Source organism: Pantoea hericii (genome assembly GCF_014155795.1).
GTDB classification, from domain to species: Bacteria; Pseudomonadota; Gammaproteobacteria; order Enterobacterales; family Enterobacteriaceae; genus Pantoea; species Pantoea eucalypti.
On the sequence record NZ_SCKV01000003.1, the window covers coordinates 172842 to 557289 of the forward strand.

Here is a 384448-nt window from a genome sequence, read left to right on the forward strand (position 1 = left end):
ACCAGCAACATTAACGGAAGTTCGCGGCGTATCAGATTAGAATGGACGTAAAGCGGGTGCATGAGCGCAGCGGCACCGAGGATCAGTAAAATGTTGGTAATATTCGAGCCGAGCGCGGTACCCACAGCAAGATCCATCTGGCCATGCTGCGCCGCTGAAAAGGAGAGGATCATCTCGGGCAGCGAGGTGCCGATGCTGACAACGGTCATGCCGATAATCAGTGGCGGGATGCCAAAAGATCGACACAATATTGAGGCGCTAAACACCAGACGATCGGCACCATATGCCAGTAAAAGCAAACCGATAATCAGCAGTGCAGAAGCTAAGAACATGAAAAATCCTTGCGTAAAAACCCGGGCCGGCAATGCTTTTCCCGACCGGTTTAAGGTTCTGTTTGGCGAGACAGGCGCTGATTTTGACCGCCTGAACGGCAAAAGTAAATTTAATGACCATTTTCGCCAAATCTTAGCGGTAAGTTTCTGTAAAGCTATCGTGAATCAGGACCGAACAGGCTACCATCGTACCCCATGTTTACGCCCGATCCTTACAAGAGGTAATAATGATCCAGCAGCAAACGAATCTGGTTGAGGTTCGTGGCGTGAGTTTTTCGCGCGGAGATCGCACTATCTTCGACGACATTTCGCTGACCGTGCCGAAAGGGAAAGTCACGGCGATAATGGGGCCATCGGGGATAGGAAAAACCACTCTGCTACGCCTGATTGGGGGGCAACTTCAGCCAACCAGCGGTGAAATCTTTTTCCGTGGCGAAAACATTCCGTCATTGTCACGCGCTAAATTGTACGAAGCGCGCAAGAAAATGAGCATGCTGTTCCAGTCTGGTGCCCTGTTTACTGACTTAACGGTCTATGAAAATGTGGCCTGGCCGCTGCGTGAACATACCCGTCTGCCTGCACCGATTCTGCACAGCACCGTATTAATGAAGCTGGAAGCGGTGGGTCTGCGCGGTGCTGCCCAGCTGAAACCAGCTGAGCTGTCGGGCGGGATGGCACGCCGTGTGGCACTGGCGCGTGCAATTGCGCTTGAGCCGGAGCTGATCATGTTCGACGAACCTTTTGTCGGACAGGATCCCATTACCATGGGCGTGCTGGTAAAATTAATCGACGAACTTAACCATGCTCTGGGCCTGACCTGTATTGTGGTCTCGCACGACGTACCGGAAGTACTGAGTATTGCGGACTATGCCTATATCGTGGCCGGACAAAAAATTATCGCACACGGCACCACGCCGGAACTGCGAGAGAATAATGACCCGCGCGTGCGCCAGTTTATTGATGGCCATGCGGATGGTCCGGTTCCCTTCCGTTTTCCTGCCGGCGACTATCTCGCTGATTTAACCGGCTCAGGGAGTAACTAAACAGATGGTCTTGAAGGCGCTGGCGTCATTCGGTCGTCAGGGAATTGAAACGTGCGCCAGTTTTGGACGCGCAGGATTAATGCTGTTTCACGCGCTGGTGGGAAAACCCGCGTTCCGCAGACATACGCCGCTACTGATCAAACAACTCTATAGTGTTGGCGTACTGTCGTTACTGATTATTGTGGTTTCAGGTCTGTTTATCGGCATGGTGCTCGGACTGCAGGGCTATCTGGTGCTGAACACCTATGGTGCAGAAACCAGTCTGGGTATGCTGGTGGCGCTCTCCTTGCTGCGTGAACTGGGGCCGGTTGTTACCGCGCTGCTGTTTGCCGGACGGGCAGGATCGGCACTGACGGCTGAAATCGGCCTGATGAAAGCCACTGAACAGCTCTCCAGTATGGAGATGATGGCGGTGGATCCGTTGCGCCGGGTAGTCTCGCCGCGCTTCTGGGCCGGTTTTATCAGCATGCCGCTACTGACCATGATCTTCACTGCGGTCGGTATTGCAGGCGGTGCACTGGTTGGCGTGAGCTGGAAGGGGATCGATCCCGGTTTCTTCTGGTCAGCTATGCAGAACGCGGTCGATTTCCGAACCGATATCGTTAACTGCATCATCAAAAGCGCCGTCTTTGCCGTAACGGTCACCTGGATTGCTCTTTTTAATGGCTATGACGCGATTCCCACTTCTGAAGGGATCAGTCGCGCGACAACGCGTACCGTAGTACATGCTTCACTGGCGGTGCTCGGGTTGGATTTTGTGCTGACAGCACTGATGTTTGGGAATTGATGCAATGCAAAGCAAAAAAAGCGAAATCTGGGTTGGCATTTTTATGATTATGGCGTTGATCGCCGCATTGTTTCTCTGTCTGCGCGTCGCCGATTTAAAGTCGATGGGCACAGAGCCGACGTGGAAACTCTACGCGACCTTTGACAATATCGGCGGCCTGAAAGCCAGTTCGCCGGTCAAAATTGGTGGTGTGGTCATTGGCCGGGTGACAGAAATAGCGCTTGAGCCGAAAACGCTGCTGCCGCGTGTCACCATGGAGATCAGCGATCAGTATGCGAATAAAATTTCAGATACCAGCTCGCTGGCTGTCCGTACTCAGGGCCTGCTGGGTGAGCAGTTCCTGGCGCTGAACTTAGGCTTTGACGATCCTGAGCTCGGCTCGGCGATGCTGAAAGATGGCGATACGCTGCGTGATACGAAGTCAGCCATGGTGCTCGAAGACCTGATCGGCCAGTTCCTTTATAAGAGCGGCGATAACAAACAAAAAACTGACTCCAAAGACGCGCAGGAAGGCGACAGTGCTGCGCCTGCGGCACCGGCTCAACCTTAAAGAAGAGGGTTTACCATGTTTAAACGTTTATTGATGATTGCCATGCTGGTGGTAGCGGTACCGCTGACGGCGACCGCAGCCGATCAGAGCAATCCTTACAAGCTGATGAACGAAGCGGCGCAGAAGACATTCACCCGTCTGAAAAATGAGCAGCCGAAAATCAAGCAGGATCCCAACTACCTGCGTGAGATTGTGCGTCAGGAGCTCCTGCCATATGTGCAGATTAAATATGCAGGCGCGTTAGTGCTGGGACGCTACTATCGTGACTCAACACCTGCTCAGCGTGAAGCCTATTTCAGCGCCTTTGGTGATTACCTGGCGCAGGCGTATGGTCAGGCACTGGCACTCTATAACGGCCAGAGCTACCAGATTCAGCCCGAACAGCCGTTAGGCGACGCCCAGATTGTCGCTATTCGTGTCACCATTATTGACCCAAATGGACGTCCGCCGGTACGCCTCGATTTCCAGTGGCGTAAAAATAGCCAGAGCGGGAAATGGCAGGCTTATGACATGATCGCCGAAGGCGTCAGCATGATCACCACGAAACAAAATGAGTGGAGCGATTTGTTGCGTACCAAAGGTATTGATGGTCTGACGGCACAACTGAAGTCTTCTGCGGCACAACCGATCACGCTGGATAAACAACAATAATGCACGAATCGTTACGCTGGGAGCGGGAAGCCAGCACGCTATTACTTAAAGGCGAACTGGATCGCGACACGCTGATGAGCCTGTGGCAGCAACGCGAGACGCTGATCAAAGATGTCGATACTATCGACGTCGCGGGGCTGGAGCGGGTGGACTCTTCCGGTCTCGCCCTGCTGGTGCACTTGCGGGAAATCGCGCGTGCACAGGGTATAACCCCATGCTTTACAGGCATCAGTGACAAACTGCGCTCGCTGATTACCCTTTACAATCTGCAACAGATTATTGTTTCTGCGGATAAAAGCGCCTGATTTCCGGTTGTTATGCTAAGCCCCTGTTTCCAGCAGGGGCTTTTGCGTATTTAAGAGTCAGCCGCTTTCCTCTACTATGTCAGCCTTATTATTATTAAGTGAAGTTAAGCCCAATGGAAAACAGTGAAATTCAGGCCGTGCTGATGGCCGCATTGCCTTTAGACGAAGTTCATGTGATGAGCAACGATGGCAGCCATTTTCAGGTGATCGCCGTAGGCGAACTGTTTGGCGAACTGAGCCGCGTGAAAAAGCAGCAGGCTGTCTATGCGCCGCTGATGGAATTCATCGCGGATAACCGCATGCATGCTGTCTCTATCAAAACTTATACTCCCGCTGAATGGGCACGTGACCGTAAACTCAACGGTTTCTGATCCTTCTGCGTGGTGAACTCGCCGTGAGCGAGTCCAATTTTTAGCTAGTTAATCGAGAGCCGTGTTGATGGAAAAATTTCGTGTGCAAGGCCCCACCCGTTTAAGTGGTGAAGTCACCATTTCCGGGGCAAAGAACGCCGCACTTCCTATTCTGTTTGCTGCCCTGCTGGCTGAAGAGCCGGTAGAGATTAAGAACGTGCCAAAGCTGCGCGACATTGATACCACCATGAAACTGCTGAGCCAGCTGGGTGCGAAGGTCGAACGCAACGGTTCTGTGCATGTCGATGCCAGTGCGGTAGATGTGTTTTGTGCGCCTTATGACCTGGTCAAAACCATGCGTGCCTCAATCTGGGCGCTGGGTCCGCTGGTGGCGCGTTTTGGTCAGGGTCAGGTTTCTCTGCCGGGTGGCTGCGCTATCGGCGCGCGTCCGGTTGATCTGCATATCACCGGTCTGGAACAGCTGGGTGCTGAGATCAAACTGGAAGAGGGCTACGTTAAAGCCTCAGTCAATGGACGCCTGAAAGGCGCGCTGATTGTCATGGACAAAATCAGCGTTGGCGCAACGGTCACTATCATGAGTGCAGCGACGCTGGCGACAGGTACCACTGTGATCGAGAATGCGGCGCGTGAGCCGGAAATTGTCGATACCGCCAACTTCCTTAACACCCTGGGTGCCAAAATCAGTGGCGCAGGTAGCGACAAAATCACCATCGAAGGCGTTGAGCGTCTGGGTGGCGGTGTTTATCGCGTTCTGCCCGATCGTATCGAAACCGGTACCTTCCTGGTGGCTGCTGCCATTTCAGGCGGCAAAGTGATGTGCCACAAAACCCAGCCAGATACCATGGATGCTGTATTGGCTAAGCTGCGTGATGCGGGTGCCGATATTGAAACCGGTGAAGACTGGATCAGTCTGGACATGCACGGCAAGCGACCAAAAGCGGTTAACGTGCGCACCGCTCCGCATCCGGGGTTCCCGACAGATATGCAGGCACAGTTCACCCTGTTAAACATGGTTGCGGAAGGCACGGGTCTGATTACCGAAACCATTTTCGAAAACCGTTTTATGCATATCCCTGAACTGATTCGCATGGGCGGACATGCTGAGATTGAGAGCAACACGGCAATCTGTCATGGGGTTGAAACCCTGTCAGGTGCGCAGGTGATGGCGACCGATCTGCGTGCTTCTGCCAGCCTGGTTCTGGCGGGTTGTATTGCGGAAGGCACGACGTTCGTTGATCGCATTTATCACATCGATCGTGGCTATGAGCACATCGAAGATAAACTGAAAGCAATGGGCGCGAACATCGAGCGTGTCAGCGAAGAGTAAGTCTGCTGAGGCACTCAAAAAGCCAGCCCCCTTCAGGGCTGGTTTTTTTTCGCCTGAAAATAGCCTGCGGTCTCAGTTGCTGTCGGAATGCGCTGCAGGCGTCCGGATACGTTTTCTGCGATCCAGCAGGCGGTGGGTGTGGGGATCATAATATCGACTGGGCCAGATCTCACTCGGGTGAATCGTTAGCGCGTCGGCGATCAGCCATTCTCCTTTGGGCCACGGGCGCGTCAGCGCATTAGCCAGTGTTGACGAACTCAGACCCGATGCGCGTGATAGTGCTGCCAGCGTCATACCGCGTTTGTGCAGCGCCGCGATAATGTCAGCCGGATGCCAGTCTTCCTTTATTTTTTCCATAACCTGTTCTCCTTTTCCTTGTCATTGCGTCGTCCAGCAGGACGTTGGCTTTCCTTTTTAGTGCCATCTGGAAAGAACAGGGGTTTTATAGCAAAAAGTTTCCATTAATTTCCAGTTATTTTTAGATCCAGCGCCGGGTCTGTGGGATGACTCGCAAAAGGTGTGCAAATGCTTGCAGGAAATAAGAATAATGGGGACGGATGAGATGAAAACGGAGCCCGGAAGGCTCCGTGAGGGATCAAAAATCGCGCTGAACTGACATGTGCGCCAGCGACTCCAGGGCACTGCGCCATGGTGATTCCGGCAGAATTCTCAGGGCCTCAATGGCTTTATCCGCTTCCTGTTCGGCACGACTGCGCGTCCACTCCAGAGAACCACACTGATTCATCGCTTCCAGTACGGGTTCCAGCAGATGGCGGCCATTTCCCTGTTCAATGGCTTCACGGATCATCTTCGCCTGTTCAGGCGAGCCGTGCTGCATCGCATGCAGCAGTGGCAGGGTGGGTTTGCCTTCACTCAGGTCATCGCCAGTATTTTTACCCAGCGTTTCACCATCAGCACTGTAATCCAGTAAGTCGTCAATTAACTGGAAAGCCGTACCCAGATAGCGCCCATAATCCTGCAGGGCTTTTTCCTCTTCAGGTGTGGCTTCAGCCAGAATTGCAGAAGCCTGCGAGGCGGCTTCAAACAGACGCGCTGTCTTGCTGTAAATGACGCGCATGTAGCTTTCTTCAGTGATGTCGGGATCATTGACGTTCATCAGCTGCAGGACTTCACCTTCAGCAATGACGTTTACTGCCTCTGACATCAGCGCCAGGATACGCAGCGAACCCATGCTGGTCATCATCTGGAAGGCGCGGGTATAAATAAAGTCACCGACCAGCACGCTTGCCGCATTGCCAAACGCCGCGTTCGCGGTCGCTTTGCCACGACGCATATCGGATTCATCCACGACATCGTCATGCAGCAGCGTGGCGGTGTGGATAAATTCGATCAGCGCCGCATTGGTCACGTGCAGGTCGCCCTTGTAGCCCATGGCACGTGCGGAGAGCACGGCAATCATGGGACGGATACGCTTGCCCCCACCACTGATGATGTAATAGCCCAACTGGTTGATGAGCGAGACATCTGAATTCAGCTGGTCGAGGATGGTCTGGTTAACGGCAGCCATATCCTGTGCGGTTAATTCATTAATCTGTTCTAAGTTCATTCGTCTTTTCAGCTATGACTCGTTATCTCTGCCATGGTAAGTGGTTTACTCAGCCAGCGTTCAGGTAATCTGTTACTGATTGTACTTGAATTTTGTGCCTGAGAAACGGTTGCATTCAGCCTGTGTTTTTTTTCTGCAAGAGTGTGCAAAGTGCTCTTGTCTTCTTCTGGAGTTTTGCGTAGAATTCGCGCCCTATTGTGAATATTTAGCGCGCCGCCTGATGAACTAAAAGGCAAGCGCAGAAGCGGAGTTTTATATGTACGCGGTTTTCCAAAGTGGTGGTAAACAACACCGAGTTAGCGAAGGTCAGACCGTTCGCCTGGAAAAGCTGGACATCGCAACCGGTGAAACGATTGAGTTTGACCAGGTTCTGATGATTGCTAATGGCGAAGACGTGAAAATCGGCGCGCCACTGGTTTCAGGCGGAATGATCAAGGCAGAAGTTGTTGCTCACGGTCGTGGCGAGAAAATTAAGATTGTTAAGTTTCGTCGTCGTAAGCACTACCGTAAGCAAGCAGGCCATCGTCAGTGGTTCACTGATGTGAAAATCACTGGTATCACGGCGTAAGAGGAGATCTGACAAATGGCACATAAAAAGGCTGGTGGTTCGACTCGAAATGGTCGTGACTCCAATGCAAAACGTCTGGGTGTAAAGCGTTTCGGTGGCGAATCTGTTCTGGCAGGTAGCATCATCGTTCGTCAGCGTGGCACCAAATTCCACGCCGGTACCAATGTAGGTTGTGGTCGTGACCACACCCTGTTTGCTACCGCAGACGGTAAAGTACAGTTCGAAGTTAAAGGTCCGAACAACCGTAAATACATCAGCATCGTTGCTGAGTAAGGTTGTCGTGACGCAGACGTTTAACGTCTGAACGCACGAATTGAAGGCCCCGCAGCTCCTGCGGGGCTTTTTACATTCTGCGGTCTGTTGCGGTAAAAGCGACGCATCACAAAAGTTTGCTGTACACTTTGTGTACGCACTGGCGAAAGCCAATCCTGATTTATCCGCCGCTGGTCAGCGCAGAAGACCCTGGCGGACCCGTCTGCAGAGTGCTGCAGACGATTGTGTGACGGAGATAGAAAATGAAGTTTGTAGATGAAGCGACAATTTTGGTCGTCGCCGGTGATGGCGGTAATGGTTGCGTGAGCTTCCGCCGCGAAAAATATATCCCGAGAGGCGGCCCTGATGGCGGTGATGGCGGTGACGGCGGTGATGTTTATCTGATCGCTGATGAAAACCTCAATACCCTTATCGATTATCGTTTCGAAAAATCTTTCCGGGCAGAGCGCGGACAGAACGGCCAGAGCCGCGACTGTACAGGCAAACGCGGTAAAGATATCGAAGTTAAAGTGCCAGTCGGCACCCGGGTTATCGATCAGGGTACCGGTGAGACACTCGGTGACATGACGCGTCACGGCCAGAAACTGATGGTCGGCAAGGGCGGCTGGCATGGTCTGGGCAACACGCGCTTCAAATCCTCAGTGAACCGCAGTCCTCGTCAGAAAACGATGGGTACTCCAGGTGAAAAACGTGACCTGCAGCTGGAGCTGATGCTGCTGGCAGACGTTGGGATGCTGGGCTTACCGAACGCCGGTAAATCAACCTTTATCCGTGCTGTTTCAGCTGCCAAACCAAAAGTGGCGGACTATCCATTTACCACGCTTGTGCCGAGCCTGGGCGTAGTCCGTATGGACAGCGAGCAGAGCTTCGTCGTGGCTGATATTCCTGGCCTGATTGAAGGCGCAGCAGACGGTGCTGGCCTCGGTATCCGCTTCCTGAAACACCTTGAGCGTTGCCGCGTATTGCTGCACCTGATCGACATCGATCCGATCGATGAAAGCGATCCGGTTGAAAATGCCCGCATTATTCTCGGCGAGCTCGAAAAGTACAGCGAGAAGCTGTTCAACAAGCCACGCTGGCTGGTCTTCAACAAGATTGATCTGATTAGCGAAGAAGAAGCGCAGTCACGGGCAAAAGCCGTTGCTGAAGCGCTGGGCTGGGAAGATAAGTATTACCTGATCTCTGCCGCAAGCCGTACTGGTGTCAACGAACTCTGCTGGGACGTGATGAGCTTCATCAATGCCAACCCGAAAGAAGCCGAGCTTGAAGAGAAACAGCCGGAAAAAGTGGAGTTTATGTGGGACGATTACCACAAAGAAACCATTGAAAACACGGTCGAAGTGGAAGATGAAGAGTGGGATGACGACTGGGATGATGAAGACGACGAAGGTGTTGAAATCATCTATCAGCGTTAACCGCGCGTCTGCTACAGCGTGATATAGGATGCCCCCTTTCAGGAATGAAAGGGGGCATTGTTCTTTCTGGAGCCAGCACTTCAGGGCGACGCTGGTATCCGCTTCTGAAGCGTTCAGCCATAAAAAAACGCAGCAGGTTGATCACCTGCTGCGTTTTTATTACGGCGTCATCAGTTGTTCTGATTGATATCGCGGTAGAGTCGGCTCTCGAAACGCACCAGGGGAATACGACGGGTACGTTGATCTTCCGGCGGTACCGCATACCCGGAAAGGAACTGAACGAACGCCACCCGCGCGCCACTTGAGGTGGTGATAAAGCCCGCCAGGTTATAGACGCCCTGCAGTGAACCGGTTTTCGCCGAGACTTTGCCATCCAGCCCTGCTTCATGCAGGCCGCCCCGATATTGCAGCGTGCCATCATAGCCAGCCAGCGGCAGCATCGAAATATAATCCAGCGTGTTGTCATTCTTCGCAATGAACTGCAACACCTGCATCATGGTTTGCGGTGAAATCAGGTCGTGGCGCGACAGGCCGGAACCATCGACCTGGATGCTGTTGCCCATATCGACGTTGGCTTTCGCTTTCAGGATACGACGAACCGCATCCTGCCCGGCACGGAACGTTCCTGGTACGTTGAAGTAGTGATGACCAATAGTGCGGAACACCGTGTCGGCAATCATGTTGTCTGACTTCTTCAGCATGGTGTGCAGCAGCGTATGCAGCGGCGCGGACTGGGTCGATGCCAGTACGGTGCCAGGCTCCGTGACCTGCGTCTGACGCACCAGATGCCCGCTGTAATCAATCTCTGACGACCGCAGTTCCGCCTTGAGAATCTCGCCAGCCCAGGCCGCACCATCCTGCACGGCAAAGGCCAGCGGCAGCGGTTCGGCACGCTGACGCATACAGCCAGTCAGCGTGTAGCGGTTCAGCTCGCCCGGCACCACATCCAGTTCACAATATTGCCCTTCGCCGCTGTTGCGGCCGATGGTGCGGACCTGGCTGTACATATGCGCCGGATAATAGGAGGCGATGCGAACAAAGGCATTTTCACCCGGCGTATTCGCGCTGTAGAGCGATACCGAGAAACAGTTCTTATCAACAATCGCTGCACCCGGCGGGGCGCTGAAGCACTGAGTCATATCGTTCCACGGCCAGCCCGGCGCCATGTCGTGACTGGCAAACACGGACGTGTCGATAACCAGATTGCCTTTGATATGGTTAATACCCTGCTTCTTAATCGCCGCGACCATGTTGCGCAGATCCTGACGGGTTAAAGTAGGATCACCGCCGAAACGTGCGACTAAATCGCCGTTCAGGGTGCCATCTATAATGGCGCCGCGAGTCTCAAAAGTGGTCTGAAAACGGAAATCGCCCCCCAGTTCCAGTAATGCCGCCAGCGCCGTCACCACTTTCATGGTACTGGCGGGCAGGGCCATCTGTTTTCCGTGATAATCAATGATCGGTGTTGAAGCACCCACTTTCTGGACCATCAGCGCCAGATTGGCACCGTCTGGCAGGTACTGCATGTATTCATCAACTGGCGCTGCGTGTGCCTGCAGCATAAATGCACAGCTTAATCCGGTAACAAGTCGTGAAAATCGCATAATCTCGCGGTAACTGGCAGGTGAGGGCGTCAATACTACGTTGCCGGACGGTGCAAAGTAAACGATGACCCGCAGTGAACTCTGGGGTAAAATACGTATCAAATTGCAAAACTCTTTTCTGGCCTGGAAGCATCTCCGGGTCAGGATTCTTTTATTTGCAAAAACGGGCTAATGTGCCGCAGAACGCTTTTTTCTGCAGTCACCGGTCAGGATGACATCGTTAACAGGAAAGAGGGCGAGGAGCTTAAATGAATCAGATTCCGATGACGTTAAGAGGCGCTGAAAGATTGCGCGAAGAGCTGAACGAGCTGAAAACCGTGAAGCGCCCGCGCATTATCGCCTCTATCGCTGACGCACGCGAACACGGCGATTTAAAAGAGAACGCGGAATACCATGCTGCGCGTGAAGAGCAGGGTTTTTGTGAAGGGCGTATTCAGGAGATTGAAGCCAAACTCTCCAATGCGCAGGTGATCGACGTCACCCAGATGCCTAAAACTGGCCGCGTAATTTTCGGCGCAACGGTAACCGTACTGAATGTCGAGACCGACGAAGAGTCGACTTATCGTATCGTGGGCGATGACGAAGCGGACTTTAAGCAAAATCTGATTTCGGTCAATTCGCCAATGGCGCGTGGCCTGGTGGGAAAAGAGGCCGATGATGTGGCTATTGTTAAAACCCCAGGCGGCGACGTTGAGTACGAAATCCTGAAGGTGGAATACCTTTAAGATGTTGCTACGCTTTGAAAAGCGTTAAAGCACAATGTAAAGAAAAGAAAAAGGCCGCATCGCGGCCTTTTATCTGAGGTAAGAGCATGTCACTTTCTTTGCCCACTTAACGTGGCAGAGAAATTTTGCTCTCTTTAGAGGGGCGATACAGCACCAGCGTTTTGCCGATCACCTGTACGTTGCTGGCACCGGTCTCACGCACGATAGCTTCAACGATCAGCTGTTTCGTTTCACGATCTTCCGAGGCGATTTTTACCTTGATCAGTTCGTGATGCGCCAGAGCCTGCTCGATTTCGGCCAGCACGCCTTCAGTCAGGCCGTTGCCACCCAGCATAACCACGGGCTTGAGTGGATGGGCGAGGCCCTTGAGGTGCTGTTTTTGTTTGGTACTTAGATTCATCGTAGTTTTTTACTTACTCAGGGATTGAAAACGGTTCATTCTACCGCCATCTCGGGTATATCACCAAATCGACGCAACCCATTGCGTGCAGGTTTATCGCTACGATGACGATTTAGTTGGAAATAATATGACGGGTAAAAAGCGTTCAGCCAGCTCCGGCCGCTGGCTTCAGGAACACTTTAGCGATAAATATGTGCTCCAGGCGCATAAAAAAGGGTTGCGCTCGCGCGCCTGGTTTAAACTTGATGAAATACAACAGGGTGACAAGCTGTTCAAACCCGGTATGACCGTGGTAGATCTGGGTGCCGCACCCGGTGGCTGGTCGCAATATGTGGTACAGCAAATCGGGAACAAAGGGCGCGTCATTGCCTGTGATATCCTGCCAATGGATCCAATAGTCGGTGTCGATTTCCTTCAGGGCGATTTTCGTGAAGAATCGGTGATCAATGCGCTGCTTGAGCGCGTTGGCGATCAGAAAGTTCAGGTTGTCATGTCCGACATGGCGCCGAATATGAGTGGTACACCTGCCGTAGATATTCCCCGGTCGATGTATTTAGTGGAGCTGGCGCTGGAGATGTGTCGGGATATCCTGGCACCTGGCGGCAGTTTTGTAGTGAAAGTGTTTCAGGGAGATGGCTTCGATGAATACCTGCGGGAAATTCGCTCCCTGTTTACGAAAGTAAAAATTCGTAAGCCGGACGCTTCACGTTCTCGTTCACGTGAAGTGTACATTGTGGCGACTGGGCGCAAACTATAACCAAATTGCTGGAGAAGTCCGCAGCGTTGCTGCGATTCCATGTATGCAGGAACTATAGTACCCTACGCTATCTGTTAACACCGATGTAATATGAGGTTAATCCCTTGAGTGACATGGCGAAAAACCTGATTCTCTGGTTAGTCATCGCGGTCGTGCTGATGTCAGTATTCCAGAGCTTTGGGCCCAGCGAGTCGAATGGCCGTCGGGTTGATTATTCAACCTTCCTGTCGGAAGTGAACCAGGATCAGGTCCGCGAGGCACGCATTAACGGGCGTGAAATTAACGTTGTCAAAAAAGACAGCAATAAATATACCACCTACATTCCTGTCAATGATCCTAAGTTGCTCGATAACCTCTTGACCAAAAACGTCAAAGTGGTTGGCGAACCGCCGGAAGAACCAAGCCTGCTGGCTTCAATCTTCATTTCGTGGTTCCCGATGCTGCTGCTGATCGGTGTGTGGATCTTCTTTATGCGTCAGATGCAGGGCGGTGGCGGAAAGGGCGCGATGTCCTTCGGCAAAAGCAAAGCCCGCATGTTGACGGAAGACCAGATTAAAACCACTTTCGCTGACGTCGCAGGTTGTGACGAAGCGAAAGATGAAGTGGCTGAGCTGGTGGAATATCTGCGTGAGCCGAGCCGTTTCCAGAAGCTGGGCGGTAAAATTCCAAAAGGCGTTCTGATGGTGGGGCCACCGGGTACCGGTAAAACCTTGCTCGCAAAAGCGATTGCTGGCGAAGCGAAGGTGCCTTTCTTCACTATCTCCGGTTCTGACTTTGTGGAAATGTTTGTCGGTGTCGGTGCATCCCGTGTGCGCGACATGTTCGAACAGGCTAAGAAAGCGGCACCGTGCATCATCTTCATCGATGAAATCGATGCCGTTGGCCGTCAGCGTGGCGCCGGTTTAGGCGGTGGTCATGATGAACGTGAGCAGACGCTGAACCAGATGCTGGTTGAGATGGATGGTTTTGAAGGTAACGAAGGTATTATCGTTATCGCCGCGACTAACCGTCCTGACGTACTGGACCCTGCGCTGCTGCGTCCGGGCCGCTTTGACCGTCAGGTTGTTGTAGGCCTGCCCGATGTACGCGGTCGTGAGCAGATCCTGAAAGTGCATATGCGTCGTGTGCCACTGGCTACCGATATTGATGCAGCGATCATTGCACGTGGTACCCCAGGCTTCTCCGGTGCCGATCTGGCCAACCTTGTCAACGAAGCAGCGCTGTTCGCCGCCCGTTCAAACAAGCGTGTGGTGTCGATGGTTGAGTTCGAGAAAGCGAAAGATAAAATCATGATGGGTGCGGAACGTCGCTCCATGGTGATGACGGAATCGCAGAAAGAGTCAACGGCTTACCACGAAGCCGGCCACGCGATTATTGGTCGCCTGGTACCAGAGCATGATCCGGTCCATAAAGTTACGATTATCCCGCGCGGCCGTGCGCTGGGTGTGACCTTCTTCCTGCCTGAAGGCGACGCGATCAGCGCCAGCCGTCAGAAACTGGAAAGCCAGATTTCAACGCTTTACGGCGGTCGTCTGGCAGAAGAGATCATCTACGGTGCAGAACGTGTTTCTACCGGTGCGTCTAACGACATCAAAGTCGCGACTAACCTGGCACGTAACATGGTGACGCAGTGGGGCTTCTCTGAAAAACTGGGTCCGTTGCTGTATGCAGAAGAAGAGGGTGAAGTGTTCCTTGGACGTTCTGTCGCGAAAGCGAAACACATGTCTGATGAAACTGCCCGCATCATCGACCAGGAAGTCAAACACCTGATCGACAGCAACTACCAGCGTGCTCGCCGCATTCTGGGTGAGAACATGGACATCCTTCACGCGATGAAAGACGCGCTGATGAAGTATGAAACCATTGATGCACCGCAGATCGACGACCTGATGGCACGCCGCGAAGTGCGTCCGCCAGCAGGCTGGGAAGATCCAGGCAGCAACTCAGATAGCAACGGTACGCCAAAGGCGCCACGTCCGGTTGATGAACCGCGTACGCCAAACCCAGGCAATACCATGTCAGAGCAGTACAACAAATAAGACGCAACATCGTCAGACAAAACCCCGGCTGGTCCGGGGTTTTTTACATCCAGATATTGATCAGCAAGGAGTTTTCACCATGAAGTTGTTTGCCCGTGATTCCCATCTCGATTTATCTTTTCCTCATGTGATGGGCATTCTGAATGTCACGCCGGACTCCTTTTCAGATGGTGGTAAACATAACGCGCTGGTTGATGCGCTGACGCATACCAATGAGATGGTTAATGCAGGTGCCACCATTATCGACGTGGGCGGTGAATCAACCCGTCCTGGCGCTGATGAAGTGAGTGTGGAGGAAGAGCTGGAGCGGGTGATTCCGGTGGTCGAAGCCATCGCCCAGCGTTTCGAAGTCTGGATCTCAGTGGACACCTCTAAAGCCGAGGTTATCCGGGAAGCTGCGCGAGTGGGTGCTCACATCATTAATGACGTTCGTTCACTCACTGAACCAGGCGCGCTCGATGCTGCAGCCGCTACCGGACTTCCCGTCTGTTTAATGCATATGCAGGGCGAGCCGCGCACCATGCAGCAGGCACCGGTTTACGAAAACATCTTAAGCGAAGTGGACACTTACTTCGCTCAGCAGATTGCACGCTGTGAAGCGGCGGGAATTAAAAAAAAGCGGCTGATACTCGACCCGGGCTTCGGTTTCGGTAAAAATCTCAGCCACAATTATGAACTGCTGGCTCATCTGGGCGATTTTCACCACTTCGGTCTGCCGCTGTTGGTAGGGATGTCGCGTAAATCAATGATTGGTCAGCTGTTAAATGTCGGCCCGTCACAGCGTTTAACCGGCAGCCTGAGCTGCGCGGTGATTGCTGCCATGCAGGGCGTGCAGATTATTCGTGCGCATGACGTAAAAGAGACGGCCGAAGCGATGCGCGTGGTCGAAGCGACCCGAAGAGCAAAAGGAGTATCATGAGTAATCGTAAATATTTCGGTACAGACGGCATTCGCGGCAAAGTCGGTGAAACCCCCATTACCCCCGATTTTGTCCTGAAGCTCGGCTGGGCCGCAGGTAAAGTGCTGGCGCGCCATGGTTCTAAGAAGATCATTATTGGTAAAGATACCCGTATCTCTGGCTACATGCTGGAGTCCGCGCTGGAAGCAGGCCTCGCTGCGGCAGGCCTGACAGCGGCGTTTACCGGCCCGATGCCGACGCCCGCCATCGCCTATCTGACCCGCACTTTCCGCGCAGAGGCGGGCATTGTGATTTCGGCGTCACACAACCCGTTTGACGACAACGGGATTAAGTTCTTTTCCTCCGAAGGCACCAAATTGCCTGATGACGTTGAAGAAGCGATTGAGCTGGAAATGGAAAAGCCGATTACCTGTGTTGAATCAGCGCAGTTAGGCCGTGCCAGCCGCATCGTGGATGCCGCAGGGCGTTACATTGAGTTTTGCAAAGGGACATTCCCCAGCGAACTGAATCTGAATGGCCTGAAGATTGTGGTCGACTGTGCCAATGGTGCCACCTACCACATCGCGCCGAATGTATTGCGTGAACTGGGTGCGACCGTCATTGCTATTGGTGTCCAGCCAGATGGCATGAACATTAATAAAGAGTGCGGTGCCACCGATCTCAAACTGCTGCAGCAGCGTGTGCTGGCCGAGAAAGCTGATATTGGTCTGGCCTACGACGGCGACGGCGACCGTATCATGATGATTGACCATCTGGGCGACAAAGTGGATGGCGACCAGATCCTCTATATCATTGCACGTGAAGCATTGCGCCAGGGACAGTTACGCGGCGGTGTAGTGGGTACGCTGATGAGTAACATGGGACTGGAGTTAGCACTGAAGCAGCTTGGCATTCCGTTTACCCGCGCCAAAGTGGGTGACCGTTATGTGCTGGAGAAGATGCAGGAGAAGGGCTGGCGTCTCGGTGCTGAGAACTCCGGTCATGTGATCCTGCTCGATAAAACCACGACCGGCGACGGTATCGTTGCAAGTTTGCAAGTACTTACTGCAATGGTGCGTAACCACATGAGCCTGCACGATCTCTGCAGTGGTATGAAAATGCTGCCGCAGGTTCTGGTCAACGTGCGCTTTTCAGGTGAACATGATCCGCTGCAAAGCGATGCCGTCAAAACCGTGACCGCGGAAGTGGAAAAAGCGCTGGCAGGTCGCGGACGTGTTCTGCTGCGTAAGTCCGGCACCGAGCCATTGATTCGTGTGATGGTCGAAGGCGAAAATGAAGCACAGGTCACCGAACTGGCGAATCGCATCGCCGATCAGGTCAAGGCCGTTTAAAACAGTAACAGGCAGTCTGCAGAGTGTGGAACTGCCTGTAAAATCACCGGGATGGCGCTTTTTTCTGCAATCAGTTCGGGTGGTAAAAATTGCACTTGCAGAGATATGCGCCTTTGGTTAGTATTCACACCCGCTTCTGATGGGTGATGACGAGACTCCCCATCAATACTGGTGAAGCTTTAACTGTACGATTATCGTGCAAGGAACAGGTTGAATATGTACGAAGCTCTTTTAGTTGTTTTCCTTATTGTAGCTATCGCCCTCGTGGGTATGATCATGCTGCAGCAAGGCAAAGGCGCTGATATGGGAGCCTCATTCGGTGCAGGCGCATCCGGTACAGTGTTTGGTTCGTCGGGTTCAGGTAATTTCATGACCCGTACTACTGGCATTTTAGCGGCATTGTTCTTCATCATCAGCCTGGTTCTGGGTAATCTGAACAGCAATAAAGCGTCAAAAGGAAGTGAGTGGGAAAATCTTTCTGCGCCGGCGCAGTCTTCTCAACAGACTGAAAAGCCAGCTCAACCGGTTACACCGGGCAGCGATATTCCTAAGTAAGGTCGTCAGCACAACGAATCGTTGTGGTCAGTGCAGTGCCGTGGTGGTGGAATTGGTAGACACGCTACCTTGAGGTGGTAGTGCCCGATTGGGCTTACGGGTTCAAGTCCCGTCCTCGGTACCAAATCGTAGTATCACTTGCATTTTTTGCAGGTCTGGCGTATTATTCGCCACGTTTTCGGACGCGGGGTGGAGCAGCCTGGTAGCTCGTCGGGCTCATAACCCGAAGGTCGTCGGTTCAAATCCGGCCCCCGCAACCACTTTCCCTTTGAGTTCTTTTTCAAATATACTGTATGCATCGACGGACGCATTCACGGCTATTTTTTGAAAGAAAATTCTTTGGATGGAGTCCGGGCCGCATTGCGGCATACAGGGTCCAGTGATTAAAAGCCCCGAATATTCGGGGTTTTTTGTTATTAGCGAATCGTAATACTGGGCTATAGGCCCTTTTTTTATGTCTTGGGGGTGGGCTTGTCCACATTAGAGCAAAAATTGACAGAGTTGGTATCGGCTCCCGTAGAAGCGCTGGGTTACGAACTGGTTGGAATTGAATTCGTTCGTAGTCGCACATCTATCCTGCGCATCTATATTGATAGTGAAGATGGCATCAATGTCGATGATTGCGCCGATGTCAGCCACCAGGTAAGTGCGGTAATGGATGTTGAAGATCCTATTACTGTTCCTTACAACCTTGAAGTCTCTTCACCGGGACTCGATCGTCCTCTGTTCACCGCTGAACACTACACCCGCTTTATGGGTGAAGAAGTGAGCCTGGTGTTGCGTATGGCCGTTCAGAACCGCCGTAAATGGCAGGGAACCATCAAGTCAGTTGATGGCGAGATGATCACGGTGCACGTTGAGGGTAGCGATGAAGTGTTCGCGCTGAGTAATATTCAGAAAGCGAACCTGGTCCCCCACTTTTAAAAGTCCGGATTGAGGCTAACCAGGATGAACAAAGAGATCTTAGCTGTTGTAGAAGCCGTTTCTAACGAAAAAGCCCTGCCGCGTGAGAAAATCTTCGAAGCGCTGGAGAGCGCGCTGGCGACTGCGACCAAGAAAAAGTACGAGCAGGAAATTGAGGTACGCGTCAGCATTGATCGCCGCAGTGGCGATTTCGATACTTTCCGCCGCTGGGAAATCGTTGAAGAGGTAACACAGCCGACGCGCGAGATCACGCTGGATGCGGCCCGCTTCGAAGATGAAGCATTCAATCTGGGCGAATATGTCGAAGATCAGATTGAATCGGTCACCTTTGACCGTATCACCACCCAGACTGCTAAGCAGGTTATCGTGCAAAAAGTGCGCGAAGCTGAGCGCGCAATGGTGGTTGATCAGTTCCGTGAGCAGGAAGGCGAAATCATCACCGGTGTGGTGAAAAAAGTTAACCGCGACAACATTTCCCTCGATTTAGGCAGCAATGCCGAAGCGGTCATTCTGCGCGAAGATATGCTGCCGCGTGAAAACTTCCGCCCAGGCGATCGTATTCGTGGCGTACTCTACTCTGTACGTCCGGAAGCGCGTGGCGCGCAGCTGTTCGTCACGCGTTCCAAACCCGAAATGCTGATTGAACTGTTCCGGATCGAGGTGCCAGAAATTGGCGAAGAACTGATTGAAATTAAAGCAGCCGCCCGTGATCCGGGTTCGCGCGCTAAAATTGCAGTCAAAACCAACGACAAACGTATCGATCCGGTCGGTGCCTGTGTGGGCATGCGCGGCGCGCGTGTTCAGGCAGTTTCCAGTGAACTGGGTGGCGAGCGTATTGATATCGTGCTGTGGGACGATAACCCGGCACAGTTTGTTATCAACGCCATGGCTCCGGCCGATGTGGCGTCAATCGTGGTTGATGAAGATAATCACACCATGGATATCGCCGTAGAAGCTGGCAATCTGGCTCAGGCGATCGGCCGTAACGGCCAAAACGTGCGTCTCGCTTCGCAGCTGAGTGGCTGGGAGCTGAACGTGATGACCGTCGATGATCTGCAGGCTAAGCATCAGGCTGAAGCACATGCAGCGATCGATATGTTCACTAAACATCTCGACATCGACGAAGAGTTCGCCACCGTACTGGTGGAAGAGGGCTTCTCCTCGCTGGAAGAGCTGGCATACGTGCCAATCAACGAGCTGCTGGAAGTCGACGGCCTCGACGAAGAGACCATTGAAGCCCTGCGTGAACGAGCAAAAAATGCGTTAACCACCCTGGCACTGGCGAAAGAAGAGAGTCTTGGAAATCAGGAGCCCGCTGAGGATCTTCTGAATCTTGAAGGCCTCGATCGTGCGCTGGCGTTCCGCCTGGCGTCGAAAGGCGTTTGCACGCTGGAAGATCTCGCTGAGCAAGGTGTTGACGATCTGACGGATATTGAAGGCCTGTCTGATGAACAAGCCGGCGCGCTGATTATGGCCGCACGTAATATCTGCTGGTTCGGCGATGACGCGTAATAACAGGAAGGAACAGCATGACAGATGTAACCGTAAAATCGCTGGCCGCAGAAATTCAGACTCCGGTCGATCGCCTGGTACAGCAATTTGCTGATGCGGGTATCCCTAAGTCTGAAAATGACGCGGTGAGCCAGCAAGAGAAAGAAACCTTACTATCTCATCTGAACCGTGAACACGGTCAGGTCGGTTCAGCTAAGCTGACGTTGCAGCGTAAAACGCGCAGCACCTTGAATATTCCAGGCACCGGGGGTAAAAGTAAGTCGGTGCAAATTGAAGTCCGCAAAAAGCGTACCTATGTGAAAGGTGATGCAGAGTCTGAGCAAGCTCAGGCAGAAGCTGAAGCCGAGGCGCAGCGTGAAGCGGAAGAGCAGGCGCAACGCGAGGCTGAAGAAAAAGCCCGTCGCGAAGCTGAACAGAAAGCGCAACGTGAAGCCGAAGACAAAGCAAGGCGCGAAGCCGCTGATAAGGCCAAACGTGCAGCAGCGGAAAATGACAAAGTGACAAATCAACCTACCGACGAAGTGACAAAGGCTGCGCAATCAGACAAAGCCCGTCGCGAAGCAGAAGCTGCTGAACTGAAGCGTAAAGCTGAAGAAGAAGCGCGCCGTAAGCTGGAAGAGGCTGCCCGCCTCGTAGCCGAAGAAGCCCGCCGTCTGGCTGAAGAGAAATCAGCTGAATGGGAAAAACCGGAAGAAGAGGATAAAGGCGACTATCACGTCACCACTTCTACCCATGCCCGTCAGGCGGAAGATGAAAACGACCGTCAGGTTGAAGCAGGTCGTGCGCGTGCGCGGACGACTGCTAAAGCTGCGCGTCCGGCGAAAAAAGGCAACAAACACTCTGAAGCCAAAACTGACCGTGAAGAAGCGCGTGCGCAGGTTCGTGGTGGTAAAGGCGGCAAGCATCGCAAACCTAGCGCACTGCAGCAGGGCTTCAACAAGCCAGCGCAGGCTGTTAACCGTGATGTTGTGATTGGCGAAACCATTACCGTAGCCGAACTGGCTAACAAAATGGCAGTGAAAGGTTCTCTGGTCATCAAAGCGATGATGAAGATGGGCGCAATGGCGACCATCAACCAGGTGATCGATCAGGAAACTGCACAGCTCGTTGCCGAAGAGATGGGCCACAAAGTAACCCTGCGTCGTGAAAACGAGCTGGAAGAAGCGGTAATGGACGATCGTGATACCGATGCTGCGCAGGAGTCTCGTGCGCCGGTTGTTACCATCATGGGCCACGTCGACCACGGTAAAACGTCTCTGCTGGACTATATCCGCTCCACTAAAATCGCCTCTGGCGAAGCGGGCGGCATTACACAGCACATCGGTGCTTACCACGTTGAAACTGACAACGGTATGGTCACCTTCCTGGATACCCCGGGCCACGCCGCGTTTACCGCAATGCGTGCACGTGGTGCGCAGGCTACCGACATCGTTATCCTGGTCGTTGCAGCAGACGATGGCGTAATGCCACAGACTGTTGAAGCTATTCAGCACGCCAAAGCCGCGAAAGTGCCGGTTGTGGTTGCCGTGAACAAGTGCGATAAGCCAGAAGCGGATCCGGATCGTGTTAAAAACGAACTGACTCAGTACGGTATCATTCCGGAAGAGTGGGGCGGCGAAAACATGTTCGTGAATGTCTCTGCGAAAGCGGGTACCGGCATTGATGATCTGTTAAACGCTATCCTGCTGCAGGCGGAAGTTCTGGAACTGACCGCTATCCGTGAAGGTATGGCGAGCGGCGTGGTGATTGAATCGTTCCTCGACAAAGGTCGTGGTCCGGTTGCCACCGTGCTGGTACGTGAAGGTACGCTGAACAAAGGCGACATCGTTCTTTGTGGTTTCGAATATGGCCGTGTTCGTGCAATGCGTGACGAGCTGGGTCGCGAAGTCATGGAAGCGGGTCCGTCTATCCCGGTTGAGATTCTGGGCCTGTCCGGTGTACCGGCTGCGGGTGATGAAGCGACTGTGGTACGTGACGAGAAGAAAGCACGCGAAGTTGCACTCTATCGTCAGGGCAAATTCCGCGAAGTTAAACTGGCTCGCCAGCAGAAATCTAAGCTCGAGAACATGTTTGCTAACATGACCGAAGGCGAAGTATCTGAACTGAACATCGTTCTGAAAGCTGACGTTCAGGGTTCTGTCGAAGCCATCTCTGATTCTCTGCAGAAACTCTCCACCGATGAAGTTAAGGTGAAGATTGTGGGTTCAGGCGTCGGCGGGATTACCGAAACCGATGCGACCCTGGCGGCTGCTTCTAACGCCATTCTGCTTGGCTTCAACGTTCGTGCCGATGCCTCTGCGCGTCGCGTCATTGACGCAGAAAGCCTGGATCTGCGCTACTACTCTGTCATCTATAACCTGATTGACGAAGTTAAAGCGGCGATGAGCGGTATGCTGGCACCAGAGTACAAACAGCAGATCATTGGTCTGGCTGCGGTCCGCGACGTATTCAAATCACCGAAGTTTGGCGCCATTGCCGGTTGTATGGTGACGGAAGGTAACATCAAACGTCACAATCCAATCCGTGTCCTGCGTGACAACGTGGTGATTTACGAAGGCGAGCTGGAATCTCTGCGTCGCTTTAAAGATGACGTCAACGAAGTGCGTAACGGCATGGAGTGCGGTATCGGCGTGAAGAACTACAACGACGTTCGCGTTGGCGATATGATCGAAGTGTTTGAAATCATCGAAATTAAACGCACCATCGAGTAATAGACTGCTGATGTGTTGCAATTTGGGAGGCCTCTGGCCTCCCGAATTATTTGGGAGAAATAATGATGGCGAAAGAATTTGGTCGCCCGCAGCGCGTTTCACAAGAGCTGCAAAAAGAGATTGCGATGATCCTGCAGCGTGAGATTAAAGATCCACGTCTCGGCATGATGGTCACGGTGTCTGGCGTTGAAGTGTCACGCGATCTTGCCTACGCAAAAGTGTTCGTCACTTTCCTCAACGACAAAGATGAAGATGCCATTAAACATGGTCTGAAAGCGCTGAAAGAAGCGTCAGGTTATATTCGCATTCTGCTGGGTAAAGCGATGCGTCTGCGCATCGTGCCTGAGCTGACCTTCTTCTACGATAACTCGTTAGTTGAAGGGATGCGCATGTCCAATCTCGTCACCAGCGTTGTGAAGAATGATGCTGAACGTCGTGGTCCGGACGCCACTGGCGATGACGAGGAGGCGTAATGAGTCGTCCGCGTCGTCGCGGTCGCGACGTCCATGGCGTGTTGTTGCTGGATAAGCCACAAGGCGTCTCGTCGAATGATGTCCTGCAGAAAGTAAAGCGTATCTTCAACGCCAATCGCGCAGGACACACCGGCGCGCTTGATCCCCTGGCCACTGGCATGTTGCCAATTTGCCTGGGTGAAGCAACCAAGTTTTCCCAATATCTGCTGGATTCTGACAAACGCTACCGTGTGATAGCCCGGCTGGGCGAGCGGACTGACACGTCAGACGCCGATGGCAACATCGTGCAGACGCGTCCGGTCAGCTTCAGTCAGGCCGAACTCGATAGCGCCCTGGAGAGCTTCCGCGGCGATACGCTGCAGGTGCCCTCAATGTTTTCGGCACTGAAGCATCAGGGACGTCCGCTGTATGAGTATGCGCGTCAGGGCATTGTGATCGAGCGTGAACCGCGTCCGATTACGGTCTATGAGCTGCAGTTTATTCGCTGGCAGGATAATGAGCTGGAGCTGGAAATTCACTGCTCCAAAGGCACCTATATCCGCACCATCATTGATGATCTGGGTGAAAAGCTGGGATGCGGTGCGCATGTCACCATGCTGCGTCGTGTGCAGGTTGCCCGTTATCCCTATGAAAGGATGGTGACGCTGGAGCAGCTCAATACCCTGCTGGCGGAAGCCACTGACGCTGGCATCTCACTGGAATCGCAGCTTGATCCGCTGCTGCTGCCAATGGACAGCCCGGCCTCTGATTTCCCTGAAGTGAATATCCCAACTGCCGTGGCAGATTTGTTTCGCCTGGGACAGCCAGTACAGGCGAGTAATGCGCCTGCACAGGGACTGGTCAGGGTATCAGAAGGCGAAGCGCGTAAGTTTATCGGCATGGCAGAAATTGCCGCTGATGGGCGTCTTGCGCCGCGTCGTTTAGTGGTTGAGTATCAGGATTAAGTCGTGCGGCCACTTTTCGCTGATGGGGCATTTGCGTTGCTATCAGGCGCAGAGTAGAATAGTGCGGCTTTAAAGCGGGATGCTGAATTAGAGATCGGCACCCATACATTCATTTATTACCGGAGTTTATTATGTCTCTAAGCGTAGAAGCTAAAGCAGAGATCGTTGCTAAATATGGCCGTGGTGCTAACGACAGCGGTTCAACCGAAGTTCAGGTTGCCCTGTTGACCGCGCAGATTACCCATCTGCAGGGTCACTTCTCTGAGCACAAAAAAGACCACCACAGCCGCCGCGGTCTGCTGCGCATGGTATCTCAGCGTCGTAAGCTGCTGGACTACCTGAAGCGTAAAGACGTTGCACGCTACAGCAGCCTGATCGAAAGTCTCGGTCTGCGTCGCTAAGTCTGAAAAATCTGATCGTCGGGGCATTATGTGGTTTTTTGCACTGTGTGCAGCTTACGATCAGATTTGTGCGAGTTTCGTGAAGAGGGGGCCTTTATGGCCCCTTTTTTCGAGCAATCGGCAGCAATCCGGTCCAAACTGATGTATTGTTGCTTAGTGTGATCTTTAGTTTGCAGAATTTCGCGCGGCTAATGAGAGGCTTTACCGCAGAGGCGGTCGAGGGTTGTCATTAGTCGCGAGGATGCAGCTGAAGATTGGTAATCAATGGCGGGCTACAGATAGCCATGCCCCGAAGTTAAGGACTTTGACTTTGCTGAATCCGATCGTACGCAAATTCCAATATGGTCAACATACCGTCACGCTGGAAACCGGCATGATGGCTCGCCAGGCGACAGCCGCTGTAATGGTGAGCATGGACGATACTGCAGTGTTCGTCACTGTTGTAGGTCAGAAAAAATCTAAACCAGGTCAGGACTTCTTTCCACTGACCGTAAACTATCAGGAGCGTACTTACGCTGCTGGTCGTATCCCAGGCAGCTTCTTCCGTCGTGAAGGCCGTCCAAGCGAAGGCGAAACGCTGATTTCGCGTCTGATTGACCGCCCGATTCGTCCACTGTTCCCGGAAGGCTTTGTTAATGAAGTCCAGGTTATTGCAACCGTGGTTTCTGTTAACCCACAGGTTCACCCGGACATCGTTGCGATGATGGGTGCTTCTGCCGCTCTGGCGCTGTCAGGTCTGCCGTTCAATGGCCCAATCGGTGCAGCGCGCGTAGGGTATATTAACGATCAATATGTTCTGAACCCAACTGCAGATGAGCTGAAACAGTCTCGTCTGGATCTGGTTGTTGCGGGTACGCAGAATGCCGTTCTGATGGTTGAATCTGAAGCTGAGATCCTGTCAGAAGAGCAGATGCTGGGCGCTGTGGTCTTTGGCCACGATCAGCAGCAGATTGTTATCGAAAACATCAATGCCCTGGTTGCAGAAGCTGGCAAACCACGCTGGGACTGGCAGCCAGAAGCGGCTAACACCGCACTGATTTCTCGTGTTGCTGCCCTGGCAGAAGCGCGCATCAGCGATGCTTACCGCATCACTGACAAGCAGGAGCGTTACACGCAGGTTGGCGTCATTAAAGACGAAACCATTGCTGCTCTGCTGGCTGAAGATGAAACGCTGGATGGTTCAGAAATCGGCGATATCGTGCATAGCCTCGAAAAAACCGTCGTTCGTACCCGTATCCTGAATGGCGAGCCACGTATCGATGGCCGTGAAAAAGATATGATCCGCGGTCTGGACGTGCGTACTGGCGTATTGCCACGTACCCATGGTTCATCACTGTTCACCCGTGGTGAGACGCAGGCGCTGGTTACGGCCACGCTGGGTACAACCCGCGATGCGCAGAACCTGGATGAGCTGATGGGCGAGCGTACCGACAGCTTCCTGTTCCATTACAACTTCCCTCCGTACTCTGTCGGCGAAACCGGCATGGTAGGTTCGCCTAAGCGCCGTGAAATTGGTCACGGTCGTCTGGCGAAACGTGGCGTGTTAGCCGTTATGCCAAAAGCGGAAGATTTCCCTTACACCGTGCGTGTAGTGTCTGAAATCACCGAATCTAACGGTTCTTCTTCAATGGCCTCTGTCTGTGGTGCTTCACTGGCGCTGATGGATGCAGGTGTGCCAATCAAAGCCGCCGTTGCGGGTATCGCAATGGGGCTGGTGAAAGAAGATGAGAAGTTTGTGGTTCTGTCTGACATCCTGGGCGATGAAGATCACCTGGGCGACATGGACTTCAAAGTAGCCGGTAGCCGTGAAGGTATCACCGCGCTGCAGATGGACATCAAAATCGAAGGCATCACGCGTGAAATCATGCAGGAAGCGCTGAACCAGGCTAAGGGTGCGCGTCTGCACATCCTCGGCGTTATGGAACAGGCTATCAGCACACCGCGTACCGAGATTTCTGAATTTGCTCCACGCATCTACACCATCAAAATCAGCTCTGACAAGATCAAAGATGTGATTGGTAAAGGCGGCTCAGTGATTCGTGCACTGACCGAAGAGACCGGCACAACGATTGAAATTGAAGATGACGGCACCGTTAAAATTGCTGCGACCGATGGTCTGAAAGCGAAAGAAGCGATTCGTCGTATCGAAGAGATCACTGCAGAAATCGAAGTGGGCCGCGTTTACAGTGGTAAAGTGACCCGCATCGTTGACTTCGGTGCCTTCGTCGCTATCGGTGGTGGTAAAGAAGGTCTGGTTCACATTTCACAAATCGCTGATAAGCGCGTTGAGAAAGTGACTGATTATCTGCAGATGGGTCAGGAAGTGCCGGTTAAGGTGATGGAAGTTGATCGCCAGGGCCGCGTACGTCTGAGCATCAAAGAAGCGACAGAATCTAAGCCGCAGACTGAAGAAGCTGCAGCGGTGATTACACCTGACGCGGAATAAGACGTTGCTGGTTTGCCCCTCTTTGCCTGGCAGAGAGGGGCGTTTGTATCATCGCGAGGGCGGGAATCCTTGTGCACAGCAGGCGGATGACAGGATGGTTATCCCAATGTTTGTATTCGGGAGTGGGAAATGAAGCCTTTTCTGCGCTGGTGTTTTGTTGCGACAGCTTTGACGCTGGCAGGATGCAGCAACTCCAATTGGCGTAAGAACGAAGTTCTTGCAGTGCCTTTACAGCCCACACTGCAGCAGGAAGTGATACTGGCGCGCATGGAACAAATTCTTGCCAGTCGCGCTCTCACCGATGATGAACGCGCACAGCTGTTATATGAGCGCGGAGTGTTGTATGATAGTTTAGGTCTGCGGGCATTAGCGCGGAACGATTTTTCGCAAGCGCTGTCTATAAGACCAGATATGCCCGAAGTGTTTAACTACTTAGGCATATATTTAACGCAGGCGGGCAACTTTGATGCCGCCTATGACGCGTTTGATTCTGTACTTGAGCTTGATCCAACTTACAACTATGCGCATTTAAACCGTGGTATCGCCCTCTATTACGGCGGTCGATACAAGTTAGCGCAAGATGATCTGCTGGCGTTTTATCAAGACGATCCTAACGATCCTTTCCGCAGTCTGTGGCTCTATCTCGTTGAACGTGAGATGGATGCTGACAAGGCAAAAGTGGCGCTTCAACAGCGTTACGACAAAGCGGCGAAAGATCAATGGGGATGGAATATTGTCGAGTTCTACCTTGGAGATATCAACGAGAAAACGTTGATGGAAAGTCTCAAGGCGGACGCAACGGATAACACCTCGCTCGCTGAACATCTCAGTGAAACCAACTTCTATTTAGGTAAGTACTACCTAAGTCTGGGGGAGAAGGACGACGCGAAAGCGTTGTTCAAACTGGCGGTGGCCAACAACGTCAATAACTTTGTTGAACACCGATACGCATTGTTGGAACTGGCGCAACTCGGCCAGGCACAAGACGATTTATCAGAATCTGACCAGCAATAGCTGACGAACTTAATTTGCCTGTAAAACCTGTTAAGTCATCATCTTAAAGGATGAAGGCTTTTCTGTTCGTCAAAACTTTTAATTTGAGCCGGTTCACACTTTTTGATGAAAATGACTGAAAGTTTTCACGACGAGTTATGTAGACTGGCCGCCGCAATCTAAGAGGCACGTGTACTACATGACTGATATTCAAACCACTTTTGCTGACCTTGGCCTGAACGCCGACATCCTTGAATCACTGAATGGCATGGGCTACGTAAAGCCATCCCCAATCCAGGCTGAGTGTATTCCTCACCTGCTGGCGGGCCGTGACGTGTTAGGCATGGCGCAGACCGGGAGTGGTAAAACTGCGGCTTTCTCTCTGCCGCTGTTACACAACATTGATCCTACTGTTAAAGCGCCACAGATCCTGGTGCTGGCACCTACCCGCGAACTGGCGGTACAGGTTGCTGAAGCAGTTACCGAATTCTCTAAACACATGCGTGGCCTGAACGTCGTCGCCCTTTACGGCGGCCAGCGTTATGACGTGCAGCTGCGCGCACTGCGTCAGGGTCCACAGGTTGTTGTAGGTACGCCTGGTCGTCTGCTTGACCACCTGAAACGCGGTACGTTAGACCTGTCTAACCTGCGTGGTCTGGTGCTGGATGAAGCTGATGAAATGCTGCGTATGGGCTTCATCGAAGACGTTGAAACCATCATGGCACAGATTCCAGCGGATCATCAGACTGCGCTGTTCTCTGCAACTATGCCGGAAGCGATTCGTCGTATCACTAAACGCTTCATGAAAGATCCACAGGAAGTGCGTATTCAGTCAAGCCTGACCACGCGTCCTGATATCAGCCAGAGCTACTGGACTGCTTATGGTCGTAAGACCGATGCACTGGTTCGCTTCCTGGAAGCTGAAGACTTTGATGCTGCTATTATCTTCGTGCGTACTAAAAACGCGACGCTTGAAGTGGCAGAAGCGCTGGAGCGTAGTGGCTATAACAGCGCCGCGCTGAACGGTGACATGAACCAGGCACTGCGTGAGCAGACGCTGGAACGCCTGAAAGATGGTCGTCTCGACATCCTGATTGCAACCGACGTTGCGGCCCGTGGCCTGGACGTTGAGCGCATCAGCCTGGTTGTGAACTACGACATCCCGATGGATTCAGAGTCTTACGTTCACCGTATCGGCCGTACCGGTCGTGCCGGTCGTGCTGGCCGTGCGCTGCTGTTCGTTGAGAACCGCGAGCGTCGTCTGCTGCGTAACATCGAACGTACAATGAAGCTGACCATTCCTGAAGTTGAACTGCCTAACGCAGAACTGCTGGGTGAGCGTCGTCTGGCTAAATTTGCCGCGAAAGTACAGCAGCAGCTGGAAAGCAGCGATCTGGATCAGTACCGTGCTCTGCTGGCTAAAATGCAGCCTGAAGATGAAATGGATCTGGAAACACTGGCAGCTGCACTGCTGAAGATGGCACAGGGCGAACGTCCTCTGATTCTGCCACCAGAAGCACCACGTCCTGCACGTCGCGAATACCGCGATCGTGACGAGCGTGATGGCCGTCGTGACAGCCGTGAAGCGCGTGGCGATCGTGCTCCGCGTGAAAACCGCGAAAGCCGTGATGGCGACCGTCCACGTCGCGAACGTCGTGACGTTGGTGAAATGCAGCTGTACCGCATTGAAGTAGGCCGCGATGATGGTGTTGAAGTTCGTCACATTGTTGGCGCTATCGCTAACGAAGGCGACATCAGCAGCCGCTATATCGGTAACATCAAGCTGTTTGGCACCCACTCAACTATCGAGCTGCCGAAAGGCATGCCAGGCGATGTGCTGCAGCACTTCACCCGTACGCGTATTCTGAACAAACCGATGAATATGCAGCTGCTGGGTGATGCACAGCCAAACGAAGGCCGTGGTGATCGTCGTCCAGCTGGCGGTGAGCGTCGTGGTCCAGGTGCTGGCGGTCCGGGCGCAGCTAACCGTGAAGGTGGTCGTCGCTTCTCTTCTGAACGCCGTGAAGGTGGTCGTGAAGGCGGTGGACGTACATTTAACCGTGAAGGTAGCCGTGGTCCACGTCGTGAAGAAGGCGCAGCTGCCGCTCCACGTCGTCGTGATGCATAACGACTTAGCGTCGTAGTAAAAAGGGAAGCCACTGGCTTCCCTTTTTTTATGCCCGTCAGGCACCGCCGCTAATCATGACGCGCTCTCCGCTGACATAGGCGGACTCCTCAGAGGCCAGAAAAAGCGCCACCTGCGCGACATCCTCTGGCAGACCAAAACGCCCCAGCGGCGTAGCCGCCAGCAGCTGCGCTTTGAGCTGCGGACTCATCCTCTTCGCTGCCAGTAATCCCTCAGTCAGGATCATGCCAGGCGCCAGGGCGTTAACCCGTATGTTCCTGGCACCCAGCTCGCGCGCCAGTCCCTGAGTCAGGGTATCCACCGCACCTTTGGTGGCTGCCCAGAGTACGGAGCCCGGCGTGCTGTTTTTACTGTTAAGGGCGCTGAGGTTAATAATGCTGCCGCCGTGCGCGGGGAAGTGGCGAATCGCCTGCTGACAGACCATCAGCGTGCCGAGCAGGTTAACGTTAATTTGCTGCTGCATCTCCTCCTGTGTCAGCGCCTCAAACTCGCCGTGATGAAAGCTGCCTGCATTGTTCACCACAATGTCAGGTGCGCCGAAACAGTCTGCGGTGGTGGCGAACAGTCGTTCCACATCCCGCAGGCGAGAGATATCTGCCTGAACTGCCACGGCTTCACTGCCCAGGGTGATGATATCGCTGACTACGTCAGCGGCCCCGACTTCATCCTGACGATAATTGACCACGACGCGTGCGCCCGCTGCGGCAAAGGCGATAGCAATCGCCGCACCTATGCCTTTCGAGGCGCCGGTCACCAGTGCGATTTTGTTCTGCAGTGCTTTCATTATGTCATTCTCCGCCGTAATGATTGCGTCGAAAGACTATGCGCGCTGGTGCTGAGAAGCGGGTAGCGCAATCCTGCAAGCTTTTTGCACAATCCTGCAAAAGTGCCTTATCGCAACAGGTATTTGGCCGGAGGTCAGGTAATATCAGCACAGCGAGCAGGAGGGGGAAGAACAGAGTGACAGAGAGTGATAAGTGGCAGGCGCTGGCACAGTTAATTGCCCGTCATGCGCCGGAGGATGGCCGGCATTCCAGTGCCATCGATTGCTTGTTTTTTGGCCGGGTTTCAGCGCCCACTGAGCCCATGCACTTTGCTCAATGGGCCAGTTTTGCGCTGGTGGCGCAGGGCAGTAAAGCGCTGCATATGGGTGATGAGGTGCTGCACTATGGGCCGGGTGATCTGCTGCTGGTGACTCTCGATATGCCGGTACGCGCCTGCGTGACTGTCGCCACGCCGGAAAAGCCGAATCTGGGGATTGGTATTGCCATCAACGAATCCCGGCTGAGGCGCTATCTTGAAAAGTTTCCTCCCGCGCTGCCGCTGGCGATCGCACCTGATGAACGCGGCGTCACCGTACACAAAGTCTCACCTTTGCTGGTGGATGCGGTCATTCGACTGGTACGCCTGCTTGACCATCCCGAAGATATTGATGCTCTGGCTCCGCTCATTGAGCAGGAGATTTTCTACCGGTTGCTGACCGGGCCAGAAGGCTCGCGGATTTTAAACATGGCGCTGGCTGAGCGGCCGGGCAGTCGGGTGGCACAGGCTGCACGCTGGCTGCGGGAGAATTTTCATCAGCCGCTGAAAATCGATCAGCTTGCCAGTAATGTCGGCATGAGTATCTCTTCACTGCATCATCACTTCAAAGCCGTCACTGCCATGACGCCGATGCAATACCAGAAACAGCTTCGGCTGAATGAGGCACGGCGTTTAATGTTGGTAGAAAAGCTGGATGCCGGTACGGCAGGTTATCGGGTGGGGTATCAGAGCGCGTCACAGTTCAGCCGGGAGTATCGCCGCCTGTATGGGCAATCACCGGCGAGGGACAGCCGTGAACTGGCGGTGAGCACGGAGACCCGCCGCCCACCGCAAAACTGATTAGAGGCTGTTTGCCGCTTCCATCGCAATGGCAAAGGATTTGAGGCGCGCATCGCGGTCAAAAATCTGGCCGTTGACCATAATCTGATCCGCCTGGGTTTCACGCATCAGTGAGGCCAGCCCATGACGCACCTTATCAATATCGCCGACCAGTGACATGCTGAGCGCCTGCTGAACACCATATTGTTCTGACGGTGACCAGAGGTTATCCATGTTTTCAACCGGTGCCGGTAGCGGGCCCGGTTTGCCGCGGCGCAGGTTAATAAACTGCTGCTGCATTGAGGTAAACAGGAAACGCGCATCACGCTCATTATCAGCGGCGACCACATTAATGCAGACCATGGCGTAAGGCTTATCGAGACGCGTCGATGGCTTGAAGTTCTCGCGATAGACGTGCAAGGCCTGGAACAGCTGGTCAGGCGCAAAGTGGGAGGCAAACGCAAACGGCAGGCCCATTTTTGCTGACAGCTGTGCGCTGTAAAGACTGGAGCCGAGCAGCCAGACCGGAATTTTCAGACCCAGACCGGGTACGGGTTGCACTGGCAGCTGCGCATCCGCGTCAGCATCGAACCAGTTAATCAGTTCAGCGACATCTTCGGGAAAGGTGTCGATATGCATGTTGGCCTGATGACGGCGCAGCGCCATCATGGTGCGCTGGTCAGAACCTGGCGCCCGACCTAAGCCGAGATCGATACGCCCAGGATAGAGGGAAGCCAGCGTGCCAAACTGCTCGCCGATGACCAGCGGCGCATGGTTAGGCAGCATAATGCCGCCCGATCCCAGCCTCAGGGTCTCGGTATTCGCCGCCAGATAGCCAATCAGCACTGACGTCGCGGCGCTGGCAATCCCTGTCATGTTGTGATGTTCAGCCAGCCAGTAGCGTTCGAAACCCAGTTTTTCAGCCTGACGCGCCAGCGCCAGTGAATTATGGAACGCATCCCGTGCGGTCGCGCCCTGTGGAATCGGCGCAAGATCCAGTACGGACAGGCGAAGAGGTTTTTTATCAGACATGACTACTCCCGTTGAATGGCGCAGGCATTAAGTGAAGGCCTGCGCCATTAAGTATTACGCATCATTCCTTCTATTAAAACTGCTAACCTGTGCAGGAATATAGCCGGTATGTGCTTTTACTCAGGAGACCAGCGTCATACCCGCCAGTTTGCGCCAGTAACCGTTACAATCGCTGCCTTTCGCGACCATTAACGGTGCCTGGCCGTTTTCATTGGCGCGGAAACGGTCGATCTCCGCCAGCGTCGTGACACCCTGCGGCGAGAGCCGGACACAATCAACCCGATCGCGCATACCGGCCAGATCGTTACCCAGGTTATAGCAGTAGCCGCTCATGGTCTGAATGCCATTGAGGACGAACACCTGCTGTCCCTCCTGAGAGTTAACGCGACGGCCTGCTGGATAGTTGATGCAGCAGGTTTCGCAGTCATCTTTCGCGCGGTTTTCCGAGCGGGCGGTGAAGCAGCGCGCCGAGAGCGCCAGCGGCAGATGACCGTAGCCCAGCACCTCCACCTCAAATTGCTGCCGGATACCTCGTCTCTCGCACTGCTCCAGCAGCTGTAGCAGCCAGTCACGGGACATCTCCACCGGCATACACCAGCGCGTCATGCCCTCTTTGACCAGCAGTTGTAGCGTGTCAGCGTTATAGACATTCAGCGTCGGGCCCGCGACAAAAGGCAGGTGACGTTCAGCGGCCATATTGACCGCGCCGATATCATTAGCTTCAATCAGAAACTCGCCGTTCTCAACGTAACGCTGCAGCTCTTTCAGCTCAGAGGGTGACTGCAGCAATGCCAGCGTGCTCAGCACTACCTGTTTGCCGCTGGCCGCGACTTCGCGGGCCAGATCCATCCAGCGCGCATAGGGCGTGGCGCGGCGTTTACTGCACACCGCTTCGCCGAGATAGATAATATCTGCGCGACTGCGGACAGCCTGTTGATAGAAATCTTCCAGCGTATCGGTTGGCCAGTACCAGAGCACCGGCCCAAGGGCATATTGCATCATGACTCCTTATTGCCATTCACGGTGATAAGCACCCAGCGTGGTTTGCGTGCCTTCGGAGAGGTCGCCCAGCGTCTGCATCCACTGCGGCGCGACGTCAAACTGTTCCGGCTGCGCTTTGCAGCGATCGATGGCCTGACGCCAGACGCGTGCCACGTCAGCAACATAGGCGGGGCTGCGCTGACGGCCTTCGATTTTCACTGAGGCGATGCCTGCCCGCAGCAGTTCCGGCAGCAGCTCCAGAGTGTTGAGGCTGGTGGGTTCTTCCAGCACGTGATAACGCTGATTGTTAACCTCATAACGCCCTTTACATAGCGTCGGGTAACCTGCACTTTCGTCCGGCGCGTAGCGATCAATCAGCACTTCATTGAGACGTGACTCCATGCCCTTTGGCGTCTGCTGCCAGCGCACAAATTTCGCCGGGGAGCAGGCGCCCGCGCTGTTAGGTGATTCGCCAGTCAGCCAGGAGGAGAGGTAGCAGCGGCCTTCGGCCATAATGCACAGGCTGCCAAAGGCGAACACTTCCAGCGGCACCGGCGTGCTACGCGCCAGCTGTTTAACCTGATGAATCGACAGCACGCGCGGCAGCACGACACGTTGCAGATTGAAGTGGCGATGGTAAAAGCGAATCGCTTCCAGATTGGTCGCGGAAGCCTGGACAGAGAGATGACGTTCAACCTGCGGATAGTGCTTCGCGGCATATTCCAGCGTGGCGATATCGGCCAGGATCAGCGCATCGGCGCCGTTTTGCGCCGCTACATCGATTGCCCGCTGCCAGCGCCCCATACCATCCGGATGGGCAAACGTGTTAATTGCCACATGCAGTTTGCGCCGATGCTGATGCAGATAGCGCGCCGCTTCAGCCAGCTTTTTATCGGTGAAATTCAGGCCCGCAAAGTGACGGGCATTGGTGTCATCTTTCAGTCCCACATAGACTGCATCAGCCCCATTCTCTGTGGCGGTGCGGACGGCGGGTAAATTTCCTGCCGGACAGAGCAGTTCCATAGATGTTCCTCTCAACATGCGATGGGCGTCGAGTCTAGGCATCTGATCCGGCAAGAGTGTTGATTTGGGGCAGAAAAATTCCAGTTCATCCGTACTGGCGGCACTTTTTTCCTTGCCACCGCAGCCGTTTTTATTGATCTCAGAGGAGGCGCGCAGAAAAGGATATGGCAATATACGTAAAATTTTCTAAAGGGAGTGACGAAAGTGTTAGAGCGGATACATGCCCATTTTGTAAAAAACGGCCCTAAAATCTTAGGGTTACCCGCAGCACTCACCCCATTTCCGGTCAAACAGTTGATTCTGCAACAACTCTTAAACTGGCAATTTCGCCATGCTTTGGCTGAAGGTGAGTTAGACTTTCTGAACGGTCGCCTGCTGGGTATCGAGATTGCCGATCTCAATCTGCACTGGATCACCACGCTGCAGGACGGCCGACTGGCGGTATTGCAACAGTCCGAAGCGGATGTCTGGTTTCGGGGCAATGCCAATGATCTGTTGCTGGTGGCAGCACGTAAAGCAGATCCCGATATGCTGTTCTTTCAACGCCGGCTGGTGATTGAAGGTGACACTGAACTGGGACTTGAGGTGAAGAACGTAATGGATGCTATTGAACCTGAGGCTATGCCCACCGCGTTACGCACGGCAATTGAACAGATGGCGAAATTTATCGATGCCGGTATGAAACAGGACGCGAAGGCCGCACGGGCGCGCGCGGGTGCCGCATGTTGATCCGTAGCGAAATTGGTGTTGATGCCGCGGGCATCGACGCATTGCTCAAACGCTGCTTCAGCACCCCGGCAGAAGCGGAACTGACTCAGGCGCTGCGTGAAGATGGTCTGCTGACGCTCGGCGTGGTCGCCACTGATGAGGAAGGACAGGTGCTGGGTTATGCCGCATTCAGTCCGGTCAGCGTTCAGGGTGAAGATCGCGGCTGGGTGGCTCTGGCACCGCTGGCCGTCGATGAGACGCTACGCGGCCAGGGTCTGGCCAGCAAGCTGATTTATGAGGGGCTGGATACGCTCAATGAATTTGGCTACAGCGCGGTCGTCGTGCTGGGCGATCCGGCGCTGTTCAACCGTTTTGGTTTTGAACCGGCGGCACGTTACGGTCTGCGCAGTCGCTGGCCGGGAACAGAGGCCGCATTCCAGGTCTACCGTCTGGCGGAGAATGCTTATGACGGCGCGGAAGGGCAGATCGACTACGCCGAACCCTTTAATCGCCAGCCGTAATACTCAGCCAGCTCTCCAGACTGATCGGCTGAGCCGCCACCAGCAGTAATTTCTGTTGGCGGGGCAGTTGCTTAACCTGATACTCCAGTCTGGAGGCGCTGGCACGATCGCCCGCTGCACAGTGAAACACCAGGTCCAGCGGACCTTTGCCGCGTAGCGCACGTGCGCCACGCCCGCTCTGGTGCTGAGCGACCCGGCGCACCACATCCGTGGTGATGCCGGTGTACAGAATCCCTTTCGCCGTGCGGACGATGTAGAGTTGCCACTGCTGACTCATCGCAATCATTTCCCAAAAAAAGGTGCCGGGCAGTGTAGCGCGCTTCACGCTCTGGTGCACCGCCAGGAGTTTATCTTGTCCGATCACGCCCATCTGGTTCGCTACCTCAGAAAGCAGCATGTGCTTTCACTCTGCTGTACCGCCGACGATCAGCTGTGGTGCGCTAACTGCTATTACGTCTTTGATGAGACGCGCATGGTCTTCTGGATCATGACCGAACCCGATACCCGCCATGGCGAGTTGATGGTGCAGAATCCGCAGGTGGCGGGCACCGTTAATGGTCAGCCCAGAAGTGTGTTGCTGATAAAAGGGGTGCAGTATCGTGGCCGGATTAAAAGGCTGGAGGAGGCCACAGAGCAGATTGCCAGAGCCGCTTACCAGAAACGTTTTCCGGTCTCACGCAAAGTGTCGGCACCGCTGTGGGAGATTGAGCTGGATGAGGTGAAAATGACGGATAATGCGCTGGGATTCGGCAAGAAAATTGCCTGGGTGCGGGAAAAATAGAAACGCCCCTTTCAGCTGAAAAGGGCGTATCGGGTTTACAGCGCTTCGAGGATCCGCAGGGATTCACGATTAAAGGCCGGTAAATCGTGCGGCGTGCGGCTGGTGACCAGCTTATCGCCGTCTACCACCACTTCTTTATCATGGAAGTCAGCACCGGCATTGATCAGGTCAATGGCAACGGCTTTAACCGTGGTCATCTTGCGACCGCGAACGCCATTCGCGCTGATCAGCAACTGTGGCCCGTGGCAAATGGCAAAAATGGGCTTGCCGCTGGCAACAAACTCTTTGGTAAAGGCCACGAAACGATCGTCGCCGCGCAGGGCGTCAGGCGAGTGACCGCCTGGCAGAAGCAGGGCGTCAAATTCAGCCGGGCTGACGTCATCGATGCTGCGATCGATGGTCACTTCCGCTTCGCCTTGCTTGCCTTTAACAACATTACCGGCTTGTTTCTCAATGGTAACCACCTCAAAACCAGCGCGTTTATACACTTCCGCAGGTGAAGTAAATTCTGAGTCTTCAAATTCATCGGTAATTAAAACCGCAACTTTCTTGCTCATCTTTTTCCTCCTGAAATTTGTGGAGCGCGAGGCGCGCTTTCCGGATAACGCTGTAAGTCTGGTCGCTGAGAGTCAGAATGCAAGCCAGCCCGTGAAGATCAGCTATCTTTTAACCTATACGCAGTGAAATAAGGACGAATCTGAGATGAATCGCGTATTACTGACCGGTGCAACCGGCTTAGTCGGGTCGCATCTGCTGCGCTTACTGATTCAGGATCCGCGCGTCGATGAAATCATCGCGCCAACCCGACGGCCACTGCCTGTGATGCAGAAAGTCGTGAACCCGGTTGAAGCCGATCTCACCGATGTGCTGGGGCCGCTGGACTGTTCACTGGATACGGTGTTCTGCTGTCTTGGCACCACGCGTAAGCAGGCGGGCAGCAAACAGGCATTCATCCACGTCGATTACACTCTGGTCGTGGACAGTGCATTGTGCGGATTACGCTTAGGGGCGAAGCAGATGCTGGTGGTCAGCGCGCACGGCGCCAGTCGTCACTCACCGTTTTTATATAATCGTGTTAAAGGTGAAATGGAGAATGCGCTGCGTCATCAGGGCTGGCCGCGCCTGACGCTGGTGCGGCCTTCACTGCTGCTGGGAGAGCGCAAGCAGAAGCGCGGCGGTGAAAGCCTGGCGGGGCCACTTTTCGCGCTGCTGCCGGGTAACTGGCGCGCCGTGCATGCGCGCGACGTCGCGCGCTGTCTGCACCAGCAGGCTTTCACCCAGGGAGGTGAGAGTGTCACTGTCATTGAGTCAGGCGATATCCCGCGTCACTCAGCGTAACGGCCAGATAATCTGATTACGACTGCCGCGCCATTGCAGCGTGGCATCTTTCTCTTCTTCGACAAAGCGACCATCGATCAGTACGTCGAGATAGTCCAGCACAGCGCGCTGCGCGCTGTTCAGCTCCTGCATCCGGTAACCGGTCCAGAGCCAGATATCTTTATCGGGGCACGCCTGCCGCACCCGTTTTACCAGACGGCGGATGTGCGGCACGTTTTGCGGATGCAGCGGATCGCCGCCGCTCAGCGACAATCCCTGGCGCGGAATGCGCGTATCCTGCAAATCCGCCAGCAGTTGCTCCTCCATCTCAAGTGTAAAGGGCACGCCGGAGTCGAGCCGCCAGGTGCTCTGGTTGTAGCAGCCGCGACACTGATGTTCGCAACCGGCGACAAACAGTGTGCAGCGGGTGCCGGGACCATTAATAATATCGACATCATAGTAGCGATGGATATGCATCATCCCAGCGGTCCCTCTTCAAGATGTTTTACCCGACGCTGCACTTCCTGCTGCTTACCGGCGTTAAACGGCCGTGCATCCGGACTGCCCAGATAGCCACAGACCCGTCGGGTGACAGAGACGCGCGCCGGATCGTGGTTGCCGCAGTTCGGGCAGGTAAAGCCGCGGCTGGTACAGGTGAACTCGCCGTTGAAGCCGCACTCGTAGCATTCATCAATCGGTGTGTTAGTGCCGTAATAGGGCACGCGGTCATAGCTGTAATCCCAGACATCCTCCAGCGCTTTGAGATTGTGCTGCACATTCGGGTATTCGCCGTAACAGATGAATCCGCCATTCGACAGCGGCGGATAGGGTGCTTCAAAGTCGATTTTGTCGTAAGGATTGACCTTCTTCTCAACGTCGAGATGGAAGCTGTTGGTGTAGTAGCCCTTGTCGGTGACGCCCGGCACCAGGCCAAACTGCGCGGCATCAAGACGGCAAAAGCGGTCGCACAGATTCTCGCTCGGCGTGCTGTAAAGGCTAAAACCGTAGCGGGTTTCCTCTTTCCAGCGCTCGGTGGCATCACGCATACAGGCGATAATCTCCACACCTTTAGCACGCAGCGCCGCGTCATCGTAAGGGTGTTTATGACCGCCGCTGAGTGCATTCAGGGTTTCGTGCAGGCCGATATAGCCCAGCGACAGCGATGCACGGCCGTTTCGGAAAATAGGACCGACTTCATCATCCGCATTCAGCCGGACGCCACAGGCGCCTTCCATGTAGAGGATGGGCGCGACGCGTGCTTTGGTTTTCTCCAGCCGCGCCACCCGCGTCATGAGCGCCCGCTTAGCCAGCAGCAGGCGCGCATCGAGCAGCCTCCAGAAACGCGCCTCATCGCCGCCTGCTTCCAGCGCAATGCGCGGCAGATTCAGGCTGATCACGCCGATATTATTGCGCCCTTCATGAATCTGCTCGCCATTCTCTTCATAAACGCCCAGGAAGCTGCGGCAGCCCATTGGCGTTTTAAATGAGCCGGTCACTTTCACCACCTGATCGTAATTGAGGATGTCGGGATACATCCGCTTGCTGGCACACTCCAGCGCCAGTTGCTTGATGTCGTAGTTAACGTCGCCCGCCCGGCGGTTAACGCCCTCGCGAATGCTGAACACCAGTTTTGGAAACACCGCTGTTTTGCGATTTTTACCCAACCCCGCCAGTCGGTTGCGCAGAATTGACTGCTGAATCAGCCGCGCTGCCCAGTCAGTCCCCAGACCAAAACCAAAGGTGACAAACGGCGTCTGGCCATTGGCGGTGTGCAGGGTATTCACCTCATACTCCAGCGACTGAAAAGCGTCGTAACACTCTTTCTCCGTACGCTGGCGTGCATACTCTTCTGCCTGTGGAATCTGCCACTGCTCAGCAATCGCCAGATGCCGGGTATAGCTCTGCTCAACAAACGGAGCGAGCACTTCATCAATGCGGTTTATGGTGGTGCCACCGTAAATGTGGCTGGCGACCTGGGCGATGATCTGCGCCGTGACGGCGGTGGCGGTGGCGATCGATTTAGGCGGCTCGATCTCAGCATTGCCCATTTTGAAGCCGTTGGTCAGCATACCTTTCAGATCGATCAGCATGCAGTTGAACATCGGGAAGAAGGGCGAGTAGTCGAGATCGTGATAGTGGATCTCGCCGCGCTCGTGCGCCAGCACCACATCGCGCGGCAGGATCTGCTGCTGCGCGTAGTGCTTTGCCACGATCCCGGCCAGCAGATCGCGCTGCGTCGGGATCACTTTGCTGTCTTTGTTGGCATTTTCATTCAGCAGCGCCGCGTTGGTCTGATCGACCAGGCCGCGAATGGCGTGATGTAACTGGCTCTGACGATCGCGAGCGACATCGCGATCGTGCCGGTATTCAATGTAAGCGCGCGCCAGCTGCGGGTATGGGCCCGCCATCAGCGTTTCTTCCACTGCACACTGAATCTCCCGGATATCCACTTCCGGACGATCGGCCAGCCGCAGGGCAACCTGCTCAGCGACCTGCGTGCACCAGGCCAGGTCATTGACCTCTGCTGCCTGTGCCGCCGCCGCGACGGCCTGCTCAATACGCTGCGCATCAAAACCCGTCCGACATCCATCACGCTTGATGACCACCGTCGCCATTTCTCTCTCCGTAAACTACATATAGGTGTTTGATGGATTATATCCCCTACATGTAGTGATTGCTGCGAATTATTGCGTTCTGTTTTGACCTGAAACAAGGAAGATTCAACACGGCAGGGAATGCCGACTGAGGTAAGAATCAGGTTTTGAGATCAGGTTTCCGGGTGATTAACTGGCGTATTGGCGTGCAGCAACTTTAATCAACGTTATGCCCTGTTAAAACGTTGACGTCACAAGGATGCCCGCCAATGTGGTTACCCCGTTCTCTGCTCCTGCTTTCAGCCTTTTGTCCACTCGTCCTGGCCAGTCCGCTGCCACTGATGCCCTGGCCGCAGCAGGTGGAGCAGCCCGCCAGTGGCGGTGCACTTACCCTGACGCCGCAACTGACGCTGCAAATCTCAGGTGATCATCTGGCAGGTGCGGAAGCACGCTGGCTGGCGCGAATCAGTAACCAGACGGGCTGGCCGCTGTTGCCTGCATCCCAGCCGGTGGCCGCGCCGACTATACGTATCGTCATTGCAAAGGCGGTGGACCCGCTGCCACTGCCCGACAGCGATGAGAGCTATCAGTTGCAGGTCGATGGCGACGGCGTCCTGTTAACTTCACCCAGCCGTTTTGGCGCGATGCGCGGTATGGAAACCCTGCTGCAACTTATCCAGAACGGTGCACAGGGCACGACGATTCCTTACGTGACCATCCACGATCATCCCCGCTTTCCGTGGCGTGGTGTGCTGATCGACACAGCGCGCCACTTTATGCCGGTAGAGACACTTAAACGTCAGATCGACGGCCTGGCCGCCGCGCGAATGAACGTCTTTCACTGGCATCTCACTGACGATCAGGGCTGGCGCTTTGCCTCCAGCCACTATCCCCAGCTGCAGCAGAAAGCCAGCGATGGCAACTACTACAGTCAGCAGCAGATGCGGGAGATTGTGAAATATGCCACCGAGCGTGGGGTGCGTGTGGTGCCTGAGCTGGATATGCCGGGACACGCCTCTGCGCTGGCGGTGGCGATGCCGGAGCTGATAAGCAGACCGGGAAATTATCAGATGGAGCGCGGCTGGGGCGTCTTTAAACCGCTGCTCGATCCCAGTAACGAACAGGTTTATCAGGTGATCGACACGCTGGTGGGTGAGATGGCGGCGATCTTCCCCGACCCCTGGCTACACATCGGCGGCGATGAAGTCGATCCCACCCAGTGGAACGACTCACCCGCGATTCAGCAGTTCATGCGCGATCACAATCTGAAAGATGCGCATGCGCTTCAGGCGTACTTCAATCAGCGGGTGGAAAAGATCCTGGAAGCCCATCACCGTCAGATGGTGGGCTGGGATGAGATCGCCCATCCCGATCTGCCGCGCAGCATTCTGATCCAGTCGTGGCAGGGCCAGGATACGCTGAGTGCGCTGGCAAAAGAGAACACGCGCGGCATTCTCTCCACCGGGTTCTACCTCGATCAGCCCCAGCCTGCCAGCTATCACTACCGCAATGAGGTCACGCCGCGCGGGCTCAACGGCCTGGATCGTCTGCGGCCCGGCGATCAGGCGCAGAGCTGGTCATTCACGATGCCGCGCCTCAAAGGCAGCCCGGTGAAGGGCAGCTTTACGCTCATTCAGGGCGAGTCGGGCTGGCGCGGTTTTATCGACTTCGACGGCAAGTCCCGGCGGATGATCCGTGAGATCAACTGGCTCTCGACGCAGCAGGTGCAGTTCAGCGTGGATAGCTGGATGGGACCGTTCCAGCCGGTGTTCACGCTGCAGCAGCCGTCCCTCAAAGGCTATGTGCTGGTAGGCAACGTCCGTTATCCCACCAGCGGTCAGCGCCTGATGCAGCCGCCGGCGGGCATCGCGCCCGTGCTGCCCACGCCAGAACAGGTGCAGCACAATCTGCTGGGTGGTGAGGCAGCGCTGTGGGCGGAAAACATCAACAGCCAGATTATTGATACCAAATTGTGGCCGCGCGCCTTTGTGGTGGCTGAGCGGTTATGGTCGGCAGAGGATGTCACGAACATGGATTCAATGTATTCGCGGCTGTCAGCGATGGATCGCTGGAGCACTGTATCGGTGGGAACGCTGCAGCAAGCCCAGACGGAGCAGCAGATGATGCGGCTGGCCAACGGGCACGATATTGCCCCACTGCAAATACTGGCTGAGGTGCTGGAACCGGCGCAGTACTACACCCGCCAGCATCTGAAGTTTCAGGCGGGCCATTACGACTATCACGAGCCGTTAAACCGGCTGGCGGATGTGCTGCCTGCCGAGAGTGAGGCGGTGCGCCAGCTGGCGCAGCATGTCGCCGTGTTAATCGCCAACCGTAATAACCCGGCCGCTGCCTCCGCAGTTCGTGCGCCGCTGCAGCGCTGGCAGGCCAACACGACTGCGGTAATGCCGATCATCAACGGTAGCGCGACGCTGAAGCCGCTGGCACACAGCGTGCAGCAGATTGAGGTGCTGAGCACCATGGGCCTCGCGCTGGTGAATGCTTACGTCCGCAATCAGGCGTTTGGTGCCAGCGAAGTGGCGGAGATGCATGCGACACTCGATGCCGCTGCGCAGGTGCAGGATGAAACGGTGATTGCGCTGGTCAGGCCGCTGGAGACGCTGTTGCGCGCCTTTCAGTAAATGCGGTGGCCGGTGCGGAACCGGCCACCGTGGCATCAGGCCGGGCCGCTGACTGAATGGCGACGCACCAGCGTCGGGCTGAACATGTGGGTGACTTCTGGCAGCGGCAGATCGTTAGCCAGTGCCAGCGCAAGCTGGGCTGCCTGCTGCGCCATGGTGACAATCGGATAGCGGACGGTGGTGAGGCGCGGTCGCACATAGCGCGACACCAGCACATCATCAAAGCCGATCAGTGACATCTCTTCCGGCACGCGAACACCGTTATCGCTCAGCACTGCCAGTGCACCTGCCGCCATGGAGTCGTTGTAACAGGCGACAGCGGTAAAGTTCCTGCCGCGCCCCAGCAGTTCCGTCATCGCCTGCTCACCGCCGACTTCATCCGGTTCGCCCCAGGTGACCAGCCGGTCGCTGCACGGCAGGCCGTGCTCTTTCAGCGCATCGTAGTAACCCTGCAGGCGATCTTCGGCATCAGAGATGGTGTGGGTCGAACAGATAAAGGCGATATTCTGATGGCCGAGCTGGATCAGATGACGGGTGGCAAGCCAGGCACCGTAGCGATCGTCAAGCGCAATACAGCGCTTTTCAAAGCCTTTTATCAGCCGGTTCAGCAGCACCATACCGGGCACCTGCTTCATCAGCACTTCCAGCTCTGCGTCGGGAATTTTCTTGGCGTGAACCACCAGCGCCGCGCAGCGATGACGCATCAGCTGTTCAATCGCCTGCCGTTCTTTTTGCTCATTATGGTAACCGTTACCAATCAGCAAAAAGTTACCGGTATCGCCTGCCACCTCATCCACGGCTTTAACCATCGCGCCAAAAAAGGGATCGGAGACGTCACCGACAATCAGGCCGAGCGTTTCGGTCGATTGTTGCGCCAGCGCGCGTGCGTTGGCATTCGGGTGATACTGAAGCTGCTCCATCGCCTGGCCTACGGCCTGTCGGGAGCTGTCGCTGGCTTTGGGAGAATTATTGATTACACGTGAGACTGTGGCGACAGAAACGCCCGCCAGTCGCGCAACATCCTTTATGGTAGCCATGCGTTGACCTGCTTTGGGGAAAACGTTTACACATCACATCAGTGTTACGGAAAAGGGCGGACACATCAACCCGACAGAATGTCAGCGTCGTCGCAAAAAGGGGCGAAATCGGGCACTCAGGCACATCTTCTGCTCAGCCGCCGCCCCGTGTTATGCTCAATCTCCCACCTGGCTACCGTGAAAAACAACGATGAAAACCAAAGTGCCACATCTGGCTCACTGGGGCGCCTTTACCGCCGTCACTGAAAACGATCGCCTGATTGGCTGCGAACCCTTCTTCGCCGATGCCGATCCGTCACCGATGATCCACACCATTCCTGAACTGGTCTACTCCGACAAACGCATTCGCCAGCCGATGGTGCGTCGGTCGTGGCTAAAGTCACGCGAAAAGAGCGATCGCACGCTGCGTGGCCGGGAAGATTTTGTCGCCGTCGACTGGGAAACCGCGCTGGACCTGGTGGCGGAGGAGAATCGCCGCGTGCGCGAGCGTTACGGTGCATCGGGCATTTTCAACGGCTCCTACGGCTGGTCATCGGCTGGACGCGTTAATCACGCCCGCACCCTGGTTCGTCGTTTCTACTTTCAGGGTGGCGGTGGCGTCGATCAGCAGGGCAACTACAGCTGGGGTGCCGCGCAGTTCTTCCTGCCCTATGTAATCGGCACGTATATGCCGCTGACCGGGCGCGTCACCGAATGGCCGCAGGTGGTGGAACACGCCGAAATTTTTGTCGCTTTTGGTGGGCTGGCGCTGAAAAACGCCCAGGTTGCCTCGGGTGGCGCAGGGCAGCACAGCCTGAAACCGGCGCTGATGCAGCTGGCGGCCAAAGGGACGCCGGTAATCAACATCAGCCCGATGCGCGATGACTGCCCGGAATTCGTTAACGCCGAGTGGATCCCGATTCGCCCCAATACCGACGTGGCGCTGATGCTGGCGCTGGGCTATGAAATCACCCAGCGCGGCGCGGTTGACGAAGCGTTTCTCGCCAGCCACTGCACCGGCTGGCCGCAGCTGCGAGCCTATCTGCTGGGTGAAACCGACGGCGTGGCGAAAACCGCTGGCTGGGCCAGTCGTATCACCGGCATTCCAGCGGATAGAATTGTGCAGCTGGCGCAGCAGCTGACCGGCAAGCGCAGCTTTATGACCTGCTCCTATTCCGTTCAGCGCGCCCATCGCGGCGAACAGCCTTACTGGATGATGATTGCGCTGTCGTCGATGCTCGGCCAGCCAGGCCTGCCGGGCGCAGGTTTCTCCTTTGGTCACGGTTCAATGAACAGCGTTGGCAACCCGCGTCAGGAGGGGCCAGCCCCGATGATGAGCACCGGCCCCAATCCGTCCGGGCTGTCGATTCCGGTGGCGCGCATCAGCGACATGCTGCTCAATCCCGGCCAGCCGTACCGCTTCCAGGGCGAAACGCTGCACTATCCTGACATTCACATGGTGCACTGGGCGGGCGGCAATCCGTTCCATCATCACCAGCAGCTGAACCGGCTGGTGGAGGGCTGGCAACGGCCCGATACGGTGGTCGTGCAGGATATCGTCTGGACGCCTGCTGCGCAGATGGCGGATATCGTGCTGCCTGCCACCACCACGCTCGAGCGCAATGATATCGGTGGCTCCTCACGCGATCGCTTTGTGCTGGCGATGCATCAGGCGATCAAACCGCAGCACCAGGCGCGCAACGACTTCGATATTTTTGCGGACCTGGCCGAGCGCCTCGGCTATCGCGACACCTTCACCGAAGGGCGCAATGAGATGCAGTGGATCGCCCATCTTTATCAGCAGTGTGCGACCGCGCATCAGCGCAAAGGCATCGATTTCCCCGAATTTGATGCGTTCTGGCAGCGCGGCTTTGTGGAAATTCCGGAAGGCGGCAAGCCCTATCAGTTTATGGAGGCGTTCCGCGCCGATGCGCAGGCGAACCCGATTAAAACCGCCAGCGGCAAAATCGAGCTTTTCAGCCAGACCATTGCGGACTACCAGCTTGACGATTTTGCCGGTCATCCGGAGTGGCGTGAACCGCAGGAGTGGCTCGGCTCGCCGGTCAGCCACGACTATCCGCTGCACATGATCTCAATTCAGCCTTCGGACCGGTTACACAGCCAGCTGGATGCCACCGAAACGGTGCAGGGCAATAAAACTGCCGGACACGAAACGCTCTACATGCATCCACAGGATGCAGCAGCGCGCGGTCTGGTGGAGGGCGACGAGATTGAGGTGAGCAACGCACGCGGCGTGATGCTGGCGGGCGTGCGGATCACCGAGGGCGTGACGCAGGGCGTGGTCATTATCTCTACCGGTGCCTGGTTTGATCCTGGTTTTGGCAAGGCGTGGCAGCCGCACGATCGCGCGGGTAACCCCAATGTGCTGACGCTCGATATCGGAACCTCGTCGCTGACGCAGGGACCAAACGCCATGAGTTGCCTGGTGGAAATCAAAAAACATCAGGATTGCACAATAGCGTAAGGATCTCATGGCTGGTTACATTTTGCGGGTAACTGTTGCGTTTGAGAGATAGCAGCCGATTAATCCCTCTTGCTACATTCAGGGTCCCAGAGGTATTGATGGGTGAACATCAATAGATTTTCTTGATTACACCAACCTGCGCAGATGCGCAGGTTTTTTTTGCCCAAAATCTGCGGCCGATAACGAACTGATACACAGTTTTCCTGTTATACAGCCAGCGCTTTCTTTATAACTGCTGGCACCAGCCTCTTTCTCTTATTTTGCGCAGCGGAATGCCATGCCCCGGATTAAAAAACTACTGGGAAAAGACCAGATAAAAGCGCCATTTAACCCTTTTCGTTTTCGGCTGATCTGCCTGGGTGTCACGACCTGTCTGGTGGTGCTGCTGGCGCGCGTCGCGGACCTGCAGTTCCTGAATCAGCCGATGCTGGAGCACGAAGCCGATCAGCGATCGCTACGTACCGTCACGCTGCCGACCAGCCGCGGTACCCTGCTGGATCGTAACGGTGAAGCGCTGGCGCTTAGCGTGCCATCGCGCGATGTCATTGCCGATCCGCAGCGTGTGCTTGAGAGTAACCCCGATTTCACCAGCGCTAAATGGGCCTATCTTGCGGCGGCGCTTAACACCCGTCCTGAAGAGCTGGCGGCGCAGATCACTGCTAACCCGAAACGTCGCTTCCTCTATCTGGGCCGTAAAGTTGAACTGGGCATCGCGAAAGATATTAAAGAACTGAAGCTGAAAGGCATCAGTGAAGTCTACGACGACAGCCGTTTCTATCCGATGAGCGAGGCCTCTGCGCCGCTGCTCGGCATTGTAGGTGCGGATAACGTGGGTCTTAATGGCCTGGAAAAAGGCTTTGATAAAGTGTTGCAGGGCGAGCCTGGCAAAGAGGTCTATCGTCAGGATGCGGCGGGCAATATCATCGCCATGATCAACTATCAGCCGCCGACTCAGCCGCCAACGGTGCAGCTCAGCATCGACAAATATGACCAGTACACGCTTTACAGCAAACTGCGTGACGGCGTGCTGATCAACAAGGCGGATTCAGGCGCCGCCGTGCTGGTGAAAATTGACACCGGCGAGATTCTGGCGATGGCCTCCTATCCGTCGTTCAACCCTAATAACTACGAAGGGGCGACCCCGGCGCAGATGCGTAACTCGGCCATCAATGACAGCTATGAGCCGGGATCGACTGTTAAGCCGTTAGTGGTCATGGAGGCGCTGGAGCGCCACCTGGTGCGCCCGGATTCCGTAATCGATACCACGCCTTATAGCGTGAACGGCCACCTGATCCGCGACGTCGGTCACTGGCCGCGCCTGACCATGACGGGCATTCTGCAGAAATCGAGTGATATTGGCGTATCACACCTCGCGCTGGCGATGCCTGCGGAAGCGCTGGTGAATACCTATCAGGCGTTTGGCCTGGGTAAACCCACCGGATTAGGGCTGACCGGCGAAAGCGTCGGCTACTTCCCGCTGCACCGTACCCGCTGGGCCGATATCGAGCGGGCCACTTTCTCCTTTGGCTACGGCCTGCGTGTCACGCCGCTGCAGATTGCCCGTGAATACGCCACGCTCGGCTCTTATGGCGTTTACCGTCCGCTGTCGATCACCCGCGTTACGCCACCGGTCATGGGGCGGCAGGTTGCCAACCCGGAAACGGTGAAAGAGGTGGTGCATATGCTGGAGAGTGACGTCCTGCCGGGCGGAACCGGGCTGAAAGCCGCGGTGCCGGGTTATCGTCTGGCGACCAAAACCGGTACGGCGGAAAAAATGGGCACCAGCGGCAAGTATGATGGCGGCTACGTCAACTACACCGCCGGTATTGCGCCAGCCAGCCATCCTGAAGTGGCGCTGGTGGTGATGATCAACCATCCAACGGCAGGCGATCACTTCGGTGGCTCGGTTGCCGCACCAGTGTTCGGTAATATTATGGGGCCGGTGCTGAAACACATGAACATTGCGCCAGATGCCATTTACACGAAACCGGCGACCAATACTTCGGATAAATCTTAGTGGAATCAGAGTGTAAGCGAGACGTGAAAGATATTCACACCTCGTTGCACTTCCCCGAATTCGGTTGCGTTTTCTCGCTGTCCCCGCGCGGTCAATCAGTGCGAGGATAGCAGTCCCAGAGGTATTGATGGGTGTGAAAACAACACCGCTTCGGCAGTGAGATCCCTGTTATTACACCAACCCACGCAGATGCGTGGGTTTTTTTTGCCTGCTCGCCGGACGCTCTCTTCCCCGCTGTATAACCGCCGTTAAATCATCATCGTTCTTAACGAAACCCTGACAGTTTGCCAATAGAAAGGCGCGTCGGCTTTCACCGATAATGGCCGCCGTGAACCCTGGCGTTTTTTTGCTCGCCTCAGCCGGTTCACACTGCCGCATTCCGCATGTTCCGGGATTTCTTTTTCTGCTTACCTGAAGAGTTTGACGATGACTCACCTTTCTCGCCCCGGGCGTACTTTTGGGCTCAAATGGCTGCTCCTGTTGCTGGTGGTTGCGATTGTCGCGGGCGTTATCTGGTGTCTGCTGACGGCGGGTCATGGGCCGGGTGAGGGGATGCCGCCGGGCAGGCATGGCGCGCATGGCATGATGGGCGGCGGGGCGACGCTGGTTCACAGCGGTATGGCCAGCACGGCGGATGTGCCGGTGTGGCTCAATGCGCTCGGCACGGTGATCCCCAACGCCAGCGTGACGGTGACCAGCCGCGTTGACGGCCAGCTGGAGCAGGTTTTCTTTACCGAAGGGCAGAAGGTCAGTGCCGGGCAGTTGCTGGCGCAGATCGATCCGCGCAGCTATCAGGCGACGCTGAACCAGTATCAGGGCGAACTCAGCGAAAATCAGGCGCTGCTGAACAGCGCCGAACTGACGCTGGCGCGCTACCGCAAACTGGCGGCACAGGACGCGCTGGCGCGTCAGGATCTGGACAGCCAGATTGCCACCGTCGGGCAGTATCGCGGTGCGGTCGCCGCCGATCAGGCGCAGATCGCCAGTGCGAAGCTGAGCATTGAATATGCCCGCATCACCGCCCCGATCAGCGGGCGCGTCGGTTTGCGTCAGATCGACCCCGGCAACATGGTTCAGAGCGCCAGCAGCACGGGCCTGGTGACGATCACCCAGATGCAGCCCGCCGCCGTGACCTTTAGCGTGCCGCAAAGCGATATCCCGGCGCTGGTCAGCGTCCTGCATCAGGGCCAGAGCCTGCCCGCCACGCTGTTTGATCAGGACAACCAGCATCAGCTCGCCAGCGGCGAAGTAAAGTTCATCAGCAACCAGATCGACATTGCTACCGGCACCGTGGCGCTGAAAGCGGTGTTCGCCAATCAGGATGAATCGCTGTTTGCTAACCAGTTTGTCAATCTGCGACTGCAGATCCGGGTGCTGAAAGGCGCGACGGTGATCCCGGCGCAGGCGCTGCAGTTGAGCAGCGACGGCAGCTTTGTCTTTGTGATCAATCAGGATAACACCGTCACGCGCAAAGCGGTCACCACTGGCCCTGCGTTCGGCGACGATCAGCAGGCGATCCTCAGCGGCGTTTCGCCAGGCGATCGGCTGGTGACGGAAGGGATCGATCGCCTCACCAGCGGCAGCAAAGTCACGCTGGCCGATGAGACACCTGCTGCCGGTGCCGTGTCGAAATGAACCCGTCTCGCCTGTTTATCCTGCGTCCGGTCGCCACCATTCTGCTGATGGTCGGCGTGCTGATCTCCGGTATTTTTGCCTATAAATTTCTGTCGACCTCGGCGCTGCCGCAGGTCGACTATCCGACCATTCAGGTCACCACGCTCTATCCGGGCGCCAGTCCGGATGTCATGGCGTCGTCAGTCACGTCGCCGCTGGAGCGCCAGTTAGGGCAGGTGGCCGGGCTGAGCCAGATGAGCTCCACCAGCGCCAGCGGCGCGTCGATCATTACTCTGAAGTTCAGCCTCGATCTGTCGCTGGATGTCGCCGAGCAGGAGGTGCAGGCGGCGATCAATGCGGCGAATAACCTGCTGCCCGACAATCTGCCCAATCCGCCGACCTACAAAAAGGTTAATCCGGCGGACAGTGCAGTGGTGACGCTGGCAGCGAGCTCCAGCACGCTGCCGCTGACCGAGGTGCAGGATCTGGTCAATACCCGGGTAGCACTAAAGCTGTCGCAGATCTCCGGTGTCGGGATGGTGACGCTGGCGGGCGGACATCAGCCCGCGATTCGGGTGCAGATGAATCCTCAGGCGCTGGCGGCGCATCATCTGACGCTGGAGGCGGTGAATACGCTGATTGGCAACAGCAACGTTAATGGCTCCAAAGGCGGCTTTGACGGGAAATATCATTCGGTCACCATCGATGCCAACGACCAGCTGCGCACCGCCGACGCGTACGGCAACCTGATTCTCACCTATGAAAATGGCGCGGCGCTGCGCCTGAAAGATATCGCCCATATTGAACAGGGCCCGGAGAACAGCTTCCAGTCAGCGTGGGCCAACAACCAGCCGGCGATTGTGATTAGCGTGCAGCGCCAGCCGGGCGCAAACGTAATTCAGGTGGTGGACAACATCAAGGCGCAGCTCCCCGCGCTGCAGGCGGCGCTGCCGGACGGGGTGAAGATGACGATTCTCTCCGACCGCACTCAGACCATCCGCGCCTCGATCAGTGATGTGCAGTTTGAGCTGATGCTGTCGATTGCGCTGGTGGTGATGGTGACCTTCCTGTTCCTGCGCAACGTGGCCGCTACGCTGATCCCCAGCGTGGCGGTGCCGCTGTCGCTGATCGGCACCTTTGGTGTGATGTATCTGGCAGGCTTCAGCCTGAATAACCTGTCGCTGATGGCGCTGACTATCGCCACCGGTTTTGTTATTGATGACGCCATCGTGGTGGTCGAGAACATTTCCCGGCGGCTGGAGCAGGGCGAGTCGCCGATGGAGGCTGCGCTGAAGGGCTCACAGCAGATTGGCTTCACCATCATCTCGCTCACCTTTTCACTGATTGCCGTACTGATCCCGCTGCTGTTTATGGGTGATGTGGTCGGGCGACTGTTTCGGGAGTTCGCGATCACGCTGGCGGTGGCGATTCTGGTGTCGATGCTGGTGTCGCTGACTCTGACGCCAATGCTGTGTGCGTATCTGCTGCGCCACATTCCGCCCGAACAGCAGTCAACTTTTTCCCGCAAGGGCGGCGAACTTTTCGATGCGCTGGTGCGCGGCTATGACCGGCTGCTGACCGTGGTACTTAACCATCAGAAACTGACGCTACTGGTGGCGCTGGCGACCTTCGGGCTGACCGCACTGCTCTATATGATGGTGCCGAAGGGCTTCTTTCCGACCCAGGATACCGGGCTGATTCAGGGTATTACTGTCGCCTCACAGGATGTCTCATTTAAAGTGATGGCCACGCGGCAGCAGGCATTGTCGGCTCTGATTCTGAAAAACCCGGCGGTGGAAAGCGTCTCATCGACGATTGGCATCGACGGCACCAACACCAGCCTCAACAGCGGACGGTTACAGATCAACCTTAAGCCATTTGGCTCGCGTGATGTGAAAGCGGATGAGGTGATTAAACAACTGCAACAGGCGACCGCCGATGTGCCGGGCATCCGGCTCTATCTGCAACCGGCGCAGGATCTCACCGTCAACGACCAGGTCTCGCCGAGTCAGTATCAGTTCACCCTGGACGACGCCAACAGTGAAAATCTGGTCAGCGGGTCGTCAAAAATGGTGGCGGCGTTGCAGCAGCGGCCCGAATTTAATGGCGTGGTAAGTAACCTGCAGGATCAGGGGCGCGTCTCATACGTTGAGCTGAACCGCGATAAAGCGGCGCGCTTTGGCATTACTGCGTCGGACGTGGACACCGCGCTCTATAACGCTTTTGGTCAGCGTCTGGTCTCGACTATTTTCACCCAGTCGAATCAGTATCGGGTGGTGCTGGAAGTGGCTCCGGCTTACCAGCAGGGTCCGGCGTCGTTTGATGATGTTTATCTGCAGCCCTCTTCCGGCAGCAGCTCGTCATCATCTACCAGCACGGCTTCATCCACGGCTTCGTCATCAACATCAACGTCTTCATCAACGTCGACGTCCAGCTCAGCTTCTGATAGCGACACGGCCAGCAGCGGCATGGTGAAACTTACCGCTATCGCCACTATTCATCAGCGCACCGGCTCGCTGATGCACATGCGGCTGAATCAGTTTCCGGCGGTGATGATCTCCTTCAACCTTAATCCGGGCTACTCGCTGGAGGATGGGCAGCGGGCGATCGCCGACGTGCGGCAGCAGTTGCACCTGCCAGAGAGCAGCACGCTGCGTTACCAGGGCGAAACCTCGGCGTTCCAGAGTGCCACCGGCAACACGCTGTGGCTGATTCTGGCGGCGCTGATCACTATGTATGTGGTACTCGGCATCCTCTACGAGAGCTTTATCCATCCGGTCACCATTCTCTCAACGCTGCCGTCGGCGGCGGTGGGTGCGCTACTGACGCTGTTGCTGGCAGGCACGGAGTTCAGCCTGATTGCGCTGATTGGGGTCATCCTGCTCATCGGCATCGTGAAAAAGAACGCCATCATGATGATCGACTTCGCGCTGGAGGCAGAACACAAGCAGCATCTCAGCCCGCGTGACGCGATTCATCAGGCCTGTCTGCTGCGCTTCCGCCCGATCCTGATGACGACCATGGCGGCGTTGCTCGGCGCGTTACCGCTGATGCTGGCTTCCGGCTCGGGCGCAGAGCTGCGGCAGCCGCTGGGGCTGGTGATTGTCGGCGGGCTGATTGTCAGTCAGGTGCTGACGCTCTTTTCCACGCCGGTGATCTACCTGCTGTTTGATGGGCTGGCGCAGCGCGGCAACGCCTGGGTGAAACGCCGTCAGCAGCAGGCGCGGAGTGGACAATGAATCTGACCCGGCTGTTTATCTTTCGTCCGGTGGCGACGCTGTTGCTGACGCTGGCGATACTGTTGCTCGGCGCGCTGGGCTACCGGCTGCTGCCGGTGGCACCGCTGCCGCAGGTCGATTTCCCGACCATCATGGTCAGCGCCAGCCTGGCGGGGGCCAGCCCGGAAACGATGGCCGCCACCGTCGCGACGCCGCTGGAGCGTTCGCTGGGGCAGATTGCCGGTATTAGTGAGATGACCTCCAGCAGTTCGCAGGGCTCCAGCACGGTCATCCTGCAGTTTGATCTGGACCGCGATATCAATGGCGCGGCACGCGACGTACAGGCGGCGATCAACGCGGCGCGCAGCCTGCTGCCGAGCGCGATGGCCTCGCTGCCCACTTATCGCAAAGCCAACCCGTCAGATGCGCCAATTGTCATGCTGGCGCTGACCTCCGCCACCCGCTCGCCCGGTGAGCTTTATGACCTGGCAGAGAGCAAAATCGAACAGGTGATGGGGCAGGTGCAGGGCGTCGGCGAAGTCTCCCTGATGGGCAGCGCCTTACCCGCGGTGCGCATCGATCTGCAGCCGCTGAAGCTGACGCATTACGGCATCTCGCTGGAGACGGTGCGCGCCGCTGTCGCCAACAGCACCACCAATCTGCCTAAGGGGATTTTGCAGAGCAGTGACCAGTCGTGGCTGGTGGACAGCAACGGACAGCTGGAAAAGGCCGCCAGCTACCGCGATCTGATCATCACCTGGCAGCAGGGCAAAGCGGTGCGGCTGCGCGACGTCGCCACGGTCTATGACTCGGTGGAAGATCGTTATCAGGCGGGATTCCTCAATGCCACGCCTGCGGTGATGATCGGCATTAAACGTCAGGCGGGCGCGAACATGCTCGAAACCATCGACGCGATCAAAGCGCAATTGCCGCTGCTGGAAAAAAGTCTGCCCGCTGACAGCCAGCTGAAAGTGGTGGTTGACCGTTCGCCCGGCGTGCGCGCCTCACTGTATGACACCGAAGAGACGCTGCTGATCGCGGTGCTGCTGGTGATTGCGGTGGTGTTTATTTTCCTGCGCAATCTGCAGGCGGTGATCATTCCGGCGCTGGCGCTGCCGGTGTCGCTGATCGGCACCTGCGCGGTGATGTACCTGCTGGGTTACAGCCTGGATAACCTGTCGCTGATGGCGCTGATCGTCTCCACTGGCTTCGTGGTGGATGATGCGATTGTGGTGCTGGAGAATATCACTCGCCATATTGAGCGTGGGCTGAGTCCGCTGCGGGCGGCGCTGCGCGGGGCGCAGGAGGTGAGCTTCACCGTGCTGTCGATGACCGTGTCGCTGATTGCGGTGTTTATCCCGATCCTGCTGATGGGCAGCATTGTTGGACGGCTGTTCCGCGAATTCGCCGTAACGCTCACCGTGTCGCTGCTGATCTCGCTGTTCGTCTCACTCAGCCTGACACCGATGCTCTGCGCACGCCTGCTAAAGCCCAAACCGCCCGTCAGCCAGCGACCACATCCGCTTTATCAGTTTATTGAAAATCAGCTGAACCGCCTGCTGGCTGCCTACGGACGCGGGCTAGCCTGGGTGATGCGCCATCAGAAGCTGACGCTGCTCAGCCTGCTGCTGACCGTGCTGCTGAACGTTTTTCTCTTTACCGTGGTGCAAAAGGGCTTTTTCCCCAATCAGGACACCGGGCTGCTGATGGGCGCGCTGCGTGCCGATCAGAACATCTCATTCCAGGCGATGAAGCCGAAAATGCTGATGTTTACAAAGATCATTCAGAAAGATCCGGCGGTCGAGAGTGTGATGTCGTCTATGGGCAGCGGGATGTTTGGCTCCCGCAACAGCGCCAACTTCTTTGTGCGGCTCAAGGATTTTAGCCAGCGCGATGCCACGGCTACTGAAGTGGCTAACCGACTGACGCGCAAAACCAGCCATATCGCCGGGGCGCAGATGTTCCTGATGGCGGCGCAGGATCTGCACATTGGCGGACGTAGCGCTAACGCGACGTATCAATACAGCCTGCAGGCGGACGATCTTGCGCTGCTGCGGGTCTGGACGCCGAAAGTGCAGGCGGCGCTGGCAGCCATTCCCCAGCTTAACAGCGTAGATTCCGACTCGCAGACGGGCGGTCAGGAGGTGGAGCTGACGATTGACCGCGACCGCGCCACCCGACTGGGCGTCAACGTGAAAATGCTGGATACACTGCTGAATAATGCCTTCAGCCAGCGGCAGATCGCCACGCTCTATCACACTCTGAATCAGTATCACGTGGTGATGTCGCTGCAGGACAGCGACACCGCGAATCCGGCGACGCTACAGCAACTCTATGTGATTAACGACAGCGGTGATCGCGTGCCGCTCTCCGCCTTTGTCCGTTTCAGCGGTGGCAACGCGCCGCTGTCGGTAGCGCATCAGGGCCAGTCTGCCACCAGCACGGTGGCATTTAACCTCAATGATGGCGTTTCGCTGGAGCAGGCGCAGTTACTGATTAAACAGGCGATGGCGAAGCTGGGCCTGCCCTCGACCATTCATGCCGGTTTTGCCGGTACCGCCGCGGCCTTTTCACAGCTGACCGCCACCATGCCGTGGCTGATTCTGGCGGCGCTGGCGGCGGTCTACATCGTGCTCGGCGTGCTCTATGAGAGCTATATCCATCCGCTGACCATTCTCTCGACGCTGCCGTCAGCGGGCGTCGGAGCGATGCTGCTGCTGCTGCTGACCAACACGCAGCTCACGGTGATCGCGCTGATTGGCATCATCCTGTTGATCGGCATCGTGAAAAAGAACGCCATCATGATGATTGATTTCGCCATTGATGCGGAGCGGCGGTTGGGCATGTCGCCGCAGCAGGCGATCACCCAGGCGTGCCTGATGCGCTTCCGGCCAATCATGATGACCACACTGGCCGCCTTTTTTGGCGCCTTGCCGCTGGCGCTGGGCAGCGGCGGTGATGCCGACCTGCGCAGTCCGCTGGGGATAGCGATTGCAGGTGGGCTGGCGCTTAGCCAGCTGCTGACACTGTTCACCACGCCGGTTGTTTATCTTTGGCTCGATCGTCTGGGCCGTGCCACTCAACGTCAATGGCGTCGTTTGCGCCCTGCGGAATCCTGATCCATGAAACCTCTCATCCCGTTTGTTGTGATGCTGCTGTGCGGCTGTAGCGTGGGTCCTGACTATCAGCGCCCGTCTGTAGCGATGCCGGTTCACTATAAAGAGGCCCGAGGCTGGCAGCCGGCGACACCGCTGGATGCGCAAAGCAAAGGCGAGTGGTGGACGGTTTACCATGACGCCACGCTGAGCGGGCTGTTGAGCCAGGTCAGCGTGTCAAATCAGAACGTAGCAACCTATGCCGCGCAGTACCGGCAGGCGCAGGCTCTGGCGGCTGAGTCACGTGCAGCGCTGTTTCCCTCGCTGGACTATGACGGCAGCGTAACGCGCAGCGGCAGCCATGCCACCAACAGCAGCGTTCGCACCACCAGCAGCAGCCATCAGGCGGAATTGAGTGCCAGCTGGGAGCTGGATCTGTGGGGTAAACTGCGGCGCACGCTGGAGGAGAACCGCGCCAGTGCTTCGGCCAGCGCGGCAGAACTGGCCAACATCACGCTGAGCGCCCAGTCTGAGCTGGCGCAGGACTATTTCCAGCTGCGCATCATGGATCAGAAAATCGCGCTCTATCAGCAGAGCGTTGATGCTTATCAGCACTATCTGAACGTGATCACCAGCCAGTATCAGGCGGGCACCGCGTCGCGTGCCACGCTGGCCCAGGCGCAGCTGCAACGGGAGAGCGCCAGCGCCTCGGCGCAGGATTATCAGTGGCAGCGTGCGCAGATGGAGCACGCCATTGCACTGCTGATCGGCAAAGCTCCGGCCGACTTCAGTCTGCCCGCTGCGCCACTGACGGCCACATTACCCGCGATTCCGTCAGCCCTGCCGGGCGAGCTGTTACAGCGCCGTCCCGATATCGCGTACGCCGAACGTAATATGGCCGCCGCCAATGCCGCCATCGGTGTGGCGGTAGCCGGTTACTATCCTGACCTGACTCTGAGCGCGAGTGGTGGTGTCAGCGCCTCCGTGCTGCATTCGCTCTTCTCGCTGCCGAACCGCGTCTGGTCACTGGGACCGGCGCTAAGCGGTACATTGCTCGACGCGGGTGCGACCTCGGCGAAGGTCGATCAGGCGCGGGCAAGCTGGGATGCCAGCGTGGCCACCTATCGTCAGACGGTGCTGACCGCGATGCAGGAGGTGGAAGATAAGCTGGTGGAGCTGAACACGCTGCAGGGCGAAATCGCCGCGCAGCAGCGCGCCACCGACGCGGCCCAGACTTCGGCGCGGGTGACGCGCCTGCAGTATGAGGCGGGCATGATTGACTACCTGGATGTGGCGACCACTGAGAACAGCAGCCTGAGCGCACAGCAGAGTTTGCTGACGCTTGCGACCACGCAGTGGGTCAGCAGCGTCGCGCTGATTGCCGCGCTGGGCGGTGGCTGGCAGGCCCCCTGAAGCAGTATCAGATTGCCGATAATTCGGTTGTCGAACCGCGTCAAATCCTGCATCGTGAGGGCTATTTTTCACGATGCTAAGGAGCTGGCATGGCTTTCACACTTTTACGCCTGATATTTCGCCTGTTATGGCGGGTCGAACTGCGGGGCGACGTCGCCGAACTGCATAAGCAGAAGGTATTGATCACACCGAACCATATGTCGTTTCTGGACGGCATGTTGCTGGCGCTATTTTTGCCTGTTAAACCGGTGTTTGCCGTCTACTCGACCATCAGCGAAAGCTGGTTTATGCGTCTGGTTAAACCCTTTATCGACTTTGTGCCGCTGGATCCCACCCGGCCCATGGCGCTGAAGCAGCTGGTAAGGCTGATTGATACGGGCCGTCCGGTGGTCATCTTCCCGGAAGGACGAATTACTGTTACCGGCTCGCTGATGAAAATCTACAGCGGGGCAGGCTTTGTTGCGGCGCGTTCCGGCGCTAACGTCGTGCCAATGCGTATTGAAGGGGCTGAATACACGCCGTTTGGTCGTCTGGCGGGCGTGTTTAAACGTCGCCTGTTCCCGCGCATCACTCTGACCGTTCTGCCCGCCACCCGCATTCCGATGCCAGAGGCGAAACGGGCGCGCGATCGCCGCGTGCTGGCCGGTGAGCATCTGCATCATGTGATGATGGAAGCGCGCATGGCAGTGCGTCCGCGTGAAACCCTGTTTGAGGCGTTTCTGGCGGCGCGGACGCGTTACGGCGCGTTTAAGCGCTGCATCGAAGATGTGAATTTCAAACCCGACAGCTATAACGGCCTGCTGAAGAAGTCGCTGGGCGTAGGCCGTATTCTGGAGCGTTACAGCCAGCCGCGTGAAGTGGTGGGGCTCCTGCTGCCTAATACCACCGTGACGGCGGCGGCGATTTTCGGTGCCACACTGCGCGGGCGCGTTCCGGCCATGCTCAACTATAGCGCGGGCGTTAACGGCATGCGTGCAGCACTGACCGCGGCGCAGATTAAAACCGTCTTCACGTCGCGGCAGTTCCTGGACAAAGGCAATCTGTGGCATCTGCCGCAGGGGCTGGACGATGTGCAGTGGATCTACCTGGAAGATCTGAAAGATACCGTCACGGGCAAAGACAAGCTGTGGATCCTTGCCCATCTGCTGATGCCGCATCGCGCCCAGTTACCTCAACAGCCGGAAGATGCCGCGATGGTGCTGTTTACCTCCGGCTCTGAAGGCAACCCTAAAGGCGTGGTGCATTCCCATAAAAGTCTGCTGGCGAACGTCGAGCAGATCCGCACCATCGCCGACTTCACGCCGCGCGACCGCTTTATGTCGGCGCTGCCGCTGTTCCATGCGTTTGGTCTGACCGTCGGGCTGTTTACGCCGCTGATGACCGGTGCTCAGGTCTTCCTCTATCCCAGCCCGCTGCACTATCGCATCGTGCCGGAGCTGGTTTATGACCGTAACTGCACCGTGCTGTTCGGCACCTCAACCTTCCTGGGTAACTACGCGCGCTTTGCCGCGCCCTATGATTTTGCCCGTCTGCGCTATGTCGTTGCGGGTGCGGAGAAGCTGCAGGAGAACACCCGTCAGCTCTATATCGAGAAGTATGGCATTCGCATTCTCGAAGGCTACGGCGTCACCGAGTGCGCGCCGGTTGTGGCGATTAATGTGCCGATGGCAGCGAAGACACACACTGTGGGACGCATTCTGCCGGGCATGGATTCACGCCTGATGTCAGTGCCGGGCATTGAGCAGGGCGGACGCCTGCAACTGCGTGGACCAAACGTGATGAAGGGCTATCTGCGGGTCGAAAATCCTGGCGTGCTGGAAGCCCCGGCCGCCGACGATGGCGAAGGTAATCTGGAAGCGGGCTGGTATGACACCGGTGATATCGTCAGCTTCGATGAAGGCGGTTTCTGCCAGATTCAGGGACGTGCCAAACGCTTTGCGAAGATCGCGGGTGAGATGGTGTCGCTGGAGATCGTCGAGCAGATCGCGCTGAAGGCGTCGCCGGAGAAACAACATGCGGCGTCGCTGCGTCCGGATGGACAGCGCGGTGAGGCACTGGTGCTGTTCACCACGGACGCTGAACTGGTGCGCGACAGGCTGCAGAAAGCAGCCCGCGAGCTGGGTGCGCCAGAGCTGGCACTGCCGCGTGATATCCGCGTCATGAAGCAGTTGCCGCAGCTGGGCAGTGGTAAACCCGATTACGTCACGCTGAAAAAAATGGCGGAAGAGGAGCAGGCATGAGCCTTGATCGTAATGCGCCGCTGATGTCGCGCGGCATGATTGCCGTGATTATCGCCCAGTTCTTTTCGGCGTTTGGCGATAACGCGCTGCTGTTTGCCACGCTGGCGGTACTGAAAAGTCAGTTCTATCCCGACTGGAGCCAGCCGGTCTTACAGATGCTGTTTGTCGCGGCCTATATTCTGCTGGCGCCGTTTGTCGGTCAGGTGGCGGACAGCATGGCGAAAGGGCGGGTGATGATGCTCGCTAACAGCCTGAAGCTGCTGGGCGCGCTGGTGATCTGCTTCGGCTTCAATCCTTTCATTGGCTATACCCTGGTGGGCGCGGGCGCAGCGGCTTACTCGCCGGCCAAATATGGCATCCTCGGTGAGATCACCCACGGCGAGAAGCTGGTGAAAGCCAACGGGCTGATGGAGGCTTCGACCATCGCCGCCATTCTGCTGGGTTCGGTGGCGGGCGGGATGCTGGCTGACTGGCATATTCTGGCGGCGCTGGGCATCTGTGCGCTGACCTACGGCATCGCTGTGGTCGCGAACCTGTTCATCCCGAAACTGCAGGCGGCACGGCCTGGTCAGAGCTGGCAGTTTGGCGTGATGGTACGCAGCTTTTTCAGTGCTGCCGCGCTGCTCTGGCGTGACGCAGAAACCCGCTTCTCGCTGCTCGGCACCAGTCTGTTCTGGGGCGCAGGCGTAACGCTGCGTTTCCTGCTGGTGCTCTGGGTGCCGGTGGCGCTGGGGATCAATGACAACACCACGCCAACCACGCTGAATGCCATGGTGGCGATCGGCATTGTGATTGGCGCAGCGGCGGCGGCGAAGCTGGTGACGCTGGAGACCGTGCGTCGCTGTATGCCGGCTGGTGTGCTGATTGGTGTCATGGTGGTGGTCTTTGCGCTGCAGCACTCTCTGCTGAATGCTTATTTAGTGCTGATGCTGATTGGTGCACTGGGCGGTTTCTTTGTGGTGCCGCTGAATGCGCTGTTACAGGCGCGGGGCAAAGAGAGTGTCGGTTCAGGCAACGCCATTGCGGTACAGAACCTGGGTGAGAACAGCGCCATGCTGATTATGCTGGGGCTCTATACGCTGGCGATTAAGGCGGGCGCGCCTGCGGTAGCGACGGGCGTCGGCTTTGGCGTGCTGTTTGCGCTGGCGATCGCCGTGTTGTGGCTGTGGCGACCTGCTAAGCGTTAAGTGATTCACCGCCGCTCTCCGGCATCCCCGGAGAGCGGCGGCTTACGCTTTAGCGACGAATCGCAATCGCTTCGATTTCGATTTTCACATCTTTTGGCAGACGCGCCACTTCGACACAGGAACGCGCCGGGAAGTGAGCTTCATGCTCGGTGAAAAACGCTTCATAGGTCGCGTTGACCGTGGCGAAATCATTCAGGTCCTTTACGAACACCGTGGTCTTCACGATGTCGCCAACCTTCAGACCCGCAGCTTCAACAATCGCCTTCACATTTTCCAGTGACTGACGCGCCTGTGCGGCAATGTCATCCGCCACCTGGCCGGTCGCCGGATCAACCGGAATCTGACCGGAGGTCATGATCATGCTGCCCAGATCGACACCCTGAACATAGGGACCGATAGCGGCAGGGGCTTTTTCAGTACTGATTTCACGAGACATCATGGCTCCTTTGATTACGTCGTCAGGCGGCGATGCCGCCACTGTTGCCCATTATAAGGTCGGGCAGGGCGATTACCAGTGACCCAGCACCACATGGCGGGCGAACTCTTTCTCGCAATATTTGCACTTCAGATGCACATCGTCGGCGCGCTGCTTCACGGTAAAGCTGGAGAAGACCGGCTCACTGCGGCTGATACAGTTGCTGTTGGGGCAGGTCAGCACCCGTTCAACATGATCCGGCAGCGTCGGGGCGATCTTCGCCACCACTTCATAATCGTCGATGCGGTTAACCGTGGCATGGGGTGCATAGACCGCCAGCTGATTGACCTGATCGTCAGTGAGAAACGTATTTTCAATCTTAATCAGGTCTTTGCGGCCCATCTCACCCGACGGCAGATTCAGACCGATGGTAATGCGCTGATCGGTTTCGGTCAGCCGGAACAGGGAGAGCAGTTTAAAGCCAATCTGCGCCGGAATGTGGTCGATGACCGTGCCGCGTTTGATTGCTTCGACCTGCAATTTGTTGTCTTGCGTCATGGGAAATCTCCTTACAGGGCGAGTTCGCTGTTTAAAACCAGAGCCAGCAGAGCCTGGCGCGCATAGATGCCGTTACCCGCCTGCTGGAAATACCAGGCGTAAGGGGTTTTGTCGACATCGGTGGTGATCTCATCGATGCGCGGCAGCGGATGCAGCACTTTCATGTTGTCACGTGCCGTAGTGAGATCGGTGGCGCGCAGAATAAACTGCGCTTTTACGTTGGCATATTCTGACGGATCGAGCCGCTCTTTCTGCACCCGCGTCATGTAAAGAATATCAAGCTGCGGCATCACTTCTTCAAAGCTGTCGTGACGTGACCAGGCGATATTCTTCTCATCCAGCATGTCAGTGATATAAGCCGGCATTGCCAGCGCATCGGGCGCGATAAAGAAGAAGCGGTTACCATCAAACTTCGCCAGCGCCTGCGTCAGAGAGTGCACCGTGCGGCCATATTTCAGGTCACCGACCATCGCCACATTCAGCTGACCAAGACGGCCCTGGGTCTCCTGAATGGTGAAGAGATCGAGCAGGGTCTGGGTCGGATGCTGGTTCGCGCCGTCACCGGCGTTGAGAATCGGAATGCCGCCAGAGAACTCCGTTGCCAGCCGCGCCGCGCCTTCCTGCGGATGACGCATCACAATCGCATCAACGTAGGTGCTGATCACGGAAATGGTATCGGCCAGGGTTTCGCCTTTCTTGCCCAGCGAGGTATTACTGCCGTCAGCAAAGCCTACCGCTGATGCGCCAAGGCGATGAATCGCGGTCTCAAACGACAGGCGGGTACGGGTCGAGGCTTCAAAGAAGCAACTGGCAATAACCTTGTGCTTCAGCAGTTCCGGCTGCGGATGGGCTTTCAGCCTGGCGGCGGTGTCCAGGGCCAGTTCCAGCTCTTCACGACTGAGGTCGTTGATTGAAATGATGTGCTTGCGATATAGCGGGTTAGGCATAGCTCTCTCCTCTGCGCGGCCGGATTGCGGACAAAAAAAAACCCCTCAATGAGGGGCTTTTTTTAAGATCGGTGACGCCAGGTAAGGAAAAACGACACTGCCCGCCTGCGGTGAGGCGCGTCTGGGCGACAATGTCAGCGGTGTTTAACAACATACTTCCTCCCGGCAAATCGCCGCAAAGTATACGCGGTTCCGCAGTGACTTCAAGACGTGATCCCGCTTCTTGTTGACATATCGGACCACGTTTCCTCATCTGCAGGGGGATTTAACAGTCTGAGGATCCGGCGATGCAACTGACGGGTTTGCTGCGTGTTACGTGGGGCAATCCAGATACTGTTGTTGGTGGCAACAATACCCAGTATCCCCGGCAGTTCGCCGTGTTCAATCACCCGGGCTATCGCACGGGCATATCCTGCAACCACATGAACTATAACAAAATTATCGTTAAAATCAGCGTCGATCACCATCGCGCAAAGCGGGCTGATTGCATCGGGTTTCGCCTGCGTTAACGGGTTTAAAGCGTAGATTCTCTCTCCTCTGGCATTGGCTATTTTAATCACGTCCAGCAAGGTTATCAGCTTTGAGATCGTTGACTGACTGATATCAGGCCAGCCACGCTGCTGGAAGGCCAGCCTGATCTCCTGCTGACTGTGAAAGCTGTGGTTGGCGATAAGCTGGCGGCAAAGTGCCAGCTGCTGCTGTTCTCTCTCTAATGTTGCCCTGGATTTTTTTACCATCGCATTATTTTACGCTGTGGTGGGTGGGGAATAAGGCCGTAGTGAATCAATAAAGTTTTTATTAATTATGAGGTTATAATGCTGCCCCGAGGCCAATTACCGCCATCAGCAGCACGAAGAGGATCAGCAGCAGCGGGGCGATCCATTTCACCCAGCGCACGTAGGGCACGCGAGCAATCGCCAGGCCGCCCATCACCACGGCGGAAGTGGGGGTGATCAGATTAACCAACCCGGAAGCTGACTGATAGGCCGTCACGACCAGATCCCGGTTGATACTGGCGAAATCGGCCAGCGGGGCGAGGATCGGCATGGTTAACACTGCCAACCCGGAAGAGGAAGGTACCAGAAATGATAAGATCACCTCGAGGAGGAACATCACGCTGATAAAAGCGACGGATGAGAGGCCGGTGACAATCTCTTCAGCAGCATGCAGAACGGTATGGGTAATCATCCCGTTATCCATGACCACCACGATGCCGCGGGCGATACCAATAATCAGTGCCACCCCCAACAGATCTCGCGCACCGTCGATAAAGGTGGTGGTCAGCTCTTTCTCGCTCATCCGGGCAATCAGTCCAATCATAATCGCAGCCACCAGAAACACGCCGGAGATTTGCGCCATCCACCACCCCTGCACGGAGACGCCATAAATCATGATGGCAAAGGCTAAAGCAAACAGCAGCAGGATCACTTTACGCACCGGCGTGAAGGCCAGCATGTTGCCGCTGGGTTGATTACGCAGGAAAAACGATCGGTGTTCTTCCTGCAGATCTGCCACAATCGACCTGGCTGGATCTTTACGGATACCGATCGCATAGCGCATCACCCAGGCGACGCAGATCAGCCAGCCGAGCAACAGAATGATCAGACGCAGCCCGATCCCGGCGGTAAATGGGATCCCCGCAGCATTGGAGGCTATTACGGTAGCAAAGGGATTGATCGTCGATCCCAGGGTGCCGATTCCGGCTCCCAGCATTACTACAGCAGCGGCAACCACCGAGTCGAAACGGGCGGTAAGCATCACCGGCACTAGCAGAGAATAGAAAGGTAGCGACTCTTCGGCCATGCCATAAATGGTGCCGCCTGCGGCAAACAGCGCCATCAGTATCGGGATCATCCACTCTTCTTTGCCCCGCAGGCGCTGCGTCACCCGCTCAATACCGGCATCAATTGCCCCGGTTTTGGTCACCACGCCAAGAAACCCGCCAATCACCAGAATAAATAGCGCGACATCAATCGCCCCGGCCTGGTCGGTCTTGTGATTATAAAAACCGTCGCCTGGGGCCAGTACTATTGCCACCAGCCCCTGTGGTTGCGGGGCCGTTGGCTGCCAGGTTCCGGCAATGGGCACCTCTTTATTCAGGGCCGGGTTCATCTCCATCCGGTATTGCCCGGCAGGAATAACCCAGGTCAGGCCAGCCACCAGGGCAATCAGCACCAGCAAAATGGTATAGGCCGAAGGAAAGCTGAATTTATGCATAACGTCTTATCCTTTGTCGTCAGCCAGCCGCCCCCGCACCAGGTACGGCGGCGGCTGAGGGAGTTAACTGCCCAGAGTCGCCACCATCACCGCTTTGATGGTGTGCATACGATTTTCCGCTTGGTCAAAAACAATCGAATGAGAGGATTCGAACACGTCATCGGTGACCTCCAGCCCCTTCAGCCCGTAAGCCATTTCGATTTCGCGACCTGTTTGTGTCTGCTCATTGTGGAAAGCAGGCAGGCAGTGCATAAATTTCACCTGCGGGCTTTGCGTGGCCTTCAGTACGGCAGCATTCACCTGATAAGGGGTCATCAGCGCCACTCGCTCGGCCCAGGCGTCCTTGCTCTCTCCCATTGAGACCCACACATCGGTGTAGAGGAAATCCACACCTGCCACGCCTTCTGCCACATCCTCAGTCAGTACGATCCTTGCGCCGCTCTCCTTCGCCAGCTCGCGACATTGCGCAACCAGCTCTTCCTCCGGCCAGAAGGACCGTGGGGCTACCAGGCGAATATCCATCCCCATCTTCGCAGCCCCCACCATCAGGGAATTTCCCATATTGTTGCGGGCGTCGCCGAGATAGGCAAAGGCGATTTGATGCAGCTGTTTGCCCGGCGCGTGTTCCAGCATGGTCATCAGATCGGCCAGGATTTGCGTGGGGTGAAATTCGTTGGTCAGGCCGTTCCAGACCGGCACGCCGGCAAAGGCGGCTAGCTCCTCGACGATTTGCTGCCCAAAGCCGCGGTACTCAATACCGTCATACATCCTGCCCAGCACACGGGCGGTATCTTTCATCGACTCTTTATGGCCAATCTGCGAGCCGCTGGGGCCGAGATAGGTCACCTTAGCGCCCTGATCGAAGGCCGCCACCTCGAATGCGCAACGAGTACGGGTGGAAGTCTTCTCAAAAATCAGCGCGATATTTTTCCCAATCAGCTTCTGCTCCTCGTGGCCGCTGTATTTGGCTTTTTTAAGCGAGAAGGAAAGATCAATCAGGAACTGAATCTCTGTGCGGCTGAAATCAAGCAGCTTGAGAAAATGGCGGTTATGTAATGAAACAGGCATGATTTTTTCCTTTTATTTTGTTGAATGGGTGGCAATAAGGGTGCCTTTATGGCCCCGGAGAATCTCTGTGGCATCGGCGAGAGAGCCAATCCCGGCTATCCCTGCGCGTTGTGTCACAAACTCACAGGCGGCGGCGATTTTCGGACCCATCGATCCGGCATCAAACGGAATACCCAGCAAGTCGGCAGGCGTCACGTGATGCAATGCGCGGCAGTCAGCTTTTCCCCAGTTGAGGTACACGGCATCCGCATCGGTGAGGATCAGCAGAGCATCGGCGGAAAGTTGGGTCGCCAGCAGTGCGCTTGAGAGATCTTTATCAATAACGGCTTCGGCTCCGTGGCGCTGGCCTTGCTGGTTCCGGATCACCGGAATGCCGCCGCCGCCATTGCAGATCACCAGATGTCCCAACTCCGTCAGCGCGAGGATCGCTTCGTGCTCTACGATGTGAACTGGCAGGGGAGAAGGCACCACCCGGCGGACGTACTCGCCATCGGCTTTCATCGTCCAGCCCTGTTCTTTCGCCAGTTGCCTGGCCTGCTGAGGGGAATAAACCGGGCCGATATATTTGGTTGGGTTGAGGAAGGCGGGATCGCTGACAGCGATTTCGACCTGGGTAAGCAGCATACTGATTTGGACATCCGGCAGATGGTTTTGCAGCGCCTGCTGCAGCAGATAGCCGATCATTCCCTGGGTCTCGGCCACAAGAATATCCAGTGGATAGGGGGCTGCCGCATCGCAGGCACTGTTCTGCAGAGCCAGTAAGCCCACCTGTGGCCCGTTGCCGTGTACCAGAATCACCCGCCATTCAGCGGTGAGGGCGGCAATGGCTTCTGCCGCCTGTTCGATATTTCTGCGCTGAACATCGGCTTCCAACGGCTCGCCCCGCTTTAGCAGGGCATTGCCGCCCAGCGCGACTACCAGTAAAGGTTTTTTCATTGCTCTCTCCCTGTTCAAAGGTCGTCACGTTCCAGCGGACAACTCATACAGCGTGCGCCGCCGCGACCTCTGCCCAGCTCGTTGCCGGGAATCGGCAGCACCGTGATGCCTGCTTTGTCATATTTTTCATTGGTATAGGTATTACGCTCGTAGCCAATTACCACGCCAGGACGCACAGTCAGCACGTTGTTGGCATCGTTCCACTGCTCGCGTTCGGCTTCAAAGCGGTCGCCTCCGGTGGTGATCAGGCACAGCTGGTCGAGATGGAGTGCCTGCTCAATAGCCTGCATAAAACTGCTCTCTTCTTTGCGGTTCAGGCCACCGCGTCCGTTGCTGGTCAGGGTCCAGCAGCGGGTTTGCTGATCGATGACCTCCGGGTAGACGGAGAAAATACTATGGTCGAGCTGGGTCATCACGGTATCGAGATGCATACAGGCGCGGTGTTTTGGCAGCTCGATGGCAATCACCCTGCTGGCCTGTTTATGCTGAAAGAGCGAACAGGCGAGGAACTCGATGCCGCAGGAGGTAGTGCGTTCCGACATGCCAATCATTACCGTGCCATTGCCCAGAACCAGCACGTCGCCGCCTTCCAGTGTGGCATGCTCATAATTGGTGGTTTCATCGCCGAAATATTTAATAAAGTCGCCGTGGGAAAATGCGGGGTGCCAGCGATAAATCGCCCGCAGGTTATTGGTTTCCCGCTGGCGGGCGGTTTTCGCCATCGGATTGATTGAGACGCCGTTGTAGATCCAGCAAGAGGTGTCGCGGGTAAAAAGATGGTTGGGGAGAGGCACCATGATGAAATCATCCGGCGAATGCAGATCGATGGCCATATTGCTGAAAGCCGCTGGAATTTCACCGTAGGTCAGGCCGCCAGAGAGGTAGCGCGCTAGCTGGCGATGGTCGACATCTGCCAACCAGCCGCGGATATCGGCAGCGAAAGAGGGGCCGAGGTTATAATCTGAAACCTGATTATCCAGCAGCCAGGCTTTCGCCTGGGGAATGCCGAGCGTTTCAGCCAGCAGATCGGTAAAAAGCAGTACTTCAACACCCTGCTGACGCAGTGTTTTAGAGAACACGTCGTGTTCTTCTCCGGCTTTCTCTACCGAAAGCACGTCGTCAAACAGCAGCGACTGACAGTTGGAAGGTGTTAATCTTTTCAGGCTTAAATTGGGGCGGTGCAGCATCACGGATCGCAGCTGCCCAATCTCAGATCCGACATAATGTCTGTTCATCTTCAGTTCCCTACGTTTTAAGCAATAGTGGGCCCGGGTGAATATTTCTTTTCACCTTGTTTGACCCGCTTAGCGATTAAGTTTCGGGGGGATAATAAGCGTTGATGAAATGCTGAACGTGATTTTTATCACGTTACAAACAGTAGGGTGAAGGAATCTCAATGAAGTTGATAAACGTCATCAATAACAGATTTAAGTTTTATGCGTGAGTGAATATTTAAGGGTTATTGATGCCTTATTTTAAGGTGCATTCCCTTTTTAGAGCCGTTTTTGCCTTTTTTATTCATCTTATGTATATGAATTTAATAGGATTTATTCTTGATTTGAATTTTTATATTTTATGACTGAGTAAATATTTTTAATTAAATGATGAAAGTAAAATGGATATTCAATCGCGTTATGGGTAAACAGAAATCTATTCCTGTGACCCTCTCGTGGTTTTAATTTTTTTAAGTCGTGGTTCAAAGAGTTAAAAATAAAACCGAAGCGGGTAAGTCGGGAATATGTTCAGGTGATGAATAATTATTTTGAAATGAATTCAGCAGAAGTGGGGGGGCGGAGATAATTATTTCGGATCAGAAACTGGGAGGTTACTGTGGGCCAGCCAGGCTGACCCACAGTTCTGCCGTTAATGTTGGTCCGAGAGCGTGGCGACCATCACGGCTTTAATGGTGTGCATCCGATTCTCAGCCTGGTCGAACACAATGCTGTGCGGCGACTCAAACACCTCGTTGCTCACTTCCATGCCGTTGGGCAGATCGTACTGCTCGGCCATCTGCTGACCCAGCGTGGTCTGATCATCGTGGAAAGCGGGCAGGCAGTGCAGGAATTTAACCTGCGGATTGCCGGTCAGATCGAGCATCGCACGGTTAACCTGGTAGTCACGCAGCAGGGCAATACGCTCGGCCCAGACTTCTTTGGCTTCGCCCATCGACACCCAGACGTCGGTGTAGATAAAGTCAGCGCCTTTCACACCGTCGGCAATATGTTCGGTAAGGGTGATTTTACCCCCGGTCTGCTGCGCGGCGTGACGGCACTGCGCCACCAGTTCGTCCTCTGGCCAGCAGCTTTTCGGTGCCACCAGACGCAGATCCAGACCCACCTGTGCCGCCGCTTCCAGCATAGTGTTACCCATGTTGTTGCGCGCATCGCCCACATAAACCAGCGTCATCTCACTGAGCTTTTTGCCCGGCAGATGTTCCTGCATGGTCAGCAGATCAGCCAGCAACTGGGTCGGGTGAAACTCGGTAGTCAGACCGTTCCACACCGGCACGCCCGCATGTTCCGCCAGCGTCTCCACCAGCGCCTGACCGTAGCCGCGATACTGAATACCATCGTACATGCGTCCCAGCACCCTTGCAGTGTCGCGCATCGACTCTTTATGGCCGATCTGACTGCCGCTCGGGCCCAGATAAGTGACGTTTGCACCCTGATCGTAAGCGGCAACTTCGAAAGAGCATCGTGTACGGGTCGAGTCTTTTTCGAAGATGAGCGCGATGTTTTTACCTTTCAGATACTGCGCTTCGCTGGCGCTTTTTTTCGCCTGTTTTAATTCAGCGGAAAGGGACAGCAGATGATCAATTTCGGCGGGGGTAAAATCCAGAAGTCTGAGGAAATGGCGCTGATACAGCTGACTCATACAACACTCCGGTAAGCATTAAAATGAATTAAAATTCAATTTAACCGTATGAATATTCATTTTCAAGTGTGAGCTGAATAAACTTTTCGTTTTGTGTAGTGGCGCGACAGGCAGTGTGGGAAAATAATTGATTATTGCCGAACTCAGAGAGGACATTGTCATGGCATATGAAGCATTACTGGAAGAGCAGCAGGAAGAGACGCGGCAGGTTATTGAAGAGCTGCTGGAGGATGGCAGCGATCCTGATGCGCTCTATACCATCGAGCATCATCTCTCATGCAATAATTTTGATTCACTGGAAAAAGCCGCGGTTGACGCCTTCAAGCTGGGTTATGAAGTGACCGAGCCGGAAGAGCTGGAGCTGGAAGATGGCACCACGGTGATGTGTGTCGATATTATCAGCGAATCTGCACTGAAGCCGGAGCTGATTGATGCGCAGGTTGAACAGCTGGTGAACCTGATTGGCAAGTACAACGTCGATTATGACGGCTGGGGCACCTATTTCGAAGATCCCGATGCCGAAGACGAAGATGACGACGCCATCGAAGATGAAGATGATAATGGTATTCGCCACTAAGTAGCCGGGGCGGAGAGTTCTCCGCCTGTCACCTCTGCCACACCTGTTTTGACATCATGAACTACGCACCGTTACTTGAACCGATCTATCAGTTTCTGCACTGCCGCACGCCACAGGCCTGGATTGATGAGGCGCGCAAACCAGAAAATCTGACTCTGCTGTTAACCGACCATCTGGTGTGCGAACTGAAAGCCGCGCAGACTGCGGTGTGGTTGATCCGCAAATATGTCGCCGACAAACCCAGCGGCGACGCTATTCTGGCGTGGCTGAAGCCCTATGAAGATTTTATCTTCCGCGAAGATGGCGACAGCGACTTTATCAATGCCCATAAAAACCTGACGAAACGCATCATCGTGCGCAATGCGCTGCCCTGGGCGGATGAGCTGGTGGAGAAGATGGTGTTGCTGATTAAAGAGGAGCTGCATCACTTCTATCAGGTGTGGGAAATTATGCAGTCGCGCGGGCTGGTCTATCAGAAGATCACCTCCAGCCGCTACGCCAAATCGCTGCTGCGTGAAGTGACGACGCATGAGCCGGAAACCCTGGTGGATAAGCTGATTTGTGGCGCTTACATTGAGGCGCGCTCCTGCGAGCGCTTCGCCAGTCTGGCACCCTATCTTGATGACGAACTGGCAAAGTTCTATCTGTCGCTGCTGCGCTCAGAGGCGCGGCACTATCAGGATTATTTAACGCTGGCGGCGCAGATTGCCACTAAAGACATTACGCCACGCGTGCAGGCGATTGGGATAACAGAAGGGCGGTTAATCAGCGAACCTGACACCGAATTACGCTTTCACAGCGGCGTTCCGGCGTTCTGAACCAATCCTGGCAGCGGGGCTGGCAGCCCCGATTGTCATAGCTGTTTAAGCATCCGCACTTCGCAGTCGACATGGCCGGTACAACCCATCGCGCTATCGATATGCTCAAAGCCCAGCGACTCATAGAGTTTAATGGCCCGCGTCAGGCTGGCGGTGGTTTCCAGATAGCAACGACGGAAGCCGTGGCCGCGTGCATGCTCCATCGCCCTCAGCGCCAGTTCGCGCGCCAGACCCTGCCCGCGCACCTCCGGCAGAAAGTACATCTTTTGCAACTCGCAGATATCGGGCGCGCTGCAGGCGAGAGGCGCAACACCGCCGCCACCGACCACCTTGCCCTGATATTCAATAATCCAGTAGGCGCTCTGGTCGGCACTGTAGAGCTCAAACAGGTGATCCAGCTGGGGATCGGAGACGGTGTAGCCCTTGTCAGCCGTCAGGCCGAACTCCGCAGAAACGTCGCGAATCACCTGGGCAATATGCGGATTATCGGCGACAGTAATCGGCCGTATTATGAATGAGGGCTGGGTTTCAGGGGTCATGGCAAAATAGCGTGGTTAAAATCGGTTAGACATTCACCAGAAATAGCATTATCGTCAGGGAAAAGCAATATTGATTGACGTGCATGGAGGCATTAAGTGATTTTCTCTCGATTTTTTAAAATCATCAAAGAGCTATTTCCTCTTTTTATTATCGCAGGTTTTATTAACGTATGGGGCTATTTAAAATGGATAGGCAGACTGGATGTTTTTCCGCTTATTATTAATAATGTGTCTGGCGTAATTGCTGTGTTAATTACTTCACTACTTTTCTTTAGTGTCTTTTCTATGACGCTACTCCTGCCTTCTGGATTTTGCACACTTTCAGGCACGCTGAGTAAGAAGAAAACAAAACTAAAAATCAGATATAATGAGGGATGCTGTGCAATTAGCGCGCTGACCGCGATATTGGTTGCTTTTTTTGCACTTCTCTTTTTGGATAAATTATCTATCTGGTGGGTTGCAGGAGCGGCAGCTATCATCGCCTTTCTATTACATGTTTATGTTAATAACAAGTTCAATGGGCACAGACAACAGCATCGTCGTTTCCTGATAGCGCGTAGTAAAAGAATAAGAAGTTGCTCTGCGCCTCTGACGCCAAAAATCAGGTGGCGATTCATTTGGGAAAAGATAAAAGCGAGTAAGGCGTTTATTAATTTAATTTACACCCTATTTGCATTAACGGTCGCTCTTTTTTCCGTTTTGCCGCTTAGGTTTCTGGTGCAAGGAAATATCTATTTCACACATGAGAAACCGTGGGTGCAATATTTTATTGTAGTCGCAATTTATATTCTTCTTTTTATGCCGTCTTTACTTTCTCTTTTGACGAATAAGGTCAAAGCTCAGCATGGTTTTAAAGCTGTCATGGCTTTCTTTCCGGCGCTGGTAATTGCCATTTTCTGGCTATTTTCCGTTCAGCTTATACAGATTAATCAACGCGCGATTGAAATCGTCGGCATGGCTTCCTGGCATGATCAGGTTTTTGCTTTTAAAACGGAGAGCTTTCCAGCCTATTATTTCCCCCAGAATATTTGGGGAGTAAATAATATGAGGGGCACAGAACGCATGATAGTAGGGATCAAGGCTTTTTCAAACGGTGAAACGTATCTGATCTGCCCAAAACAGTTGGGCGCATTGAGGGAGATCGCATTAAAAAATAATGCCTTCACCTGGCAGGTCGATGAAAAAGCCAAAGCAGAACTTGTCGAAATGAGTCAGTACTGTTTGCTAGCGAAGAGCGATCAGGTCCGGTCTGGTGCCGCGATTAGCGCACTCTTTAGGTCGTTACCCTACACGTTACATTTTTATCCATAAAAAAACCCCGCGCCAGCGCGCAGGGTTTTTTTCAGAGCAATGAATTAATCAGAGCGCCGCAATGACCGCCTGCTGTTCAATCAGTTTTGCTTTTGATTGTTGCAGGTCTGCCACGCGTTCGCGCTCTTTCGCAACGACCGCTTCCGGCGCGCGTGAAACAAAGCCTTCGTTCGCCAGCTTGGTCTCGATCTTCTCAATCTCCACATCCAGCTTAACCAGCTCTTTCGCCAGACGCTCCAGCTCAGCGGTTTTATCCACCAGATCCGCCATCGGGATCAGCAGCTCTGCGCCTTCAACCAGTTTGGTCACCGACACCGGGCCTTTCTCGCCCGCAGGCAGAATGGTCAGGCTTTCCAGACGCGCCAGGCGCGACAGGAAGTTGCGGTTAGCTTCAACGCGACGCAGCGCAGCAGGCGAGCAGTCACGCAGCAGCACATCCAGTGGCTTGCTCAGCGCGATGTTCATCTCGGCACGGATATTACGCACCGCGACGATCGCCTGCTTCATCCACTCAATGTCCGCTTTCGCTTCGGCATCTTCTTTCGACGCATCGTAGTGCGGGAAAGGCTGCAGCATAATGGTGTCGTCGCTGATATTTTTCAGTCCCTTCACGCGCTGCCAGATGGTTTCAGTGATAAACGGAATGATCGGATGCGCCAGGCGCAGCAGCGCTTCCAGCACGTGAACCAGCGTATGGCGGGTGCCACGCAATTCAGATTCACTGCCGCTGTTCATCACCGGCTTGGTCAGCTCCAGATACCAGTCGCAGAACTGGTTCCAGGTGAAGTCATACAGCAGGTTAGCCGCGATATCGAAACGGTAGCTATCCAGCGCTTCACGGTAGGCTTTCACGGTGTTGTTGAACTCGGTCAGAATCCAGCGATCCGCCAGCGACAGCGTCATATCGCCGCCGTTCTGTCCGCAATCCTGGTCCTCGGTGTTCATCAGCACAAAGCGGCTGGCGTTCCACAGCTTGTTACAGAAGTTGCGATACCCTTCCAGGCGCTTCATGTCCCAGTTGATGTCGCGACCGGTTGAGGCCAGTGCTGCCAGCGTGAAACGCAGCGCATCGGTGCCTGATGGCTCGATGCCGTCCGGGAACTGCTTCTCGGTACGTTTGCGGATCTTCTCAGCCAGCTGTGGCTGCATCATGTTGCCGGTGCGTTTTTCCAGCAGCGCTTCCAGCGAAATGCCGTCGACCATATCCAGTGGGTCAATCACGTTGCCCTTGGATTTCGACATCTTCTGACCTTCTTCATCACGGATCAGACCGGTCATGTAGACGGTTTTAAACGGCACCTGCGGTTTGCCGTTTTCATCTTTAATGAAGTGCATGGTCAGCATGATCATGCGGGCAATCCAGAAGAAGATGATGTCGAAGCCGCTGACCAGCACGCTGGTCGGATGGAAGGTACGCAGCGCTTCGGTGTTTTCCGGCCAGCCCAGGGTGGAGAAGGTCCACAAACCGGATGAGAACCAGGTATCCAGCACGTCGTCATCCTGACGCAGCGCCACATCGGCGGCCAGGTTGTTCTCAGCGCGGACTTCCTCTTCGGTACGGCCAACGTAGACGTTACCGTTGTCGTCATACCACGCCGGGATGCGGTGACCCCACCAGAGCTGACGGGAAATACACCAGTCCTGAATATCACGCATCCAGGAGAAGTACATGTTTTCATACTGCTTCGGCACGAACTGGATGTCGCCATTCTCAACGGCTTCAACCGCCACTTTCGCCAGCGGTGCGGTACGCACATACCACTGGTCGGTCAGCATCGGCTCGATAACCACACCGCCACGGTCGCCGTAAGGTACGGTCAGGTCGTGCGGTTTGATCTCTTCAAGCAGACCCAGTTCATCGACGGCGGCGACAATCGCTTTACGCGCGGCAAAGCGCTCCATGTGCTGGAAAGCAGCCGGGATCTCATCGGAACAGGCATCGCTGGCTTCGCCGTTGGTGTCATACACCTGAGCGCGGTCGCGGATATCACCGTCGAAGGTCAGAATGTTGATCATTGGCAGTTTGTGACGACGACCGACTTCGTAGTCGTTGAAGTCATGCGCCGGGGTGATCTTGACGCAGCCGGTGCCTTTTTCCATGTCGGCATGTTCATCGCCCACGATCGGAATCAGACGACCCACCAGCGGCAGCATTACAAATTTGCCGATCAGATCTTTATAACGTGGATCTTCCGGGTTAACCGCCACGCCGGTATCGCCCAGCAGGGTTTCCGGACGGGTAGTGGCGACCACCAGGTAATCTTTGCCGTCAGCGGTTTTTGCGCCGTCAGCCAGCGGATAGCGGATATGCCACATTGAGCCTTTGCTCTCGCGGTTTTCCACTTCCAGATCGGAGATCGCCGTGCGCAGCTTAGGATCCCAGTTTACCAGGCGCTTGCCACGGTAGATCAGGTTCTCTTTATAGAGGCGAACAAACACTTCTTTAACGGCATTGGAGAGGCCATCGTCCATGGTGAAGCGCTCGCGCTCCCAGTCGACGGAGTTACCCAGACGGCGCATCTGACGGGTAATGGTGCCGCCAGATTCTGCTTTCCACTGCCAGATTTTGTCGATGAATGCATCGCGGCCATAGTCCTGGCGCGTTTTGCCTTCTTCAGCCGCAATTTTGCGCTCAACCACCATCTGCGTGGCGATGCCCGCGTGGTCAGTACCGGCCTGCCACAGGGTATTTTTCCCCTGCATGCGCTGGTAACGGATCATGGTGTCCATGATGGTTTGCTGGAAGGCGTGACCCATGTGCAAGCTACCGGTGACGTTCGGCGGCGGGATCATGATGCAAAAGCTTTCCTGGCTGGTATCGCCATTCGGTTTGAAGTAGCCCTGCTTTTCCCAATGCTCGTAAAGCGGCTGCTCGATATCTTGCGGGTTATATGTCTTTTCCATTTCTGCTATGTCGTTTGCGGCTGTGGTGGCGCTGCCGTATTCAATTGGAATCCAACGCTGCGATACGCTTTATAGCGGTCGCGCGCCAGTTGTTTGAGAGCGTCTTCGTAAGGAACGAAGTCTATCACTTCATGGAAAGCAGTAGCAAAATCTGCGAAGTGGGGCAGCAGGCTAATCAGCAGGTCGCGCTGTGAACTGCCGCGACGCTGGGGCCAGGCCAGTTCGACCGGCGCACCGTAGCGCGGGCCTTCGCCTGCCAGGTTGTGCGGCACAAAGGCATTTGCTGGCCGTTGCCACAGCGCTTCATCAAGACGAATGGCTTGCTGCTCATCTTCGCAGGCGATCAACACCCGCTTTCCGGCCCGCCAGCGTGTTTCCGCCAGATTGCACACCAGCGCTTCAACGGCGCTAAGGCCATCGCTCGTTGCATCGGTTTCCAGCACGTAGAAGGTTGCGTTTTTCATCGGTTTGCTCATCAGAAGATCAAGGGCGGAATCAGATCCGCCCTTGCTGTCAGAAAAGAGGGCGCTTAGTCGTCGCCGTTCAATCCTGCCCGATTCAACAGAAACTGCGACAGCATCGGCACCGGTCGTCCGGTGGCGCCTTTGGCTTTACCGGAGCGCCAGGCGGTGCCGGCGATATCCAGGTGCGCCCAGTTATATTTGCGGGCGAAACGTGCCAGGAAGCAGGCGGCGGTAATCGCGCCACCAGGACGGCCACCAATGTTCGCCATATCGGCAAAGTTGGACTCCAGCTGCTCCTGAAACTCATCCGCCATCGGCAGACGCCAGGCGCGATCGCCCGACTGCTCCGAAGCGCTAATCAGCTCATGTGCCAGCGGATTGTGGTTCGACAGCAGGCCGCTGATGTGATGACCCAGCGCAATCACGCAGGCGCCGGTCAGTGTCGCCACGTCAATCACCACTTCCGGGTCGAAACGTTCGACATAGGTCAGCGCATCGCACAGGACCAGTCGGCCTTCGGCGTCGGTATTCAGCACTTCAACGGTCTGGCCAGACATGGTGGTCAGCACATCGCCCGGACGCATTGAACGTCCGTCCGGCATGTTTTCACAGCCCGCCAGCACGCCGACCACGTTCAGTGGGAGATTCAGCTCGGCCACCATACGCATCACACCATAGACGGCGGCTGCGCCGCACATGTCATACTTCATTTCGTCCATGCTGTCGGCAGGCTTGATGGAGATGCCGCCGGAGTCAAAGGTCAGCCCTTTGCCTACCAGCACAATCGGCCGCGCTTCCGCATCCGGATTGCCTTTGTATTCAATCACCGACATCAGCGATTCGTTTTGTGAACCGGCACCGACCGCAAGATAGGCGTTCATGCCCAGCTCTTTCATCTGCTGTTCGCCGATCACGCGGGTCGTGACATTTTTACTGAAAGCGTCCGCCAGCTGACGTGCCTGTGACGCCAGATAAGCGGCGTTACAGATATTGGGTGGCATGTTGCCGAGATCTTTCGCTGCTTTCATACCGGCTGCAACCGCTAAGCCATGCTGGATTGCGCGTTCGCCGCTGGTCAGTTCACGGCGGGTCGGCACGTTAAACACCAGTTTGCGCAGCGGACGACGCGGCTCTGCTTTGTTACTTTTCAGCTGGTCAAAGTTGTAGAGTGCCTCTTTAGAGGTCTCCACCGCCTGACGCACTTTCCAGTAAGTATTGCGGCCTTTGACATGCAACTCGGTCAGGAAGCAGACCGCTTCCATTGAGCCGGTATCGTTCAGCGTATTAATGGTTTTTTGAATGACTTGCTTGTACTGGCGTTCATCCAGCTCACGCTCTTTACCGCAGCCAATCAGCAGAATACGCTCTGACAGGATATTTGGCACATGATGCAGCAGCAGTGTCTGGCCCACTTTTCCTTCCAGCTCGCCGCGGCGCAGCAGGGCGCTGATATAGCCGTCGCTGATTTTATCCAGCTGCTCGGCAATCGGTGACAGACGACGCGGTTCGAAAACGCCAACGACAATGCAGGCACTGCGTTGTTTTTCCGGGCTTCCGCTTTTTACACTGAACTCCATGCACTCTCCTGAATCTTAAAGACAACGGCCGCTGCTGCCGCTAGAATGTAGCGCGCTCATGACCCATTTATTCATTGTCGCAGCATGACATTCTGCCGCTGGAGGTCATAATGAATCAGGGTGACAAGATGTTGTTTTTTCACCACCCGGACGCGTTTTTCATACAAATTTAGCTACGGCGACGGCCATTGATGAAGAAAAATGGCTGATAAGCGTTGAAACTAGCGATTTTCCTGCAAAAAGACAAGTTTTCACAGGCGTACTAAGCGTGATCATCATTAGATATCTGGTTCGGGAAACGCTCAAAAGCCAGCTGGCTATCCTGTTTATCCTGTTACTCATCTTCTTTTGTCAGAAGTTAGTCAGGATCCTGGGTGCCGCGGTGGATGGCGAAGTGCCGACAAACCTCGTTCTGACATTGTTAGGACTCGGTGTGCCTCAAATGGCACAACTTATACTGCCCTTAAGTCTGTTTCTGGCAATTCTGATGACGCTGGGGCGTCTCTACACGGAAAGTGAAATTACCGTGATGCACGCCTGCGGCCTGAGTAAAGCCGTCCTGGTGAAAGCCGCGATGATATTGATGCTGTTCACCTCCGTGGTGGCAGCGGTTAATGTCATCTGGCTGGGACCATGGTCATCCCGTTATCAGGATGAGGTGACACAGAACGCCAAAGCCAATCCGGGTGCGGCAGCCATGGCCGCCGGACAGTTCCAGACCTCCGGCGACGGCAGCGCCGTGCTGTTTGTCGAGAATGTGAAGGGCAACAACTTTGGTAACGTGTTCCTGGCGCAGTTACGGCCAAAAGGCAACGCGCGCCCTTCGGTGGTGCTGGCTGACAGCGGCCACATGGAACAGCGTAAAGATGGCTCGCAGGTGGTGACGCTGGATAAAGGCACCCGCTTTGAGGGCACCGCACTGCTGCGTGATTTCCGTATTACCGACTTCACCAACTATCAGGCGATTGTGGGCTATAAAGCGGCAACGCTTGACCCTAACGATTCAGAGCAGGCGAGCCTGAGCGACCTGGTCGCGAATAAAACACCTGATTTCCAGGCTGAGCTGCACTGGCGTCTGACGCTGGTGTTCGCGGTGCTGGTGATGGCGCTGATGGTCGTGCCGCTCAGTGTGGTGAATCCACGTCAGGGGCGCGTGCTGTCAATGCTGCCTGCGATGCTGCTCTATCTGATCTTCTTCCTGCTGCAGAGCTCGCTTAAATCGAGCGGGGCGAAAGGGCGGCTCGATCCGGCGCTCTGGATGTGGGTAGTGAATATCAGCTATCTGGTGCTGGCGGTGCTCCTTAACCTGTGGGATACGGTGCCGATGCGTCGGATTCGCGCCCGCTTTACCCGCGGAGGGTCGGTCTGATGTTTCGCGTACTTGACCGCTATATTGGTAAAACCATCTTCAATACCATCATGCTGACGCTGTTCATGCTGGTGTCGCTTTCCGGCATCATCAAGTTCGTGGACCAGCTGCGTAAAACCGGCCAGGGCAGCTACAGCGCGCTGAGCGCCGGTTATTACACTCTGCTGAGCGTGCCTAAAGATATTGAGATTTTCTTCCCGATGGCGGCGCTGCTGGGTGCGCTGCTGGGACTGGGCGCGCTGGCGCAGCGCAGTGAGCTGGTAGTGATGCAGGCGGCGGGCTTTACCCGTATGCAGGTGGCGCTGTCAGTCATGAAAACGGCGATTCCGCTGGTGCTGCTGACCATGGCGATTGGCGAGTTTGTCGCGCCGTCGGGCGAGCAGATGGCACGTAACTACCGGGCGCAGCAGCTTTACGGTGGTGCACTGGTCTCGACGCAGAATGGTCTGTGGGCGAAAGATGGCAATAGCTTCATCTATATTGAACGCATTAAAGGCGACAACGAAATTGATGGCGTCAGCATCTACAATTTCAATGACCAGCGTCGTCTGCAGAGTGTACGTTACGCGGCGACGGCCACATGGGACAAAGACAAAAAACGCTGGTTGCTCTCCCAGGTCGATGAGTCGAACCTCACCGATCCAAAGCAGATTACCGGTTCACAGAGCCTGACTGGCGAATGGAAAACCAATCTGACGCCAGATAAGCTGGGTGTCGTCGCGCTGGATCCAGACGCATTATCGATTCGCGGTCTCCATAGCTACAGTAAATATCTGAAGCAGAGTGGTCAGGAAGCGGGAAGATATGAGCTGAATATGTGGAGCAAAATCTTCCAGCCGCTGTCCGTCGCGGTGATGATGCTGATGGCGCTGTCATTTATCTTTGGTCCGCTGCGCAGCGTGTCGATGGGTGTGCGTGTCGTCACCGGTATCAGCTTTGGCTTCCTGTTCTACGTGCTGGACCAGATTTTCGGCCCGCTAAGCCTGGTTTACGGCTTGCCGCCGATTCTGGGCGCGATTCTGCCGAGCTTTGCGTTCTTCGCGATCAGTATGTTTATGTTGATTAAGCGGCGCTAACAGTCAGCCGCAAAAAGGCCGCCTCTCAGGGCGGCCTTTTTCATGGCACGCACCCTGTGCCATTTCAGTCATCCCGCAGTGTCATAAATCCCTTTATTAATGCATCAACGCATCCAGTCGTTTATCACTGCACCATACAGCGTTTCCGCTTCTGCTAACCGGGTCAGCAGGCAATACTCATCGGTCTGATGTGCCATTGAGGGCTCGCCGGGACCCAGGATAATACAGGGCGGCGTGCCCAGCGCGGGCAGCAGTAATGATGCATCGGTAAAGTAGGGCACAATGCGCGGTGTCAGCGGGGCGTCATGTAATGCCTGACAGTGCTGATAAACCGACTGAATCCAGGCCTGATTCTCTTCGCTCAACACCGCTGGCAGATCCACCAGCGTCGTCACCGTGACGCTCTCTCCCAGTAATGTTGTCAATTGCTGACGAATTGCTGCGTGATGCAGATTGGGCGCGCTACGGATATCCACGTCAAACTGCGTACGATCGGGCACGGAATTAATGTTCAGACCGCCGGCAATGCGTCCGACGTTAATGGTTGGCTGCTTCATCAGCGGATGAGGTGCGCCGGGTGAGAAGTGCTGAATCTTGCCCAGTGCCTCCGCCGCCAGATAAATGGCATTAATACCCAGCTCAGGCATCGCGCCGTGCGCTGTTTTGCCCCGGGTTTCACAGCGTAGCCAGAGTGCGCCTTTGTGGCCGATAACCGGATAGTTGCTGGTAGGCTCGCCGACAATCAATGCGCCAACCTCGGGCAGGTCGGTGGTATCAATCAGCGCTCGCGCGCCGTCGCACCCCGTCTCTTCCCCGCCTGTGATCAACAGGACAACACCCGACCCTTGCTGAATTGCCTGCTGGTGCGTCACGCAGGCGACGGCAAAGGCCGCGACGGCGGCCTTCATGTCACTCGATCCCCGCCCATATAGCCTGTCGCCCACAACTTCCCCAAACGGATCGTACTGCCAGTCGGCGTTGCCGAGAGGAACCGTATCCAGATGGCCGGTAAACGCTAACTTCGGTCCAGGCAGGCTGCCAGGCAGGCTGGCAATCAGGTTCAGGCGGTTTTCACCGAAGGTCGACAGGGTGACGTCGAAGCCACGCTGCGTCAGCCAGTCTGCCAGGAACTGCATGCAGGCTGCTTCATTGCCCGGGGGATTAATGGTGTCAAAACGCAGCAGTTGCTGCGCCAGTATCAGGCTCTGGCTCATTCGCCACGCACCGTTAACCAGTCCAGACAGTTGATCCACAGCTGGCGATAACCCGGCCACTGTGCAAATTCCTGCGGCAGCCAGTGTGCCGACATATCACTGGTCCAGACCAGTGAACGGCCCTGCTGATATTCGCGCACCGCCAGCAGCGGATGTTCCGTGCCGGCAATGGTCGCCAGCAGTTTGCCTTCAGGGTGCATTTCCACTTCGTTATAACCCAGTAACCATGGCCATTCGTTGGGGATATCACTAAACAGCGGGTGAGATTCCGTGACGCTGGGATAAGCCCCTTCTGGCGTTTCAATGCGGTCATCCCAGGCCAGGCAGCGCACTGGCAAGACTTTCTCCACGGCCGTGTTGCGATAGCGCGCACCGCCATTGATACCCTGAAAACTAAAGTAGCCGCCAATCATCATCAGTGCGCCGCCTGCGGCCACATAGTCGTGGATCAGTGTCAGGCGGTTCGCTGTGCGCTGGCTCTTTAGCCAGGTATCCGGGTGCAGCAGCAACGTATTCGCACCGATGTCGGACAGAATGATCGCGTCCCACTGCGAAAGCCCATCAGGCGTAAGTGGAAACTCGGTGGCGGCAGCATGAGCGGGCATATAGGTGATGGCATAATCACTGTCGGCCAGCGCTGCCATAAAGTCGGTTGCGCCATTATGCCAGGTGGCAGTGGCAAACTGATCGAAGCCTTTGACGTGAACGGACGTGCTGGTCCAGGACTCGCCGACCAGTAAAATTTTCTTCTGCATGACGGTTCTCCCTTACCCACCAAAAACGCGCTGTGGGTTAGCAATCAGTAAGGTTTCAAGTTGTTCGCCGCTGACGCCGTGGCGTTTCAGGCGCGGAACAAAATGTTTAAGGATATAGCCATAGCCGTGACCGCCGTAGCGGGTCAGCATGGTTTTCAGGAACACGTCCTGCGACAACAACACCTGTTCAATAAAGCCGTCATCAATCAGCTCGCGAATGGCGCGGGCATTCTCCTCATCGGACGGCGACTGCGCAGATTCATCGGCGTAGTAATAACTCATGCCGATCATGTCGTACTCCAGGAAGGCTCCGCGCTCTGCAAGCTCGCGCTGGTAACGCTTATCCGCAAAGCTGGGGTTCATATGGCACAGCACGACATGGCGCAGGTCAGCCCCTTCTTCTTCAAGAATATCCAGTACACGATGACCCAGACGCTCCCAGCCGGGCAGATGCACCTCAATCGGCACATTTGTCGCAGCGCTGGCGCGGCCTGCAGCCCGCAGGGATTTCTCTTCATTGGGGGTAAAGCGGCTGGAGACGCCGATCTCACCAATAAGACCTGCCAGCACGTCGGGTTTATCTTCTCTGCCGCCCAGGTCGTAAATCAGCTTGTCGGTCAGGGCTTCAATGCTGATCGTTTTCATCCAGTCAGGATGTGACGGTTCCAGATACAGCCCGGTGCTCATGATGATATTCAGCCCGGTCAGGCGCGCGATCCGCTGCAGGGCTTTGGGATCGCGGCCAATGCCGATATTCGTGGGATCCACCACCGTATCGCCGCCCAGCGCCCGGAACTTCATCAGCTCTTCAATCGCCAAATCCACATCAAACAGCTGACAGTTGTCGCGGCTGATAAGCGGGTTGAGTGACAGTTCGCCCAGGTTTTCAATGCTGACCGGCATTTCCGCCAGATGACGATCGCCGCAGCAGCAGGGCGGCACCCATTTGCCTGAGGCATCCAGCAGGATATGTTCGTGCATCAGCGTTACGCCCATTTCACTCACCGGCAATGGGCCGAGCACGGTCATCACATAGCCGCTACTGATACCCAGTGGCAGCGGATCGGGATGGCGAAAAATAGAATGTTTCATGCGCTATCCTTTCGCCGCCGACCGCGTCGGGTTGAGAATGCGGGTGTTCAGCCAGATGGCCAGCAGAATAATCGTACCGGTGGCGATCTGCGTATAAAACGGGGAGATATGCGACAAAATCAGGCCGTTCTGGATGATGGCAATCGACAGCGCGCCTAACAGCGTGCCAACAACGGTGCCGAAGCCGCCGAACAGGCTGGTACTGCCCAGCACCACCGCAGCGATGACCTGCAGCTCAAAGCCTTCGCCCTGGTTAGAAGAGCCGCTGCCCAGGCGAGCAGTGATGATCATGCCCGCCAGCGCCGCCGCCATACCGCTGATAATGTAGACTTTCATGGTGACGGCTTTGGTATTAATCCCGCTACGGCGCGCACCTTCTGCATTTGCGCCAATGGCCGTGACATAGCGACCAAAACGCATATGGTTCAGCACGATATGGCCGACCACCAGCACCACGATGCCAATCAGCGCAGGCATCGGCACACCCAGCACCCATGCGCGTCCCATAAAGGCGAACAGGCTATCAGCGGGGATGGGAATGGAGTAACCCTGAGTGATCAGCAGCGCCACGCCGCGCACCACCGCCAGCGTCGCCAGCGTGACGATAAAGGCAGGAATGCCTTCATAGGCGATAAAAAAGCCGTTGATAGCACCGACCAGCGCACCCAGCAGCAGGCCGCCCAGCAAGACCACCGGCCAGGGCAGGCCCCAGTTATTCAGGGCGATAGCGGACAAGGCGCCGACAAGGGCCAGTGTTGACCCCACGGAAAGATCGATCCCACCCGTGGTGATCACCAGCGTCATTGCCGTGGCGACGATCAGTAATGGCGCACTCTGACGGATGATATTCAGCCAGTTAGCGCTACTGAGAAAGTTGCCGGTGATCAGGGAAAACACCACGCAGCAGAATACGAAAAACAGCGCGATGCTGACTACGCCAGAGTGGTTATGCAGAAGGCGACGCGGCAGCGAGTGCTGTGCCATACGGGAACTGCTCAGATTCATAATAGTCATCCTGTTACCTCGCTCAGTGCGCTGCGGCCGAGCGGGCGACAAATTTTTCACCCACGATCAAATTGACGATCTCAGTCAGGTCCGTATCGGCCACCCGGCGTTCCGCCACGTTGGTGCCCTCGTACATCACCATGATGCGATCGCAGACCAGGAACAGATCCTGCAGGCGATGCGTGATCAGGATGACGCTCACGCCACGTGCTGACACCCGGCGGATCAACTCCAGTACCGCCTCCACTTCGGCGACGGCCAGCGCGGCGGTAGGTTCATCCATGATCAGCACTTTGGGATCGAAAGCGGCCGCGCGCGCAATGGCAATCGCCTGGCGCTGCCCGCCGGATAAATTGCGCACCAGCAGCCGGGTGTCCGGGATAGAAATCCCCAGCCCTTTCAGCATCTCCCGTGCATCAGCGTGCATTTTCTCTTCATCCAGAAACGGAATGCCGAGAATGGACTTCATCGGCTCACGTCCCATAAACAGGTTGCCTGCCACATCGACGGTATCGCACAGCGACAGGTCCTGATAAACCATCTCGATATGGCAGCGGCGAGAATCCGCCGGGTTACTGAAATGCTGGTCCTCACCATCAATACGAATCGTACCGCTGGTTGGCACGACAGCCCCTGACAGCACCTTGGTCAGGGTCGATTTGCCCGCGCCGTTGTCGCCCACCAGCCCCAGCACTTCACCTTTAGCCAGTTGCAGGTTTACGCCGCGAAGCGACCGTATCGCGCCGTAGGTCTTGGTAATATTCACCATCTCTACCCGTGTCTGGGCAGTTTGTGCTTGCTGCATGTGATTACTCCCATCACCGCTAACAGGACTGTCAATCTGCATGTAAAAGGGGTTATCCGGCACGGTTTACACCCTTGTAAACCGGTTTACCTGCAGGATAAAACCTTTGTCTCAACACACAGAACAACACGCTACAACGATATTTGTTTGCCAGGTACGACATTGCAGCTTCCGTGCCAGCCTGTGAACAGGCGCTACACTCGCGGTCTAACTAACTGTAATAAAATGCATTTAACATTTTACTTTAGGTAAACCGGTTTACTTACTATAAACCTGAGAAATTAAAAAGCTCATTATTTGCGCCAAAGCTGTGCGCTTTTGCGCCATTCTGGGACGTTGTTAACAAATTTGGATCGAGTCACGCGCCACCCACTCTACCGGCAGGCGGGTTTCGGCGGGGATCGACAGGTCATCATTCAGAATACGCAACATAATCTCTACCGCCGTGCGGCCCAGCTCCCGTGCCGGCTGGCGGATGGTTGAAATACGGGGTTGGGTGAAGTCGGCATAGGTCGCGTCATCAAAGCCAACCAGCGACAGCGCTTCGGGTGCTTTGAGTCCGCGCGCGCGCAGGCCATCCATCAATCCCAGCACGAGAAAATCACTGGCAGCAAAGACGGCGGTAGGGCGCTCAGCGCAGCTAAACAGCCGTTCCAGCGCCTGTTTACCGAACTCGCGCTGGTATTCGCCATACATCACCCATTCAGGCAGGACATGCAGGCCAGCCTGCTCCATGGCGGTGCAAAAGCCCTGGTAGCGTTCACGCACACTCATCAGTTCATCCGGACCGCCGACAAAGGCAATGTGCCGGTGACCTGCGGCGATCAGGTTTTCGGTAGCAATCCGGCCTCCCTGAACGTTGTCGGCAAAGACCTTAGGCACCACGCTACCCGGAATATCTTCATCCAGCAGCACGATGCGCTGGTGGCGGTTAATTTCTTTACGTAACAGGCCGTTATCAGGATGGTTGGTGGTAAACAGCAGGCCGTCCACCTGGCAGGTATCCAGCCAGCGGATAAACTGACTCTCTTTGCCAGGGTGGTTTCGGGTAATGCAGAGCACCAGGCTGTAGCCATGGGCAGAGGCGGCTTCTTCGGCGGCATCCGCCAGTTCGGCAAAGAAGGGGTTGGTAATATCGGGTAACACCAGCCCCAGGGTTTCACTGCCGCCCTTGCTCAGGCGACGAGCCAGGCTATTACCGCGATAATCCAGCTGGCGAATCGCCGCTTCAATGCGGTCGATCGTCTCCTGCGGCAGGATAATGCTTTGATTCATATAGCGGGAAACGGTCGCTTTTGACAGTCCGGCCAGCGCTGCAACATCGGATAACAGCACCCGTTTTTTACTCATATCATCTGCCATCTTGCCCGGAATCGGCTATCAGTAACACAGTTGCGCGCAGCGAATACAGTTTTTTCCCTGACCGCTGACGATAAAATAATCGCTTGACAAAATTTAAGCAGAAGCGAATGTTAGAGGCAGTTTACCGCATTACCCGGGAGTCACTCCCAAGCCCGATTACTCTCTTTCATACGTGCACCATAATGGACGGTGTGCAGAAAGTCGATTATTCAGGTCCTGGCTGAAGCAGCCATTCAGACGATATTTGCCCGCCAACAATAATCCCTCTGCATTTCGATGCGGAGATCGACTGGTTATCTCTCATTCCCGACGAGGAATTTTAAGATGATGGCATTTAACACCAGAAAACTGCGCGCTGTTGCACTGGCAACCGGCTTACTGTCTGCGGGTTCGTTATTTTCATTGGCGCAAGCCGCTTCCACATATGCGCTGGTTCAGATTAATCAGCAGGCCCTGTTTTTTAATCAGATGAACAAGGGCGCCCAGGAAGCAGCGAAAGCAAGTGGTAAAAATTTAGTGATCTTCAATGCCAACGATAATCCCGTGTCGCAGAACGATGCGATAGAAAATTATATTCAGCAGGGCGTGAAGGGCATTATGGTGGATGCAATTGACGTCAACGGCATTATGCCAGCCATAAAAGAAGCAGCGGCAGCTAAAATACCGGTGATTGCCATTGATGCGGTATTACCAGCGGGGCCGCAGGCAGCACAGGTGGGCGTGGATAACCTGGAAGGCGGCAAAATTATTGGTAAATATTTTGTCGACTACGTGGCGAAAGATATGGGCGGCAAAGCGCGGCTGGGCATTGTGGGCGCACTGAATTCGGCCGTACAGAACCAGCGTCAGAAAGGGTTTGAAGAAACCATCAAGAGCAATCCGGGTATCACCGTGGCGGATGTGGTTGATGGTCAGAACGTGCAGGATACTGCGATGACAGCAGCAGAAAACCTGATTACCGGTAACCCGGATTTAACGGCTATCTACGCGACCGGTGAACCCGCTCTGCTGGGTGCGATTGCTGCCGTTGAAAATCAGGGGCGCCAGAAGGAAATCAAAGTCTTTGGCTGGGATCTGACCTCAAAAGCCATCAGCGGCATTGATGGCGGTTATGTCACGGCCGTGCTGCAGCAGGATCCGAAAAAGATGGGTGAAGAGGCAGTAAAAGCGCTGAACGCGCTTACGTCGGGCAAAACGGTGGCAAAAACCATTCTGGTGCCGGCCACAGTGGTAACCAAAGCTAACGTGGACAGCTACCGCGCGATGTTTAAGTAATCGCTGACTCGCCGCCTGACTGGAGCAGTGCGGCGAGCTCTTCTGCAGTGGGAAAGGCCTGACGTGTGCCATAACGGCTGACGGTCAGCGCAGCAGCCTGACTGGCATGCGCGAGTGCTAATGCATCAATGTCACCCTCGCGCAGGATCGCGGAAGCCAGCATCACGGCCAGAAAAGTATCGCCTGCGCCGGTGGTATCTACTGCATCGGCGGGGTGCGCCGGGCAGAATATTCGCTGGTCGCCCTGAGTGAGCCAGACACCTGCACTTCCGAGCGTAGTCACCACTGTGTTTACTGCGTCGGGCTGTAACTGTTGCGCTTCGTGCTGATTGACCACAGCGATATCCACCAGCGACCAGCATGCGGCAAAACCGGCGTGCACTGGCGAGGGGTTAAAGACGGTAATCAGTCCCTGGGACTTAGCCAGACTGAACAGCGCATGGGTTTTCTCAGGGGAGAAATTGCCCTGCTGCACCAGCAGATCGCCCGGACGCGCGCTGGCAAGATGGTGGCGAAGCGTATCAATATCCAGCGCCTCGGCCGCCGTCTTACTGGTAATAATGGCGTTATCGCCATCGGCGCTGTGCAGAATAAGTGAGGTGTCGCTCAACGCGGTAATGGACTGCGTGGGCAATAACGTCACGGGCTCGTTCATGAGCTGCTGACGGATCCATTTTCCATTGCTGTCATGACCGGTCGCGGCAAGTAAACAGGTCTCGATGCCGCAGCGGGATAATACGATCGCCTGGTTCGCGCCTTTGCCGCCGATATCCTGCGAACGTTGATAACCGTGAACAGAGGCGCCCTTAGCTGGAATATCGGTAACAGACCAGGTTTCATCGACAGTAATATTACCAGCCACATAAACACGCATAGTGTTTTCCTGAACAGGATTAAGAAGCGATGGTTGCTATATCAGCAGAAAAAATTGATGCAATACAAGCGATATTTTCCCGTCCTAAAGCTGTTATTGGTGTTATTCACTGTGACCCTTTTCCGGGTTCGCCTAAATATCGCGGTAAACCCGTCAGCGCGATAATTGATCGAGCATTACGTGATGCGGAAAACTATATTCTGGGCGGCGTTCACGGCCTGATTGTGGAAAATCATGGCGATATTCCTTTTTCCAAACCTGAGGATATCGGCCCGGAAACGCCGGCGCTGATGGCGGTGATTACGGAAAAAGTACGCGAACGTTTCGGCGTGCCGCTGGGTATTAACGTGCTGGCGAACGCTGCATTACCTGCTTTTGCCACCGCGCTGGCGGGCGGGGCGGATTTTATCCGCGTCAATCAGTGGGCCAATGCTTATGTCGCCAACGAAGGTTTTATTGAAGGGGCTGCCGCGAAAGCGCTGCGCTACCGCAGCCAGCTGCGCGCCGAACATATTCGGGTGTTTGCCGACAGTCACGTTAAACACGGCAGCCATGCGATAGTGGCCGATCGCTCCATTCAGGAACTGACACGCGATGTTGATTTCTTTGAAGCAGATGCAGTTATCGCCACCGGACAGCGCACCGGTGACAGCGCCACACTGGAGGAAATCGACGAGATCCGCGCCGCCACCACCTTACCCCTGCTGGTGGGGTCGGGCGTCACACCCGCTAACGTCTGCCAGATTCTGGGCCGCACGCAGGCCGTAATTGTGGCCAGTGCACTTAAGGTGGATGGTGTCTGGTGGAACGATGTGGATCGCGAGAGGGTAAAACACTTTATGGCGATCGCACAGGCTGCGCTGGATCCGGCTTAACCACCGTTTATCACCTGGCGCAGACCACAAAAACCCTGCTGATGAGGCGTAATGCTTGTCAGTTAAGCTTTTAAGAACGCCGCAGCGGGTAACGCTGCGGTTTCTTTTTTACCGCCCGCGGATAATGCTTCTTTAAGGATTTTCACTCAGCCACTGGATCGTTCAACCGATCATTTCTGTCTTAACTGATCGGCATTACGCGAAAGCGGCCTTTTTAGTTGGCTAACCGTGCCAGCTCAGGGAGCATACGTTTATTAGCCGTCTGCGAATGACGGTTTCAGCCGCTTTTCTCTATACCCACAGGCTGTTTATGCTTAGCGCCGGGTGGTCTCCAAAAGTGTCCTGATAAGTTGTTCTCTGCTGAGTGCGACACAATAGGCGGGTGTCGCACGCTCGAAGCGCCAGCCTTCCGCTAACGCGCCCGCATCCACCGCATCAAACCCAAAGGCATCATAAAGCGCCGTGACGATAGCCTTTCCTTCGCTGTCATCTCCCGCCAGCGGTAGCGCCTGACGGTTCGCATCGCCCGGGGGCAGGCCCTGGGTTTCCAGATCGGTCATGCGGATGGCATTAAATGCCTTGGTGATCCGGCTGCCGGGAAACTGGCGGGCAAGCCGTTCACTGGTGCTGATGCCACCACTAAGTAGCTCTTCGATGTCGCCATCGCGGTCGGGATAGTAATTGACCGCATCAAGCACGATTTTTCCCCGTAACTCCGCTGCCGGAAGTTGCTCAGTTGCCGTGAGCGGCACAGCGATCACGACCACTTCGCCGAAGTTTGCAGCCTCGGTGGCAGTACCGGTTTCGCAACCAATCATCGGTTTCAGACTGAACAGCGTTCGTGGATCGCGCGAGTTGCTGAGCATCACCTCATGTCCCGCTTTAATCGCCAGTTTTGCAATCGCCCGGCCAACAAAGCCTGCGCCAATAATGCCTATTTTCATGGGTTGTTCCTCGATGAGTTTCACGTCCTGACCTTAATTAAAAACAGGAGGTGAATAAACCGACAAACGGACGCAATATAAACAACCAACAGGAGGGAATCATGGATCGGCTCACCAGCATGAACGTGTTTGTTACCGTCGCAGAATCAGGTTCGTTTGCCGCTGCTGCCGGGAAATTGCTCATCTCACCGCAAATGGTGGCGAAGCATATCGCGGCGCTGGAGAGGCATCTCGGCACGCTACTTCTGCATCGCACCACGCGACGACAAAGCCTGACGGATGTGGGCCGCAATTATTATGAACGCTGCAAAATCGTGCTGGCTGAAGTGCAGGAAGCAGATGCAATTGCGCTGGATATGCAGCAGCGTCCGTCCGGTACGCTGAAGGTCAGCGCCCCGGTCACCTTTGGTTCTTTCAGCCTGGCACCGTTTGTGACCCGCTATCTTGATCGGTTTCCTGATACGCAGGTTGATCTTGAACTCAGCGATCGGCTGGTTGATCCGTTTGAAGAGGGATATGAGGTGGTGATCCGGATTGGTGCGCTGCCCGATAGTTCGATTATCGCCCATCCGTTAAAGCCCTATGAGCTGATAGCCTGCGCGTCACCCGCCTATCTGGCGCGGCACGGTTTTCCTGACACGCCAGCAGATCTGGAGAACCACGCCTGTCTCGTTTATGGGATATGGTCGCCTTCAAAACCCTGCCGCTGGGTGTTTACTCAGGCCGGGAAAGTCGAAGAAGTGCATCCGCAGGGAAGAATGCGATCGAATGACTGGAAAGCGCTCCTGCACGCAGCGCTGGAGGGCTACGGCATTACCCTGGGACCGGCCACCATTCTGTCTGAAGAGATCAGGCAGGGCAGGCTGGTCCAGGTGCTGCCCGATTATGCCGGGCCAGCACGCCCCATGCATGTCCTGATCCCGGCGGGCCGCCGTCAGACGGTGAAGATTCGTAGTTTTGTTAATGCCATCATCACCGGGTTTGGCCTCTATCCACCCGCAGCAGGTTAAACCCGGCGATTACCTGCTCAGCAGCGGGATTAAATGGGGCAACTGCGACAGCAGATAGAGAATCAGCCCGATGGTGCCGCCCACCAGCGTGCCGTTGATGCGGATGAACTGCAGGTCTTTGCCGATATTGAGTTCGATCTGCTGCGACATGTCGCGTGCATCCCAGCTCTTGACGGTGTCGCTGATGTGACGCGTCAGGAAGCTGGCAAACTCCGGCGCCACGCTGCGCGCCGCCTGTTCCAGATGCTGATTCATCGAGTCACGCAGCGCCGGGTCGGCTGCCAGGGTTTCACCCAGCCACAAGGCTGCACCACGCACTTTTTCCTGCACCCGCGAATCCTCACTGCTGAGATCGGCTTTGAGCCAGTTGCGCATGTCATTCCACAGCTCGCCGATGTAGCGGTTGAATGAGGCATCCTCTTTCAGCCAGCCTTTGATCTCCTCGGCACGCTCGGCCATCTCCGGGTCGTTCTGCAATTTTACGATCAGCTTGTCGACTGCCCGGTTGAAGCCGAGGCGCAGCTCATGGCCCTGATCCAGCGCTACATCATCCAGCAGTGAATCGACCGCGTTCGACACCAGCTCGGCGCTGTGTTCGCCCAGCCATTCGGTCGGCAGCATTTTGGCTTTGATCGGATGCTCGCGTTTGAGCCAGCGCACCAGCTGCATGGCAATAAACTCGCGGGTCGCGGGTTTATGCAATAACTTCAGCAGCTGTTCGATGGCCGCATCCAGCAGCGCCTGATGACGGTTATTTTTGGTCAGGCTCTCCAGCACCATGGCGCTGGTCTGGCTGAGGTCGACCTTGTCAATCGCACGATGCACGGCGCGACGCATAAAGGTCTGGATCCGCGCGTCATCGGTCAGATCGAGGAAACCACGCATCACCTGCAGCAGATGGCGGCCGATGCGGTCCGCGTTGCCCGGCGCATTCAGCCACTGCGCCAGCAGGTTTGAAGGATCGTGACGGCGAATGAGATTCAGCAGTGAATCGGTATCAAGAAACTTCTCCTGCACAAAGCGCCCGAGGTTCTCGCCGATACGATCTTTGTTGCGCGGGATGATGGCGGTATGGCGTGAGATAAAGGGCACCGGCACGCGCCGGAACAGCGCCACCACCGCAAACCAGTCCGCCAGTGCGCCGACCATTGCGGCCTCCGCAATCGCTTTGACGCCGCTGACCCAAAAGCCTGGGGGCAGAAAAAGGGTGGCGATAAAAGTGGCTGCGGCGAGCAGTAACAGCAACAGTGCCAGACGTTTCGTCCGTTTCAGTTCGTATTGTTTATCCATAACCTGATCTTAGCAGAGAGCCGGGTTCATCGGCGACGGCCACCCAGCAGGCTGCCGAGTACCCCACGAATGATCTGACTGGTGATCTGGCGGGTGGCGCTTTTCGCCATGGTTTGCACCACACCGTCGTGCTTACCGCCGCGCGGACCGGTTCGGCCAAACAGGATCTCTTTCAGACCACCGATAATGCCATCGTCTGCCGCAACCTCGTCGCCTTTGGCGGGTGGTGCACCGGCTTCATCGCTGGCGGCCTGGACGCCTTTTTGCAGCTTTTCAAACGCCGATTCGCGATCGATTTCAGTATCATATTTGCCATACAGCGGCGAATGGTTGATTAAGCCGTTGCGTTCATCGCCGGTAACCGGACCCATGCGCGAGCCGGGCGCAATCACCATGGCGCGTTCCACTACCGACGGGCTGCCTTTGGCATCCATGAAGGAGATCAGCGCTTCGCCGGTGCCCAGTGCCTGAATCGCCTCAACACTGTTAAATGACGGGTTGGCACGCAGGGTGTCGGCGGCGGTTTTTACTGCTTTCTGATCTTTGGGGGTGAAAGCACGCAGGGCATGCTGCACCCGGTTGCCGAGCTGCCCCAGCACCCGATCCGGAATATCTCCTGGGTTCTGGGTGACAAACCAGACGCCGACGCCTTTGGAGCGGATGAGCCGCATCACCTGTTCGATTTTCTCCAGCAGCACCGCGGGTGCATCGGTAAACAGCAGATGGGCCTCATCAAAGAAGAACACCAGCTTTGGCTTATCGAGATCGCCCGCTTCCGGCAGATGCTCATAAAGCTCCGACAGCAGCCACAGCAGGCTGGTGGCATAGAGTTTTGGCATTTGATAAAGCTTCTCGGCGGAAAGGATGTTGATCACCCCTTTGCCATTGCTGTCGACGCGCATCCAGTCGGCGATATCCAGCATCGGTTCACCAAAGAAGTGTTCCGCGCCCTGTTGCTCCAGCGTCAGTAATCCGCGCTGGATCGCGCCGACCGAGGCGCTGTTGATGTTGCCGTAATGCGTCTGGAAACTTTTGGCGTTGTCACCAATGTACTGAGTCATGGCGCGCAGATCTTTGAAGTCCAGCAGCAGCAAACCCTGGTCATCGGCGATGCGGAAAATAATCTGCAGCACGCCGCTCTGTACTTCATTGAGGTTCAGCAGACGCGCCAGCAGCAGTGGCCCGAGATCGGAGACAGTGGCACGCACCGGATGACCTTTCTCGCCGAAGATATCCCATAGCACCACCGGACTGCTTTGCGGCTGCCAGTCGGTGACGCCGATTTTCGCCAGCCTCTCCTGCAGCTTTTCGCTGGACTGGCCCGCCATTGCCACGCCGGTCAGGTCGCCTTTGACGTCGGCCATAAAGACCGGCACGCCACTGGCAGAGAACGATTCGGCCAGCTTCTGCAGCGTGACGGTTTTACCGGTACCGGTTGCGCCGGTGATCAGGCCATGGCGGTTGGCCATTTGCGGTAACAGATGAAGTTCGACATCTGGCGTACGGGCAATCAGTAGCGGGGAAGTCATGATTTTCCACTCTCAGGCTGAAGGTTATGCCTGAAGGATAGCAAGCCAGAGCGGCACAGGAGGAGAACTATTCACCAAAAAAGCCGTTGCTGCGTGAAGCAACGGCCTCAAACCAGGACTTACTTCTGCACCTCTTCAAAATTCAGCAGGCTGACACCGATGCCCTGCTGCAGGTGATTAAGGTTGCTGCGTACCGCCACCTGGACGGCACCCTGTAGCAGCACAACAAAGGGTGAATCCTGTTGGATGCGGGTTTGCAATCCGGTATAGAGGTTGCGGCGTTTCACGGCGTCGCTCTCTCCGGCGGCGGCGCGGGTCTGGGCACTGAGTTCCGGAATGGACCAGCCGACGCGCCAAGCCAGGGTTTTACCGCCGCCTGGCACGTTAGAGGCAAAGGTGCTGGCATTACTGTTAGGGTCGATGTAGTCCGCGCCCCAGTAGGTGAAGATTGCCTGAAAGTTGCGACTGCGCATTTTGCTCCACAGCTCTGATTCCGCCACCGGCTGGATATCGAGATTCACATCCGCTTTGGCAAAACTCGCCTGCAGCGCCTGCGCCACATCAATATAAGGCGGCTGGTTCACTACTGTCAGCGCGATATGCGTGCCGGGTTTAATGCCGCCTTTTTGCAGTATCGCCTGCGCCTTTTTCAGATCGTAATGGAACGGCGTGCTGTTCAGCGCACCGTCAAAGCCGTCCGGCAGGAAGCTCTGATGGATGCGGTACTGACCTTTCAGCAACTGGTTTGCCAGGCTGTCATAGTCAACCAGCCAGCGTGCCGCCTGCCACAGCGCCGGGTTCCCCAGCGCCGGTTGCTGCGGACTTTGGGTGTTAAAGCCAAGGTAATAGATCAGGCTGGACGGAAAAGCATCGACCCGCACATTGGCAGTATTTTTCAGTGCGGCAATTTGATCCGGGCCGAGCTGACAGGCGACATCCACATCACCCTGCTGGATCAGCAGACGCCGGGATCCGGGATCGGCCACACCTTTCAGTAATACGCGCTTCAGATGCGGCTTCTGCGTGCTGTGGGGGTTGGCCTCCAGCACCAGCGCCTGCAGCGGCACGAACTGTTTTATGGCATAAGCCGCACTGCCAGCGGAGTGGTTCTTCAGCCAGGCATTGCCGTAATCGTTGCTGCTGGCGTGTTCCTGCGCCAGTTTACTGTCGACGATGGAGGCGACCGGCGCGGTAAGCAGGCGCAGCGCCAGATCGCTGCCGATCTCCGCGGGCCAGCGCAGCTCAAGCTGGTGGTCATTGATCGCCGTGAATTGCTGATCGATATTTTCCGGCGTCCAGCCAAACTCGCCCAGGATAAAAGAGGGTGCTTTATTGAGTCTGACTGCGCGGGTTAAGGAGAAAACAACATCCTGCGCGGTGAGCGGATGACCGCTGGCGAAATGAGCCTGCGGGTTGAGGTCAAACACCAGGCTGTGGGGCGTTTTCCCGGCCTGCCAGCGTGTGGCGGCCAGTGGCGAGAGCTTCTGCGGGTTCTGGTGATCCGGCTCCAGCAGCGTCTGGTAGATATTGCGCAGGCTGCTGGTACTGACGGTTTCAAAACTTTCCGCCGGATCGAAACTGATGATGCCATCGAGTGGCACAGCGACCACCAGAGTGTCAGCAGGCGTGGCGGCATGTGCCGGGTGAACCAGTGCCAGAGCAGTAACCAGTGACAAGAGTGTTTTGCGCATTGAGCATTATCCTGAGCCGTTGATTGCTCTACTCTATCGGGCGCCTGATAATCTCAAAATGCCGGTTTGTTATGAGCTTTGCACAAATATTTGCGCAGCGATTCGGGCAAAGAGACAAAATAAGATAGTGTCTGTCAGTAATTATTTCGTCGTTACTTTAAAATGCACAAAATTAATACGCTTTTACTCATGCGATCACAAATTGCGCACTGTCTGATTGTGCGGCTGATAAAGCCACTATAGTGTTAACGATCAGAAACGCTTTTCTTGTATGGAAGTATGATTTTTTTTTATCGGTTAGCAGACGTGATGATGACAGAGTGAAAATAACACCCTCCATTCTGCGTCGAATCAGCCAAATACCCGATGTTTATGCGGTTTTATCCCCGATTTCAGTGATGTAAATCTTTTACCTCTCGATAACCCTTCTGCAACACCATGATAAACTTTCATTTCGACATCTTTTTAATTCAATTTTTACATTCAGAAATATTTATATCCCTAATATTGCCAGGTTATTAACCGATAAGTTCCGTTAGTCACCGAACCATAATTTTACCCGCCCTTGTCTGTTTTGCCGTCGTCAGTGCTGTTTGCATTTATCTCTGCGTGGAGTTTCCTGACTCTATTCAGCCTTTCAGCGACATAACAAATTAAACGGGTATTTAGCAGATGAGAGTCGTGCGGATATGCTTTTAGAAAAACCCACCACCAGGCGTAAATTTTTGCTCGGTTCACTGCTGGCGTTGCCATTAAGTGAGCTGGTCCTGAAAGGCATGACTGCGGCACAGGCTGCAGAGATGGCTGCACCCGAGTTAACCGATTACAAACCGATCTTTTTCAGCGCCGATGAGTGGCAATTCATTCTGGCTGCTACCGACCGCCTGATTCCGGCGGGCGGCAAAGGCAAAGCGCCGGGCGCGCTGGAAACCAACGTGCCAATCTTTATCGATCAGCAGCTGCACAGCGAGGCGTTTGGCAGCGAAATCTACCTGCAGGGGCCTTTTAATACCCAGGCGCCGGCCACCATGGGTTATCAGATTCCGTTCCGCCCACAGCAGATGTATCAGACCGGTATCCGGCTGATTAATCAGTGGTCGCAGAACACACATCAGAAAGCGTTTCATGCACTGACGCTGGAAGAGAAAGATGCGGTGCTGACCCAGGTCAACAAAAACGAGATCGATTTTGCCGCGCTGGGCGAAGCCGATCTTAAACCTTCCCATTTCTTCAGCCAGCTGCTTTCAGATACCAAGCATGGCTACCTGGCCGACCCGATGTACGGCGGTAATAAAGGCATGAAAGCCTGGATCGCCATCGGATTCCCGGGCGCGCGTGCCAGCTTCACCGAATGGGTGAAACAGCACAACGTGCCTTATCCGCTGGGCCCGGTCAGCATCAAAGGTGAACGCGCATAACGCGCTTCCACATCAGGTATTTGAAACAGGATTATCATGGCACAGGTTACTAAAAAAGAAGTCGACGTCGTGGTCTGCGGCCTCGGCTGGGCAGGCTCGCTGATGAGCATCGAGCTGGCGCTGGCCGGTCTGGACGTGCGCGCGCTGGAGCGTGGCGGCGATCGTGATTACGACGAGTTCGCCTATCCAAAACCGGCGGATGAATACGCCTATGCAGTGCGCAACAAAGTGTTTGCAACGCCCGCCGAAGTGGCGGTCACCGTACGCTACAACAGCAGCCAGACCGCATTGCCCACCCGTAAATGGGGCGCGTTTGCACCGGGCACCGGCGTAGGTGGTTCTGGCCTGCACTGGACAGCGGTACTGATCCGTCCGACGCCAACCGATATCAAACTGAAGACCTATGTCGACGAGGCGTATAAGCCGGGCATTCTGCAGGATGATATGCGGGTAATGGACTTCCCGTTCAGCTGGGAAGAGATCGAACCTTATTACTACAAATTCGAACTGATTTGCGGCCAGTCGGGCAACACCGGCAACCTGCGCGGCAAAATCATGGAAGGCGGCGATCCGTTTGAAGGCCCGCGCTCTGAGCCTTATCCGCTGCCTGCACTGGATGACACGTTAAACAACGTGATGTTCAAAGAGGTGGCGACCAGACTCGGTTACCATCCGTTCCCGAACCCGTCAGCCTGTGTGTCGCGTGCATGGAAAAACCCGTACGGCAACCAGATCGCCCCGTGCAACTACTGCGGCTATTGCAGTAAATATCCCTGCCTGAACTACTCCAAGGCGTCACCGCAGACCGCAGTCATGGATTCGCTGAAGCGCATGCCGAACTTCTCGTATGAAGTCAACGCAGAAGTGATCAAGGTGGTGCTGAACGATGATAAGAAAACCGCGAAAGGCGTGATCTACATCGATGCGCAGGGCAACGAGTGCTTCCAGCCCGCGAAAATTGTGGTGCTGAGCAGCTTCCAGCTCTACAACGTGCGTCTGATGCTGCTCTCCGGCATCGGCAAGCCTTACAACCCGATTACCGAAGAGGGCGTGGTAGGGCGTAACTACGCGTTCCTGTCGAACGGCGGCGCGACGCTGTTCTTCAAAGATAAAAACTTCAATCCGTACGCCACGGCGGGCGCGACCGGCCAGATGTTTAACGATATCTCGCCAGGCAACTTCGACGGTCCTTCGCTCGGTTTCCTGGGCGGTGCGAAGATCCACAGCTCACAGGCGACCGGTACGCCAATCAGCACCGCGCTGCCAAAAGGCACGCCATCCTGGGGCATGGGTTACAAGGAAGGCCTGGAAGAGTGGTACGGTCATTCGATGAAGATCAGCATCACCACCACCTGCCAGTCTTACCGCGATATCTATCTGGATCTCGATCCCAACTACAACGATCACCGTGGGCTGCCACTGCTGCGCATGACGTTTAACTGGAAAGAGAACGAGCTGAAGTTGCAGCAGCATCTGAAAGGCATCGTCGGCAACATCGCCAAAGAGCTGAACCCGGACAGCATGAGTATGAGCTTCCTGCCGATGGGCGCGGATTTCGATCTCACTAAATATGTCTCTACCCACAACGTGGGCGGCGCAGTGATGGGCGATAACCCGAAAACCTCGGCGCTGAACAAGTATCTGCAGAGCTGGGATGTGCATAACGTCTTTGTGCCGGGCGGTAATGCCTTCCCGCAGAACTTCCAGGCGAACCCGACCGATACCATCGGTGCAATTACCCTGATGGCGGCGCAGGCGATCAAAGATCACTACCTGAAAAATCCCGGCCCACTGGTACAGGCATAAGCGCATGAATAAGCTGAAACTGAAGTCTTTTATTTTTGCCAACGCGGTGCTGCTGGCCAGCGGATTTGCGCTGCCGGCTCACGCCGAAGATGAAGCGCAACTGATTAAGCAGGGCGAATATCTCTCCCGGCTGGGCGACTGCATGGCGTGCCACTCACTGCCCGGCAAGCCTGCTTATTCAGGCGGACTGGCGATTGAGTCGAACCTCGGCACCATCTTCTCCACCAACATCACCCCGGATAAGCAGCACGGTATCGGCAACTACAGCGAGCAGCAGTTCGCTGACGCGGTACGCAAGGGAGTATTACCGGATGGATCGCATCTCTATCCGGCGATGCCATACCCTGATTACGCCAAAATCAGTGATGCCGATATCCACGCGCTTTACGTCTACTTCATGAAAGGCGTGCAGCCGAGCGCAGAACAGCCGCCGGAAACCGATCTGAGCTTCCCGTTCAGCCAGCGCTGGGGCATGCGCTTCTGGAACTGGGCGTTCGCGTCAGATAAGCCGTTCCAGCCGATTGGTGGCGCGTCAGCCGAGGTTAATCGCGGTGCCTATATCGTGGAGAGTCTGGGCCACTGCGGCAGTTGCCATACGCCGCGCGGTCTGGGCATGAACGAGAAAGCGCTGGACAGTGGTGATGATAAATTCCTGGCAGGCGGCAGCCTGAACAACTGGGATGTGCCGTCACTGCGCGGTGTGCCGCACTGGAGCGAGCAGGAGATCGTGGATTACCTGCAGACCGGCCGTAACGATAAAGCGGCAGTGGGCGGTGAGATGACCTCGGTGGTTGAGCACAGCAGCTCACACATGACTGATGCCGATCTGAAAGCCATCGCGGCCTACCTGAAGTTCCTGGGCGGCAATCCGCCATTGCAGGCGTTCAGCGTGCAGGCGCAGCAGGCAACGGAAGCGAAGCTCACGGCGGCGAAGAACCTCAGCGAAGGGGAGCGTCTCTATCTGGATAACTGCGGTGCCTGTCACTTCGTGACCGGCAAAGGCGCACCCGCGATCTTCCCGGAGCTGGATGGGGCAACCATCGTGAATGCGAAGGATCCAACCGGTCTGATCCATACCATTCTGGCCGGTGCGCAGCAGCCTTCTACGGCGAAAGCACCGTCTAAGCTGGCGATGCCGGGCTTTGCCCAGCGGCTGAGCGATGATGAAGTCGCGCAGCTGGCGACTTTTATTCGCCAGGGCTGGAGCAACACCGCGCCAGCGGTGAGTAAAGATCAGGTTGCAGAGGTACGTAAAACGCTGAAGTAATCAGGCAGTCCCCTCTGCCGGTCAGGAGAGGGGACATTCCGGCTCAGTGAAAGGTGCGCACCACTTCCAGCACGCCATTAATGATGAACTGCACGCCCATGCAGACCAGCAAAAATCCCATCAGGCGCGAGATCGCCTCAATGCCGCTTTTGCCCACCAGCTTCATGATGGCTCCCGAACTGCGCAGAGAGATCCAGAGGATCAGGCTCACCAGCAGGAAGGTCAGCACCGGCGCCACGCTAATCACCCAGGCGGGAAAATCAACGCCACTTCTTACCGTCGAGGCGGACGAGATGATCATCGCAATGGTCCCGGGTCCCGCCGTGCTCGGCATCGCCAGTGGCACAAAGGCGATATTCACCGGCTCTTTGGCTTCATCCAGCTCATCCAGTTTCTGCTTAGCTTCAACCGAATGACCCGCAGGCTTGGCCGGAAACAGCATCCGAAAACCGATAAAGGCAACGATCAGCCCACCGGCCATACGCAGGCCCGGTATCGAGATGCCAAAGGTATGCAGCACCGCGCTGCCTGCGTACCACGCCACCACCATGATGGCAAAAACATAGATTGACGCCTGGCGCGCCTGCCGGTTCCGCTGCTGGTAATTCATATCACCCGCCAGCCCTAAAAACAGCGCCACGGTGGTGAGTGGATTGGCGAGCGGCAGGATCACGACAAGCCCCAGACTAACGGCTTTAATCAGCTCCAGCATGTCTGCACTCCCTGATTAGTGTTTCGGGCGCTCCAGCGCCTCAAGCAGCTCCGGGAAGAAGTCCTGCAGGATTTCCGGCGTCATCAGTTCGGGATACTGCATCAGATGTTCGCGGATACGCTCGTTGACGTCCGGCAACAGACGCTGAGCCGCAGCACTGGCGGTGATTTTGTGCTTCTTCATGGCGCGCAGCAGATCGCCTGGCAGCGTGTCTTCGTCGTCGGCGTCATCGACCATCTCCAGCGCATCGAGCTCGTCGAACATCTCCATCAGTGCTTCAGTCTGCGGCGTGCGCGACTCATATTCACGCGGATGTTCATCTTCCAGGAAGCGCAGCATGGCGCGCATAGGCGTGCCGTCTGGCGTGGACGGTGGTTCGGTGGCGAACCAGCTCAACAGCTGATGCATGGTGACCTGATGGACGCGGAATCCACTGTCGACCAACTCATCGGCCAGCAGTTCGGCCGTTTCGTTCTCAATCAGGCAGATGTGCGTGCGTTTGGGTTCATACTGCTCCAGCCACTGGTAGATCTCTTCTATCACGCCATCGTCATACTCGAATTTTTTGCTGAGATAGCTGTCATCCTGTTCGTGAACGCAGGCCTGAATCTGATCGGGGTCGAAGTAAAGTGCGATGTTGATGCCTTTCATGCGTGCTGTCCTGTAGAAACCAAAACAACACTATAGCGCTCAACCCCAGGTTATGGGAATGTCAGGCATCACAGCATGGCGGGGTTTAATGCTCCCCTCAGTGCTGCGAGGGGAGAGATGAATAGGGGGATCAGGAGATAAAGTTTTTACCCTGCTTCAGTACCACGTCGCAGGCTTTGGTTTTGAGCTTCTCACCCATGGGTGAGTTGCTCAGGCTTTGCAGATTCAGCTGCTGGCCATTTCCGGTATTCAGCAGGCCTGCCACGCCCTGGGTGTAATCGGTTTTCTGTTCCTGCGCGGTGGTGGTGTTAAGACCGAGCTTGCTCAGCACCTGATCTTTCACCGACTGCACATTGTTTTTCACCACGTTGTGTTCGACGCAATACTGCATCACACCAGCCGCGTTGGTCATGCTGTTGGCGCTGACCGCTTTGTCGCCGCCGCCCAGCATGCTGGTAATAGAAGAGAGCGACAGACCACCATTCTGCTGCGTGGTGCTGGTGGTGCTACCGTTGTTCTGCTGGCTGAGCTGCGACGCTGCACTGCTCAGCTGATCCTGCCAGCTTGCCGCTGATGCACTGCCTGCCACCAGAAGTGCTGCCACGCCCAAAACCCATGCACTGCGTTGTGCCTGCTTCATCTTAACCTCAGTATCTTCTTATTCAGTTTTGCTAAGAGAGGCTGACGAGCAGAAAGTTCCTGACTTCCTTTTATAAATAGCGTCTTAAATAGCACTTTGGGAATCTTCTGTAATAGAAGCGATAAAATATTCAGATGCTTGTTAGTGGTATTATTCTGTGAAGTGATTTGCTGAAGGCAGTAATAAGTGCCTCTCGCTGAAACATTATTTAATATCCTCGCGTTTTTTATCAGGAATCGTCCTGGTTTAAATTAAATTTACCGCTTTGCTTATAGAGTGATTTCTAAGCGATTGCGTCTGGGCTGGTAATATTTACCTGAGAAACTATTTTAATATAACATCATGTGTTTATTGTAATTTTTATATTTAACGTAGCGGTAATTTAAACCGGGGTGCTTGTTTTTGATGCAAGTGTCTGTGCCGTAATTAAATTGAGTTAGCGGAGTTTTTTATTATTCCGGCTTGCGAAATCAGCCAGATTGTTCATGCTTAATCACTGTGTCAGGCAGTTGTGGTAATTATTTAATTTAACCGGAGCGATATTATGGCTGGACAGCCAGAGCACAATAATAATGCAGACGTCACGCTTAAACTCGCTGAAGAGCAAATAGCCCTGACGAAGCAAAAGATTGTGGATGGACATGTCCGCGTTACCCGTTCCACAACTGAGCATGACGAGGTCATCAGTACACTGCTTAACCGGGAGAAGGTTGAGGTTGAGCATGTAGCAAAAGCGCATCCCGTTGAAACGATGCCCGAAATCAGGGAAGAGAACGGTGTACTGATTGTCCCGGTAGTAGAGGAAGAAATCCAGATTGTCAGAAAGCTGGTGCTTAAAGAGGAGATCCACATCCGAAAAGTGCAGGAGAATGTTCCTTTTCAGGAAGTGGTGACCCGACGTAAGCAGCAGGTGAACGTTGAAAGAGATGACGATCAAATTAGCTAACAGAGAGGAACCTATCATGGCACAGGAAAAAATCGTAACACTGTTCGATTCTGCAATTCAGGCAGAGGCCGCGAAAAGAAATCTCGTGAAAGCAGGCTTTTCTGATCGGGACATCAGTCTTATCAGTGGAGAACGTTTGCAGCAGGAAGGGCAGTCTGTCCGCCATCCGAGCCTGTGGCAGCGTCTGTTTGGGCACGACGTCGATAAAGATGAGGCGGATGTCTACACCAGAGCCATGGATAAGGGCGGCGTCGTGCTGACCATCCGTACTGAGGAGGAGAAACTGGCCCGCGCCATGACGATTCTCCATTCTCATGACTCGGTAGATGTGCCGTCACGCATGCAAAGCTCAGTTAATAATGGCAGCAGCGCGCCGGGCATCGACCCGACAGCAGGTAAGCAGTTTGCCGGTGAGACCAACGACCGCCAGGTTGAACCGCGACGCACCTCACTGACCGGTGACGAGAGCGAAGCCGATATTCTGCGTCTGGCCGAAGAGCAGGTAGAAGTGGGTAAACGTCTGGTAAGCGAAGGCTCCACCCGCGTACGCCGCTATACCGTGACCGATACCGTCTCTGAAAATATTTCATTGCATGAACAGCACGCTGACATCTTCCGTCGCTCGGTGAATGAACCGGCGCTGGCGGGAGAAGTGGACTGGTCCGAGAAAACCGTCGAAGTTGCTGAGACCCATGAGCAGCCGGTGATCAACAAAACGACCCACGTGAAAGAAGAAGTGGTGGTGCGTACCGACGGCAGCGATCGTACCGAGACCATTAATGACACGGTGCGTCGTCAGGAAGTGGATATCGACCATGCACGAGGCGGTCTGGAGAGCGAACTGCCGGGTACGACTGCAGGCGTAAAACCTGCGACCGCAGCAGCAGGCGCGCAGTCACCGGGGGTACATAACCGTGACCACAAAGAGAGCCTGACTGAGAAGGTGAGCGAGAAAGCCAGCGAAGTGAAGGACAAGGTTGAAAGTAAGTTGCATGATCACTCACATTGAGGCGCTCATCCTGACAACAACAGGCGCTGACGGGTATCGCTGATACCCAATGCTGAGCATGCAAGATGCAAGAAAGAGCTAACCGTGAGGTTGGCTCTTTTGCGTTTGGGGGGGAGCGGTTATGGTTGCGGCTTGTAAACGTGGTGCTGCCTTTACACGCGGTCGCCTCAATTCTGTTTCTGGCCTGCCCGCCATTTACCGGACTGGCGATCATTCCAAAGCTTTTTCAGCCGCCACACTGTTGTTGACCATGACGCTGCTGATGCTGGCGTTCAGCGCTATCGCTGGCGAAAGCTTACTGAATGTATCGCGCTGGCAGATCCGTGCCTTATCCGAGTGGCCCGCGCTGATTGAGGCCGGGCTGCCTGCTGGTGATAGAAGAGAGCGATATACCGCTATTCTGCTGTGTGGTGCCGGTGCCGGTGCTGAGCTGCGACGCTGTACTGCTCAGCTGATGATCCTGCCAGCTCGCCGCTGATGCACTGCCTGCGACCAGAAGTGCCGCCAGTCCCCATCCCCACGGACGGCGTTGTGCTTGTTCCATCGCAACCTCGTTATGTGCTTATTCAGTTTTCCTAAAAAGCTGAGGAGCTGAACGTTCCTGACTTTCTTCATTAAATAGCGCTTTGGGAATCTTCAGTAATAAAAGTGATAAGATATTCAGGTGGTTGTGGGTGTTATTATTCTGTGAAGTGATTTTCTGAAGTCAGTGATAAGGACGCCCATATAATAAATTTTTTAATATCCTTGCTGCTTCTATCATGGATTATACTGGTTTAAATTAAATTTTCCGCTTTTCTTACGGTATATTTTATTAGCGATTGCCTGGGGTTGGTTAATGTCTATCTTTAAAATTATATTTGCCGAACGGTCTTCATTGTTTTTTTACTTTTATCATCACGGAAATAATAATCGCGTTGATGAATTTAATGCCGTAATTAAATTGAGGATGGAAGGTTTTTACTATCCAGCCTTGCAAAAATCGCCATATTCACGTCCTGTCTGACCTATTGTGCAAGAGGCAAAGACAGCGTGTTCGTTAGGTATCTGGTCTGAACTCATGACGACTTACGCTTGTTGTCCGGGCTGAAGTCAGTGCGGGGTTAACGACGGTCTGGCTTTTCAGCAATCAACCAGGTCAGGCCGTAAACCACCAGTCCAGCGACAAGAACGAGCAGCGGAACAATGATGCGCATGGCACCTTCATTCAGCGTGGCTGCCAAAAATATGCCCACGACCATAGCCATTAATACCAGACCGCCGGACACTTCGGCGATGAGCTTACGAAGAAGTCTAATAAGTTTCGATAGCATTAATAAATTCTCTGGAGGCTGAGGGGTTTTTACGTAACATTTCACCCATTTTGATGAAGTTCTGCAGGGGTTCTTCAAACATGAAATAGAGCATGTCGTAGTCGTTAACCCGCAGTTTTCTCCACAGTTCAGGGTTTTGCATCTGAAGTCGTCTGGAGGCTTCACAGGCGCGGGAAATTACGCCCTGAGGGTTCGCTCCAGCCCCAGATAAATCCATCGGTACTGAAACCATGCCCGATAAGACTGAGCTGGGGAACATTGTTGCGTCCGTTGCTTTTCCCCGGAAATCGCGTCCATTGATGAATTAACTTTAAAATATTGTAATGGTCATGGCAAATTTTTGGCAGTGCAGGCTGAACTGAAAGGACAGCTGCTAATGATTTTATGTAAAAACTTTCTGCAAAGTTTCTACGGATAACCGTGACCTGTTTTCTTCGATATAGTCACAAAATATCCGTGCTAGCCGGAAAGAAATACAACCCGAGAGAATAAAGTGAACTGTAAACGGGCACCGCTGATACTCGATGCTGAGCATGCAAGATGCAAGAAAGGGCCAACCGCGAGGTTGGCTCTTTTGCGTTTGGGGGCTGGGTGAGTGATTAAGGTTGTAGCAGGAGTCAGGGATTTCCCAGGCCAGCTATCAAATTAAACTTTTCCTGATAATCGCATTCAGCCAGATCTCATTGCTGCGTCCCGCACGTACATCACCGGTCTGCCAGATTTTTGCCGTTTCAAAAGCGAACCTGTTCCCCGTTGCGTCCTTAGATCCAGCCTCTTTTATGATCCCCAGCTTATTTTTAGCCAGGGGGGCCCTGCCGGGAGTATTCATTCCTTCAACCAGTTTCTGAAACCCAGTTACATCCATATCAGTAAATCTGCGCCCGTCCTTTTCCCGTTCGCCGTGACCATGCTTAAAGGAGAGATACCAGACGCCACCAGGCTTTAGCGCTGTGGCCAGCTTTGCCATGACGTCAGGGAGTTCAGTGTGGGAAACATGCAGCACCGATGCGCAGCACCAGATACCGTCATATTTTTCAACCGCATCAACATCCTGAAAGCGCATCTGCGCTACAGGCTTTCCGGACCACTGACGAGCCAGCGCAACCAACTCTGCTGATGCATCGAAGGCTTCGACGTCAAAACCCATTTCACTAAAGGCTTTGACGTCACGACCTGAACCGCAGCCTGCATCAAGAATGCGAGCGCCTGGCGGCAGGTAACCGGTAAATGTCAGGTAAAGCGCAGATATATCCACACTTGCCGTGTCGGTAAAAAACTGTTGAGCGTTCTGACGGTAATAATCTTCGTTGCTCAAAACTGGCTGCCTCCCTGTGCCGCTGGCTGCCACTCGTGGAGCAGGGAAAATTTTGCCGTATCCCAACTGTTTTGCAGGAAGCTGTGCCGTAGTATCGGCGTTGCGCCGGTCTGGCGGAGTAACGTCTCCCGCAATGGCAGATGGCTGTTAATAAAGTATTCGTTTCGATCATGCAGTCGCTGCAGCAGCGCTATTGACGGGATGCGCGCAAACTTACCCTGAGCGCCACGATTACAGGTCTGGCAGGCCAGCACCAGATTCCAGACGCCGTTGAGGTTGCCGATTTGCTCGCTGAGCATCAGCGGCAGAAAGTGATCGACATCCGCCAGGTTCTCTTCGCCGCCCGTCACGCCAATGGCGCGGAAGCAGTAAAAACACAGTCCTTTCTGGTAGCCGTTCAGGCTGCTGCGACAGCTGGTAATATCGACGCGGCGACCACTCTGGCGGCTGAAAAGCATTTTGTCATTATCGTCATAATCAACCGCAATCAGGTTACGAGAAACGTTCATTGCCCAGGCTTCTTCAACCAGCCGCCATCTTGCCTCCGTTTCCGATACCAGACTGGCAAACTGTTCGTTTTCCGTCAGCTGATAAAAGTTATCTGTAAGCCTGATGCCTTTATGACTTCGCCGTTCATCCAGAAAAAAGCGTTTATCGATCTCGGCATGATTCACATTATGAAAAGCATCGATGACGTTAGCGAAACCGCGCTTAACGGTAATAGCGATCAATTGCTCTTCGCTGATTTCACCTTCGTTAAATTGTCTGCATGCCCTCAGAAACTCGCTGCTTTTGCTGGTGATTTGCTTTGGTGCATGCTGCAGGTGGGCGCATAAATGCCGGACAAAAGGCACGGCCAGCGCTTCCAGCGTAATCAGATCGTTGTCCGATTGCTTCAGGTCGTATAGCGCATGGGCAAGCGCAAATTTATAGGACGCGACGTTTTTGCCGAAAAGAATAACGCCTCGCCAGTAGTTTTCAAGGCGGGGATCGGCCTGATAAAAGCGCATGCAGGATCCTGTTTTGCGAGACAGCTCGAGGAATTCATGTAACAGGATCACATAACAAATGCAGGTAAATGTAAACCGTAAAGGTGGGGGAGGGATTTGGGAGTTTTTAAGGGCGAACAGGCGCTGTAAGACAATCAAGACAACATCAGCGTAAGAGATAAGTTGAGGGAGGATACTCAGGTTAAAACGTTGGGCCATAGCCGGATTTATTCAGGCAACTCAGTTGTGGGGCTGGCGCTCGGCCCTGTCTGTCGCTGGCTCTCGTCAGACAGATCTTAGTGCACTGAAAGATGAGCTGGCAGTGCAGTAAAAACGGATAACGGCGTCATATTTTCTTCGATATAATCAGGAGCTATCCGAACAGGTCGGGTCATTTAAATGCATCAATTTCTTTATTTTATTTTCTCACTTCTGTCATTAGCTTTCTTCATTTTGCTCATCTGGTATTGCTTCAAGCCTTTGCCACTTAAAAAAGGGCTCCCTCCTTCTCCAGGAATGATGAAAAAGATATCGGCTAACACCCCGATATTGAAAAAGTTGGGCATGAACACGGAAGATTATTACTATGACTGCGACTTCCTGTATCAGCAGCGCGAAGGCGAAACGCTTTGCAAAGTTCCGCTTAAGAATATTATCAGGATAAAAGTCAGCGGAACTGAAGTCAGTAATCGCCGGGTATGGCTTGTTCGTTACGTCACCGGGTCTTATAGCACCGAAAGGGAGTTCAGAGTCCTGAACAACTACACCCTTTTTAATCGGGAGTTTGTTGGTTTTCTTGCCGCCGTGAAAGAGGCCAATCCAGCGGCTGAGGTGCAGGAAATGACCCTGGCGCGACTGTAAAACGGCAGGGAGGTGTGGCACTCCTGCGCCTGTTTTGACCCGTGGTGAGAGCGATATCAGCACTGATATCAGAAATAAAACATAAGGGAATAAAGTGAACTGTAAACCGATGCTTTTCATGCTGGCGATGCTCTCCCTGTCTGCTCAGGCCGCGCAGAGCGCAAGAACGCTTGAGCACAAAGACTGGGAAGTTGCCTGTGATAACACGCTGACCTGCCGCATTGCCGGTTATGGCAAAGAAGAGGATCCCTCCGGCTCCATCCTGCTCACCCGTGATGCGGGTCCTGGAATCGAGCCAACAGGAGAAGTGACGCTGGGCGACACCGAAGATGACAGCGAACCGGCGGAAAAGCTGACGCTCTGGATCGACGGTAAACCTGCGGGCGATCTTCTGGCTGCTGATGACAACTGGCAAATGTCGGCCAGCCAGACCTCTGCGGTAATTAAGGCAGTGAAAGGCAGCGGTAAAGTGGAATTTAAAGGCGGTTCCAAACCTTTCCTGCTTTCCAATGAAGGCGCTTATGCCGTGCTGCTAAAAGCAGACGATGTGCAGGGCCGTATCAGCACGCCAGGCGCGCTCACCAAAAAGGGCAATAAGCCGGAGAGCAGCGTGGCTAAGGCTGTGCCCGCACCCGTAATACAGGCGGCAAAGACCCTGAGCGGTGAACCCCGTTTGCTTACCAATGCAGAAATCGCCGCACTAAAAACCCGACTGCTTTCGACGGTTAATCGTAATGACGATGACACGTGCGACAGCCTGTTTACATCGGCAGAGAACATCGATCCGGAAACCGACGGACCCACGCTTACGCCACTTGATGACAGCCACGCGTTACTTTCGGCACTCTGCTGGCGAGCTGCGTATAACGAAGGCTATGGCTACTGGGTCATTGATAACCAACTTAAAGGTCAGCCGGTGCTGGTGACCGTTTCAGGGTCCGATTACGACAAAGGCGAGATCACCAGCGTGCAGAAAGGCCGGGGCATCGGGGACTGCATGAGTCAGGAAAGCTGGGTATGGGACGGCCAGGCTTTCCGCAAAAGCTATGACGGCGGGACCGGCATGTGCCGTTATATCCATGCGGGCGGCACCTGGGATCTGCCGACGTTCGTAACGGATGTGAAGCCTGTTTCAGGTTAGATGGTTTGTTATGTAAGTAGAACCTGAGAGCCAAAAGACGTTTTTTTCAGCAGTTGCACCGTCGCCTGCGGATAAGGGTTGCGGAAACAGGGGGTAACGGTATAATCCCCAACGTTTTCCGCATACCCTTCAGTGCCGAAGTGGCGAAATCGGTAGACGCAGTTGATTCAAAATCAACCGCCGCGAGGCGTGCCGGTTCGATTCCGGCCTTCGGCACCACGTATGCAAATTAAAGTCGCTTAAGGGCGGCTTTTTTTGTGTCTGGGATTTGGTGTCGGCGAAGTTTCATTTCCCCGCTTTTTGTTCAACCTCAGCAAGTCTAAGTTGCTTCATATCAATCTGCTTATGATTGAAAAATCTGCTATGTTTGCCAGTTATACACTGTTCATATTCACATGATTTCATGGGGATCAAGGCGCAGTAAGCCTTGCTGGTATTGATTGACCTTCTGTGAATGCTAAAGCAAAAAAATATTTTTCATTAAATCGCAATGACATATAGGCCATTAATAACTTTCGGGTTGTAGTCCTGAGCCTAATGGCCCATCTATTGACCTGGTTCATTCGCTGCAAAAAAGAAAAATGCATCATTTGGATTCATGTAAACACGGTTTATAAGAACAAATTGCGGTAAAATTTCGTCAACAGCAGTTGCTAAGAACCGAACACAGGATAAAAAAATGACAAGCTTTCAACAGCGTGCAGAACTTCATCGTCAAATCTGGGCCATCGCTAACAACGTTAGAGGCTCGGTAGATGGATGGGATTTTAAGCAGTATGTCCTTGGTGCGCTTTTTTACCGCTTTATCAGTGAAAACTTCTCCAGTTACATCGAAGCCGGTGATGACAGCATTCACTATGCTGCGATGGATGACAGCATCATTACCGATGATATCAAAGATGATGCCATCAAAACCAAAGGCTATTTCATTTATCCTGGCCAGCTTTTCTGCAACGTTGCCGCCAAAGCCAACACCAACGACAGACTGAATGCTGATCTCAACAGCATTTTTGTCGCCATTGAAAGCTCGGCTTATGGTTATCCGTCTGAAGCTGATATCAAAGGCCTGTTTGCCGATTTTGATACCACCAGTAACCGTCTGGGTAATACGGTAAAAGAAAAAAATAGCCGTCTGGCCGCCGTTCTAAAAGGCGTCGAAGGTTTAAAACTAGGTAACTTTAATGATCACCAGATTGACTTGTTCGGTGATGCATACGAGTTCTTGATTTCTAACTATGCGGCAAATGCCGGTAAGTCAGGCGGGGAGTTCTTCACGCCACAGCATGTCTCTAAGTTGATTGCTCAACTGGCAATGCACGGTCAGACCCATGTCAACAAAATCTACGACCCGGCGGCTGGCTCGGGGTCACTGCTACTGCAAGCGAAGAAACATTTTGATAACCACATCATCGAAGAAGGCTTCTTTGGTCAGGAAATCAACCATACGACGTTCAACCTGGCGCGTATGAACATGTTTTTGCACAACATCAACTACGACAAATTTGATATCAGACTGGGCAATACCCTGACTGACCCACACTTTGGCGACGAAAAGCCGTTTGATGCGATTGTTTCTAACCCGCCTTATTCGGTGAAATGGAGTGGCAGTGACGATCCGACTTTGATTAACGATGAGCGTTTTGCTCCGGCAGGTGTGCTGGCTCCAAAATCAAAAGCTGACTTTGCGTTTGTGCTTCATGCGCTGAACTACCTGTCCGCCAAAGGCCGTGCGGCGATTGTCTGCTTCCCGGGTATCTTCTACCGTGGCGGCGCAGAGCAGAAAATCCGCCAGTATCTGATTGATAACAACTATGTTGAGACGGTGATTTCACTCGCACCAAACCTGTTCTTTGGCACCACCATTGCCGTCAATATTCTGGTGCTGTCAAAGCATAAAACAGATACCAACGTGCAGTTTATTGATGCCAGTGGATTATTTAAAAAAGAAACTAACAACAACATCCTTACCGATGCGCATATCAAACAGATTATGCAGATCTTTGACACCAAAGCAGATACTGACCATCTGGCGAAATCTGTGCCGTTTGAGGCCGTGGCCGCTAATGGTTATAACTTGTCAGTTAGCAGCTATGTGGAAGCCAAAGATACCCGCGAAAATGTAGATATCACTGAACTGAATGCCGAACTGAAAACCACCGTCAGCAAAATCGACCAGTTACGCCAGGACATTGATGCGATTGTGGCTGAAATTGAAGGCAGAGAGGTACAGGCATGAGCGAGCTGAGTTATCTGGAAAAACTGTTGGATGGGGTTGAGGTTGAGTGGGTAACATTGGGTTCTGTGGCAGATATCGGTACTGGAAGCTCAAATCGTCAGGATGAAAGCGAAAATGGAATTTATCCATTCTATGTTCGCTCAAAGAATATCTTGAAGTCAGATACCTTTGAATTTGATGAGGTAGCAATAGTCATTCCCGGTGAAGGTGGAATTGGTGACATATTTCACTATGTTGAGGGGAAATATGCTCTACATCAAAGGGCTTATAGAATTCGTATCACAACTAATGCCGTAAACACGAAGTTTTTGTATTACTTCATGTCATCTAGCTTCAAGCAGTACATCTTAACAAAAAGTGTGGGTGCTACCTCCATTTCAATAAGAAAACCCATGCTGGAAGGATTTAAAGTTCCCATTCCTAGCCCGGACAACCCGGAAAAGTCCCTAGCCATCCAGTCTGAAATCGTCCGGATTCTGGATACGTTTACCGCCCTTACCGCTGAGCTTACCGCTGAGCTTACCGCTGAGCTAAGCATGCGTAAAAAGCAGTACAACTACTATCGCAACCAGTTACTGAGTTTTGACGATGATGAAGTTGAGTGGAAAACGCTAGGGGATGTAACAAAAAAATGGTACTCGGGCGGAACACCTACAGCAGGCAAAGCTGAGTATTACGAAAATGGTGATATTCCTTGGTTAAGGACTCAAGAGGTTAAGTTCTCCGATATCAACAGTACTGAAATAAAAATAACTCAAGCTGCGTTAAAATACTCTGCAGCAAAATGGATTCCAGAAAATTGTGTAATTATTGCTATTTCAGGAGCAACGGCGGGACGGTCTGCCATAAATAAAATCCCTTTAACAACCAACCAGCACTGCGGTTGTTTAGAAATTGACGACACAAAGGCATTATATCGTTATGTCTTCCATTGGGTAAGCTTCAATTATGAAAACATAAAGTCGCTGGGACAAGGTGCCAGAGGTGACCTCAACTCAACCATTATAAAAAATTTCAAACTACCTATACCTTATGTAACCGCCTCTGATAAATCACTTGAAGAACAAGCTCGCATTGTTGAAATTTTGGATAAATTTGACACGCTGACCAACTCAATCACTGAAGGCATTCCCCGCGAAATCGAGTTACGCCAAAAACAGTACGAATATTATCGGGACATGCTATTTAGCTTCCCGAAGCCGGAAGTCGCAGAGGCGTGATATGAGCAAGACACTTCTGGAAATAGCCCAACAGCTGAGTACGCCTAAGAAAGTCAAGAAAACTGTTCCTGAAAAAACGAAGGAAGTTGAAGAGACCAGGCCCGTGCCAAAGGTGCAGTTAATCTACGCTTTCAATGGCACAGGCAAGACACGTCTTTCCCGGGATTTCAAGCAATGGATTGCGTCCAAAGTTATTGACGGAGAAGGTGATGACGAAGCTGAACAGTCGGAGTTGTCGCGCAAAAAAATCCTTTATTACAATGCTTTCACTGAGGACTTGTTCTATTGGGATAACGATCTGCAAGAGGACGCCGAGCCGAAGCTGAAGGTGCAGCCTAATTCCTATACAAACTGGTTGCTGACATTGCTAAAAGATTTGGGGCAGGATGGCAATATCGCCCGTTATTTCCAGCGCTATGCGAACGACAAGCTAACGCCACACTTCAATCCAGATTTTACCGAAGTTACTTTTTCCATGGAGCGCGGCAACGATGAACGTTCCGCCCATATCAAGTTATCTAAAGGCGAAGAGAGCAACTTCATCTGGAGTGTTTTTTACACCTTGCTGGATCAAGTCGTCACAATTCTCAATGTCGTCGATCCGGATGTACGTGAGAATCGAGAGTTTGATCAACTGGAATATGTATTCATTGATGATCCTGTTAGCTCCCTTGATGATAACCATTTGATTGAATTAGCAGTCAATCTTGCAGGGCTGATCAAATCCAGTGAATCCGATTTGAAGTTCATTATCACGACGCATAATCCACTATTTTATAATGTGCTTTTCAATGAGCTGAACGGAAAAGCTTGTTACATGTTGGAGAGTTTTGAGGATGGTACATTTGCCCTCATAGAAAAACATGGCGACTCTAACAAGAGTTTTTCCTATCATCTCCACCTAAAGCAAACCATCGAACAGGCTATTGTTAACAACAACGTGGAAAGATATCACTTCACGTTACTGCGCAATCTGTATGAGAAAACGGCCAGTTTTTTGGGCTACCCTAGATGGTCCCTACTTTTACCTGACGACAAAGAACTCTATTTGAATAGAATTATGCAGTTCACAAGCCACTGTACGCTATCGAATGAAGCCGTTGCAGAACCAACGCCAGCGGAGAAAGCAACGGTCAAACTGTTGCTTGAACACTTGAAAGATAACTATAACTTCTGGCAGCAGGAACAAAAAAATGGTTGATTGCACCAAGCCAATTGCTGAGTTCAATAATTTTATCATTTTGGACAAATACAACCCGGACTGGAAGATTACCGAGAGCTACCAGAGTGAAGGTGATCTGGAGCGTGAGCTGATTCAGGATTTAGTTAACCAGGGCTATGAATACCTGCCAACCCTGAACAACTCCAAGGCTATGCTCGCCAATGTCAGGGAGCAGTTGCAAAGCCTTAACAATGTGGAGTTCCTGGAGGCTGAATGGCGTCGCTTTGTAGAAACCTGGATGGACAAGCCCAGCGATGGCGTTGTCGAAAAGGCCCGCAAAATTCATGATGATTATGTTCATGATTTCGTCTTCGACGATGGCCGTATTCAGAATATCTATCTGCTGGATAGAAAAAACATCCTTCGCAATAAAGTGCAGGTCATCAAGCAGTTTGAACAAACAGGCACGCACGCCAATCGCTACGATGTCACCATTCTGGTCAATGGCCTACCGCTGGTACAAATTGAATTGAAAAAACGCGGTGTAGCGATTCGCGAAGCTTTTAATCAAATACACCGTTACAGCAAGGAAAGCTTTAACAGTGACAATTCTCTGTTTAAGTACCTGCAACTGTTTGTGATTTCCAACGGCACCGATACCCGTTACTTTGCCAATACCACCAAGCGAGATAAAAACAGTTTTGATTTCTCCATGAACTGGGCGAAGTCCGACAACACGTTGATTAAAGACCTAAAGGACTTCACCGCCACGTTTTTCCAGAAGCATACCCTACTCAATGTGCTGTTTAACTACAGCGTGTTTGACAGTAGCCAGACGCTGCTGGTGATGCGCCCCTATCAGATTGCTGCCACCGAGCGAATCCTATGGAAAATTAACAGTTCCTTTACCGCGAAGAACTGGTCAAAGCCAGAAAGCGGGGGATTTATCTGGCACACTACCGGATCAGGCAAAACCCTGACCAGCTTTAAGGCCGCACGGCTAGCAACCGAACTGGACTTTATTGATAAAGTCTTCTTTGTGGTCGACAGGAAAGATCTCGATTACCAGACCATAAAAGAGTATCAGCGCTTCTCGCCGGACAGCGTCAATGGTTCTGACAATACTGCAGGCCTTAAAAGAAATCTCGATAAAGACGATAACAAAATTATCGTCACCACGATTCAAAAACTGAATAACCTGATGAAAGCTGAAGCTGACCTGCCCGTATATCAGCAACAGGTGGTGTTTATTTTTGATGAATGTCACCGCAGCCAGTTTGGTGAAGCACAGAAGAACCTAAAAAAGAAATTCAAACGTTTTTACCAGTTCGGTTTTACCGGTACGCCAATTTTCCCTCAAAACGCATTAGGGTCAGAAACTACCGCCAGCGTGTTTGGGCGGGAGTTGCATTCTTACGTAATTACCGATGCCATTCGTGATGAAAAGGTGCTGAAGTTTAAGGTGGACTATAACGATGTCCGACCGCAGTTTAAGGCGCTGGAAACCGAAACCGACGAGAAAAAACTCAGCGCTGCAGAAAATCAGCAGGCTTTTCTTCACCCACTGCGCATTCAGGAAATCACACAGTACATTCTGAATAACTTCCGCCAGAAAACACATCGCACTTTCCCTGGTGCCAGAGGTTTTAATGCCATGCTGGCGGTAAGTAGTGTGGATGCGGCAAAAGCGTATTACGCGACGTTTAAAGAGCTACAGGAGGCGGCGGCTAACAAATCAGCCAGCTATAAGCCGTTACGGGTGGCAACTATATTCTCCTTTGCGGCAAATGAAGAACAGAGCGCTATCGGCGACATTACCGATGAAAGCTTTGATACCAGTGCAATGAACAGCAGCGCCAAAGAGTTTCTGGATGCGGCTATTGATGACTATAACGTTCACTTTAAAACGAATTTCAGCACTGACAGCAACGGATTTCAAAACTATTACCGTGATTTAGCCCTGAGAGTTAAAAATCAGGATATCGACCTGCTCATTGTGGTAGGAATGTTTTTAACCGGTTTTGACGCACCGACGCTGAACACTCTATTCGTCGATAAAAACCTGCGTTATCACGGTTTGATGCAGGCATTCTCCCGCACTAACCGTATCTTTGATGCTACAAAGACTTTCGGAAATATTGTGACGTTCAGAGATCTGGAACGCGCAACCATTGATGCTATCACGCTGTTTGGGGATAAAAATACCAAAAACGTGGTGCTTGAGAAAAGTTACAAAGAGTACATGGAGGGCTTTACCGATTTCGTGACAGGTGAGGCCAAGCGCGGCTTTATGGATATTGTTACGACATTGGAATATCAGTTCCCTGATCCGGCTAGCATTGATAGTGAGAAGGGGAAAAAGGCCTTTGTTAAATTGTTCGGCGAATACCTGCGGGCTGAAAATATCCTGCAAAACTACGACGAATTTGCCATGCTGAAAGACCTGCAAAAAGTCGATATCAGCGATTCCAATGCCGTAGAAACCTTCAAGACAGCTCATTATCTTGACGATGAAAAGTTTACCGAATTACAGACCATTCGTCTCCCCACAGAACGTAAGATTCAGGACTATCGTTCAGCCTACAATGATATCCGTGACTGGCAGCGTCGCGAGAAAGTGGCTAATGACAAGGATAAGTCAACCACCGACTGGGATGATGTCGTGTTTGAAATCGACCTGTTGAGATCTCAGGAGATTAATTTAGATTATATCCTCGGTCTGATATTCGAGCATAACAAACAGAACAAGAGCAAAGACGGGCTGACCGAAGAAGTCAGACGTCTTATCCGCTCAAGCTTGGGCAATCGAGCCAAAGAAGGGCTGGTTATTGATTTTATTCAGCAGACGAATCTGGATGAACTACCAGATAAGGCCAGCATTATTGATGCTTTCTTCGCTTTTGCTCAGCGCGAACAGCAGCGGGAGGCAAATGCATTGATAAAAGAGCAAAACCTGAATGATGAGGCTGCCAGACGTTATATCATAAATTCGCTGAAACGAGAGTATGCAACGGAAAATGGCACGGCATTGAATGATGCCCTGCCTAAACTGAGCCCGTTAAATCCTCAGTACAAAACCAAAAAACAGACAGTTTTTCAAAAAATAAGTGCCTTTGTTGAGAAGTTTAAAGGGGTTGGCGGCAAGCTATAGTCATTCATAAGGGAAAATATTTTACTTATATATTTAACAAGGAAATTTAAGGATGAAGGCAAAAGAAGCCAAGTTGCTCAACTTTCTGCAGACAGCACCTCAGTTAGTTATCCCGATCTATCAGCGTATTTACTCATGGAGTCTGAAGGAGTGCGAACAGCTTTGGGATGATATTGTTCGTTGTGGAAGAGATGAGAATAATCAAGGGCATTTTATCGGTTCCGTAGTCTATATCGAAAACGGACTTTATTCGGTGACATCGCAGTCACCCTTGTTGATCATTGATGGTCAACAGCGTATCACTACAGTCTCATTGCTAATCGCAGCTTTAGCCGAAGCTGTAGGCGATGAAGAATTCATCGAAGGGTTTAATCAAGCTCAGTTACGGGGTTTCTATTTAACCAACCCATTATTGTCAGGCGAAAAGCGCTATAAACTCATTCTTTCTAAAACAGACAACGACACATTACGCGCTATTATTGATAGAAAACCTCAGCCAGAGAATGTTTCTTTACGTGTATCAGAAAACTTTGAGTATTTCAGAGAAAAGTTAAGAAATAAAGAACTGCTGGAAGTTGTCTGTAAAGGGCTGAGTAAACTCATCGTGGTCGATATTTCTCTTCAGCGTGATCATGATAATCCCCAGCTTATTTTTGAAAGCATGAACTCCACGGGAAAAAAATTAAGCCAGGCCGATCTTATTCGTAATTATATCCTCATGGGGCTGGAAAACGAGCGCCAGACGATGTTGTATAATGATCACTGGCGTAAGATGGAGCTTCTTTTTGGTCAGGAAGCTTACTCTGAGCAATTCGATGCTTTCATGCGTCACTACCTGACTGTCAAGACGGGAGATATCCCTAAGATTGATGGTATTTATGATGCATTTAAAGAGTACTTCTGTCGTAACAGACAGCCTGTTGAAATTGCAGTTGCAGAGATACATAAATATGCCACTTACTATTGTGCGATTGCATTAGGTATTGAGAAAAACAAACAGCTTAAAGAGATATTCCATAACATTCGTGAGTTAAGGATGGATGTTGCCTATCCTCTTATGCTGGAACTCTATGATGACTACCAACTGAATATTCTGAAATTAAATGACTTTGCTGAAGCTTTGCGCCTGATTGAAAGCTATGTTTTTCGTCGGGCAGTATGTGCTATCCCAACAAACTCAATGAATAAAACTTTCGCTGGGTTGAGTAAAAGCTTTTATAAAGAAAGATATCTGGAGAGTTTAAAAGCGGCGTTTATATTGCTGCCATCTTATCGTCGATTCCCGACCGATGAGGAGTTTAAAAGAGATATACAAACACGCGATCTCTATAACTTCAGAAGTCGTAGCTACTGGCTTAAAAAACTCGAAAATCATAACCATAAAGAACCTATCCCGGTTGATGAATATACAATTGAACACATCATGCCACAGTGTGATAACCAGATTGAAAAAGTACCAACTGAGTGGAAAGTTGAGTTAGGAGATGAATGGCAGCGTGTATGGGAAACATGGCGGCATTCACTGGGGAATCTAACACTAACGGGTTATAACTCTGAATATAGCAATCGCTCATTCGCTGATAAGCGTGATATGGATGGGGGATTCAAATTTAGTCACTTGCGTCTGAATGACGGGCTTGCTGCTCTTAGCGAATGGAATGAAGAGACGATTATAGCCAGAGCGAAAAAGATGGCAAATCAGGCAAGCCATGTTTGGCCAAGTGCCGGTCTTCCCGCAGATTCGCTAAAAAATTACCAACACAAAAGTGAAAGTAATATTTCTTATGGCTTAAAAGACCATCCCCACCTTATGAAAAAACATATTCATGAGTTGTTTGAAGCATTCCGTAAAGCAACGCTGGCACTTGACCCATGCGTCACAGAGGTCTTCCTGAAGCTTTATGTTGCCTATAAGGCTGAAGTAAATTTTGTGGATGTCGTGCCGCAGGCAAAGCGACTGCATCTTTCACTGAATATTCCATTTGCTGAAATTAATGATCCGCGTGGATTATGCCGGGATGTCTCTAACATAGGTCGATGGGGAAATGGTGATGTTGAAATTGTATTTGAAAAGCTGGAAGATTTACCTTATGTATTGTCTTTAGTGACTCAGGCATTTGAGCGTCAAATAGATAACTAGTTCTTAATAAATTCACGAGCTGGAAAGCTTCGTGTATTTGCTTTTTAAAATAAAGGAAAGGAAATATTAATTGATAAGAATATTTCCTTAATTTAGTTACCTAATTACATCTACGATTCTGTAAAGGAGCTTTTCTTATGCCAACATTAAAATTGTTAGCCTCTTTTTTTGCTTTGGGTCTCTTTTCTACCACTGTTTTAGCTGAGGAGGCGCACGTCTGTCGTTCGGCCTCACTGCCTCAATCCAATAGTGCATCAACTTTATCTGATAATACTCAGTTTTCATGTAATAGCGATATCTCTGGCTCAGTACCTGCTTTGGCAAAAGCAGGCTGGAAAGTTACGCATGTTCTGGAGCAGTCAGATATGTCAGCTTTATCCTCAACAAAATCTGGTAAAATGCCGCCGAACCCAGAGGATTTATCAAAAACCTACTGGGTTTTGATAATTCAAAAATAAATTACTAGTATTTTAATTTAAAGACTACATAAGCCTTGAAGTTAAGAGTAGGCTCAGCTGACGGGAGTGCGATAGTCTTTTATATTATTCCTGTCAGGTTATCGATAGTATTAATAATAATGCGTTAGCCTGCTTGGTGAGAACGGAACTTTTGTAAAGCTAATTAAAAGCTATAAATAATTAATTGTAATATTAAAAGTCTCATAAATTTGCTATCTATGCGTGACGGATTTTACATGTTTCCTACCTCACTTTTAATTCTTTACGAACATGATTACTTTATTCAAAAATTTAATATTTTTCATGTAAATTTATTTACTATTCTAATTTCGAAGGCGTAGTATAGAAGCTCAGAGGATTATAGATAAAAGGATTATCTATGGCTTTACATGGAGATTTCATCATCAATGATTCGTACTACTCACTGCTGCTCCTTTCGGATTTAGGTACGTTCCTCGTTTTCTCTGGCAATAGTGCTTACCGTAACCGGGGCGCCTGTGGAATGATTTCCAGGGAAGCCTCCGTTACCTGCAGGTAAAGACTGGATGGTTGATCGGACTCAGAGAGAACTCATGTCACAATTAAATGCTGGCATGCGGGATATTTATAGCCACTTCTTAAACGGTGCTACGTTGAGATATTCCGAATGGTTTGCACTATAGCGGAATGACTGGGAAATCGAAGTTTATATATGAGTATGAAACGTAAAGCGGAGTAACCTTCGTATGCGTCTCGGTCTTGTATCGGAAGATTTTGTTACACTGAGAAAAAAGCGTCGCCGCGTTGTTGAAAAATAATCAAGGCCTAACGTGCAGTGAATACAGTTAAAAGATCCTCGCGTGAAAACTCCTTATCATTATTTACCTGCGCACCTGGATGGTGCGCGTCTTATTATTTTATGCCAGCTAAACCTTAGTTTTTATATTAAAATTATTTAATGAATAGCTTATTTAAGGCTGTTTTAAACTGGACTTTTGTCGCTTTACTGATGATATATACAGGTATTTAGCGCGGTGCGAATGTGCGCCAACACACCCGCGCCGCTAATCACAATCACTATTTATAGGGAATAGTAATCATGACTGACGCCCATTCTATTGCACAACTGTCGGAACCAGAAGTCTCGCCTTCAAATAACCGCCAGCTGACGGTTGGCTACGCGAGCCGCTATCCGGATTACAGCCGGATTCCCGCCATCACTATGAAAGGACAATGGCTGGAAGCAGCCGGCTTTGTCACTGGCACAGCCGTAGAGGTAAAGGTAATGGAAGGCTGTATTGTGCTCACTGCCCGGCAGGAGAGCGAACTAGTGCAGTCGCTGCGCCAGGTATGCAACCTGTCGGCGCGGAAACAAAAGCAGGTTCAGGAGTTTATTCAGGTTATATCCGGTAAACAGAAAGTCGTTTGAATGGAAAGCCGCTCCCGAGATCGCATCGGGGGCGGTTAAATATCAAGGTGAATAATGTAGAGCGAGGGAATTTCAGGCTGCATTTTCGCGGCGCCGCTCGGCGTGTCTTTAGGCTACATCACTTTACAACATCGAACTGATTTCATGGCTATTCGGCAGACATTACTCTATACCTCACAGGTAAAATTACGTAACGGGCTAATGTCTTTTGCACAATTGAGTTGGTGTTAAATGGAAGCGAAACGTGTCCCGGCAAGGGATGGAATCCTTATCGCCGTCACCTTGCTCGTAATAACTTTCCTTCTGGTAAAGCCATCAGATCAATCTACAGAGGGAGAGCAGAATTTTTGGACAGCGTTAGCAAAGCTATACAATCAACGCGATATTGAAGGTTTGTGGGGGTTACGCTAATAGTCATCAGAACAGTGGTAACCCTCAACGGTTATCAGATCATAGTCAGAGTGATTGAGAAGAAGATGAATAAAAAAAACGAATTTTATAATAAGTGAAGTAGTTTTTTGCCCCTCGCATTGCCATAAAGTCGTAACAGGGAAGGAGCGTTGAACATGAAAAACAAAATATTGCTGGGTGTCGTATTTCTCTTAACGGGATGTCCTGGGCCTGGCGATCGAATGGTGGGGCGCGTATCTACAACGGCGTTTCTCAAAGACAATCGAGTTTGTGTAGTGTCGCCACTGGAGCCACAAGAAAGTATCACTGCCATTCAAATCAACAGCGATAAAAGTGAATCCTTTCACAGGGTTTTTGATGACAAGCCTGTTTATGTTCCAAAAGGTGAGTGCCTTCCTGTGTTCGGATTTAAATTCACAACGGGAGAACGATACTATTTCGCCTATGAGGTTCAATCTGCTAAGTCAGTTTCGCATCTAGTCACAGCTGATTTCTCTTATCACAAAGAATAAGAAGGCGGAGCGCCCGCTTTGTTGCCCAAACCGGCATGCAGCACACCTGGAATATTAATCAATGGTAAGCAGGCTAATGAAACAGCTTCCCGGCTGGACTGTCTGAAAAATCATCTATACCATTCACGAGCAAACTACATAAGGAGATGTAAGTATGAGCACCCGAAGAGAAATTAAGGATGGGGCATCCTTTGACGTACTCGACAGAGGCATAGTTTACACCGAGGTGTTGGGCTGGATTGATATGGGCCATGCCCGTGGCAATGACGTGGCTGCGTTGAGGCGTCAGTTCGCTGAAGGTGAGCGTAGCAGCAAGCCATCTTATCCAGTCATGTACCGGCAGGATATGGGCGTTTTTAAGTTCAAATCGCGGTTTGGCGTCGGGAAGTTTTCTCACTGGGAAATCAAGCGAGGCCGGGACACCGATGAGATTAACAGAATCATGCTGGCGATGATGATGAACACCGCATCCAGATTCGAAAGCCTGCAAAGTCTGCGTTCATTCTCATGGTATACAGACAGCGGTTTCAGTGGTGAGGATTTGGTTTCCGATCTGTTTGGTTTTTATCGGGCTATCATACCGGGCCGATATGGCTATCGTCTCAAGCCAGTCAGCTATGATTCAGCTGTTCGGCGCTGGGACTACTATGGGGCTATCGGTTCCCATAAAAATCATGGATTCCGTCCGATTCTTTTTCCCGACCCGGATGATAAATGCCTGCGACATCAGCCGTATAAAGTATATCTTCCGCATTTTATGACCTGGCTCAGGCCGTGGAACGATTTCACATCTGGAATTGTTAAGGTCGTTACCAATGATGGGACATCACTCTCATTCATGGGGACGAAGCAATGAAAAACCTGTTTAAGTGGTCCGCGCTTATGGTTGCTACCGTGCTTATTTGTGGCGGTCTGTTTGTCTGGTTTGTTGCCGCGTGCTCAAATGAGGCGACTGTTTACACACAACACGATTTTTTTAAATACCATACACTGACAGACTCAGATATCGAAAAAGCACCACGTATAACGGACGAGTTCTATTTCGAGTCGCACCCTGGTGACGGTTATTCTCCTACAAATAGCATCGTATTTAAAGGAGCTGCAGATACTGCATCGCTGCGCGCTTATCTCGAAAAGCTGGGATACGCGAAGCAAAAGCGCAGTCTGGGTGAGAAGGAAATATGGGCAAGGCCTGATCAGTTGGATGGGGATCAGTTCTATCTATACTTTAATCCCATAACCCGTGAGGTTGAGCTGACCAAGGTTCTGAATAATTGAGTCGCCGAGGTTACGACTTTGAAAAACATTAACATAGCCGGACTGGATAGCCTTATCGCCATCTATTTTGGACAGGATTATGACCTGTTCGGTAGTGGTGAAAGTGTAGATGCTCAAATCAACGCATGGATTGCAGATTCTACTCCCGCCTCCCGGCATGGCTTGATAGGTGATATTGAACAATTTATGAGGGAGACTGACAATCTGGAGCAGGATTTCGAAAGCTGCTATGGCGCGGAATTTTCTACAGATTTATGGGAAACGACGCCTGCAGAATTCCTGAAGCTTTTGAAGCAAAAGGTGAGTGCATCTCTTTCTGAATGCTGATTTGCCATTCAGCTAAACACTTCCCTAATACAAACCCTTGCTGATGAGGTTATACCTGCATTGAGTCTCCTGAGCGGACGGAATCCACTAAACGGGAAATGGTTATGGCGATGCCGGTCTCTGCCGCTGGTCATCGCGCTGCTGCTGACAGGATGCGCCCGCTCTGACGCGCTATGGACGGTCACGCATAATCTCTGCATGAATAACTATCACTACCGTCGCGATCCGGCTCCCTGCCAGCAAGTCTATCTTCCGCAGGACGCCACACAGGGCTACAGCATCATCCAGAATCCCCGCCACAAGCTGCACTTTATTCTGGTGCCCACAGTGGCGATGTCCGGCATTGAGAGTATTGCGCTGACGCGCCCCGGACGTCCCGATTATTTCGGTTACGCCTGGTTAATGCGTTATCGTCTGATGGCGGCCTATGGTGCTGAAGTGCCTGAGGAGCGGCTCGGTATGGCGCTGAACTCCGCTTATGGCCGCAGCCAGAATCAACTGCATATTCATCTGACCTGCCTGCGGGAGGATGTCTATCGCCAGCTTCAGGCCGAGAGGCCCTATATTGGTGATGACTGGCGACCCTTGCCCGACCGTTTGCTGAATCACACCTACTATGCCCGACGCGTTATGCAGCCCACGGCGATGGGGATCTATCCTGTCTCCTCCGTGGCACGCCATTTTCATCTGTCGCCGCCACAGCTGGCGGAGTCTGGCGTGGCGCTTATCCCGACGACGTTCTCGGGAGAAAAAGGATTTATCCTGCTAACCACCCGGCGCGGCTGGGATAAGGGCAATCGGGCGTCCGTTGAGTCGCTACTGGATAAACGCTGCGCTATTCTTTCAGCGCCGCCGGCTGACGTTTCAGTCAGGGAGTAACCAATCTTCATCACCCTGAACCTTCAACCAACCCAACCGCACTGCTGTAATTAAGCCCTCTGATAGCATGAACCCGGCTGAAGAGGACGAGATCACCCGCGCAGAAAAACCAGCTCATGGCTCACGCATGAATAAAGACCAGCGGCCCCGCGCGCTGCCAGTGGCATCCTGTCATGCACACGCTGTAAACCCTCCCTTTTTTAAACAGAGTCATCGACAGCGGAAAACTTCTGGTAGAATGCCACTAAAATGAAACAGTGTTTCATTTATTGAAAATCATCGGAGGCAATATGTCCAAAAATGCAGCATTACTCCTGGCCACAGGATTTGAAGAAGCAGAAGCGTTTATTACTCTCGATATCCTCAGCCGGCTTGGCATCAAAGTCACCACCGTTGCCTGTCAGCCTCAGCGCGAGATCGTCAGCTACCACGGTGCCGTCATTAAAGCAGATACGCTGATTGAAGAATTAGCGGACGCACATTTATTCGATGCGCTGATCATGCCAGGCGGGCCTGAGGGTTCTAAGAATCTGGCCGCCAGCTCTGCTGTTACTGCTTTAATTCAGCGACATGATGACGCCGGCATGTTGATTGCCCCTATCTGCTCTGCCGCCGCCCGGGTGCTGGGTGGCAATAACCTTCTGAAAGGCCGTCGCTATACCTGTTCAGGCGAGCTGGGGCTGGACGTCAAAGATGGCGAGTATGTAATGGAGGATGTGGTGGAGGATGGCAATCTGCTCAGTGGCCGGGGGCTGGGTGTCGCCTTCGATTTTGCATTAACGCTGGCTCAGCGTCTCACCGGTAATAAAGGCGCGGTCGATTTCCAGGCTGAACACATTTATTACCGTCCGTGGCTGAACAGGTCGTCTCGCTAAACGCCCCTGAATTTTAGTCAGCCGCACAGAGCGCTGAGTGTTGTGATAGCAGCAAAAGAGACACCGAATCCTCAGTGTCTCTTTGAATCGCAGCCGTGTTCCACTAGTCATTGGCGACTGGCTTACCGATACAGCGCCGCTTTCCCCACCGAACTAAACAGCGCCATCTTCGCTGCGACCACTTCACCTGCCGCCTGCATCGGTTTAACGAAGAGTGAATTAGGCTCGTGTCCGCCCTGTTTCAGTTCCTGTTCCAGCGCCACGAAGAAGGCCTTCTTCATATCGCTGGAGATATTGATTTTACCGACGCCATAAAGAATGGATTCCGCGACCTCGCTGTCTTTGTTGCCTGACCCGCCATGCAGCACCAGCGGGATATCCACCACCTTACGGATCTGCTGCAGGCGCTCGATATCCAGCTTCGGCTGCTTCCCTTTGGGATAGAGGCCATGCGAGGTGCCGATGGCGACGGCCAGCGTATCGGTGCCGGTCTCGCGCACAAAGGTCTCGGCCTGCTGCGGATCGGTATAGAGAATCTCGTTACTGCCGCCTTCACCGCTGCCTTCCGCCACACCGATGGTGCCCAGCTCCGCTTCCACGGAGACATTAATCGTGTGCGCTATCTCGACAATCTTCTTCGTCAGCGCAATGTTCTGCTCAAAAGGGTGAGACGAGGCGTCAATCATTACAGAGGTAAAACCGGCGTAGATCGCTTTCATCACCTCTTCCAGCGAGCGGCCATGGTCCAGATGGATCACCACCGGCACCCGCGCCTGAATCGCCAGCGTCCGCAGATAACCGATAAACTCCGGGCCGGTGAAGGCCATTTCCTCAGGATGGATCTCCAGAATCAGCGGTGAATCGAGTCTCTCGGCAGTCTCAACCGCCACCCGTCCAAATTCCGCGCTGGCGATGTTGAATGCACCGACACCAAACTGATGCTGTTGTGCAACGCTGAGCAAGTCTTTCATGTTGTAAAGCATAGGTTTTATCCTTGTTGTTCAGGAACGGAGATATCTTTTTTCAGAAACAGCAGGATCAGCGCTGTCAGCAGACTGCCTGCAGCGATCGCAAACAGATAAGCCATGACATGGCTGATCACGTTAGGAATGAAGATGACGAAAATGCCGCCGTGCGGGGCGCGGGAAGCGCAACCCAGCATCATCGACAGGGCGCCTGCGAGGCCGGAACCCGCCACAATGGCCGGGATGACGCGCAACGGATCGGCGACCGCATAGGGGATCGCGCCTTCGGTAATAAACGACAGACCGAGGATGTAAGTGACTTTGCCGGTCTCACGCTCCAGCTCTGTGAATTTGCGGCGGAAGAGGGTGGTTGCCAGCGCGATGCCCAGCGGCGGCACCATGCCCGCCGCCATACAGGCGGCAATCGGTCCATAGATGCCGCTCGACATCAGGCCAATCGCAAACATACAGACGGTTTTGTTCAGCGGGCCGCCCATATCGAAGGCCACCATCATGCCGAACAGCAGACCGAGGAGGGCGGCGTTAGCGTTACCCAGAGAACTCAGGAAGGCGGTCAGCCAGCCGAGCAGCATTTTAATCGGCTCACCAATCAACAGCGCCATCAGTGCACCGGTCAGCAGCACACTCAGCAGCGGCACAATCAAAATGGGTTTCAGGCCGGCGACCGCTTTAGGCAGATGAATATGGTTATTGATCAACAGCGTGATGTATCCGGCCAGGAATCCCGCAATCAGTGCGCCCAGGAATCCGGAGCCGGTGTGGATCGCCATCATCCCGCCCACTGCGCCCGCCACGATGCCTGCTTTGCCGCTGATAGACTGGCTGATGCCCAGTGCCAGAATCGGCAGCATCAGGGCAAAGGCCGAACCGCCGCCAATATCAGAGAGCATCTTCGCTATCGGGCTGAAATTCGCGTCCCCTGGTGTGGCCGCAGTAATCCCGAATGAAAAGCTCAGGGCGATCAGGATGCCGCCCGCCACGACAAACGGAATCATCAGGTTCACACCGGTGATGAGGTGCACATAAATCTCAGACATCCAGGAGCGGGAACCTGACGTTTCACGGGCACTGTTAGCCGGTTCAGACGCATTCGTCGGCGATGCTGAATCCACCAGGCGGGGAGCCAGCTCACCGTTCACGATGGCGTTTAACAGGCCTTCGGCATCTTTTGCGGCTCGGGTGACGGGCACCTCAATCACGTTTTTGTGCTGGAAGCGCGCCATCTCTACTTTCTTATCCGCGGCAATTAACACCACGTCGGCCCGATGAATATCGTCGTCGCTGAAAATATATTCACTTTCAATCGCGCCCTGGGTTTCAACTAATACATTCAGGCCCAGTTTTTTAGCCGCTTTTTTCAAATTACTTTCGGCCAGGTAGGTGTGGGCGACACCTGTAGGACAGGCGGTAATGGCAATAATGTTCATAAACGTTCTCCAGTGAAAATTTTATATTTATGTTTTTCGGTCTGAAGGAATGGCTACAACCTGGAATACCTCCTTAAGCTTTTTATCTCATTACATTCTCTGATTTATTCAGGCTCCCGAGCGGGATAACAGCAAATGAAACATCTCTTCACGATGCGGGACAGTCAGTAACTGTTCGACGACATCTTCATCGCCCAGCGCAATAGATATTCTGGCGAGCATTTTGATATGGCCGACATCTTTATCAGACTCTTTTACCGCGAAAAGAATCACTAAACGAACACTGGTGCCATCAATGGTTTCCCATGGAATATCGCGGCGTAAACGGCCCACGGCAATCCGGGTTTTTGCGACGGCAGCAGATTTACCGTGCGGAATCGCAATGTGATTTTCAAATCCGGTAGAGCCTAATTCTTCACGCAGATAAACATCCTTCAGAAACGCTGCTTTATCGGTCACCGCGCCGGTCTGGCAGAGCAGGTCAGTCAGCTGAGAAATAATCTGCTCTTTCGTCTGGCAATCGACATCGAGAATAATGCACTCTTCTTTCAGCACTTCATTAATCGCCACGGCTGTTGTCATGTTACTTCTCCATTATTAATTAATTGAATTCGATACCAGACACTCTGTGACTCTTGCGATATCTTTCGCCGAAAACAGGGCTGAAACATAAACCACCGGTTTTTCCTGCGGCTCCAGCCGGATGGTGGAGATCACCACATCACACTCATGGCGTTTCAGGGAGTCCGCGATATTTTTTCCTGGCACGATGTCGATAATCTTCCAGTCAGGAAAGGCGCGGATAATCCGCCCGTAAAGCAGCTGCGAGGTGCCCAGACCGCTGGAGCAGACCAGCAGTACCCGTTTTACTTTGATGCTGTTTTCGATGGCCGCCTGAATATGCACCGTCAGGTACGCCACCTCATCGTCACTGATTTCATCCAGGCTGTACTCCTGCGTCAGTTGGTTGATCACCGCTTTGACGGCGGCAAACACCGTTCCCAGCTCGGTCTGGATATCATGCAGCAGCGGATTTTTAATCCGTATGCGATATCTCAGACGGTTCAGCATCGGCTTGATATGCGAGGACAAGGACGCCTGCAGGTTCTGGTCGGTTGTGATTTCAATGTTGATGCGCTGCGCCACCCGGCGAATCAACTCCTGCGCAAAGCGGGTTTCACGTTCCGAAATCAGCGACTTATCCTGTAGTGGCACTTCACCGCCCGCTTTACCGGAGGAGACAAGATATTGATAGATAGAGTGAGACTCCTCAGCCACCAGCACCGTGTTACAGGCGGTCTCGATGCGCTCTACCACCGCCAGCGAAACCTGCCAGGCGTGATGATCGCTGACCCTGCTCATGGTCACTGCGCGCGCGTCGGTCCTGGGCATCGGCGAGTGACTGCGGTGAATCAGCACCAGAATGTGGGTAAACAAATTAATGTAGTAAGGATCGCTAATCGTATAGTGCAGTTGCTGTTCAATAAAATTGATGAGTTGCAGGGTAAAATGGACAGCCTGCTGACCAAATTTCTCTGAAAGCTCCTGCAGCGTGCTTTCATCCAGGCGGCTTTCCATCATGTCCTGACGGTTATAAATCGATTTTAATACCAGCGCTTTCATCGCCATGCGAATATTCTGGTCACTGCCTTTAATACTGGTGCCGACGCGACTTTTCAATAACGTTAAATTAAACTGATGCAACCAGACTTCCAGTGTTTTTAAATCATTCACTATCGACGCACGGCTGATAAAGTATTTATCCGCAAGTTCGCTAATGGATGAACTTTTTGGTGAAAGCATTAATAAATCAGATGCTATTTTTAGCATTCTGAAGTTGCTGCTGAAATCATCTATCTCGGTTGAAAAAATCCGGCGCGCAGCTATTTCTGCCTGGGCATCAGAGAATTTAATTGTGATCCCTCTCCCACTTTTTCCGCTGATATTGATCCCCAAGTCAGCCAGTTTTTCATTAATGTCAGCGATGTCGCGGCGTAAGGTTCGGCTGGTGATGGCTGTTTTTTCAGAAATAAATTGCAGGCTCACGTAACTGTTATGAGAAATAAGCTGTCGCATAATCGTCAGTTGCCGCTCAGTCAGCGCCTTCATCATCATGAGGTTCCGCTTAATTTTTTATTCGAGGTGTCAGTTATCATCTAAACAAAGGCCCTCAGCCATGTAAATATTAAAACATGGCCACAACCTGGTGGTCAGACTGACCACCTGACAGGGAATTTTCGAAATAATCGGGGACGAGGTGAAAGAATATGTGAAAGGGGATGGGAGGGTTTCCGGGCTGACTGGCAGTGATCAGATTGGTGGGGCTACATCAATTGCTGAGGGCAGAACCTGGCGGGAAAGCCCGGCTTACGCCGGGCCAAGTTTTATCTTTACACCATCTTCAGACGCTGTAGTCGTTTCTCGCGGCGAATCTTGCGTTCTTCCATCACCGCAACCAACGCCATCAGGCAGATACAGGCGATAGCGGCGATATCCAGTGCGGCGAACGTGCCAGCCCAGCCGGTCAGGCCAAATATCGGTGTGCCGTCAGCGATCATCCCAAGACCTAACTTAGCAAAGCTGTCACCAATCAGGTAAGCGAAAGTGCCTTTGACCCCATCCGCTGCGCCAATCGCTTTTTTCGGCACAAAGCCGACCGCGGCAACGCCGATTAACAACTGTGGGCCAAAGACCAGAAAGCCCAGTGCGAACAGCGAGGCCAGATAGACATACTGGTTGCTGGCATGCTGATAGATCCCGAGCGTGGCGATAATCAACGCCAGTGCGACGCAGGCCACCAGCGCACGACGGCCATTGGCCAGATCGGATAGCCAGCCCCACATCAGCGTACCCACCAGTGCACCCACTTCAAACAGGGTAAAGCCCTGAATCGCCACCTCTTTAGAGAGCTTCAGCTCCTGGAAGGCGTAAACCGTTGACCACTGATCGATCCCGATGCGCACCACATAGAGGAAGATGTTTGCGAAGCAGAGCAGCCAGATCACCTTGTTCTTCAGTACGTACTCGACAAAGATCTGCCATTTGGTCATCGACTCATCTTCAGCTTCTTTATCCTCATCGCTTAGCTCTTCGTCAAACAGCTCTTCGGCCTTGCCCAGGCCATAAGACTCCGGGGAATCGCTGCCGTAGCGCAGGCCGATAAAACCAACAATCAGCGCGATAATAGACGGGAAGATAAACATCCCAATCACATGGCCGTTGAACAGCACATTGGCACCAAACAGCGCCACGCCTGCCGCACCGGCACCGCCGAGGTTGTGGGAGATATTCCACATCCCCAGATAGGTGCCACGCTTGCGGCGCGGCGTCCACTTCGTGATGGTGGAGTAGCTACAGGAGCCGCCGGTACTCTGGAAGAATCCGCTTAAAGCATAAAAGGCGATCATCAGGAACAGGCTGACGGAACCTGTGCCCATGCTGGCGCTGAAACCCAGCATACAGATGGCCGAAAGAATCAGCATAAACGGCAGGAACTGCTTGGTGTTTTTGCCGTCAGCATAATAAGAGACCAGGGTTTTCCCGACGCCATAGGTGATGGAGAAACCCAGACCGATCATCCCCAGCTGCGTCATGCTCAGTCCGTAGGTGGTGATCATATCGTTCTGCGCGATATTGAAGTTTTTGCGGATTAGATACATGGTCAGGTAGCCGATAAAGACCACCAGATAGGACTGCATAAACGGCTTGAACCACATCTTTCGCCGCAGTTCGATTGGCAGATCCAGCGTTGGTCTGCGCACCTGTTTGAGGAATGCCAGCATGTAAGGGGATTCTCCTGGTTGGAATAGCTGCAATGGGCAGCTAATGGCTGGCATTGTAAAAACTTGCCGCCAGACTGGCCTGAGACAGCATCCAGGCGAAACCAGGAAAATTTCTTAGTTTTGCCCCACCTGGGGCAAAAAGGAGAGGCGTATCACGCTTCAGGCAGGGATCTCGGCGCCTGAGCATTTAAAAACGGCAACAGCAGCAGGGCGGATATCCCCGCCGCCGTGGCAATCACCGCAAAGAAGCCGCTCCAGTGCCAGACGTCGATTACCCACGCCAGCGGCCAGCCGGAGAGTGACGCGCCGAGATAGGCGAAAAGACCGACGAAGCCGGTTGCCGCGCCCGCCGCCTCTTTATGCGAACACTCGGCAGCCGCCATGCCGATCAGCATCTGCGGGCCGAAGACAAAGAAACCGGTAGTAAAAAAGCAGGCGGCCTGCATCACGTAACTGGTAAAGGGCATCAGCCACAGTGAGCCGACGGAAAGCAAAATCCCGGCTGCAAAAATCAGGTTCATGGGGCCACGGTTGCCATTAAACAGCTTGTCCGAGCCCCATCCCGCGACCAGCGCGCCTATCACACCGCCCAGCTCAAACAGGGTGACTACCGAGTTGGCCGTCACCAGATCCACCCCCAGCGTGTCGGAGATGTAAAGATTCCCCCAGTCATTGAGCGCGGCGCGAACCACATAGACCAGCACGTAACACAATGACAGCAGCCAGATATAGGGATTGAAAAGCACGTAGCGGGTCAGGATCGCTTTGCGACTCAGACCTGCGCCTTCCTGCTGCTGCGCCATCTCCATCTCATCCTGTCGCCAGTCGCCTACAGTGGGCAGGCCGACAGTCTGAGGCCGGTCGCGCAGACGCCAGCAGAGAAACAGTCCGGCGAGTATCGCTAAACTGCCCGCAATCATCATCCCGGTTCGCCAGCCATAGTGCAGTGCCACCGCGCCGATAACGATCGGGATAACCGCACCGCCAACGTTGTGCGCGGTGTTCCATAATGCCCACCAGCCACCGCGCTCGTTACGCGAATACCAGTTGGTCAGCAGGCGCGCGCAGACCGGCGCGCCCCAGCCCTGGAAAAAGGCGTTGATGGTCCACAGCAGCGCAAAAGCCCATAGCGAGGTGGAGAAGCCAAACAGGATATTGACCACGCCGGTAGCGATCAGCCCCAGTCCCATAAAATAGCGGGCATTGGAGCGGTCACTGACGATACCGGAGAAGAACTTCGACAGGCCATAAGTGATGTAAAACAGCGTCGCCAGCAGGCCGATATCGGTTCGCATCATCACACCGCTGGCGATCACTTCAGGTGCTGCCGCGTTGAAGCTTTTGCGGGTAAAGTAGAACAGGGCATAGCCGATCCAGATGGTTGACATGATGTGCCGTCGCCAGTAGCGATAGCGGCTATCAATCTCACCTTTGTCCTGCAGCGGGGCGGCGTTAGCGGGCGTTTTCAGAAAGTTAAACACGGTGATTCCTCAGGCCGAACGCAGCGGCAGATGCACGCTGACGCGGGTTCCATGGGTGCAGGAGATCGTCAGGGAGCCGCCCAGCGCACTCACGCGTTCGCGCATCCCGACCAGACCAAAGCTCTGCTGACCGGAACCTGGCGGCAGACCGCAGCCATCATCTTCAATCACCAGCAAAACGCGACCCTCCTGTTGCCAGCCTTTCAGCATCACGGCGCTGGCGCTGGCGTGTTTTACAATGTTGTTCAGCCCCTCCTGACAGACGCGAAATAGCGTGACGCGCTGCGCTTCGCTCAGCAGCGTCTCATCAATACGCCACTCAAGGTGACTGACGATGCCGCAATCCTCCAGCTCCATCTCACGCATCAGGGAGCGGACTGCCTGTTCAAGTGACAGGTCATCTAACTGGCGGGGTCGCAGACGTCCCAGCAGTCGCCGCACTGAATCGTAGACACCGAGTGAGAGCTGCTCAATATGGACGCCGCTCTGGATCACCCGGCCATTATCCGGCGCAAGGCGCTGCACAATGCCCGCCTGGGTGCGGATTGCCGTAATCGTCTGACCGATATCATCGTGCAGTTCGCGCGCCACCTCCTGGCGTACGTTCTCTTCTGTTTCGACCAGCCGTTCCGCCAGCAGCCGGTTGCGCGCCAGCTCGCTCTGCAGCGACTGATTCAACTCGCGCAGCCGCTGGATACCCGCACCCAGCAGCAGTCCGGTCAGACTTTGGGCCAGTAGTGAGAGGAGAAGATCGACCGGATGATCGTGCCAGGTCTGGCTGGCGATCAGCGCGATTGCATTCATCAGCGTCGCGATCAGCGCACCCTGCCAGCCGTAGTGCCAGGCCAGAGCAATAATCGGCAGTGCCAGACAGAATGGCGTAAAGCGCGACAGTTCAGCGGGCAGGCCAAGCTGCAACCAGAGACTGATGACAAACAGCAGCAGATACCAGATAAGATGCCGGGCGCGCCAGTTGACCGGGTGTGAGACCAGCGACGGCCCCAGCGGCTGCCAGCGGGTGCTGGTGAGATAGTGCCAGATGACCAGGCAGGTCGGGGCCAGCGTCAGACCACCGGTGAGCGTCAGTAGCAGGGCGTTCAGCATCTCCTGCTGTCCCGCCCACGCCAGAGATTGCAGCAGCGCCGCGGCGATCAGTGCCGCACCCTGGCTCAGCAGCGTGCGCCAGTCACGCTGATGGCGGTAATGGGAGATCAGCGCCACTGGCAGCAGCGTCAGTACACTGCCCGCCATTAACAGCGGCAGATGCGCCAGCGCGACCACCTTCGCCAGCCAGACCAGCATGATCCACTCAGCTGCCAGCAGCACCGGCCAGTAAGCGCGTGGACATTGCAGCATCAGCCCCAGACGCAGGCCAAACGGGAATAGCAGCACCGCCAGTTCCGGGCGTTCCACCAGATGCAGGCTGATACTCCACAGGCAGAACCAGGCCGCCGAAAAGATAAAAAAGCTGGCGACAACGGAGATCAGCCGCGAAACAAAAGGACTCATTGCCAGCCATCAAACATGCGGCGCGCCAGCTCCACATCATTGCTGACGCCGAGCTTCTCCATCAGATTCGCGCGATGGACATGTACGGTTTTCGGTGACAGCGCCAGCTCAACGGCAATTTCCTTAACCGCCATGCCCTGTGAGAGTTTTTCCGCCACCTGACGTTCACGTCGGGTAAGCGGGTCCTGCCGACCGGTGGCCAGCTTGATCGCAATCTCTGGCGTCAGATAACAGCCGCCTGTGGAGACCGTGCGCACCGCCGCGATCAGCTCATCGGGACGACAGCGTTTGGAAAGAAAGCCACGCGCACCGGCATTCAGCGCCTGCTCCACCAGTGCCGGGCTGTCATGGACAGAGAGCATGATAGTGGCTATTCCCGTGGGCAACAGGCTCAGCAGCTCCAGTCCGGAAAGGTCCGGCATTGAGATATCGCAGATGCAGACCTGCACGCCACAGCCCGGTAAACCTGCCAGTGCCTCACGGCCGGAACCAAATTCCGCGACAACCTGGAAATCTGATTCCAGGGCCAGCAACTGGGCAAAGCCGGAGCGGACGATAAGGTGATCGTCAATAAGCGCGATGGTGATCATGTCTCTTCCTGGCGGGTAAAATCGCGCTTACCTTAGCGATAAGCACGAAGCTGTTCAAGTCTTGAGCAGTCTATTCAGGTAAGGGGATGGGTAGAATGATGCAGGTCAAACTGTCGTGGATGGTCAGATAAAGCCTGCCGGGCCGAATAGCCGCCCGGCAGATCGTGAGGCTAAGCAGTCGATCAATGCAGACAGCACTGCTTATATTTTTTGCCGCTGCCGCACGGGCAGGGATCGTTGCGGCCAGGCAGTTTCTCTGCCGCGACCGGTTTCTGAGGCACGGGAATCGCTTCCGGCTGAGAGATCCAGTGATCGTGCAGCGCCAGGGCGGCAGGGCGGATCGCCTCAATGCTGGCTTCCATTTCGTCTGGCGTCATGGCGTCGATCTTTTCGAGATTCTCTTCCACGCCGTGCAGAGCGATAGCGTCCAGCGCAGGCTGCAGATCCGCAGGCAGGGCAGACCAGTCGCTCAGCGCGACACCGCGCATGTAACCGAAGCACCACTCTTCCACCACGGTAAATTCCAGACCTTCCATCTCGCGGATGCCAAACAGCGGTTCAAACTGCTCCGGGAACTCAGATAAACGATCAGCCACATCATTCATATGCTGGAAGCACAGCGACATAAAGCGCGTCATTTCACGCTCGTTGCTCCATTTTGGAATCTGCTTCTCGCCGCCCCAAAGGGCCACCAGCCACTGGCTGGGTTCAACGGTAGTGGGGCCGGAGAGAACGGCAGTCAGCAGGCCATCCAGCTCGGAGACATCAATAATCGACGCTTCGCTGCCATATTTTTCCAGCATATCTTCCAGCCATTGCAGCTCTTTCTCGGACAGTGGGCCTTCTTTCATGCGGTTGCCTCCCGGGCATGTGAAAATTTCAGCGCGGCGTTGAGCCTTAAAACCGCAGCAGTGTACACCCTTGTGGGCGTTCAACACAGCTAACCCTGTCCGGCGCTGGCATGAGGTTAAACCGCGTTTAACACCATTTTGACCCCATTATGCAGGCGATAGCCTGCTGCACTTTGTGGTACATTTTTGCGCTACAGAGAGGCTGCTGCGTAGTAAATAAAATTAACCTGATGATTATTAAATGAAAAATGGATTTTCCGGCAGCCAGGCTGTTGCGCTTTACCACAGACTGATTCCTCAGGCTGGTCAATGGCTCAGCAGATTAATGACGCAATTCCTGCCAGCCGTGGTTTTCCTGCTGGCGGGCTGTGGAACCCTGTCGCAAACCTCCGCGCCGGTAGGCGAGCGCGTTTATCTGACGCACGCCACCTTTCACGAAAATGTCGATGACATCGTGCAGCACTACATGCAGCAGAAGCAGGTTCCCGGCATCAGCATTGCGGTGATTCATCGCGGCGGCCCGACCCGCTATTATCCTTTCGGCGTTACTGATGGGGCGCATCGCTATCCGATCACGCCCGATACCCTGTTTGCGCTGGGCTCGCTGAGTAAAGGCGTGACGGCTGAAGTGATTATCCAGCTGGTTGAACAGGGTAAGCTGCGCTGGAGTGACACGCTGGCCGACCTGCTACCGAAAGAGGTTCATCTTAGTGCTGATGCGCAGCGCATCACCCTGCTGCAACTGGTGACGCATACCTCAGGCCTGCCGCGTCAGGATATGGACCTGCCGATGCTGTTGCAGTTCGTGGGTTATCTGGGCACTGGCGAGAATTTCTATGGCAATCTCGACAGTGACAGACTGCTGACTTATCTGGCGGACTTCTCTGCACCTGCGGTACGCATGCCACACTACTCCAATCTCGGCTATGCGCTGCTCGGTTTTATCATACGCACCCGTTTTCATCAGGAGATTCAGACGCTGGCGTCACAGCTTATCTTTACCCCGCTAAAGATGAGTCAAAGCAGTTTTGTCCCGGAAACGCTGCCAGGCTATCCGCTGCGTGCGCTGGGCCATGCAGGCGATCAGCCAAAATTTATCCGCCGTGGCTCGCTGACGCCCGACTGGCATTTTCGCGGCAATATGGTGGCGGCGGCCAGTCTCTACAGTAATGCGCGTGACCTGAGTGCTTATTTGCGCGCACATCTTGATGCCACCGATGATACGGCGCGGGGTCGGGCGTTTATGGCGGTGAACCGCGCATGGTATCAGCAGGGTACGCAGGCGCAGAACATCGCCTGGGTTACCGACACGATTGAAGGTCAGCAGATCACCTATCAGGTGGGGTATATCGGCGGTTACGCCAGTTTTATCGGCTACGATAAACGTAACTGCAATGCGATCGTGGTGCTGCAGAACGGCTTTAACTGGAGCAACTATTTAGGCATTGCGTTGTTGGTCGATCTGGCAACTCAGGATAAAGTGGTCGCACAGTGATCCGTTACCTGAGCTGTGCGCAGTAAAGTGAATCGCGCTGTTTTGCCTTACACATAGCATTAGCGTACCGGAACTGAAGTGCGATAAATTTTAGCCTGACTGTCAAAATTCAACGTGGAAATCATTATGCGCAGGACTCAACGTGTACTTTTATCAATGGGATTACTGGTTGGCTCACTGAGCCTGATCCCCGCTGTACAGGCTGCTGGCGAAGCAACGGATAGCGTTCCGCCACCACCGCAGATTCAGCCTGCAAACCTTGGTGCCCAGCCCGCTACGCCTGATACGGGCAGCGCTCAGCCGGACACCGGTGCCGCGCAAAACCAGCCGCAGACCAGCTCACAATCTAATGATGGCATTACGCCGACGACGCCGACTTCTCCGGCACCGTCCAACGGCGCACGCCCTAATTACGAACTCAGCACCATCATCATCGACTACAAAGAGTACAAAATCGGTGACATCGTGCCAGAGAAGTACACCGATAAAACGTACACCATCACCGAGTGGCAAAAGCGTAATCTGCCCGCCCCGCAGGCAAATACCCACTGGGCCTATATCAACGCCAACTACATTCTTATTACCAATGACACCGGCAAAATCGTCATGGGTAAATCAGGCGATATCTTCTTCCGCGGTTAAATAAAATCAGCCGGTCGCAATGACCGGCTTTTTTTAGCTGAAACGCTCCGCACCAAAGCTCGCCAGCATCGGATGCTTCTCACCGCTTACGATCTCTTCCGCCAGTAATTCTCCGACAATCAGCGCCAGCGTTGCGCCCGAATGCGTGAACGCGACAAAACAGCCCGGCACCTTCTGCAGTTGGCCCAGCACCGGATCGCCATCACCGGGAATCGGCTTCAGGCCAATTTTCCAGCTCTGGACGCTGAGCGACTCGCTGCCACGTAATAGCCTGCTCGCTTCGTCCGCCAGCTTCGCCACCACCTGCTTATCAATATGGTAATCGCCTCCGGCCAGTGGCTGGATATCTTCCTCATACCAGTCATGATCCAGAGCGTAACGGTTGCCAGGGTTGGGCCGGATAGCGGCGCGTGGCGTGTTCAGCACCGCTTTGAGTTCATGTTGGCTTGGTTCAGTGATCACCAGCATTGAGACGGGCGATCCGTTGGGGATCGATACGCCCAGTGGTGCAACCACATCCGGTGTCCAGGGGCCGCAGGCGACTACCACCGCATCAGCCCGCAGTTCTCCCAGATCACTGCGGATGCCGCAGGCACGGCCATGCCCGGTGATCACACTGGTTTTACCGGCGTGCTCTATCACTTCACCCCCGCGCGCCCGGAACTGATTCACCAGATAATCGGTCAGGTGTGGCAGGCTGACCCAGCCTTCACCGGGATTGAATATCGCCTGTGACGGCAGCGCATCGGGATCGATCGTCGCATCTGCCTGCGCCACGGTATCCGCGGTTATTAGCTGTGAGTCGTAGCCGTGTGCTTTTTCATAGGCATGCCGCGCCTGCGTTCCGGCCTCATCGTCGCTAAACCAACAGACCCCGCCATCAAAACGCAGCCAGTCGAGGTCAGGATGCTGAGCAAATAAGGTGCGATAGCGATCAATGCCCGCCATACGCAGCGCGTGATAGGGCAAGGAGCGTTCACCCGCCGAGTTAAGCCACGACAGCGAGCGTCCCGATGCCCCGGAACAGAGCGCGGCTTCGGTCACCAGTGTGACGGTGGCACCGCGTTTTGTCAGCTCCAGCGCCGTCGACACACCGATGACGCCACCACCCAGTACCACCACGTTCATTTCAGTTTTTACTGCCATTATCAGGTTCCTTACTCAGTTACAGCACTTCAGAGAGAAAACGTTGCAGACGCGGTGACTGCGGTGCATCAAAAATGGCGCCCGGCGGCCCGGCTTCAACAATCTCGCCTTCATCCATAAACACCACCTGATCCGCCACTTTGCGCGCAAAGCCCATTTCATGTGTCACCACTACCATCGTCATGCCGCGACGACAGAGATCCGCCATCAGCGTCAGGACACCTTTCACCAGTTCGGGATCGAGCGCGGAGGTCGCCTCGTCAAACAGCATGACTTCGGGATCCATCGCCAGCGCACGGGCAATCGCGACACGCTGCTGCTGGCCGCCGGAGAGATCGCGTGGCCGGTGGTCTGCGCGCTGACCCAGCCCGACCTCTTCCAGCCGCTGACGCGCTATCGCCATCGCCTGCGCTTTGGGCAGGCCTTTGACCCGCCACGGGGCCAGCGCCACGTTCTCCAGCGCGCTGTGATCGGGGAAGAGATTGAAGTGTTGAAACACCATGCCAATCCGCAGCCGCAGCGTATCGGGCTTGTCGTGCAGCACGGATCGGTCAGCCAGCAGGACATCTCCCGATTGCGGCTCATGCAGTCGGTTGATGCCGCGCAGCAGTGTCGATTTACCTGAGCCGGATGGCCCGATGATGCAGGTGGTGCTGCCAGGCGCAACCCGCAGCGAGACCTTACGCAGCACCTCAATCGGGCCATAGGCCAGCGTCAGCTCGCGCAGCTCCAGGCTGGCACCGTGCCAGGTCGCGTCCGTTGTGCTGCTCAGGTTATTCATGGTTGCCTCCGATGCGGGGATGCGTGATCAGTGCGCCGCTGGGCGGCCTGACTTCATCCACCTCTTTTAAGCCGCTTTGCGGAACCGTCAGGCGACGGCGACCAGTGCGATAACGCACATCGACATAGTTGACCATGTGCGTCAGCGGTACGGTGATGATCAGATAGAACAGTCCGGCCAGCATCAGGGGCGAGAGATTGCCGGTGAGTACCGCCGCATCCTGACCCACGCGGAACAGCTCGCGCTGCTGGGTCATCAGGCCCAGTAGATAGACCAGCGAGGAATCTTTGATGATGGCGATAAACTGGTTAACGATGGCGGGCAGCACGCGGCGGATCCCCTGCGGGATCACCACCAGTCGCATTGCCCGTCCATAACTCATCCCCAGCGCGCGGCAGGCTTCCATCTGGCCGCGTTCAACACTCTGAATACCGGCGCGGAAAATCTCGCCCATATAGGCGCTGGCGATCAGGCTAAGCGCGAAGATCCCCAGTGGGTAGGGTGTCGGACCGAACAGCTGATAGCTGAATCGCGCCAGGCCCTGACCAATCAGAAGAATAGTTAGAATAGAGGGCAGACCTCGAAACAGATCGGTATAGAGCCGGGCAGGCAGTCGCAGCCAGCGTGAAGGCGAGATGCCCATCAGCGCCAGCAGAAGACCAAACAGCGTGCCGAGCAGCGTTGCCGCCAGCGAGATAATCACCGTGTTGACCAGTCCGGTGGCCAGCATCTGCGGCAGCACTTCCATCATTGATGGAAAATCAAAGAAGGTGCGGGAAAGAATGGTGAGCAAGTCCATCGCCGTCTCCATGCAGGGCGGGGGTTCCCCCGGTTAACTCAGGACGCGAACGTCCGCCTCTTTACTGGCCGCCAGGCAGATACTGTTTTGGCATCGGCGATCCGGGAAACCATTTCTCATAGAGCCGTTGCCAGGTGCCATCCTGCATGGCGGCTTTGATGGCCTTGTCCAGTGCGGCCTTGAAGGCGGGCTTGCCTTTGGCAATGGCAATGCCGGCCGGTGCATCAAACGAGGGGATGTCGGCGGCAGAGACCAGCCTGAAGCGTTCGGCATAGCTTTTTGCCGCCTCATAGTCGAGGAAGATGGCGTCTAACGTGCCGTTGTTGAGTGCGGAAACGGCGCTGTTGTTATCCGGGAAGCGGACAAGATCGGTCTGGGTGAAGTGTTCGACGGCATAGCTCTCCTGCAGCGTGCCCTGAACGACGCCAAGCCGGTGTTTCGCCAGGCCGGCGACATTCTTCACGCCGCTGTCAGCGCGGGTGAGAACGGTGAGAAATCCCGCCAGATAGCCGGTTGAAAAGTCGACCGTCTTTTCCCGCGCCGGGGTGATGCCGATAGCCGCCACCGCCGCGTCATACTGACCATTGGCCACTGCTGGCATAATCGCCGAGAAGTCTTGACCAATAAAATCGACCTTATCGATTCCGATTCGGTGGGCGACATTTCTGAAGAATTCGACGTCGAAGCCGGTGAACTGACCGCTGGCATCCGTGAAGGTATAGGGTTTGGAGTCGCCGACGCTGGCGATGCGTAGCTGGTCGGGTTCGATCAGCCCATAAGGATTGTTATCGCTGGCAGCCAGCGTACAGAACGAAAGTGAACAGAGTGCGAGCAGTGTGCCCAGCAGTTTGCCCCGGGGGGTTTGCGATTTCATAGCTCATCCGTTTTTGCAGGTTTAAACATCAGAGACTGTTGAGCCAGCGATTATAATTGAGACCGGTCTCAACACAGGTGGCACCTTAAGACATGGGCATTGTGAGACCGGTCTCAAGGGGTTGCAATGAGTTTAAGCACAGCCTTTTTTCGGCGTCAATATTCCTGTCATCAACCTGTGATTCAAAATAATTATGACGAGTCAGAAACGGCAATCGAAAGCGCCTACCGTGGCGGATGTGGCACGCGCAGCAAAAGTCTCTAAAGCTCAGGCGGCGCGCGCGCTGGGAGGCTATGGGGCAGTCAGTGATGAAGTGCAGGAGCGGGTCAACAGCGCCGCCACCGCGCTGGGCTACCGTCTGAATGCTCTGGCCCGCAGCATGAACACAGGACGTTCCAATACCATTGGAGTGATTGTCGGCGATATCGAAAATCCCCACTTTGGCCTGGCGCTGCGCGGCATGGCCGATGTGGCGCGCACGGCCGGTTACCATCTGCTGCTCAGTAACAGCGATGAAAAGCTGCAGGCTGAGCAGGATGCGGTGCGGGTGATGCTGGAAAAGCGGGTTGACGGCATTATCGTTGCGCCCTGCTGTTCAGAGCACCATCTCAACAGTCACCTGACTCAGGTTCTGGAGGAGGGTAGAGCAGTGAAATTGTTTGATCGCGCTGTGAATGGCCTTAAAGTAGAGGCGATCTGCTGCGAATTTACTGATGTCGCCGCAGACGCCACCGCCCGGTTACTGGAGGCAGGCCACCGTTATATCGCCTATATCACCAGCATGGCATTGGCAACCGACTACAGCACGCCAGGCGATTTTGGCCTGACGCCAGTCGCCCAGCGCGTCGGCGGCATGATGCAGGCCTTTGCCGCCGCGGGTGTGGAATTTGATCCGACGCTGGTGAAAGTGAACGCGCTGGATGAAGTGGAAATCGCCCGTATCGTGGCCGAGCTGTGGCAGCGTCCGCAGCCGCCCACGGCGCTGGTGGCCTCTGACAGCGTGGTCGCGATGTGGCTGCTGCGTGAAGTGACGCAGCGCGGACTGCGAATCCCTGCCGATCTCTCATTTGTTATGTATGACAATTTTCCGTGGAGTGAGATTGTCAACCCGCCGCTGACGGTGGTGGCGCAGCCAGTCTATGAGATGGGCCGTGAAGCGGCACGACGCCTGATTGCAGAGATACGCGGCGAAGCCGTCGGGCCGATGCCGCGCTTTGATGCCCGTCTGATGATTCGCCAGTCGATTGCCGCACCGGCCAGCCTCATCAGCGCGAAATGATCACGTTAGCCGGGCCAGCCAAGTAATCGACTTAGCTGGCCTGTGGCTGCGGTAATCTGTGTGTCGCTACAGTTACCGTATCCAATAACCAGACCCTGCTGTGCCGGTTCGGTCAGATAGAAGGTCGAGAGGGCTGTGGGCGCGTAGCCAGCCTGAAGCAGTTTGCGGGTAATGGCGACGTCATCCTGATGCGCATCGAGTGGCAGCACCAGGTGCATCCCGCTGTTACCGCCCAGCAACGGCATCGCCTGACCCGCCTGACCCGTCGCACGCTGCAGTTCGGTTCGCAGCAATGCCTGTCGCTGACGATAGAGACGACGCATTTTGCCGAGATGGCGGCGATACTCCCCATTGAGAATAAAACGGGTCAGCGCCTGCTGCGCCAGACGATTACCACCACGCAGCATCTGATGAAGCGCCGGTCGCAGGCGGCTGACCAGCGGCGCGGGCAGCACCATAAATCCGATACGCAGCGCAGGAAACAGTGTCTTGCTGAATGAGCCGAGATAGATAACCGGCGCATTTTCGGTCATGCCCTGCATCGCCATAATAGGCTCGCCGTGGTAATGGAAGTCGCCATCGTAATCATCTTCAATAATCCAGGCCTGGTGCTGCCGGGCGGCGGCAATCAGCGCCAGACGCCGGGCCGCGCTCATCACTACGCCGGTAGGATACTGATGAGTAGGCGTCGTATAAATCAGGCGGGGTGGTGCCGCAGTCCAGTGTTCCGGCTCGGGCGCCATTCCCTGTTCATCGGTGGGGATCGGGACAAGGTTAAGCTGCCCGGCCTGCAGAGCCGCTTTGGCATTGCGGTAGCCCGGCTCTTCAATCCAGCCCTGATCGCCCGGATTACTCAGCAGGGTGACACACAGCGCAAGCGCCTGCTGCACGCCTTCAGTAATCACGATCTGTCCGGCATCACAACGTACACCGCGCGTGATACGCAACTGCTGCGCCAGTACGGAACGCAATTCTGCTTCGCCAAACGGATCGCCATAACCGAGCAGATGCGGCGGCGTGTGGCTCATGACCTGACTCAGCGCCCGGCGCCATGCCGCCATCGGGAAATGGTTCAGGGCAGGTATGCCAGGACGCAGGGGCAATGAGCCGGTGTCGATCCACTGACCTGGGTGAAAGGCATCAATCCGTTTTGCCAGCGGCCAGCTGGCTAACGTGTCGTCATCCGCCTGCCGGGCCGGCAAAGCCAGTGAGCTGATGCGGCTGCCTTGCCTATCGCTCATCAGATAGCCCTCTGCCTGCAGCTGTGTCCAGACGTTCAGCACGGTATTCCGCGAAACCTGTAGCTCAAGTGCCAGCTGACGTGTGGAAGGTAACCCTGTTCCTGCAGCAATCTGACCCTGCAAAATGCCCTGCTTTATCCGCTGATAAAGTTGCTGCTGCAGCGTTGTCCCGCCGGCTGGTATCAATGGAGCCAGCAGCAAAGGGGGGATCTGTGGCTTCATCGTCTGCTCCCGTGGATCTATCATTTTTCATGATTGTGGTACTTTTTAACCCACCATGATAGTGGCAATCTGCAGATATCATCTGTAGCCGGGAGGCAGCATGTCACAACATACTAATCAATATGGTCAGCCGGTCGGTCAGCCTCTATCAGACTGGCAACCCCGTCCATTACCGCAGCATCAGATTTTCACTGGGCAGGCGTGCCGGCTGGAGCCTTACAGCGTGGCACGGCATAGCGATGCCCTGTTTGAGGCGTGGTCGCAGGCTGAGGATGGGCGTGACTGGACTTACATGTTTATGGGGCCATTTAGTGACCGGCAGGCATTTCAGGATTATGCAAAGCAACTGGAGGCCAGTCGCGATCCACTGCATTTCGCAGTGATCGATCTTGCTACAGAGCAGGCGGTGGGCACTCTATCTTTAATGCGCATCCAGCCTGAACATGGCGTGATGGAGGTCGGGCATGTCGCTTTCTCACCCCGGCTGAAGCAGACCCGCATGGCAACGGAAGCGCATTTTTTGCTGATGCGTTATGCCTTTGAGACGCTAGGTTATCGCCGCTATGAATGGAAATGTGACAGCTGCAATGCGCCTTCCCGTAAGGCCGCGGCCCGTCTGGGTTTCTGTTATGAAGGCGATTTCCGTCAGGTGATCGTCTACAAAGGGCGTTCGCGTGACACCAGCTGGTTCTCGATTATCGACAGCGAATGGCCACAGGTGAAAAAGGGGATGCAGCGCTGGCTGGCCGCGGATAACTTTACCGCCGACGGTCAGCAGCGCGAGAAGCTGGAAGCGCTGCGCGACAGGCCCTGAGCAGGGAGCTGACCCGGTTAAGTCAGACAGGATTTGAGGTGATGGGCCTCTGCGGTAATCCGCAGAGGCGTGACCAGAAAAACGGGCGTTATGACTGTGGTACGATTTTAATTTCAACCATACCAATGCCTAATTTGCGCGGATCCTGACCGGTGATATTGCCGGTGTTACTCAGTTGTGGCTCCGGTGGTGCAATCACCAGACGATGGCTGGCAGTTGGATTGTCAAAATGCAGGGTATGCGTCGATATCTCTTCACCCAGCGACAGCAACTGCTGCTGGTCGCCGACCCGAACCGGAATGGCGCGGTGTGCATTGGGGCCATATGCGCGCGCGGTAATCACCAGGTCGAACTTTGCGGGCAGCGCATCGACATAGTCGATATGCACTTCTGGTGCGAGATTGGCGTTAGACCAGCGTCCCCAGATTTCTGGTCGTGAGATGCCGCTAAAGCTTTTAACACTCTCCGGTGCGCCGGGCACGTCGAGTCGAAAGCTGTCGGCGCTGTAGCGAATATTGTTATCTTCAATACGAAGCTGCGCCAGGTTCTGCTGGTAACGCGCATCGCTGACGGCGCCGTCCGGGAACTTCACTTTGCCTTTCCACTGCGCTTTATCGACGTGCGTCACCGACGGCGTGCCACCGAGCTGCCCCATCGCCACACAGAGATCGCCGGAGAGGGCCAGCGAAGGCTGCCAGAGCCGCGCCATTTTAAAACAGCGATCGACCCAGAGAAATTTATCAGCGGCGGCGAAATCGGCCAGCTGATAGCGCAGCGGAGCCGAATATTCTCCTTCCGGCATCGGCTCTACATGCTTGTCACTGATACGGAACAGAATCGGCAATTTAAAGGTGGTACCTGAGAAGCTGAAGGTATTCTTCGCCTGATCCACCGTGAAGTTGTCTATTTTCTTCGGGAAGTTCCACAACTGGATGATGTCGGGTTTCCAGCTCGTCACCTTACTTTTCATATCGTCGAACTGGGTGGAGAGCGAAATCGAGGAGAGGCTGCTGCGGCCCAGCCCAATCGCATTGTCACCACCGAGAATATCCAGCAGCGTGGCGCCATTATCCAGCGTGCTGCGCTTCGCCTCCATCAGCTCCGCCTGCGGTTTATCGCCGCGAATCACCATAAACAGATTGCGACGAGGCTGTTTAACCAGCCACGCATGCGCCGTGTTGTTCATCGCCAGATGATCGGAACTCACCACAATCACGGTATTTTTGAACCACGGTGACGCCTGTATGCGCGAAATCAGACGCGCAACATGCTCCTGCGAACAGGCGACTGCACTGAATGACTGGTTTGGTTTGCCCTCAATGCTATAACTCCGGCGATCGCAGCTGCGCGAGATAAACCCGTCAGGATGATGGGTGTCGACGGTCAGGGTAAACAGCGCAAAAGGTTTACCGGCCTTTGAGAGTTCCTGATATTTCTCAAAGACTTCATCCAGCACGGTGTCGTCGTAATAACCCCAGTTATTGCGGTAGGTGGGATCGGCAACGCGGCTTTTCAGTTCCTGCGAACCATACAGGTTTTCGGGATCGAAACCGTGCGATTTCAGGAAGATATCTTTACCGGCAAAACGCAGATCGGCGCCCTGAATAAACCAGTTCTGGTAGCCGGAGTTTTTCAGGATGTCGCCCAGACAGACGTTCTGGGGATAGAAACTGGAGAGTGACGCCGATGCATTGCCGTCAAACGGCGCAAACAGCGGAATGCCACACTGTGAGGCAACCATGCCCGCGATAGTGTAATCGGTGCCAGGCAGCTGTTCGGTTTCGCTGAAGTCGATGCTCTGCTCTTTCTGCCGGCTTAACTCCGGCGCTAAGCCAGGAAAAGCGATGGGGTTAAAATAGGTGCGCTCTAAGCTTTCACCATAAATGTAAACCACGTTGAGGTGCGGCTGCTCAATGCGATTACGCGGCACTCTGTAGAAGTTGTCGAAGTCAGAATCCGCCAGTTGGGTATGCGACACAATCAGCGTCGCGACCTGGCGAAAAGCCGGGGTGGTCTGCACGGAGCCGAGCGCGCAGACAGCCGCAAGCAGCGACCAGCCCATGTGATGGGGACGCTTACGCCGACGCAGAATCCACGACAGCAGGCAGAACAGCAGAAACAGTACGATGATCAGGCCAATCGCCGGCACCACATATTTACTGACGCCCGCGCCGGTCAGGCTATTGGTCAGGGTATACAGCACCGCATCGTTGATGCCGTCACCCGTAAAATAGTTGCTGGCATAAAGGGTGGCGTTCAGCACAACGAAAAGCACCAGCAGAATCAGAACAACAATAAACCAGAATTTGTTACGCCCGGCTTTACAGGAATAAATGGCAATAGCGGCCAGAAACAAGGCGACGGACACCAATTCGGACAATGGGAAATCCTCTTTTCAGGGTTACGCGAGGCTTCACGCAACCAGCCATCTTCGGGGGATGGTTTTTCGACAATCTATATTGGCTGTCATCCGGCTGCAACATATCCGGCCCGAATTGTGCGGTGGAGAGCAGATTGGTTAATTGTCATTCCAGAAGGGAGGTTATCAGGCGTGACGGTGGCTGGCGCGCACCGTCGGCAGAGCAGAGGTCAGGACGTTTTTCAGAGTTTGCCGGTGAGATATTGTGCTTCGCCGTCGGCAAAACTCCAGTCACCTTTGTCGTTGGTGATAAAGCTGATCATTAAATCGTTGCCCTGCACACCACAATGTTCGCGCAGCTCACGTGCCAGCTCCGCCATAAAATGCTGTTTCTGTTCGCTGCTGCGTGGGCTGGTATAGACCCGCACCATCACCAGATTATCGCTGCGTGTAAATCCCAGTCCGGTATCCTGAAACACCATCTGATAGCGCTTGTTTTCCTGAACAATCTGGTAGCGATCGCGTTCAGGCACGTTAAAGGCCGTAAGCACAGCGCGGTGTGCTGCATCCAGTAGTGTACGAAGTTCGGATTCTGAACGACCCTGAATAACATCAAATTGCAGCAGTGGCATAGCGAATTCCTCATCATGATTAATAACGCTATGGTGACCGCTTTATCCGGCGGGAAAAAGCGCGTAGCCTGAAATGATTATTCACTATAGTGAACAATCACAATGAAAGAGATGAAAACGGATGCGCTGTGGGATCATCTGCACTGGCTGACCGTACTGGCAGAGCAGGGAAGTTTTACCCGCGCGGCAGAGCGGCTCGACGTCAGCAAAGCGGCGATGAGTCAGAAAATCAAAGAGCTGGAAGAGATGGCTGGTGTGTTGCTGGTACAGCGCACCACGCGCAGTGTGCGACTGACGTCAGCAGGCGAGAAGCTGGTGGAGGAGCTCCGCGAACCGTTTTCCCGCATCGAGCAGAGTTTTTTCAGCGTGCGCGATACCGCCGGACCTGTGCGGGGTCTGGTGCGGATGACCGCGCCAGTGGCGTTTGCCCGTCAGCAACTGGTGCCAATCATTGGCGAGTTTCTGCGTGACTATCCGCAGGTGCGTCTGCAGCTGGATGTGACCGACCGCATCGTGTCACTGAGCAGCGAAGGCTTTGATCTGGCAATTCGACACAGTGACACGCTACCGGAAACCCATGTCGCGTTGCCGCTATGCGATACCCGGACGTTACTGGTGGCCTCACCCGCTTATCTCAGCCTGCAGGGTGTACCGCAGTCGCCACAGGATCTGGAGCAGCACAACTGTCTTTACTACCCACGTGGCATCGAGTCACCGCGCTGGCGGTTTGAGACGACAACGGATAGCGAACAGGTGCAGGTGCGGATTCAGGGCAGCTTTGCCACCAACAACAGCGAGTCAATACGCGATGCGGCGCTGCAGGGACTGGGGATTGCGATGCTGCCCGATTTCAGCGCCCGTGAGGCGCTGGCAGCCTGTACATTGCGGCAGGTGCTGCCGGCGTGGCAGCCTGTTGAGGCCTTTGCCGCCCGCCTGTGGATCGTCCGGCCCTGGGCGGCGCAGGTCCCCCGCGCGGTCACCACGTTCACGCAGTGGCTACGCGCGCGCTTTGACCGCTGAGGGCAATGCCAGCGCAGGTGGCGTGGTCTGCATCATCTCGCCGATCAAACTGCTGCGGTTATACAAACCCAGCCGCAGATTGAAATCGAGATGTAGCCGCTCGTTGCCGGTTAATTTGATAATCGGCGGTGGCGTCTGTGGCCGCTGATGAAACATCACGGATTGCGCAAAGGCGCTGCTGCTGTCGGCATGTAAACGCTGATAGTACCAGGCGCTGGCTTCGCCTTTACGCAGATAGAGATTGGCCCGCCGGTATTCACGCATTGCAACCTGCTGTGCCAGCGACAGGAGCTGGCGCGAGGGATTATCAATATTCTGCACAATCAGCGGAAAATCATCGCGCTTCTTCAGTTCATGGAAATAGTTGCGGATACCGACGTTTTTAACCGGCGCCAGTTGTTTCAGCCATTCGCGAATAAACGGGTTTTGCGGTGGCGCGGCCAGAAACCAGCTCTCAGTAACCGGCGCCAGCAGGTTCATCGTTGACTGCTCGCGGTAGTAACCGATGAGATCCATTGGCCGTGCCTCGTGCGCGCGATGCACCCAGGCGAGGTTCTCAAACAGCAGGGTGCTGCAGTCGATGCCGATGCCACCATAACGGTGAATCAGCTCAAGCCGGATAATTTCACTTTTATGGGCCAGCGTCAGATCCGAAGAGATAAAGCTGAGTTCGGGCAGCCACTGCGACAGCGTGCGCTGTGTAATCAGATACACCTGGTGATCGGGATTATCCCGCCGGATTTTACTGATGTTCAGCGCCATTGAGGTGGGCAGGTGATCGTTATGCCAGACCATCCAGACAATTTTTGGAATCTCCGGCAGATCTTTCTGCTGCGAGACCAATACGACATTATCTTCCTGTCCCGGATCATATTCCGGTGCCTGACAGAGTCTCTGCTGTTTCTTATTCCATAACATCTGGCTACTGAACGATATTCTTTTCCAGTTACGCCAGATTTTATGCGCTGGACGTTGGCGATGTGAAGTCATGGTGCACCTGTTATTTTTATTTTCCCGTCACAGTACAGGCTCTGCCCGTTCCGCGTGCGGCGGCAACGGCTGGCATTGCATACTGGCTGCAATTCCGATGAGTGCGGGAATGAATGGTTTTCCCTGGTGGCGACGCAGTGGTTTAGCGCGCGGAAGTTTCCTCACGGCTGTTTAATTGCACTGCACCTTTTTAATAAAACATTATTTACACATTAGCTATGTCTTTTTTTGATTTTAGGATAATACGGAAATAATCCGGTCATCTTGTCGAAATAATAATATGGTCGCTGTTAATCATTTATTTAAATATAACGAAACCCTTAATTAAGGAATATCTTAATATCATGCTTTATTATCGGGCTGACATAAGGCCTGGTCACCGCAGTCGTGAATATTGCACTTAATAGGTGGGGTAAGCCCGGCTCATCAATCCGCAGCATCAGACAGGCTGAAGAGGATTGTCTACGCTTAAGAAGAACTTACTGAGAAAGGAGTGCGCATGCAGAGTGAAGCTTACGGTTTACTGGCGGTCGATAAACAGGGTAATCGCGTCCTGTTTCTTAATCCGGAAACCTTCGCGGTCGAGCGGGAACTGAACGCTTTTCCACCGCGGCCGCATGAACTCCTGATGCTGGCCCCCTGGGGTAAGGCCTATGTCCCTATTTATGGCGACGGCGTTCATGGTAATAACCCGCATCCGGGTCATAAAGTGGCGGTCATTGATTTACAGCGTCGCGAGATCAGTGGCTTTATCGATCTGTCGCCGCTGCGGGCACCCCACAGCGGACAGCTGGGGCGCGATGGCAAAGTCTATCTCTGCTGTGAGCAGAGTGCCGCCGTGGCGGTGATCGATCCGCAGACTGACAAAGTAGAAAAAATTATCCCGATTCCTTCTCACAATGCGCATCGCCTGACGCTGTCACCCAGCGGCCGCAAGCTGTTCACGGATAACGAAGAGGATGCGACCATCACCGTTGTGGATCTCTGTGAAGCGGAAGGACGGGTGATCGATACCATCCTGCTTCCTGGCCCGATTGCGGGCATTGCCGCATCACCGAAACACCCTTATCTGGTCGCCAGTGCCGCTGACGCGCCGCTGCTCTATCTGATCGATCGGCAGAGCCACCGTATTCGCCAGCGCATTACGTTGCCGGGTCATCAGCAGCCTTGTCAGGTGGTTCGCTTCAGCGCCGATGGCGAACAGCTTGTGGCAATAGGGGATCAGGAACCGCGAGTGACACTGTTTGACGATCTGCTGAATCCGCTGGGCGATATCAGCGTGGGTAACATGCCGATGGATGGCTGCTTCACGCCCGACAGGCAACAGCTGCTGATTGCCAATCAGGATGATGGCACGCTGAGTGTGATCGATCTGGCACAGCGTAAAGTCATTGCCACGCCGCGTGTTGGCACGGGCTGTGAGGTACTGGGCTATTTTCCGCTCGGTCAGATAAACGGACGATGATAGATCGCAGTGCTCCAGTGCCGGCTGCTGGCATGCTTCTCTGCCTGCCAGCCGCGTTTTCGTAACTCACGCGCAATCATTTTGTTCATGATGCCGTGGCCCAGCAGCAGTACCGTGCCTTGCTGTGAATGATCGATCAGTTTTTCTGCCGCCGCCGAAGCGCGGCTGCGTGCATGTTGCAGCGACTCCGCGTCGCCTGCATAACCGCAAAACCACAAAAGCCGCAGCAGGGCCAGCCAGCACACGGTCGGTAATTGTACCTCACCGGTTTTCACCAGCGGCACGGCGACTTCGCTGAACAGCGCATCAACCTCATGGGGTTCCAGACCGAGCTGGCTCAGTGAGGATTGCGCGCGGGGCAGGGGACTGCAGACGATAAACGTAGCCTGACGGGCAATTTCGATGCTGCGCGGCGGCGGTCCGTCACTGACCTGTGACAGATCGTACGCTTCGCACCAGTCAGCCAGTGCCTGCACACTCTGGCGACCCGCCGCCTGGTGGTCAGGTTTACCGTGTCGCATCAGAATAATTTTCATCGTATCTCTGTCCGGCCTTTTGGTCAGGGTAACGCATTGCCTGTGTTTACGGTGATTTTTCAGAATAAACAGCCAGTGTCATTTGCAGGTAATCTGCGCGTGCGATAACTGAAAATGATGAAGGGAACGTTGCCCCTTTTATCGTGCTTAATGATTAGTGAATCAGATAACTTACAGGCGCTGGTAACTTTTTTTGTGCAATAAGAAGGCGTTTAACTCGCTGAATTTGCGCAAAAAATGGGTGATGACGGAATGTTATAATGAAGTTTTTCTAACAAATATCGTCAGGATCTATTGATTTATCTACGCGCGTAGATACACTAAGTCCCCAGTGATTGCTCACGGTGCCCGATGCACAGTAGGCTCCATCGATTGTTAAGTTATATTCGCTCAGTTTAAGCGACCGGTGAAAAATACACCGGCGAAAGGGGGCGATGAATACGATTCCAACACCAGGGAATCCTTTAACCTTTCATCATGGTTCGCCCACTGAACGTCGTCACCGGGGGATTCCGCTTTCATCAGGGAATCGACCCATGGACGGGCGTTTATCGATCTGCATACTCATTCAGGGATAGGGTTATGACGGCACACAATTCCGTTAAGCAGCAGGCATCACTGTCATCCACTTCAGCCGCCGATGAGCGGTTTGACACCCCTTCAGGCCGCAAAGATTTCTGGCGCGCCACTTTCTCATGCTGGCTCGGAACGGCAATGGAGTACGCGGATTTCGCGCTCTATGGCCTGGCTGCCGGTATCATCTTTGGCGACGTCTTCTTTCCCGAATCAACCCCAGCCATGGCGCTGCTCTCCAGTTTCGCGACCTGGTCAGTCGGCTTTGTTGCCCGGCCCATCGGCGCGTTGTTTTTTGGCTGGCTTGGCGATCGCAAAGGCCGAAAGGTCGTCATGATCTCCACCATTATTCTGATGGGTGCTTCTACAACCTTTATCGGCTTAATCCCGGGCTACGCCTCTATTGGCGTATGGGCACCTGCCTGCCTGGTTCTGCTGCGCTTTACGCAGGGGTTCGGCGCGGGTGCGGAGTTATCGGGCGGCACGGTGATGCTGGGCGAATATGCGCCGACAGAGCGCCGCGGACTGGTCTCTTCTGTGATCGCGCTGGGTTCCAATAGTGGCACGCTGCTGGCTTCGCTGGTCTGGCTGCTGGTGGTGCAGATGGATCAGCAGAGCCTGCTGGAGTGGGGCTGGCGCATTCCTTTCCTCAGCAGTGCGCTGATTGCACTGGTTGCGCTGTGGATTCGCCGTCATTTGCGAGAAACGCCGGTGTTTGAGCGCAGAAAAGCGGAGATGGAAGCGGAACGTGCTGGCATGAAGGCAGCGTCGGTGGTCGATCAGCGGCCTTTCTTCCAGCGTACCCGCGCTTTCTGGACCATGGTTGGCCTGCGCATCGGCGAAAACGGCCCTTCCTATCTGGCGCAGGGCTTCATCGTGGGTTACGTCGCAAAAGTGCTGATGGTGGATAAGTCTGTACCGACCACCGCCGTGTTTCTCGCGTCGCTGCTGGGCTTCCTGATCATTCCTTTAGCGGGCTGGCTTTCTGACCGCTTTGGTCGCCGGATCGTGTATCGCTTTTTCTGTCTGTTGCTGATGTTTTACGCCTGGCCTGCTTTTACGCTGCTGGATACCCGTGAACCGATGCTGGTGATTCCGGTAATCGTGGTCGGTATGGCGCTGGCGTCACTGGGTATTTTTGGCGTGCAGGCGGCCTGGGGTGTCGAGATGTTCGGTGTTCATCATCGCTATACCAAAATGGCGGTGGCTAAAGAACTGGGCTCGATTTTGTCCGGCGGCACCGCACCGCTTGTTGCCGCTGCTATGCTTTCTTATACCGGTCACTGGTGGCCGATTGCAGTCTATTTCTCGGCAATGGCCGCCATTGGATTCTTTACTACCTTTGTCGCGCCTGAGACGCGAGGGCGAAATCTGAATCTGCCTGAAGATGCCATCTAGCAGTACCTGAGGATCTCATCTGCCAGAAGAGAGCGACAACCAGCAGGCCGTGTAAAGCGGCCTGTTTTTATGGAGGGACATGATGTGCCTAAGTCATTAACGGGAAAAGTGACCCGCAGAGAAGTTGCGAAAGCGGCAGGCACCTCAGTGGCAGTCGTCAGTTATGTCATTAACAACGGGCCGCGTCCGGTCGCTGAGGCCACCCGTCAGCGGGTACTTGAAGCGATTAAAGCGACGGGTTACCGGCCAAATGCCGCAGCACGCGCACTGGCATCCGGTAATACCAAGACCTTTGGATTGGTGGTGCCTAATATCGGCAATCCTTTTGTCGCCTCCATGGCGCACATGTTGCTGCAGGAGTCGATGAACCACGGTCACGTTATGCTGCTGGGAGATGCCGGTGATGACCGCAGGCGAGAACTGGAGTTAATTCAGGGACTGCTTAACCGTCAGGTGGATGGGCTGTTTTACAACAGCGTCGATCGCCATCCTTACATTGATTTGATTAAAGCCAGCGGTACGCCGCTGGTGATGCTGGAGCGGGTTGAGCCACAGCCGGGCGTTAACATGCTGCGGGTGAATGAACGTCAGGCCGCCTGGCAGGTAACGGCGCATCTGTTAAGTCACGGCTATCAGCAGGTCGGCATTATCAGCGGTCCGGTCGATATGCTCAATGCACAGGATCGCATCCAGGGCTGGCGTGATGCAATGCAGGATCGTGGCCTGCACATTGATGAGTCGCTGATGTTTCCCGCCAGCTACACCCCTCAGGGTGGCTACGAGGCAGCGCAGGCTATGATCGCGCGGGGTTGTGTGCCGCGTGCACTGTTTACCAGTAACGAAGGTCAGGCGATTGGTGCGCTTCGCGCCTTTTCCGAACATCAGATTCGGGTGCCGCAGGATGTGGCGCTGGTCTGCTTTAACGGAACCAATCACTCGTCATTTCATGTCCCGACATTAACGACTGTGCGCCAGCCACTGCGTGACATGGCCCGCTCTGCGATTCAGATGCTGAAAGAGGGCGAGAGCGAAGCGCAATTGAAGGAGTTTCCACACTATCTTGAAATCGGTGAATCCTGCGGTTGCCAGCCGCAAAGTCAGAGTTAACGTATAAAAATATGAAAAGAATCATTATTGATTGCGATCCCGGCAACGGTATCGCGGGTGCCAACACCGATGATGGGCTGGCGATTGCGCTGGCATTAGCTTCACCTGCACTGTCGCTGGAATTAATCACTACCGTGGCGGGCAATACACCCAGCGACGTGGGCGCGCGCGTCGCCAAAGATCTGATTGTCCGGCTGGGATCGTCTGTTCCGGTCATCCAGGGTGCGACGCAGGCGTTACAGGAAGATCCTGCGCCGTGGCGTGAAACGCTGGATAATCGGGTCAATCAGCTTGCGCTGAGTGAGCTGTGGAAGGGCGTGCGTCAACCAGCAGATGTTGCAGCGGATGCGTTTGATGCCGCTGACGCGATGGGCAAACTGATTTGCGACAATCCGGGCGAAATTACCCTGGTGGCGATTGGCCCGCTGACGAATGTGGCGCTGGCAATGCAGCGCTATCCTGCGATGGCAGACTCTGTGGCAGAAATTGTCATCATGGGTGGCGTGTTTACGCTGGATGATTATATCAAAGACACCAATTTTGGCCTGGATCCGGAGGCTGCGCATCAGGTATTGCACAGCGGTGCCGCCGTGACGCTGGTGCCAATGGATGTCACCACGCAGACGCTGCTGACCCAGCAGGATCTCACCCGTCTTACTGCTGTCGATCATCCGCTGGCCGATTTTGTGCGAGACACGCTGCGTCCATGGATCAACTATTCCATGGAAACGCGTCAACTGGCGGGATGCTGGATCCACGATGCACTGGTTGTGGCCTGGCTGCTGAACCAGCGGGTCGCGTCTGGCATCGATTACCGTGTCGATATCGAGCTACGTCCCGGTGCAACGCGCGGTAAAAGCTGGCGTTATCGTCAGCCGCTACGGCTTGCTGTCGGCGTACCTGAGCACTGCGGCGCATGGGTTCATGTGCTGCACCGCGTCGATAACACGATGCTGTTGTCGATCATCGAAGAAGCCTTTAAGCGGCTGACTGAGATGGGCGATTAACTCACCCGCTTACTGGCGCGCCTGATAGGTTTGCATGATGCGGCAATGACCCTCAAAGGCTGATAAACGCTGTCAGGAGGTGTGCAGCATCAGGGCTGGATCAAGAGATGCAAAGCATTACATCGCTTCGCACACGTCGATCCAGCGGGCGTTGGTCAGCTCAGCCATCTGCTGTGGCGAGATGCGGACGGCACTGTGGATAGCGCCAGCGGCGGGTAACACTTCGTCGAAACTGCGCAGTGAGACATCACAGTAAACGGTCAGCGGATTCTCCAGACCGAACGGACAGACGCCGCCAACCGGATGGCCCGTCCAGTTAATAACCTCATCAACGCTCAGCATCCGCGCTTTTGCGCCTAGCGCGGCTTTCAGCTTGCGATTGTCCAGCCGGGCATCGCCGCGTGTCACAATCAGCACGACGTCGTTTTTCACTTTCAGTGACAGGGTTTTCGCAATCTCTCCTGGCGTCACGCCATGGGCGCGCGCAGCCATTCCGACCGTTGCAGTGCTTTCTGCCAGTTCGATAATTTCAATTTCAGGGGCGTGTTCGGCAAAGAACTGGCGCACGGACTCCAGACTCATCTTTCTCTCCAGGCTGATCGAAGGCGTAAAAATTGCCACAAGCCTCAGTGCCTGTAAACGAGATAAACGGAGAATTCGTGGTAATTACGTCTGTTTAGCTGCCGCTCAGGGTGCAATTGCCGCATTGTTCGACATCAGGAATGCGATAACGCTGGCAACAGCTGCGACGGACCAGTTCGCCATTACGCATGATCATGGTGCGGTAGAGCGGATTTTCGCTGCCATCCAGCAGTTTCTGGTTAAAGAATAGCGCCTGCTCCAGTTGCAGTACCAGCGTCTCATCGATCTGACTTTTCAGCTCACCCAGAAACCACTGCAATGAGTAGCCCATGTTGTTCCAGATGAGTCGGGCGTTGATATCACCATGCTGAGTAATACCATTAACCACCGGGATCAGATGCTGCTGAATCAGCCGATCAATACGCTGCTGAGGGTTAAGATAGCGGGCTTCTTCATCCTCCTGCACATCAATCCAGAACGTGGCCGGATGACCATTCTCATGAAAACCGACACGAATATGCTCTGGTGAGCAGTCCAGCGCGCGCGACTCCTGTAACAACGCCATGATCATCGGGGGCAGCAGCAGGCCAAAATACCATTGCGCCCACAGAGAGAGCACCGGCTTTGCTTCACGAACCGCATCAGGATGATCGCGATAGAGATAATCGCTGTAGCGCTGGATAAGCTGGGCAAAAGCCTCTGATTGTGACCAGGCAACGAGTGTCTGCGTGTCGTGCGGAGCGGGCTGGCTGAATTTAACAGAATCAAGAAGATAACTACGCTGTTGCTGCAGCCGCTCGTGCAGACTTTCCGCCAGTGGACGGTCATTCTGCCGAAAGATCATCGACTGAGCGTTGAAACGCTGTTCCTGAGCTGAAACGGTTGCCATGACGACTCGCGAAAAGTGTAGATAAGAAAGCAAATGATAATCGTTATTGATTAACTCTACAAGTCGCGTAAAAAAACGTCGCTGCCATCGGGGATTGGGTGGGGAATGCGATCAGCGAACAAACCCGTCTGCGCAGTGCAGAACCGGCCATAGCGCGGCAATGTCAGGGTTATTACCAGCCGAGTTGTGCTTAATCAGGCTGGTTCACTTAAGGTCTCATGCTGTTTTCGCGGAAGATCTTCCCAGGCAAGAATAGTATTCCGGCCCTGATTCTTAGCCACATATAATGCGCTGTCAGCATTGGCTACCGCCTGATCAAAATCATTATCGTAGATAGGCGCAATGCCGGCGCTGATGGTGACGTGGGTTGAAACAGTCTCATTAAAAAGATGGGGTATTTCTAAATCCAGCACATACTGACGGATGCGCTCTGCCAGTTTCATGGCGATGGAGCTGTTCACATTGGTCATTAACACCAGAAACTCTTCGCCGCCATAGCGGGTGACGACATCGCGTGAACGGACTGCATCCCGAATAGCCACAGAGACCCGCGCCAGTGCCTGATCACCCATCGCATGCCCATAATTATCGTTGTAGGCTTTGAAATGATCGATATCCAGCAGCAGCACATAGTGGCTGCCAGCATGGTTTTCCAGAATATTGTCCAGTCGGTTCTTCAGGCCACGACGGTTATACAGTCCGGTCAGTGGGTCGAGCATGCTGAGGTCACTGAAGGTCTCTTTCTCTTCATAGAGTTGGTGCATCAGCCGCAGGGTAAAGTTGTCGGCACGGCGACGCATAAGATGCTGGAGTGAGAAACCAATCAGCGGCAGCATAATGGTCAGCAGAATCAGCGGCAGATGCTGCCCATTATCAAGCAGTAATACGGTGAGCACCGGTGGCGCGACATGGAGACAAAAAGCCCCCAGATAATCGCTCAGGGCGATGGCACTAATAAATAACACACTGATCAAACTGATAATAAGAAAGCCGCCATCAAAATAGAATACCTGATGAAAACGATAATTAATGTGCCAGGCCCAGAGCGCGCCCAGCACCAGCGCGACAGGATTTAAAAGGGGGAGTTTTACTTTAGACCATATTAAATGTGCAATTAACATTATGCCGCTAAAAGACGCGACACAAATTACCGGCAACGTGGTATCGATTTTCTCATTGCTCATTATTGGCAGCAGATAAAATAGCGAAACGGCGATATTTAAAAACAGAAAAAGCATCACTGAAAGCCGGTATTTACTCTGTTTCAGTTCTTCATATGATTGTAATTTCATTATAAATACTCGTGACGACCCTGAAATACCAAAGCGCAAGCCGGCATAAACAGGTTGTGCCAGACAGTGAGCAAATTATTGCTGGTGCTGTTATTAAAGGTGTTATCGGTCGCAATCTAGCATTTTCCAACTGGTCTGTCATCTTCGTTGCCAGGCGTGACAAAAACAGGCTGCAAGCAAAGCAAAACTGACATATGATAATGGGAATGCTTATCATTTGAGGTTTGCGTCATGGGAATAGCGATTATTGCGGCCTGCGGTTTGTGGGGCGTCAGTTGGGCGCTGGGTAAAAAACTGGATAGTGCGTGGGGCGTATTGTTGCCCTGCATCGCGCTGCCGCTGTTCGCGTTATGGGAACCCAGCTTCAGCCAGTGGCGGCTGGTGATGACAGTTGCGCTGCTGCTGACTGTCGTCATGCTATTTAACCAGCGTCTGCGTCACTATCTGTTATTGCCTTCGTGCCTGGCGTTAGCGGGCGGACTGGCGGCAGTCTCTGTGAATTTTCATCTGAGTTAATACAGGCGTAAAGCGGGTGTTCAGGGTGTCGCGACCGGGAAAGTGAATGCCACGCGAAAAAAACAAAACAGGAAAGGGATAAAGCGACACTGCAACTAGGCAGCTGAAACGAGCAGAAAGCCAGAGGATGACAACGTTGGTGCGAAGAGAGGGACTTGAACCCTCACGTCCGTTAAGACACTAACACCTGAAGCTAGCGCGTCTACCAATTCCGCCACCTTCGCATCGAGTTGTCTGTTCATATCACCGCAATGGTGCGAAGAGAGGGACTTGAACCCTCACGTCCGTTAAGACACTAACACCTGAAGCTAGCGCGTCTACCAATTCCGCCACCTTCGCGCAGTGCTCGCGATATGAAACATGTGATTTTGGTGCGAAGAGAGGGACTTGAACCCTCACGTCCGTTAGGACACTAACACCTGAAGCTAGCGCGTCTACCAATTCCGCCACCTTCGCATACCCGTAACATCCTGAGAATGTTACAACCACGGAGGCGCATTCTAGAGATTTTACTCTTTGCGTCAACAACTATTTCGTCGGGCTGAAACGATCGCTGTAAAAAGCAACGTTTTCAGCCCGGCAACGCGATTAATGACGTTAAAAGCCCTTATCGTGTTTTGGCACCACGACCATAGACGGCGCGATAAACTTTAAAGCGGCCGGTCTGTGCGATGACTTCGTGGCTGCCGAAAGCTTCATCCAGCACCTGCGGATAAGGCAGGAACGTGTTCGCAACAATACGCAGTTCGCCACCGGTGTTCAGGTGCTTTACTGCTCCCCGGATCAGCGCCTGTGCGGCGTCGAGGCTGGTCTGGGTGCCTTCATGGAACGGCGGGTTAGAGATAATCATGTCGAAACGGCCGGTCACGTCAGAGAAGACGTTGCTGGCGAAAACTTCGCCCTCGATGCCATTGGCGGCCAGCGTCAATTTACTCGCTTCAATGGCTGCGGCATGCACGTCGCACAGCCACAGGCGTACTTTAGGCGAACGGGCAGGCAGTGAGGCGGCAATTACGCCTGCGCCACAGCCCATATCCAGCACTTTACCTTTAGTGTGCGGGGTAAAGGTCGACAGCAGCAGGGCGCTGCCGCTATCCAGACCGTCACGGCTGAAGACGCCAGGCAGAGTGTGAATGGTCAGACCATCCAGCTGATACTGATGACCAAAGGTGCTGGCATCGAATTCAGGCTGTTTGTCGAGGCGACCATGATAGAGACCACAGCGACGCGCGCTGTCGATCTTCTCCAGCTTCACCCACGACTCCAGCATGCCTTCGGCACTGCGGACGCCGCTGCGGTTTTCACCCACCACGAACACGTCGCAGCCCACTGGCAGCATCGAGAGTAGGTTCTCCAGCTGGAACTGTACTTCCGGCTTATTTTTGGTCCAGAAGTAGACCAGGGTATCGCATCCCTGCACATCTTCCGGCTGCGCAACCATTCCGTAACGCGCCTGCTCGCCCATACGGCGGCTCAGGTTTTGCCAGTGATGATATTGCTGGGTGTGAACGCGCGATGAGGCGGTTTCCAGCTGAGCGGGCAGGTCATCCTGCAGATCGCCAGCAAATAAAACATGGCGGGCGGTAAATTCATCACTGTGGCGCAGAATGACTTCGCTGGCCGGGGTAAAAGCAGACATGTAGGGCTCCTGTAAGATCTGAGCGGGGATTATAGTGGTTTGTTGGCGCATGTTCGATGGGTTTGCTAGCATAGCGTCGCATCCAGCTAGCAGAACAGGTAACACCATGACGTCCAGGCGCGACTGGCTTTTACAGCAAATGGGAATTACGCAGTATCAGCTGCGCCGCCCGCGCGTGCTTCAGGGCGAAATTGCCGTCACGCTGGCACCGGACACGCAGTTAATTATTGTCGCTGACGCGCCACCCGGTCTGCATGAACCGCTGATGCGCGATGTGCTGCATACCCTCAATCTGCAACCCGCTCAGGTAATGACCGTGACGCCGGATCAGCTGCAGATGCTGCCGGAAACGCTGAACTGCGCGGGCTGGCTGCTCGGCGTAGAGAGCGAACAGACTTTTAATGGCGTGGCATTAACCAGCGCCTCTTTCAATGAACTGATCAGCAGCGGCGTCGCCAAACGCGCGCTCTGGCAACAGATGTGTAACCATGACAGCCATCTCTTTACTCACCCCTGACGACCTGGCGCAGGCCTTTGCCATTGAGCGTCGTAGCCACGCGTTTCCCTGGAGTGAAAAGACGTTTGCCAGTAATCAGGGCGAGCGCTTTATTAATTTACGTCTCGACGCCGACGGCAAAATGGTCGCCTTTGCCATTACTCAGGTGGTGCTGGACGAAGCCTCGCTGTTTAACATCGCGGTCGATCCTGACTTTCAGCGCCGGGGATATGGCCGCCAGCTGTTGCAGCATCTGATCGATGAGCTGATCAAACGCAACGTGCTGACGCTGTGGCTGGAAGTGCGGGCCTCGAACCTGCCCGCCATTGCGCTCTATGAGCAGCTTGGATTCAATCAGGTCAGTCGTCGCCCCAACTATTATCCCACCGCCAGCGGCCGTGAAGATGCCATTCTCATGGCCCTGACGCCGTAGTGGTGTTAAGGAGCTTTAATGACAGATAACTGGGACTGCATCCTGTTTGATGCGGACGATACCCTTTTCCATTTCGACGCCTATGCCGGTTTGCAGCGCCTGTTCGCCGGCTATGACGTGCAGTTCACCGACCAGGATTACAGCGATTATCAGGCGATCAACAAGCCGCTGTGGGTCGATTATCAGAACGGCGCCATCTCAGCGTTACAGTTGCAGACTCAGCGTTTCAACCACTGGAGCGAAAAGCTCAGCGTGGCACCAGAGATCCTCAACAGCGGCTTCCTCAGCGCGATGGGCGAGATCTGCACGCCGCTGCCGGGCGCGGTCAGCCTGATGAACCAGCTGCATGGCAAGGTAAAGATGGGGATCATCACCAACGGCTTTACCGCGCTGCAGCAGACGCGTCTGGAGCGCACCGGCTTCCGTGATTACTTCTCGGCGCTGGTAATCTCTGAGCAGGTTGGCGTGCCAAAACCGGCGGCCGCGATTTTTGACTACGCGCTGGAGCTGATGGGCAATCCGGATCGTGAGCGGGTGCTGATGGTGGGGGATACGCCAGAGTCAGATATTCTGGGCGGGATGAACGCGGGAGTGAAAACCTGCTGGCTCGATCATGGCACCCGGCCGCTGCCAGAACATATTAAACCCACCTGGCAGGTCAAATCGCTGGGTGAGCTGGAAGCGCTGCTCATCGGCTGATGGAAGCTGTCTCGCAAATTTGCAACTTTCCCATAAAAAAGGCCCGCTCAGCGGGCCTTTTTCGTTTTTGACAAACTCAGTCCGGGGCAGTGGTTATATCGAGCCTGCGAAGGGAACACGGTCAGATCGGAAAGACGCAAAACCGCCATCCATGGCACGCTCGGCCCGCGCCGTCCCTGGCGCGGGACGCTTTCCTCCTCTGACCGTGTACCCTGCGCGTTAAGCGAATTCATTGCTGCCAGATGCACCCTTATTTGGGTTTGTCAGCAGTCTGAGGCCCGCACAGCGGGCCTTTCTCGTTTTATTTTTACCGCAGCGCCAGAACACTACTCTTTCTTCTCGTCGTCCTCATCCCGGTCCTCTTTCACCGGGGTGCTGGCGGTGAGCAGGAACGGCGACTGCTGCCAGCGGGTGCGGCGATGGCGCAGCAGGGTACGGGAGAGAATAATGCCGATCGCCAGTGCCAGCAGCATCATCAGACGCAGAATATTGGTGGTGTTATCGACCTGATGCGAGTCGGTGACCAGCACGTGGGTATCCAGCGTCACGCGCAGGAAGCCCAGCGGGCCATCGCTCCCGGCCAGCGGCTGCACAATCTGATGGTTGAAATAGCTGCCTGCGCGCTGACCATCGAGCGCCAGCCGATCACGCACATTAATATTTTCACCGCTGTGCGCCACCAGACTGCCGTCGCCGTCATACACCGACGCATCCAGAATACGGCTGTTAGCCGTCATCTGATTAAGAATGGCTTCTATCTGAGTGCGGTTATTTTCACTGTTGTCCATCAACGGCTTAAGACTAAACGCCACCTGGCTGGTCAGTGTATGTGCCAGCTCCTCGACCTGTTCAGAACGCGCCGCCTGATGACCAAGACTGAACCAGGATGCGCCCTGCATCAGCACAACCAGCAGCGCCATGGAGATCAGAACGATCACGGTCCGATGTAAGCGAAATTTCAGTGCGGTTTTAGCCATTACTCATCCGGGTCATATCACAACAGAAAGCCTGGAGATTATGTTGCCAGAAGCGGCGCAGACAAGGTAGCCTCTTGCGTGGTTTTGTTGTCCCTACAGGAGCTCTGATGCCAAATCGTTTAACCTGGTGCGATCTTCCCGCCGATGTTTCCCTCTGGCCGGGTTTGCCCCTTTCTCTTAGCGGTGATGAAGTGATGCCGCTGGATTATCGCGCTGGCCGCACCGGCTGGCTGCTGTATGGCCGCGGGCTGGACAAGCAACGGCTCACCGATTACCAGCACCAGCTGGGGGCCGCGATGGTGATCGTCAGCGCCTGGAACGTCGATGAGTATCAGGTGATTCGACTGGCAGGATCGCTGACGCCGTTTGCCAGCAAGCTGGCGCACGATGCCGGGCTGGATGTTGCGCCGCTGGGCAAAATCCCGCATCTCAAGACGCCAGGCCTGCTGGTGATGGATATGGACTCCACCGCGATTCAGATCGAGTGCATCGATGAGATTGCAAAACTGGCGGGCTGCGGCGAGCAGGTGGCGGAAGTCACGGAGCGTGCGATGCGCGGCGAACTCGACTTCACCGCCAGCCTGCGTCAGCGCGTCGCCACGCTGCAGGGCGCAGATGCCAATATCCTGAAACAGGTGCGTGATGCTCTGCCATTAATGCCAGGCTTAACGACGCTGACGCAGAAGCTGCAGGCGCTGGGCTGGCAGATTGCTATCGCTTCTGGCGGCTTTACCTATTACGCTGAATACCTGCGCGACAAGCTGCATCTGTCGGCGGTGGTGGCCAATGAACTCGAAATTCGCGACGGCAAACTGACCGGCAACGTGCTGGGTCCGATTGTCGACGCACAATACAAAGCCGATACCCTGAAGAAGCTGGCGGAGCGTTTTAATATCGCGCCGGAACAGACGGTGGCGATCGGCGATGGTGCCAATGACCTGCTGATGATCAAAGCCTCAGCGCTGGGCATTGCGTTCCATGCTAAACCTAAGGTGAATGAGCAGACCGCGGTCACCATTCGCCATGCCGATTTAATGGGGGTGTTCTGCATCCTTACCGGCAGCCTGATCCACGAAGAGCGTTAACTGAGGTATTGATTTGGCCAAAGCGGCAAAACGCGCATTTGTCTGTAACGAATGTGGCGCAGATTACCCACGCTGGCAGGGGCAATGCAGCGCCTGTCACGCCTGGAACACCATCACCGAGGTGCGCATCGCTGCCTCGCCTGCTGCTGCGCGTAACGAGCGCCTGAGTGGCTATGCCGGCAGCGCCGGGACCAGCCGGGTGCAGAAGCTCTCTGAAATCAGCCTGGAGGCGTTACCGCGCTTCTCGACCAGCTTCAAAGAGTTTGACCGGGTGCTGGGCGGCGGCGTTGTGCCGGGCAGCGCCATTCTGATTGGCGGCAGTCCTGGTGCGGGGAAATCCACGCTGCTGCTGCAGGTGATGTGCCGGTTGTCAGAGGGGATGAAAACCCTGTACGTCACCGGTGAAGAGTCACTCCAACAGGTTGCGATGCGCGCCCATCGTCTGGGATTACCCACCGAAAATGTCAATATGCTGTCGGAAACCAGCATTGAGCAGATCTGCCTGATCGCCGAACAGGAGCAGCCGCAGCTGATGGTGATCGACTCGATCCAGGTCATGCACATGGCAGAGATCCAGTCATCACCCGGCAGCGTCGCGCAGGTGCGTGAAACCGCCGCCTACCTGACGCGCTTCGCTAAAACGCGCGGCGTCGCGATCATCATGGTCGGTCACGTGACTAAAGATGGCTCACTGGCCGGGCCGAAAGTGCTGGAGCACTGTATCGACTGTTCGGTGCTGCTGGATGGCGATGCCGACTCCCGTTTCCGCACCCTTCGCAGCCATAAAAACCGCTTCGGTGCGGTCAATGAGCTGGGGGTGTTTGCCATGACAGAGCAGGGCATGCGTGAAGTCAGCAATCCGTCCGCTATCTTCCTGTCACGGGGCGAAGAGGTTACCTCTGGCAGCTCGGTGATGGTGCTGTGGGAAGGCACGCGTCCACTGCTGGTGGAGATTCAGGCGCTGGTCGATCACTCCATGATGGGCAACCCACGCCGCGTGGCGGTGGGTCTGGAGCAGAACCGCCTGGCGATACTGCTGGCCGTTTTACATCGTCATGGCGGATTGCAGATGGCGGATCAGGATGTATTCGTCAACGTGGTTGGTGGTGTTAAAGTCACCGAAACCAGTGCGGACCTGGCGCTGATGCTGTCGATGGTGTCGAGCCTGCGCGATCGTCCGTTGCCGCAGGATCTGGTGATCTTCGGCGAAGTGGGACTGGCCGGTGAGATCCGTCCGGTGCCCAGCGGTCAGGAGCGCATCTCTGAAGCGGCGAAGCATGGGTTCAAACGCGCCATTGTACCGGCAGGGAATGCACCGAAAAAACCGATTGCCGGGATGCAGGTTTTCAGCGCGAAGAAGCTGGCCGATGCGCTGGCGATTCTGGACGATCTGTAATGCGCCTGCGGCCTGCCAGCCGGCGTCGCGGGCAGGCCGCTCCCACCTTAACCGCATTGATGCAGGAGGCACGACATGTCGTCGTTTGATTATCTGAAAACGGCTATTCGCCAGCAGGGCCATACGCTGCAACAGGTCGCTGATGCCAGCGGCATGACCAAAGGCTATCTGAGCCAGTTGCTCAATGCCAAAATCAAAAGCCCCAGCGCGCAAAAACTGGAGGCGCTTCACCGATTCCTGGGCCTTGAATTTCCGCGCCGCGATAAAACGGTGGGCGTGGTATTTGGTAAGTTTTATCCGCTGCACACCGGCCATATCTATCTGATTCAGCGCGCCTGCAGTCAGGTGGATGAGCTGCATATCATTATGGGTTATGACGAGCCGCGTGACCGTGAACTGTTTGAGAACAGCGCGATGTCACAGCAGCCTACGGTCAGCGATCGCCTGCGCTGGCTGCTGCAGACCTTTAAGTATCAGAAAAATATCCGCATCCACGCCTTTGATGAGGAGGGGATTGAACCCTATCCGCATGGCTGGGATGTCTGGAGCAAGGGCGTCAGCGCGTTTCTGAGCGAGCACGGCATTGCACCTGATTGCATCTACACCAGTGAAGCGCCCGATGCGGAGATGTATCAGCAGCACCTTGGCATTCAGACCGTGCTGGTCGATCCCAACCGATCCTTTATGAGCATCAGTGGCGCGCAGATTCGTCAGGATCCGTTCCGCTTCTGGGATTACATTCCTACGGAAGTGAAGCCGTTCTTTGTGCGCACCGTGGCGATTCTCGGCGGCGAGTCGAGCGGTAAATCGACGCTGGTGAATAAGCTCGCCAACATCTTTAACACCACCAGCGCCTGGGAATATGGCCGCGACTATGTCTTCTCCCATCTGGGCGGTGACGAAATGGCGCTGCAATATTCCGATTACGACAAGATCGCGCTGGGTCAGGCACAGTACATCGATTTTGCCGTTAAATACGCCAACAAAGTGGCGTTTATCGACACCGATTTTGTGACCACGCAGGCATTCTGTCTGAAGTATGAAGGGCGCGAACATCCCTTTGTGCAGGCACTGATCGATGAATACCGTTTTGATCTGGTGATTCTGTTAGAGAATAACGTGCCCTGGGTCGCAGATGGACTGCGCAGTCTGGGCAGTTCCGTGGATCGGCGGGAGTTTCAGTCGATGCTGGTGACAATGTTGCGTGAAAACAACATCGAATTCCTGCACGTGCAGGAAGATGATTATGACGCGCGGTTCCTGCGCTGCATTGAGCTGGTCAAAGCGATGCTGGGCGAGAAAAACGCCCAGCCGTAACGCCAGCTGTGACCCGGTCTGCCGCACGGCAGCCGGGTCAGCGCATTAATAGACCATGACCACTTTGCCGCGCATGTGGCCTTCCAGCACGCGCTGATGGGCGGCAGTTAACGTCTCAACGCTTAAGCCGTGCAGCGTTTCGCTCAGCGTGGTTTGCAGTTTACCTTCATCCAGCAATGCCGATACCGCATCCAGAATCTCGCCCTGACGCGCCATATCCGGGGTATTAAACATGCTGCGAGTGTACATCAGCTCGAAATGCAGTGCCGCACTCTTCAGCTTCAGTTGATCCATCGACAGCGGATGTTCGTTTTCCACGATGGTGCAGATATGACCCTGTGGTGCGATCAGCTTCGCCATCGTCTCCCAGTGACCGTCGGTATCGTTCAGGCAGAAAATATAATCAACCTGCTTAATGCCCTGTTTCTCCAGCTCACCGATCATATCTTTGTAATTGATCACCACATCGGCTCCGCGATCGCGGCACCACTGGGCGGAATCTTCACGCGAGGCAGTCGCAATGATCTTCACTTTGCTGCGCAGCTTCGCCAGGGGGATCGCCAGTGATCCAACACCACCTGCGCCGCCAACGATCAGCAGAGTCTGATCTTCCGATGCCGTCTCCAGGTTCAGTCGTTCAAATAAACCTTCCCATGCGGTCAGGGCCGTCAGTGGGATCGCGGCAGACTGTGCCCAGTCCAGACTCTCTGGCTTATGGCCGGTGATGCGTGAGTCCACCAGCTGCTCAGTGCTGTTGCTGCCTGGACGGGTCAGATCGCCGGCGTAGAAGACTTCATCGCCAGGCTTAAAGTTGCTGACTGAGCTGCCCACTTCCAGCACAACGCCGCTGGCATCCCAGCCCAGGATACGTGGCTGCTGTAAGCCGTTCTTCTTCGCCCCTTTGTGCACCTTGGTATCAACCGGGTTGACCGAGGCGGCTTTGACCTCGACACGCAGGTCATACTCGCCTGGCGTGGGGGTTTCAGGGAAAATTTCAGTAAAGTGTTCAGGATTTTCGGGATTAATTGCGATAGCGCGAATAGACATAACGTTTTCCTGTGTAGTTAAGCAAAGAGTCTGGCTCTTTTCTCTGACAGCCTGGTCGGGAGCCGGTGTACATACTCTTTATGGCAAGACCAGCTGTAATGATGAAGACAGGCCTTAAGTGTAGAACCTGATTTTAACGGTGATAAGATGGACAATCTTTCATAGAGTGTTCGTCTGAGGTGAACAATGGCATTTCGTCAGTGGCAGGACATGGCGCTGTTTGCGCTGGTGGCGGAGTGCGGCAGCTTTACCGGCGCGGCAGAACGCGCAGGCCTGCCTAAATCCAGTGTCAGTCAGCGTATCAGCCAGCTGGAGCAGCGGCTGGGGATTCGTTTGCTGAATCGCACCACCCGCCAGCTCAATCTGACTTTTGCCGGTGAGCGCTATCTGCTGCATTGTCAGGAGATGATGCAGGCCAGTGAACGCGCCGATCAGGCTATCGCCAGCCTGCGTGAAAACCCCAGCGGGCGTCTGCGCATCACCAGTCCGGCGGGCATTGGGGCCACACTGCTGGCGCGCTGTAATGCAGCGTTTTTGCGTCTCTATCCTGATGTGACGCTGGATGTCTCGATTTCCGATGAGATGCGGGATCTGGTACAGGAGGGCTTTGATGTGGCGCTGCGCACCGGTCAGCCGCAGGAGTCCTCGCTGATTGGCCGCCGGATAGGCAACTGCCCACGACTGCTGGTGGCTTCGCAGCACTATCTTAATCAGCACCCGCCGCTGCTTCACCCGCAGCAGCTGTCAGCTCACCGCTGTATCGCGCATCGCGCATGGAATGAATGGGTATTGCAGCGTGATGGCGCGTTCTACCGCTGGCTGCTGCCGCCTGGCCATCTCACCGACAATTTACTCTATGCGCGCGAATCGGCGCTGGGCGATGCAGGCATTACGCTGCTGCCGCACTTTCTGACCGATGGGGCGATGGCGGATCCCCGGCTGGTGCCGGTGCTGCCGGAATGGGAAGTCGAGGGAAATGAGCTGTGGCTGGTCTATCCGGGCCGTAAACTGAATTCGCCTGCGCTGGCACGCTTTATAGAGTTTGCGCTGCAGTCTCCGGTATTCAGAGAGTTTTATCGCTGAGTGAACCATCAAAAAGGGCGGCATCGCTGCCGCCCGTTTATTCGATTACTTCGTCATACGCTTGTACTTGATGCGCTTCGGCTCCAGTGCGTCGGCGCCGAGAGTACGCTTCTTGTACTCTTCATATTCGGTAAAGTTACCTTCGAAGAATTCGATATTACCCTCATCCTGGTAATCCAGGATGTGCGTCGCGATACGGTCCAGGAACCAGCGGTCATGCGAGATGACCATGGCACAGCCCGGGAACTCCAGCAGGGCGTTTTCCAGCGCGCGCAGGGTTTCGATATCCAGGTCGTTGGTCGGTTCATCGAGCAGCAACATGTTGCCGCCAACCTGCAGCAGTTTCGCGAGGTGCAGACGACCACGCTCACCACCCGACAGTTCGCCAACGCGTTTGCCCTGATCGACGCCTTTAAAGTTAAAGCGGCCAACATAGGCGCGGCTTGGCATCTCGGTGTTACCGATACGCATGATGTCCTGACCGCCGGAGACCTCTTCCCACACGGTTTTGGAGTTATCCATGCTGTCGCGGAACTGATCGACGGACGCCAGCTTCACCGTCTCGCCCAGCACAATGCTGCCGGAATCAGGCTGTTCCTGACCGGACATCATGCGGAACAGCGTCGATTTACCCGCGCCGTTAGGACCGATAATCCCGACAATCGCCCCTTTCGGTACTGAGAACGAGAGATCGTCAATCAGCACACGGTCGCCATAGGACTTACGCAGATTGCTGACTTCCAGCACTTTGTCACCCAGACGGGCACCTGGCGGAATAAACAGTTCGTTGGTTTCGTTACGCTTCTGGTAGTCCGTGTTGTTCAGTTCTTCAAAGCGAGCCAGACGGGCTTTGCCTTTAGACTGCTGGCCTTTTGGCCCTTTGCGCACCCACTCCAGCTCTTTCTCAATCGACTTACGACGCGCGGCTTCAGAAGAAGCTTCCTGCGCCAGACGCGCATCTTTCTGCTCCAGCCAGGAGGAGTAGTTGCCTTCCCACGGAATACCTTCACCGCGGTCAAGTTCCAGAATCCAGCCTGCCACGTTATCCAGGAAGTAACGGTCATGCGTAATCGCGACCACAGTGCCTTCGAAGTCATGCAGGAAGCGCTCCAGCCAGGCGACAGATTCGGCGTCCAGGTGGTTCGTCGGTTCGTCCAGCAGCAGCATGTCTGGTTTTTCCAGCAGCAGGCGGCAGAGGGCGACGCGGCGACGTTCACCACCGGAAAGGGTGGCGATCTTCGCGTCCCAGTCTGGCAGGCGCAGCGCATCGGCAGCACGTTCCAGTTGGGTATTCAGGTTGTGACCATCGTGCGCCTGGATGATCTCTTCAAGACGGCCCTGCTCAGCGGCTAGCTTGTCGAAGTCTGCATCCTCTTCGGCATAGAGCGCATAAACTTCGTCGAGACGTTTCAGTGCGCCAACTACTTCTGACAGCGCTTCTTCAACCGACTCGCGCACGGTGTGTTCAAGGTTAAGCTGCGGCTCCTGCGGCAGGTAGCCAATCTTGATGCCTGGCTGCGGACGCGCTTCCCCTTCGATATCTTTATCGATGCCGGCCATGATGCGCAGCAGGGTAGATTTACCCGCGCCATTCAGGCCGAGTACGCCGATTTTTGCGCCGGGGAAGAAGCTGAGTGAGATGTTTTTCAGGATATGTCGCTTCGGCGGAACCACTTTGCCGACGCGATGCATGCTATAGACGAATTGAGCCACGTTGGATTGAGCCTCTGGGTCTGTTGGTCGTTGGAATGATGTCGAAGTTTAGCCTTTTTCACCGTTTAATCCCAGCCGGGGGGCGGCGAATAATGCCCTGAGGGCGGTGATGCCGGACAACGTATGAAATAACTGTCTGATTTCCGCGCGTAATCGCTGAAATGACGGCAGAGGCAGGCTCAGGGCAGGCGAAGCGGTATCGCCTGCTGCGCCAGCCAGTTCTGTAACGCCTGATCGGGTGCGCTGTCACTCACCAGCAGGTCAAAACGCTGCAGCCCGGCAATGCGGGCAGGCAGCACCTTGCCATATTTACTGCTGTCAGCCACCAGTACCGACGTTCGGGCACGCAGCATGGCGTGATGTTTCATCATCAGTTCATTGGTGTTGTAGCAGGTCGCCCCCTGATCTTTGTCGATACCCGCCGCAGAGATCAAAGCCAGCGTCGGACAAAGATCGTCCAGGATGGTGTGCACGCCAATCGGTGTAAACAGAGCGTTGTCAGCATGAAATTCACCGCCGCTGAGAATAACGTTACAGCCAGGTTTCTCTTTCAGCGTCAGAAAGGTGTTCATAGCACAGCAGATGGCAGTGAACGACAGCGTGTCGGGAATCGCATCAACGATATAGGGCAGGGTAGTGCCGCAATCGAAAAAGACCGTATCGTTTTCGTTAATCAGGCTGGCCGCCGCCTGCGCCAGTCGCTGCTTTCTGGCCGCATTCTGCCCATGCTGATCGCTGACAAAATAGTGGCCGGTATGACTTTTTGGGTCGCTGACAATGTAGCCGCCCAGTAACACCACGCTGGAGCCCGGTTCGGTTAAATCGCGGCGAACCGTCATCTCTGAGACACCCAGCAGCTGGGCCGCGTCTTTGAGATGCAGTTTATCGGTGCGTTTAAGCGCCTGTGTCAGCTTGTGAATGCGTTCGTCGCGCCGGGTTTCCATGGTCATCTCTGTTTACCTATCCTGCAATGCGGAGGAAAGACGCCGGAACCGACGTCAATACGCGACAAACCTCACAGATTTGAATGAGTTGCGTCTCATCCGCCAGGCTGGCAACCAATCTTACCCGCATTCTGAAAGGCCCGCAAACCTCCGCTGTGCGGTGACTACCGCTCATCGCCGCAGGCGTTCACATTGCTCAGCCAGCAGGCTCTATGATGTTATCTTGTTATAATAGTAACACTTAAAATCCCGCTCCCTGTCGCATATTGTCGATTTTGCGCACTCATGTTGTGGTTTTTGTCACATATTTAACTTTTAAGAAAGGTTATTGTGACTTTAATAACATTTTAAGTTTGCAAAATATCCAGGAGAAATGGTCATGACAATTGCGGTCATCGGCTCAAACATGGTCGATTTGATTACCTATACCAACAGCCTGCCGAAAGCGGGCGAAACCCTTGAAGCGCCTGACTTTGCGATTGGCTGCGGCGGTAAGGGCGCTAACCAGGCGGTTGCGGCGGCGAAAATGGGCGGCAGCGTGATGATGGTCAGCAAAGTTGGCGACGATCTCTTTGCGCCCAACACCGTCGCGAACCTGCAGCAGCAGGGCGTGGACACGCGATTTGTCACCACTGCACCAGGCACCTCCAGCGGTGTGGCACCGATTTTTGTCGATGACCAGTCGCAAAACCGCATTCTGATTATCAAAGGTGCCAACCAGCAGCTGAAACCGGCTGATATCGACGACGCGGCAGAGGCGCTGAAAGCCTGTGAGCTGATCATCCTGCAGCTGGAGATCCCGCTGGAGACGGTCTATTACGCCATCGATTTTGCCCGCCAGCATCAGATCAACGTGATCCTGAATCCGGCACCGGCCGTCGCTTCGCTGGATATTCACTACGCCTGTAAATGCGACTTCTTTATGCCGAACGAAACCGAACTGGAGATCCTCACCGGCCTGCCCGTCAGCACCGATGACGAGGTGATCCTGGCGGGGCAGTCGCTGCTGAAGCGCGGCCTTAAAAATCTGATCATTACTCTGGGCAGCCGGGGATCGGTCTGGATGAGCGGCGACCAGGTGCATCGCGTGGCTGCGACGCCGGTTCAGGCGGTCGATACCAGCGGCGCAGGTGATGCCTTTATCGGCTGCTTTGCCTATCTGCTGGTGAAAACCGGCGATGTGGCCGCCGCCATGACACAGGCGTCGGCCTATGCCGCCTGCAGCGTCACCGGGCGCGGCACGCAGCGCGCTTATCCCGACGCAGAGACTTTCCAGCGTTTTCTCAACCGTAACTGAGGTTCTGCTATGCAACAGAAAATTGTTCAGCAATCTGATGGCTATCTGAATAAAACGCCGCTGTTCCAGTTCATTCTGCTGTCGTGCCTCTTCCCGCTCTGGGGCTGTGCAGCGAGTCTTAACGACATCCTGATTACCCAGTTTAAAAGTGTGTTTGCCCTGAGCGACTTCGCCAGTGCGCTGGTGCAGAGCGCCTTTTATGGCGGCTATTTTCTGATTGCGATCCCCGCCTCGCTGGTGATCCGCAAAACCAGTTACAAGATGGCGATTATGATCGGTCTGGCGCTCTACATTGCCGGCTGTATCGCCTTTTATCCTGCTTCGCACATGGCGACCTACACCATGTTCCTCGCGGCGATCTTTGCGATTGCCATTGGCCTGAGTTTCCTGGAAACGGCGGCCAACACCTACAGCTCGATGATTGGTCATCGTGATCATGCGACGCTGCGCCTCAACGTCAGCCAGACCTTCTATCCGATCGGTGCGCTGATGGGGATTGTGCTGGGTAAATATCTGGTGTTCCAGGATGGCGACAGTCTGGAGAGTCAGATGGCAGCCATGACGGCAGAGCAGGCGCATGCTTTCCGCCTGACAATGCTGGAGCACACGCTGGAGCCTTACAAATATCTGGTGATGGTGCTGGTGGTCGTGATGCTGCTGTTTATGTTCACCCGCTATCCGCGCTGCAAACCAGAGAGTAATGAGAAATCCCGGCCGTCACTGGGCGAGACCTTCCGCTATCTGGCGGCTAACCGTCACTTTAAACGCGGCATTGTGACCCAGTTCCTGTATGTCGGCATGCAGGTGGCGGTCTGGTCATTTACCATTCGTCTGGCGCTGACGCTGGGGGCGGCCAATGAACGTCACGCCTCTAACTTTATGATCTACAGCTTCGTCTGCTTCTTTATCGGCAAGTTCGTGGCGAACTTCCTGATGACCCGCTTCCGTGCCGAGAAAGTGCTGATCGCCTATTCGGTGCTGGGCGTGCTGACGCTGGCTTATGTGATGCTGGTGCCGAACTTTACCGCCGTCTACGCCGCCGTTTTTGTCAGCGTGCTGTTTGGGCCCTGCTGGGCAACGATCTACGCCGGTACGCTGGCGACGGTCGATAATAAATACACTGAAGTGGCAGGCGCGTTTATCGTGATGGCGATTGTTGGCGCGGCCTTTGTCCCGGCGCTGCAGGGCCTGGTGTCTGACACGCTGGGTTCAATGCAGCTGGCGTTTGGTGTCTCGCTGCTCTGCTTCGCCTGGGTCGGATTTTACTTCTACGGCGAACTGCGCCATAAAAAACAGCCGGTTGCGGCCGGTCGTCTGGTGGAGGAGTTACCATGAGAACCCGTTTACCCTTAGCGCGTAACCAGTTTCACACCACGCCCTCGCTGCTGCTGGAAAGCGATGACTTCCGGGTTGAGGTGTTTCGCTATCCGGCAGGAATCGAGGCAGTGCGCATTCATAACCGGCGCGGCAGCGTGACCGTGCTGCCGTTTCTCGGGCAGATGATCTGGGACGTGCAGTTTGACGATCATAACCTGACCATGGGCCACAGCTTTAAGCAGCCGCTGCCCGCGAATTCGATCATAGATATCTATGGCTGTTTTGCCTTTCATTCGGGGCTGCTGGCTAACGGCTGTCCCGCGCCAGAGGACGATCATCCGCTGCACGGGGAAATGGCCTGCGCCCGCATGGATAGTGCCTGGCTGGTGCTGGACGATCAGACACTGTCGCTGGAAGGGGAGTGTGAATATGTTAAAGGCTTCGGCCATCATTATGTTGCGGCACCCGCCGTTCGCATTCAGGCCGACAGGCCCCGTCTGACGATAGAGATGACGGTAACCAATCTGGCGGGTGCACCGATGCCGTTGCAATACATGTGTCACCTCAACAGCGCGTGGATCGATCAGGGGCGCTTCCGGCAGTCGATCCCCGAAGGGGCATTCCAGCTGCGTCGCTCGATCCCGGCGCACCTGCGACCAACGCCCGCCTGGCGGGATTACACGGATCAACTGGCGCGCGATCCGCAGGCGTTACAGCAGCTCGATCAACCGCAGCTCTGCGATCCCGAGATCGTCTTCTTTGCGGACGATCTGCCGCAGTATGGTGATGAGGTACAGTTTGAGTTGCATGCGCCGCAGGGCTACGCGCTGATGACGCGCTTCTCTACCGCGCAGTTCCCGCACGCAACCCGCTGGCTGCTGCACAACCATGACCAGCAGGTGGCGGCCTATATTCTGCCCGCCACCTGTCGGCCAGAGGGTTTTCTTGCCGCGCAGCAGGCCGGCACGCTGATCACCCTGGCGAGCGGCGAGCAGCGTCACTTCTCTGTGGAGACCGGCCTGCTCTGAGTCGGGTTTAAATCGCCACCAGGCCGCGCACACCTTCTGCTTCCATGGTGTCGCCGCGGCCACGCTGCACAATTTCACCGCGCGACATCACCAGATAGCTGTCCGCCAGTTCTGCCGCGAAGTCATAAAACTGCTCAACCAGCAGGATCGCCATATCTCCCCGTTGCGCCAGCTGGCGGATTACCGCGCCGATCTCTTTGATCACCGAGGGCTGGATCCCTTCGGTCGGCTCATCAAGGATCAGCAGCTGTGGCCGACAGGCCAGCGCCCGGCCGATCGCCAGCTGCTGCTGCTGACCACCCGAGAGATCGCCGCCCCGGCGTGACTTCATCGCCAGCAGCACCGGAAAGAGCTGATAGATCTCCTCCGGCACTTCACGCGCCTGCGCCGCCGGAAAGCGCGACAGGCCCATCAGCAGGTTCTCTTCGACCGTCAGACGCGGAAAGATTTCCCGTCCCTGCGGCACATAGGCGATGCCCGCCTGCACCCGCTGGTGCGGCTTGCGGCCATTCATCCGCTGCTGCTGCCACTGAATCTCGCCTGACTTCGCCGGGATCAGCCCCATCAGGCACTTCAGCAGCGTGGTTTTTCCCACGCCATTGCGGCCAAGCAGACAGGTAATTTCACCAATTTTTACCTCAAACGACAGGCCGCGCAGAATGTGACTGCCGCCATAATATTGATTCAGTTCAGTAACCTGTAACATTTTAGCGCCCCAGATAAACGTCGATAACCTGCTCACTGGCCTGAACCTCGCGCAGCGAACCCTCGGCCAGCACCTGCCCCTGATGCAGCACCGTGACATGGTCGGCGATGGTCTCGACAAAGCCCATGTCATGCTCCACTACCATCAGGGAGTGTTTGCCCGCCAGGCTGCGGAACAACTCGGCGGTGTAGGCCGTCTCTGCGTCAGTCATGCCTGCCGCCGGTTCATCCAGCAGCAGCAGATGCGGCTCCTGAACCAGCAGCATGCCAATCTCCAGAAATTGCTTCTGGCCGTGCGATAGCAGGCCCGCACGGCGCTGGCGTTCGCCACCCAGCCGCAGCAGTTTCAGCACCTCATCAATTCTGTCGCGCTGTTCGCTGCTGAGACGAGCGCGCAGGCTGGCCCAGACCGATTTATTGGCTTTAAGCGCGATCTCAAGATTCTCAAATACGGTTAATGCCTCAAACACCGTAGGCTTCTGGAACTTACGGCCAATGCCGGCGCGGGCGATCTCTACCGGCGACAGACGGGTCAGATCGCTGTCCTGGTCGTAGATCACCCGGCCGGCGTCGGGGCGGGTTTTGCCGGTGATCACATCCATCAGCGTAGTTTTGCCTGCGCCGTTGGGGCCGATCACGCAGCGCAGTTCCCCGATGCCGATCTGCAGCGAAAGATCGGTCAGCGCCCGGAAGCCGTCAAACGAGACGCTGATCTTCTCCAGTTGCAGGACGGGATCGCGCTGCGCCCGATGGCGATCCGCGAGCTGAGGCTGGGTAAACAGGGCATCACTCATTTTTTCCTCCGGCGCAGCAGGCCAATCACGCCGTGCGGCAGAAACAGTGTCACCAGGATGAACATCAGTCCCAGGAAAAACAGCCAGTATTCAGGGAAGGCGACGGTGAAGAAGCTGCGTGCGCCGTTAACAATTGCTGCGCCCAGCAGCGGGCCAATCAGCGTACCGCGTCCACCCAGCGCCACCCAGATCGCGGCTTCTATTGAGTTGGCTGGTGACATCTCTCCCGGATTGATAATGCCGACCTGCGGCACATAGAGCGCCCCGGCAAGACCGCACAGCACGGCGGAGAGCGTCCAGACTAACAGCTTGAAGCCGCGCGGATCGTAACCACAAAACATCAGACGGTTTTCGGCATCCCGCACTGCGGTCAGCACCCGGCCAAACTTGCTGCGCGCCAGGGCGAAGCCAATCACCAGGCTCAGCAACAGCAGCAGCACCGTGGCGATAAACAGCCCGATGCGGGTTCCGGTCGCCGTCACCGAAAAGCCGAGCAGGGTAGTAAAGCCGGTGAAGCCGTTGTTGCCGCCAAATCCGGTTTCATTACGGAAGAACAGCAGCATACCGGCGTAGGTCAGCGCCTGGGTCATGATGGAGAAGTAGACGCCTTTGATCTTTGAGCGAAAGGCGAAGAAGCCAAACAGCAGCGCCAGCAGGCCCGGCACCAGCATGCTCAGGCAGAGCGCCCAGGCGAAGTATTCGGTGCCGGTCCAGAACCAGGGCAGCTCTCGCCAGGAGAGAAAGGACATAAAGGCGGGCAAGCCTTCGCCTGCGGCCTGGCGCATCAGGTACATGCCCATGGCATAACCGCCGAGGGCAAAGAACAGCCCGTGGCCCAGCGACAGCAGTCCGGCGTAACCCCACACCAGATCCAGCGCCACGGCGACCACCGCATAGCAGAGGATTTTGCCGACCAGCGTCAGGGTATAAGTGGAGATCGCCAGCGGATGGGCGGCGGGCAGCAGCGCCAGAAACGGCATCACCAGTAACGCCAGAGTGATCGCCACGCCGATGCTGATCGCCAGGCGCGGCGCGGTGCGCGCCATGCGAAGTGTGATGGGTTGCGTCATCAGTCAGTCACCCTTCCTTTAACCGCAAACAGTCCCTGCGGACGTTTCTGAATAAACAGCACGATAATCACCAGAATCAGGATCTTACCCAGCACCGCGCCAATCTGCGGCTCCAGCACTTTGTTCAGAATGCCCAGGCTGAACGCGGCAACCACGGTGCCTGCCAGCTGGCCGACGCCACCCAGCACCACCACCAGGAACGAGTCAATGATATAGCCCTGACCCAGCTCCGGTCCGACGTTACCAAGCTGCGACAGCGCCACGCCTCCCAACCCGGCAATGCCCGAACCAAGGCCAAACGCCAGCATATCGACGCGACCCGTTGGCACGCCGCAGCACTCCGCCATGGCGCGGTTCTGGGTCACGGCGCGCACGTTCATGCCAAGGCGGGTCCGGTTCAGCAGCAGCCAGGTGAGCGCCAGCACAAACACCACAAACAGGATCACCGCGATGCGGTTCCACGGCAGCACCAGGTTGGGCAGCAGCTGCAGGCCACCTGAGAGCCACGACGGATTCGCCACTTCCAGGTTTTGCGCCCCGAACAGCACCCGTACCAGCTGGATCAGCATCAGGCTGATTCCCCAGGTAGCGAGCAGCGTCTCAAGCGGACGGCCATAGAGATGGCGGATGATGGTGCGTTCCAGCGCCATGCCGATGGCGGCGGTGACCATAAAGGCGACCGGCAACGCCAGCAGTGGATACCAGGCTAAATAGTCCGGTGCAAACTGCTGAAACAGGCTCTGCACCCACCAGGTGGCGTACGCGCCGAGCATCAGCATTTCACCGTGCGCCATGTTGATCACCCCCAGCAGCCCGTAGGTGATCGCCAGGCCCAGCGCGGCCAGCAGCAGGATGGAGCCCAGCGACAGGCCGCTGAAGGCCTGCCCCAGCAGATCGCCCCACATTAGCCGTTTCTGAATCTGTTGCAGGCTTTCGGCCGCTGCCGCCCGTACCGTGACATCTGGCTCATTCGCGGGCTGGGTCAGGCGTTGCAGGCTGGCCTGCGTATTGGGATCGCTGGACTCACCCAGCAGTTTCACCGCCCGCAGGCGCACCATCGGTTCGCCATCCGCCAGTTGCAGATTCGCCAGTGCCAGCGCTAATGCAGCATGTACCCGGCTGTCCTGTTCAGCGGCCAGCCGCTGTTCCAGCAGCGGCAACTGGTCTGCGGCACCCTCATTTTGCAGCTGCTGCGCTGCGCGCAGACGCAGGGCCGCATCACTGCTCACCAGCTGGTGCGCAGCCAGCGCGTTGTTTACCAGCACGCGCAGGCGATTGTTCATAAATAGCTTTTTCAGGTTACCCGTGGGCTGTGCCACCGCATCCAGCGGCTGCAGCGTCGATCCCTGCTGGCTGAATGGCTGTTTGTTCTGGTCGATGACCACGGTTTCTGCTTTTAACGCTTCCAGCAGCGGCAGACGCTGACTGTCCGGCGCGGCAGCCCATTGTTGCAGCAGCGTGGCCTGCTGGCTGCGGCTGGCGGCGGCAAAGTCAGCCGCCGGTCCGGCGCTGGCAAACAGCGGCAGCAACAGAAGCAGGCTGAAAAAACAGCGACATAGATTCATAAAAGGAGCCTCGTTTGGGGAGGTCAGCACGGCAGTCGAATGACCACTGCCGTGCTGCCGCTTTACAGCGGGTGACGCTTTCTTATCAGCAACGAAAATTACTGCGCAGTCTTCACCGGGTAATCGGGCTTCTTGTCGTTACCGGCAATGTACGGGCTCCAGGGCTGGGCACGCACGGGTTTATCGGTCTGCCACACCACGCTGAACTGGCCGTTCTCTTCCACTTCACCAATCATGACGGGCTTATGCAGATGGTGGTTGGTCTGGTCCATGGTCAGGGTAAAGCCATCCGGCGCTTTAAAGGTCTGACCGGCCATTGCCGCCCGCACTTTGTCCGGGTCCGTCGTGCCCGCTTTTTCCACCGCCTGCGCCCACATATGGATGCCGACATAAGTCGCTTCCATCGGGTCGTTGGTCACCACGGTGGCGGCGTTCGGCAGGTTATGTGCTTTGGCGTAAGCGCGGTAATCGGCAACAAATTTCGCGTTGGTCGGATTATCGATCGACTCGAAATAGTTCCAGGCCGCTAACTGACCCACCAGCGGTTTGGTGTCGATGCCGCGGAGCTCTTCCTCTCCCACTGAGAAGGCGACCACCGGAATGTCAGTGGCTTTGATGCCCTGGTTAGCCAGCTCTTTGTAGAACGGCACATTGGAGTCGCCGTTGATGGTGGAGACCACCGCCGTTTTACCGCCTGCCGCGAATTTTTTAATGTTGGAGACAATGGTCTGATAGTCGCTGTAACCAAACGGCGTGTAGACCTCTTCGATATCTTTATCTGCCACGCCTTTGCTGTGCAGGAAGGCACGCAGGATCTTGTTGGTGGTGCGCGGATAGACGTAGTCGGTGCCCAGCAGGAAGAAGCGTTTTGCACTGCCGCCATCTTCGCTCATCAGGTATTCCACTGCCGGAATCGCCTGCTGGTTAGGCGCCGCGCCGGTGTAGAAGACGTTAGGTGACATCTCTTCCCCTTCATACTGCACCGGATAGAAGAGCAGGCCGTTCAGCTCTTCAAACACCGGCAGCACCGATTTGCGTGATACCGAGGTCCAGCAGCCAAACACCACCGCCGCTTTATCCTGGGTCAGCAACTGCCGTGCTTTCTCGGCAAACAGCGGCCAGTTAGAGGCGGGATCGACCACTACCGGCTCCAGCTTTTTCCCCAGCAGGCCCCCTTTGGCGTTGATCTCATCGATGGTCATCAGCGCCACATCTTTCAGCGGCGTTTCAGAGATCGCCATGGTGCCGGAGAGCGAATGCATGATCCCCACTTTGATGGTGTCAGCCGCCTGCGCACTCCAGGCGAAACCCATACTGACAACGGTAGCGGAGAGGGCGAAAGCCTTGATCAACGAACGTCTTTTCATCATTTAAACCCCTGAGTGGTTGTTATGTTATTCGGTGAGCTGGAGCCGGGCCTGCTGGAGGCGGTGCAGTGTGATCTTCCTGACCTCCGCCTTACTGACAGCGATGTGATCGGTCAGGATGCGTTGCGCCTCATCTGTCTGCTGCGCAAAAATCGCCTGTAAAATCTGAGCATGTTCCTGATAAGTCGCACAGATGCGATCATCGCGGGTGAAGTCGAGCCGACGGATGATGCGGATCTTCTCGGTGAGTTCGGCGTGTATGCGCGCCATCTCCGGGTTACCCGCGGCCGCGACCAGCGCCATGTGAAACGCTTCGTCATGCTGCGACACCACCAGACCTTCGGTGAGCGCCTCCGCTTCACACCAGAACTGGTTGAGTTCGTGTAACAGCGCGGCACACTGAGGCGCGGGCAGGGCGCAGAGGCGTTTTACCGCCTCGCACTCCAGCACGGTGCGCAGGTCATACAGCGATTCGAACCAGGCAAAATCGAAGTTTTTAATCTGCCAGCCGCTGCGGAACCAGACTTCGACAAAGCCTTCGCGCTCCAGCCGGAATAGCGCCTGGCGAACCGGCGTGCGGCTGACCGCCATCCGTCCGGCGATTTCGCTTTCGCTGAAGCGATCGCCCGGCATCAGGCGAAAGGCGAAAATATCGGCCTTCAGCGCCTGATAGACCCGTTCGGCCAGCGCTTCCGGGCGCGCTTTAGGGGATTGAGGTTGGGTTGTCATCGGCGCTCCTTATTCCAGCCACAGCAGGGTATCGCCAGGGCTGACCGGGCGGCCCGCCTGGCAGGCGATCCGCGTCACCCGACCGGCCTGCGGCGCGACAATCGCCAGCTCCATCTTCATCGCCTCGACGATAATCAGCGTCTGTCCGGCGCTGACCTCGTCGCCCGGCTGCACCAGCACTTTCCAGATGTTGCCATTGAGGTCGGCCTGCACCGCGAGTCCGCCTTCATCCACTTCACCCACGCTGTCAGGCACTTCATCTGCCGCCGGTGCGTTCTGTTCTTCCTGCGCCCATAACTGCACTTCCTGTTCAAAGGCGGTCGCCTGGCGCTGACGGAAGTCCGCAATCTCAGCGGCATGGTCGGCGAGGAACTGCTGGTGCGCGGCAAAATCAAACTGCGTCTCTTCGATGCGCAGGCTGGCGCGGCCTTCACGGAAATCTTCGCGCAGCTGGTTGAGCTCGGTTTCACTCACCGGATAGAAGCGCACCTGATCGAAGAAGCGCAGCAGCCACGGCGCATCGGCTGTGAACTGCGGATTCTTCAGGAAGGTGTTCCAGATGGGCAGCGTGCGGCCTACCAGCTGATAGCCGCCGGGCGAATCCATGCCGTAGATGCACATGTACATGCCGCCAATGCCGACCGTGCCTTCGGCGGTAAAGGTACGTGCCGGACTGTATTTGGAACTCAGCAGGCGATGGCGCGGATCGATCGGCACGGCGCAGGGCGCGCCGAGGTAAACATCGCCCAGCCCCAGCACCAGATAGCTGCCGTTGAACAGGGTGTCGCGCACCTCATCGCGGCTGCTTAAGCCATTAATGCGCTGGATAAAGTCCACGTTGTTGGGCAGCCAGGGCGCACTGGCACGCACCGTCTCCTGATAGCGGCTGACCGCACCCAGCGTGGCGCTGTCTTCAAACGCCATCGGCATCCACACCACGCGCGACGGGACTTTCAGCGTGCTGACATCGCCCAGCGTCGCTTCCAGCGCCAGCAGCAGCGACATCAGGGCGGACTGTGAAATAATGCGGCTGTCGTAGCGTACCTGCAGTGAGCGCACGCCTGGCGATAGCTCCTCAACGCCTGGCTCCGCCTGCGCCGTCAGCGCATTCATCAGCAGGTGCACGCGCAGACGCAGCGCCAGATCCAGCACGTTGTCGCCATACTCAATCAACACATATTTGTCGCCGGCCTGACGATAGACCACTTTCGGCGTGCTGCCGGTGGCCTCGATGGCGGACAGAATCGTGGCGGAGCCGTGGGCGGTTTCAGCCAGCGACGGCACGGCAAAGGTCGGGGGATGATCCGGCCGCAGGGTATCGATCAGGTGCATCTGCGCTTTTTCCCGCGCCAGTGCATCGTCTGCGGTAATCGGGTGGAAGCGGATGGTGTCGCCCGGTTTGACCTGGCCCACTTTCCACAGCTCGGCTTTGGCGATGGTCACCGGACAGACGAAGCCGCCCAGGCTCGGGCCGTCGTGTGTCAGGATCACCGGGAAGTCGCCGGTGAAATTGACCGCGCCGATGGCATATTCACAGTCGTGAACGTTGGAGGGATGCAGGCCTGCTTCGCCACCGTTGGCGCGGGTCCAGGTTGGTTTCGGACCCACCAGCCGTACGCCGAGGCGGTTGGAGTTGTAGTGCACCTGCCAGTCGCTGGCAAAGAATTCGTCGATGGCGGCCTGGGTGAAGAAGTCCGGTGCGCCGTGCGGGCCATAAAGCACGCCGATGCGCCATTCGCTGCCGTAGTGGGGAATCAGCGTCGCATCAAGCGGCTGCGGATCGCTGACCGGGGCCGGTGTAGTGCAGGCTGCCCGTTCAGGCCGGGAGATTGCCAGCATATCGGCCACCCGCAGGGTGCGTCCGGCGTGACCGCCAAACTGGCCCAGTGAAAAGGTGCTGCGGCTGCCCAGATATTCCGGCACGTCGAAGCCGTTGCGCACCGCCAGATAGCTGCGGCAGCCCTGCCGGGCGCGTCCCAGTGCCAGGGTCTGTCCCGCTTTCACCGCCAGCGGCTGCCAGGCGCTGACCGGTTCGCCATCAAGCCGGGCGTCGCAGTCCGCGCCGGTCAGCGCCAGAATGGCATCACAGTGGAAACGCAGCGTCGGCCCCTGCAGGGTAAACTCCAGGCCTGCTGCTGCCTCGTGGTTACCCACGATTCGGTTTGCCAGACGGAACGCGAAATCATCCATCGGGCCGGACGGCGGCACGCCGATATCCCAGTAGCCGAGGCGGCCGGGATAGTCCTGCACCGAACTGAAGGTGCCGGGTTGCAGCACTTCCACCACGGAGGCGGCAGGCACAACGCTGTCGAGATAGCGCGTCCAGACGTTGCCGCTGCGAAACGCGTCGCTGCGGGTGATCTGGCGCAGATAGTCGAGGTTGGTGGCGATGCCATGCAGCTGAGTCGCATCCAGCGCATGATGAAGTTTTTCCAGTGCCGCCTCGCGCGTGTCGGCATGCACAATCAGCTTGGCGATCATCGGGTCGTAGAAGCTGGAGACCTCGCTGCCGGTTTCGATGCCGCTGTCGACCCGCACGCCGTCAGGAAAGGTGACACCGGTTAACAGGCCGGGGCTGGGCTGAAAGTTCTTCAGCGGATCTTCCGCGTAGAGCCGCACTTCAATCGCTGCGCCCTGCGGCGCCTGCTGCAGACGTGACCAGTCCACTGCATCGCCCGCCGCCACCTGCAACATGCACTCCACAAGATCGAGGCCGGTGACGCATTCGGTGACCGGATGCTCCACCTGCAGGCGGGTGTTCACTTCAAGAAAGTAAAAGGCCTGCTGGCTGACGTCGTAGATATACTCCACGGTGCCTGCGCTGCGGTAGTTGACCTGCTCGCCAAGCCGCACCGCCGAGGCGAGCAGGGCGTCACGCGTGGCCTGCGACAGGCCGGGCGCCGGTGTCTCTTCCACCACCTTCTGGTTGCGGCGCTGCAGTGAGCAGTCGCGTTCGCCCAGCGCCACCACGTTGCCTTTGCCGTCTCCAAAAATCTGAACTTCAACGTGGCGGGCGCGATCGATACAGCGTTCCAGAAATACGCCTGCATCACTGAAAAACTGCTCACCAAGACGGCGCACGCTCTCCCAGGCGCTGGCGAGCGCATCGGCGTCGGCGCAGCGCGTCAGGCCAATGCCGCCGCCGCCCGCCGTGCTTTTCAGCATCACCGGATAGCCAATCTTATCAGCTGCCTGCATTGCCTCTTCCAGCGAGGCGAGCAGGGGTGTGCCGGGCGTCATCGGCACACCCGCGCTGGCGGCCAGTTCACGAGCGCGGTGCTTCAGGCCGAACTCACCAATCTGCTGCGCGGTGGGGCCGACAAAGGCGATACCTGCCGCATTGCAGGCGTCGGCAAACGCCTGGCTTTCAGAAAGAAATCCGTAGCCGGGCCAGATAGCCTGCGCGCCGCTCTGCTGCGCTGCTGCCAGAATTTTGTCGATGCGCAGATAGCTGTCGCTGGCCTTCTCGCCGCCCAGGGCGATGGCGATATCCGCCTGCTTAACGTGCTGCGCATTACGGTCAGCGTCTGAATAGACCGCGACGCTTTTCACGCCGAGGCGCTTCAGGGTCCGAATGGCGCGGCAGGCAATTTCGCCGCGGTTGGCAATCAGTACGGTAGTGAACATGATCAGTGACTCCCCTGTGATGCCAGCCAGTTGCGCCAGCCGCCCGTCTCAGTGATTTCCAGCGCACTCTTCAGCGCTGAGCCTTCGCAGATAAAGCCTTTAACAACGCGGCCATCGGCCAGCGTCAGGCTGCCGATCCCCAGTGGGGCCGGAATCTCCGCCACAAACTCGCCGAAACGGGCCAGTGGGATATCCCACAGCTCAACGGTGATCGCCGCTCCCTGTTCGTCACGCATCAGGCCCGGTTTTTTGATTGCACCTTCCAGCAGGGCAAAGAGGCGGTAGTGTGGCGCGGTCTTCGTCTCTTCCACCCAGACGGCATTGCGTTCGGTGAGCTGGAAATTGAGCGGCATGCCGGTGAGATGCGCGCCCACTACCGCCAGCCGGACGTGGTCAGGTGAGACAGGTAAGGTTGTGGATCGGGTCGGCCACGGCTGACCGGTCGCGCCCAGCGGCAGGGCGAGCTGCTGCTGCCAGCGAAGGCCGAATTCCGCCAGCGCCCGATCGTGCCAGGCGGGTGCAATCAGCGTGATGCCTGCCGGAAGATCGTCGTTGCGGAACGGTGCGGGCAGCGCCAGGGCAGAGAGGTCGGCGAGATTGGTGAAGTTGGTGTAGGTGCCGAACTGTGAGTTGAAGTAAATCGGCTCCTGTTTCATCTCCTCCAGGGTGTGAATGGTGGGTGAGGTCGGCACCACCAGCGCATCAAACTGTGCCAGCGTCTCCTGAATCTGACGCGTCAGTTCGGCCCGCAGATACTCCGCCTTGTAGGCGTCCACCGCGCTGTATTTCAGGCCGCTGGTGACGATCTCATGCACTACCGGGTCCATCTCCGCCGGACGGTCAAGCATCTCACCCACCGCCGCTGTGCGTTCGGCAACCCAGGGACCGTAGTAGAGCTGTTCAGCGAGCGTCCGGAACGGCGTGAAGTCGATGGGGTGCAGCGTCGCGCCGCCCGCCTGCAACGCTTCCAGTGCCTGATCCCAGGCCGCTTCAGCGGCAGCATCATCAAAAAACGCCGGGTGCGCCGGAATAGCGAAACGGGGATGACGCGGCAGGCTGGCTGGGGCGGTGCGCGGATTAATACGCGAATAGGCATCACCGGCATCGTAGCCACCCATGATACTGGCGACGCTAAACGCATCTTCTGCCGTCAGCGCAAATACCGAAATGGTGTCGTTAAGGCGACAGGCGGGCACCACGCCGCGTGCAGAGAACCAGCCCTTGGTCGGCTTGAGTCCGACGATATTATTAAAGCCCGCCGGCACGCGGCCCGATCCTGCGGTATCGGTGCCCAGTGAAAAAGCGACCAGTCCGCGCGCCAGCACCGATGCCGAGCCAGAGCTGGAGCCACCGCTGACGTAATCAGCGTCAAAGGTATTACTGACCGCGCCATAGGGCGAGCGGGTGCCGACCAGGCCGGTTGCGAACTGATCGAGGTTGGTTTTACCGATGACGACTGCGCCAGCGGCTTTCAGCCGGGCGACGGCGACCGCATCTTCGCTGGCGGTATAGGTAAACGCAGGGCAGGCGGCGCTGGTCGGCCAGCCTGCGACATCAATGTTATCTTTTACGGCGAAGGGCACACCAAACAGCGGCAGCGACGCGGGATCGCGTTCATAGTCTGCCAGCAGCGGTTCAATCTGTGCCGCTAACTGGTCAGGTGTCGCCAGATAGATCCAGGCATTATCGTGTGTGTCGAGCGCTGCCAGGTGCGCACTCAGCAGCGAACGGATCTGTTGTGGTGCCTGCTGAGTGCGCTGCTGCCAGGCGGGAAGCGTCAGGCCGAAGGTAGAAGTCATACGAAGAATTCCAGCTGGTATACAAGATGGAATTCAACAGAGCAAAGCGTGTGCCAGTTTTTAACGCAATGATTCAACAGTTTAAATCGCTGGGTAATAAGATTTACTGATGATAATTTGCACAATCACGGCGCGTACGCTGAGCGATGACGGTGCGTTAACTGTCTGTATGCGTAAATTTTGTGAAGAACATGGCAAGAGTGCGGTGGCCCGGTTAGCATGAAGACTGTCTGGCAAGTTGCCGGCCCCAGCAACAGAGGAGATTTACGTGGTGAAGTGGCGTAACTGGATGATAGGGATCTGCCTGGTCGGTTCGGCCAGCAGCGCATGGGCCGATTCGCTTGATCAACAACGGCAACGTTATCAACAAATTAAACAGGCCTGGGACAGTAACCAGATGGCCACCGTGGATCAGCTGTTGCCTACGCTACAGGACTATCCGCTCTATCCTTATCTGCAATATCGCCTGCTGGCTCAGGATCTCGATCAGGAGACCACCCTGGCCGTGCAGAACTTTATTCGCCAGTACCCGACATTGCCTCCCGCGCGATCGCTCAGCACCCGCTTTATCAACGTGCTGGCTTACCGACAGGACTGGCAGGGCGTGCTGAACTTCAGCCCGACCGAACCCAAGCCGGTGCAGGCGCGTTGCAACTGGTATTACGCCAAATGGGCCACCGGGCAGCAGCAGGCCGCGTTTGATGGCGCGAAGCAGATCTGGCTGCGTGGCACGGCGCTGCCTGCGGATTGCGATAAGCTCTTCTCGGTCTGGCAGGCGTCCGGTCAGATTTCGCCGATTACTATCCTGGAACGTATCCGGCTGGCGATGAAAGCCGGTAATGACAACCTGGTGAGCTATCTGGCGAAGACGCTGCCTGCCGATTATCAGACCATGTCTGACGCGATACAGGCCCTGCAAAAGGATCCGTTAACCGTCAGCACCTTCGCCAGTGCCGTGGGGCCAACCGACTTTACCCGTCAGGCCACCATTTACGCCTTTACGCGTGTGGCGCGGCAGGACATGGAAAATGCCCGCAGCCTGATTCCGATTCTGGTCCGGGCCCAGAAAATGGGGCCGGAAGATGAGCAGGCGCTGAAGGAGATTGTGGTCTGGCGCATGATGGGCAGCGATCTCACCTCTGAGCAGGCACGCTGGCGCGATGCAGTAGTGATGAACAGCGAGTCTACCGCGCTGGTGGAACGCCGGGTGCGGCTGGCGCTCTCTCAGCATGACCGACGCGGCCTGAACACCTGGATTGCTCGTCTGCCGCTGGAAGCCAAAGAGAAAGATGAGTGGCAGTACTGGCAGGCCGATCTGCTGTTTGAGAAAGATCGTAAAGAGGAAGCGGAAGAGATCCTGCGCAAGCTGATGAAAGAACGCGGCTTCTATCCGATGGTGGCTGCTCAGCGGCTGGGCGTAGACTATCCGTTGCAGATTGATGAAGCGCCGAAGCCTGACAGCGCCACCCTCCAGGGACCCGAGCTGGCCCGCGTTCGCGAGCTGATGTACTGGGGGCTGGATAACCTGGCCCGTAGCGAATGGAGCAATCTTATCGGCAGCCGGACGCATACGCAGCAGCAGATGCTGGCGCGCTACGCCAACGAGCAGGACTGGTGGGATCTCAGCGTGCAGGCGACTATCACCGCCAAAATGTGGGACAGCCTGAAAGAGCGTTTCCCGCTGGCGTGGCGGAGTGTCTATGAGCGAAATACCGAGGTGAAGCAGATCCCACCGAGCTATGCGATGGCGATTTCGCGTCAGGAGAGCGCCTGGAACCCGAAAGCGCGTTCGCCGGTCGGCGCCAGTGGTCTGATGCAGATTATGCCTGCCACGGCGGCGCATACTGTGAAGATGTACGATATACCTGGCTACAGCAACACCAGCCAGCTGCTTGATCCGGAAACCAATATCCAGATTGGTACGCAGTATCTGGAGTATGTCTATCAGCAGTTCGACCAGAACCGGATTTTCGCCTCAGCGGCCTATAACGCCGGGCCGGGCCGGGTGCGAAGCTGGCTGAAAACCAGCGCGGGCAATCTCGACGCCGTAGCATTTATTGAGACCATTCCGTTCTCTGAAACGCGCGGCTACGTGAAGAGTGTGCTGGCGTATGACGCCTACTATCGTTACTTCATGGGCAAGCCTGACAAGATCCTGTCAGATGCTGAGTGGAATCGCCGTTACTAGCTGTGCTAAGCTTCCGTACTCTTTAGCGAGTACGGAAGCCTCTTCATGACCCATTCTGATTCCCTCTCTACCGATGCACATCCGGCAGAAGATAGCTGGCAGCGCTTTGTCGTGCTGATGCAGCAGGCCTTTGCAGATGGCCACGCACTGCCTCTGATGCAACTGATGATGACGCCCGATGAGCGGGAAGCGTTCGGCACCCGTCTGCGGATTATCGAAGAGTTAATGAATGGCGAGATGAGCCAGCGCGAGCTAAAAAATGAGCTCGGCGTCGGCATCGCGACGATTACCCGTGGGTCTAATAGCCTGAAAGAGGCGCCGCCGGAGCTGAAACGCTGGCTGGAAGCGCGTCTGGGACGCGCCTGATTACTGTTGATAGAGCGGATGAACGAACGGGCAGAGCGCCAGAATCAGTGCCTGATGATAGACACTGGATCGGCTGAGCAGGCCGTTCGTAAACGCCCCGATTGCGCCACCCTTGTGTTTGATATTGTCGATGCCGGTTAATCGCGCCATCTCTTCGCCGAGTTCACGGCCTTCACGCAGACCCGCCAGCACCACCGGAGGCAGGGTGAAACTGGCCGAGCGCGACTCGCCACGCTGTTTCTGATTTTCCACCACCATCCAGGCAAATGCGCTGTCATCTTCGATGCCCGCCTCAATGGCGACCCAGAATGCCGCTTCTGGTCGGACCTGCCGGGCATTCATCACGCGCTGACGTGCGCCAGTTCGCGTTTCGAGATGGGTTAACGGTTGTGCAGCAACGCCGCTATCGACCTCGACCCCTTCAATATGGCAGGATCCCTCGCCGAAAACGTCGCTGAAAGCCTGAGCAATCGCGTGAATCTTCGCTGGGTTGGTTGTGGCTGCGACAACATGGTACATAATTGATTAAACCCTCAGATGATTAAGCGCCTGACCCATCCGGCTGTTTTCGTTGTCATTCTGAACCCGGGCTGTGCTGACAACCCTCACGTACTGCGTGTACGCCGGATTGTTCCGCGCTGCCTGTGTCTGGAATGTCTGCAACAATGACGTCTGATGGAACAGGGTCTAAAGCGATTTTTGTCGCAGTATAACGGAAACTAACATGCTACAGGTCTATCTTGTTCGTCACGGTGAAACGGTATGGAATGCGGAACGCCGTATTCAGGGTCAGTCCGACAGTCCGCTGACGGAAAAAGGTGAGCAACAAGCCTGGCAGGTGGGTGAGCGCGTGAAGCATTTGGGCATCACGCACATTATTGCCAGCGATCTGGGGCGCACGCGTCGCACCGCCGAGATTATCGCAGATGCCTGCGGTTGCTCAGTGACGCTTGATGCGCGCTTGCGTGAACTGAATATGGGTGTGCTGGAGAAGCGTCCGCTGGATGGCTTAACGACGGAAGAGGAGCAGTGGCGCGCTGCACTGGTCAACGGGACCGAAGGTGGCCGTATCCCTGAAGGAGAGTCGATGACGGAGATGGCGACGCGCATGCACGCCGCGCTGAATGCCTGTCTCGATCTGCCTGCCGGAAGCCGTCCGCTGCTGGTCAGCCACGGTATGGCGCTCGGGTCTCTGGTCAGTACAATTCTGGGTTTGCCCGCCTATGCGGAACGTCGCCTGCGCCTGCGTAACTGCTCTATTTCACGTGTGGATTATCAGCAGAGCGCCTGGCTGGCAGAAGGCTGGATTGTAGAGACGGCGGGGGATATTTCCCATCTGGATGCGCCTGCGCTCGACGAGCTGCAACGCTGATTGCTTAAGGCTGCCGTCACGATGACGACAGCCTTAAACTTAGCTGGCTTCAGCCTGCTGGCGGCGAATCGGAATCAGATATTCGCAACGGATCTCAGTCGGTGGCTCCGAGCGCTTTTTACCGCCATGGGTATAAAAGCGTTCAATATCCTGCCCTTCACGGCGGGTCAGCCCCAGCGTTGGCATGCAGGTACCGTAAAGCAGCAGGATAAATTCCTGCAAATTGACACGCGGACCGTTAAAGGTGAACTGCACATAGTCGCCACCTTCCAGAATAACCTTCTGGCCAGAATGCAGGTTCACCGCGCTGTCAGCAGGCACCGCAGTGGTATAAAGAATCTCCTGCTCGTCATCTTTGTCCTGGCTGGCACGCACCTGATGCAGGCCATACAGCACCGGCGGAATCGTGTCCGTTTCCAGCAGGAACTGCTTCCAGAAGTGCATTCGCATTTCATCGCGGTAGCTGGAAATCTGCTCCAGAATACAGGTGTAGTTCTGGGTTTGTCCCACCAGCACCGTTTCCGGCAGGCTGGCGAAAGCCGGTTCCGGCTGCGTCTCATCATCCAGGCGAATCGGGGGACGGATACCGAATGAATTCCATTCGGAAGAGCGACGATACCAGGCCGGTGTCTGTGCAAACTGTTTTTTGAATGCACGCGTAAAAGTCTGTTGTGAATCAAAACGATACTGCAGTGCGATGTCCAGGATCGGGCGACTGGTCAGGCGCAGCGCCACGGCGGCTTTAGACAAACGACGGGCACGGATATAGGCGCCGATTGCGTGCCCGGTCACGTCTTTGAACATCCTTTGCAGATGCCACTTAGAGTAACCCGCTTTCTGGGCAACATTGTCCAGTGAAAGGGGTTGATCCAGATGGCTCTCCAGCCAGACAAGCAAATCGCGAATGATACCGGCTTGGTCCATAAAACATCCTCTACTCTGGTGGTGCAGCTAAACGCATTCGAAGAATATTAGCACTCATTGCTCAAAAGACGTGGGACGTTTCTCGGGGAAGGTTGTGCTAAATCAGTACGGGCTAAAACCCGTTTTGGTTTGGTCATTGTATCGATTAACAGTACATTACATTCTCATCTATTCCATTTGCAATGGTAACTCCATGACAATATCCCGACTTATGATCGCTGCGCTGACTACGCTGACCTTTTCCAGCCCGCTTTTTGCCGAACAGATTGGCTCTGTTGATACGGTCTTCAAGATATTCGGGCCTGACCACAAGATTATTGTTGAAGCTTTCGATGACCCGGACGTTAAAAATGTAACCTGCTATATCAGCCGGGCAAAAACCGGGGGAATCAAAGGCGGATTGGGGCTGGCAGAGGATACCTCTGATGCCGCCATTTCCTGTCAGCAGGTCGGTCCGGTTGAAGTGAGTGATAAAATTGCACAGGGCAAAGCAGAGGGGGAAGTAGTATTCCGCCAGCGTACCTCTTTAATCTTTAAGAAGCTGCAGGTTGTCCGCTTCTACGACAAAAAGCGCAATGCGCTGGTCTATCTGACCTATTCCGATAAAGTGGTTGATGGCTCACCGAAAAATGCGCTCAGCGCCGTGCCGATTATGCCGTGGCACTGATAATGTTGTGGCATTCATAATGCCGTGGCACTGAACATAAAAAAACGCCCCAGGAGGCGTTTTTTTATTTGCTGCATCAAACAAGCACTTACTCGTGCAGGTCGCCGCAGAAGCGATAACCTTCACCATGAATGGTGGCGATGATCTCTGGCGTATCCGGCGTGGATTCGAAATGCTTACGGATGCGACGAATGGTGACATCGACGGTGCGATCGTGCGGCTTGAGGTCGCGGCCGGTCATTTTCTTCAGCAGGTCGGCACGGGTCTGAATTTTGCCCGGATTTTCGCAGAAGTGCAGCATGGCGCGAAACTCACTACGTGGCAGTTTTTACTGCTCGCCGTTTGGATTGATCAGAGAGCGGCTATTAATATCCAGCTCCCAGCCATTGAATTTATAGCTTTCTACCTGACGGCGCTCTTCCCCTGGCATAGCCAGATTCATGGTGCGCGACAGCAGGTTACGGGCACGAATAGTCAGCTCACGCGGGTTAAACGGTTTGGTGATGTAATCATCAGCGCCAATTTCCAGACCGAGGATTTTATCGACTTCGTTGTCACGGCCGGTCAGAAACATCAGGGCGACATTGGCCTGCTCACGCAGTTCACGGGCCAGCAACAGACCGTTTTTGCCAGGCAGGTTGATGTCCATGATGACCAGGTTAACGTCATTGTCGGTCAGCACCTGATGCATTTCAGCACCATCAGTCGCCTCATACACCACATAACCTTCCGCCTCAAAAATACTCTTGAGGGTATTACGCGTGACCAGTTCGTCTTCAACGATAAGAATGTGCGGGGTCTGCATGTTTAGCTACCTAAAATTTGCCAACAAATTGAAAACAGGGCGTACAGCGGTATGGCGTTCTCCATCATCGAGAGCGGCGGGCCGCGCAGAACCGTTGTACGAAATCATATTTTGATAAGCCATCTATCAACGTCAACAACAGTATTAGCTCAGCCAGTCAGGATGAAAATTGCATGCCCCGGGCGTTAATGATAATGGCGCATATCCTAACTGTATTAACAGCAACCTAACAGCACCAACTACAACCGATAAGCATAAAAACAACGCTTCGTTGACTTATATCAAATGCAATTGTAGCACGTTAACACTTTTGTGAAAAACTTCTCGCAGAATGCCTGTTTAGCTCACAAAAAGCATCATTTTCGTTACATTTTTAACTCATGCAGGCCAGAATTGAACCGGCTGGAAATCACATTTTATCTTATTGAATTTGAATGGATAAATAACGTTTTTTTTAATAAAACGCCTTCTGCCCATAAAAAGGTTCAGGCCATCAGTTTTAACCAGTTTTAACATCATTAATCCACAATTTTCTTATTACCTTCTGGCACCTGAATCTTTAAGAGCCATGTTAATATGACGTTAGATAAATTGACCAATGGATTAAATATGCTTTTCCCACTGATTCTCGTCTCGCCTGCGCGGCCAGAAAACATCGGCGCTGCGGCGCGTGCCATGAAAACCATGGGGTTCAGCCAGCTGCGCATCGTGGCCAGCGACGCCTGGCAGGATCCTGCTGCGCGGCGTGTGGCACATGGTGCTGGCGACATTCTTGATAACATTCAGACCTTTGCTACCCTGGCTGACGCGTTAGCGGATATCGATTTTTCTGTCGCAACCACTGCGCGCAGCCGGGCAAAGTTTCGTTACTACGCCACACCTGAACAGGTTGAAACGCAACTGCTGGAGAAGCGTCAGTGGGTCAACAGTATGGCGCTGGTATTTGGCCGCGAAGACAGCGGGCTGACTAACGAAGAGCTGGAACAGGTCGACCTGCTGACGGGCATCCCGATGGCGAATGACTATCCTTCACTGAATCTCGGTCAGGCGGTGATGGTCTATTGCTATCAACTCTCGACGCTGAATCAGGTTGAGGCGCCTGTTGCGCCTGCCGCCGATGGTCAGCAGTTACAGGCGCTGCGCCAGCGATTCCATCAGCTGCTGGCGCAACTGGAGGTCAGTGATGATGAGAAGCTGTCAGACTGGATCGATCAGCGGGTAGGTCTGCTGGAACAGCGCGACAGTGCGATGCTGCACCGTCTGCTGCACGATATTGAAAAAAAACTCACAGATAAATCCTCGGCAAAAAGCTGATTTTATAGCAACAGATCGCAGAGGATTTCTGCATGGCAAACGATCGCATAGCGTTTCACGGTTTCAGCGGTGGCTGTGCGCAGTGGTTGAAATCTGTCCACCGGACAAATCGGGTTGACTTAACGTGCGCTTTGCTTTACTTCTGGACGCAAGACGGACAGACAAAAACAGACAGACAATAAATCTAAATGCGTAAAATCAGCCTGAACACCACAATTATTACCACCACCATTACCACAGGTAACGGTGCGGGCTGACGCATACAGGAAAAACAGAAAAAAAGCCCGCACCTAACCAGTGCGGGCTTTTTTTTCGGCTTAAATTCAGGAGAGTTTATATCATGCGAGTGCTGAAATTCGGCGGGACCTCGGTAGCGAATGCGGAACGTTTTCTTCGCGTCGCTGACATTCTGGAAAGTAATGCGCAACAAGGACAGGTTGCAACCGTGCTCTCTGCGCCAGCAAAGATCACTAACCATCTGGTGGCGATGATTGAAAAAACCATCAGTGGTCAGGACGCTCTGCCGAATATCAGCGACGCCGAACGCATTTTCAGCGAGCTGCTGCAGGGACTGGCTGATGCACAGCCGGGCTTTGAGTTTGATCGACTCAAAACCCGCGTTGACCTTGAGTTTGCGCAGTTAAAACAGGTTCTGCACGGTATCAGCCTGCTGGGACAGTGCCCGGACAGCGTGAACGCAGCGATTATCTGTCGCGGAGAAAAACTCTCGATTGCGATCATGGAAGCGCTGCTGCAGGCACGCGGCCATGAGGTCAGCGTGATCGACCCGGTGGAGAAATTGCTGGCAATTGGTCACTACCTGGAATCCACAGTTGATATTGCCGAGTCGACCCGCCGCATCGAAGCCAGTCAAATTCCACCGCAAAACATGATTCTGATGGCGGGTTTTACGGCCGGTAATGAGCGTGGCGAGCTGGTGGTGCTGGGCCGCAACGGTTCAGACTATTCAGCCGCTGTGCTGGCCGCCTGTCTGCGCGCCGACTGCTGCGAAATCTGGACCGATGTAGATGGCGTCTATACCTGCGATCCGCGTCAGGTGCCGGATGCGCGTCTGCTGAAGTCGATGTCCTATCAGGAGGCGATGGAGCTCTCCTACTTCGGTGCCAAAGTGCTGCATCCCCGCACCATCGCGCCGATTGCCCAGTTCCAGATCCCTTGCCTGATCAAAAATACCGCCAATCCACAGGCACCCGGCACCCTGATTGGTGCCGAAGGCGAGCCGGATGAAAGCCCGGTAAAAGGCATCACTAACCTGAATAATATGGCGATGGTGAACGTCTCCGGTCCCGGCATGAAAGGGATGGTCGGAATGGCGGCCAGAGTCTTTGCGGCCATGTCGCGTACCGGCATCTCTGTCGTGCTGATCACCCAATCCTCTTCCGAATACAGCATCAGTTTCTGCGTGCCGCAGAGCGAGCTGGCGCGGGCGCGTCATGTGCTGGAAGAAGAGTTCTATCTGGAGCTGAAAGATGGCCTGCTCGATCCGCTGGATATCATTGAAAACCTGGCGGTGATCTCGGTAGTGGGTGATGGCATGCGCACCCTGCGCGGCATCTCAGCAAAATTCTTCTCGGCACTGGCACGCGCCAATATCAATATCGTGGCGATAGCGCAGGGCTCCTCTGAGCGTTCTATCTCGGTCGTGGTGAATAATGACGAAGTGATCACCGGCGTGCGCGTGGTGCATCAGATGCTGTTCGCCACCGATCAGGTAATCGAAGTGTTTGTGGTGGGTGTCGGCGGAGTCGGTGGTGCGCTGCTGGATCAGCTGCATCGCCAGCAGGCGTGGCTGAAGAAAAAGCATATCGACCTGCGTGTGTGCGGTATCGCTAACTCGCAGGCGTTGTTAACCCACGTTCACGGCATTGATTTAAGCAACTGGCAGTCGGCATTAGCCGAAGCCAAAGAGCCCTTTAACCTGGGCCGTCTGACCCGCCTGGTAAAAGAGTACCATCTGCTCAATCCGGTGATTGTGGATTGCACCTGCAGCCAGGCTGTTGCCGATCAGTATGCTGACTTCCTCAGCGAAGGCTTCCATGTGGTGACGCCGAACAAAAAGGCCAACACGTCATCCTGGAATTACTATCAGCAGATGCGTGCCGCCGCCGCCAAATCGCGTCGAAAATTCCTTTACGATACCAACGTCGGTGCCGGACTGCCGGTGATCGAAAACCTGCAGAACCTGATGAACGCGGGTGATGAACTGCTGCGTTTCTCCGGCATCCTCTCTGGCTCACTGTCGTTTATCTTCGGCAAGCTGGATGAAGGCGTTTCGCTGTCGCAGGCGACAAACATGGCGCGTGAGATGGGCTTCACCGAGCCCGATCCGCGTGACGATCTGGCTGGCACTGATGTGGCGCGTAAGCTGCTGATCCTGGCGCGTGAAGCGGGTCATCAGCTTGAGATGAGTGATATTGAGATCGAGCCGCTGCTGCCCGCCAGTCTGACCGAAATTCAGGATGTTGAGCAGTTTATGCAGCGTCTGCCCGAGCTGGATAACGCCTTTGCCGATCGCGTTGCACAAGCGCAGAATGAGGGCAAAGTCCTGCGCTACGTGGGCGTGATCGAAGAGGGTGGCGTCTGTAAAGTGAAGGTCGACGCCGTTGACGGCAACGATCCGCTCTATAAAGTGAAAAACGGCGAGAATGCCCTGGCGTTTTACAGCCGTTACTATCAACCGATTCCGCTGGTGCTGCGTGGATACGGTGCAGGAAATGATGTCACAGCGGCCGGTGTTTTTGCCGATCTGCTGCGTACGCTGTCATGGAAGTTGGGAGTTTAATCATGGTAAAAATTTACGCACCGGCCTCGATTGGCAACGTCAGCGTCGGCTTCGATGTGCTGGGCGCGGCGGTGTCGCCGGTCGATGGCTCCCTGCTGGGTGACTGTGTCTCTGTGGAAGCAGCTGAGCAGTTTTCTCTGACCAACGCCGGACGTTTTGTCAGCAAGCTGCCCGCCGATCCGAAAGAGAATATTGTCTATCAGTGCTGGCAGCTTTTCTGCGAGACGGTGGGCAAAGCGATCCCGGTGGCGATGACTCTGGAGAAGAATATGCCCATCGGCTCCGGTCTGGGTTCCAGCGCCTGCTCGGTAGTGGCCGGTTTAATGGCGATGAACGAATTCTGCGGCAAGCCACTCAGCGACAGCACATTGCTGACGCTGATGGGCGAGCTGGAAGGGCGGATCTCCGGCAGCGTGCATTATGATAATGTCGCTCCCTGCTTCCTCGGTGGCATTCAGCTGATGCTGCAGGAAAATGAGATCATCAGCCAGGCGGTGCCGGGCTTTGACGACTGGCTGTGGGTGATGGCCTATCCGGGCATCAAAGTTTCAACCGCAGAAGCGCGCGCTATTTTACCGGCACAATACCGCAAAGAGGACTGTATCAAACATGGCCGTTTGCTGGCCGGCTTCATTCACGCCTGTCATACGCGTCAGCCGCAGCTGGCAGCTAAACTGATGCAGGATGTGATTGCAGAACCTTACCGGACCCGACTGCTGCCTGGCTTCGCCGAGGCGCGACAGGCCGCGAAAGATATTGGCGCACTGGCGTGCGGTATCTCAGGCTCTGGTCCGACACTTTTCGCCGTTTGCAATCAGATGGAAACGGCACAGCGGATGGCTGACTGGCTGAGCCAGCACTATCTGCAGAATGATGAAGGCTTCGTCCATATCTGCCGTCTCGACACGGCTGGCGCACGACAATTGGGATAACGCATGAAACTCTACAATCTTAAGGATCACAACGAGCAGGTCAGCTTCGCCCAGGCGGTGAAACAGGGTCTGGGGTCGCAGCAGGGTCTGTTCTTTCCGCTGGAACTGCCAGAGTTTGAACTGACCGACATCGACGCGATGCTGGAGATGGATTTTGTCAGCCGCAGCAGCAAAATTCTCTCGGCTTTCATTGGTGACGAGATTCCGGCCCAGCAGCTGCAGGAGCGTGTTAAAGCCGCTTTTGCCTTCCCGGCCCCGGTGAAAGCCGTTAGCGAAGATATCGCCTGTCTGGAGCTGTTTCACGGCCCGACGCTGGCATTTAAAGATTTCGGCGGCCGTTTTATGGCGCAGATGCTGTCGTATGTTTCAGGCTCTGATGAGCAGGTCACGATTCTGACCGCCACCTCTGGTGATACCGGTGCGGCTGTGGCGCACGCGTTCTACGGCATGAAGAACGTGCGTGTGGTGATCCTCTATCCGCAGGGCAAAATCAGTCCGCTGCAGGAGAAACTCTTCTGTACGCTGGGCGGCAACATTGAAACCATCGCTATCGACGGCGACTTTGATGCCTGCCAGTCGCTGGTCAAACAGGCGTTCGATGATGAAGCGCTGAAGCGGGCGATTGGCCTGAACTCGGCTAACTCCATCAACATCAGCCGCCTGCTGGCGCAGATTTGCTACTACTTTGAGGCGGTCGCACAGCTGCCACAGGAAAAACGCAATCAGCTGGTGGTCTCTGTGCCGAGCGGCAACTTTGGTGATTTGACGGCCGGTCTGCTGGCGAAATCACTGGGCCTGCCCATCAAACGCTTTATCGCTGCCACGAATGCTAACGATACGGTGCCGCGCTTCCTCGGCAACGGCGAGTGGCAGCCTAACCAGACGGTCTCTACGCTGTCGAACGCCATGGATGTCAGCCAGCCTAACAACTGGCCGCGTGTGGAAGAGCTGTTCCGCCGTAAAACCTGGCGCTTAACCGATCTCGCCTGTGGTGCGGTTTCTGATGAGACCACGCGCGCTGCCATGCGTGAACTGGCGGAAATTGGCTACGTTTCCGAGCCACATGCTGCCATCGCCTGGCGTCTGCTGCGCGATCAGCTGCAGGAGGGCGAATACGGTCTGTTCCTCGGCACTGCGCATCCGGCGAAATTCCGCGAAAGCGTGGAAGCGATTCTTGAGCAGACCCTGACGCTGCCGCCGGAGTTAGCAGAGCGCGCCGATCTGCCGCTGCTGTCGCATCAGATGAAAGGTGACTTCGCCTCGCTGCGGGCGTTCCTGCTGAAGTAATGCGGTGAAAGGCTTCCCGGTTGCGGGAAGCCTGTTTATGGCAGGTAGAGTGCGTGGGCGTTACTGCTCCGCGCGCTTGTTACTGCTCCGCGCGCTTAAAGACCAGCTCGCTCTCGCTGCTGCTGATCGCATCAAAACGATAGCCATCCACATCAAACGCCTTAAGCTGTTCCGGCGTTGTCAGACGCTGCTGAATCACATAGCGACTCATCAATCCACGCGCCTTTTTGGCATAGAAGCTAATGACTTTATAGCTGCCATTCTTCTCATCAAGGAACACCGGCTTAATCAGCTGTGCCTGCAGTTTCTTCGGCTTAACCGCCCTGAAATATTCGTCTGACGCGAGGTTGATCAGCACCTCATCACCCTGTTCTGCCAGTGCGGCATTCAATGTTTCAGTGATGAGATCGCCCCAGAAGGTGTAGAGATCTTTACCCGCCGGATTCGCCAGACGAATGCCCATCTCCAGCCGGTAAGGCTGCATGAGATCGAGCGGACGGAGCACGCCATACAGGCCCGACAACATGCGCAGATGCTGCTGAGCAAAATCGAAATCCTGTTCGCTGAAGGTCCCGGCCTGCAAACCGGTATAGACATCACCTTTAAACGCCAGGATAGCCTGACGGGCATTCTGAGGTGAGAAGTCGGGGTGCCAGCTGTTAAAGCGATCGGCATTGAGGTGCGCCAGTTTGTCACTGATGCCCATTAACGAGGCGATGCTGGCGGGTGACAGATCGCGCGCAATCTCAATCAGCTGTTGTGACTTTTCTAACAGCGCAGGCTGGGTGAAACGCGTTGTCGCCAGCGGGCTTTCATAATCCAGCGTCTTGGCGGGAGAGATCACCATCAACATAGTTGCTTCCTCGGTTAATGCCTGGTTTAACAGGGCATTGGCGGCTTATCAGGCTTCGCAGTGTACCAAAAAAGCCGCAAAGAATGACGAATCACTCCTATTTGTTCGCGCTATCGTAAACGGCATTCCCTGACCTTGCGCCACCGTTGACGCGTGATATTATCGCAACAGCTTTTTTCACACTGACAGTTAACTAAGAGAAAAGAACATGACGGACAAACTTACCTCCCTGCGTCAGCTCACTACCGTAGTCGCCGACACCGGTGATATTGCAGCCATGAAGCTGTATCAGCCACAAGACGCCACCACCAACCCTTCTCTGATTCTTAACGCCGCACAAATCCCTGAATACCGTAAACTGATCGATGAAGCGATTAGCTGGGCGCGTGAGCAGAGCAGCAACAAAGAAGAGCAGCTGCAGCTGGTTTCTGACAAGCTGGCCGTTAACATTGGTCTGGAAATTCTGAAACTGATCCCAGGCCGCATCTCGACTGAAGTCGATGCGCGTCTCTCTTACGACACAGAAGGCAGCATCGCGAAAGCCCGCAGCCTGATCAAACTCTACAATGATGCTGGTATCAGCAATGACCGCATCCTGATCAAACTGGCGTCTACCTGGCAGGGCATCCGTGCTGCAGAGCAGCTGGAAAAAGAGGGTATCAACTGTAACCTGACTCTGCTGTTCTCCTTTGCTCAGGCGCGTGCCTGTGCCGAAGCGGGCGTGTTCCTGATCTCTCCGTTTGTTGGCCGTATCCTCGACTGGTATAAAGCGAACACCGATAAGAAAGAGTATGCCGCGCACGAAGATCCAGGCGTGGTTTCAGTTTCTGAAATCTACAACTACTACAAGCAGCACGGCTATGAAACCGTGGTGATGGGCGCGAGCTTCCGTAACGTCGGCGAAATCATCGAGCTGGCTGGCTGTGACCGTCTGACCATTTCTCCTGCGCTGCTGAAAGAGCTGGCAGAGAGCGAAGGCACCCTGGAGCGTAAACTGAGCTACAGCGGCGAAGTGAAAGCGCGTCCGGCCCGCATGACCGAGTCTGAGTTCCTGTGGCAGCACAACCAGGATCCTATGGCCGTTGCGAAGCTGGCAGAAGGTATCCGCAACTTTGCCGTTGATCAGGGCAAACTTGAGAAGATGCTGGCAGAACTGCTGTAACCGGCTGACCGTGGCGGCGCAGGCTGCCACGGTTTTCCCTTTTCCGACCCTTTCACTTTATATTATCCTCTCTGCTATTCCCCTTTTACTCCACCGCACCGCGGTAAATCACAGCGAAGCTAATCATGAATACATTACGCATTGGCCTGATCTCGGTCTCCGATCGCGCCGCGAACGGCATCTATCAGGATGAGGGGATTCCCGCGCTGGAGAGCTGGCTGAGTCGCGCACTCAGCAGCCCGTTTGAGATTGAGTCCCGCCTGGTGCCTGACGAGCAGCCGATGATTGAGCACGCGATCTGCGAGCTGGTCGATGAACGCTTTTGCCACCTGGTATTAACCACTGGCGGCACAGGTCCGGCCCGGCGCGATGTGACGCCGGATGCCACCTTAGCCGTTGCCGATCGGGAAATGCCGGGTTTTGGTGAGCAGATGCGCCAGATCAGCCTGCAGTTTGTGCCGACCGCGATTCTGTCGCGTCAGGTTGGGGTAATCCGCAAACAGTCGCTGATCCTCAACCTTCCGGGTCAGCCGAAGTCGATCAAAGAGACGCTGGAAGGGCTGAAGGATGAGCAGGGCAACGTAAAAGTGCACGGCATTTTTGCTTCCGTACCCTATTGTTTACAGCTGCTGGACGGGCCTTATGTCGAAACGCATCGCGAGGTCGTAGCAGCATTTCGCCCTAAAAGCGCGATACGTGAGATAAATAACTAAATATTCCCCATTTCAGGCATAAGCTACAGCCTGGCTGGTGTGGCAAAAGATTGACGGTATAGTAAGGCTATCTTTACAACGTTCTCTCTTTGCCTCTGGAATATTATGAATCTGACTCACACACAGCGTCTGACCGGTAAGGATTACAAAACCCTGGCGCTGGCCGCGCTCGGCGGCGCGCTGGAATTCTACGACTTCATCATTTTTGTCTTCTTCGCCACGGTGATTGGCGAACTCTTCTTCCCCGCAGATATTCCGGAGTGGCTGCGACAGCTGCAGACGTTTGCCATTTTTGCCGCAGGCTATCTGGCACGTCCGCTGGGCGGCATTGTGATGGCGCATTTTGGCGATAAACTCGGGCGCAAGAAGATGTTCAGCCTGAGTATTCTGCTGATGGCGCTGCCAACCTTAATGATGGGCGCTTTACCCACCTGGCAGACGATTGGGATTGCAGCGCCACTGCTGATGTTGCTGATGCGAATGTTACAGGGCGCGGCGATTGGCGGAGAGGTACCCGGCGCGTGGGTGTTTGTCGCTGAACACGTGCCTTATAAACGTATCGGCATCGCCTGTGGCACTCTGACGGCCGGGCTGACCATCGGCATTTTACTGGGGTCGCTGGTGGCGACACTGATCAATACCTCGATGTCGCAGCAGGCCATTCATGACGGCGGCTGGCGCATTCCATTCTTCCTGGGCGGCGTATTTGGGTTGCTCGCGATGTTCCTGCGCCGCTGGCTGCATGAAACACCGGTCTTCATTGAGATGCAGCAGCGTAAAGCGCTGGCTGAAACCCTGCCGCTGAAAACCGTGCTGGCGGAGCATAAAAAGTCGATTGTGATCTCCATGCTGCTGACCTGGCTGCTCTCCGCCTGCATCGTCGTGGTGATCCTGATGTCGCCGGTCTGGCTGCAGAAGCAGCAGGGCATCGCGCCCGCACTGACTCTGCAGGCCAACAGCATTGCCACCGTGATGCTCTGCGTTGGCTGCATTATTGCCGGACTCGCTGCGGATCGTTTTGGTGCCAGTCGTACCCTGTGTGTCGGCAGCCTGCTGCTGGCGATCTGTAGCTGGCAGTTTTATCACCTGAGCGCCCTCTATCCGCAGCAGCTCTTCCTGCTCTATGGCGTGGCGGGGCTCAGCGTCGGTATCGTCGGCGTGGTGCCGTTTGTGATGGTGCGTGCCTTTCCGGCAGAGGTGCGTTTTACCGGACTCTCATTCTCCTACAATCTTTCCTACGCGATCTTTGGCGGCCTGACACCGATCCTGGTGTCGCTGCTGATGAATGTCTCCGTGATGGCACCGTGCTGGTATGTGATGGCGCTGGCGCTGGTGGGATTGCTGACAGGGATCTGGCTGCGGCGTGATGTCAGCCACGAGCCGGGACTGAATCAGGGGATTAATTCGTTGTAAAGTAAGAACGCGGAGCCAGGCTCCGCGTTTTTTTATGGCTGAAAATATGCTTAACGTATTTTTGCGCCAATCGGCAAAAGGGTGCGGCCAAAGGTTTCATTCAGCACCTCGCCCATCGCCAGATAGCAGGCGCTGGCACCACAGATGATCCCGACCCAGCCCGCAGAGACCACCAGCGCAGGCAGGTGCATGAGATGAGCCACGGCCAGCAGCAGAAACAGCAGCGTAAGCGAGCCGAAAACAAACTGCAGCATCCGCGTACCTTTTAGTGTGCCGATAAACATGAACAGCGTGAAGATGCCCCACAGTGCCAGCCAGACACCCAGGAAGCGTTCATCAGGCGCGTTTGCCAGACCCATTTGCGGTAACAGCTGGATCGCCACGAAGCTTAACCAGAACATGCCGTATGAGGTAAAAGCCGTCAGCCCAAAGGTATTGTTCTTCTTAAACTCCAGCAGACCGGCCAGCACCTGCGCGATCCCGCCATAAAAAATCCCCATCGCTAAAATTGCGACATCCAGGGCAAACAGGCCCGTGTTGTGCAGGTTCAGCAAAATGGTTGTCATGCCAAAACCCATCAATCCCAGCGGGGCAGGGTTAGCCAGCGTTGAATTCGCCATAATTCCTCGGCAGTGAAAGAGTGTTGATTACATAAACGGATTCCATCCTGCTCCCCGGGAGGAGCAAGGGGACGCATCATATTCAGCGTTGTGTCAGCGTTCTTTGATCCCGGCAGGGCCAGCGATAAAAAATTTTTTTTGGTTTAACCCTTGATGCGCATCGAAGCGGCCCCATTTACTTGTCATCGAGCGTTGTGAACGTTGGAAAAAAAGCATGTGCTGGCAGGTTGAATGCAAACAACTCGCCCACATAAAAGGTTCACAACCCAAATTGGCAACGAATTTAAGTGGGAGATGTTTAGATGGGTAAGATTATTGGTATTGACCTGGGTACAACCAACTCTTGTGTTGCGATCATGGATGGCACCAAAGCACGCGTGCTGGAAAATGCCGAGGGCGATCGCACCACGCCTTCAATTATTGCGTATACACAGGATGGCGAAATTCTGGTCGGTCAACCGGCTAAACGTCAGGCAGTGACCAACCCGCAGAATACCCTGTTCGCAATTAAGCGTCTGATCGGTCGTCGCTTCCAGGACGAAGAAGTACAGCGTGACATTAAAATCATGCCGTACAAAATCACCGGCGCTGACAACGGCGACGCATGGCTGGAAGTAAAAGGTCAGAGAATGGCACCTCCGCAGATCTCTGCTGAAGTGCTGAAGAAAATGAAGAAGACCGCCGAAGATTACCTCGGTGAGCCAGTGACTGAAGCGGTTATTACCGTACCGGCCTACTTCAACGATGCGCAGCGCCAGGCGACCAAAGATGCCGGCCGTATCGCAGGTCTGGAAGTCAAACGTATCATTAACGAACCGACTGCAGCAGCACTGGCATACGGTCTGGATAAAGGCCAGGGCAACCGCACCATCGCGGTTTATGACCTGGGTGGCGGTACCTTCGATATCTCAATCATCGAGATCGACGAAGTTGACGGCGAAAAAACCTTTGAAGTTCTGGCGACCAACGGTGATACCCACCTGGGTGGTGAAGACTTCGATAGCCGCCTGATTAACTATCTGGTTGCTGAATTCAAAAAAGACCAGGGTATCGATCTGCACAACGATCCACTGGCGATGCAGCGTCTGAAAGAAGCCGCAGAGAAAGCAAAAATCGAGCTTTCTTCTGCACAGCAGACCGACGTTAACCTGCCATACATCACGGCAGATGCGACCGGTCCTAAGCACCTGAACATCAAAGTGACCCGTTCTAAACTGGAATCACTGGTTGAAGATCTGGTTGCACGCTCAATCGCGCCTCTGAAAGTTGCGCTGCAGGATGCCGGCCTGTCTGTTTCAGACATCAACGACGTTATCCTGGTCGGTGGTCAGACACGTATGCCACTGGTTCAGGCCAAAGTGACTGAGTTCTTCGGTAAAGAGCCACGTAAAGACGTGAACCCGGACGAAGCGGTTGCTGTGGGTGCTGCGGTTCAGGGTGGTGTACTGGGTGGCGACGTGAAAGACGTGCTGCTGCTGGACGTTACCCCGCTGTCACTGGGTATCGAAACGATGGGTGGCGTGATGACCTCGCTGATCAGCAAGAACACCACCATCCCAACCAAGCACAGCCAGGTCTTCTCGACGGCTGAAGATAACCAGTCAGCCGTGACTATTCACGTGCTGCAGGGTGAGCGTAAGCGTGCCAATGACAACAAGTCACTGGGCCAGTTCAACCTCGACGGTATCCAGAATGCGCCACGCGGTATGCCGCAGATCGAAGTGACTTTCGACATCGATGCCGACGGTATCCTGCACGTATCAGCGAAAGACAAGAACAGCGGTAAAGAGCAGAAAATCACCATCAAAGCCTCTTCAGGTCTGAGCGATGATGAGATCCAGAAAATGGTGCGTGATGCGGAAGCGAATGCTGAATCTGACCGTAAGTTCGAAGAGCTGGTTCAGACGCGTAACCAGGGTGACCAGATTGCCCACAGCACGCGTAAGCAGCTGGAAGAAGCAGGCGACAAACTGTCAGCTGATGACAAAGCGCCAATCGAAGCCGCACTGGCCGCGCTGGAAACTGCGCTGAAAGGCGAAGACAAAGCGGAAATCGACGCCAAAATGCAGGCGCTGATGGAAGTGTCTGGCAAACTGATGGAAGCAGCACAGCAGTCTCAGGCGGGTGCAGCAGATGCCGGTGACGCGTCAGCGAAGAAAGATGACGACGTTGTCGATGCTGAATTCGAAGAAGTGAAAGACAACAAGAAATAATTGCCCCTGACCGGGCGCGACGGTTGGCCTGACAGCCGTTGAAACCAGCACGGGCGTAGGAGATCTCTCCACGCCCGTGCGATCATGTTAAGGGCTAAATAAACATGGCGAAGAGTGATTACTACGAGATTTTAGGCGTCGCCAAATCCGCGGACGAGCGTGAAATCAAAAAGGCTTACAAACGCCTGGCAATGAAATTTCACCCGGACCGCAATCCAGGTGATAAAGAAGCCGAAGCTAAATTCAAAGAGGTCAAGGAAGCGTACGAAATCCTGACCGATGCGCAGAAGCGTGCGGCTTACGATCAGTATGGTCATGCAGCCTTTGAACAGGGCGGCATGGGTGGCGGTGGATTCGGCGGCGGCGGCTTTGGTGGTGGCGGTGCAGACTTCAGCGATATCTTTGGCGACGTGTTCGGTGACATCTTTGGTGGTGGACGCCGTCAGCGCGCATCCCGTGGCGCCGATTTACGCTACAACATGGAGCTGTCGCTGGAAGAAGCGGTACGCGGCGTGACCAAAGAGATCCGCATTCCAACGCTGGAAGAGTGTGATGTCTGCCACGGCAGCGGCGCGAAAGCGGGCACCCAGCCACAAACCTGTTCAACCTGTCACGGTGCAGGCCAGGTGCAGATGCGCCAGGGCTTCTTCACTGTTCAGCAGGCCTGTCCGACCTGTCATGGTCGTGGCTCGGTGATTAAAGATCCGTGCAACGCCTGTCATGGCCATGGCCGCGTTGAGAAGTCGAAAACGCTGTCAGTGAAAATCCCGGCAGGGGTCGACACCGGCGATCGCATCCGTCTGAGTGGCGAAGGTGAAGCGGGCGAGCAGGGCGCACCAGCGGGCGATCTCTACGTTCAGGTCTCGGTGAAGAAGCACCCGATCTTCGAACGTGAAGAGAACAACCTTTACTGTGAAGTGCCGATCAACTTTGCAATGGCGGCGCTGGGCGGTGAGATTGAAGTACCGACACTGGATGGTCGCGTGAAGCTGAAAGTGCCGTCAGAAACCCAGACCGGCAAGCTGTTCCGCATGCGCGGACGTGGCGTCAAATCTGTCCGTGGCGGCGCGGTCGGCGATCTGCTGTGCCGTGTTGTGGTGGAGACACCGGTCAGCCTGAACGAAAAACAGAAAACGCTGTTGCGTGAACTGGAAGAGAGTTTTGGCGGCCCAAGCGGCGAGCATAACAGCCCACGCTCAAAGAGCTTCTTCGACGGTGTGAAGAAATTCTTTGACGATCTGACACGCTAAACCGTATCAGACTAAAAAACGGAGCCGCGGGCTCCGTTTTTTTTGCTGGATGCTATACGCCATCTGTTATTAGCATCAACCGGCGTTTCGCCCTTAATTCGGTTAAACCGAAGGAAAGGCGAGGCATAAGCTGCTTTTAACGAACTATATGAGCCGCTACACTCTTTATCTTTCTATCGCTGATCAGGAAGATAAACGTTGAATAAGCCTCGTAGTCTCAAAAACCTGCTTAAAAGCTTCATTGAAAGTGACGCCAGTAATGGCATGGTGTTAATCATGGCAGCTGTGGCGGCCATGATTCTCGCCAACTCTGCCGAAACCGCTCACGGCTATCAGGCGTTTCTCAATGAACCCGTTCAAATCCGCTTCGGTGCACTGGATATCAGTAAAAATCTGCTGTTATGGATCAATGATGCGCTGATGGCGCTGTTTTTCCTGCTGATTGGTCTGGAAGTGAAGCGTGAGCTGATAGTCGGCGAACTCGCAAGCCGTGACAAGGCGATCTTTCCCGTCATTGCGGCATTAGGCGGTATGGCACTGCCCGCGCTTGTTTTCCTCGGCTTCAACCATGGTGATGAGATAGCACGCAACGGCTGGGCTATCCCTACGGCGACCGATATCGCGTTTGCTCTGGGTGTCCTCGCCCTGCTTGGCAGCCGTGTTCCTGCAGCACTGAAAGTTTTCCTGATGGCGCTGGCGATTATCGATGATCTTGGGGCTATCGTTATTATCGCCCTGTTCTACACCAGTGGCCTCTCAATGCTCTCCCTGGGCGTTGCGGCAGGGGCGATTGTTGTGCTGGCACTGCTCAATTACTTTAATGTCCGTAAAATCTCGGTCTATATGCTGGTTGGGATCGTGCTCTGGACCGCCGTGCTGAAGTCCGGCGTCCATGCCACGCTGGCGGGCGTCATTGTGGGCTTCTTCATACCGCTGGAAAAGAGAGAAGGGCATTCACCCGCAGAACATCTGGCGCACGGTCTGATGCCGTGGGTGAACTGGCTTATTCTGCCGCTGTTTGCCTTCGCGAACGCCGGTATTTCACTGACCGGTATTACGCTGAGTGATGTCTTTTCACCGGAGCCGTCTGGCATCATCCTCGGCCTGTTAATCGGTAAACCTTTGGGCATTACCCTGTTCTGCTGGCTGGCTGTCAAACTGCGGCTGGCGGTATTACCTCACGGCACCACCATCCGCGATATCATGGCGATTGGCGTGCTGTGCGGCATCGGTTTTACGATGTCTATTTTCATCAGTTCGCTCGCCTTCGATTCGGCACATGAGCAGCTTGTGACCTTCTCTAAACTGGGGATCCTGACGGGTTCTGTGCTGTCAGCGGTTATTGGTTATACCCTGCTGCGGATTAAACTGCGTTAATGGAGAGGAGGCGAAAGCCTCCTTTTTTTCGATGAATCAGCTCAATTTTAACCATCTCTATTACTTCTGGCAGATCTGCAAAAGCGGCTCTGTGACAGCGGCAGCAGAGGTACTCTCTCTGACTCCCCAGACCATTACCGGGCAGATTAAGACGCTTGAGGAGCGCCTGCAGGGCAAGCTGTTCCGTCGTCAGGGCCGGGGACTGGTGCCGACTGAACTGGGGCAACTCGTGTTCCGCTATGCTGACCGCATGTTTATGCTGGGTCAGGAGATGCTGGATATCGTGAACTACCGCAAGGAGTCCCACCTGTTGCTGGATGTCGGAGTCGCCGATGCGCTCTCTAAGCAGCTGGTCAGTAAGGTGCTGGAAACGGCGGTGGTTGCAGAGGAGAAGACGCATCTGCGCTGTTTTGAGTCGACCCACGAAATGCTGCTGGAGCAGCTCAGTCAGCATAAGCTGGATATGATTATCTCTGACTGCTCCATCGACCCCACTCAACAGGAAGGGCTGTTTTCGGTGAAGCTGGGGGAGTGCCCGGTCAGTTTCTGGTCTGCTCAGCCGCTCACCGGTCTCACTTTTCCTGCCTGTCTGGAAGCGCGTCCGCTGCTGATTCCAGGACGCCGCTCAATGCTCGGCCGGAAAATCCTCAACTGGATTACGACTCAGGGGCTGCAGGTGGAGATTCTGGGGGAGTTTGATGATGCGGCACTGATGAAGGCGTTTGGTGCGCGTAAGAATGCCATATTTGTCGCGCCAGTGCTGGATGAGCAGGATAGCGGGCAGCGTGATGCGGTTACAGAGGTTGGTCGGCTAGATACCGTGTCAGAGGAGTACCATATCATCTTTGCCGAACGGATGATTCAGCATCCGGCGGTGCAGCGTCTCTGTCACGCAGACTTCAGCGGACTCTTTCCCCGCCAGAGTACAGACGAAAAAAAACCGGCGTAAGCCGGCTTTTTCAACAAAGCGATTAACAAGAGGCGATTAAGCCAGTTTGTTGATCTGTGCAGTCAGGTTAGATTTATAACGTGCAGCTTTGTTTTTGTGGATCAGACCTTTAGCGGCCTGACGATCCACAAGTGGTTGCATTTCATTGAATGCGTTCTGCGCAGCAGCTTTGTCGCCTGAAGCGATCGCCGCGTATACTTTCTTAACGAAGGTACGCATCATTGAGCGGCGGCTAGCGTTATGCTTACGGCGTTTCTCAGATGTTACGGCGCGTTTCTTAGCTGATTTGATATTAGCCAAGGTCCAACTCCCAAATGTGTTCTATAGAGACAAATCAAAGGCCGAGGACTATGCCCTTCTAACCTGATTTTGTCAATGGATTTGTGCAAATAAGCGTCGCTCTAAGAACGGCACTCGATTACGTATTTGATGGCGCAAGATTCTACCAGCTTCCCCTCACTGAATACAGTATTTAGCGACAAAATTCTTAACATGCACATCTGCAACAGGAAATGCAGCCGCTAAAGCATGAAAGGCGTGCAGACGGGTTAACCTGAGCCGCTTTCAAGGGTATAATCCGCCGATTTCCACCGGTTTGGGCCAGCCATGAAGTTTATCCGCGGTATTCATAATCTTAACGAGCAGCATCGCGGCTGCGTTCTGACCATTGGTAATTTCGATGGTGTACATCGCGGGCATCAGGCGCTGCTGTCGCGACTGTGTGAAGAGGGACGTAAGCGTCATCTGCCCGTCGTGGTGATGGTATTTGAGCCACAGCCGCTGGAGCTGTTTGCCGGTGATAAAGCCCCGGCGCGCCTGACACGCCTGCGTGAAAAACTGCGCTATATGGCGGAAGCGGGTGTGGATAAAGTGTTGTGCGTGCGGTTTGATCGTCGCTTTGCGGCCTTGTCTGCACAGCGCTTTATCAGTGACCTGTTAGTCGACAAGCTGGATGTAAAGTACCTTGCGGTAGGTGATGATTTCCGCTTCGGCGCTGGTCGCCAGGGGGATTTCCTGTTATTACAGAAAGCCGGTGTGGAGTATGGCTTTGAGGTCGTCAGCACCGAAACCTTCTGTGACGGTGGTAAGCGAATCAGCAGCACTGCCGTGCGTCAGGCGCTGGCTGCGGATGATTTAGCGCTGGCGCAGTCGCTGTTAGGTCATCCCTTCACTATTTCCGGCCGCGTCGTGCACGGTGATGCACTGGGACGCACGCTGGGTTTCCCGACTGCGAACCTCCCTTTACGCCGCAGCGTCACGCCGGTGAAAGGAGTGTATGCCGTGGAGGTACAGGGTCTGACGCCCGAGCCACTGCCGGGTGTTGCTAATATCGGCACCCGTCCGACCGTAAAAGGTTTACGCCAGCAGCTTGAAGTTCACCTGCTCGACATCAATATCGATCTCTATGGTCGTCACATTGATGTGGTGCTGAAACAGAAAATACGAAACGAGCAGCGCTTTGCCTCACTGGAGGCGTTGAAAGAACAAATTGCGAACGATGTGGTAACGGCCCGGCAGTTCTTTGGGCTGCTTTAACCTGAGCGAAAAACGGAATCGAGAATCTGATGAGTGACTATAAATCTACCCTGAATTTGCCGGAAACGGGATTCCCGATGCGTGGCGATCTGGCCAAACGCGAACCGGGAATGTTGCAACGCTGGTATGCTGACAACCTGTACGGCATCATCCGCGAAGCCAAAAAAGGGAAAAAAACCTTTATCCTGCATGATGGCCCTCCTTATGCGAACGGCAGCATTCATATTGGTCACTCCGTTAACAAGATTCTGAAAGACATTATCGTTAAGTCGAAAGGCATGGCGGGTTATGACTCGCCTTATGTGCCCGGCTGGGACTGCCACGGTCTGCCAATCGAACACAAAGTTGAGCAGATGATCGGCAAGCCAGGCGAGAAAGTCACCGCCGCGGAATTTCGTGCCGCATGCCGCAAATATGCTGCCGAACAGGTTGAAGGCCAGAAAGCGGACTTTATCCGTCTGGGCGTGCTGGGCGACTGGGATCGTCCTTACCTGACCATGGATTTCGGTACCGAAGCCAACATCATTCGTGCGCTGGGTAAAATCATCGGTAATGGCCATCTGCACAAAGGCGCGAAGCCGGTGCACTGGTGCCTGGATTGCCGTTCTGCCCTGGCAGAAGCGGAAGTGGAATATTACGACAAAACCTCTCCGTCGATTGATGTGATGTTTAATGCCGTCGATACCGACGCAGTGCGTGGGGCGTTTGGCGTATCCCAGGTTAATGGCCCGATCTCACTGGTTATCTGGACCACGACGCCGTGGACATTACCGGCTAACCGCGCGATCTCCCTGCATCCTGAATTTGAATACCAGCTGATCCAGATCGACGGCCGCGCCCTGATCCTGGCGAAAGAGCTGGTGGAAAGCGTCATGAAGCGCGCCGGTGTCAGCGAATGGCAGGTGCTGGGCGAATGTCAGGGCGCTGCGCTGGAGCTGCAGAAGTTCCAGCATCCGTTCCTGGCGCTTGAGTCGCTGGTCGTACTGGGCGAGCACGTGACCCTGGACGCGGGTACCGGTGCCGTTCACACCGCGCCAGGCCACGGCCCGGATGACTATGTTATTGGCCAGAAATATGGCATCGAAACCGCGAATCCGGTAGGACCGGATGGCGCCTATCTGCCAGGCACGTATCCGACGCTGGATGGGGTCAATGTCTTTAAAGCCAACGACATGATCGTTGAACTGCTGAAAGAGAAAGGCGCGCTGCTGCACGTTGAGAAACTGCTGCACAGCTACCCGCACTGTTGGCGCCATAAAACGCCGATCATCTTCCGCGCCACGCCGCAGTGGTTCATCAGCATGGATCAGAAAGGATTGCGTGCGCAGTCGCTGAAAGAGATCAAAGGCGTGCAGTGGATCCCGGACTGGGGCCAGGCGCGTATCGAATCGATGGTGGCGAACCGTCCTGACTGGTGTATCTCTCGTCAGCGTACCTGGGGCGTACCGATGGCGCTGTTCGTTCACAAAGAGAGCGAAGAGCTGCACCCTGACACGCTGGCGCTGATGGAGAAAGTGGCGCAGCGTGTTGAGCAGGAAGGTATTCAGGCCTGGTGGGATCTTGACCCGCGTGAACTGATGGGCGACGACGCCGATCACTACGTTAAAGTGCCGGATACGCTGGATGTCTGGTTTGACTCCGGCTCAACCAGCTATTCTGTAGTGGATGCGCGTCCGGAATTTGGCGGACATGCGCCAGACCTCTATCTGGAAGGATCCGATCAGCATCGCGGCTGGTTTATGTCCTCGCTGATGATCTCCACGGCAATGAAGGGCCAAGCGCCTTATCGTCAGGTACTGACGCACGGTTTCACCGTGGATGGTCAGGGCCGTAAAATGTCGAAATCAATCGGCAACACGGTCGCGCCGCAGGATGTGATGAACAAACTGGGCGCCGATATTCTGCGTCTGTGGGTGGCCTCAACCGACTACTCGGGTGAAATGGCGGTCTCCGATGAGATCCTCAAGCGCTCTGCCGATGCCTATCGTCGCATCCGTAACACCGCGCGTTTCCTGCTGGCTAACCTTAGCGGCTTCAACCCGGTCACCGATCTGGTGAAACCGGAAGAGATGGTCGTGGTCGATCGCTGGGCAGTGGGTCGCGCACAGGCGGCACAGGCTGATATCGTTGCCTCATACGAGAACTACGATTTCCATGAAGTGATCCAGCGTCTGATGCAGTTCTGTTCGATTGAGATGGGCAGCTTCTATCTCGATATTATCAAGGATCGTCAGTACACCGCGAAAGGTGATGGCCTGGCGCGTCGCAGCTGCCAGACCGCGCTGTGGCACATCGTCGAAGCGCTGGTGCGCTGGATGGCACCGATCATGTCCTTTACAGCGGATGAGATCTGGGGCTATCTGCCAGGCGAACGTGCGCAGTATGTCTTCACCGAAGAGTGGTATCAGGGTCTGTTTGGCCTGGCGGAAGATGAAGCGCTGAATGATGCCTACTGGGCCGAGCTGCTGAAAGTGCGTGGCGAAGTGAACAAGGTGATCGAGCAGGCACGTGCGGATAAACGTATCGGTGGTGCACTGGAAGCAACGGTCACGCTGTATGCCGATCCGGAGCTGGCCGCTAAACTGCATGCGCTGGGTAATGAGCTGCGTTTTGTGCTGCTGACTTCTGGCGCACAGGTGGCGGATTACGCGCTGGCGAACGATGAAGCGCAGCAGAGTGAACTGCTGAAAGGTCTGAAAATCGCGCTGCACAAGGCGGAAGGCGAGAAATGTCAGCGCTGCTGGCATTACACTACCGACGTCGGACAGAATCCTGAGCATGCTGAGGTCTGTGGTCGTTGTTACACTAACGTAGCCGGTGACGGCGAACAGCGTGAATTTGCCTGATGCGTAAACCTATTTTATCAACCGGATTGCGCTGGCTGTGGCTGGTGCTGGTGGTGATTGTTGTCGACTTCGCCAGTAAGCAGTGGGTGATGAACAACATGATGCTGCATGAAACCCAGCCGCTGATGCCCTACCTGAACCTGTTCTATGCGCACAACTATGGCGCGGCGTTCAGTTTCCTGGCGGACAAAGGGGGCTGGCAGCGCTGGTTCTTTGCGGGTATCGCGCTGGCTATCGTGATCTCACTGGTGGTGATGATGTATCGCAATCATGCCAGTCAGAAGATGGCCAATATCGCCTATGCTCTGATCATTGGCGGCGCGATCGGCAATTTGTTTGATCGCTCGTACCATGGCTTTGTGGTCGATTTTATCGATTTTTATGTCGGTAACTGGCACTTCGCTACATTTAATATCGCTGACTGCGGCATCTGTATTGGGGCTGCACTGGTGGTGCTGGAGGGCTTTTTCAGCCCGAACGGCAAACAGGCTAAACAGAAAGGGTAAGTGATGACTGAGTTCGTGCAGCGCGAAAGCGCGGTGTTGGTGCATTTTACGCTGAAGCTGGAAGATGGCTCGACGGCGGAATCGACCCGTGCAAACGGCAAGCCCGCGCTGTTCCGTCTCGGTGATGGCAGCCTCTCTGCAGCGCTTGAGCAGGCATTGCTGGGGCTGAAAGCGGGTCAGACTAAACAGTTTACTCTGGAACCGGAAGATGCCTTTGGTGGCGTCAGCCCTGACCTGATCCAGTATTTCTCGCGTCGGGACTTTATTGATGCAGGCGAACCGGAAGTGGGTGCCATCATGCTGTTCAGCGGCATGGGCGGCAGTGAAATGCCAGGCGTGATCCGCGAAGTCTCCGGTGATTCTATCACCGTCGATTTCAACCATCCGCTGGCGGGTCGCCGTATTCAGTTTGATGTAGAAGTGCTGGAAATCGATCCGGCACTGGAGACGAACGATGCAAATCCTGTTAGCTAATCCGCGCGGCTTCTGCGCTGGCGTTGATCGCGCCATCAGTATTGTTGAGCGCGCGCTGGAGATGTATGGCGCGCCCATCTATGTCCGTCACGAAGTGGTGCATAACCGTTACGTGGTGAACAGCCTGCGTGAGCGCGGTGCCATCTTTATTGAAGAGATCAGCGAAGTGCCGGATAACGCCATTCTGATCTTCTCCGCGCACGGGGTTTCACAGGCGGTGCGTGCCGAAGCTAAAGCGCGCAATCTGACCATGCTGTTCGATGCTACCTGTCCGCTGGTCACCAAAGTTCATATGGAAGTCGCACGCGCCAGCCGTAAAGGCGTGGAAGCGATTCTGATTGGTCACGCGGGTCATCCGGAAGTTGAAGGCACCATGGGGCAATACAACAACCCCAATGGTGGCATGTATCTGGTGGAGTCGCCGGAAGATGTCTTCAGACTGACCGTCAAAGACGAAAACAATCTGAGCTTCATGACGCAGACCACGCTTTCTGTGGATGACACTTCAGACATCATTGATGCCCTGCGTCAGCGTTTCCCGGCGATCATCGGGCCGCGTAAAGATGATATCTGCTACGCCACCACCAACCGTCAGGAAGCCGTTCGTACGCTGGCGAAAGATGCGGAAGTGGTGCTGGTGGTCGGTTCGAAAAACTCTTCGAACTCTAACCGTCTGGCCGAGCTGGCACAGCGTGCCGGTAAACTGGCAAAGCTGATCGACTCTGCCGATGATATACAGGAAGAGTGGGTAAAAGGCGTGGCCTGCATCGGCGTTACCGCAGGTGCTTCAGCCCCCGATATTCTGGTGCAGCAGGTGATCCAGCGGTTACGTGAGCTGGGTGGCGAAGCGGCGATTGAGCTGATTGGCCGTGAAGAGAATATTGTTTTTGAAGTGCCTAAAGAGCTGCGCGTCGACGTACGTAACGTGCAGTAATGCTTCGATATGACTGATAAAAAGGCCGACTCTGTTCGGTCTTTTTTGTTTTTATAGCCCGGCTGAAATGCCGTTGTTCACTGCGATGATTGCTTTTACTGATAATCACAGGCGGCTGGCATAAAATTCTTATTATCACGGATTATTAGTGGCGTGACTGTTAACTCACCGTTAACCTGATGACGCTTTGGATGCATAGTTTTGTTTTAGGAATGAATAAATATGAACACTATCCGCATTGCTATTGTGGGCGCGCCGGGCCGTATGGGCCGTAATCTGATTCTGGCGACGCAGCAGGCAGAAGGCGTTGAGCTGGGTGTGGCACTGGCACGTCCAGGCTCATCGCTGATCGGCAGCGACGCTGGTGAGTTAGCGGGCATCGGAAAGAATGGCATCCTCATCGCTGACGATTTACGCGCGGTGACTAACGACTTTGATGTACTGATCGACTTCACCCGTCCGGAAGGCACGCTGGAGTATATGGCGATCTGCCGTGAGCACGGAAAAGCGATGGTGATTGGCACCACCGGTTTTGATGAGGCAGGCAAAGCAGCCATTCGCGCGGCGGCGGAAGATATCGCCATTGTCTTTGCCGCTAACTTCAGCGTGGGAGTTAACCTGGTGCTGAAGCTGCTGGAGAAGGCTGCCAAAGTCATGGGTGAATATGCGGATATTGAGATTGTCGAAGCACATCATCGTCATAAAGTGGATGCGCCGTCTGGCACCGCACTGGCGATGGGTGAGGCGATAGCCGATGCCATGCAGTGGAAACTGGACGAGCATGCGGTTTATACGCGTGAAGGCTACACCGGTGAACGCCAGCCACAGACCATTGGTTTTGCTACGGTTCGCGCGGGTGACATCGTGGGTGAGCATACGGCGATGTTTGCAGATATCGGTGAGCGTGTAGAGATTACCCACAAGGCCTCAAGTCGCATGACCTTTGCAAATGGCGCCGTTAAGTCAGCTTTATGGCTAAAAGATAAAAAATCTGGTTTGTTTGATATGCGTGACGTGCTGGATTTGTCGATGTTGTGAGTGTTGTGAACCATCGTGATGTGGTTATTTCAATCGTTAATACCTTGATTGAAAAGGGGCAATGTTTTCATTGCCCTTAATTTTATCTTAAAATAGCCATTCTGATTAAAAATTAATTTCTGGTTGTTGTTTTCCCACCTTTTCTTCATTTATTTTCCCTGATGGACGCCATTTTTGACCATTTGGTCAAAAATAAGGGACCGCTTAAGCCGGTTTCGTTTTTATGTCGCCTGGCAAACGATTATTCTGCCGGGTTTTCCTCTCTTTTTGCCGCTCATGCCTGTTTTTTACCTCATAAGGCAGATAAGTGTGAAAAAATCCCGCTGCAGGGTAGACAATGACCAGGGCTGTCATTAGAATGCGCGCAATTTGCCAAAAATCGACAATTCAGGCGGTTTTTGCATTGATTCAGGCGGCTATTTTGAATTAATATGCAGATATATTGACTGTTTATTCCCTGGAGGATGTTTTGATAAAGTCAGCAATCCTGGTTCTGGAAGACGGAACCCAATTCCACGGTCGGGCCATCGGGGCAACAGGATCGGCAGTGGGAGAAGTCGTTTTCAACACTTCAATGACCGGCTATCAAGAAATCCTCACTGATCCTTCCTATTCCCGCCAAATCGTTACTCTCACTTATCCCCATATCGGTAATGTCGGTGCCAATGCCGCCGACGAAGAATCCAGCCAGATTCATGCGCAGGGCCTGGTTATTCGTGACCTGCCGCTGATTGCCAGCAACTTCCGTAGCGAAGAGGGCCTGTCGGCCTACCTGCAGCGCAACAACATTGTGGCGATTGCCGATATCGATACCCGCAAGCTGACGCGCTTGCTGCGTGAGAAAGGGGCGCAGAACGGCTGCATTATTGCCGGCGACAATCCGGATGCTGCACTGGCGCTGCAAAAGGCCCAGGCGTTCCCGGGACTGAAAGGAATGGATCTGGCGAAAGAGGTCTGCACCACTGAGACTTACAGCTGGCAGCAGGGCAGCTGGACACTGGACGCAGGTCTGCCAGAGCAGGCTGCTGCGGAGTCGCTGCCATATCACGTGGTGGCTTATGACTACGGCGCCAAGCGCAACATTCTGCGTATGCTGGTCGATCGCGGCTGCCGTCTGACTGTGGTTCCGGCACAGACGCCAGCTGAAGAGGTGCTGAAGCTGAATCCGGATGGCATTTTCCTCTCCAACGGTCCTGGTGACCCGGAGCCGTGCGACTACGCGATCAGCGCGATTCAGGACTTCCTGAAGACAGAGATTCCGGTGTTCGGTATCTGCCTGGGTCATCAGCTGCTGGCGCTGGCCAGCGGTGCTAAAACCGTGAAGATGAAACTCGGCCACCATGGTGGTAACCATCCGGTGAAAGATCTCGAAAATAACCGCGTGATGATCACCGCGCAGAACCACGGTTTTGCGGTCGACGAGAACAATCTGCCAGCGAACCTGCGTGTGACCCACATTTCGTTGTTCGATAAAACCGTGCAGGGCATCCATCGCACTGACAAGCCAGCATTCAGCTTCCAGGGTCACCCGGAAGCCAGCCCGGGTCCGGGTGATGCTGCGCCGCTGTTTGACCACTTTATTGAATTGATTGACGCATTCCGTCTGCAAGCGAAGTAATCAGGAGCTAATTCATGCCAAAACGTACAGACCTAAAATCCATCCTGATTCTTGGTGCCGGTCCGATTGTGATCGGCCAGGCCTGCGAATTTGACTATTCCGGTGCGCAGGCGTGTAAAGCGCTGCGTGAAGAGGGTTACCGCGTCATTCTGGTGAACTCCAACCCGGCGACGATCATGACTGACCCGGAAATGGCTGATGCGACCTACATTGAGCCGATTCACTGGGAAGTGGTGCGCAAAATCATCGAAAAAGAGCGCCCGGATGCAGTACTGCCCACCATGGGCGGACAGACGGCGCTGAACTGTGCGCTGGAGCTGGAACGTCATGGCGTGCTGGAAGAGTTTGGCGTCACCATGATTGGTGCGACTGCTGATGCGATCGACAAAGCAGAAGATCGTCGTCGTTTCGACGTGGCGATGAAAAGCATTGGTCTGGATACGGCGCGCTCCGGCATCGCACACACTATGGAAGAAGCGCTGGCCGTGGCAGAAGATGTTGGCTTCCCGTGCATTATCCGTCCTTCCTTTACCATGGGCGGCACCGGTGGCGGCATCGCTTACAACCGCGAAGAGTTTGAAGAGATTTGTGAACGCGGTCTCGACCTCTCTCCCACCAATGAGTTGCTGATTGATGAGTCGCTGATTGGCTGGAAAGAGTATGAGATGGAAGTGGTGCGCGATAAAAACGATAACTGCATCATCGTCTGCTCAATCGAAAACTTCGACGCAATGGGGATTCACACCGGTGACTCCATCACGGTAGCGCCTGCCCAGACGCTGACTGACAAAGAGTATCAGATCATGCGTAACGCCTCGCTGGCGGTACTGCGTGAGATCGGTGTTGAAACTGGCGGCTCCAACGTGCAGTTCTCCGTTAACCCGAAAGATGGCCGTCTGATTGTCATCGAGATGAACCCGCGCGTGTCACGCTCCTCAGCGCTGGCGTCAAAAGCGACCGGCTTCCCGATTGCTAAAGTGGCGGCCAAACTGGCGGTTGGCTATACCCTCGACGAGCTGATGAACGATATCACCGGCGGTTTAACGCCTGCCTCGTTCGAGCCTTCAATCGACTACGTTGTTACCAAGATCCCACGTTTCAACTTCGAAAAATTTGCCGGTGCCAACGATCGCCTGACCACGCAGATGAAGTCGGTCGGCGAAGTGATGGCGATTGGCCGTACCTTCCAGGAGTCCATGCAGAAAGCGCTGCGCGGCCTGGAAGTAGGCGCTAACGGCTTCGACCCGAAAGTGCACCTCGATGACCCGGAAGCGTTAACCCGCATCCGTCGTGAGCTGAAAGATGCCGGTTCAGACCGTATCTGGTATATCGCAGATGCTTTCCGTGCAGGCATGTCCGTCGATGGCGTGTTCAATCTGACCAACATTGACCGCTGGTTCCTGGTGCAGATTGAAGAGCTGGTTAAACTGGAAGATCAGGTCGCCCGCGAAGGCGTTAATAGCCTGGATGCGAATTTCCTGCGCACGCTGAAGCGTAAAGGCTTTGCCGATGCACGGCTGGCGACGCTGGCGGGTGTGGCGGAGAGCGAAATCCGCAAGCTGCGTCAGCAGTTTAATCTGCACCCGGTTTACAAGCGCGTAGATACCTGTGCCGCAGAGTTCGCGACGGACACGGCCTACATGTACTCCACCTATGAAGAAGAGTGCGAAGCCAATCCGAGTCCGGATCGTGAAAAAATCATGATTCTGGGTGGTGGACCCAACCGTATCGGCCAGGGTATTGAATTCGACTACTGCTGCGTTCACGCCGCACTGGCGCTGCGTGAAGATGGCTACCAGACCATTATGGTTAACTGTAACCCGGAAACCGTTTCGACCGACTACGACACCTCCGATCGCCTCTACTTCGAGCCGGTTACGCTGGAAGATGTGCTGGAGATTGTGCGCATTGAGCAGCCAAAAGGCGTGATCGTGCAGTATGGCGGTCAGACTCCGCTGAAACTGGCGCGTGCGCTGGAAGCCGCAGGCGTACCGGTTATCGGCACCAGCCCGGATTCCATTGACCGTGCTGAAGACCGTGAACGTTTCCAGCAGGCGGTTGATCGCCTGAATCTGAAGCAACCGGCTAACGCCACCGTCGCGACGCTGGAGCAGGCGGTGGAGAAAGCTGCTGGCCTGGGTTATCCGCTGGTGGTCCGTCCTTCTTATGTGCTGGGCGGCCGTGCCATGGAGATCGTCTACGATGAAATCGACCTGAAGCGCTACTTCCAGACGGCGGTTTCGGTTTCCAACGATGCGCCGGTGCTGCTGGATCGCTTCCTGGATGATGCGGTCGAAGTGGATGTGGATGCGATCTGCGACGGCGAGCGGGTGCTGATTGGTGGCATCATGGAACACATCGAGCAGGCTGGTGTTCACTCCGGTGACTCCGCCTGTTCACTGCCGGCCTATACGCTGAGTCAGGAGATTCAGAATGTGATGCGCCAGCAGGTTGAGAAGCTGGCATTCGAGCTGAATGTTCGCGGCCTGATGAACGTCCAGTTCGCGGTGAAAGACAACGAAGTCTACCTGATTGAAGTCAACCCACGTGCGGCGCGTACCGTTCCGTTCGTCTCTAAAGCGACGGGTGTACCGCTGGCGAAAGTGGCCGCGCGCGTGATGGCAGGTAAAACGCTGGCAGAGCAGGGCGTCACTGAAGAGGTGATTCCGCCTTACTACTCCGTTAAAGAAGTGGTGCTGCCGTTCAACAAGTTCCAGGGCGTTGACCCGATTCTGGGACCAGAAATGCGCTCTACCGGTGAAGTCATGGGTGTGGGCCGCACGTTCGCTGAGGCGTTCTCGAAAGCGATGCTAGGCGCACAGAGCAATATGAAGAAGTCGGGCCGTGCGCTGTTGTCGGTGCGTGAAGGCGACAAGAAACGTATCGTTGACCTGGCGGCTAAGCTGCAGAAGTTCGGTTTTGAACTGGATGCGACTCACGGCACGGCGGTGGTACTGGGCGAGGCGGGCATTAATCCGCGCCTGGTTAACAAGGTGCATGAAGGTCGTCCGCATATTCAGGACCGTCTGAAGAATGGCGAGTATAGCTACATCGTGAATACCACAGCGGGTCGTCAGGCGATTGAAGATTCGAAGCTGATTCGCCGTAGCGCACTGCAGTATAAAGTGCACTACGACACTACGCTGAACGGCGGTTTCGCGACTGCGATGGCGCTGAATGCAGATCCGACGGAACAGGTTATCTCCGTTCAGGAAATGCATGCCCAGATAAAGGCGATGTAATGTGAAAAACGGCTCCTCCGGGAGCCGTTTTTTTTGGCCCTCTTACTGGCGATAATCTGAAAGTCAGGTCCGGGAAGGGGTTGGAGTTTGTGTTAAAGTGACTGATTTGGCTTAATTTTTTAGCTTTAGGTGCGAATGGGGCTGGTTCGCACAAATTTATAATATAAACACTTCCTGTACGGATTTTTCGCCAGTACTATGCCTGCCGCTCATCACTGGAGCGTATCAGGACATAATTAAAAAATGAAAATGCGTACTTTTTCTCTGAGTGCAGTGGCTGCACTGATGGCTATTCTTCCTTTCGCCAGCCAGGCGGAAGTGACGTTGTTAAAGCAGGATCCGCAGGCGGGCGATCCGCTTAGCCGTCTTAATTTTAAGGTTGGCGGCAGCATTCGTGCTCAGTTCAATCATCAGACCGGCGTGGATGACAAATCTTACAAGCGTGACGGTTTTGATGGCGGCACCCGTTTCCGTTTCGGTGCTGACTATTACCTGTTTGATGACGTGAGCTGGATCAGCTATTACGAGCTGGGCGTTAACGTCCCGGCAGTTTTCGGCTGGGATCGCCACTATGCTGACGGTGCCAATAACACCACGCGTCGCCAGCTCTACACCGGTCTGAAAAGCAAAACCTGGGGTCAGCTTACCTTTGGTCAGCAGAACAGCGTGTATTATGACACTGTGGGCGCCAAGACCGATATCTGGGATTACGACATGATCGGCCAGGCACCGGGCAACGGAATCAACGGTGACTACGACGGATCTTACCGTTCACGCAAGCAGCTGAAATATAAAAACACCTTCGGCGATGCGGATATTTACGCCTCTTATCTGTTCGACGATAACGAATATCTGCCAGGCAATGGCCTGCGCTATAAGCGCAAAGGCGGCGGTTCGCTGGGCGTGGATTACCATATCTCTGATGAACTGAGCTGGGGCACGGCGTGGAACTACACCCGCGCGGCGATGCGTAACCCGAACAATGGCGACAGCCGCGATTACGATCAGAACATTTACGGCACTGCACTGAGCTGGACACCAGGCAACTGGACGCTGTCAGCCGGTGGTGGCTGGTATCAGAACTTCATGACGACCAAACGCAAAGACGCGCGTAACTACTTTGCTGGCGATGCGTGGGGCGTTGAATATTTCGCCGGTTACAAAATCCCGGTGGGGCAGTATGGTCTGAAAGCGGTTCAGCCTTATGTTATGGGTGATCGCATTGAGGTCATGACCGGTCGTGATTACCAGCGCATCGACAACGGTCTGGGTGTGGTGCTGTTCCTCGACTACGGTTTCCGTGTTGACTACGAACATGTCTTCACCTCCAGCACCGATAACCTGGGTGATATGAATCTGGTGCGTCTGCGCTACGACTTCTGATCATCCTGACGAGCCTTAATCAGGCTTGCAGCGATAAACGATCTTAACGGGCAGGGAGCACAGGCAGAGGAGGAAAGCGTCCCGCGCCATGGAAAAAAACGCCGGGAGCGTTTTTGAACAACGCAAAGCGTTGGCCCGTATACGGGCGCACCTCAGGGATGAGGTGCGTAATCGCGCGGGCCGAGCGGTCATGGATAACAGCTTTTGCGTCTTTCCGATCTGACTGCGTTCCCTGTGCTGCACCGATCTTACCGCTAGCCAGACCAGGCTTTACGGCTCCTCCGGGAGCCGTTTCCTTTTGCGCACGCTTTTTGTGCCAGCCTGAGGCCTGTCGCTGGCGAGCTGCGGCAAACTGACGCGATTACGCGGTGAAAAACGCTGCACAGGGCATGAAAAGCGGCATCATGAAAAGCTTTACGCAAATAGACCTTTTCCCCTATCGACGAAAGTTTCACCTTTACGTATCATGGCGCCAATTTTTTCAGTGAGTGGTTAACATGATTAGTCTTATCGCGGCATTAGCAGCAGATCGCATTATTGGAATGGAGAACGCCATGCCGTGGGACCTGCCTGCAGATCTGGCGTGGTTCAAACGCAATACGCTGAAGAAACCGGTCATTATGGGTCGACTGACCTTTGAATCTATTGGTCGTCCGTTACCTGGCCGGCTGAACATCGTGGTCAGCAGTCAGCCGGGCACCACGGAAGGCGTCACCTGGGTCACCTCCCTGGATGAGGCGATACAGGCAGCCGGTGATGCTGAAGAGATCATGGTGATTGGCGGTGGACGCGTCTATGAGCAGATGCTGAAGCGCGCCGATCGTCTCTATCTGACGCACATTGATGCAGAAGTTGAAGGTGATACACAGTTCCCGGATTACGAGCCGGATGAGTGGCAGTCTACGTTCAGCGAGTTTCACGATGCTGACGAGCAGAACTCCCACAGCTACTGCTTTGAGATCCTTGACCGTCGTCGCTGATCCTCCCTTTGCCAGACTGTAACCTGGCTGTCATCTCTGTTCATTAGCATTGCTTCTTTTCTGGGATCTTCATGAAGGAAGCAATTAATAATGAAAACCGAACTCTCCGCATTAAGCACTGACCGTCTGCGTGATCCTCTGCGTCGTAAATTCATTGCCGGTTCCGGCGCTCTCGGGCTGACCGGCTTTCTCAGCGGCGGCCTCACACTCTCAGGAAGCGCACTGGCGCAGGAGAAGCCAGCGGGAAGCCCATTGCTGGGCTTTCAGGGGATTGCCGCATCCACCGCCGATGAGGTTGTGGTGGCCCCCGGCTATCGCGCAGACGTGCTGATCTCCTGGGGAGATCCGCTGGTAAATGGCGCCGTCGCCTTTGATCCGCACGGCAACAATAGTGCGGAAGATCAGGAAAAGCAGTTCGGGGACAACAACGACGGTATGAGCTTCTTCGCCATTAATGACCAGCGTGGCGTCATGGCGATCAACAATGAATATGTGAATGAGCCGACGCTGTTCGCCCACGGCGGCAGCAAAGCGACCAGCCTGGAAGATGTGAAAAAGTCGCAGGCGGCGCACGGCATCTCCATCGTTGAAGTCAAACGGGGTGAGGACAATCGCTGGCAGGTGGTGCGTCCTTCTGAGTTCAACCGCCGTATTACCGCCAATACTCCGATGCGCTTTTCCGGTCCGGCAGCGGGCGATAAAGCGCTGCAGACCGCCGCCGATCCACAGGGAATGCATGTCCTTGGCACCTTTGGTAACTGCGCCAACGGTAAAACGCCGTGGGGGACTTATCTCACCTGTGAAGAGAACTACGACACCTACTTTGGTACCCATCAGGCGGACTTTACGCCAACGCCGCAGCAAAAGCGCTATACCCTGAATGCCGCCGAGCCAGAGCGTAACTGGGCCGACTTTGATCCCCGTTTCGACATCGCCAAAAACCCCAATGAATTTAACCGCCACGGCTGGATTGTCGAAATCGATCCCTTTGATCCTCACTCCGTGCCGGTAAAACGCACTGCACTGGGGCGCTTCAAGCACGAAAATGCCGCCGTTACGGTCGCTAAAACCGGTCAGCTGGTGGTTTACATGGGCGACGATGAGCGCGGCGAGTATATCTATAAATATGTCTCAGACGACAAAGTCATCCCGGATGATGCCAAAGCCAATCACGGACTGCTGGATAAAGGCACGCTCTATGTGGCGCAGTTCAATGGCGATGCGCAGGGCACGCCGCTGAAAGGTACCGGCCGCTGGCTGGCGCTGAAGTGGGGTGAAAATGGACTCACCGCTGAAAAGGGGTTTAACAGTCAGGCCGATATTCTGATTAATGCGCGTGCGGCGGCTGATGTGGTTAACGCCACGCGGATGGACCGGCCAGAGTGGATTGCTGTTAACCCGCATGATGGTCGTGCTTACTGCACGCTGACTAACAATAACAAACGCGGCAATGAAGGCATGCCGGTTAATGCGGCGAATCCGCGTCCTAAAAATATCTACGGCCAGATTATCCGCTGGGATGAAAAGGGCGATGCCACGGCGCAGGCGTTTGAGTGGGATATCTATGCGTTGTGCGGCAATCCGATCGCGCATCCTGAAGGGATCTATCGCGGTACACCTAACATCACCGCTGAAAACACCTTTAACAGTCCCGATGGTCTGGGGTTTGATGCGCACGGGCGGTTATGGATCCTGACCGATGGCAAGTACAGTAATAAAGAGGATTATCAGGGGCAGGGGAACAATCAGATGCTGGTAGGGGATCCGGATAGTGGGGAGATCCGCCGGTTCATGGTTGGCCCCAAATCATGCGAGCTGACGGGCATCACCTTCACGCCAGATTACAAAACGCTGTTCGTCAATGTGCAGCATCCCGGCGAAGAGGGTGACTCGCACTTTCCCGATAACAGTCCGCGTCCCCGGTCGTCAGTGATCATGATCACCCGCGAAGATGGCGGCATTATCGGCGCATAAGAGAGGATGCTGGCCTTGCCGGCCAGCATCGCCGTTATAGCGCGGGCGGTGCCAGACTTTCGCTGGAGGCCAGCGCTTTTTCGCGATTGGAGGGCTGCACCATATAGCGCTGCGTTTCCCAGTGCAGCAGCGTCAGCGTTCCGCCCCAGCAGCAACCGGTATCCAGACCGATGATTCCCTCAGGCGTCCCTTTGCCTTCCAGCGAGGCCCAGTGACCGAACACAATGGTGTAGTCACGTGCGACCGGACCTGCAATGTTAAACCAGGGTTTTAGCGGAGGAAGGGCAGATTCAGGGGCATCTTTGCAGATCATATCCAGCTGACCATTGGGAAAGCAGTAACGCATGCGGGTCAGCGCGTTGGTGCTGAAGCGCAGACGTGCCAGACCAGTCAGATCTTCACTCCAGTTATTTGGCATGTCGCCATACATCGCATCCAGAAACAGCGGATAACTGTCGCTGGCAAGTACCGCTTCGACTTCACGCGCGCACTTTTTCGCGGTCTCGATATCCCATTGCGGTGTGATACCGGCGTGTCCCATCACCAGCTTTTTCTCTTCATCAACCTGTAACAGCGGCTGACGACGCAGCCAGTTGATCAGCTCATCCGCATCGTCCGCTTCCAGCAACGGTGTCAGGCGATCTTTGGGCTTATTACGGCTGATTCCAGCGTAGACCGCCAGCAGATGTAAATCGTGATTGCCCAGCACCAGACGCACTGCGTCGCCCAGCGATTTTACATAGCGCAGAACCTCAAGTGAGCCCGGACCCCGCGCCACTAAGTCGCCGGTCAGCCACAGGGTATCCTGCTCAGGATTGAAATCAACCTGTTGCAGCAAGGCACGTAATTCGTCGTAGCAACCGTGAACGTCGCCAATCAGGTATGTGCTCATAAGGTTTTATCCATCAGGAAGCTGCCCGACTAAACGGGCAAAAAGCGTATGAATTAATGAATGTGGGTCTGAATGGCGAGGCGGAACACCGGGATCTCGACATGGAAGGTGTCACCCTGTTCGTCGACCATCACATAGTGTCCCTGCATGGTGCCCATCGGTGTTTCGATCACGGCTCCGCTGGTGTACTGAAACTCATTGCCTGGCGCGATAAGCGGTTGTTCACCCACCACGCCTTCGCCCTGAACTTCCGTTTCGCGGCCGTTACCGTTGGTAATCAGCCAGTAACGTCCCAGCAGTTGCACTGAGGAACGGCCCAGATTGCGAATCGTAATGGTATAGGCGAAGACGTAACGATCATCATCCGGTGAGGATTGTGAGGCAACGTACTGGCTTTGCACATGGACGGAGACGCGGGCCGTTTCACTCATGACTTACTCCTGCGATTTTCCCTGATGATTCGCCAGCCAGTTCGCCAGCTGACAATATTGCGCGACGGAGACGTTCTCGGCACGCAGGGTTGGATCTATGGATAACTCCTCCAGCGCGCCGGCAGCCACCATGTGGCTCAGGCTGTTGCGCAGCGTTTTACGACGCTGGCCGAACGCTTCAGTGGTAATACGGCTCAAAATACGCACATCGCTGACCGGATACGGCGGCTCGGCATACGGCACCAGACGCACCACGGCAGAGTCCACTTTCGGTGGCGGCGTAAAGGAGTGCGGAGGCACTTCCAGCACCGGAATGATCTGGCAGTAGTACTGCGCCATTACCGTCAGACGACCGTAGGTTTTATTACCCGGACCGGCGACCAGACGATTAACCACCTCTTTCTGCAGCATGAAGTGCATATCTTTGATCGAACCAGTATAGCTGAAAAGGTGGAACATCAGCGGGGTCGAAATATTGTATGGCAGGTTACCAAATACCCGCAGCGGCTGGCCTCTCTCCTGCGCCAGTGCGGCGAAGTCGAACGTCATGGCATCCTGCTGGAAGATAGTCAGTTTCGGGCCAAGGAACGGATGCGTTTCCAGACGCGCAGCGAGATCGCGGTCCAGTTCTATCACCGTTAATTTATCGAGGCGTTCGCCTACTGGCTCGGTCAAGGCACCCAGGCCTGGGCCGATCTCTACCAGCGCTTCATCGCGCTGCGGATGGATGGCGGAGACAATGCTGTCGATAATGTACTGATCGTTCAGGAAGTTCTGCCCGAAACGTTTACGGGCGTAGTGCCCCTGATGGACGCGATTATTCATTACTGCTCTTGATCATAGTGATGGCGAGGTTAAGCGCCGTGATGAAGCTGCCCGGTTCAGCCTGACCCAGACCGGCGAGTTCAAGCGCGGTGCCGTGGTCAACTGAAGTCCGGATAAAGGGCAGGCCCAGGGTGATATTTACCGCCCGGCCAAACCCCTGAAATTTGAGTACCGGCAGACCCTGGTCGTGATACATCGCCAGCACCGCATCGGCATGTTGCAGATATTTAGGCTGGAAAAGGGTATCCGCAGGCAGCGGACCGGTCAGTTTAATGCCCTGCTGACGCAGTTCATTAAGTGCTGGCGTGATGGTCTCAATCTCTTCCCGACCCATGTGGCCGCTTTCGCCCGCATGAGGGTTAAGACCACAGACGTAGATATGCGGCTCGGCAATGGCAAACTTCTGCTGCAGATCACGATGAAGAATCGTGATCACTTCATGCAGACAGTCGCGGGTCACCGCAGCGGGGACATCTTTCAGCGGCAGATGGGTAGTAGCCAGCGCGACGCGTAGCTGCTCTGTCGCCAGCATCATGACGACCCGATGGCCGCCTGCGCGATCGGCGAAGAATTCGGTATGGCCAGTAAAGGCGATGCCGGCATCATTAATGACGCCTTTGTGAACCGGGCCGGTAATCAGGGCCGCGAATTCACCGTCGAGACAACCGTCACAGGCGCGCGCCAGCGTGGCCAGCACGTAGTCACTGTTGGCGACGCAAAGCTCGCCGGGCGTGACCGTCGCGGCCGTTTCGACTGGCAGGATAGTCAGTGTTCCCGCCTGCTGTGGCTCAGCGGCCACGCCAGGCTGATAGGGACGCAGGGTCAGCGGTAAACCGAGTTGCGCCGCACGCTGCTGCAACAGTGCAGGCGAGGCGCAGACGACCAGTTCAACCGGCCAGGAGTGCTGGGCCAGCTGAACGGTAAGATCGGGACCAATCCCGGCAGGTTCGCCGGGCGTGATCACCACACGGTGATTACTGCGCATTGCCATCCAGAATCTTCACGTAGGCGCTGGCACGTTGTTCCTGCATCCAGGTCTGTGCTTCTTCCGCAAACTTACGGTTAAACAGCATACGGTAAGCACGCTCTTTCTGGGCCGCATCGGTTTTGTCCACCTGACGGGTATCCAGCAACTGAATCAGATGCCAGCCGAAAGAGGAGTGAACCGGCTGGCTGGTCTGGCCTTTTTTCAGGCGCAGCAGCGCGTCACGGAAGGCCGGATCAAAGACTTCCGGAGAGGTCCAGCCAAGATCGCCGCCCTGGTTCGCTGAACCCGGATCATCAGAGTACTGCTTAGCCGCCGCCGCAAAGGTGGTTTTACCACTGCGGATATCGTTAGCAATCTGCTCCAGCTGTGCGCGTGCCTGCTCATCTGTCAGGATTGGCGATGGCTTCAGCAGAATGTGACGTGAATGAACTTCAGTGACTGAGACATTTTTGTTCTCGCCACGCAGATCGTTCACTTTCAGGATGTGGAAGCCCACACCCGAGCGAATCGGACCGACGATATCGCCTTTTTTGGCGCTCGACAGGGCCTGAGCAAACAGGGTCGGTAACTCTTCGATTTTACCCCAGCCCATGTTGCCGCCTTTCAGCGCCTGCGAATCGGCAGAGTAGGTCACGGCCATTTTGCCGAAGTCAGCGCCATTTTTCAGTTCGCCAACCAGCTGTTTCGCCAGCGTTTCCTGCTCATCAACCTGCTGTTGTGTCGGGTTTTCCGGCAGTGGCAGCAGAATATGGCTGACGTTCAGTTCGGTGCCCTGACTGTTCTGAGAGCCAATCTGTTTCGCCAGCGTATCGACTTCCTGCGGCAGAATCGTGATGCGACGACGCACTTCGTTGTTGCGCACTTCAGCAATGGTCATCTCTTTACGAATCTGAGAACGATAAACGCTGTAGTTCATGCCGTCATAAGCCAGACGGCTGCGCAGCTGATCAAGGCTCATCTTATTCTGCGCCGCGATGTTCTGAATCGCCTGGTCCAGCTGCTCATCGCTGATCTGAACCCCGGCTTTATCACCCATCTGCAGAATGATGTTATCCATGATCTGACGTTCCAGAATCTGATGGCGCAACGTTTTATCATCCGGCAACTGCTGACCAGCCTGCTGGGCCTGAGATTTAACGGTGCTCATCATGCCATCCACGTCACTCTCAAGAACCACGCCGTTATTGACCACGGCTGCAACTTTATCAACGACTTGTGGTGCTGCGAACGCGGTGTTAGCACTGATTGCCACACCAAGAATCAGCATTCTCCAGTTCTTCATACTTTATCCATTGTTGGTTCCGCACTGCGGGATTGCCTGTCAAACATCACAACATCAGAAAGCAGGCTGGTAAGGGATAATGCCCTGACGCAGCATATCGTTGGTGCCTAAGCCATAGTTAGGACTCAGACCACGCAGCTCAATGTTGAATGAGATTTGGTTGTCGTACTTACTGTCGTCGTTTTCCCAACCGTTAATTTTGCGCTCGTAACCGACCCGGAGAGCGTAACAGCATGAGCTGTATTGCAGGCCAACCAGCTGCGACGCCGGACGCTTGTTGCGGGTATCGTAGTAGTAAGCACCTACCACAGACCATGCATCGGCAATCGGCCAGCTGGCCGTGGTGCCCACCTGTGAAATCCCATTTTTGTAGATAGGATTGGTCACCAGGTTGCTGTCATTTAACGCTGCCGCGATGTATTCCGGGCTGCTGTAGCGGTAGCTCAACTGCACCATACGGTCGGCATCACGACGGTACTCCAGAACAGTATTGCCCTGGGAGACGTTGTCGAGTTTGGTGTCATATTGCAGCCCGCCCCGAACACCCCAGCGATCGCTGATTTTCCAGTATGTATCGCCAGCCCAAATCAGACTGCCGGTATCATCTTCTTTATTGGTTTGATTCACACCAGTACGAGAAGGGGTAAACGAGTAGATTTGACCCACAGAAACGTTAAAACGTTCAACCAGATCGTTATCATAAATACGCGAGGTAACACCGGTTGCCACTTCATTGGCTGAAGCGATGCGATCCAGGCCGCTATAGGTACGATCGCGGAACAGACCGGTGTAGTCGGTTTGCAGCAGCGTAGAGTCGTACGGATAGATATTGCTTTGGTCGCGGTAAGGGATATAAAGATACTGCACGCGTGGTTCCAGCGTCTGGGTATAACCCACTGCGGAGTCCATATCGCGGTCAAACACCAGCCGGCCATCCACTTTAAACTGCGGCAGGGTGCGGTTTACCGATTCATCCAGTTCGCCGCTATTGCTTCCTCTGAAGCCATTGGCCGTATTGTTATAATAATCAACGTCAGTCTGCTGATAGTGGGTCGCCAGGAACTTCGCTTCGGTATCCAGGCTGGCCCAGCCGTTGGAGAGCGGCAGGTTCAGGGTTGGCTCAACGTGTAAACGGGTCGCTTCAGGAAGACGACTGTTGACGTTGGTGAATTTCACCGCCTGAGCATAAACCCGGCCATCAAACGGCCCGATATCATTCTGATAAAGGTTAACATCCAGCTGCGGCATCGCGCGGTAGACGTTATTGCTGGTAGTACTGCCAAACACCTGGAAATCTTTGGCTGAGAGTGTGGCGTCCCAGTTGGTGTCCGCATAACCAACGCTGAATTTCTGCGTGGCGTAGTTGTCGGTGGAGCTGTAGTACTTCGAGTCGAGATCGTTGAAGTAATACTGATCGCTGACTTTGGTGTAGTTGGCGTTGAAACGCCAGTGCTGTTCATAGACACCGGCATGCTGCCAGTAGAACAACCAGCGGTCGGAGCTGGAATCCTCGGCGATGCCACGAAGTGCTTTGTCGTTATCGTACTGTTTATCGGAGCCAAGGTAGTCGAATTCTACCAGGCCGGCACCCAGCGTCGTCAGATAACGGAATTCGTTTTCAAATTTCATGCCGCGCTTACTGATGTAGTGCGGCGTGATGGTCGCATCGGCCTGGGGCGCAATGTTCCAGTAATAAGGCAGCACGAACTCAAAGCCGTTGTTGCTGCCAAATTTTGCATTCGGGATCAGGAAACCGGATCGACGACGATCGCCAATCGGTAACTGCAGATAGGGACTGTAGAACACCGGAACCGGACCCAGCTTAAAGCGGGCGTTCCAGATCTCCGCCACTTCCTCTTCGCGATCCTGGATGACTTGTGAACCGACCACGCTCCAGCTGTTGGATCCGGGCAGACAGGACGTAAAGGTGCCGTTCTCCAGAATGGTGTAGCGGTTATCGCCGCGCAGCTTCATCTGGTCGGCGGTGCCGCGTCCCTGACGATCCACCATCTGATAATCACCGTTCCAGACGTTGGTATCTTTGCTGTTGAGGTTTGACCAGGCTTTCGGACCTTTCAGGATGACCTGGTTGTCATCGTAGTGCACATTACCCAGGGCATCGACGGTACGCACTGGCGCCGTCTGGCCTTCCTGCTGACGCTGATGAAGCTGAACTTCATCCGCCTGCATACGGCTGTTGCCCTGCTCAATATTCACATTGCCGGTAAAGACCGCATCATTGGGATAGTTCCCTTTGGCGGCATCGGAGTGAATAGTGACAGGCAGCTGGTTGGTATCACCGTTGACCAGCGGGCGGTTATAACTCGGCACGCCTAACATACACTGCGACATCAAATCGTCGGCAAAGGCTTGCTGGCTAATGGCTGCGCCGATCAGTGTGGCCAGCAGGGTAGGTATATGTTTTTTCATACGCGGTATCGAGAATTCCATGAAAACTGGCATCATGCCGACAATCGGGTCAGAGACTAACTTACTGCCCGGCGTTGCGCCAGTGTTAATCCTGGTCTGTCAGCGTTGCCGTTAGGCGCTGAGATAAATGACAGGTATGATAATGCAATTTTCAGCCGCAAGCATGGCGAATTGAGGAGTTTATGCGCTACTGGGGAAAAGTTATGGGTCTGGCGGTGGGATTACTTTCCGGCGCAGGCTTTTGGGGTATTGTGATCGGTTTGATCATTGGCCATATGATTGACAAAGTACGTGGCGCACAAGGCAAGGCTTACTTCTCAAATAATCAGACCCGGCAGACGCTGTTTTTCAGCACCACCTTTCAGGTGATGGGCCATCTGACCAAGTCAAAAGGGCGGGTTACGGAAGCGGATATCCAGATTGCTTCGCTGCTCATGGAGCGGATGCAGCTGCACGGTGACTCACGCACGGCTGCTCAGCGGGCGTTCCGCGAAGGTAAGCAGGCGGATTACCCGTTGCGCAGCAAACTGCGAGAACTGCGCAGCGCCTGTTTTGGCCGGTTCGACCTGATTCGGATGTTCCTGGAGATTCAGATCCAGGCCGCCTTTGCCGACGGCTCACTGCACCCCAATGAGCGACAGGTACTCTACGTGATTGCCGAAGAGCTGGGCATTTCGCGTGGTCAGTTCGATCAGTTCCTGCGCATGATGGAGGGCGGCCAGCAGTTTGGCGGCGGGCAGCGCAGTTCAGGCGGCTTTCAGCAGGCGCAACGTGGTCCAACGCTGGAAGATGCCTGTAGCGTTTTGGGCGTGAAGAGCAGTGATGACGCCACCACGATTAAACGTGCTTACCGCAAGCTCATGAGTGAGCATCATCCTGATAAGCTGGTGGCGAAAGGGTTACCGCCAGAGATGATGGAGATGGCGAAGCAGAAAGCGCAGGAAATCCAGGCGGCTTACGATCTGATTCGCAAAGAGAAAGGCTTCAAGTAATGCGTCGCTCCTGTGGCCTCTTCTGCAACAGAGGAGGCCACGGCGACAGTCCTGCCGTAAACCTTAAAAGTCCGCGGGCTGACGAAACGTCATGGCATTACCAAATGCCGGATGGGTAATGGTAAGTGACTCCGCATGCAGCAGTAAACGGGGCGCCATCGCTTTCGCCTCCGGATGTGCATAGAAGTTGTCCCCCAGAATCGGGTGGCCCAGCGCCAGCATATGCACCCTTAGCTGGTGCGAGCGGCCAGTAATCGGCTTAAGCGAAATCCGCGTACTGTTGTCCGCCCGATACTCCAGCACCTTATATTCTGTCTGTGCGGCTTTGCCGTTCTCGAAGCAAACCATCTGCTTTGGACGATTTGGCCAGTCGCAAATCAGCGGCAGATCAACCAGCCCCTCTTCCTTCTCCGGATGACCCCAGATGCAGGCCACATACGTTTTGGAAGGCTCCCGCTCGCGGAATTGTCGTTTCAGCTCACGCTCCGCCGCCTTGGTCAGCGCCACGACCATCACGCCACTGGTCGCCATGTCCAGTCGATGAACAGATTCCGCCTGCGGGAAATCCCGCTGTATCCGCGTCATCACGCTATCTTTGTGCTCATCCAGACGACCGGGTACCGAGAGCAGACCGCTGGGTTTGTTCACCACCATGATATGCGCATCCTGATAAAGGATGTGCAGCCAAGGTTCACGCGGTGGATTGTAAGGTTCCATGGGGCTTTCCAAAAATAAGGGGCCATGCGGCCCCTGAGCTTACTGGTGTGTCACCACAATCAGGCGCAGCGCGTCAAGACGCCAGTTGGCCTCATCCAGACTTTGCAGCACCTGTTCACGATTGCTTTCCAGCGCCTCAACTTCGTCGTCGCGGATGTTCGGGTTGACGGCTTTCAGCGCGTTAAGACGCGAAAGCTCGGCACCCAGCTTCTCATTCGCCTCGGTCCGTGCCGCCTCAATCACGGCACGCGCTTCGCTGACGACGCTCTCTTCGGCCTGAGTCAGAATCGCATGGACATCCTGCTGCACCGCATTCACCAGTTTACTGGCGGTGTGACGGTTAACGGCATTCAACTGACGGTTAAAGCTTTCGAACTCCACTTTGCCTGCCAGGTTAGTGCCTTTCGTATCCATCAGCAGACGGATTGGCGTTGGCGGCAGGAAGCGGGTCAGTTGCAGATGCTTCGGTGCCTGGGCTTCAACCACATAGATCAGCTCGACCAGCAGCGTCCCCACCGGCAGCGCCTTGTTCTTCAGCAGTGACAGGGCGCTGCTGCCGGTGTCGCCCGACAGAATCAGATCCAGTCCGTTGCGAATCAGCGGATGCTCCCAGGTAATGAACTGAGTATCTTCACGTGACAGCGCCTGATCGCGGTTAAAGGTGATGGTGCAGCCATCTTCCGGCAGGCCAGGGAAATCGGGCACCAGCATGTGATCGGAAGGGGTCAGCACAATGAGGTTATCGCTGCGATCTTCCTGATTGATACCGACAATATCAAACAGGTTAAGCGCGAAGTTCACCAGGCCGGTGTCGTTATCCTGCTCGCTGATAGCGTTAGCCAGCAACTGAGCCGATTCACCGCCGTTTGAATTCAGCTCCAGCAGGCGATCGCGACCCTGTTCCAGCTGCAGTTTCAGCGCGTCATGTTGTTTGCGGCAGTCGCTGATAAAGGCATCAAAGCCTTCGCTGTTTTCCGGTGCGGCCAGATAGCCGATGAGCTGCGAATGGACGCTGTCATAGATTGTCCGGCCGGTCGGACAGGTGTGTTCAAACGCATCCAGTCCTTCGTGATACCAGCGCAGCAGCACGGCCTGTGCGGTCTGCTCCAGCCACGGCACCAGAATCTGAATATCGTGCGCCTGACCGATACGATCCAGACGACCGATACGCTGCTCCAGCAGGTCCGGGTTAAACGGCAGATCGAACATCACCAGACGGCTGGCAAACTGGAAATTACGGCCTTCTGAACCAATCTCAGAGCACAACAGCACCTGCGCGCCATTCTCTTCTGAGGCGAACCAGGCGGCAGCACGGTCACGTTCAATGATCGACAGACCTTCGTGGAACACCGCTGCACGAATACCTTCGCGCTCGCGCAGTACCTGCTCCAGCTGCAGCGCGGTGGCCGCTTTGGCGCAGATCACCAGCACTTTCTCTTTACGGTTAGTGGTGAGATAGCCCATCAGCCATTCCACGCGCGGATCGAAGTTCCACCAGGTGCCGCTGTCGCCTTCAAATTCCTGATAAATCTGCTCCGGATAGAGCAGGTCGCGCGCCCGCTCTTCTGCGCTTTTGCGCGCGCCCATAATGCCGGAGACTTTAATTGCCGTCTGATACTGCGCAGGCAGCGGCAGGCGGATCTGATGCAGTTCGCGTTTCGGGAAGCCTTTAACCCCATTACGGGTGTTACGGAACAGCACGCGGCTGGTGCCGTGGCGATCCATCAGCATGGAGATCAGTTCCTGACGCGCTTCCAGCTTGCCTTCGCGGTCGCTGTTGGCAACCTGCAGCAGCGGCTCGATGTCCTGCTCGCCGACCAGATCGTTGATCCGGTTCATCTCCTCCTGGGAGATCGCTTTATCCGCCAGCAGCGCGGTAACGGCATCGGCGATGGGGCGGAAATGCTGCTGCTCTTCAACAAAGGCGGCAAAGTCATGGAAACGGTCCGGGTCGAGCAGGCGCAGACGGGCGAAGTGACTCTCCATGCCCAGCTGCTCTGGCGTCGCGGTCAGCAGCAGAACCCCGGCAGTTTTTTCAGCCAGCTGTTCAATAACCTGATATTCACGGCTTGGCTCGCCTTCTGACCAGGCCAGATGGTGCGCTTCATCGACCACCAGCAGATCCCATTCGGCATCGGCCAGCATTTCAAGACGCTGTTTGTTGCGACGCACGAAGTCGAGTGAGCAGATAATCAGCTGCTCAGTTTCAAACGGATTGTCGCTGTCGTGTTGCGCTTCGGTGTAGCGGTCGTCGTCAAACAGCGCAAAGCGCAGGTTGAAGCGGCGCAGCATCTCAACAAGCCATTGATGCTGCAGGGTTTCAGGCACCACGATAAGTACGCGCTCGGCACGGCCAGCCAGCAGTTGCTGCTGGATGATCATCCCGGCTTCAATGGTTTTACCCAGGCCAACTTCATCGGCCAGCAGCACGCGCGGCGCATGGCGGCGGCCCACATCATGGGCGATGTGCAACTGGTGAGGGATCAGGTTAGTACGCATACCGCGTAAGCCGCTAATCGGCAGGCGGTATTGCTCACTCTGGTATTTACGGGCGCGGAAGCGCAGGGCAAAACGGTCCATCCGGTCGAGCTGGCCGGCAAACAGACGATCCTGCGGCTTACTGAATACCAGCTTGCTGTCGAGCATCACTTCGCGCAGCATCACGTCGCTTTCTTCGGTATCCAGACGGGTACCGATATAGGTCATCAGGTCATTTTCGTTGCGTACTTCATCAACGCGCATCTGCCAGCCTTCGTGGCTGGTGATGGTATCACCCGGATTAAAGATGACGCGGGTAACCGGCGAATCGTTGCGGGCGTAAAGGCGGTTTTCTCCCGTAGCGGGGAACAGCAGGGTGATCATACGTGTATCGATCGCCACCACGGTGCCCAGTCCCAGTTCACTTTCCGTATCACTAATCCAGCGCTGACCTAATGTAAAAACCATATATTGTTTGCTCGAATTTTAACGTTTTTAAAGGTGTTCCCAAAGCTCAGGCAATAGCGCTACCACCAGACAACAAGGTCTGGAGCGGGCTTTAAGAGCGGTGAGTTTCAGGAAGGGCGCTATGGTACTGGATGGCAGGGCATTCGTCACCTGTCAAAAAAGCCCCAGCTGCCCGGTAATAAGTGTAGCAAAGTCACCTTCGACAAAGGGCAGAATCCCCTCCGCGACCGGTTGAAGTTGCTTCGTAACGTAGTGGTCGTAATCCAGCGGCGTGCTGCGTGCCTCCAGTGGCTCGGGGCCTGCCGTGGCAATCACGTAACGAATCCGGCCTCCATTCTGATACTGCAAAGGCCGGTTTAATTTACGATTCTGCTCATCCGCCAGCCTGGCGGCACGCACGTGCGGGGGCACGTTTCGTTCATATTCTTTTAACGGACGTCGCAGACGCTTTTTGTAGATCAGCTGATCGTCGAGTTCACCCGCCAGCAGCTGCGCGACGGTGGTGCGAATGTAATCCTGCCACGGCTCACGGTGGAAGATACGGTGGTAGAGCTGCTGCTGAAATGCTTTTGCCAGTGGCGTCCAGTCCGTTCGCACCGACTCCAGCCCCTTGAAAACCATGCGTTCACCGGCGGCGTCACGAATCAGTCCGGCATAGCGTTTCTTGCTGCCCTGTTCCGCGCCGCGAATGGTCGGCATCAGAAAACGACAAAAATGATTTTCATACTCCAGCTCCAGTGCGCTGGTCAGCCCGTGGGTCTGCTGCAGGTGGTCGCGCCACCAGGCATTCACTTTCTGCACCAGTTGCTGACCAATCGCGGCGGCCTGCTCTTCACTGTGGGCGGACTTCAGCCAGACAAAAGTGGAGTCGGTGTCGCCATAGATCACGTCATAGCCTTCCGCCTCGATCAGCGCGCGTGTCTGCTGCATGATGGCGTGACCGCGCAGGGTAATTGAGGAGGCGAGGCGCGGATCAAAGAAACGGCAGGCGCTGGTGCCCAGCACACCGTAAAAGGCATTCATGATAATCTTTAGCGCCTGAGACAGCGGCTGGTTTTTCTGCTTTTTCGCCGCTTCACGCCCCAGCCAGATCTGCTCGACGATCGCAGGCAGGCAGTGAGTGTGCCGGGAGAAACGCGCTTCGCGAAAACCTTCGATTGAATCGGCATCATCAGGATGAGCCAGTCCTTCTACCAGACCCACCGGGTCGATCAGGAAGGTGCGGATAATCGACGGATAGAGACTTTTATAATCCAGCACCAGCACCGAGTCATACAGACCAGGGCGCGAATCCATCACATAGCCGCCCGGACTGGCTTCCGGCGCCACATCACCCAGGTTCGGTGCGACAAATCCCGCGCGATGCATCCGGGGAATATAAAGATGACCAAAGGCGGCCACCGAACCGCCGTGGCGATCGACTGCCAGGCCATTCACCGCCGCGCGTTCCAGCAGAAACGGCATTATCGCCGTTTTATGAAAAATGCGCGTCACCAGCTCGCAGTCTTTGAGGTTGTAGCGTGCCAGCGCCGGTTTATCGTTGGCAAAACGCCAGTTGATCTCCTCCATGCGCTGCCAGGGATTATCGATTGCTTTACCTTCACCCAGCAGTTGTTGCGATACCGACTCCAGGCTGAATGAGGGAAAATCCCAGAACGCTGATTTCAGCGCGTCAATGCCATCAATAATCAACCGCCCGCTGGCCTGCGCAAAATAAACGCCGGGCTTAAAGCCATGTTCACGCCACTCCAGCGCGGCCTGCTGGCGACCAAGACGAAGTGGAATGCCGTAACGATCGGCATGCTTTTGCAACACCCGCAGGTCAAACTGCACCACGTTCCAGCCAATCAACACATCCGGATCGTGATCTGCAAACCACTGGTTCAGCGCTTCAAGCAGCTGTGGTCGGCTGTCGAGATAGATCAGCTCGAAATCCAGCGTGCTGGCATCACCGTTGGCCGGGCCGAGCATATAAACCTGACGCTGACCGCAGCCCTCCAGCCCGATGCAGTAGAGCTCGCCATGCTGTGTGGTTTCAATATCCAGCGAGACCCACTTCAGTGGCGGGCGATAGTCGGGATGGGGTTTGAGCCGCGCATTGACTACGCTATCACCGCGCTGCTCGCCCTCAAACCAGACCGGCGCGGTAATAAAACGCTCCATCAGGTAGCGCTCCGGCGGGCGAATATCCGCTTCATACACCGGAATGCCCTGTTCACGCAGCCGTTTTTCAATGCGCTGCAGCTGACGATGCTGCGGGCAGTAGAGGCCAAAAACCGGGCGGCGGCGGAAATCTTTCAGCGCCAGCGACTGAATCCGAAACTGACGTTCATCTTTGAGGAGCTCGCTGACCTGCGCCTGAAATTCTTCGGGAATAAACGCGACAGACTCCTGCACGGGCAGCACCACGCGCTGCGCACCGGCATCAGTGGCGAGCCAGAGGATAATTTCGGTGCCATGCGGGCTGTCGCGCCAGTGGCGGGTGAGCAGAAAACCTGCGCGGGGCATATTCAGATGTTCTCCGGACTCAGTATTTCAGGGGTGAGAAAACGGCTTAAGTATACCATGGATATTTATACAGTTCTCGTCACCGGTTTTGTCAACATTGTCCTACAATTCTTGCCTTGACGCTGTGTGGCTGGCTCTGGACAATCCAGCCTTCTGCTTTTACTTAGGATGATTATGGAAGCCTGGATTCAACAACTGATTACGCAGTCTCTGGAATGGGCTCTGTTTGCCGTTGCGCTGGTGACGTTTCTGGAGTCGCTGGCGCTGGTCGGCCTGTTGCTGCCAGGTACAGTGATGATGGCCAGCCTGGGCGCGCTGATCGGCAGTGGCGAGCTGGGCCTTTACCCGGCCTGGGCCGCGGGTTTTGCGGGCTGCCTGATTGGTGACTGGGTTTCTTACGGTATCGGCTGGAAATTCCAGGGGCCGCTGCACCGCTGGAAGTATCTGCAAAAGTACAAAGGCCTGCTGGATAAAACCGAGCACGCCCTGCATCAGCACAGCATGTTTACGATTCTGGTCGGGCGCTTTGTGGGACCTACGCGTCCGCTGATCCCGCTGGCGGCCGGTATGCTGGAGCTGCCGGTGCGTAAATTTCTGCCGCCGAACATTATCGGCTGCATCCTCTGGCCACCGCTCTATCTGCTGCCTGGTATTCTGGCAGGCGTGGCGATCGATGTGCCGAAAGCCGCGCAGGGCGGCAGCTTTAAATGGCTGTTACTTGGCGCAGCACTGCTGATATGGCTCGGGGGCTGGTTATGCTGGCGCTGGTGGCGCAGTGGCAAGAGTCGTGACTGGGCGACTGCCTGGCTGCCGCCGGAGCGTTTGCGCTGGGCAGGTCCGCTGGGGCTGGTGATCGCCGTCGCAGCGTTTGTCGGCATTCAGTTCCATCCGATGATGCCGATTTTCCGTCATCTGCTGTGGCAGGTTTTCTTCGCGTAACGCTTAACGGCGCGGGATGCCGAGGACCTCGGCCTCCCGCGTGTCACCCGACAGCAGCTGTCGGGTCTCGCCATCCCAGTAAACCCGTCCATCCACAATCACTACGCTGCGCGGCGCAATCTGCCGGGCATCTTCCAGACTGTGCGACACCATCAGCAGTGTAATGCTGCGCGCTTCGCACACTGAACGCACCAGTTGCAGCATCTCGCCGCGCAACGCGGGATCCAGTGCAGAAAAAGGCTCATCCAGCAGCAGCACCGGACGATCACGCAGCAGACAGCGCGCCAGCGCCACACGCTGTCGCTGTCCGCCCGACAGCTCGCCCGGCAAACGGTTTAGCAGATCGCCTAATCCCACCTGATCGGCCAGTGCAGCCAGTTGCTGACGCTGCTCAGCGCTGAGTTTTAATCCCGGATGCAGCCCCAGCGCCATGTTCTGCTGTACGCTGAGGTGCGGAAACAGGTTGTTCTCCTGAAACAGCATCGAAACCGGTCGTCTGGCTGGCACGCTGTGGGTGTGATCCTGCCCGTCAATCATCAGGGTGCCCTGTTTCACCGGCAGGAAACCGGCAATCAGGCTCAGCAGGGTGCTCTTCCCGGCTCCGCTGGGGCCGAGAATGGCGATGCGCTCGCCACGTGTGGCCTTGAGGCTGAAGCGCATCGGCAGATGCTGATAAAGGTAAGTGAGGTTATCAAGAGTCAGCATGGCGGCCTGGTAATTTTTCCATTAGCGTGAACAGCAATAAGCAGAGCAACAGCAATAGCAGGGCGGTGACCGCGCCATCTGCGCCGCGATAGGCACCAATCTGCTGATAAAGGTAGAACGGCAGTGTGCGGAAGTCAGCGTTGCCAAACAGTGCCACCACGCCGAAATCACCAATCGACAGTACGCAGGCAAAGGCCAGCGCCTGGGCAAGCGGACGTTTCAGCGCCCGCAGCTCGATCAGCCGCAGCCGGTTCCAGCCGTGGATATCCAGCGAATCGCAGAGCCTGCCGTAACGCTCTGCGACATCCCGCATCGGGTTTTCCAGTACTTTCAGCGCATAGGGAATGGCGATCAGCGCATTGGTAAAGATCACCAGCCCTTCTGCCGAATCAGGCAGGCCAATAGTGGCATTGAATAGCAGGAAAAAGCCGGTGGCGAGCACAATGCCTGGCATCGCCAGAATCAGCATGCCGCTGGTGTCGATCAACTGTGCCGCCGCCGGACGCTGGCGCAGACGCAGTTCCCGACTGCTCCACAGCAGCATCATGGTCAGCACCACACAGATCAGACCGGCACCGATGGCGATACGCAATGACGTCAAGGTGGCCTGCCACAGTGCAGGCTGCGCCAGCGCGCCGCGCAGTCCGCCGTGCAGACCATCGACGATGACCGCCGCCAGCGGCGGCAACAGCAGGAGGAGTGCCAGCAGGATCAGCAGTGCATCGATCAGCTGTGCTCCACGCGAATCCTGCGGATCACGCCAGCCATGCAGCTGGCTGGTTCCGGCAGGAATCGCCTTGCTGAAACGCTGGCTGAGCAGCACCAGCGTCAGACAGCAGCCGAGCTGGATGAGCGCCAGTAGCGCTGCGCGTCCGGGATCGTAGTCATAACTCAGCGCCTGGAAGATCGCCAGCTCAATGGTAGTGGCCTGCGGACCGCCGCCGAGTGACAGTACGGTGGCAAAGCTGGCGAAACAGAGCATGAAGATCAGCGCACCGGTCGGCAACAGCTGACGCCGCAGCCATGGCCACTCCAGCAGACGAAAATGATGCCAGCCGCGCAGGTCGAGCTGTGCCGCCAGCTGACGCTGTTCCGCCGGAATACTCTCCAGCGCCTGCAGCATCAGGCGGGTCGCCAGCGGCAGGTTAAAGAAGACGTGCGCCAGCAAGATGCCTGGCAGACCATACGGGGAGAAGTGATAACCCATCCCTGCCAGCTGGCACAACTGCGCCAGCCAGCCATTGCGACCATAGACGGTCAGCAGACCGAACACCGCGACCAGCACCGGCAGCACCAGCGTCATGGCGCACAGGCGCAGCAGCAACAGACGACCCGGAAAACGGCGTCGATAGAGCGCCCGCGCCAGCGGCACCGCAGGCAGCAGTGACAGCAGGGCGGAGAGCAGAGCCTGACCGAAAGAGAACGCGATAACGTGATGCAGGTAATCATCCTGCAGCACGCCGCGTAAGTCCGTATCCGGCGCGGCGCTCCAGAGTGCACCGAACGCCATGAATGCCACGATGGTCAGCAATATCGTGGCGAGGGAACCGGGAATCAGCCAGCGCGGCATCAGCGACTGACGGCGCGTTGCCACTGGCTAATCCAGCCCGAACGCTGGCTGGCAACCTCTTCTGGCGAGAACTGCAGAGCAGTGGAAGGCACGTTGAGCGCCGCGAAACCGGCAGGCAGCGGCGTGTCGATCACCGGGTACATCCAGTTGCCGGTGGGGATAGTGCGCTGGAAGTCAGGCGAAACCATAAATTTCATGAACTGCTGTGCCAGTGCCGGCTGTTTGCTGCTGGCTAGCTGCGCGGCAACTTCGACCTGCAGATAATGACCCTCTGCAAAGGGTGCAGCGGCGTAATTCTCTTTCTTCTCTTCGATGATGTGGTAAGCCGGAGAGGTGGTGTAGCTCAGCACCAGATCGCCTTCGCCCTTGAGGAACAGGCCATAGGCTTCACTCCAGCCTTTGGTCACCGTCACGGTTTTCTGCGCCAGCTTTTGCCACGCCTGCGGAGCCTGATCGCCATAGACTTTCTGCATCCAGAGCAGCAGCCCTAAGCCGGGCGTGCTGGTGCGGGGATCTTCGTAGATCACCCGCCACTTCTCCGGGCTGTCGACCAGCTCTTTCAGGCTTTTTGGCGGATTTTTCAGCCGCGTTTTGTCATAAACAAACGCGAAGTAGCCATAATCGAACGGCACGAAGGTGGTGCTGTGCCAGCCATCGGGCAGTTTTAATGTCGATGTGTCGACCTGACTTTCGGCAAACAGACCGGTTTTCTGCGCGGCCTGCACCAGATTGTTATCCAGCCCCAGCACCACATCGGCTTTACTGTTTTTGCCTTCCATCCGCACGCGGTTCAGCAGCGACACGCCATCTTCCAGCGTGACGAATTTCAGCTCGCAGTCGCACTGTGCTTCAAAGGCTTTTTTAACCGCCGGGCCAGGGCCCCAGTCGGCGGAGAAGGAGTCGTAGGTGTAGACCGTGAGAACCGGCTTAGCCGCCAGAACGGGGGCGGAGAGTAACAGCAGCACCGGCAGAACTTTGTTTAACACTTTGCGCTCCTTCAGGAGAATAGGGGATGAGTCGCAAAGGATCTGAGCACAGAGGCCTCTCAAATCCCTACGTCGGTATTAACCGAATCAGGTTCGACGGGTCTCTCTCAGCGGCTTGCTTGTGGCAGGCCGCACCCCGTTGAGAACGTCACATTCTAGTCATTTCAGCGCCGGGGCGAAAGCGTCACAGCGCGGGTGGGGCGAACCAGGCCGATTTAAAATCAAACCAGCCCAGCGTATTCATCCGGACGCCGCGCATACTGCGCTGCCCTTCAAGCAACAGCCAGTGATGAAACAGCGGATGCAGGCCGGCTTCCTCGACCAGCTGTTTGCTCCATTCGGCCAGCGGCAGCGCTTTCTCGCGCCAGCGGGCCGCATCGCCGTGCCAGTCGATAGCAAGGCAGTGATGCAGCAGCGGGATCTCATAAAGCTGTGCGAACAGCGAATAATTCAGCGGCAGGGTAAAGTTCACGCTTCCCAACCAGATATCACTCTCCGTTTCGCCCTGATACCAGCTTTCGTAGCTGATCTCACGGGTCTCCAGCGTGACGCCATGCTCTGCCAGCAGCGGACGCAGCGCATTCGCGATGCCTTCATGCTCCACGTGCTGGCTGTACCAGGTCAGCGTCAGATGGGTTAAGTCGGGCGGTTTTTCTACTGGCGTCAGGTCACGGCGATGATGCCAGCGTGGCAGCAGACCATACGCCGGAAACCAGTAGCGCTGATAGCCGACACCAGCGTGATTGAGCAGGGCGATGGGGTTAAACAGGTAGCTGACCCAGCGCCGGACCGCTTCGTTGCGACCCTGCTCTGAACGCTGGTCGAACAAAAGATAGTAGCAGCCCTCTTCAAGGCGGCTCTCCTCCTGAACTTCATCGGTGCTGTCGCCCTGCAGACGGACACCCGCATAGACCAGCTCATCGCTGATGTCGGGCAGTACCCAGATAGAGACATCATCAATCAGCGCGCGAAAACCGAAGTAGTCATCAAACGCTTCGATCTTCAGCTGGCTCTCCTGATTGCGGATCACCCGGTAAGGACCGGTGCCAACTGGCTGGCGAGCAAAGTCGTGCAGCGTCGGCCATTCGCGCGGCAGGATCATCGCACTGACGCTGCCCAGCAGCCAGGGCAAGCCCTCGTCGGGCTGGCTTAAACGGATATCCAGCGTCCAGGGGGCAGGTGAGTCGATTTGCGCAATATGGGAAAAGAGCGGATGGGGGCGCTGACGCTCCAGCGTGGCGAGCACATCCTCCATCTCCAGTTCTCTGCCGTGATGGAAGCGAATCGCAGGACGCAGGAAGAAGCGCCAGTGAAGTGGAGACGTCTGCTGCCAGTGGTGCGCAATATCGGGTTCGATTTCCCCGTTTTCCTCATTTATCCGCGTCAGACCGTTGAAAATCTGTCGGGCAATGTGGGTTTCCGAGCGCCGCAGCGGCGAGCCGGGCAAAAGGTTGAGCAGCGGACGATAGTAGAGCACCCGCAGGATATGCTTGCCCTGCCGGAAACTGCGCCCCAGGTGCGCGCTGATCATCTGCCGCACCTGGTTTTTATCGCCTACCAGCTGGACCAGCTGATCGATGCGATCCTGTTCCAGCAAATCCTCGGCACGCTGCTGCTGCAGGGCCAGGCCCGTGTAGCAGAAGATAAGCTGCGATCGCTTGCCGCGTCCGGCTTCAGCCTGCCAGGTCAGCCAGCCTGCGGCCTGCATCCGGTTGAGCAGATTGCGCATATGGCGGCGCGAGCAGTGCAGCAGATCAGCCAGTTCGCTGAGCGTAATCTCCTGCGTCTGGCCCTGACAACTCTGCCACAGGCGGATGAACTGCTGCTTCAGACGTGATGAGGACATAAAAGGGGAACTCCCTGTGAAAAGCGCTCTGTTTTTCCTGCCCCATTTTAAGAGCAAACTTTACGCTATGGGAAGAGCGGGAGGCATTCAGCAGTGAATGGCGTTCGACCCTCACTTCGCTGTTCAGCGGAGTGCTTTTCTGAGTAGGGTGCATTTACACCGCCAGCAGATGATCTCTGCTGGCTTTTTTCATGTTGCGCGGTATCGTCTACCCTTCTTTTTTCCCCTCTGTTTGTTCTGTAAGGGATTTCGAATGAAATCGCTGTTAACGCGGCAGCGCCGCATCAACCCGGTTTACCTCGCTTTTATGGTCGCCTCGTTCATGCTGGGCATCGCGGGTGCTCTGCAGGCACCGACGCTCAGCCTGTTTCTGACGCGCGAGGTACAGGCGCGGCCCTTCTGGGTCGGGCTGTTTTTCACCATTAATGCGGTGGCCGGTATCGTAGTGAGTATGCTGGTGGCAAAGCGCTCAGACAGCGTCGGCGATCGTCGTCATATCATTCTTTTCTGCTGCCTGATGGCGCTGGTGAATGCGCTACTGTTTGCCTTTACCCGCGACTATCTGACTCTGCTGACACTGGGTGTACTGCTGTCAGCGCTGGCCAGTGTTTCTATGCCGCAGCTGTTTGCGCTGGCACGAGAGTATGCCGATCAGTCGGCGCGTGAAGCAGTGATGTTCAGTTCTGTGATGCGTGCGCAACTGTCGCTGGCGTGGGTGATCGGGCCGCCGTTATCGTTCGCGCTGGCGCTGAACTACGGCTTTGTGACGCTGTTTATGGTGGCCGCGGTGCTGTTTCTGCTCTGCATTCTGCTGGTCTGGTTTACCCTGCCGTCGGTGCCACGTTCGCAACCACTGATGCAAAGCGGCGGGCTGCCGTTGAGCGGCTGGCGCGATCGCGATGTGCGTTTGCTGTTCCTCGCCTCGGTGGCGATGTGGACCTGCAACACGATGTATATCATTGATATGCCGCTCTATATCAGCACCACGCTGGGTCTGCCGGAGAAACTGGCCGGTCTGCTGATGGGAACGGCGGCCGGGCTGGAAATCCCGGTGATGCTGCTGGCGGGCCATTACGCGCGTCGCATCGGCAAGCGGCGGTTAATGCTGATCGCGGTGGCGGCGGGCGTCCTGTTTTATCTGGGGCTGGTGCTCTTCAATTCCCGCACCTCGCTGATGGTGTTACAGCTGTTTAATGCGGTATTTGTCGGGATTATTGCTGGCATAGGGATGCTTTGGTTCCAGGATCTGATGCCAGGACGACCCGGTGCGGCGACCACCATGTTCACCAATTCGATTTCGACCGGCATGATTCTGGCGGGTGTTATTCAGGGAACGCTGAGTGAGCGGCTGGGACATGAGGCGGTTTACTGGCTGGCATTCGGGCTGGCAATAGTGGCGCTGGTGATGTCGGCGCGGGTGCGCGACGTATAAAAGAGAAGGGCGACAGGATGTCGCCCTCACAGTGCTGATAACGTCCGGCTCGGTGGCGGTAAGACCGAGCTGGCGAAGAGAACACGGTCAGATCGGAAAGTCGCTTAAGCCATCCCTGGCCGCTCGGCCCGCGCCGTCCCTGGCGCGGGACGCTTTCCTCTTCTGACCGTGTTCCCAGCGCATCAGGTTTTTTTATTGCTGTCAGATTCACCCTGATTTGGGTTTGTCAGCAGTCTGAGGGCGACCGAATGTCACCCTTCATTAACTCAATCAGCGCAGAAAAGCGGGCTGATTCTGCTCGTACTGCGAAATCGAGGCTTCGTGCTGCAGGGTCAGGCCGATGCTGTCGAGACCATTAATCATGCAGTGGCGGCGGAAGCTGTCGAGTTCAAACGGATAGACTTTATCGCCTGCGGTGACCGTCTGCGCTTCCAGATCGACCGTGAAGCTGATACCCGGCTGGGCCGCAACCAGTCTGAACAGCTCATCCACTTCCTCTTCGCTTAATTTCACCGGCAGCAACTGGTTATTGAAGCTGTTGCCATAAAAGATATCCGCGAAGCTCGGCGCAATCACCACGTGGAAACCGAAATCGGTCAGCGCCCAGGGCGCATGCTCACGTGAAGAGCCACAGCCAAAGTTCTCGCGCGCCAGCAGGATGCTGGTGCCTTTGAACTCAGGCTTGTTCAGCACAAAGCCGGGCGTCGGCACCGTACCAGCGTCATCTTCAAAGCGCCAGTCATGGAACAGATGCTGACCGAAACCGGTACGGGTGACCTTCTGCAAAAACTGCTTGGGAATGATCGCGTCCGTATCGACGTTCGCGGCATCCAGCGGTGCAACAATGCCAGTGTGCTGAGTAAATTTATTCGCCATGACTTAAGCTCCTGTCGTCAGTTCACGGATGTCGGCAAAGTGGCCGGTCACGGCAGCCGCCGCGGCCATCGCCGGGCTGACCAGATGGGTACGTCCACCACGGCCCTGGCGACCTTCAAAGTTACGGTTGCTGGTAGATGCGCAACGCTCGCCCGGATTCAGGCGGTCATTGTTCATCGCCAGGCACATTGAGCAGCCAGGCAGACGCCATTCAAAGCCCGCTTCCAGGAAGATTTTATCCAGACCTTCCGCTTCAGCCTGCGCTTTGACCGGGCCGGAACCCGGCACCACCATCGCGACCACGCCAGGCGCGACTTTGCGGCCTTTGGCGATAGCGGCGGCGGCACGCAGATCTTCAATACGTGAGTTGGTGCAGGAGCCGATAAACACTTTATCAATCGCAACATCGGTCAGTTTAATGCCCGGCTGCAGGTTCATGTAGGCCAGCGCTTTTTCCGCTGAGGCGCGCTCAACCGGATCGGCGAATGAGGCCGGGTTCGGGATCAACTGATCAACGGCAATCACCTGGCCCGGGTTGGTGCCCCAGGTGACCTGCGGTGCAATCTCTTCAGCATGCAGCGTCACTACCGCATCATACTTCGCGCCTTCATCAGATTTCAGGGTGCGCCAGTATTCAACGGCCTGCTCCCATTTCTCGCCCTGTGGGGAGAACTGACGACCTTTCAGGTAGTTGAAAGTAGTGTCATCCGGTGCTACCAGGCCCGCTTTCGCGCCCATCTCAATCGCCATGTTGCACAGGGTCATACGACCTTCCATGCTCAGCGCCTGAATGGCCGGGCCGCAGAATTCAACCACATAACCAGTACCGCCTGCGCTGCCGGTTTTACCGATGATCGCCAGCACGATATCTTTGGCGGTAATGCCGGTGGACGCCTGGCCCAGTACTTCAATCTTCATGGTTTTCGCCCGACCCTGTTTCAGGGTCTGAGTGGCAAATACATGTTCCACTTCAGAGGTGCCGATACCAAACGCCAGCGAGCCGAACGCGCCGTGGGTGGCGGTGTGCGAGTCGCCGCACACAATGGTCATGCCCGGCAGCGTCATACCCTGCTCAGGACCGATAACGTGGACGATGCCCTGGAATGGGTGATTCAGGTCATACAGCTGTACGCCAAATTCTTCGCAGTTCTTCATCAGCTCCTGCATCTGAATACGCGCCATCTCGCCCGACGCATTGATATCTTTGGTCTGGGTAGAGACGTTGTGATCCATCGTGGCAAAGGTTTTGCCCGGCTGACGGACTTTACGTCCGTGTGCGCGCAGGCCATCAAAGGCCTGGGGCGAGGTCACTTCATGGATCAGGTGACGATCGATGTAGAGTAACGGCGTTTCGTTTGGCGCTTCGTGGACGACATGTGCATCAAATAACTTCTGGTATAAGGTTTTCATTTTTTTATTTTTCCTCGGCGATAAAGCGGGCAATGATGCTGCCCATCTCATCTGTGCTGACCGCTGGGCCATCACCGGCTAAATCTTTGGTGCGGTAGCCCTGTTCCAGTGCACGACTGATGGCGCGTTCGATACTGTCGGCTGCCGCATCGGCATTCAGGCTGTAACGCAGCAGCAATGACAGCGACAGAATCTGGGCGACCGGGTTGGCAATATTCTGTCCGGCGATATCCGGCGCTGATCCCCCCGCCGGTTCGAACAGGCCAAAGCCCGCTTCATTCAGGCTGGCTGACGGCAGCATACCCATCGAGCCGGTGATCATGGCGCACTCATCAGACAGAATGTCACCAAACAGGTTGGAGCAGAGCAGCACGTCAAACTGCGACGGGTCTTTGATCAACTGCATGGTCGCGTTGTCGATGTAGATGTGGCTCAGTTGCACGTCCGGGTATTCTTTAGCCACTTCGTTGACGATTTCGCGCCACATCACCGAGGTCTGCAGCACGTTAGCTTTATCAACCGAGGTGACTTTGTTGCGACGTTTGCGCGCCGATTCAAACGCGATACGGGCAATGCGCTCGATTTCGAAACGGTGATAGACCTCGGTATCAAAAGCACGCTCTTCCGGGCCGCTGCCTTCGCGTCCTTTCGGCTGGCCAAAATAGATGCCGCCAGTCAGTTCACGCACGCACAGAATGTCGAAGCCTTTAGCCGCGATGTCGGCGCGCAACGGGCAAAATGCTTCCAGACCGCTGTAGAGCGCAGCCGGACGCAGGTTACTGAACAGCTTAAAATGTTTGCGCAGCGGCAGTAGCGCACCGCGCTCCGGCTGTGATGCGGGCGGTAAGTGCTCCCACTTCGGACCGCCAACGGAACCAAACAGGATCGCGTCGGCCTGCTCGCAGCCTGCAACCGTTGCCGGTGGCAGAGGCTCTCCATGCTGATCGATAGCGATGCCGCCGACCGCATATTCCTGAGTAGTGATCTGCATATCAAAGCGCTGACGAATGGCATCAAGCACCTTCATCGCCTGCGCCATCACTTCCGGGCCGATACCATCACCGGGTAAAACTGCGATATGAGATGAACTGGACATGGTTATACGGTTTCCTTCTGGTCTTTAAATTTGCGCTGCAATTCTTGTTCAACCTGACGGGCACGCCAGATATTGTTCAGGGCGTTGACCATCGCTTTAGCGGAGGACTCCACAATATCGGTCGCCAGACCAATTCCGTGGAATTTGCGGCCGTTGTAGCTTACGACGATATCGACCTGGCCCAGCGCATTCTCGCCGTGGCCTTTAGCGGTCAGTTTGTAGTTAACCAACTCAGCGTCAAACTGGGTAATGCGGTTAATCGCCTGGTAAACCGCGTCAACCGGGCCGTTACCGGTAGCCGCATCAGATTTAGCAACATCGCCGCAACCCAGATTAACCGAGGCGGTGGCAGTCATGCTGGAACCGGTCTGGACGTTAAATTCGTGCAGCTGGAAATGCTCCGGCTCTTCATTCTGTTTGTTGATGAAGGCCAGCGCTTCCAGGTCGTAATCAAAGACCTGACCTTTTTTGTCGGCCAGTTTCAGGAAAGCGTCATACAGCGTATCCAGATTGTAATCCTGCTCGGCATAACCCATCTCTTCCATACGATGTTTTACCGCCGCACGGCCGGAACGAGAAGTCAGATTGAGCTGAATTTTATGTAAGCCGATCGATTCCGGCGTCAGGATTTCGTAGTTCTCGCGATTCTTCAGCACGCCATCCTGATGAATACCGGAAGAGTGGGCGAAAGCATTGGAGCCGACCACGGCTTTATTCGCTGGGATCGGCATGTTGCAGATCTGGCTGACCATCTGGCTGGTACGGTAAATTTCCTGATGATTGATATTGGTGTGTACGTTCATGATCTGCTGGCGGGTTTTAATCGCCATGATCACCTCTTCCAGCGCACAGTTACCGGCACGTTCACCCAGACCATTCATCGTGCCTTCAACCTGACGCGCGCCTGCCTGGACAGCAGCCAGGGCATTACCGGATGCCATACCCAGGTCATCGTGGGTATGCACAGAGATAATCGCTTTATCGATGTTAGGAACGCGGTTCATCAGTTCACTGATAATGTGCGCATATTCGCCTGGCAGGGTGTAACCAACGGTATCCGGGATGTTGATGGTGGTCGCACCGGCGTTAATCGTGGCTTCCACCATACGGCACAGGTCATCAATCGGGGTACGGCCGCCATCTTCACAGGAGAACTCAACGTCACTGGTGTAGTTACGCGCACGCTTCACCATATGTACCGCACGCTCAATCACTTCTGGCAGCGTGCTGCGCAGTTTGGTTGCGATGTGCATTGGGGAAGTGGCGATGAAGGTATGAATACGGAAGGCTTCGGCAACGCGCAGTGACTCATAAGCTGCGTCGATATCTTTTTCTACACAGCGCGCCAGTCCGCAGACGCGGCTGTTTTTGATGGTGCGCGCAATGGTCTGAACAGACTCAAAGTCGCCCGGTGAGGAGACCGGGAAACCGACTTCCATCACATCCACGCCCATGCGCTCCAGCGCTAACGCAATCTGCAATTTTTCTTTCACACTCAGGCTGGCCTGTAATGCCTGCTCACCGTCGCGCAGAGTGGTATCGAAAATAATGACTTGCTGGCTCATCGTATTCATCCTTATGCTTTTTCTGGCCTGGCAACGAGCATAAAAAAACCCGCGACAGGCGCGGGTTTTTAACTTTCAGCAGGTTTGAATCAGTGTTTGATTTCGCCCACAAGTCTACCGCGCAAGCTGAGTGCGTTTAGTAGTAGACCGAGAAGGCGAACAGAACGAAACATGGATTCAAACCTTATAAAATGTTGTGCTGTACATATTGGTACTGGAATCATTCAGGGATGTCAACCTTCAATGCAGGGGTATTCTCCTGGGCGCCAGAGGAAGATATTCTGTTATTTATCGGTCAGGCAGCGTAATGAACAGCGCGACCCTCACTGTGGACGCAATCAGCGCGGGAATGCGGGGCGCTGGGGCGCGATTTAAATTCTATTTAATTGAATTATAAGTATTTTTTTTGCATGGTGTTATGCGGGAACACAGCATTTATCACCTGCTGGTTAGCATAATCCAATGTGCTTTAGTGATTTCCTGGTTAATTACGCCAGAAAAGAAAAATGTCAGACGATTGTGGGCTATTGCAGCCGGTAATAAGTTTTCGTTATTTCTTAGATCACGCTGAAAATAATTTCATACCCAGCATTTTCCTCTGCGGTTCTGCCGCGTAATTAGTTTAATCCGCGTAGCCAATTCTTATCGGCCAGAGGCTTTACGTCCCTGCCTTTTAATTTACGCGGGTTTGCGGTTTGCCTGCCCGTGTAACTGCGGTTATGGTAATCGACCTACTCTCAGAAAAATAAACGCAACAGATTTCTCTGTAACCGGACAGCGGCTGACGTTTCCGCTGTCGTGCATAAACATAAGATTTTGATTGGCAAAGCAGGCACCGGGGCAACGTGATACGCATAAACGGGCGCATTCACAGAGCCGGGTCCGCAAGCCTGGAGGCAGAAGATGGAGATGTTGTCAGGAGCCGAAATGGTCGTCCGTTCGTTAATCGATCAGGGCGTGAAGCAGGTATTCGGTTATCCGGGGGGCGCAGTCTTAGATATCTATGATGCGCTGCAAACCGTCGGAGGTATCGATCACATTCTGGTGCGCCATGAGCAGGGTGCGGTGCATATGGCTGATGGCCTGGCGCGCGCGACGGGTGAAGTCGGCGTGGTGCTGGTCACCTCCGGACCTGGTGCAACCAATGCGATTACCGGTATCGCCACCGCCTATATGGACTCGATTCCGCTGGTGATTCTGTCGGGTCAGGTTCCGTCGTCGCTGATTGGCTATGACGCCTTTCAGGAATGCGACATGGTCGGCATCTCTCGTCCGGTGGTGAAGCACAGCTTCCTGGTGAAAAACACCGAAGAGATCCCAAGCGTGCTGAAAAAGGCATTCTGGCTGGCCTCCAGCGGCCGTCCGGGACCCGTGGTGATTGACCTACCAAAAGATATCCTGAACCCGGCGAACAAATTGCCTTATCACTGGCCGGAGTCAGTGAGCATGCGCTCTTACAATCCCACTATTCAGGGTCATAAAGGGCAGATTAAGCGCGCGCTGACAACATTGCTGGCGGCGAAGAAGCCGGTGATCTATGCGGGTGGCGGTGCCATTACCGCAGGCTGTGAAGCGGAGCTGTTACAGCTGGCAGAAAGCCTGAATATTCCGGTGACGACCTCGCTGATGGGCCTGGGCGCGTTTCCTGGCACCCATCGTCAGTGTGTCGGCATGCTGGGTATGCACGGCACCTATGAAGCTAATATGACGATGCACAACACCGACCTGATTTTTGGGATCGGTGTTCGCTTTGATGATCGCACCACCAACAATCTGGCGAAATATTGCCCCAATGCCACGGTGATGCACATCGATATCGACCCGACCTCTATTTCCAAAACGGTGTCGGCGGATATCCCGATTGTCGGCGATGCAAAACAGGTGCTGCAGCAGATGCTGGAGTTACTGACGCAAAGCGACACGCCATCACGTGCTGAAAGCCTGCACGACTGGTGGCAGGAGATTGAAGGCTGGCGCAGTCGTCACTGTCTGGAATTTGATCGCACCAGCGACAAAATTAAGCCGCAGGCCGTGATTGAAACCATCAGCCGGCTGACCAAAGGCGATGCCTATGTCACGTCAGATGTAGGTCAGCACCAGATGTTTGCTGCGCTCTATTATCCTTTCGATAAACCGCGCCGCTGGATCAACTCTGGCGGTCTGGGCACCATGGGCTTTGGCCTGCCCGCGGCGCTGGGTGTGAAAATGGCGCTGCCGGAAGAGACCGTCATCTGCGTAACGGGCGATGGCAGTATCCAGATGAATATTCAGGAGCTTTCAACAGCATTGCAGTACGATCTGCCGGTGCTGGTACTGAACCTGAATAACCGGGTGCTGGGCATGGTGAAACAGTGGCAGGATATGATCTACTCGGGTCGCCACTCCCAGTCTTATATGGAATCGCTGCCTGACTTCGTGCGTCTGGCGGAAGCCTACGGTCACGTCGGGATCGCGATTGAGCATCCGGCTGAGCTGGAAGAGAAGCTGACGCTGGCGCTGGAAACCCTGGCGAAGGGGCGTCTGGTCTTTGTGGATGTCACCGTTGACGGTAGCGAACATGTCTACCCAATGCAGATTCGCGGTGGCAGCATGGATGAGATGTGGTTGAGCAAAACGGAGAGGACATAATTATGCGTCGTATTTTATCAGTTCTGCTGGAGAACGAATCCGGCGCATTATCCCGTGTCGTCGGCCTGTTCTCACAGCGCGGCTATAACATTGAAAGCCTGACCGTGGCGCCAACCGACGATCCCACACTGTCGCGGATGACCATTCAGACGGTGGGCGATCAGAAGGTACTGGAGCAGATTGAAAAGCAACTGCACAAGCTGGTGGATGTCCTGCGCGTCACCGAGCTGGGGCAGGGCGCCTATGTTGAGCGCGAAATTATGCTGGTGAAGATTCAGGCCAGTGGTTATGGTCGCGAAGAGGTGAAGCGTAACGCCGAGATCTTCCGTGGTCAGATCATCGATGTAACGCCGACGCTGTACACGGTTCAGCTGGCAGGCACCAGCGACAAACTGGACGCCTTCCTGAGCACCGTCCGCGATGTCGCTGAAATTGTTGAAGTGGCGCGCTCCGGTATCGTCGGCGTTTCACGCGGCGATCGCATCATGCGTTAATCACGCTGCGTCATCATCAATCCTCACCTAACCCGGCGAAATGCCGGGTTTTTTTATTTTTTATGCGCCAGGCGGATTACATTCAGAAAAGCGGTTGCTCCGCGCACTTTTCTGCTGTTAGATGATAGACATGAGTTATCCATAGCTTAACTGCGGCTATTTCTGCCGTAAAAGCGGATTTGATGGTGGGGTTATTGTGAAACTGGATGAAATTGCGCGTTTGGCAGGCGTGTCGCGCACCACGGCCAGTTATGTGATCAACGGCAAAGCGCGGCAGTATCGTGTCAGCGACAAGACCGTTGAAAAAGTCATGGCAGTGGTACGTGAACATAATTATCACCCTAATGCGGTGGCTGCGGGGCTGCGCGCCGGGCGTACGCGATCCATTGGGTTAGTGATCCCTGATCTGGAAAATACCAGTTATACGCGTATTGCAAACTATCTTGAGCGACAGGCACGTCAGCGCGGCTATCAGCTTCTGATCGCCTGTTCTGAAGATCAGCCTGAAAACGAGATGCGCTGCATTGAACATCTGCTGCAGCGCCAGGTCGATGCAATTATCGTTTCCACCTCATTACCGCCAGAGCATCCCTTTTATCAGCGCTGGATCAACGATTCTCTGCCAATAATTGCGCTCGACCGTGCGCTGGATCGTGAACATTTTACCAGTGTCGTCGGGGCCGATCAGGACGATGCCCAGACACTGGCTGCTGAACTGCGTCAGCTCGACGTTAAAAATGTGCTGTTCCTCGGTGCGTTACCCGAACTGTCAGTGAGCTTCCTGCGCGAAATGGGTTTCCGCGATGCCTGGAAAGACGATCCCCGTCCGATTGATTATATCTACTGCAACAGCTTCGAACGCACTGCTGCTGCTGCACTGTTTGAGAAATACCTTGAAGATCATCCGATGCCAGAGGCGCTTTTCACCACCTCTTTTGGGCTGCTGCAGGGTGTGATGGATGTGACGCTGAAACGAAACGGCCGCCTGCCGACGGAGCTGGCGATTGCCACCTTTGGCGACCACGAATTACTGGACTTTCTTGAGTGTCCGGTCCTGGCCGTTGGTCAGCGTCATCGTGACGTGGCAGAGCGCGTGCTGGAATTAGTTTTAGCCTCACTGGACGAACCCCGAAAACCAAAACCAGGCTTAACCCGTATCCGGCGTAATTTATACCGTCGCGGACAATTAAGCCGAAGAGTTAAATGAGTAACGGGCAGTATTATACTGCCCCTTTTATTTCGCGATTTACTGATTAAATAAACAGGTCGACGTAAAAAAGGGTAAATTCTGCTCATCAAATCTAACAAAGCAGAAAGCCCGATACCTATTATTTGCTTACAACTTCAACAAACCTTCTTTCCCGTCTGCCCTGAAGCCGCTGGGCTTCCATTCAGAAATCCCCTAAAATGCCGCCGCTGTCTCAGAAATCAGGATAAATATTTAACCCTTTACATTGTTTCATTTTTAGTCTTTTTTCCCCGAGCCATTTTTTTTATTCAGTTATTCATTGGCTTAATTTTTAGTTTCTCCTTTTATTCGATTATATCGTCGCCAGACTTTAATTTTGCGCCTTGTAAAGAGTGATGTTCAACTGCCGCTCCGGCTTGACAAGGATTTCATGGGATCCTTAAACTCGTTTCGTGGTAAAAAGTGGGATAAAGTGGCGTAAATGGGTGATGAGGAGAAGAGACTGGCATGTTCCGCGGAGCAACGTTAGTCAATCTCGACAGCAAAGGGCGGCTCGCCGTACCCACGCGATATCGCGAATTGCTGATTGGGGAGTCTCAGGGGCAGATGGTCTGTACCATCGACCTCCACCAGCCATGCCTGTTGCTTTACACCCTGCCCGAATGGGAAATCATTGAAAAAAAGCTGGCACGCCTTTCCAGTATGAATCCACTTGAGCGCCGCGTGCAGCGTTTGCTGCTGGGACATGCCAGTGAATGTCAGATGGACAATGCAGGCCGCCTGCTGCTGGCGAATACGCTTCGGCAGCACGCAAAATTAACCAAAGAAGTGATGCTGGTTGGACAGTTCAATAAGTTTGAGCTGTGGGATGAACAGACCTGGTATCAACAAGTCAGGGACGATATTGACGCAGAACAGTCGGCTCAGGAACCTTTATCTGAGCGGTTGCAGGACTTGTCGCTATAGCTATGCAGGAAAATTTCAAACATACCACCGTGCTGTTGGATGAGGCGGTTAACGGCCTCAATATCAGGGAAGACGGTATTTACATCGACGGCACATTTGGTCGTGGTGGCCACTCACGCCTGATTCTTTCGCAACTGGGAGAGAAGGGAAAACTGATCGCCATCGATCGTGATCCGCAAGCTATCGCCGCTGCTGCTGAGATTACCGACCCGCGTTTTTCAATTATTCATGGCCCTTTTTCTGCGCTGGCAGAGTATGTTTCTGAACGGGATCTGGTCGGAAAAATTGACGGGATTTTGCTGGACCTGGGGGTTTCATCGCCGCAACTGGATGACGCTGAACGCGGCTTCTCCTTTATGCGTGACGGACCGCTGGACATGCGAATGGACCCGTCGCGTGGTCACTCAGCCGCAGAATGGTTGCTGCACGCGGAAGAGGCAGATATCGCTTTCGTCCTGAAGACTTACGGTGAAGAGCGATTCGCTAAACGTATTGCCCGGGCCATTGTCGAGCGCAATCGCGAGCAGCCGATGACCCGCACCCGTGAACTGGCTGAAGTCATCTCCATCGCTATGCCAGTGAAAGATAAGTTTAAACATCCGGCTACACGCAGCTTCCAGGCCATTCGCATCTGGATTAACAGTGAACTGGAAGAGATCGATATCGCACTGAAAGGCGCGGTTCAGGTACTCGCACCGCAGGGCCGTCTCTCTGTGATCAGCTTCCATTCACTGGAAGATCGGCTGGTTAAGCGCTTTATGCGCGATCAGAGTCGTGGACCACAGGTGCCGGCCGGAATACCGATGACTGAACATCAGCTGCGAGCCCTGGGTGGCCGTGAACTGAAGTTGCTCGGCAAAATGTCGCCGGGTGACGCTGAAGTCTCTGAGAACCCACGCGCGCGCAGCTCGGTTTTACGTATCGCGGAGAAAACCGACGCATGATCGGTAACGAGCGTCACAGTCTGCCTGCCGTTATCGGCGGGGATCTGCTGCGAAAGGGCAAGATTCCGGTGCTGTTGCTGATCGCTGTCGTGGTTTCTGCCGTGCTGGTGGTCACCACCACGCATAAAACACGACTGTTAACGGCACAGCGTGAACAGCTGGTGCTGGAGCGTGACGCGCTGGATATCGAGTGGCGCAACCTGATTCTGGAAGAGAATGCGCTGGGCGATCACAGCCGTGTTGAACGCATCGCCACCGAGAAGCTGCAGCTGCAGCACGTTGATCCTTCACAAGAAAATATCGTGGTGCAGAAATAAGGACTTAAGTTAGCGAATGAGCGGCACAGGCAGAACGCTGAAATTGAAGAAACCGGAAGATAAAGCCAGCTTTGTAAGCTGGCGTTTTGCGTTGCTGTGCGGCTGTATTTTACTGGCGCTGGGTGGATTGCTGTCACGTGTTGCCTGGCTGCAGGTGATCAATCCTGGCAAGCTGGTCAAAGAGGGCGATCTGCGCTCGCTGCGCGTTCAGGCGGTGCCAACCTCGCGCGGGATGATCAGCGATCGTGCCGGACGACCGCTGGCAGTGAGTGTCCCGGTTAATGCCATCTGGGCGGATCCAAAAGAGCTGCACGCCGGTGGTGGCGTCACGCTGGACAGCCGCTGGAAGGCACTCTCTGATGCGCTCTCTATCCCCCTTGACCAGTTGGCCGCGCGCGTAAATGCCAATCCTAAAGGCCGCTTTGTCTATCTGGCGCGTCAGGTCAATCCGGCCATCGGCGACTACGTCAAAAAACTCAAACTTCCCGGTATTCATCTGCGCGAAGAGTCGCGCCGTTACTATCCTGCCGGGCAGGTTACCTCTCATCTGATTGGCTTTACCAACATCGACGGGCAGGGCATTGAAGGCATTGAGAAGAGTTTTGATAAATGGCTGACCGGTGCGCCGGGCGAGCGGACGGTGCGTAAAGATCGCTACGGTCGCGTCATCGAAGATATCTCCTCTGTGGACAGCCGGGCCGCGCATAACCTGACTCTCAGCATCGATGAGCGCTTACAGGCGCTGGTCTACCGTGAACTGAATAACGCCGTGGCCTTTAACAAAGCGGAATCGGGCACGGCAGTCCTGGTGGATGTGAATACCGGCGAAGTACTGGCGATGGCCAACAGCCCGGCTTACAACCCGAATAATCTTGGCAACACGCCGAAAGATCTGATGCGTAACCGCGCCATCACCGACATTTTCGAACCTGGCTCGACCGTGAAGCCGATGGTGGTCATGGCGGCGCTGCAACGCGGCGTGGTCAGAGAGAACAGTGTCCTGAATACCGTGCCATATCGCGTCAATGGTCATGAGATCAAGGATGTGGCGCGCTACAACGAATTGACCCTGACAGGGGTTTTACAGAAATCGAGTAACGTCGGTGTTTCACGTCTGGCGTTAGCGATGCCTTCCTCAGCGCTTGTAGAAACTTATGCGCGCTTTGGACTGGGCAAACCGACCAATTTGGGGCTGGTCGGGGAAAGCAGTGGCTTATACCCTAAAAAACAACGGTGGTCTGACATAGAGAGGGCCACCTTCTCTTTCGGCTACGGGCTAATGGTAACGCCGTTACAGTTAGCGCGAGTCTACGCAACAATTGGCAGCTATGGCATTAATCGCCCGCTGTCGATTACCAAAGTGGATCCGCCCGTCGCGGGACAACGCGTTTTCGATGAGTCACTGGTGAAAACCGTGATGCATATGATGGAAAGCGTGGCGCTGCCTGGTGGCGGTGGGGTCAAAGCGGCCATCAAAGGTTATCGGATTGCGATAAAAACCGGTACAGCGAAAAAAGTCGGGCCCGATGGTCGCTACGTCAACAAATACATTGCCTATACCGCAGGCGTTGCGCCTGCCAGTCATCCCCGATTCGCGCTGGTGGTGGTGATCAACGATCCCCAGGCCGGCAAGTATTACGGTGGTGCGGTTTCTGCCCCGGTGTTTGGTGCCATCATGGGCGGCGTACTGCGCACCATGAACATCGAGCCGGACGCGTTACCGACCAATGACAAGAATGAGCTGGTGACTAACAGAAGTGAGGAAACAAGTGACAGATCGTAACCTGCGCGACTTACTCGGCCCCTGGGTGCCAGGCGCGCCGGCGCGCCCACTGCGCGACATGACACTGGATAGCCGCATTGCGGCTTCTGGCGATCTGTTTGTCGCTGTTGCAGGCCATCAGGTCGATGGACGCCGTTTCATCCCGCAGGCGATTGCTCAGGGCGTCGCCGCCGTGGTGGCCGAAGCTGAAGGCGAAGCCGCCGACGGCGAAATCCGTGAAATGCACGGCGTACCGGTTATCTATCTGGCCCAATTGCCTCAGCGTCTTTCAGCCTTAGCAGGCCGTTTTTATCAGCAGCCGGGTGAGAAACAGACGCTGATTGGCGTTACGGGTACAAATGGTAAAACCACCACGACCCAGTTGCTGGCGCAGTGGGCAACGCTGCTGGGTGAAACCAGCGCGGTCATGGGCACCGTCGGGAATGGGCTGGTGGGTCACTTGTCCGCGGCAGAAAATACCACCGGCTCAGCAGTTGATGTTCAGCATCTGCTGAACGATCTGGCGGAAAAAGGGGCGAGCCTGACCGCAATGGAAGTCTCGTCACACGGACTGGTTCAGCATCGCGTCGCGGCGCTGCCGTTTGCCGCAGCGGTCTTTACCAATCTCAGCCGCGATCACCTCGATTATCACGGTGATATGCAGAGCTACGAGTCAGCCAAATGGCTGCTGTTTTCTGAGCATCAGGTCGGGCAGGCGATTCTTAACGCCGATGATGAAGTCGGTCGTCGCTGGCTGGCGCGCTTACCGGATGCGGTGGCAGTCACCATGGAGAATAACCTCCAGCCTGGCTGCCATGGCCGCTGGCTGAAAGCCGATGCGGTGGAGTACCACGATAACGGCGCACACATCCGTTTCAGCTCCAGCTGGGGCAACGGAGAAATCAACAGTCCATTAATGGGCGCGTTCAACGTCAGCAATCTGATGCTGGCGCTGGCGACGCTGCTGTCACTGGATTATCCGCTGGCGACGCTGATCAACGTTGCACCGCAGTTGCAGCCGGTCAACGGGCGTATGGAAGTGTTCAGCGCCGCAGGAAAACCGACGGTCGTGGTGGATTATGCCCATACGCCGGATGCGCTGGAAAAAGCGCTGGAAGCAGCCCGCCTGCACTGCAAAGGCAAACTGTGGTGTCTGTTTGGCTGCGGTGGCGATCGTGACAAAGGCAAGCGCCCATTAATGGGCGCGATTGCTGAGCAATATGCGGATGTGGTGGTGATTACCGACGACAATCCGCGCAGCGAAGATCCGCAGGCGATTGTTAACGATATTCTGACCGGTTTGCTGGATCCGGGCCGCGCCCGGCTGGTGTCTGGCCGCGCGCAGGCCGTCACTAACACCATCATGCAGGCTCAGCCTGACGATATCGTACTGGTGGCCGGTAAAGGCCACGAAGATTATCAGATCATCGGCAATCGCCGTCTCGACTACTCCGATCGTGCCACGGTTGCGGCACTGCTGGGAGGCGCAGCATGATTCCGGTTTCATTAAAAACGCTTGCGGAGATCACCGGCGGAACGCTGCACGGCAGTGATTTAACCCTGAATGACGTAACGACGGATACCCGCAAAGTGACAGCAGGCAGTCTGTTTGTCGCGCTGGTGGGCGAACGTTTTGATGCGCATGACTTCGCTGAAGAGGCCATTGACAGTGGCGCACAGGCGTTACTGGTCAGTAAGCATTTACCTGTCTCTGTGCCTCAGGTCGTCGTGGAAGATACCCGACTTGCTTTTGGCCGACTGAGTGCCTGGGTTCGTCAGCAGTCCACTGCCCGCGTCGTGGCGCTGACCGGCTCGTCCGGCAAAACGTCGGTTAAAGAGATGACGGCTGCGATTCTGCGTGAGTGCGGTGAGACGCTCTACACCGCAGGCAATCTCAACAACGATTATGGCGTGCCGATGACGCTGCTGCGTCTGACCGCAGAGCATCAGTATGCGGTAATTGAGCTTGGCGCTAATCATCAGGGCGAAATCGCCTACACCACCGACCTGGTTAAACCGGAAAGCGCGCTGGTGAATAACCTGGCAGCGGCCCATCTGGAAGGCTTTGGTTCGCTGGCGGGTGTCGCTAAAGCCAAGGGCGAGATTTTTCAGGGCTTACCGGCGAATGGCATTGCGATTCTCAATGAGGAAAGCAACGACTGGCCAAACTGGCAGACCACGCTGCAGGACAAAACCGTGTGGCGCTTCTCGCCGCAGGCGGCAGCGTGTGATTTCTCTGCCCGTGATATCCGCATTGCGCAGGACGGCACCCATTTTGTGATGAAAACACCGCGTGGCGAGGCTGAGATTATGCTGCCGTTGCCGGGTCGGCATAACATCGCCAACGCACTGGCTGCGGCGGCTCTGGCCCTGTCAGTGGATGCCCCGCTTAGCGCCGTTCAGCAGGGGCTGAAAAACCTGCAATCGGTGCCAGGTCGCCTGTTCCCGGTGCGCCTCTCTGCGCATCAGCTGCTGCTGGATGACAGTTATAACGCGAACGTCGGATCGATGACCGCCGCCGTCCAGGTCCTGTCAGAGATGCCGGGCTACCGGGTGCTGGTCGCCGGCGATATGGCGGAACTGGGTGATGAGACCGAAAAATGCCACCGCGAAATCGGGGATGCGGCACGTGATGCAGGTATTGATCGCGTACTGAGCTGCGGAAAATTCAGCCATTTTATTAGTGAAAACAGCAAAGCTGGCGAACATTTCAGCGATAAGACAGCGCTGACTGAACGTTTGCGTCAATTGTTGTCCGAACACTCAGAAATTACCGTCCTGATAAAAGGCTCGCGTAGTGCCGCCATGGAGCAGGTAGTACAGAGCTTAAAGGAGAAAGGAACATGTTAGTTTGGCTGGCCGAGCATCTGGTCGCTTTTTATTCGGGCTTCAACGTCTTTTCCTATCTGACGTTTCGCGCCATTGTCAGCCTGCTGACAGCACTCTTTATCTCTCTCTGGATGGGGCCGCGCCTGATTGCGTGGCTGCAGAAATTACAGATTGGTCAGGTTGTCCGTAACGATGGCCCGGAATCGCATTTCAGTAAGCGCGGAACGCCAACAATGGGCGGGATTATGATTCTGACCTCCATCACCATTTCGGTGCTGATGTGGGCATATCCGTCGAATCCCTATGTCTGGTGCGTGCTGTTCGTGCTCATCGGCTTTGGCATCATCGGCTTTGTCGATGACTACCGCAAAGTGGTGCGCAAAGATACTAAGGGTCTGATTGCCCGCTGGAAATATTTCTGGATGTCGGTGATTTCTCTGGGCGTCGCGTTCGGGCTTTATGCAGCAGGTAAAGACACCCCGGCGACCCAGCTTGTGGTGCCCTTTTTCAAAGACATCATGCCGCAGTTAGGCCTGTTTTATGTGCTGCTGGCCTACTTTGTGATTGTCGGAACGGGTAACGCGGTCAATCTGACCGATGGTCTCGATGGTCTGGCGATCATGCCCACCGTCTTTGTCGCCGCAGGCTTTGCGCTGGTTGCCTGGGCCACCGGTAACGTGAAGTTTGCTGAATATCTTCATATTCCTTATCTGCGTCACGCCGGTGAGCTGGTGATTGTCTGTACCGCCATCGTCGGGGCAGGGCTGGGCTTCCTGTGGTTCAACACCTATCCGGCTCAGGTCTTTATGGGTGATGTCGGCTCACTGGCGCTGGGCGGCGCGCTGGGAACCATCGCCGTGTTGCTGCGTCAGGAATTTTTACTGGTGATTATGGGTGGCGTGTTTGTGGTTGAAACGCTGTCGGTAATCCTGCAGGTGGGATCGTTTAAGTTGCGCGGCCAGCGTATTTTCCGCATGGCGCCGATCCATCACCACTATGAACTCAAGGGCTGGCCGGAACCGCGCGTCATTGTGCGCTTCTGGATTATTTCGCTAATGCTGGTGCTGATTGGCCTGGCCACGCTGAAGGTGCGTTAATCATGGCTGACTATCGGGGTAGAAAAGTTGTCATTATCGGGCTGGGCCTTACCGGGCTCTCCTGTGTTGATTTCTTTTTAGCGCAGGGCGTAACGCCCCGCGTGATGGACACCCGTGTCTCGCCGCCGGGGCTGGATAAATTGCCCGGGCAGGTTGAACGTCACCTGGGCGGCATCAACGGTGACTGGCTGCTGGCGGCCGATCTGATTGTTGCCAGCCCTGGCGTCGCGCTGGCGCATCCGATTCTTAGCGAAGCCGTCGAAGCCGGAATCGAAATCGTCGGTGATATTGAGCTGTTCTGCCGCGAGGCGCAGGCACCTATCGTGGCGATCACCGGTTCCAACGGTAAAAGCACCGTTACAACGCTGGTGGGTGAAATGGCGAAAGCCGCGGGCTGGCAGGTGGGCGTTGGCGGGAATATCGGTCTGCCCGCACTGAGTCTGCTGCAATCACCAGCACAACTTTATGTACTGGAACTTTCCAGCTTCCAGCTTGAGACCACATACAGTCTGAAAGCGGCTGCGGCAACCGTGCTCAACGTCAGTGAAGATCATATGGATCGCTATCCGCTGGGTATGCAGCAGTATCGCGCCGCCAAGCTGCGGGTTTATGAGAATGCACAGATCTGCATCGTTAACGCCGATGACGCACTGACAATGCCGGTCCGCGGCGCAGATACCCGCTGTGTCAGCTTTGGTGTCGATTTTGGTGACTATCACCTGAATAAGCAGCAAGGCAGCATCTGGCTGCGGGTGAAGGGCGAGAAAGTCCTGAACACCGCTGAAATGAAGATGGTGGGACAGCACAACTATACCAACGCGCTGGCGGCACTGGCGCTGGCCGATGCGGTCGGTCTGCCACGCGCTTCAAGCCTGGCGGCCTTAACGCACTTTAACGGTCTGGCGCATCGTTTCCAGCTGGTCCATGAACATCAGGGCGTGCGCTGGATCAATGACTCCAAAGCGACCAATGTCGGCAGCACCGAAGCGGCGCTCAATGGCCTGCAGGTTCAGGGAACGCTGTGGCTGCTGATGGGCGGTGATGGTAAGTCAGCCGATTTTACGCCGCTGATCCCCTGGCTGCAGGGCGACAACGTGCGTCTTTACTGCTTTGGCCGCGACGGTGATGCGCTGGCCGCGCTGCGTCCTGATATCGCCGTGCGCACAGAAACCATGCGGCAGGCGATGGAGCAGATCGCGCCGCAGGTTAACGCAGGCGATATGGTTCTGCTGTCGCCGGCCTGCGCCAGCCTTGACCAGTTCCGTAACTTTGAGCAGCGCGGTGAGCAGTTCGCGCAACTGGCGAAGGAGTTGAGCTGATGCGTATTCCTGGTGCCGGACTGGCGGGATATTTCTCAGGACGCCTGAAAGATTGGGTCATGGGCGCACGTGAAAGTGATGACTCTTCACTGGTGCTCTATGACCGCACACTGCTATGGCTCACGCTGGGCCTGGCGGTGATTGGTTTTGTGATGGTGACGTCGGCATCAATGCCGGTGGGTCAGCGTCTGAATGACGATCTCTTTTACTTCGCCAAGCGTGATGCTTTCTACATCGTGCTGGCATTAGGTATGGCACTGGTCACGTTGCGGGTGCCGATGGATTTCTGGCAGCGCTACAGCAACGTGATGCTGATGGTCACGGTGGCGATGCTGCTGATTGTTCTGGTAGTTGGTAGCTCGGTAAACGGTGCATCGCGCTGGATTGCACTGGGTCCACTGCGTATCCAGCCGGCTGAGTTGTCGAAGCTCTCTCTGTTCTGTTATCTCGCCAGTTATCTGGTGCGCAAAGTGGAAGAGGTGCGTAACAACTTCTGGGGCTTCTGTAAGCCGATGGGCGTGATGGTCGTGCTGGCCGTGTTACTGCTGGCACAGCCGGACCTCGGTACGGTGGTTGTGTTGTTTGTGACTACGCTGGCGATGCTGTTCCTGGCCGGTGCCAAGCTGTGGCAGTTCATGGCAATTATCGGCTCCGGCATTTTTGCGGTAATTCTGCTGATCATTGCAGAACCCTACCGTATGCGCCGTGTGACGTCGTTCTGGAATCCGTGGGAAGATCCCTTTGGTAGCGGCTACCAGCTGACTCAATCGCTGATGGCATTTGGTCGCGGTGAATTCTGGGGGCAGGGGCTCGGTAACTCTGTGCAAAAGCTGGAATATCTGCCGGAAGCCCATACCGACTTTATTTTCGCCATCATCGGGGAAGAACTCGGCTACGTCGGTGTGGTATTGGCACTTTTAATGGTATTCTTCGTCGCTTTTCGTGCGATGTCGATTGGCCGTCGTGCTCTGGAACTGGATCAGCGTTTTTCCGGCTTTTTAGCCTGTTCGATTGGTGTCTGGTTCAGCTTCCAGGCGCTGGTTAACGTCGGGGCTGCCGCAGGTATGTTACCGACCAAAGGTCTGACCTTACCGCTGATCAGTTACGGTGGGTCGAGTCTGATCATTATGTCGACCGCCATCGTTTTTTTATTACGCATAGATTATGAAACGCGCCTGGCGAAAGCGCAGGCGTTTACCCGAGGTGGTCGATGAGCGGTAAGCGATTGATGGTGATGGCAGGTGGAACCGGCGGACATGTCTTTCCCGGTCTGGCTGTCGCCCATCATCTGATGGAACAGGGCTGGCAGGTTCGCTGGTTAGGCACCGCCGACCGTATGGAAGCCGATCTGGTGCCGAAGCACGGCATCGAAATCGACTTTATCCGCATCAGCGGACTACGCGGTAAGGGCATGAAAGCGTTGCTGCTGGCACCGCTGCGCATCTTCAATGCATGGCGTCAGGCGCGTCGCATCATGAAAGCGTGGAAGCCGGATGTCGTGCTGGGCATGGGCGGCTACGTTTCCGGTCCGGGCGGCTTAGCGGCCTGGAGCTGCGGTATTCCGGTTGTGCTGCATGAGCAGAACGGTATTGCCGGTCTGACCAATAAATGGCTGGCGAAAATCGCCACCAAAGTTTTGCAGGCGTTTCCGGGCGCGTTTCCTGCCGCCGACGTGGTAGGAAATCCGGTTCGCACTGACGTTCTGGCACTGCCTTTACCTGCGCAACGTCTGGCAGATCGTCATGGCCCGATTCGGGTGCTGGTGATTGGTGGAAGTCAGGGCGCACGGATACTGAACCAGACGCTACCGCAGATTGCGGCGCTGGTGGGTGATGAGATCACCCTGTGGCATCAGACCGGCAAAGGGGCGCTGCCTGAAACAGAGAAAGCGTATCAGCAGGTCGGTCAGACGCAGCATAAAGTGACCGAATTTATTGATGATATGGCTGCTGCTTATGCCTGGGCTGATGTGGTGGTATGCCGCTCCGGCGCGTTAACCGTGAGCGAAGTTGCTGCCGCTGGTTTACCGGCCATTTTTGTGCCGTTTCAGCACAAGGATCGCCAGCAGTACTGGAACGCGCTGCCGCTGGAAAAAGCGGGCGCCGCCAGAATTTTTGAGCAGCCGCAATTTACTGCGGAGGCTGTAGCGGATCTGCTACGCCACTGGGATCGTGCAACACTGCTGACGATGGCTGAACAGGCCCGTCAGGTGGCTATCCCCGATGCGACTGAACGAGTCGCTCAGGAAGTGGCTCGCGCCGCAAAGTAATCATTCCGGTCAGCGCGTCTGACCTGTACCCGGACTGGGTACAAACTGAAATAGCAGGTAACAGAGAGCGATGAATACACAACAATTGGCAAAACTGCGTTCTATCGTGCCCGAGATGCGTCGCGTCCGGCACATCCACTTTGTCGGCATCGGCGGTGCTGGCATGGGCGGTATTGCCGAAGTGTTAGCAAATGAAGGCTACCATATCAGCGGTTCAGATCTGGCCCCTAACCCGGTGACGCAGAATCTGATTGCGCTGGGTGCCACTATTTATTTTAACCATCGCCCTGAAAACGTGACCGATGCCAGCGTGGTCGTGGTCTCCAGCGCCGTTTCGCAGGATAACCCTGAACTGGTAGCAGCACGTGAACAGCGCATTCCGGTGATCCGTCGCGCGGAGATGCTGGCTGAACTGATGCGTTTCCGTCACGGCATTGCCGTTGCAGGGACCCATGGCAAAACGACGACGACGGCGATGGTGTCGAGCATTTATGCGGAAGCGGGTCTCGATCCGACTTTCGTTAACGGCGGACTGGTTAAAGCAGCTGGCACCCATGCCCGTCTGGGTAACAGCCGGTATCTGATTGCTGAAGCGGATGAGAGCGATGCGTCGTTTCTGCATCTGCAGCCGATGGTGGCGATTGTGACCAACATTGAAGCTGACCATATGGACACCTATCAGGGCGATTTTGAGAACCTGAAGCAGACCTTTATTAACTTCCTGCACAACCTGCCGTTTTACGGTCGTGCGGTGATGTGCGTGGATGATGCAGTTATTCGTGACCTGATTCCTCGCGTGGGCCGTCATATCACCACGTACGGTTTCAGTGACGATGCGGATCTGCGCATTGAAAATTACGAGCAGAGTGGCGCGCAGGGGCATTTCACTCTGATTCGTCAGGATAAAGCGCCGCTGCAGATTACGCTGAACGCGCCGGGCCGCCACAATGCCCTGAACGCAGCCGCCGCTGTCGCCGTCGCCAGTGAAGAAGGCATCGAAGACAATGCGATTCTGGCCGCACTGGAGAGCTTCCAGGGCACAGGCCGTCGCTTTGATCTGCTGGGTGAATTCCCGACCGAGCCGGTTAATGGACAACCGGGCACCGCGATGCTGGTGGATGATTACGGTCATCACCCAACCGAAGTTGACGCGACGATTAAAGCCGCGCGCGCAGGCTGGCCAGATAAAAAGCTGGTGATGGTGTTTCAGCCGCACCGTTATAGCCGTACCCGCGATCTGTTTGATGATTTCGCCAACGTACTGTCGCATGTCGATGTGTTGCTGATGCTGGATGTATACTCCGCTGGTGAGACCGCGATTCCAGGCGCTGACAGTCGTTCGCTCTGCCGTGCCATTCGTAACCGGGGCAAGGTCGATCCGATTCTGGTGCCGGAACATGACGCACTGCCGGAGATGCTTGCACCGCTGCTGTCAGGCAATGACCTGATTCTGGTACAGGGTGCCGGGAACGTCGGCAAGGTTGCCCGCAAGCTGGCGGACACGAAGCTCCAGCCAGAACGCAAAGCGGAGGATCGTCATGGCGGATAAAGTTGCAGTATTAATGGGTGGCACGTCGGCAGAGCGCGAGGTTTCGCTCAACTCGGGTCAGGCCGTGATTGCCGGATTGCGGGAAATGGGTATCGATGCACATGGCATCGATACCCGCGATGTCTCCGTGCTGACGCTGAAAGAGCAGGGCTTTACCAAAGCCTTTATCGCGCTACATGGTCGCGGCGGTGAAGATGGCACGATGCAGGCGGTGCTGGAATTCCTGCAACTGCCTTACACCGGCAGCGGCGTGATGGCATCGGCGGTGACGATGGATAAGTTGCGCACCAAACTGCTGTGGCAGGGGCGTGGTTTACCATCAGGAAAATTTGTCTGGCTGACGCGTCAGCAGTTTGAGGGCGGGCTGGATGAGGAGAGCAACGCGGCGATTGCAGCGCTTGGCCTGCCACTGTTTGTGAAGCCAGCCTGTGAAGGCTCCAGCGTGGGCATCAGCCGTGTTAACAATCTGCACGCGCTGCCAGCGGCACTGGAGATGGCGTTTAAGTACGACAATGACGTACTGGTCGAGGCGTTTCTCAGCGGCGCGGAGTATACCGTCGCGATTGTGGGCGATCGTATCCTGCCCTCAATAGAAATAAAGAGCGCCAGCGAGTTCTATGACTATGAAGCTAAATACATTTCTGACGATACTCAGTACGTCTGTCCGGCCGAGTTAAGTGCTGAACGTGAAGCTGAATTGCAGCAGCTGGTGCTGGCGGCCTGGCGTGCGCTGGGCTGTCGTGGCTGGGGACGGGTTGATGTGATGACCGACGGGGAAGGGCGCTTTCAGTTACTGGAAGCCAATACTTCCCCAGGCATGACCAGCCACAGCCTGGTCCCTATGGCAGCAAAACAGGCGGGTATGAGCTTCCCGCAGCTGGTAGCCCATATTCTGGAGTTGGCCGACTGATATGTCACAGGCGGCGATGAGAGTTCGAAACCGTGAACCGCAGGAGCGTATTCGCACCGGGCGCAGTAACGGTGCCCGACTGTTCGGCATTTTTTTCCTGCTGATCGTTATCGGGATTATGGTTGCCGGCGGGCTGGTGGTGCTGAAGTGGATGAACGATGCGTCCCGGCTGCCGTTGTCAAAACTGGTGGTGACAGGACAGACGCATTACACCACACACGACGATATTCGACAGGCGATTTTGTCGCTGGGTCCGCCCGGCACGTTTATGTCACAGAATGTGGACATTCTGCAGCAGCAGATTGAGCGGCTGCCGTGGATTAAACAGGTCAGTGTGCGTAAGCAGTGGCCGGACGAACTGAAGATCCACCTGGTGGAGTATACGCCGGTGGCGCGCTGGAACGATTTGCATATGGTGGATGCAGAAGGTAACGCCTTCAGCGTACCCGCCAGTCATGTCGGCAAAGAGACACTGCCGATGCTGTATGGGCCAGAAGGGAGTGAGAAAGAGGTCCTGGCAGGCTATCACAGCATGGATGATGTGCTAAAAGCCCGGAAGTTTACCCTGAAGGTGGCGTCAATGACGGCCCGTCGTTCATGGCAGCTGGTCACCAGTGATGATGTACGTATCGAACTGGGACGCAGCGACACCATGAAACGACTGAATCGCTTTATTGAGCTCTACCCGGTACTGCAACAGCAAGGTCAGAACGAGAGCAAACGTATCAGCTACGTGGATTTGCGATATGACTCGGGCGCTTCTGTTGGCTGGACACCGGTCGTGATGGAGCCACAGGACAGTAATCAGCAACAGAACCAGGCACAGGCTAAACAACAATGATCAAGGCAACGGACAGAAAACTGGTAGTTGGACTCGAAATCGGCACTGCGAAAGTTGCCGCCCTGGTTGGGGAAATTCTGCCCGATGGTATGGTCAACATTATTGGGGTGGGCAGCTGTCCTTCCCGTGGTATGGATAAAGGTGGCGTAAACGATCTTGAGTCGGTGGTGAAATGCGTTCAGCGCGCCATCGATCAGGCTGAGCTGATGGCGGATTGCCAGATCTCCTCCGTCTACCTTGCTTTATCGGGCAAACATATCAGTTGTCAGAACGAAATCGGGATGGTTCCGATTTCAGAAGAGGAAGTGACTCAGGATGATGTAGAGAATGTCGTACATACCGCTAAATCGGTGAGAGTGCGCGACGAGCATCGCATCCTGCACGTTATTCCTCAGGAATACGCGATCGACTATCAGGAAGGGATCAAGAATCCGGTTGGGCTTTCTGGCGTGCGTATGCAGGCGAAAGTGCACCTGATCACCTGCCACAACGACATGGCGAAGAACATCGTTAAAGCCGTTGAGCGTTGCGGACTGAAAGTGGATCAGCTGATTTTTGCCGGTCTCGCCTCCAGTTTTGCCGTTTTGACTGAAGACGAACGTGAGCTGGGCGTGTGTGTTGTCGATATTGGTGGCGGTACAATGGACATAGCCGTATATACCGGCGGCGCTTTACGGCACACTAAGGTTATTCCGTATGCAGGCAACGTTGTCACCAGCGATATCGCCTATGCGTTTGGCACACCGCCAACGGATGCTGAAGCGATTAAAGTGCGTCATGGTTGCGCGCTGGGCTCGATTGTCGGCAAAGATGAGAACGTTGAGGTACCGAGCGTGGGCGGACGTCCACCACGTAGCCTGCAACGTCAGACGCTGGCGGAAGTGATTGAGCCGCGTTATACCGAACTTTTGAATCTGGTTAATGACGAGATTCTGCAGTTACAGGAACAACTGCGTCAGCAGGGCGTAAAGCATCACTTAGCCGCAGGCATTGTCCTGACCGGTGGTGCAGCGCAAATTGAAGGACTGGCGGCCTGTGCGCAACGCGTATTCCATACGCAGGTGCGTATCGGACAGCCGCTGAATATTACCGGCCTGACTGACTATGCGCAGGAATCGTACTACTCCACTGCCGTGGGACTGTTGCATTACGGCAAAGAGTCGCACATGAACGGTGATGCAGAGACCGAAAAACGGGTCTCAGTAGGTAACTGGTTCAAGCGTATTAACAGTTGGTTAAAAAAAGAGTTTTAATTTTTGTGAAAGGGGATCATGCTGTTTTCTTTAGTGATCTCCAGGCGACAGGCACATAACGGAGAGAAATCATGTTTGAACCTATGGAATTAACCAACGACGCGGTGATTAAAGTCATCGGCGTTGGTGGCGGCGGCGGTAACGCCGTAGAGCACATGGTACGCGAACGTATCGAAGGTGTGGAATTCTTTGCTGTGAATACCGACGCGCAAGCGCTGCGTAAAACAGCTGTCGGCCAGACCATTCAGATCGGTAATAACATTACCAAAGGTCTGGGTGCGGGTGCGAATCCGGAAGTAGGCCGCAACTCAGCAGAAGAAGATCGCGAAGCACTGCGGGCTGCGCTGGAAGGGGCAGACATGGTCTTCATCGCAGCAGGCATGGGCGGCGGTACCGGTACCGGTGCAGCCCCTGTAGTTGCTGAAGTGGCTAAGGATCTCGGTATCCTGACGGTGGCCGTTGTTACCAAGCCGTTCAACTTCGAAGGCAAAAAGCGCATGGCGTTTGCTGAGCAGGGGATCGCTGAACTTTCTAAGCACGTCGATTCACTGATCACTATTCCCAACGACAAGCTGCTGAAAGTGCTGGGCCGTGGTATTTCCCTGCTGGATGCATTTGGCGCTGCTAACGACGTGCTGAAAGGCGCAGTCCAGGGTATTGCCGAGCTGATCACCCGTCCGGGCCTGATGAACGTCGACTTTGCTGACGTGCGTACAGTGATGTCTGAAATGGGCTATGCCATGATGGGTTCAGGCGTTGCGTGCGGTGAAGATCGTGCGGAAGAAGCGGCTGAAATGGCGATCTCCAGCCCACTGCTGGAAGATATTGATCTGTCAGGCGCCCGTGGCGTGCTGGTCAACATTACGGCGGGCTTCGACCTGCGTCTGGATGAGTTTGAGACCGTGGGTAACACTATCCGCGCCTTCGCCTCTGACAACGCAACCGTTGTAATCGGTACCTCTCTGGATCCGGAAATGAATGACGAACTGCGCGTCACTGTCGTGGCAACCGGTATCGGCATGGACAAACGTCCGGAAATCACGCTGGTCACCAACAAGCCAGCCAGCCAGCCAGTGATGGATCATCGCTATCAGCAGCACGGTATGTCACCGCTGCCGCAGGAGCAAAAACCAGCTGCCAAAGTCGTTAACGACCAGGCTGCGCAGTCGAACAAAGAGCCTGACTATCTTGATATTCCGGCCTTTTTACGTAAGCAGGCCGATTAGGATTAACCCTATAATTGGGATTATCCGCTCTTTGTGCTAAAGTGTCTGTCCGCTGGTAAAGTATACTGGCGGTCGGAAAGGTGATACTGCGAGATAATGCGATGATCAAACAAAGGACATTAAAACGTATTGTTCAGGCGACGGGTGTCGGTTTACATACCGGCAAAAAAGTCACACTGACATTACGCCCTGCGTCGGCTAATACCGGGGTCATCTATCGTCGCACCGACTTGAATCCACCGGTAGATTTTCCGGCTGATGCAAAATACGTGCGCGACACCATGCTGAGTACCTGCCTGGTGAATGATGAAGGCGTGCGTATTTCAACGGTTGAACACCTCAATGCCGCCCTGGCGGGTCTGGGTATCGACAACATTATTGTTGAAGTCGATGCGCCGGAAATCCCGATCATGGATGGCAGCGCAGCACCGTTTATCTATCTGCTGATGGATGCGGGTATCGAGCAGCTCAACAGCGCGAAGAAATTTGTGCGTGTTAAGCAGACCGTGCGTGTGGAAGAGGGTGACAAATGGGCCGAGATCAAACCGTACAACGGTTTCTCGCTTGATTTCACCATCGACTTCAAACACCCGGCTATCGACTCCAGCTCACAGCGCTATGCGATGAACTTCTCTGCTGACGCCTTTGTTCGTCAAATCAGCCGGGCGCGTACATTTGGCTTTATGCGTGAAATCGAATATCTGCAGTCTAAAGGCCTGTGCCTGGGCGGTAGCTTAGATTGTGCGATAGGTCTGGATGATTTCCGCGTACTGAATGAAGAAGGTCTGCGTTTTGAGGACGAGTTTGTTCGTCACAAAATGCTGGACGCGATTGGCGACTTGTTTATGTGTGGTCACAACATCATTGGCGCATTCTCTGCGTTTAAATCGGGTCACGCGCTGAATAACAAGTTGCTGCAAGCGGTTCTGGCTAAGCAGGAAGCCTGGGAATGGGCAACCTTCGAAGACGAAGCTGAACTGCCAGTGGCATTCAAAGCACCGAATCTGGTTCTGGCTTAACTACCCCAGAACGTGAAACGGCTGGTTATGCTGACACCCTCTCCGGTCAGCGGCGCCAGCCGTTTTTTTATGGCTTTCTGTCATACTCCTGACGATTGCGACGTCGCTCGCAACACATTGTCTGTTCTGCTGAATTGCTGAACAATCACACGCGTTTTCTCACACCGCCACTTTAATCCCAGGTGTGGATGCCCCACATTAATGTTACTATCTGTGGCGCTTTTACAGGCCGAAATCCGTTGCGGCTCGCGGCGGGTACACGAAAACAAGAGCGCAACAGAGCATGCGCGATGGAAAGGTTGTGATCGGGATTCTTCAGCGCTGGCGACAATTAGGTAGACGCTATTTCTGGCCTCATCTCCTGTTAGGGATGGTAGCGGCCAGCTTTGGCCTGCCAGCCTGTGCGCAAAGCGCCGAACCCAACGCGTCCTCTGAATCGCCAGCCAGCAGCCTCTTTCTTGGCAATGCCACACGCTTTGATCATTTAATCCGGCTCCAGGAAGCGTCACGGCGCCCGAGCTTCAGCGTGGATTACTGGCATCAGCACGCCATCCGCACCGTTATTCGTCACCTCTCTTTCACGCTTGCCCCCCAGGCGCAGGCGGAACAACAGCAGTTACCGCTGGCGGCCCAAAAGCTGGCGCTTATTGACTCACTGCATAATTTACTGACATCGCATTCTGCGCTGCATACCGCACCGCAGCAGATGGCAACACCGCCTCTCTTCATGGCCGTTACCCGTTCATGGGTAGAATGGCATGCCAGTGTGCATGGCATCCGCGCCGGACCCGCCCGATTGTTCTGCTAATAGTATTGGTTTTACTCACTCTGTTTAGATTTCGCAGTCCGGAATATTCCGGCTGAATTGAGAATATATTTATTATGTTTAGCAAAATATTAACCAAGGTTTTTGGTAGCAGTAACGATCGTACGCTGCGTCGTATGCGCAAGGTGGTGGATGTCATCAATAAGATGGAGCCTGATTTTGAGAAGCTCTCTGACGATGAACTGAAAGCTAAAACCGACCTGTTCCGCGAGCGCCTGAAAAAAGGTGAATCGCTGGAGAGTCTGATCCCGGAAGCGTTCGCGACCGTGCGTGAAGCGAGTAAACGTGTGTTCGGTATGCGTCACTTTGATGTGCAGCTGATCGGCGGCATGGTGCTGAACGACCGCTGCATCGCTGAGATGCGTACCGGTGAAGGTAAAACCCTGACCGCAACGCTGCCAGCCTACCTGAATGCGCTCTCTGGTAAAGGTGTTCACGTGGTGACCGTCAACGACTATCTGGCACAGCGTGATGCGGAAAACAACCGACCACTGTTTGAGTTCCTGGGTCTGACGATTGGTATCAACATGTCGGGCCTGCCGGCTGTGGCGAAGCGTGAAGCATATGCAGCAGACATTACCTACGGCACCAACAACGAGTATGGCTTCGACTACCTGCGTGACAACATGGCGTTCAGCCCGGAAGAGCGCGTACAGCGTAAACTGCACTATGCGCTGGTGGATGAGGTCGACTCCATCCTGATCGATGAAGCGCGTACACCGCTGATCATCTCCGGTCCGGCAGAAGACAGTTCTGATCTCTACACCAAAGTGAACAAGATCATCCCTCACCTGGTTCGCCAGGATAAAGAAGATACCGAAACCCATCAGGGTGAAGGCGACTTCTGGGTCGATGAGAAAGCGCGTCAGGCTCATATGTCTGAACGCGGTCTGGTGAAAGTGGAAGAGCTGCTGGTCAGCCAGGGCATCATGGAAGCGGGCGAGTCACTCTACTCGCCGACTAACATCATGCTGATGCACCATGTCACTGCGGCACTGCGCGCGCATGCACTCTTTACCCGCGATGTTGATTACATCGTGAAAGATGGCGAAGTGGTAATTGTTGATGAACACACCGGCCGTACCATGCAGGGTCGTCGCTGGTCAGATGGTCTGCATCAGGCGATTGAAGCGAAAGAAGGCGTAGAGATCCAGAACGAGAACCAGACGCTGGCCTCTATTACCTTCCAGAACTACTTCCGTATTTACGAAAAGCTGGCCGGTATGACCGGTACTGCTGATACCGAAGCGTTCGAATTCAGCTCTATTTACAAGCTCGACACCATTGTCGTGCCGACTAACCGTCCGATGGTGCGTAAAGATCTGGCTGACCTGGTCTACATGACAGAGAAAGAGAAGATCGATGCGATTATCGAAGATATCCGTGAGCGTACAGCCAATGGACAGCCGGTACTGGTGGGCACCATCTCGATTGAAAAATCAGAAGTGGTCTCTAATGAACTGACCCGCGCCGGTATCAAACATAACGTCCTGAACGCCAAATTCCACGCCCGCGAAGCGGACATCGTGGCGCAGGCTGGTCAACCGGGCGCGGTCACTATCGCGACCAACATGGCCGGACGTGGTACGGACATTATGCTGGGCGGTAGCTGGCACGCTGAAGTGGCCGAACTGGAAGAGCCAACTGAAGCGCAAATCGAAGAGATTAAAGCGGCCTGGCAGATTCGTCATGACGCGGTGCTGGCGTCAGGTGGTTTGCATATTGTGGGTACTGAGCGTCACGAATCGCGTCGTATCGATAACCAGCTGCGTGGTCGTGCAGGTCGTCAGGGTGACGCCGGTTCTTCACGCTTCTACCTGTCGATGGAAGATGCGCTGATGCGTATTTTCGCCTCAGACCGCGTGTCAAATATGATGCGTAAACTGGGCATGAAGCCAGGCGAAGCGATTGAGCACCCGTGGGTGACTAAAGCGATTGCCAACGCGCAGCGTAAAGTCGAAAGCCGTAACTTCGATATCCGTAAGCAGCTGCTGGAATATGATGATGTGGCTAACGACCAGCGTCGTGCGATCTACAGTCAGCGTAATGAGCTGCTGGATGTGTCTGATGTGAGCGAAACCATCAACAGTATTCGCCACGATGTCTACAAAGCCACTATCGATACCTACATTCCGCCACAGTCGCTGGAAGAAATGTGGGACGTGCCTGGCCTGGAAGAGCGTCTGCGCACTGACTTCGATCTTAACCTGCCGATTGCAGAGTGGCTGGACAAAGAGCCCGATCTGCATGAAGAAGTGCTGCGTGAACGCATCATGACCCATGCCATGGAAAGCTACGCAGAGAAAGAAGAGATCGTGGGCGCGGAAATGATGCGCAACTTCGAAAAAGGCGTGATGCTGCAGACGCTGGACTCTCTGTGGAAAGAGCATCTGGCAGCGATGGACTATCTGCGCCAGGGTATCCATCTGCGCGGCTATGCGCAGAAAGATCCAAAGCAGGAGTACAAGCGTGAATCCTTTGCCATGTTCGCCGCAATGCTTGAATCACTGAAGTATGAAGTGATCAGTACGCTGAGCAAAGTTCAGGTGCGCATGCCAGAAGAAGTTGAAGCGATGGAGCAACAGCGTCGCGAAGAAGCTGAACGTCTGGCACAGCAACAGCAGCTGAGCCATGTGGAAGAAGATCTGCTGGCAGCTGAGCCTGTGGCTGAGCAAAGTGGAGAACGCAAAGTGGGCCGCAACGATCCCTGCCCATGTGGTTCCGGTAAAAAGTATAAGCAGTGTCATGGCCGTATCGCCTGAGGCTAAATGCTGATAAAAAAGGAGCCGCTGGCTCCTTTTTTTATGGCCTTTGCCACTACGATGACTATGCCCATGCTGAGCTAAAGCGGTTAACTTCCGTTACGGCATGCTCTAAAATCAGCCTTCATTCACCATTACTACCGGATAGTCTTCATGAAGCACCTGCAGGTTGCAGTTGGCATCATTCGCAATGCCAATAAACAGATTTTCCTTGCCCAGCGCGCATCGACCTCTTATATGGCAAATAAGTGGGAGTTTCCTGGCGGTAAGATTGAAGCGGGCGAAAGCGCCGAACAGGGACTCATAAGGGAGCTCCAGGAAGAAACCGGGATCGATGTCACCGAGGCTCGCCCGATTGGTCATGCAGATCACAGCTATGACGATCTGCGCGTAACGCTGCACTTCTTTCTGGTTGAAGGGTGGAAAGGGGAGCCGTGGGGCAAAGAGGGGCAACCGCAGCGCTGGGTTGATCAGCATGCGCTGGTCGCGGAGGAGTTTCCGCCGGCGAATCATCAGCTGATTGCGCGTCTGGTCGCCGGCGAACTCTGAGTGGATGGGGCAGCGCGCCCCATCCTGTTATCAGCGCTCTTCTTCACTCCAGTTGTCACTGTCGTTCATATCGTCGCTGCTGGGAATGCGTTTCTCTTCTGCGGCCCACTCGCCTAAATCAATAAGCTGACAGCGCTTACTGCAAAAAGGGCGCCACGGGCTGAGCTCATCCCAGATGACATCTTTGCCGCACTGCGGACAGGAAACGGTCATGACTTCTTGCTGCATGTTTACCTCTAACAACAGGCCAACTGGAAGTTAAGGCGGGCCGGAACTTCACCGCGCTCACTATCAAATGGCATAAAACGAATGGCGTAGCGGCTTTTATGTCCGGACACCTGTGGATAGAGGGCATCGTCCAGCGATAACTGCAATCGCAGCAGATCGGCACCCTCGGCATTATCCTGATAAAAACCGTTCAGACTGGTCTGCATATGGAATGCGCCGGACTGGCGGATCAGATCCAGTACCATCGCCAGCGCATGGTGCAGGGGCTTGAGCGTCTGCATCCAGGCTTCGACCTGCGCATCGCGTGTTTCCTGCGGCAGATGGAGCCAGATGTGCAGGCCTGGCAAATCAAAGCTGCAGCATCCGCCGGGAATGCTGAGTCGCTGGCGCACCAGAGCAATCAGACGATCTTCGCGGAGCTGTTGCCCCATACGCGGGGCATTCATCAACTGCGTTGACTGAATTTTAAGTTTATCGTGCAGAGCATTTACCAGCGTCATGTCGACACCCGGCACATCAGCCCAGGCACGTAATTTTTGCTGCTGACGCTCCAGCTCTTTCAACAGTTCAGTCCGCATATCGCCGCGCTCGAAAATGTCGAGCAACTCGCCAATCAGGCGAAAAAAGGTCAGCGCATTAACGGTTTTATCCAGTGGCGTGGTTTCATCTAACTGATTAATCAAAAATTCAACCCGCAACCAGGTTCGCATTTTTTCATTCAGTGGGTGTTCAAACAGAACGGGTGTACTCATGGTATTAATCCTGTTTCGTTGCCGCCAGCCTGAGATAGCGCTGATGGAGTTCGGCAACCTGTGGCAGGGCGTCGTCGGGCTCGCCGCTGTTATCAATAATGTCATCGGCACAGGCGAGGCGTTGCTGGCGCGTGGCCTGTGCGGCAAGAATACGTTTCGCCTGTTCGACGGAAAGATGGTCACGCTGCTGAGTCCGCGCTAACTGCGTTGCCTCATCAACATCCACCACCAGTACCCGATCAGCCTGGTGCTGTAATTGATTTTCCACCAGTAATGGCACCACCCAGAGCACATAAGGTGAGGTGGCCTGGGCGATCAGCTGTCGCGTCCGGGCGTTTATCAGCGGATGAAGCAGTGCGTTTAACCAGCTTTTCTCTTCCGGCTTCTGGAAAATAATGTCGCGAAGCTGTTTACGATCAAGCATGCCCTGCTCCGTCACTATCGACGCGCCATAGCGCCCCTTTATAGCCTGCAAAGCGGGCGTGCCGGGTTCAACAACTTCACGGGCAATCAGGTCAGCATCGATAATGTCCACGCCAGACGCGGCGAATGCCTGGGCAATCGTACTCTTTCCACTGCCGATCCCCCCTGTAAGCGCGACGATATAGGGCATGTTTCTCACCTGACTTCTTTTACGACATGGGTTCAGGGTAATGATCTGACTAAAAAAGGCAAAAATGGGTGTCAGATCACACCGATAAATCACAACTAAATTTAACGGATTGTAGCGTAAATAAAGTGAAATTCGCAGTCTTGTCGCACAGCGAGAGGCGCGTATCATAACGCTACTGGAGCTGTGCTTACTTCGCGAACGACGATTCGTTGCCACTTACCAGGACACTATTTATGCGTATTGAAGAAGATCTGAAACTGGGCTTTAAAGATGTCTTAATCCGTCCCAAACGCTCCACGCTGCAAAGTCGCTCACAGGTTGAGCTGGAACGCAGCTTTACCTTCAGACATTCGGGCCTGAGCTGGAGCGGCGTACCCATCATCGCCGCCAATATGGATACCGTCGGCACATTTTCGATGGCCGAGGCGCTCGCCAGCTTCAATATCCTTACTGCAGTCCACAAACATTACAGCGTTGATGACTGGCTCGCGTTCATTCAGCGCGTGCCTGCGACATGCCTTAAAAATGTTATGGTCTCCACCGGCACTTCAGAGTCCGATCTCAGTAAACTGGTCGCCATTATGGCGCTGTCAGACGATCTGCAGTTTATCTGCATCGACGTGGCCAACGGTTACTCACAACATTTTGTCGATTTTCTGCAACGCGCGCGTGAAACTTTCCCCTCTAAAACAATCTGTGCCGGTAATGTCGTCACGGGCGAAATGGTGGAAGAGTTGATTCTTTCCGGTGCGGATATTGTCAAAGTGGGCATTGGCCCGGGTTCGGTCTGCACAACCCGGGTAAAAACCGGTGTAGGTTATCCGCAGCTTTCTGCCGTTATCGAGTGTGCTGATGCGGCGCATGGTTTAAGCGGACAGATTGTCAGTGATGGCGGTTGTTCAGTGCCGGGGGATATCGCCAAAGCCTTTGGCGGCGGTGCTGACTTCGTGATGCTGGGTGGCATGCTGGCGGCACATGATGAGTGTGAAGGGCAGGTTGTTGAAGAGAATGGCGAAAAATCCATGCTCTTTTATGGCATGAGTTCCGAATCGGCGATGAAGCGTCACGTTGGTGGTGTTGCGCAGTACCGTGCGGCAGAAGGCAAAACGGTCAAGCTGCCCTTAAGAGGTCCGGTGGCGGAGACAGCACGCGATATCCTGGGTGGGCTGCGTTCCGCCTGCACTTACGTAGGGGCCGAGCGCCTGAAAGAGCTGACCAAACGCACGACCTTTATTCGGGTTAACGAGCAGGAGAACCGGGTTTTCAACCGATAGCCATCCGGGGCGCAGCGTGCGCCCCTAATGCATCGCATCACCCAGCCCGAAGACCGGCAGATACATGGCAATCACCAGTGTGCCAACAATGCCGCCAATCACCATCATCATCATCGGTTCCAGCGAAGCCGCCAGTGTGTCAGCGCGCTCTCGCGTTTCGGCCTCATGCCATTCAGCCAGACGTGCCAGCATCAAATCCAGGGCGCCCGCCTCCTCACCGACGCGAATCAGCTGACCACATAATGGCGTGAACAACGGATGCTGCATCAGCGCCTGATGCAGAGGACTTCCCTCAGCAATATGTTGCTGCAGTCCGGCTATCGCGTCCCGCCAGAGCAATGAGGAGAATGTTACCTTAACGGCGGATAGCCCCTGTAACAGCGTTAACCCGGCGCTCTGTGTGAGATGCAGAATGGTATAGATCTGCGTCAGTTGTGTGCCGCGCCACAATCCGGAAAGCAGCGGGATGCGCAGGAAAAATGCCTGCTCACGGCGTTGCCAGCCCTCAGAGCGTCGTCGCAGCTGATGCCATCCAGTCAGCATCAGCGAAATACCCAGGGCCAGCACGCCTCCCCATTCCTGAAGCGCGGCAGATAACTGCATTACCGCTGCGGTAAAGGCGGGCAGGGGCGCATCAAAGGCGTCATAAACCGCAACGAACTCCGGCAGCACGAACAGCAGCATGCCGCAGGTGACAGCCATCGCCACCAGCAGAATAAAAAGAGGATAGCGCAGCGCTTTACCCACCTGATGCCATAACTGCTGCTGGCGGATCTGCTGCTGAGCCAGTTCGCTGCAACAGACATCCAGCTGACCGGTGAGCTCACCTACCTCCATCAGGGACGGATAGAGTGCCGGAAAGATCTGCGGCCATTCACGCAAAGCCTGTGAAAAAGGCGCACCGCTGAGTACCCGATGATGCAGAGCTAGCATCAGGGCCCGCCAGCCAGCATGCGGCTGCCCCTCCGCCAGCAAAACCAGACTCTCTGCCAGCGGCAGGCCCGCTTTGAGCAAGGTGGCCAGCTGGCGAATGAGATCGGTTTTGTGCTGCCACTTCCAGTCCCTCGGACGCCAGACTTTTTCACGCTTCCAGCTCACCGGCAAAAGATCACGCTGCGCCAGCATCAGCAGCAGATTGTCACTGTCGATAGCCAGTAGCTGACCGCTGAGTAACTGACCCTGACTGTCGACCGCCTGCCAGCTGAATAAAGAGGCATTAGCCATCGTCCAGCCCAATCACCCGTTGCATCTCCTCCAGGGAGGTATCGCCCCGACTTACCGCCTCTAAACCGGAAACCAGCAGGGTGCGCAATCCCTGCTGTTTCGCCAGATTCAGCAGATTCTCCAGCGGCATCTCGGCGGCGATCGCATTTTGCAGTCTGGCATTAATGGGCAGTAGTTCAAACAGCGCCAGCCGGCCAAAATAGCCGGAAAAGCAGTGGTCGCAGCCTGGGGCACGCCAGGTTTGCAGGGTGCCAGGCCAGAGTTCCGGAGGATAGTGTGCCACTGCCTGAGCAGGCTGACGGCAGTGAGGGCAGAGGCGTCTGACCAGACGCTGAGCAACGATCAATTTCAGTGCTGACCCAAGCAGATAACCGGGAATTCCCATCTGTCGAAGCCGGGTCAGCGTCTCGGCGGTGGAGTTAGTGTGCAGCGTGGAAAGGACCAGATGTCCGGTTTGTGCTGCTTTAACCGCAATCTCTGCCGTTTCGGCATCGCGAATTTCGCCCACCATGATGACGTCGGGATCCTGTCTCAGCAGCGCCCGCAGCACGCGGTTAAAATCGAGCCCGTTTTTAGCATGGATCTGCGTCTGATTGATGCCCGGCAGTGGGATCTCAATCGGATCCTCAACGCTGCAGAGATTTTTTTCAGGTTTATTCAGCGCGCTAAGTCCGCTGTAGAGCGTGAATGTCTTGCCGCTGCCGGTGGGGCCCGTCACCAGAATCAATCCCTGCGGCTGGGCCAGCGCAGCGCAGAACAGACGTAGCTGCGCAGTGGGTAAACCGAGCTTATCCAGTGACAGCGCCGCGCTTTCACTCTGCAATAGTCTGACTACGGCTTTCTCCCCGCCGTAGATGGGCAACGTGGCCAGACGAAACGAGGCGGGTTTACCGGCGATCTCCATGCTGAACTGACCATCCTGTGGTAACCGTCGTTCGGCGATATCCAGCCCGCCGAGAATCTTCAGTCGTGCCAGCAGCGCCGCAGGTTGAGTGGCAGGTAATGAAGAGAGCGGATGCAGTACGCCATCAATGCGCAGTCGCACGCGTAAACCTTCGCGGCAGGGTTCGATATGCACATCGGAGGCGCGGCGTTCGAGTGCCTGACGCAGGATCAGCTGTGTTGCCTCAATCGCTGATTCTGCAGGCGCCTCTTCACGCGCCACCAGCGGTGTGTCGGCATGCCGAAGCTGATCGAGCCGGGCCTGCGGCCAGCATTCGATCTCAATCTTACACTGGCTGGCAAAATGAAGCGCTTCAGACAGTCCGGGCGGCACGCTTTCTGCGACGGCCACACGCAGCTGACTGGCATCATGGTGTAACACCAGGGCGCGATAGCGCTGACATAAAGCCGCGATCGCTTCATCAGGCTTGTTCATCGCTGGCCCCTTTATCCGCAAAGCGGAACTGATCCTGACAATTGTCGCGCAGGCTATTGTTGCTACTGGTGCAACTGCGTTGCCATCTGATGCCGCCATCCGTGCTGTCCCAGACCGGCAGCATTTCAACGCTCAGGCCATTGAGACTTTCCTGGCCAGTCAATGCAATCACACCGTTGGTCACGCTCAGTGCCGAGACGTAGCGCGATCCTCTGGCTGCCGGAATGCCCGCTTCTCCTGCATGACACTGGGTTGGGCCACCACGCTCCATGGCGCAGAGCTCTACCGCAGTTTTAAACGGCACCATTGTTTGCAACATGTCGGTGAGGGCAGCGCGCTGCAGATAATTTTGATAAGCGGGCAAGCCGATGGCACTTAAGATCGCCACAATACCGACCACAATCATCAATTCAACCAGCGTAAATCCACGTTGATGATTCATCACATCGTCTCCTGATTAAGAAGGCGACAGGTTAAAAATCAGTAGCAGTAAAAGACAGTCAGAGAGGGGAAAACTGGAAAGTGTGGTGTGAACAGATTTCAGGATTGCAGCGCAGTCGAAACTGCGCCGGAAGCGGGGTCGCAAAATCGCCGGGCCGGGTTACGGTAGCGCAGGCTACTTTTGTTTGAAACGCATCGAGAGATCCAGCGCCCGCACATGCTTGGTCAGTGCGCCAACAGAGACATAGTCCACGCCGGTCAGAGCGATCTGTGGCAGGGTTGTTTCGGTAACGTTACCGGAGACTTCCAGCAGCGTCCTTCCCTGGTTGAGTTCGACAGCTTCACGCATCGCTTCCAGGGTGAAGTTATCCAGCATCACAATATCGGCTTCGGCTTCCAGCGCCTGACGCAACTCCTCCAGTGATTCCACTTCAACTTCAACCGGCACATCGGGTTGCAGCCATTGCGCTCTTTCCACTGCCTGCGCAATCGAGCCGCTGGCAATAATATGGTTCTCTTTAATCAGGTAGGCATCTGAGAGACCCAGGCGATGATTGCTGCCACCGCCACAGAGCACGGCATATTTAAGCGCGGTCCGCAATCCGGGCAGGGTTTTACGCGTGTCCAGCAGCTGTGTCTGGCTTCCCGCCAGCAGTGCGACATAGCGGCTGACTTCGGTGGCAACGCCCGAGAGTGTTTGCACAAAATTAAGCGCGGTACGCTCCGCAGTCAGCAGCAGTCGGGCAGGACCCTCGATTTCAAACAGCAGCTGGTCTGCCTCGATCTGATCACCATCTTCGACATGCCAGCTCAGTGTCGCGTGCGAGCCGAGTTGAATGAAGACTTCTTCCACCCAGCGTTTACCACAGAAAACACCCGCTTCACGGGTAATGACCTGCGCATGAGCCTGGATATCGGCAGGTAACAACTGGGCAGTAATATCCCGGTCAGCGTCGATCTCTCCACCAAGATCCTCTTTTAACGCCAGTGCAACCGCATCCGGGATGTCACTTTCAATGCGTTTGATGAGTGCCTGACGGCGGCTGTCAGGATCATAACCACGAGATGACATAGGTGTTTTACTCCAGAACGAGAAATGACAGAGGGTGACACAATAGCCTGAACCGCCATCAGGTTCCAGCAACGAATCGTATTTTGTTTAGTATCCTTAACACGCAGCGTTGTCATGTGACCCAACCGGCACACTAAGAGGCAAGAATCCTTTATTATTCATGCTATTCTCAGCCAGCTGAAACAAGGAAAATGGGTATGAAAATCGAACAGGGCTGGCTGACCGGAGCGCGTCACGTGCCGTCAACGCATTGCAATGAACGGCCAGACAATGAAGCGCCTTCACTGCTGGTGATTCACAATATCAGCCTGCCACCCGGTGAATTTGGCGGGCCGTGGATCGACAAGCTGTTCACCGGCACACTTCCGCCGGATGCTCATCCCTATTTTGCGGATATCGCCGCGCTGAAAGTCGCGGCACACTGCCTGATTCGTCGTGACGGGGAGATCGTGCAGTATGTCCCTTTTCATAAACGTGCCTGGCATGCAGGCATTTCGCAGTTTGAAGGACGTGAAAACTGCAACGACTTTTCTATAGGGATTGAGCTGGAAGGAACAGACAGTGAGCCCTATAGCGAAGCGCAATATCGGGCCCTGCAGCAGGTAACCCTGTTGCTGCTGCAGCATTACCCGTTAACGCCTTCACGTATCACGGGGCACAGTGACATCGCGCCGGTACGAAAGACCGATCCCGGACCTGCTTTTGACTGGGACTACTACAAACAGCTGTTAACGCAGCAAAAATCCTGATTTTTGCGGAGTCAGTATGACGTTGTTTACCTTGTTGTTGGTTTTAGGCTGGGAGCGCCTGTTTAAACTGGGCGAGCACTGGCAGCTCGAACACCGGCTGGAGCCGATTTTTCGGCATCGCCGACATTTCTCCATGATGCGTACTCTGCTAATGACTGTGCTGGCGATGGCGCTGACTGCGCTGGTCATCTGGGCGCTGAAAGGGCTGCTGTTTGGTATACTGCAATTACTGTTCTGGATCGTCGCCGGCTTGCTCTGCATCGGTGCCGGTTCGGTGCGTCAGCACTACCATAGCTATCTGAAAGCAGCCAGTCATGACGACGACGCGGCGCATCAGGCGATGGCGGCTGAGTTGACGCTGATTCATGGCGTGCCGGTAGAATGCAGCGAACGCGAGTTCCTGCGTGAACTGCAGAATGCACTGATCTGGATAAACTTCCGCTTCTACCTTGCGCCGATGTTCTGGCTGGTGGTGGGAGGGCCGTGGGGTCCGGTGCTGCTGGTGGGTTATGCGTTTCTGCGAGCCTGGCAAGGCTGGCTGGCAAAACATGGTACACCGATGGCGCGTTCGCAGTCTGGCGTGGATGCGATACTGCATCTTCTCGACTGGATCCCGGTGCGGCTGGCGGGGGTGGCTTACGCGCTGCTGGGCCACGGCGAAAAAGCGCTGCCTGCGTGGTTTGCTTCGCTGACTGATCGTCACCGTTCTCAGTATCAGGTGCTGACGACGCTGGCGCAGTTCTCCCTGTCACGCGATCCGCACACCGATAAAGTAGAAACGCCACGGGTTGCCGTGGCGTTAGCGAAACGCACTTCACTGGTGCTGGTGGTTGCCGTTGCGTTGCTGACGATTTACGGCACGCTGGTGTAATCGGCAGGTGGCACGCCAAAATCGGGCGTGCCATCTTCCCGCCAGCTGAAATATTTCAGTCGGGTGTGGCGGTTCGGATCCCACAACGGATCGCCCTCAATTTCAGTGTAGTTACGCGCGTGATAAACCAGCACGTCGCGTCCCGCCTCATCCTGGGTAAAACTGTTGTGGCCTGGCCCATACTGATGGTTGTCCCAGCTGGATACAAAGACCGGGCGTGCCGATTTTTGCCAGGCGGTGACATCAAGCGGATCGGCATCAGCGGCAATCGACAGTATCCCCAGACAGTAATTTTCATCGGTAGCGCTGGCGGAGTAGGTCACGAACAGCCGATCGCTGTGACGAATCACCGCCGGACCTTCGTTCACGCTAAACCCTGCGCACTCCCACTCATATTCTGGCCGACTCAGCATCACCGGTGTACCTTTCAGCGTCCAGGGATTCAGCAGCTCAGCCAGGTAGAGATTAGAGTTGCCGGGAATCACGGGATCTTTTTGCGCCCAGAGATACCAGTTTTTGCCCTGATGTACGAAGTGCGTGGCATCCAGAGAGAAGCTGTCGAGCTGGCTGAAAACCCGGCGGCAGGGCTGCCATTCGCCCTGCAATGGATCTGCCGCCTCACACACCAGCGCATACATCCGGTGCTGAAACAGTCCCTCTTTGATCTCCCGCGTCGGCGCTGCTGCGAAATAGATAACCCACTGGCCGTCAATGTAGTGCAATTCGGGTGCCCAGATTAACTCGCTACAGGGGCCGCTATCAGGCTTGCGCCAGACCACGACCGGCTCGGCGCTGCGCAGGCCAGCCAGCGTTGTGGCGCGTCGGATCTCCAGCCGGTCATACTCCGGTACTGATGCCACAAAGTAGTAGTGCTGTTCATGGCGAAGGATAAAGGGGTCGGCGCGCTGCTCAATAAAAGGATTCGGCAGGATTGCAGTCATTTAACATCTCCGGTTGGCGTAGCAGCACCGTCGCGCAGGCGAACAGCGTGTAACTCGTGGAAGTTTTCGCGGCGCAGCGCGAGATCCTGCTGGATGGTAATCATCATTTTGCGGTCGACCTTCATCAGCCGCACCACGCCGGCGGTAATCAGATAGCCGACGCCCGGAATGATGGTGAAGAGCAGCATGATGCCGTTAATCGCCTCGGGAGACTGCTGTTTAGCACCCGCATTGTAGCCATAGATCGACAGCAGAAAGCCGACCATTGCACCGGCCACTGCCAGTCCCACCTTGAGGAAGAACAGGTTGCCGGAGAAGCTGATGCCGGTGATGCGCTTGCCGGTTTTCCACTCGCCGTAGTCATCCACATCCGCCATCAGCGACCAGTGCAGCGGAGAAGGGATCTGATGCAGGATATTCAGCACAAAGTAAGCCACTACGACCATCACCGTGGCGTGAGGATCGATCCAGTAAAAGCCGCAGGAGAAGAGCGCCAATGCGATATTGGTCCAGAAGAAGACTTTGAGTTTGCACCAGCGATCGGTGAGCAGTTTCGCCAGCGTGCTGCCGAACATCATGCCAATCACGCCCAGGCTGATAAACAGCGTGGCGAAGTGCGTGGACTGACCCATGACCCAGGTGACGTAATACATGGTGGCTGCCATGCGGATGAAGCCAGGACAGACGTTACAGAAGGTCAGCAGCAGAATGCGCACCCACTGGTCATTCTTCCAGACGTCACGCAGATCTTTTTTCAGGTCATCATTGCTCGGTACAGCAGGGCGGATACGTTCACGAACCGTGGCAAAGCAGAACAGAAACATCGCCAGACCAATCGTGGCCAGCACCGCCATCGCCATCTGGTAGCCGCGCGCTTTATCTTCCCCACCAAACCACTCCGCCATCGGCAGCAGCGACAGAGAAAGTATCAGCGTGGCGATACCGACCATGACAAAACGGTAGGACTGGCAGGAGACGCGTTCACCAGGATCGTTGGTAATCACGCCACCCAGCGAGCAGTAAGGAATATTAATCGCGGTATACGTCAGTGACATCAGGAAGTAGGTGACGAACGCCCAGATGACCTTGTTGTGATAGGTCCAGTCTGGTGTGGTGAACATCAGAACGCTGAAGACCACATAGGGAACGGAAACCCACAGCAGCCAGGGACGAAAACGGCCCCAGCGACTCTGGGTGCGATCGGCGATGGCGCCCATAATCGGATCGGTAACCGCATCCAGCACCCTGACCGAAAGCAGCAGGGTTCCCACCAGCGCCGGAGCAAGGCCGAAAACATCGGTATAGAAGTAGTTCAGGAACAGCATGATGGCACCGCCAATCATGTTGCATCCGGCATCACCCATGCCATATCCCAGTTTTTCCCGAAACGGGAGAGCTGTACCTTTCATGGTTTATTCCTGCGCATCCAGTGTGAACAGGAAGTATTGTCAGGAAATCAGTGAGATGAACGGGAGAAATTCGTCATGAAGATGGACAAAACAGGTGCGGGAAGAGAAGTGTGAGCTGGATCGGGCATCAGAGGTACGTGCTGCAACCTCCCTGAGAGGTCGCAGCACGTAGTAGAGCATCAGGCTTTCTGCGTCTGGTTTTTAATAAAGTAACCAATACCCAGAATGACCAGCCAGACCGGGATCAGCCAGACGGAGATCGCCATGCCCGGCGTGGTCGCCATCAGTACCAGAATCCCTGCCAGGAAGATCAGGCAAATCCAGTTACCTGCCGGATAGAGCAGCGCTTTAAAGCGGGTTGTGACGCCCTGCTGATCTTTCTTACGACGGAACTTGAGGTGCGCCAGGCTGATCATCGCCCAGTTGATGACCAGTGCAGAGACCACCAGCGACATCAGCAGGCCAAACGCTTCGCCCGGCATCAGGTAGTTGATCAGCACACACAGCGCAGTAGCCACAGCAGAGACCAGAATCGTTAACACCGGTACACCGCGGCGATCGACTTTCAGCAGTGCTTTCGGCGCATTGCCCTGCTGTGCCAGACCAAACAGCATGCGGCTGTTACAGTAAACGCAGCTGTTATAGACCGACAGGGCAGCCGTCAGGATCACCACGTTAAGCGCATTCGCCACCATGGCATCGCCCAGTTCGTGGAAGATAAAGACGAACGGGCTGACTTCTGAGGTGACGCGGGTCCACGGCATCAGTGACAGCAGGACCGCCAGCGAACCAATGTAGAAAATCAGGATACGCCACAGCACCTGGTTGGTCGCTTTTGGAATGCTCACTTCCGGGTTATCCGCTTCAGCTGCGGTGATACCCACCAGCTCCAGACCCCCGAATGAGAACATGATAATCGCCATGACGGTGACCAGGCCGGCAATGCCATGCGGGAAGAAGCCGCCCTGTTCCCACAGGTTGCGTACTGTCGCCTGCGGACCGGCATGACCACTGAACAGCAGCCAGCCGCCGAACAGGATCATGCCAATGACCGCAACCACTTTAATGATGGCGAACCAGAACTCCATCTCACCAAACACTTTCACGTTGGTCAGGTTGATAGCATTGATCATCACGAAGAAGAGGGCAGCCGACGCCCAGGTCGGAAAGTCAGGCCACCAGAACTGGACATATTTGCCGACGGCTGTGAGTTCTGCCATGGCAACCAGCACATAGAGCACCCAGTAGTTCCAGCCCGAAGCAAAACCCGCAAAGTTGCCCCAGTATTTATAGGCAAAGTGGCTGAAGCTGCCAGCAACCGGCTCTTCCACGACCATCTCACCTAACTGGCGCATGATTAAAAAGGCAATAAAACCGGCAATCGCATAGCCCAGAATAACGGCCGGTCCGGCGGATTCAATGACCGATGCACTGCCCAGAAACAGGCCGGTTCCCACTGCACCACCCAGCGCGATGAGCTGAATATGGCGGTTCTTAAGACCACGTTTCAGCGCTTCGCCTTGCTGCTGTTCCATACAAACCTCGTGATGTTTTTATTCTTCGTTCGCAGCGCAATCCGCTGTAATGAAGGAGTTACAATAACGTATTGATTATTTTACGGTATCTGGCGTGCTGAATGCGGCCATTTGCTACCCTGGCGACAAGAATAGTGATAAGCGATTCGCTTTGCACCTGCTTTCGCCTTTCGTGCTGAGACTTGACTGAAAAAACGCCGTCCTGGTCACGTCTGCCTGTCGAAACTTCTGCCATGAAATTCGGGTAATGACGAATAGCTTTCACTTATGGCTGCCGCACTCATCAGGCGCTAAGCAGGTGTAAGGTTTGGTAAAAGTGCAATTGTTTAACATTTGCCGTAGCGGATTTTTTCATTTTTTTAACCGCGAGTTAGCGCCAGGACAGGCTTTAAGGCGAGGTGAATGTCGCAGACACCATATAGACACAAGGTGAATACTTTGTTACTTTACCGGCACCTCATTGCAATTGGTATTACCAATTTACTCCGGACGCCTGGCTTAATAAGAAGGGATGATGGCTTACAGTAAGATTCGCCAACCTAAGCTCTCCGATGCTATCGAGCAACAGCTCGAATCCCTGATTATGGAAGGCACGTTGCGTCCGGGAGAGAAGCTGTTGCCTGAGCGCGAACTCGCCAAACAATTCGATGTCTCACGTCCGTCTCTCCGCGAAGCGATCCAGCGCTTAGAAGCGAAAGGATTATTGCTGCGCCGACAGGGTGGCGGAACGTTCGTGCAGGAGAATCTCTGGCAAAGCTTAAGCGATCCACTCGTTGAGCTGCTCGCCGGCCATCCGGAATCCCAGTTTGATCTGCTGGAAACGCGCCATGCCTTAGAGGGCATTGCCGCCTATTACGCGGCACTGCGCGGCACAGAGGAAGACCTGCGGCGCATTCGCGACTGCCATCTGAATATCCAGCAGGCGCAGGACAGCGGCGATTTAGACGCCGAAGCGGACGCAGTGATGCAGTATCAGATCGCTGTCACAGAAGCAGCCCATAATGTCGTGCTTTTACATTTGCTACGCTCAATGGGCCCTATGCTGGAACAAAACGTTCGTCAGAATTTCGAATTGCTCTACTCGCGCCGGGAAATGCTGGCAAAAGTGAGCGGTCACCGCGCCAGAATCTTTGAGGCGATTGTGGCCCGTGAGCCAGAAAAAGCGCGCGAGGCTTCACACCGTCACCTGGCGTTCATAGAGGAAATCTTGCTGGACAGAAGTCGGGAGCAGAGCCGTCGAGAACGCTCCCTGCGTCGTTTACAGCAACGTAAGGAATGACGTGCGACAAAGATCGTACTGATATCAGACGAGCCTGCCTGCATCTGCTTTAACAGGCTCCCGATTATTCAACGTATTAGACACAGATAAGGAACACACCCATGTCAGAACGTTTACACAATGACGTGGATCCGATTGAAACTCGTGACTGGCTACAGGCGATCGAATCGGTCATCCGTGAAGAAGGTGTTGAACGTGCACAGTATCTGATTGATCAGGTACTGGGTGCAGCCCGCAAAGGCGGCGTAAACGTGGCTGCAGGATCTTCTGCAATCAGCAACTACATCAACTCTATTGCCGTTGAAGATGAACCCGATTATCCGGGCAACACCTCTCTTGAACGTCGTATCCGTTCCGCAATCCGCTGGAACGCCATCATGTCGGTGCTGCGCGCATCGAAGAAAGATCTGGAACTGGGTGGCCACATGTCCTCCTTCCAGTCTTCTGCGACGATTTATGAAGTGTGCTTTAACCACTTCTTCCGCGCGCGCAGTGAGAAGGATGGCGGCGATCTGGTCTATTTCCAGGGCCACATCTCTCCGGGTATCTATGCGCGTGCGTTCCTTGAAGGCCGCCTGACCGAAGAGCAGATGAACAATTTCCGTCAGGAAGTTGACGGTAAAGGCCTCTCTTCTTATCCGCATCCGAAATTGATGCCGGAATTCTGGCAGTTCCCGACCGTATCAATGGGCCTGGGTCCATTGTCAGCGATTTATCAGGCGAAGTTCCTGAAATATCTGGAACACCGTGGCCTGAAAGATACCTCTGCGCAGACCGTTTACGCCTTCCTGGGTGACGGCGAGATGGATGAGCCAGAATCTAAAGGTGCGATCACCATCGCCACCCGTGAAAAACTGGATAACCTGGTCTTCATCATCAACTGCAACCTGCAGCGTCTGGATGGCCCGGTAACCGGTAATGGCAAAATCATCAACGAGCTGGAAGGCATCTTTGCCGGTGCTGGCTGGGAAGTGATCAAGGTCATCTGGGGCGGTCGCTGGGATGAGCTGCTGCGCAAAGATACCAGTGGCAAGCTGATTCAGCTGATGAACGAAACGGTCGACGGTGACTACCAGACCTTTAAATCCCGCGATGGTGCCTATGTGCGTGAGCACTTCTTTGGCAAATATCCGGAAACCGCCGCGCTGGTTAAAGATATGTCCGATGATGAAATCTGGGCATTGAACCGTGGCGGCCACGATCCGAAGAAAATCTACGCGGCACTGAAAAAAGCGCAGGACACCAAAGGCAAGCCAGTATTGATCCTGGCGCATACCATCAAAGGTTATGGTATGGGCGACACCGCGGAAGGCAAAAATATTGCTCACCAGGTGAAGAAGATGAACATGGATGGCGTGCGCTATATCCGTGATCGCTTCAACGTGCCGGTTGCTGATGACAAAATCGAATCACTGCCGTACGTGACCTTCGAAAAAGGCTCAGAAGAGCATGCTTATCTGCATGGTCAGCGCGAGAAGTTAGGCGGCTACCTGCCAACGCGTCAGCCGAAGTTCACTGAAAAGCTGGAAATGCCAGCACTCGAAGAGTTCAGTGCGCTGCTGGAAGAGCAGAACAAAGAGATCTCGACCACCATCGCCTTTGTGCGTGCCCTGAATGTGATGCTGAAGAACAAGTCGATCAAAGATCGTCTGGTTCCAATCCTCGCCGATGAAGCGCGTACCTTTGGTATGGAAGGTCTGTTCCGTCAGATCGGTATCTACAGCCCGAACGGTCAGCAGTACACCCCGCAGGACCGCGAGCAGGTTGCATACTATAAAGAAGACGAGAAAGGCCAGATTCTGCAGGAAGGGATCAACGAGCTGGGCGCAGGTTCTTCCTGGCTGGCTGCGGCGACCTCTTACAGCACCAACAACCTGCCGATGATCCCGTTCTACATCTATTACTCGATGTTCGGCTTCCAGCGTATCGGCGATCTGATGTGGCTGGCGGGCGACCAACAGGCGCGCGGCTTCCTGGTCGGCGGCACCTCGGGTCGTACTACCCTGAACGGCGAAGGTCTGCAGCATGAAGATGGTCACAGCCACATTCAGTCTCTGACTATCCCGAATTGTATCTCTTACGATCCTTCATACGCTTATGAAGTGGCTGTCATCATGCATGACGGTCTGGTGCGTATGTATGGCGAAGCGCAGGAGAACGTGTACTACTACATCACCACGCTGAACGAAAACTACCATATGCCAGCCATGCCGAAGGGCGCGGAAGAGGGTATCCGTAAGGGTATCTACAAGCTGGAAACGGTAGAGGGCAGCAAAGGTAAAGTACAGCTGCTGGGCTCAGGTTCTATCCTGCGTCACGTTCGTGAAGCCGCCCAGATTCTGGCGAAAGATTACGGTATCGGCTCTAATGTCTACAGCGTCACCTCGTTCACCGAACTGGCACGTGACGGCCAGGATTGTGAGCGCTGGAACATGCTGCATCCGACTGAAGAAGCGCGCGTACCTTACATCGCTCAGGTGATGAATGACGCACCTGCTGTTGCTTCAACCGACTACATGAAACTGTTCGCTGAGCAGGTTCGTAGCTATGTCCCAGCCAGCGATTATCGCGTACTGGGTACCGATGGCTTTGGTCGCTCTGACAGCCGTGAGAATCTGCGTCATCACTTTGAAGTTGATGCATCTTATGTGGTGGTTGCCGCGCTGGGTGAGCTGGCTAAACGCGGCGAGATCGAGAAGAAAGTGGTGGCTGACGCTATCACCAAATTCAATATCGATGCCGATAAAGTTAACCCGCGTCTGGCTTAAGAGGTAATAGAGTAATGGCTATCGAAATTAAGGTACCGGATATCGGGTCTGACGAAGTTGAAGTCACCGAGATTCTGGTGAAAGTTGGCGACAAGGTGGAAGCCGAGCAGTCGCTGATCACCGTGGAAGGCGACAAAGCCTCAATGGAAGTGCCGTCGCCACAGGCTGGCGTAGTCAAAGAGATTAAAATCTCTACCGGTGACAAAGTTGAGACCGGTTCGCTGATCATGATGTTTGATGCTGAAGGCGCTGCGGAAGCAGCCCCTGCCGCCGCCGAAGAGAAGAAAGCGGATGCGGCGCCTGCGCCAGCCGCTGCTGCGGCCACTGCCAGCAAAGAAGTGGCTGTGCCGGATATCGGCGGTGACGAAGTCGAAGTCACTGAGATTCTGGTTAAGGTTGGCGACAAAGTCGAAGCCGAGCAGTCACTGATTGTCGTCGAAGGTGACAAAGCGTCAATGGAAGTCCCGGCTCCGTTCGCGGGTGTGGTCAAAAAGATCACCATTGCGACCGGCGACAAAGTCAGCACCGGTTCAGCCATCATGGTCTTTGAAGCAGAAGGTGCAGCACCGGCCTCTGATGCGAAGCCAGAAGTGAAAGAAGAAGCGGCATCGGCACCTGCCGCGGCTGCGGGCGCAAAAGACGTTAACGTTCCGGATATCGGGGGAGACGAAGTTGAAGTCACCGAGATCCTCGTTAAGGTTGGCGACAAGGTGGAAGCTGAGCAGTCACTGATCGTGGTTGAAGGCGACAAAGCCTCTATGGAAGTGCCGGCACCGTTTGCGGGTATCGTCAAAGAGCTGAAAGTCGCGACGGGCGATAAAGTCAGCACCGGCTCACTGATCATGGTGTTCGAAGTCGAAGGTGCTGCTCCGGCTGCCCCTGCGGCTGCGAAACAGGAAGCCGCACCGGCGCCTGCTGCCAAATCTGAAGCGAAAGCCGCAGCAACACCTGCCGCCGCTAAAGCAGAAAGCAAAGGTGAGTTCGCAGAGAACGACGCTTACGTTCACGCTACCCCGGTGATTCGTCGCCTGGCGCGCGAGTTCGGTGTTAACCTGGCGAAAGTCAAAGGCACCGGCCGTAAAGGTCGCATTCTGAAAGAAGACGTGCAGACTTACGTGAAAGAGGCCGTGAAACGCGCTGAAGCAGCACCTGCTGCGGCCAGCGGCGGCGGTCTGCCTGGCATGCTGCCATGGCCGAAAGTTGATTTCAGTAAGTTTGGCGAAATCGAAGAAGTCGAACTGGGCCGTATCCAGAAAATTTCTGGCGCGAACCTGAGCCGTAACTGGGTGATGATCCCGCACGTTACGCATTTCGACAAAACTGATATCACCGACCTGGAAGCTTTCCGTAAGCAGCAGAATGCTGAAGCAGAGAAGCGTAAGCTGGATGTGAAATACACCCCAGTGGTGTTCATCATGAAAGCGGTCGCTGCGGCGCTTGAGCAGATGCCACGCTTCAACAGTTCGCTGTCTGAAGATGCGCAGAAACTGACGCTGAAGAAATATATCAATATCGGTGTGGCGGTTGATACGCCAAATGGCCTGGTTGTTCCGGTCTTTAAAGACGTGAATAAGAAAGGCATCACCGAGCTGTCCCGTGAACTGATGGCGATTTCGAAGAAAGCGCGTGACGGTAAGCTGACAGCGGGCGACATGCAGGGCGGATGCTTCACCATCTCCAGCCTGGGCGGCCTGGGCACTACCCACTTCGCGCCGATCGTTAACGCGCCGGAAGTGGCTATCCTTGGTGTCTCTAAATCGGCGATGGAACCGGTGTGGAACGGTAAAGAGTTTACTCCGCGTCTGATGATGCCGATTTCTCTCTCCTTCGACCACCGCGTGATCGACGGTGCTGATGGTGCGCGATTCATCACCATTATCGGCAATATGCTGTCTGATATTCGTCGTTTAGTTATGTAAATGTTAAGAAGGCCGGCGAATGCCGGCCTTCCTTTAACGATTCGTCGCGCCGCTGTTGGCAGTTTGTTAACAATTCTGTAAACTCTTGCGGTGAAAGTCCCGGTGGAACAAGGGCATTATAAGAACGTCTGACCCGCCGGATATCAATTAAGAGGTCATGATGAGTACAGAGATGAAAACCCAGGTCGTGGTACTTGGGGCAGGTCCTGCAGGTTACTCTGCAGCCTTCCGTTGTGCGGATTTAGGTCTGGAAACCGTACTGGTAGAGCGTTACAGCACCCTCGGTGGTGTTTGTCTGAACGTCGGTTGTATCCCATCTAAAGCGCTGCTGCACGTTGCTAAAGTGATTGAAGAGGCGAAAGCCCTTGAAGAGCATGGCATTGTGTTTGGCCAGCCATCTACTGATATCAACAAGATTCGCAGCTGGAAAGAGAAGGTTATCAACCAGTTGACTGGCGGCCTGTCAGGTATGGCAAAAGGTCGTAAAGTCACCGTGGTTAATGGCCTGGGCAAATTCACCGGTGCTAACACCCTGGTGGTTGAAGGAGAAGGCGGCGCGACCACCATCAACTTCGATAATGCCATCATCGCTGCGGGTTCACGCCCAATCGAACTGCCATTCATTCCACATGAAGATCCACGCGTCTGGGACTCTACCGATGCGCTGGAACTGAAAGAAGTGCCGAAGCGTCTGCTGGTTATGGGCGGCGGCATCATCGGTCTGGAAATGGCGACGGTTTATCATGCGCTGGGTTCAGAGATCGATGTGGTTGAGATGTTCGACCAGGTTATCCCGGCTGCGGATAAAGACGTGGTGAAAGTCTTTACCAGGAAAATCAGCAAGAAATTTAACCTGATGCTGGAAACCAAAGTGACCGCCGTTGAAGCGAAAGACGATGGCATTTACGTTTCAATGGAAGGCAAAAAAGCACCAGGTGAAGCGCAGCGTTATGACGCGGTGCTGGTAGCTATCGGTCGTGTGCCGAACGGTAAAGGTCTGGATGCTGGTAAAGCGGGCGTGGAAGTGGACGATCGCGGTTTCATCCGCGTCGACAAGCAGATGCGTACCAACGTGCCACACATCTATGCTATCGGCGACATCGTCGGTCAGCCAATGCTGGCGCATAAAGGTGTGCATGAAGGCCACGTTGCCGCCGAAGTGATCTCCGGTCTGAAGCACTACTTCGATCCGAAAGTGATCCCTTCAATTGCCTATACTGAGCCAGAAGTTGCCTGGGTCGGTCTGACCGAGAAAGAAGCGAAAGAGAAAGGCATCAGCTACGAGACCTCCACCTTCCCGTGGGCTGCTTCAGGCCGTGCTATCGCTTCTGATTGTGCAGACGGTATGACCAAACTGATTTTCGACAAAGAGACGCACCGTATTATTGGTGGCGCGATTGTCGGCACTAACGGCGGTGAGCTGTTAGGCGAAATCGGTCTGGCGATTGAGATGGGTTGTGATGCGGAAGATATCGCGCTGACCATCCATGCTCACCCGACCCTGCATGAGTCAGTGGGTCTGGCTGCAGAGATCTTCGAAGGTAGCATCACCGATCTGCCTAACGCGAAAGCGAAGAAGAAATAAGTTTCTGCCGCAGCTATTGAGAAAGCTCCCGTAATGGGGGCTTTTTTTTGGCCTGGATTCTGGTGGTGGGATTAGGTGTGATGTTGGGTAAAATCAGAGCGTTAAATTTGGTGGAATTTTTGAGTGCGAATAAGTATTTAGTAATCAGGCAAATAAATTTAGAGTGCTCCACGCGTTAGCAGGGGATAAACCGCCTGTAAATCATGGTTATCCCACGTGACACGTTTTATTGCAGCGGCAGATCTGCTGAATGAACGTGTACTGTCAATTTATGCGTCTCAGGGCCTGCCAATTCTAAGAATACTGACCGAAGGAGGCATAGAGTACTGTGGCAAAGTGGAGCAGCATGATTATCAACTTTGTCTGGCAATAAATGATATAGACCATACGAAGACCAAAGCGATGTCACCATAGACGAACGGCAACTGCGATGCGGTTCCACATCACGATATTGCAGGAATTATATCAGGTGACGTTCCACAAAAAGCTGTATGGTGAACCCGACACATTAAAATCTGATCTTAATGACTGGCTGGCTCACTTAATAATTAGCGAACTCATCAGGGGAAAATGTGCCCTGGCCGGACGCTTATGGAAATATTACTTGATGGAAAACGCCTCTGGGCTGAGAAGAATTCAATCCAAATATACTCTGATAGATACCTGTATAAATAACGGGTAACTTTCAGATGAGGCCTGAGCTGATAAAACTTAGTATAGCCCCATGAGGGGCTTACTGATTTGGCCGTTCAGGTAAGACCTTACCTATCAGATAGACAACCCCTATAGATAAGCCAATCGCTATAAGCCTCTCATGCCACGTTTCATAGTGAAAGAACCAGTAGCAGCATAGTAAGAGCAAGAACCCGCCTATGATCGCACCTGACGCCTCTATAAGGCTATACATGATGCGTTTACCTAAGCTCAACTTAGCCGGCCCATTATCTCGCATTAGCGTTTACCTCCTGGTCTACCATCTCAATGATCTTCTCAAAAGCCGGTTGTCCCTGAGTTCGCTTTACATTCAGAGCTTCTAAGAAGGGGTTCAGAGCTGGCTCAACTAAGAAGTAAAGTAAATCATAGTTCCGCACGCGTAGCGCGTTGTAGACTTCTGGGTTGTTCTTTTGAAGCTTTTCAGAGGTGTAGACACATCTCTCTGTCATGCCACCGATCAGTAAAGCATTACCAATCAGGCCACCTCTGACCGCAACAAGGAAGGAGCTACGCTGCGCAATGGTAGTTGCTAATCTTCCGGCTATTAGTGAGTTCGTAAGCGTCCGGCCAGCAACTGAAGCCATCGTTTTGCTATAGATAGCGTTCTGCTTGAATTCAGGCACATTCTTGTTGAAGATATTGAGCACAGTCTCGATTGTCTTCATGAAGTTGTGATTTTCAAGAATGCCATGCCTGATGGCACTAACCATCCTTATTTTCTCTGTTTCACGTTGATAGCGGCTGTCTGTATCAAGAAATCCATAGGCAAGATAGCCAATGTCTGTAGGCACAGACAGGACTCCATGCATTAATCCTATCGCTGACTCAGGCGATATAATGATTTTGGCTATACGCTTTGCGATCTCACTGTAGCTACGCATCCTGAAGGTCCTTATCCTCGCTTACTTTGACTACATAGTAGTCCCTTGCTTCCGGCACTATCCTATCAACCTTGATGCCGACTGTGCCATTGCTTACCTCATCGTAAGGAACACGGTCTATCTCAATGCTTTCAATATTGAGTAAGTGCCAATGATTCTCACTGTGCTGTATTGCGATTTTATCAAACCTTGAGACAGTAAAGTTGCTGTCGGCAGGGATTATAAGGGAGTAAACCACCGCTCGATCATAGCAGTGATTGAAGTCGAGCCGGTGAAGGCTGTGTCTGAAGTCCATGAGGCATTCTTGCTTGAAGGCTTCACGAGCAGCCTCTTTGCTGATAACCCCTGATTCTATCATGTGATAGATGTTGAAAAGCTCATAGGTGAATGTCATACCTCGATTAGCTATCTCAGCATCAGTAATTTGGTTTTCGTTAAAGGGGATCGGCTCTCGTTCTTTAGGCGCTTTGTATCGACGGTGATTGACTGTGTAGATAGCTTTAGTGCCGGATAGACCAAAGATTACCGCTTTGGGCCAGCAATCTGATCGTATGAGAACGTTTGGTATATTAAGATATAGATTACTATAATCTATACATAATGATTGCGATTACTTGAGCAGCGTTCCGGCCTTCACCACAGCCTTATATAACCACAATCAGGGGCCTGCCAATGATCGCCAATCTGGTGTTCCACGCTTGAGGGGGATAAACCGCAGCTTAATCTTTGGAATGCGTGTTTTTTGCGTGTTCCCCGCGTCAACGGAAACAATCTCAGCCTCTTTGGCGCTCAGCTATGCGCTTCTCCTGCGCCACCCGTTCAATAAACATCTGCGCCAGTGCCGCAATGGCGCTATTGGCCGGCAGTCTCTCTTCGTTTATATGCATCACCAGTGAACTGCTGCGTCGGCGGCCCTGCAGTAGCGGCAGGGGACGAAGCTCACCGCTCTCTAGAAGCGCGGCGATATTCTGTTCCGGCAGCCAGCCATAACCTAACTGGTGCTGGACCGCCTCAATCGCGGCCGACAGTGTTGTAAATGACCAGTTTTCCGCTTGTTCGCCATTCACCTCTGACTGCTGCTGTTGCTGACGATCCAGTATGGTAATGCAGGGCCAGCGAGCCAGCGTGGCCGCATTAAGCGGGGCGGGTTCGCGGTGTAATGGGTGGTCGCGATGGGCAACGGCGACGAAATCGACACTCATCAGGCTTTCGCCTGCAAATTGCGTATCGCCCTGCTGCGCCACCAGCCAGAGATCGGCCTGATTTTCCGCCAGTCTGTCAGGCGTTTCACTTCGGACGATTTCGCTGAACCAGATACGCACATGGGGATAGCGCTGCTGAAAGGTCTGGAGCACATCAAACAGCAAAGGTTTGGGCAGCGTCGCATCGACCATCAGATCGATGCGTGACCGCTCGCCGCGTTGTAGTGCATTAGCCTGCGCCTCAAGCGCACTGAATCCCGCCAGCAAAGGACGCACCTGCGCGAGCAACTGATGTCCCTCTGCACTCAGCATCGCACGGCGGCCCTCCTGCTGTAACAGCGTCAGCCCCAGCCGCTGCTGAAGCAGGCCCAGCTGGTAGCTCAATGAAGACTGGCTGCGATGGTTCTTCTCCGCTGCCAGCGCAAAACTCCCTTCATTGACTACTGCATCGAGCAGATACCACTGTTCCAGCGTTGTCCTGTACATGTTGACTCATCTAAAAAATGAATTATTTAGCGCTAAAAATAGCGTTATTCATCGCTTTTGTAACGCGCAATAATCCTCTCAACGGAAACAAATGAGGAGTTAATCATGAGTACTTTTGATAAACATGACCTGTCTGGCATCGTCGGTAAACATCTGGTTTATACCTATGACAATGGCTGGAACTACGAGCTCTACATCAAAAATGCCAGCACCATCGACTACCGTATTCACAGCGGCATGGTGGGAAATCGCTGGGTTAAAAATCAGCATGTCTATGTCGTTCGTCTGGCGCAGGATGTCTATAAAGTCTCCTGGACCGAACCTACCGGCACCGATGTCAGCCTGGCCGTTAATCTGGCCGATAAAATCTTCCATGGCACCATCTTCTTCCCTCGCTGGGTAATGAACAACCCGGAAAAAACCGTCTGCTTCCAGAACGATCATCTGGAAGAGATGGCAAAATTCCGCGAAACGGGTCCGGCTTATCCAACTGAGATTATCGATGAATTCGCGACGCTGACCGTTATCCGCGAAGTGGGCGAAAATAATGAAAGCGTGATTGATTGTCCGCCTGACCAGCTGCCTGCCAATTGGCCAGCTAACCTGCAAAATTAACGCAGAACAAAAGCGGTCATGGCGTCCATTTGTTAAAAATGGATTGCCCAGGCAGGCAGTGCAGGTATTAAAAGAGAATTGAGCCCTCTTGCCATGACGGAAAGGGAAGAGGGCGCGTTCTGGCGGCGGGACCAGCCACTATCACTGCAGGAAATGAAAACTACGCTGTAATCCTCTGACGCCAAAAGAACCTCACACTTCGCTCTGGTGTTGAGATTTTGTCAAACTCACCGCTGTTTTAAACCCGATTCACACCGCGTTCTATTCCTGTCGGTTATCTATTTCACTGAATCATTTCGCTTAAACCGCTGCAAAGCTGACCTTATCGTGTCGCCATTTCACTGGAATACGGTAAGCTGCTGTGAGACCAAATCGGCTCACTCAGGAGCCTGATGCGGGGAGATAAGCGGGCAGAATGGGCGTAGTGGATTATGTTGTATTTTTGTAAACAGATTAACAAACAGACGAAATCCTGCTATTCTGCCCTCCGCGAAACCGGGCACCTCAACCTGGACGAGAAAGGGAAGTTTGTTCTCCATAAGTGAGCAAGGTGGTCGGAAAGCCCTACATAATGAGAGCGAGGATAACGTCGTGCTAGAAGAATACCGTAAGCACGTTGCCGAGCGTGCTGCCCAGGGAATTGTACCTAAGCCTTTAGAGGCTTCCCAGATGGCCGCGCTGGTTGAACTGCTGAAAAATCCACCTGCGGGTGAAGAAGAATTTTTGACCGATTTATTGGTCAACCGAGTCCCACCTGGCGTCGATGAAGCGGCGTATGTCAAAGCCGGTTTCCTGGCGGCTGTCGCTAAAGGCGAAGCAACCTCTCCTCTGATATCTCCTGAAAAAGCGGTTGAACTGCTCGGCACCATGCAGGGTGGTTACAATATTCACCCGCTGATTGAAGCGCTGGACGATAGCAAGCTTGCCCCAATCGCGGCGAAAGCCCTTTCACACACCCTGCTGATGTTCGACAACTTCTATGATGTTGAAGAGAAAGCGAAAGCGGGTAATGAATACGCGAAGCAGGTGATGCAATCGTGGGCCGATGCGGAATGGTATCTGTCACGTCCTGAACTGGCTGAGAAAATCACCGTTACGGTGTTCAAAGTCACTGGCGAAACCAACACCGACGATCTCTCTCCAGCCCAGGATGCCTGGTCACGTCCGGACATTCCACTGCACGCCCTGGCGATGCTGAAAAATGCCCGTGAAGGCATTGAGCCGGATGAGGCAGGCAACATCGGTCCGATCAAACAGATCGAAGCGCTTAAGACCAAAGGCTTCCCGCTGGCCTATGTCGGCGATGTGGTCGGAACCGGTTCCTCGCGTAAATCTGCCACCAACTCGGTGCTGTGGTTTATGGGCGACGACATCCCGAACGTGCCAAATAAAAAAGGCGGCGGCGTTGTGCTGGGCAGTAAAATTGCGCCAATCTTCTTCAACACCATGGAAGATGCAGGCGCACTGCCGATTGAAGTAGACGTCAACAACCTGAACATGGGTGATGTCATCGACATCTATCCGTTTAAAGGTGAAGTCCGCAATCACGAAACCAACGAACTGCTGGCCAGCTTCGAACTCAAAACCGAAGTGGTGATTGACGAAGTGCGTGCCGGTGGCCGTATTCCGCTGATCATCGGTCGTGGACTGACCACCAAAGCGCGTGAGTCACTGGGTCTGCCGCACAGCACCGTATTCCGTCAGGCGAAAGATGTTGCGGAGAGCACCCGTGGCTTCTCACTGGCGCAGAAAATGGTGGGCCGCGCCTGTGGCGTAGCCGGTGTTCGTCCAGGCGCCTATTGCGAACCGAAGATGACCTCGGTTGGCTCGCAGGATACCACCGGTCCCATGACCCGTGACGAGCTGAAAGATCTGGCTTGCCTGGGCTTCTCGACCGATCTGGTGATGCAGTCCTTCTGTCACACTGCCGCGTATCCTAAGCCGGTGGATGTGAGCACGCACCACACGCTGCCAGACTTCATCATGAACCGTGGTGGTGTATCACTGCGTCCGGGTGACGGCATTATCCACAGCTGGCTGAACCGTATGCTGCTGCCGGATACCGTGGGCACCGGTGGTGACTCCCATACCCGTTTCCCTATCGGCATCTCTTTCCCGGCGGGTTCAGGCCTGGTGGCGTTTGCCGCCGCGACCGGCGTTATGCCGCTCGACATGCCGGAATCGGTGCTGGTGCGCTTCAAAGGTAAAATGGAGCCAGGCATTACGCTGCGCGATCTGGTTCACGCCATCCCGCTGTATGCGATCAAACAGGGTCTGCTGACCGTTGAGAAGAAAGGTAAGAAAAACATCTTCTCTGGCCGTATCCTGGAGATTGAAGGTCTGCCGGATCTGAAGGTCGAGCAGGCGTTTGAGCTGTCTGATGCGTCAGCAGAGCGTTCCGCTGCGGGCTGTACCATCAAGCTGGATAAAGCACCGATTATTGAATACCTGAACTCCAACATTGTACTGCTGAAGTGGATGATCGCAGAAGGCTACGGCGATCGTCGTACACTGGAGCGTCGTGTTGAAAGCATGCAGAAATGGCTGGCCGATCCTCAGTTGCTGGAAGCGGACGCCGATGCTGAATATGCTGCGGTGATCGAAATCGATCTGGCTGACATCAAAGAGCCGATCCTCTGCGCACCAAACGATCCGGACGATGCACGTCTGCTCTCTGACGTTCAGGGCGAGAAGATCGACGAAGTGTTCATCGGCTCATGCATGACTAACATTGGTCACTTCCGTGCTGCTGGTAAACTGCTGGATAGCCACAAAGGTCAGCTGCCAACCCGTCTGTGGGTGGCGCCGCCAACCAAGATGGATGCAGCACAGCTAACCGAAGAGGGCTACTACAGCGTATTCGGCAAAAGCGGTGCGCGTATCGAGATCCCGGGCTGTTCACTCTGCATGGGTAACCAGGCACGTGTTGCAGACGGTGCGACGGTGGTTTCCACCTCAACCCGTAACTTCCCGAACCGTCTGGGTAATGGCGCTAACGTCTACCTGGCATCTGCGGAGCTGGCTGCGGTCGCGTCTCTGCTTGGCAAACTGCCAACGCCGGATGAGTATCAGCAATTCATGGAGCAGGTTGATAAAACAGCCAGCGACACTTATCGCTATCTCAACTTTGACCAGCTGGCGCAGTACACTGACAAAGCTGACGGCGTGATTTTCCAGACTGCGGTCTGATTCTTCACCTGGCAGTAACAGAAAGGGGCGATGATTCGCCCCTTTTTTTCGTCCCGGCATTGGCCAGAGAGACGATCAAAAGCTGGATTTCGCCAGACAGCCTGTAATAATGCGCGACGTGTCACACTTTGCCGCGCAGGCAGCGCTGACACTCATTTAGTGACGCGATGACGTTAAGAGGAACGGGCGATGGAATATGAATTTTTACGCGATGTGACCGGACAGATTAAAGTTCGTATGTCGATGGATCATGAAGCGGTCGGTCACTGGTTCAACGAAGAGGTGAAAAACGATCCAGGATTGCTGGATGAAGTTGAAGCCGCAATCGAAGACGTCAAAGGCAGCGTGCGTCAGTGGCAGCGCGTCGGTAGCGAGTACACCATCCTGCTGGATGAGGAAGAGGTAATGATTCGCGCCAACCTGCTGGCTCTGGAAGATGACGGCATGGAGGAGGGCATGAACTACTACGACGAAGAGAGCCTCTCATTCTGTGGCATTGAAGATTTTCTGCTGGTGATCGCCGCCTACCGTCAGTTTGTTAATCAGTACGGCAATCCGTTACGGAAATAAAAACCCGATGAGGTGCGGCTCCTGGTTTGTCAGCTAACCAGAGGAGAATCTGACCGATGTCGTTACCGACTGCCGGTCAGATAAGGGTCTTTGACGCACGCTGCGCAAAGGCAGGCTTGCGCTAACGCTGCGTGCTAATCCATTACAGGCTCTTCAGGCCCACTGAGGGAATGTTTCTGCCGTAGTAGATCTCACGCATCTCTTTCCACAGCAGGTCAGTAATACGCTTATGCTCCTGCGGGCTGAGATCTTCCGGGCGGGTGTTAAACAGGTAGTGTTTCAGGTCGAACTCTTTCAGCAACATCTTGGTGTGGAAGATGTTCTCCTGATAGACATTCACATCCACCATGTCATACATCGCTTTCATATCGTCAGACATGAAGTTCTGAATCGAATTGATCTCGTGATCGATAAAGTGCTTCATCCCTTTCACATCACGGGTAAAACCGCGCACCCGGTAATCGACGGTGACAATATCTGACTCCAGCTGGTGGATCAGATAGTTCAGCGCCTTAAGCGGTGAAATCACGCCACAGGTTGAGACTTCGATATCGGCGCGGAAAGTGCAAAGTCCGCCTTCCGGGTGGCTCTCCGGATAGGTATGCACGCAGATATGGCTTTTATCGAGATGCGCCACCACCGAGTTTGGCAGCGGGCCTGGATGCTCGGAGTTATCGATATCTTTGGGATCGATCGGCTCTTCACTGACCAGAATCGTGACGCTGGCTCCCTGCGGTTCATAATCCTGGCGTGCAATGTTAAGCACGTTAGCCCCGATAATTGAGCAGGTCTCCGTCAGGATTTCCGTCAACCGGTTAGCGTTATATTGTTCATCAATGTAGGCGATGTAACCATCGCGTTCAGCTTCAGTATTCGCGTAACAGATATCGTAAATACAAAAACTCAGGCTTTTCGTCAGGTTATTGAAGCCATGTAGTTTTAGCTTTTGCAATTTTGTTAACCCCTTAAAAATGCCCGATCAGCACGCGGCAGATAACGCATTTAACAGATATTGAGGCAGAGCAAAGCTGCCGGTATGAATCGCTGGTGTGTAATAACGGCAGGTCAGGCCAGCAGCCTTGAAACGTGTCTGCAGAGTGGCGGTATCAAGCTGGCGCAGCGCCGGATTATCACTCGCCCAGGCAAAGGTCATAATACCGCCGTAGTAGGTCGGAATCGCCGCCTGATAGAAACTGACATCGCCAAAATAGTGGCTCAGCTTGCGATGGCTGTTGACGGCTTCATCCTGCTGAAGGAAGCAGACGCCATTCTGCGCCACGAAGATGCCATTTTCATTAAGGGACGCTTTGCAACCCGCATAAAATTCGGAGGTAAACAGACTCTCGCCCGGACCAATTGGATCCGTACAGTCAGAGATGATGACATCGAATTTTTCCTGGGTCTGATTGACGAAATTAACGCCGTCATCAATCACCAGCGTAAAGCGTGGGTCGTCATAGGCGCCTGCACTGTGGTTTGGCAGATACTGGCGACAGAAGGTTACGACGCCCGCATCGATCTCCACCATAGTAATCTTTTCGACTTCAGGATGACGTGATACTTCACGCAGCATTGCGCCATCGCCGCCGCCGATAATCAGGACGCTCTTCGCCGCGCCATGCGCCAGCAGTGGAACGTGAGTCATCATTTCATGATAGATAAATTCGTCGCGTTCGGTGGTCTGAACAACGCCGTCCAGCGCCATAACACGGCCCATTGCGGCATTTTCGAAAATGATTAAATCCTGATGCGCAGTCTTTTCACGGTAAAGCTCTTTGTCTACCGTGAAATACTGGCCAAAACCAGCATGAAGGGTTTCATACCACGTTTCATTTTGGGCCATGGTGCTCTCCTCTGATGACATCGCCATGAAGATGGGCGGCACATGATAGCTAACACTGACCGCCGTTGCACGGTCAATGTCCGGCTGCAGAGGGCAGAGCTGTTACCTGACGTAGGCCAGCAGGCTCAGGGAATCGCGGGCCAGTGACTTACATTTTTTATCGTTGGTGATGGCGATGCCGCTGAGATCGCGATAGCTATCTTCGCCCAGCGCCTTCATGTTGTAGTTGCTGTAATTACTTAAATCCCAGCGGTTCTGCTGAGCAAAAAAGACCAGCGCTTTGCGAATCTGCGCGTCCGGTAAATCCTGATAGCCACAATCATTTTTCAGATAGACGAAAACCGCCGTGAGATCAGCCAGATCTTCCGCTTCGGATTCACTCAGGGCAAAACTGGTGGAGGAGAAGCCAAGGAGTCCCGTCAACAGCAGGATCCTGATACTTTGCTTCATAGTCTTTCTCTTCAATGGATATTGCTCATGACGTTAGCACAGTTATTCTCAGATTTTCGATTAATTTGGCGCTGCAGGGCGCTGTACCGCCTTTTTTCGTCAGATTCTCACGGGTAAGACTTGACCTTCCCATAAGGTCAGGGTTTAGGCTGTCTGCACTGATGCCACAAGGATGATCACCATGCAACGTCGCCATTTCCTGAAACTCACCGCCACACTGAGTGCAGCCGGAGCTTTGCCGCTCTGGAGCCGTTCGCTGATGGCGGCCACCCGTCCACTGTTGCCGATCCCGTCGCTGCTGGAACCTGATGCCAGGGGAAGCTACAGCCTCACCGCGATGCAGGGCACCACCCAGTGGAACGGCAAAGCGGTGCCGACCTGGGGCTATAACGGCAGCCTGCTGGGACCGGTGCTGAAGATGCAGAGTGGTAAACCGGTTACGGTCAACATCTATAACCGCCTCAATGAGGCGACCACCCTGCACTGGCACGGTCTGGAAATCCCCGGCGCCGTCGATGGCGGCCCGCAAGCGGTGATTGCGCCTGGTGGTTCGCGTCAGGTCTCTTTTACGCCCGATCAACCCGCCGCCACCTGCTGGTATCACCCGCATTTGCACGGTAAGACCGGGCATCAGGTGGCACAGGGGCTGGCGGGCCTGATCCTGCTGGAAGACAAAGAGAGCGGAACGCTGCGCTTGCCTTCGCAGTGGGGCGTGGATGATGTGCCGCTGATTTTCCAGGATAAGCAGCTGACAAAAGATGGCAACCATATTGATTATCAGCTCGACGTGATGCGCGCCGCGGTGGGCTGGTTTGGCGACATGATGCTGACCAACGGCGTGCAGTATCCGCAGCATGCAGTACCGCGGGGCTGGATGCGTCTGAGGCTACTCAACGGCTGTAACGCCCGTTCGCTGAACATTGCCGCCAGTGATAAACGTCCTCTTTATATCATCGCCAGCGATGGCGGTCTGCTGGCTGAGCCCGTAAAGCTCGACGCGTTACCGCTCCTGCCGGGCGAACGTTTTGAGGTAATGATTGATACCTCTGATGGCAAGGCCTTTGATCTGGTCACGCTGCCGACAGAGCAGATGGGCATGACGCTACCGCCGTTTGACCAGCCGTTGCCATTGGTGCAGATCCTGCCGCTGCGGGTGATGGCCAGCGCCACGCTGCCGGATCGGCTGGCGACGCTGCCCGCGCTGCCGGCCACCGACGGACTGACGACACGCTGGCTGCAACTGATGATGGATCCGCAACTGGACCAGCAGGGCATGCAGGCATTGATGCAGCGCTACGGCGAGAAAGCGATGGGCAAGGGCGGTCATCATTCGATGCCGCAGACGCCGAAGAAAAAGGCGGCAGAGCCGATGGAAGGTATGGAAGGTATGGAAAACATGGAAGGTATGGATCACAGCATGCACGGCAATGCGCCGCCCGCCGGTTACGATTTCCACAACGGCAACAAGATCAACGGCCAGGCCTTTGACATGAAAAAACCGTCGTTTGCGGTGAAACTGGGTGATTATGAAAAATGGACGATTTCAGGGGAGGGCGATGCCATGCTGCATCCGTTCCACATTCATGGCACTCAGTTCCGTATTCTCTCTGAAAATGGCAAACCGCCCGCTCCGCATCGGCAGGGCTGGAAAGATATGGTGAATGTCGACGGCTGGCGCAGTGAAGTGCTGGTACGCTTCAATTATGTCGCCGCCGCCGAACACGCTTACATGGCCCATTGCCATCTGCTGGAGCATGAAGATACCGGCATGATGCTGGGCTTTACCGTGAGCTGATTACACCTGATCGAGCGCCAGTTTGATGTCTTCAATCAGGTCGCCGGCGTTCTCGATGCCAATCGACAGCCGCACCGTGGCGTCAGTGATACCAATACGCTGACGCACCGCCTGCGGCACGCCGGAGTGGGTGGTACTGCCAGGATGGCTGGCCAGCGACTCGGTACCGCCCAGGCTCACCGCCTGCTTAAACAGTGACAGCGCATTGAGAAAACGGAACGCCGCAGCCTGGCCGCCGGTGATATCAAATGAGAAGGTTGAACCCGCGCCGCTGCACTGTTCACGATAAGTCTTCCCTTCGGCGCTCTCCGCATCCAGATAAGGTAGCCAGTGCAGCTTCGCCACTTTCGGGTGATCGCGCAGAAACGCCGCGACCGCTTCCGCATTTTGAAAAGCTTTCTCCATCCGCAGCGACAGGGTTTCCAGCGAGCGGCTAAGCATCCAGCTTGAGTGCGGATCCAGCTGCGTGCCGATGGCGCTGCGCAGGGCGCGCACTTTCGCCATCAGCGCCTTACTGCCCATTGCGGCACCCGCAATAAGGTCAGAGTGACCGCCTACATATTTGGTTAACGAATAAAGCGACAGGTCAGCGCCCAGCGTCAGCGGCTGCTGGAACAGCGGGCCGAGCAGGGTGTTGTCACAGGCGATAATGGGTCGTGAACCCTGCTGCTGGTCAATCTCATCGGCAATACGCGCCATCAGGCGGATATTGACCAGGCTGTTGGTGGGATTCGCCGGCGTTTCAATCAGGATCACCGCCACCCGGCCCTGCGCCATCGCCTGCTGAGCGGCATCCCGCACTTTGACTTCATCATTACCGTCGCTGAAACCCACGGCCTGAATATCCAGATTGTGAAGCGTTTTGCTGAGCAGCGTTTCGGTGCCGCCATAGAGCGGCTGGGAGTGCAGGATCACCTCGCCTGGACGGGCAAACGCCAGCAGGGCAGTGGAGATGGCGGCCATGCCGGAAGAGAAAAGCGAACAGCTTTCTGCCTGCTCATAAACCGCCAGCCGATCTTCAACAATTTCGCTGTTAGGGTGATTAAAGCGGGAATAGACCAGACCACCAGATTTGCCTTCCGGTGGCTCACGTCGGCCAGAAACGTAGTCAAAGAAGTCCCGCCCCTCTTCAGCGCTGTCAAAGACAAATGTCGACGTCAGAAACACGGGCGGCTTCACCGCACCTTCAGAGAGGCGGGGATCATAGCCATAGTTCAGCATCTGAGTTTCAGGGTGAAGTGGCCTGTCGCCAATATGCGTTTTTTTGCCTGAATATGAAGTCATTGTGATCTCCGGCCAGCGGCGCGAGTAGAGTAACGATCTGTTGGATAAAGGCTACCATGCAGCGAATCATGCTGGTAAATGCCAGAATGTTCTAAGGTAATGCGCAATTCTGTGACCTGCAGACCCTGAGTGATAAATTTCGCGACGTAATCGTTTGCTTCGGGTGCCGCACAGCCGTCGCGGCTGCGTCTGTGATAGACTTCGGGGCTTTCTGACGTAACCGGGCTGAACGCAATGAAACACACTGTTGAAGTGATGATCCCTGAACAGGCAATCGCCACGCGCATCGCTGAACTGGGCAAAGAGATTAACGAGCACTACCGCGACAGCGGCAGCGATATGGTGCTGGTAGGGCTGCTGCGCGGCTCATTCATGTTCATGGCTGATCTCTGCCGCGCCATTGATGTGCCGCATGAAGTCGACTTTATGACGGCTTCCAGTTACGGCAGCGGCATGTCCAGCACACGTGATGTGAAAATCCTGAAAGATCTGGATGAAGACATTCGTGGCAAGGATGTGCTGATCGTCGAAGATATCATCGACTCGGGTAACACCCTGAGCAAAGTACGTGAGATTCTGCAGCTGCGTCAGCCAAAATCACTGGCGATCTGTACCCTGCTGGATAAGCCAGAGCGCCGTGAAGTCGATGTAAACGTTGAGTATGTCGGCTTTGCGATTCCGGACGAGTTCGTGGTGGGCTTTGGTATCGACTATGCTCAGCACTATCGCCATCTGCCTTATATCGGCAAAGTGGTGCCGCTGGAATCCTGATCCCGCTCTGACCGCACATTCTTCCAAGGCCTGCACCGGTTAGCTGGTGTAGGCTATGTCGCGCTTTACGCCGCGATCGGCTCAGGATTCGCCGTTCATCCGCAGATTAGCAATGCCATTACGGTAGCGCTGTTCGAGGATCTCCCGGCTGTTTGCCGTGACATTAAGGTTACGCAGGCAGCCGTCCTGAATGCCATAGACCCAGCCGTGCAGGGAGACATCTTTGCCGCGTTTCCAGGCAGATTGCAGCACGGTCGAGTGACCCAGGTTATAGACTTGTTCAATAACGTTGATTTCGCACAGTTTGTCCAGGCGCTTATCCGGCGGGAGTTCCCCCAGCAACACGCTATGCTTGTACCAGAGGTCGCGGATGTGCAGCAGCCAGTTGTCGATTAATCCCAGCTCCGGGTTATCCATTGCCGCCTGCACACCGCCGCAGCCGTAGTGGCCGCACACGATAACGTGTTCCACTTCCAGCACTTCAATAGCGTACTGCACCACGGACAGACAGTTCAGGTCAGTGTGGATCACCAGATTGGCAACGTTGCGGTGAACAAAAAGTTCGCCAGGTTCCAGTCCGGTCAGGCGTTCGGCAGGGACACGGCTATCAGAGCAGCCAATCCACAGAAAGCGCGGTTTTTGTGCCTGGGCGAGACGCTCAAAAAAGCTGGGATCTTCTTCAACCAGTAATTTTGACCATTCGCGGTTGTTTCTGATCAGGGTATTAATGTCTGTCATGGCGTTGAGCGACCGGTTACTGCGCAAAGTGCGCGCGCGTACTATATGCCAGGGTCTGATAAATTTAAACGGCATTGCAATGCCACCAAAACAGGGTATGGATGCAGAATGACTTATGCACTGGAACTTTCCCGGCTGACCAAGACCTATCCCGGCGGCGTGCAGGCGCTGAAGGGCATCGATCTTAACGTTGAAGCGGGTGACTTTTATGCACTGCTGGGGCCAAACGGTGCCGGCAAATCCACCACCATCGGCATTATCAGCTCGCTGGTTAATAAATCCGAAGGCAGCGTGCGGGTGTTTGGCTACGATCTGGAAAAAGATGTGGTGAATGCCAAACGCCAGCTCGGCCTGGTGCCGCAGGAGTTTAACTTCAACCCGTTTGAGACGGTGATGCAGATTGTCGTGAGTCAGGCGGGCTACTACGGCGTTGAGCGTCGTGAAGCCAATGAGCGTGCGGAGAAGTATCTGAAGCAGCTTGATCTGTGGGGCAAACGCACCGAACGTGCGCGCATGCTCTCCGGCGGCATGAAACGTCGTCTGATGATCGCCCGCGCGCTGATGCATGAGCCTAAACTGCTGATTCTGGATGAGCCGACCGCTGGCGTGGATATCGAACTGCGCCGCTCCATGTGGGTGTTCCTGAAAGATCTTAATGCCAAAGGCACCACCATCATTCTCACCACCCATTATCTGGAAGAAGCGGAGATGCTGTGTCGCAACATCGGCATTATCCAGAGCGGTGAGCTGGTGGAGAACACCTCGATGAAAGGGCTGCTGTCCAAGCTCAAATCAGAAACCTTTATCCTGGATCTGGCACCGCGCAGTCCGCTGCCCTCGCTGGAAGGGTTTCAGTACCGGCTGACTGACACCTCAACGCTTGAAGTGGAAGTGCTGCGTGAGCAGGGCCTCAACAGCGTCTTTAGTCAGCTGAGCGCGCAGGGAGTGCATGTGCTGAGTATGCGCAATAAAGCCAACCGTCTGGAAGAGCTGTTCGTTGGCCTGACGACGCAGGGAAAAACAGGAGCAAAAGCATGACACATTTGTACTGGGTGGCGCTGAAAAGTATCTGGGCCAAAGAGGTTAACCGTTTCGCCCGCATCTGGATCCAGACGCTGGTGCCGCCGGTCATCACCATGACGCTCTATTTCATCATCTTCGGCAACCTGATTGGTTCGCGTATCGGTGAGATGCATGGCTTCAGCTATATGCAGTTCATCGTGCCGGGATTGATCATGATGGCGGTGATCACCAACGCCTATGCCAACGTGGCGTCGTCGTTCTTCAGCGCCAAGTTCCAGCGCAACATTGAAGAGCTGTTGGTTGCACCGGTGCCGACCCACATTATTATTGCCGGTTATGTTGGCGGTGGCGTAGCGCGTGGTGTCTGCGTGGGCATTCTGGTGACGGCGATCTCGCTGTTCTTTGTGCCGTTTCAGGTGCACTCCTGGTCGATGGTCGCGATCACGCTACTGCTGACCGCGATTCTGTTTTCACTGGCCGGCCTGCTGAACGCCGTGTTTGCCCGCACCTTTGACGATATCAGCCTGATCCCGACCTTTGTGCTGACGCCACTGACTTATCTGGGCGGCGTATTCTATTCACTGAGTCTGCTCCCGCCAATCTGGCAGGTGGTCTCTAAACTGAATCCAATCGTTTATATGATTAGCGGATTCCGTTATGGCTTCCTGGGCATTAACGATGTGCCGCTGGTGTTTACGCTCACGGTACTGGTGGCCTTTATTCTGGTGTTCTACTGGCTGGTCTATGCGCTGATACAGCGCGGGCGCGGATTACGCACCTGACGTTAACCTGAATCATAAGGGCCACGCTTCGATAAGGGCGTGGCTTTTTTTTGCTGAGTAAAAAACATCCATACCTGCGGTTCTGGCTGGCCTTAAAATTCCCCCTGAAACCCACCCTGACGTTTCTGTTATGCCACTGAAGCCGCCTGGCGCCTCGCTTACATCCTTTCTCACAAAAAATAACCCTAAGTATTATCTGATAATAATCTGACACCTTTCTCTATCTTAATGATTCTTAACTGTTAAATTTTTTTTAAGAATAGCCTTAAGTTCTGACTGTTGTTTATTTTATTACGAATTATCAAAATACCGCCGGAATAAGGTTATTCATCTGCTCAGGGATGAAAGGGTGGGCTTGGGATGTTCTCAATAAGAAAAATGGCATCGAATTCAGGGCCAGTTTTTAATAAAAGGCAGGAAAAGATGAATCGTATAACGTGGATCGATAATCTGCGGGGATTAAGTATTCTCGCAATCATTTTTTTGCACAGCACTATCGCCGTACATAATAACGCCGGACATTTTACCGCCTTTAGCAGCCTGTTGAACGAGATGCTGGCACCGGTAAGACTGGGGCTGATGTTCTTTGTTTCGGGTTTATTTGTCGATGCAGGGTTGAGAAAAGGCCTGGGGCCTTTTTTTAATAACAAAGTACGCAGTATTCTCTATCCTTTTGTGGTCTGGGTAGCCGTCTACGGCGGATTAAAAATCCTGTTCAGCTCAATGGCTAATACGCCGCAATCACCGATGAATATTATTCTCTCCCACCTGACCGGTGGCGGTGATATGACCTGGTTCCTGCATTCACTGTTTATTTTCTTTATTGTGATTATCTTTGCGCGTCACCTGCCATTCCTGCTGGTGTTTGCCATCTGTATGACGCTGAGCTGGGCGCTGCCGGCGATTGAGGCGGATGGCGTGTTTGCCAGCTTCGACAATACGCACATCAACAAATCGCTTTATCTGTTTGTCTTCTTCTATCTCGGCGATTACGTAGTGAGAAAGCAGGTGGATATTGCAGAGAAAGTGCAGCATGGTCCGACGCTGCTGATTTCAGTAGTGAGTTTTGTACTTCTTTCCTGCCTGAATATTTTTATACTGGAACGTCATTCCCAGGCGTTATTATCACCTCTGGCACTATTGTCGGTTCCGTTTTTTGTCTGGATTGCGCTTAAGCTGAAATCTGACCTGGTTTACTACATTGGCGTCAACTCTATTGTCTTTTACCTGTCGCATTATCTGGCGATTCAGTTCTTCAGTAAGATTGTGAAGTTTGAAAGCCCGTCAGCCTGGATAAATGACCTGAAGTTTATTTCAGCGTTTCTGGTGGCGCTGGCATTGCCGTGGACATTATGTCTGATGAGAAAGCACGGCTGGTTTAATTTCCTCTTTACGATGAAAAAGTCATCAAAGCCGATGACAACCAAACCGGTTTAATTGCTGGAGGAGAATTGAAAAGGGCCGCCGTTTTATCGGCGGCCCTTTTTTAGATAAACGATTAATCAGGCGATCTGTACTGGCAGTGCTTTCGCCAGACGTTTCATCTGGTTGTCACCCTCAAAATAGGCGACTTTAGGCTGCCACTGACGCGCTTCGGCATCCTCAACCTGCACATAGGAGCAGATAATTAATATATCGCCCTCGCAGGCGCAGCGGGCTGCTGCACCGTTAACTGAAATGATTTTCGATCCGCGCTCAGCCGCGATAGCGTAGGTGGAAAAGCGCTGGCCATTGGTGACGTTATAAATATCAATCGCTTCATATTGCAGAATGCCGGAAGCATCCAGGAAATCCTGATCGATAGCGCAGGAACCTTCATAGTTGAGGTCCGCCTGCGTCACCTTGACGCGGTGCAATTTGCCTTGCAGAACAGTGCGAATCATAGCCAGAAACCTTGTCAGAGAAATAAAACAACCTGCCGCAGAAAGAGTTACAGCGTCAGGTCAACAGTTTGATTATCAATCAGGCGGGCTTTACCCAGCCAGGCGGCCATCAGCACCACCGCGCGCTGGCTGTCCACCGTCAGCGGCTGCAGTGTGTCCGCATCACAAATTGCCAGGCCATCAGGACGCAATCCCTGCGCCAGCAATGCCTCGCTGGCGGCCTCGATGATCTCGTCAATCTGACGCTCGCCATTCTCCAGCCGTGTCGCCATCTGACGCATTACCTGGCACAGCAACGGTGCCAGCTTACGCTCATCGGCTGTCAGGTAGCCGTTGCGTGAACTCAGCGCCAGGCCATCTTTAGCCCGCACGGTGGGCACACCCACAATCTCAATGTCAAAGCCCATATCGGCCACCATCTTACGAATGATAGCCAGTTGCTGAAAATCCTTTTCACCGAAACAGGCAATATCGGGCTGCACCAGATTAAACAGTTTGCTGACGATGGTCGCCACGCCGCGAAAATGGCCTGGTCGCATTGCGCCTTCCAGCAGGGAAGAGAGCACCGGCACCTCAACAAAGGTCTGATTCTGGGTACCCTGCGGATAGACTTCAGCCGGTGAAGGCGCAAAAACCACATCCACCTGGTGACGGTTCAGCTTTTCACAATCTTCCTGCAGCGTGCGCGGATAGCGCGCGAGATCATCTTCGCGATCGAACTGCATGGGATTGACAAAGATCGAGACAATGACGATGTCGCCGCGGGCGCGCGCTTCATCCACCAGTGTCAGATGGCCTTCATGCAGGTTGCCCATGGTCGGCACCAGCGCAATGCGTTTACCCTGCTGACGCCAGCGACGGACTTCCTGGCGCAGCATCAACAGCGTTTCAATGATCAACACGGTGACTCTCCTGGATTACTGGAAACTGTGCTCTGCCGCCGGGTAGGTACCGGCCTCGACTTCGGCGATATAGTGGCGAATCGCCGCGCGAACATCGCCGGTCTCCGCCAGGAAATTTTTAGCAAATTTGGGAATGTGACCGCCAGTCACGCCCAGCGCGTCATGCATGACCAGAATCTGACCATCGGTGACGTTACCGGCACCGATGCCAATCACCGGTATCGTGAGTGCGTCGGTAATCTGCTGCGCCACCGACACCGGCACGCACTCCAGTACCATCAACTGCGCGCCAGCGGCTTCCAGTGCCAGCGCATCGGCCAGCAGCTGCTCTGCGCCTGCTTCATCACGCCCCTGTACTTTATAGCCGCCAAAGATATTCACCGACTGTGGCGTCAGGCCAAGATGACCACACACCGGCACGGCCCGTTCGGTCAGCATCTGCACGGTCTCAGCCAGCCAGCTGCCGCCTTCCAGTTTCACCATATTGGCGCCGGCACGCATCAGCTGTGCGGCACTCTCAAAGGTCTGCTGTGGCGTGGCATAACTCATAAATGGCAGATCGGCGAGCAGCAGTGCCTGCGGCGCACCCCGGCGTACGGCGGTGGTGTGATAAGCGATATCGCTGACCGTGACCGGCAGCGTGGAGTCGTGCCCCTGCACCGTCATTCCCAGTGAATCACCAACAAGCAACACCTGAATACCTTCATCGGCAAACAGACGGGCAAAACTGAAATCGTAGGCGGTCAGCGTCGCGAACTTTTTACCGCTGGCTTTCGCCTGACGCAGATGTGAAATCGTGGTGGGTTTCATGGCGCTCTCAACTCAGGAATTCTGATGGGCGCAGTTTACTGGATAGCGTGAAAGAGCGGAATCAGAGAGTTGCGTTTGTCTGATCAGCCGTGCCACAGCGCGATGCTGCTGCTGTCGAGGGCGGCAAGAAGAGTGCTGAGTGCGCGGCCGTCGGGCAGGTGGGCATCCGGGGCAATCGCCAGCAGCGGCACCAGCATAAATGCGCGGTTCTGCAGATCATAATGCGGCACAATCAACCGCTCCGTGTTGATCACCGCTTCGCCAAACAGCATCAGATCGATGTCGAGCGTGCGGGGGCCCCAGCGTTCTGCCTTGCGCACCCGGCCATGCTCCAGCTCAATCCGCTGGGTATGGTCAAGCAGCGCGTCTGCGCTGAGATCGGTTTCAAGTGCCACTGCGGCATTGAGAAAATCGGGCTGATCGGGTGGGCCATAGGGCGGCGTGCGGTAGAACGGAGAGGTGGCGATGCGTTGCGTCTGCGGCAACGCATCCAGTGCGGTCAGCGCTGCATCAACCTGATGCAGCGGATCGGCCAGGTTACTGCCTAACGCGAGATAAACCCGTGTCATGAGGCGTTTTGATTGTCACGACGCGGCGCGGAAGGACGGCGGCGCGGACGACGCGATTTATTGCGTGGCACCGGATCATCACCCAGGTTATTCAGCATGTTTTTCTGATGCGGCGGGGCAGCCACCTGGAATTCACCCCACCACTGGCTCAGGCGCAGCAGTTCAGGGTTATTTTCCACTTCTGCCCGCAGCGCCAGCAGATCGTAAGCGGCGCGGAATTTCGGATGCTCCATCAGTTTCCAGGCACGTTTACCGTGACGGCGTGACATGCGTAACTGCAACAGCCAGATATCGCGGATAAGCGAAGTAATACGCTTCGGAATCGCCAGCGCACGGCAGGCTTCATCCAGCGTATCGTTCATCGCCATCGCAAAAGCTTCGAAGTAGGTCAGGCCACTTTCCTGCGCGATGCGTTCGGCCGCTTCAAGCTGCGGATACCAGAACATCGCGGCAAACAGAAATGCCGGATTAACGCGCATATCGTTGTGAATGCGGTTATCGGTATTTTTCAGCACCTGAGCCAGCATCCGCTCCATGTGACTGTCGCTGTTTTCCGTGAAGTTGCGTGCCAGCGTCGGGAACAGCGGCTGGAACAGCTGATATTCACACAGTTTAAGATAGGTGCTGTAACCGTATCCGGCCTGTAGCAGTTTCAGTGACTCTTCAAACAGGCGTGCAGGCGGGATATCACGTAGCAGTGAGGCGAGACGCGGAATCGGCTCGGCGGTCTCCGGCGCAATACGCATATTGAGCTTGGCGGCAAAACGCGCAACGCGCAGCATCCGCACCGGATCTTCACGGTAGCGGGTTTCCGGATCGCCAATCAGGCGGATAATGCCCTGTTCGAGATCGCTGATGCCGCCGACATAGTCGCGCACGCTGAAATCAGCCACGCTGTAGTAGAGGCTGTTGATGGTGAGATCGCGACGCTGGGCATCATCTTCGATAGAACCAAAGATATTATCGCGCAGCAGCATGCCACTCTGGGCGCGCTGCGAACTGTTACGATCTTCTGCAATCTCTTCCACCTGATGATGGCCACGGAACGTTGCGACTTCGATCACTTCCGGGCCAAACATGACGTGTGCCAGACGGAAACGACGACCGACCAGGCGACAGTTGCGGAACAGCTTACGCATTTGCTCTGGCGTGGCGTTGGTGGTCACGTCGAAATCTTTGGGTTTTTGCCCCAGTAGCAAATCGCGCACGCCACCGCCTACCAGATAGGCTTCATAACCGGCTTTGTTCAGGCGATAGAGCACTTTGAGGGCATTTTCGCTGATGTCTTTACGTGAGATGGTATGGCTTTCACGAGGGATGATGGTCATCAGACGCTCTGGTTCAACCTCTGCTGGGGCTTCCTCTTCATCACGCTTCAGGACTTTCCGGCAAAAATTAGCTACTCGGGTAAAAATGGGACACCTCGACAGTGGCAATTAGGGTGTAGGTAAAATCAGCGGCTAATCATAGCCTGTTGAGAACCGTTTGAGAATGCTGTTGTCTATGCATCCGGTTTCAGGGCGTTCTGTTGCGGCATCAAAGCGATATTCCACTGCGACACCGCATCAGACAGCAGTTTGTCCTGCGTTAAGTCCTGCCAGCCGTCTGAAACAGGCTGTCCAAGGAAACGCAATGCTGCCACCAGCAGCGGTCTGGCATCGCCATCCGGCAGCGAAGGTGCATGATTCTGCTTTGATAACTTATTGCCATCATGGTTAAGCGCCAGCGGCAGATGTAACCAGGCAGGCACCGGCCAGCCAAATTGCTGATAGAGCGCAATCTGTCGTACCGTCGGCTCAATAAGATCTGCGCCGCGAACCACTTCGGTAATACCCTGAAAATGATCATCGACAACCACCGCCAGGTTATAGGCAAACAGGCCATCACGACGGTGAATGATAAAGTCTTCCTGTGCCAGGCGTCGGTCCGCCTCCACATGGCCGCGCAGTCGATCGTCAAACGCAAAGACCGGCGCATGCTGTCGCAAACGTAGCGCGGCGTTTGCGGGTCCGCGTTGTCGTTCCCGGCAGTAACCATCATAGAAACCGCCAATCTCCTGGATGCGACGCCTCGGGCAGGTGCAGAAATAGCTCTGGCGATGCTGCTGCAGCCAGGCCAGCGCCTCCCGGTAGGCTTCATGACGCTGTGACTGCCACAACACATCGCCATCCCAGGTTAAGCCGTAGTGTTCCAGCTGATGCAGGATACGGCTGGCGGCACCGGATACTTCCCGTGGCGGATCGATATCTTCAATTCTTACCCGCCAGATGCCGTTTTGCGCGCGTGCGCTCAGGTAACTGCCCAGGGCAGCAATAAGCGAGCCAAAATGAAGTTCACCAGAGGGAGAAGGGGCGAAGCGACCGATACAGGAGGATGGCATAGGATTCAGAAGTGACCACGCAGCGGACAAACAAACATTTGTTCCGCTGCGTGGTAACAGGCTGGACGCGGCATTAGCCGGCCATTTGTTTCTCACGAATTTCTGCTAACGTCTTACAGTCGATGCAGAGATCGGCAGTAGGACGCGCTTCGAGACGGCGAATACCAATCTCAACGCCACAGGAATCGCAATAACCGAAGTCGTCATCTTCGACTTTCTTCAGCGTCTTCTCGATCTTTTTGATCAGTTTACGTTCGCGATCGCGGTTACGCAGCTCCAGACTGAATTCCTCTTCCTGCGCGGCACGGTCAACCGGGTCCGGGAAGTTAGCGGCTTCATCCTGCATATGCGATACAGTACGATCGACTTCGTCCCGCAATTGATTACGCCAGGCTTCCAGAATCTTGCGAAAATGGGTCAGCTGCGCGTCGTTCATATACTCTTCGCCTGGCTTCACCTGATAAGGTTCAACACCAGCGATAGCGAGAATACTCAGGGACGATGTTTTACGGTTTTGACCTTCTTGCATGTTGCTTCTCCTGGATAACACGCACTATACCCTCTGACTTCCGTCTCGCAGTGGCGTTGCTGCCAGCCTGCATTTAACGTCTGCGGGGTACATCGATCCCCCATTGGGGAAAAAAACAGGCCGCTATAAATAACAGAAGCAGTCAGGGTTGGCAATTCTTCATGAACACACCTTGACAAGCCTGTGAGGAACAGCGTATTCAGCCCTTAGCTCAGAACATTCTTAACACATAAAATTGCAAAAGATATTACAAGGTTACGTTGATCGGCGATTTAAGAAACATTCCCTCCGCCGATAAGTCTGCCTGATACGCTAAAATCTCTACGCCTTCCTGTTGCGCCTGAGCCAGTTGTTCTGCATACACCGCATCAATGTGGCGTGCCGGGGAAACGTCCTCAATCCCCGAGTGCAAAACGGCAAACAACAAAACGGCCCGATGACCCTCTGCTGCAACTGTCGCCAGTTCACGCAGGTGCTTCTGTCCTCGAATCGTCACCGCATCCGGAAAATAACCTTTTCCTTCATGGAGAAGGGTTACGGATTTCACCTCAATATAGCAGTTGCGCCGGGCATCTGCCTTGAGCAGGAAATCAATTCTGCTTTTTTCACTGCCATATTTTACTTCCGCCTGACGCTGGGAATACCCCGCCAGCGCGGGCAGCCTGTTTTGATCCAGCGCTTCAGCCACCAGCTGGTTAGCGCGCAGGGTATTGACACAAATCCAGTGGCCCTGCTGCGTTTCGGTCAGCTCCCAGCTGTGAGGGTATTTGCGGGTCAGGCTGTCGGACGTTGAATACCAGACCCGATCGCCCGGCGTAGCACAGCCCGTCATGGCGCCGGTGTTGGCACAGTGGATCGTCAGAACCTCACCGTCCGGCGTCATAACATCGGCAAGGAAACGTTTGTAACGGGCAATCAGGCGGGCGGGTTTAAGAGGAGGAGAGAAGTGCATGCGGATCCTGAGACGTTAATGGCCAGCTGGCCAGAGCGCGATAGCGGGTGCGGCCCCGGGAATATTCAGAGGCAAACAGGGAAAACGTGGAGACGTGAAAACGCCAGTGAAAGCCGCGTGGCGGTAACGCAACCGGCTGAGTGGCATGGCGTAACAGCGTGATATGTGGATGAAACGGCTGCGGACTCTGGTAACAGCCATGTCGGGCGGCCTGCGCACGGAGCAGGCTGGCGAGCTGCAGCAGACCCCGTGGTGCGCGCTGGCAACCCAGCCAGACCACGCCCGGACGTGGCCAGTGTCCGGCATCATCCAGGTCGAGATCAAAACCGGGCTGGATAATGCGGGAAGCCAGCGTTTGCAGTTGCTGGGAGGTTTGCGGCGCGACCTCACCCAGAAATGCCAGCGTCAGATGCAGATTCGCTGCGACCACTGGCTGGCCCGCCTCGGCAGGAAAGTTGTCTGCCCGCCAGTGCACCAGCTGCTGCTGCATCTCGTCAGGCAGGCTGATGGCAAAAAATAAGCGTTGTGTCGCCATGGCGCTCTCCGGCAAATATCACGTGCTACAATGCGCGCCATCTTAGCACAGGCAGAAGCGGAGTTTGCTGTGAGCGATTTACCGGTCAGCGTGGTGCTGCCTGACATCCTGGCGGCGCTGTGTGACGCCTCTCAAATCCTGCTGGCCGCGCCCACCGGCGCGGGAAAATCGACCTGGCTGCCCTTGCAGTTACTACAGCATGCAGCCTTGCCGGGACGAATCATTATGCTGGAGCCACGCCGGCTGGCGGCGCGTAATGTCGCGCAGCGGCTGGCGGAGCAGCTCGGTGAGCAGCCGGGAGCCACGGTGGGGTTCAGGATGCGTGGCGAAAGCTGCGTCGGGCCACAGACCCGGCTTGAAGTGGTGACCGAAGGCATGCTCACGCGCATGCTTCAGCACGATCCGATGCTGGAGGGCGTGTCGCTGGTGATCCTTGATGAGTTTCACGAGCGCAGCCTGCAGGCCGATCTGGCGCTGGCGCTGCTGCTCGATGTGCAGCAGGGGCTGCGCGACGACCTTAAAATCATGCTGATGTCCGCCACGCTGGATAATGCCCGACTGGCGGCGCTGCTGCCGGATGCGCCATTGATTGTCTCAGAAGGGCGCAGCTATCCGGTTGAGCGTCGTTATGCGTCGCTGAATCAGAACGTGCGTTTTGAAGAGGCGGTCGCGCGTGAAGTCGCCCAGCTGCTGCGCGATGAAGCCGGATCACTTCTGCTGTTTCTGCCGGGCTTGGCGGAAATTGAACGGGTGAAACGCGAACTGGAATCACGCATCAGCGACGACGTGGACCTGACACCGCTCTATGGGGCACTGCCGCTGGCGGCGCAGCGCCGGGCGATACTTCCCGCTGCTGCCGGACGCCGCAAAGTGGTGCTTGCCACCAATATCGCTGAGACCAGCCTGACCATTGAGGGGATCCGGCTGGTGGTCGACAGCGCGCTTGAGCGCAGCGCTCTGTTTGACGCCCGCAGCGGCGTGACGCGGCTGCAGACCCAGCGAATCAGCCAGGCATCCATGATCCAGCGTGCAGGTCGCGCCGGGCGACTGATGCCGGGACTCTGTCTGCATCTGTTACCGCAGGAGCAGGCATCCCGTGCGGCGGCGCAGAGCGAACCGGAAATTGTGAACAGCGATCTCTCGTCGCTGTGGCTGGATCTGCTGCAGTGGGGCTGTACCGAGCCGCACCAGTTACAGTGGCTGGATCAGCCGCCCGCCAGAAATCTGGATGCCGCAAAACAGCAGCTGACTCGCCTGGGTGCGCTGGACAGCAACGGCCTGCTCAACACGCTGGGACGGCGCATGGCGCAGCTGGGCTGCGATCCCCGACTGGCTGCTATGCTCTGTGCCGCAGGCGATGAACCGGATGCGGTTGCCAGCGCCGCGCTGCTGGTGGCGATTCTGGAAGATCCTCCGCGTAGCGGCAGTGCCGATCTGCGGGATGCCCTGCATCGGCCACAGTCTCCATGGCAGCGACGCGCGCAGCAGTGGCAGCAACGACTCAAAATTCGTGGCGGACGGGTCGATGAAGATCGTTTCGCTGGCTTGCTGGCGGCAGGTTTTGGCGATCGGCTGGCGCGGCGACGTGACCAGAGTGGCCGTTATCAACTGGCCAACGGCCTGGGTGTCAGACTGGATGAGCAGGATGGCCTGACACGCAATGAATGGCTGATTGCGCCTGCTCTGTTACAGGGCAGTACCACGCCGGATGCCCGGATGTTGCTGGCGCTACCGGTCGACATTGAGACGTTGTGCCAGCAGCAGCCCGCATTGATTGAGCGCCGTACTGAAGTGGAGTGGGACGAAGAGAAAGGCACACTGCGCGCGTTCAGACGCGAGCAGATTGGCGCGCTGATACTGAAGACCCAGCCGATGGCGCGCCCGGAACCGGCGGTGCTGCACGCAGCCATGTTGCGCTGGATTGCCGAAAAAGGTCTGTCGGTGCTGGGCTGGACGCCGGATGCCGAACAGCTGCGCCTGCGCATCCAGTGTGCGGCGCAGTGGTTGCCGGAAGAGAGCTGGCCCGCCACAGACGATGAGAGCCTGCTTAAGAGCCTGCCACAGTGGCTATTGCCGCAGATGTCAGCAGTGCGCGATCTCCGCAGCCTGCAGGCGGTGAACCTGACGACGGCACTCTTACATTTACTCACATGGTCGCAACGTCAGCGGCTGGATACTGTGCTGCCAACTCATTACACTGTGCCGACCGGAAGCCGGCTGCCGATCCGCTATGATGCGGACAAGCCGCCCGCGCTGGCGGTCAGGATTCAGGAGATGTTTGGTGAGGCGACGAATCCTGCCGTGGCGGAAGGACGTATTCCGCTGGTGCTGGAGCTGTTATCGCCCGCCCAGCGCCCATTGCAGATCACCCGCGATTTGGCGGCGTTCTGGCGCGGTGCCTGGCCTGAAGTCAGGAAAGAGATGAAGGGGCGTTATCCTAAACATCCCTGGCCAGAGGATCCGGCCAATGCCTTGCCAACAAGGCGAACCAAAAAAATGTCCCCGCAGGGTTGAGTCCGCTGGATCGAATTCAGAGGGTTCTGCCATGCGGCACGCGAGAAAGCAGTTAGAGTAGCGGCGCTGCCGTAAGCACTGCCTGGAGAAAAAAAGTCATGTCTGGGAACGATCGCGAACCAATAGGGCGCAAAGGTAAACCGTTGCCGCCGCGCAGCAGTGCGGGCCGGGGACGACGCAGGGATATCGAACAGGATATCGATCAGGACGATTTTAATGATGACGAGGAGGAAGCGCCGGTGCCACGTAAAGGTAAAGGTGGAAAACCGCCGCGCGGCAAACGCCGTTGGCTGGGATGGTTAATTAAACTGTTCCTGGTGTTTGTGGTGGTCATGGTCGCATGGGGCATCTACCTCGACTCAGAAATTCGCAGCCGTATTGACGGTAAAGTGTGGCAACTGCCCGCGACCGTCTATGGTCGCATGGTCAGCCTGGAACCGGGTATGGCCTACAACAAAAGTGAAATGGTGGCGCTGCTGGAAGGAACCCAGTATCGCGAAGTCTCCCGAATTACCCGCCCTGGCGAGTTTTCGGTGAAGGGCAACACCATCGATCTGCTGCGTCGCCCGTTTGATTTCCCCGACAGTAAAGAGGGACAGATCCACGCGCGCATGAGCTTCACGAAAGATGAGCTGAGCGAGATTAAAAACCTCGAAACCGGCCGTGATTTTGGCTTTTTCCGCCTCGATCCACGCCTGATCACCATGCTGCAGTCGCCGAATGGTGAACAGCGTCTCTTTGTGCCACGCGCCGGTTTCCCGGATCTGCTGGTCGATACGCTGATCGCTACCGAAGATCGCCATTTCTATGAGCACGATGGCATCAGCCCGTACTCCATTGGTCGCGCCTTCCTGGCGAACATCACGGCCGGGAAAGCGGTGCAGGGCGGCAGTACGCTGACCCAGCAGCTGGTGAAGAACCTGTTCCTCACCAACGAGCGTTCATTGTGGCGTAAAGCGCGTGAAGCCTATATGGCGGTGATCATGGATGCGCGCTACAGCAAAGATCGCATTCTGGAACTCTATCTGAACGAGGTCTATCTCGGTCAGGCAGGGAGTGATCAGATCCGCGGCTTCCCGCTGGCGAGCCTTTACTACTTTGGCCGCCCGGTGGATGAGCTCAGTCTGGATCAGCAGGCGATGCTGGTTGGCATGGTGAAAGGTGCGTCGCTCTATAACCCGTGGCGTAACCCGAAACTGGCGCTGGAACGACGCAACCTGGTGCTGCGCCTGTTGCAGCAGCAGAAAGTGATCGACCAGGAGCTGTATGACATGCTGTCGGCGCGTCCGCTGGGCGTGCAGCCGAAAGGGGGCGTGATCACGCCGCAGCCTGCCTTTATGCAGATGGTGCGTAACGAGCTTCAGGCGAAACTGGGCGATAAGATTAAAGATCTCTCCGGCGTGAAAATCTTCACTACGCTGGATCCGGTGTCACAGGATGCAGCCGAAAAAGCCGTTATTGATGGTATTCCGACGCTGAAAAAACAGCGTGGCCTGAAAGATCTGGAAACCGCGATGGTGGTGGTTGACCGCTTTAGCGGTGAAGTCCGCGCCATGGTCGGCGGTGCCGATCCGCAGTACGCCGGTTACAACCGTGCGTTACAGGCGCGCCGCTCTATTGGTTCACTGGCGAAACCCGCCACCTACCTCACCGCGCTGAGCCAGCCAAACAGCTACCGGCTGAACAGCTGGATCGCCGATGAGCCGATTGCGCTGAAGCAGCCAAACGGCAGCGTCTGGAAACCGATGAACGACGATCGTCGCTTCAGCGGAAAAGTGATGCTGGTGGATGCGCTGACCAACTCCATGAACGTGCCGACGGTTAACCTCGGTATGACGCTGGGGCTGGATGCGGTGGTGGATACCTGGAGCAAGCTGGGTGTGCCGAAAGATCAGCTGCATCCGGTTCCGGCGATGCTGCTGGGTGCCATGAACCTGACGCCGGTTGAAGTGGCGCAGGCGTTCCAGTCAATCGCCAGCGGCGGTAACCGCGCATCGCTCTCTGCAGTACGTTCGGTGATTGCGGAAGATGGTAGCGTGCTCTATCAGAGCTATCCGCAGGCAGAACGGGTTGAACCCGCGCAGGCGGCCTATCTGACGCTCTACACCATGCAGCAGGTTGCTGACCACGGTACCGCCCGTGCACTGGGTGCGCGCTTCCCGAATGCGCATCTGGCCGGTAAAACCGGCACCACCAACGACCTGGTCGACAGCTGGTTTGCCGGTATTGATGGCAAAGAAGTCGCGATCACCTGGGTGGGGCGCGATAACAACCAGCCGACCAAACTCTATGGTGCCAGTGGCGCGATGCAGCTTTATCGTCGTTACCTCGACATTCAGGCACCGATGCCGTTGCAGCTGACGCCACCGGAGGATGTGTCGATGATGAATGTCGATTCAGCCGGTAACTTTGTCTGTGGCACGGGCAGCAGCACCTGGCGTTCTCTGCCGGTGTGGGCGCTGGATCCGAATGCGCTGTGTCAGCAACAGCAGCAGCAGGTTCAGCAGCAGCAACAGCTGTTTGATCAACAGCAGCAGCAGCAGCCGCAACAACAACCGGCCCAGCAACCGCAGGAGCAGAAAGACAGCGACGGCGTAGCAGGCTGGATCAAAGATATGTTTGGCAAATAAATCAGTCAGACAGGTTTATAAGGGCGCTTCGGCGCCCTTTTTTTGTTGCTGATTAATACGCATCAATCGCCCTGCAAACGGCGTCACGACTGGGATTTCTTCTTGCAGTGTCCGCTGAAGTTCGCATATTATCTAATCCGTTATAATAATCATTATCGTTTCGATTCGCCCTTAAGGGCCTATTTTCTGAGACACATTTATGAATGCGCGAACGACTTTTGCAGCCGACACCAAAAAAACATTTTCCCGACCGCTTCTGGGCATCATGATCTCTCTCAGTCTGAGCACCTCACTTTACGCCGCACAGGCGGAGACGATGGTGGTTTCAGCGGATGGCGGCAGCGGCGCCGAGGCGGAAAGCGCCTGGGGCCCGGCACCCACTGTGGCAGCCAAACGCAGCGCCACCGGTACGAAAACCGATACGCCGATTGAAAAAAATCCGCAGTCTGTCTCCGTGGTCACCCGCGAAGAGATGGAAATGCGCAATGTCACCAGCGTGAAAGGGGCATTTAACTATACGCCTGGCGTACTGACCGGTAACCGTGGCAGCTCAGATGTGATTGATGCGTTGTCGATTCGCGGCTTCAGCGAAACTAATACCAATCAGTATATGGATGGCCTGAAACTGCAGGGGGATAACTACTCTGAGTTTGCTATCGATCCTTATTTCCTGGAGCGCGCCGAACTGCTGCGCGGTCCGGTATCGGTACTCTACGGCAAAAGCAATCCTGGCGGTGTGGTCTCGCTGGTGAGCAAGCGTCCGACCCAGGAAACCCTGCGCGAAGTGCAGTTCCAGATGGGCAACGATAACCTCTTCTCGACTGGCTTTGACTTTGGCGGCGCGCTGGATGATGACGGTGTCTACAGCTATCGTCTGACCGGTCAGGCGCGCAGTCAGGATGCGCAACAGGCGATGAACAAAGAGAAGCGCTACACCATCGCACCGGCTTTCAGCTGGCGTCCCGACGATCGCACTCGCGTTGACCTGCTGACCTATTTCCAGAACGAGCCAGAAACCGGCTACTACGGCTGGCTGCCGCGTCAGGGCACCGTAGTGCCTATCACCCGTGCCGATGGCAGCCAGTACAAGCTGCCGACCAACTTCGATGAAGGCGAGCAGAGCAACAAGATTTCACGCACCACCAAAATGGTGGGCTATAACGCCGAGCACAGCCTCAACGACACCTGGACGTTGCGCCAGAACCTGCGTTACGCCGACCTGCGCACCGATTACCGCAGTATCTATGGCAATGGGTTTACCCCGGAGACTCAGGAAATTACCCGTGGTTCGGCCGTTTCCCATGAGAAGCTCAACCAGTTGGCGGTCGATACCCAGGCGCAGGCGAAGTTTGCCACCGGCCAGGTTGATCATACGCTGCTGCTGGGGGTGGACTTCCAGCGGACCCGCAATGATATCGACGCACAGTTTGGCTCGGCATCGAACCTGAACGCGGTAAATCCGCAATATGGCGATAACAGCGTCACACCTTTTGCCGATCCTTATCAGCATCTCAACAAGCAACGTCAGACCGGCCTCTATACGCAGGATCAGATGGAGTGGAACCGCTGGGTGCTGACGCTGGGCGGCCGATACGACTATGCCATGAACTCGGTTTACGATCGGGTGACGGACACCGTTGATCGCCAGAACGATCAGGCCTTTACCTGGCGTGGTGGTCTGAACTACGTGTTTGATAACGGCATCGCGCCTTATTTCAGCTACAGCGAAGCCTTTATTCCAAATGCCGGATCGACCTTTGATGGCCAGGCATTCGATCCGTCGCGCGCTAAACAGTATGAAGCGGGCGTGAAGTACGTACCTAAAGATCGTCCGGTTGTGCTCACCGCAGCCGTTTTTCAACTGACCAAAACCAAAAACCTGACGGCCGATCCTGATACGTTCAATCATCCGTTTGCCAGCGTGCAGAGCGGTGAAATCCGGTCGCGCGGCGTAGAGCTGGAAGCGAAAGCGGCGCTGAATGCCAACGTTAACCTGACGGCGTCCTACACCTATACCAATGCGGAATATACCGAAGATACGCAGCTGAAAGGCCGAACGCCGGTGAGCGTCCCTAAAAATATGGCCTCACTCTGGAGTGACTACACCTTCCACGAGACAGCCCTGTCGGGTGTGACAGTGGGCGCGGGTGTGCGTTATGTCGGCGAGAGCCAGGGTCTCTACAGCACCGGCCCCGAGCAGAACCAGAACTTTAAGGTTGCCGGTTACACCACGGTAGATGCGGCGCTTAAATATGACCTCGGTCGTTTCGGTCTGCCGGGCTCAACGGTGGGCGTTAACGTCAACAATCTGTTCAACCGCGAGTATGTCGCCAGCTGCTACCGGGAATACGCCTGCTACTGGGGCGCGGAGCGTAAGATTGTCGGCACCGCGACCTTCAGATTCTGATTTAACCGGGCGCTTCGGCGCCCGTTCGTTCACAGGGATAACCATGCCGCATCCGCACGCAGAAGAGGCGACTTTTACGCTGGCAAACGCCAGTTTTGAGGTGCCCGGCCGCACTCTCCTTCAGCCACTCTCGCTGACCTTTCCACCCGGCAAAATGACCGCGCTGATTGGCCACAACGGTTCCGGTAAGTCGACGCTGTTGAAAATGCTGGGCCGTCATCACGTGGCCAGCGGCGGAGAGGTGCTGCTGAATCAGCAGCCGGTCGGGCGCTGGAACAGCAAAGCGTTTGCCCGCGAGGTGGCCTATCTGCCGCAGCAGTTACCGGCAGCCGAAGGGATGACGGTGCGTGAACTGGTGGCGATTGGTCGCTATCCCTGGCACGGCGCGCTGGGCCGTTTCGGGCAGGACGATCGGGACAGGGTAGAAGATGCGATTGCCCAGGTCGGACTCAAGCCCTTTGCCGGACGACTGGTGGATAGCCTGTCGGGCGGTGAGCGTCAGCGTGCCTGGCTGGCGATGATGGTGGCACAGAACAGCCGCTGTCTGCTGCTGGATGAACCGACGTCGGCGCTGGATATCGCCCATCAGGTTGAGGTACTGGCGCTGATAAAAGATCTGAGCCAGCAGCGTGGCTTAACCGTGATTGCGGTGCTGCACGATATCAATATGGCAGCCCGCTACTGCGATCATCTGGTGGCACTGCGTCAGGGCGCGATGATTGCCGAAGGTAACGCGCAGGCGATTATGCAGCCTGAGGTGCTCGGCGCGATCTATGGCATCCCGATGGGCATTTTACCGCATCCGCAGGGCGGCGCGCCGGTCAGTTTTGTCTGTTAAGGAAAGGATGATGCCCGATCTTTATCGCCGCCGACTGTTGCTGGCACTCGCGGCCTCGCCACTGTTTTGTGCACTTCCCCTGCGTGCTGCCACGCCCAATCCGGGCCGGATTATTGCACTGGAGTGGCTTCCCACCGAACTGTTGATCGCTCTGGGCGTTACGCCCTGGGGCGTGGCTGATCTGCACAACTACAATATCTGGGTCGGTGAACCACCGCTGCCTGCGGACGTGATCGATGTGGGTCTGCGCACCGAACCTAATCTTGAGCTGATGGCACAAATGCAGCCGTCGCTGATCCTCTGTTCAAATGGCTATGGCCCGCCTGAAGAGAAACTTACACGCATCGCACCGATCATGGGCTTTGACCTTCACAGCGGCGACGGGAAACCCTTCACCGCCGCGCGGGCATCGCTGCGTAAGCTGGCGGCGAGACTTGGATTACGCGATCGCGCTGAGCAACATCTGCGCGAGGTCGATGCGCAACTGGCACAGGCGCGTCAGCGGCTGGCGCCCTATGCCGGACGCACGATTCTGCTGATGTCGCTGCTCGACAGCCGTCACGCCATCACCTTTGGTAAAAACAGTCTGTTCCTGGAAGTAATGACGCTGCTGGGCCTGAAAAATGGCTGGCAGGGCGAAACAAATTTCTGGGGTAGCGCGGTAATCGGCATCGAGCAGCTGGCGCAGGCTGGAAATGTGGATGTCATCTGTTTTGATCATGACAATGACGCAGAGATGCAGCAGTTGATGCGCAGCCCGCTGTGGCAGGCCATGCCGTTTGTTCGCACCGGACGCTTTCAGCGCGTCCCTGCAGTCTGGTATTACGGTGCTACGCTTTCGGCGCTGCACTTTGTTCGCGTGCTGGAACGCGCGCTGGAGACGCACTGATGCGCCATGCTCTGTTTCCCGCAGGTCTCCTCAGCCTGCTGTTTCTGCTCTCACTCAGCCTGACGCTGGTTAATCTGCACCATGCGCTGCCGCAGCATGAGTGGTGGCAGGCATTCTGGTCACCGACGGTCGATAGCCTGCCGCAGATGGTGTTTCACTACAGCCTGCTGCCGCGCACGGCGCTGGCGCTGCTGGTGGGCGCCGGGCTGGGGCTTGCCGGTCTGCTGTTTCAGCAGATATTGCGGAACCCGCTGGCCGAACCCACCACGCTGGGTGTCTCTTCCGGCGCACAGCTGGGCATTACCGTGGCGACGCTGTGGCATCTGCCGGGCGGCGCGCTGACACAGCAGTTTGCCGCGCTTGGCGGAGCGTTGCTGGTGGCCGCGCTGGTGTTTGGTGTGGCCTGGGGCAAACGTCTGTCGCCGGTGACGCTGATTCTGGCCGGGCTGGTGCTGAGCTTCTACAGCGGTGCGGTAAATCAAATCTTCGCTATCTTCAATCACGATCAGCTGCAGAACATGTTTCTGTGGAGCACCGGCGCGCTGAATCAGATGAGCTGGGAAAATGTGCAGCAGCTCTGGCCGCGCCTGCTGCTGGCGTTTCTGCTGGCGCTGGCGCTGCTGCGTCCGCTGACACTGATGGGGCTGGATGATGGTGTAGCAAAAAATCTGGGGCTGGCGCTCTCGGTGGCGCGTATCGGTGGCCTCGGGCTGGCAATCCTGCTTAGTGCACAGCTGGTGAATGTCGCTGGTATCATCGGTTTTATCGGACTGTTTGCGCCGCTGCTGGCGAAGCTGCTGGGTGGTCGACGGCTCCTCAGCCGGATGCTGCTGGCACCGCTTACCGGCGCGCTGCTGCTGTGGCTGGCCGACAGTTGCGTGTTATGGCTTAGCGCACACTGGCGCGATATCCCGACCGGAACGGCCACGGCACTGCTCGGTGTACCCATTTTGTTGTGGCTGCTGCCGCGACTGCGTACGGGTTCAGTGCCGCCCGCCCTGAATCAGGGCGACAACGTACCCGCCGAGCGACAAAACCTGTTGCGCTGGACGCTGACGGGTCTCGCGGTGCTTGCCCTGCTGGTGTGGGGTGCGCTGGCGTTTGGGCGTGATGCGCTGGGCTGGGTCGGGTCATCGGGCGAGATGCTGCACTCTTTGCTTCCGTGGCGTGCACCGCGCGTGCTGGCTGCGCTGGTGACCGGCCTGATGCTGGGCGTGGCGGGGAGCCTGATCCAGCGGCTGACCGGTAATCCTATGGCCAGCCCGGAAGTGCTGGGCATCAGTTCAGGTGCCGCCTGTGGCGTCGTCGTCATGATGTTCTTTGTGCCGGGCGATGCGATGGCATGGCTGCTGCCCGCCGGTGCGATGGGGGCCGCGCTGACGCTGCTGGTGATCATGGCGGTAGCCAGTCGTGGCGGCTTCTCACCTGAGAGAATGCTGCTGGCGGGTATGGCGCTTAACAGCGCCTTTGTCACCCTGCTGATGCTGCTGCTGGCAAGTGGCGATCCCCGCATGGGCGGGCTGCTGAGCTGGATCTCCGGCTCAACCTATAACATCAGCGGCAGTCAGGCGATCCAGAGCGCACTCTGTGCGCTGCTGCTGGTCTCGCTGGCACCACTGGCGAGCCGCTGGCTGACGCTGCTGCCGCTGGGAAGTGCTACCGCACGCTCGGCCGGCATGGCATTAACGCCCGCGCGGCTGAGTCTGCTGCTGCTGGCAGCCGCGCTGACCGCCAGCGCAACGCTGACTATTGGTCCGCTGAGTTTTGTTGGATTAATGGCGCCGCACATGGCGCGCATGCTGGGGTTCCGGCGTGCCTTGCCGCAACTGCTGCTGTCGGGATTACTGGGGGCGGGACTGATGGTGCTGGCTGACTGGTGCGGGCGGATGCTGGCATTCCCGGATCAAATTCCTGCCGGGCTGATGGCGACATTTTTAGGTGCACCTTACTTTATCTGGTTGCTGCGTCGTTCAGGTTAAAAAAAAGACCAGCGCAAGCCGGTCTTCATCTTTAACGTTACCGAAATTACAGCTTCGCGAAACAACGACGCGCGGCATCAACCGTGCGCTGAATATCCTCTTCGCTGTGCGCCAGTGACATGAAGCCCGCTTCATAAGCTGATGGCGCAAAGTAAACGCCTTCCTCCAGCATCAGATGGAAGAAGGTTTTAAAGCGTTCCACATCGCAGCGGGTCACATCGGCGTAACAGGTCACGCTGTCAGCATCGGTGAAGAACAGGCCAAACATCCCGCCAACATGGTTAATCACCAGCGGAATATTTTGCTGTTGTGCGGCTTCGCGCAGACCCTCTGCCAGCTTGCGGGTCAGGGTATCAAGCTTCTCGTGCGTGCCCGGCTGCGCGATCTGCGTCAGGCAGGCAAAACCGGCAGCCATCGCGATTGGGTTACCGGAGAGCGTTCCTGCCTGATAAACCGGGCCGGTCGGCGCCAGTGCAGCCATCACGTCGCGACGGCCACCGAATGCACCGACTGGCATCCCGCCACCGATAATTTTTCCGAGACAGGTCAGGTCAGGAAGCACATTGTAGTGAGCCTGCGCGCCACCCAGCGCCACACGGAAGCCGGTCATCACTTCATCGATAATCAGCAGTGCGCCGAACTCATCGCAGAGCGCGCGCAGGCCCGGCAGGAATTCTGGCTGCGGCGGGATGCAGTTCATATTACCGGCAACCGGCTCAACGATGATGGCAGCGATGGCATCAGGATATTGCTCGAAGGCGCTGCGCACGGAGTCGAGATCGTTGAAAGTGCAGGTCAGGGTATGTTTAGCGAAATCTGCTGGTACGCCCGGCGAGTTTGGCTGACCCAGCGTCAGGGCACCGGAACCGGCTTTCACCAGCAAATGATCGGCATGGCCGTGATAGCAGCCTTCAAACTTAATAATTTTATCGCGGCCGGTAAAGCCTCGAGCCAGACGGATTGCGCTCATGGTCGCTTCGGTACCGGAGTTAACCATCCGCACCATCTCCATGCTCGGCACCAGCTCACACACCAGCTGCGCCATGGTCACTTCCATTTCGGTCGGTGCGCCAAAGCTCAGGCCGCGCTGGGCTGCTTCGATCACCGCATTACGGATCGCCGCGTTGTTATGGCCCAGCACCATCGGTCCCCATGAGCCGACATAGTCGATATAGGCTTTGCCATCAGCGTCATAAAGATACGCACCATCAGCATGTTCAATAAACAGTGGAACGCCGCCCACACCGGTAAATGCGCGTACTGGCGAGTTTACCCCACCCGGAATCAGGCGTTGTGCCTCGGCAAACAGTTGTTCGGACTTACTCATTTTCGGCTCCAGCGTTTCAGAAAAATATGGCGCCATTCTACGGAAGAGCAGCAGCAGACGAAAGGTGGATTCACCCACAGCGTCCTGAACGGAGGGGAAAGCGGCACAGAGTGCGAAGGGCAGAGCTTGATTGCGCTGAGGTGCTGACTGATAATAGCGTTATTAAGGTCGTTTTCTGACCTGGGCGTTTACCGGAGTAAAACATGAGTGATGAAGTAGTAGCACTGCCGTTGCAGTTTACCGACGCCGCAGCCACCAAGGTGAAAAACCTGATTGCCGATGAAGAGAACCCGGCGCTGAAACTTCGCGTCTATATCACCGGTGGCGGTTGCAGTGGTTTCCAGTATGGCTTTACGTTTGACGACCAGCTGAACGATGGCGATATGACAATTGAAAAGCAGGGCGTCTCACTGGTCGTTGATCCAATGAGCCTGCAATATCTGGTGGGCGGTTCGGTTGATTATACGGAAGGCCTGGAAGGATCGCGCTTTATCGTGACCAACCCGAATGCCAAAACCACCTGTGGCTGTGGCTCATCCTTCAGTATCTGATCGCGCAGGCCGTCACTCCGACGGCCTCATTTACCACTCTATTGTGACCAGCCGGTTACTCTGCTTCAGGCTTCCCTGCGATTGAATCTGACTTTGGGTTACGCGTGGCTGCGCGCTTGCCTGTCTGCCACAGTTGATTTGCGGCAAAAGCGGACCGTTAGCCGTGTTGATTTCACAGCGTGAATAGATGACAAGCCTGGCGCCTATAGAGCCATTTATCGATCCCGCAAAAGCAGATCCGGTGATCAAAAGCCCTATGGCCAGCAGCAGTGCTCTGGTCATATAAGGTTCCTGGTGTTTTAAAAAGCGCCGCGGCGCTAAAAGGACGGTGAGCATACGTGGCCCGCTCGTCTCTGGTATTGATTAACGGCAAAAAAGGCTGTTTCTTTAATCGATGCGTGGACTTATTGTGCGGGATGCAACGCGGAACAGAGTTGCTGCGCCGCCAGCAGCAGCCGCGGACCCGGCCGGCTTAACCAGTCCTCGTTAATGGCGATCACCGGCACCGTGAGCTGTGGACGCCAGAAAGCACGAATGTTCTCCGCCTGCTGTGCACCTCCGGCTATAACCACGGCCTGAGGATGGCGCATCAGCACCTGCTCACGGCTGACCTGCGGCCAACTGACGCGGCTGTCAGCAAAAATATTCCTGCCACCACATAACGTAATAACTTCATTTTGCAGCGTGGCTCTGGCGGCGGTAAAAAGCGGCTGCTGACCAAACTGCAAAAAAAGCGGAACCGCAGTCAGATGAGTATAGCGCTGTCGCAGCACCGCTGCCTGCTGTCGTAGCGCTCTGGCCGCGCTGGCGGCCTGCTCTGGCCTGGGACTCCAGCGGCCCAGATCGGCCAGTGCCGTGAACATCTCATCCAGTGTCAGTGGATCAATCCATTTAATGGGTACGCCGAGCTGCTGCAACTGCTCAATCTGCCGCTGCGGATTACCGCCGCGCCAGGCCAGGACCAGATCCGGCTTGAGCTGCAGAATACGCTCGGCTTTGATGCCCTGCCAGTTGGCGACCTGTTCAATCTGTTTCGCCTGCGGCGGATAGTCGGACCAGGCGCTGACTGCGATCGGCGTAATCCCGGCAGCAAAGGCGAGTTCGGTAAGGTGTGGAGCGAGGGTGATAACACGCGGTGGGGAAGCGAGCAGGCTGCCGCTTAATAGCAGCAGCCAGCAGAACAGCAGCGTTTTAGCCACGCGCCAGATGCGCCAGCAGGTTCTCCACCATCAGCGACGATTGCGTCGCTGCAACGCTCAGGAATTCATCAAAGCTAAGGTGCGATTCTTTATCGGCCACGTCTGAAATCGCGCGGACCACCACAAACGGCACCTGGAACTGATGACAGACGTGACCGATAGCGGTCGCTTCCATCTCAACCGCAATCGCCTGCGGGAACAGACTACGAATGCGCGCCAGCGGCTCAGCGCCATTGATAAAGGCATCACCGCTTACCACCAGACCGCGTACAGCATTCAGGTCCAGCTGCTTAATGCAGGCTTCGGCAGCCGCGATAAGCTTGCTGTCTGCCACAAACGCAGCAGGGCAACCCGCCATCTGGCCTGGCTCATAACCAAAAGCGGTGACGTCAGCATCGTGATAACGCACTTCATCTGATACCACGATATCGCCGACGCTCAGTGACGGTGCTAAACCGCCTGCCGACCCGGTGTTGATCACCACATCCGGCTTGCAGAGCTGCAGCAGCAGCGTGGTACCCAGCGCGGCAGAGGTTTTACCAATGCCCGATTTCAGCAGTGCCACTTCAACGCCCTGCAGGGTGCCGGTATAGATTTCACAACCCGCCAGTGTCAGCGTTTGACGGTTTTCAATTTTGTCACGCAGCAGTGTGACTTCCTGCTCCATCGCGCCAATAATGCCTGCTTTCATAGTGAGTTCCGCTAATGTAAAGAATCAAAATTTAGGGCATAGTCTACCATGGCATTCAGGGGATTAATTCACGAAAAAGTCAGGGGTAATTCATGTCGGCGATCAATTTCAGGAAGAAGATCAGCTTCTCACGCCCTTATAACAGCCGAAAAGATCCGGAAGGTGAATATTACATTACCCGCCATTTTGAGAGCGACCGTGGACGAATTATCAACTCGGCCGCTATCCGGCGTCTGCAGCAGAAAACGCAGGTCTTTCCACTGGAGCGCAACGCCGCCGTTCGCTCCCGCCTGACGCACTCGCTGGAGGTGCAGCAAACCGGGCGCTACATCACCAAAGAGATTCTGCAAACCCTGAAGATGCAGGGCGGGCTGGCGCAGTATGGACTGGATGAGATGGAAGGCGCGTTTGAAAGTCTGATCGAGATGGCGTGTCTGCTGCATGACGTCGGTAATCCGCCGTTTGGCCATTTTGGCGAGGCCGCCATTAACGACTGGTTTGAAGAGAACCTCTCTGCCGAACTGGTGGATCCGCTGGTAGCGGGCGTTGAAGGAGAAGAACAGCGGAAGGCTTTTGATCAGCTGAATGCCATGATCCGCCAGGACCTCTGCCATTTTGAGGGCAATGCGCAGGCCATTCGTATGGTGCATACGCTGCTGCAACTCAATCTCAGTTATTCTCAGGTCGCCTGCATCCTGAAATATACCGCACCCGCCTGGTGGCAGGGTGAAAAACCTGCCGAATTTAGCGTCTTAATGAAGAAACCCGGCTTTTATCTCTCTGAGCAGGAGTATATTGCGGATTTACGTGCTGCCACCAATATGGAAGAACACCATCGCTTTCCGCTTACCTATATAATGGAAGCGGCGGATGATATCTCCTATTGTATTGCCGATTTGGACGACGCTGTAGAAAAAGATATCTTTAATGTTGAGAGTTTGTTTGAGTTTCTCAATAAAGCCTGGGGGCCGGTTAAAAATAATGACGCCTTCAGCCGGACTATTGGTGAAGCCTGGCGCGAAGCCTGCAGTAAAAAACGGCGAAGCCGCAGCGATCAATTTTTTATGTCATTACGCGTAAATGTTCAGAGCGTGCTGGTAAGTTATGCCGTGAAACGTTTCGTTGATAATCTGCCTGCTATATTCGATGGCAGTTTCAATCACGCGCTGCTGGAAGATGAGGGTGAAGAGGGCCGGTTACTGCAACTGTTTAAAACTGTTGCGCGCCAGCAGGTCTTTAATCACTCTGAAGTCGAGCAGCTGGAGTTGCAGGGATACCGCGTAATCAAAGGGCTGCTGGAGATCTATCAGCCGCTGATGCGCCTGAACTATGAGGCTTTCACCACGCTGATAAATGAAGACTTCCTGCGTCAGCATCCGATTGAAACCCGGCTTTTTCATAAGCTTTCTGGTAAACACCGTAAAGCCTATTTGCAAAAGATGCGTACCCTTGTGGTAGAGCATAAATATCAGCGGCTGCTGTGGGAACGTTATTATCGCTTCCGGCTTATTCAGGATTATATCAGTGGAATGACCGATCTCTATGCCTGGGATGAGTATCGCCGACTGATGGCTGTAGAATAAGCCGGCGTTTGTAAAGGCCGCGAATAAATTTTTACCTTTGACTTAAACTTTTAAAGGAATTTCGCGCTAAAACATTTATCTCACCTTTCGACCACAGCAATGGTCTGAACAGTAATCTTATCGAGAAATGAAAATGAAAAAAAAGACTTTAGTGTTAAGTGCGCTGGCGTTGAGCCTGAGCATGGCGCTCGCCCCAGTTACTGTTTTTGCTGCGCAAACGGCCTCTTCCGATAGCCAGCAACTCCCTAGCCTGGCGCCTATGCTGGAAAAGGTAATGCCGTCTGTGGTCAGTATCAGCGTTGAGGGTACCACCACCGTGAAAACCCCGCGCATGCCGCAGCAGTTTCAGCAATTCTTTGGCGACAACTCGCCCTTCTGCCAGGACGGTTCTCCGTTCCAGGGATCACCCATGTGTCAGAGCGGTGACGGCGCGGGCGGTAACGGTGGCGCGCCAGGCCCTGATACCCAGCAGGAAAAATTCCGGGCTCTCGGGTCGGGCGTCATCATCAACGCTGAAAAAGGCTATGTGGTGACGAACAACCACGTGGTGAACAACGCCACTAAAATTCAGGTGCAGCTCAGCGATGGTCGTCATTATGACGCCAAAGTCATTGGTAAAGATCCCAGCTCTGACATTGCACTGATTCAGCTGAAGGACGCTAAAAATCTGACTGCTGTGAAAATCGCTGACTCCGACAGCCTGCGCGTCGGTGACTACACCGTGGCGATCGGCAACCCGTATGGTCTGGGTGAGACCGTCACCTCCGGGATCGTCTCGGCGCTGGGACGCAGCGGCCTGAACGTGGAAAACTACGAAAACTTTATCCAGACGGATGCGGCAATTAACCGGGGTAACTCCGGTGGTGCGCTGGTTAACCTTAATGGTGAACTGATAGGGATTAACACCGCTATTCTGGCGCCGGATGGCGGCAACATCGGTATCGGCTTTGCTATCCCAAGCAACATGGTTAAAAACCTGACGGCTCAGATGGTTGAGTTTGGTCAGGTGAAACGTGGCGAGCTGGGCGTGCAGGGGACTGAACTGAACTCCGAGCTGGCAAAAGCGATGAAGGTTGATGCACAGCGTGGTGCCTTTGTCAGCCAGGTGCTGCCAGACTCTGCGGCGGCTAAAGCGGGTATTAAAGCGGGTGACGTGATTGTTTCAATGAATGGCAAACCGCTGAGCAGCTTTGCTTCTCTGCGTGCGGAAGTGGGTTCGCTGCCGGTTGGCACCACACTGAAACTGGGCCTGCTGCGCGACGGCAAACCCGTTGATGTCTCGGTTACCTTGCAGCAGAGCAGCCAGGCGAAAGTGCAGTCCGCCACCATTTACAACGGCATTGAAGGGGCTGACCTCAGTAATGTTGAAACCGGTGATAAAGGTGTTCGCGTGGATAATGTGAAACCCGGCAGCGCCGCAGCGCGTATCGGCCTGAAAAAGGGTGACGTGATCCAGGGAGTTAACCAGCAGCCGGTAACCAACCTCGGTGAGCTGCGAAAAGTCCTCGATACCAAACCAGCCGTTCTGGCGCTGAATGTGAAGCGCGGCGACAGCAGCATCTATCTGCTGATGCAGTAACGGTATAACAACTGTCCATGAGGCGGACTGCGGTCCGCCTTTTTTATGTCCGCTTTTCGCGCCGCCAGAGTGTGATGCTCTCCGCAAATTCGGTAAATGATTGCCCGGCTCTGTGCAGTTGCACAATGCTCTGCGCGCAACCCATGCGTATTCTGTTTCTCACCCTCTTTTCCAGGAGTAATGGATGGCTACCTATCACCTTGATGCCCGGCTGGCGCAGGATATCGTGGCACGCACCATGAAAATTATTGACAGTAATGTCAACGTGATGGATGCGCGGGGCCGGATCATCGGCAGCGGTGACCGGGAGCGTATTGGGGAGTTGCACGAAGGTGCGTTGCTGGTGCTCTCTCAGGGGCGTGTTGTCGACATTGATGAGGCGGTGGCTAAACATCTTCATGGTGTGCGGCCCGGCATTAATCTGCCGCTGCGCATCGACGGTGACATTGTCGGGGTCATTGGGCTGACGGGCGAGCCACTGGCGCTGCGGCATTATGGCGAACTGGTCTGCATGACCGCAGAGATGATGCTGGAACAGGCGCGATTGCTGCATATGCTGGCGCAGGACAGCCGTCTGCGTGAAGAGCTGGTGCTGAACCTGATCCGCAGCGATACCCTGTCGCCACAACTGACTGAATGGGCACAGCGCTTGGGCATCGATCTCAATCAGCCGCGTGTGGTCGCCGTGCTGGAAGTGGACAGCGGTCAGCTCGGCGTCGACAGCGCGATGTCAGAGTTACAGCAGCTGCAAACGCTGCTGACCACGCCGGAGCGCGATAATCTGATCGCTATTGTGTCGCTGACCGAAATGGTGGTGCTGAAGCCCGCACTGAATGGACATGGACGCTACGACCAGGAGGATCATCGCCGCCGCGTGGAACAGTTACTGCAGCGGATGAAAGAGAGCGGACATTTACGGATGCGTATCGCACTGGGCAACTTCTTTACCGGGCCTGGCAGCATTGCACGCTCTTACCGGACCGCACGCACCACAATGATGGTGGGCAAGCAACGTATGCCCGAGTTACGCAGCTATTTTTATCAGGATCTGGTGTTGCCGGTGCTGCTCGACAGCCTGCGTGGCGGCTGGCAGGCCAACGAACTGGCCCGGCCACTGGCGAAGCTTAAGAGCATGGATAACAACGGCTTGCTGCGACGCACGTTAATCGCGTGGTTCACCCATAATGTCCAGCCAAGCGCCACCGCGCGTGCGCTGTTCATTCATCGCAATACGCTGGAATATCGGCTAAACCGGATTTCTGAACTCACCGGACTGAATCTTGGCCATTTCGATGACAGGCTATTGCTCTATGTGGCTTTACAGCTGGATGAGCAGGGATAGGAGCCGAATTCAGGGCATAAAAAAGGCCAGCAAAACTGGCCTCTCTCGTCGGACAAAAAATTAACGGCTGTTACGGGTTAATTTTTCCAGATCCGATTCAATTTCAGTGATCTTGTGGGAAACCACGCTTTCCAGGTGACGCAGGTCATCCAGAATTTTGCGTTTCAGATCCACTTCAACCTGGTCACGCTGGCAAATCTGGTCCAGTTCATCGATGACATAACGCAGATTCGGGCTGATTTCCTGAACTTCTTTGTAGCCCTGGGTTGCGTGATCGGCAACAACAGTTTTGCGCTGACGCGGATATTTGAATTTGACGCTCTTTGCGAAAAACTCGCCTTTATCTTTGCGGAAGTAAATCTTCAGAATGTCGTTGTTGGCTTCCTGACGCAGGCTGTAGCGGTCAATGTCGTCCGGGTTACTGATACCTAAGCTTTTCAGATTGTCATACATAGCGTTGTTTCCATCAAAAGTGAGAAGCGCGCAGACTTGTTCATGACGTCCGTCAACTGTAGACATAAATAAGCGGGATGAACATTGCGCGACAGGATTTAACTGGCGCGGATTATGACCTGGATGAAAACTAAACGCACCAGTTAATTCGCGACGCGAAGCATGTTGTTCAGGAATAGCTGTAAAGAAAAGATGACGGGCTGCTTTCCAGCCCGTCATTTTACTCAGTCGATGGTGCGCAGCAGTTCGTTAATGCCGGTTTTACCCAGCGTCTTCGCATCCACTTTCTTCACGATCACGGCACAGTAGAGGCTGTAGCTGCCATCTTTAGACGGCAGGTTACCTGAGACCACGACGGAACCGGCAGGAACACGGCCGTAGTGGACTTCACCGGTTTCGCGGTCATAGATTTTGGTGCTCTGACCGATGTAAACGCCCATTGAGATCACTGAGCCTGCTTCAACAATCACGCCTTCAACGATTTCAGAGCGTGCACCGATGAAGCAGTTGTCTTCGATAATGGTCGGGTTTGCCTGCAACGGTTCCAGCACACCACCGATACCCACGCCGCCAGAAAGGTGAACGTTTTTACCAATCTGCGCACAGGAGCCGACAGTCGCCCAGGTGTCCACCATAGTGCCTTCATCCACGAAGGCGCCGATGTTGACGTAAGAAGGCATCAGGACCGTGTTGCGGGCGATATAAGCACCCTGACGAACAGCTGCAGGCGGCACGACGCGGAAACCCGCTTCTTTGAAACGCGCTTCATCCCAGCCAGCAAATTTCATCGGGACTTTGTCGTAGAAGCGGGTTTCTGAACCTTCCATTACCTGATTGTCATTAATGCGGAAAGAGAGCAGCACTGCTTTCTTCAGCCACTGATGCGTTACCCACTCGCCGTCGATCTTCTCAGCAACGCGCAGCTCACCGCTGTCCAGCAGGGAGATAACCTGGTTGATGGCATCGCGGGTTTCGCTGTCGACGCTGGCAGGGGTAATGTCAGCGCGACGTTCGAAGGCGGATTCAATAACGCTCTGTAACTGTTGCATATTTTTTTCCTGATCTGTCATGTGCGGTGCCGGACAACAGCCCGACACAAGTAAATAGAGTAATGTCTACAAATTGAATCTGGTCACACTTTATCGTTTGGATTAAGGGCCTCTGTCAACCGTTGTTGCAACGCTTTGCGCATTTCTTCATCCAGTGCCTGACGTTCGCTGTTGGCCAGAATAAATAAATCTTCGACCCGCTCGCCGATGGTGCTGATGCGTGCACCGTGCAGTGAGACACCCAGATCGGCAAAGACTTCGCCGACCCGCGCCAGCAGGCCTGGCTGATCCAGCGCCACCAGTTCCAGGTAGCTGCGACGGTCAGTGTGCGTTGGCAGGAAGTTCACTTCGGTATCCACGCTGAAATGCCGCAGTTTGGCCGACGGACGACGGGTACGCGGCGGCACCCAATCTGACTGAGTGATTGCCTGTTCCAGCGCCTGAATGATCATCGGATGGCGATCGGGGGAGAGCGGGCTGCCATCCGGTTCCAGCACAATAAAGGTATCCATTGCCATGCCGTCCCGGCTGGTGAAGATTTGCGCGTCGTGAACGCTGAGGTTACGACGGTCGAGTTCACCGGCCACGGCAGCAAACAGATGAGGCCGATCGGGACTCCAGATAAAAATTTCGGTCCCGCCACGGGTGGCCTGCGGGCTGACCAGCACCAGCGGTTTTTTCAGATCGTGAACCAGCAGGTGGCGGGCATGCCACGCAATCTGATTCGGCGTATGGCGCAGGAAGTAGTCCGCGCGGCAACGATTCCAGATCTGGTGCAGACGCTCTTCATCAATATTATCCATCCGCAGCAGTGCCAGTGCCTGCAGGCGATGATGACGCACCCGCTCCCGCAAATCCGGACTGTTTTCCATACCGCGTCGTAACTGCTTCTCGGTGGCGAAAAACAGCTCGCGTAACAGGCTCTGCTTCCAGCTGTTCCACAGACTTTCATTGGTGGCGCAGATATCGGCCACGGTCAGACAAACCAGATAGCGCAGCCGGTTCTCATTCTGCATCACCTCAGCAAACTGCTGGATCACCGTCGGATCCTGAATATCGCGACGCTGCGCCGTGACAGACATCAGCAGGTGATGACGAACCAGCCAGGCCACCAGTTGAGTTTCACGCGAGTTAAGGCCATGCATTTCAGCGAACTCAAGCGCATCCTGCGCGCCAAGAATAGAGTGATCGCCGCCGCGCCCTTTGGCAATATCATGCAGCAGCGCAGCCATCAGTAACAGCTCCTGCTGCGGCAGGCGTGGCCATAACTCGACACACAGTGGATGCTGCGGACGGGTGGCTTCATTGGCGAAGCTTTCCAGCTTCTGCAGGACACGAATAGTATGCTCATCCACGGTGTAGGCATGGAACAGATCAAACTGCATCTGTCCGACGATATGCCCCCACAGCGGTGTATAGGCCCACAGCACGCTATGACGATGCATCGGCACCAGCGCCCGGCTCACCGCGCCGGGATGGCGCAGAATTGACATAAACGTGCGTCGCGCTTCCGGAATCTGACACAGCGGCTGTTTAAGATGTCGACGTGCATGGCGCAGGTGACGCAGGGTGGTGGAGTAGATCCCTTTGATACTGTCGTTACGTACCATCACGTAGAACATACGCAGAATCGCCTGCGGCTCGCGGGTGAACAGCGTTTCGTCGCGCAGGTCGATCAAATCACCCCGCAGTTGGAAATCGTCGTCGATAGGCCTGGGTTTTTCACTGGTGGAAAGCGCCAGAATCGCCTCATCAAACAGCTGCAGCAGCATCTGGTTCAGTTCACCGATACGCCGTGTGACCCGATAGAAATCCTTCATCATGCGTTCGACCGGCTCATTGCCTTCGCCCTGGTAATTCAGGCGCTGCGCCACACTGAGCTGGCGATCGAATAGCAGGCGGTTATCGTAGCGGGGGAGGGAAAGATGCAGGGCAAAGCGGATGCGCCAGAGAAACTCCTGACATTCGTTGAGTTCGCTGCGCTCAGCGTCAGTGAGGAAACCAAAGCCGACCATCTCATCCAGGGTAGTGGCACCATAATGGCGTCGGGCAACCCACTGCAGCGTATGGATGTCTCGCAGGCCACCGGGACTGCTTTTGATATCCGGCTCGAGGTTATAACTGGTGCCGTGATAACGCTTGTGGCGCTCCTGCTGCTCATCAATTTTGGCGGCGAAAAAGCGGGATGAGGGCCAGAAACCGTCGCTGAAGATATTTTTCTGCAGTTCCAGAAACAGCGCCACATCGCCAGTCAGCATCCGTGATTCGATCAGGTTGGTGGCGACGGTCAGATCAGACAATCCCTCCAGCAGACACTCTTCCAGCGTGCGGACGCTGTGGCCCACTTCCAGTTTAAGATCCCACATCAGCGTTAAGAGATCGCTGGTGCGTTGCGCAGCCTGTTCATCCAGCGGCTGGCGGCTGAGGATCAGAACATCGATATCAGAGAGCGGATGCAGTTCGGCACGGCCATAACCGCCAACGGCGACCAGCGCGGTAGACGGCATTTCATCAAAGCCAAAGAAGCGCCACAGGCGACGCAGCAGCCGATCAATAAACAGCGTGCGGGCATCGATCAGCGGCTCAACGGGTTCACCGGCATCAAACGCGGCAGCCAGATGTTGCTGAAACAGCTCCAGCCTCGGCTTCAGAATGTCGCGGGTCAGCTGGTCGTCACCCCATTCGGCTGGCGAATCAACCAGACCGTTTTTCACATCTTCCGACAGACTCACGCTCATGCAGCTCTTCTCTTTTTTAGCCAAAAAAAAGCCGGCTCAGCGCCGGCTTGATCTGTTTTGGGGGAATTACCCTTCGGCGACGAGCACAGCGGGCAGCGTGTCGTCTTTGCGCAGGGTTAAAATCTCACAGCCGTTTTCCGTCACCACAATAGTATGCTCATACTGCGCGGACAAGCTGCGATCTTTGGTTTTTACCGTCCAGCCATCTTTCATGGTGCGGATGCGGTAATCCCCGGCATTGACCATCGGTTCTACTGTAAAGGTCATACCCGCCTGTAACACGACGCCGCTATCATCGGCATCGTAATGCAATACCTGAGGCTCTTCGTGGAATCCCTTGCCGATGCCGTGACCGCAATATTCGCGTACGACAGAGAAGTCGTTTGCTTCAACATACTTCTGAATGGCACGACCCAACTCGCGCAGGCGGATGCCGGGCTTAATCAGACGCAGGGAAAGATAGAGGCTCTCCTGCGTGACGCGGCACAGGCGCTCACCCTGAATAGTGGGTTTACCAACAATAAACATCTTTGAGGTATCACCGTGGTACTCATCTTTAATGACGGTGACATCGATATTGACGATATCGCCATCTTTCAGAGGGCGATCGTCACTGGGAATCCCGTGACAAACCACTTCATTCACCGAGATGCAGACTGATTTCGGAAAACCGTGATAGCCAAGGCAGGCAGAGACGGCCTGCTGCTTCTGCGTGATGTGTTCGTGGCAGATACGGTCCAGCTCGCCGGTGGTGACACCCGGTTGAACATGAGGCTCGATCATCTCCAGCACTTCGGCGGCCAGTCGGCCCGCGACGCGCATTTTTTCGATTTCTTCAGGGGTTTTGATTGAAATTGCCATTAAATTAATCCGCAGTTGTCGAAATTTTCGACAATAATAAGGTCTGTGCTGTCATGTTAGCAGCCAGCAAATGGGCTGCCAAATAGAGAACGCGCTGGCGCTCATCAGTGATCATTTATTGGTGTCTCATGGCGGTTTGTGGTATAAAGCGCGCCGACGATTCTCTGTATGGCTGTTTCGGTCAGCAGGAAACGCATAACTCTCATTATGTGTAATAAAACACACATGTATCGACACATACGCCGGGGTGCCTTGAAAGAGGTCGGTCGTATGGGATACATGGAGGCCCAACCCCAATCAAACTTTAGAGGTTTTATCATGGCAACTGTTTCCATGCGCGACATGCTCCAGGCTGGTGTTCACTTCGGTCACCAGACCCGTTACTGGAACCCAAAAATGAAGCCATTCATCTTTGGTGCACGTAACAAGGTTCACATCATCAACCTGGAAAAAACTGTACCTATGTTCAACGAAGCTCTGGCTGAACTGAACAAGATCTCTTCCCGTAAAGGTAAGATCCTGATCGTAGGTACTAAACGCGCTGCTGCCCAGGCAGTAAAAGAGTCTGCACTGAGCTGCGACCAGTTCTTCGTAAACCACCGCTGGTTGGGTGGCATGCTGACTAACTGGAAAACCGTGCGTCAGTCAATCAAGCGTCTGAAAGATCTGGAGATTCAGTCTCAGGATGGCACTTTCGACAAACTGACCAAAAAAGAAGCGCTGATGCGTGCGCGTGAGCTGGCCAAGCTGGAAAACAGCCTGGGCGGTATCAAAGACATGGGCGGTCTGCCAGACGCACTGTTTGTTGTTGATGCTGATCACGAACACATCGCAATCAAAGAAGCAAACAACCTGGGTATCCCGGTATTTGCTATCGTTGATACCAACTCAGATCCAGATGGCGTTGATTTCGTTATCCCAGGTAACGACGATGCGATCCGTGCTGTAAACCTGTACCTGACTGCCGTTGCGACTACCGTTCGCGAAGGCCGCTCTCAGGACCTGGCTGAGCAAGCTGAAGAAGCGTCTTTAGAAAACGCTTAATTAAGGTTTGCTCTGCATAAGAGCCCTTAGCATTCAGATGTGATCTGTAAGGGGCCTATACTGGCCCCTTTATTTTATCTAAGTCTGTCACGCCCCCAACCGGACGGCGGGACAGAGTAAATTTTCCGCAAATAAGTGTCTGCTGGTGCAAACGTACTCAGGCACGAACCGAGGATTCTGGAATGGCTGACATTACCGCTGCATTGGTAAAAGAACTGCGCGAGCGTACTGGCGCTGGCATGATGGATTGCAAAAAAGCGCTGACTGAAGCGAATGGCGACATTGAGCTGGCGATTGAGAACATGCGTAAGTCTGGCGCAATCAAAGCAGCGAAAAAAGCAGGCAACGTTGCTGCTGATGGCGTAATCAAAACCAAGATCGTTGGCGACTACGGCGTGATTCTGGAAGTGAACTGCCAGACTGACTTCGTTGCAAAAGATGGCGGTTTCCAGGCGTTCGCAGACAAAGTTCTGGAAGCGGCTGCCGCTAATCGCGTTACCGACGTTGAAGTTCTGAAAGCGCAGTTCGAAGAAGAGCGCGTTGCACTGGTTGCTAAAATCGGTGAGAACATCAACATCCGTCGCGTTGCAATCCTGGAAGGCGCAGAGCTGGGCAGCTACCTGCACGGCGCACGTATCGGCGTTCTGGTTTCAGCGAAAGGCGCTAACGAAGATCTGATCAAACAGATCGCAATGCACGTTGCAGCAAGCAAACCTGAATTCGTTAAGCCAGAAGACGTTTCTGCTGACGTGGTTGATAAAGAGTACCAGGTTCAGCTGGACATCGCGATGCAGTCTGGCAAGCCAAAAGAGATCGCAGAGAAGATGGTTGAAGGCCGTATGAAGAAATTCACCGGCGAAGTCTCTCTGACAGGTCAGGCTTTCGTTATCGACCCAAGCAAAACCGTTGGCCAGGCTCTGAAAGAGCAGGGCGCTGACGTGATTAACTTCATCCGCTTCGAAGTGGGTGAAGGCATCGAGAAAGTTGAGTCTGACTTCGCTGCAGAAGTTGCAGCAATGTCCAAACAGTCTTAATGCTTTGAAAGAACCGCCATCCGGCGGTTCTTTTTTGTCTGTGAATCGCAACAGACACGTTTTCAGTTTCATCCCAATAGCATTTTCTTTGCGGTAAGCGGATGATCGATCAGAATTTACTTCTCCTTTACACCCAATCTTCCAGGAAGAACTGACCATGGCGACCAACGCAAAACCTGTTTATCAACGTATCCTGCTTAAACTCAGCGGCGAAGCTCTGCAAGGCGCTGAAGGTTTTGGTATCGACGCGAGTGTGCTTGACCGCATGGCACAAGAGGTAAAAGAGCTGGTTGAACTGGGCATCCAGGTTGGCGTAGTGATTGGCGGAGGGAACCTGTTCCGTGGCGCAAGCCTGCAGCAGGCAGGGATGAACCGCGTCGTGGGTGACCACATGGGTATGCTGGCAACCGTGATGAACGGCCTGGCGATGCGTGATGCACTGCACCGCGCCTATGTGAACGCACGCCTGATGTCAGCGATTCCACTGAATGGCGTCTGCGACAACTACAGCTGGGCAGAAGCGATCAGCCTGCTGCGTAACAACCGCGTGGTGATTTTCTCCGCCGGTACCGGTAACCCGTTCTTTACCACCGACTCTGCGGCGTGTTTGCGCGGCATTGAGATTGAAGCGGACGTGGTGCTGAAAGCGACCAAAGTTGACGGCGTCTACTCTGCCGACCCGGTGAAAAGCCCGGACGCAACGCTTTATGAGCAACTGAGCTATGCTGAAGTACTGGATAAAGAGCTGAAAGTGATGGATCTGGCGGCCTTTACCCTGGCGCGTGACCACAAATTGCCTATCCGTGTTTTCAACATGAATAAACCTGGCGCACTGCGTCGTGTAGTGATGGGTGAAAAAGAAGGGACTCTGATTACGCATTAATACCCGAGGCGAGATAAAATAAGGTATATTCTGTCAGCGCGATGAGAATGCATCGCGCACCAGTCAGGATTATCGATGATTATCGATCCCGCTTCCGGTTATGCCGGAACTGGCCAGGTCAAACCGAATCCAAGGGTTTCAACGTGATTAACGACATCAAAAAAGATGCTGACACGCGCATGGAAAAATGCGTTGAAGCATTCAAAACTACCATCAGCAAAGTGCGCACCGGTCGTGCTTCACCTTCGCTGCTTGACGGCATCGTCGTCGAATATTACGGCACGCCGACGCCACTGCGTCAGCTGGCTTCTGTCACTGTGGAAGATTCACGCACGCTGAAAATCAACGTGTTTGACCGTTCACTGAGTCCGGCAGTCGAAAAAGCGATCATGAAGTCTGATCTCGGTCTGAACCCTAGTTCAGCCGGTACCGACATCCGTGTTCCGCTGCCTGCCCTGACAGAAGAGCGTCGTAAAGATCTGATTAAAATCGTGCGCGGCGAAGCCGAGCAGGGCCGTGTGTCGGTACGTAACGTCCGTCGCGATGCCAACGATAAAATCAAAGCGTTGCTGAAAGATAAAGAGATCAGCGAAGACGACGAACGTCGTGCGCAGGATGAAGTGCAAAAAATGACCGATGCGTACATCAAGAAAGTTGATGCCGCACTGTCTGAAAAAGAGTCGGAGCTGATGGATTTCTAATCCCATCACTGCCGGACAAAACGCCGTACAGAGAGGTATTCGTATGAATGCGACATCTGGCGGCGTTTTACATTGTGCCTGAGGGCACGCTGACTTCACACGGATAGCCTCATGAAGCGATTAACTCTGCTGGGATCCACCGGCTCGATCGGCACCAGTACGCTGGCAGTGGTTCGCGCCAACCCGGCGCTTTATCAGATTACTGCGCTGGTCGCTGGCCACAATGTGGCGCTGATGGCCGAACAGTGTGCGGCTTTTACGCCGCGCTACGCCTGCATGGCAGATGAGGCATCCGCCGCTGCGCTGCGTGAGCGACTGAGAGCAATCAGGATCGATACTGAAGTGCTCTCCGGCGTTCAGGCAGCCTGTGAGCTGGCTGCGCTGGATGACGTGGATCAGGTGATGGCGGCAATTGTCGGCGCATCCGGTTTGCTGCCGACGCTGGCAGCCATTCGCGCCGGAAAAACGGTGCTGCTGGCCAACAAAGAATCGCTTGTCACCTGCGGCCGTTTGTTTATGGAGGCGGTGCGTCATCATAACGCGCAGTTACTACCAGTCGACAGTGAGCATAACGCCATTTTTCAGAGTTTACCGGCTACCATCCAGCATCAGTTAGGTTACGCTGACCTGCGGGATAATGGCATTGAGTCGATTATCCTTACGGGATCGGGTGGTCCTTTTCGTGACACAGATTTAGCTGATCTTAGCGCTATGTCGCCGGATCAGGCCTGTGCACATCCGAACTGGTCGATGGGGAGAAAAATCTCTGTTGATTCGGCCACCATGATGAATAAAGGTCTTGAGTACATTGAAGCCCGTTGGTTGTTTAATGCCAGCGCAGCGCAGATGGAAGTGATACTTCACCCACAGTCGGTGATTCACTCCATGGTGCGATACTGCGATGGCAGCGTGCTGGCTCAGTTAGGTTCTCCCGATATGCGTACGCCTATTGCCCACAGCATGGCCTGGCCATCGCGCATCAATGCAGGTGTGACGCCGCTGGATTTTACCCGCATGTCGGCGCTCTCTTTTGCAGAACCTGACTTTAGTCGCTATCCCTGTCTGAAACTGGCCATTGATGCCTGTGAGGCAGGGCAGGCGGCGACCACCACGCTAAATGCTGCCAATGAGGTTGCCGTCGCGGCTTTCCTGAATCACCAGATCCGCTTCACCGACATTGCCGCGCTTAATAGCGCAGTGATGGCGGCACAAGTGTGTCCGGAGCCGGATTCGGTGGACGCTGTCCTTGACATCGATCGCACTGCGCGCGCGCTGGCAACAGAAATGTTGCCGCGCTTCACGTCGTGAAACCGATCGTTATGAGGCCATTTGTTCGCTTCAGGTGAAAATGGTATAGTCGCTGGCTCGCGTTTCACGGTCTGTCACCGAATTCGGTGTAGCCCGGCACTAAGCGTGTGCCGGGATTTGAATCGGGCGCAATGTATTCAGAAAACACAGCATTTCTGATGAAAGGAATTGGTTAAGCGTTATGTCGTCTAACAATCACAACAACACTGATGACCAGCAGGGAAACGGTCCGCGCCACGTCGCTATCATCATGGATGGCAATGGTCGCTGGGCCAAAAATCAGGGAAAATTGCGTATTTCAGGCCACAAAGCCGGTGTTAAATCGGTGCGTCGTGCCGTCAGCTTTGCGGTCAATAACAATCTTGAAGCCCTGACGCTTTATGCCTTCAGTAGTGAAAACTGGAGCCGTCCTGCGCAGGAAGTCACCGCGTTAATGGAACTGTTTGTCTGGGCACTCGACAGTGAAGTAAAGAGCCTGCATAAACACAACGTTCGCTTACGTGTCATTGGCGATACCAGCCGTTTCAGCCCCCGCATTCAGGAACGTATTCGTCGTTCTGAGACCCTGACTGCAAATAATACCCGTCTGACGCTCAACATTGCTGCCAACTATGGCGGCCGTTGGGATATTATCGAAGGCGTGAAAAAACTGGCTGAACAGGTTCAGGAAGGATTACTGCGACCTGACCAGATTACCGAAGAGAGCCTGACGTCGCAGCTCTGCATGCAGGAGCTGGCGCCAGTGGATTTAGTGATAAGGACCGGGGGAGAGCATCGGATTAGCAACTTCCTGCTGTGGCAGATTGCCTATGCTGAATTCTATTTTACCGATGTGCTCTGGCCGGATTTCGATGAACACGTTTTTGAAGGTGCACTGAATGCATTCTCTCTGCGGGAGCGTCGTTTTGGCGGCGCTGCACCAGGCGGCGCCTGAGCAATCTGGGGGTAACCTTTGCTGAAGTCTCGTCTTATTACCGCGTTGATATTAATTCCGCTGGTAATAGCTGCACTATTCTGGTTACCGCCTGTTGGCTTCGCCCTGACAACGATTGTTATCTGCATGCTGGCAGCCTGGGAATGGGGTCAGTTTGCAGGCATGGCATCACGGCAACAGCGTGTCTGGCTGGCTGTACTTTGTGGTCTGTTGCTGGCGCTGATGCAGTTTACGCTGCCACCTTATCAACACACGGTGCATCTGCCACAGATTGCGACATCGCTTTGGGCGTCGCTGGTGTGGTGGGTCGCGGCACTGCTGCTGGTGCTTACCTATCCCGCTTCCGCGGCCTTCTGGCGTCATTCGCGTCCACTTCGCTTACTGTTTGGCGTATTAACGCTGGTGCCCTTTTTCTGGGGCATGGTGGCGCTGCGCCAGTATCACTATGAAACCGACCACTTCGCCGGAGCCTGGTGGCTGCTGTTTGTGCTGCTGCTGGTGTGGGGAGCGGATTCCGGTGCTTACATGTTTGGCAAGATGTTCGGCAAGCACAAGCTGGCGCCGAAAGTCTCACCAGGCAAAACCTGGGAAGGCTTCCTGGGCGGCCTGGTTTCATCGGCGCTGATTGCGCTGCTGTTTGCCACGCTGGCGCCGCTGACGGTCTCCACCGGTACGCTGGTGATTTGCGCGGTTATCGCGACGCTGGCCTCTGTTCTGGGTGACCTCACCGAGAGTATGTTTAAACGTGAAGCGGGCATTAAAGACAGTGGTAATCTGATCCCCGGTCATGGCGGCATGCTTGATCGTATTGATAGTCTGACTGCGGCGGTGCCGGTGTTTGCCTGTTTATTGCTGCTGGTGTTCCGCACCCTTTAAGGACAGGCAAAGATGTTGAGTATAATCTGGAGTTTCTTCGCCTTTATCGTTGCGCTGGGCGTGTTGATTACCGTGCATGAGTTTGGCCACTTCTGGGTCGCTCGCCGCTGTGGTGTCAAAGTTGAGCGCTTTTCTATTGGTTTTGGTAAGGCGCTCTGGCAGCGCCGTGATCGTCACGGCACCGAATTTGTCATCGCGCTGATCCCGCTCGGCGGCTACGTTAAAATGCTCGACGAACGTGTCGAAAGCGTGCCCGCCGAGCTGCGTCATCAGGCTTTTAATAACAAAGCCGTCTGGCAACGCGCCTCCATTATTGCGGCAGGGCCTGTCGCTAACTTTATCTTTGCCATCTTTGCCTACTGGGTTGTGTTTATTCACGGCGTACCAGGTGTACGCCCGGTAATCGGTGAAATTTTAAACGGTTCGGTCGCTGCAGAAGCGCAAATTACGCCCGGCATGGAACTTAAGGCTGTTGACGGTATCGAAACGCCTGACTGGGATGCTGTGCGTATGGCGCTGGTGGGTAAAATCGGCGATAGCAGCACCACGTTAACCGTGGCCCGATTTGGCGAAGATGCAACCCAGCAGAAGCAGCTGGATTTGCGTAACTGGCAGTTTGAGCCTGATAAGCAGGATCCGGTCGTTGCATTAGGGATTCAGCCACGCGGTCCGCAAATTGAGACCACACTGGCAGAAGTGCAGGCGAACTCGCCAGCGAGTGAAGCCGGTTTGCAAGCAGGCGACAGGATCGTTAAAGTCGATGGTCAGCCATTATCGCAGTGGCAGACTTTTGTCACGCAGGTCCGGGATAATCCCGGTAAAAGCATGGCGCTTGAAGTGGATCGCGGCGGTGAATCAATTGCGCTGACGATGACGCCAGAAGCGAAAAATGGCAGTAAGGCGGGCTTTGCGGGAGTGATTCCGCGTATCGTCCCGCTGCCAGAAGAGTACAAGACGGTAAGGCAGTATGGCGCATTTGCGGCAATCGGTGAGGCCAGTGTAAAAACCTGGCAATTGATGAAGCTCACTGTTTCCATGCTGGGCAAGTTAATAACCGGTGATGTGAAGCTGAACAACCTGAGCGGGCCAATTTCGATTGCGCAGGGTGCAGGATTGTCAGCTGAGTACGGGTTGATTTACTACCTGATGTTCCTGGCGTTGATTAGCGTCAACCTGGGCATCATCAACCTGTTCCCTTTGCCGGTTTTAGATGGTGGGCACTTGCTCTTCCTTGCGATCGAAAAGATCAAAGGTGGACCGGTGTCCGAGCGAGTTCAGGACTTTAGTTATCGCATCGGTTCGATTTTACTGGTGCTGTTAATGGGGCTTGCACTTTTCAATGATTTCTCACGTTTGTAACCGCTGGAACGCGAACATTCGAGGGATGTGTTAGGAAAACGCATAACAACGATGGCGATGAAAAAGTTGCTCATAGCGTCGCTGCTGTTTAGCAGCGCCACCGTTTACGGTGCAGACGATTTCGTGGTGAAGGATATTCATTTCGAAGGGCTGCAGCGAGTCGCCGTCGGCGCGGCTCTGCTGAGCATGCCAGTACGGGTTGGCGATACGGTGAATGACGATGATGTCAGAAATACCATTCGCTCGCTGTTCGCTACTGGCAACTTTGAGGATGTTCAGGTCCTGCGAGACGGTACAACGCTGATTGTCCAGGTCAAAGAACGTCCTACCATTGCCAGCATTACCTTCACCGGTAACAAAGCGGTGAAAGAGGATCAGCTCAAACAAAATCTGGAAGCCTCAGGTGTGCGTGTCGGCGAAGCGCTGGACCGCACCACTATCTCTTCTATTGAGAAAGGCCTTGAGGATTTCTACTACAGCGTCGGTAAATATACTGCCAACGTGAAAGCGGTGGTGACACCCCTGCCGCGTAACCGTGTCGATCTGAAGCTGGTCTTTACCGAAGGTGTCTCTGCCAAAATTCAGCAGATCAACATCGTCGGTAATAAAGCCTTTAGCTCTGATGAACTGATCTCCCGTTTCCAGCTGCGTGATGAAGTGCCGTGGTGGAACGTGGTCGGCGATCGTAAATACCAGAAGCAGAAACTGGCAGGTGACCTTGAGACTCTGCGCAGCTTCTATCTGGATCGCGGCTATGCACGCTTCAATATCGATTCGACGCAGGTCAGCCTGACGCCAGATAAAAAAGGCATCTACATCACGGTGAACATCACCGAGGGTGACCAGTACAAAATTGCTGGCGTAATCGTCAATGGCAGCATGGCGGGTCACTCCGCAGAAATTGAACATCTGACCAAAATTCCGGCAGGCGAGCTCTATAACGGCGCCAAAGTCACGAAAATGGAAGATGACATCAAGAAACTGCTGGGCCGCTACGGCTATGCCTATCCGCGTGTAGTCACACAGCCAGAAATCAACGACGCCGACAAAACCGTGAAACTGCACATCAACGTGGATGCGGGTAACCGTTACTACGTGCGTAATGTTCGTTTCGAAGGTAATGACACGTCAAAAGACTCGGTGTTACGTCGCGAAATGCGTCAGATGGAAGGCGCATGGCTGGGCAGCGATCTGGTTGAACAGGGTAAAGAGCGTCTGAACCGCACCGGTTACTTTGAAACCGTGGATGTGGATACCCAGCGTGTACCAGGCTCGCCTGACCAGGTTGACGTGGTCTACAAAGTTAAAGAGCGTAACACCGGTACTTTCAACTTCGGCGTCGGTTACGGCACTGAAAGTGGTGTGAGTTTCCAGGTTGGCGTAACGCAGGATAACTGGCTGGGCACCGGTAATACCGTGGGCATCAGCGGGACCAAAAACGATTACCAGACCTATGCTGAATTCTCGCTTACTGACCCTTACTTCACCGTTGACGGTGTGAGTCTGGGTGGTCGTCTGTTCTACAACGACTTCAAAGCAGACAATGCTGACCTTTCTGACTATACCAACAAGAGTTATGGTCTGGATGGCACACTTGGCTTCCCGGTTAACGAAAACAACACCCTGCGTGTCGGTCTGGGCTATGTCCACAATGACCTGTCAAACATGCAGCCGCAGGTTGCGATGTGGCGTTACCTTGACTCGGTTGGTAAGCCGCAGCAGCTTAATGACAAAGGCGAATTCTCAGCAGATGACTTCACCTTTAACTACGGCTGGACTTACAACACCCTGGACCGCGGATTCTTCCCGACATCCGGTAACCGCACTAACCTGAATGGTAAAGTGACGATTCCTGGTTCAGATAACAGCTTCTATAAGGCCACGCTGGATAGTCAGCAGTATGTGCCGATTAACCAGGATCGTACCTGGGTGCTGTTGGGACGTGGTCGTATCGGCTATGGCGATGGACTCGGCGGCAAAGAGATGCCGTTCTACGAGAACTTCTATGCCGGTGGTTCAAGCACGGTTCGCGGCTTCCAGTCCAACACCATTGGACCGAAAGCAGCCTACTTTAATAACAACTCGTCGAACTGCCGAATTGCCGATCCAAATGGCGTTTGTAAGTCTGACGATGCGGTGGGCGGTAACGCCATGGCGATCGCCAGCCTTGAGCTGATCACGCCAACGCCGTTCCTGAGCGAGAAGTATGCTAACTCGGTGCGTACCTCGGTGTTCGTCGATGCCGGTACCGCGTGGGATACCCATTGGGAAAATACAGCGGAAACGCGTGCGGCAGGCATTCCTGACTACAGCGATCCAAACAACATTCGTGTATCAAGCGGTGTTGCGTTGCAGTGGATGTCACCGCTTGGCCCGCTGGTGTTCTCTTACGCCCAGCCGTTCAAGAAAGTCGATGGAGACAAGTCAGAGCAGTTCCAGTTTAACATTGGTAAAACCTGGTAATGTTCTGAGCAAGGATGCATAGCTGAAGTATTGCTGCCGGGCAGCACCTGTTGCTGTTCCGGCGCAAACACTGTGTCGCTGACACAAACGTTGATGGTAAGGAGTTTATAGTGAAAAAGTTGTTGTGTGCCGCAGGTCTGGGTCTTGCTTTAGCGGTTTCCGCTGGTGTTCAGGCTGCTGACAAAATTGCAGTGGTAAACGTGTCCAGCATTTTCCAACAGTTACCGCAACGTGCGACTGTTGCTAAACAGCTGGAAAACGAGTTCAAAGGCCGTGCAACTGAGTTGCAGAGCCAGGAGCGCGATCTGCAAACTAAAATGCAGCGTCTGCAGCGTGACGGTTCTACCATGAAGGCAAGCGAACGCAGCCGCATGGAAAAAGATGTCATGTCTCAGCGTGAAGCGTTCTCTTCAAAAGCACAGGCTTTTGAGCAGGATAACCGTCGTCGTCAGATGGAAGAGCGTAACAAGCTGCTGAGCCGTATTCAGGATGCCGTTAAGAAAGTCGCTGACAGCGATGGTTACGACGTCGTGATCGACGCCAACGCGGTGGCTTATGCATCAAACGCAAAAGACATCACAGCTGACGTGCTGAAACAGGTTAAATAATTCATGTCATCTATTCGACTGGCTGATTTAGCCCAGCAGTTGGATGCAGAATTGCACGGAGATGGCGATATCGTCATCTCCGGCATTGCTTCTATGCAATCCGCCACAACTGGCCAAATCACTTTTCTTGCAAACAGCCGTTATCGCGAGCAACTCGCCCTGATTAAGGCCTCAGCCGTGGTGCTGACGGAAGCGGATCTGGAGTGGTGTAATACCGCAGCGCTGGTAGTGAAAAATCCCTACCTGACTTATGCGCGTATGGCACAAATACTCGATACCACGCCACAGCCGGCGCAAAATATCGCCCCCAGCGCGGTAATTGACCCCTCAGCCCGACTCGGCAACAATGTCGCCATTGGCGCCAATGCAGTGATCGAAGCGGATGTTGAGCTGGGTGACAACGTAGTTATTGGTGCGGGATGTTTTGTTGGCAAAAAAACCCGTATTGGCAGTGGCACCCGTCTCTGGGCCAACGTCTCTGTTTATCACGAGATCGAAATTGGCCAGGATTGTCTGATTCAGTCAGGTACCGTCATCGGTTCTGATGGTTTCGGCTATGCCAACGATCGCGGTAACTGGGTGAAAATCCCGCAGTTAGGCGCGGTAATTATCGGCGATCGCGTCGAAATAGGGGCCTGCACCACCATCGATCGCGGTGCGCTTGATAACACTCTGATCGGCAATGGTGTTATCATAGACAACCAGTGCCAGATCGCTCACAACGTAGTTATTGGCGACAATACTGCGGTTGCAGGCGGTGTGATCATGGCGGGTAGTCTGAAGATTGGACGTTACTGTATGATTGGCGGTGCCAGCGTCATTAACGGCCATATGGAAATCTGTGACAAAGTAACGGTGACCGGTATGGGTATGGTCATGCGTCCTATCACAGAGCCAGGCGTTTATTCGTCAGGCATTCCGCTGCAACCCAACAAAACCTGGCGTAAAACTGCAGCGCTGGTGATGAACATCGATGATATGAGCAAACGCTTAAAAGCCATCGAGCGCAAGGTCGGCAAAGACGACTAACCGCCATCCCAAAACTGACCGGCTTTCATAATAAAAATGTTAAGCAGGGAAGCCCGGCGCCACAGTACCTATTTGCGGCCTGCGGAAGATCATTTTGATCTGTGCAGGCCGTGTTATTGATGTCATCAGATTTTTAGGACAGGAAGAGTATTTTGACTACTGAAACTCATACTCTGAAAATTGAAGAGATTTTAGAGCTGCTGCCGCATCGCTATCCGTTTCTGCTGGTAGACCGTGTGCTGGAATTTGAAGAGCACAAATACCTGCGTGCAGTGAAGAACGTTTCTGTTAATGAACCGTTTTTCCAGGGGCACTTCCCTGGTAAACCGATTTTTCCTGGCGTTCTGATCCTGGAAGCGATGGCGCAGGCCACCGGTATTCTGGCGTTTAAAAGCGTAGGTAAACTGGAGCCAGGCGAACTCTATTACTTTGCCGGTATCGACAGTGCCCGCTTTAAGCGTCCTGTGGTACCAGGTGACCAAATGATCATGGAAGTCACTTTCGAGAAAACCCGCCGTGGTCTGACCCGCTTTAAAGGCGTGGCGACTGTTGACGGTAAAATCGTTTGTGAAGCGACCATGATGTGTGCCCGCAGCCGGGAGGCATAATTCGTGATTGATCCAACCGCCACTATCCATCCCAGTTCTGTCATCGAAGAGGGCGCTATCATTGGCGCCCGTGTTCACATTGGCCCGTTTTGCTTTATCGGCGCGAATGTTGAGATTGGTGAAGGAACAGTACTGAAGTCACACGTTGTGGTGAATGGCCACACGCGTATCGGTAAAGATAATCAGATCTACCAGTTTGCCTCAATTGGCGAAGTGAATCAGGATCTGAAATATGCCGGTGAGCCAACACGGGTTGAGATCGGTGATCGCAACCGTATTCGTGAAAGCGTCACGATTCATCGCGGCACCACGCAGGGTGGCCATGTCACCACAGTGGGCAGCGATAATCTGCTGATGGTCAATGTCCACATTGCGCATGACTGCGTGGTTGGTAACCGCTGTATCTTCGCGAACAATGCCACCCTGGGTGGTCACGTGACGGTCGATGATTTCGCCATTATTGGCGGCATGACAGCGGTACATCAGTGGTGCATCATCGGTGCGCACGTGATGGTTGGTGGCTGTTCCGGCGTGGCGCAGGATGTTCCGCCTTACGTTATTGCGCAGGGTAACCATGCGACGCCGTTCGGTATCAATATTGAGGGTCTTAAGCGTCGTGGCTTCAGCAAAGAGTCGTTGCATGCGATTCGCAACGCTTACAAGCTGCTCTATCGCAGTGGCAGAACGCTGGAAGAAGTGAAGCCGGAGATCGAAGCCATTGCGCAACAGCACAGCGAAGTGCAGCCTTTCTACGACTTCTTTACCCGTTCAACCCGTGGATTAATTCGTTAATCCATGTCAGCGCGTCCTTTAACGATTGCCCTGGTCGCCGGAGAAACCTCCGGCGATATTCTTGGTGCAGGTCTGATTCGTGCCCTGAAAGTGCGCCATCCTGATGCACGCTTTGTCGGTGTGGCGGGCCCACTGATGCAGGCTGAAGGGTGTGAAGCCTGGTATGAGATGGAAGAGTTAGCGGTAATGGGCATTGTCGAGGTGCTGGGTCGCCTGCGACGCCTGCTGACAATCCGCCGCGATCTCACCCGACGTTTTAGCGAGCTCAGACCCGACGTTTTTGTCGGTATTGATGCGCCCGATTTTAATATCACGCTGGAAGGCAATCTCAAACGTACGGGCATCCGTACGATCCACTATGTCAGTCCTTCGGTGTGGGCATGGCGGCAAAAGCGCGTGTTTAAGATCGGCCGAAATACCGATCTGGTGCTGGCCTTCCTGCCGTTTGAAAAAGCCTTCTACGATCGTTATAACGTTCCCTGCCGCTTTATCGGTCACACCATGGCGGATGCCATGCCGCTGCAACCTGATAAGCAGGCTGCGCGCCGTCATCTCGGCATTGCGGACGATGCGCTCTGTCTGGCACTGCTGCCGGGCAGTCGTGGTGCGGAAGTGGAAATGCTCAGTGCTGACTTCCTGAAAACAGCCCAATTATTGCGTCGTCACTATCCGGCGCTGGAAATCGTGGTGCCGCTGGTTAACGCCCGTCGCCGTGAACAGTTCGAGAAGATTAAAGCTGACGTTGCGCCTGAACTGCCGATGCATCTGCTGGATGGACAGGGTCGTGAGGCGATGATTGCAAGCGATGCCGCACTTCTGGCATCCGGGACTGCCGCACTGGAGTGCATGCTGGCAAAATGCCCGATGGTCGTCGGTTATCGCATGAAACCGGCCACTTACTGGCTGGCGAAACGGCTGGTGAAAACCCCTTACGTCTCGCTGCCAAACCTGCTGGCAGGGCGTGAGCTGGTCAAAGAGTTACTGCAGGATGCGTGTCAGCCCGACGCCCTGGCTGCAGCGTTAGATCCGCTGTTGCATGCCGGGCCTGAGCGCGAAACTTTGCTGCAGACGTTTCATGAATTACATCAACAGATCCGCTGGAACGCCGATGAGCAGGCAGCGGATGCAGTACTGGAGCTGGTGAATGCCTGATTTTATCTATCCTGTCGCCAGACTGATTGCCGGTGTGGACGAAGTGGGGCGCGGTCCGCTGGTTGGCGCGGTGGTCACTGCTGCGGTGATCCTCGATCCGGCAAATCCGATTACCGGCCTGGCGGACTCGAAGAAACTGTCGGAAAAACGCCGCCTGGCGTTGTACGACGAAATCAAAGAGAAGGCGCTGGCATGGAGTCTGGGACGCGCAGAACCTGAAGAGATCGATCAGCTCAACATTCTGCACGCTACCATGCTGGCGATGCAGCGTGCGGTAGCTGGCCTGAGTATCCAGCCCGACTATGTGCTGATTGATGGTAACCGTTGCCCGGCATTGCCTATGGCTTCACAGGCCGTCGTCAAAGGGGATAGCCTGGTTGCCGAAATCAGTGCAGCATCGATCATCGCCAAAGTCTCGCGGGATCGTGAGATGGCCGAACTGGACCTGCTGTTCCCGCAGTATGGTTTTGCACAACACAAAGGCTATCCAACGGCGCTGCATATGGAAAAACTGACACAATATGGCGCCACGCCGCACCACCGTCGTAGTTTTGCGCCCGTACGTAATGCGCTGCTCGATGCTGAAGTACTGGCTGCCCGCCAGACCCTTACGCTTTAATAGCCTGACGCTGTTTTAACCGGAAACTGATATGGCTGAACCCCGTTTTATACATCTGCGTGTCCACAGTGACTATTCGATGGTTGATGGCCTGGCAAAAACCGGGCCGCTAATCAAGAAAGCGGCTGCCCTTGGCATGCCGGCGATAGCGATTACCGACTTCACTAACCTCTGTGGCCTGGTGAAATTCTACGGTGGCGCGCACAGCGCAGGGATAAAGCCGGTCATTGGTGCCGATTTCAATGTGGCCAGTGAGCTGATGGGGGATGAACTGACACAGCTTACCGTGCTGGCGTCCAGTAATACCGGATACCAGAACCTGACGCTGCTGATCTCCCGCGCCTATCAGCGCGGTTATGGCGTGGACGGACCCATTATCGATCGCGACTGGCTGATCGAATTGCAGGAAGGATTAATACTGTTGTCGGGTGGGCGACGCGGCGATGTAGGTCGTAGCCTGCTGCGCGGTAACAATGCGCTGGTGTCGCAGTGCCTGTCGTTTTACCAGCAACATTTCCCCGATCGCTACTACCTGGAGCTGATCCGTACTGGCCGACAGGACGAAGAGAGCTATCTGCATGCGGCCGTTGAACTGGCGATTGCAGAGGGAATACCGGTCGTTGCCACCAATGAAGTCTGCTTTATCAATGCAGAAGATTTCGATGCGCACGAAATTCGCGTTGCCATTCATGACGGCTATACGCTGGATGATCCCAAGCGTCCGCGCAACTACAGTCCTCAGCAATATATGCGCAGCGAAGAGGAGATGTGCGAGCTGTTCTCGGACATCCCGGAAGCGCTGGAGAACAGCGTAGAGATTGCTAAGCGTTGTAACGTGACGGTGCGACTGGGCGAATATTTCCTGCCACAGTTCCCGACCGGTGATATGACTACCGAAGATTATCTGGTGGTGAAATCCCGCGAGGGGCTGGAAGAGCGCCTGGCGTTCCTGTTCCCGGACGAAGCTGAGCGCGCAGAAAAACGTCCGGAATATGATGAGCGTCTGGAGATTGAGCTCACCGTTATTAACCAGATGGGATTCCCCGGCTACTTCCTGATCGTGATGGAGTTCATCCAGTGGTCCAAGGATAACGGCGTGCCGGTGGGCCCAGGTCGTGGCTCCGGTGCCGGTTCGCTGGTGGCCTATGCGCTGAAAATCACCGATATCGATCCGCTGGAATTTGACCTGCTGTTCGAACGTTTCCTGAACCCGGAACGCGTCTCAATGCCCGACTTCGACGTCGATTTCTGCATGGAGAAGCGCGATCAGGTCATCGAACACGTCGCTGATATGTACGGACGTGAAGCGGTTTCCCAGATTATCACCTTCGGTACCATGGCGGCGAAAGCGGTTATCCGCGATGTGGGCCGCGTGCTGGGTCATCCTTACGGCTTTGTTGATCGCATTTCAAAACTGATCCCGCCCGATCCCGGCATGACGCTGGAAAAAGCCTTTATTGCTGAACCGCAGCTTCCTGCGATGTATGACGCAGATGAAGAGGTGAAGGCGCTGATCGATATGGCGCGTAAGCTGGAAGGGGTCACGCGAAACGCCGGTAAACATGCGGGTGGCGTGGTCATTGCGCCAACGAAAATCACGGATTTCGCGCCGCTTTACTGCGATGAACACGGGCAGTTCCCGGTCACTCAGTTCGATAAAAATGATGTGGAATATGCCGGCCTGGTGAAGTTCGACTTCCTGGGTCTGCGTACGCTGACCATCATCGACTGGGCGCTGAAGATGATCAACCCGCGCCGGGAGAAGCAGGGGCTGGAGCCGATCGATATCGCCTCAATCCCGCTGGATGATAAGAAAAGCTTCGATATGCTGCAGCGCTCGGAAACCACAGCGGTATTCCAGCTTGAATCGCGCGGCATGAAAGATCTGATTAAGCGTCTGAAGCCCGACTGCTTCGAAGATATGATCGCACTGGTGGCGCTGTTCCGTCCTGGCCCACTGCAGTCCGGCATGGTAGATAACTTTATTGACCGTAAGCATGGCCGTGAAGCGATCTCTTATCCCGACATTCAGTGGCAGCACGAAAGCCTGAAGCCGGTGCTGGAACCGACTTACGGCATCATCCTCTATCAGGAACAGGTGATGCAGATCGCCCAGGTTCTCTCCGGTTACACCCTGGGCGGCGCAGATATGCTGCGACGCGCCATGGGTAAAAAGAAACCCGAGGAGATGGCCAAACAGCGCTCCATATTCCGCGATGGTGCCGAAAGCATGGGCATCGACGGCGAACTGTCGATGAAGATCTTCGATCTGGTAGAAAAATTTGCAGGTTATGGCTTTAACAAGTCACACTCTGCGGCTTACGCACTGGTCTCCTATCAGACCCTGTGGCTGAAAGCGCACTATCCGGCCGAGTTCATGGCGGCGGTGATGACCGCCGATATGGATAACACCGAGAAAGTGGTGGGCCTGGTTGATGAGTGCTGGCGGATGGGGCTGAAAGTCCTGCCGCCCGATATTAACTCGGGTCTCTATCCCTTCCATGTTAATGACGCGGGCGAGATCGTTTACGGTATCGGCGCGATCAAAGGCGTGGGTGAAGGCCCGATTGAAGCGATTATCGACGCCCGTAATGAAGGTGGCTATTTCCGCGAACTGTTTGATCTCTGTGCCCGTACTGACACTAAAAAGATCAACCGTCGGGTGATGGAAAAACTGATTATGTCCGGGGCTTTCGATCGCCTTGGACCGCACCGCGCCGCCCTGATGAGTTCACTCAGTGACGCGTTAAAAGCCGCCGATCAACACGCGAAAGCGGAGGCGATTGGCCAGGCAGATATGTTTGGCGTGCTGGCGGAGGAGCCGGAGCAGGTTGAGAAATCGTACGCCAGCGTCACGCCGTGGCCTGAGCAGGTGCAGCTGGATGGTGAGCGGGAAACGCTGGGGCTATATCTTACCGGCCACCCTATTAATCAGTATCTGAAAGAAATTGAGCGTTATGTTGGCGGGGTGCGTCTGAAAGATATGCATCCTACCGATCGGGGTAAAATTACCGTGGCGGCTGGTCTGGTGATCGCCGCGCGGGTAATGGTCACCAAGCGCGGCAACCGAATTGGTATCTGTACTCTGGACGATCGCTCCGGTCGTCTTGAGGTGATGTTATTTACCGATGCGTTAGATAAATACCAGCAGTTGCTGGAGAAAGACCGAATCCTGATCGTCAGCGGACAGGTCAGCTTTGATGACTTCAGTGGCGGGCTTAAAATGACCGCGCGTGAAGTCATGGACATCGACGAAGCTCGCGAAAAATACGCGCGCGGACTTGCTATCTCGCTGACGGACAGGCAAATTGATGACCAGCTATTAAACCGGCTCCGTCAGTCCCTGGAACCTCATCGTTCAGGGACTATTCCGGTGAATCTCTACTATCAGAGAGCCGACGCGCGAGCGAAGCTGCGCTTTGGTGCAGCGTGGCGAATTTCGCCCAGCGATCGTTTACTTAACGATCTGCGCTCGTTGATTGGATCGGAGCAGGTGGAACTGGAGTTTGACTAGAACAGGAACATTATGAGTCTTAATTACCTGGATTTTGAACAGCCAATTGCAGAACTGGAAGCGAAGATCGATTCGCTGACTTCAATTGGTCGTCAGGATGATAAACACGTTAATCTGGATGAAGAAGTTCAGCGTCTGCGTGAGAAAAGTGTTGAGCTGACCCGTAAAATCTTCGCTGATTTGGGCGCATGGCAGATTGCTCAACTGGCGCGTCATCCGTTACGTCCTTACACCTTTGACTATGTTCGCAACGCCTTCGACGATTTCGATGAGCTGGCGGGCGACCGTGCTTATGCGGATGACAAAGCGATTGTGGGTGGGATTGCGCGTCTTGATGGACGTCCGGTGATGATCATCGGGCACCAGAAAGGCCGTGAAACCAAAGAGAAGATTCGCCGTAACTTCGGCATGCCAGCACCGGAAGGCTATCGCAAAGCGCTGCGCCTGATGGAGATGGCTGAGCGTTTCAAAATGCCAATCATCACCTTCATCGACACACCGGGTGCGTATCCTGGCGTGGGCGCGGAAGAGCGTGGGCAGTCTGAAGCGATCGCCCGCAACCTGCGTGAAATGTCTGGCCTGAAAGTACCGGTTATCTGTACGGTCATCGGTGAGGGCGGTTCTGGCGGTGCGCTGGCGATTGGCGTGGGCGATAAAGTGAATATGCTTCAGTACAGCACCTATTCAGTGATCTCGCCGGAAGGCTGTGCCTCCATTCTGTGGAAAAGCGCTGACAAAGCGCCGCTGGCTGCTGAAGCGATGGGCATTACCGCTCACCGTCTGAAAGAGCTGAAGCTGATTGACTCAGTGATCCCTGAGCCGCTGGGTGGTGCACATCGCCGTCCGGTTGATATGGCGCAGTCTCTGAAGCAACAGCTGCTGGCTGATCTGGCCGATCTCGATGGATTAAGCACTGAAGAGCTGCTGGATCGTCGTTATCAGCGCCTGATGAGCTACGGCTACGCCTGATTCAGGCTCAGCCAATCAGGAAGCGGACTTCGGTCCGCTTTTTTTATGCCGTGGGTTTAACGCGGTACGCTGCCTGATGCCTTTCAGCCTCATCTGATCGTCCCCTTGCTACACCTTCCCCTGGTTAGCGGTTATGCTTGTCCGGTTGCACAACAATCACGGAGATGGGCATTGAATATTCTGGCGATCATGGGCGCGCACGGCGTGTTTTATAAAGATGAACCGTTACGCGAACTCGACGCGGCGTTAAATCTGCAAGGCTTCCAGCTGCTTTACCCAAAAAACAGTGACGATCTGCTGAAACTGATCGAACACAATCCGCGTATCAGCGGCGTCATCTTCGACTGGGACGCGCACAACAGCCCGGAACTGTGCGGTGAGATTAATCAGCTCAACGAATACCTGCCACTGTATGCCTTTATCAACACCCACTCTCAGATGGACATCAGCATCAATGAGATGCGCATGCCACTGCACTTTTTTGAATATGCGCTGAATGCCGCCGACGATATTGCATTGCATATCCGGCAGTATACCGATGACTATCTCGACCACATTACGCCACCGCTGACTAAAGCGCTGTTCACCTATGTGAAAGAGGGCAAGTACACCTTCTGCACGCCGGGCCATATGGCGGGTACCGCGTTTCAGAAGAGCCCGGTAGGCTGCCTGTTTTATGATTTCTTCGGGGCCAATACCCTGAAGTCAGATATCTCAATTTCCGTTACCGAGCTGGGTTCGCTGCTGGATCACACCGGTCCACATCTTGAAGCGGAAGAGTATATCGCACGCACTTTTGGTGCCGAACAGAGTTACATGGTGACCAACGGCACCTCAACGTCGAACAAAATTGTCGGCATGTATGCGGCACCGTCGGGCAGCACCGTGCTGATCGATCGCAACTGCCACAAGTCACTGACGCATCTGCTGATGATGAGCGATCTGATCCCCATCTGGCTGAAGCCGACCCGCAATGCACTGGGGATTCTTGGCGGGATTCCAAAGCATGAATTCACCCGCGAGAGCATTACGCAGAAAGTCGCGACGACCGATCGCGCCACGTGGCCGGTTCATGCGGTAATCACCAACTCCACTTACGATGGGCTGCTCTATAACACCCAGTACATTAAAGAGACGCTGGATGTGCCGTCGATTCACTTCGATTCAGCCTGGGTGCCTTACACCAATTTCCATCCGATTTATGCCGGGAAAAGTGGTATGAGTGGCGAGCGCACCCCGGGCAAAGTGGTGTATGAAACGCAATCGACCCATAAACTGCTGGCGGCGTTTTCGCAGGCATCCATGATTCACATTAAAGGCGACTACGACGAACAGACGTTTAACGAAGCCTATATGATGCACACCACCACGTCGCCCAATTACGCCATCGTCTCCTCTATTGAAACTGCTGCTGCAATGCTGCGTGGTAATCCCGGCAAGCGGCTGATCAATCGCTCGGTTGAGCGTGCGCTGCACTTTCGTCGTGAGGTTCAGCGCCTGCGTGAAGAGTCCGACAGCTGGTTTTTCGATATCTGGCAGCCGGAACAGGTCGACGAAGCGCAATGCTGGGCGATCCAGCCCGGCGACGAGGATTGGCACGGATTTACGCAGGCCGATCGCGATCATATGTACCTCGATCCGATCAAAGTCACTATCCTGACGCCAGGAATGAGCGAGCTGGGAGAGATGGCAGACGAGGGGATCCCGGCAGCGCTGGTGGCGAAGTTTCTTGATGAGCGCGGCATCGTGGTGGAGAAAACCGGCCCCTACAACCTGCTGTTCCTTTTCAGTATTGGCATCGACAAAACCAAAGCGATGAGCGTGCTGCGCGGTCTGACTGAGTTCAAACGCGCCTACGATCTCAATCTGCGGGTAAAGAACATGCTGCCGGATCTCTACGCTGAAGATCCCGACTTCTATCGCAATATGCGCATTCAGACGCTGGCGCAGGGGATTCATCAACTGATCCGTCATCATGACCTGCCGCGACTGATGCTGCAGGCATTTGATGTCCTGCCCGAAATGAAGATGACGCCGCATCAGGCGTTTCAGCAACAGGTGAAGGGCAACATCGAAACGGTGGATCTCAGCGAACTGGTCGGGCGGGTGTCGGCCAACATGATTCTGCCTTATCCACCAGGCGTGCCACTGGTGATGCCAGGAGAGATGATTACGGAGAAGAGCCGTGCCGTGCTCGATTTCCTGCTGATGCTGTGCAGTATCGGCCGGCATTATCCGGGCTTCGAGACCGATATTCACGGTGCCAGTCTGACGGAAGAGGGCGAGTATCGCGTCCGCGTGCTGAAAAACGATCCGGCATAAATCTTTAAACGACTAATAGCGGCAGGGTGTCTGGGGACAGCCTGCCCGAATCAGGATATTCAACATGTTGCAGTTAACCGCTATTCACCACATCGCCATCATCGCTTCCGACTATCAGCGCAGCAAAGCATTCTATTGTGACGTGCTGGGCTTTCGTCTCATGGGCGAATATTACCGTGAAGCGCGCGACTCCTGGAAAGGCGACCTGGCCCTGGAGGATCGCTACACTATTGAGCTGTTCTCTTTTCCTGAGCCGCCGGCGCGCGTCAGTCATCCCGAAGCGTGTGGCCTGCGTCATCTGGCCTTTACCGTGCCGGATGTGGCCGCCGCTGTCGCAACGCTGGCCAGTAAAGGCGTAATCTGCGAGCCGATTCGCATCGATGAACTGACGGGTAAACAGTGTACGTTCTTTGCCGATCCGGATGGTTTGCCGCTGGAGCTTTATCAGGCGTAAAATAGCGCGCTCAGCGGGCGACATTCAGTGGCCCGACTTTCTGGATCCTGCCATGCCTTTGCCCGCTTTTGACGCCATGTTGCAACCTGATGCCGCGCTGGTGGTCGCCTTCAGTGGCGGACTCGATTCAACCGTGCTGCTGCATCAGCTTCGCGGCTGGCAGCAGCAGCATCCCGAATCCCATCTGCGGGCGTTACATGTTCATCATGGGCTTAGCCCGAATGCCGATTGCTGGGCAGCGCACTGCCTGTCGGTATGCGAGCAGTGGCAACTGCCATGTGAGGTACTGCACGTTACCGTGGATGGCAGGGAAAACGGCATTGAAGCCGCCGCCCGCACCGCCCGTTATCAGGCGCTCAGTGCGGCATTGTTGCCGGGTGAAGTGTTACTGACCGCGCAGCACCTCGACGATCAGTGTGAAACCTTTATGCTGGCGCTGAAGCGCGGCAGCGGTCCGGCCGGGCTGGCGGCGATGCCTGCTGCGCGTGCGCTGGGTTCGCATCAGCTGCTGCGTCCACTGCTGAATCAGTCGCGGCAGTCGCTTGAAACCTATGCCAGAACTCATCAGCTGGTGTGGATCGAAGATGAAAGTAATCAGGATCTTCGCTACGACCGTAACTTCCTTCGTCAGCGGCTGCTGCCGGCGCTTTACCAGCGCTGGCCCCATTTTGCCGAGGCGACAGCCCGAAGTGCGGCGTTGTGCAGTGAGCAGGAGCAGTTACTGGATGAACTGCTCACCGGACAACTCAATGAGCTCATCCAGCCAGATGGCAGCCTGCACTTTCCGCCCTTGATGGTCATGAGTGAGTTGCGTGCTAATGCGTTATTGCGCCGCTGGATCGCCGGGCAGGGCGGCAGGATGCCCTCCCGTGAAGCGCTGAAACGTATTCGCGATGAAGTCATGGCGAGCCGGGAGGATGCACAGCCGAAGCTGCGATTCGGTCAGGCTGAACTCCGCCGCTACCGTCAGCAGCTCTACTGGCTGCCGTTGCGCAGTTCACTGCGCGACACCGAGCTGGCATGGCCCGATCTCTGCCAGCCGCTGGTGTTACCGCAGAATCTCGGCACGTTATGCGCCAGCCAGGCGCAGAGCCTGTTGCGTTATCCTCAGCCGGATGAGCAGGTCAGCGTACGCTTTCATGCGCAGGGTCACGTTCATCTGGTGGGCCGTCAGGGTGGAAGGGAAATGAAAAAGTTGTGGCAGGAGTTGCAGATACCTCCGTGGCAGCGAGAACGGCTGCCGTTAATCTTTTATAACCAGACGCTGATCTGTGTTCCGAATCTGTTTGTCACCCACGCTGGCGCGGCTGTTGATCAACAGGGCTGGCAGATAGTCTGGGACAGGGCATGCAGCGCAGGGGAACAACAATAATGAAGCAATGGTTTATCGCCTTTTTAGTGGGCGCCGTATTACCGGCGTGGGCTGCGGGCGATGCGCAACGCGGCGCACAAAAAGCAGGGAGCTGCATGGCCTGCCATGGTGCAGCAGGTAAAGCGGCTGTGCCCCTCTATCCCAATCTGGCCGGGCAGCACGCACCTTATCTGGAACAGGCTTTGCACGCCTACAAAAAGGGCGAGCGCACTGGCGGCCAGGCTGAGGTGATGAAGGCATTTGTAGCGGGATTGAGTGACAGTGATATAGCTGATCTGGCGGCGTACTACAGTTCGTTGCAGCCCTGAGGGTTAACAGGGCGGGAATGTCCCGCCCGTGATGCGTCTATTACTCAGCGCTGACAACCACCGTACCCAGTTCGGGATGGGTAAAGCTGGCAATATGGTCGAGACGTAATTCGCGATGTTCACCGGAAAGATCGATAGCCAGATATTCCACGTTCTTGCGTGAAAAAATCTCTTTGGCCTTTGCCTTGAGCTGTTCGCCATCTTTCATTTCCAGCGACAGCATCCAGGTGTTCTGGCAGGCGAGTTCCAGATTATCGTAGTCATCACAATTGATAGGTTGGTACGCTTCATTTATCAACATAGTCGCTCACCAATAAGTTAGCAGCGGCGTAGGCCGCCTGTTCCCTGACAGAAGAGTTTAGCTCAGTATTTGCGGCAATATCATTAAGTGCCTTCAATGCGCAGCCAATCGCATCCGGAATGTAACCTAAGTCTCCGCTGCCGATTTCGGCATATTTCCGGCGAACTAACTCACAATAATTTTGCACATGGCCCCCCTCAGCAGAGCGTCGATACTCTGGTTAACTGGCGACTATATCATAGCCATTTAGAGGAAATCAGCCTGCGTAAAGCAGGAACAGTGCGCGAATCACTGCTAAAGTGACAGATTCCGCTGTCTGGGACGGAATGAATCAGAGCACAAAAGGTTAATTTGATGAACAGGTTATCGGAGGTCAACGTGATTAAGGTGTGGGGAGCAAGCTGATGATTATGCTATCCCGTTCGGTTGAGATTCCGGAGAGTGAGATCGAGCTGACGGCTATTCGCGCTCAGGGCGCTGGTGGACAACATGTCAACAAAGCCAGCACGGCCATTCATCTGCGCTTTGATATTGCTGCTTCTTCGCTGCCCGCGTTTTATAAAGAGCGGCTGCTCACTGCCAGTCATCATTTGATTACCGGAGATGGCGTGGTAGTGATCAAGGCGCAGGAGTATCGCAGTCAGGAGATGAATCGTGAAGCGGCGCTGCAACGTCTGGTCAATCTGATCCAGGAGCTGAGTACCGTGGAAAAAGCCCGGCGCGCTACGCGGCCGACCCGCGCCTCGAAAGAGCGTCGTCTGGAAGGAAAAGCCCGTCGCAGTTCGACGAAATCGATGCGCGGCAAGGTGCAATAAAAAACGCCCCGCAGGCGGGGCGTTTGAGTACTGATCAGGCAGCTCAGCGTGACTCTGGCAGCAACGAATAAGCGCATGGCGAAGGGAACAGGGTCAGAAGAGGAAAGCGTCCCGCGCCATGGACAAAAACGCCGGGAGCGTTTTTGAACAACGCCATGCGTTGGCCCGGTCAGGGCGCACCTCATGGATGAGGTGCGTAATCGCGCGGGCCGAGCATGCCATGGATGGCGGCTTTTGCGTCTTTCCGATCTGACCCTGTTTCCTGAGCAGATACGGAATTACAGCAACCGGGCAAACTCTTAAGCTGTTAGAGGCCACACAAGCAAGTTATCTGACCTTTCCTTCACAATTTACTTGTTCAGTGCTTTCAGCAGGAACTCAACAATTTCATCCTGCTTAATCATCTGCTTCTCACCGGCACGACGTGATTTGTATTCAATCTCCTGGTTGTCGAGATTGCGATCGCCGATGACGATGGTGTGTGGTACCCCGATCAGTTCCATATCGGCAAACATCACGCCCGGACGCTCTTTGCGGTCATCCAGGATAACTTCAACGCCTTTGGCACGCAGCGTGGCATATAACTCTTCTGCCAGCTCTTTAACACGGAACGATTTCTGCATATTCATCGGCAGAATCGCCACCTCGAACGGTGCCAGTGCGGCTGGCCAGATGATGCCACGATCGTCATGGTTTTGCTCAATGGCTGCCGCCACCACGCGAGTGATGCCGATGCCGTAGCAGCCCATGCTCATCACCTGATTACGGCCATCTTCACCCTGAACGGAAGCTTTCAGCGCGTCAGAATACTTAGTACCGAGCTGGAAGATATGACCGACTTCAATACCACGTTTAATCTGCAGCGTGCCTTTGCCATCCGGGCTTAAATCGCCTTCGACCACATTACGGATATCCGCAACGCTGGCCAGCGGCAGATCGCGCTCCCAGTTAATGCCGAAGTAGTGTTTACCATCGACGTTGGCACCGGCGCTGAAATCGCTCATCTTCGCCACGGTACGGTCAGCAATGATCGGCATCTGCAGACCCACAGGCCCGATTGAACCCGGACCCGCACCCACTGCGGCGCGAATCTCTTCTTCCGTCGCGAACACCAGCGGCGATGCAACGATGGCTGACTTCTCTGCTTTGATCTCATTCAGCTGATGATCGCCGCGAACCAGCAGGGCAACCAGCGCGTGACCGCTCTCTTCTGCACCTTTAACAATCAGCGTTTTCACTGTCTTTTCGACAGGTACATTGAATTGCTCAACCAGCTCCGCGATGGTTTTTGCGTCTGGTGTTTCGACCAGCTGCATCTCCTGAGATGGTGCGGCACGTTCACCGGCCGGTGCGACGGCTTCGGCCAGCTCAATGTTAGCGGCGTAATCAGAATCGGTAGAGAAAATCACATCATCTTCACCGCTCTGCGCCAGCACCTGGAACTCATGTGATGCGCTGCCGCCGATAGAGCCGGTATCGGCCTGCACAGCACGGAAATCCAGTCCCATACGGCTGAAGATCTGACTATAGGCGCGGTACATCGCGTCATAGGTTTCCTGCAGCGACGCCTGCGACGTATGGAACGAGTAAGCATCTTTCATGATGAACTCACGTGAACGCATCACGCCAAAACGTGGACGCACTTCATCACGGAATTTGGTCTGAATCTGATACAGGTTGAGCGGCAACTGCTTATAAGAGCTCAGTTCGTTGCGGATCAGGTCAGTGACCACCTCTTCATGCGTCGGACCCAGCACGAACGGACGCTCGTGGCGATCGGCAATACGTAACAGTTCCGGGCCATACTCCTCCCAGCGACCGCTCTCCTGCCACAGGTCGGCGGGCTGCACAACCGGCATTAAAATCTCAACAGCGCCCGCGTTGTTCATCTCTTCACGCACGATGTTTTCGACTTTTTTCAGCACGCGAACCCCGGTCGGTAACCAGGTGTACAAGCCAGAAGCCAGTTTGCGGATCATACCGGCGCGCAGCATCAGCTGGTGGCTGATCACTTCAGCGTCGGAAGGCGTCTCTTTCTGAGTAGAGAGCAGATATTGAGTAGTACGCATTGATTACGGTTCCAGTTGATCGGAAAGTCACAGACAGAATTTTGCTGGCGGCTAGTGTACCAGTGAGATCACCGCCTCAAAAGCGGGTTTTAACGCGGGTCGATAGCGATCACTTCAGTACCGGCATCATCAATGCGCCAGCGGACATTAAAATCCATCAGCCAGGCCGCATATTCCCGCGCCTGCGTTTCGCCCTGACGATAAGCCGGACGGGGATCCTGTGCCAGCACTTCACGGATAAAGCGTGCCAGATTGGGGTAGCGCGACTGCTGCTGAAGCTGCTGCTGGGCCAGTGCGGAGAAGCGAACCGGCATATCAGCCGCAGGGGCCGCCTGAGCAAAACCTGCCTGGGCATGAGGCAGCGCTTCGGCAAAAGGCAGATAAGGTTTGATATCCACTACCGGAGTACCATCGACCAGGTCCAGACTGCCAAGCTGCAGAATCACCTGCTGCTTCTCAATCCTGATACCTTTCAGTTCAACCAGCGACATCCCAATGGGATTGGGACGGAACGTTGAACGTGTCGCAAAAACACCCATGCGCGCATTGCCGCCCAGACGGGGAGGGCGAACCGTGGGACGCCAGCCACCTTCCATCGTCTGATGGAATACAAACAGCAGCCAGAGATGGCTGAACGCTTCCAGCCCTCGCACCGCTTCCGGCTGATTGTAAGGTGGCTGCAGATGAAGTTCGCCGCCGCCATCCTGCACCAGGCCTGGCTGGCGGGGTACGGCAAACTTCTCCTTCCACGGCGAACGAATTACCCCAATTTGCGCAAAGGCGAATTCACTCATTGATTGCTGACTTTCAGCGCTGAACCCTGACACACCGCCTGGCGATAACAGCCTGGTGTGCCGGTAACGATTTCACACTGATGCAGCAGCACTGCATTGGCTTTCATCTGTGATGCTTTGATCTGCAGACGTTTCCGTGCTGTAGCGATATTGGCCGGGGAGTTCTGATTGCTCATCTGGCAATCTTCAGCGGAGACTTCACCCAGATCGCGGAACGGCTTACTGACCAGATCGGCGGCATCGGTATAGAGCTTAACGGGTGCGGGTCGTGCCACAGGCTTATGGGTCGGTTCACTGGATTGCTGCGGCCGGGACGGTGCGCTGCTTATCGGGTGATACTCATGAACACACCCTGTCAGCATCAATGCTAACAAGCAGAGCGGTAAAAAACGCATGGCAACATCCTCAGGTTTCAAAAAGTGGCGTTATTGAAACAAGGACAAGAATAAATAACAAGTCGGGCAGGGCACCCAATAGCAGAAAGGGCGGCATAGCGCCGCCCTTAAGGAGATCACGGACTGAATTACCAGCCTTTAACCGCGCCGCCGTTAAAGACTTTATTAGCTTCTGCGTTAACTTCGTCAGACTGGTAAGCCTTAACGAATTTCTTCACGTTTTCCGCATCTTTATTATCTTCACGCGCGACAATCAGGTTCACATAAGGTGAATCTTTATCTTCGACGAAAATGCCATCTTTCGCGGGTGTAAGGCCAATCTGGCTCGCGTAAGTGGTGTTGATCACCGCCAGAGCAATCTGCTGATCGTCCAGTGAACGTGGCAGCTGCGGCGCTTCCAGCTCAACAATTTTCAGATGCTTAGGGTTCTCAGTGATATCCAGTGAGGTTGGCAGCAAGCCCACGCCATCTTTCAGTTTGATCAGACCGACTTTCTGCAGCAGCAGCAGTGTACGGCCCAGGTTGGTCGGATCGTTTGGAATAGCAACCTGCGCGCCATCCTGCAGCTCATCCAGTGATTTGATCTTCTTCGAATAGCCCGCGATTGGGTAGACGAAAGAATTACCCACTGAAACCAGCTTGTAGCCACGATCTTTGATCTGCTGATCAAGGTAAGGTTTGTGCTGGAAGGCGTTAACGTCGATATCGCCTTTGCTCAGCGCTTCATTCGGCAGAACGTAATCGTTGAAAGTGACCAGCTCAACGTCCAGACCATACTTATCTTTAGCCACTTTCTGCGCGGCTTCAGCAACCTGCTGCTCAGCACCGACAATCACGCCCACTTTGATGTGGTTAGGGTCTTTCTCTTTTTGATCGCAACCTGCCAGCGCAATCGCGCCAATCAGTGCACCCACAGCGGCAATTTTCTTGAATCTGAAAGACATATCCTTTCCTTCTTAATAATGTGATATTGCTTACTTATGGGACACAGCATGCACGATGCGGTCGCCACAGAATTGAATGAGATACACTAAAACCACTAACAACACTAATACCGTATTCATCACAGTGGCGTTATATCCGATATAACCATACTGATAACCGATCTGGCCCAGGCCACCGGCACCCACCGCGCCACCCATGGCGGAGTAACCGACCAGCGTAATCAGCGTGATGGTCGCCGCGTTCACCAGGCCCGGCATCGCTTCCGGCAGCAGAACTTTACGGATGATCTGCATTGGCGTGGCACCCATGGCACGTGACGCTTCAATCAGGCCGGTTGGCAGTTCCAGTAAGGCGTTTTCAACCATACGCGCAATAAACGGCGCAGCACCGACGGTCAACGGCACGATAGCCGCCTGCAGTCCGATTGAGGTGCCGACGATCACGCGGGTAAAGGGAATCATCCAGACCAGCAGGATAATGAAAGGAATCGAGCGGAAGATATTTACCAGCGCGGAAAGCACGCGATAAAGACCCTGATTCTGAAGAATCTGTCCTGGACGGGTCACATAGAGTAAAACGCCGACCGGCAGGCCCAGCACAAAACCGAAAAAACCTGAGACGAAGGTCATCATCAGCGTTTCCCACACGCCCCGTCCCAGCAACCACATCATCGCTTCAGACATAACCTAACACCTCTACTTTCACATGATTCTCCTTCAGCCAGGCAATCGCCTCGCGGGTATCGCTCTCTGTGCCGTGCATTTCTGCCAGCATAATGCCGAACTTCACGCCACCGGCGTAATCCATCTGCGCACTGATAATGTTGTTATTCACGTTGTAACGGCGGGCCGCTTCGGAAAGCAGCGGCGCATCAACCGATTTACCGGTGAATTCCAGTCGCAGCAGCGGCACGGTATTTTCAGATGCGGTGGCAGAAAGGCGCTGCTGATAGTCATCCGGGATATCCAGATGCAGCGTGGACTGAATAAACTGCTGCGCCAGTGGCGTTTTAGGATGAGAGAAGACTTCGCTGACACTATCTTTCTCAATCAGCTCACCGTGACTGATGACCGCAACCTGATCGCAGATGCGTTTCACCACATCCATCTCATGGGTAATCAGCAGAATCGTCAGCCCCAGGCGGCGGTTGATGTCTTTGAGCAATTCCAGAATTGAACGTGTGGTCGCGGGATCCAGTGCGCTGGTCGCTTCATCACACAGCAGGACCTTGGGATTACTGGCCAGGGCACGAGCAATCGCGACGCGCTGCTTCTGTCCGCCCGACAGATTGGCGGGCCAGGCATCATGCTTATCGGATAATCCCACCAGTTCCAGCAACTCAGTGACGCGAGCGTTGATCTGCGCACGCGAGAGATTACCCAGTTCCAGTGGCAGAGAGACATTGCCCGCAACCGTTCGTGAGTTCATCAGGTTAAAATGCTGGAAGATCATGCCGATCTGGCGGCGCGCCTGGGTTAACTGGCGTTCGTTGAGTGCGGTTAAATCCGCCCCATCGACCAGTACGCGGCCCGAGGTTGGGCGCTCCAGCAGGTTAACGCAACGAATCAGTGTACTTTTACCGGCACCGGAAGCGCCGATAACGCCATAAATCTGTCCGGCAGGCACATGCAGGCTCACATCCGTTAATGCCGGAATAGTCCGCGAGCCTTGCTGAAACACTTTGGTGATATTTTCAAGTTTAATCATTATGTTATTAATTATCGTATTGCGTTGTCCGTGGTGTGGGAAACCTCGTCGCTTTTGTTCATTATAAAAGCTGGATGGATGTTAAGGCATCCAGACGTCTAAATCAATGAAAGTGATTCAATCTGACATTCTCCCTTTTATAGCAATCATGCGATACTGATCGGCAATTTTTACAGCAGGAGTTTCTACGTGGCGAATAAAGTCCCCGCTATTTTTCTTGATCGTGATGGCACCCTTAATGTCGATAATGGCTATGTCCATGAGATTGATGACTTCCAGTTTATTGACGGCACCATTGAAGCGCTGCAACAACTGAAGGCAATGGGATATGCGCTGGTGGTTGTGACCAATCAGTCTGGTATCGCGCGCGGTATGTTTACCGAAGATACCTTTATGCGGCTGACTGAATGGATGGACTGGTCGCTGGCCGATCGCGACGTTGATCTTGATGGCATCTATTTCTGTCCTCACCATCCTGAAGCAACAGTTGAAGCGTTTCGTCAGGAATGTGACTGCCGTAAGCCGCAGCCAGGCATGCTGCTGACGGCACAGGAAGAGCTGCACATTGATATGGCTGCTTCTTATATGGTGGGTGACAAGCTGGAGGATATGCTGGCCGGGCAGGCTGCCGGTGTCGGCACCAAAGTGCTGGTGCGCAGTGGCAAACCGATTACCGCTGAAGGTGAAGCCGCAGCAGATTGGGTAATTAATAGCCTTGCAGAGCTGCCAGGACGCATTAAAAAGGGTTAAAACGGCGCTTTTGTGCAAATTTCAGGCGAACAGTGAAAAAGTTGTAATTTGCACTTGCGCTATCTCAGCCGTTCCCTATAATGCGCCTCCACTGACACGGCAAACCG

The 384448-nt window shown here is 55.0% G+C and carries 334 protein-coding genes, 6 tRNA genes, 3 pseudogenes, 1 riboswitch and 1 other annotated feature (1 of these 345 running past the window's edge); of the genes and pseudogenes, 193 read left to right on the plus strand and 150 right to left on the minus strand.

The genetic code is table 11. The features are described from left to right. Nucleotides 1–332: the 5' end (the start) of a calcium/sodium antiporter gene (locus tag H7K52_RS07870; RefSeq protein ID WP_003851100.1), read on the minus strand. Its footprint begins 649 nt before the window's first position; the window shows 332 of its 981 coding nt (coding positions 1–332); the start codon lies at nt 330–332; the stop codon falls past the left edge of the window. Here H7K52_RS07870 and H7K52_RS07875 point away from each other — a divergent pair. The 8 genes from H7K52_RS07875 (at nt 331) to murA (ending at nt 5366) form a co-directional block, all read left to right on the plus strand. Further along, complete coding sequence (locus H7K52_RS07875; RefSeq protein ID WP_128755139.1) at nt 331–588, plus strand: hypothetical protein; 258 nt, start codon at nt 331–333, stop codon at nt 586–588. The genes H7K52_RS07870 and H7K52_RS07875 overlap by 2 nt on opposite strands. Continuing rightward, on the plus strand, nt 560–1375 hold the full coding sequence (gene mlaF, locus H7K52_RS07880; RefSeq protein ID WP_008925409.1) for a phospholipid ABC transporter ATP-binding protein MlaF: 816 nt from the start codon (nt 560–562) through the stop codon (nt 1373–1375). The genes H7K52_RS07875 and mlaF overlap by 29 nt, the downstream gene beginning before the upstream one ends. Nucleotides 1376–1379: 4 nt before the next feature. Then, nucleotides 1380–2162, plus strand: a complete 783-nt coding sequence (gene mlaE, locus H7K52_RS07885) for a lipid asymmetry maintenance ABC transporter permease subunit MlaE (RefSeq protein WP_078804847.1) — start codon at nt 1380–1382, stop codon at nt 2160–2162. Nucleotides 2163–2166: 4 nt separating this feature from the next. After that, nucleotides 2167–2712 (plus strand): outer membrane lipid asymmetry maintenance protein MlaD, encoded by a 546-nt coding sequence (gene mlaD / locus H7K52_RS07890; protein WP_008925411.1) that lies wholly within the window; start codon nt 2167–2169, stop codon nt 2710–2712. 15 nt (nt 2713–2727) lie between these two features. Then, entirely contained in the window at nt 2728–3363 is a 636-nt protein-coding gene (mlaC, locus tag H7K52_RS07895) for a phospholipid-binding protein MlaC (protein WP_008925412.1), read from the plus strand. Next, on the plus strand, nt 3363–3668 hold the full coding sequence (mlaB, locus tag H7K52_RS07900) for a lipid asymmetry maintenance protein MlaB (RefSeq protein ID WP_008925413.1): 306 nt from the start codon (nt 3363–3365) through the stop codon (nt 3666–3668). Before mlaC ends, mlaB begins: the two co-directional genes overlap by 1 nt. Nucleotides 3669–3781: 113 nt before the next feature. Beyond that, nucleotides 3782–4039: a BolA family iron metabolism protein IbaG gene (gene ibaG, locus H7K52_RS07905; RefSeq protein WP_003851098.1), complete on the plus strand. Its 258-nt coding sequence runs from the start codon at nt 3782–3784 to the stop codon at nt 4037–4039. A gap of 67 nt (nt 4040–4106) precedes the next feature. Next, entirely contained in the window at nt 4107–5366 is a 1260-nt protein-coding gene (gene murA, locus H7K52_RS07910; protein ID WP_008925414.1) for a UDP-N-acetylglucosamine 1-carboxyvinyltransferase, read from the plus strand. Between the two features lie 72 nt (nt 5367–5438). Here the strand turns inward: murA and H7K52_RS07915 are convergent, their stop codons facing one another. Beyond that, nucleotides 5439–5723, minus strand: coding sequence for a helix-turn-helix domain-containing protein (locus H7K52_RS07915; protein ID WP_003851095.1), 285 nt, complete (start codon nt 5721–5723; stop codon nt 5439–5441). Nucleotides 5724–5961: 238 nt separating this feature from the next. Then, complete coding sequence (gene ispB / locus H7K52_RS07920; RefSeq protein ID WP_008925415.1) at nt 5962–6933, minus strand: octaprenyl diphosphate synthase; 972 nt, start codon at nt 6931–6933, stop codon at nt 5962–5964. Between the two features lie 256 nt (nt 6934–7189). Between ispB and rplU the strand changes: the two genes are divergently transcribed. The 3 genes from rplU (at nt 7190) to cgtA (ending at nt 9189) form a co-directional block, all read left to right on the plus strand. Further along, the gene (gene rplU, locus H7K52_RS07925) at nt 7190–7501 is read left to right on the plus strand and encodes a 50S ribosomal protein L21 (protein WP_008925416.1); all 312 of its coding nucleotides are present in this window, start codon (nt 7190–7192) and stop codon (nt 7499–7501) included. A 15-nt stretch (nt 7502–7516) separates the two neighbouring features. Beyond that, nucleotides 7517–7774 carry a 50S ribosomal protein L27 gene (gene rpmA, locus H7K52_RS07930; RefSeq protein WP_003851093.1) on the plus strand — a complete coding sequence of 86 codons (258 nt, stop codon included), beginning with the start codon at nt 7517–7519 and terminating at the stop codon, nt 7772–7774. A 242-nt stretch (nt 7775–8016) separates the two neighbouring features. After that, entirely contained in the window at nt 8017–9189 is a 1173-nt protein-coding gene (gene cgtA / locus H7K52_RS07935) for an Obg family GTPase CgtA (RefSeq protein ID WP_003851092.1), read from the plus strand. 170 nt (nt 9190–9359) lie between these two features. On the opposite strand, the gene dacB is transcribed toward cgtA, so the two are convergent. Further along, nucleotides 9360–10793: a serine-type D-Ala-D-Ala carboxypeptidase gene (dacB, locus tag H7K52_RS07940; RefSeq protein WP_033743117.1), complete on the minus strand. Its 1434-nt coding sequence runs from the start codon at nt 10791–10793 to the stop codon at nt 9360–9362. Between the two features lie 248 nt (nt 10794–11041). Between dacB and greA the strand changes: the two genes are divergently transcribed. After that, nucleotides 11042–11518 (plus strand): transcription elongation factor GreA, encoded by a 477-nt coding sequence (greA, locus tag H7K52_RS07945; protein WP_003851087.1) that lies wholly within the window; start codon nt 11042–11044, stop codon nt 11516–11518. A gap of 106 nt (nt 11519–11624) precedes the next feature. Here the strand turns inward: greA and yhbY are convergent, their stop codons facing one another. Then, nucleotides 11625–11918, minus strand: coding sequence for a ribosome assembly RNA-binding protein YhbY (gene yhbY, locus H7K52_RS07950; protein ID WP_008925418.1), 294 nt, complete (start codon nt 11916–11918; stop codon nt 11625–11627). A gap of 127 nt (nt 11919–12045) precedes the next feature. Here yhbY and rlmE point away from each other — a divergent pair, with 127 nt between their 5' ends. From rlmE to H7K52_RS08035, 17 genes are all read left to right on the plus strand, one after another. Then, entirely contained in the window at nt 12046–12675 is a 630-nt protein-coding gene (rlmE, locus tag H7K52_RS07955) for a 23S rRNA (uridine(2552)-2'-O)-methyltransferase RlmE (protein WP_008925419.1), read from the plus strand. 113 nt (nt 12676–12788) lie between these two features. Beyond that, nucleotides 12789–14714 carry an ATP-dependent zinc metalloprotease FtsH gene (gene ftsH / locus H7K52_RS07960; protein WP_033743100.1) on the plus strand — a complete coding sequence of 642 codons (1926 nt, stop codon included), beginning with the start codon at nt 12789–12791 and terminating at the stop codon, nt 14712–14714. A gap of 79 nt (nt 14715–14793) precedes the next feature. Further along, complete coding sequence (folP, locus tag H7K52_RS07965; protein ID WP_003851082.1) at nt 14794–15633, plus strand: dihydropteroate synthase; 840 nt, start codon at nt 14794–14796, stop codon at nt 15631–15633. Beyond that, on the plus strand, nt 15630–16964 hold the full coding sequence (gene glmM, locus H7K52_RS07970; protein ID WP_003851080.1) for a phosphoglucosamine mutase: 1335 nt from the start codon (nt 15630–15632) through the stop codon (nt 16962–16964). The genes folP and glmM overlap by 4 nt, the downstream gene beginning before the upstream one ends. A gap of 216 nt (nt 16965–17180) precedes the next feature. Continuing rightward, nucleotides 17181–17519, plus strand: coding sequence for a preprotein translocase subunit SecG (gene secG, locus H7K52_RS07975; RefSeq protein ID WP_003851074.1), 339 nt, complete (start codon nt 17181–17183; stop codon nt 17517–17519). A 37-nt stretch (nt 17520–17556) separates the two neighbouring features. Continuing rightward, nucleotides 17557–17643, plus strand: a tRNA-Leu gene (locus H7K52_RS07980). A 59-nt stretch (nt 17644–17702) separates the two neighbouring features. Continuing rightward, a tRNA-Met gene (locus H7K52_RS07985) sits at nt 17703–17779 on the plus strand. Nucleotides 17780–17990: 211 nt separating this feature from the next. Then, nucleotides 17991–18443, plus strand: coding sequence for a ribosome maturation factor RimP (rimP, locus tag H7K52_RS07990; RefSeq protein WP_010251795.1), 453 nt, complete (start codon nt 17991–17993; stop codon nt 18441–18443). Nucleotides 18444–18467: 24 nt separating this feature from the next. Further along, nucleotides 18468–19955: a transcription termination factor NusA gene (nusA, locus tag H7K52_RS07995; RefSeq protein ID WP_003851070.1), complete on the plus strand. Its 1488-nt coding sequence runs from the start codon at nt 18468–18470 to the stop codon at nt 19953–19955. A gap of 17 nt (nt 19956–19972) precedes the next feature. Beyond that, a complete protein-coding gene (infB, locus tag H7K52_RS08000) occupies nt 19973–22666 on the plus strand; it encodes a translation initiation factor IF-2 (RefSeq protein ID WP_003851068.1) in 2694 nt (897 codons plus the stop codon). Between the two features lie 65 nt (nt 22667–22731). After that, a complete protein-coding gene (gene rbfA / locus H7K52_RS08005) occupies nt 22732–23139 on the plus strand; it encodes a 30S ribosome-binding factor RbfA (RefSeq protein WP_033731320.1) in 408 nt (135 codons plus the stop codon). Next, nucleotides 23139–24083 (plus strand): tRNA pseudouridine(55) synthase TruB, encoded by a 945-nt coding sequence (gene truB, locus H7K52_RS08010; RefSeq protein ID WP_003851064.1) that lies wholly within the window; start codon nt 23139–23141, stop codon nt 24081–24083. The genes rbfA and truB overlap by 1 nt, the downstream gene beginning before the upstream one ends. A gap of 131 nt (nt 24084–24214) precedes the next feature. Next, nucleotides 24215–24484, plus strand: a complete 270-nt coding sequence (gene rpsO, locus H7K52_RS08015) for a 30S ribosomal protein S15 (protein ID WP_003851063.1) — start codon at nt 24215–24217, stop codon at nt 24482–24484. A gap of 310 nt (nt 24485–24794) precedes the next feature. Then, nucleotides 24795–26930 (plus strand): polyribonucleotide nucleotidyltransferase, encoded by a 2136-nt coding sequence (gene pnp / locus H7K52_RS08020; protein WP_003851060.1) that lies wholly within the window; start codon nt 24795–24797, stop codon nt 26928–26930. A gap of 129 nt (nt 26931–27059) precedes the next feature. Further along, entirely contained in the window at nt 27060–27944 is an 885-nt protein-coding gene (nlpI, locus tag H7K52_RS08025) for a lipoprotein NlpI (RefSeq protein ID WP_003851059.1), read from the plus strand. A 105-nt stretch (nt 27945–28049) separates the two neighbouring features. Beyond that, nucleotides 28050–28106 carry a protein YrbN gene (gene yrbN / locus H7K52_RS19040; protein ID WP_098053093.1) on the plus strand — a complete coding sequence of 19 codons (57 nt, stop codon included), beginning with the start codon at nt 28050–28052 and terminating at the stop codon, nt 28104–28106. A 16-nt stretch (nt 28107–28122) separates the two neighbouring features. Then, nucleotides 28123–30051 carry a DEAD/DEAH family ATP-dependent RNA helicase gene (locus H7K52_RS08035; RefSeq protein ID WP_003851058.1) on the plus strand — a complete coding sequence of 643 codons (1929 nt, stop codon included), beginning with the start codon at nt 28123–28125 and terminating at the stop codon, nt 30049–30051. Nucleotides 30052–30106: 55 nt separating this feature from the next. Here the strand turns inward: H7K52_RS08035 and H7K52_RS08040 are convergent, their stop codons facing one another. Then, on the minus strand, nt 30107–30853 hold the full coding sequence (locus H7K52_RS08040; RefSeq protein ID WP_008925425.1) for an SDR family NAD(P)-dependent oxidoreductase: 747 nt from the start codon (nt 30851–30853) through the stop codon (nt 30107–30109). A 176-nt stretch (nt 30854–31029) separates the two neighbouring features. Here H7K52_RS08040 and H7K52_RS08045 point away from each other — a divergent pair, with 176 nt between their 5' ends. Then, a complete protein-coding gene (locus H7K52_RS08045; protein ID WP_003851054.1) occupies nt 31030–31950 on the plus strand; it encodes an AraC family transcriptional regulator in 921 nt (306 codons plus the stop codon). Here the strand turns inward: H7K52_RS08045 and H7K52_RS08050 are convergent, their stop codons facing one another. From H7K52_RS08050 to ubiU, 3 genes are all read right to left on the minus strand, one after another. Then, nucleotides 31951–32961, minus strand: coding sequence for a luciferase-like monooxygenase (locus H7K52_RS08050; protein WP_182629907.1), 1011 nt, complete (start codon nt 32959–32961; stop codon nt 31951–31953). A gap of 120 nt (nt 32962–33081) precedes the next feature. Next, complete coding sequence (locus tag H7K52_RS08055; RefSeq protein ID WP_008925427.1) at nt 33082–33960, minus strand: U32 family peptidase; 879 nt, start codon at nt 33958–33960, stop codon at nt 33082–33084. Between the two features lie 9 nt (nt 33961–33969). Then, nucleotides 33970–34965 carry a ubiquinone anaerobic biosynthesis protein UbiU gene (gene ubiU / locus H7K52_RS08060; RefSeq protein WP_008925428.1) on the minus strand — a complete coding sequence of 332 codons (996 nt, stop codon included), beginning with the start codon at nt 34963–34965 and terminating at the stop codon, nt 33970–33972. A 204-nt stretch (nt 34966–35169) separates the two neighbouring features. Here ubiU and ubiT point away from each other — a divergent pair, with 204 nt between their 5' ends. Together ubiT and H7K52_RS08070 are read left to right on the plus strand one after the other, a co-directional pair. Next, nucleotides 35170–35694: a ubiquinone anaerobic biosynthesis accessory factor UbiT gene (ubiT, locus tag H7K52_RS08065; protein ID WP_003851052.1), complete on the plus strand. Its 525-nt coding sequence runs from the start codon at nt 35170–35172 to the stop codon at nt 35692–35694. Further along, nucleotides 35688–36194: a GNAT family N-acetyltransferase gene (locus tag H7K52_RS08070; RefSeq protein WP_008925429.1), complete on the plus strand. Its 507-nt coding sequence runs from the start codon at nt 35688–35690 to the stop codon at nt 36192–36194. The genes ubiT and H7K52_RS08070 overlap by 7 nt, the downstream gene beginning before the upstream one ends. On the opposite strand, the gene H7K52_RS08075 is transcribed toward H7K52_RS08070, so the two are convergent. Next, nucleotides 36178–36471: a GIY-YIG nuclease family protein gene (locus H7K52_RS08075; RefSeq protein ID WP_033743118.1), complete on the minus strand. Its 294-nt coding sequence runs from the start codon at nt 36469–36471 to the stop codon at nt 36178–36180. The genes H7K52_RS08070 and H7K52_RS08075 overlap by 17 nt on opposite strands. Nucleotides 36472–36546: 75 nt before the next feature. Between H7K52_RS08075 and H7K52_RS08080 the strand changes: the two genes are divergently transcribed. Next, nucleotides 36547–36975 carry a YhbP family protein gene (locus H7K52_RS08080; RefSeq protein WP_039658932.1) on the plus strand — a complete coding sequence of 143 codons (429 nt, stop codon included), beginning with the start codon at nt 36547–36549 and terminating at the stop codon, nt 36973–36975. A 35-nt stretch (nt 36976–37010) separates the two neighbouring features. Here H7K52_RS08080 and H7K52_RS08085 read toward each other — a convergent pair whose 3' ends face one another. After that, nucleotides 37011–37532 (minus strand): type 1 glutamine amidotransferase domain-containing protein, encoded by a 522-nt coding sequence (locus tag H7K52_RS08085; protein ID WP_003851045.1) that lies wholly within the window; start codon nt 37530–37532, stop codon nt 37011–37013. A 145-nt stretch (nt 37533–37677) separates the two neighbouring features. On the opposite strand from H7K52_RS08085, the gene H7K52_RS08090 reads away from it, so the two are divergent. After that, nucleotides 37678–38313 carry an NAD-dependent epimerase/dehydratase family protein gene (locus tag H7K52_RS08090; protein WP_003851041.1) on the plus strand — a complete coding sequence of 212 codons (636 nt, stop codon included), beginning with the start codon at nt 37678–37680 and terminating at the stop codon, nt 38311–38313. Here the strand turns inward: H7K52_RS08090 and nrdG are convergent. Continuing rightward, the gene (gene nrdG / locus H7K52_RS08095) at nt 38305–38769 is read right to left on the minus strand and encodes an anaerobic ribonucleoside-triphosphate reductase-activating protein (protein WP_181162224.1); all 465 of its coding nucleotides are present in this window, start codon (nt 38767–38769) and stop codon (nt 38305–38307) included. The genes H7K52_RS08090 and nrdG overlap by 9 nt on opposite strands. Beyond that, a complete protein-coding gene (gene nrdD / locus H7K52_RS08100; protein WP_182629908.1) occupies nt 38769–40907 on the minus strand; it encodes an anaerobic ribonucleoside-triphosphate reductase in 2139 nt (712 codons plus the stop codon). Before nrdD ends, nrdG begins: the two co-directional genes overlap by 1 nt. A 248-nt stretch (nt 40908–41155) precedes the next feature. Here nrdD and H7K52_RS08105 point away from each other — a divergent pair, with 248 nt between their 5' ends. Continuing rightward, entirely contained in the window at nt 41156–43528 is a 2373-nt protein-coding gene (locus H7K52_RS08105) for a beta-N-acetylhexosaminidase (RefSeq protein WP_182629909.1), read from the plus strand. 35 nt (nt 43529–43563) lie between these two features. Here the strand turns inward: H7K52_RS08105 and galR are convergent, their stop codons facing one another. After that, complete coding sequence (gene galR, locus H7K52_RS08110; protein WP_003851033.1) at nt 43564–44565, minus strand: HTH-type transcriptional regulator GalR; 1002 nt, start codon at nt 44563–44565, stop codon at nt 43564–43566. 190 nt (nt 44566–44755) lie between these two features. On the opposite strand from galR, the gene H7K52_RS08115 reads away from it, so the two are divergent. The 8 genes from H7K52_RS08115 to lplT all read left to right on the plus strand — a co-directional run bounded on the left by H7K52_RS08115 (nt 44756) and on the right by lplT (nt 61813). Beyond that, the gene (locus H7K52_RS08115; protein WP_039658925.1) at nt 44756–47029 is read left to right on the plus strand and encodes a molybdopterin guanine dinucleotide-containing S/N-oxide reductase; all 2274 of its coding nucleotides are present in this window, start codon (nt 44756–44758) and stop codon (nt 47027–47029) included. Nucleotides 47030–47306: 277 nt separating this feature from the next. Beyond that, nucleotides 47307–49046, plus strand: a complete 1740-nt coding sequence (locus tag H7K52_RS08120) for a penicillin-binding transpeptidase domain-containing protein (protein ID WP_003851029.1) — start codon at nt 47307–47309, stop codon at nt 49044–49046. Between the two features lie 426 nt (nt 49047–49472). Continuing rightward, nucleotides 49473–50681: an efflux RND transporter periplasmic adaptor subunit gene (locus tag H7K52_RS08125; RefSeq protein ID WP_182629910.1), complete on the plus strand. Its 1209-nt coding sequence runs from the start codon at nt 49473–49475 to the stop codon at nt 50679–50681. Beyond that, nucleotides 50678–53899 (plus strand): efflux RND transporter permease subunit, encoded by a 3222-nt coding sequence (locus H7K52_RS08130; protein ID WP_182629911.1) that lies wholly within the window; start codon nt 50678–50680, stop codon nt 53897–53899. The genes H7K52_RS08125 and H7K52_RS08130 overlap by 4 nt, the downstream gene beginning before the upstream one ends. Further along, entirely contained in the window at nt 53896–56997 is a 3102-nt protein-coding gene (locus H7K52_RS08135; protein ID WP_008925438.1) for an efflux RND transporter permease subunit, read from the plus strand. The genes H7K52_RS08130 and H7K52_RS08135 overlap by 4 nt, the downstream gene beginning before the upstream one ends. A 3-nt stretch (nt 56998–57000) precedes the next feature. Then, on the plus strand, nt 57001–58386 hold the full coding sequence (locus H7K52_RS08140) for an efflux transporter outer membrane subunit (protein WP_182629912.1): 1386 nt from the start codon (nt 57001–57003) through the stop codon (nt 58384–58386). 89 nt (nt 58387–58475) lie between these two features. Beyond that, entirely contained in the window at nt 58476–60626 is a 2151-nt protein-coding gene (gene aas, locus H7K52_RS08145; protein WP_003851019.1) for a bifunctional acyl-ACP--phospholipid O-acyltransferase/long-chain-fatty-acid--ACP ligase, read from the plus strand. Then, nucleotides 60623–61813, plus strand: coding sequence for a lysophospholipid transporter LplT (gene lplT / locus H7K52_RS08150; RefSeq protein ID WP_003851018.1), 1191 nt, complete (start codon nt 60623–60625; stop codon nt 61811–61813). The genes aas and lplT overlap by 4 nt, the downstream gene beginning before the upstream one ends. Before the next feature lie 49 nt (nt 61814–61862). Here the strand turns inward: lplT and ridA are convergent, their stop codons facing one another. The 9 genes from ridA to argF (H7K52_RS08195) form a co-directional block, all read right to left on the minus strand. Continuing rightward, nucleotides 61863–62249: a 2-iminobutanoate/2-iminopropanoate deaminase gene (ridA, locus tag H7K52_RS08155; protein WP_003851016.1), complete on the minus strand. Its 387-nt coding sequence runs from the start codon at nt 62247–62249 to the stop codon at nt 61863–61865. A 72-nt stretch (nt 62250–62321) separates the two neighbouring features. Then, nucleotides 62322–62786: an aspartate carbamoyltransferase regulatory subunit gene (pyrI, locus tag H7K52_RS08160; protein WP_008925442.1), complete on the minus strand. Its 465-nt coding sequence runs from the start codon at nt 62784–62786 to the stop codon at nt 62322–62324. Between the two features lie 11 nt (nt 62787–62797). Further along, nucleotides 62798–63733: an aspartate carbamoyltransferase gene (pyrB, locus tag H7K52_RS08165; RefSeq protein ID WP_008925443.1), complete on the minus strand. Its 936-nt coding sequence runs from the start codon at nt 63731–63733 to the stop codon at nt 62798–62800. A gap of 203 nt (nt 63734–63936) precedes the next feature. After that, entirely contained in the window at nt 63937–64470 is a 534-nt protein-coding gene (locus H7K52_RS08170) for an arginine repressor (RefSeq protein WP_003851014.1), read from the minus strand. Between the two features lie 73 nt (nt 64471–64543). Next, nucleotides 64544–65950: a YfcC family protein gene (locus tag H7K52_RS08175; RefSeq protein ID WP_008925446.1), complete on the minus strand. Its 1407-nt coding sequence runs from the start codon at nt 65948–65950 to the stop codon at nt 64544–64546. 63 nt (nt 65951–66013) lie between these two features. After that, nucleotides 66014–67018 carry an ornithine carbamoyltransferase gene (argF, locus tag H7K52_RS08180; protein WP_003851012.1) on the minus strand — a complete coding sequence of 335 codons (1005 nt, stop codon included), beginning with the start codon at nt 67016–67018 and terminating at the stop codon, nt 66014–66016. A gap of 12 nt (nt 67019–67030) precedes the next feature. Next, nucleotides 67031–67954, minus strand: a complete 924-nt coding sequence (gene arcC, locus H7K52_RS08185) for a carbamate kinase (protein ID WP_003851011.1) — start codon at nt 67952–67954, stop codon at nt 67031–67033. 14 nt (nt 67955–67968) lie between these two features. Continuing rightward, a complete protein-coding gene (gene arcA, locus H7K52_RS08190; RefSeq protein ID WP_078804825.1) occupies nt 67969–69189 on the minus strand; it encodes an arginine deiminase in 1221 nt (406 codons plus the stop codon). A gap of 628 nt (nt 69190–69817) precedes the next feature. Next, entirely contained in the window at nt 69818–70828 is a 1011-nt protein-coding gene (gene argF / locus H7K52_RS08195) for an ornithine carbamoyltransferase (RefSeq protein ID WP_105099509.1), read from the minus strand. 160 nt (nt 70829–70988) lie between these two features. On the opposite strand from argF (H7K52_RS08195), the gene rraB reads away from it, so the two are divergent. Together rraB and miaE are read left to right on the plus strand one after the other, a co-directional pair. After that, a complete protein-coding gene (rraB, locus tag H7K52_RS08200) occupies nt 70989–71405 on the plus strand; it encodes a ribonuclease E inhibitor RraB (RefSeq protein ID WP_182629913.1) in 417 nt (138 codons plus the stop codon). A 56-nt stretch (nt 71406–71461) separates the two neighbouring features. Then, entirely contained in the window at nt 71462–72223 is a 762-nt protein-coding gene (gene miaE, locus H7K52_RS08205; protein ID WP_039658912.1) for a tRNA isopentenyl-2-thiomethyl-A-37 hydroxylase MiaE, read from the plus strand. A 35-nt stretch (nt 72224–72258) separates the two neighbouring features. Here miaE and H7K52_RS08210 read toward each other — a convergent pair whose 3' ends face one another. Beyond that, nucleotides 72259–72762: a GNAT family N-acetyltransferase gene (locus H7K52_RS08210; protein ID WP_105099510.1), complete on the minus strand. Its 504-nt coding sequence runs from the start codon at nt 72760–72762 to the stop codon at nt 72259–72261. 96 nt (nt 72763–72858) lie between these two features. Here H7K52_RS08210 and H7K52_RS08215 point away from each other — a divergent pair, with 96 nt between their 5' ends. Beyond that, nucleotides 72859–74073 carry a hypothetical protein gene (locus H7K52_RS08215; protein ID WP_105099511.1) on the plus strand — a complete coding sequence of 405 codons (1215 nt, stop codon included), beginning with the start codon at nt 72859–72861 and terminating at the stop codon, nt 74071–74073. A 48-nt stretch (nt 74074–74121) separates the two neighbouring features. Here the strand turns inward: H7K52_RS08215 and H7K52_RS08220 are convergent, their stop codons facing one another. From H7K52_RS08220 to pepA, 3 genes are all read right to left on the minus strand, one after another. Continuing rightward, nucleotides 74122–76977, minus strand: a complete 2856-nt coding sequence (locus tag H7K52_RS08220; RefSeq protein WP_003850996.1) for a valine--tRNA ligase — start codon at nt 76975–76977, stop codon at nt 74122–74124. 5 nt (nt 76978–76982) lie between these two features. Beyond that, a complete protein-coding gene (locus H7K52_RS08225) occupies nt 76983–77441 on the minus strand; it encodes a DNA polymerase III subunit chi (protein ID WP_008925453.1) in 459 nt (152 codons plus the stop codon). Nucleotides 77442–77506: 65 nt separating this feature from the next. After that, the gene (gene pepA, locus H7K52_RS08230) at nt 77507–79018 is read right to left on the minus strand and encodes a leucyl aminopeptidase (protein WP_010251654.1); all 1512 of its coding nucleotides are present in this window, start codon (nt 79016–79018) and stop codon (nt 77507–77509) included. A gap of 268 nt (nt 79019–79286) precedes the next feature. Here pepA and lptF point away from each other — a divergent pair, with 268 nt between their 5' ends. Further along, nucleotides 79287–80387: an LPS export ABC transporter permease LptF gene (gene lptF, locus H7K52_RS08235; RefSeq protein WP_033762289.1), complete on the plus strand. Its 1101-nt coding sequence runs from the start codon at nt 79287–79289 to the stop codon at nt 80385–80387. Next, nucleotides 80387–81463, plus strand: a complete 1077-nt coding sequence (gene lptG / locus H7K52_RS08240) for an LPS export ABC transporter permease LptG (protein WP_033762287.1) — start codon at nt 80387–80389, stop codon at nt 81461–81463. Before lptF ends, lptG begins: the two co-directional genes overlap by 1 nt. Nucleotides 81464–81567: 104 nt before the next feature. Here the strand turns inward: lptG and H7K52_RS08245 are convergent, their stop codons facing one another. The 6 genes from H7K52_RS08245 to H7K52_RS08270 form a co-directional block, all read right to left on the minus strand. Continuing rightward, on the minus strand, nt 81568–82677 hold the full coding sequence (locus tag H7K52_RS08245) for a M20 family metallopeptidase (protein WP_182629977.1): 1110 nt from the start codon (nt 82675–82677) through the stop codon (nt 81568–81570). After that, on the minus strand, nt 82674–83432 hold the full coding sequence (locus H7K52_RS08250) for a glutamine amidotransferase (protein ID WP_008925457.1): 759 nt from the start codon (nt 83430–83432) through the stop codon (nt 82674–82676). The genes H7K52_RS08245 and H7K52_RS08250 overlap by 4 nt, the downstream gene beginning before the upstream one ends. A gap of 12 nt (nt 83433–83444) precedes the next feature. Further along, nucleotides 83445–84524, minus strand: a complete 1080-nt coding sequence (locus H7K52_RS08255) for a phosphotriesterase family protein (protein ID WP_008925458.1) — start codon at nt 84522–84524, stop codon at nt 83445–83447. Between the two features lie 3 nt (nt 84525–84527). Next, nucleotides 84528–85529 carry an ABC transporter permease gene (locus H7K52_RS08260; RefSeq protein WP_164913091.1) on the minus strand — a complete coding sequence of 334 codons (1002 nt, stop codon included), beginning with the start codon at nt 85527–85529 and terminating at the stop codon, nt 84528–84530. A gap of 22 nt (nt 85530–85551) precedes the next feature. Further along, nucleotides 85552–86298 carry an ATP-binding cassette domain-containing protein gene (locus H7K52_RS08265; RefSeq protein ID WP_003850984.1) on the minus strand — a complete coding sequence of 249 codons (747 nt, stop codon included), beginning with the start codon at nt 86296–86298 and terminating at the stop codon, nt 85552–85554. A 375-nt stretch (nt 86299–86673) separates the two neighbouring features. Beyond that, nucleotides 86674–87696: a LacI family DNA-binding transcriptional regulator gene (locus H7K52_RS08270; protein ID WP_154926528.1), complete on the minus strand. Its 1023-nt coding sequence runs from the start codon at nt 87694–87696 to the stop codon at nt 86674–86676. Nucleotides 87697–88020: 324 nt separating this feature from the next. Here H7K52_RS08270 and H7K52_RS08275 point away from each other — a divergent pair, with 324 nt between their 5' ends. After that, on the plus strand, nt 88021–88971 hold the full coding sequence (locus H7K52_RS08275; RefSeq protein WP_003850981.1) for an ABC transporter substrate-binding protein: 951 nt from the start codon (nt 88021–88023) through the stop codon (nt 88969–88971). On the opposite strand, the gene H7K52_RS08280 is transcribed toward H7K52_RS08275, so the two are convergent. After that, nucleotides 88964–89845, minus strand: coding sequence for a PfkB family carbohydrate kinase (locus H7K52_RS08280; RefSeq protein ID WP_078804815.1), 882 nt, complete (start codon nt 89843–89845; stop codon nt 88964–88966). The two genes, H7K52_RS08275 and H7K52_RS08280, sit on opposite strands and share 8 nt — an antisense overlap. A 29-nt stretch (nt 89846–89874) precedes the next feature. Between H7K52_RS08280 and H7K52_RS08285 the strand changes: the two genes are divergently transcribed. Continuing rightward, nucleotides 89875–90720 carry a BtpA family protein gene (locus H7K52_RS08285; RefSeq protein WP_182629914.1) on the plus strand — a complete coding sequence of 282 codons (846 nt, stop codon included), beginning with the start codon at nt 89875–89877 and terminating at the stop codon, nt 90718–90720. Between the two features lie 314 nt (nt 90721–91034). On the opposite strand, the gene H7K52_RS08290 is transcribed toward H7K52_RS08285, so the two are convergent. Continuing rightward, on the minus strand, nt 91035–91664 hold the full coding sequence (locus tag H7K52_RS08290; protein ID WP_003850975.1) for an NADPH-dependent F420 reductase: 630 nt from the start codon (nt 91662–91664) through the stop codon (nt 91035–91037). Nucleotides 91665–91765: 101 nt separating this feature from the next. On the opposite strand from H7K52_RS08290, the gene H7K52_RS08295 reads away from it, so the two are divergent. After that, nucleotides 91766–92674, plus strand: a complete 909-nt coding sequence (locus H7K52_RS08295; RefSeq protein ID WP_182629915.1) for a LysR family transcriptional regulator — start codon at nt 91766–91768, stop codon at nt 92672–92674. 9 nt (nt 92675–92683) lie between these two features. Here H7K52_RS08295 and H7K52_RS08300 read toward each other — a convergent pair whose 3' ends face one another. The 3 genes from H7K52_RS08300 to H7K52_RS08310 all read right to left on the minus strand — a co-directional run bounded on the left by H7K52_RS08300 (nt 92684) and on the right by H7K52_RS08310 (nt 97184). Then, entirely contained in the window at nt 92684–93964 is a 1281-nt protein-coding gene (locus H7K52_RS08300; protein WP_182629916.1) for a DUF445 domain-containing protein, read from the minus strand. 26 nt (nt 93965–93990) lie between these two features. Beyond that, entirely contained in the window at nt 93991–95493 is a 1503-nt protein-coding gene (locus tag H7K52_RS08305) for a helicase HerA-like C-terminal domain-containing protein (RefSeq protein ID WP_182629917.1), read from the minus strand. Nucleotides 95494–95612: 119 nt separating this feature from the next. Next, entirely contained in the window at nt 95613–97184 is a 1572-nt protein-coding gene (locus tag H7K52_RS08310; RefSeq protein ID WP_182629918.1) for an ABC transporter substrate-binding protein, read from the minus strand. A 689-nt stretch (nt 97185–97873) separates the two neighbouring features. Between H7K52_RS08310 and H7K52_RS08315 the strand changes: the two genes are divergently transcribed. Genes H7K52_RS08315 through H7K52_RS08325 form a run of 3 tightly spaced genes read left to right on the plus strand, consistent with a single transcriptional unit; the run spans nt 97874 to nt 101675 of the window. Then, entirely contained in the window at nt 97874–98602 is a 729-nt protein-coding gene (locus H7K52_RS08315; RefSeq protein WP_008925470.1) for a gluconate 2-dehydrogenase subunit 3 family protein, read from the plus strand. Between the two features lie 36 nt (nt 98603–98638). Further along, complete coding sequence (locus tag H7K52_RS08320) at nt 98639–100408, plus strand: GMC family oxidoreductase (RefSeq protein WP_033762281.1); 1770 nt, start codon at nt 98639–98641, stop codon at nt 100406–100408. Nucleotides 100409–100412: 4 nt separating this feature from the next. Next, nucleotides 100413–101675: a c-type cytochrome gene (locus tag H7K52_RS08325; protein WP_182629919.1), complete on the plus strand. Its 1263-nt coding sequence runs from the start codon at nt 100413–100415 to the stop codon at nt 101673–101675. Between the two features lie 43 nt (nt 101676–101718). Here the strand turns inward: H7K52_RS08325 and H7K52_RS08330 are convergent, their stop codons facing one another. The 3 genes from H7K52_RS08330 to H7K52_RS08340 all read right to left on the minus strand — a co-directional run bounded on the left by H7K52_RS08330 (nt 101719) and on the right by H7K52_RS08340 (nt 103678). Continuing rightward, entirely contained in the window at nt 101719–102387 is a 669-nt protein-coding gene (locus H7K52_RS08330; RefSeq protein WP_003850965.1) for a MarC family NAAT transporter, read from the minus strand. A gap of 15 nt (nt 102388–102402) precedes the next feature. Next, complete coding sequence (locus H7K52_RS08335) at nt 102403–103038, minus strand: hypothetical protein (RefSeq protein ID WP_003850964.1); 636 nt, start codon at nt 103036–103038, stop codon at nt 102403–102405. 130 nt (nt 103039–103168) lie between these two features. Continuing rightward, complete coding sequence (locus tag H7K52_RS08340) at nt 103169–103678, minus strand: YjjA family protein (RefSeq protein WP_105099515.1); 510 nt, start codon at nt 103676–103678, stop codon at nt 103169–103171. Nucleotides 103679–104222: 544 nt separating this feature from the next. Between H7K52_RS08340 and H7K52_RS08345 the strand changes: the two genes are divergently transcribed. Further along, the gene (locus tag H7K52_RS08345) at nt 104223–104624 is read left to right on the plus strand and encodes a DUF2382 domain-containing protein (protein WP_182629920.1); all 402 of its coding nucleotides are present in this window, start codon (nt 104223–104225) and stop codon (nt 104622–104624) included. A 16-nt stretch (nt 104625–104640) separates the two neighbouring features. Then, nucleotides 104641–105633 (plus strand): YsnF/AvaK domain-containing protein, encoded by a 993-nt coding sequence (locus tag H7K52_RS08350; protein ID WP_182629921.1) that lies wholly within the window; start codon nt 104641–104643, stop codon nt 105631–105633. Nucleotides 105634–105988: 355 nt separating this feature from the next. Here H7K52_RS08350 and H7K52_RS19045 read toward each other — a convergent pair. The 5 genes and pseudogenes from H7K52_RS19045 to H7K52_RS08375 all read right to left on the minus strand — a co-directional run. After that, a pseudogene (locus H7K52_RS19045) lies at nt 105989–106177 on the minus strand (DUF2501 domain-containing protein); the annotation flags it as partial. A gap of 559 nt (nt 106178–106736) precedes the next feature. Beyond that, complete coding sequence (locus tag H7K52_RS08360) at nt 106737–106946, minus strand: hypothetical protein (protein WP_033762275.1); 210 nt, start codon at nt 106944–106946, stop codon at nt 106737–106739. Continuing rightward, nucleotides 106927–107205 carry a hypothetical protein gene (locus tag H7K52_RS08365; RefSeq protein WP_231001619.1) on the minus strand — a complete coding sequence of 93 codons (279 nt, stop codon included), beginning with the start codon at nt 107203–107205 and terminating at the stop codon, nt 106927–106929. Before H7K52_RS08365 ends, H7K52_RS08360 begins: the two co-directional genes overlap by 20 nt. Nucleotides 107206–107586: 381 nt before the next feature. Next, on the minus strand, nt 107587–108261 hold the full coding sequence (locus H7K52_RS08370; protein WP_182629923.1) for a class I SAM-dependent methyltransferase: 675 nt from the start codon (nt 108259–108261) through the stop codon (nt 107587–107589). Further along, a complete protein-coding gene (locus tag H7K52_RS08375; protein WP_182629924.1) occupies nt 108258–109271 on the minus strand; it encodes an HNH endonuclease family protein in 1014 nt (337 codons plus the stop codon). The genes H7K52_RS08370 and H7K52_RS08375 overlap by 4 nt, the downstream gene beginning before the upstream one ends. 378 nt (nt 109272–109649) lie before the next feature. Here H7K52_RS08375 and H7K52_RS08380 point away from each other — a divergent pair, with 378 nt between their 5' ends. From H7K52_RS08380 to H7K52_RS08455, 16 genes are all read left to right on the plus strand, one after another. Next, nucleotides 109650–110111, plus strand: a complete 462-nt coding sequence (locus H7K52_RS08380; protein ID WP_140033760.1) for a hypothetical protein — start codon at nt 109650–109652, stop codon at nt 110109–110111. Between the two features lie 109 nt (nt 110112–110220). After that, entirely contained in the window at nt 110221–111252 is a 1032-nt protein-coding gene (locus H7K52_RS08385) for a DUF1176 domain-containing protein (RefSeq protein ID WP_182629978.1), read from the plus strand. 134 nt (nt 111253–111386) lie between these two features. Further along, nucleotides 111387–111471, plus strand: a tRNA-Leu gene (locus H7K52_RS08390). A 460-nt stretch (nt 111472–111931) separates the two neighbouring features. Beyond that, nucleotides 111932–113488: a type I restriction-modification system subunit M gene (locus H7K52_RS08395; RefSeq protein ID WP_182629925.1), complete on the plus strand. Its 1557-nt coding sequence runs from the start codon at nt 111932–111934 to the stop codon at nt 113486–113488. After that, on the plus strand, nt 113485–114708 hold the full coding sequence (locus H7K52_RS08400; RefSeq protein ID WP_182629926.1) for a restriction endonuclease subunit S: 1224 nt from the start codon (nt 113485–113487) through the stop codon (nt 114706–114708). Before H7K52_RS08395 ends, H7K52_RS08400 begins: the two co-directional genes overlap by 4 nt. Before the next feature lies 1 nt (nt 114709). Further along, on the plus strand, nt 114710–115909 hold the full coding sequence (locus tag H7K52_RS08405) for an AAA family ATPase (protein ID WP_182629927.1): 1200 nt from the start codon (nt 114710–114712) through the stop codon (nt 115907–115909). Further along, complete coding sequence (locus H7K52_RS08410) at nt 115902–119021, plus strand: HsdR family type I site-specific deoxyribonuclease (RefSeq protein WP_182629928.1); 3120 nt, start codon at nt 115902–115904, stop codon at nt 119019–119021. Before H7K52_RS08405 ends, H7K52_RS08410 begins: the two co-directional genes overlap by 8 nt. Nucleotides 119022–119073: 52 nt before the next feature. After that, nucleotides 119074–121161, plus strand: coding sequence for a GmrSD restriction endonuclease domain-containing protein (locus tag H7K52_RS08415; protein ID WP_182629929.1), 2088 nt, complete (start codon nt 119074–119076; stop codon nt 121159–121161). 137 nt (nt 121162–121298) lie between these two features. Further along, complete coding sequence (locus tag H7K52_RS08420) at nt 121299–121619, plus strand: hypothetical protein (RefSeq protein ID WP_182629930.1); 321 nt, start codon at nt 121299–121301, stop codon at nt 121617–121619. A 1078-nt stretch (nt 121620–122697) separates the two neighbouring features. Continuing rightward, nucleotides 122698–123027: an endoribonuclease SymE gene (gene symE / locus H7K52_RS08425; protein WP_182629931.1), complete on the plus strand. Its 330-nt coding sequence runs from the start codon at nt 122698–122700 to the stop codon at nt 123025–123027. 566 nt (nt 123028–123593) lie between these two features. Further along, entirely contained in the window at nt 123594–123950 is a 357-nt protein-coding gene (locus H7K52_RS08430) for a putative T6SS immunity periplasmic lipoprotein (protein WP_110411681.1), read from the plus strand. Between the two features lie 154 nt (nt 123951–124104). Beyond that, nucleotides 124105–124806, plus strand: a complete 702-nt coding sequence (locus H7K52_RS08435; protein WP_039658871.1) for a hypothetical protein — start codon at nt 124105–124107, stop codon at nt 124804–124806. Further along, the gene (locus tag H7K52_RS08440; RefSeq protein WP_039658869.1) at nt 124803–125228 is read left to right on the plus strand and encodes a hypothetical protein; all 426 of its coding nucleotides are present in this window, start codon (nt 124803–124805) and stop codon (nt 125226–125228) included. Before H7K52_RS08435 ends, H7K52_RS08440 begins: the two co-directional genes overlap by 4 nt. Nucleotides 125229–125246: 18 nt before the next feature. Beyond that, entirely contained in the window at nt 125247–125555 is a 309-nt protein-coding gene (locus H7K52_RS08445) for a contact-dependent growth inhibition system immunity protein (protein ID WP_003850923.1), read from the plus strand. Nucleotides 125556–125624: 69 nt separating this feature from the next. After that, complete coding sequence (locus H7K52_RS08450) at nt 125625–126434, plus strand: CDP-diacylglycerol diphosphatase (protein ID WP_140916193.1); 810 nt, start codon at nt 125625–125627, stop codon at nt 126432–126434. A gap of 290 nt (nt 126435–126724) precedes the next feature. Beyond that, complete coding sequence (locus H7K52_RS08455) at nt 126725–127309, plus strand: DJ-1/PfpI family protein (RefSeq protein WP_140916162.1); 585 nt, start codon at nt 126725–126727, stop codon at nt 127307–127309. Nucleotides 127310–127431: 122 nt separating this feature from the next. Here the strand turns inward: H7K52_RS08455 and H7K52_RS08460 are convergent, their stop codons facing one another. The 9 genes from H7K52_RS08460 to H7K52_RS08500 all read right to left on the minus strand — a co-directional run bounded on the left by H7K52_RS08460 (nt 127432) and on the right by H7K52_RS08500 (nt 137935). Next, complete coding sequence (locus H7K52_RS08460) at nt 127432–128292, minus strand: ketose-bisphosphate aldolase (RefSeq protein ID WP_078804788.1); 861 nt, start codon at nt 128290–128292, stop codon at nt 127432–127434. 5 nt (nt 128293–128297) lie between these two features. Further along, the gene (locus H7K52_RS08465) at nt 128298–129722 is read right to left on the minus strand and encodes a PTS fructose transporter subunit IIC (protein WP_182629932.1); all 1425 of its coding nucleotides are present in this window, start codon (nt 129720–129722) and stop codon (nt 128298–128300) included. Between the two features lie 108 nt (nt 129723–129830). Further along, the gene (locus H7K52_RS08470) at nt 129831–130304 is read right to left on the minus strand and encodes a PTS sugar transporter subunit IIA (RefSeq protein WP_050556834.1); all 474 of its coding nucleotides are present in this window, start codon (nt 130302–130304) and stop codon (nt 129831–129833) included. A 15-nt stretch (nt 130305–130319) separates the two neighbouring features. Continuing rightward, complete coding sequence (locus H7K52_RS08475; protein WP_310736390.1) at nt 130320–131837, minus strand: BglG family transcription antiterminator; 1518 nt, start codon at nt 131835–131837, stop codon at nt 130320–130322. Between the two features lie 275 nt (nt 131838–132112). Continuing rightward, a complete protein-coding gene (uhpT, locus tag H7K52_RS08480; RefSeq protein ID WP_182629933.1) occupies nt 132113–133504 on the minus strand; it encodes a hexose-6-phosphate:phosphate antiporter in 1392 nt (463 codons plus the stop codon). Between the two features lie 152 nt (nt 133505–133656). Next, nucleotides 133657–134985 carry an MFS transporter gene (uhpC, locus tag H7K52_RS08485; protein WP_003850910.1) on the minus strand — a complete coding sequence of 443 codons (1329 nt, stop codon included), beginning with the start codon at nt 134983–134985 and terminating at the stop codon, nt 133657–133659. A 9-nt stretch (nt 134986–134994) separates the two neighbouring features. Next, nucleotides 134995–136494 carry a signal transduction histidine-protein kinase/phosphatase UhpB gene (gene uhpB / locus H7K52_RS08490; RefSeq protein WP_105099527.1) on the minus strand — a complete coding sequence of 500 codons (1500 nt, stop codon included), beginning with the start codon at nt 136492–136494 and terminating at the stop codon, nt 134995–134997. Next, nucleotides 136491–137084, minus strand: a complete 594-nt coding sequence (gene uhpA / locus H7K52_RS08495; RefSeq protein ID WP_182629934.1) for a response regulator transcription factor UhpA — start codon at nt 137082–137084, stop codon at nt 136491–136493. Before uhpA ends, uhpB begins: the two co-directional genes overlap by 4 nt. 182 nt (nt 137085–137266) lie before the next feature. Continuing rightward, complete coding sequence (locus tag H7K52_RS08500; RefSeq protein WP_182629935.1) at nt 137267–137935, minus strand: YecA/YgfB family protein; 669 nt, start codon at nt 137933–137935, stop codon at nt 137267–137269. A 241-nt stretch (nt 137936–138176) separates the two neighbouring features. Here H7K52_RS08500 and H7K52_RS08505 point away from each other — a divergent pair, with 241 nt between their 5' ends. Then, entirely contained in the window at nt 138177–139430 is a 1254-nt protein-coding gene (locus H7K52_RS08505) for a serine hydrolase domain-containing protein (protein WP_182629936.1), read from the plus strand. 126 nt (nt 139431–139556) lie between these two features. After that, complete coding sequence (locus H7K52_RS08510) at nt 139557–140072, plus strand: RcnB family protein (protein WP_182629937.1); 516 nt, start codon at nt 139557–139559, stop codon at nt 140070–140072. A gap of 33 nt (nt 140073–140105) precedes the next feature. Here the strand turns inward: H7K52_RS08510 and H7K52_RS08515 are convergent, their stop codons facing one another. From H7K52_RS08515 to H7K52_RS08530, 4 genes are all read right to left on the minus strand, one after another. Further along, the gene (locus H7K52_RS08515; protein ID WP_078804772.1) at nt 140106–141218 is read right to left on the minus strand and encodes an NAD(P)/FAD-dependent oxidoreductase; all 1113 of its coding nucleotides are present in this window, start codon (nt 141216–141218) and stop codon (nt 140106–140108) included. 19 nt (nt 141219–141237) lie between these two features. Beyond that, nucleotides 141238–141999 carry an amino acid ABC transporter ATP-binding protein gene (locus H7K52_RS08520; RefSeq protein WP_105099530.1) on the minus strand — a complete coding sequence of 254 codons (762 nt, stop codon included), beginning with the start codon at nt 141997–141999 and terminating at the stop codon, nt 141238–141240. Next, nucleotides 141992–142798 carry an amino acid ABC transporter permease gene (locus tag H7K52_RS08525; protein ID WP_039658848.1) on the minus strand — a complete coding sequence of 269 codons (807 nt, stop codon included), beginning with the start codon at nt 142796–142798 and terminating at the stop codon, nt 141992–141994. The genes H7K52_RS08520 and H7K52_RS08525 overlap by 8 nt, the downstream gene beginning before the upstream one ends. A 61-nt stretch (nt 142799–142859) precedes the next feature. Beyond that, complete coding sequence (locus tag H7K52_RS08530; RefSeq protein WP_039658846.1) at nt 142860–143672, minus strand: ABC transporter substrate-binding protein; 813 nt, start codon at nt 143670–143672, stop codon at nt 142860–142862. Between the two features lie 193 nt (nt 143673–143865). Here H7K52_RS08530 and H7K52_RS08535 point away from each other — a divergent pair, with 193 nt between their 5' ends. Further along, on the plus strand, nt 143866–144951 hold the full coding sequence (locus H7K52_RS08535) for a LacI family DNA-binding transcriptional regulator (RefSeq protein ID WP_182629938.1): 1086 nt from the start codon (nt 143866–143868) through the stop codon (nt 144949–144951). Between the two features lie 5 nt (nt 144952–144956). Here H7K52_RS08535 and pdxR read toward each other — a convergent pair whose 3' ends face one another. Further along, nucleotides 144957–146414 (minus strand): MocR-like pyridoxine biosynthesis transcription factor PdxR, encoded by a 1458-nt coding sequence (gene pdxR / locus H7K52_RS08540; RefSeq protein WP_182629939.1) that lies wholly within the window; start codon nt 146412–146414, stop codon nt 144957–144959. Between the two features lie 100 nt (nt 146415–146514). Between pdxR and H7K52_RS08545 the strand changes: the two genes are divergently transcribed. Further along, nucleotides 146515–147228 carry a GNAT family N-acetyltransferase gene (locus H7K52_RS08545; RefSeq protein ID WP_140033773.1) on the plus strand — a complete coding sequence of 238 codons (714 nt, stop codon included), beginning with the start codon at nt 146515–146517 and terminating at the stop codon, nt 147226–147228. A gap of 88 nt (nt 147229–147316) precedes the next feature. Here H7K52_RS08545 and opgB read toward each other — a convergent pair whose 3' ends face one another. Both opgB and H7K52_RS08555 read right to left on the minus strand, forming a co-directional pair. Beyond that, nucleotides 147317–149608: a phosphatidylglycerol--membrane-oligosaccharide glycerophosphotransferase gene (gene opgB, locus H7K52_RS08550; RefSeq protein WP_182629940.1), complete on the minus strand. Its 2292-nt coding sequence runs from the start codon at nt 149606–149608 to the stop codon at nt 147317–147319. 221 nt (nt 149609–149829) lie between these two features. After that, the gene (locus H7K52_RS08555; protein WP_105099532.1) at nt 149830–150219 is read right to left on the minus strand and encodes a tautomerase family protein; all 390 of its coding nucleotides are present in this window, start codon (nt 150217–150219) and stop codon (nt 149830–149832) included. A 102-nt stretch (nt 150220–150321) separates the two neighbouring features. Here H7K52_RS08555 and H7K52_RS08560 point away from each other — a divergent pair, with 102 nt between their 5' ends. After that, nucleotides 150322–151239 (plus strand): LysR family transcriptional regulator, encoded by a 918-nt coding sequence (locus H7K52_RS08560; RefSeq protein WP_182629941.1) that lies wholly within the window; start codon nt 150322–150324, stop codon nt 151237–151239. Here the strand turns inward: H7K52_RS08560 and H7K52_RS08565 are convergent. Beyond that, a complete protein-coding gene (locus tag H7K52_RS08565; protein WP_003850889.1) occupies nt 151216–152229 on the minus strand; it encodes a glycosyltransferase family 32 protein in 1014 nt (337 codons plus the stop codon). The genes H7K52_RS08560 and H7K52_RS08565 overlap by 24 nt on opposite strands. A 499-nt stretch (nt 152230–152728) precedes the next feature. Here H7K52_RS08565 and H7K52_RS08570 point away from each other — a divergent pair, with 499 nt between their 5' ends. Further along, nucleotides 152729–153694 (plus strand): beta-propeller fold lactonase family protein, encoded by a 966-nt coding sequence (locus H7K52_RS08570; RefSeq protein WP_003850884.1) that lies wholly within the window; start codon nt 152729–152731, stop codon nt 153692–153694. Here H7K52_RS08570 and H7K52_RS08575 read toward each other — a convergent pair. Then, complete coding sequence (locus H7K52_RS08575) at nt 153676–154230, minus strand: histidine phosphatase family protein (protein ID WP_008925521.1); 555 nt, start codon at nt 154228–154230, stop codon at nt 153676–153678. The two genes, H7K52_RS08570 and H7K52_RS08575, sit on opposite strands and share 19 nt — an antisense overlap. A 582-nt stretch (nt 154231–154812) precedes the next feature. Here H7K52_RS08575 and H7K52_RS08580 point away from each other — a divergent pair. The 3 genes from H7K52_RS08580 (at nt 154813) to H7K52_RS08590 (ending at nt 158315) form a co-directional block, all read left to right on the plus strand. Further along, nucleotides 154813–156201 (plus strand): MFS transporter, encoded by a 1389-nt coding sequence (locus tag H7K52_RS08580; protein WP_003850878.1) that lies wholly within the window; start codon nt 154813–154815, stop codon nt 156199–156201. Nucleotides 156202–156285: 84 nt separating this feature from the next. Then, a complete protein-coding gene (locus H7K52_RS08585) occupies nt 156286–157308 on the plus strand; it encodes a LacI family DNA-binding transcriptional regulator (protein WP_008925523.1) in 1023 nt (340 codons plus the stop codon). A gap of 11 nt (nt 157309–157319) precedes the next feature. Continuing rightward, nucleotides 157320–158315 carry a nucleoside hydrolase gene (locus tag H7K52_RS08590; protein ID WP_008925524.1) on the plus strand — a complete coding sequence of 332 codons (996 nt, stop codon included), beginning with the start codon at nt 157320–157322 and terminating at the stop codon, nt 158313–158315. A gap of 117 nt (nt 158316–158432) precedes the next feature. On the opposite strand, the gene H7K52_RS08595 is transcribed toward H7K52_RS08590, so the two are convergent. The 3 genes from H7K52_RS08595 to H7K52_RS08605 all read right to left on the minus strand — a co-directional run bounded on the left by H7K52_RS08595 (nt 158433) and on the right by H7K52_RS08605 (nt 161078). Beyond that, complete coding sequence (locus tag H7K52_RS08595; protein WP_008925525.1) at nt 158433–158897, minus strand: YbaK/EbsC family protein; 465 nt, start codon at nt 158895–158897, stop codon at nt 158433–158435. A 94-nt stretch (nt 158898–158991) separates the two neighbouring features. Beyond that, on the minus strand, nt 158992–159786 hold the full coding sequence (gene fhuF / locus H7K52_RS08600; RefSeq protein WP_003850871.1) for a siderophore-iron reductase FhuF: 795 nt from the start codon (nt 159784–159786) through the stop codon (nt 158992–158994). Nucleotides 159787–159980: 194 nt separating this feature from the next. Then, complete coding sequence (locus H7K52_RS08605; protein WP_003850868.1) at nt 159981–161078, minus strand: GGDEF domain-containing protein; 1098 nt, start codon at nt 161076–161078, stop codon at nt 159981–159983. Between the two features lie 231 nt (nt 161079–161309). On the opposite strand from H7K52_RS08605, the gene H7K52_RS08610 reads away from it, so the two are divergent. Continuing rightward, entirely contained in the window at nt 161310–161594 is a 285-nt protein-coding gene (locus H7K52_RS08610) for a DUF1435 domain-containing protein (RefSeq protein WP_003850867.1), read from the plus strand. 137 nt (nt 161595–161731) lie between these two features. Here H7K52_RS08610 and H7K52_RS08615 read toward each other — a convergent pair. From H7K52_RS08615 to rsmC, 4 genes are all read right to left on the minus strand, one after another. Beyond that, nucleotides 161732–161818: transfer RNA gene (locus tag H7K52_RS08615), tRNA-Leu, on the minus strand. A gap of 28 nt (nt 161819–161846) precedes the next feature. Then, a tRNA-Leu gene (locus H7K52_RS08620) sits at nt 161847–161933 on the minus strand. A gap of 30 nt (nt 161934–161963) precedes the next feature. Further along, a tRNA-Leu gene (locus H7K52_RS08625) sits at nt 161964–162050 on the minus strand. 151 nt (nt 162051–162201) lie between these two features. Further along, nucleotides 162202–163233 carry a 16S rRNA (guanine(1207)-N(2))-methyltransferase RsmC gene (rsmC, locus tag H7K52_RS08630; protein ID WP_003850865.1) on the minus strand — a complete coding sequence of 344 codons (1032 nt, stop codon included), beginning with the start codon at nt 163231–163233 and terminating at the stop codon, nt 162202–162204. A gap of 106 nt (nt 163234–163339) precedes the next feature. On the opposite strand from rsmC, the gene H7K52_RS08635 reads away from it, so the two are divergent. The 3 genes from H7K52_RS08635 to yjjG are packed head-to-tail and all read left to right on the plus strand — an operon-like array spanning nt 163340 to nt 164861. After that, nucleotides 163340–163750, plus strand: a complete 411-nt coding sequence (locus tag H7K52_RS08635; protein WP_003850863.1) for a DNA polymerase III subunit psi — start codon at nt 163340–163342, stop codon at nt 163748–163750. Next, nucleotides 163722–164162: a ribosomal protein S18-alanine N-acetyltransferase gene (gene rimI, locus H7K52_RS08640; RefSeq protein WP_003850861.1), complete on the plus strand. Its 441-nt coding sequence runs from the start codon at nt 163722–163724 to the stop codon at nt 164160–164162. The genes H7K52_RS08635 and rimI overlap by 29 nt, the downstream gene beginning before the upstream one ends. An 18-nt stretch (nt 164163–164180) precedes the next feature. Next, nucleotides 164181–164861: a pyrimidine 5'-nucleotidase gene (gene yjjG / locus H7K52_RS08645; RefSeq protein WP_008925529.1), complete on the plus strand. Its 681-nt coding sequence runs from the start codon at nt 164181–164183 to the stop codon at nt 164859–164861. A 326-nt stretch (nt 164862–165187) separates the two neighbouring features. Here the strand turns inward: yjjG and H7K52_RS08650 are convergent, their stop codons facing one another. Then, a complete protein-coding gene (locus H7K52_RS08650; RefSeq protein WP_008925530.1) occupies nt 165188–165838 on the minus strand; it encodes a YtjB family periplasmic protein in 651 nt (216 codons plus the stop codon). 107 nt (nt 165839–165945) lie between these two features. Here H7K52_RS08650 and serB point away from each other — a divergent pair, with 107 nt between their 5' ends. The 3 genes from serB (at nt 165946) to nadR (ending at nt 169636) form a co-directional block, all read left to right on the plus strand. After that, nucleotides 165946–166923, plus strand: a complete 978-nt coding sequence (gene serB, locus H7K52_RS08655) for a phosphoserine phosphatase (protein WP_078804764.1) — start codon at nt 165946–165948, stop codon at nt 166921–166923. Between the two features lie 13 nt (nt 166924–166936). After that, on the plus strand, nt 166937–168319 hold the full coding sequence (gene radA / locus H7K52_RS08660; RefSeq protein ID WP_003854897.1) for a DNA repair protein RadA: 1383 nt from the start codon (nt 166937–166939) through the stop codon (nt 168317–168319). A 75-nt stretch (nt 168320–168394) separates the two neighbouring features. Next, nucleotides 168395–169636: a multifunctional transcriptional regulator/nicotinamide-nucleotide adenylyltransferase/ribosylnicotinamide kinase NadR gene (gene nadR, locus H7K52_RS08665; protein ID WP_008925532.1), complete on the plus strand. Its 1242-nt coding sequence runs from the start codon at nt 168395–168397 to the stop codon at nt 169634–169636. Nucleotides 169637–169681: 45 nt separating this feature from the next. Here nadR and H7K52_RS08670 read toward each other — a convergent pair whose 3' ends face one another. Beyond that, nucleotides 169682–170683, minus strand: coding sequence for a zinc-binding alcohol dehydrogenase family protein (locus H7K52_RS08670; RefSeq protein ID WP_003854895.1), 1002 nt, complete (start codon nt 170681–170683; stop codon nt 169682–169684). Between the two features lie 186 nt (nt 170684–170869). Between H7K52_RS08670 and H7K52_RS08675 the strand changes: the two genes are divergently transcribed. Further along, nucleotides 170870–171766 carry a LysR family transcriptional regulator gene (locus H7K52_RS08675; protein WP_003854894.1) on the plus strand — a complete coding sequence of 299 codons (897 nt, stop codon included), beginning with the start codon at nt 170870–170872 and terminating at the stop codon, nt 171764–171766. Nucleotides 171767–171811: 45 nt separating this feature from the next. Here H7K52_RS08675 and ettA read toward each other — a convergent pair whose 3' ends face one another. Both ettA and deoR read right to left on the minus strand, forming a co-directional pair. Then, nucleotides 171812–173479 carry an energy-dependent translational throttle protein EttA gene (ettA, locus tag H7K52_RS08680; protein WP_008925533.1) on the minus strand — a complete coding sequence of 556 codons (1668 nt, stop codon included), beginning with the start codon at nt 173477–173479 and terminating at the stop codon, nt 171812–171814. A 179-nt stretch (nt 173480–173658) separates the two neighbouring features. Further along, nucleotides 173659–174423: a DNA-binding transcriptional repressor DeoR gene (gene deoR, locus H7K52_RS08685; protein ID WP_033743124.1), complete on the minus strand. Its 765-nt coding sequence runs from the start codon at nt 174421–174423 to the stop codon at nt 173659–173661. A 379-nt stretch (nt 174424–174802) separates the two neighbouring features. Between deoR and rbsK the strand changes: the two genes are divergently transcribed. Genes rbsK through H7K52_RS08700 form a run of 3 tightly spaced genes read left to right on the plus strand, consistent with a single transcriptional unit; the run spans nt 174803 to nt 178065 of the window. Next, nucleotides 174803–175720, plus strand: coding sequence for a ribokinase (gene rbsK / locus H7K52_RS08690; protein WP_182629942.1), 918 nt, complete (start codon nt 174803–174805; stop codon nt 175718–175720). Between the two features lie 9 nt (nt 175721–175729). Next, nucleotides 175730–177055, plus strand: coding sequence for an L-fucose:H+ symporter permease (gene fucP, locus H7K52_RS08695; RefSeq protein WP_003854887.1), 1326 nt, complete (start codon nt 175730–175732; stop codon nt 177053–177055). Beyond that, nucleotides 177052–178065, plus strand: a complete 1014-nt coding sequence (locus H7K52_RS08700; protein ID WP_182629943.1) for an aldose 1-epimerase family protein — start codon at nt 177052–177054, stop codon at nt 178063–178065. The genes fucP and H7K52_RS08700 overlap by 4 nt, the downstream gene beginning before the upstream one ends. 7 nt (nt 178066–178072) lie before the next feature. On the opposite strand, the gene urtE is transcribed toward H7K52_RS08700, so the two are convergent. From urtE to atzF, 8 genes are all read right to left on the minus strand, one after another. Next, on the minus strand, nt 178073–178771 hold the full coding sequence (urtE, locus tag H7K52_RS08705; protein WP_003854882.1) for an urea ABC transporter ATP-binding subunit UrtE: 699 nt from the start codon (nt 178769–178771) through the stop codon (nt 178073–178075). 1 nt (nt 178772) lies between these two features. Further along, nucleotides 178773–179564, minus strand: a complete 792-nt coding sequence (gene urtD / locus H7K52_RS08710; protein WP_008925538.1) for an urea ABC transporter ATP-binding protein UrtD — start codon at nt 179562–179564, stop codon at nt 178773–178775. Continuing rightward, nucleotides 179561–180634 carry an urea ABC transporter permease subunit UrtC gene (gene urtC / locus H7K52_RS08715; protein ID WP_140033777.1) on the minus strand — a complete coding sequence of 358 codons (1074 nt, stop codon included), beginning with the start codon at nt 180632–180634 and terminating at the stop codon, nt 179561–179563. Before urtC ends, urtD begins: the two co-directional genes overlap by 4 nt. Then, the gene (gene urtB, locus H7K52_RS08720; protein WP_008925540.1) at nt 180634–182199 is read right to left on the minus strand and encodes an urea ABC transporter permease subunit UrtB; all 1566 of its coding nucleotides are present in this window, start codon (nt 182197–182199) and stop codon (nt 180634–180636) included. Before urtB ends, urtC begins: the two co-directional genes overlap by 1 nt. Before the next feature lie 98 nt (nt 182200–182297). Continuing rightward, nucleotides 182298–183566 (minus strand): urea ABC transporter substrate-binding protein, encoded by a 1269-nt coding sequence (gene urtA, locus H7K52_RS08725; RefSeq protein WP_033743125.1) that lies wholly within the window; start codon nt 183564–183566, stop codon nt 182298–182300. 27 nt (nt 183567–183593) lie between these two features. After that, a complete protein-coding gene (locus H7K52_RS08730; protein WP_008925542.1) occupies nt 183594–184295 on the minus strand; it encodes a GntR family transcriptional regulator in 702 nt (233 codons plus the stop codon). Nucleotides 184296–184304: 9 nt separating this feature from the next. Then, nucleotides 184305–187922: an urea carboxylase gene (gene uca, locus H7K52_RS08735; protein ID WP_078804762.1), complete on the minus strand. Its 3618-nt coding sequence runs from the start codon at nt 187920–187922 to the stop codon at nt 184305–184307. A 2-nt stretch (nt 187923–187924) separates the two neighbouring features. Then, nucleotides 187925–189721, minus strand: coding sequence for an allophanate hydrolase (atzF, locus tag H7K52_RS08740; protein ID WP_003854868.1), 1797 nt, complete (start codon nt 189719–189721; stop codon nt 187925–187927). 268 nt (nt 189722–189989) lie between these two features. Here atzF and sltY point away from each other — a divergent pair, with 268 nt between their 5' ends. Both sltY and trpR read left to right on the plus strand, forming a co-directional pair. Beyond that, nucleotides 189990–191909, plus strand: a complete 1920-nt coding sequence (gene sltY, locus H7K52_RS08745) for a murein transglycosylase (protein WP_003854865.1) — start codon at nt 189990–189992, stop codon at nt 191907–191909. Nucleotides 191910–191954: 45 nt separating this feature from the next. Continuing rightward, nucleotides 191955–192275, plus strand: a complete 321-nt coding sequence (trpR, locus tag H7K52_RS08750) for a trp operon repressor (protein ID WP_003854864.1) — start codon at nt 191955–191957, stop codon at nt 192273–192275. Here trpR and yjjX read toward each other — a convergent pair whose 3' ends face one another. Further along, entirely contained in the window at nt 192276–192794 is a 519-nt protein-coding gene (gene yjjX, locus H7K52_RS08755) for an inosine/xanthosine triphosphatase (RefSeq protein ID WP_008925545.1), read from the minus strand. A gap of 205 nt (nt 192795–192999) precedes the next feature. On the opposite strand from yjjX, the gene gpmB reads away from it, so the two are divergent. Continuing rightward, on the plus strand, nt 193000–193647 hold the full coding sequence (gene gpmB / locus H7K52_RS08760) for a 2,3-diphosphoglycerate-dependent phosphoglycerate mutase GpmB (RefSeq protein ID WP_003854857.1): 648 nt from the start codon (nt 193000–193002) through the stop codon (nt 193645–193647). Nucleotides 193648–193686: 39 nt separating this feature from the next. On the opposite strand, the gene robA is transcribed toward gpmB, so the two are convergent. Then, nucleotides 193687–194571 carry an MDR efflux pump AcrAB transcriptional activator RobA gene (gene robA, locus H7K52_RS08765; RefSeq protein ID WP_182629944.1) on the minus strand — a complete coding sequence of 295 codons (885 nt, stop codon included), beginning with the start codon at nt 194569–194571 and terminating at the stop codon, nt 193687–193689. Nucleotides 194572–194764: 193 nt separating this feature from the next. On the opposite strand from robA, the gene creA reads away from it, so the two are divergent. Further along, on the plus strand, nt 194765–195238 hold the full coding sequence (gene creA, locus H7K52_RS08770) for a protein CreA (protein ID WP_033743110.1): 474 nt from the start codon (nt 194765–194767) through the stop codon (nt 195236–195238). A gap of 88 nt (nt 195239–195326) precedes the next feature. Here creA and arcA (H7K52_RS08775) read toward each other — a convergent pair. After that, nucleotides 195327–196043: pseudogene (gene arcA, locus H7K52_RS08775) on the minus strand (two-component system response regulator ArcA). 609 nt (nt 196044–196652) lie between these two features. On the opposite strand from arcA (H7K52_RS08775), the gene H7K52_RS08780 reads away from it, so the two are divergent. The 5 genes from H7K52_RS08780 to thrC all read left to right on the plus strand — a co-directional run bounded on the left by H7K52_RS08780 (nt 196653) and on the right by thrC (nt 202379). After that, on the plus strand, nt 196653–197357 hold the full coding sequence (locus H7K52_RS08780; RefSeq protein ID WP_154926461.1) for a tRNA/rRNA methyltransferase: 705 nt from the start codon (nt 196653–196655) through the stop codon (nt 197355–197357). A gap of 188 nt (nt 197358–197545) precedes the next feature. Further along, on the plus strand, nt 197546–197614 hold the full coding sequence (gene thrL / locus H7K52_RS08785) for a thr operon leader peptide (RefSeq protein ID WP_071591720.1): 69 nt from the start codon (nt 197546–197548) through the stop codon (nt 197612–197614). Next, nucleotides 197553–197671: a sequence feature (Thr leader region), on the plus strand. It overlaps the preceding gene by 62 nt. A 26-nt stretch (nt 197672–197697) precedes the next feature. Then, on the plus strand, nt 197698–200160 hold the full coding sequence (thrA, locus tag H7K52_RS08790; protein ID WP_182629945.1) for a bifunctional aspartate kinase/homoserine dehydrogenase I: 2463 nt from the start codon (nt 197698–197700) through the stop codon (nt 200158–200160). A gap of 2 nt (nt 200161–200162) precedes the next feature. After that, nucleotides 200163–201092, plus strand: coding sequence for a homoserine kinase (gene thrB / locus H7K52_RS08795; RefSeq protein WP_003854848.1), 930 nt, complete (start codon nt 200163–200165; stop codon nt 201090–201092). 3 nt (nt 201093–201095) lie between these two features. Continuing rightward, the gene (gene thrC / locus H7K52_RS08800) at nt 201096–202379 is read left to right on the plus strand and encodes a threonine synthase (RefSeq protein WP_182629946.1); all 1284 of its coding nucleotides are present in this window, start codon (nt 201096–201098) and stop codon (nt 202377–202379) included. Between the two features lie 79 nt (nt 202380–202458). Here thrC and yaaA read toward each other — a convergent pair whose 3' ends face one another. Then, entirely contained in the window at nt 202459–203232 is a 774-nt protein-coding gene (gene yaaA / locus H7K52_RS08805; protein ID WP_140916178.1) for a peroxide stress protein YaaA, read from the minus strand. A gap of 208 nt (nt 203233–203440) precedes the next feature. Between yaaA and tal the strand changes: the two genes are divergently transcribed. The 3 genes from tal (at nt 203441) to H7K52_RS08820 (ending at nt 206520) form a co-directional block, all read left to right on the plus strand. Continuing rightward, the gene (gene tal, locus H7K52_RS08810; protein WP_003854842.1) at nt 203441–204394 is read left to right on the plus strand and encodes a transaldolase; all 954 of its coding nucleotides are present in this window, start codon (nt 203441–203443) and stop codon (nt 204392–204394) included. Nucleotides 204395–204519: 125 nt separating this feature from the next. Further along, nucleotides 204520–205107 carry a molybdopterin adenylyltransferase gene (gene mog / locus H7K52_RS08815; RefSeq protein WP_078804758.1) on the plus strand — a complete coding sequence of 196 codons (588 nt, stop codon included), beginning with the start codon at nt 204520–204522 and terminating at the stop codon, nt 205105–205107. Between the two features lie 105 nt (nt 205108–205212). Continuing rightward, nucleotides 205213–206520 carry an MFS transporter gene (locus H7K52_RS08820; protein ID WP_140916179.1) on the plus strand — a complete coding sequence of 436 codons (1308 nt, stop codon included), beginning with the start codon at nt 205213–205215 and terminating at the stop codon, nt 206518–206520. A 50-nt stretch (nt 206521–206570) separates the two neighbouring features. Here H7K52_RS08820 and satP read toward each other — a convergent pair whose 3' ends face one another. Beyond that, nucleotides 206571–207140: an acetate uptake transporter gene (satP, locus tag H7K52_RS08825; protein WP_110411660.1), complete on the minus strand. Its 570-nt coding sequence runs from the start codon at nt 207138–207140 to the stop codon at nt 206571–206573. Nucleotides 207141–207442: 302 nt separating this feature from the next. Between satP and dnaK the strand changes: the two genes are divergently transcribed. The 4 genes from dnaK to nhaR all read left to right on the plus strand — a co-directional run bounded on the left by dnaK (nt 207443) and on the right by nhaR (nt 212929). Continuing rightward, complete coding sequence (gene dnaK, locus H7K52_RS08830) at nt 207443–209353, plus strand: molecular chaperone DnaK (protein ID WP_003854836.1); 1911 nt, start codon at nt 207443–207445, stop codon at nt 209351–209353. Nucleotides 209354–209457: 104 nt separating this feature from the next. Next, nucleotides 209458–210603, plus strand: a complete 1146-nt coding sequence (gene dnaJ / locus H7K52_RS08835; protein WP_003854835.1) for a molecular chaperone DnaJ — start codon at nt 209458–209460, stop codon at nt 210601–210603. A 198-nt stretch (nt 210604–210801) separates the two neighbouring features. Then, nucleotides 210802–211980, plus strand: a complete 1179-nt coding sequence (gene nhaA / locus H7K52_RS08840; protein WP_003854833.1) for a Na+/H+ antiporter NhaA — start codon at nt 210802–210804, stop codon at nt 211978–211980. A 31-nt stretch (nt 211981–212011) separates the two neighbouring features. Beyond that, nucleotides 212012–212929 (plus strand): transcriptional activator NhaR, encoded by a 918-nt coding sequence (gene nhaR / locus H7K52_RS08845; RefSeq protein WP_003854832.1) that lies wholly within the window; start codon nt 212012–212014, stop codon nt 212927–212929. Nucleotides 212930–212965: 36 nt separating this feature from the next. Here nhaR and rpsT read toward each other — a convergent pair whose 3' ends face one another. Continuing rightward, nucleotides 212966–213229: a 30S ribosomal protein S20 gene (gene rpsT, locus H7K52_RS08850; protein ID WP_008925553.1), complete on the minus strand. Its 264-nt coding sequence runs from the start codon at nt 213227–213229 to the stop codon at nt 212966–212968. Nucleotides 213230–213535: 306 nt separating this feature from the next. Here rpsT and ribF point away from each other — a divergent pair, with 306 nt between their 5' ends. The 11 genes from ribF to H7K52_RS08905 all read left to right on the plus strand — a co-directional run bounded on the left by ribF (nt 213536) and on the right by H7K52_RS08905 (nt 229460). Beyond that, the gene (gene ribF, locus H7K52_RS08855; RefSeq protein WP_033763252.1) at nt 213536–214465 is read left to right on the plus strand and encodes a bifunctional riboflavin kinase/FAD synthetase; all 930 of its coding nucleotides are present in this window, start codon (nt 213536–213538) and stop codon (nt 214463–214465) included. Nucleotides 214466–214494: 29 nt separating this feature from the next. Then, nucleotides 214495–217311, plus strand: a complete 2817-nt coding sequence (gene ileS, locus H7K52_RS08860; RefSeq protein WP_039658805.1) for an isoleucine--tRNA ligase — start codon at nt 214495–214497, stop codon at nt 217309–217311. After that, nucleotides 217311–217817: a signal peptidase II gene (gene lspA, locus H7K52_RS08865; RefSeq protein WP_003854827.1), complete on the plus strand. Its 507-nt coding sequence runs from the start codon at nt 217311–217313 to the stop codon at nt 217815–217817. The genes ileS and lspA overlap by 1 nt, the downstream gene beginning before the upstream one ends. Before the next feature lie 3 nt (nt 217818–217820). Continuing rightward, nucleotides 217821–218291, plus strand: a complete 471-nt coding sequence (gene fkpB / locus H7K52_RS08870) for an FKBP-type peptidyl-prolyl cis-trans isomerase (protein WP_003854824.1) — start codon at nt 217821–217823, stop codon at nt 218289–218291. Beyond that, the gene (gene ispH, locus H7K52_RS08875; RefSeq protein WP_003854823.1) at nt 218272–219225 is read left to right on the plus strand and encodes a 4-hydroxy-3-methylbut-2-enyl diphosphate reductase; all 954 of its coding nucleotides are present in this window, start codon (nt 218272–218274) and stop codon (nt 219223–219225) included. The genes fkpB and ispH overlap by 20 nt, the downstream gene beginning before the upstream one ends. A 222-nt stretch (nt 219226–219447) precedes the next feature. Next, a complete protein-coding gene (gene dapB, locus H7K52_RS08880) occupies nt 219448–220263 on the plus strand; it encodes a 4-hydroxy-tetrahydrodipicolinate reductase (RefSeq protein ID WP_078804755.1) in 816 nt (271 codons plus the stop codon). A gap of 469 nt (nt 220264–220732) precedes the next feature. Then, nucleotides 220733–221881, plus strand: coding sequence for a glutamine-hydrolyzing carbamoyl-phosphate synthase small subunit (gene carA, locus H7K52_RS08885; protein WP_033763250.1), 1149 nt, complete (start codon nt 220733–220735; stop codon nt 221879–221881). 14 nt (nt 221882–221895) lie between these two features. Beyond that, nucleotides 221896–225123 (plus strand): carbamoyl-phosphate synthase large subunit, encoded by a 3228-nt coding sequence (carB, locus tag H7K52_RS08890; protein WP_003854816.1) that lies wholly within the window; start codon nt 221896–221898, stop codon nt 225121–225123. A gap of 243 nt (nt 225124–225366) precedes the next feature. Further along, nucleotides 225367–226506, plus strand: a complete 1140-nt coding sequence (locus H7K52_RS08895; RefSeq protein ID WP_182629947.1) for a porin — start codon at nt 225367–225369, stop codon at nt 226504–226506. Between the two features lie 497 nt (nt 226507–227003). Further along, nucleotides 227004–227486 carry a type 3 dihydrofolate reductase gene (gene folA, locus H7K52_RS08900; protein ID WP_033763249.1) on the plus strand — a complete coding sequence of 161 codons (483 nt, stop codon included), beginning with the start codon at nt 227004–227006 and terminating at the stop codon, nt 227484–227486. Between the two features lie 90 nt (nt 227487–227576). Beyond that, on the plus strand, nt 227577–229460 hold the full coding sequence (locus H7K52_RS08905; protein WP_182629948.1) for a PhoX family protein: 1884 nt from the start codon (nt 227577–227579) through the stop codon (nt 229458–229460). Nucleotides 229461–229494: 34 nt separating this feature from the next. Here the strand turns inward: H7K52_RS08905 and apaH are convergent, their stop codons facing one another. The 6 genes from apaH to lptD are packed head-to-tail and all read right to left on the minus strand — an operon-like array spanning nt 229495 to nt 236308. Beyond that, a complete protein-coding gene (apaH, locus tag H7K52_RS08910) occupies nt 229495–230352 on the minus strand; it encodes a bis(5'-nucleosyl)-tetraphosphatase (symmetrical) ApaH (RefSeq protein WP_008925561.1) in 858 nt (285 codons plus the stop codon). Between the two features lie 53 nt (nt 230353–230405). Continuing rightward, nucleotides 230406–230783 carry a Co2+/Mg2+ efflux protein ApaG gene (gene apaG / locus H7K52_RS08915; protein WP_003854807.1) on the minus strand — a complete coding sequence of 126 codons (378 nt, stop codon included), beginning with the start codon at nt 230781–230783 and terminating at the stop codon, nt 230406–230408. A gap of 3 nt (nt 230784–230786) precedes the next feature. After that, nucleotides 230787–231608: a 16S rRNA (adenine(1518)-N(6)/adenine(1519)-N(6))-dimethyltransferase RsmA gene (rsmA, locus tag H7K52_RS08920; RefSeq protein ID WP_003854805.1), complete on the minus strand. Its 822-nt coding sequence runs from the start codon at nt 231606–231608 to the stop codon at nt 230787–230789. Beyond that, nucleotides 231601–232593, minus strand: a complete 993-nt coding sequence (gene pdxA / locus H7K52_RS08925) for a 4-hydroxythreonine-4-phosphate dehydrogenase PdxA (RefSeq protein WP_008925562.1) — start codon at nt 232591–232593, stop codon at nt 231601–231603. Before pdxA ends, rsmA begins: the two co-directional genes overlap by 8 nt. Further along, nucleotides 232583–233878, minus strand: coding sequence for a peptidylprolyl isomerase SurA (surA, locus tag H7K52_RS08930; protein ID WP_003854801.1), 1296 nt, complete (start codon nt 233876–233878; stop codon nt 232583–232585). The genes pdxA and surA overlap by 11 nt, the downstream gene beginning before the upstream one ends. A 54-nt stretch (nt 233879–233932) precedes the next feature. Further along, nucleotides 233933–236308, minus strand: a complete 2376-nt coding sequence (gene lptD / locus H7K52_RS08935) for an LPS assembly protein LptD (RefSeq protein WP_050540837.1) — start codon at nt 236306–236308, stop codon at nt 233933–233935. A gap of 182 nt (nt 236309–236490) precedes the next feature. Here lptD and djlA point away from each other — a divergent pair, with 182 nt between their 5' ends. Continuing rightward, nucleotides 236491–237300 (plus strand): co-chaperone DjlA, encoded by an 810-nt coding sequence (djlA, locus tag H7K52_RS08940; RefSeq protein ID WP_003854797.1) that lies wholly within the window; start codon nt 236491–236493, stop codon nt 237298–237300. A gap of 63 nt (nt 237301–237363) precedes the next feature. On the opposite strand, the gene rluA is transcribed toward djlA, so the two are convergent. The 3 genes from rluA to polB all read right to left on the minus strand — a co-directional run bounded on the left by rluA (nt 237364) and on the right by polB (nt 243477). Beyond that, nucleotides 237364–238017, minus strand: coding sequence for a bifunctional tRNA pseudouridine(32) synthase/23S rRNA pseudouridine(746) synthase RluA (gene rluA, locus H7K52_RS08945; protein WP_182629949.1), 654 nt, complete (start codon nt 238015–238017; stop codon nt 237364–237366). 39 nt (nt 238018–238056) lie between these two features. After that, nucleotides 238057–240963 (minus strand): RNA polymerase-associated protein RapA, encoded by a 2907-nt coding sequence (rapA, locus tag H7K52_RS08950; RefSeq protein ID WP_154926449.1) that lies wholly within the window; start codon nt 240961–240963, stop codon nt 238057–238059. A 153-nt stretch (nt 240964–241116) separates the two neighbouring features. Next, complete coding sequence (gene polB / locus H7K52_RS08955) at nt 241117–243477, minus strand: DNA polymerase II (RefSeq protein ID WP_085980562.1); 2361 nt, start codon at nt 243475–243477, stop codon at nt 241117–241119. A 168-nt stretch (nt 243478–243645) separates the two neighbouring features. Between polB and H7K52_RS08960 the strand changes: the two genes are divergently transcribed. After that, nucleotides 243646–244410, plus strand: coding sequence for a DedA family protein (locus H7K52_RS08960; RefSeq protein ID WP_008925565.1), 765 nt, complete (start codon nt 243646–243648; stop codon nt 244408–244410). A gap of 3 nt (nt 244411–244413) precedes the next feature. On the opposite strand, the gene thiQ is transcribed toward H7K52_RS08960, so the two are convergent. From thiQ to sgrR, 4 genes are all read right to left on the minus strand, one after another. After that, on the minus strand, nt 244414–245115 hold the full coding sequence (gene thiQ / locus H7K52_RS08965; RefSeq protein WP_008925566.1) for a thiamine ABC transporter ATP-binding protein ThiQ: 702 nt from the start codon (nt 245113–245115) through the stop codon (nt 244414–244416). Next, entirely contained in the window at nt 245102–246709 is a 1608-nt protein-coding gene (gene thiP, locus H7K52_RS08970; protein WP_182629950.1) for a thiamine/thiamine pyrophosphate ABC transporter permease ThiP, read from the minus strand. Before thiP ends, thiQ begins: the two co-directional genes overlap by 14 nt. Then, on the minus strand, nt 246685–247671 hold the full coding sequence (gene thiB, locus H7K52_RS08975) for a thiamine ABC transporter substrate binding subunit (protein WP_008925568.1): 987 nt from the start codon (nt 247669–247671) through the stop codon (nt 246685–246687). Before thiB ends, thiP begins: the two co-directional genes overlap by 25 nt. 46 nt (nt 247672–247717) lie before the next feature. Continuing rightward, nucleotides 247718–247820, minus strand: a riboswitch (TPP riboswitch). 35 nt (nt 247821–247855) lie between these two features. Continuing rightward, nucleotides 247856–249517: an HTH-type transcriptional regulator SgrR gene (gene sgrR / locus H7K52_RS08980; RefSeq protein WP_182629951.1), complete on the minus strand. Its 1662-nt coding sequence runs from the start codon at nt 249515–249517 to the stop codon at nt 247856–247858. 253 nt (nt 249518–249770) lie between these two features. Here sgrR and H7K52_RS08985 point away from each other — a divergent pair, with 253 nt between their 5' ends. Beyond that, nucleotides 249771–250949 carry an MFS transporter gene (locus tag H7K52_RS08985; RefSeq protein ID WP_003854780.1) on the plus strand — a complete coding sequence of 393 codons (1179 nt, stop codon included), beginning with the start codon at nt 249771–249773 and terminating at the stop codon, nt 250947–250949. A gap of 270 nt (nt 250950–251219) precedes the next feature. Here the strand turns inward: H7K52_RS08985 and leuD are convergent, their stop codons facing one another. The 5 genes from leuD to leuL form a co-directional block, all read right to left on the minus strand. After that, complete coding sequence (gene leuD / locus H7K52_RS08990) at nt 251220–251825, minus strand: 3-isopropylmalate dehydratase small subunit (RefSeq protein WP_003854779.1); 606 nt, start codon at nt 251823–251825, stop codon at nt 251220–251222. A 3-nt stretch (nt 251826–251828) separates the two neighbouring features. Beyond that, the gene (gene leuC, locus H7K52_RS08995; protein ID WP_013356753.1) at nt 251829–253235 is read right to left on the minus strand and encodes a 3-isopropylmalate dehydratase large subunit; all 1407 of its coding nucleotides are present in this window, start codon (nt 253233–253235) and stop codon (nt 251829–251831) included. Between the two features lie 4 nt (nt 253236–253239). Further along, entirely contained in the window at nt 253240–254331 is a 1092-nt protein-coding gene (leuB, locus tag H7K52_RS09000) for a 3-isopropylmalate dehydrogenase (protein ID WP_003854775.1), read from the minus strand. 2 nt (nt 254332–254333) lie between these two features. Further along, a complete protein-coding gene (leuA, locus tag H7K52_RS09005) occupies nt 254334–255896 on the minus strand; it encodes a 2-isopropylmalate synthase (RefSeq protein ID WP_003854773.1) in 1563 nt (520 codons plus the stop codon). A gap of 89 nt (nt 255897–255985) precedes the next feature. Beyond that, nucleotides 255986–256120, minus strand: a complete 135-nt coding sequence (leuL, locus tag H7K52_RS19050) for a leu operon leader peptide (protein ID WP_182629952.1) — start codon at nt 256118–256120, stop codon at nt 255986–255988. A 679-nt stretch (nt 256121–256799) separates the two neighbouring features. Here leuL and ilvI point away from each other — a divergent pair. From ilvI to mutT, 22 genes are all read left to right on the plus strand, one after another. Continuing rightward, a complete protein-coding gene (ilvI, locus tag H7K52_RS09015; RefSeq protein ID WP_008925573.1) occupies nt 256800–258524 on the plus strand; it encodes an acetolactate synthase 3 large subunit in 1725 nt (574 codons plus the stop codon). 2 nt (nt 258525–258526) lie between these two features. Further along, nucleotides 258527–259018: an acetolactate synthase small subunit gene (gene ilvN / locus H7K52_RS09020; RefSeq protein WP_003854770.1), complete on the plus strand. Its 492-nt coding sequence runs from the start codon at nt 258527–258529 to the stop codon at nt 259016–259018. Between the two features lie 196 nt (nt 259019–259214). Next, nucleotides 259215–260225 (plus strand): catabolite repressor/activator, encoded by a 1011-nt coding sequence (cra, locus tag H7K52_RS09025; protein ID WP_003854769.1) that lies wholly within the window; start codon nt 259215–259217, stop codon nt 260223–260225. A gap of 489 nt (nt 260226–260714) precedes the next feature. Continuing rightward, nucleotides 260715–261173: a division/cell wall cluster transcriptional repressor MraZ gene (gene mraZ, locus H7K52_RS09030; RefSeq protein WP_003854767.1), complete on the plus strand. Its 459-nt coding sequence runs from the start codon at nt 260715–260717 to the stop codon at nt 261171–261173. A gap of 2 nt (nt 261174–261175) precedes the next feature. Next, nucleotides 261176–262117 carry a 16S rRNA (cytosine(1402)-N(4))-methyltransferase RsmH gene (rsmH, locus tag H7K52_RS09035; RefSeq protein ID WP_003854766.1) on the plus strand — a complete coding sequence of 314 codons (942 nt, stop codon included), beginning with the start codon at nt 261176–261178 and terminating at the stop codon, nt 262115–262117. Continuing rightward, nucleotides 262114–262434, plus strand: a complete 321-nt coding sequence (gene ftsL, locus H7K52_RS09040; protein ID WP_003854764.1) for a cell division protein FtsL — start codon at nt 262114–262116, stop codon at nt 262432–262434. The genes rsmH and ftsL overlap by 4 nt, the downstream gene beginning before the upstream one ends. A gap of 16 nt (nt 262435–262450) precedes the next feature. Next, nucleotides 262451–264217, plus strand: a complete 1767-nt coding sequence (locus tag H7K52_RS09045) for a peptidoglycan glycosyltransferase FtsI (protein WP_003854762.1) — start codon at nt 262451–262453, stop codon at nt 264215–264217. Continuing rightward, the gene (murE, locus tag H7K52_RS09050; RefSeq protein WP_003854759.1) at nt 264204–265691 is read left to right on the plus strand and encodes a UDP-N-acetylmuramoyl-L-alanyl-D-glutamate--2,6-diaminopimelate ligase; all 1488 of its coding nucleotides are present in this window, start codon (nt 264204–264206) and stop codon (nt 265689–265691) included. The genes H7K52_RS09045 and murE overlap by 14 nt, the downstream gene beginning before the upstream one ends. After that, nucleotides 265688–267046, plus strand: a complete 1359-nt coding sequence (murF, locus tag H7K52_RS09055; protein WP_182629953.1) for a UDP-N-acetylmuramoyl-tripeptide--D-alanyl-D-alanine ligase — start codon at nt 265688–265690, stop codon at nt 267044–267046. Before murE ends, murF begins: the two co-directional genes overlap by 4 nt. Next, nucleotides 267040–268122 carry a phospho-N-acetylmuramoyl-pentapeptide-transferase gene (gene mraY, locus H7K52_RS09060; RefSeq protein ID WP_003854755.1) on the plus strand — a complete coding sequence of 361 codons (1083 nt, stop codon included), beginning with the start codon at nt 267040–267042 and terminating at the stop codon, nt 268120–268122. The genes murF and mraY overlap by 7 nt, the downstream gene beginning before the upstream one ends. 2 nt (nt 268123–268124) lie before the next feature. Then, nucleotides 268125–269441 carry a UDP-N-acetylmuramoyl-L-alanine--D-glutamate ligase gene (gene murD, locus H7K52_RS09065; protein ID WP_003854752.1) on the plus strand — a complete coding sequence of 439 codons (1317 nt, stop codon included), beginning with the start codon at nt 268125–268127 and terminating at the stop codon, nt 269439–269441. Then, nucleotides 269441–270655 carry a cell division protein FtsW gene (gene ftsW, locus H7K52_RS09070; protein WP_003854750.1) on the plus strand — a complete coding sequence of 405 codons (1215 nt, stop codon included), beginning with the start codon at nt 269441–269443 and terminating at the stop codon, nt 270653–270655. The genes murD and ftsW overlap by 1 nt, the downstream gene beginning before the upstream one ends. Further along, nucleotides 270652–271710: an undecaprenyldiphospho-muramoylpentapeptide beta-N-acetylglucosaminyltransferase gene (gene murG / locus H7K52_RS09075; RefSeq protein ID WP_003854746.1), complete on the plus strand. Its 1059-nt coding sequence runs from the start codon at nt 270652–270654 to the stop codon at nt 271708–271710. Before ftsW ends, murG begins: the two co-directional genes overlap by 4 nt. A 70-nt stretch (nt 271711–271780) precedes the next feature. Next, on the plus strand, nt 271781–273259 hold the full coding sequence (gene murC / locus H7K52_RS09080; protein ID WP_003854744.1) for a UDP-N-acetylmuramate--L-alanine ligase: 1479 nt from the start codon (nt 271781–271783) through the stop codon (nt 273257–273259). Continuing rightward, complete coding sequence (locus H7K52_RS09085) at nt 273249–274169, plus strand: D-alanine--D-alanine ligase (protein WP_182629954.1); 921 nt, start codon at nt 273249–273251, stop codon at nt 274167–274169. The genes murC and H7K52_RS09085 overlap by 11 nt, the downstream gene beginning before the upstream one ends. A 1-nt stretch (nt 274170) precedes the next feature. Next, the gene (gene ftsQ, locus H7K52_RS09090; protein WP_003854740.1) at nt 274171–275010 is read left to right on the plus strand and encodes a cell division protein FtsQ; all 840 of its coding nucleotides are present in this window, start codon (nt 274171–274173) and stop codon (nt 275008–275010) included. Beyond that, nucleotides 275007–276263 carry a cell division protein FtsA gene (gene ftsA / locus H7K52_RS09095; protein ID WP_003854739.1) on the plus strand — a complete coding sequence of 419 codons (1257 nt, stop codon included), beginning with the start codon at nt 275007–275009 and terminating at the stop codon, nt 276261–276263. The genes ftsQ and ftsA overlap by 4 nt, the downstream gene beginning before the upstream one ends. Nucleotides 276264–276334: 71 nt before the next feature. Then, the gene (gene ftsZ / locus H7K52_RS09100; RefSeq protein WP_003854738.1) at nt 276335–277489 is read left to right on the plus strand and encodes a cell division protein FtsZ; all 1155 of its coding nucleotides are present in this window, start codon (nt 276335–276337) and stop codon (nt 277487–277489) included. 101 nt (nt 277490–277590) lie between these two features. Continuing rightward, complete coding sequence (gene lpxC / locus H7K52_RS09105) at nt 277591–278508, plus strand: UDP-3-O-acyl-N-acetylglucosamine deacetylase (protein ID WP_008925578.1); 918 nt, start codon at nt 277591–277593, stop codon at nt 278506–278508. 301 nt (nt 278509–278809) lie between these two features. Next, entirely contained in the window at nt 278810–279316 is a 507-nt protein-coding gene (secM, locus tag H7K52_RS09110) for a secA translation cis-regulator SecM (RefSeq protein ID WP_003854732.1), read from the plus strand. 74 nt (nt 279317–279390) lie between these two features. Beyond that, nucleotides 279391–282096 (plus strand): preprotein translocase subunit SecA, encoded by a 2706-nt coding sequence (gene secA, locus H7K52_RS09115; RefSeq protein WP_003854731.1) that lies wholly within the window; start codon nt 279391–279393, stop codon nt 282094–282096. Between the two features lie 153 nt (nt 282097–282249). Next, nucleotides 282250–282645: an 8-oxo-dGTP diphosphatase MutT gene (gene mutT / locus H7K52_RS09120; protein ID WP_003854730.1), complete on the plus strand. Its 396-nt coding sequence runs from the start codon at nt 282250–282252 to the stop codon at nt 282643–282645. Between the two features lie 30 nt (nt 282646–282675). Here the strand turns inward: mutT and yacG are convergent, their stop codons facing one another. From yacG to coaE, 3 genes are read right to left on the minus strand one after another with little or no spacing between them, the layout of a single operon-like run. Then, complete coding sequence (gene yacG / locus H7K52_RS09125; protein ID WP_003854728.1) at nt 282676–282873, minus strand: DNA gyrase inhibitor YacG; 198 nt, start codon at nt 282871–282873, stop codon at nt 282676–282678. Nucleotides 282874–282881: 8 nt separating this feature from the next. Beyond that, the gene (gene zapD / locus H7K52_RS09130) at nt 282882–283625 is read right to left on the minus strand and encodes a cell division protein ZapD (protein ID WP_182629955.1); all 744 of its coding nucleotides are present in this window, start codon (nt 283623–283625) and stop codon (nt 282882–282884) included. A 4-nt stretch (nt 283626–283629) separates the two neighbouring features. Continuing rightward, entirely contained in the window at nt 283630–284238 is a 609-nt protein-coding gene (gene coaE, locus H7K52_RS09135) for a dephospho-CoA kinase (RefSeq protein ID WP_110411653.1), read from the minus strand. A 233-nt stretch (nt 284239–284471) separates the two neighbouring features. On the opposite strand from coaE, the gene H7K52_RS09140 reads away from it, so the two are divergent. Further along, entirely contained in the window at nt 284472–285512 is a 1041-nt protein-coding gene (locus tag H7K52_RS09140; protein ID WP_182629956.1) for a GMP reductase, read from the plus strand. Nucleotides 285513–285536: 24 nt separating this feature from the next. Here H7K52_RS09140 and hofC read toward each other — a convergent pair whose 3' ends face one another. The 4 genes from hofC to nadC all read right to left on the minus strand — a co-directional run bounded on the left by hofC (nt 285537) and on the right by nadC (nt 289627). After that, nucleotides 285537–286736 (minus strand): protein transport protein HofC, encoded by a 1200-nt coding sequence (gene hofC / locus H7K52_RS09145; RefSeq protein WP_182629957.1) that lies wholly within the window; start codon nt 286734–286736, stop codon nt 285537–285539. Further along, the gene (gspE, locus tag H7K52_RS09150; RefSeq protein ID WP_110411651.1) at nt 286729–288114 is read right to left on the minus strand and encodes a type II secretion system protein GspE; all 1386 of its coding nucleotides are present in this window, start codon (nt 288112–288114) and stop codon (nt 286729–286731) included. Before gspE ends, hofC begins: the two co-directional genes overlap by 8 nt. Continuing rightward, nucleotides 288101–288556 (minus strand): prepilin peptidase-dependent pilin, encoded by a 456-nt coding sequence (gene ppdD / locus H7K52_RS09155; RefSeq protein ID WP_003854719.1) that lies wholly within the window; start codon nt 288554–288556, stop codon nt 288101–288103. The genes gspE and ppdD overlap by 14 nt, the downstream gene beginning before the upstream one ends. A 174-nt stretch (nt 288557–288730) precedes the next feature. After that, complete coding sequence (gene nadC, locus H7K52_RS09160; protein WP_003854718.1) at nt 288731–289627, minus strand: carboxylating nicotinate-nucleotide diphosphorylase; 897 nt, start codon at nt 289625–289627, stop codon at nt 288731–288733. Between the two features lie 197 nt (nt 289628–289824). On the opposite strand from nadC, the gene ampD reads away from it, so the two are divergent. After that, entirely contained in the window at nt 289825–290376 is a 552-nt protein-coding gene (ampD, locus tag H7K52_RS09165) for a 1,6-anhydro-N-acetylmuramyl-L-alanine amidase AmpD (RefSeq protein ID WP_008925586.1), read from the plus strand. 16 nt (nt 290377–290392) lie between these two features. Then, nucleotides 290393–291247, plus strand: coding sequence for a beta-lactamase regulator AmpE (gene ampE, locus H7K52_RS09170; protein WP_003854716.1), 855 nt, complete (start codon nt 290393–290395; stop codon nt 291245–291247). Here ampE and H7K52_RS09175 read toward each other — a convergent pair. From H7K52_RS09175 to aroP, 3 genes are all read right to left on the minus strand, one after another. Then, nucleotides 291229–292188 carry a glycoside hydrolase family 43 protein gene (locus H7K52_RS09175; RefSeq protein WP_003854715.1) on the minus strand — a complete coding sequence of 320 codons (960 nt, stop codon included), beginning with the start codon at nt 292186–292188 and terminating at the stop codon, nt 291229–291231. The two genes, ampE and H7K52_RS09175, sit on opposite strands and share 19 nt — an antisense overlap. Continuing rightward, on the minus strand, nt 292185–293597 hold the full coding sequence (locus H7K52_RS09180) for a glycoside-pentoside-hexuronide (GPH):cation symporter (protein WP_003854714.1): 1413 nt from the start codon (nt 293595–293597) through the stop codon (nt 292185–292187). The genes H7K52_RS09175 and H7K52_RS09180 overlap by 4 nt, the downstream gene beginning before the upstream one ends. Nucleotides 293598–293776: 179 nt before the next feature. After that, complete coding sequence (gene aroP, locus H7K52_RS09185) at nt 293777–295132, minus strand: aromatic amino acid transporter AroP (RefSeq protein WP_182629958.1); 1356 nt, start codon at nt 295130–295132, stop codon at nt 293777–293779. A 514-nt stretch (nt 295133–295646) separates the two neighbouring features. Between aroP and pdhR the strand changes: the two genes are divergently transcribed. From pdhR to H7K52_RS09210, 5 genes and pseudogenes are all read left to right on the plus strand, one after another. Further along, the gene (pdhR, locus tag H7K52_RS09190; protein ID WP_008925589.1) at nt 295647–296411 is read left to right on the plus strand and encodes a pyruvate dehydrogenase complex transcriptional repressor PdhR; all 765 of its coding nucleotides are present in this window, start codon (nt 295647–295649) and stop codon (nt 296409–296411) included. A gap of 101 nt (nt 296412–296512) precedes the next feature. After that, nucleotides 296513–299179: a pyruvate dehydrogenase (acetyl-transferring), homodimeric type gene (gene aceE / locus H7K52_RS09195; RefSeq protein WP_182629959.1), complete on the plus strand. Its 2667-nt coding sequence runs from the start codon at nt 296513–296515 to the stop codon at nt 299177–299179. A gap of 14 nt (nt 299180–299193) precedes the next feature. Beyond that, nucleotides 299194–301098: a pyruvate dehydrogenase complex dihydrolipoyllysine-residue acetyltransferase gene (gene aceF, locus H7K52_RS09200; protein WP_182629960.1), complete on the plus strand. Its 1905-nt coding sequence runs from the start codon at nt 299194–299196 to the stop codon at nt 301096–301098. 160 nt (nt 301099–301258) lie between these two features. Then, a complete protein-coding gene (lpdA, locus tag H7K52_RS09205; protein ID WP_033763238.1) occupies nt 301259–302683 on the plus strand; it encodes a dihydrolipoyl dehydrogenase in 1425 nt (474 codons plus the stop codon). A 228-nt stretch (nt 302684–302911) separates the two neighbouring features. Then, nucleotides 302912–303358 (plus strand): annotated as a pseudogene (locus H7K52_RS09210) (transposase family protein); the annotation flags it as partial. A 266-nt stretch (nt 303359–303624) separates the two neighbouring features. Here the strand turns inward: H7K52_RS09210 and H7K52_RS09215 are convergent. From H7K52_RS09215 to H7K52_RS09225, 3 genes are all read right to left on the minus strand, one after another. Further along, the gene (locus tag H7K52_RS09215) at nt 303625–304278 is read right to left on the minus strand and encodes a hypothetical protein (protein WP_008925593.1); all 654 of its coding nucleotides are present in this window, start codon (nt 304276–304278) and stop codon (nt 303625–303627) included. Continuing rightward, the gene (locus tag H7K52_RS09220; RefSeq protein WP_008925594.1) at nt 304271–304672 is read right to left on the minus strand and encodes a hypothetical protein; all 402 of its coding nucleotides are present in this window, start codon (nt 304670–304672) and stop codon (nt 304271–304273) included. The genes H7K52_RS09215 and H7K52_RS09220 overlap by 8 nt, the downstream gene beginning before the upstream one ends. Nucleotides 304673–305051: 379 nt before the next feature. Then, nucleotides 305052–305966, minus strand: coding sequence for a LysR family transcriptional regulator (locus H7K52_RS09225; protein ID WP_182629961.1), 915 nt, complete (start codon nt 305964–305966; stop codon nt 305052–305054). 105 nt (nt 305967–306071) lie between these two features. Between H7K52_RS09225 and H7K52_RS09230 the strand changes: the two genes are divergently transcribed. The 3 genes from H7K52_RS09230 to yacL all read left to right on the plus strand — a co-directional run bounded on the left by H7K52_RS09230 (nt 306072) and on the right by yacL (nt 310340). Next, the gene (locus H7K52_RS09230) at nt 306072–306581 is read left to right on the plus strand and encodes a phenolic acid decarboxylase (RefSeq protein ID WP_003854706.1); all 510 of its coding nucleotides are present in this window, start codon (nt 306072–306074) and stop codon (nt 306579–306581) included. Between the two features lie 591 nt (nt 306582–307172). Then, nucleotides 307173–309770, plus strand: coding sequence for a bifunctional aconitate hydratase 2/2-methylisocitrate dehydratase (acnB, locus tag H7K52_RS09235; RefSeq protein WP_008925596.1), 2598 nt, complete (start codon nt 307173–307175; stop codon nt 309768–309770). A 189-nt stretch (nt 309771–309959) separates the two neighbouring features. Beyond that, nucleotides 309960–310340, plus strand: a complete 381-nt coding sequence (gene yacL / locus H7K52_RS09240) for a protein YacL (protein ID WP_105099561.1) — start codon at nt 309960–309962, stop codon at nt 310338–310340. Nucleotides 310341–310482: 142 nt separating this feature from the next. Here yacL and speD read toward each other — a convergent pair whose 3' ends face one another. From speD to H7K52_RS09255, 3 genes are all read right to left on the minus strand, one after another. Then, nucleotides 310483–311292 (minus strand): adenosylmethionine decarboxylase, encoded by an 810-nt coding sequence (speD, locus tag H7K52_RS09245; RefSeq protein ID WP_078804736.1) that lies wholly within the window; start codon nt 311290–311292, stop codon nt 310483–310485. 27 nt (nt 311293–311319) lie between these two features. Then, the gene (gene speE / locus H7K52_RS09250; protein ID WP_008925603.1) at nt 311320–312183 is read right to left on the minus strand and encodes a polyamine aminopropyltransferase; all 864 of its coding nucleotides are present in this window, start codon (nt 312181–312183) and stop codon (nt 311320–311322) included. A gap of 102 nt (nt 312184–312285) precedes the next feature. Then, nucleotides 312286–312633 (minus strand): YacC family pilotin-like protein, encoded by a 348-nt coding sequence (locus H7K52_RS09255; protein WP_003854673.1) that lies wholly within the window; start codon nt 312631–312633, stop codon nt 312286–312288. 181 nt (nt 312634–312814) lie between these two features. Between H7K52_RS09255 and cueO the strand changes: the two genes are divergently transcribed. After that, the gene (gene cueO / locus H7K52_RS09260; protein WP_182629962.1) at nt 312815–314428 is read left to right on the plus strand and encodes a multicopper oxidase CueO; all 1614 of its coding nucleotides are present in this window, start codon (nt 312815–312817) and stop codon (nt 314426–314428) included. Here cueO and H7K52_RS09265 read toward each other — a convergent pair whose 3' ends face one another. After that, the gene (locus H7K52_RS09265) at nt 314429–315712 is read right to left on the minus strand and encodes a cystathionine gamma-synthase family protein (protein WP_182629963.1); all 1284 of its coding nucleotides are present in this window, start codon (nt 315710–315712) and stop codon (nt 314429–314431) included. A 234-nt stretch (nt 315713–315946) separates the two neighbouring features. On the opposite strand from H7K52_RS09265, the gene hpt reads away from it, so the two are divergent. Next, on the plus strand, nt 315947–316483 hold the full coding sequence (hpt, locus tag H7K52_RS09270) for a hypoxanthine phosphoribosyltransferase (protein WP_008925605.1): 537 nt from the start codon (nt 315947–315949) through the stop codon (nt 316481–316483). Nucleotides 316484–316564: 81 nt separating this feature from the next. On the opposite strand, the gene can is transcribed toward hpt, so the two are convergent. Next, entirely contained in the window at nt 316565–317221 is a 657-nt protein-coding gene (gene can, locus H7K52_RS09275; RefSeq protein ID WP_003854664.1) for a carbonate dehydratase, read from the minus strand. Nucleotides 317222–317329: 108 nt separating this feature from the next. On the opposite strand from can, the gene H7K52_RS09280 reads away from it, so the two are divergent. From H7K52_RS09280 to H7K52_RS09290, 3 genes are all read left to right on the plus strand, one after another. Beyond that, nucleotides 317330–318259 carry an ABC transporter ATP-binding protein gene (locus H7K52_RS09280; protein ID WP_003854662.1) on the plus strand — a complete coding sequence of 310 codons (930 nt, stop codon included), beginning with the start codon at nt 317330–317332 and terminating at the stop codon, nt 318257–318259. Further along, entirely contained in the window at nt 318256–319026 is a 771-nt protein-coding gene (locus tag H7K52_RS09285; RefSeq protein WP_078804733.1) for an ABC transporter permease, read from the plus strand. The genes H7K52_RS09280 and H7K52_RS09285 overlap by 4 nt, the downstream gene beginning before the upstream one ends. 423 nt (nt 319027–319449) lie before the next feature. After that, nucleotides 319450–320463 (plus strand): acyltransferase family protein, encoded by a 1014-nt coding sequence (locus tag H7K52_RS09290; RefSeq protein WP_182629964.1) that lies wholly within the window; start codon nt 319450–319452, stop codon nt 320461–320463. 65 nt (nt 320464–320528) lie between these two features. Here H7K52_RS09290 and panD read toward each other — a convergent pair whose 3' ends face one another. From panD to thpR, 9 genes are all read right to left on the minus strand, one after another. After that, nucleotides 320529–320909, minus strand: coding sequence for an aspartate 1-decarboxylase (gene panD, locus H7K52_RS09295; protein WP_090964354.1), 381 nt, complete (start codon nt 320907–320909; stop codon nt 320529–320531). Nucleotides 320910–320956: 47 nt separating this feature from the next. Further along, nucleotides 320957–321811, minus strand: coding sequence for a pantoate--beta-alanine ligase (panC, locus tag H7K52_RS09300; RefSeq protein WP_182629965.1), 855 nt, complete (start codon nt 321809–321811; stop codon nt 320957–320959). A gap of 15 nt (nt 321812–321826) precedes the next feature. Beyond that, the gene (gene panB, locus H7K52_RS09305) at nt 321827–322621 is read right to left on the minus strand and encodes a 3-methyl-2-oxobutanoate hydroxymethyltransferase (RefSeq protein ID WP_008925611.1); all 795 of its coding nucleotides are present in this window, start codon (nt 322619–322621) and stop codon (nt 321827–321829) included. An 83-nt stretch (nt 322622–322704) separates the two neighbouring features. After that, entirely contained in the window at nt 322705–323190 is a 486-nt protein-coding gene (gene folK, locus H7K52_RS09310; protein ID WP_008925612.1) for a 2-amino-4-hydroxy-6-hydroxymethyldihydropteridine diphosphokinase, read from the minus strand. Beyond that, nucleotides 323187–324605: a polynucleotide adenylyltransferase PcnB gene (gene pcnB, locus H7K52_RS09315; protein ID WP_219848844.1), complete on the minus strand. Its 1419-nt coding sequence runs from the start codon at nt 324603–324605 to the stop codon at nt 323187–323189. Before pcnB ends, folK begins: the two co-directional genes overlap by 4 nt. A gap of 86 nt (nt 324606–324691) precedes the next feature. Then, nucleotides 324692–325570 carry a tRNA glutamyl-Q(34) synthetase GluQRS gene (gene gluQRS / locus H7K52_RS09320; protein WP_182629966.1) on the minus strand — a complete coding sequence of 293 codons (879 nt, stop codon included), beginning with the start codon at nt 325568–325570 and terminating at the stop codon, nt 324692–324694. A 73-nt stretch (nt 325571–325643) separates the two neighbouring features. Then, on the minus strand, nt 325644–326099 hold the full coding sequence (gene dksA / locus H7K52_RS09325; RefSeq protein WP_008925615.1) for an RNA polymerase-binding protein DksA: 456 nt from the start codon (nt 326097–326099) through the stop codon (nt 325644–325646). Nucleotides 326100–326346: 247 nt separating this feature from the next. Further along, nucleotides 326347–327051 carry a DNA/RNA nuclease SfsA gene (sfsA, locus tag H7K52_RS09330; RefSeq protein WP_008925616.1) on the minus strand — a complete coding sequence of 235 codons (705 nt, stop codon included), beginning with the start codon at nt 327049–327051 and terminating at the stop codon, nt 326347–326349. Next, complete coding sequence (gene thpR / locus H7K52_RS09335) at nt 327029–327586, minus strand: RNA 2',3'-cyclic phosphodiesterase (protein WP_039658734.1); 558 nt, start codon at nt 327584–327586, stop codon at nt 327029–327031. Before thpR ends, sfsA begins: the two co-directional genes overlap by 23 nt. Nucleotides 327587–327616: 30 nt before the next feature. On the opposite strand from thpR, the gene hrpB reads away from it, so the two are divergent. The 6 genes from hrpB (at nt 327617) to fhuB (ending at nt 338843) form a co-directional block, all read left to right on the plus strand. Further along, nucleotides 327617–330100 carry an ATP-dependent helicase HrpB gene (gene hrpB / locus H7K52_RS09340; protein ID WP_182629967.1) on the plus strand — a complete coding sequence of 828 codons (2484 nt, stop codon included), beginning with the start codon at nt 327617–327619 and terminating at the stop codon, nt 330098–330100. 98 nt (nt 330101–330198) lie between these two features. Further along, nucleotides 330199–332730: a bifunctional glycosyl transferase/transpeptidase gene (gene mrcB, locus H7K52_RS09345; RefSeq protein ID WP_008925619.1), complete on the plus strand. Its 2532-nt coding sequence runs from the start codon at nt 330199–330201 to the stop codon at nt 332728–332730. 199 nt (nt 332731–332929) lie between these two features. After that, on the plus strand, nt 332930–335137 hold the full coding sequence (gene fhuA / locus H7K52_RS09350) for a ferrichrome porin FhuA (RefSeq protein WP_182629968.1): 2208 nt from the start codon (nt 332930–332932) through the stop codon (nt 335135–335137). 43 nt (nt 335138–335180) lie between these two features. After that, nucleotides 335181–335975 carry a Fe3+-hydroxamate ABC transporter ATP-binding protein FhuC gene (fhuC, locus tag H7K52_RS09355; RefSeq protein ID WP_039658726.1) on the plus strand — a complete coding sequence of 265 codons (795 nt, stop codon included), beginning with the start codon at nt 335181–335183 and terminating at the stop codon, nt 335973–335975. A 10-nt stretch (nt 335976–335985) separates the two neighbouring features. After that, entirely contained in the window at nt 335986–336864 is an 879-nt protein-coding gene (gene fhuD, locus H7K52_RS09360; protein ID WP_008925622.1) for a Fe(3+)-hydroxamate ABC transporter substrate-binding protein FhuD, read from the plus strand. Further along, a complete protein-coding gene (gene fhuB / locus H7K52_RS09365; RefSeq protein WP_008925623.1) occupies nt 336864–338843 on the plus strand; it encodes a Fe(3+)-hydroxamate ABC transporter permease FhuB in 1980 nt (659 codons plus the stop codon). Before fhuD ends, fhuB begins: the two co-directional genes overlap by 1 nt. 46 nt (nt 338844–338889) lie before the next feature. On the opposite strand, the gene hemL is transcribed toward fhuB, so the two are convergent. Beyond that, the gene (hemL, locus tag H7K52_RS09370) at nt 338890–340170 is read right to left on the minus strand and encodes a glutamate-1-semialdehyde 2,1-aminomutase (RefSeq protein WP_182629969.1); all 1281 of its coding nucleotides are present in this window, start codon (nt 340168–340170) and stop codon (nt 338890–338892) included. Nucleotides 340171–340373: 203 nt separating this feature from the next. On the opposite strand from hemL, the gene erpA reads away from it, so the two are divergent. Next, nucleotides 340374–340721, plus strand: coding sequence for an iron-sulfur cluster insertion protein ErpA (erpA, locus tag H7K52_RS09375; RefSeq protein ID WP_008925625.1), 348 nt, complete (start codon nt 340374–340376; stop codon nt 340719–340721). Nucleotides 340722–340751: 30 nt separating this feature from the next. Here erpA and H7K52_RS09380 read toward each other — a convergent pair whose 3' ends face one another. The 3 genes from H7K52_RS09380 to mtnN form a co-directional block, all read right to left on the minus strand. Then, nucleotides 340752–341003 (minus strand): hypothetical protein, encoded by a 252-nt coding sequence (locus tag H7K52_RS09380; protein WP_008925626.1) that lies wholly within the window; start codon nt 341001–341003, stop codon nt 340752–340754. Between the two features lie 122 nt (nt 341004–341125). Then, on the minus strand, nt 341126–341920 hold the full coding sequence (gene btuF, locus H7K52_RS09385) for a vitamin B12 ABC transporter substrate-binding protein BtuF (RefSeq protein ID WP_140033800.1): 795 nt from the start codon (nt 341918–341920) through the stop codon (nt 341126–341128). Continuing rightward, entirely contained in the window at nt 341913–342611 is a 699-nt protein-coding gene (gene mtnN, locus H7K52_RS09390; RefSeq protein WP_008925628.1) for a 5'-methylthioadenosine/S-adenosylhomocysteine nucleosidase, read from the minus strand. Before mtnN ends, btuF begins: the two co-directional genes overlap by 8 nt. A 92-nt stretch (nt 342612–342703) precedes the next feature. Between mtnN and dgt the strand changes: the two genes are divergently transcribed. The 3 genes from dgt to H7K52_RS09405 all read left to right on the plus strand — a co-directional run bounded on the left by dgt (nt 342704) and on the right by H7K52_RS09405 (nt 347115). After that, complete coding sequence (gene dgt / locus H7K52_RS09395) at nt 342704–344194, plus strand: dGTPase (protein WP_008925629.1); 1491 nt, start codon at nt 342704–342706, stop codon at nt 344192–344194. A 133-nt stretch (nt 344195–344327) separates the two neighbouring features. Then, nucleotides 344328–345773, plus strand: coding sequence for a serine endoprotease DegP (gene degP / locus H7K52_RS09400; protein ID WP_008925630.1), 1446 nt, complete (start codon nt 344328–344330; stop codon nt 345771–345773). A gap of 184 nt (nt 345774–345957) precedes the next feature. Continuing rightward, nucleotides 345958–347115, plus strand: a complete 1158-nt coding sequence (locus H7K52_RS09405; RefSeq protein WP_078804726.1) for a CdaR family transcriptional regulator — start codon at nt 345958–345960, stop codon at nt 347113–347115. A 60-nt stretch (nt 347116–347175) separates the two neighbouring features. Here the strand turns inward: H7K52_RS09405 and H7K52_RS09410 are convergent, their stop codons facing one another. From H7K52_RS09410 to map, 4 genes are all read right to left on the minus strand, one after another. Continuing rightward, on the minus strand, nt 347176–347568 hold the full coding sequence (locus H7K52_RS09410) for a DUF3461 family protein (protein ID WP_008925632.1): 393 nt from the start codon (nt 347566–347568) through the stop codon (nt 347176–347178). Between the two features lie 224 nt (nt 347569–347792). After that, nucleotides 347793–348617 (minus strand): 2,3,4,5-tetrahydropyridine-2,6-dicarboxylate N-succinyltransferase, encoded by an 825-nt coding sequence (dapD, locus tag H7K52_RS09415; RefSeq protein WP_008925633.1) that lies wholly within the window; start codon nt 348615–348617, stop codon nt 347793–347795. A gap of 83 nt (nt 348618–348700) precedes the next feature. Next, complete coding sequence (gene glnD, locus H7K52_RS09420; RefSeq protein WP_182629970.1) at nt 348701–351355, minus strand: bifunctional uridylyltransferase/uridylyl-removing protein GlnD; 2655 nt, start codon at nt 351353–351355, stop codon at nt 348701–348703. A gap of 66 nt (nt 351356–351421) precedes the next feature. Further along, nucleotides 351422–352216 (minus strand): type I methionyl aminopeptidase, encoded by a 795-nt coding sequence (gene map / locus H7K52_RS09425; protein ID WP_008925635.1) that lies wholly within the window; start codon nt 352214–352216, stop codon nt 351422–351424. 318 nt (nt 352217–352534) lie between these two features. Between map and rpsB the strand changes: the two genes are divergently transcribed. The 21 genes from rpsB to H7K52_RS09530 all read left to right on the plus strand — a co-directional run bounded on the left by rpsB (nt 352535) and on the right by H7K52_RS09530 (nt 376565). After that, nucleotides 352535–353260, plus strand: coding sequence for a 30S ribosomal protein S2 (gene rpsB, locus H7K52_RS09430; protein WP_008925636.1), 726 nt, complete (start codon nt 352535–352537; stop codon nt 353258–353260). 182 nt (nt 353261–353442) lie between these two features. Further along, nucleotides 353443–354294 (plus strand): translation elongation factor Ts, encoded by an 852-nt coding sequence (gene tsf, locus H7K52_RS09435; protein ID WP_008925637.1) that lies wholly within the window; start codon nt 353443–353445, stop codon nt 354292–354294. A 157-nt stretch (nt 354295–354451) separates the two neighbouring features. Then, complete coding sequence (pyrH, locus tag H7K52_RS09440; RefSeq protein WP_003852654.1) at nt 354452–355177, plus strand: UMP kinase; 726 nt, start codon at nt 354452–354454, stop codon at nt 355175–355177. A gap of 143 nt (nt 355178–355320) precedes the next feature. Next, complete coding sequence (frr, locus tag H7K52_RS09445; RefSeq protein ID WP_003852653.1) at nt 355321–355878, plus strand: ribosome recycling factor; 558 nt, start codon at nt 355321–355323, stop codon at nt 355876–355878. A 111-nt stretch (nt 355879–355989) separates the two neighbouring features. Continuing rightward, complete coding sequence (gene ispC / locus H7K52_RS09450; protein ID WP_008925638.1) at nt 355990–357186, plus strand: 1-deoxy-D-xylulose-5-phosphate reductoisomerase; 1197 nt, start codon at nt 355990–355992, stop codon at nt 357184–357186. 181 nt (nt 357187–357367) lie between these two features. Then, nucleotides 357368–358120 (plus strand): (2E,6E)-farnesyl-diphosphate-specific ditrans,polycis-undecaprenyl-diphosphate synthase, encoded by a 753-nt coding sequence (gene ispU, locus H7K52_RS09455; RefSeq protein ID WP_003852651.1) that lies wholly within the window; start codon nt 357368–357370, stop codon nt 358118–358120. Nucleotides 358121–358138: 18 nt separating this feature from the next. Next, a complete protein-coding gene (gene cdsA / locus H7K52_RS09460; protein ID WP_033743116.1) occupies nt 358139–358996 on the plus strand; it encodes a phosphatidate cytidylyltransferase in 858 nt (285 codons plus the stop codon). A 12-nt stretch (nt 358997–359008) separates the two neighbouring features. Beyond that, a complete protein-coding gene (gene rseP / locus H7K52_RS09465; RefSeq protein WP_003852647.1) occupies nt 359009–360355 on the plus strand; it encodes a sigma E protease regulator RseP in 1347 nt (448 codons plus the stop codon). A 51-nt stretch (nt 360356–360406) separates the two neighbouring features. Then, nucleotides 360407–362818 carry an outer membrane protein assembly factor BamA gene (bamA, locus tag H7K52_RS09470; RefSeq protein ID WP_003852645.1) on the plus strand — a complete coding sequence of 804 codons (2412 nt, stop codon included), beginning with the start codon at nt 360407–360409 and terminating at the stop codon, nt 362816–362818. 110 nt (nt 362819–362928) lie between these two features. Next, complete coding sequence (gene skp / locus H7K52_RS09475; RefSeq protein ID WP_003852644.1) at nt 362929–363426, plus strand: molecular chaperone Skp; 498 nt, start codon at nt 362929–362931, stop codon at nt 363424–363426. A 3-nt stretch (nt 363427–363429) separates the two neighbouring features. Beyond that, on the plus strand, nt 363430–364455 hold the full coding sequence (gene lpxD / locus H7K52_RS09480; RefSeq protein WP_008925640.1) for a UDP-3-O-(3-hydroxymyristoyl)glucosamine N-acyltransferase: 1026 nt from the start codon (nt 363430–363432) through the stop codon (nt 364453–364455). 152 nt (nt 364456–364607) lie between these two features. After that, nucleotides 364608–365063, plus strand: coding sequence for a 3-hydroxyacyl-ACP dehydratase FabZ (fabZ, locus tag H7K52_RS09485; protein WP_003852639.1), 456 nt, complete (start codon nt 364608–364610; stop codon nt 365061–365063). Between the two features lie 3 nt (nt 365064–365066). Then, nucleotides 365067–365855 (plus strand): acyl-ACP--UDP-N-acetylglucosamine O-acyltransferase, encoded by a 789-nt coding sequence (gene lpxA, locus H7K52_RS09490; RefSeq protein WP_182629971.1) that lies wholly within the window; start codon nt 365067–365069, stop codon nt 365853–365855. Nucleotides 365856–365858: 3 nt separating this feature from the next. After that, nucleotides 365859–367007 carry a lipid-A-disaccharide synthase gene (gene lpxB / locus H7K52_RS09495; RefSeq protein WP_003852634.1) on the plus strand — a complete coding sequence of 383 codons (1149 nt, stop codon included), beginning with the start codon at nt 365859–365861 and terminating at the stop codon, nt 367005–367007. Continuing rightward, on the plus strand, nt 367000–367626 hold the full coding sequence (gene rnhB / locus H7K52_RS09500) for a ribonuclease HII (RefSeq protein WP_182629972.1): 627 nt from the start codon (nt 367000–367002) through the stop codon (nt 367624–367626). The genes lpxB and rnhB overlap by 8 nt, the downstream gene beginning before the upstream one ends. A gap of 31 nt (nt 367627–367657) precedes the next feature. Further along, nucleotides 367658–371140, plus strand: coding sequence for a DNA polymerase III subunit alpha (gene dnaE / locus H7K52_RS09505; protein ID WP_003852631.1), 3483 nt, complete (start codon nt 367658–367660; stop codon nt 371138–371140). Between the two features lie 12 nt (nt 371141–371152). Beyond that, the gene (gene accA, locus H7K52_RS09510; protein ID WP_003852630.1) at nt 371153–372109 is read left to right on the plus strand and encodes an acetyl-CoA carboxylase carboxyl transferase subunit alpha; all 957 of its coding nucleotides are present in this window, start codon (nt 371153–371155) and stop codon (nt 372107–372109) included. Nucleotides 372110–372280: 171 nt separating this feature from the next. Continuing rightward, nucleotides 372281–374431, plus strand: coding sequence for a lysine decarboxylase LdcC (locus H7K52_RS09515; RefSeq protein WP_008925642.1), 2151 nt, complete (start codon nt 372281–372283; stop codon nt 374429–374431). A 64-nt stretch (nt 374432–374495) separates the two neighbouring features. Continuing rightward, entirely contained in the window at nt 374496–374885 is a 390-nt protein-coding gene (locus tag H7K52_RS09520; protein ID WP_003852628.1) for a VOC family protein, read from the plus strand. Nucleotides 374886–374937: 52 nt separating this feature from the next. After that, nucleotides 374938–376257: a tRNA lysidine(34) synthetase TilS gene (tilS, locus tag H7K52_RS09525; protein ID WP_182629973.1), complete on the plus strand. Its 1320-nt coding sequence runs from the start codon at nt 374938–374940 to the stop codon at nt 376255–376257. Continuing rightward, the gene (locus H7K52_RS09530) at nt 376257–376565 is read left to right on the plus strand and encodes a c-type cytochrome (protein WP_003852625.1); all 309 of its coding nucleotides are present in this window, start codon (nt 376257–376259) and stop codon (nt 376563–376565) included. The genes tilS and H7K52_RS09530 overlap by 1 nt, the downstream gene beginning before the upstream one ends. Before the next feature lie 40 nt (nt 376566–376605). On the opposite strand, the gene rof is transcribed toward H7K52_RS09530, so the two are convergent. Next, nucleotides 376606–376866, minus strand: a complete 261-nt coding sequence (gene rof / locus H7K52_RS09535) for a Rho-binding antiterminator (protein WP_008925644.1) — start codon at nt 376864–376866, stop codon at nt 376606–376608. Further along, the gene (locus H7K52_RS09540; RefSeq protein WP_003852623.1) at nt 376853–377053 is read right to left on the minus strand and encodes a YaeP family protein; all 201 of its coding nucleotides are present in this window, start codon (nt 377051–377053) and stop codon (nt 376853–376855) included. Before H7K52_RS09540 ends, rof begins: the two co-directional genes overlap by 14 nt. 217 nt (nt 377054–377270) lie before the next feature. Between H7K52_RS09540 and arfB the strand changes: the two genes are divergently transcribed. After that, on the plus strand, nt 377271–377681 hold the full coding sequence (gene arfB / locus H7K52_RS09545; RefSeq protein ID WP_003852622.1) for an alternative ribosome rescue aminoacyl-tRNA hydrolase ArfB: 411 nt from the start codon (nt 377271–377273) through the stop codon (nt 377679–377681). A gap of 350 nt (nt 377682–378031) precedes the next feature. Here arfB and proS read toward each other — a convergent pair whose 3' ends face one another. The 6 genes from proS to metN all read right to left on the minus strand — a co-directional run bounded on the left by proS (nt 378032) and on the right by metN (nt 383591). Then, the gene (proS, locus tag H7K52_RS09550; RefSeq protein ID WP_003852621.1) at nt 378032–379750 is read right to left on the minus strand and encodes a proline--tRNA ligase; all 1719 of its coding nucleotides are present in this window, start codon (nt 379748–379750) and stop codon (nt 378032–378034) included. A gap of 89 nt (nt 379751–379839) precedes the next feature. Further along, nucleotides 379840–380544, minus strand: coding sequence for a tRNA (N6-threonylcarbamoyladenosine(37)-N6)-methyltransferase TrmO (gene tsaA, locus H7K52_RS09555; RefSeq protein WP_182629974.1), 705 nt, complete (start codon nt 380542–380544; stop codon nt 379840–379842). After that, a complete protein-coding gene (gene rcsF / locus H7K52_RS09560; protein ID WP_003852619.1) occupies nt 380541–380939 on the minus strand; it encodes an Rcs stress response system protein RcsF in 399 nt (132 codons plus the stop codon). Before rcsF ends, tsaA begins: the two co-directional genes overlap by 4 nt. A gap of 128 nt (nt 380940–381067) precedes the next feature. Further along, the gene (locus tag H7K52_RS09565) at nt 381068–381883 is read right to left on the minus strand and encodes a MetQ/NlpA family lipoprotein (RefSeq protein ID WP_003852616.1); all 816 of its coding nucleotides are present in this window, start codon (nt 381881–381883) and stop codon (nt 381068–381070) included. A gap of 30 nt (nt 381884–381913) precedes the next feature. Next, the gene (locus tag H7K52_RS09570; RefSeq protein ID WP_003852613.1) at nt 381914–382567 is read right to left on the minus strand and encodes a methionine ABC transporter permease MetI; all 654 of its coding nucleotides are present in this window, start codon (nt 382565–382567) and stop codon (nt 381914–381916) included. Then, nucleotides 382560–383591, minus strand: coding sequence for a methionine ABC transporter ATP-binding protein MetN (gene metN, locus H7K52_RS09575; RefSeq protein ID WP_003852611.1), 1032 nt, complete (start codon nt 383589–383591; stop codon nt 382560–382562). The genes H7K52_RS09570 and metN overlap by 8 nt, the downstream gene beginning before the upstream one ends. A 189-nt stretch (nt 383592–383780) precedes the next feature. Here metN and gmhB point away from each other — a divergent pair, with 189 nt between their 5' ends. Then, the gene (gene gmhB, locus H7K52_RS09580) at nt 383781–384341 is read left to right on the plus strand and encodes a D-glycero-beta-D-manno-heptose 1,7-bisphosphate 7-phosphatase (RefSeq protein WP_003852609.1); all 561 of its coding nucleotides are present in this window, start codon (nt 383781–383783) and stop codon (nt 384339–384341) included. Nucleotides 384342–384448 lie beyond the last annotated feature (107 nt).

Bases quoted from the DNA above. Each gene is read 5' to 3' on its own strand.
- H7K52_RS08120 (WP_003851029.1), top strand. From the start codon at position 47,307: ATGCCCCGGATTAAAAAACTACTGGGAAAAGACCAGATAAAAGCGCCA.
- H7K52_RS08500 (WP_182629935.1), bottom strand. From the start codon at position 137,935: ATGAAAGAAGGCCCACTGTCCGAGAAAGAGCTGCAATGGCTGGAAGAT.
- pepA (WP_010251654.1), bottom strand. From the start codon at position 79,018: ATGGAGTTCAGTGTAAAAAGCGGAAGCCCGGAAAAACAACGCAGTGCC.
- urtD (WP_008925538.1), bottom strand. From the start codon at position 179,564: ATGAGTGATGCCCTGTTTACCCAGCCTCAGCTCGCGGATCGCCATCGG.
- coaE (WP_110411653.1), bottom strand. From the start codon at position 284,238: ATGCCCTATATCGTCGCGCTTACAGGGGGGATCGGCAGTGGAAAGAGT.
- ppdD (WP_003854719.1), bottom strand. From the start codon at position 288,556: ATGAATCATCAACGTGGATTTACGCTGGTTGAATTGATGATTGTGGTC.
- arcA (WP_078804825.1), bottom strand. From the start codon at position 69,189: ATGAACAGACATTATGTCGGATCTGAGATTGGGCAGCTGCGATCCGTG.
- lspA (WP_003854827.1), top strand. From the start codon at position 217,311: ATGCGTAAACCTATTTTATCAACCGGATTGCGCTGGCTGTGGCTGGTG.
- folK (WP_008925612.1), bottom strand. From the start codon at position 323,190: ATGACACGGGTTTATCTCGCGTTAGGCAGTAACCTGGCCGATCCGCTG.
- H7K52_RS08055 (WP_008925427.1), bottom strand. From the start codon at position 33,960: ATGCAATATGCCCTTGGGCCGGTGCTCTGGTACTGGCCAACCGATACG.
- H7K52_RS08350 (WP_182629921.1), top strand. From the start codon at position 104,641: ATGGCACAGGAAAAAATCGTAACACTGTTCGATTCTGCAATTCAGGCA.
- H7K52_RS09290 (WP_182629964.1), top strand. From the start codon at position 319,450: ATGAATCGTATAACGTGGATCGATAATCTGCGGGGATTAAGTATTCTC.
- H7K52_RS08510 (WP_182629937.1), top strand. From the start codon at position 139,557: ATGCGCAGGACTCAACGTGTACTTTTATCAATGGGATTACTGGTTGGC.
- H7K52_RS08565 (WP_003850889.1), bottom strand. From the start codon at position 152,229: ATGACTTCACATCGCCAACGTCCAGCGCATAAAATCTGGCGTAACTGG.
- H7K52_RS08220 (WP_003850996.1), bottom strand. From the start codon at position 76,977: ATGGAAAAGACATATAACCCGCAAGATATCGAGCAGCCGCTTTACGAG.
- H7K52_RS08245 (WP_182629977.1), bottom strand. From the start codon at position 82,677: ATGAGCCAGAGCCTGATACTGGCGCAGCAACTGCTGCGTTTTGACACC.
- degP (WP_008925630.1), top strand. From the start codon at position 344,328: ATGAAAAAAAAGACTTTAGTGTTAAGTGCGCTGGCGTTGAGCCTGAGC.
- rseP (WP_003852647.1), top strand. From the start codon at position 359,009: ATGTTGAGTATAATCTGGAGTTTCTTCGCCTTTATCGTTGCGCTGGGC.
- H7K52_RS08590 (WP_008925524.1), top strand. From the start codon at position 157,320: ATGAAAAGAATCATTATTGATTGCGATCCCGGCAACGGTATCGCGGGT.
- leuC (WP_013356753.1), bottom strand. From the start codon at position 253,235: ATGAAAACCTTATACCAGAAGTTATTTGATGCACATGTCGTCCACGAA.
- argF (WP_003851012.1), bottom strand. From the start codon at position 67,018: ATGCCTGTTTCATTACATAACCGCCATTTTCTCAAGCTGCTTGATTTC.
- murA (WP_008925414.1), top strand. From the start codon at position 4,107: ATGGAAAAATTTCGTGTGCAAGGCCCCACCCGTTTAAGTGGTGAAGTC.
- H7K52_RS08315 (WP_008925470.1), top strand. From the start codon at position 97,874: ATGCTTTTAGAAAAACCCACCACCAGGCGTAAATTTTTGCTCGGTTCA.
- H7K52_RS08225 (WP_008925453.1), bottom strand. From the start codon at position 77,441: ATGAAAAACGCAACCTTCTACGTGCTGGAAACCGATGCAACGAGCGAT.
- dksA (WP_008925615.1), bottom strand. From the start codon at position 326,099: ATGCAAGAAGGTCAAAACCGTAAAACATCGTCCCTGAGTATTCTCGCT.
- thrB (WP_003854848.1), top strand. From the start codon at position 200,163: ATGGTAAAAATTTACGCACCGGCCTCGATTGGCAACGTCAGCGTCGGC.
- ispU (WP_003852651.1), top strand. From the start codon at position 357,368: ATGTCGTCTAACAATCACAACAACACTGATGACCAGCAGGGAAACGGT.
- thrC (WP_182629946.1), top strand. From the start codon at position 201,096: ATGAAACTCTACAATCTTAAGGATCACAACGAGCAGGTCAGCTTCGCC.
- fkpB (WP_003854824.1), top strand. From the start codon at position 217,821: ATGACTGAGTTCGTGCAGCGCGAAAGCGCGGTGTTGGTGCATTTTACG.
- panD (WP_090964354.1), bottom strand. From the start codon at position 320,909: ATGATTCGCACTGTTCTGCAAGGCAAATTGCACCGCGTCAAGGTGACG.
- H7K52_RS08040 (WP_008925425.1), bottom strand. From the start codon at position 30,853: ATGAAAGCACTGCAGAACAAAATCGCACTGGTGACCGGCGCCTCGAAA.
- H7K52_RS09530 (WP_003852625.1), top strand. From the start codon at position 376,257: ATGAAGCAATGGTTTATCGCCTTTTTAGTGGGCGCCGTATTACCGGCG.
- H7K52_RS08525 (WP_039658848.1), bottom strand. From the start codon at position 142,798: ATGGACTTGCTCACCATTCTTTCCCGCACCTTCTTTGATTTTCCATCA.
- H7K52_RS08380 (WP_140033760.1), top strand. From the start codon at position 109,650: ATGCATCAATTTCTTTATTTTATTTTCTCACTTCTGTCATTAGCTTTC.
- tal (WP_003854842.1), top strand. From the start codon at position 203,441: ATGACGGACAAACTTACCTCCCTGCGTCAGCTCACTACCGTAGTCGCC.
- yjjG (WP_008925529.1), top strand. From the start codon at position 164,181: ATGACAGATAACTGGGACTGCATCCTGTTTGATGCGGACGATACCCTT.
- H7K52_RS08515 (WP_078804772.1), bottom strand. From the start codon at position 141,218: ATGGCAGTAAAAACTGAAATGAACGTGGTGGTACTGGGTGGTGGCGTC.
- H7K52_RS09140 (WP_182629956.1), top strand. From the start codon at position 284,472: ATGCGTATTGAAGAAGATCTGAAACTGGGCTTTAAAGATGTCTTAATC.
- rsmA (WP_003854805.1), bottom strand. From the start codon at position 231,608: ATGAATAATCGCGTCCATCAGGGGCACTACGCCCGTAAACGTTTCGGG.
- H7K52_RS08405 (WP_182629927.1), top strand. From the start codon at position 114,710: ATGAGCAAGACACTTCTGGAAATAGCCCAACAGCTGAGTACGCCTAAG.
- ribF (WP_033763252.1), top strand. From the start codon at position 213,536: ATGAAGTTTATCCGCGGTATTCATAATCTTAACGAGCAGCATCGCGGC.
- H7K52_RS08780 (WP_154926461.1), top strand. From the start codon at position 196,653: ATGCTTTTCCCACTGATTCTCGTCTCGCCTGCGCGGCCAGAAAACATC.
- mlaE (WP_078804847.1), top strand. From the start codon at position 1,380: ATGGTCTTGAAGGCGCTGGCGTCATTCGGTCGTCAGGGAATTGAAACG.
- uhpB (WP_105099527.1), bottom strand. From the start codon at position 136,494: ATGAGTCCTTTTGTTTCGCGGCTGATCTCCGTTGTCGCCAGCTTTTTT.
- mraZ (WP_003854767.1), top strand. From the start codon at position 260,715: ATGTTCCGCGGAGCAACGTTAGTCAATCTCGACAGCAAAGGGCGGCTC.
- H7K52_RS08460 (WP_078804788.1), bottom strand. From the start codon at position 128,292: ATGCTTTACAACATGAAAGACTTGCTCAGCGTTGCACAACAGCATCAG.
- dnaE (WP_003852631.1), top strand. From the start codon at position 367,658: ATGGCTGAACCCCGTTTTATACATCTGCGTGTCCACAGTGACTATTCG.
- H7K52_RS09180 (WP_003854714.1), bottom strand. From the start codon at position 293,597: ATGAAAGGTACAGCTCTCCCGTTTCGGGAAAAACTGGGATATGGCATG.
- infB (WP_003851068.1), top strand. From the start codon at position 19,973: ATGACAGATGTAACCGTAAAATCGCTGGCCGCAGAAATTCAGACTCCG.
- mog (WP_078804758.1), top strand. From the start codon at position 204,520: ATGAATACATTACGCATTGGCCTGATCTCGGTCTCCGATCGCGCCGCG.
- ilvI (WP_008925573.1), top strand. From the start codon at position 256,800: ATGGAGATGTTGTCAGGAGCCGAAATGGTCGTCCGTTCGTTAATCGAT.
- can (WP_003854664.1), bottom strand. From the start codon at position 317,221: ATGACAGACATTAATACCCTGATCAGAAACAACCGCGAATGGTCAAAA.
- H7K52_RS08985 (WP_003854780.1), top strand. From the start codon at position 249,771: ATGAAATCGCTGTTAACGCGGCAGCGCCGCATCAACCCGGTTTACCTC.
- apaG (WP_003854807.1), bottom strand. From the start codon at position 230,783: ATGAGTGAAACGGCCCGCGTCTCCGTCCATGTGCAAAGCCAGTACGTT.
- mlaD (WP_008925411.1), top strand. From the start codon at position 2,167: ATGCAAAGCAAAAAAAGCGAAATCTGGGTTGGCATTTTTATGATTATG.
- uca (WP_078804762.1), bottom strand. From the start codon at position 187,922: ATGTTCACTACCGTACTGATTGCCAACCGCGGCGAAATTGCCTGCCGC.
- ftsW (WP_003854750.1), top strand. From the start codon at position 269,441: ATGCGTATTCCTGGTGCCGGACTGGCGGGATATTTCTCAGGACGCCTG.
- H7K52_RS09045 (WP_003854762.1), top strand. From the start codon at position 262,451: ATGAGCGGCACAGGCAGAACGCTGAAATTGAAGAAACCGGAAGATAAA.
- H7K52_RS08130 (WP_182629911.1), top strand. From the start codon at position 50,678: ATGAACCCGTCTCGCCTGTTTATCCTGCGTCCGGTCGCCACCATTCTG.
- H7K52_RS08325 (WP_182629919.1), top strand. From the start codon at position 100,413: ATGAATAAGCTGAAACTGAAGTCTTTTATTTTTGCCAACGCGGTGCTG.
- H7K52_RS08035 (WP_003851058.1), top strand. From the start codon at position 28,123: ATGACTGATATTCAAACCACTTTTGCTGACCTTGGCCTGAACGCCGAC.
- satP (WP_110411660.1), bottom strand. From the start codon at position 207,140: ATGGCGAATTCAACGCTGGCTAACCCTGCCCCGCTGGGATTGATGGGT.
- thiQ (WP_008925566.1), bottom strand. From the start codon at position 245,115: ATGCTGACTCTTGATAACCTCACTTACCTTTATCAGCATCTGCCGATG.
- ftsH (WP_033743100.1), top strand. From the start codon at position 12,789: ATGGCGAAAAACCTGATTCTCTGGTTAGTCATCGCGGTCGTGCTGATG.
- H7K52_RS08115 (WP_039658925.1), top strand. From the start codon at position 44,756: ATGAAAACCAAAGTGCCACATCTGGCTCACTGGGGCGCCTTTACCGCC.
- H7K52_RS08575 (WP_008925521.1), bottom strand. From the start codon at position 154,230: ATGAAAATTATTCTGATGCGACACGGTAAACCTGACCACCAGGCGGCG.
- H7K52_RS09255 (WP_003854673.1), bottom strand. From the start codon at position 312,633: ATGAAGCAAAGTATCAGGATCCTGCTGTTGACGGGACTCCTTGGCTTC.
- H7K52_RS08465 (WP_182629932.1), bottom strand. From the start codon at position 129,722: ATGAACATTATTGCCATTACCGCCTGTCCTACAGGTGTCGCCCACACC.
- accA (WP_003852630.1), top strand. From the start codon at position 371,153: ATGAGTCTTAATTACCTGGATTTTGAACAGCCAATTGCAGAACTGGAA.
- H7K52_RS08560 (WP_182629941.1), top strand. From the start codon at position 150,322: ATGAAAGAGATGAAAACGGATGCGCTGTGGGATCATCTGCACTGGCTG.
- H7K52_RS09280 (WP_003854662.1), top strand. From the start codon at position 317,330: ATGACTTATGCACTGGAACTTTCCCGGCTGACCAAGACCTATCCCGGC.
- H7K52_RS08310 (WP_182629918.1), bottom strand. From the start codon at position 97,184: ATGCGCAAAACACTCTTGTCACTGGTTACTGCTCTGGCACTGGTTCAC.
- ftsQ (WP_003854740.1), top strand. From the start codon at position 274,171: ATGTCACAGGCGGCGATGAGAGTTCGAAACCGTGAACCGCAGGAGCGT.
- H7K52_RS09085 (WP_182629954.1), top strand. From the start codon at position 273,249: ATGGCGGATAAAGTTGCAGTATTAATGGGTGGCACGTCGGCAGAGCGC.
- metN (WP_003852611.1), bottom strand. From the start codon at position 383,591: ATGATTAAACTTGAAAATATCACCAAAGTGTTTCAGCAAGGCTCGCGG.
- H7K52_RS08295 (WP_182629915.1), top strand. From the start codon at position 91,766: ATGGATCGGCTCACCAGCATGAACGTGTTTGTTACCGTCGCAGAATCA.
- leuD (WP_003854779.1), bottom strand. From the start codon at position 251,825: ATGGCGAATAAATTTACTCAGCACACTGGCATTGTTGCACCGCTGGAT.
- rbfA (WP_033731320.1), top strand. From the start codon at position 22,732: ATGGCGAAAGAATTTGGTCGCCCGCAGCGCGTTTCACAAGAGCTGCAA.
- H7K52_RS08070 (WP_008925429.1), top strand. From the start codon at position 35,688: ATGTTGATCCGTAGCGAAATTGGTGTTGATGCCGCGGGCATCGACGCA.
- H7K52_RS07915 (WP_003851095.1), bottom strand. From the start codon at position 5,723: ATGGAAAAAATAAAGGAAGACTGGCATCCGGCTGACATTATCGCGGCG.
- speE (WP_008925603.1), bottom strand. From the start codon at position 312,183: ATGGCCCAAAATGAAACGTGGTATGAAACCCTTCATGCTGGTTTTGGC.
- map (WP_008925635.1), bottom strand. From the start codon at position 352,216: ATGGCAATTTCAATCAAAACCCCTGAAGAAATCGAAAAAATGCGCGTC.
- H7K52_RS07875 (WP_128755139.1), top strand. From the start codon at position 331: ATGAAAAATCCTTGCGTAAAAACCCGGGCCGGCAATGCTTTTCCCGAC.
- gpmB (WP_003854857.1), top strand. From the start codon at position 193,000: ATGCTACAGGTCTATCTTGTTCGTCACGGTGAAACGGTATGGAATGCG.
- urtE (WP_003854882.1), bottom strand. From the start codon at position 178,771: ATGTTACAGGTTACTGAACTGAATCAATATTATGGCGGCAGTCACATT.
- ubiU (WP_008925428.1), bottom strand. From the start codon at position 34,965: ATGGAACTGCTCTGTCCGGCAGGAAATTTACCCGCCGTCCGCACCGCC.
- rpsB (WP_008925636.1), top strand. From the start codon at position 352,535: ATGGCAACTGTTTCCATGCGCGACATGCTCCAGGCTGGTGTTCACTTC.
- H7K52_RS08960 (WP_008925565.1), top strand. From the start codon at position 243,646: ATGGAAGCCTGGATTCAACAACTGATTACGCAGTCTCTGGAATGGGCT.
- H7K52_RS09380 (WP_008925626.1), bottom strand. From the start codon at position 341,003: ATGACCAGAGCACTGCTGCTGGCCATAGGGCTTTTGATCACCGGATCT.
- aceE (WP_182629959.1), top strand. From the start codon at position 296,513: ATGTCAGAACGTTTACACAATGACGTGGATCCGATTGAAACTCGTGAC.
- ilvN (WP_003854770.1), top strand. From the start codon at position 258,527: ATGCGTCGTATTTTATCAGTTCTGCTGGAGAACGAATCCGGCGCATTA.
- H7K52_RS08580 (WP_003850878.1), top strand. From the start codon at position 154,813: ATGACGGCACACAATTCCGTTAAGCAGCAGGCATCACTGTCATCCACT.
- yhbY (WP_008925418.1), bottom strand. From the start codon at position 11,918: ATGAATCTAAGTACCAAACAAAAACAGCACCTCAAGGGCCTCGCCCAT.
- H7K52_RS08375 (WP_182629924.1), bottom strand. From the start codon at position 109,271: ATGCGCTTTTATCAGGCCGATCCCCGCCTTGAAAACTACTGGCGAGGC.
- mlaF (WP_008925409.1), top strand. From the start codon at position 560: ATGATCCAGCAGCAAACGAATCTGGTTGAGGTTCGTGGCGTGAGTTTT.
- ampD (WP_008925586.1), top strand. From the start codon at position 289,825: ATGAAAATCGAACAGGGCTGGCTGACCGGAGCGCGTCACGTGCCGTCA.
- bamA (WP_003852645.1), top strand. From the start codon at position 360,407: ATGGCGATGAAAAAGTTGCTCATAGCGTCGCTGCTGTTTAGCAGCGCC.
- H7K52_RS08605 (WP_003850868.1), bottom strand. From the start codon at position 161,078: ATGAAATTACAATCATATGAAGAACTGAAACAGAGTAAATACCGGCTT.
- H7K52_RS09570 (WP_003852613.1), bottom strand. From the start codon at position 382,567: ATGTCTGAAGCGATGATGTGGTTGCTGGGACGGGGCGTGTGGGAAACG.
- yaaA (WP_140916178.1), bottom strand. From the start codon at position 203,232: ATGTTGATGGTGATCTCTCCCGCCAAGACGCTGGATTATGAAAGCCCG.
- hrpB (WP_182629967.1), top strand. From the start codon at position 327,617: ATGCGCGCCATCTTAGCACAGGCAGAAGCGGAGTTTGCTGTGAGCGAT.
- ispC (WP_008925638.1), top strand. From the start codon at position 355,990: ATGAAGCGATTAACTCTGCTGGGATCCACCGGCTCGATCGGCACCAGT.
- miaE (WP_039658912.1), top strand. From the start codon at position 71,462: ATGAACTACGCACCGTTACTTGAACCGATCTATCAGTTTCTGCACTGC.
- ridA (WP_003851016.1), bottom strand. From the start codon at position 62,249: ATGTCTCGTGAAATCAGTACTGAAAAAGCCCCTGCCGCTATCGGTCCC.
- symE (WP_182629931.1), top strand. From the start codon at position 122,698: ATGACTGACGCCCATTCTATTGCACAACTGTCGGAACCAGAAGTCTCG.
- H7K52_RS08670 (WP_003854895.1), bottom strand. From the start codon at position 170,683: ATGTCTATTCGCGCTATCGCAATTAATCCCGAAAATCCTGAACACTTT.
- sgrR (WP_182629951.1), bottom strand. From the start codon at position 249,517: ATGTCCTCATCACGTCTGAAGCAGCAGTTCATCCGCCTGTGGCAGAGT.
- panB (WP_008925611.1), bottom strand. From the start codon at position 322,621: ATGAAACCCACCACGATTTCACATCTGCGTCAGGCGAAAGCCAGCGGT.
- lptG (WP_033762287.1), top strand. From the start codon at position 80,387: ATGTTTCGCGTACTTGACCGCTATATTGGTAAAACCATCTTCAATACC.
- H7K52_RS08285 (WP_182629914.1), top strand. From the start codon at position 89,875: ATGGTTGCTATATCAGCAGAAAAAATTGATGCAATACAAGCGATATTT.
- H7K52_RS08255 (WP_008925458.1), bottom strand. From the start codon at position 84,524: ATGAAACATTCTATTTTTCGCCATCCCGATCCGCTGCCACTGGGTATC.
- yacL (WP_105099561.1), top strand. From the start codon at position 309,960: ATGGAATATGAATTTTTACGCGATGTGACCGGACAGATTAAAGTTCGT.
- mrcB (WP_008925619.1), top strand. From the start codon at position 330,199: ATGTCTGGGAACGATCGCGAACCAATAGGGCGCAAAGGTAAACCGTTG.
- ftsL (WP_003854764.1), top strand. From the start codon at position 262,114: ATGATCGGTAACGAGCGTCACAGTCTGCCTGCCGTTATCGGCGGGGAT.
- greA (WP_003851087.1), top strand. From the start codon at position 11,042: ATGAATCAGATTCCGATGACGTTAAGAGGCGCTGAAAGATTGCGCGAA.
- H7K52_RS09565 (WP_003852616.1), bottom strand. From the start codon at position 381,883: ATGTCTTTCAGATTCAAGAAAATTGCCGCTGTGGGTGCACTGATTGGC.
- aas (WP_003851019.1), top strand. From the start codon at position 58,476: ATGGCTTTCACACTTTTACGCCTGATATTTCGCCTGTTATGGCGGGTC.
- H7K52_RS08135 (WP_008925438.1), top strand. From the start codon at position 53,896: ATGAATCTGACCCGGCTGTTTATCTTTCGTCCGGTGGCGACGCTGTTG.
- nadC (WP_003854718.1), bottom strand. From the start codon at position 289,627: ATGTCATCTCGTGGTTATGATCCTGACAGCCGCCGTCAGGCACTCATC.
- H7K52_RS08335 (WP_003850964.1), bottom strand. From the start codon at position 103,038: ATGAAAGGCATCAACATCGCACTTTACTTCGACCCCGATCAGATTCAG.
- H7K52_RS09520 (WP_003852628.1), top strand. From the start codon at position 374,496: ATGTTGCAGTTAACCGCTATTCACCACATCGCCATCATCGCTTCCGAC.
- nrdD (WP_182629908.1), bottom strand. From the start codon at position 40,907: ATGGCGACGGTGGTCATCAAGCGTGATGGATGTCGGACGGGTTTTGAT.
- H7K52_RS09215 (WP_008925593.1), bottom strand. From the start codon at position 304,278: ATGCGTAGCTACAGTGAGATCGCAAAGCGTATAGCCAAAATCATTATA.
- rimI (WP_003850861.1), top strand. From the start codon at position 163,722: ATGACAGCCATCTCTTTACTCACCCCTGACGACCTGGCGCAGGCCTTT.
- H7K52_RS08400 (WP_182629926.1), top strand. From the start codon at position 113,485: ATGAGCGAGCTGAGTTATCTGGAAAAACTGTTGGATGGGGTTGAGGTT.
- H7K52_RS08455 (WP_140916162.1), top strand. From the start codon at position 126,725: ATGTCCAAAAATGCAGCATTACTCCTGGCCACAGGATTTGAAGAAGCA.
- rplU (WP_008925416.1), top strand. From the start codon at position 7,190: ATGTACGCGGTTTTCCAAAGTGGTGGTAAACAACACCGAGTTAGCGAA.
- H7K52_RS08410 (WP_182629928.1), top strand. From the start codon at position 115,902: ATGGTTGATTGCACCAAGCCAATTGCTGAGTTCAATAATTTTATCATT.
- sfsA (WP_008925616.1), bottom strand. From the start codon at position 327,051: ATGCACTTCTCTCCTCCTCTTAAACCCGCCCGCCTGATTGCCCGTTAC.
- H7K52_RS08175 (WP_008925446.1), bottom strand. From the start codon at position 65,950: ATGCATAAATTCAGCTTTCCTTCGGCCTATACCATTTTGCTGGTGCTG.
- H7K52_RS08415 (WP_182629929.1), top strand. From the start codon at position 119,074: ATGAAGGCAAAAGAAGCCAAGTTGCTCAACTTTCTGCAGACAGCACCT.
- mlaB (WP_008925413.1), top strand. From the start codon at position 3,363: ATGCACGAATCGTTACGCTGGGAGCGGGAAGCCAGCACGCTATTACTT.
- H7K52_RS08360 (WP_033762275.1), bottom strand. From the start codon at position 106,946: ATGCTATCGAAACTTATTAGACTTCTTCGTAAGCTCATCGCCGAAGTG.
- H7K52_RS08090 (WP_003851041.1), top strand. From the start codon at position 37,678: ATGAATCGCGTATTACTGACCGGTGCAACCGGCTTAGTCGGGTCGCAT.
- H7K52_RS08140 (WP_182629912.1), top strand. From the start codon at position 57,001: ATGAAACCTCTCATCCCGTTTGTTGTGATGCTGCTGTGCGGCTGTAGC.
- rapA (WP_154926449.1), bottom strand. From the start codon at position 240,963: ATGGTTTTTACATTAGGTCAGCGCTGGATTAGTGATACGGAAAGTGAA.
- lpxC (WP_008925578.1), top strand. From the start codon at position 277,591: ATGATCAAACAAAGGACATTAAAACGTATTGTTCAGGCGACGGGTGTC.
- H7K52_RS08305 (WP_182629917.1), bottom strand. From the start codon at position 95,493: ATGACTTCCCCGCTACTGATTGCCCGTACGCCAGATGTCGAACTTCAT.
- tsf (WP_008925637.1), top strand. From the start codon at position 353,443: ATGGCTGACATTACCGCTGCATTGGTAAAAGAACTGCGCGAGCGTACT.
- hpt (WP_008925605.1), top strand. From the start codon at position 315,947: ATGAAACACACTGTTGAAGTGATGATCCCTGAACAGGCAATCGCCACG.
- H7K52_RS09285 (WP_078804733.1), top strand. From the start codon at position 318,256: ATGACACATTTGTACTGGGTGGCGCTGAAAAGTATCTGGGCCAAAGAG.
- rsmC (WP_003850865.1), bottom strand. From the start codon at position 163,233: ATGTCTGCTTTTACCCCGGCCAGCGAAGTCATTCTGCGCCACAGTGAT.
- rlmE (WP_008925419.1), top strand. From the start codon at position 12,046: ATGACGGGTAAAAAGCGTTCAGCCAGCTCCGGCCGCTGGCTTCAGGAA.
- murD (WP_003854752.1), top strand. From the start codon at position 268,125: ATGGCTGACTATCGGGGTAGAAAAGTTGTCATTATCGGGCTGGGCCTT.
- murG (WP_003854746.1), top strand. From the start codon at position 270,652: ATGAGCGGTAAGCGATTGATGGTGATGGCAGGTGGAACCGGCGGACAT.
- H7K52_RS08675 (WP_003854894.1), top strand. From the start codon at position 170,870: ATGGCATTTCGTCAGTGGCAGGACATGGCGCTGTTTGCGCTGGTGGCG.
- argF (WP_105099509.1), bottom strand. From the start codon at position 70,828: ATGAGTCAGCTGTATCAGCGCCATTTCCTCAGACTTCTGGATTTTACC.
- H7K52_RS08555 (WP_105099532.1), bottom strand. From the start codon at position 150,219: ATGCCACTGCTGCAATTTGATGTTATTCAGGGTCGTTCAGAATCCGAA.
- urtB (WP_008925540.1), bottom strand. From the start codon at position 182,199: ATGAATCTATGTCGCTGTTTTTTCAGCCTGCTTCTGTTGCTGCCGCTG.
- H7K52_RS08475 (WP_310736390.1), bottom strand. From the start codon at position 131,837: ATGATGATGAAGGCGCTGACTGAGCGGCAACTGACGATTATGCGACAG.
- pdxR (WP_182629939.1), bottom strand. From the start codon at position 146,414: ATGAAGCCACAGATCCCCCCTTTGCTGCTGGCTCCATTGATACCAGCC.
- H7K52_RS08250 (WP_008925457.1), bottom strand. From the start codon at position 83,432: ATGCAGAAGAAAATTTTACTGGTCGGCGAGTCCTGGACCAGCACGTCC.
- mutT (WP_003854730.1), top strand. From the start codon at position 282,250: ATGAAGCACCTGCAGGTTGCAGTTGGCATCATTCGCAATGCCAATAAA.
- tsaA (WP_182629974.1), bottom strand. From the start codon at position 380,544: ATGAGTGAATTCGCCTTTGCGCAAATTGGGGTAATTCGTTCGCCGTGG.
- uhpT (WP_182629933.1), bottom strand. From the start codon at position 133,504: ATGCTGGCATTCCTCAAACAGGTGCGCAGACCAACGCTGGATCTGCCA.
- mlaC (WP_008925412.1), top strand. From the start codon at position 2,728: ATGTTTAAACGTTTATTGATGATTGCCATGCTGGTGGTAGCGGTACCG.
- rcsF (WP_003852619.1), bottom strand. From the start codon at position 380,939: ATGCGTTTTTTACCGCTCTGCTTGTTAGCATTGATGCTGACAGGGTGT.
- ftsZ (WP_003854738.1), top strand. From the start codon at position 276,335: ATGTTTGAACCTATGGAATTAACCAACGACGCGGTGATTAAAGTCATC.
- H7K52_RS08300 (WP_182629916.1), bottom strand. From the start codon at position 93,964: ATGGATAAACAATACGAACTGAAACGGACGAAACGTCTGGCACTGTTG.
- rluA (WP_182629949.1), bottom strand. From the start codon at position 238,017: ATGGAACCTTACAATCCACCGCGTGAACCTTGGCTGCACATCCTTTAT.
- hemL (WP_182629969.1), bottom strand. From the start codon at position 340,170: ATGAGTAAGTCCGAACAACTGTTTGCCGAGGCACAACGCCTGATTCCG.
- rpmA (WP_003851093.1), top strand. From the start codon at position 7,517: ATGGCACATAAAAAGGCTGGTGGTTCGACTCGAAATGGTCGTGACTCC.
- H7K52_RS08275 (WP_003850981.1), top strand. From the start codon at position 88,021: ATGATGGCATTTAACACCAGAAAACTGCGCGCTGTTGCACTGGCAACC.
- arfB (WP_003852622.1), top strand. From the start codon at position 377,271: ATGATTATGCTATCCCGTTCGGTTGAGATTCCGGAGAGTGAGATCGAG.
- H7K52_RS08075 (WP_033743118.1), bottom strand. From the start codon at position 36,471: ATGAGTCAGCAGTGGCAACTCTACATCGTCCGCACGGCGAAAGGGATT.
- thpR (WP_039658734.1), bottom strand. From the start codon at position 327,586: ATGGCGACACAACGCTTATTTTTTGCCATCAGCCTGCCTGACGAGATG.
- folP (WP_003851082.1), top strand. From the start codon at position 14,794: ATGAAGTTGTTTGCCCGTGATTCCCATCTCGATTTATCTTTTCCTCAT.
- H7K52_RS08700 (WP_182629943.1), top strand. From the start codon at position 177,052: ATGAGAACCCGTTTACCCTTAGCGCGTAACCAGTTTCACACCACGCCC.
- rpsO (WP_003851063.1), top strand. From the start codon at position 24,215: ATGTCTCTAAGCGTAGAAGCTAAAGCAGAGATCGTTGCTAAATATGGC.
- glmM (WP_003851080.1), top strand. From the start codon at position 15,630: ATGAGTAATCGTAAATATTTCGGTACAGACGGCATTCGCGGCAAAGTC.
- trpR (WP_003854864.1), top strand. From the start codon at position 191,955: ATGACCCATTCTGATTCCCTCTCTACCGATGCACATCCGGCAGAAGAT.
- dnaK (WP_003854836.1), top strand. From the start codon at position 207,443: ATGGGTAAGATTATTGGTATTGACCTGGGTACAACCAACTCTTGTGTT.
- H7K52_RS08730 (WP_008925542.1), bottom strand. From the start codon at position 184,295: ATGACAACCCAACCTCAATCCCCTAAAGCGCGCCCGGAAGCGCTGGCC.
- mraY (WP_003854755.1), top strand. From the start codon at position 267,040: ATGTTAGTTTGGCTGGCCGAGCATCTGGTCGCTTTTTATTCGGGCTTC.
- dnaJ (WP_003854835.1), top strand. From the start codon at position 209,458: ATGGCGAAGAGTGATTACTACGAGATTTTAGGCGTCGCCAAATCCGCG.
- yacG (WP_003854728.1), bottom strand. From the start codon at position 282,873: ATGCAGCAAGAAGTCATGACCGTTTCCTGTCCGCAGTGCGGCAAAGAT.
- H7K52_RS08435 (WP_039658871.1), top strand. From the start codon at position 124,105: ATGAGCACCCGAAGAGAAATTAAGGATGGGGCATCCTTTGACGTACTC.
- truB (WP_003851064.1), top strand. From the start codon at position 23,139: ATGAGTCGTCCGCGTCGTCGCGGTCGCGACGTCCATGGCGTGTTGTTG.
- H7K52_RS08505 (WP_182629936.1), top strand. From the start codon at position 138,177: ATGAAAAATGGATTTTCCGGCAGCCAGGCTGTTGCGCTTTACCACAGA.
- rnhB (WP_182629972.1), top strand. From the start codon at position 367,000: ATGCCTGATTTTATCTATCCTGTCGCCAGACTGATTGCCGGTGTGGAC.
- H7K52_RS08340 (WP_105099515.1), bottom strand. From the start codon at position 103,678: ATGAAGCAGGCACAACGCAGTGCATGGGTTTTGGGCGTGGCAGCACTT.
- H7K52_RS08635 (WP_003850863.1), top strand. From the start codon at position 163,340: ATGACGTCCAGGCGCGACTGGCTTTTACAGCAAATGGGAATTACGCAG.
- urtA (WP_033743125.1), bottom strand. From the start codon at position 183,566: ATGAAAAGACGTTCGTTGATCAAGGCTTTCGCCCTCTCCGCTACCGTT.
- nlpI (WP_003851059.1), top strand. From the start codon at position 27,060: ATGAAGCCTTTTCTGCGCTGGTGTTTTGTTGCGACAGCTTTGACGCTG.
- H7K52_RS08420 (WP_182629930.1), top strand. From the start codon at position 121,299: ATGCCAACATTAAAATTGTTAGCCTCTTTTTTTGCTTTGGGTCTCTTT.
- H7K52_RS08290 (WP_003850975.1), bottom strand. From the start codon at position 91,664: ATGAAAATAGGCATTATTGGCGCAGGCTTTGTTGGCCGGGCGATTGCA.
- hofC (WP_182629957.1), bottom strand. From the start codon at position 286,736: ATGGCTAATGCCTCTTTATTCAGCTGGCAGGCGGTCGACAGTCAGGGT.
- fhuF (WP_003850871.1), bottom strand. From the start codon at position 159,786: ATGGCAACCGTTTCAGCTCAGGAACAGCGTTTCAACGCTCAGTCGATG.
- cgtA (WP_003851092.1), top strand. From the start codon at position 8,017: ATGAAGTTTGTAGATGAAGCGACAATTTTGGTCGTCGCCGGTGATGGC.
- galR (WP_003851033.1), bottom strand. From the start codon at position 44,565: ATGGCTACCATAAAGGATGTTGCGCGACTGGCGGGCGTTTCTGTCGCC.
- robA (WP_182629944.1), bottom strand. From the start codon at position 194,571: ATGGACCAAGCCGGTATCATTCGCGATTTGCTTGTCTGGCTGGAGAGC.
- H7K52_RS08265 (WP_003850984.1), bottom strand. From the start codon at position 86,298: ATGGTGAATATTACCAAGACCTACGGCGCGATACGGTCGCTTCGCGGC.
- carB (WP_003854816.1), top strand. From the start codon at position 221,896: ATGCCAAAACGTACAGACCTAAAATCCATCCTGATTCTTGGTGCCGGT.
- rof (WP_008925644.1), bottom strand. From the start codon at position 376,866: ATGTTGATAAATGAAGCGTACCAACCTATCAATTGTGATGACTACGAT.
- H7K52_RS08530 (WP_039658846.1), bottom strand. From the start codon at position 143,672: ATGAAATCGCAAACCCCCCGGGGCAAACTGCTGGGCACACTGCTCGCA.
- yjjX (WP_008925545.1), bottom strand. From the start codon at position 192,794: ATGTACCATGTTGTCGCAGCCACAACCAACCCAGCGAAGATTCACGCG.
- tilS (WP_182629973.1), top strand. From the start codon at position 374,938: ATGCCTTTGCCCGCTTTTGACGCCATGTTGCAACCTGATGCCGCGCTG.
- pdxA (WP_008925562.1), bottom strand. From the start codon at position 232,593: ATGCGCAGTAATCACCGTGTGGTGATCACGCCCGGCGAACCTGCCGGG.
- leuL (WP_182629952.1), bottom strand. From the start codon at position 256,120: ATGATTCCAGTACCAATATGTACAGCACAACATTTTATAAGGTTTGAA.
- murC (WP_003854744.1), top strand. From the start codon at position 271,781: ATGAATACACAACAATTGGCAAAACTGCGTTCTATCGTGCCCGAGATG.
- H7K52_RS08395 (WP_182629925.1), top strand. From the start codon at position 111,932: ATGACAAGCTTTCAACAGCGTGCAGAACTTCATCGTCAAATCTGGGCC.
- fhuD (WP_008925622.1), top strand. From the start codon at position 335,986: ATGCCCGATCTTTATCGCCGCCGACTGTTGCTGGCACTCGCGGCCTCG.
- H7K52_RS08905 (WP_182629948.1), top strand. From the start codon at position 227,577: ATGAAAACCGAACTCTCCGCATTAAGCACTGACCGTCTGCGTGATCCT.
- leuA (WP_003854773.1), bottom strand. From the start codon at position 255,896: ATGAGCCAGCAAGTCATTATTTTCGATACCACTCTGCGCGACGGTGAG.
- H7K52_RS09220 (WP_008925594.1), bottom strand. From the start codon at position 304,672: ATGACATTCACCTATGAGCTTTTCAACATCTATCACATGATAGAATCA.
- H7K52_RS09410 (WP_008925632.1), bottom strand. From the start codon at position 347,568: ATGTATGACAATCTGAAAAGCTTAGGTATCAGTAACCCGGACGACATT.
- aroP (WP_182629958.1), bottom strand. From the start codon at position 295,132: ATGGAACAGCAGCAAGGCGAAGCGCTGAAACGTGGTCTTAAGAACCGC.
- ispB (WP_008925415.1), bottom strand. From the start codon at position 6,933: ATGAACTTAGAACAGATTAATGAATTAACCGCACAGGATATGGCTGCC.
- dgt (WP_008925629.1), top strand. From the start codon at position 342,704: ATGTCGGCGATCAATTTCAGGAAGAAGATCAGCTTCTCACGCCCTTAT.
- folA (WP_033763249.1), top strand. From the start codon at position 227,004: ATGATTAGTCTTATCGCGGCATTAGCAGCAGATCGCATTATTGGAATG.
- H7K52_RS08520 (WP_105099530.1), bottom strand. From the start codon at position 141,999: ATGAATAACCTGAGCAGCACAACGGACGCGACCTGGCACGGTGCCAGC.
- nadR (WP_008925532.1), top strand. From the start codon at position 168,395: ATGTCGTCGTTTGATTATCTGAAAACGGCTATTCGCCAGCAGGGCCAT.
- pyrI (WP_008925442.1), bottom strand. From the start codon at position 62,786: ATGACGCAAGACAACAAATTGCAGGTCGAAGCAATCAAACGCGGCACG.
- ampE (WP_003854716.1), top strand. From the start codon at position 290,393: ATGACGTTGTTTACCTTGTTGTTGGTTTTAGGCTGGGAGCGCCTGTTT.
- fhuC (WP_039658726.1), top strand. From the start codon at position 335,181: ATGCCGCATCCGCACGCAGAAGAGGCGACTTTTACGCTGGCAAACGCC.
- dacB (WP_033743117.1), bottom strand. From the start codon at position 10,793: ATGCGATTTTCACGACTTGTTACCGGATTAAGCTGTGCATTTATGCTG.
- atzF (WP_003854868.1), bottom strand. From the start codon at position 189,721: ATGACTTCTACCTTCGGCCTGACGCTTCCCGCCTGGCAGCAGCGCACT.
- H7K52_RS08570 (WP_003850884.1), top strand. From the start codon at position 152,729: ATGCAGAGTGAAGCTTACGGTTTACTGGCGGTCGATAAACAGGGTAAT.
- proS (WP_003852621.1), bottom strand. From the start codon at position 379,750: ATGCGTACTACTCAATATCTGCTCTCTACTCAGAAAGAGACGCCTTCC.
- erpA (WP_008925625.1), top strand. From the start codon at position 340,374: ATGAGTGATGAAGTAGTAGCACTGCCGTTGCAGTTTACCGACGCCGCA.
- nrdG (WP_181162224.1), bottom strand. From the start codon at position 38,769: ATGCATATCCATCGCTACTATGATGTCGATATTATTAATGGTCCCGGC.
- H7K52_RS09225 (WP_182629961.1), bottom strand. From the start codon at position 305,966: ATGTACAGGACAACGCTGGAACAGTGGTATCTGCTCGATGCAGTAGTC.
- fhuB (WP_008925623.1), top strand. From the start codon at position 336,864: ATGCGCCATGCTCTGTTTCCCGCAGGTCTCCTCAGCCTGCTGTTTCTG.
- creA (WP_033743110.1), top strand. From the start codon at position 194,765: ATGACAATATCCCGACTTATGATCGCTGCGCTGACTACGCTGACCTTT.
- nhaR (WP_003854832.1), top strand. From the start codon at position 212,012: ATGAATCAGCTCAATTTTAACCATCTCTATTACTTCTGGCAGATCTGC.
- H7K52_RS08470 (WP_050556834.1), bottom strand. From the start codon at position 130,304: ATGACAACAGCCGTGGCGATTAATGAAGTGCTGAAAGAAGAGTGCATT.
- H7K52_RS08385 (WP_182629978.1), top strand. From the start codon at position 110,221: ATGCTTTTCATGCTGGCGATGCTCTCCCTGTCTGCTCAGGCCGCGCAG.
- gluQRS (WP_182629966.1), bottom strand. From the start codon at position 325,570: ATGCCATCCTCCTGTATCGGTCGCTTCGCCCCTTCTCCCTCTGGTGAA.
- rsmH (WP_003854766.1), top strand. From the start codon at position 261,176: ATGCAGGAAAATTTCAAACATACCACCGTGCTGTTGGATGAGGCGGTT.
- cueO (WP_182629962.1), top strand. From the start codon at position 312,815: ATGCAACGTCGCCATTTCCTGAAACTCACCGCCACACTGAGTGCAGCC.
- secA (WP_003854731.1), top strand. From the start codon at position 279,391: ATGTTTAGCAAAATATTAACCAAGGTTTTTGGTAGCAGTAACGATCGT.
- gspE (WP_110411651.1), bottom strand. From the start codon at position 288,114: ATGAACAAGCCTGATGAAGCGATCGCGGCTTTATGTCAGCGCTATCGC.
- H7K52_RS08595 (WP_008925525.1), bottom strand. From the start codon at position 158,897: ATGAGTCTGGAGTCCGTGCGCCAGTTCTTTGCCGAACACGCCCCTGAA.
- ispH (WP_003854823.1), top strand. From the start codon at position 218,272: ATGCAAATCCTGTTAGCTAATCCGCGCGGCTTCTGCGCTGGCGTTGAT.
- urtC (WP_140033777.1), bottom strand. From the start codon at position 180,634: ATGACGCAACCCATCACACTTCGCATGGCGCGCACCGCGCCGCGCCTG.
- H7K52_RS08650 (WP_008925530.1), bottom strand. From the start codon at position 165,838: ATGGCTAAAACCGCACTGAAATTTCGCTTACATCGGACCGTGATCGTT.
- H7K52_RS08610 (WP_003850867.1), top strand. From the start codon at position 161,310: ATGGGAATAGCGATTATTGCGGCCTGCGGTTTGTGGGGCGTCAGTTGG.
- aceF (WP_182629960.1), top strand. From the start codon at position 299,194: ATGGCTATCGAAATTAAGGTACCGGATATCGGGTCTGACGAAGTTGAA.
- H7K52_RS08535 (WP_182629938.1), top strand. From the start codon at position 143,866: ATGACGAGTCAGAAACGGCAATCGAAAGCGCCTACCGTGGCGGATGTG.
- H7K52_RS08440 (WP_039658869.1), top strand. From the start codon at position 124,803: ATGAAAAACCTGTTTAAGTGGTCCGCGCTTATGGTTGCTACCGTGCTT.
- nusA (WP_003851070.1), top strand. From the start codon at position 18,468: ATGAACAAAGAGATCTTAGCTGTTGTAGAAGCCGTTTCTAACGAAAAA.
- fucP (WP_003854887.1), top strand. From the start codon at position 175,730: ATGCAACAGAAAATTGTTCAGCAATCTGATGGCTATCTGAATAAAACG.
- apaH (WP_008925561.1), bottom strand. From the start codon at position 230,352: ATGAGCACATACCTGATTGGCGACGTTCACGGTTGCTACGACGAATTA.
- H7K52_RS08105 (WP_182629909.1), top strand. From the start codon at position 41,156: ATGTGGTTACCCCGTTCTCTGCTCCTGCTTTCAGCCTTTTGTCCACTC.
- thrA (WP_182629945.1), top strand. From the start codon at position 197,698: ATGCGAGTGCTGAAATTCGGCGGGACCTCGGTAGCGAATGCGGAACGT.
- H7K52_RS08820 (WP_140916179.1), top strand. From the start codon at position 205,213: ATGAATCTGACTCACACACAGCGTCTGACCGGTAAGGATTACAAAACC.
- H7K52_RS08330 (WP_003850965.1), bottom strand. From the start codon at position 102,387: ATGCTGGAGCTGATTAAAGCCGTTAGTCTGGGGCTTGTCGTGATCCTG.
- serB (WP_078804764.1), top strand. From the start codon at position 165,946: ATGCCAAATCGTTTAACCTGGTGCGATCTTCCCGCCGATGTTTCCCTC.
- pdhR (WP_008925589.1), top strand. From the start codon at position 295,647: ATGGCTTACAGTAAGATTCGCCAACCTAAGCTCTCCGATGCTATCGAG.
- lpxB (WP_003852634.1), top strand. From the start codon at position 365,859: ATGTCAGCGCGTCCTTTAACGATTGCCCTGGTCGCCGGAGAAACCTCC.
- lpxD (WP_008925640.1), top strand. From the start codon at position 363,430: ATGTCATCTATTCGACTGGCTGATTTAGCCCAGCAGTTGGATGCAGAA.
- H7K52_RS08365 (WP_231001619.1), bottom strand. From the start codon at position 107,205: ATGTTCCCCAGCTCAGTCTTATCGGGCATGGTTTCAGTACCGATGGAT.
- rraB (WP_182629913.1), top strand. From the start codon at position 70,989: ATGGCATATGAAGCATTACTGGAAGAGCAGCAGGAAGAGACGCGGCAG.
- H7K52_RS09230 (WP_003854706.1), top strand. From the start codon at position 306,072: ATGAGTACTTTTGATAAACATGACCTGTCTGGCATCGTCGGTAAACAT.
- lpdA (WP_033763238.1), top strand. From the start codon at position 301,259: ATGAGTACAGAGATGAAAACCCAGGTCGTGGTACTTGGGGCAGGTCCT.
- deoR (WP_033743124.1), bottom strand. From the start codon at position 174,423: ATGGAAACCCGGCGCGACGAACGCATTCACAAGCTGACACAGGCGCTT.
- H7K52_RS08270 (WP_154926528.1), bottom strand. From the start codon at position 87,696: ATGGCAGATGATATGAGTAAAAAACGGGTGCTGTTATCCGATGTTGCA.
- H7K52_RS08430 (WP_110411681.1), top strand. From the start codon at position 123,594: ATGAAAAACAAAATATTGCTGGGTGTCGTATTTCTCTTAACGGGATGT.
- pyrH (WP_003852654.1), top strand. From the start codon at position 354,452: ATGGCGACCAACGCAAAACCTGTTTATCAACGTATCCTGCTTAAACTC.
- murF (WP_182629953.1), top strand. From the start codon at position 265,688: ATGATTCCGGTTTCATTAAAAACGCTTGCGGAGATCACCGGCGGAACG.
- H7K52_RS08210 (WP_105099510.1), bottom strand. From the start codon at position 72,762: ATGACCCCTGAAACCCAGCCCTCATTCATAATACGGCCGATTACTGTC.
- zapD (WP_182629955.1), bottom strand. From the start codon at position 283,625: ATGAGTACACCCGTTCTGTTTGAACACCCACTGAATGAAAAAATGCGA.
- mtnN (WP_008925628.1), bottom strand. From the start codon at position 342,611: ATGAAAGCAGGCATTATTGGCGCGATGGAGCAGGAAGTCACACTGCTG.
- H7K52_RS08545 (WP_140033773.1), top strand. From the start codon at position 146,515: ATGTCACAACATACTAATCAATATGGTCAGCCGGTCGGTCAGCCTCTA.
- H7K52_RS08050 (WP_182629907.1), bottom strand. From the start codon at position 32,961: ATGTCTGATAAAAAACCTCTTCGCCTGTCCGTACTGGATCTTGCGCCG.
- H7K52_RS08320 (WP_033762281.1), top strand. From the start codon at position 98,639: ATGGCACAGGTTACTAAAAAAGAAGTCGACGTCGTGGTCTGCGGCCTC.
- uhpA (WP_182629934.1), bottom strand. From the start codon at position 137,084: ATGATCACCATCGCGCTTATTGACGATCACCTTATCGTCCGCTCCGGC.
- glnD (WP_182629970.1), bottom strand. From the start codon at position 351,355: ATGAGCGTGAGTCTGTCGGAAGATGTGAAAAACGGTCTGGTTGATTCG.
- H7K52_RS08125 (WP_182629910.1), top strand. From the start codon at position 49,473: ATGACTCACCTTTCTCGCCCCGGGCGTACTTTTGGGCTCAAATGGCTG.
- lplT (WP_003851018.1), top strand. From the start codon at position 60,623: ATGAGCCTTGATCGTAATGCGCCGCTGATGTCGCGCGGCATGATTGCC.
- fhuA (WP_182629968.1), top strand. From the start codon at position 332,930: ATGAATGCGCGAACGACTTTTGCAGCCGACACCAAAAAAACATTTTCC.
- ileS (WP_039658805.1), top strand. From the start codon at position 214,495: ATGAGTGACTATAAATCTACCCTGAATTTGCCGGAAACGGGATTCCCG.
- ftsA (WP_003854739.1), top strand. From the start codon at position 275,007: ATGATCAAGGCAACGGACAGAAAACTGGTAGTTGGACTCGAAATCGGC.
- H7K52_RS08260 (WP_164913091.1), bottom strand. From the start codon at position 85,529: ATGAATCTGAGCAGTTCCCGTATGGCACAGCACTCGCTGCCGCGTCGC.
- H7K52_RS08170 (WP_003851014.1), bottom strand. From the start codon at position 64,470: ATGGTAAAAAAATCCAGGGCAACATTAGAGAGAGAACAGCAGCAGCTG.
- H7K52_RS09265 (WP_182629963.1), bottom strand. From the start codon at position 315,712: ATGACTTCATATTCAGGCAAAAAAACGCATATTGGCGACAGGCCACTT.
- leuB (WP_003854775.1), bottom strand. From the start codon at position 254,331: ATGTCCAGTTCATCTCATATCGCAGTTTTACCCGGTGATGGTATCGGC.
- djlA (WP_003854797.1), top strand. From the start codon at position 236,491: ATGCGCTACTGGGGAAAAGTTATGGGTCTGGCGGTGGGATTACTTTCC.
- pyrB (WP_008925443.1), bottom strand. From the start codon at position 63,733: ATGCCTAACCCGCTATATCGCAAGCACATCATTTCAATCAACGACCTC.
- surA (WP_003854801.1), bottom strand. From the start codon at position 233,878: ATGAAGAACTGGAGAATGCTGATTCTTGGTGTGGCAATCAGTGCTAAC.
- ibaG (WP_003851098.1), top strand. From the start codon at position 3,782: ATGGAAAACAGTGAAATTCAGGCCGTGCTGATGGCCGCATTGCCTTTA.
- H7K52_RS08345 (WP_182629920.1), top strand. From the start codon at position 104,223: ATGGCTGGACAGCCAGAGCACAATAATAATGCAGACGTCACGCTTAAA.
- H7K52_RS08280 (WP_078804815.1), bottom strand. From the start codon at position 89,845: ATGCGTGTTTATGTGGCTGGTAATATTACTGTCGATGAAACCTGGTCT.
- rbsK (WP_182629942.1), top strand. From the start codon at position 174,803: ATGACAATTGCGGTCATCGGCTCAAACATGGTCGATTTGATTACCTAT.
- lptD (WP_050540837.1), bottom strand. From the start codon at position 236,308: ATGAAAAAACATATACCTACCCTGCTGGCCACACTGATCGGCGCAGCC.
- secG (WP_003851074.1), top strand. From the start codon at position 17,181: ATGTACGAAGCTCTTTTAGTTGTTTTCCTTATTGTAGCTATCGCCCTC.
- arcC (WP_003851011.1), bottom strand. From the start codon at position 67,954: ATGAAAAAACCTTTACTGGTAGTCGCGCTGGGCGGCAATGCCCTGCTA.
- dapD (WP_008925633.1), bottom strand. From the start codon at position 348,617: ATGCAACAGTTACAGAGCGTTATTGAATCCGCCTTCGAACGTCGCGCT.
- H7K52_RS08895 (WP_182629947.1), top strand. From the start codon at position 225,367: ATGAAAATGCGTACTTTTTCTCTGAGTGCAGTGGCTGCACTGATGGCT.
- H7K52_RS09405 (WP_078804726.1), top strand. From the start codon at position 345,958: ATGGCTACCTATCACCTTGATGCCCGGCTGGCGCAGGATATCGTGGCA.
- H7K52_RS09175 (WP_003854715.1), bottom strand. From the start codon at position 292,188: ATGACTGCAATCCTGCCGAATCCTTTTATTGAGCAGCGCGCCGACCCC.
- dapB (WP_078804755.1), top strand. From the start codon at position 219,448: ATGAACACTATCCGCATTGCTATTGTGGGCGCGCCGGGCCGTATGGGC.
- H7K52_RS08085 (WP_003851045.1), bottom strand. From the start codon at position 37,532: ATGAGCAAGAAAGTTGCGGTTTTAATTACCGATGAATTTGAAGACTCA.